A 461,373-nucleotide genomic window follows, 5' to 3' on the forward strand; every position below is an offset into this window, starting at 1 on the left:
GCCTTTGATATCAGCCACCAGCGCGCGCACCTGCTCCCAGCCCGCATTCGCCCGGGGGCCAAACACGTAGAACTCGGTGCGGTTGCACGTCGAGATGACGGCGCCTTCACCGTCGAGTTCATCGCGCACCCGTGCGACAAACGTGGCCACGTTCTCCGAGGAGAAGGCCAGCGCGTCGCGGTCCTCCAGCGACGTGTTCTTGTAGCTGAAGGTGTAGGCTTTGAGTATGCTGCTCCGACTCATTACTGAAACGAGTGAAACGCCCCGGAGACGGTCATGATTACAAACACCGTGCCGATAAGCACGACGTAGCCAAATAGCGACAGATAGCCCATTCGAAGCCCCGAAAGCCCGCGCACCGAGGCGACGATCAATCCGAGGAAATAGGCCAGCCAGATCAAATCGGCGGCGATGATGATGGGATCGAGGCGGTACATCGGAACGCCCTGGTCGAGGGCAACCCAGTGACCGAGCGCAAGCCCGACACCTAATAAGACGACGCCGGCAATTGATGCCAGCTTGCTCATGTCTTCCAGCGTGACCAGCGGAGGCAGGCGTCGAAAGATGACGCCCAACTCACGTGACTTGAGCTGGCGTGACAGGAGCACATACATCAGCGCGTACAGTGCGCTGAGGCTCAACGCGGCGAACCCGAAGACGGTAAAGAGCACGTGGACGCCAAATACGGGGTGACGCGTCTGGTCCGGGTAGTTGGCCATATCGCCGACGAGCACCGAGCTGGCGAGCTGGAACAGAAAGATCAGTCCGAGAAAGAAAATCCCGGTATTCGGATCTTTATGGCGCGATTCGACCAGCGTGTAGATGGCCGTAATGCTGACCGCCAGCAGCGACAAAAACTCGGCGCGGGTGGCGAACGGGAAGTGCTCGAGCATCACGCCGCGCAACACCAAATAGCCCACGTGGACAAACAGAGTCCCCTTGAGCAGATGGCTACCGAGGAAGTTCTTTTCGGTATCGGGATTCAAGAAGTGGCGGAAGTACAGCGCGAACGTCACCGCGTACAATGCCGGAAGCAAGAATTCCAGTATGTCTAAAACGCTCGTCATTTCTCACCCAGGTTCCGACGGGCTACCCGGCGCGACTCCAGATCAAACGAACAACGCTTGTGGCGCACCGCCCGGCTAACGCGCGGGGCGGGTCGAATCATCCGGAACGCCAAAAAAGCTTGGGATAGGGTTCGTTCACTTCTTCCGATCATCCGGCCCGACGCGCCGATGCGTCAGGCAGGGCATGCGCTGGCGTACGTCCTGTAGGTACTCGAAGTCAAGCTCCGCAGTCACAATACACTCCTTTTCTGGCGCGCACGCGAGCATGCGACCCCAGGGGTCGTAAATCGCGGAGTGACCGTACGAGCTGCGCTGGCCAAAGTGATTGCCCCACTGGTTGGGGGCGAGCACGTAGCACTGATTTTCGATGGCGCGTGCTTGCAAGAGCGGATGCCAGTGGTCGCGCCCGGTCTGCAAGGTGAAGGCCGACGGGACCGTCAACACACTGGCGCCGCGGGCGACCAACTTGCGGTACAACTCGGGAAAGCGCAGGTCATAGCAGACCGACAGCCCCACGGTGTGATCGCCGTCGGGTGCCGCCACCGTCGCGGTCACCGGGGATTGCCCGGCCGCCACCGAGTCGGATTCGCGGTAATTGCGACCGCCCTCGACGTCGACGTCGAAGAGGTGGATCTTCCGGTAGACCGCGCTTGTTTGCCCCGCGGGGTCGAGCAGAACCTGCGTGTTATAAGTACGCGAGGCGTCGGGGCTGATTTCCGGGAAGCTACCCAGGCCCACCCAACACCCCGTGTCGCGGGCGATCGCGCGGAACTGGTCGACGATCGTGCCGTCAATTGTCTCGGCGACGGCGAGTTTGTCGGCATCCTTGCCCAGAAAGGGCGCGTTTTCGGGGAACAAGATCCAGTCGGCGCCCTCGCCGGCGGCCTGTTCGGCCAGTTGACGACAGCGTGTGAGGTTGCGTTCGAGAGCTCGGGTCGAGCAGAGTTGCACAAGCGAGACTTTCATGGGGCCTCCTGACCACGAAGCGGGTCGCGAGAGGAGCAAACGGCTGCCAAGGTGGGGCCTGACGAGGGCGCTGTCAACGCAAATCGGCCCTGGGAATGTTGGGCATGGAAGGTCCGTTGACCCAGAGAATTGACGAGCGGCATGCGACGAGGTCCAGAATATGGCGCGCCGCGCCTTGGAGTCGCTGTCGTATGCTTGACTCGCTCGCTTAGTTTTTGTAAGCCTCCCTTGGCCCGAGACAGCGGAATTTCTTTAAGCTGCTCGGTCATGTGCCGTCGACGGTCCGCTGGACCGCCCACGGCGCGGGCGACGCCGCCTTCGCAGGTGGTGTCACATTTTCGCAAGATTCATGCGAAGTGGGCCCTAAAGCCCGCTTTTTTTATTAGGCGCACGCCCCAGTCGCAGAACGGCCGGAAGAGTCGAACACGACCGGACGAACACGACCAGACAAGAGCATCAGGTTAGGAGCAACAGTTGGCGCGACGGCGAAAAAAGAAACGGCAGTTCTTCGACGAGGACGAATCGGCGTCCAAGAAGGCGCCCAAATTTTCCCCGCAGGTCCAAGACCAGATCGAGGCATGGGCCGAAGAGGCTGCCCAAGCGCATGGTCTGGTGCTCTTCGATGTCGAGCTTTTGGTCAAAGGGCGCTGGATCATTCGCGTCTACGTCGACCACGAGGGCAAAGTCGAGCCTGGCAAAGGAGTCAACGTCGACGAGTGCGCCCAGGTCAGCCGCTACATCGAGGCGTATCTGGACGCCTCCGAGGCGATTCCAGAACGCTACGTCATCGAAGTCAGCAGCCCTGGCATCGAGCGCGAGCTCAAAAAACCAAGACACCTGCAGCAGTCGGTGGGCGAAACGATCCAACTGGTCGTCCGCCAGCAAGTCGCAGGCAAGAATAAAGTCATCGGTGAACTCTTGGAGTACGAGGACGGCACGTTGACCGTGCAACTCGAAGACGACGAGGGTGAGCCCGTCGATATTGACTGGGCCAACGTCAAAGAAGCCCGGTTGAAATACGATTTCGATTTTTAGGAGTAACGTCCATGGATCTGAACACCGTCATAGACCAGGTCGGTCGGGACAAGGGGATCGACCGCGAGACGCTCATCGAGACGCTCGAGGCCGCGATTCTGACGGCTGCCCGGCGTACCTATGGGCCGCAGCGCGAGATCGAGGCGCAGTTCAACGAGGACAGCGGCGAGATCGAGCTGTTCCAGATCGTTACGGTCAACAACAACGTCGAAAACCCCTACCGCGAAGTATCGGTCGCGGAGGTCGAGACGGCCGGGTTCAGCGCCGAGCCGGGCGACGAGCTGCTCTTTCAGATCTTCTATCGTGAAGAGGACAAAGAGAAAGCCAAGGCCCAAGACGATCGCTTCGGCGAGTTGCTCAAGCTCGACTCGTACAACTCGACGTTCGGTCGCATCGCTGCGCAGACCGCCAAACAGGTGATCATCCAGCGTGTGCGCGAAGCCGAGCGCGACATCATTTACAACGAGTACAAAGACCGCGTCGGTGACATGGTCACCGGTATCGTGCGTCGCTTCGAGAAGGGCAATATCATCGTGGACCTGGGTCGCGCCGACGCCATTTTGCCGCGTCGCGAGCAGACTCCGCGAGAGAGCTATCGCCCCGGCGATCGCGTCCAGGCGATGATCAAGGAGATCCAGCGCTCGAGCCGAAGCCCCCAAGTGGTGCTCACTCGCGCCGATCCTCAGTTGCTCATCAACCTGTTCGAGCACGAAGTCCCCGAGATTTACGAGAATATCGTGCGCATCGTCGCCGTGGCCCGCGAGCCCGGCGTGCGTACCAAAGTGGCGGTTTACAGCCGTGACAGCGACGTCGATCCGGTCGGCGCGTGTGTCGGTATGCGCGGTTCTCGCGTCCAAGCGGTTGTACAAGAGCTTCATGGTGAGAAGATTGACATCGTGCCGTACGTCGAAGATCCGGCGCGCTTCGTTACCAACGCCATCAGCCCGGCCGAGGTGGCCAAAGTGCTCATCGACGAGCACAACATGACCATGGAATTGATCGTTCCCGACGATCAACTCAGCCTGGCCATCGGGCGCGGCGGTCAGAACGTGCGTTTGGCTGCGCAGTTGACGGGCTGGAACCTCGATATTATCAGCGAGACGCGCCTCAAGAACATGATGAAGGAGGCGCGCGAGAACTTGCTCGAGTTCGAAGGTGTCAACGAAGACATGATCGACTCGCTGTTCACGCTCGGCTACAACAAGCTCGAGCATATCGCGCACGCCAACATCGAGGAGCTCGCGCAGATCCCGGGGATCAACACCGAGGATGCCGAGGTGCTCGTGGCCGCCGCCGAGGAGATCTTGGCGCGTCCGGCGCCGGGCTCGCCCGAGGCGATGACGCCCGAAGATTACGAGCGCAAAGCCCTCGAAGAGGTGCGCGGTGTCGGCTCGAAGGTCGCCGCCAAGCTGTACGATGCCGGCTACAAGAAGGTCGAGCATATCGCGTTTGCAGAAGACACCGACGCGATGGCAGAGTCGGCGGGCATTCCGTCGAAGAAGGGCCGTCAGTTGTGGTACGCCGCGCGCGACCTCGTCAAACAAGAGCAAGGTCTCGAGAGCGACGAGGAACTCGAGGAGTACCAAGAGAAGTTCCTGGCCGAAGAAGCCGAGAAGGCTGCCGAGGCCGAGGAAGCTGAAGGCGCCGAAGCGGGCGCCGAGCAAGAAGAAGCTGGCGAGGCCGAAGAGGCCGAGAAAGCTGAAGAAGCCGCCGAAGCTGGAGAGGCTGAAGAGCCTGAAGAGGCCGAAGCGGGCGAGGAAGAAGCAGCTGAAGAGAAGCAAGAAGAGACTGATGAAGATCAAGCGGAGCGGGCGGAATAGTTAGCCGGTGTCGCTCCTTAGGAGATGTGACGATTCACGACGCGACCAACAATGGCGTGTCGGGGTCGGCGGAGCATCAGCCCACACGAAAGTGTGTGGGCTGCCGCCAAAGTGCCCCGAAGGAAGACTTGGAACGGTTCATCTATCATGATGAGGCGGGACTCGTTTTCGACTTGCGTCGTAAGGCTCCGGGCCGCGGAGCTTACGTGCACGCCGCCCCCGATTGCATCCGCCAGGCCGTCGAAAGGGGAGGCTTTGCACGAGGCTTCAAACGCCGCGTGATTGCCGACGCCGAGGAATTGACGGCCGATGTGGCCGCAGGGATTCGGCGGCGCCTCGACGAGGCGCTTCGGGTCGCACTTCAGTCACAGAACTTAATTGTCGGCGCCCGGGCGGCTTCCGACGCATTCAAGCTCGACAACGTTGGGCTTGTGCTCTTGGCGGCAGATGCCGGCGAGAGTACGCGGACGAAATTTGCCACCAACGCCGATCGTAAGAACATTCCGGTGTGCGATGCGCTCACCGGCGAAGAACTAGGGGCTGTGGTCGGCGGCGATTATGTCGCCATCATGGCAGTAGCCCCATCGCGTCCCCTGGCCAAGATTCGCCAGGATCTCGACAAGCTCGCGCACATGGATGCGCTTTGATAAACCAGTGCCAACTCGATGGATGAAGGTGTCGGGGTTGAATCTGGTCGCAAAGCACAGTATGCACGGGCCGTCGGTTGCAGGCGCGCCAACTGAAGGTATCATAGTAGCTTATTAGAAGGTTTCCTGTTCGCCGCCCATCTACGACAGGCACATCAGCGGACAGCGCGGAGAGCACATGCCGAGTCAACGAGTATACGAACTTGCCGAAGAGCTTGGGTTCAATCGCCAGGAGCTGGTCACCAAGATCAACAGTCTTGCGTTGGGCTTCCAGGTGAATAACTACATGACCAAGCTGAGCCCAGAAGAGGTCTCGGAGCTCAAAGATGCCCTCGATGAGGGCGGCGAGGGCGTCGAAAAAGCACAAAAGCCGGCCAGCGACGGTGAACAAGTCGAGGCTGCCGCCGACGACGGCGGAGTGGCCGCACCGGTGGTGCGTCGACGCCGCAAAAAGTCTGCCGGGGAGGCCGAAGAGGCCGACGAATCCGGTGAGGCTGTCGCCCCGACGGTGCGTCGTCGCCGCCGCAAGGTCGTGGCCGGCGCTGCCGAGGAAGCTGCTGAAGCCGAGGAGGCCGAAGAGGCTGCCGAGGTGGAAGAGGCCGAAGAGGCTGCCGAGGTCGAGGAAGTCGAAGAAGCCGAAGAGGCTGCTGAGGTCGAGGAAGCCGAAGAGGCTGCCGAGGTCGAGGAAGTCGAAGAGGCCGAAGAGGCTGCTGAGGTCGAGGAAGCCGAAGAGGCCGCCGAGGTCGAGGAAGCCGAAGAGGCTGCCGAAGCTGAAGAGGCCGAAGAGGCTGCTGAAGCCGAAGAGGCTGAAGAGGTTGCTGAAGCTGAGGAGGCCGAAGAGGCTGCCGAAGCCGAGGAAGTCGAGGAAGCCGAAGAGGCTGCTGAAGCCGAAGAGGCCAAAGAGGCCAAAGAGGCCGAGAAGAAGGCCGAGGCTGAGGAAAAGCCTGAGAAAAAGGCTGCCAAGTCTCCCGAGGCCGACAAGACCAAAAAACGGTCCGAGGGCTCGCGTCGCCGCCGCAAAAAGGAAAAGAGCAAAGGCGGAGCCCGCGTGCTCGGCCAGATCGACTCCAACGTCGTGCTCGACCGACTGTCGGCCGAAGGCAAAGACTTTTCGCCGGGGCCGTCCAAGAAAAAGTCCTCCGGGCGCCGTGGGCGTTCGAGCAGTGGTCGAAGCCGCGGTCGCTCGCGCAAGCGCGTGGTCGAAGGGCGCGACCTGTACAAAGGTGGTCGTCGCAAGAAGCGTCGCAGCCGCAGCAAACAGCGGCAGCAGAAGACGCAGATCACCGAGGCTGCCGAGCACAAGCGTAATATCCGCATCGAGGACGTCATCTCGGTCGGCGACCTGGCCCACCAGATGGGCGTCAAAGCCGGTGAAGTGGCCATGAAGCTCGTCGAATCGGGCATGATGGCCACGGTCAACACGCTGCTCGACTTCGAGACCGCCGCATTGGTGGCCGACGAATTCGGCTACACCGTCGAGAACGTCGCCTTCGATATCACGAACTTCTACGACACCTCCCCCGATCCGGAGGAGAAGCAGAAGCCGCGTGCTCCGGTTGTCACCGTCATGGGTCACGTCGACCATGGTAAGACGTCGCTGCTCGACGCGATTCGAAAGAGCAACGTCACCGGCGGCGAGGCCGGCGGTATTACCCAGCACATCGGCGCGTACAAAGTTCGCACCGAAGAAGACAGCGAGATCACCTTCCTCGATACTCCCGGTCACGAGGCGTTCACTCAGCTTCGTGCTCGCGGCGCCAAGGCCACCGACATCGTCGTGCTGGTTATCGCGGCCGACGACGGCGTCATGCCGCAGACTGTCGAGGCCATCAACCACGCCCGTGAAGCCGGCGTGCCGATCATCGTGGCCATCAACAAGGTCGACAAGCCGACGGCCAACCCCGACCGAATCAAGCAGGCTCTGACCGAGTACGAGCTGATTCCGGAAGAGTGGGGCGGCACGACGCTGTTCGCCGAGGTCAGCGCGCTCCAGCAACAGGGCATCGACGAGCTGCTCGAAATGCTGGCGCTGCAGGCGGAAATCGAAGAACTCAAGGCCAACCCCGACCGCGATGCCCAGGGCCTCATCATCGAGGCCGAGCTCGACATCGGTCGAGGTCCCGTGGCCACCATCCTTGTCCAGCGTGGCTCGCTCAAGCAGGGCGACATCATCGTCAGCGGTCAGTATTACGGCCGTGTCCGTACGATGCACAACGACAAGGCCCAGAACGTCGAGGAGGTCGGCCCGAGTACACCGGTCGAGATTACCGGTCTGAGCGGCATCCCCGAGGCCGGCGAGCCCTTCTTCGTCGTCGACGACGAGAAGGACGCCAAGCGCATCACCGATCACGTCGCCGAGCAGCGTCGTAAAGAGGTGATGGCCAGCCGCGCCAAAGAGGTCACCGGCAGCCTCGAAGATCTCTCCAAGATGATTCAGCAGGGCGAGATCAAAGAGCTCAAGGTCATCCTCAAGGGTGATGTGCAGGGCTCGGTCGAGGCGATTAAGGAAGCCTTCGGCAAGATCGGAAACGAGGAAGTGCGCGTCAAAGTCATCCACTCGGGTGTTGGTGGCATCACCGAGAACGACGTCAACCTGGCCGCCTCTTCGGAGACCGGTGCAGTCGTCGTCGGCTTCAACGTCCGACCCGATAATCGCGCCGCCGAGGTGGCCGAGCAGCACGGCGTCAAGATCTTGACCCACAGCGTCATCTACGACGCCATCAACCAGATCAGTGGCATTCTCGAAGGTCTGCTCGAGCCGATCATCGAGGAAGAGGTCATCGGCCACGCCGAAGTGCGCGAGCTGTTCCAGACGCCGCGCTCGGGCATGGTCGCCGGTTGCTACGTCCAAGACGGCATTCTTCGCCGCAACGCCATGGCGCGTGTGGTGCGCGACGGCCGAGTCGTCTACGACTCGACCATCAGCTCGCTGCGCCGCTTCAAAGACGACGTGACCGAGGTCAAGCACGGCTTCGAGTGTGGTCTGTCGATTGAGAACTTCAACGACATCAAGCTCGGTGACATCATCGAGGTCTACAAGCACGTCGAAGTTGCCGCCACGCTTTGACGGCCGGCCACATTTTGACTATCCAAGCGACGCCCGTAGGCTTTTCGAGCCACGGGCGTCGCTTTTGAGTATTTCTACAAGCCCCCCGGACCACCGATGAGCAGACGATCGAAGAGAGGTTTTCGGCGAAGCGACCGCGTCGGCCAACAGTTGCACGAGGTGATCGCCACGCTGCTGTTGACCGAGGTCGACGACCCCCGCGTGCAGCAAGTGCAGGTCACCGACGTCGAGGTGACGCCTGATTTGCAGCACGCTCATGTGTATTACGTGCTGCTCGACCAGCGCGAGGAAGACCTCGGCGTCCAAGAGGGGTTGGAGCGCTCGGAAGGGTATATCAAGCACGAGCTGAGCAATCGGCTCGAGCTTCGATACGTGCCCGAGCTGCATTTCAAGTACGATGAGTCGGTCGAGCGCGGCCGGCGCATGGACGAGTTGCTGTCCAACCTCGACACCGGCGCTGGTAACCTAGACAGCGACAATCAAGAAGAGTAAGAACCGTGGGTCCGACTAGATGATCGAGCCCACCCCGCCGAAGAGTGAATGCCCATGAATGCGTCAACGGGCGGCGACCCAGCTATTGAACTCGTGCCGACAACCGTGGAACTAGCCGACCAGATCGAGCGCTTTCTCGAAGTCATCGAGGAAAATGAGCGATTCCTGGTCGTCTCACACACGTCCCCCGACGGTGACGCGATCGGCTCGACGCTGAGCATGGGGCTTCTGCTCGAGGCCCTCGGAAAAGAGGTGGTCTTCTATAACCGCGACGCGGTGCCCTATAACTTCGGGTTTCTGGAGGGCGCCGACGCCATGGTCACCGAAGTGCCGGCCGACGCCGACATCGACGTCACCGTCGTGCTGGACTGCGCCGAGCCGGAGCGTATCGGTGAGGAGTTCCCCGAGCAGGGCTGGGGCGACACGATCGTGGTCGTCGACCACCACAAGACGTGGGATGCGGAGTTTGCCGACATCTACGTGCGCGATGTGGGCGCAGCCGCGACCGGTGAGCTCGTCTACCGTCTGGTGGTGGCCGCCGGGGTCAAGCTCGACAAGCCCATCGCCGAGGCGTTGTACTGCTGTGTGATGACTGACACGGGAAGCTTCCGCTACTCGAACACGTCGCGCACCACGTTCCGCATCGCAGGCGAGCTTATCGACGCAGGCGTCGAGCCGTGGCGGATGACCTCGCACATCTACGAGAGCAATCCGAAGGAGCGCCTCGAGCTGCTCGCCCTCGTTCTTAACACGCTCGAGTTCTCCCACTGCGGCCGACTCGCCTTCTTGCGCATCGAAGACGAGATGTTCGAGTCGACCGGCACCGGGCCCGAACTCACCGACGGTTTCATCAACTACGCGCGCTCCATTCGGGGCGTCGAGGTTGCCACGCAGCTTCGAGAGGATGATGAAGATCTGTGGCGCGTGTCGTTTCGCTCGCGGGGCAAGGTCGACGTCTCCGAACTCGCCGCCAAGTTTGGCGGCGGCGGCCATCACAACGCCGCCGGCTGCCGGATCGAGGGGACGAGCGACGAAATCGTCGAGAAGTTGAGCCAGGCGCTCGTCGAGTTGCTCGACGAATAGCAGGTAGCCTGCCTCACCTGCATCTCGAACCTGATTCCCAAATCTGATCTCACCTCATAGGGGCAGAGAACCATGGATGGTCTATTGCTCGTCGACAAGCCGACCGGGATGACCAGCTTCGACGTCATCCGCAATATTCGGCGCGTGGCGAATACCCGCAAAATCGGACATACCGGCACGCTCGACCCACAGGCGAGCGGGCTGCTTCCGCTGGTGGTGGGCCGGTGCACCAAACTGGCCAACTTCTTGAGCCTCGACGTCAAAGAGTACGATTTCGAGATGGAACTCGGCGTCGAGACCGAAACGGGTGACGTCGAGGGCGAAGCCGTACGCGAGTGTCCGTGGGAGCACGTAAGCGAAGAGGCGATCCGCGAGGCCTGCGAGCAATTTATTGGTGAGATCGAGCAGGTGCCGCCGATCTATTCGGCAGTCAAGGTGAACGGCAAGCGCGCCTATGAACTCGCTCGCAAGGGCGAAGAGTTCGAACTCGAGCCGCGACCGGTGACCATCGAGTCGCTAAGCCTCGTGAGCTTCGAGCCCCCCCGAGCCAAGCTTCACACACGCTGCGGCTCGGGAACCTACGTGCGCGCCTTGGTGCGCGATCTCGGCGGCGCGCTCGGCTCGTGTGCGTACACCACGGCGATTCGCCGCACGGTGGTCGGGCGCTTTTCGCTCGACGAAGCGACGCCGCTTGCAGAGATTACCCCCGAGAACTTCTCCGATCTCTTGCTCCCTCCCATCGAGTTGATGCGCGAGTTTCCGACCTACACCGTCGACGAATCGATGTGTTTGGCGTTGGGCTACGGCCAAAATATCCAGCCCGAGCGGCTCGACGTCGACGTCGACAGCTTCGTCGCCGTCGCCAATGAGGCCGGCGAACTAGTCGCGGTGACCGTGGCGCGTGAGACCGAAGAGGGCCTGGCGTTGCGACCCAAGCGCGTGCTCAAACCCCAGCATTGAACCGAGGACAGCCGATGGAGTCTCCTGCAATCGTCGTTTATGGAGTCACTGGCTTCACTGGACGTCTGGTGGCTCGTGAACTCGCCCAGAAAGCGGTGCCGTTCGTGGCCTCGGCCAGGAACCGCACCAAGCTGGACAACCTCGTCGCCGCACTGCGGCGCGATCTCAACGCCGAGGTCGAGACGCGCCAGGCCAGTGTCGACCAGTCGCATTCGCTCGACGAGATGCTCCAAGGCGCCAAGGTGCTCATCAATTGCGCCGGGCCGTTTATGGATATCGGCGCGCCGGTCGTCGAGGCAGCCGTGCGTAACGGCGTGCATTATTTCGACACCACCGGCGAGCAGGGCTTTATGCGGTGGGTGCAGAGCGAACTCGCCGCCGAGGCGCACGAAAAAGGCGTCGTGCTGGCGCCTGGGTCGGCCTACGAGTACGCCACCGGCAATTTCGCCGCCAAACTCGCCGCCGCGAAGGGCGCGCGCAAGCTCGGGATCTGCTACGCCGTGCGCGGCATGGCCATGAGTCACGGCACGAAGAAGTCAATCGTGCGTGTCTTGTCGAGCGACGGCTACACCTTCGTCGGCGGTCACCTCGAGCGGCGCAAACCGGCGTACCGCCTGTTCGACGTGCCCCTCCCGAGCGGCCGCACCGTCAAGGGGGCGTGGTTTCCCGGTGGTGAATCCCTGACCGTGCCACTCTTTGCCAACGTCAAGCAGGTCGAGTCGTGTCTGGCCGTCGGCGAGACGGCTGGAAAGCTGCTCAAACTCGCCTCGCCGGTCATCGAAAAGCTCGCCGGCACGGTTGGCGGAGTCGCCGACCGCGTGATCGATTTCACCGGGGGCGACCCGCACAAAGCCGGCGCCGAGCCCGATTTTGTCGTCGCCGCTTTCGACCCCGACAACGCCCATTTTTACGCCGCCATCACGGGCAAAGATCCCTACGATGTCACGGCGCGCGTCATCGTCGAGGCTGCTCGGCGCACCGCAGATACGCCGCCCGACGAGGGCGGGTTTACCTCATTGCCCGCGCTCTTTAACGTGCGCGAGTTTGTCGACGCCGTCGACCTCGACATCGTCGAACGTTAATTCCTTTCGTTTATCCCTGTCTTATTGGCCATATCCGCATGAGCAAGACCAACACGAAATCCATCGTCGAGCGTGTCGCGCGACAGCTCGGGATCAAGAATCACCAAGTCGAGGGGACGATGAGCCTCCTCGATGAGGGCAATACGGTTCCGTTCATCGCCCGCTACCGCAAAGAGGCGACCGGAAACCTCGACGAGGTGCAGATTCGTGACGTCGCCTCGACCGTCGATGCGATTCGTCAGCTCGAGGACCGTCGCAAGACGATCTTAGCGAGCATCGAAGAGCAGGGCGCGCTGACCGCGGAGCTGCGCAAAAAGTTGCTGCAAGCCGACACGGTCGCTCGCCTCGAAGATCTGTACGCGCCATACCGCCCCAAGCGTCGCACCCGCGGCCAGAAGGCTCGCGAAGCAGGTCTCGAGCCCGTCGCCGAGACGATCTGGAAGGGCGGGGACATTCGCGCCGCTGCCAAGGCCCATGTGTGCGACGACTACCCGAGCGCCGACGACGTCATCGGCGGGGCTAAGGACATCATTGCCGAGGATATCTCGGACGACGCAGAGGTGCGCGACCGCGTGCGCCGCGAGGCGCGAAAGCGCGGCAAATTCGCGTGTAGACGCCGTCGTGGTGGGGATGAAGATCCGAACTTCAAGCTTTACTTTGAGTTTTCGACGTCGGTCCAGCACGCCAAACCTCATCAAGTACTTGCGATTCGTCGCGGGGAAAACGAGAAGGTCTTGAGCGCGGGCATCGAGGTCGACGATGCGGCGATGTGCAGCTGGATTTCGAACCGCAAGAATGGCGCAAAGTCGGGCCAGGGCCGTAAGCTCGTCGACGAGGCGATCGAGGACGGATACAAGCGCTTGATCCACCCGTCCATCGAGCGAGACATTCGAGGAGAACTTGAAGAAATGGCCGAGGAACACGCTATCGGCGTGTTCGCGCTCAACTTGAAGAACCTCTTGCTCCAGCCGCCTTTGCCCGGCCGGCGCATTCTGGGGATCGACCCGGGCTACCGCACCGGCTGCAAGATGGCGGTCATCTCGAAGTCGGGTGAGTTCGAGACGACCGACATGATCTACGTGCACGACGGGCGCCGAAACGAAGCCCCGCACAAGATCCGAAAGATGATCGATGGGCACGACATCGACGTGGTGGCCGTGGGCAACGGCACAGGCAGCCGAGAGACCGAGCAGGCCGTCGCTGACGCCATCAGCGCGATCGACCGCGACGTGCAGTACGCCATCGTCGACGAAGCCGGCGCGAGCGTCTACAGCGCCTCGGACATCGCCCGGCGCGAGTTTCCCGACCTAGACGTCAGCGTGCGCGGCGCGATTTCGATCGCTCGCCGTCTGCAAGACCCGCTCGCCGAGCTCGTCAAGATCGACCCGAAGAGCATCGGCGTGGGCATGTACCAGCACGATGTGAACCAGACGCAGCTCCAAGAGTCGCTCGACGCGGTCGTCGAGGACGTGGTCAACGGCGTGGGCGTCGATCTGGGCTCGGCCTCCGAGCCTCTCCTGGCGCGCGTGGCCGGCATCGGGCCGACGCTCGCCCGGCGCATCGTCAAGCACCGGTCGCGAAGCGGCGGGATCAAGAGCCGCGAAGAACTCAAAGACGTACGCGGCGTAGGCGCGAAGACCTACGAGCAGTGCGCCGGATTCTTGCGTATCCGAAACGGAAAGGAGCCCCTCGACGGAACGGGCATCCACCCGGAGAACTACAAGATGGCGCGGGCGATCCTCAAGGAAGCGGGCGCCAAGCTCGGCGAGGACAACCTGCAGCAGCGCCTCAAGGGGCTGCGCTCGTCAGGTAAGCTCGGCCAACTCGCCGACAAACACGGCGTCGGCCGCTATACGCTCGAGGATATCGTCGACGCGCTGCTTCGCCCCGGCCGCGATCCGCGCGAGGCGCTCGACCCGCCCCAGCTTCGCAGCGACGTTCTGAAGATGGAGGACCTGCGCGAGGGTATGAAGCTCACCGGCACGGTGCGCAACGTGGTCGACTTCGGCGCCTTCGTCGACATCGGCGTCAAGCAAGACGGCTTGGTGCACGTGAGCGAGATGGCCGACCGCTACGTTAAAAATCCGCACGACTTCGTCAGCGTGGGTGACAAGATCGAAGTGATGATTTTGTCGGTCGACAAGGACCGCGGTCGCATTGGTTTGTCGATGAAGCAGGCATAACTACAAACACGGATGTGGTGTGCACGAAAGGGCCGGGATGCTTTCCCGGCCCTTTCGTCGTTCGAGACCGTCGGTCAATCGCATCGGTACGCGGTCACACCGGCGGGCTGGCCTCCGCGGCAAGCTCGGCGATGGCTTCGTCGCGCAGCTGATTTTGCTGTCCCTCCTGGTCGCGCACACTCACCGAACGACTCCCAACCTCTCGGTCGCCGACGATGAGCATCCACGGGATGCCCGTGTCGTGGGCTTCGGCGATGCGGCGTCCGACGCTCTCGTCGGGGGCCACGACGCGTCCTCGGATACCTCGCGCACCGAGCTCTCGAGCGAGGGCGTCGGCGTAGTCGACGTGGTCCTCCCCAATTGGCAACACATGCGCCTGAACGGGCGCGAGCCACGCCGGAAGCCTTCCTTTGTGGTGCTCGAGGAGCAAGCCCATGAACCGCTCGAGACTTCCCAGATGGGGTGGCGCAGCAGATGGGGAGAGCGCACTTCCTCGTAGCCGTCGGCTCGCATGCGCCGGCGCGCGGCCTCCTCGAGCAGCCGGCACAACTTGACGCCCCTCGGGTTCCAGAACACCATGCCGGGCGCTTCGTCTTGGAAATGCAACAGGTCCATACGCTGGGCGATTTGTCTGTGGTCGTTTGCATCTAACATCGTCTTTCCTCCTGAATCATCGCCCGGTCATCCGGAGGAGCGGCCGTCGAACGCGAGACAAGAAACGCGAAACGCCCCGTCCGGGAAAACCGGGCAGGGCGTGAGTTCGTGCGTTTCTGTGTCGGTCAGTTCACCGCATGCGCACCTCACCAGCCCCGCCGGTGCGGGTGGTGGTCGTGGTGGTGCGGGCTGTGGTGAACCGCGCGTTCATGGCGTCTTTCTCGTTTTCGTGCCGGCAACAGCGCCGGCAGCGTCTCCACAAGCGCTAGCAGTCCGATTCGGCGCTGGCAACAGAGCGTGAGCGTCGTCCGCGACGCACCTCGACGTCGCTCAGGTCATTGGAGCGAACCCGAAAGATGTCGAGATGAGTCCACTGCGGCTCGTAGAGCAGCGTCGAGTAGAGCTCTTTTCGCTGCTTCCAAGTCTTTGCTGCCCACCAGATGATCGAGTCGCGGCTGAGGAACGCACGCCGAAAGGTCGCGTGATTTCCGGAATTCCAGAGATCGCACCTGCTGATGCAGCGGTCGAGCGTGCGCCCAAGCATTTGGGTCATGACGACGTGGAATGGGAGGTCGAGCCAGACGATGGCCTGGGCGCGCCGCCAGGCGATGTCCCGCGCTTTCGAGTAGTTGCCGTCGACGACCCAGCGCTCGCCGGCGCAGGCGCTGGCGACTTGGGCGCGGAAGTCGTCGGTCTCGCGCATCTGCCAGTCGGGCAGCCAGAAGAGCCCGTCGAGCTCGATGTGGCGGTTGCTCGTGTGCCAGGCGAGGCGGTTGGCGAGCGTGGACTTGCCCGAGCCGGAAGTGCCCACGACGACGTAGCGGTCGTGGGGCTCGCCGTGGCGGTTGTAGAGGTTTGTTAACTGCATAAGAGTGTGTGGGGCAAAAACAGAAAACGCGCGGCGTGTGATACGCCGCGCGCTTTGACTACGAGGGCAAGATGCCCCCGCACCGAAAAGCTGTGACTACGAGGGCAAGTTGCCCTCGCAGCGAAAAAGGGGGTTAGTCCCATTCCTCGGTGCGGTGCTTCTCGATGTCGTGCGCCTCTTCGAGGTAGCGCTCGGCGTCGATGGCGCCTTTGCAGCCGCTGCCGGCGGCGGTGATGGCCTGACGGTAGGTCCAGTCTTGGACGTCGCCCACGGCGAACACGCCCGGCACGCTGGTGCGGCTCGAGTCGGGCTCGGTCATGATGTAGCCGTGGTCGTTCATCTTGAGCTTACCCTTGAAGATCTCGGTGTTTGGGATGTGCCCGATGGCGATGAACAGGCCGTCGACGTCGAAGTCCTCGACGTCTTCGGTCTCGTTGTTCATCAGCTTGAGACCGGTCACGCCGTCGTCTTCGTTGCCGAGCACCTCGACGACCTCGCGGTTCCACAAGAATTCGATCTTGTCGTTGTTGAACGCGCGGTCCTGCATGATCTGCGAGGCGCGAAGCTCTTCGCGGCGGTGGATGACGGTGACCTTGCTGGCAAATTTGGTCAAGAAGACCGCCTCTTCCATGGCCGAGTCGCCGCCGCCGACGATGGCGAGCTCCTGGTCGCGGAAGAAGAAACCGTCACAGGTGGCGCAGGTCGACACGCCGCGGCCCATCAGGCGCGACTCGCTGTCGAGGCCAAGTAGGCGAGCGCGAGCGCCCGAGGCGATGACGAACGTCTTTGTCTTATACTCGGTGCCGTCCTCGAGGGTGACCGTGAAGGGGCGCTCCGACAGGTCGACCTTGGCGATGGAGGCCATGTGGGCCTCGGCGCCGAAACGAAGCGCCTGCTCGCGCATCTCGTTCATCAGGTCGGGGCCCATGATGCCATCGGAGAAGCCGGGGAAGTTCTCCACGTCGGTCGTGATGGTGAGCTGGCCGCCGGGCTGGGAGCCCTCGAAGACCACCGGCTCGAGGTTGGCGCGGGCGGTGTAGATCGCCGCGGTCAGGCCGGCAGGGCCCGAGCCCATGATGGTCACGTCGTACAAGTCTTTTTTCAGGTCAGTCATTTACTTCTCCAGAGCTGCTACAGGTGTGCTTAGGAATGTGCGCCTATTGCGATGCACAGATTCGATGAAGGTTTCACTTCGGTTGTGTCGGCGGCTCGCCTTCGTCGGCGGGCGACGGTGTTGAGGGCGCGGGGCTCGTAAATTTCCACCCCGACAGCAGGGCGTCGGTGGCGGCGATGAGCTGGTCTTCCTCTTCTTGAGGGCCCCAGGCGACGATCTGGTAGCCCCAGGGGCCGCGCGTGGCGTAGGTGGCGATGTACTGGACCGGATCGGTTTCGTACAGGCCTTCGGCGAAGATCGACAGCGCGGTCTGATCGCCGAGCTTGAGCGGGCCGGTGCGCTCGATCTCGAATTTGTCGATGCGCTCGCGCAGCAGCGCCAGGCTCGCGCGCTTGATCGCCTTGGCGTCGGGGGCGGCGACGCCCTCGTACTGCGGGAGTTCCTGAGGGATGACGATCAGGAAGTAGCTGTCGGCGAGGGTGACGGCCAAATCCGCGAAGTCGTTGAGCTCTCCGGAGTCGGTCTTCTGCCACTCTCCGGGAATCTCGATGGCGTAAGGGGCGGCCTCGCTTTGAAAACGCCAAGGCTGGGGCGGAGGGGCGTCGGCCGTGTCCTCATCACAACCGGCGCCGAGCGCGACAACGAGACACGTCACGAGGAGCAGGGCGGCGATGCGAAGAGGCGTGCGGACCATAGTTTGTCGTCAGGCTGAAGGGGACGAACCAAAACGGGTGATTGGCAAACGCCAGAGAGGGGCGCGGATAATCCGCGCCCCTTTCGGGCTCAACGCTCAGATGCGGCCAAACTCAGATATCGAAGTACAGCTGGTACTCGAGCGGAGTCGGGCGCAGTCGGGTCGGGTCGACCTCGTTTTCGAGCTTGTAATCGACCCAGGTCTCGATGACGTCTTCGGTGAAGACGTCGCCGCGAAGCAGGTACTCGTGGTCCTCGATGAGGGCTTCGAGCGCTTCTTCGAGGCTTCCCGGGGCGCTCGGGATCTTCTCTGCCTCGGCCGCGGGCAGGTTGTAGATATCCTTGTCGAGCGCGTCGCCCGGATCGAGCTGACGCTCGATGCCGTCGAGGCCGGCCATAAGCATGGCGGCGAAGGCGATGTAGCCGTTGCACGTCGGGTCCGGGGTGCGGAACTCGATGCGCTTGGCTTTGGGGCTCGAGGCGTACATCGGGATACGCACGGCGGCCGAGCGGTTGCGGCTCGAGTAGGCGAGCTTGACCGGCGCTTCGTAACCGGGGACCAGGCGCTTGTAGCTGTTGGTCGTCGGGTTGGTCAGCGAGATGAGCGAGCGGCCGTGCTCGATGATACCGCCGATGAAGTGCAGCGCCATGTCGCTCAGGCCGGCGTACTTCTCGCCGGCGAACAGCGGCTTGCCGTCCTTCCACAGGCTCATGTGGGTGTGCATCCCCGAACCGTTGTCGCCGTAGAGCGGCTTGGGCATGAACGTGACCGTCTTGCCGTTGCGGCGCGCCACGTTCTTGACGATGTACTTGAACCACTGCAGCTCGTCGGCCATCGTCAGCATGTCGTTGAAACGGATGCCGATCTCGGACTGACCGCCGGTGGCCACCTCGTGGTGGTGGGCGTCGACCTGAATGCCCATCGACTCGAGCACCAGCGAGATCTCGGTGCGTAGGTCGAAGAGGCTGTCGTGGGGCGGGCACGGGAAGTAGCCGCCCTTGTACGACGGCTTATAGCCGAGGTTCGGCCGCTCGTCGCGACCCGTATTCCAAGTGCCCTCTTGCGAGTCGACCGCGAAGAACGACGAGTGCGGGGTCAGGTCGTAGCGGATGTCGTCAAAGACGAAGAACTCCGCCTCGGGGCCGAAGTAGGCCGTGTCGGCGATCCCGGTCTCTTTGAGGTGGTTGACCGCCTTTTGAGCCACGTAGCGCGGGTCGCGCGAGTAGGCCTGGCCGGTGATGGGGTCGAAGACGTTGCAGATGAAGCTGACCGTGGGCACGCTGGCGAACGGGTCCATGCGCGCGGTGGTCGGATCGGGGCGAATCTGCATGTCCGAGGCGTTGATGGGCTGCCAGCCGCGGATCGAGCTACCGTCGAAGCCTTGGCCTTCTTCGAAGAGGTCTTCGTCGAGGCGGTGGGCCGGAATGGTGACGTGCTGCCAAGTTCCCGGGAAATCCAAGAACTTCAGGTCGACCATTCGCGCCTCGTGCTCCTTGGCGTATTTGATCGCGTCTTTGACGGATGTGACGTTAGCGTTGGACATTCTGCTCCTCTCGAGATCAGCAAGTATTGATTGAGGCTGCAGGGGTTGAGCCACGAGGGCTCATCGACGACTCCCGGGGGAGTCGCCTGACGGGGAACTGTTTGTTCACACAACAAACTTTCGCGTTCACGACAGCGCTTCGGGGCCGGTCTCACCGGTGCGGATGCGAAACGCCTCGTCGATCGACGAGACGAAGATCTTTCCGTCACCGACATGGCCGGTACGTGCGGCTTCCATGATCGCCTCGATGGCTGGATGCACCAGATCATCGGGTACGACAATTTCGATTTTGATCTTGGGGACGAAATCGACGACGTACTCGGCACCCGGGTAGACAGGGGCCTTACCGCCGCCACGCCCAAAGCCTTTGACCTCGCTGACGGTCATGCCATGGACGCCGACTTCGTCGAGGCGGTCCTTGACGTCGTCGAGCTTGAAGGGTTTGACGATGGCTTCGATCTTCTTCATCAATCACCACATTCCGCTCAAGTCGTCGTGTCCTATAACGTACGAGTTTCGTTTCGCCAACCGTGTTTCGAAAAGTTGCCGAAGATTACTCGTCGTCAGATTACTCATCGTCGCGAATCACCAAGGTGCCGGCCAGATAGTCGTGCCAACCCCTGCGGTAGCTGCTCACGAAGATCCACAGGTAACCGAGGCCCAAACTGGCAACATTGAGCCCGGCACCGACACCTCGGAGGATTGCGCGAGTCGCAGATACTGTAAACGCGTCTCGGTCGACGACCAGCACCCCGGCCACTTGGCCTCCGGGGCTTCGGCCGCGAAGCGCCTCCCAGGCGGTGGTCCACGCGATGGCCAGCCCCAAAAAGAGCGCCACCGGCAAGATCAGCGCGGCGCGCTCATCGAGCCAGAATTTGAAGAGCCACTCGCTCCAAAACCAACCGTGCGGAGGCTGCAAGATTCGAGCGTCGAGCCAGCCAAATGCGAAGCTGAGCGCCACCACGAAAGCCGCCGGGGTGGCGTCGAGCACGAGCGCGAGTCCGCGGCGAGCGAGCCCGGCGGTCACGTGCTCGGAGGTCTTCGACTCGGTGGCTCGGCTTTCTGGCGCTGCCTTCACGACAGGTCTCCCAAATAAGCCTGCATCAACGTGACCGCGACCAGGCCGGCGGTCTCGGCGCGCAGAATGCGCGGGCCCATATGAAAGCTGTCCACACCGGCCTCTTTGAGCGCGGCGACTTCGTCGTCGTCGAAGCCCCCCTCCGGGCCGATCCAAATAGCGGCCGCCTCCGGGCGCTCGTCGAGCAGGTTCGCCTCGTCGAGCAGCGCCTCGAGCGACGGCGAGTCGCCGCGGGTATGGGCGACAAACGAGGGGACGTCCGCCAGGGTTTCGAGCGCCTCGTCGAGGCTCATCGGCTCGGTGATCTCGGGGGTGATCGTCCGCTCACACTGCCGGGCCGCGGCGTTGACCACGCGCTCCCAGCGGTCGAGCTTTCGGTCGACTTTGGCGTCGCTGATATGCACCACCGTGCGCGTGGTCTCGAGCGGAATGACGCGGGCCACGCCGAGCTCGGTGGCCTTCTCGAGGACCATCTCCCAGCGCTTGCCTTTGGGGATGGCCTGCACGAGCGTGACCGCGCACGGGCTCTCGCCGCGTTCGGTGTAGCGGTCTAGTTGGACGTCAACGGCCACCTGGTCATTGGCGACGGCGGCGACTTCGGCCACGACGACGCGCCCCGAGCCGTCGAAAAGCTCGACGCGGTCCCCGACCTGCATGCGAAGGACGTCGCGCAGGTAGTGGGCGACGCGCTCGGGGAGTCGGAAGCGCTGGCCGACACGGCCTTCGGGGGGCATCTCTTCGGTTTCGAGCGGGGCGCGTCTCATCACACCTCCCGTCGAAGCTCGAAGCAGACCCACTCGCCCTTTTGCTCGCAGCTCACCTCAACGAAGCCGTCGCCGACGAAGGCGTCGCGCAGCTCTTGCTCCTGGGCTTCGGTGATGCCGCTCAAGAGCAGAATACCCCCGGGTGCCACGCGCGGAAGAAGCCCCTCGCGAATGTGCAACAAGATGTGCGCCAAGATATTGGCGATGACGATGTCGTAGGTGCCCTCGACTTCGTCGACCGGCGTCGTCGATAGCTCGATTTCGCCGGCGAGGTCGTTGACCGCGAGGTTCGCTTCGGCGACCTCGAGTGCGGTCGCGTCGACGTCGATGCCCACCACAGGCTCGGCGCCGAGACGCTTGGCGATCATCGACAAAATGGCCGAGCCGCAGCCGACGTCGAGCACGCTCGGCGAGGCGTCGTTCTCGGCCAAGAGGCGGTCGAGCTTCTCGGCGCACAACTGCGTGGTTTCGTGCGTGCCGGTGCCGAAGGCCATCCCCGGCTCGATGACGATCTTCGTGCCGCCGTCGGGCGCCTCGAAGTCCTCCCACGGCGGGCCGACGATGGCACGCGGCGAGATGAGCGCCGGCTTGAAATAGTCCTTCCATGCCGTCTCCCAACTCTTATCCGTGTAGGGGGCGCATTGCAGTGACAGCGTCACGATGTCGGCGTCACCCAACGCGGAGGTCAGGTCGCGCTCGAATTGAGCGGCAGCTCCCGGGGTCTCGAATTGGAAAAATGCGACCAGTCGATTGGTGCCTTCAGGCACCGGCGCAATCGTCTCGTCGTCGGCGTAAGTCTCGCGGTCCTGGATCTCGACGCCTGCTGCGTCGAACTCCCAGAGCAGCGAGGCTGCGTTGGTCGTGCCGCTCTCTTCGATGAGCAACTCGACGCGGTACCAGTTTTCGGCTTCTTGGGTCATTTGGGCTCCTCATATGTTGGCGCCCACAGTTGTAGTGACGCGAGGTCAGGCTGTCCAACGGAGAGCGTCGTTTGCAGCCAGGGCGAACACCGCCGCAGTTGACGAACCTACTTTAAGTGAGTATTCACTAACATGTGTTCGATGCAGACCAATCATTTCAACGCGGAGGCAAAGATGAGCGAAGAGATCCTGACTGAAATCGAAGATGGCATCGCTACTATCACGATTAACCGGCCGAACAGGCGAAACGCGCTCTCTGGCGCAGTGGTGAGCGGGCTCACCGAGCGTTTTCGGGCGCTGTCGGACAACGACGACGTCACCGTCATCGTGCTCACCGGGGCAGGGGACAAAGCCTTTTGCGCCGGCGGTGATTTGATGGACCAGCAGATGGGCGGCGGCGCGTTGGCGATGCACGAGGACCGCGGCGGGTTTGCCGAGATGCTACTGGCCATGAACGAGTGCACCAAGCCACTCATCGCACGGGTCAACGGTCACGCGCTCGGCGGTGGCTTCGGCTTGGCGCTCAATTGCGACATCGCCGTCGGTTCGACCAACGCCAGTTTCGGTACGCCCGAGATCAAGGTGGGTCTCTTCCCGATGATGATCATGGCGGTGATTCAGCGCAATATCGGTCGAAAAAAGGCGATGGAGATGATGCTTACGGGCAAGCGTTTGAGCGCGCAGGAAGCCGAAGAGTACGGCATCATCAACTATGCGGTCGAGCCGGACGAACTCGACGTGAAGGTCGGCGAGTTGGCCGAGCGTATCGCGGGATTCTCGCCGGCAATCCTCAAGCTCGGTCGTCGCGCCTTCTACAAAACCCAGGATATGGGCTTCGAGCAGGCGCTGCGGATGCTGCACAACGAGTTGACGATCAACACGCTCACCGAAGACGCCGCCGAGGGCATCATGGCGTTCATCGGCAAGCGCGACCCGGAATGGAAAGGGCAGTGAGGTAGCTAAGGAGCGAAAGAGTAAAAGAGCGAAGAAGCGAAAGAGTAAAAGAGCGAAGAAGCGAAAGAGTAAAAGAGCGAAGAAGCGAAAGAGTAAAAGAGTACTCGTTAGCTGTTTCGTTCGTTAGCTCTTTCGCTGTCCCCAAAAAGGACGTCCTTCATGCTGTACCAGCCGGGGTGGCGTCCAGCCATCCACTGGGCAGCGCGAAGGGCGCCGCGGGCGAAGATGCCGCGATCGGTCGCACGGTGGGTGAGCTCGATGCGCTCGCCTTCGGCGGCGAGGTAGACGGTGTGCTCGCCGACGATGCTGCCGCCGCGAATGACCTGAAAGCCAATCTCTTCATCAGATCGCGCTCCGGTGTGGCCCTCGCGGCCGTGAACGGCGACATCGTCGAGGTCGACGTCGCGGGCACGGGCTGCTGCTCTTCCCAAGAAGAGCGCAGTTCCGCTCGGGGCGTCGACCTTTCGGCGGTGATGCGCCTCGCAGATCTCGATGTCGAAGCCTTCGCCGGCCGCCTTCACGCCCAACTCGACGAGCTGTTCGAGCACGTTGACGCCCACCGAGAAGTTGGCCGCCCACAATACGGCCGCATCGCTCGAGCGCCCCTTGAGTTCGGCGATTTGCGCCTCCGACAGACCCGTCGTCCCCGATACAAAGGGCGTTTCGAAGCGAGCGGCGCACTCTGCAGCTGCGAGGCACGCTTCGGGGGCCGAAAAGTCGATGACGACATCGGCGTTCTCGACCGCCGTGTCCATGTCGTCGGTGACTCTGACGCCCTCGGGCCCAATTACGCTACCCACGGACTCACTGCCTGGGCGCACTACCGCGTCGGTCACCGAAATGCCTTCCATGAGCGAGACGTTGGCGAGCAATTCGGCGCCCATGCGGCCCTCGGCGCCGATGATTGTGACGAAGATTTCGCGATCCATGATCATCCTTCGAATCCGTAGTCGCTTGCAACCTTCTCGAGTGTGGCGCGCACCTCGTCCGAGACGTCATAGAGCGGAGCGCGGACTTCGGGAGTACACCAACCGAGCTTAGACGCGATCGTCTTGGTGGGAACCGGGTTGGGCGCCGAGAAGAGGGCGCGGGCCAGCGGCTGAATCTTCATGTGCAGCCGGCGCGCGGTTTCGAAATCGCCCTCGAGGGTCGCTTCACACATTCGACTCATCGACGTCGGGTCGAGGTTCGACACGACGGAGACGCAACCGGTGCCTCCACATGCGACGAGCGGGAAGGTGGTGAAGTCGTCGCCCGACATGACGTTGATCTTGCCCTCGACGGCCTCGAGGACCTCGGTGTCGAAGGCCATGTCGCCGGTCGCCTCTTTGATGGCGATGATGTTGTCGTGATCGGCGAGTCGGCCGACGGTCGCGGGCGTGAACGAGCGGACGGTGCGGCCGGGCACGTTGTAGAGGACCACGGGCAGCCCGCCCTCATCGGCGACCTGGGTGAAGTGGCGAAACAGTCCCTCTTGGTCGGGCTTGTTGTAGTATGGGACGACGACCAGCGCGGCGTCGACGCCGTCGATCTGGGCGACCTCACGGGTGAACTCGACCGTTTTGCGTGTGTCGTTGCTGCCGGTGCCAGCGATGATAGGCACGCGGCCCTCAGCGGCGTCGACGACGGTGCGAATGACGAGGAGTTGCTCCTCGGCGGTCATCGTGGCCGCTTCGCCGGTGGTTCCGCAGGGGACCAAGCCGTCGATTCCACCGTCGATCTGGCGCTCGACCAGATCACGCAGGGCGTCGACGTCGACCTCGCCGTTGCGAAAAGGGGTGATAAGGGCGGTGTAGGCTCCACGAAGATTCATTTTGCAACTCCACGAAGGGTGTCAGTGAACACCGATTCAATAGTGGACTCGCCAAACTCGCGCAAGACTTAGAAGACTCACCCGTCGACAAGCCACTCTTCGAACGGCTCTTTGTCGAGAAAGTCGGAGTAGCGCAGCTCCTCGATGAAGTCCGATTCGCGAAGCACCGTGCGCCGGCCGCGCCGGCCGTAGTGCATCAGCGGCTGACACAGGTACAGCTCGTCTTTGGCGCGGGTGGTCATCACGTAAAAGAGGCGGCGCTCCTCTTCGACTTCGTCATCGGTCTCGGCCCGTGAGCTGGGGAACATGCCGTCGGAGAGCCACAGGCCGAAGACGGCGGTCCATTCGAGGCCCTTCGATTGGTGAATCGACGAGAGCGTGACGTACTCGTCGGGGACGTCGCCGCCGACCAAAATTTCCTGGCCCGAGATCCCCGAGAGCAACGAAATCTCGCCCAGAAAATGGTCGATATCCTCGTATTGGTCGGCGTAATTGGCCAGTTGCTCGAGGTCGGCGATGCGATTGTCGATATTATCGTAGGTGCGGCGTGCGTAATCGGCGTATCCGCTGTCGAGCACCGACTCGAGCAGATCCGACGGCCGAGAGCCCATGCGCTTTTGGCGAAGTTTGTCGAGCAGCACCGAGGCCTGACGCCACGAGTTCTTCGCCCGTTTGGGCAATGAGTTGATGAGCTTCTCGTGGGTGACGGCCGCCAGTGGGTCACTCTGGCTCTGCACGTACATCCAAATATCCTGGGAGCGCTTGGTTCCCACGCCGCGCCAGTGGCGCGCCAGGCGTAGGAAGCTAAGCTCGTCGCGCGGGTTGAACAAGAACTTGAGGTACGACAGCGCGTCTTTGATATGCGCCTGCTCGAAGAATCGGAGCCCCGAGCGCACCACGTAGGGAATCCCGCGGCGGGTCATCTCGACCTGCAACTCCATCGAGTGGTGGTGGGAGCGATAGAGCACGGCCATTTCGTCGAGGCCGAGCCCCTCGTCGGCGAGCTCGAGGATGCGCTGGCAGACGAATTCGGCTTGTTGCTCGACGTTGCGAAGCTTGATCAGGGCAGGCATTGGCCCGTCTCCGCGCGCCGATTCGAGTGTCTTCTGGAACTGGTTCTTGTTGAACCGGATGGAAGCATTCGCCAGGTCGAGGACCTGCGGCGTCGAGCGATAGTTGATCTCGAGCTTGTACTCGCGACAGGTCTCGTAGCGCTGGGGAAACTCGAGGATATTGCGGTAGTCGGCGCCGCGAAACGCATAGATGCTCTGACAGTCGTCGCCCACCACCATCAGGTTCTGGTGCTCGGAGGCCATCAGATCGACGATCTCACCCTGCAGATGGTTGGTGTCCTGATACTCGTCGACGAGCACATGCTCGAAGCGGCGCGCGTAGGACTGGCGCACGTCATCGTGCTTTTCGAGCAGGGTTTTCCAGTTCATGAGCAGGTCATCGAAGTCCATCAGGGACATCTCGACCTTACGGGTCTGGTAGAACCGAAAGATCCGCCGAATCGGCTCGGCCAGATGCTCGAAATAAGGGTAACGCTCGGCGAGGAGCTGCTCGACGGGCTTCTGCGTGTTGATGCAGTAGCTGTAGATGCGGCTGAGCACGCGCCCCTTCGGAAAACGCTGGTCGAGATGACCGACGTTGGCGTCGGCCACGCACGTCTTCATGAGCGTACCTGCGTCCTCCGAGTCGAGGATCGTGTAGTCATCCCCATAGCCCAGCTTGCTCGCCTCGCGGCGCAGGATGCGGTTGCCGATGCTGTGAAACGTCCCGCTCCACAGCGATGTCACGTTCAGGTTGAGCAGGTCGCACACGCGGTCGGTCATCGCCCGCGCGGCCTTATTCGTGAAGGTCAGCAGCAGGATATTCTCCGGCGGCACGCCCCGGTCGACGAGGTGCGCCACCCGGTAGGTCAACGTGTGCGTCTTTCCCGAGCCGGCCCCGGCGATGACGAGCATCGGCCCCCCGCCAGCAGTGACCACTTTACGCTGCTGTTCGTTGAGATCCTTTTCATAGTCGATGCCGGACTCACCGCTCGGGCGTTCCTTTTTGAGTGTGTAGCGCTTCACGGTTGCCTCTAGGGGTTGCCTTCTGACGATTGCAGCTGATTGGGCGTTCAGTGGTCGGTGGCTGAAGTGTAGGGCGAGGTTGCCGGGCTGCCAAGGGGCGAGTTTTTGGGGGCGATGTGGCGCGATCTCCGTTCGAACGGAAACAGAGAATGGCAAAAAAGCGGGGGCTGTAAGTTGTTGGTGTTGTTGTTCTTTTGGTTTTATTGGTGAGAAAAATCGAAAAAGTACGCAACGAAACGGCCTGTTTTGCCGAAAACCGTATATGAGGGGCATGGAGTTATGTACTTCAAACGCCTCTCGGACGAAGACTCGAAATCGCAGTCATCAAACATGAGGAAGGAAAACATGACGAACATGAACACAGTGAGTCACGGTGGAACGCGCGTCTACGAGGGAATGACCGACGAGTTTGACGATCTCAAGGCGCAGAAGAAGGAAATCGCAGAGCAGCGGGAGGCGATTAAAAACAACCCGAATCTCAGTGACAGCGAAAAGAATTCGCTTCTCGCCGACCTCGATCGCGCGGAAGCCGCCATCGATCAGGCGCTGGATTTCACTACTTCAAGCGGCAAGTACGATACAACGACTGGTAACAGGCGAAATGACGGAGACTTGGCTGCGGTACATGCTGCCTTGGGGCGTGCGGAGGCCATGATGGCGCGTGTCGACTCGGAGTTGAACGCGTCGGCGCCAAGCTCTCAATCCGTTTCGCAACCCCGCCGAGGCAGACGTCCCGCGACCACGGCACGAGGTTCGAGCAAGGCAGACTCAGCCGGCAGTACCAACCAAGCAGGCAGTTCTTCTGGCAGTAGTGGATTGGGGGCCATGGAGTTCAACGGAAAGAGCGTCGATCAGATGATTAATCTGATGAACAACGATCCAAAAGCGTTGATGGATCACTTGGGCTCCATCAAGGACCCAGAAGAGAAGCAGATGGCGATGAAGATGATCATGCAACGCCTGCAAGAGATCAATCAGATGTTCTCCATGATGAGCAACATGATGAAGTCGATGCATGATACCGCGAAGGCCGCCATCAATAACATGCGTGTGTGAGCCCGCGGCACGGAAGTATCTTCTCAGAAGTCACCTATGTTCGCAGTGCAGAACCTCGACAGCCGGAGATTAGATTCATGGAAGCAACAACTCGGGAAGCAAATGAGGAAGTCGAAACTCTCATCGGAGAGTTCGCGAGCCGCGTACTTGAAGGCAAGAGCGCTGCTGATTTGTTCGGTGTTGACGAAGACTTCGTATTTGACGTCGTCGATCGCGCCTACAACCTCTATCTCAATAAGAGCTATGAAAAGGCCGAAGTGCTACTCCGCGGCGCAACGGCGCTGGATGAGACACAGAGCTATCCGTTCTTGTTGCTTGGTGACGTTCTGCTGCAACGGGGATACTTCGCCGACGCAGCCGAGGTACTGAGTAAAGCGGAGGCGTTGGAGTCCGAGTCAGCAGAAGTGGCAGCAAAACTCGGTGAGGCTCAAGTGCAGGCCGGACAGGAGGAAGCGGCGATGGTGACTTTGCGGCGCGCAATGGAGCTACTCGACGATGACTCCGTGCACCGACCCCGGACGGAGGCGCTGCTGAACATGGCCAGCGACCGCACTGCAGCTCAAGTCGATGCAAAAGGTGATCAGTCGTGAGCCCGCATCGCCGCAAGCCAGATGTTGAAGCTAGTACAAGGGCGACTCGCCTGGCCATCCCCGACCACGCGCTCGCCGCGCTCGAGTACCAGGCGCGGCGGCACTACCGGCGTTGGTGGCTCGACGAGGCCGAGCGTCTGGCGCGCATGGTGGTGCGCTTCGACGTCGGCCGGCCCGGCGCCTGGTTTGTGCTGGGTGATATCGAGATGCGCCGGATGAACTGGGAGCGCGCATTCGGGCATTTCCAGCAGGCGGTAGACTGTCGTCGTGGCGACTCGATGGCCTGGTGCCGTGGTGCCGAGGCGCTCTATCGAATGGGTGAGCTCGAGCGCGCCGAGGATTGGGCTCGGCATGCGGTTTCGCTCGAGCCGCCCGGCGGCAATCCGGGGGCGAAGCGCGCCAAGAGGTTCTTGAACCGGCATCGCGCCGACTTCGAGAAGTCGCGCCTCCAGGAAGCTGACGCCAGTGCGGCTCCCACCCAGAAGCTCGAAGCGTTCACCACGCGGCCACAGCCCGAGCACCCGGCGAACATTCACTCGTTGGAGGACTATCGCAGCACGTCGGCGGAGTGAGCGGGGGAATGGCGAAGTAACATTTTGGTGTTAAACGGTCTCGCGCCTTGATATGTCGAGGCGCGAGGTCGTAACTTCAATGACGCGTCTTTTAGCGTCGCATTAATCAGCCGTATCTCGCCCTAGTAGACCGACAGTAGCGTAGTGAAACCACAATATCTCTTTCATTGGCTAGCGCATCGAGCAGGATGGAACCTCTGTTGGCTCGGGGCGAAGCTCCGATGGAAGCTGCAATACGAGTACGACGAGCCATTCCCCCAAGATGGCCCCGTGCTTCTGCTCAGTAATCATACCTCCGTGTTCGACCCGGTCTGGGTCGCCTGGGGCGGGTGGCGCCCGATGCACTACATGGCCAGTCAGCAGCTGTTTCGCTTCAAGGCATTCGGAGCGCTGATTGGTTCTCTGGGGGCCTTCCCCAAGATCAAGAATATGCACGACCCGGAGGCCAACGCGACGCTCGAGCGGCTGTACCGAGACGGGCGACCGATCGTGCTCTTTCCGGAGGGTGCGCGCACCTGGGACGGCCGCTTGGGCAAGCTTCGACCGGGCATCGGTCGGCTGATCAAGCGTCTGAACGCTCGGGTGGTGACGGCTCGCGTCACGACTGGCCACCTGCACCGTCCGCGTTGGGCGCCACATCGGCGCCACGTTCCCGTCCACGTGCGTTATTCGGCGCCGCGGACCTTCCCGCCAGAGATGAGCGCCCACGAAATCACCGCCGCGATTGCGGACGCCATCCGGATCGACCCGGGCGAAATCCGGGCACCGGAGGGCAGCTGGGGTGAGCGGCTGGCCGAGGGACTCCCGGACTATTTGTGGGCCTGCCCATCGTGCTTCGCGCTCGAGGCGCTGAGCGTGCACCACACTGATCGCGACTGCATCATGTGCGGTGAGTGCGATGCCCGCTGGCGCGTCGATGTGCACAACCGGATGCACCCGATCGGCGGTAGGGCGCAGGAGACCGCCGTCCATCGTGCTGCCATGGCGCTCGAAGCGCATTTCGGCAACCCGCCGGTTGCAGATCCAGAGGCGTTCGAAAAGGAGGGGGTCGTCCTCCAGAGCCCGAACATGCAGATCGGAGCCGTCCCTCGGGGAAGTCGCCAACTCGAACCCGTCGCCCATGGTCCCGCGACCCTCTACGAAGACCGCCTCGAATGCCATTCCCCCGGTCGCCAGCCGTGGACGTTGCCTCTCGACGAGGTGAAAGCCGTGTCCGTCGAGGTCCAGAGCGTTCTTCAAGTGCGCACGCAAGATCGTCTGTACCAATTGGAGCCCCAGGGCGAGAGCAACATCAAGTGGTCGCATTTCCTTCGACCTTGGAATCGCCTGGCGCGTGGAAAGGAGCTCGGAGTCAAGTCGCGATCCGTGCATCGTTGACACGCGAATGGGGTTTCACTACCTCTAGTTAGGTGGATATCGGCAATCTTTTGCACGTCTCGCGCCGCGCGCTGGTCTAACAGCGCAGCGCAGCGCCAAAGGGGCCGGTGTCGACATTTCAAGTCACTGCAACGGGATCGAGAAAGCATATGCAGTCTCTGACGCGCAACATCCGATTGGCCGCGCTCCTCGTGCTGAGCGTCGCGTTGGTAGGCTTGTCGGCCTGCAGCGACGACGACAGCACGAATAACAATATTGGTGAGGGCGGCGGCGGACGAATCATGGTCCAGCCGATCAGCGTGACCTTCTCGCGATTGGAACTCGGCACGACCGAGACCCGAGAGGTCACCATCTGGAATATCCATGACTCGGAGAGCCTGCGGCTCAACGACATCAACCTCGAAGCACGCGAGGGCGGCTCGATCGACGACTTGTCGCTGCAGAATGCCCCGGAGGCCGGAACGCTCATCGCGCCGGGCGAATCGGTCAAGATGCAAGTCGAGTTCACCGCTCGAGGCCAGGCCAACGCCGGCGTCATCAAGATCGTGAGCAGTGACACCGACTACACCAAAGACGAGCCGTATACGCTCGACGTGGACACGTTGGCGAACCGACCAGAGTTGGTGGTCGAGCCGGAGACGGTGCGCTTCCCGCGCCTTTCACCGCCGGACAGCGCCGATCAGGTGCTCGAGATTCGCAATTACGGCTCCGCGCCGCTGGTCATCCACCGAGTCTCATACTCCGGCGGTAGCGACTTTCGCATCGAAGAACCCCAGGGCGAGATCGTTCTCGAGCCGTACGACAGCAGCGCAGTCGAAGAGAGCCCCGATACTTATTTGCTCGACATCCCCGTGCACTATGCGCCGCAAGGCGGGGGCGGGGACAGCGGCGAGATTCTCATCGAGTCGAATGACACCCGTGGCGACACCAACGAGGACGGCCGAGGCGTCTATATCGTCGACGTGCGCGCCAACGCGCAGTCGCCGTGCATCTTGGTCGACGGCACGACCCGTCATTTCGGCCAGGTCCCCATCGGCGGTGAGTCCACCGACGTGGTCAGCGTGACCAACTGTGGTTCGGAGACCCTCGAGATCAGTGGTATCGAATTGTCCGAGAACACCGCGGACAATGAATTTGCTCTCGACCTCGGTAGCTGGGACGTCAACGGCGACGACCAGCTCGACGACGTGGTCGAGATCGAGCCCGGTGAGCGCGAGACCTTCCAGATCGACTACGGCCCCATTCAAGTCGGCAGCGACACTGGCAAGGCGCTCATTTTGAGCAACGACCCCGCCCAGTCGAGCCTCGAACTCGAGTTGGTGGGGCGCGGCTCCGACGGCCAATGTCCCGAAGCGGTTTTGACTGCCAAGGTCCGCGGCGTGAGTGCGGCTCCCCGCCCGACGGTGAGCGCAGCGCCGCTCGACTATATCATCTTGGACGCCTCCAATAGTGACGACCCGGATGGCCGCGTGGTCGACTACGAGTGGACCCCCCTGGAGCTGCCCGACGGGGCGCAGGACACGCTCGGGCCGACCGCCGAGGACCCCACCGATGATGATCCGTCGCGGCGCGAGTTCCGTGCGCTGCTCGCCGGAACGTACAAGTACGCCGTCGACGTCATCGATAACGAGGGCTTCCGTTCGTGCGAGCAGGCCGTGGCGACGATTGTGGCCACGCCCAACGAAAAGATTCACGTCGAGTTGACCTGGACCAACCCCGAAGATCCCGACGAGTCGGACGACAGCGGCAGCGACGTCGACGTCCACCTGGTCAAGATGGGACCGGGGCAGTGGTTCAAGTCGCCGTACGACATCTATTTCCGCAACCCGAATAGCGGCTCGGGCGGTGACTCCGGAATCTGGAACCCGGAGAGCCCCAGCCTCGATATCGACGATACCGACGGCGGTGGTCCCGAGAATATCCAAATGGACGATCCGGCCGACTGCGAGTGGTATGCGGTGGGGGTGCATTATTACCGACAACTCTTCGGTACGGCTTATGCCACCGTGCGCATCTACGTGAACGGCAACCCGGTCTACGAGCAGATCAACAAGCCGCTGCAGCGCGGCGGTCAGTTCTGGGACGTCGCGCGCATTCACTGGAATCAAGGCGTGGTGACCGTCCAAGACGTCAACACCGTGATGCCGGCTGCGCCCATCGGAGACGAGCCGGAGGTGACCGACGGCATGCGCACCCTCGACGGCCAGAACAACCCCCGTTACTGCACGTCTCAGGGGCTTTACTGAGGATTGTGAGTTAGGCGGTTGAATACGAAGAGCGCCCCGGCCGATGCCGGGGCTTTTTTCGTGGTTAATGAAGGTTTTGCAGATGCACTAGGTGCGCTATGCTGACAAACCGACCGGTTCGCGCGCCGGTGCTTCTCGAATCAAAATAGGTGTAGACATGGCGCTTCCCGAAACATCCTGCCCGCAATGTGGCCGTCCGACGGCTGCCGGGCAGCAGTGTGGCCACTGCGGCCACGCGACCGCTTCGACGCCGTGGTTCCAGGTCGGCCAGACGTACGACACGCTGATCGACCCGGCCGCGGTGGGAGTGGCTGTCGAGGCCGATACGATCCAGGTGACCCTCGAGTTCGCCGAGTTGTGGGAGAGCTACGAGCGTCGTCGAGTGCTCTTGGCACATCCGCTGGCGTTCAGCCATGCCGGCGGCGAACCCATCGACTCGGCCGCACTCGACACGCTCGAGCACCGATCTTTTGTCGTCGAGCAGGAGGAGACCTACGCGCGGTCTGAATACGAGGTGCTCCCCGAGGACATCGAGGCGAGCGTGCGCAAGCCTCTGACCCGCGAGCGGCACAACGGCAAGGTCGTCTCGGTCTTTACCAACGACAGCGGATTGGCGCTCGACGAAGTCGTCGAAGTCGCGTCCAACCGCTTGAACTTGGCCCAGATACGAGGCATCTACCTGCCGGTGCTCGACGCCGTGGCCGATCTGCACGAGCGTGGCATGTTGCATCTGCGCCTTACGCCGTGGACGCTTCGAGTGCGTGACCCCTCCGACAGCAAGGGGCTTCCGTTGGCCTTCCTTCGGGATTCGATGGAAGAAGGGCAGCCGGTGCCACACACCGCCGGCTTGGGCGATGAAGAGACTTTCTCGGAGATCGAGGAAGACGCCGTCCCTGCTGATGCCGATCAAACCTCCGAGTTCGTCAACGATTTCGCTGCTTCGCGCGAAGCAGACAAGACCCGTGACGACCTGATGCCGCTGGTGATGGCCGATTTCCCTTCGCGTGTGGAGGAGTCCGAGCCGGTCGACACCGATAGCTTCTTTGCCACGCAGTCGGAAGCATCACTCGGAGTCGAAGATGAGGCGGCCGACCTCGAGGTTTTGTTCGACAGCGTGGAGGGCTTTTTCAAGTTCGACGGCAGCTTCGACGAGGTGCCGATCATCCGCGGCTTTTCGCCCCCGGAGATGATGGGGCGTTCGCAGGTCGATATCACCGAAAGCTGTGATGTCTTCAACCTGGGCATGCTGCTGTATTTCCTCGTCGCCGGCCAGCTTCCGCCCGTGTCGGTCTACACCCGACATATCCCGGCGATTCCGGCGCGCAACCTGCGTCCGTCGTTCCCACCGGGATTGCAGTCGGTTATCGGTCGCGCCACACGTCCCGACCCCAACGAACGGTACCCGAGCGTCGATTCGCTCAAGCGGGCCTTCGAGCGTGCTTGTGAGGTGATGCAAAAGCGTGCCGAGCTTCCCGGTGGCAAGACGCCGCGGATGATGGCGGCGGTCGACACCCACGTCGGCATTGCCAAGCAACGGCGCAACCCGACCAACCAGGACGCAGTTTTTGGTGCCGTCTCGGATGACCGGCGTTTTTCGTTGATGGTCGTCGCCGACGGCGTATCGACGGCCTCCTACGGCTCCGGAGATTTGGCCAGTTCAGTTCTGGCCGAGGAGGCGGAGCTCGCCTGGGAAGAGCTGCACCCCAGCTACTTGATGGACGAAGCGATCAATCCAACCGCAGCGATTCAGAATATCCTGAACCGGGCGAACGACCGGATTGTCGACTACGTCAACGAACACTTTCTGCCGTTTCGCGGTGGGCCGCACGAGGTGATGGGCACCACGGCGCTGGTGGCGATGCTCCACGACGGCATGGTCACGCTGGCCACGCTGGGCGACAGCCGGGTCTACTTGCACCGCGGCGAAGCATTCGAGCAGCTGACGATCGACCACAACCTGTGGACGCTGAGCATTTTGGAGGGGATTCCTGCCGACAACGCGCTGGCGATGCCTCACGGCGACGCTCTCGCGCGCTGTCTGGGGACCTTTATCATCGAAAATGAGCGACTCGAGGCGGTCAACCCGGAGCCCGATGTCTTTCAGTTTCCGGTGACCAGCGGCGATACACTTCTGCTGACCACCGACGGCCTGGTCGATTTCGCCTCGGCCAACATGCTCACCGCCGAGGACTTGATCCACCAAGTGCTCGTCTCCGAGCCGGACCCGGCGCTGGCTTGCCTCGAACTGATCCTGCTCGCCAACCGCGGCGGAGGCGGGGACAATATCGGGGTGGGAATCGTCAAATTCGTTTGACGGAAAGTTCACCACGGGGGCACTGGGACACAGGGAAACTTAGCTTTTTGTAGTTCCCCGTGACCCCGTGCGCTCCATGGTGAATTGAACGCTCACTCCCCATTCGCCATCTTCTCGGCAAACTCGACCGTTTCCTTCGGTACAAACTCTTCGGGTGGCTTGCGTCGCTTCCGTTTGGGCGCGAATTCGGGGTGGTTCTTCTGGATCCAGCGCACCGTGTCGCGAAGCGTCTCGTTGGGGCTTCGAGGTTGCCAGTCGAGCTCTTCCTGCGCCTTACTCGAGTCGATGTACCAGTAGTACTGCGCCATCTCCACGCTGACGGGATCGACTTCGGCCTTCTTGCCGAAGGCTCGCATCGTGCGGTCGAGCAGCCGTGCGCCCATCACCGCGGCTTTGCCAGGTACGGGCATTTTGGGGCGGGGAATGCCGGTAATCTCTTCGAGGCGCTTGAGGAAGTCGACGATGGGGAGGTTCTGCGAACCGAGCAGATAGCTCTCGCCGGCCGGCGCCTTGTCCATGGCGGCGATAAACGCGTCGGCCGTGTCGCGCACGTCCACAAAGGACATACCGCCGGACATCTGGGCGGGAATCTTCCTCTTGAGGAACAAAACCACATCGCCCGTCGAGCTCTGCTTGCGGTCGCCGGGGCCGAGCAAGAGGGTAGGGCGCATCATCACGATGGGCATGTCGTGTTTGCCGATAAACTTCTCGCAGACCCGCTCGGCGTAGATCTTCGACAGGTAGTACGGCCAGTTCTTGACGATGGTCTCGGCCGTGGGGGAGTCCTCGCTGGCCAAGAAATCAGGACCTTCGCCCACGCCCACCGTGCCGCTGGTGGATGCGTACACGATCTTTTCGATGTTACGGTCGACCAGCGACCCCAGCAGTCGGCGGGTTCCCTCGACGTGCAGGTCGTACATCAAATGGGCGCGGCTCCGGTCGCGCTCGACCTTGCCGGCCAGATGGTAGATGCGCTCGATACCGTCGACGGCGCGGCGTACGTCTTCGGCCTCGGATAGGCTCCCCTCGACAACCTCGGCGCCCATGTCGGCGAGTTCGAGGTCGAACGATCGGGTGAGCACGCGAACGTCTTCGCCGCGGTCGAGAAGCTTTTGGACCAGGTGGCGGCCCAGAAATCCAGTTCCGCCGGTAACGAGTGTGGTCATGGTGGTACTGCTTGGTGAAGGAAGCAAAACAGCCAAAGAGCAAATGACCAAACGCTGCGGTGCGGCCATTTGCTCCTTCGCTCAAACGAGCGTTGCCGGTGTCGATAACACGCTACAGGGCAAAGACATTCTGAAACTGCATGAGTAGCTGCGGGTCGTTGGTCTTGATCTTGCCCGACATGAACTCGTCCATCGAGGGCACATAGCTCTCGGTGACGATCTTTTTGAAGATGTCGGGCGAGGTCTTGATGACGCAGTCGGCGCGACCGTCCTGGGGCTTGCCGCAACGAATTTGGCAGTCCTCGGGGTTGACGATGATCGTCCACTTCAGGTTCTCGTTGCTGCCGAGGCTGAAGTAGAAGCTGACCTCTTCGGTGAGCTTGTTGCGCTCGAACTTGTCGTTGAGTCCGGTAAAGAGCGGCGACAGATCTTCGTCGTCTCGACCAGGGCGCGCGTGCGCCGCATCGCGCAGCTTGACGATGGCTTCTCGAGTCTTCTTGCTGATGTACTCGTACTGTTCCATCGGCGACATCTCTTCGCAGTCACGCAGAAGCGAGCGCACATCGAGCATCGGCCCGATGTAGACTTTGAGCTTTCGTGATGTCACCGACGGAAGCGAACTCCCCTTGGGCAGCGCGCGGTGCGTGCCGTCGATATAAAGCGGCAAGATGTTGACGCGGCGGCTCGCCGCCAGATAGCCCACGCCACGGCGAAACTCCTGGAGCTTGCCGTCCTTGGACCGCGTCCCCTCCGGGAAGACCAGCACCATCTCGCCCTTCGAAAGGGCCTCTTCGGCGCCGGCGAGGGCACCCTCGAGGCTGCCGGATCGTGCCACCGGGATGAGGTTGGTGAAGTTGTTGAAGTAGGTCTTTCGCGCCGGATTGCTAAAGAAATAGTCGGCCGCGGCGAGGGCGCGCACGTCCTTGCCATAGTCGCCCAGCGCGTATTTGACCAAGCCCATGTCGAGGTGGCTCGAATGGTTCGCTGCCACGATGACGTTGGGGTCGTGGTGCGGAATATTCGCTCGCCCGTAGATTTCGACGTCGAAGAATTCGTCGTACGCCTTCTTCTGGCCCAGGTGCAGCATTTTCTTGCCGAACTCGGCCAGTGCGGGATGGACCGGGAACTCGTCGACTCGCTCGTGGGTCGGCTTCTTGGCGTGCACCATCGCGTGCGCAAGCTCACTGTCTTCGGCGTCGAGCAGCCGCTCGAGTTGACGCACCGTGTGCACCCCGGAGAGTTGTTCGGTGGAGACGTGGAAGTCGCGCTCGGCGAGGATGCTGGCGAGCTCGACGACCATCAAGCTGTCGAAGCCGAGGTCGTCGACAAAGTGGCTGGCGCCGTGGACGTCTTCGGCGTCGACGTCGGCCAAGCGGGCGATCTGCCCGTACAGCCAGGCCCACTCGGCCTCCTCCTCTTCGTCGACCTCCATCTCGGCGAGCTCGCGCTCGTGAAGTCGCTCGAGGATGTCGACCACGTCGGTGCGCTTGATCTTGCGCGTTGCGGTGCGCGGGAACTCCTGGTCCCAGAAACGCAGCACTTTGATGCGGTTGTGGCTCGCCATGCGGGAGCCCTCGACGCGGAAGTGCTCACGGATGCGCGAGCGCGCCTCGGCGACCTGCTCGGCGCTCGCACCCTCGTCGACGCTGGGGCGCACGAGGCAGGCGACCCGCTCACTGCCGGAGCCGTCGGGAAGGCCGACGATCGACAATTCTTCGATGTCGTCGCACGCCCCGTAGACCTCTTCGAGCTCGTCCGGGTAGACGTTCTTGCCGCCGGAGGTCACGATGACCTCCTTTTCGCGCCCGACGATGGTCAGGCGGCCTCGCTTGTCCATTTTGCCCAGGTCGCCTGTGTGCAGCCAGCCGTCTTGCAGCGCGCGTTCGGTCTCTTCCTCGCGGTCGAGATAGCCGCGCATCACGTTGGGGCCGCGGGCGATGACCTCGCCGACGCCCTCGTCGTTGGGCTCGTGGATTTTTACCTCGATGCCGGGCAGGGGCTTGCCCACGCTACCCGGGTTGAGCCCATCGTCCGGAGCATTGACCGTCAACACCGGCGCCGCTTCGGTCAGCCCGTATCCTTCGTAGAGATTGAAGCCGAGGCCGTGGAAAGCTTCGAGCACGTCTGCCGGGAGCGCGGCGCCGCCGGAGATGAGATATTTGAGCCTGCCGCCAAACGCCTTGTGAACCGCGCCGAATACGGTCGGCCCGATGTTGACGTTGAAGCGGTCACGCAGCGTGGTGTTGACGCCGAGCAGGAAGTCGAGCGCCCAGGCGACGGCCGGGGGGGCGTCGTCGATACGCTGTTTGATGCGGCGGTTCAATAGTTGCCACAGCGCCGGGACGCCGATGAGCGCGGTGACGCGTGTCGAGGAGAGCGCCGAGTTGAGTTCCTCACCCGACAACTCGTCCAGATAGGTGATCGTGGCACCTTTGGACAGCGGCATCAAAAAGCCGCAGGCGAACTCGAAGGTGTGATGGAGCGGCAACACGCTCAAGAAGCCGTCGCGCTCGTTGATGGAGAACGTCTGCTGCAGGCTCGCCAGCAAATTGGTGAAGTTCTGATGGGTCAGCATCACGCCTTTGGGCGTGCCGGTGGTGCCCGAGGTGTAAATGAGGCTCGCCAGAGGCTGGCCTTCATCCGCTGCGGCCACCAATTCGCCGGGGGCTGCGTGGGCGACCCGACCGCCATCTGCGGCAAGCTCGCCGAGCTCGACGACCTCGTCGGTCGACGAGGGGAGGGCGCGGTTGAAGAGTTGGCCGAAGGTCAGCAAGACCGCGGGGGTACCCTCTTCACGCAACATCTCCTGAAGCTCTGCGCCCAGACGCTCGTGGGCTGCATCGCTGAGGATGGCAGCGCGGGCTTGGCAGGAGCGCATCAGGTTGGCGATCTGGGCGGCCGACGAGTCCGGGTCGACCGGCACGGCCACGCCGCCGGCTTTGAGGATGCCGAAGTAGGTCATGCCCCACTGCGGGCGGTTCTCGCTGACGATGAGCGCCGAGGCGTGGTCGGTTACTCCGCAGGCCACCAGCATATCGGCGGCGCGCTCGGCGTGTTCTTTGAGCTCGCCGTAGGTGTAGCGCTCGGTGATGCCGTTGCTGTGGTGCTGCAGCGCCACGCGCTTCGAGAAGTTGTGGGTGCTGGCGTCGAACAGCTCGATCAGGTCGTCGTAGGTGTACGACTTCTTGCCGCTCGCCTTGAACTTCGCCTCGAGCTCGGGGAACGCATGGCGGTACAGTCCGGGCACGTGCACATCGAGCCAGTAATGACGCCAGTCGATATCCTCGACGGGCGAGCCGTAGCGCTTCTGCTCGGAGGCCGGCAGCGTGGACGCCAGCTCGGGCAAATTGTCCGTCAGGAAGGTAAAGGCGTTGTGATGCGTAAACGGCACCATCAACTCGAAGATCTTTTCGGTGACGCCGGTGACCGTCTCGGCGGCTTTCAAGCCGCTCTTGACCGCGTTGACCGCCTTGCCCAGTCCGCCGAGTTGCTTGGTCGGCACCTTGTCGAGCAGTCCGCGCAGGCCCTTGGCGGCGCGCTTGAGCTGCGGGGCGCTCTGACGGTCGAACTTTTCGGCGCTCACCGGAACGCTGTCGAGTGAGTTGAGCAGAAGCTTTTGCCAGGTCGGCATGCGCTTGTTGCGGTACAGCTTGCGAAGGCCGAGGTTGGTCAACTCGACGAGTCGCTCGACGGAGACCGGATTGAGGTGGCCCGAGCCGCAGTGGTAAACGTCGTGCTGGCGCTTATCGATGAGCGCAGCAGCCGCCGCGAGCATACCGCCGGCGACATAATCGACGGGCACGACGTCCAAGTTGACCCCTCGGCGCGTCGGTACGTACCGATGGCCTTTGGACATCAAGAAGACGAGCGGGGCGCTGGTGTTGATTCCCTCGTTCCAGCCCACGCTCGGGTACTGCATGGCGCTCTCGATGATCGCCGGACGGAAGATCGTCAGGTTGATCTCGTCCTTGGCGGCCGCCAACACGCGCTCTCCGAGCGACTTGGTGTAGGTGTAGATATTCGGCCAGCCCCAGAAGTCGGCGCGCTCACGTCCCTCGTGAGAGAGGCGCTTTCGCAGCCAGTCAGAGCGAAGCTTGGCCAGGGTCTGCTCGACGAGCACCGGGTTGTTCGGGTCGAGGTTCTTCTTTTTGAGCTTGTCGCGCGCCTGCTTGGCGAACTGGCTCTGGTGCTCCTGGTCGCTGGCGAGCTGCTTGGCGTGGGCGATCATGGCCAGGCAGTCTTCGATCTCACGCTCGGCGTCGTAGGAGACGCCCAACTCGGTGTAGTTCGGATAACGCGTCGGGCCGGGCAACTGCTCTTCGACCTTGCCGTCGACGTTGCCCGCCACGAAGCACGTCGACACGTGCATGTACGAGGCGTGGTTGCCCCCCAGGCGCACGAAGTCGAGCAGGTTGCGCTGACTCAGGGTGTTGATCGTCAGCGCGCTCTCCAGGTTGGGGTTGAAGTTCGTCAACCCCGCCGAGTTGATGAGCACGTCGAGGTTCGACGAGATGGCGCGAGCCTCGTCCTCGTCGAGCCCCAGGTGCGCGTCGGTGATGTCGCCAGCCAGCGGCGTGCACTTCTCCTTGATGAAGTCGATGTAGCCGTCTTCATAGATCTCGCGCAGCGGATCCATGACCGAGTTGGCGGCAATCTGCTGGAAGAAGCGCTCCTCGGCGGTCTGGGTCGCCCTCGGGCGGATGAGCACGTAGACCTGGTCGATGTCCGGGTGATACCGCAGCAGCATCGACAAGAAGGCCTTGCCCAAAAAGCCGGTGGCTCCCGTCAGCAGGATCGTGCGGCCCGACAACGTCTCGGAGACCGACCATTCCACCGTCGGCTCGACCACAGTCGAGCCGTTGGCGCCGTTGACGCCGGCAGGGGCGTGCCCATTGGGCTTGTGATCGGTCGAAGAACTATCGTTCATTGTGTTCGCGTCGTTCGACATCGCGACTTCCTACTTGACGTCGGTGATGATGTACGGCGGATGATTGAGCAGACTGATGCTCGGCGAGGGGCCGTGGGTCTCTTTGGCCATCTCGAGGGCATCGTCCATCGTCTCGGCGCGCTCCCAGCCCAATCGCTCGGGCACATGCTCGTTCTCGGCGCCCACGACGATGACCCGGCCCACGTGGTTGGCGCCATTCTCGCACCAGTACCACATGTAGAAGGGGTGCACGCCGTGATAAGCGTTCCCTCTGCGAAACATCTCGATGTAGCTCGGGTTGTGCGCAAACTCCTGCTCGAACTTGTGGGCGAGCTTGTGGGAGTTGCGCGTCTCGGGCAGACACCGGTTGAAGAACTCGATGTAGCTGGGGTGATGATCCGGGTCGAACTCATCATAGCACGGGTGGGTGATGATGAGCGTGCCGTCCTTTTTGATGAGCGGCTTGCCCCGGTACATGTTGAAGAAATAACCCAGCGCCATGACCCGGACCAACAGCGGGTTCATGATCGAGTTGACGTTGTAGGGGCTCTCGAAGGGAATGCCGTAGATGACCACGTCCGACTGGCCTTCGACTTCGACGGCGTGCTGCTGCCAGCACTTCTCGAGGGTCTTGGCGTGGGTGGCTTCGGTCTCCCCGGCGAAGACCCCGATGAGGCCGTAGGGCGCGGGCACTTTGTGAAACAACGCTCGTTTGGCCGCGCGCGGCGCTTTGTTCAGCGCCCAGCGGAAAGAGCGAAACTTCATGTGGTCGGCGCCGGTCCAGTCGTCCTCGTTCTTGGCCAAGAAGTCGAGGTTGTCGTCATACATCTTGTTGTTCAACGCCGTCTCGATGTGGAAGACGTTGAGCTTCTCGTTGATGAACTTGCCGATGCGCGTGTTGCTGTCGTAGAGCGCCGAATTCTCCGGATCCATGTACGAGTCGCTCTTGGCGATCGTGTCCGGGTTATGGTGGTGGCGAATCGACTTGTAGCCCGACATCCCCGTGCCGATCGACTTGTAGCCGCCGTTCATCGGCACGTAGTTGACGTTGACGTAGATGAGCAGGTCGCTCTCGGCCGCCGCGCGCACCACCTCGACGTCTTCGCCGTGGTCGGTCTGGCCCAGGTAGACCATGCTGTCCGGATCCTCGGCGTCCATGTTGTAGAGGCGCTCGGGATAGTACTTGTCGAAAATCTTGGCGCCCACCGAGCGCTTGATCTCGGCAGGGGTCATGCGCCGGTGAAGCGCCAGCGCCATGAACATCTCGATGTCCTCGACGCCGTGGTCCTCGAGCATCTGCACCACGATTTCCAACACCTCTTGGCGGATGTCGGGGGTCTTCATCGGCGGCAGCGGTACGCTGATGTCGTCGATGGCGATGGCCACCTTCATGCCCGGCTCGAGCTGGGCGAAGAGCGGATCAACGTCTCCCTCGGGGTGGTTGAGCGCGTAGCGAATCGCTGCTCCGCGGTTCTCGATGGGCTTCATCGGCGGGTTGGCGTAAATGGCGCGCGTGCCCGCCGGAAACTTGTAGGTGAGGAAGTCTTCGGCGTAGTGCAAATAGCGCGGTGCCGAGTCCTCGTCGAGGTAGACTACGTTGTTCGAGTTTTCTGCCATGGGAAATACGTCAGTAAATAAGTGAACAAGCAAAAGAGCGAAAAAGCAAAAGAGTGAAAAAGCGGACAAGCACAGAAGAAGAGAGCTAACGAGCCGGAGAGCCTCAATCGGACAGCTTTGGGGGCCTTTTTCTCTATTACTTTTTCTCTTTTTTGCTCCGAGCTTCTACTCCAAGTTGAGGATCGGCCAGTCGTAGGCGCGAGCGTTCGTCTTCATACGAAAATCGGGGTTGACCGCACAGGGGTGGCCGACCACCGACAACAGCGGGATATCCGAGCCGCTGTCGGCATAGGCAAACGATCCGTCCAGATCGATTTCGTGCTTCTCGGCATAGCGCCGCACCCACAGGGCCTTGTTGGCGCCGGCCAGCACCGGCTTGGCCAGACGGCCGGTGGCCACTCCGTCCTTCATCTCCAGGCGGTTGGCGACGAACTCGTCGACCCCCAGGTAATCGGCCAGCGGCTCGGTGATCACGTCGAGCGCGCCAGTGATCAAGATCTGACGGTGCCCCTGCTCGCGAGACTTGTCGATGAGCGACCGCGCCCCCTTGAAGATGTTCGGGCGAATCACGTTCTCGAAGACTTCTTCGCCGATCACCACCAGGCGGTCTTCCGAGTAGCCGGCGTAATTCTTGTAGAAATGCTCGTTGAACTTGCGCCGGTCGAATTTGTCGGCCAGCCAGTAAGCCGGAAGGCTCGCCAGCAGGCCGGCGGTCTTAGTCAGCTTTTTTGCGAGATAAGGCGTGTTCAGCGCGTAATATGCATAGGCATGCACGACGTTAGTCTTGATGAGGGTTCCGTCGACGTCGTAAAACGCCGCGGTTCCACGCTTTTTCTTGGCTGCGGTCATGAGGTCACTCCACCGGGATGACACGAATACGCCCATTGTTCGAGCGGCGAAATCTTCTAGTGGTTGGGCTAAATGACTGTCAAGACGCGACTTTTTCTGACTGACCAGTCATGGCCCGGCTCGAGCAGGTGAGTTGCGCCGGCAACTCAACGGCCACTATCCAAATTCCACGCAACGGGTTATAACAAGGACGAACCTCTTTCGGATAACGACCCAAACGCGATGGACACCTCCCAGCTTCTCGAACAGGTCAACGACGTCATCGACTCGTTGTTCAGCAGCGGCTCGCGCTACCAGCTCGAAAAGATCGTCACCATCGCGGTCTATGCGATCATTTCGGTGGCGAGCTTGGTGTGGGCCTTCAGTGGCGGTAGCGGTGACAACGAGCTCGGTGCCAAGTTCGAGGTCGAACAGCTCACCGAGATCGATGACCTGAACCTGCACCTGATTAACGACTCGGATGCGTGGACCAACGTGCGAGTCGTCCTCAATCAGAAGTATCTTTGGACGACCGACAAGGTCGAGGCCGGTCGTCAAAAGACCCTGCGCCCCAAAGACTTCGAGTATTATTACTACATCCCGCGCCCCTGGGGCCGCCACGATTGGGAGCTTCTCGCCCAAACGCCCAAGCCCGGCCCCGAAGCCCCGTCGACCCTCGAGGTCGAGTTTGTCCAGATTCGCGCCAGCCAGGGAAGTAGCGACGTCTCTTTCGGCGCTGAAGGCAATACGGAGTCGGGCACCGGCGAGAACGTCGCCGAAGCCCAATAATACTCCAGCGCCAAAGGCGCTAACGTCGAGAGTGACGTTGTCGTGATACGCGGCCGCCGACAGCCTTCCTGAGCCGTTTTCCGCCGAGCACCTGAGCCAACCGAGGGGACCGTGTCTAAGTTTCTCACGACCTCGAGGGCGATCTCCGCCCCCTCATCAGGGAGCGCTCCGGAGACGGTATATGACCACCGAAGACCACAGACATGGACCGGATGACGAGCCGCGGTGGTCGTCCATCCAACCGGCGCTGACGCCATGCGACGATACCGAGCGTCGCTACGAGACGCTGGTGAACTCGCTGAACGCGATTTTCTGGGAGTTCGATCCCTGCTCGATGGACACGCTGTACGTCAGCCCGCAGGTGGACCGGATTCTGGGCTACGAGCCGCGGCAAGTGCTCGAAACGCCCAACTTTTGGGTCGACCACATCCACCCCGACGATCGCGACTGGGTTCTACAGCGGTGTCTCGAGAGCGCAGAAAACGGACAGGAGCATGCATTCGAGTACCGGCTTCTGAACGCCGAAGGCCGAGTCGTCTGGCTGCGCAAAAACGCGGTCATCGACGTGACCGCCGCCGGCGACAAGATCATTCGCAGTGTGATGCTCGATATCACCGAAGCCAGAGAGGCCCAGGCGGCCAGTCGCGCCAAGAGTATGTTCTTGGCGAACATGAGCCATGAGATTCGCACGCCGATGAACGCGATCATCGGAATGTCGGAGCTTCTGGGAGACACCTCCCTCGATACGTTACAGCGCGAGTATCTCGAGATGCTCGACGAGTCGGCGCATTCGCTGTTGCGGTTGCTCAACGATATCCTCGACTTCTCGCGCATCGAAGCGGGTGAGCTCGAACTGGAAGAGCGCTCGTTCGACGTCGATGAGACGTTGGGCACGCCGCTGCAGATGTTGGCCAGCCGGGCGGCCGACAAAGGCTTGGAGCTGTCGTACGAGGTCGACGGTGCAGTTCCCACGCGTCTGGTGGGGGATCCCGGCCGCCTACGGCAGGTGCTGATCAACCTGGTGACCAACGCCATCAAATTCACCGACGAGGGCGAAATTGGCGTCCATGTCGGCGTCGACTGGCGTGTGGACGAGCAGGTGTGCCTGCATGTCTCGGTCCGTGACACCGGCAGCGGCATTGACCCGGAGGTGACCGAGTTCATCTTCGGTGCGTTCAACCAGCTCGACGATTCGCTGACTCGCCGCTGTGAAGGGACGGGGCTAGGCCTGGCGATCAGCCGTCAGCTGGTAAGCTTGATGGGCGGTGATATCTGGGTGGACAGTTCGCCCGGGGTTGGGAGTACGTTTCACTTTACAGCCGATGTGGGCGTCGCCGCGTCGAGCCATCTTATCGGTCAGCCCGTCGGCCGAGAGAGTCTCACCGGAGTACGCGTGCTGATCGCGGATGACCATCCGGCAACCCGCACGATTTTGGCACGCACGGTCGAGCAGTGGGGCATGCGCCCGACGCTTGCTGCCACGGGAGCCGAAGTGCTCGAGGCGCTGCGTCATGCGCGGCGGTTGGGCGATCACTACTGCGTGGCGTTGATCGACGGTGTGATGCCGGACTTGAGCCACCAAGAGTTTCTCGAGTTGCTCGATCGTGAGGAGCTCGGGCAGGGCTGTGCCTTCGTGACCACGAGTACTGCCCACGACTATGCTCGCAGCGTGGATGGTGAGCACGGCGAGGCTCACCTGACCAAGCCGATCAAGCCCACCGAACTCTTCCAAGTGGCCGTGGATGCGCTCGGGCTCGGTGACGCCCAGCGGGTCCCCCGGCAGGAGAGGAAGCTCGAAGAGGTCACGCCGCTTCACGTGCTGTTGGCCGAAGACAGCCCCGTGAATCAGAAACTGGCGGTGACGTTGCTCGAAAAGCGCGGGCACTCCGTGGTAACGGCCCGCACCGGAAAAGAGGTGCTGGAGCGACTCGACGAGGCCAGCGGGGAGTTCGACCTCATTTTGATGGATATCCAAATGCCGGAGATGGACGGTGTCACCGCCACTCGAAAGCTGCGCGAGCGTGAGAAGTCCGCCGGTACGGGGGTTCATATTCCGGTCATCGCGCTGACGGCTCACGCCATGAAGGGCGATCGCAGCCGATTTCTGGCGGCGGGCATGGACGACTACCTGGCCAAACCGATCAAGAGCGCCGATCTGTACGAAACTTTGGCGAAATTTGGCAGCTAGTGGTGGCGCACCGCCAGCTGCCGGGCAGGGCGCTTACTCGGGCAAATCCATCTCGCTCTCGAGCAGGCGAATCGCCGAGCGAATGTCGTTCATCGAGTGCGGGTTTCTGGCATCACCCAGCGCGTCGCCGAGTTCGCGGCAGACATCCTGGCGCTCGATGGAGTCGGGGTCGACAATCCCGCCGAACACGCGTGCACACTGCAGACGAATCCAGTGAGGGCTGTCTTCGCCGAAGGGCGGATCCTTTTGGACGTGCTCGAAGCGTGCCGGATCTTCGTGGAGCAAGCAGTAGAGGCGAACGATCCACGCATACTCTTGCGCCTCTCGGTTGGTGCGGTCGTCGGCCAGGCAGCGCTCGCAAAGCCGGATCGCCTCGCGGCGCCGTCCGGCCTTGCGATACAGCTCGGCCTTGAGCGGCAGCACGTTCGCCGGCATCCGGATGGGACCCAGGCGCTCGATGCCCTCTTCATAAAGCCCGCCGCGGTAAAAAGAGGTGATCAAGTTCGTGAACGTGATCTCGTCGGGCGCCACGTCGCTGTCGAGCATGCGCTGATAGATATCCCAGGCCGCTTCGGGTTGTTCGGCGTCTCCAAAGGCCTTCATCAGGATATTGAACGTGAAGTCGTTGGGGCGCACGCCCGCCTCGGGCATCTCCTCGTAGATGCGCAGCGCGCGTTCGGGTTGGCCTGCGTCGCCGAACGCTTTGATGAGCGTCGAGAATGTGATGACGTCTGCCTGGAGCGCATCTTCGAGCATCTCACGGTAGACGGCGTAGGCGCGCTCGGGCTGGCCGATGTCGCCAAACGCCTTGATGAGGCTGTTGAACGCAATCGCGTTGGGCTCGATCTCGAGACGATCCATCACGTCGAACATCTCGCGGGCGCGCTCGGGTTGCCCCGCGTCACCAAATGCTTTGATCAGCGTCGAGAAGGTGATGACGTTGGGCGAGATGCCGTCACCGATCATCGCCTCGTAGACCTGCCATGCACGCTCGGGCTGGCCGGCATCCCCAAAGACTTTGATGAGGATGCTGTAGGTGACCACGTTCAATTCGAGGCCGATATCGCCCAGCGTCTGGTAGACGTCCCAGGCACGGTCGGGCTGGTCGGCGTCGCCGAAGGCCTTGATCAGGATGTTGTACGAGATCTCGTCGGCGCGCACTCCCTTCTCGAGCACGGTCTGGTAGACGTTCCAGGCGCGGTCGGGTTGTCCGGCGTCGCCGAAGGCCTTGATCAGCGTCGAATAGGTGATCAAATCCGGCTCGACGTCGGCTTCGAGCATCTGCCCGTAGACGTCCCAGGCACGGTCGGGCTGGTCGGCGTCTCCAAAGCTCTTAATCAATGTCGAATAGGTGATGACGTTGGGGGCGACACCCGCGTCGAGCATCTGCTGGTAGACCTCCCAGGCGCGGTCGGGGTCGCTATTGTCGCCAAACGCCTTGATGAGGATGCTGTAGGTGATGACGTCGGCCTCCACGCCGCTGTCGATCATCTGCCCGTAGACGTCCCAAGCGCGCTCGGGCTGCTGGGTATCCCCAAAGGCTTTGATCAGGCTCGAATAGGTGACCACGTCTGCGGTGACCTCCGAGGCGTCCATGGTCTCGAAGACCTTCCAGGCGCGCTCGGGTTGGCCGGCATCTCCAAAGACTTTGATGAGCGCGCTGTACATGATCACGTTCGGCGTGACTCCACTGGCGCCCATCGTCTCATAGACCTGCCAGGCGCGCTCCGTTTGTCCCGCACTGCCCAGCGCGTCGATCAAGCTCGAGTAGGTGATGACGTTGGGCTCGACCCCCTGACCGAGCATCTGTTGGTACACATCCCACGCCGCTTCGGGTTGCCCGGCGTTGCCACAGGCGCGAATCAGGCTCGAGTAGGTGACCACGTTCGGCCGGATATTCTCGTCTTGCATGCGCTCGTACAGCGCAAACGCATCGGCGGCACGTCCGGCATCGCCAAACGCCTTGATGAGGCTCGAGTAGGTGATGACGTTGGGCTCAATTCCGCCGTCGCTCATCGTCTCGAAGACCTCCAGCGCACGTTCGGCATCGTCGGCGTCGCCGAAGGCCTTGATGAGCACGTTGAAGGTGATGACGTTGGGGGTGACGCCCGAGGCGAGCATCGTCTCGAAGACCTCCCAGGCCCGCTCGGCGTCGCCGACGTCGCCAAAGGCTTTGATCAGCGCGCTGTAGGTGACCACGTTGGGCGACTCGCCGCGCGAGAGCATCTCGCGGTAGATCTTCCAGGCGCGCTCGGGCTCTCCGGCGTCGCCGAACACTTTGATCAACGTCGAGTAGGTGATCACATCGGGCGCGATGTTCTTGTCGACCATCTCCTCGTACATCTCCAAGGCGCGTTCGGGACGGTTGGCGTCACCAAAGGCCTTGATGAGGATGTTGAAGGTAAAGTCGTTGGGTGCGATACCGTCGGAGACCATCAACTCGTAGGTCTCGAACGCGCGCTCGGGTTGGCCGGCATCGCCCAGAGCTTTGATGAGGATGTTGAAGGTAAAGTCGTTGGGGATCGCCCCCGCCTCGCGCATGCCCTCGAACAGCGCATAGGCCTTGCGGGGCTGGCCGGCGTCGCCAAAGGCTTTGATGAGGCTGTTGTAGGTGATGATGTTGGGCGCAATGCCCTGGTCGAGCATCGTCTCGCAGGCCTTCCAGGCACGGTCGGGCTGGCCGGCGTCGCCAAAGGCTTTGATGAGGCTATTGTAGGTGACGATGTTGGGCTCGACACCCTCGGACTTCATCTTCTCGAAGATCTCCCAGGCGCGCTCCGGGTCACTGGCATCACCAAATGCCTTCACCAAGATGCTGTAGGTGATCACGTTGGCAGCGACGCCCTGCTCGAGCATCTCCTGATACGCCTTCCACGCACGGTCGGGTTGCCCCGCATCACCAAACGACTTGATCAAGTTCGAGAAGGTGTAGGCGTCGGGCTTGGCGCCTTCTTGCAGCATCTGCCGATAGACGCCCCACGCACGATCGGGCTGGCGCCGATACGCCATGATCAGATTGTTGGCGATGATGGCGTTATTCGACCATCTGGCAAACGCCGCCTCGAGCAGGCGCGTGGCTTCGCGGTACTTCTTCTCCTTGCGAAGCGTCTTCACCTGGCGAGTGACATCGCGCGGATGCTCGGGAAGCTCGATGCTGTGATTGATTGCTTTATTCATGATGACCTGACCGTTACTGCTGGCAGGGCGTTCTTTCGTTACCGTTATGGGTGCAGCCAAAACACGAAACGTCGACGCCTTTTCGACCCCCGCGGGTTTAACCGTTCGGTCGATTGTGCGTTTTGACGCAGTGCGTTAAAGCTTTGGCACCGCACTAGTCTAAGACACTGATGTGGCAACTACAAGTTCTCGCCCAATGATTTTCCCCCGGACTATGGCGATTCGCGATGGATGTGGCGCTCGGCCCCCGATATTCATCCATCCAAAAAAGCAGTAGAGTCAGCAGCGATAAACATGGCCGGCTGCCGCGAATATCAACTGGCGGACGGCGGTTGCTAATTCCGAACAAACTCCTGTCCGTGTTGTATTGTTGCTTAAAAGCTGTTGCATCTCAAGGGGTTGTTGGGGTTTGCGTGTGTCGGGGTGTGGCCGGCATTGGAGGAAACTTTGGCTGCAGAGGTTGAGAAACAGGGGAGGAGCGAGGGTCGGCCGCTTGTTCGGCGCCGTAGCGATTCGGCGGTAGGCATTTATGTGCACGTGCCGTTTTGCGCTCGCCAATGCCCCTACTGCGATTTCGCAGTCGACGTTCGACGCACCATTCCCCATCGCGAGTACGCCGACGCACTGCTCGAGGAATTCGAGAGCCGCAAGTCAGCGCTCGATGGCAGAAGCGTACGCACGATCTACTTCGGCGGCGGAACGCCTTCGATGTGGGAACCCTCCGAATTTCGTCGGGTCTTGCAGCGGCTGCGGGCGAGCGTGGGCGACGACCTCGTCGAGATTTGTATGGAGGCGAACCCAGTCGATATTCGGCGCGATCCGCTGGACGCGTGGGTCGATGCCGGCGTGACGCGCCTCAGTATCGGCTGCCAGAGTTTTCAGCCTCGAGTGCTCAAAATCCTCAACCGTATCCACACCCGTGACCAAGCACTTGCCGCCGTCGAACTCGCTATCGAGCACGGGCCCGAGGTTGTTTCCCTCGACCTCATCTTCGGCAATCCCGAGCAGACCATGCAGGAGTGGGAGCGTGATCTCGACGTCGTCGAGGGGTTGCAGGGCCTGAAGCACGTAAGCGCTTACAACTTGACGATCGAGCCGGGCACCGCGTTCAGCCGGCGCGTCGACCGAGGCCGACTCAGTGTCCCCGATGAAGATCGTTGCTTCGACATGCTCGAGCGTCTCATTGAGCGATGTGAGGCGATGGGCTTCGAGCGCTATGAAGTGTCGAATTTTGCCAGGCCCGGCTTTCGCAGTCGCCACAACACGCTGTACTGGACGGGGGCCGAGTACCTCGGATTGGGCGTCGGCGCCCATAGCCTGTGCATCGACTCGGAGGTGGGCGTTTATCGGCGCGCTAATCCTCGCCAGACAGCCAAGTACTTGGCCGATCCGGAGGCGGCTGACGGGGTGGAGCACCTTTCCGAGATGGAGCACTTCATCGAGCGGCTCTTTCTGGGGATCCGCACCCGCGAAGGGCTAGACTTCGATGAAGTGCGTCATCAGTTCGTTGAAGTGATTGACGAGGACTTGCTCCGGAAAGCTCGAGCAGAACTTGAAGGTTTCTGTGTGCAGGGCTTTATGGAGGCACGGGGCGCTGTCTTTGTTCCCACGCACAAGGGCCTCAATCTGGGGGACTCACTCGCAGAGCGACTCGCCGTGCTCGGCGATGGTGTGTGATTTAATTTAATTGCGTGGCCTGCGCATACTCAAGGTCGAAATTTGCAGCTTTGCGGTTGTCCACTGTAAGGGGCGAGGACCCACTCAGGCCGTTGCCAACGGTCCCTTCGGTCTGATACGATTCGGCGTGATTTCCGAATCAAACCACACAAGTACAGAACACTGGGTAAACCGCCTGGATTCTGCTCCGGACAGGGTCATTCATGACTGAACAGATCCGCGACCTGCAGCAAACGCTGAAGAGCGATCCCTCGAATCGTGAAGCTTTCGACGCCCTTGCCGATCAATACGCCGAGACGGGCGATTGGCGACGGCTTCGCTGGCACTTCGAAAAATACGCCGACTACCTGGAGGGGGAACAAGACTTCTCCCAACTCGTCTTCGTGCTCCGAGAGCTCTCAGAGGCCGAAGAGGACAACCAGGAGAAAGCCGCGATTTTGGTGGCCCTTGGCGACGTGCTCTTCGAGCGGGTCGACAACCACGACGAAGGCATGGACGCCTATCAAAAGGCGTTCAAGACCTATCCTGCGGATACCACCAGCTTGGATCGCGCGCGTCGCATCTATCGGGAGTCGGGTCAGTTCAAGCGCGTCTTGCTTCTGTACGATCTCGAAAAGCAGGTCAAGAAGGGCTCCGAACAGTTGGCTGATGTCTTGGTGAGTATCGCCCAAGTGCATGGTGACTTTTTGGGGGACTATGACAAGGCGATCGAATGTCTCGACGAGGCGCTCGAGAACGGCGGTGCCGATGGCGTCGCCGAAGCCATCAGGACCATTTATGAAGCCGGCGGCAGCGTCGAGTCGGCGGTCAAAGACAAGGTGCGCGAGGCACACGAGGTCGCAGGCCACGGCGACCAGAATCTGGCCGCCAAGTTGATGGTGGAAGCCGCGCGCCTCGAGAGTGCTCGCGAAGGTGGAGGGTTGCGCAAGGCCGCCGAGTTGGCCGAGCAAGCGCGCACCTTCGAGCCGGATCATTTCGAGGCCGGCGAGTTCTTGATGGAGCTCTACGCCGAACTCGAGCAGGAAGACGAGCTCAACGAGCTGACGGCGTCGCTAGAAGTCGATGGGGCTGAGGGCGATCCTGTCGACGAGGTCGAAGAGGAAGCCGAAGCCGAAGAGGAAGCAGATCCGATCGAGACGCTCGACGAGAGCTCTTTGGCCGCCGACGGCGGTCAGCCCGACTCCATCGTCGAAGAGGTGGCAAGCCTGGCGGGCGACTTCGACGAAGCACGCGCGATGCTCGAGAACGATCCAGGTGATTTGGTCGCGTTGAATGTGGTTCGAGAGCGTCTTCGTGAGGACGGCGCCTTCGACGAGCTTGTCGAACAGCTCGAAGCATCGGTCAAATACCTGCGCAAAAAAGAGGGTGAGCTCGACGTGATGGTCGAGCTGGCCAATACCTATTGGAAGGAGCTCGGCGATCTCGAAAAGGCCGAGTACTATTTCAAGCGCATCAAGCTGCTCGACTCCGAGCAGCCCGACATGATCGCCTTCTACGAGGAATTTTATCGCCGCGAAGGGGAGTGGCGAAAGCTGTTCTCGTTGCTCAGCGGCAAGCAGGCAGATGCGGCCGACGTCGAAGCTGCCCTCGATCTGGCGAGTCAGCTCGCCCAGATCGCCGAAATCCAGATGGGAAGCCCGGAAAAGGCGATCGACGTCTGGAAGAATTTCCTGCGAGAGCATGACCAGCATCCCGAAGCTCGGGAGCAGTTGCGTCGCCTCTATGAGGAAAACGGCAAATGGAACGCGCTGGTCGACTTCCTCAAGGACCGCGTGCGCCAGCTCGAAGACGAAGGCGAGGCGACCGCGGCAGCCAGGGTGTTGTTGCTCGAGCGTATCGCTGACATCTATCGCGACGAGCTCGGCCTCGACGTGATGGTCATCAACACGCTCAACAGCATCCTCGAGCTCGAACCCGAGCACGGCCCAGCATTCGAAGAGCTGCGCGTCAAGTTGCAGGATGGGAAGCGATGGAACGATTTGGCCGGTCTGCTCAACGAACGCGCCGAGTTGGAGCTCGCTGACGATAACGAGCTTCGAGCCGTCGAGCTGCTCCTCGAAGTGGCCGATATCTGGCAAGAGAACCTGCGTAATGTCACGCAAGCTCTGCCTTATCTCGAGCGTGTGGTCGAAATACAGCCCAACAACACCGGGGTGCGCGAGCGGCTGCGCGAGATCTACGAGCAGCGACGCGACTACGAGTCGCTCTTCGAGTTGATGTTCGCCGAAGCCGAACTCGAGAGTGGGGCGGTGCGCGAGGACCGGTTCGACGAACTCCTCGAGTTGGCCGAAGATCGGCTCCGAGACCCGGAGCGCACGGTTCGCGTGCTCGCGGAGCTTGTCGAACTGCGTCCCGATGACGACGAGCTACTCGATAAGCTCGAGTTCATCCACCGGCGCCGCGACGACCACGCGCGTCTGGCCGAACTCCTCGAGACGAAGGCAGAACGGCTCGACTCCGACGAGCGACGCGAGGCGCTTCGCGAAGCTGCCGAGCTGCGCGAAGCCGAGCTGGCAGACAACGACGGCGCGGCCCGCCTCTGGCAGAGGTTGCTCGAAGAGGACGTCGAAGACGAGTCGGCGCTCGAGCGTTTGACCGCCATATACATCGCTACCGAGCGCTTCGACGAGTTGCAGGAGGTCTACGCCGAACGAGACGGGCTCGACCAGTTGTGTGAGCTCCTCGAACTCGCAGCCGAGGAGGGGGCCGACGCCGAGGCCAAAAAACGCCTGCACCGGCGCGTGGCCGATATCGCGGCCGACGAACTCGACGACCTCGAGTTGGCCGTGGTTCACCTCGAAGAGCTCGCCGCTTTGGAAGAAGACCCACGCGACGTGGCCCGTCAACTCGACGCGCGCTACGGGGCGATGGGAGATCTCGAGGGGCGTCTGCGCGCCCACCGAATGCTCCTCGAGCATGCCGAAGACGACGACGCTCGTTTCGAGTTGCTCTTGGAAATGGGACAGCTCGAGACCGATCGTGATGAGCATGCGGGCGCGCTCGAATGGCTCCTGCAAGCGGCGACGCTTCGCCCGGGGGACAGCCAGGTGCTCGACCTCGCCGAGCAAGCCGGCCGCGACAGCGAAGCGACCGGGCTCTTCGTCGAGCACTTGGAGTTGATCGCCGATGACGTAGACGATGAGGAGCTTCGCGCCCAGTTGTGGGCGCGTTTGGGGCGAGTCCTCCGTGATGATCAGGATAACTACGCCAGCGCGTTGGAGTACTTCGAGTTGTTGCGCGAGCGTGACCCGGAGGATCTCGACGTCCTCGAGGCGCTCGAGGGCCTGTATGACAAGGTTGACGAGCCGCAGAAGCGTATCGACGTGCTCCGCGAGCAGATCGACCTGTTGAGTTCACAGGGTGCTGAGCGGCTCGATCTGGTCGACCAACTCTCGAAGATTGCCGACGTGCAACGCACCCATTTGGGAGAGGCCGACGCGGCCCGGGAGACTTACAACGAGATTCTCGACCTGGAGCCCAATCATGTCGGCGCGCTGCGCGGCATCCGTGGGCTTCACCGCGCCGAAGAGCAGTGGGACGAGGTGATCGATTCGCTCCATCGCGAGTTGAGCCTTCTGTCGCTCGATCAGACCGAAGCGCGTATCGACGCGCAAATGGAGCTGGCCGACACGCTTCGCCTGCACAAAGAAGACCACCGCGAGGCGATCCATGCCTACGGCCAGGTGCTGGCAGACGATCCGCAGCATGAGGGGGCAGTGGCCGCCGTCGAGGAGCTGTTGAGCGAGCCGGAGTTGGCCCGCGAGGCAGCACTGATGCTCGAGCCGATCTTCCGCGAAACCGACCGTCCGGCGCAGCTCGCCAAGGCGCTCGAGGCTCGCCGCGAGGTCGCCAGCGACCGCTTCGAGGAGGCCGAAATCCTCGATGAACTCATCCCGCTCTACAAGGACCGTCTAGACGACACCGAGCAAGCTTTCGCCCACGCGTGCCGCGAGTTCGAGCTCGATCCGGGCCGCGAAGAGGTCTGGCTGCGCGTCGAGCAGCTGGGCGCCTCGCTCAATCGCTGGGAGAAGATCGAAGAGGTCTTCGCCGAGCACGCTCCCGAGGGCCATGATCTTGCGCCCGGCCGGGTCAACTTGCTTCGCCACCTGGCGGCGATCCGTGAGTACCGTCTGGGTAAAAAGGAAGAAGCCCTCGAGACGTGGGAGCAGATCCACGAGGTCGAGCCTTCGGAGTTGTCGGTTGTGGAGGCGTTGGAGCGCCTCTACCGCCAGCTCGGCCGTCAAGAGGAGTTGGTCGACGCGCTGGAGGCCAAGGAGCGGTTGCTCGACAACGACGAGGCGCGCATCGAGGTCCTCGAAGAGGTCGCCCAACTGTGCGACACCGTCCTCGAAGACGCTCCGCGCACCATTGAGGTGTTCAGGCGTGTTCTGCTTCTGGAGGCCGACCATGAGGTCGCCGTCGACGGATTGGTGCGTCTGTACGGGGCACGAGAGGAGTGGCACGAACTCGACGAGTTGTACGTCAGCCAGGCGGATTTGGCCGTCGATCCCGACAGGCGACGTCGATTCCTGCTCGAGCTGGGCAAGCTTCGCGCCGAGCAGTTGGCCGATTACGCCGGTGCCGCCGACTTGTTGTCTCAGTTGGTGACCGAAGACCCCGGCGATGACGAGGCGGTCAGTGCCCTCGAGGCGCTCGACGAGACGCTGCTGAACCTGGGCGATCGACCGGGGCTTCGCCTCGATCTGGCCCGTACCCTCGAGCCGGTATACCGAAGTCGTGACGAGGCCGGCAAACTCGCCGCCGTTTTGTCGGTGCGCGCCGAGCAGACGCACGAGCCGTTCGAGAAGGTGGCCTTACTCGACGAGTTGGTCGATTTGTATTTGGGTCGCCTTTCGGACGACGACGCGGCCTTCGAGGTGTTGCTCGAAGGCGTGGTCGTCGATCCGGAAGACGAGGGGCGCCGCTCGCGGCTCATGGAGGTCGCGCGCCGCCTCGAGCGGCTCGAGGATGGCGCACACGCGCTCGAAGAGGCGGCGGTGGAGGCCGACCCGATGGCGGCGGGCGCGATTTATCGCCAGCTCGGCGCATTGTACGAAGACACCCTGCAACGGCCGAGCGACGCGATTGCGGCCTACGAGCAGGCGCGTGAGCAGGACGAACGCGACGAGCAGGCCTTGTTGGCCTTGGAGCGTTTGTACCAGAACACGAGCGACTTCGACCGCCTGGTTGAAAACCTGCGACAGCAGGTGCTCTTCGGAGACCCATCCAAGCGCGTCTCGCTCCTCGAGCGTATGGGTACGCTCTACGAAGAGGTGCTCGATCGGCCCGAGGATGCCATCGACGTCTACGCCGAGTTGCTCGACGAAGAGCCCGACTCGACCGAGGCTTTCGAAGCACTGGAGCGACTCTACGCTCGTCTCGAGCGACATATCGATCTGGCCGATGTCATGAGGCGTCGTGCCGAGTCGACCTACGAAGAGGACGAGCGCGTGGCAGCTCTCGCGCGTCTGGCGCAGGTGTATCGCGCCGAGCTTCACGACGTGCACGAAGCGATCGCGGTTCATCGCGAAATCTTGGCAATTGCGCCGCAACGCCACGAGTCGCTCGATGCGCTCGAGGAGATTTTCGAGGAAGAGGCCCAATGGCACGAGTTGGCCGATATTCTGCGCCAAAAGCTGATGGCCTCGACTGACGACCAGACGGAATCTAAAGACACGCTCGAGCTCAAACTCGCCGGTGTGTTGCGCGAGCAACTCTTCGAAGTCGACGAAGCGCTCGGGTTTTACCGATCTGTGTTGCAGCGAACCCCCGGCAAAGCCGAGGCGATTGAAGCGCTCGAGGAGCTCGTCACCGACGAGAACTGGGCGCACCAGATCACCGAGGACCTCGTCGCGCACTACCGAAATGAGAGTGCGCATGAAAAGCTCGTCGAGCTCTACGAGGCGCGCAAAGAGCAGAGTTACGACCCGAGCGAGAAGGCCAATTTCCTCGAAAAGATCGCTCACACCTACCGTGACGGCCTCGACGACGCCGACGAGGCGATTTCGGCGCTGTCGGAGGCATGGAAGCTCGAGCCACATCGCGAAGAGCTCCACGAGCAGTTGCTCGACCTGGCGGGTCCGCTCGAGGCTTGGGCGCGCCTCGCCGAGGCCTACGAAGATGTGGTCATGAGCATCTCGGACCCCGACTTGATGGGCGAGTTGAGGTTGGCTCTCGCGCAACTGTACCGCGACCAACTCGACGACACCCCCCAGGCCGAGACGAATTTCCGGGAGGTGCTCGCCCTCGACGATCGCAACGAGGCGGCCTATGCCGCGCTCGAGAGCATCATGATCGGAGAGGACCGCTGGCTCGACTTCGTCGAGTTGTTGGAGCGCAAGTTCAACGTCTTCGTCGGCGAAGACGAAGCCGAAGCGCGCGACATTCTTCTGCGCGCGGCGACGGTCCAAGAGGAGCAGCTCGACGACGGGTTCAGTGCGGCCGAGACGTTCCGGCGCGTGCTCGACCTCGATCCGACCGACCCGAGCGCCAACAAGGCGCTGTCGCGGCTCTATCGAGAGCAGGAGCGCTGGCAGGATCTGGCCGACCACCTGCGTCAACGCATCGGGCTGACGACTGATCCGGAGCAGGCCGTCGAGCTCAAGCAGGAACTCGCAGACCTGCAGCGCACGCAACTGCTCGAGCCGATGGGGGCCCTGGATTTGTATCGCGAGGTTCTCAACTTCGAGCCCGACTACACCCCGGCGGTCGAGGCGCTCGAGGCGATGTTCGAAGATGAGGCGTCCATGCGCGCCGACATCGCGGAGACCCTCGAGCCGATCTATCGTCGCGAGGAGGCGCACGAGAAACTCGTCGACGCTCTCTTGGCGCGTGCCGAAGATTGTCGTTCGGTCGAAGCGGCGCGCACCTTCTTGCAAGAGTGTGCGCAGCTCGCCGAGGAGCACCTGGGCGACCGCGGTCGCGCTGCCGAGATTCTGACGCAGATCTTCGACAAGATTCCGGGCGACCGAAACGTTCGTCTGCAATTGCACCGCCTGCACACGGTGCTCGGGGAGTGGAATGACCTCGTGATGCTCTACGAGGACGTGTTGCAGAATAACTTCGAGGTCGACGACGAGTTGCGCGTCGATCTGCTCGTCGAAAAGGCAGCCCTGTACGAGGAGCGCCTCGGGGAGTTGGAGGATGCCCGTCAGGGCTACGCCGAAGTGCTTCTGTACGACGTCGACAACGACAAGGCGGTCGACGGCATCGAGCGCGTCTTGGCGCGCACCGAGAACTGGCTCGACCTGGCCGAGTTCTACCGTGACCGGGCCGATGCCACGACCGACCCCGACCGGAGTCGCGAGTGGCTCGAGCGTCTGGCCACGTTGTACGAAGAGGTGCTCGACGATCTCGACGAGGCGATCGCCGTCTATAGCCGGCTCAACGACCTGGACCCGGGCGACGAGGTCATCCAGGGCACACTTGCACGTCTGTACGGACACGCACGTCGTTGGCACGACCTTGCCGACTTGTACCGGCGTCGTATCGAGCAAACCTTCGAGCCCGAGGAGGCCATGGAGCTGCGTTTCCGGCTCGCCGGCCTGCTCGAGAGCGAACTCGACCTGCTCGACGATTCGCTGCAGATCTACCGCGATATTCTCGCCGATTCACCCGGCCACCAAGATACGCTGCGCGCCCTCGAGGGGCTGCGCCGCGATCTGGCCAATCGTGAGGGGGACTATGCGGCCTATCGCAGCCAAATCGTCGACCTGCTGCTCGAGCATTATAACGAGCAGAAGCACTGGCGTCGGTTCGCCGAGCTGCTCGAAGAAAAGCAGGAGCTCGTCAGTGATATCGGCGGGCGTGTCGACGCGCTCTCGGAGATGGCCGAGGTCATCCAGCGCGGAGCGCAGGACGACGCCGACAAGATGCGCGCGCTGATGAAACTGGCACGCGCCTACTGCATCGACCCGAACAACGAGAGCCTCAAAGAGCGGGTCCACGAGCGCGCCAACCAGCTCGACGGTTGGGAGCGGGTGATTCCGATCTTTTTGCGAGGGTTGGAAGCCTCCGATGACCCGGACGTCCAGGCGGCCATTCTCATCGCCGTGGCGGACGCCTACGCGGGGCCGCTCGACGATATCGAAAGCGCGATCACGGCCTACCAGCAGGCCGTCGAGATCAACGGTGACGAGCAGGCTCTCTCGCGCCTGCAGCATCTGTACGGTGAACTCGAGTTGTGGGGCCCGTTGGTCCGTGTGCTCGAGCGTCGCCTGGAGAACGAGTTCGACGGTGACACCCGCCAGAGCCTGCTCAAGCGCATCGCGATGATCTACGACGAGATCTTGGGGAGCCCCGAAGATGCGCTGCGCCGCTACGAGGACCTTCGCGAGGAGGATCCCTCCGAGTTGTCGGTCATCGACGCGCTGGTGCGCCTGTACGAGCAGACGGAGCGGTGGGCAGATTTGGAGGATGCGCTGCGCGCGAAGTCCGAGTTGCTCGAAGACGACGCCGAGCGTGTCGACACACTACGCCGGCTGGCGCGTGTTCAGGACGAGCAACTCGGCGAGCCGACCGAAGCGATCATGACCTATCAGACGGTCGTGGGGATCGACGAGGAAGACATCGACGCCGTGCGCGCGCTGTCTCGCCTGTTCCAGGGCACCCAACGCTGGCCGGAGCTGCTCGACAACTTGGCCGTCGAGCGCGACTTCGCCGCTGGGCTCGACGAACTCAATGACATCGAGATGCGCATGGCCATCGTCCTGATGGACAAGCTCGATGCCCCGTTCGACGCCGTCGAACACCTCGAGAACGTCGTCGAGCGTGACGCTGCCCACATGGACGCGCGCGAAGCACTGCTCGAGTTGCTCGACCGCCCCGAGGCTCGCGGCGACGTGGCTCCCATCCTCCAGCGGGTCTACCGCGGTCGCGAGGAGTGGGGCGAACTCCAGGGACTCTATGAGCAACAGCTCGAGTACCTCGAAGAGCCACAAAAGCGCGCCGAAGTGTTCATGGAGCTGGCTCAGCTTCAAGAGGAGCAGTTCGAGACGCGGCAGATGGCGTTTATCACGTTGGGTCGCGCCTTCCGCGAGCTTCCCGACGTGACCTTCCTGCGTCACGAACTCGAGCGGCTGAGCCGCAGCCTGGAGAACGTCGACGAGTTGGCCGCCGTCTACGAGGATACCCTCGAGATGGGCGCTCTCGATCCCGACGTCGAACTCGAGCTTCGCAAGCGTGTCGGTCAGCTGTACGCCGAGGAGTTGCAGGCGTTCGACGCATCAATCGAGCACTTCGAGGCCGCACAGCGCATCGACGAGTTCGACGCAGAGACCCTCGATTGGCTCGACCGTCTTTTCCAGCACACCAACCAGTGGGAGAAGCTGGCTGCGGTGCTCGAAACACGTCTTGCGGTGACCGACCCCGACGGAGTCAACGACGTTCGGTTCCGCCTGGCGTACCTGCGCGAGGTCATCTTCGAAGAGCATCACGACGCGCTCGACCTGTATCGTCAGATTATCATCGAAGAGCCCGAGCACGGTGGCGCGATCGAGGGCCTGGGGCGGATGATCGAGGACATCGAGATCCGTCGCGAGGTCTGTGATTTGCTCGAGCCTGTCTACAACGACCTGGGCGAGCGCGAGGCGCTGGCGAACCTGTTCGAGTTGAAGCTCGATGTCGCCGACAGCTCCGCCGAGCGGGCTGATTTGCATCGGCGTATCGCCGAGATTCAAATCGGGGACCTCGAGAATGTCTACGTGGGCTACGCGCACCTGGGCCGTGCACTGCGTGAGGACCCTCACGACTACGAGGTCCAGGAGCGCCTGGAGAGTTTGGCCGGCGAGCACGAGCTGTACGACCAACTCGTCGCGCTCTACGAGGACGTCGTCGAGGATCTGGAAGATCCGGTGCGGTTGGTCGAGCTGGCGATGAAGGCTGCCGGCTGGGCCTTCGACAGGCTCGAGGAAGCCGGCCGGTCGGCGGATATGTACCGAATGGTCCTCGATATCGAGCCGGAGAACGAAGACGCGCTCGATGCGCTCGAGACGATCGCGCGCACCGAGGACCAGCCCACCGCGTTGGAGGCCGTGCTGCGCAAAAAGGCCGAATTGCTCTTCGACCCCGACGAGCGCAAGAGTGTGTTGCTCGAGCTCGGTCAGGTGCGCATGCGCCTGGAGAGCTTCGACGAGGCCATCGAGGCCTACCAAGAGGCACTTACGCTCGATGAAGCAGATATGGAGGTGCTCCATCAGCTCGTCGCGCTCTTCGAGATCACCGAGCGCTACGAGGAGCTGGTCGACACGCTCGAGACGTTAGCCGCCTATATCAAAGACGCCGACGAGCAGCGCATGCTCTATGTGCGCATCGGCCAGTACACGCGCCACTTCGTCGACGCTCCCGAGCGTTCCATCGAGGCGTATCGTCGCGCCAATGAGCTGGCACCCGATGATCGCGATGTTCTGATGGCCCTCGAGGAGCTCTACGAGCAGACCGAGCAGTGGCATAACCTGCTCGAGATCGTCGAGCGCGAACTCGCCATGGTCGAGGAAGCCGAGGCCGACGATCCGGACGAGCGTTTGCGACTGTACGTGCAGCGCGCTCGCGTCAATTACGAGCATTTTGAGCAGGCCGAGCAGGCCATCGAGGATTATCAGCGCGCATTTGCTATTCAGAAGGACAGCGACCTCGTCGTCAGTGCCCTCGACGGCCTGTACCGTGCGGAAGGGCGCTGGGACGACTTGATGGAGCTCTATCGCGAGCAGTTACAGCTCGCCGGCGACGAGGACCGCCTCGTCGAATTGCACATCGAGATGGCCGACATTTGTCAGGAGCATCTCGACGATTTCGAGCGCGCCTTCGAGTTGCTCGACATGGTGTTGGAGCTTCGCCCGCAGAACCGTCGCGCACTCGACGTGCTCCAATCGATGTACGTTCAGTCGAACCAATGGGACGCGGTCGCCGAGGTCTTGTCACGCAAAGCGCAAGCCGAAGAGGGCGCCGCCAAGATCGAGCTGCTGCTCGAGCGGGCCGATGTCTTCGAGCAGAAGCTCGAGCAGCTCGACAGCGCCGCCGAGGTCTTCGTCACGATTCTCGAGGTCGACCCGACTCACCAGAGGGCGATCGACAAGCTCAAGGAGCTCTACGCGAGTATGGGAGCCTGGGCCGAGCAATACGCCATCCTCGAGCATGAAGCTGAGATGGCGGAGACCGAGGATGACAAAGTCGCCATCTTCTTGGCGATGGCCGAACTGGCGCGCAAGCAAATCGGTGATCCTGCACTTCGCACCGAAGCTCTCGAGCGCGCCTACGCGCTGCGCGGCGACGAATTGAGCATCGTCGAGCCGCTGCTCGACGCCTATATCGCCAGCGAGGACTTCGACCGCGCCGAGCCTATTTTGGAGAACATCATCGCCACGCTCAAAGATGAGCGGAAGATGCAGGATGTGGTGCGCTTCGAGCACCTCAAGGGCAAGCTGACCGAGCAGAAGGGCGATCTCGAAGGTGCCAAAGCGGCCTACGAGGCGGCTCACAAAGTCGACGCGACGTATATCCCGAACTTGCTCAGCTTAGGTAAGCTCTTGGTGCGCATGGACGACTGGGATTCGGCGCTCAAGATCTTCCAGACGCTCTTGCTCCACCAGATGAACATCAAGGACGACGAGCAGAAGGTCGAGCTGTTCTACTACCTGGGTCGCGTGCGCCTGCAGAAGGGCGATGCGCGTCGGGCCAAGGATATGTTCAGCCGCGCGCTGGGCATCGACGCCGACCACGAGCCGAGCAAGCAGGCGCTGGCCGAGTTGTAGGGTGGGGCAGCATAGTGGGCGCCTTGCAGAAGTCGGGCGCCCTCTATTGAAGTGGGATAATGATTTAAGGGCGGATGATTCGCGGCTCGAGCCGCGAATCATCCGCCCTTAAACGTTAATCTTACTCAAATAGAAGGCCTTGCAAAAACCGAGGCGGTCTATTGCTCCGAGAGCAAGTGGTCGAGGAGGCGCTCGGTGCATCGATCGACGATGTCGAAGACGAGGTCGAATTGTGAGACGCCGCCGCCGTAGGGGTCGGGGACGTCGGTCCCCCGGTGTTGCGGCTCGGGCTCGAAGTTGCGCAGCAAGAGGATCTTGTCCGAATCGGCTCCGTCCATGCGCAGGGCGTGGCGCCGATTGGAGCGATCCATAGCCACGAGCACGTCGAACTCGTGGTGGTGAGCGTCTTCGAGTTGTTGAGCGCGCTGGTGAGAGATGTCCAGGTCCAGCCGGTCGAGGGCGACCTTCTGGCTTCCCGGGTCGGGCGCCTCGCCAATATGGTAGGCGCTGGTGCCCGCCGACTCGATATGAAAGCGCTCGGCGAGCCCGCGCTGCTCGACCTTGTACCGAAAGAGGCCTTCTGCCAGCGGGGAGCGGCAGATATTACCCAAGCAGAAGAAGATGATGCGTGTCTGGTTCATTTAGAAGTTGATGCGTCGGCAGGCGCCGTCAGCGGCACATTGAATCTGCGACTTATCGGTGCGCCACAGATAGGCGAACTGATTGAGCATGAAGGTGACACCCTCGGCGGGGTCGGGAATGGTGCTCCGGTCGAGAACAACTTCCATGGCGTAGGTATGTCCGCCATCTTCGACCTGATAGCGATACATCTCTTGGCTGCCGTCCAGGCTCTTGCCGCGGACATTGGTGCTTCCGGGCTCGGGAAGGTCCTCCGGCCACGCGTCACGGGGGAAACCGGCGGATACCAGAGCCTCGATGGTGATTTCATCACTCATAGCCAACCTCGGGTGGGGCATTGTCTCAACGCGGCGGGTGGCGCACCCATCGCGCTTGAAACATCGTTTCATCAGTGGGCGAAAAGATTTTACAGGCTAAGTTTGAGTGATTCCGCGCGTGTGTGCAAGGGGGGAAGACAAAAGAAAACCCCGCCCGAGGGGGCGGGGTTGATCGGGCTCGTGAGCCCTGACTCATCCAGCGGGCTTAGAAGTAGATGTTGGCCGCGATGGAGGAGGTGAACAGGTTGAGGCCGAAGTTGGGCTCGACGACGGCGCCGCCGTCAGCGACCTGCGTGGCACCCAGCAGGCCGACGTTGAGGCCGACCTGACCGCTGAAGCTTACGCGGGTGACGGGGAACCACTCCGCGCCGATACCGGCCGCCAGGCTGGCGGTGGTCTGCTCGCGGGGGTTGAAGGTTCGGTCGGCGTTGTCGTTGGCCTCGTCGATGTCACCGGTGGTCTCGTCGATGCCGTCGCTGAACGTCGAGAAGTTGATCAGGCCGAAGAAGTACGGCGCGACCGTGCCACGGGTGCGGGTGTAGTAGTTGATCTGCGGCGCGAGGGTCAGGCCGAAAGAGGTGGCGTCTTGGGTCTCGCCGGCGACCTCGGTGGTAGTTCCGACCACGTCCAAGCCCAGGTTCAGGCCGCCTCGGATATTGTCGGTGAGCATGTAGTGGTACCCGAGCACACCGCCGTTGGACAGGCCGAGCAGTCCGCCCAGCCCCGAGGAGTCGCTGGACACGTACGGATTGCCGCCGAAGGGGAACTGGAAGGCCAGAGCGCTTTCGCCGGCTTTGAGTGCGTTCTTGGGCGCCTGCGGGGCGTCTTGGGCCATGGCCGAGGAGCCGAGCAGAAGTGCAGCGATCGCGATGAGCGAAGCCAGCATGTGTTTTGCTTTCATCTTACATCTCCTTCAAACAGTGAATGTGATAAACAATTCGACGGCGCGTCGTTCTCTCTGCCAAAACGGCACGACCAGATGCGGCAGTATTTTGCGCCCGTCGAACAATCCAATTCACGGCGAAAGCGGCTCGCCGCGTGCCGCAGCATCTTCAGGTCGTCGGTCAACCTAGGCAGTCCTCGCAGAACGTCAACCTTACCCGACGACTTTTTTGTGACTTTTCCTCGTCGCCCGTTTCACGGTAAGGCCAAAAGTCGAGTCGACATTTCGATCAGGAGGAGACGATGAAACCCGCCGTGTTGATGACCGATCCGCGCAATTTCGCCATCAGGGGGGGCGCCAACCCGCATACCCGCCGTCCGGATAACTCACTGAAAGTGGTCGAGATCGACAAGGCTTGGCCCCAGTGGCACACCTACATCGACCAACTCCTCGACCGAGGCGTCGACGTCTACATCATCGACGCCACCCCGGAGTTGACGGGCATGGTCTTTGCGGCGAACGCCGGTTTTCTGGAGGGGCGCCTCGACGATCGCGCGCCCAGCGACAAGACGTTCTTCGCAAGCCACTTTACCGCCAAGCACCGTGTGGGGGAGTCGGCGCTCTTCGAAGATTTTATGGACCAATTCGGGTTTACGGTGGCCGAGTATCCCGACGAGTGGCGCTTCGAAGGGGAAGCTGACGCCTTCCCGGTCGGGCGAGGGGCTCAGAAAGAGTGGTTATTCACCTGGGGCTATCGCAGTGATGAGAACGTCGCCGACTGGCTCGAAGACCAGGTGATCGGCGAACCGTTCAGCCGCTTCAAGCTCACCGACCCAAAATACTACCACGGCGACTGCTTGTTGTGCGATCTGGGCGGGCCCTTCCTCGGTTGGACAGGTGGACTCGACGAGTCATCGAGCCAGAGGTTGCGCGAGCGGTTTTCGGAGCGGCTCATCGAGATGAGCGATGAGGATGCGGCCTCCTTTATCGGCAACTCCTTCTACGTGGAGACCGACGCGTCGCGGCTGCTCTACGCCCCCTCCGAAATCAGCTCGAAACTGCGCGAGCGTATCGAGTCGGAGGGCATCGAAGTCGTGCCGATCGATATCTCGGAGTTTTTCGGCAAAGGGGGCGGCGGGCCGAAATGCATGGTCTTCAATCTGGGGCCAGTCGACCCGGACGACCCGCGCCTGAGCGACGAGCAACGCGCTTTCCGCCGCGCGCGCCATGTGGAGACGCTTCGCCGTGAGGAGTATTTCCCGGTCGCTCCTTAGGATGCGCCTCGGAGCGCAGGCCTCAAGTGGTTGCTTTGGGACACAACAGCAGCCAGCGGAAGGGAAACTCCCAGGCGACGCTGGGCGAAGGGACGCCGGCGGCACGCGCCGAGCGAATCAATTCACGGCGGGTAAACCCGCGGAGTACCGATAAGGGGCCGTCGTTTCGCACGAGACGATTGCGCGTGAAGAGCGGAAGGCCGAGTCGGAGTCCCAGCCACGGCACCGGATGGCGCTGCAGGTCGTTGACCACCACCCCGTAACGACACAGGCGATACATCTTATCGAGCGCTGCCACCGCTTCTCGCCCGGGAAAGTGGTGCAGAACCAGTGAGGCGTGCACCACGTCGTACTGTTCTTCGTCGGGCAGGTCGAAGAGGTTTTCGAGCTCGAATTGCAGGCGCTCGGTGCGGGTGGTGCGCCGCTGGGCGAAGTCGATGGTCGTGTGGCTCAAATCGATCCCCTTGATGGAGATCGAAAACGACTTGTCCTCCGCCCAATCTGCCAGGCGCCGTGGGATGTCGCCACTTCCCGTGCCCACGTCGAGGACCGACAAGGTCTCCAGGCCGCCCGGGATCAATGATTCGACGCCGGCGACGCTGATCGCCGGGCCGCGGCTCAGGGCGTTGATCCGCTCGACCTGCAGCAGGGTCTCTTCGAGTTCATCTCCTTGAATCGACAGATCATCCATCAACTCCGAGCGTTCACTTCGTTTCGAAAAATCAGGCAGCATGCTCATCCATTTCTCCTCATGCGAACTGGCAGGCGCGGTGGAAAGACGAGGCCTCGGGCTGTATGCTTCGCCCGAGTTGGCGTCGACCTGGTGGGCAAGCGCCACGAGTTGAATAGTTTCAAGAATACTCGCATTCTATAAGCTGTACGGCGCCCGATAATGGAAGTGCTCTCGATTCGTGTACGACTCATGATGAATTCTGTTCGAGTAATTGCGCTGCTAATCGCTGTGTCGGCTGTGGCGATGTCATGTCGCAACCAGGCACCGGCGCGCGCTGCCGGAGACGGCACCCAAAAAGCTGTCTCCCAGAAGACCAACGACAAGCAACAAGATCGAGAAAGCGGGGCGGACGAGGCCAAATCCTACTACTATTCGCCGTTTGTCGTGAAGTTGGCGGGCGGAAAATTCGACACCGTATCGTTCAAGGACGTGGGGCTCGATCGCGAATCGACGGACGCCAATGACCCGCTTCTCGAGACGATCTCGCACTCCTTTGCGCGCAAGGTCGCCGCGCACAAGGTGCTCGGCTACCAGGCGGAAGTGATGTACGACGAGGAGATCCTCGACCCGTCGAACCACCTGTATTGTGGCCTCAATCACCTCTATGTCGATATCTGGCAGAGCAGTTCGCCCAAGCGTTGGGGCTATTCGCTGTGGTCCGGCTGCGGTGAGCTCGACAACTTCGCTTGGAAAGAGGTGCCAGACACCGTCGCCGACGAGGATCTGACACTCTACGTCGAGCCGTTGACGTCTCATATCGTCGACTCGCTCGCCGAAGCGGCCCGGAGCAACTGTTTCCAGAAGAGCTGCTAATAACCCTTCGTCAATCAGGTGCCGGGGCAACCGACCGGCGCGGAACACACCTGCGCTTCGAGGACGTTGAAGTTATTGCGACCTCGACTCGGTGGCTTATACTGCCTTTGTGTTCGCCGTGAGGGCGAGCGCTCTGTACCAAATCGGCGAGTGATGGATGACCAATTTCATGGATACCAACCGAATGAGACGCTGGATGCTGCTCGCGATCGTGGCGGCGGCACTGGTGCTCAGCGCCTGTAAGACCGGCAAAGGAAAGGGGGACGGCGACGACATCGAGCGCCAGCCTCCGATTCGCGCCAAGAGCAGTGATGCCCAAGAGCGCTTCGACCGCGCCATGGAAATGTTGCGTGACGGGCAGTACGATCGTGCCCGGGAGGCGTTTAGGCTTCTGCAGGCCGAGTTTGGCTCCGATCCGATCGCCGATCTCTCCGAGTTGTACGTTGCCCGGGCCTCGATGGGGCCGATTCGCCTCGGTGAGTCGTTGGCCCAGGAGGCCACCCAAGCCTACAAAGGCTCGGCCGAAGCCGCCCAGATCCTCGCCACGCTCGCCCAGAGCGACGACGTCGACAAGCGTATTCGCTACGGTGCCAAGGCCTATCATGCACTCGAAATGGCGTTGCGAGGCAAGACGAACGAGGCGCTGTCGGTTCTGGCGGATTACCCGAGCGCGTCGATCAGCGATGTGGTTCTCGACGCCGACCGCACGCCTGTGCGTGCGCTGCTCACCGAGAGCTTCTATCGCGCCGGTCGCAACGCCGAGACCCTCGAGGCCGCGGCGAGGCTCCACGCCGAGGTGACAGCCAGACACCAAGAACTCGTGCCGGCGACCGACGAGCCGCTCGAGCAGCCGACTGCAGGGGGGCAATCCGACCCGACGTCTGCGTCACAGGCAGCTAATTCGACGAGTCCCGAGGTTGCTTACCTCAGAAGCCTCGAGGCGCTGGCACGCCAGCGCGGATTCGAGGCCGCCGAGAAGAATATCGAAGAGGTCGCGCTCCAAGATTATCTGACTTCCGACTCGGCGTTTGTTCGAGCTGCGGCCGGCTGGGGCTTGCTCGGCGAGCAACTGGCAGACGGTGTCGGCGAGGAGCAGCGCGCCGCGCTCGAGGACCTGTTCAACCGCGTCGCGCCCGATTTGGTTCAAATTGGCGCGGGGCTGCGCGCTGCCGAGTTGTCGATGCGTCTTGCGGCGGTGGGGGGCCCAAAACGGCTGGCTATCGGCTTTTTGGCCCCTCTCACCGGACCGCACAAAGCGATCGGCCAGCGCGCGATGGCCGGGGCACTCGTGGCGATGCGCGCTTTCCACCACGCCGGCTACCCAGAGGTGACGTTGGTCTTCCAGGACTCGCGTGCTGACGCCACGGAGGCGTTCGAGCGGCTCGAGCGACAGAAGGTTCTCGCCGTCGTCGGGCCCCTCGACGTACGCCGAGCCAAGCAATTTGCGCCCTTGGCCCAAGCGGCAAAGATCCCCCTGATCACGCTGACGACCGAGGCGGTCGGTCAGTCGACGCCGTCCGATGCGCAGGCCACAGACGCCGAGGGCGAAGCCGAGCAGTCCGCGGCACCATACGTCTTTCGAAATTTCATCGACGCGGCCGCTGAGGCCCGCGCCGCCGCGCGCGTCGCCTTCGACGAGATCGGCGACCGCAAAGCCGCAGTGGTCTATCCCGACGTAGGCTACGGCCAGGTGACCGCCAAAGCTTTCGCCGACGAGTTCCGCGACCTGGGCGGCCAGATTGTTGCCGAAATCTCCTACGATCGATCGAAGTCTGATTTTGCCAATGTCGCCCGCCGACTCGCACGGGCGAACCCCGAGGCCGTCTTCTTGCCGGATTCGGCCGAGAAGGTCGCCGAGTTGACCGCGTTTTTCGCCAACGAGAATATCTGGGGCCTCGCCCCCACGCAGAAGCGCTCCAAGCGCTCCAAGCGCAAGCAGGTGCACTACCTGGGAACGAGCCTCTGGGAAGATCCGATGCTCATCAGACAGGCCGCCAGCTACGTCGAAGGCGCGGCCATCCCCGTTTGGTTCTCGGCTTCGCTCGAGACGGCGCCCGTTCGGGAGTTCGTCAATCGCTTCGAGGCGATCTACGGGCGCAAGCCCGAGAACTTCGAGGCGTTTGCCTACGACTCGGTCAACTGGCTGCGCTCGCTGGTACTCGAGCGCGGCATGCGTCGGCCGGTGGCCATTCGCGACGCGCTGGTCAGCGGCGACCGGCACCCGGGCGTGACCGGAACGGTGCAAATGACCGCCAGTGGTGAGCCGCGCCGCGCGCTCCGCTTTGTCACACCCACCGACGAAGGATTCGAGGCGCTCGAGTTCACCGCCGTCACCGGTCCGAGGGAGGTCGAAGAGGCTTCAGAGGCGGACGAGGCTGGCGACGAGGCTGCCGAGCAGGACGCCTCCTCCCAGAGTGCGCCACCCAACGAGAGCGCTAGACAATGAACTGGCGGCTCGTCGCAACTGTGGCTGTCTGTCTCGGCGTTCTAGCGAGCGCTCAGCCGGCGGTTGCCCAGCAGGCTGAGTTTGACGAAGAGGAGCTCTTCGAGAAGCCGGAGGCCGAGGAGGAGGCCTCATCGCGCGAGCAGGCCGGCCAGCGGCAAGTGAGACGCCTCGAAGAGAAGCCCCTCCAGCAGATGAGCGTCGACGATGCACGCGCCGCCGGGTTCGTCTTTGGCGATCCCGCCGAAGAATCGTCGCGCACCTCGGCGACCTTCCTGGCTGCGACCGCAGGCCTTTTGGCACACGGGGTGGGCCACTTCTATCTCGACGAGACCAATACCGCCGGCATGTTGCTGGCGGCCGAAGGCGCCTCCATCGTGTTGATGGCCAGCGCGGTGTTGTGGCCGTGGCTTTCGGATGGATCGACCGCCTCGAAGATGTACGCGCGTCCGGCCCTGTATGCCGGGGTGGGGCTCTTCGGGTTGTCCTACCTGCTCGATGTAGTGGGGACGATGCAAAGCGCTGACATCGGGCTGCCGGCCAACACACGCCAAACACGCGGTTTCTCCATCGAGGCGACCTACAGGCATCTGAGCTTGGAGGGGTTCGGCGATCAGACGCTGCAACTTTTGACAGCCGGGAGTACGGCCGACTTGGGTTGGGGCTATGTCGGCGCGCGCACCGACCAAGACGTCTATCTCGACACGTCGGTCTATGGGCTCACCCTCGGTGGGAGGCCCTGGCGAGGGCCCGGACGTCATACCTTTGCGTTCGTCGAGGTGGACGGTGAGTGGCTGAGCTTTGGGGGGATCGGTCGGTTTCGGCGCCTGGGCGGCCAGGCTCGTGTCGGCGTGTCGTTCGGCTTGGGTAATTGGATCAGCCAACTGCGCCACGTCGCCGTGGGCACCGCCATCGGTTATGGCCACCACTGGTACCGGTTTCCGACCGCGCAGGGCACCGACATGAGCTTTGCCACCTCAGCCGGCTATGTTCCCTTCGAGATGTTCATGCACCTCAACCTCACCGAGCGCCTCAACGCCAAGGCCGCCTACGAGCATCGAGAGGGAGATTTTTTGCAGACCAACCCAGCGGGGCTGGCCGTCGCCTCGGTCGAGTTCCTGTACCAGAGCACCGATCTTCTGCAGCTGGTTGTACGGGGCGAAGTCGGCGGGGGGCTGGGCCTCGTCGGGGGACTTCGGGTATCCTTTGGGAATTGAGCCGGAATATCTGGCAGGGGCAATCTCATCTAGCATCCCGCCGGCCAAACGGCTTCGCTGTTTGCTCGAGTTTTGCTAAAACCAACTGGCCGCAAGATCTACCGACTATCACAGAACGCACAACGAAGCGCGACGAGGAACGCTACTGATGTGGGACGCAATCTGGGTCAACCTGGTGACGGCGCAAGCTGAAGCCGCCAAAGAGCCTACGGGCATCGTCGACATTCTCATGGAAACCAGCGGAGTGGTGCTGGGTGTCCTGCTGCTGTTGGCTGCCCTGAGTGTCATCTCCTGGTATATCATCGGCTACAAGTGGTTCTACTTGCGCAAGGTGCGCAACGAGTCGCTCAAGTTCTTGGACGTCTTCTGGCAGTCCAAGCGCCTCGATGCGATCTACCAGTCGGCCGAAGAGTTCGCCAACGCTCCGGTAAGCCAGGTCTTCAAGGCCGGCTACATCGAATTGTCCAAGCTCAAGAATCGTGAGAAGCCCGAGGGCAACGACTCGATGAAGGTGCACCTGAGCGGCATCGAAAACGTCGATCGCGCGCTGCGTCGGGCGACGTCCAGCGAGATGACGCACCTGGAGTCGATGGTGCCGTTTCTGGCCACGGTCGGCTCGACGGCGCCGTTTATCGGGCTGTTCGGCACGGTCTGGGGCATCATGATCGCCTTCGTGAACATTGAGGCAGCCGGCGCCGCCGGCATCGACGTGGTCGCAGCACCGATCGCCGAGGCGCTCATCGTCACCGCCGCCGGGCTGTTCGCCGCCATCCCGGCGGTCGTCTTCTACAACCTGTTCGTCAACCGAATCAAAGTGTTGGGCGCCGAGATGGAGAACTTCTCGAACGATTTTCTGAATATCGTCAAGCGCCACTTCTTCGATTGAGCCGGCCCGTTAGGTTACTTTTTCGCAGCACGAGTAAGCGTCATGGCAATGAATACGGGCGGAGGAGGCTCGGAGCTCTCCGAGATCAACGTCACCCCGCTGGTCGACGTCATGCTGGTCCTTCTGGTCATCTTCATGGTGACCGCTCCGATGATCGAGCAGGAGGAGAAGGACAAGCGCAAGGTCGATCTCGACCTGCCGGTGACCCGCGACAACCCCAATCGCATCAACCCCGAGGACACCGACAAGCTGATCCTCGAGGTCGACCGCGACCTGAAGGTGCGTATCGGCGAGGAGTTGTTGGTCGATTGTGGTGACAAGAAGGAGGGCAGTGACCCGCAGCGCTTCGAAGCGTGTTTTACGACCGTCGAGAAGAAGCTCGTCAACAACCAGAAGCTCAAAGAGCAGGGCGAGCTCTACCTGCTGGCCGATACCGAGATCCCTTACGGCTTTGTGGTCGGCACGATGGCACGCATCAAGCAGGCTGGCATCAACAAGCTCGGGATGGTCACCAACCCCGAATACCTGCAGCAAGAAGCGGCTGAGGAAGCCGACAAATAACCGTGAGAGACCTCAACACCCAAATCGACCCCGGTCGGCGTGGCCCCTACGAGGCCCGTGAGCCGAACCAGGTCATGATGATCGTGGGCATCATCACCTCGATCCTGCTACACGGCTCGCTCGTCGGTATGATCGTGTGGGGCACGATGCGCGGCGGTGAGGATATCCAAGAAGAAATCGAGCCCAAAATGCTCGAATTCGAAAACGTCGAGCTGCTGGCGTTGGGCGAGAAGAAGCCCCCTAACCAATTGCCTCGCATGGCCAATCCAGCGCCTCCGGAGGTCAAAGAGGACGCGGTCAATCTCGCCAAGCCCAAAGAGAAGCCGCCCGAGCAGAAACCGGAAGAGAAGGAAGAGGAAAAGCCGCCCCAGGAGAAGCCCGACAAGCGCAAGGAACTGCTCAAGGGCCTCGAGAACCTGCACAACCCCAATCGCCCCATCAACACCGACGTGCCCGAGGGAAGCGAGCAGGGCGTGGCGCAGGGGACGATCACCGACGCGGCGATGGCCAACTTGATGGGCACCTACCAGGCCAAGCTGCTCGAGGTGCTCGGCAAGTACTGGAGCATCCCGTCGACGCTGAGCGACGCCGAAATAAATGAGCTCGCGGGCACGGTTGCGGTGTATGTGCGTTTGTCGGACTCGGGCCACGTGGTGAGCTACCGATTCCGGTCGCGCAGCGCCAACGACCAGTTCAACGCGAGCATCGACCGGCTCATGCGCCGCTTTCAAGTCAGCGGCGGCCGAAAGCTGCCCGTGCCGAACAACCCGGAAGTGCGTAAGCTGGTGCTCAAAGAGGGCCTGAACCTCAAGAATTGGAAGGCCATTACCGGGCGTTGACGCATCTGAGACTCTCAAACACGAGCGATTGAGGACTGATTGATGGTTATCAAGGTTGTACCGTTCTTGCCGCGAGCTCTGGCGACGCTCTTTGCGCTGTCGATGCTGCTCGCCGGCGGCTCGGCGTTTGCCCAGCAGGACACAAAAGACGACGGGTCGGAGCAAGCCTCCGAAGATGGCTCGGGCAAGGGAATCGACATCGACGTGACCGTCGGTGTGCAGCGAAAGCTCATTCCGCTGGCCGTGCCGGATGTCAAAGAGCCCGGAGGCGACACCGGTGAGGTCGCCGACCAGGTCCAAGAGATCCTGCGACGGGACCTGAAACTGAGCGGATTCTTCAAGATCCTCCCTAACGACAGTTTCTTTTTCGACCCGTCCAAAGAAGGGATGGGCGCCTCTCAAATCAAGTTCCAGAACTGGTTTAACGTCGGCGCGCAAGGGCTCATCAAGAGCGCAGTGCGCACCAACGACGACAAGGTCGTGCTCGACCTTCGCCTCTATGGCGTCGAGCAAGGCCAGCAGGCCAAGTTGAAGTGGACGGGCGGAGCCGTGCCCAAAGACGAGGTGGCCGAGAAGGTCCACGACTTCGCCAATGCCGTGCTCGAGTACTATACGGGAGAGCGTGGCATTTTCGGCTCACGCATTGCTTACGTGCGCCGCAAAGGTCAGTCGAAACAGGTCTATGTGATGCAACTCGGGGCCGACGGGGCCGCGCGCATCTCGAAGAACAACTCGATCAATATGCTGCCGTCCTGGGGCAAGGGCGCGATCTATTACACCAGCTACAAGCACGGAAACCCGGATCTGTGGGTCTACGAAGGTGGCAAGCGCAGAAAGCTCTCCTCGAAGCCGGGCCAGAACACTGGCGCAGACTACTGTGGCGGCAAGCTCGCCGTGACGCTTTCGAAAGGCGGGGAGAACACCGACATCTACCTGATCGACCCGAAGAGCGGGAAGGTGCAGAAGCGGCTGACGAAGCACTGGTCGATCGACACCAGCCCCTCCTTCAGCCCGGACTGCTCGCGCATCGCGTTCGTGTCCGGGCGTTCCGGCGGCCCACAGATTTACGTGATGGACGCCGACGGCTCCAACCAGAAGCGGTTGACCTACCAGGGGAGCTACAACACCCAGCCGAGTTGGTCGCCCAAAGGGGACGCCATTGCCTTTTCGGCGCGCGATGAGCGCAACGCCTTCGATATCTTCACCGTAGACCTCGACGGCAATATCGAGCGGCTCACGCAGGACCAAGGCAACAACTCCGACCCCAGCTTCAGCCCGGACGGCCGTTACGTCGTCTTCGTGAGTGACCGCGGCGGCAAGGGAAAGCGCGTATGGATGATGACCGCCGACGGAGAGGTCCAGAATGCGATCACCGAAGGCTCGGGCTATCAGTCCCCGGCGTGGGAGCGATGAGGCGGCCGTTGACGCGAAGCCGGGAACGCTAAGATTGCGATGGAGTGCACGACATGAAGCGATTTAACCTGATGACACTGCTGGCATTCATCGCCGGCGTGATGATGCTGACCGGTTGCCCGAAGCCGCCCAAAAAGGCGCTGTCCGACGCGCAGCAGGCGCTGCTGGATGCTCGCGGCGTCAAAGACTGCGCCAGTGACAAGTTCAAGGCTGCCCAGCGCTTGCTCGACGAGGCTGAAGAGCTCTCCAAGCAAGAGAAGTATGAGGAGGCCGAGCGCAAGGCAAAGGCCGCCCAGAAGCTCGCCCGTGAGGCGAAGCTCGAAGGGGAGGCAAACTGGGAAGATTGCCAGAAGAAGAAACAGCTCGCCGACAAGGCCGAGAACCCCGAGCCCGTCGAGGAGGAGGACGAAGAGGTCGACGAGCAGCTTACGCTCGACACCGTTTACTTCTCGTACGACAGCTCCGAGCTCAGCGCCGATGCCCGGGCGGTGCTCGATGAGAACGTGCGTTGGATGAAGAAGCACACCGACAAGCGCGTCGTCCTCGAGGGACACACCGACGAGCGCGGCACCCCGGAGTATAATCTGGCGCTCGGTGAAAGCCGCGCGCGACGCGTCAAGCAATACGCCGTGCAGATGGGCGTCGATGGGGATCGGCTGAGTATTCTGTCCTACGGCGAAGAGAAGCCAGCCGCGTTCGGCGCGACCGCATCGGACTACGCCAAGAACCGTCGCGTCGAGTTCGTGCCCAAAAACTAATCCAAAGCTGTTCCCGGAGCCGGTCGTGGATGAATCTGCTGCTGACAACCCCTCCCGCAGCCAGCTGCTCGCTGAGCTGTCCGAAGCGCTCGGCCAACCGGTCGTGGCCATTGTCAGCGGCTGGCAAGGCGACAATATCGTCAACCTGGGCGACGAGGCTGTGCGCGTCTTTCTCGAGGTGCTGGACGAAGAACTCGAGGGAGCCGAAGACGAAGTCGACTCCGTGGCGCTCTACCTGGTGGGGCGGGGCGGTTTTCCGGTCTTCGCTGAAGGCGTGTGGCGAGCCCTTACGGGCCGCGGGATCGAGGCCACGGCGGTGGTTCCGTATCGGGCCGATGGGATCTACAGCCTGCTGTGCCTGAGCGCCCAGCAACTCTTGATGCATCCGTACGGTGCAGTGGGGGCTTACGATCGTCGCCCGCTCGGTCGTTTCAAGGCCCGCATCGACGGTGAGAGTCTACTCGGTCTGAGTGACGTTGCTTCGTTGGAAATCGCCGAGGCCGACGCGCTGGCCGAATTGGGCTTCGAGCGCCGCCAGGCGCAGCTCTGTCGTGAATTGATGAAGAGAATGGTGGGCGGGACCGAATCGGGCACCGGCGCTCGTGTCGAGCGCAGCCTCTGTGCGGAATCGTTGGGAGGCGAGTTGGCGCTGTCTGCCGCCGAACTCGATCGCGTCGGCTTGAGCGCCCGGGTCGCCGACCCGACGCTCGCGTCACTGATCTGGCGACTTTATTGCGCTTACGAGCAGGAACTCGAGATTCTCGAGCCGCCCACGCCGCGCTACACCGCCTCGGATGTAGCCGACGAGGTCGAGTTCGCACCCGCCATGGGGCTAACCGGGGCTCTGATCGAGGGTCGGCATCGACAGATCCGATACGAGTTGGACACCGGTAGTCCCGATCCCGACACCAACATGCTCACAGGTGAATGGCTTTGGGAGCCGATGTCGATCGGTGATCTGATCTGATACGAGCGCCCCAGAACCGACCGATGAGTCGCTCTGGAGTGGTTTCTGCGCGAAATTTGCACGATTTCGGCTGGATTCGCATTCACGGGTTGTAAAAAACGTGCTACTTGCCTATTCTGAGAGTCCGTCTTGAAAGCAACCTACTTCGCTTAACCTTGGTCTTCCCTCTTGACCAAGGTGGGAATCTCTACTAGAAGACTTCTCCCCGGACGGCTTTTCTCTCAAAGAGCGTGTCTAGGATACAGATGCCGGAGTGGCGGAATTGGTAGACGCGTCGGATTCAAAATCCGATATCCGCGAGGATGTGCGGGTTCGAGTCCCGCCTCCGGTACTGAGCACAAAGGGCGCGAAGTTATGCTTCGCGCCCTTTGTGTTTCTTGCCCTCCCTTGTCGCCCAATACTGGGCCCTTGCTTCTTGCTGCAGCCGTCCCAGTCGTCGTGTTTTTGTGCTGGTTATCCCCCTTCAGATGTCACAGTTTCATTCCTCGGCAGATGCTCTATACTGGGCCCGTCCGACTTACGGCTTTGAACTTGGAGCGGCTCTGCGCACGAAGACGCAGCAGCCGTCGGGACGGCTGCTTCCTTTTTTCCGTCGAGGTTGAACCGAATGAGTGTAGTCATCGATCACGAATCCATTCGACGACAACTTGTCGAGATTGAAGCCGCCGAGCGCGATCGCGAGCATGCAGGCGATTTGCATCGGCGTCGGGCCATCCAGGGGCTTTCGGCAGTTGGGCTGCTGAGCGCCGGAGCGCGTGAGCTGTATCGGCGCGAAGTGCTCGAGGCTCTTCCTACGGCGCGCTATCGTGTCGGCGTCGATTCACAGCCATGGCACACCACGTTGCACCCGATGCCCGACTCGCTGACCAGCGGGGTGGCCTCCACGGCAGCTCACGTGGCGGCGGCGGCGCTGAGCGGCTTCGGCGGAGAACGTCGGGCCCAAGAGCGCCCGTGGGTCTCAATTGCTTCGGCGGGCTTTTTGGCGATCAGTGCCGTGGCCGCCGGCCGTCGACTTGTCGGCCAACTCGAAGACGGCGAGCTCGACGTATTCACCACGCTCGACGCGGTGGCCTCGGCGGCGGCGTTGCCGCTGGCCCTGCCCGAAGCGATGCGCGCCATCCGCGGATTGCTTCGTCGTTGAGTTGGTGTTTTTGCCTCGGCGTCGATTCGTTGTATGCTGAGGCTGATTAGTAGAAGGACCTCACAGGAGTCGATGATGACTGCAAAGAAATGGATCACCGCGTGTGCCGTGGCGCTCGCCGTCTCGGGCTTGTCCGTGGCTGCATCGGCGGCCGATTTCGTCCCGTTCTCGAAAGTTGAAAACGTCTGCCCGGACTGCAAAAAGCCCAAGGCGGACGTCATCTCGATGTCGAACGGCTCGACCATCCGGGGCACGGTGGTCGCCGAGAATACTGATTTTTATACGGTGGTACGCTATGGCGAGGTGCGCGCGGTGCCGCGTAGCTCGGTCCAGAGCATTGCGTGGGCCGACGGCTCCAAGCCGTCCTCGCTGCTCGATAAAGACCAGATCGTGTTGAACAACGGCCACGTGCTCTCGGGTACGATTGTCGACGAAAAGGACGAGCCGGCCTTTTTCCAGATCAAGTCGTCGTTCAGCGACTACACCTACATGGTCACGAAGTCGCAGGTGAAGAAGGCTTATAAGGGTGGGTCGGAGTATAGTTTTTCGAAGGGTGGGTAAGGGGGGGCTTAAGGTGACTTAGGGTTACTAAGGGTGACTTGAGGTTACTAAGGGGGACTTAGGGTTATTAAGGGTAACTTAGGGTGACTTAGGCAGCCAGGTTGAAGCTGGCCTCTTTAGTAACCCTAAGTAACCCTAAGTATCTCTTAGTAACCCTTAGTAACCCTTAGTTACTCTTAGCCTAACCCTACCAACTGTGAAGGCGCGCCACTCCTTGGGAGGCCTGCAGAGCTTCGAGCTCAGCCTGGGCCATCTCGTGGAGGCGCGCCTTGACCGTTTCTTGGCCGAAGTAGCGCCGGGCGAGGTCGGTGTAGACGGTGTAGTGACGCGCCTCGGATTCGAAGAGCTCCCCATAGTAGTCGGCGAGTTGCTGATCTTCGAGGCGCTCGGCCAAGATCTTGAAGCGCTCGCAGCTTCGGGCCTCGATGAGCCCGGCGACGAGCAACTTATCGAGGAGCGTCTCGGGCTCGTGGGTGCGAATATTCTTGACCAGCTTCTTGGCATACGGTGCCGGCTCTAGCTTCTGCAGCTCCACCCCGCGCGAGGCGAGGACCTCGAGCATCTGCTCGAAGTGCTCCATCTCCTCACGTACGATTCCGCTCAAGGTCTGCGGCAACTCCTCGCGGCCGGTGTACCGAAAGATCATGCTCAGCGCGGTCGACGCGGCGCGCTTTTCGAGGTGCGTGTGGTCGATCAGGATGGTATCGAGGTGGGGTTCGATACGGTCGAACCACTCGGGGTCGGTCGGGGCTGCAAGGTTCAACATGATAATGGTTTTGGCGGCGTGAGGGACGTGGTCGCTGCGAACATGCGAAAGTGCATTTAGACTTTCGGCGCGGATCTGTATAGTACTGTACGTCTAACTACCACTGTGGAGAAACTACGAATGTCGAGCAAGACAACCGACGAGAAACGAGTGCGGTTCAGCGAACGGCGCAGCTCGGTGCGAGTGCGGAGTCTTTTGCCGTGTGCGGTGCGCGTCATCGACGAGTCCGAGATTCCCAAACTCGAAGCGCGTATCCTGGATATGGCGGTCATCGAGTCAGACAGCGTACTGCACGATACCGTCGACTGGAGCGAGCGCAGCGACGACCTGCCGCGCGAGGTGATCTTCGTGCTCAACGAGGTGCGTGCGCTGCGCCAGCAGATCACCGAAATCCAGCGGCTGGTCGAGCGCCAGGGTGAAGGGGCCATCGAGCCTCGCTGGGTCGTTATCAACGATCGCGGTTTTCGCGTGACGACCACCGAGGACGACCCGGACATGCAGCCAGGGCAGTTCGTCGAGGTCAAACTGCGCATTCCGAGTATCCATAACCCCGATATTCTCGCTGTGGGCGAGGTGGTGCGCGGAGACGAAAAGTCGACCGCGGTCGAGTTTCGCGCCATCTCCCAACTGCATAAAAAGGCGATCATCCGCTACGCATTGCGCCGAGAGCGACAACTGGCGCGCAGCGGCAAGTATCCCTCGATTCGCGACAATGATTGAGTGACGATCACCACTGGCCGGGAAATGACGATGCGTTCGAAGTTTGTAGGAAGCCTCTGGTTGCTCTCGTGTCTCTTCTTGCTATTGAGTGCGTGCGGCAGAGACGGCGTCGCCGAGCGGTGTCAGTCGGACAACGACTGCACCGGCGAGCGCATGTGCGTCTCCGGCCAATGCCTCGATCCGGGCGACATCGACGCCGGGCCCGACGCCGACGCTGCGATTGTATGCACGAGCAATGACGATTGCCCGCAGGCAGGGGCGTGCTACGAAAGTGGCGGTGGCTGCGTGTCGAGCAGCTGTGTCATCCCCGAAGGCGCCGAACAAGGCGAATGCGAGTTGGAGCCGTGCGTCCTCGAGTCGTGCGCGCCCTACGAAGATGGCCAAGGCTGTGGCTGTGTGCCGCGTGCTTGCGAGTCCGCAAGCGATTGCGGCGAGTTTGCATGCGTCGGCGGCGAATGTGCGCCTTGCACCAGCGACGCCGAGTGTGGCGACGGCACCGTGTGTGCCGAGGACGGCCGCTGCGTCGAGGGGACGAGCTGTGAGACCGACGCCGACTGTCCCGCGCGCCAAATGTGCGACGCATCAGGACTCTGTGTCGATCGTCCCGAGTGTCTGCTCGACGACGACTGCGCCGACCAAGAAATCTGCCTTAACGGCCAATGCACCTACTCGCCCGATTGTGAGAGCGATGCTGACTGTGATGAGGGTTTCGAGTGCGTCGGCGACCAGTGCTATGAAGCGCTTTGCCGCGGCCCCGAGGACTGCCCGGCCGACCAATTCTGCGACGCCGGCGAATGTGTCGAGCCTCCCTCGGCCTCCTCGTGCTTCGTCGCCGCGCAGAATGGCGTAATCTCCGCAAACCAGCGCTACTCGCTCGAAGCCTTCGCCGTCGACGCTGAAGGAAACGGCATTCCGGCAAGCTTCGTGTGGGCATCGTCCAACGAGAGCGTGGCCACGATTGACGCGACCGGCCCGAGCGCCGTGGGGCAGGGCGCCACGGGCACGACCACCATCACCGCAGCGTTGGCTGACACCGGCGTGCAGTGCTCGGGCGAGATCGTACTGACCGGCCAGAGCGACGTCAGCCCCGGAGATTTGCGCGTGGTCGTCACCGACGTCGAGACCGGCCGCGGCGTCTCGGGTGCCGAGGTCGTCTTGAGTAACGGCACGAGCGCCGGAACCGACCAGAACGGCGTCGCCCTGTTGGCTGCGCCTCAAGGCCAGTACGACGTGTCGGTCTTCTCCGACGCTCACAACTTCGTGACCGTCCTCGACGTTCAGTCGACCGACATTCGCGTGCCGCTGACTCAGCGCCGTGGCACCGGCCCGGTCGCCGGGTTCACCGGCCAGTTCGACCTGAGCCAGATCAACACCACCGGCGACGTGACGCTGGGCTTGGCCGGAGCGAGCATCGCTGGCGGCCTGCTCGATCTCGACCTGCAACGCCTGCTCGGCGAGCCCTTCATGACGCGCCTGGAAGTGCCGGGCATGGGCGGCCAGGACGTGCCGCTTCCCGGCGGTCTGGTCGTCTTCGGCCGCGTCTTTGGCTTCGACCTCGATTTCAAGCGCACCTACTACGCCAACACCTCCGGAGGCGCGCGCATCGGCTGGGGCTTGGCCGGTAAGGTGCCGGCCCAACGCCTCTTCTCGTTGTTCCAGAACGGCGGCGGTGGCACCGGAGACGTCTTGACGACGCTCCTTCCGCTCTTCAACCGCTTTGATCACGCCACCAAGCCGCTCAACCTGGTCGAGCAGCCCCGCGTCCAAGACACGGGCGACCTCGACGGTGACGGCGACACCACCGAGATGGTGCCCGACTACGACGCCTTCCCGCAGGAGTCGCTCGCCCCGCACGTGCGCCAGAACTTGGTGACGGACGTGGACGTCTCGAACTTCCCGCAGATGTCCGACGGCGCCGCCGAACTGGCTGTGCTCGTCGGTGGCGCGCTGCTCGACGCACCGGGCTACGTGCCGCTGGGCATCAGCGCGACCAACGACCAAGATGGCGATGGACGCCCCGATACGCGCCGCCTGACCATGGCGCCGCCGCACGGATCGATCTCGGGCGGCCGCTTCGCCATCGTCGCACTCGCTTTCCGCAGCGGCCAGGTCGGCTTCCAGAACGGTGTCCAACTCCCGGATGAATTCTCGGCCTCGCTTTGGAACGGGCAATCGCTGCCGACCGCCGTTGGCCTGGGAACCTTCCCGGATGCTTCGCAAGGCACCATTGACGACAACGCGCGCACCATCTCCGTGACCGCCGATGCCGGTCCGGTGTACCGCGTACGTCTGGTCGGCGAGGAGCGCACCTGGGACGTCTGGTCCAAAGGCGCGCCTGGGGTTCAAGGCACCTTCTCCCATCAAGTAGTCATCCCGACACCCCCTTCTGGGCGCAGCGACCTGTTTACCTCCGCGGAGGTCTTCGTCGACGCAATTGCCGCCCAGGTCACCATGGACGATCTGGTCCGAGCCACTGGCATTGGTCTGCGCGATGCCGGCGTGGTCGCGACCAGCTTTAGCCGCACCAAGATTCGGTGAGCAGACACGATTCGGTGAGTAGACAAACATGAAGTTGTACAACTCGGCCTCCTCGAAGACCCTTTTGGCGTTGGCCGTGGCGCTGTGGCTGGCCCCCGGCTGCAGCGCCAAGTCCTCTGACACTCGCAAAGAGCTGAGCTCGGAGGGCTTGGAGAAGGCAGCCTCTGGGTTGCCGGAAGGCGCACGTACGGAGACCAAATCGGGCAAGCCCGAGCTGGCGCCTCCGTTGCCAACGCTCGAAGATCCGCATTTCGCCGCCTTCGACTTGCTGGTCAACCGTCCGCTCGCCCACCGTGTGGTGCGGGCCGACGTTGCGCCGGCGGTCTCCGTTGACGCAACTGCGCCCGACTTCGTGCGCTATATCCACGGCAACCACGCCAACGACTGGATGCTCGGCGAGAAGCTCGACGGAGCTCTTGCGGCTGCGGTCAAAGCTCGCAAGGCGAGTCTTTGGGTTCCAGCGCTCCGTCCGGGGGCTACTCACGAGCTGCGCATGCGTGTGTTCAACCCCGCGAAGTGGGAGAACAAGCTGACGGTGGCCGTGAACGGCTCGGCGCTGCAGCCCGTCGCACTTGCGGAGGGATGGCAGACCATCAGCATCGAGGTGCCCGCCGACAGCAAGTTGCGCGCGGACAACGAACTCGCGCTGTCGTTCTCCAATCTGGGACGCATCGACGGACGCCTTTCCGGCGGCGCGATCGCTTGGGTCGAACTGGGTCGCCAGGCTTCTGGCGCTCCGACGGTCGAGGACAAGAGCGACCCGAAGGGCGGCGCCAAAGAGGCTGAGGGACAAGAGTCTGAGGGACAAGAGTCTGAGGGACAAGAGGCGTCGGCCGAGGCTGGAGAGGCAGGTGCTGGAAAGGCCGGGGCAGCAGGCGGCGAGAGAGCCGCCGACAAGCCTGACGGCGAACCCGACTACTCGCCCTCGAAGCTACCGCTCGCTCAGGACAAGCTCCAGTTCGACAAGCAGAACGGGTTGGCGTGGTACGTCTGGCTCCCTGAACAAGCCAAGCTCGACCTCGCGCTTCGTGCTCGCGAGGGCTGCGGAGTCAGCGCTGAGGTCTTCGTCGAAGACGAGAGCAACGGCGTCAGCTCGGCGGTGGCCGAGACGCGCAATTTGGTGCTGGGCCGCGGCGAGTCGCAGCAGACCGCCATCGACTTGTCCAAGTGGTCTGGGCAGGTGGCCCGCCTGGAGCTTCGCGCGAGCGATGCCTGCCAGGAAGAGGTGACTGTCGAGAAGGCGGCGCTGGTGGTGCCCGGTGAACAGCCGAAGATGCCCGAGGGGGTCGAGCCTCCGAAGCGTATCATTGTCTGGATGATCGACACCCTTCGCTCCGATTATCTGCCCATCCACTTCGACAGCGACGTAGAGGCGCCAAACCTCCAGAAGCTCGCCGACGAGGGAGCTTCGTTCAAAGTCGCCTACGTGCAAGGTAACGAGTCACGCACCAGCCACGCGGCGTTCTTCACCGGTCAGTACCCCAACAAAAACGGTCTGGTCGGCAAGGGGATCCTGCGTCCGCATCACCACCTCATCCAAGAGGCGGTCAAAGAGAAGGGCTACAAGACCGGCTGCCACGTGGCCAACGGGTACGTGTCGCGCAACGGCGGCTTCGCCCAGGGATGGGATCACTACGTCAACAACCTTCGCGATGGCTGGCGCATCGACGGTGAGGGCATCGCCAAGCACGGCGTCGATTGGGCCAAGAAGACCAAGGACGACCCTTTCTTCTTGTATTTGGGCTCCATCGATCCGCACGTCACCTACCGCGCCCACGACGATCTCATCGGCAAGTACGAAAAGGAGCCGTACCACGGCAAGTACAAGCGCTATCTGTCGGGCGAGGAGCTCGGTAAGATCAAGGGCGGCAAGCCGGTGAGCGAGCGCGACAAGCAGCGCATCATCAACCTCTACAAAAACGAGATCACCTTCAACGACCGCGCCTTCGGCAAGCTGCGAAAAGATCTCGAGGAGGCTGGGTTGTGGGAGGGCACCATGGTCATCGTGACCTCCGATCACGGCGAGGAGTTCTGGGAGCATGGCAGCGTGGGTCACGGCCACAACGTCCATCAAGAACTCGTGCACGTGCCGATCTTGCTGTACTACCCGCCGCTGATCCCGGGAGGGACCAAGGTGGAGGCGGGTGTCGACGTGGTCGACATCTACCCCACGGTCATGGATGCGCTGGGCGCCGAGCGGCCCGACGACCTGCAGGGCAAGAGCATGATTCCGCTCATTCACAACCTGCACGGCGGCTACCCGGAGCCGGCCATCGCCACGCAGTACAAGATCCACTACGCCATGCAGATGCAGCAGTGGAAGCTGTACCTCAAGCGCGGCGACTACGAGCTTTACGATCGCAACGCCGACCACTTCGAGAAGAAGGACGTCTCGGCCAAGCATCCGCTCGCCAGCCGCTTTATGCTCGACGCGATGGGGTGGTTCCGCGCCCACCGCAAAGAGTGGGATAAGGCGACGTGGGGCGTCCCCAGCAAGGTCGCACCGGGCTTCATGGAGAAGGTGTCGGGCGCCAAGAGCGACTGAAACGAACAAGGAACTCTTTGATTCGAGCAGTTGAGAATCGGAGGACTAAGATCGCACCGCATTACCTCTTTACCAACCCGCTCCCAAGACGCAGCCGTGCCCTCGGGGGCGTGGGGCCTGCCGTTTTGGTCGTCGTTGTCTTCTTGTTTGCTGCGGCGCCAGCCGACCTTTCGGCGCAGGAGCACGGTGAGCCCGCCGACGAGCAGCGTAAGCTCAACAATGAAGCCGTCGTCGCCCTCGGCGACGGTGAATATACACGGGCTATCTCGCTGCTCGAGCAGTCGCTTCACATGGGCGAAATGGATGTCGTTTATCTGAACCTGGGCCGCGCCTACCAACTCGCCGGCCGATGCGAAGACGCGGAGGCAGCGCTGCTCGAAGTCGAAGGTGCTCCCGTCTCCAAGGGCGTGCCAGAGGGATTCGTCGCCGACAAGACCCAGCAGTATCTGGAAGAGGTTCGGACCACCTGTGAGCCTGATGTCGCTCATTCTGCTCCGACGGACGACGACGTGCAGCAGGGCGTCGGCGTGCGAGTGGCCCCACCCGCCAAAACCTCGCCAGTGGAGTCTAGCGAAGCCCATACGCTCGGTTACGTGCTAACCGGGGCCGGCCTTGCTGCAGGCGGCACCGCGCTGGTGCTGAATATCTTGGCGAGAAATGTCGAGGAGCACGCCATCGACCAAGCTAGTTCGTCGAGTCCAGTCTCCCCGGCGGTCATCACCCAACGCGAGTTCGCCGAGGAGCGCGAACGCTATGAGGCGCTCCAAACCGGCGCGCTCTCCTCCGCGCTGGTTGGCGGTGCGCTCATCGGCGCTGGGCTCTATGTGCTACTGACCGACGACGAGGGTCAATCACAAGCATCCGTCGGCCTAGAGGCCGGCAAAGGCGTGCTGGGCGTGAGCTTTGGCGGTTCGTTTTAACCGAGGAGAGGACCATGAAAGCTTGTCACCGGACTCTGCTCGCAGGAATCGGCCTGCTCTCAGTCGTATCACTTTCGAGCGGCTGCAAGGCCGACTTCGATGCGGCCGACTATACTTTCGCGTGCGATCCGAGCCGGCCTTCGGACTGCGCCGAAGGCTTCGAATGCGTCTATGTGCCCAGCCAAGGAACCGAGCTTTGCGTCGAGGGAGGCGCGAGCTTCGACGCGGGAAGCGATGCCACCTCGGTGCCCGACGTGCTCTCTGACACGGCGGATGGATCACAGGACGGTTGCGATGCGAGCAGTTGCGCGACTCGCTACCAGCAGGTGGTCAGCGCCGAGGCCCATTCTTGCGGGCTCGAGCTCGACGGCACGGTGGAATGCTGGGGGTGGCCGGGCGAGGGGCGCACCGCAGCGCCTGATGGAACCTTCACCAAGATTGCCGCTGGCGAAGACCATACCTGCGGAATCACCACCGAGCAGCATATCGAATGCTGGGGGAAGTCCTCCGAGGAAGGTCGCACTGAGGGCCAAGAGGGCCCGTTTGTCGATCTCGCCGTTGGCACCCACCACAACTGCGCGTTGCGCCCAGGCGGCAGCGTCTTTTGTTGGGGGGCCAATTCGTTCGGGGAGAGCACCCCGCCGGATGCCACCTTCGAGCAGATATCTGCCGGCAGCGCTCATACCTGTGGCATCGACACCGACGGCTCGATATCGTGTTGGGGCTTCGACTCCGACGACGCGACCAATGCTCCCTCCGGCGCCTTCAAGCAGGTCTCGGTGGGCGATGGCGTCACCGAGCGTACCAGTTGCGCAGTTGCCATGAACGGCGACGTCACATGCTGGGGCACCAATGGCTACCGCCAAGCTGATGCGCGTCCGGGACCGTTCAGGCAAGTTTCTGTGGGCGTGAAGCACACCTGCGGAGTGCGAACGGATGGAAGTATAGACTGTTGGGGGGCGAACCCCTTTGGGCAGCTCGGGCCGGTCCAGGGAGTGTTCGTGCAAGTGAGCGCCGGTGAGTCACACACCTGCGCGGTCGCCGAAGACGACAGCGTCAAGTGCTGGGGCTACTCCGAGGATGGTCGGCTCGACGCTCCGTGAGCGCGATACGAGTCGCTGAACCGGTATGGCCGAGCCTCCCCACTGCTTGTTGGTGTATTCGCTTACTCGGCCGCCCGAGCCTGTTCGGATTGCTCGGTTTTGTCGAAGAACTCGATGGTGCGATAGGGGTAAGGAATCTCGATGCCGGCCTCGTCGAGGGCGTATTTGACAGAGGTTGCGACCTCATCCTGGGCGTTTTTGACTCCCGAAATCGTCGAGGGGGTCCAGTAACGGATGTGGAAGTTGACCGAGCTGTCGCCGTGCTCCATCAAAAAGATCTGAGGCGCGGGATCTTCGAGCACCGTCTCACAGCCGTTGACGGCCTCGCGAATGACCTCGCGAGCCGTCTCGATATCCTCGTCGTAGCCGATACCGGTCACAAACGTGGTGCGTCGGTGGGGGAACGCGGTGCGCACGGTCATCGGGTTGGTGAAGATGGCCGAGTTGGGGATGATGACGCGTTGGCCGTCGTAGGTCTCGATGCTGGTGCTGCGAATCGAGATATGCTCGACCGTGCCCTCGTAGCCGTTGGTCTCGATCTGGTCGCCGATGACGAACGGGCGGCCCGACAAGATGAGGATACCCGCCAAAAAGTTCTCGAAGATATCCTTGAACGCAAAACCGATGGCCACACTGGAGAGGCCGAGCACGCTGACCAGGTGGCCGGCACTCAACCCCGGGAAAATGATCGCCGCGGCGGCAAAGGCGCCGACCACGATGACCAGCACCTTGGTGATCGTGCCGAAGAGGCTCTGGAGGCTCTTGTCCTCGGTGAACCGGCTCGAGAAACCCGACACGGTGCGCTTGGCTAGCGAGGCCAAGACCAAGAACACCACGAACACGACAATCGCGATGCCGATAGCGGGCACGATGGCCAGAAACGAGTTCACGTACTCCAAGAGTACATCTTGGAGCTTCAACAGTTGGTTGACGGATTCATCCATAGACGACTGCGTCGATCAGAATTAACGAAGCTTAGAGCGCGCAAAAAATAACCCCCAAGCGCAAGCGGTCAAGCGCGAGGGGGTTACCGTGTTCTATGATGCAGTGAGGGGGCTCAGAGGTTCATTCTTTCTCTTTGGCCCACTCGTAGCCCAGGTCGTCGAGCGACAAATCACCGTCTTCGACGGCGTCTTTGGCGCGCTCGTGACGCTCGATGTCCCACACGCGCAGGCCGCGGTGGTCGACGGAGCGCTGATTGCCCTCAGCGTCGAGCTCATTGGGCCGAAGGATGATGACCGTGTAGCGGTAGCTGGTCGCGCGCGGGTCGCTGAGCCCCTCGGTCAACAGCAGGTAGTGGTCGCTGCCGTCGAGGCGGATGCGCCGAAGATCGGCGTCGCTTCCGGCGACCAGGATCTCTTCACCGGCGTCGGCCGCCTGGATGTAGTCGGTCTTGCTGGCGAAGCGCTCGCGAAAGGGGCCCTCCGAGTGGGTCATCTCGTAGAAGAGGGCGAACATGTTGTTCTCGCGCACTTGGCGCAACAGCTTGAACATGCCCCAGGCGTTGGTTCCCTGATGGATCAGGTCCTCGACGCCTGCCGAGCGCTTCTCGGCCTCACGCTGCATGCGGTGGGCGCGCTGGCAGCACTTTTTGTACTTGCGCCCACTGCCACACGGGCAGGGATCGTTACGACCAATATCCTCGGGCACTTCCGACAGGGGAATGGGATTCGACATGGCGAAATCCTCTACAAAAGTTCAAATGGAAAACGTGTGACGAAAAACTAGTAGACTCAGTCGAGCCGGACCAGCGCGAGGTGGCCTAGCGGAACTGTACGCGCTGGCGTTGCATCGGCATGCGGTCCAAGTGGAACTGATACCACAGCTGATTCCAGCTACGCATCTTCATTTTGCGGTTGTTCTTGAGCGCCTTGAGGTTGCGCTCGGTCTTGTCGTGGCCGTCCAGGTGCTCCAAGCCCCGGTTGAGTACGTCGATGGCCTTGTCGCGCTGCTTGGTCTTCCACAAGCAGTAGGCGTACAGGTTCCAGAGCAGCGCCTCTTTTTTGTTGGCCGCCACGGCCTCCTCGAAGACGCGCTCCATCTCGTCGAACTTGCGACGCTTGTAGTAGAGCACACCGAGCATGGCTTTGGCGGTCCAGTTTTTGGCGAACGCGTTCTTCAGGTAAGGCTCGGCCTCGTCGAAGCGCTGGGCGACGTACAGAAGCGTACCGATCTGCGCGTCGATCTGGGCCTTGACGAAGAACTGCCACTTTCCAATCGGGTAGCCCGATTTGAAGATCTCGACGGCGCGGTCGATGTTGCGGCTCTGAAGCTGCTGCTGAGCCTGCTCGGCCAGCGCCTGTACCTGCTTCATGGAGCGGCGCGCCAAGTAGAAATAGGTACCCAGAAGCGCGATGACGCCCGGCACAATGCCGTAAAGAAGCGAGAAGTCCCCGCCGCCCACGGCGAAGCCGAAGAGCAGCGTGGCGACGACGCCGGCGCCCAATGCAATGAGAAGGTTATACATATCTTGGTGTTGAAATTCTGGTGCAGTGAAGTCCTGTCAGTTTCCGGCTGAACAATGCACTCAAGGCACCGGGAATTCCCCGCACAGCTCTTCGACTTCGCCGCGAATGCGCTCGAGCACGGCGTCGTCGTCGGCGTTGGCGATGGCCTCGTCGGTCCAGGCGACGATCTGGCGCATCTCGTCTTCCTTCATGCCGCGGGTGGTCACCGACGGGGTGCCGATGCGGATGCCCGACGGGTCGAACGGCGAGCGCTCGTCGAACGGGATGGAGTTGGCGTTGCACACGATGCCGGCCTTGGCCATCGCCGTCGAGGCGATCTTGCCGGTGCTTCCTCGGCCGGTGACGTCGACGAGTAGCAGGTGGTTGTCGGTGCCGCCGCTGACGAGGTCGAACCCGCGCTCGTTGAACGCATCGGCCATGGCGCGAGCGTTGCTGACGATCTGAGCGGCGTAGTCCTTGAAGTCGGGCTGCAGCGCCTCCTTGAAGGCAATCGCCAGGGCGGCGATGGCGTGCATGTGAGGGCCTCCCTGCAGGGCAGGGAAGACCGCCCGGTCGATGTCCTTGGCATACTCCTCTTTGCACATCAACAGCCCGCCGCGCGGGCCGCGCAGCGTCTTGTGCGTGGTCGACGAGACCACGTCGGCCACGGGGACCGGGCTGGGGTGGACGCCGGCGGCGACCAGTCCCGAGATATGGGCGATGTCGGCGACGAGCTTGGCGCCGACCTCCTCGGCGATCTCGGCGAAGCGCTCGAAGTCGATGGTGCGCGGGTAGGCCGAGGCGCCGCAGAAGATGACCTTCGGCTTGACCTCTTTGGCGACGCGGCGCACCTCGTCGTAGTCGATGAGGTGGGTCTCCTTGTCGACGCCATAGTGGTGGGCGTCGTAGAACCGCCCGGAGAAGTTGACCTTCCAGCCGTGGGTCAGGTGGCCGCCGAAGGGAAGCCCCATCCCCAGTACCGAGTCACCGACGTCGCACAAGGCGTAGTAGGCCGCCAGGTTGGCCGGAGAGCCCGAATAGGGCTGCACGTTGACGTGCTCGGCGCCGAAGAGCTCCTTGCCACGGTCACGCGCCAGGTTCTCGACCGCGTCGGTGAAATCCTGCCCCTCGTAGTAGCGTCGACCCGGGTAGCCCTCGCTGTACTTGTTGGTCAGCACGGAGCCGGTTGCCTGCAGCACCGCCCGCGAGGTGTAGTTCTCACTGGCGATGAGCCGAATCGTGTTGGCCTGGCGCTCTTCCTCGGCGCGGATGATGTCGTAGACGTCTTGATCAGTCTGAGCGACGGCGTCGAGTTCGTGGTGCGGGTCAGTCATGTCGGGGCTCCGAGGTGGATAGAGTTATACTGCTCGGTGGATTCGAATCGTTGGTCGAGCGGTGAAGCCCCGAGGCTCACCTCGGGGCTTCACATGCGATACGTTCCGCGGGCAGCAAGTGTCGCCGCTCCGCCGATTACTCTGCGGCGGCCGGAGCCGTGTCGGGCTCGGTGGTTACCGGCTTTTTGCGCGTGACCATGTTGTCGGCGATCAGTTCGGCCAAGTCGAGCAGGCGCACGTGACCGGCGCCGCGGTGCTTGAGGCCGTCGTCGAACATCGTCAGGCAGAACGGACAGTTGACCGCGATGGCATCGGGATCGGTCTCCAGCGCCTGGTCGGTACGCTCGACGTTGACGCGCTTGCCCAGGTCCTCCTCCATCCACATGCGACCACCACCGGCGCCGCAGCAGAAGCTCTGGCGCTTGTTGAGGTCCATCTCCTGGCGCTCGACGCCGGGGATGCTGTCGAGGACGTCGCGCGGATCGTCGTACGATTTGTCCCAGCGACCGATGTAGCACGAATCGTGGTACGTGATCTTCTGGGTGCCCGCGTGGTTCAACTTGATGCGTCCGGTCTTGAGCAGGTCGGCCAAAAACTCGGTGTGGTGGACCACTTCGTAGTTGCCGCCGAGCTGCGGGTACTCCTTGCCAATCGTGTGGAAGCAGTGCGGACAGGTCGTCACGATCTTGGTGACGCCGTAGTTGTTGAGCGTCTCGATGTTCTGGGTGGCGAGCATCCAGTACAGGTACTCGTTACCGATACGCCGCGCCGGGTCGCCGGTGCAGGCTTCTTCGGGGCCCAGAATCGCGAACGAGGAGTCCGCCTCCTTGAGGATCTTGGCGAACGACTTGGTGACGCGCTTTTGGCGATCGTCGAAGCTGCCGGCGCAACCAACCCAAAAGAGGTATTCGGGCGCCTCGGACAGCTCGCTCAGCAGCGGGATGTCGAGTCCTTCGGCCCAGTCGGCGCGGTACGACCCGGAGATGCCCCACGGGTTCGAGTTGTTCTCCATGTTACGGAAGGTCCGGCTGACCTCCGGGGAGAAGTCGGCTTCCATGAGCGCCAGGTAACGACGCATGTCGACGATGGTGTCGACGTGCTCGATGAACACCGGGCAGTTGGCCACACACGCGCCACAGGTCGTGCAGGCCCACAGCTCCTCGCGGGTGATCACCTCGCCGGTCAGGCGCGGGTAATCCTCGGGGAGCTCTTCTTTGTTGCGCACGACCATCTCGCCTTTTTCCCGAAGCGTGTCCTTGATCTTGTGGATGATCATCATCGGGTTGAGCGGCTTGCCGGTGTTGAACGCCGGGCAGTAGTGCTCGCAGCGGCCACACTCGGTGCACGCATAGGTGTCGAGCAGCTGCTTCCAGGTGAGCTCCTCGACGTAGCCGACGCCGTACGACTCGAGGTTCGGATCCTCCATGTCGATGGGGTAGAGCGCGCCGTTGGGCTCGTGCTTCTTGAAGAAGATGTTGGGCATGGCACCGATAAGGTGCAGGTGCTTTCCGAACGGAATGTAGTTCGCAAAGAAGACGACGATGCCCAAGTGGATCCAGTAGTTGACGTGGTAGAGCCAGAAGAAGCCTGCGCGATCGAGCCCGGCGCCGGCGAACAGGTTCGCGGTCGCCAGAGCAATCGGGGTGAAGCGCGGATCGTGGCCTAGGGGCTGATCGGTCATGTAGGCGATCTCGGCGCCGTTGGCCATGAACTTGGTCAGCATCAGGCCGCCGATGAGCGCCAAAATAACGGCGGCGTCTCCGGAGGCCAGACTGTGCTGGGGGCGCACGATGTAGCGGCGCACCGCGGCGATACAAATCGCCACGAAGACGATGCCGCCGAAAATGTCCTGCAAGAAGAGCATGACATTGTAGGTCCCTTCACCCACCAGATACGAGAAGTGGAAGTCAAAGACCACCGCTCGGATCATGTACTCGATGGTCTCGAGCTGGAGGATGAGGAATCCCCAGAAGATAAAGAGGTGGACCATGCCCGCCGGCTCTTGAATGACGCGACGCTGGCCGATGACATAGGTCAAGAACCCTTTGATGCGCTCGGGCACATCGTTGATCTTGAGCTCGCCTTTTCCCCACGCCACGTAGCGCAGCAGCCAGTAGACCGTGCGTGCGGCAAAACCAAATCCGACAACGAGCAGGAGGGCGATCAGTCCTCGCCGTACCCACTCATGAACTTCACCTGCAACGAGAGCTGTTTCCACGACTCTTAGCTCCTCTTGAGTATAGCCTGAAACGACCCGCTTCCTTTAGTAACGGGCGCATGGGCCGTTGACCGCCACGTTACATAACCGACTCGCGGCCGAACGGCAACCCGAGCGAGGCGACAGTGTGGGTCGACGTAAACAAGTGAACCAGTTAGACTCGCACACGTTAGATGCAACCCACCGTCTACTGGAGCGCTCAACCATGTCTGACTTGGTCGTTGGAATCGACCTCGGTACGTCGAACTCAGTCATCACCGTCTCGCTTGAAGGCGAGCCCATTGTCATCCCTGACGAGCAGGGCAACCGTATCCACCCGTCGATGGTCTACTTCCGTGAGGACGGGCGCACGGTGGTGGGCAACCGGGCAAAAGGGCACCGCGTCGAGGATCCGGCGCATACGGTGTTCAGCGCCAAGCGCCTGATCGGTCGTCCGTACAACGACCCGGATGTGAAACTACTGATGGGCTCGTTTCCTTTCCCGATCGTCGAAGCGGGCGACGGTTCGCCGCGTTTCCACGTCTATGATCAGCTCCATCCGCCCGAGGGGATCTCGGGCCGAGTGCTGCACTACTTGAAGGGCCTCGCCCAAGAATATCTGGGCCAAGAGATCTCCAAAGCAATCATTACGGTGCCGGCGAACTTCGACGAAGGGCAGCGCCGGGCGACCAAACGAGCGGCCGACCTGGCCGGCCTCGAAGTACTTCGCCTGATCAACGAGCCCACCGCCGCAGCGCTCGCTTATGGCCACGGCCAGGGCAAACGTGAGCGTGTGGCGATCTATGACTTTGGCGGCGGCACCTTCGATATCACCATCCTCGAGCTTCGCGGCGACGTCTTTCAGGTCTTGTCGACCGCCGGCGACAGCTATCTGGGCGGCGACGACTTCGATAACCGCCTGGTCCAGGCGATGCTCAACGCGTTCGAGAAGCAGTACGGCTACGATCTGTCCGGCGAAATGTCGGTGCGACAACGCCTCAAGGCGGTGGCAGAGGATGTTAAGCACAGTTTGAGCGACCGCGAGTCGGTCACCGTGCAGGTAACCGAATACGTGCCGGGCAGCCTGACCGAGCTCGACCTGGAGTTTACCCTCGACCGTAACGCCTTCGACCGCCGCTGCGCCGACATCGTCGACAAGTCGCTCGAGACCTGCGAAGAGGCGCTACGCGTCGCCGGAATGCAGCGCGCAGAGATCGATCACCTGGTCTTGGTGGGCGGCTCGACGCGCGTGCCGCTGGTTCAGCAGCGCGTCCAGCAATTCTTCAACCGTCGCCCGGTCGTCGACATCAACCCCGACGAGGTCGTCTCCATCGGCGCGGCGATCTTGGGGGCCTCGCTCGTCACCAGCCAGGACGCGCCCGAGCAGTCGCACTTCCCGATGATGAACGCCGGCGCCTCGATGAATGCGGACGGTTCGGTCTCGGTCGACGCTCAGATCGACAACGACGACTCTTGGATCGACTCGTTGGAGCAAGAGCAGCAACGCCAGCAGCAAAGCCGCGGGCCCGTGCTCATCGACGTCACGCCGCATGCCCTGGGGGTGGCGACCGTCGGCGGCGTCATGGACATCATCATCGAGCGCAACGGCTCGCTTCCGCTCGAGCGATCGCGCTACTTCTCGACCTCACGCGACAATCAGACGCGCGTGGTTCTTCCCATCTATGCCGGCAATAGCCGACGCATCGAGGATAACCGTCAGTTGGGTAGCCTCGAGTTGACCGACATCCCCCCGGGGCCGCGCGAGGATGTCAAGATCGAGGTGGCCTTCGAGGTCGACACCGACGGCATGCTCAGCGTGCGCGCCACCGACATGCGTACGGGAATGAACCAGTTCGTCCGCCTGTCCATTACGGGCCAGACGGAGGTCGAAGAGGAGTACGACGCGACCGATCTATTGATGTAGCTCGGTGCGGCGTTGCATTCGACCCAAAACCTGTTATGGATGCAGCCGAATCAACCGCACCGTTACATATATCGGCATCGCATGTTCGAATTAAGACACAGAGTAGCCATCGTGCTGGTAGGTTTTTCCCTCCTCGGCACGGCGTGTGAGTCCGACGAATTCCAAGATGCGCCCAGCGCCAGTGCCCCCGACCGGGCTCAGGCGCAGGCCCCGAGCGCCACGCCACCTGCGCGGCCCGGCGCTTCGCAAAACCTGCCGGCGGATCATCCCCCGGTCGCCCAGCGCGGCGGCACGGCGGCAGGTGGCCAAATGGGCGGAGGGCAAATGGGAGGCAACTCCCAGGTAGCGCCGCCGCAGACCGACCAGCAGGGCATGTCTCCCTCACAATTCGGCAAGGTAGGCCCGCTGCGCTGGTCGACGCCCGAGTCTTGGCGCGCGGTCAAGCCGGCGTCGAGCTTTCGCCTCGCCGAGTATCACCTTCCGGGCGAGCAAGGCGGGCAGCCGGCCACTTTGACGGCCTTCTATTTTGGCAAGGGCGCAGGTGGCTCGATCCAAGCCAACTTCGACCGCTGGGTCGGCCAGTTCACCCAAACCGAAGCCAAACCGGTGCAGACCACGCGCCAAGTCAATGGCTTGAAGGTCCACCTGATCGATGTGTCGGGCACCTTCCAAGTCGGCGCGGCTATGGGCGGGGGGCAGGCGCAGCCGAATTGGCGCATGCGCGGCGCAATCGTCGAGAGCCAGGCGGGCAATTTCTTCTTCAAGTTGACTGGACCGAAGTCGACGGTGGCCGCTCACCAAGATGGTTTCGAGAGTTTTGTTTCGAGCTTCAAGGCCGCCGGCTCCGGAGAATGACGGCGCGACACGCGGCGGGAATGTCCGCGTGCGGCGACCGTTGTGTAGACCGGATTGACGAGACAGTCATCGAACTAGCAGCCAATTTGTCGTGAAGCCTCCACGGAGGCGAGGGTAGCAGGCGATATGCTCGACGAAGAACGCAGACATCTCATCGAGGAAGAATGCGGTGTGTTTGGTATTCTCGGCAACGAGGAAGCCGCCAATCACACCTATCTTGGCCTGCACGCTCTGCAGCACCGCGGCCAAGAGAGCGCCGGCATCGCGACGACCATCGCGGGCGACCACAACATGTATGTGCAGCGCCGCCAGGGGTTGGTCAGCGAGCAGTTCACCGAAGATGTGCTCTCGCGGCTGCCCGGCGACGCCGCCATCGGCCACGTGCGCTACAGCACCTCGGGTGAGTCGGCGATTCGCAACGCCCAGCCTATCAGCGTCTCGACCAAGTACGGCCCCATCGCTCTGGCGCACAACGGCAACTTGACCAACGCCGGGGCGCTTCGCGCGAAGCTCGAGTCTCAGGGGAGTATCTTCGGCACCACGACCGACACCGAAGTGATCGCGCACCTGATCGCGAAGAGCCTGGCAGACAATATGCTCGACGCGATCATCGACGCGCTCAATCAGGTACAGGGCGCCTTTAGCCTGGTCTGCCTGACCCCCGAGTTCATGATCGGTCTGCGTGATCCCAACGGGGTGCGCCCGCTATGTGTGGGACATCTCGATGGCGCACGTGTGGTGTCGAGTGAGCCCACGAGCTTCACGCTGATGGGCGCATCGTTCGAGCGCGAGCTCGAGCCCGGTGAGATGTTTGTCACCTACCGCGACGGCACCGAAAAGTGGATGGAGCCGTTTCGCAAGCAAACGCCCACGCCTTGCATCTTCGAACTCGTGTATTTCTCGCGGCCTGACAGCACGGTTTTCGGACGCGATGTCTATGGCGTGCGCAAGCGCATGGGCAACATTTTGGCGCGTGAGTCGGGTGTGGAGGCTGACGTGGTCGTCCCTGTCCCCGATTCGGGAGTACCGGCGGCGCTCGGCTTCGCCCAAGAGAGCGGCGTGCCGTACGAAGTCGGCTTGGTGCGCAGCCACTACGTGGGGCGCACCTTCATCGAGCCGTCTAGCCAGATTCGGCACTTCGGCGTCAAGCTCAAGCTCAGCCCGGTGCAGTCTGTGCTGGAGGGCAAGCGGGTGGTGGTCGTCGACGACTCGATTGTGCGCGGCACCACGTCGCGCAAAATCATCAAGATGGTCCGCGAGGCGGGCGCCAAAGAGGTGCACTTTCGCGTGGCCAGTCCGCAGACCACGCACCCGTGCTTCTACGGCATCGACACCCCCGAGCGCAGCCAGCTCATCGCTGCGAGTCACTCGCTCGAGGAGATTCGCAAGTATATCACCGCCGATACGCTGGCTTACTTGTCGATCAAGGGGCTGCGTGAAGCCGTGAGCACGAACACCGAGGACGGCCAGTCGGGCTTCTGTGAGGCATGCTTCACGGGCGATTACCCGATTCCGTTGGCGAGCAACGACCGCAAAAAGGCTGCTGAGGAGCCCGGCAAAGAGAAGGTCGAGGCAACGGTCGGCGAGCCCGGCGAGATGGTCGGCGCGCCGCCAGCGGAGTGAGGACTATCTAGCGGCTAATTGGGCGGACAAGAAACAATTTGAGGGTCGTGTTAGCGAGAGTGGTTGCTAACACGACCCTCAAATTGTTTCTTGTATCCTAAAATAGTCCCGAAGAGAGCTTCTGGCCCACGACCAACAGGTCCATCGTCACGCCCACGCCCCAGTGCAGCAGTGCCCCGGGGATCCACGACTTGCTCTGGATCGCCAGATACCCGAGCGCCAGGCCGGCGATGATGGCGCCCAAAGTCTCGGGCACCGGCTTCGAGAAGTGAATCATGCAGTAGGGCACGGTCATGATCACGACGGCGTAGTAGCCGAACTTCTTGAAGAGCGCGAAGATCAGAAACCCTCGGAAGAACGCCTCCAGCGAGAAGAATTGCACTCCGTAGGCCACCTCGTAGAGCACGAAATGTGCCACCGAGTCGGTCGCGTTGTCGTAGAACGGGTACTTGTGCTGGAAGCTCTCCGTGAAGCTCATCGCCACCAGAACGGGCAGCATCACCAGGTAGAGGAGGGCGTAGATCTTGCCGTGGCCCTTCTTCCACATGCGAAAGCCATAGTCGCGCGGCGATTCACGAAACCACCACACGATGCAAGCCAGGGGGATGACAATACGCAGAAGGATGCTCGCCAGGGCCCAACCCCAGTAGGGGATCAGCCCGCGGTAGACACTCGTGTCGAGGTCGAGGGCGCCGGCGATGGCCATCTCGACGGTGTGGCTGCGGAAAAATCCGGGGCGACCGTAGTAGAAAAACACGGTCAACAGCACGCATGTGAGCACGAGCACACCCACGGTGCGCCCGTCGAGAGAGACGGGCGCACCTCCGTTGGCTCTGAGTTCAGCGCGGGCTTCAGCCAGAAAGTTACGAAGGGAAGTAAACAGCGGGTTTTTCATCAAAGACTAGCGGCGGGTCCAGGAGTCGGCGCGGCCGTCGGCATCGATGTCACGGCCGATACGGTCGAGAGAGCCCTCTTCATAGAACTCCCAGTAGTCAACCTTCGAGTCTTGGTTGAGGTCTTTCTCGACGCGAATGATCTTGCCATCGGCGTAGTAGCGCGTCTCGACGACTTCGGACGCATCCTCGGAGAGCACCTCTTTTTTGACCAGTTCGCCATTGCCAAAGTAGCTCACCGTGTCGGCCTTGCCATCGAGATCGACATCGAGGCGCTCTTTGAGCGGGGTTCCGTTCTTGTTGTACAGGCGCACAATGTCGATCTTGCCGTCGGAGTTGACGTCGACTTCTTTTTTGCGAAGTCGGCGCTTGGTGATCGACTTGTCATCGGGGTCGGGGTACTCCTCGAAATACTTGACCACGTCGGGCTTGTCGTCCTCGTCGAGGGTGTACCGCTCGACGATGAGCCCGTCCTCCTTGGAGGTCGTCAGGCTCGGGCCCAGGTTCTGCAGGCCGTCGTCGCGGCCCTTCTTTGCGGCTTCGTCGCTGCTGCAGCCGGCAGCGCTGGCTGCCACAACGGCCACGAGGCCGACGAATGCGAAAAGACGTTTCATGATGCTACTCCAAGGTGATTCGCAAGCTCATCCGACGTTCAGATGTGGGCAAATTAGCACAGATACCCAGCCGGTGCGAACTTTTGTGGTGCACCAGACTTCACGTGCGGTGCAGCGCTGGCTGACGTGGTTCCACGTTTGTAACCCTCGGTCGAGCTTTGCATCAAGCAGGGTTTTGTTGCCGGAACCGTGGTGACGGTGGCACTTGCCTGGCTTGTCTCGATCTCGAGGCTGGCAATTGCGAATTCCAAGTCAGCAAAGTGCCGAGCAGTTTGACCTGTGCTCGCGCAGTGAGTTATGAAGGCGCGACCAAAGGTCCGGCATCGATTCGGCATAAACGCAAATGCCCATTGGTTGTGGACCCGGGACAGATAACATCTCTCGCGAGAACGTTCGCCCTCGAGGCGCTCGATGGCGCCAGAAGGTCTTCTGACGGACAACGCTTAGTATGGCGAAACGCAAAATCGACCAGAATAAAATCCGCAACTTTTCGATCATCGCCCACATCGACCACGGAAAGTCGACGTTGGCGGACCGGATCTTGGACGAAACGCGCGCGATCGAAGCGCGTGACAAAAAAGAGCAGTTCCTCGATTCGATGGATCTCGAGCGGGAGCGCGGGATCACCATCAAGGCGCAGTCGGTGCGCTTGGAGTACGAGGCCGACGACGGCGAGACGTATTTGCTCAACCTCATCGACACCCCGGGTCACGTCGACTTCACCTACGAAGTCTCGCGTAGCCTGCAGGCGTGCGAGGGGGCTGTGCTGGTCGTCGATGCCTCGCAGGGCGTCGAAGCCCAGACGGTGGCCAACGTCTACTTGGCGCTGGACGCCGATCTCGAGCTCATTCCGGTGCTCAACAAGATCGACCTTCCGGCTGCCGATGTCGACCGGGTCAAAGAGGATATCGAGGAGACAATCGGCCTCGATGCAACCGATGCGATCCCGGCGAGCGCCAAGAACGGCATCGGGATCCACGAGATTCTCGAGGCGGTCGTCGACCAGGTTCCCCCGCCCGAAGGTGATCCGAACGCGCCGCTCAAGGCGTTGGTCTTCGACAGTTGGTTCGACCCGTACCGCGGCGTGATCAACCTGGTCCGCGTGACTCAGGGCACGCTCAAAAAGGGCGAGAAGATCAAGTGGATGGCGTCGGGGGCCAAAGGAGACGTCGAAGAACTCGGCGTCTACACCCCCAAACCCACTGCGGTCGATTCACTTGGCCCCGGCGAGGTCGGGTTCGTCATCTCGATGATCAAAGACGTCGGCTTGGCCAAGGTCGGTGACACTGTCACCTCGGCCAAGAACTCGGCCGACGAGCCGTTGCCCGGCTTCAAAGACGTCAAGCCGATGGTCTTCTGCGGGTTTTTCCCGGTCGACTCTTCCGACTATGATGAGCTCAAGGATGCGCTCGAGAAGTTGTCGCTCAACGATTCGAGCGTCAGTTTCGAGCCCGAGACCAGCCAGGCGCTCGGCTTCGGGTTTCGATGCGGCTTCCTCGGCCTGCTCCACATGGAGATCATCCAGGAGCGCCTCGAGCGTGAGTACGACCTCGACCTGATCACGACCGCACCGTCGGTCGTCTACAACGTCTTCACCAAAGAGGGCGAAGTCCTCAAGGTCGAAAACCCGAGCGAGCTGCCCGACGTGCAGGATATCGACACGATCGAGGAGCCGTACGTCCGCGCCACGATTCACGTGCCGCCCGATCATGTCGGTCCCGTCCTGAAGTTGTGTGAAGAGCGACGCGGCGAGCAGAAGGACTTGCGCTATTCCGGGCCGAACCGAGTCATCCTCACCTACGAGATTCCGATGAACGAGGTGATGTATGACTTCTACGACCGCCTCAAATCCTGCTCGCGAGGCTACGCGAGCTTAGATTATGATGTGATTGGCTATCGTCCGGGGGATCTGGTCAAGCTCGATATCCTGGTCAACAAGGAAGTCGTCGATGCATTGAGTATCATCGTGCACCGAGACTTCGCCTATGATCGGGGCAGAGCGCTGGCAAAGAAGCTCAAAGAGGTCATTCACCAGCAGCTCTTCGAAATCCCCATCCAGGCAGCCATCGGCTCGAGGGTGGTGGCTCGAGAGACCATCCGGGCGCTGCGCAAAAACGTCACCGCCAAATGTTATGGCGGCGACGTGAGCCGAAAGCGCAAGCTGCTCGAGCGCCAGAAGGAAGGCAAGAAGCGCATGAAGCAAGTCGGGACCGTCGAAATCCCGCAGGAGGCCTTCCTTGCTGTACTGAGTATTGACGAAGACTGACGGGGCGAGCGTGGCGAACACCAACACAACCGAATCGAGAGACCTGGAAGGGGCGCGCCAGTTCGTGCGCCACGCTCAGGGGCGTCTCGATCGTGCCCACGGGCTGTCGGATGACGTACAGCGTCAGCTCCAAAACCGCCTCAATGAGGTGCGCCATCTCATCGAGGATGGCGAAGCCGAAGCTGCGCATGCCAAGATCGACGAGCTGTCTCCGTGGCTCGACAAGCAGCTCGAAGGCAAAGAAAAGACGGTGCTGCGCGAGTATGCCGAGAGCATCGGTCTGGCCATTCTGTTCGCGTTGATCCTGCGCGGCTTTGTCCTCGAAGCGTTCAAGATTCCCACCGGCAGCATGATCCCGACGCTGTTGGTCGGCGACCACCTCTTCGTCAACAAGTTCATCTATGGCATTCGCGTGCCGTTCACCGAGACGTACCTGACGCGTTTCGAACAGCCCGATCGCGGCGAAGTCATCGTTTTTAAATTCCCCGGCGCCGAGGCCAGGCAGTATCTGGCCAAGCAGCCGGCCTCCAGGCGCGAGTGCATCGACACGGCGAGCCTGGTGGAGGAAAAAGACTTCATCAAGCGCATCGTGGGCATCGAAGGCGATACCGTCGAGCTGCGTGACAATCAGCTCATTATCAACGGTGAGCCGGTCGAGCGTACCTTTGTGAGCAAAGAGTCGACGGGCAACTACCTCTTCCCGCATCAAGTCTCCGAAGTCGAGGAGCTCAACGGCCACGAGTACACCATCCAGTACTCGGGCAAACACGAGAATTTCGGGCCGATCAAGGTCAAGAAGGACCACGTCTTCGTCATGGGCGACAACCGGGACAACTCCTCGGACGGTCGCTGCTGGGGGCAGGTCCCTGTCGAGAATATCAAAGGCCGGGCGATGATCATCTGGTTATCGCTCGGGCCCGACTCGATTCGCTGGGATCGGCTCGGGCAGGTGATTCATTGAGTCGGATAAACCTACAACTGTAACACGGCTGATCCCGATGGATTTAATTGGACTGAAAGACCTCTCGACGCAGCAAATCAACCAATTTCTCGATCGGGCCGAGGCGTTGCTCGATGGCGATGGCAATCATAGAACGCCCGCCAAGTACCGAAGGGAGCTCGACGGCGTGTCCGTCGCGCTCCTTTTCTTCGAGCCGAGCACGCGAACACGCGTCAGCTTCGAACTCGCCGCCAAGCAACTCGGCGCGCACACCGTGCGTGTGGGCAGCGAAGAGAGCAGCATCCAGAAGGGCGAGTCGGTGCTCGACACCTGCCGCAACCTCGAAGCGATGGGCCTCGATGCGCTCGTCGTACGCCACAACGAGCGGCATCTGCCCTACGCGGTCAAAGATCGCGTCGACATCCCGCTTATCAACGCCGGCAATGGAAGCGGAGAGCACCCGACTCAGGCGCTCATCGATGCGCTGACCCTTCGGCGCGCTTTTCGCCGACGCGGCGAGCCACTCGAAGGGAAGCGGGTGGCCATCATCGGCGATATCGTCCACAGCCGAGTAGCGCGAAGCGACGTTTATGCGCTGCGCAAGCTGGGCTGTGAGGTCGTGCTCGCCGGCCCGTCGATGCTCGTGCCGAAGGACGGCGACGAGAAGTGGAACGCCGAGCGGGCCACCAGCCGCGACGAGGCGCTTGCCGACGCCGATGCGGTCATCATGCTTCGCGTCCAGCAGGAGCGCATCCACGGTGAGTTGGTCGATGCCAACCTGTATGTGCGTGAGTGGGGCATCGACGCTCAAGTCGTCGACGAGTGCATGAAGCCCGGCGCCTTTATTCTGCACCCCGGGCCGGTCATTCGCGGCATGGAATTGACCGCCTCGGTCGCCGACAGTGAACAGAGTCTCATTTTGGAGCAGGTTGGCTACGGCATTGCCGTGCGCCAGGCCGTGCTCCTCGAATGTCTTCAAGAAATCAACAGCTGAAGAACGGACCATGAGCAGTCAAAACAACAAAGAGAATCGCGAACCGGCTCTGCTGGTGCTCGAGGATGGCACTTGTTTCGAGGGCGTCGCCGCAGGAGCCAGCGGCGTGGCCGTCGGTGAGGCCGTCTTCAACACGAGCATGTCGGGTTATCAAGAGATCTTGACCGATCCGTCGTATGCCGGCCAACTCGTCACCCTGACGATGCCGCATATCGGAAATTACGGCGTCAATACTGCCGACATGGAGTCGGCCACCATTCAGGCAGCCGGCTTGATCGTGCGAAGTATCTCGGAGACGCCGAGCAACTACCGATCGGAGATGAGCCTTCCCGACTGGCTCGCCGATAACGAGATCGTCGCCATCACCGAGATCGACACCCGCGCGCTGACACGTCACCTGCGCGACAAGGGCGTCATGATGGCGGTCATTGCCCACGGGGCCACCGCCGAAGACGCCGAGCGTTGGCAGAAACACCTCGCCGACCAACCTGATTACGGCTCCGGCGAGTTCGTCGGCAAGGTGGCTCACAACGAGCCGCTGTCGGTGGTCGTCCACCCCGAGGTGAGCGGCGAAGAGGAGCTTGGCGAGGCGCGCGTCGAACTGGTGCCTCATGACCCGGATGCCGGCGATGAGCGTCCGCACGTGGTCGTCATCGACTACGGCGTCAAGTTCAGTATTCTTCGCAATCTCGACGCCCAGGGGCTGCGCCTGACGCTGGTGCCTGGCTCGACGAGCATGGACGAGATTCGCGAACTGAAGCCTGACGGCATCATGCTGTCGAACGGGCCGGGCGACCCGGCGCGCCTCGACGATTACCTCGCCACCGTCAAAGGCGTGGTCGAAACTTACCCGACCTTCGGCATTTGCCTGGGTCATCAGTTGCTGGCTCGTGCGCTCGGCGCCGAGACCTTCAAGCTGCCGTTTGGCCACCGCGGACCGAACCAGCCGGTCAAGAACATGTCGACCGGCAAGATTGCGATGACCAGCCAGAACCATGGCTACGCAGTACGCTCGGAGACGCTGCCGGCGGATCTCGAGGTCACCCACATCAACCTCAATGACGAAACCGTCGAGGGCTTTCGGCACAAGAGCTTGCCGGTGCTGTCGGTCCAGTATCACCCCGAGGCTGGGCCGGGGCCGCACGACGCAGTCGACTTCTTCGACGACTTTGCGAAGATGGTTCGTGAGGCTTCGGCCTAATACTACAACGTCACTTTCGACGTGAGCGACACTGGTCCGGCTTTGCCGGGCCGGGTCGTGATGGGGCCGCGCGGTGGCCAGACTCTTCTGACGGATAGAACGCAAGCATGAGCAACGGCAGTAACTCCACGCCTCACGGCCCCTCGGGGGGCGACGACTCACGTGCGCCTTGGTACCGGCGCATCGGTCGCGGCCGCAAACTGGTGTTGCCGTTGATCACGCTGGGTTTCTTGGTCGTCATTCTGGCCCTGTTTCACTCCATTCTGCTGCCGTTCGTCTTTGCTTGCGCGCTGGTCTACCTGATGGAGCCGGTGGTGCGCAGGCTGTCGCCGAAGATGCCTCGCTGGGCGGCGGTCATTCTGGTGTATCTCGCCTTTTTCGGGATTGTGACCGGCGGGGTGATTTTTGTGGTGCCTCGCTTTGTCAGCGAGATCGTACGTTTTGCAGAGACCGTACCCGAGACGGTCGCCGAATTCCGCGAAGAGAACCTGCCGGGGATCAACGATCGCGTGCAGAAGTTCCTCGAGCATTACCTGCCGGTGACGCCACCAACTCCCGATTACGAGCCGGCCAAGCGCGTCGTTCATGAGGCGTGGCAGGACGCCTCGCGGCGAGCGGCCGCGACCGCGGTGGCCAAGGCGCGTGGTCGCGCGGCCGCCGACATGGAAATCAAGGTCGAGTTGTCCGGAGAGCAGGGCCAACTCGAACGCACCTACAAAGTGACCCCTTCAGCGCGTGACGCGCGTGAGGTCGACTGGGGCGTCGAGCACGGCGAATGGGGCGTCGTGGGGGCCACAGATTCACCGGTGGTGCGCCTCGTGCCGGGCTCCGACGGCAGCTACGAGATCTACTTGAGCGAGGGGGAGGTCGAGGTTTCACGCGTCGAAGACGACGTGTGGACGGTGCGGCGCCCCGTGGCTGAGAACGCCGACCAGAGAACCTTGCAGGTCGGCTCGCTCGTCGATCTCGAGGCGCGGGTCAACGAGATGATTGAGGGCGCGATTAGCACCTCTCACGACCGCATCGCCTCTGTGATCAGCTACGCGCAGGCGCTCTTGGTGGGAGTGATCCAGGCGCTCGTGGCTATCATCCTGACCTTTATGGTCGCCGCCTTCATGTCCATCGATTTGCCCAGCTTTACCGGGTTCTTCCGGGACATGGTGCCGCGTGACTACCGAGAGGGCTACGACGAACTCTTGAGCCGCGTCGACCGGGGACTTTCCGGCGTCATCCGTGGCCAATTGCTGATCTGCTTGGTGAACGGGATTCTCACCTTTGTCGGGCTCGTCATCCTCGATATCAAGTTTAGCCTCCTCTTGGCGGTGGTCGCCGGAGTGCTTTCGCTGATTCCGATCTTCGGCACGATCATTTCGACGATTCCGATCGTGCTCATCGGGATGATGAACGGATTTTTGACCGGATTGGCGGCATTGGGGTGGATCCTGCTCATTCACTTCATCGAAGCCAATATCCTCAACCCCCAGATTATCGGCACGTCCGCGCATATCCACCCGGTGATCGTCATTTTCGCGCTGTTGGCCGGGGAAAGCACCTTCGGGTTGGTCGGGGCGCTGTTGGCCGTGCCGGTGGCCTCGATCATTCTCGAGTTGTTCAAGTTTGTGCGCGACAAGATTCGCACCAACGATGGCGCCCCCGGCGCGGACGCTGTTCCGGAGACGTCATCGCCCTGATCGAAGCTTGGAGAGCAAGCGTCTCTGTGCGATTGTTAGAGGCAGCAATTATACCCAAGATGTCGACAAGAGTCGTTGATTTGCAGGAGTAAGCATGGAGGTCCAGTTCTGGGCGACGACAGACACGGGTCGGGTCCGGGATCACAACGAGGACAATTTCCTCGTCGATAGTGACCTCAATCTGTTCGTTGTCTGCGACGGCATGGGTGGTCACGCCGGTGGCGAAGTCGCCAGCGCGATCAGCGTACGCACGATCCACGAAGTGGTCAGTTCGAGGCGTGAGGTCATCGAGAACCTGGAGCGTGAACCCTCCAATCCTTCGCACCGAGACACGTTGTTGGGGCTGCTCGAGCGTGCAATCACCGAGGCCTCCAACCGCGTCTATGCCGCCGCGCAGCACGACTCGACGCGAAAAGGCATGGGCACGACCTGCAGCGCGCTGATTGTGTGCGGTGGGCGGGGCTTTGTGGGACACGTGGGCGATTCGCGTATCTACCGGGTCCGCTCGGGCCGAGTGGAGCAGTTGACCGACGATCATTCGTTGCTCAACGAGATGATCCGCCAGGGCCGAGCCAAGGCCGGCGACTCCATTCCCAATCAAAACGCCGTCACTCGTGCCGTGGGTGTGCGCGACTCGGTGGAGGTGGACGTCGACGAGATTGAGATTCTCGACGGCGACCGATTCCTGCTGTGTAGCGATGGTCTCAGCGGGTATCTCGAAAGTGACGGTCAAATCCTCGATCTGCTCGACGGTGAAGACCTCGAGGTGATCGCCGAGGCGTGCATCGACCATGCCCTCGACAGCGGCGGAAAGGACAATATCACCGCCATCCTCGTGGACGCCTCGAGCACCGGCGCGGCCAAGCAAACGCGTCTCGACAGCCGCGTGGTCGAGATGATCGCCTCCAGCCCGATCTTCGAGCACGTCACCCCCTCGGAGTTGGCCTCACTGGCAGAAGTGGCCGAGCGCCACGGCTTCGAGGCCGGGGCGACCATCATCGACAAGGGCATGTCGGCCGAATCATTGTGTCTGATCGTCAAAGGATCGGTGGGCGTGCTCGGACCCGAGGCCAACGTGACGGTGTTGGAGACCGGCTCGTTTTTCGGCGCGATGAGCCTCGTCGGCGGGGCCCCGCCGGATGAAGCCTGCGAGGCTCTCGAGCCGACCAACCTGCTGGTATTTCGCCGACAGCCGCTCTTTGCGCTGTTGCGTGAGCGCCCCGAGCTCTCCTCGAAGGTGCTCTATGGACTGGCCAGCACCTTTGCTCGTCAATTGCGTCGCGTGCCGGCCGATTTGCGCAACGAGCCGAGGCGTTGGGACGAGGTGAGCATCCAGGGCGAAGACGAGACGCCGGCCCCCGGCTCTCTGGTCGTCAAGCCTCGCCGCTCCAAAGCGGCGGCCGAAGGGGAGGGCGACGCCAGTTCATCGAGCCCGGCGTCGAAGGATCACGTCTCTGAAGAAGACGAGACTCAGGTGCACGTCAAGTTGTCTGACGTCGACATGGATGAGGTCGATCTCGAAGACCTGCGCAGCACGATCAAGCTCGACCTCGATGACGAGAGTATCGAGGAGCTCTAAAGGCAGCATCATGCAATCAAACTCTATGAAATCTTGGCTTATATTGGGGACCTGCCTGGCGACGCTGGCTGCGTGCGACGGCAACGGAAAAGCGACGCCAAACGACAATTCGACAGGTCCTGCTCCGACTACCGACGGCAAGCTCGTCTTTAGCGACGATTTCGAAGACGGCACGTTTCGACCCGAATGGGAGCGAGGTCAGGGCGAAGACGGCGTCGGCAAGTGGCGTGTCGAAGACGGTGCGGTCATCGGGGTCGACATCAAAAATGACCCGCTTTGGCTCAAACAGGAGCTGCCCGATAAGGCCCGCATCGAATTCGACGTCACCGCGCTCTCGTCGGTGGGCGACATTAAAGTCGAAGTCTTCGGCGACGGCGTCAAGCACGAGTCGGGCTACATTCTGATCTTTGGCGGTTGGAAGAATACGCTCGATGTGATCGCTCGCCTCGACGAGCACGGCAAAGATCGCAAGGCACGCAATACCCATGGCGTCGTCCCTGGCCATACCTACAACATGGCCATCGAGCGCACCGATTCGACCTTGCACTGGTTCGTCAACGGCAAACACTTCATGACCTATGAGGACCCACAGGCGCTCACAGGTGACGGCCATCGGCACTTCGCCTTCAATATTTGGTCGGCGCCCGTCAAATTCGACAACGTCAAAGTCTACGACTTGGCCAAGTAAGTTGTCGTCGTTGCCGAATACGCTACCGGTCTGCTATATTCGCTGAAAGGCTTCCTTTTTTAAGTTCAGCGCAAGACGGGCGAATGGACACTAGATTAATCCTTCAAATTACCCTCGGGGTGCTTCTCGCCCTGATTTTAGTGGTCGGCGGACTGATCACCTATGAACTGACTCGCGACGCGAGTACGCAGGTGGTCGAGCGGGTCGTCGAGAAAGAAACCGACGAAAAGGAAAAGGAGAACCCGTGGGCCTCCGAGGCCAACCGAAAGGCGGCCATCAAATTGGTCAAGCGCCAGACGGTGGAGGGGATGCCTGAGGAAGAAGGCGACGAGGAAGAGGCCGCCGAGGCCACGACCGTGGCCGACATCCTGGATGATGCGAAGTTCGTCAAAGAGAAGCTCAAGATCACCAGCGCCAAGCCCAGTGGCTGGGAGGCGACCTGGTGGGGTGAAACGAAGTACGGCCCCCAATACTACTTGGTGCGCTATGCCTTCGAAGACGCCAATATCCGCATCGGACCGGCTTGGCTTGTCGACTTGAAGGGGCAGAAGGTCGTCCCCAAAAACGTGCTCGCCAAGGTCGCACAAACCCCCAAGAAGGGTGTGGAGTCGGATTATTACGACAAGGCCCAACAGGTCGTTGCCGCCATCACCAACCACCGCTTCGAGTCCGGGGTGAACTTGGGCGGCGCTTTGTTGCTCTACTTCAAGGAGCGCGCCGAAAGCTCCGATGAAGACACCATCTTGGGCTGGACCATTGATCACGACCGCGGCAATAAGTTCGACGCCTATTTTCAGTGGGTCGAAGAGGGCTCGCCGACCTACGCCGAGTTCAAGTTCGACTACGACCGCAAGGCGCTTCGAGCGATCAACCTGCAGGCAGCTGACATCATGCGCGCTGGCGAGGAGTTCGATCAGAAGAATCCGGTCGACATCATGCCGCAAGAGTTCGACAGCAAGAAAAAGCGCTTTGTCGACGGCGCCTGCAAGAAGATGCCGCGCCACCCGGGCTGTCGCTCGCTGGTGCACGTGCTGTCGAATGACGCCCTCATCGAGTCGCTCGAGTGGATGCTCACCGCGCAGGCCAAGACCCGCGAGGAATTCGAGGTCTGCAAGAGCAAGGGCAACTGCCGTTTCATGCCCCAGAAAAAGGACAAGAGCGTCTACCGCATCCTCTACGTTTACAATCTCGAGAAGAAGGATAAGTTCGACCGCAGGCACGTTGAAGAAGAGTGGGCGTGCAAGCACAGCCTGAAGGCCGGCGACGAGGAGAAGTCGGACGATTGGGCATCCAAAGGCAACTGCATGGCCTGGGATATCGACGTAAAGAGCGGTGAGATCACGCCGGTCGACCAGACGAGCACCTTGGCCTATCGAGCTATCCACCCGCGCTCGTAGCGACACGAGCGCCCACCGACTCCAAGAAATCTATGGACCGCGATGAACTCGTGCGACTCGCCGGCGAGAAGCTGGCGAGTTCGATCTTTCGAGACGCGCCCACCGACGTGGCCTCCCTCGAGGCACGACCGATAGGCGAGTTTACGGGCAATGAGGTGCGTCTCTTCATCTACCGTGACGTCCTCGATGAGCTCGCCTTCGCCGCATCATACCGCCACGAGCCGTCCTTCGCGGTGCTTATCGGCGCGTTCGCCGTCGACGACGTCGGCCCTTTCCTCGAGGTGACCGGCTTCTCTCGCTTCCAGCACATCGCCACGCTGGACACCCTCTACAATTCGCTCAAGCCCGAACTCGACGATATCGTCGACGAGGTGTCCATGCAGCGAACCCCTGAGGACCATATCGTGGGCGTCTTTGTCGGCGCGCGGGGCTCGGGCGGCAAGTTGTCCGCCGAGGTCGCCAGAGCGCACCTGAGCCTCTTCAACGTGCCTTACCAGGTGGCCGTGGTCTCCGATCCCGACGCCAGCCAACTCGGCGTCTACGCTCGCCCGCCGGCGAGCCGGTTCTACAACTCCCCGTTCTGGGTGGTGGAAGTGAAGGGAGAGGAAGGGGAGAGAGCGGGGGAGGAAGAGTAAGGCTTACCTATCCTAACCCGTCTTCCTCCATCCTCAACCTTCTTCCACCTTGATGTTGACGAACGCGCACGAATGTTGTGTCAATGTCACGCGACTCAGAACTTTTTAAGACGACCTCGAAGACGACAACTTTCCAGACAAGGACGAGAAGATGCACCATCACATGGATGAGCAGACCGGCGGCAGTTTCATCGCAGACATCGTGGCACGCGAGATCCTCGACAGTCGCGGAAACCCGACCGTCGAGTGCGACGTGTATCTCGAAGACGGCACCATGGGGCGCGCAGCGGTGCCCAGCGGCGCGTCGACCGGCGAGCACGAGGCCGTCGAGCTGCGAGACGGCGGCGACCGCTACGGCGGAAAAGGCGTGCGCAACGCAGTCGACAACGTCCACGACAAAATCTTGCCGGAGCTCGAGGGGTACAACGCCGTCGACCAGACCGGCATTGACATGTTGATGTGCGAGATCGACGGCACCGACAACAAAGGTGAGCTGGGCGCCAACGCGATCTTGGCGGTGAGTATGGCCACGGCGCGCGCAGCGGCGAACTACCTGGGCATGCCGCTGTACCGATATATCGGTGGGCTGACCTCGACGGTGCTGCCCGTGCCGATGATGAATATCGTCAATGGTGGCGCGCACGCCGACAACACCGTCGACCTTCAGGAGTTCATGGTCGTGCCGGTGGGCGCCGAGACGTTCAGTGAGGCGCTGCAGTGCGGGGCCGAGATCTTCCACTCGCTCAAGCGGGTGTTGTCGAGCCGCGGCTACAGCACCTCGGTGGGCGACGAGGGCGGCTTTGCGCCCAACCTTGGCAGCAACAAGGAGGCGCTCGACCTGATCATGGAAGCGATCGACAAGGCCAACTACAACCCGGGCGACCAGGTCCGCCTCGCCCTCGATTGTGCGGCCAGCGAGTTCTACGACGCTGACAAAGGCGTCTACACGCTCGAAGGTGAGGGGCGCTCGCTGGGAGCAGAAGAACTCGTGAGCTTCTACGCCGAACTGTCCGACCTGTACCCGATCATCAGCATCGAGGACGGCCTCGACGAGAACGACTGGGACGGCTGGGCGGCGCTGACCGACGCGCTGGGCGAGCGCGTTCAGCTCGTCGGTGACGACCTCTTCGTGACCAACACCGAACGACTCGGCCGAGGCATCGAGAGCGGTGTGGCAAACTCGATCCTCATCAAGGTCAATCAGATCGGCACCATCACCGAGACCCTCGACGCCATCGAGATGGCTCATCGCTCCGGGTACACCTCGGTGATCAGCCACCGCTCCGGTGAGACCGAAGACACCACCATCGCCAGCCTGGCAGTGGCCACGAGCAGCGGCCAGATCAAGACGGGCAGCCTGTCGCGCTCGGATCGCGTCGCCAAGTACAACGAGCTTCTGCGCATCGAGCAGGAACTCGGCGACTCGGCGATTTACCCGGGCATCGACGCATTTGGTGGGCTAGGCTGAGGCCCTGCGAGCTGCCGAGGCGCCGCCTCGGCAGCTCGCCCATGCGCACACCCCGATTGACACCCCCCCCCCCCACACGTTACTACCCAAACCTTGCCGACGCCGGAATAGCGGCGTGGTTCACGGCATTGTTTATAGCCGTAAATCGGCCAAGTGGATTCCAACACCCGAGAAAGCCCAAGATGAGTAACGAACTGAGCTCGAAAATCGACGACCTCAAAGAGCGTCTGACCGAGCTCCGGAGGTATCTTTGACCTGCCTCAAAAGCAGGCACGCCTCGAGGAGCTAGACGCCATCAGCCAGGACCCCAGCTTCTGGGACGACTCCGACCGCGCTCAAGAGTTGATGAAGGAACGCGGCGAGATCGAAGGGCTTCTGGAAAAATTCGACGCCCAGCAGACCAACGTCGAGGAGGCGCGTGTCTTCATCGAGCTGTCCGAGGAAGTCGGCGGCGATGAGGATTCGCTCGCCGAGGCTCGTAATCTGCTGCAGCAGACCGAACGGGAAGTCGAGTCGCTCGAGACTCGCCGCATGCTCGGCGGAGAGCACGACGACCACAACGCCATCTTCTCGATCAACTCCGGCGCCGGCGGCACCGAGAGCCAGGACTGGGCGGACATGCTTCTGCGCATGTACCTGCGCTACATGGAGAAGAAGGGCTGGAAGGCCGAGATCACCGACAAACAAGACGGCGAAGAGGCCGGCATCAAAGGGGCCGACATTCTGGTCAAAGGCGAGTACGCCTACGGGATGCTCAAGGCCGAGGCCGGCGTCCACCGTCTGGTGCGCATCAGTCCGTTCGATAGCAGCAGCCGCCGCCACACGAGTTTCGCAGCGGTATCGGTCGCCCCGGAGATTGACGACGACATCGAGATCGAGATCAACGACTCGGATCTTCGCATCGACACCTACCGCGCCTCGGGCGCTGGTGGTCAGCACGTCAACCGGACCGATTCGGCGGTGCGTATCACCCACCAGCCGACCGGCATCGTCGTTCAGTGCCAGAACGAGCGCTCGCAGCACAAAAACCGCGCCACCGCCATGAAGATTCTGCGCGCCAAGCTCTATGAAAAAGAGCTGCGTGAGCGCGAAGAGCGCGCCGCTGCCGAGCACTCCGAGCAAAAGGACGTCGCCTTCGGCAGCCAGATCCGGTCCTATGTGTTGCACCCGTACAAGCAGGTCAAGGACCTGCGCACGGGCGTGACCATCGGCAACACCGACTCGGTGCTCGACGGTGACCTCGACGAGTTCATCGAAGCCTACCTGCTCCAGCAGGGCGGCGAGACCGAAGAGGAGCCCGCCGAGGCGAGTTGACGCATCTCGTGTGCAGACGTCGCCCGAGGGCGGCGTCACTCATTACCCATCTAAGAGGCTTTTCGAGCCGACATGTCCTACGAACGATTCATCGGGCTTCGCTACTTGATGGCCAAGAAGCGAACCCAGGTCGTCTCCATCATCACGCTGATCTCGATCTGCGGGGTCGCCCTCGGGGTGACCGCGCTGATCGTGGTGCTCAGCGTTATGGGCGGCTTCAAAAAGGACCTCAAAGACAAGATCTTGGGGACCAAGGCCCACGCCGTAGTCCAAGCGGCCGAGGGAGACGATTTGGTCGACGCCGGACAGGTGGCCAAGACGGCCGCGGCGATGGAAGGTGTCACGGGCGCCGAGCCGTTTCTGGAGGCCGAGGTCATGGTCTCGAGTCCCACGAACCTCAGCGGCGTGATCCTTCGCGGCATCGATCCCGATCGGGTCGGCCAGGTCAGTGAGCTCTCTCAAGACATGGTCGAGGGCAACCTCAAATACCTGCAGAACCCGCGTCCGATGCTCGAGAAGCTCGACGAGGAGCGCGAGCGACATATCAACGAGATTCTCGACCGCGTCGGCTCCGAGAAGGATGACTTCGAGGAGGAGACGGCGGGCAGCGAAGACAAAGGCGCTGCTCCCGCCGACGACGTGACGGCTGACGACGAAGCGGCCGACGATGCCTTCGACATGCCTCCGCTTCCTCATCAAGGGTCCGCCGAGCAACAAGCGGCAGGAGAGGAGGGCGACGACGAAGGTGAGATGATCATGCCGCCCATCGCCGAAGATGAAGACGGCGAGGGCGCCATGCCTCCCATCTTCGGTGACGGCGAGGGTGAGGGCGACGACGCGAGCCGACAGGATGAGGCCCCCGATTACGAGGCGCTTCCTGGGCTGGTCATCGGTCCCGAACTCAAAAAGTCGCTGCAGGTCGAGCTGGGCAGCGAGGTCAACGTGGTCACGCCCGAAGGTGAGATGGGCCCCACCGGCCTGATGCCGCGCAGCCGCCCGTTTCGCATCGTCGGCATCTTCAAGACGGGGATGTACGAGTACGACGCGAATTACGCCTACACGAGCTTCTCGGATGCCAAAGACTTCCTGAACCGAAAGGGAGCCAGCGGCGTCGAGATCAAGACGATCGACGCCAACCTGGCCATCGAGATCGCCGCCGATCTTCAAAAGAGCTTGGGACCCAAGTACGAGGTCCTCGATTGGCAGGAGATGAACCGAAGCCTGTTCTACGCGCTCGAACTCGAGAAGATCGCCATGTTCGTCGTGTTGACGTTCATCATCCTCGTCGCAAGCTTCAGCATCATCGCGATGCTCATCATGATCGTCATCGAGAAGGCGCGCGATATCGCTATCTTGAAGTCGATGGGTGTGCCCGACGGCGGAATTCGACGCATTTTCGTCTTCCAGGGGCTCGTCATCGGCGGGCTGGGCGCGTTGATTGGCCTTGTGGGTGGCCTTGGAATCTGCGCCTATCTCAGCGTCTACGGCGTGCCCCTCGACTCCGAAGTGTACTACATCTCGAAGCTGCCGGTGGAGGTCAACGCCTGGGAGGTCGGTGCAGTCATCGTCTGCGCGCTGTTCATCAGTTGGGCGGCGACGATTTATCCGGCTTACCTGGCCTCGAAACTCAAACCGGTCGACGGACTACGATATGACTGACGAACGCAAAGTGCTCATCGAGAGCGAGGGGCTGACCAAGCGGTTTTTGCACCGCGGCAAGACGCTCAGCGTGCTCGAGGATATGGATTTCAAGATTTACGCCGGCGACCAGATCGCGGTGATGGGGCCCAGCGGGGCGGGCAAGAGTACGCTGCTCCAGCTCATCGGCACCCTCGACGAGCCCACGGCTGGTCGGTTGTTGTTCGACGGCGTCGACCTATTTGCCAAGTCTTCGTCGCAGCTGGCCGAGTTTCGCAACCGCGAAGTCGGCTTTGTCTTCCAGTTTCACCACCTGCTTCCGGAGTTCACCGCGTTGGAAAACGTGGCGTTGCCGGGGCTGATCGCGCGCATGCCGCGCGCCGAAGCAGAAGACCGCGCCGAGGAGCTGCTGACCAAGGTCGGACTCAAAGAGAGGCTGCATCACCAGCCGGGTGAGTTGTCCGGTGGAGAGCAGCAGCGCGTGGCGATCGCCCGCGCGCTGTTCATGAAGCCGCGACTGTTGTTGGCCGATGAGCCGACGGGAAACCTTGACCTAAAGACCGGGGCTGGGATACACGCTGTTCTCCGTGAGCTCAACGAGGAGACCGGGGTTACGGTGATTGTCGTAACCCACGACCCTCGACTTGCGGAAGAGATGCCGATAAAGCTCGTGCTCGACGATGGTAGATTGCTGCCTTTCGAAGCAGGAGATGACACTGTCGGCGACCGGATCCCCGAAGAGCTGCTCCACGTCGAGTCATCGAACCCCAAGCAGTTGCGGGCCCGCGCGAAGGAAGGCGACGAAGTCGCTGATCGCATGCTTAATGGTTGATTGAATTGTGCCCGGTGCGCACACAAGGGAAAACGTGAGTCGCGCTCGCCGCATACGCCACATGGCGTCACAACACGCTGACGACGACCTACCCATACGTCTGCGAGGACGCTGGCTTTGGGCTGGGGTGATCTTTGCGCTCTCCTGCGCTCTGGCGTCGCCTGCCGGCGCTCAGACCGACCCGCGTCGCGACCTCGGCACCCAGTTGCCGGCCGACGAGCAGCGCGCCGAGGAGGAGTTGCCCGAGGACCTCGAGCCGGTCGGGACGGCCACCGTCCCGGAGGGCCGCGCCGCCACAGAGGGGCAGACGGTCGATGTCGTCCAGGTGGTCGGCAACCGACGCGTCGAGGCCGACTCGATCCTGCAGCGGGTTCAGACCGAGCAGGGAAAGCCTCTCGACCTGGCCACCGTCTCTCGAGACATCCAGCGCATCTTTGAGCTGGGCTACTTCAGTGACATTCAGGTTGATGCCACCGTCACCGAGGACGGAAAAGTCGTCGTCTCCTACGTCGTCGAAGAGAAACCGGCGATCGCTCAGAATCAGTACGAGGGCAACGACGAACTCAGCGCCGACGAAATCGGTGAGGTCGTCGACTTGGAGCGCTTCGCCATCCTCGATTTGGCAAAGGTCGAGCAAAACGCCCAGAAGATTCGCGAACTGTACGCCGAAAAGGGCTACTACCTGGCCGAAGTGAACTACGAGATCACCGAGGCGCCCGGACGCGCCGACTTGGCCGTGGTGACCTTCCAGATTCAGGAGTTTTCCAAGGTCGAGGTCAAAAAGATCACCTTCCTCGGCAACGAGAATCTCTCTGACAAGCAGCTGTCCAACATCATGGCGACCCGCGAGGGGAGCTACTTCTCGTTCCTGACCGACTTCGGCACCTTCAAAGAGCAAGCCTTCGAGGCGGACCTGCAGCGGCTGACCGCGTTCTACTACAACCACGGCTTCGTCCAGGTGAACGTGGGCATGCCCTCGATTCGCCTGTCTCGTGATAAGCGCTACCTCTACATCACGATCAATATCGAGGAAGGCGAGCAGTATTTCGCCGGCAGCATCGATATCCAGGGCGACCTCATCAGCGAGAAGGAAGAGCTGTTCGACCTGGTCAAGCTCTCCAAGGGAGACGTCTTCGACTACGGCCGCATGCGCCAGGACATCGAGCAGCTGCGCAACCTCTACCGAAACGCCGGCTTCGCCTACGTCAACGTCAATCCACTGACGCGTATCAATCAGGACGACAACACCGTCGACCTGACCTACGACATCCAGAAGGGCAACAAGGTCTACATCGGCCGCATCGAGATCGTCGGCAACAAGAAGACGCGCGATTACGTGATTCGTCGCGAGCTCGAAATCGAGGAGGGCGAGCTCTTCTCGTCGGCCGCCTTGGACGCCTCGCGCCGCGAGGTTCGCCGACTGGGCTATTTCGACAAGGTCGACGTGACGACCCAGCGCGGGGCGCGTGACGACTTGATCAACGTGCGTGTGGAGGTCAACGAGACCCGCACGGGCACTTTCCAGGTCGGTGCCGGCTTCTCGAGCACCGAGAGCTTCATCGCCAACGCCCAGATTTCGCAGAACAACCTTCTCGGGCGCGGCCAGAGCCTATCGTTCCAAGCCCAGCTTTCGAGCATTCGTACGCTGTTCAACCTGAAGTTCTCCGAGCCGTGGTTGCTCGGCTCGCGCTGGAATTTCTCGTTCGACCTGTACAACTTCGAGTACGCGTTCCAAGACTTCACCCGTCAGTCGACCGGTGGCAACCTGACCTTCGGCTATCCGATTTCGGAGGCGTTCGAGCTGCAGATCCCCGGCGAGTTGCTCGCCTCGGCGACCTACAAGCTCGAGAACGTCGACGTCGAGGCCGGTGGCCAGAGCGGGGCGGATAACCAGGGGACCGGCGCCTTGTTCGGCGGCGGACTTACAAGCAGTATCCAGGGCGGTCTCTTTTACGACGACCGTGACAACCGCCTCTTCCCGACCGACGGCCAATTTCATTCGGCCAAGGTGGAATTTGCGGACCGCAACTTCACGTTAAGCGAAAACGAGTTCCTCAAGTTCGACTTGGAGACTCGCTGGTATTTCCCGGTCTTCTGGGAGTTCGTGCTCCGATTGCAGGGAGAGCTCGGCTACGTGACCAACCTGGACCCGCAGGGTGCTGTGCCGCTGTTCGAGCGTTATTTCGTCGGTGGTCCCCAGACGGTTCGTGGCTTCGATCGCTTCTCGCTGGGACCGATTCGCGAGGTGGCCGACGAAGACGGCGATCCCGGCTCGGAGCTCGACGCGTTCCGCATCGGCGGCAACAAGCGTCTGATCTTCACTGCCGAGGTCGAGTTCCCGATTTTCACGGCTGCCGGCATCAAGGGTGTCGTCTTCGCCGACATGGGTAACGCCTTCGACAACGACCAACCGTTCTCGCTGGTTCCTGATTTGTTCGCCGATCGCGAAGAGCGTTTTGACGACGCTTTGCGCACCTCCGTCGGATTTGGCTTCCGGTGGCTCAGCCCGATCGCGCCGCTTCGATTTGAATGGGGTATCCCCCTGGAGCGTCTACGTGGTGAAGAGCCGGTGGTCTTCGACTTCAGCATCGGCAATGCCTTTTAACGACTCGTTCATCGCATCAAGCCCGATAGGAGCAAAGATGATTGCTCGCATTATGAAAACCCGTGCTGCCATGGTCATGGCGCAAGTTCTCCTGGCGTTTGGGCTGGTTGTCGGCGTCACCGCGATCAGCGCGCCTGCGTTCGCTCAGGACGTCAAGATTGGCTATGTGGACCTGCAGCGCGCGCTCTCCGAAGTAGAGGAGGGCAAAAAGGCCAAAGCTCGCCTCAAGAAAGACTTCGACAAGAAGCAGAAGATGCTGACCGACAAGCAGGAAGAGGTCAAAAAGCTCAAGCAGAGCCTCGAGTCGGGCGCGGCCATGATGACCGACGAGGCCAAGCGCAAAAAGGCCATCGAGCTGCAGCAGGAGATGGCTAAGCTCCAGCAACTCTACATGGAGATGCAACGCGACCTGGCTCAAAAAGAGACCAAGGCGACCCAAAAGATCTTCAAGAAGATGGAACCCATCCTCAACAAGATCGCCAAAGAGAAGGGCTACGACCTGATCCTCGAGAAGACCGAATCGTCGGTGCTCTTCGCGAAGGACTCGATGGACCTGACTGACGAACTGATCAAACGCTACGACAAAAAGTGAAGTATCCTACGCGGTATCTCTTTCCGGCTCTGCTCGTTGTCCTTGTGACTTCCTCGTGTGAATGCGAGGAACGCGTTCGCCAGATGATCAGCAATCCGGGCGACCGCAAGCAGCAGGTCGAAGAGGCCAAAAAGCGCCGCCAGAAGAGCGAATCGTCGGCTCCCAAGGAAGAAGAACCCAACGACTTCCCCAAGCAGGCGACGCTCTTCGAGCTCGGCGGCGATTTGCGCCCCATCGAGGCCACCATCGGCCAGTCCGACGACAAGGATTGGTTTGCGTTGACCTCACAGAATGGTGAGACCTGGCAGGTCGAGGCGACGGTAACTCCCAAGTCCGACACGCTCGACCCGGTCATCCGGGTGGCGGTGGCAGACTCCGACGACGCCCCCATTACCTACAATATCGCCGGCCCCGGTGAGCCGGAGACCATCCCCATTCTGGCGGTCTCCTCCACGGCGCAACGCGTCATGGTTACTGGGAACGACGGCACCACGGGTGACTACGAGTTCTCCTTCCAGAAGCGCCTGTCCGGCGGCGCGGTCGAGTCCGAGCCGAATGACGATATCGACGTGGCCACTCGCTTCGAGGCGCCCGGCGAAATCCAAGGCTTCTACGACCGCCCCGAAGACCGCGACGTCTACTTTGTTCCGCGCAAAAACCTGACGGGCGAGGCATTCACCCTCGAGGTGAGCCCCATAGACGACGTAATGCAGCAGGTGCGCGTCTACACCCATCGAGACATGAAGGCGCCGTACCTGTCGCTGCACGTGCCGCCCACTGAGGCTGCAGGCCTGCCGAACGTATCGCTCCCGGACGACGTGCTCGGCGTGTGGATCGTACTCACCGCCGGGGACTCCTTCAGCCGCGACCAGAGCTATCGCCTCAAACTCCTCGGGCATCCGCCCGTAGAGCACGGTCTGGAGGTCGAGCCGAACGATGATGCCGAGACCGCCCAACAGATCGACTCGAGCACTAAACTGGCCGGGTACTTCCACTCCATCGAAGACGTCGACCATTTTCGACTCTTTGTGGACGGGATTCCCGAAGAGGGCCAGTCCGCAACCGGGCAGGGCGCTGTGGCGGAGAACGCCGCCGATGCCGGCCTGCCGTCCGATGATATGCCCGAGCCGGCGAACGACGCTGGCATGGCGCAGGCCGACGCTGGTGACGTTGGCGATGCGGGCTCGGACATCAAGCCTGCGGATCCACTCGACAGAGTTGCCGACAAGGAGCCGGCCGACCACGTCGTCCGCGTAACGATTGCCCCCAAGCACGAGAAGACGCGCCTCGCGCTCGCCTGGTCACTTCCGCGCAACCAGGGCTCGCCCACGGTGCTCGAAGCGTCGGAGCCGGGCGAAAACGTGACGCTCTGCAACACGGTGGTCGAGGATGACTACGTAGACCTCGAGGTCCGCCGATTGGCGGCTGCCGAGGGCATGCTCGACGCGACCTTCGACTACGGGCTAATTGCCGAGAACGTCCAGGATGTGCCCGGCCTCGAGATCGAGCCCAATGATTCACGCGACACAGCCGACAAGCTCGAGCCTACTCAAAAGCGTATCGGTTATATCGCACGCGCCGGTGACACCGACGTCTTTGCGTTCGCCGTGCCTTTCCCCGAGTCCCCCGCCCAATCAGAAGGCGATACCGGCGCACCGGTTGTCGCGCCCACGCCTCCGACGCCTCGCCAGGTGCAGTTGACGCTCGGCGCCAACAGTCTGAACCTGGGCTTCAAGTTGCTCGATGACGAGGGTGGGCTTGTGGCACAGGTGAATCGCGCCGGAGCCGGGGCAGAGGAGAAGCTCCAAGTCGACTTGCCCCCGGGGCTCTATTTCGTGCACGTCGCCGCCAAACGCGGCTCTGCGTGCGAGCCCTACGAAATGTCAGTCAAAGTGGCCGAGTGAATCGGCAGGCGGTGCGAGGCGACGGGCGACGCGACTAGAAGAGTTCGAAGATGCCCGCGTAGTGTAGATATCCGAGCGCGGCCGCTCCGAGAAGGAGCAAGACGACCGCGCTTATCCAGATGGCTCCGGAGTTGCGGCGACGCGATTGAAATTCGTCGACCGACAACTCTTCGGAGCTCCCATCACCTTCTTCTCCCCACGTCCATTCTCCGCCACTCGGCGCGGCGTCGAGTTCGCCCGAGTCGTGCAGGTTCTGGCTCGGCGCGCTTTGCGCGGACGGAGTTTTCTGTGACGCCGTGTCCACGGGCGACGAGGGCGCAGGCTGCGCCTGTTGCGGAGTATTCGGGCCTTTTTTTCGGCCCGGGCGGCCCTCACCCTTCTTGTTGGTAAGCAAGATTACGTCATCGTCGGGCCCCGGCTCGAGCACGGTGATGATCGACGAAGACGATGCTCCCGAATCGAAGCCGGGTGGGGCCACGTGGAGGTCAGACCCGCTCGATAGCCCGGAGCTCTCCGTCAGCGACGACGAGTCTGTCAGGCTCGAGCTGACAGCTCCTTGCCGGACACGGTCGCGATCTGAGCCTGGCGGCACGGATCCGAAGGGGATCGACTCGCGCTTGGGGGCGCCGTCAGTGACCGAGGAGTCTCGGGCTGCCAGCATGGCATCGGTGTTGTGGGGCGTCCGTGGAGACAGCACGTCGGAACCCTCGACTTCGTAAGCCGCGGTGCGCTCGAAGGCGATATTGGCAGAGTCGAGGTCGTCAGCCGTGAGGTCCGGAAGCTCGACGGTCGGCGGCTCTTCCTCATACTCGATGCGCTCGAGCATGTCGGTGGGCCCGGCGCTGATGGCCTTGAGGAACTCCTCGGCCGACGCGAATCGATCGCCTTTTTCCTTGGCCAACGCCTTTCGTATGACGCTCTCGAAGCGTGAGCCTCGCAGGGGGCCCTGCGGGAAGCGCGGCACCTCCTCGAAGAGGTGACAGCGCATCACTTTGACCGGGTTGTCATCCTTGAAGGGCGGACGCCCGCAGGCCATCTCGTACAGAATGACGCCCAGCGCGTACAGGTCGGTGAGCGCGTCGACTTCTTCGCCGGCGGCCTGCTCGGGCGACATGTAGGTGGGCGTGCCCACCGTGCTTCCGCTCATGGTCAGCTTACGCAGCTTGGTGTCGCCTTCTTTTTGGGGGTCGGGCATGGCCAGCTTGGCGATGCCAAAGTCGAGGACTTTGACGAAGTCTTCTTCGCTGCCCACCCGTGTCAGGAAAATATTCTCCGGCTTGAGATCCCGGTGAATGATGTTGTGCTGGTGGGCTTCGTGCAGGCTTTTGAGGACCTGGCGGCCGATGTGCAGGATGCGGTCCATCGACACGGTCGGCTTGCGCATCAAGACGTCGGCGAGGTCTTCACCTTCGAGCATCTCCATGACGATAAACAGCAGGTTGTCCTGCTTTCCGTAGTCATGGACCGTGATCGTGTTGGGGTGGCGCAGGCGACTTGCCAAGCGCGCTTCGCGCCGAAACCGCTCGACGACGTCGGTGATGGCCATGAACTTGGGTGGCAGGATCTTGATCGCCACGTCCCGGTCCATGTTCATCTGCCGCGCGCGGTACACCATCCCAAACCCTCCGCGGCCGATCTCCTCGGTGAGCTTGTACCGGTCCGCTAGAACGGTGCCGGGGCTGACTATGCTGTCGCTATCGCTCATTACATTCTCGGGCGGGGTTGTCCCCGTGCCCTTGTACCAGTGGATGCTCGCGATGCACCGATCTGGACTGCTTCATACCTTCCGCCGACTCGCTCGTTGGGTTCGATGACCCACAGTCACTTCGCTACAAGCAGTGCCGATTGACAGGATGAGGGAATATTCGCCACCTTCAATGATACTCAATCTGGCGTTTCATACAAACAAGACCTTGGAACAACACGATTACTCCAACTCCGCAGGGCCCTTTGAAGCACTCAATCCTGTCACAAGCGCCCTCAGAGGCCATTCAACATCTGGCTCGGCTCGCCTGGGTTCATCTGCTCGGACCTCAGACCGAGTTTTGTGGAGATCGGATTCGGGAGCATCTCGTCTCGGTGATCGACGAACGAATTGTCGATGACTGGCTGGCTCGAATCGACAACGAGTCGCTTCGCCCAGCTGACATCGCCGACATCGAGTCGATCCAGCAGACCCTCGACGACGGTGTCCGACGCCGACACGGCATTTATCTAACCCCGATGCCGCTGGCCGACGCGCTCGCGGCGACCGTCGAGGCCGACGCCGGGGAGGCGGTCGTCGATCTCTCTGCGGGCGCCGGCACATTGCTCACGGCCGTCGTTCGCCGTCACCCTCACGTGCGCGCCATCGGCGTCGAGAAAAACCCCTTGCTCGCTCTCGCGGCGGCCCTCAACCTCGTCGCCGAGCGGAGAAAATCGGGGCAGGGCGAGGCGCTCGAAGATCGCATCTTTGTCGGCGACGGTCTGGCCCGCGACCCGAGGTGGAGCGAATTCGAGGGCCGGGCAGCCGCCGTGGTCGGCAATCCGCCCTATGTGCGCGAGAAGGGCAATCGCGCGCTCTTCGAGGAGCTTCGCAGTCGGCACGAGCACCTGGCTGCGTTTTTCGGCCCGCGCATGGACCTGCTCTACTTATTCTTCCACCGCTCGGCGTCCTTTGTGCGTCCCGGTGGCCGACTGGCGATGCTCACCACGGCCTATTGGCTGACCGCGACGAATGCGAGTCGAGTCCGCAGAGACATGACCCAGCGGCTGCGTCCCCAGGTGTTGATTCGCGTCGAGTCGACCGGAGTGTTTTCTGACGCCCCCGGCCAGCATTCGCTGCTGAGCGTCTTTGGCGCGCCGGGCGAGGCGCCTGCGAGGCTGCGCGCATTGTCACTCGAGGACGAGCCGGCCGACTGGTCTGCGCTGGTCGAGGCGTTGCTCTCCGAACAATGCGAGACGCCGCAGGTCCGCGAACAGCCCTCCCACCGGCTGGGCGCGGACCGATGGACCCCCTTCGCCGACGCGGCGACCGACCGCTGGGCGCGACGCCTCGAGGAGCAGGGGACGCCGCTTTCGTCCCTGCTCGTCGATCGCCAGGGTTTTGTCAGCGGCGCCGATCGCTTCAGCGGGCGTCATCCGAAGCGCTACGCGCCCGGCGCGCCCGTTCCTGACAAGGGAGAGCCCATCTTCTTGTTCGAGCGCGGCGCGGTGCCCGCTGAACTCGCGCAGTTGGGGCCGACCGTCGTGCGCCCATTGGTGCGCGCGGGCAATCTCGAACCAAACGGGGTGATTATCACACCGCCCTCACAGGAGTTTGCGCTCTACATTCATGGTGAAGTGGGGGCCGCGGCTGAGGCAGTCTTGGAGACCCACTTGGGCCGGTTCCGCCCCGTGCTCGAGCACCGCCGAGAGGTCCGCACCGGCAGCATGCCGTGGTATCGCATCCACTGGCCGCGCGACCGGGCCGAGCAGACCGGCCCGAAGCTCGTGGTGCCGCGCCGTGCTCCTTCGCCCCGATTTGCGCTCGACCTATCCGCCAGCGCTATCTCGAGCGACTGTACGTATCTGATCCCGCCTGACGAGGTCGACGAGCCGCTTCGCTACCTGGTCACGCTGATGGTCGTCCTCAACAGCGACCTCATCGCTCGGTATCTGCGCAACTACGGCAAATCGAAAGGTCGTCAGCTCGAATTTTACTCCGAGCCGCTTCGCACCCTGCCGCTGCCGCTGAGGCTCGCCGATGGCTCGCTCGAGATCATCGAGAAACTCGTCGATTCGGACACACGACTCCGGTGGAGCGAGTTAATCGACGCGCGGCTCGCAGGGCTCTTTCCTGCCCGGGCGAACGACCCGGTTTTAGCATGATTTTTCGTTGCCTACCGCCATGTTGTTTATAAACATCGTTGGCAACGATCGGTGCATCTTTCGAGTCATACCTCGGCATCGACTTCGAATCTGGTGCACCCGAACGAGCTCAGGCGGCGGATATGGCAAATTCGAGGAGTAGTTCTCGCGGTGGGGATGATTCTTTCGTCGATCCACGCGGGTTGCTCGTGGGGGTGGGGGCCTCGGCCGGCGGGCTCGATGCCCTTCGCTCGCTGTTCGGGGCGCTGCCAGCCTATCCCGGGATGTCCTTTCTCGTGGTTCAACACCAGGCTCCCTCTCAGAAGAGCTTGTTGCCCGAACTCATCGCTCAGGTGACGCCGATGCAAGTCACCGAGGCCGAGCCCGACGAGATGATCCGCCCCAACCGTGTCTACGTGTGCCCACCTCAGACGGTGCTGTCGGTGGAGGGGATGCGCATTCGGTTGCGCGAGGTGGAATCGCCCGACGAGCGACGTACTCCAATCAGTCGCTTTCTCGAGTCGCTGGCCGACGCACATGGCCGGCGCGCCGTGGGCGTGATCCTCTCGGGGGCGGGCTCCGATGGCACCTTTGGGCTTCGCGCCATCAGCGACGCGGGCGGCATGACGCTCGTCCAAGACTGCAAGAGCGCACAATTCGACAGCATGCCGCGCAGCGCCATCGCAACCGGCGTGGCGGACTTCGAACTCCCTCCCGAACAAATGCCCGAAGTGCTCGGCGAGCACCTCGAGTATCTCGAGCGCCTCGATGCGCGCGAAAGTGACGACCTCCTCGCCCATCAGATTCTCGAGGCCATCGACGGTATCGCCGACGCGGTGCGCGAGGAGACGCGGCACGACTTTGGCAGCTACAAATCGAGCACCCTTGTTCGGCGCATCAAACGGCGCATGCAGATTCTCCGGATCACCTCGGTCGACGCTTACGTCGAGCGCCTGCGCGAAGAGCCGGCCGAAGCCGGCGCGTTGTGCCAGGAGTTGCTCATCAGCGTCACGGCCTTCTTTCGAGACGCGGCTGCCTTCCAGGCGCTGGAGCGCGAGGTCATCCCCAAGCTATTCGAGGGGCGCGAGGTAAACGATCGCGTGCGCATCTGGATACCCGGCTGCGCAACCGGCCAAGAGGCCTACTCGTTCGCCATGCTGGTGTGCGAGTACCTCGACTCACGCCCCGATGACGAGCCGTTGCCGAGCGTTCAAATCTTCGCCACGGACATTGACGAGAGCGCCATTCGCGTGGCGCGCCAGGGCGTCTATTCGACGCGCGCCGTCGATCAGTTGAGCGAAGAGCGACTGGGCGAGTTCTTCATACGTCGCGGTGAGCAACTCCAGGTCTCCTCGCGGCTTCGCGAGATGTGTCTCTTTTCGGTCCACAACGTCATCAGCGATCCGCCGTTCTCGAGCCTCGACCTGATTTCGTGCCGAAATATGCTCATCTACTTCGACGCTTCCCTGCAAAAGCGTGTCGTGCCGCTGTTTCACTACTCGCTCGAAGAGGACGGCTTTCTCTTCTTGGGGAGCTCGGAGACGCTCACCTCCCACAAAGACTTGTTCGCCGCGGTCGACAGCCGTCACCGCATCTGGAAACGGCGCGCAGACGCCCCTCGCCGGTTGGTCACGCCCCCGAAGATGTCGCAGAATTGGCGGCCGAGTCGGCTCGCGCCGAAGGCTCGTCAGGTGCCCGACATCTACGACACCATGCAGCAGGTCTTGCTCGAGCGTTATGCGCCCGAGGCAATCATCGTCAGCGGCGAAGGTGAGGTTCTGTGCGCCTGTGAGGAGGCAGGGGACTTTTTGCAGATCGCGGGTGGCGTCTTTCAAAACAATGTCGTGAAGATGGCCCGCTCGGGGCTGCGCGTCGGTATTCGAACGGCCCTGGCCGAGGTCCGCAAGACAGGTGAGCGCATCGAGCGCGATGATCTGTCCATCAAGACCGACACCGGGATCCAACCGGTCAAGTTGAGCATCGAGCCGTTGCCTCACGCCGCGCGCGACGCGGACCTCTACATCATCGTGTTCGAACGAATCGGATCGGTCATGGGCGCGCTGCCGACCAACGTGCGCTCGCCTGACGAGGAGGCCGAATCGCTCATCGTGCATCTCGAGCGCGAACTCAGCAGCACCCGCGACGACTTGGAGTGCACCGTCCAGGAGCTCGAGGCGTCCAACGAGGAGTTGAAGTCGACCAACGAAGAGTTGTTGTCGATGAACGAGGAGTTGCAATCGGCCAACGAGGAACTCGAAGTCTCCAAGGAGGAGCTCGAGGCGGCCAACCAGGCCCTCTCGCGGGCGAACGCCGACCTGGAAAACCTGCTGATGAGCACGCAGCTGGCGACGGTATTCCTCAAAGACGACGGCACGGTTCAGCGGTTCACCCCGGCTATCGTTCGTATCTATCACCTGCCCGACCAGGACATCGGTCGGCCGCTGTCTCATATCAACCATCGGCTCAAAGAGATGCCACCGTTGCCAGACCCCGACGAGCTGCGCAGGCGTGAAGCAGCTATCGAACACGAAGTGCGGACCCCGGACGGCGACTTCTACATCCGGCGGGTGCTGCCGTACTTTACGCCCGACGGGCCGGACGCTGGCATGGTGGTCACCTTTATCGACGTGACCGAACTCAAACGGGCGCAGGAGCGCGCCTCGCGCCTCGCCGCCCTCGTCGAGTCTTCCAGCGAAGCGATTATCGGAGAGAGCCTCGATGGGACGATCACTGCGTGGAACCGCGGCGCAGAGGCGATCTACGGCTACACGGCCGAGGAGGCGGTGGGCAAAGACATGTCGCTGGTCATTCCAGCGGAGCGCCAAGACGAGCTCGAGCAGGTGATGCGTCGGGTGCGCGCCGGCGAATGCGTCGAGCCGTTCGAGACCGTGCGCGTCGACCAGCAGGGCAATCGACTGCACGTGTGGCTGACACTCTCGCCGGTGACCGACAGCCGCGAGCAAGTGGTCGGCATCTCGGCGATCGCTCGCGACGTCACCGCGCTGAAAGTGGCCGAAGACGAGTTGCTGCAGCGCTCGGTGCAACTGTCGCAGGCCAAGAAGAAGGCAGACGCCGCCAATCAGGCCAAGAGTCAGTTTCTGGCGAATATGAGCCACGAGATCCGCACACCGATGACGGCTATCCTGGGCTATGCCGAAGTCTTGCGCGCCCACACCGAGAATCCCGACGATCTGCAGTGCGTCGAGACGATCAAGCGCAACGCGGATTATTTGCTCGAGATCATCAACGATATCTTGGACCTTTCCAAGATCGAGGCGGGCAAGCTCGACCTCGACTTGTCGCGCGTCGCGCCCGACGAATTGCTCGCCGAGGTCATCTCGCTCATGCAGGTGCGCGCCGAGGAGAAGCGCATTCCGCTGAGCCTCGAATTCGTCGGCAAGTTGCCCCGATATATCGAAACCGATCCCAAGCGACTTCGGCAGGTGCTCATCAACCTGGTCGGAAACGCCATCAAATTCACCGACGACGGACAGGTGCGCGTGCGGGCGAGCTTCGAGGGCGAGGGGCGTCCGATGCTGTGCTTCGACGTTGCCGATACCGGCATCGGAATTCCGGCCGAGCAACAGGACGGGCTCTTCGAGCCGTTCAGCCAGGTCACCAGTCCCGACAAGGCCAAGCACGACGGGACCGGGCTCGGGCTCACAATCTGCAAGAGGCTGGTCGATGCGCTCGGCGGTGAGATTTTGGTCGACAGTGCACGCGGCGAGGGCAGCACCTTCTCGGTCAAGGTGCCTGTGCGCAGCAGCAACGATCTCGAACTGGTCGAGCCCCGCCAGGGTATCATGATTCCGCAGGAACCTCGGGTCTCCAACGAGCGCTGCATCGACGCGCGAGTGCTGGTGGTCGATGACCGGCACGATATCCGCTACTTGGCTCGCTTCTTCCTCGAGCGCAGCGGGGCCGAGGTCGAGGTGGCCGAAAACGGCGCCCAAGCCGTGGCGCGCGTCGACGAGGCGCGCTCCGCCGGCACTCCGTTCGATATCGTGGTCATGGACATGCAAATGCCGGTGATGGACGGGTACGAAGCCGCGCGCCAACTGCGGGCAAACGGCTTCGAGTTGCCCATCCTCGCGTTGACCGCGGCCGCCATGCCCGCCGACCGCGAGCGCTGCTTTGAAGCGGGGTGTACGGACTACACGAGCAAACCGATCGACGGCCACGTGCTCGTCGAGCGCATCGCCCACCTGTGCGGCGTGGGTCAGGGAGACCAATCTCGAGCAATCAACGAGCTTCCAACCCACGCAGCCATGCCGAGCGTGCTGCTGGTCGACGACAGCGTCGATACGTGTAACGCCTGGCAGATCTTGCTCGAAATGGAGGGGATCGCGGTGAGCACCTGCCAGACAGGCGCCGAAGCTATCGAACTCGCCGCCGAGGCGTCTCCGGAGGTGGTGGTCCTCGACCTCGGCCTTCCGGACATCAGCGGCTACGAGTTGGTGGAGCAAATGACCGAACTCGACGCGCTGGCCAACGCCACCTTCATCGCGCTCTCGGGACGCAGCCAGCCTGAGGATATCGAGCGCTCCCTGGCGTCGGGTTTCGACCATCATCTGGTCAAACCGGCCGGTCGACACGACCTCCTGGCCCTTTTTGAGACCTCAGATCCCCCTAAACCGGCGCTTGACGGTTGAAAGCGGACCCACAAGGCGTTAACTTCCGCTCTCCAAGCGCTCCCATTTGTGGGGTGAGCCGCGTAGTAGTCAGGGCAGTATGAAGTTACGTCGTATCCAACTTGTCGGCTTCAAGTCCTTCAAGGACAAAGTCACCATCGAGCTCAGCGATGACATGAACGGCATCGTGGGGCCGAATGGGTGTGGTAAGAGTAATGTTGTCGATGCGCTCAAGTGGGCCATGGGCGACATGTCCCCCAAGAGCCTTCGCGGCTCGTCACTCTCCGATGTCATCTTCGCCGGCAGTGAGAACCACCGCCCCGGCGGCATGGCCGAGGTGACGCTCACCTTCGAGAACGAGCTCGCCAACGAGGCGGCCGAGCCCGCCGAGCCCACCGCTCCGACACGGCAAGCGGCCAGGGCCGAGCAAGCCGCCCGCGAGCAGCGCGAAGCGCGCGCCGAACAACACATGCAGCCCGATTCGTCGGAGCCCGTCGATTCCGACGATGCCGAAGACGCAGAAGACGCAGACGCAGAGGGCGCAGACGAGTCGGCGCCGGTATGGAACAACGATTCCATTCCGCGCGAGTACCGCGAGATGCCCGAAATCTCGATCACCCGCCGACTGCACCGCTCGGGCGACAGCGAATACCTCATCAACAACGTTCCCTGCCGCCTGATGGACATCCAGAACCTGCTCGCCGGCACCGGGCTGGGGAAGCAGGGCTACTCGATTATCGAGCAGGGCCAGATCAGCTTTGCCGTGAGCGCCAAGCCCTCCGAGCGGCGCCTGATCATCGAGGAGGCCAGCGGCATCACCCGCTACAAGGCCCAGCGTGACCGATCTCAACGCAAGCTCGACCGCACCGAGCAGAACCTCCTGCGGGTGCGCGACGTCGTCCGCGAGGTCGATAAGCAGCTTCGCAGCCTCGAGCGCCAGGCGCGTCGCGCCGAGCGTCACAAGGAGCTGACCGAGGAGCTTCGCACCCTCGAGATCGCCCAGATCGTCGACAAGCGCAGCGAACTCGCCGACAGGGCGGCAAAGCTGCGAAAACGCCTTCAAGAGGGACGCACCGACGTCGAGAAGGCGCGCTCGTCGCTCAAAAAGCTCGAGGGCAAGCTCTCGAACCAGAAGGTCGAAGCGTTCCAGGCCGAAAAGAAGCACGCCGAGCTGACCGAGCATTTCTACAAGCTCGATACGAAGCTCAACCTCGCCAAGTCGAACCGCAAGCACCTCGTCGACTCGGTCGAAGACGCCAAGGCGCGCCACCAGGAGGCGCTTCGCGAGCGTGAGAGCCAGGAAAAACGAAAAGAGGGTCTGTCCGCCGAGCTCGAGCGCGTCCGCGCCGAGTTGGCGAACTTCGACGAGTCTCCCGAGGACACGCACGCACGCATCAAGGAAGCCGAAGACGAGTTGGCCGCCGCGAAGAAGCGGCTGCGCGAGGCGGAACGCGAGCGAAACGAGACGCGCTCGAAGCTCGACGAGGCGAGGTCGAAGCTTCGACGCCTCGACGACCGCCGCGAGTGGCTGTCGTCGCAGCGTGACGAACTCGCCCAACGCAAGAAACAAGTAACCGAGCAGATCGACGGCGTCGGCCGCGAGGTCGAGGACCTTCGCCGCGGGCTCAACCGCCTGGCGATGGACGTCGAGCGCGCCGACGGTGAGGTCGAGCAGAAGCGCGAAGACCGCCAGAGCGCCGAGATGCGCCTGTCGACCGCGCGCGAGCGCCAGAAGGAATCACGCGCCGAGCTCGAGCAGATTCGCTCGGAGCGTATCGAGGTGTCGGCCCGCGTCGACAGCCTCGAGGCCATGCGCCGCCGCGGCGATGGCTACGCCCAGGGCGTCCAAGAGGTGCTCGAGTGGGCGGCCGAGACCGGCCGCGAAGACGTGCTCGGCCCCGTCGGCGACTTCCTTAGCGTCGAGGAGGGCGACGAGGCTGCCGTGGCGGCATTCTTGGGCGATCGCCTCGGCGACGTCGTCGTCACCCACCGCGAGGCGGCCCTCGAGGCGCTGGCCATGCTCACCGACGACGAGGTCGGCCGCGCCGGCTTCTACGTGCTCAGCGCGCCCGACGCCGACCCACGCGAAGAGGTCGGTGCGCTGCTCGACAAGCTCGCCGTCGTCGACTCCCTGGCCGAGCTTCCGCCCCGTAGCGAGCGCGACAGCGACAAGATCGCCTGGGCGAGCACCTCGGGCGACATCGAGTTTCACGACGGGCGTATCGTGGGCGGTCACGTCGGCGACCAGGCCGAGAGCGTGCTGCGCCAGGCGCGCGAGCTCGAGCAGTTGAGCGAGCGCCTGTCGAAGCTGCAGCTCTGGGAAGAGGACGCCAAAGAGGAGTACGAGATCGCCGAGGAGGACGTCGAACTCGGCCAAGAGCGCCTGGCCAAGGCGCGTCAGGCGGTCGAGCAGGCGTCTCTCGAAAAGCGGCGCATCGAGCAGGAGCTCTCCTCGGAGCAGCGCGAGCTCGAGCGCACCGAAAAGCGCCTGCGCCGCATGAAGGCCGAGGTCGAGCCGCTCGAAGAGCGCCACCAGGAACTCGCCAAAGAGGCCGACGGGCTCGGCGAGCAGCGCCAATCCCTCGAGGACGCGCTTCCGGAGCTCGAGCAGCGCCTCGAGACGAGCACCGAGGCCTTCGAGATCATGCAGAGCGAGCTCGAAGCCCAGCAAAGCGCGGTCACCGAGCGCAAGGTCGAGCTCGCCGAGGCCAAAGAGCGTCGGCGCAACCTGCAGGAGAGCGTCAAGCGCCTGGAGCGCTCGCTCGAGTCGACCGGGCGCCAGATCGAGAAACTCGAGCGCGAGGCCAAAGCCCAGGCCGAGCGCCTCGAGGAATTCGAGGAGAAGTCCGACTCGACCACCCGCGAGGTCGTCGAACTCGACACCCAATACAAAGAGGCCAAAGAGGCCGCCGAGGCCGCCCGGCAGAAGCTCGACGCGGTCAACGACGAGGTGCGCGAGCTCGAGGTCAAGATCGTCGAGCGCCGCCGCGACGTCGAACAGAACGTCGGCAGCGTCCAGCAGACCGAGATGTCGCTTCGCGAGCTCGGCGTCGAGATCGAGCACGTCGACCGCAACTTGCGCGAGCGCTTCGAGCTGTCGATTCCCGAGGCGCGTCAGATCGCCGAGGAGGTCGAGCTCGAGCCCAAGCAGCGCGACAAGCGCGTCCAAAAGCTCAAGCGCAAGATCGACAAAATGGGCGCGGTCAACCCGATGGCCGTCGACGAGTACGAGGAAGCCAAGGAGCGCAAGGAGTTCCTCGAGGAGCAGCAACTCGACCTCGAGGCGTCGGTCGACGACCTGCGCAAGGCGATTCGTCGCATGGACCGCGAGAGCAAGAAGCGCTTCCGGGACACCTTCGACGCGGTCAACGCGAAGTTCCAGGAGTTCTTCCCGCGCCTGTTCCGCGGCGGCCACGCCAAGCTCAAGCTCACCGACCCAGACAACGTGCTCGAGTCGGGCGTCGACATCGAGGTCAGCCCGCCGGGCAAGCGCCTGCAGAACGTCAGCTTGCTCTCCGGTGGCGAAAAGGCGCTCACCGCCGTGAGCCTGATCTTTGCGATCTTCTCGCTCAAGCCCACGCCGTTCTCGGTGCTCGATGAGGTCGACGCCCCCCTCGACGAGGCCAACGTGGGCCGATTCGCCGAGATGGTGCGCGAGCTCAGTCAGCAGAGTCAGATGATCGTCATCACCCACAACCGGCGCACCATGGAGTCCTGCGACACCCTCTATGGTGTGACCATGGAAGAGCCGGGCGTCTCCAAAATCGTCTCTGTACGGCTTCACGAGATCGACGACCGCCTCGCTTCTTGATATGGGGTGGGTCGGGCTTAAGTAACTTCTTGCGATGCGCGGCCCTTGCTGCGCGTCGACGCTTTCAATATCTGAATTTTCTGGATTACTTCAGGACAGTTGCATGACCACTCTCATCCCCAATCTCGCGTCCGTGTTGGTGCTCGCGCAGGCCGAAGGCGGCCTCGACCCGGTCACGATCGGCCTGATCGCTCTGGCGGTCGTCGTGCTCATCATTCTGGTCTTCGCGGTCGTCCGATCGCTTAGCAAGCCGGAGAAGCCCGAGATCACCGAGCGCCGCCCGCCCACCGAAGAGGGCAAGGTGCCGACCAAAGATGTGCTCGAAGAGCGCATGGAGGTCGAAGAGCCCGTCGAGATCACCGACGACATGTCGCTCGCCGAGATCAAGCGCATCAAGGCCGCGCGCGTCAAAGGGAAGGGCAAGCGCCGCGAGACGGCCGCCGAGGCGACCGAACGCGCCAAGCGCGAGCGCGAAGAGGCCGAGCGCAAGGCCAAGGAAGCCGCCGAGAAGGCCGAGGCTGAAGAAGCCGAGGAGGCCCCGGAAGAGCCGGTCGAACAAGAAGAGCCGGTCAAAGAGCCTGTCGAAGAAGAAAAGCCGGCTGAAGAAGAGAAGCCGGTCGAAGAGGAAGAACCGGCCGAAGAAGAACCGGTCGAAGAAGAACCGGCCGAAGAAGAACCGACTGAACAAGAAGAGCCCGAGGTCGTCGAGGGACCCGACGTCTCCGAAGGCACCGAAGTCGCCGAAGGCCCGGAGGTCGGCGAGGGCGCCGACGTCACCGAGGGAGCCGAGGTCACCGAAGCTCCCGAGTCCGAGCGCAAGGTCAAGCGCAAGCTTCCGCGGCCCCTCCCCAAGCCCAAAAAGCGGCCCAAGCCGGAGCCCGAGGTCCGAGAAGAGCCCGAAGCTCCGGAAGAAGAACCGGAGCCGGTCGCCGACGAAGAACCCGAGCCGGCCGTGGAAGAAAAACCCGCGCCCGAGCCGGAGGCCTCCGAGCCGAAGACGCTCGCCCAGGGGCTCGAGAAGACCCGCTCGGGCTTCATCGACCGCCTGAGCAACCTCTTCAGCAGCGAGAAGCTCGACGAAGACATCGTCGACGACGTCGAAGAGATCTTGTTCACCGCCGACATCGGCCCGCACGTCGCCCAGGAGATCCTGATGGCGGTCGAAGAGGGCTTGAGCGGCGAAGAGAAGCGCGATCCGGGGCGTATCTGGGGCTTTATTCGCGACTACTGCGCCAAGCTCCTCAAAGCCCACGAGGAGCCGCTCGACCTCGACAGCGCCAAACCCTACGTCATGCTCGTCGTGGGCGTGAACGGCGCGGGCAAGACCACCACCATCGGCAAGATGGCCAGCAAGTACCGTGACCAAGGCAAATCGGTCCTGCTCGTCGCCGGCGACACCTTCCGCGCCGGCGCCGTCGACCAGCTCGCCATCTGGGCCGAGCGCACCGACATGCCCATCCACCAGGGCGAGCAGGACGCCGATCCCTCGGCGGTCATGTACGCCGGCATCGAGCGCGGCATCGAAGAGGACGTCGACGTCATCATCTGCGACACCTCCGGCCGCCTGCAGACCAACGTCAACCTGATGGACGAGCTCGCCAAAATGGCGCGCGTCTCCGGCAAGGCGCTCGACGGCGCCCCCCACGAGACCATGCTCGTGCTCGACGCCAACACCGGCCAGAACGCCATCATCCAGGCCAAGAAGTTCAACGAGGCCGTCGAGATCAGCGGCATCGCCCTGACCAAACTCGACGGCACCGCCCGAGGCGGCGTCATCCTGGGCATCTGCGACGAGCTCGAAGCCCCCGTGCGCTATATTGGCATCGGCGAGAGCGTCGAGGACCTGCGCGAATTTGACGCCGACGAGTTTGTCGAGGCGTTGTTTATGTAGCGCCTCTGGCGGCCGTTTGGGGTCGCAAGACATCTCGAGGCTCGCAGAACAAAGGCGGCTTGTGATTCAACCCTTCGACGGGGGCAAAATCACAAGTCGCCTTTGTGTTTGGACCCTCTCGAGGGGGTCGAAAACCAAAGCCGCCTCATCACAGGACCCTCTCGAGGGGGACGAAGATCAAAGCCGCTTTGTGTTTCGGACCATCGGAGGGGGTCGAAACACGAGGCGAGCTTGTCCGCGGACCCTCAAGGGTGACACCACGAAAAAAGCCCCCGACCCAAAAGAGGGCCGGGGGCCGCAGACGCGGCAGGCGCCAGTATCGATCACACGACCGGCTCGACGACGTCGTCGTCAACGGTGTCGTCAGCGACCGGCTCGCCGGTTTCGGGATCAATGTCCTCGACGGGGCGATTGCGCCGGTAGGCGTCTGCGACGATCTCGTTTTGGCGCTGGAACTCGGCCAGGAGCCTGTCGCGGGTCTCGGCGTCGGTCCCGTGGGCCGCGAGCGCCCGGAAGATCAGGTGGGCGAATTGCTCCAGCCCCTTCGCGCGAGCGTTTTTGACGTCGGCGTAGGACACCTGCTGGCGGGAGTCTTTTTCGAGTTCGGCGCGAAATTCGACCACCAAGTCGGCGAGCTTGTCTGCGTGACGGCGCACGCCGATGGCGTCGACATGTGCGGCCAAGTCATTATCAAAGCGCTCGAGCAACACGTTCATGTTGGCCAACTGCTCCTCGAAGCTCTGCGTGACGAGTGCGAAGAGGCCTTCGGGAAAGGCCTCGACGAGGAACGTGCGGGCCTGGTCGGCCGTGACGTCTTCGCCGACGCTCTGGCCCTCGGCGACCGCGTGCATCCCCGAGAGGACACGGTCGATATCGGCGTCGACCTCCATGGCGCGTCCACGCGCATTGGAGGACTGGGACTTGGAGCGCTTGTAATTCTGCTCCACATTCAGCGTGTCGCCGTCGACGGCCAACGACGCGTCGCAATCAGCGACGAGTTCGGTGTCGCCCAACTCCTCGGCGACCTGTCGCATCGCCTGGGCGACGAACATGCGCCGGCCAGTCGGCAGCTGACGGCTTTTCAAAAAATCAAATAGCGGATGATTCACGTGACTCTCCTCCCACCGTAGGCGGGATCAAACAAAGGTGAACGGACGAACAGATTCGCGGCGCCTGCCGCTGCCGCGTCGTGTCCCCAGCGCTACTTCGTTGTGGAGATAGGCCGCGATTCTAGCGTATGTTCGGTGAAAATCCAGCGCGAGTCGGCCTCGGGCGTCGAACGCCCGGATTTTTGCGCTGCAGGCCTTGCGCGAAGGTGGCTGTCGTGTTGCTCTGGCATCTGTGTGAGCCGCATGCGGCGCGGACGCGCCCTGTATTCTGCTGTGCACTACCTTGCCGATCAAAAAGGGGCTGTGCTATACCAATGGCAGAGGAATTGAGCATTGATTGAGTAGCCTCTGGCTGATGGAACGCAGCGCACGGCGCTGCCACTGATTCCTGTCGCACGGACAGCAAATGACACAGCTCAAATCGTCGCCCTCGCTTCTGGTCAGTCTCCTGATCGGCCTGTTGGTGGTCATCGCCGCCCAACCGGCCCTCGCTCAAGAGACGACGCGCCAAGAGTTCGATGACACCATCCACGTCATCCAGCGCAAGCCGGTGTTGCAGAAGGGCCGCTTTGATCTCGTCCCGCGCTTTGGCGTATCGGTCAACGACTCGCTGTACCGCCACTACAAAGTTGGGGTGAATGGAAACTACCACTTCAGCGAGAGCGTCTATCTGGGCGGTCTGTTCGAGTGGTACAACTTCGGCGACGCCCTCGGCGGGCCCACCGACGCCTTCAACGAGACGGCCAACGAGACGCGCACCAACGCCGACGTGGCCGTACTTAACTGGGTCGGCGGCCTGGAGCTGGGCTACAAGCCCATCGTCGGCAAGTTCGCCTTGGCCGACTCGTTCATCATCTTCTACGACGTCGGCCTGACCGCCGGCGGCGTGGGCATCGACGCCGAGAGTCTGGCGTTGTCGTCGGGCGACGTCACCTTCGGTGGCACGGTCAGCGCAGTCAGCCGCATCTTTTTGAACGATTGGATGGCCGTGAATCTCGAGGTTCGCGACGTCATCTACTCCGCCGACCTGCGCGGCGCGCCTGGCTCGTTGACGAATATCGTGACGGTGGCTGGTGGCCTGAGCCTCTACCTGCCCACGACGTTCGAATACTCCGACCAAGTCGCCGAATAGAGCAGGGCGCTGGCGCCCTAACGAATCCAAATGATTGGGTCTAATTTCTGGTGCAATCGACAGTGAGACAATTCATGACGCGCCAAACCCTCTGTCGCCTGTTCACGCTGCTGACCATCTGCGCGGCTTCCTTTGCCTTCGACTCCGAGGCTTATGCCCAGGAGAGCCGCGAGACGGCTCGTGAGTCGGGCTCGGTGATCCGCCACCAGCTCCTGTACCGCTCGACGCGCGTCGAGTTGGCGCCGATGCTGGGGATGACGCTCAACGATGCCTACCTGCGAAACGGCATCGTCGGGGCGACGCTGTCGTATCACCTCACCAACGAGTGGGGCTTGAGCGCAGTGGCCGGCTACGGTGTGGCGCAGCTCGACACCGACCTGCGCAACAGCGTCGAGGCCAAGCTCGAGGAGAACGCCAGTGACGAGCTCAACCAGCTGTCGTACTCGCATATCCAGTGGCTCGCCGGCCTCGAAGTCAACTACGTGCCCATCGTCGGCAAGTTCTCGTTGTTCAACAGCATCATCACCAACTATGACGTCCACCTGATCGCTGGGTTCACCTTCATCGGCGAGACGGCCCAGTCGGCCATCGACGGCGGTGAGGTCGACTCGCAGCTCGAAGGCTTGCGTCCGGCGCCCACCGTCGGCCTGGGCACGCGCTTTTTCCTCGGTGACGGCATCTCGGCCAATATCCAGTTGCGCGACTACCTGTACAGCCGCTCGGAAGTCAGCACGCTCACCTCGGATCCCGAGTTCAAGAACAACTTCATGTTGACCCTGGGCATGAGCTTCTTCTTTCCTCAGGAAGTCAAGATCTCGCGGTGAGCTTCAACTTCGAGCAGCGCGCTCAAAAAGCGCTCGATCGCGGCCAACCGGTCCGATCTGCAGTTCTCTTAATCGAGGGCCTCAAACGTCAGCCAGACGAGCGAGCCGCCCTCGATTTTCTTATCGACCTCTACGTCGATGAGCTTACCTCGGCAGGACTCGAGTACGATCTTACGGGCGTGCTCGTCCTGCAGTCTGACTCCGAACAGCTTTTTCGAGATATTCTGAGGCGCCTCGACCCGGCCGGGAAGGCGTCGATGGGACGCGAACTCGTGCGTGCGGCCAACGAGCACGGCTACGACCTGACGTGGCCGCCTGCGCCCGAGCCCGCGCCGGCGCCGACGGCGGAGCCGATGCCCGAGCCTCGACCTCCCGCACAGACGGAGCCGTATTCGTCCCCCGAGCCGGAGCTGGAGCCAGCGATCACAGAGCCGACGCCGGAGCCGGAACCCGAACGAGCACCGGTCGAACTCCAGCCGGAACCGGAACCCGTTGACCGAGCCTTAGAAACGAATATGGAGCCCGAGCCCGCGCCCGAGAGGCAGACCCCGGAGACGAAAGAGCACAACCCGCCGCCCGCTGCCGCGTCGAAGCGCAAGGGGCGCCTCTTGCTTGTGGTGCTGGTGCTCGTGGCTGGACTCGGCGGCTACGTTTGGTGGAGTTCGGGGCCGGATACGAGCAGCGTAGCCGCGCTCGACGCCAGCATCGAGAGCGTCGACCCGGCACAACAGACCCAGATCGATGAGCTTTTCGCCGCGACCTCCAAACGCGACCTCGCAAGCCCGGCATTTGCCGAGCGCCGCGCCTTTCTAGAGGCGGTACGCGCCGCCGAGTGGGGCGAGGCATCGGCTTCGGCACCGGGCGGCGAGACCGTCTGGGGCATCGCAGCCAAGGCAGCTTCCTTTGCACTGCAGCGAGATTTCGAGCGGGCGCTGGCAGAATCGGCGCGTTTGGAGCGTCAGTTCCCACACCAGTTCGCCTCGTTTTGGGCACGCGCGTTCGTCGCCGAGGCGCGCGGACGCTTCGCGACGGCGGTTCGCCTCTACGGCCGAGGCCACGAGGCAGCGCCCGAGTTTGCGCCCATGCTCACCGGGCAGTTGCGCGTGCTCGTTCGCCAGGGCCGTCAGGACGAAGCTCGAACGGTCCGCCAGAAGCTCGCCAACCTCAACCGGGCCAACCCCTATGCTTCGATGCCGGTGGTCGACATCGCGCTCGAAGACATGGCGCCAGGCGAGCCAGACGAAGCAACCGACCAGCCTGGCGAAAAGACCGGCCAGCCCAACGAAAACAACGGCCAGAAGGAGCAACTGGAGAACGCCTCTCCGAAGCCGCGCTTTATCCATTCAGTGGAGAGCCTCGAGCGTGCGCTCGACCTGATTCGACAGGACAAGCCGCGCGACGCGCTGGGACACGTCGACAAGGCTCTCGAACGAGAGCCGATGCTCGGCGGCGCGCTCCTGGTGGCCGGTATGCTGCGGGTCGCCGCGGTCGATATCGACGGGGGCGTCGCCTCGTTCACGAGCCTGGCCCAGCTGCCCGGGCTCGACATGAACGCCCGTTGGCTGCTCCAAGTCGTCGCGCCGCGCGCGCTCACTGCGGCGGGCCGCGCTGACCTCGCGTACCAATTCGTTCCACCGGTCAAGGATGCCGGCCGGGTGACGCCCCGGGACTCCAGCGACAAGGGCAAGCCCTTGCCCGAGCCGGTGGTGCCGCTTTTGTCGGTCGAAGAGCAGGTGCAAACCGAGCCGCTCGCGCGTGAGGCATTGCTCGCGCGTGCCGAAGTGCTGAGCGTGCTCGGCTTTGGCGTCGCGGCGACCGAGACGCTCGAGCTTCTCGGTGGCATCGACGACGTCGCCGACCGTGTCGGTTTCGAGCGCACCATCGTCGAGATCCGGCGCGGCAATCGTTCTGCTGCCCGTGGCGCGGCTCGTGCCCTGCCCGAAAGCGCGCCCGGCCACAGCGCGAGAGCGGCGCTGGCCTATCATACCGGCCGCTATGCAAATGCGATCGAGCACGCTCGTGCAGCGCTCGAGGCCCACAAGGGCGCGGGTGACGTGACCACGTTGCGCTACCTCGCGCTCAGCCTGACGGCTTCGGGAAGAGGGCGCGCAGCGCTCGTCGCGTTGGACGAGGCCCAGGTGGCGGCATACGCCCGCGCCGAACTCGACGCGCTTCGCATGCGGGTGCTCGGCCGACGCGGCCCCAAAGCCGAGAGCTCGACGACGAGCTACGAGACCTTCGCGGCCACGTCTCCGACGTCCCTCGAGCGACTGCTCGACCTCGCCGACGTCGCCTTTTGGCACAAGCGCTTCGAGCAAAGCCGCGAGTGGACAGACCAGGCCCTGGCGCTGGCCCCCGAACATCCTGAAGCCAACTGGATGCGTGGTCTGCACGCGCAGGTCGCCGGCGACGACAAGACGGCGCGCGCCCATTTTCGCGACGCGTGGCGAAGCGGCGCCGACGACGCACGCATGCTCATCGAGCTGGGACGCATCTACTTGAGCCTGGGCGAACCCAAGCGCGCCCAGCGGTCCTTTTACAAGGCATTGCTCAAGGACCGCACGAGCGTCGAGGCCCTTCGTGGCCTCGGAGAAGCTTATTTGGAGCTCGACGCTCGGGTAGGGCGCCGCGACATGGCGCGCATTCTTCGCAGCTATGCGGGCTCGTCGGCCTTTACGGCGCAGGCGACCGAAACCCTCAAGTGGCTGGCGATCTTGAACGGCTCGCGCAAGGGCAACGAGAAGGGACTGGCGTATCTGACAAAGGCCGCGGAGTTGATGGGTGAGTCGGCCACGCTCTTGATCGAGCGCGCCCACTACCACAAGGCGCGCGGCGAGTTTGCCCTGGCGCGAAAGATGTACGCCAAGGCGCTCGAGAAGAACGGGACCTTGGCGCCCGCTCGACTCGGCCTGGCGCGCATGGCGCTCGAAGGGGGCGACGAGGCGCTCGCGCGCACTCAATTGCAACGCTACCTTGCTCTGGCCCCCGACGGCGACGATGCTCAGTGGGCGCGCGACACACTCGCGAACCTCACGACACCGTCGAACTCGGCGTCGGAATAGGCTTTCGCCGCCGCGGTGTTTTTCGTTCGGCCAATCGCACCTACAACCGAGGACGCCTCTGACCGATGGGGCCATTGTCACACAAAGTGTCAACCAGGCGGCTCATCCTCCCATGGATGATCGGCCTCTTTGTGTGCGCGGGGGTTCTGTGCGCACCGTCGGTCGACGAGGCAAACGCCATCGAACTGAGAGTGCGCGCCAAGAGCGCGCTCGATACGAGTGTGACCGCTGCCGGTACGATGGTGCGCGTGAGCGGCTCACTTCGCGACGAACTCGACCGCGGCTTGCCCCAGCGCGAGATCGTCGTCTTCTTCAGCAAAGAACGGCGACATCGCCGTCACCCCGACGCCAGTGAAACGCTCTATACGGACCGGCGCGGTGGGTTTAGCACTCAGCGCGAGCTCGAACCGGGCACCTGGCACGTCTCTGTGATGTTCGAGGAGACCGAGCACGTCACGGCCAGCCGCATCGTGAAGTCGCTCGAGGTCGAGCCGGCCCCGGTCGATTTGCGCACCCAGATCCCCAGGCTCGTGATCGGGCAGGTACCATCGGTGCCGGTGCGGGTGCGCGCCTCGGTCGCCGGTGTCGGCCTGCAAGCCAAAGCCGAAGTGCTCGTCAACGACGTTTACGCTGGCGAGACGCGCCTCGATCAGTTTGGCCGCGGCACCGTCGATGTCGCCGGCTCGCTTTCGCCCGGGCTCAACGAGGTGCGCGTGCGTATCCCCGAGGGCCGCCATCGCGACGTCGTCGAAGAAGTCGGAGAGCTGCGCGTGAGCGCCGAGGTCGACGCGACGGCGTCCTTTCAAGAGGTTGTCGAGCGCCTGCAGCGCGGTCTGGCCGTCGAGGGACGTCTCACCGACGAGCGCGGTCCGCTTCCGGGGGTGCGAGTGGCCGTCAAGATTCGCCGCGAGGACCAAGGGGAGCCGTCCGAGGAGAGTGAGCAAGCCGAGCAGATGTCTCAACTGCCGGGCTCATCTGCGCGCGGCGACGAGCAGGCACGTTACGAGCGCTTCGTCACGACCGACGAGCAGGGGCGTTTCCGCGCGTTTTACTCCGGCGACAAGCTCGAAGACGGCATCTGGCATGCCCAGACGGCCATCGTGCCCGAACTTGGCGCCGAGATCGCTGTGCCGACCGCGCCCGTCGAGCTCGATCGGACGACTTCGCGTTGGATTCTCAACGCACTGGGACTCCTCGGGTTGATCGGCGGACTCGCGCTGTTGTTGCAGCGATTTTGGCAGGTCATCGAAACTCAGCTCCAGCGACGCCGTCACGAGCGCGAGAGCGAAGAGCGCGCCGAGATGGCGCTCAAAGACACCGAGGCGTTGTCCCCCCACAGCCTCGGCGTGGACGAGAAACCCGTCGACACCGCGCCCGACAACACGCGGCTGTCAGGAATGGTGTGGGATATTTGGAAGGATCGACCGGTGGCCGATGCCGAGCTCGTCGTGTGGCGCGATGGAGAACGGGTCCGCACCGAGCACGCGACCGGGCAAGCTTCGCCACGTGCAGGGATCTTCATCATCGATGGGCTCACGGCCGGAGCTTACGAGCTCGAGGTGCGCGCACGCGGCTTCATGCCGGGTAAACTCAGCTTTCGATTGCCTCACAAGGGGCGACTGAGCAATGTACGCCTCGACCTGGTCGCCGTGCCGCTCAAGATTCGCAGGCTCTACCAGTCCCTCGTCGAAACCCTCGACGGCCAAGACCTCTGGGGACGCCTGTCGCCGCGTGAAATCGAGGCTGCGCTGCTCGAGGTGACCGACGAAGCGACCCAAGACACCGGCAGCCCCGCTCGCCGCGCGTTTCTACGCTCGCTCGAGCACAAGCTGGCCCAGGCGGGCGACACGCTCAGCGGCGAGGAGCTGGTGTCGATGATGACTTCGGTGGTCGAGGAGACCTATTTCAGCGGACGCACCTTCGACACCTCGGTGTGGGAGCTCGCGCGCGATATCGCCCTGCAGCTTCGGGACCGCCAGGGGGAGGGGGCGTCGTGACCTCTCGACTCCGACAGCTAGTGTGGGCTGTGCTCGTCGTCTGCCTGGTTACGGCCGCATCGACGGTCGTCGCCCAAGAGAGCCCGGGCGGAAAAGACTTCGACCCCGCGAGCGACGCGTGGACCGGTTTGAGCCGGTTGGTCGCACTCGCCGAGAAGCAGGGCATCACCATCGAGGTCGTCGACCAGATCGATTGGTCCGAGCAGAGCCCTGACGAGCCGATTATCTTCGTCTATCCCACCAGCGGCCTCGAAATCGCCAATGCCGCCAACTACGTCGTCGACGGCGGTCGCCTCTTCATGGCCGACGACTACGGGGCGAGCCCGGCGTTTTTAGATCGGCTCGACGTCAGCCGGGTCAACGTCGCCATGGGCGAGCTGCCTCACGACCGCTTCGTGCAGGGGAACCGCGCGCTTCCGATCTTCGAGCCCACCGGACGACACCCTTTGCTCGAGGGGGTCGACACTGTCGTGGCCAACCATCCTGCGGTCTTGCTCAACGTCGGCGGCCCGGTCGTCTCCTATGACGAAGGCGGCGGATTGGTCTACGACATGAACCTCGGTGACGGCAAAGTCGTTCTCTTCGCCGACGCGAGCCTCGTCATCAACCACATGCTCAGCGTCGCCGACAATTCGGTGCTCGTGCAAAACGCGCTCGATTACATCTGCACGGGCCAAGAGCAGTGCCGAGCCAAGCTCATCGTGCGCGATTTCGAGCAGTACGGACGCTACACGCCTCGTCAGCCGGATGATGACTCGCCCGACACGCTCAGCGCGCAGCTCGACGAGCTCAACGAAGCCATTAGCGAATTTATGGAGGAGATGCCCGCCGGCAGGCTGCTCTACTACCTGAGCATTTTGCTCGCCGGCGGACTCGCGCTCTACTTGGCCGCAGTATTTCGCCTACGCGCCTCTCGCCCCTACAGTGAGTATGTCGACAACACGACGCGCGAGGTTCCGTCGCCGCAAAGTGAGTTCGATTGGAACCTGTCGCGCTTTGGCGACGGCGGCCGTGAGACGAATTATGCGCTGCCGCTGGCCATCTTGAAGGAGGTCTTCGAGGAGTTATTCTTGGAAGACCTCGGCTATTGGCCCATCAGCGGCGAGAATCGACCCAGCGTCGAGAAGTTGGGCCGAGAGTTCGGGCGCAAGTACACGCAGGGGCACCTGCCGACCGAAGCTCAACGCATGGAGCAAGAGGTCACCGACCTGTTGGCCACCTACGCCAGAATACCGACACGCCACCGGGTCTTCCTGGACAGCGATGCTTACTTTAGCGAGCGCGACCTGATAAAAATATACCGGCGCACCCGCCGTGTGCTGGAGATCATGGGACTCGAGGGAGAGTATGAGCGACGTACCCGCAGCTTGGTCTGAACCCGACGAAAGCCCCGAATCCGACGCCGCCGACAGTGAGAGCGTCGAGATTCAGCAGGTAATCGCGCGCTACGCCGAGCGCATCGAACGGCTCAAGGCCGAAGTAGGGCGCATTTATATCGGGCCCGAGCGCACCATCGACGCGCTGCTCATCGCGCTCTTCGCCCGCGGGCATATTCTGCTCGAGGGTGTGCCCGGTGTGGCCAAAACGACGCTGGTGCGCGCCTTTTCGCGCACCCTCAACTCCGAGTTTAGCCGGATCCAGTTTACCCCGGATTTGCTGCCCTCGGATATCACCGGCACCTACGTTCCCAACCTGCAGACCAACGAGTTCATCCTGCGCCGCGGCCCGATTTTTGCCAATATCGTGCTGGGCGACGAGATCAACCGCGCGCCGGCCAAGACGCAGTCGGCGCTCTTGGAGGCGATGCAGGAACGGCAGGTCACCATCGACGGCACGACCCACCAGCTTGAATCGCCATTCTTGGTGCTCGCCACCCAAAACCCCGTCGAGCAGGAGGGCGTCTACGCGCTTCCCGAGGCCCAGCTCGACCGTTTCTTGCTCAAGATCGTCATCGACTACCCGACGCCCGACCAAGAGTTCCGGGTCATGAAGACCCATCAGGTCGCCCCCAGGCCGGTGGAGCCGATCTTGGGCGCAGACGATATCGCGGTGCTGCGCAAAGCCGTCGAGGCGGTGCATATCTCCGACGAGCTCATTCGCTACATCGTGGCCCTGGGCAACTTCACCCGCAATCACGAGCACACCTCGCTGGGGGCATCGCCGCGCGCTGCGCTCGCGCTGCTCAAGGCTGCCAAGGCCAGATCAGTGGTCCAGGGGCGCGATTACGTGCTTCCCGATGACGTGCGCATTCTGGCGCCGAGCGTCCTCGCTCACCGGGTGCTGTTGCTTCCCGAGGCGCAGCTCGGCGGCATCGAGTCCCACGATATCGTCCGCCAGGCGCTCAAGCAGGTTCCCTACTCGGAGTAAGGACGCCAGCGCGTGAATCCTCATCTGACAACACGCGGCGTCTTCGTCTTTGTCTGTGCGATCGTCTTCCTCGCCGCGGGCGCGGTCACCGAGCAGCCCCTCTTGCTGCTACTCGGTCAAGTCCAGGTGGCCGTCCTCGCCATTTCTTTTCTGCTGTGCGTGGTGGCTGCGCTCGCCCTCGATCGGCGCTTCGTGCGCATCGAGGTCCGCGACGACTCCGGCTCGAAGCGCTTTCGGTCGACCGGCGTGATGACCGGCGAGAAGACCGACGTCGACGTCTACATCAGCAACGATGCCTGGGTGCCCCTGTACGGCCTGGCCCTCGAGCCGTTTGGCGCGCGGGCGCTGGGGTTGGGTGACATCGACGATTATTTTCACCTGCCCACGAAGGCCGAGGTTTCAGCGCCGTTGACGGTCGAAGCAGCGCGCTCCGGACGCTGGACGTTGCAGGGCTTCGACGTCTCCATCAGCGACCCGCTGGGGCTGCTCTCCGCGCGCGATTACTTGCCGTGCCTACACGCCTTCGAGTGCTTTCCCCAGCGCAGTCACCGGCGAGACCAGAGCGCGCGCAACCTCGGTGCGTTCGCGCTCCAGCATGGTGGCAAGCACGTGGTGCGCCAGATCGGCACCGGAAGCATGGTGCGCGAGCTGCGCGACTATCAACCCGGTGACCCGCTTCGCCACATCGCCTGGAAGGCGACCGCACGAAATCGCCGGCTCATCTCGCGCGACTTCGAGCGCGAGGTCAACCTGAGCATGTACCTGCTGCTCGACATCTCCACGTCGATGCGCGGCGGGCAGTGGGAGGGGCAGAAGCTCGAGCATGGCGTGGAGTCGGTCGCCGAATTGGCCACGAGCGTCATCGGCGCGCGTGACCGCGTCGGGTTGATGACCTTCGACGAAAAGCTGTACGGCCACATCCCACCGGCGACGGCGCCGTCCCATCTGGCCCGCATTCTGCGCCACCTCGTCGGCGTCAATTCGGTGGTCGACGACGAGCTCACCGAATGGGGCGAAGTCGAACTCGCCCAGAAGCTCGCCGACTACTTGGTCGTCCAGGAGCGCCTCGATTTTCGTCGCGGCGACGACGTCGAGCCGGAATCGGGCGTCAATATCAAGCTCCTCGAACGCTGGCTTCGCAGCGTGATTCGCCTCGAGAAGGAGAAGTTCGACTCGCCCATCCTACACGACGGCCTGCTCGACGAAGAGACGTCGCTGCTGCGGCGTTTTGCGCAGCTTCGCGGTGTGGAGGTGCCTTATCGGGTCGAGGCGCGCCTGGGGCTCAAGGAGCGTGGCCTCAATCAGGCCATCGAACGCATCGTGACGACGGCCAAAGAGAGCCAATGGATCGTTGTGATCAGCGACCTGTGCGGTGTGATGAACACCGAAGTCGTCACCCGCTCCATCCGCTTGGCACAAATCAAAGGCCACGCGGTTCGCTTCCTGGTGCCGTTTACCCCCGCCTATTATGAAGACGATCATGACGGCTCGGAGCGCTACAGCATCAGCCGTGAGCTCTTTTCGACCCGTGAGCGCGAAGAGCGCCTCAAGATCGCCAGCCATCTTCGCAAGCTGGGCGTCCAGGTTGACTTTATGAAGCCGGGCCAGTCGGCCTTGCAGTTGTTATTGGGTGGGAGAGGGCGGCGCGTGGCGTCTTAGCCTCACGCCTATTCTCGACCGGTGGCCTCGGACTGCACCTTCTCGATCGCCTCCAAGAATCCCTTGAAGTACTCGTAGGCGCTCTGGAGGCTGAAGATCACCGAGATGATCAGGAGCCACAGTCCAATCAGGTGGAAGTTCAAGCGAAACTCGATGAACCAGTAGTCGACCAGGTATTCGTAGTGGATGATCAGGCCGAGTAGGCCGGTCATCTGGAAGGCGGTCTTGAACTTGCCGCCTTGTCCGGCGGCGATGATAAAGCCCTCGCCGGCGGCAATGCTTCGAAGACCCATGACCGAGAATTCACGGGCCAAGATGATCATGACGAGCCACGGCGAGATGCGTCCGAGGGGAAGGAGCATCAGCAATGTGGCCATGACCAGCAGTTTGTCGGCCAGCGGGTCCAAAAACTTTCCGGTGAGGCTCACCAGGTTGCGCTTTCTGGCCAGATAGCCGTCCAACCAATCCGTGACGCTGGCCACCCAGAAGAGCAACACCGCAATCAACCCGGACATCGGATCGCCGTAATAGATAAACAGCGACACCACCGGGATCAGCGCGATCCGAAAGAGCGTCAGGAGGTTGGGAAGGTTGAAGATGTCCTCGCGAATCGTGGCCGCGCTCACTTAGACTCCTCTTCCTTCTGGTAGATCTTGTACCAATAGAAGACCGACGCGACGTAATCGCGGGTCTGCGGGTAAGGAATGCCGTCGTAGCGTTTCACGGCGGCATCTCCGGCATTATAAGCAGCCAAAATCAAGTTGATGTCGCCGTCATATCGGTCGATCAGGATGCGCAGGAACTTCGCGCCACCGTAGATATTCTGCCTGGGATCGAACGAGTCGGTCACATTGAGGCTAGCCGCGGTGCGCGGCATCAGTTGCATCAGCCCCTGGGCACCGGCGTGGCTCTCCGCGTTCGGCTTGAATGCACTCTCCACGCGAATGACTGCTTTGATGAAGCCAAAGGGGACATCGTAGGCTTCGGACGCTTCGGCGATGATGTCGTCGAATGCGTCTTCGCCTTTGCGCTTGGAGTGCTTTCTGCGCTTTCGCTTGGTCTTCGTGCTCGAAGACTTGCTGGCGCTTCGCTTGCGAATCTTTTTGTCTTTGGTCGACGTCTTTGAGCCACCGGAGAGAACCTCGAGAAGCTTGTAGCCAGACTTCTTCTCGGTGGTGATGAGGATTTTGCCGTCGGGCGTCTCGTAGCGGTAAAGCTCGGCGCTCGCCGGCGAGGGCACGAGCACGCTCGCGCACATCAGGACGGCGGCGAGCAAGAAGCCCTGGAGTTTTGGACGTGCTGTGGTCATCTGCGCGGCTCGTGGAGTATCGCAACTCCTCTACCAATAGCGCATGGGGAGGCAGGGACGCAAGTTTTGGGCGTCCCTGCCTCCCCATTTAGCGTAACTCGTCTAGCGCGTGCAGTATCCACCCGTCGCGCAGGTGCCGGTGCGGCAATCCGTGCCGTCCCAGCAACTCGTGGTGCAGAAGCCGTTGACGCAGGTGGCGTCGCCGGCGCAGTTGCTGTTGTCACGGCACTCGTAGCCAGCGCGGTAGTCGGGGCGACATACGCCGTGGTCGCACATCATCTGGCTGCCGCAGTCGGCGTCGGCCGAGCAGGGGGCGAAGCAGAATCCGTCGATGCAGGTTTCGCCCGAGGGGCACTCGCTGCTGGCGGTGCAAGCTTGGGCCGGGCTCGGGTTGGTCTTGCATACGCCGCTCTGGCAAGTCTGGCTGTAGGGGCAGTCACTGTCGGAAGAGCAATCGTAGTGGCAGAAGCCCGACAGGCAGCTCTTCTCGAGGCCGCATTGCGCGTCGGTCACGCAGATCTTGTCGACGACCTGGCAGGTGCCCGACACACACATCTCGCACGGCTCACAGTCGGCCGAGGACTCACACGACACAGGCCCGGTCGGGCCGGAGTCGGCCACGCAACGTCCGTCGGCGCCGCAAGACTCACCGCTTCGGCACTGCGCGTCGTCGGTGCATCCCAGGCGGCACTGACCACGGTCGCAGTACGAGCCGTCGGTGCAGTCGCTGTCGCTCTGGCAAAACTCGTCCGTCACGCACAGTCCGTCCTCGCAGCGCTCGTTGGCCGAGCAGTCGGCGTTCGACGAGCAGGTCGGCGCTTCGCTTCGGTCCGGGTCGGTGCTCGAGCCAGCGTCGTCTGCGTCGGGCGTGCCGGCATCGGTGCCTCCATTATTGTCGGGCTGCCCGACCACAGGCGGCGCCGGGGCAGGGCGGCTCGGGTCGAGCGGCGAAGCCGGCGTACACACACCTCGCCAGCAAAGGCCGTTTTGGCCACATTCGTCGTCTTGGGTGCAACCCGATGAGCAGTGCCCTTCGAAGCAGACTGCATCTTGACCGCAGTCGGTGTCATCGGCGCATTCGACGCGACAACTTCCGTCTTCACACAGTCCATTCTCGCCGCAGTCCGTATCTTGCGTGCAGCTGCCGCCGACCACACAGCGTCCTTCGTGGCAGACTTCGTCCACCGCGCAGTCGACGCTCGCCTCACAGGCCGGTACACACACGCCGTCGACGCTACAAAACTCGCCTTCGAAGCACTCGGCATCCGACTCGCAGCGCACCGGCGCCTCACACATCCCGTCGTCGCAGCGGCGCGACTGGCAGTCGAGATCCGATTCGCACTCGCCGACACCCGGCTCGGGCCAGCAGTAGCGCCCGGCGGTGCAAATCTCCCCATCGGCACACTCCGAGTCGGCGGCGCACACCTCCACGCAGCTATCTTCGCGGCATACCTGGCCTTCACTGCAGTCGCCGTCGGCACTGCATGTCTCCACGACGCTGTAGGGGCCGTCCTCCTTGTCATTGCAGCCGGAGCAGCCGGCCAAGAACATCAGGGCCAAGGAGGCCAGCACCTGAAGGCATCGCGTGGCAGATATGCGTCGACATCGACTCATCAAAGGCGTCATTCTCGAGTCTCGATCCATGGGGGAAGCCATTTGGGGTCTCTCCTGATAGCTAGAATCAGCTAGTGGGGTGACACCGAAGTGAGATTCAACCTTTCGGTGAGGATAGCGCCGCCAGATTCGGATGCGAACCCCGCAGGCGATGCAGCGCATCGTCGAGGAGTGAGCGCCGAAGCTGGTGTTGCTAGACCGGCGAAGGTGAATCGAATCTCGGTGTCACACCACTAGAGTATATCTCATTGCCGCGCCAATTTTCTATCCACACGCTCGCGCACGGCTCCTGTTGATGTCTTCGCTTTGTTTGGACTGAGGTGCGCCGAAGATATTCAATTTTTCTGTGGGAGATTTTGAAAGACCCGGCGCGCTTTGACTGTTCAGTCGCCAGAGGACATTTTTGGTCCGGGGCACAGGGCCGGCCGCGCGTGCTCGAAGGTTCGAAATCACTTTAGGCTTGCCTTCAGCTAGCAAAGCTGCAAAAAACAAGGCTCGAAGCCCCCAACGAAAGCTAAGTTTTACCGCGGAAACTGGAGGAGATATGCGGCTCTATCATGGTCAGGTGTCAGCAGTTGCCGGAGAGCTCGCGCGCACTCTGAGCAAAGAGGACCATCTCGAAATCGAGCCGGCCAATTTGGCGGAAGTCCAGATGGACATCGAGTCGGTACTCAAAGAGTATATTCGGCTCGATCGCGAGTTGAATAGCCGTGCCCGCGATATTCAGTCGTCCGAGGGCGGCAGCTTCGCGCGCATCAAAAGCCGGCTGGCCCGTCGCAAGGGCGTCGATGTTCACGACGATCCCATCGGCTACATCATCGACCAGCTCATCGACATCTTCTTTCACTCGCACTTCGTCAACGAAGTCTTCGCCGACGACCGCACGCTTCGCCTGACGATGAAGCCGATCCTCGAGCGCTATATGAGCGTTCAAGAGGAGCTCGACGAAGAAGTCCGCGACAAGATCAAGAACCTCGAAGAAGGCAGTCGCGAGTGGGAAGTCGAGTACGAAAAGGTCATGGGGCGCCTCAAGCGCACCAAGAATCTCGAGTAGGCCGACTGGTCATCGAGCGGCGACCATGCGCTGGCGCACCGAGCGCCACCAACGCGACCAGTAACGGTGCAGCCGTGCGTGACTCCAGGCTTCCAGCGGGGCCCAGCGCCCGGTGACACGCTTGAGCGTCAAGTTGGCGTTATAAGCCACGTGCTCGGGTCCCTTCTTCAGCATCGGGATGAGCTCGTCGACGGCGTCGACCGTAAAGACGTCGTCGGCCTCGAGCCCGTGGGCGATAAAGCCCTCCTCGAGCCAGTCATCGCGCCTCTTATCGCCGTTGTCCTTCCACCACTTCTTCCAACTTGCCAGGGCTTTGGCGCGTGCATCGTCAGATGCCTTCTCCCAATCCACATTCTCGGCGCGATTCGTCACGCGACGTAGCGCTACGGCAAGCTCTGCACGTACGGCGTCGGGCTGTGTCTCGAGTTGTTGGAGTAGAAAGGGCACGAGCTCCGGCTCCATAAGATGGATGAGCGAACGCGCCGCCATCACGCGCTCGGCCTCGGCCAGCTCGGTGTCGGCGATGCGTTTCTTGAGGCGATCGACCGCCAATGTATCCGCCGCCCGACGAATCACGCTGTAGGCGTAAGCCTTCTCCTCCAGACTAAATTCGCTGCGCTCGACGAATCGAAGCGCGGCACCGACGGCGGCGCCGGACCAGATCGGCACATCTTTGGCGACCTCGAGCGCGCGCTTTCGCACCTTGTCGCTCTTTTCGTGCAACGCGGCCGCAAGGGCCAACTCCGGGGCGTAAGGCGAGCGAATGCGCTCCAAAAAGTCGAGGGCGCGAATGCGCGTCTCCTCTTTAGGGGCCCGAAACGCTCGGGCCACCGCCATCGAACGGGCGAGTAGATCGTCGTAATGCCAGTCGACCCACTCCCAGCGCGGCCCAAAATCGAGGCATCCTTCCAAGCGATCGCGTTTGGGGCAGGTGATGCGAAGGTGGAAGTGATCATCGTGTGGCGACGAGTCGGTCGGCTGGTGGAGCACCTTCTCGGCACGCTTGATGATTTCTTCGTCGGCGCCTTGTGCGCGGGCGTGGTCGAGCAACAGCTTCTTGAGGCCCTCGCTGATGAAGAGCCACTGAATATGCACGCGCTCGTGGCTCAACAAGGCCTCGACGAGCTTCCAGTTGCGCTCGACGTCGAACACCAGATCCGGACGCTTGATGCCATCGCCGCTCGAGTCGAAGTCGAGCAGTCCTGGCGCCAGCACCGGTTTGCCGTCCTTTTTGGTCTTGCAGAAGAATGCCAGATCGGCGTCTCGTCCCGAATTGTGTGATGCACTCCAGGGGATATCGCCGCCGTGTTTCCTGCTCATGTTGCCAATGCGAAGCTTCGAGCCTGGATATGCCTTCGATACCACCTTCGCCGAGTCCAAGATCACTTCGATGAGTGCCTCCGAGCCAAACTGCGTGTTTCGATTGCGGTGGCGCTCGATAACCGAATGATGGTCTCCGTCTTCAGGGATACGCGCGGCGTTGCGAAGCTCGCCTCTTCCGACGGTGCCCAGGGACAGCGAATGGATGAACTGGCGCTTCGGGTCGAGCAGTTTCGCAAAGTCGGGCTGCTCGGGAAGCGGCTTCCACCAACCGACGACTCGTTCACCGGCCGCGTTCACCGCGTGACCGAGCGCCTTCGAAGCGGCGGCCTTCGCTGGCGCGAGGTCGACGGTCGGCTCGCGCTCGATGACGCGCACCTCGGGCTCCTCGGCCTCCAACTGCACCTCGGCAACACTTGCCGGCTGCGATCGCGCAGCCTCCGCGCTCTGTCCACTCTGCAGCAACTCGTGGCTCGTGCCACACGCCGCCAGGGCGAGCAAAGCTATCCAGGTACCTGAAACGATATACTTCGACGTATTCAAGCGGGGCGCCATCGCGTCTCGTGATCCGATTTTGTTGTGCATGATCCAAGGGTTCACTGCTTAATTCTAAGGCATCTACGGCTGCAGGTCCATTTCGGAGATGGGTTGAAGCGTTACTTGAGAGCGTGATTAAGTGTTTGAGAACGTACGGGATCGAAATGGTCGACAAAGTGGCGAAGGTGACCTAAAAGAGAACTGCGCTGCAATGTCCTACGCGCATCAAAACCCCTGAGCGGCCCCTTCTGGTAGTTCAATGAAGTCCAACTCTCCGACCAGTCTCATCATGTGGGCGGTGGCGCTGTTATTGGCCATTGCCAGCCTTGTCTTCGGTTACCTGCAGCTCGACGGGCTGCCCGATTTGGGCGTCCAGTTCGGCCCGGATCTGACCGTGCGCTCGGTCTCCGTCGACCGTCAAGAGGGCGCAGAGCGCCAGGAATTCAAGCGTGGCGACCGCCTCGTGGCGTTGGAGGGGCAATCTGTCGAGGATCTGCGTGACCTCAGAATGGTCCTCCAGAACCTCCCGGACACTCCCGTCGCTTCCGGTGAGCCGCTCGGCCCCGGTGACAAGGCGCAGCCGACGGTTGCCGGAGCCGAGGCGGGGCAGGCGGAAGCAATCGACGACGCGTCGCGCACGGCGAGCTACCAACTCGTGCGGCCACTGCATCGCTTTCACATCACCCTTCAAGGAGAACTCAAAGATCCGACCGCGCTTCCCCAGGGGGTCGAGCCCACGGACCGCCTGATCGAACTCGACGGGCGGAAATTGCAGACCAAGGTCGGCCCGGAGGCGGTGCGCAGCATCGTGGCCAGCCGTCCCGAGGCGCTGCTCGTCTTCGAGCGCAAAAACGCGGTCTTCTCGGGGTCGATGAAGGTCCCGGACCCCGAGCCGCCTTATGGCGTCGTGGGCACCTTCGGCCTCGTCGCCATCGTGCTCATCGGGCTGTGGTGGTTTCGCTCACGCGAACTCGAACCGGGCGCCGTCGTCGCCATCAGCCTCCAGACAGTCTGCATCGGCTGGATTGCGCTGCTCGCCTTCGAGTATCAGTGGACGCTCTCTGATTACGGGTTGACCGCCGCTGTGATCGCAGGCTTCGCGCTCGTGCGTCCGTTTGCGTTCTTCGCGCGCAATATCGGCTCGGGCTACGGCACCCAGAGCGGCTGGAGTTCACTGGCCGTGGGGCTGTTCGCGACCGGCTCGGTGCTCGGTTTGCTCTTTGGCGGCTACTTCGAGAGTGCCGAGCAGGCGCTTCATGTGGCTGCCCTGATCGCCGGACTCTTCGTCGTCTACGAGATCTTTTTGGCGAGCATCGACGACACCGGCCCCGCGAGTACGCTGGGAGAGGGCACCGGATACTTGGCGTGGATCCTCGTGCTCGCGCTCTTCTCGGCGCTGCTCGCATGGTACCTCGCGCCGATTTCCTTCGAGGAGAACCGCTGGCGTTGGTTCTCGGCGGTCATTGTCGGGCTCGTCTGGTTCGGAGACGTCCTCTATTGCTTCCGCGGGCCGGGAGCCTCCGGTTACGACGCCATTGCTCACAAGGCGGACCGCCAGATTGTCGTGAGCGACTATCTGGCGCAGGTGCGCGAGCTCGTCCCGGAAGCAGAGCCGTTTATCGTCGTGGCCACGCGTGAAGAATCTGTTTTGCTCGAGACTCGCGGTGACGGCCTGCGAACCAGCCCGACCTCCGAAGCGCTGCACGACGCGGTGTCGATCCTCATCCAAGAGGGCGTTCGCGTCCCATTGCCGGACGGAATTCACCGCCAAGCCCACCCGATGGGAGGCATCGCCAAGACGATGGATATGGCGCTCGCCCTGCGCCTCGCGCCGCCCGAGGGCGGTGTCAGAGTCGACGGGGTCGAACTGGTGCTCGTCGGGATCGAGGAGTCACCCGCCGCAGAGTTACCGGTCCACCCATCGAACGAGATCCTCGACGCATTGCAAGACCTGTTGTCCGGTCAAATCTGGACCGCAGCCCTCGTCGAAGGACTTCCCGAGCTTCGGCTCCCCGAAGCCAAGTCGCCCCCCGAGGCCCATGCGGAGCCTTCCAGCATCTCCGTTGCCGAGAGCGAGGAGGTCGATGCACTTAAAGAAGAAGTTGAAGAACTGCGCCGGCAGCTTCTCGAGGCGAGGTCGGCTTCTGAGTCGGACTCCGATGAACCTGCTACTGTGGAACAAGCTCCCGTAGAGCCCGAGCCGGCTCCTGCAGCAGTTGCGGTGACGAAGGCGGTTCCGCTCGACGCGCCGCCGGCAGACTTTGAAGCGTTGCTCGAGCCGGAGCTTGTAGACGCGCTTCTCTACCTACTCGATTCGCCCGAGCCGATCGTCTTGGCCGGTGCGCGAGGCGCCGGCAAAACGTTCACGGCACGCTGTGCCCACGCGCTCGAGGCACATCGCGAGTCCACGCTAATCGCTTACGACGCGGGCGATGCACGCGGAGCGGACCATGCCGTAGCACTCTTCGGTCAGCCCGACGACACCGCTGATACCGGGGTGGTCTCCGAGATGCAGGGCGGTGCGCTGCTCATTCAGGATGCCAGCGAACTCTCCGACACAGTGATCCTTCGGTTGTGCCAGGCCGCCGAACTCGGCGATTTGCGCCTGTACCTCGAGTTCAACTCGGCCGACGCTGAAGAACGCTCGGTATTCGACGAGCGCTCCAGTGAGGTTCGAGAGTTGCTCGAACATCGTGAGTTGATTATTCCGCACCTGTCTCACCGCCTCTCGGTGCTTCAAGTCCTACTCGAGCGTTTCTGTGCCGAGCAGGGGCTCGACGACTTCACGGACGAGGCCTTCGAAGCGCTGATGAATTACGATTATCCCGGCGAGGTCGCCGAGGCGCAGACGATCGTCGAGGCTGCTGTAACTCGAGCAGAAGGCGAGGTGATCACCCTCCAAGACCTTCCGGACAGCATCTTCGAGACGTCGTCTTGAGCTCGTCGAGGCGATGCCGATGCCCAGTCGCCACTCGGCGATTTGACCTTTGCCCTCCGACTGCAGCAAAATAGGGGGCGTTCGAACGCCACGCCTATTGCGAGTCGACGAGTGACGACTGTGAGAAACCGTTTTTGCATTGTTTGTGCGATCGTCTTTTCCTTCGGAACGGCCGGTTGTCTGTCCGGAACAGAGGACAATAACCAACCGGAGAACGAGCGTATCGTTCGATTGGTGCCGGTCGACAATGACCAGCGCACATTGGTGCCGAGTTCTGTGCTGCAGCTCCGGCTCCAGAGCACCGACCGGGTGGTGGCCGACAAGGCGACTGTCAGCTTTGCCGGCGTCCACAGCGTCCACGGGAAGTTCATCGAAACCTATTCGGCCGAGGTCGACCGCCTCGGAGACGTCGGCGACATTGTCGTGCGTCTGCCAGTGAGCCAATCGCTTTGGGACGACGTCGACACTCCCTCGCCGAGTTCTTTCGAGGGCAATGTGGAGGTCGAACTTAGCGACGCGCTCGGCCCGGTGGTGCGCGGACGCCTCGACAGCGTTCAATTCGAGTTCGTGCGCCAACTCGAGCCGTTCGCCGAGGCGTTTTCGGTGGGCGACGTCTATCCGAACCAGCTCATCGAAATCAGCGGCGCAGGGTTTTTGCGCCCAGAGGAGGGGGCCACTGTCGCGGTCATCGAGTCCGGCAGTGTCGACACTGACGCGGGGCCGTCGCGAGACGTCTCCGGCCAAGAGATCGCGCTTCGGTGGGCCGGCAGTCGCGACAAGGCGCTCGTGCCGGTCGATCCTGCGGTTTTTGGGGTGCAGACGGCCAGTTTCGAGGTGAGCGTTTATCTCGAAAACCAGTTGACCGACGGCTCGACGTCGGGTCGAACACAGACGGTCGAACTGAGCGGAACGATCCAGCAACCCTACATTGCACGGCTGTCACCCGATGCAGGAAGCCGGGGGCAGAAGATCACAATCGTCGGCCGCGGCCTCATCCCCACCGACGACGAGGGTGGCTACGGCATGTTGCTGCGCTACGAGGGTACCTTCACCCCGGATGACCCCGAACTTCCTTCGCAGGAGTTCAACACCACGCCGCTCCGACGCCCGCCCGATCGCATCGTCAACGAGCAAGAGGCCGAGCAGAGCGTCTGGTACACCATCGAAGACGATCGCAGCCTGACCGGTCTGGGAGCTACGCCGGGCGTCTTCGAGGGGACTATCACGCCGGAACTGTTCGACAACTGGGGCGACCAGGAAGGCATTGCTTGGCAGGGCGTCTTTCGCGTGCTCCCGACCAAGCAGGTCGTCTACCTGAAGTACCTGCCCGCCTTCTCCAAAGGCCTCGAGAAGTACGGGCTTCGCAACGTCGAGCGCGAGATTCGCGATCGTGTGCTCGAAGTGGCCGAGCGTGACTATGAGGGCATCAACATCGATTTTCGTGAGGCACAGCCCGACGACTTCATCGAATACGCGGTCATCGAGTTGGGTGGGCCGGATCCGAGCGGACGCAACGCGTTTGGCTACGACAACACCTTCAACGGTGTCGCCAAGGATACCGGCAACCTCTTTTTGGGGGACTACCTGGGCGGCGTGAACGCCCAGAGTGGCGAAGAGTTTAACAATCCGTACGGCGGCATCTTCATCGAGTCGTTCTCGTTCTTCAGCCCGACGCTCAACCCCGATAGCCAGTACACGTCGCCGGCGTTCGACCGGATCATGAAGCCCTTTATGCCGGCGCTCGACGGCGAGCCGATCAAAGGGTCGGAGTGGCCCGACGGGCCGCGACGCGAGGCCATCGCCGATGCAATCCACATGGTCGGCAGCGTCATCGGCAACACCGTCTCCCACGAGTTGGGTCATTCGTTCGGATTAACCTATTTTCCCGAAGACGACATCGAGCCGACCAATCGCTTCCACAATCAGGTCAGCGGCCCCTACATCATGGACCCGGGCGCGGAGCGACCCTTCGAAGAGCGCGCGGAGCTCGACGGGCAGGGGCCGGCGCGCTTCAATGACCGAAATTACAACTACTTACGCACCCATCTGCCGGCACCCGAATAAACCGGCGCGACCGTCAGTTCGACAGGGGAGAGGCGAGGTGCTGTCGACCGCTTGCACCGAAGGCTTGACTTCGGTCGATGCGGGGCCTACGGTCTGCGCCGAATCGGGCCGGGACTACTCTCCATGGGTGGGTTTTCCGGCGCCACGTAACGAACCGGACGAGCGCCGAGATGGCGCTCAGACAAACGAAAGGAGAGAAACCCCATGGCATTGCATCCGGACAGAAAAGCGGAAATCATCGAAGAATTCAAACGCGGAGAAGGTGACACGGGAAGCCCCGAAGTCCAGGTTGCGCTCCTGACCGAGCGAATCAACCAGCTTCAGGATCACTTCGCTGATCATAAGCATGATCACCACTCCCGCCGGGGCCTGCTGAAACTGGTCGGTCGGCGCCGTCGTCTGCTTCGCTACCTGAAAAAGAAAGACATCGAGCGCTATCGCCAGTTGATCAAAGCGCTTGGTCTCAGGAAGTAAGCAGCGAGAATCGAGCCCCCACGGTCCACGCGGATCCTGGGGGTTTTCGTTAGCACACCCAGCAAGAGTTTTCGGCAAGCCTGCAGAAGACGACTCTCGGAGTATCTGCGGCTGGGTAGCCTGTAGCGGGGCACACCAGAATCGGCTGGTGAATCGCGTTACAAGCTACGCGTCGCAGCTTGAGAAGTCCTCCCGACTCGTCCCACCTGTTTTGCTCGCCTGACCTCGTCGCTGGAGTTTTTGACAACGCCAAAGGTGTCGCCGCCGCGGTGCGTCCAGATGACGCATTCGCCGAGGGCACCGGTTTAACTGATGGATCCCACTAATCCGTCTCAAACGAGGAAGAGCATTATGAGCATTGTACGCGAAGGCGCGAAACTAGGAGACAAGGAACTGACCATCGAGCACGGCCGCATGGCTATGCAGGCCAACGGCTCGATCGTCATCAGCTACGGTGACAGCCAGGTGCTGTGCACCGCATGTGACGGCGGCGAGAAGGAGCACCTTCCGTTCTTCCCGCTGCTTTGCGACTACGTCGAGAACTTCTGGGCGGCCGGCAAGGTCCCCGGTGGCTTCTTCAAGCGCGAAGGTAAGCCGAGCGAGAAGGCGACGCTGACCAGCCGCCTGATCGACCGTCCGCACCGTCCGCTGTTCCCGGAAGGCTACCGTCGTGACACCCAACTGGTCGCATGGGTCATTTCGGCCGACCAGGTCAACGACACCGACGTGCTCGCCATCACCGGCTGCTCGGCTGCGCTTATGGTCAGCGACCTGCCGTTCAACGGCCCGGTTGCCGGCGTGCGTGTCGGCTTGGTCGACGGCGAGTTCATCGCCAACCCCACCTTCGAACAGCGCGAGAAGTCCGACATGGACATCGTGCTTGCGGTGACCGACAAGGCCATCGTCATGGTCGAAGGTGAGGCCAAAGAGGTGCCCGAAGAGGTGATGGTCGACGCGCTCGAGTTCGGCCAGAACGCCGTCCAAGACGTCCTCGAACTGCAGAAGCGCTTGGCCGAAGAAGTCGGCAAAGAGCGCATGGACGTCGCTGACAAAGAACTCGACCCCGAAATCGTCAGCGCCGTGTACGACGAGGTCCACGAAGACCTCGCCGCTGCGCTTCAGATCAAGGACAAGTTGGAGCGCTACGGCCGTCAGGACGAGCTGAAAGCGCAGGTTGTCGAAGCTCTCTCCGAGCGCTTCGAAGACCGCGAAGGCGAGATCAAGGATGCCTTTGGCGACCTCAAAAAATCGATCATGCGCAAGCGCGTCATCGAGACCGGCGAGCGCATCGACGGTCGTAGCTCCACCGACGTGCGCAAAGTGACCGTCGAAGTGGGCCTGCTTCCCAAAGCCCACGGCTCGGCGCTGTTCACCCGCGGTGAGACCCAGGCGCTGGTGACCTGCACGCTCGGCAACGAGTACGACGAGAAGGTCATCGACGGGCTGGAGGACGACTACAAGAAGAAGTTCTACCTGCACTACAACTTCCCGGCCTTCAGCGTCGGTGAAAGCCGCCCGTTCCGCAGCACCTCGCGTCGCGAAACCGGCCACGGCGAACTCGCCGAGCGCGCCCTGACCGCGGCGCTTCCGGACTTCGAAGAGGAGTTCCCCTACACGGTGCGTATCGTCAGCGACACGCTCAGCTCGAACGGCTCGAGCTCGATGGCCGCTGTCTGCGGTGGCAGCCTCGCCATGATGGACGCCGGTGTGCCGTTCAAGAAGCCGACTGCCGGCATCGCCATGGGCCTCATCAAAGAGGGCGACGACCACGTCGTCCTGACCGACATCCTCGGTGACGAGGACCACATGGGTGACATGGACTTCAAGGTCACCGGTACCGCCGACGGCATCACGGCTTTCCAGCTCGACACCAAGATTGAAGGCATCAGCTTCGATACGATGAAGCAGGCGCTCCTTCAGGCCAAAGATGGTCGCGACCACATCTTGGGCGTCATGAACGAGACGCTGGCCGAGCCGCGCAAGGACCTGTCCGAGAACGCTCCGCGTATCACGTCCATCAAGATCAACCCGTCGTCCATCGGCGCGGTGATCGGCTCGGGTGGTAAGACCATCCGCGGCATTCAGGACACCACCGGCGCCAGCATCAACATCGACGATGACGGCACCGTCAAAATCGCGGCTGACAACGCCGAAGCTGCGCAGCAGGCCATCGAGATCATCGAAGGTCTGACCGCCGAGCCGGAAGTGGGCGAGACCTACCTCGGCACGGTCAAGAACATCACCGACTTCGGCGCCTTCGTCGAGATCCTGCCGGGCACCGAGGGCCTTTGCCACATCTCGGAGCTCACGGAGGGCCGCGTCGACAAGGTCGAAGATATCCTCAAAGAGGGCGACGAGGTGCTGGTCAAGTGCCTCGACGTCGACATGAAGCGTGGGCGCATCAAGCTTAGCCGCCGCGCTGCTCTCGGTGAGCAGAAAGAAGGTTCCGAGGAGTAATGCTCCACGGCACCTAGAGTGACCCGAAGAGGCCACCGTCTATTTGGCGGTGGCCTTTTTCGTTTTTCGTGTGGCAACGTTGCTCGTGCGCGTATCGAGCCGCTAGAGTGGCGGCAGATGAATTTCCGACGGACTCGCTGTGTCCAACCAGATAACGCCCCTGTGGAGAGAGACCACAGCAACATGATGTATCGAATCATAAAGTTTGTAGGTTTGCTCGTCGTCGCCAGTTGCTTCGGCGGGTGCATTTTGGCCGAGGACTTCTCGGAGTCGAGTGAGACCTCGACCGACGCGCGCACCGCGCTCGAGGATCAGTTGCCCGGTGATTGGGCCGGTCTGTCGACGAGTGAGCAGGCACCGAATTCCGGTTACGTCGGGCTGGTCCGGTTCCGCGAAGGCGGCACGGTCACCCTCGACTTTGGAATGGTCGAGTACGAGGGCACATGGGTGATCACCGAAGAGGAGGCCGTCGAGCTTCGCTTTTCGGGGAGCCCCGACCAGGACAACCTCATCGTCCAGCCGACGGTCATCAACGGCAATCTGGTTGACCTGACGGTGCCGTTGGATCTGCGTACCGGACGGGGACGGCAACCCATACGATTGCGGCGCGTCGATCGGAGCACGGTCACGACCGGGGAGCTACAGGGAGACTGGCGAACGAGCCTCCTCGATGGGAATCGCCTCGGCACCGAGTTCGGTGAGACGAGTTACTACACCTTTTATCGGGGCGCCGAATCCCAGCGGGTGATCGAGGGGGACCTGCGCGTGTTTCCGTGCGAGTCGAACCGCTCCTGTTGGGTGATCAGTGGTGCCAAGATCGCCCCGGGTGTCACAGACGATGACAACCGCGATATTTCCGGACGCCCGGCGCCGCTGCTCGGTGGCGAGATCATTGTCGAGGCCTCTGGGCCGAGTGCGATCTATCTCCCCGTGCTGGATGACAACGGCATCGTCGGGCAGCTGCTCGCAGAGCCGAGCCTGCTGTAGCGTCCTGCGGGCAGCCGTGTTGTCGCCACAGGGGGGATCTGGTACCGTTTTTGACGAATCTGCTGACGCGTCACCGCTTACCTTCATCGAGGATCATCATCATGAGCAACACCTCACGACTTGTCTCAGGACTGGTTGTTGTGTTGAGTCTCTTTTGCTTTGCGCTACCGGCTTTTGCAGGCAGTAAAGACGGCCTCTCCGCGCCACTGGGCGATATCAAGTGGGGCGATAAGAAGGCCAAGGTCGTCGAGAAGGTCAAGCAACAGATGCTCCAAAAGCTGCGTGAGCGCGACGATCTCAAAAATGACCGCGTGCTCATGCAGCGAGAGCGACGCCGGGTGCTCGATGAGATCGACCGATTCGAGAAGAGCTACGAAGAGCTCGACAAGAACACGAGCTACAAAGTCAGCATCATCTCCGACGAGTTCATCAAGGGGAACGGCGAAGCGGTGATGCGCGTCAAAGACAAGATCGCCAACCGCTACTACTTCTTCATCGACGGCGGTCTCTACAAGATGGTCGTCGCCTACAATCAGCAGTACCTCAAGAACGTCGGCTTCGAGACTTTCGTGGTCCAGGCGGCCAAGAAGTACGGCAAGCCCGACGACACGGCCTACGGTTACGCCGACGGCGAAGAAGTGCTCACCGCCGCGGAGTGGACGGACAACAACACCGTCTTGCGCGTCAAGAACAAGAAGGAATTCTACGACACCTTCACGATGACCTTCGCCGAGAAGTCGACCGACAAGCGCCTCGAGGCCAAGCGCGAGTCGATGGCCGACGACGGCGAGGGCGACGAGATCTCGTCGGAAGTCAAGGCGCTGACCGCGCGAAGCGCGTCCGACGCCGACGCCGACGTCGTCGACTCCATCGTGGGCGACTCGGACATCAACCTCAACGAAGGTCGTCCGGTCGACGAACAAGTGCGCCACGGCGAGCAGGCCAAGCAGGCCGAAGCAGTCGCGGCCAAAGAGAAGAAAACGAAGAAGAAGAAACGAAAGAAAAAGAAGCGCAAAAAGAAAAAGAAGCGCGATTTCAGCGACATCGAAGCTTCGGGTGGCGGTGGTGACGACCTGATCATCTACTAGGCCGCCTTCCGCCCCCCCGCCGAGCCGGCCCACCCTCCGATGAGGGTGGGCCGGCTTTACTTTTTCGCGGCCAATTTCTCGACGAGCTTTCTGATCTCGTCGATATGCCCGAGCCCCACAAACACACCGGCGACTTTGCCGTCGGCATCGAGCACGAAGACGGTGGGATACGATTCGACCAGGTACCGTTGCATGACCTTTTCACTGGCCGTGCCCACCGCAAACCCGTGCGGGTGACTTGCCAGAAAGCGCTCTACGACCTCGGTCTTCTCGGAGGTCAACCCCACGAAGGTGACGCTTTCACCCGTCTTTTTGCTCAGCTTCGCCAACTTGCGGCTCAACGGACGACACGGGCCGCACCACGTCGCCCAGAAGTCGACGACCACAGGCTTTCCTTTGAGCTCTGCAAGGGTGACGGTTGCGTCCTCTTTGCCCACCACCTTCGCTTTGAAGGCAGGAGCGGCATGGCCGACGAATTGATTGCGCAGAATCTGCTCGGTGCTCGGAGCACTTCCCAATTCAATGGTGAGGGTCTTTGCTTTGCCATCACGGCGCAATTCGACGGTCGCGTTATGGCCATTTGACTTCGCGCGCACAACTTTTTGGACATCAGACGGTGAATCGACCGCCGTTTCATCGACCTTGAGAATGCGATCGCCGATCTTCAGTCCACCGCTTTCGGCCGGCGAGCTACGCAGCACCCCGACGACGTCGACGCCTTGCTCATCGTCGGGGGCCTCGAGCATGACCCCCAACCAGCCCGAGCTTTGTTTGGATTTCTTGTCTTTCCGTAATTCGGGCGCGAGATCTTCGACCCCGGTCGGCGCCGACTCCACGCCTTGTGCGAAGAGAGAGGCGGGAGCGCCGGTCAGGAAGATGAGAAGGCCGAGCAGCGTTATACGAGTCGGACATTTCATGGTGCATCACCCAATTCAAAGAGCAACGAAAGGCACCGGTTGTAGCTGCAGCGACGCCCTGTGCGCACAACAGAGGCGCGGGGCATCCTATTTCGGGTTGCAAAACGCTGCAAATGTTGCAACAAACGGTGCCGAAGACGGATTTTGGCCCCCACACAGGGGGCAGCGGGTGCGCAGATGCGCCCCCGGACTTGACCGCGGCGAGACGGTGTCGAACTTCCGTGCGACCCTCGGTCAACCCTTGCGCGCTGGGCGCGCACCCGGGCACACACGCCTGGCAACGAACCCCAAACTGACTGGTAGGCAACAGTTGTACGAGGTAGTAGGCCATGCCAATCTACAAGTACGAGTGCAAGTCGTGCGGACATATCTTTGAAGATCTGCGCGGATTCAACGATCCCAACCCCGATGCATGCCCCGAGTGCGGAGAAGCTCAGATCGAGCGGTTGATCTCCGGGGGCAACTTTCACTTGAAAGGCAGTGGCTGGTACGTCACCGATTACGGCGGGTCTTCGACGGGCAATTCCTCGTCGGACAGCTCGTCTTCGAGCAGTGACGATTCAGCAGGCAGTGGCGGCTCGGCCGAAGGTTCTTCTGACGGAACCGAAGCCGCCTGAGGCGCGGGCCTTGCCTTGCGCGAATTGGTGTCTAAGTTCTCCGTCGAACAAGATTGACGCGGGTGGAGGCGAATCCGGGAAACCCGCGCCTGTCACGCCCGGATGGACGGGTCTGGGACCCCGTCGCCAGTTCGCCCCACTTGACGCACCCGTAATTTGAAGCGATTTCGTGACACGCAGGAGAGTATCGTATGGGAAAAATAATCGGAATTGACCTCGGTACCACAAACTCCGTGGTTGCGATCATGGAAGGCAGTGAGCCGGAGGTGATCACGAACCAGGAGGGCGCCCGCACGACTCCGTCGGTGGTCGCCTTTGATGAAAACGGAGATGTGCTCGTCGGACGCATTGCGCGCAACCAGGCGATCACCAACCCCGAGCAGACCATCTTTTCGGTCAAGCGCTTCATGGGCCGCAAGTATGAGCAGGTCAAAAATGAAGTGAAGCGCATGCCGTACCACCTCGTAGAGGCGGAAAACGGCGACGCCCACATCGAAGTCAAAGGGCGCAAGTACAGCCCGCCGGAGATCTCGTCGAAGATCCTGATGAAGCTCAAGGACGCCGCCGAGGAGTACCTAGGCGAGGAAGTCACCGAGGCGGTCATCACCGTGCCGGCATACTTCGACGACGCTCAGCGTCAGGCGACCAAGGACGCAGGGCGCATCGCCGGCCTCGAGGTCAAGCGTATCGTCAACGAGCCGACCGCGGCCGCGTTGGCCTACGGACTCGACCAGACCGAAGAGCAGCTCGTGGCCGTCTACGACCTCGGCGGTGGTACTTTCGACATCTCGATTCTCGAGGTCGACGAAAACGTTATCGAGGTGGTTAGCACCAACGGTGATACCCACTTGGGTGGTGACGACTTCGACGACGCCATCATCGACTGGCTCATCACCGAGTTCAAAAAGGACACGGGCATCGATGTCAGCGAAGACAAGATGGTGCTCCAGCGCCTCAAAGAGGCTGCCGAAAAGGCCAAGATCGACCTGTCGAGCGTGCTCGAGACGGACATCAACCTGCCGTTCCTGACCGCCGACCAGAGTGGACCGAAGCACCTCAACGTCAAGTTGACCCGTGCGAAGTTCGAGTCGATGGTCGAAGACATCGTCAAGCGCACCCTCGAGCCGTGCCAGGCCGCTCTCGACGACGCCGGCAAGAGCGTGGGTGACATCGATGAGGTCATCCTCGTCGGTGGCTCGACGCGTATCCCGCTGGTCCAGTCGAAAGTGACCGAGTTCTTCGGCCGAGAGCCGCACAAGGGCGTCAACCCCGACGAGGTGGTCTCGCTCGGCGCCGCCGTTCAGGCCGGTGTGCTCAGCGGCGAAGTCAGCGACGTGCTGTTGCTCGACGTCACTCCGCTCTCGCTCGGCATCGAGACCCTCGGTGGCGTGATGACGACGCTCATCCCGCGCAACACCACGATCCCGACCAAGAAGAGCGAGATCTTCAGCACCGCCAGCGACAACCAGGGCTCGGTGACCGTCCACGTGCTCCAGGGCGAGCGCCCCATGTCCGCGGACAACAAGACGCTGGGCAAATTCAACCTGGAGGGCATCCCGCCCGCCCCGCGTGGTGTGCCGCAGATCGAGGTCACCTTCGACATCGACGCCAACGGCATCGTGCACGTGTCCGCCAAGGATAAGGCGACCGGCAAAGAGCAAAAGATTCGCATCGAATCTTCCTCCGGTCTTAGCGATGACGAAGTCGATAACCTGGTGCGCGAGGCTGAGGAGCACCGCGAAGAGGACAAGCAGAAAAAGGAGCAGGCCGAGCTTCGCAACAAGGCCGAGGTCTCCGTACACTCGGCCCGCAAATTCATCGACGAGCAGGGCGACAACCTCGCCGGCGATCAGAAGGCGGAGATCACCTCCAAGGTCGAGGCGCTCGAAAAGGCGCTCGAAGAGCTCGATTACGACGCTCTCGAGACCAAGATGGAGGAGCTCGAGCAAGTCCTGCACAAGGCGGCCGAGGAGATGTACAAGGCCTCGGGCGGCGCTCCCGGCGCAGCAGGACCGGGCGCTGCACCCGGCGGCGCGCAAGCCGGTGAGGGCGGAAGCGACGACGACGATGACGACGTCATCGACGCCGAATTCGAAGAAGCTCAGTAAGCGCTGGCGATAAGCCAACAGCAGTGATGCCGGCCCTGGCGCGACGCCAGGGCCGGCATTATTTTTGCGGGAACCAGTTTTGGCAGGCTGCGCTTCGTGAATCGTCACACAGTCTGCTACGATTGGCCCGTCCACACGTTATTGGCGTGGCCAGGCGCCCCAGCGGCAGGAGACTGAATGACTGCTAATCAGGACAAGGACCCTAGCGAACATCAAGCCAAGAGCAGTGATGTACAGGCTCGTCAGGCCGACGACGGCAGCTTCGAGTTGGTCGTCGAGAACGCCGCGGCGTCTGCATCGTCTGACTCCGCTGACGGCGGCACTCCGGCCCGTCCAGGGGCCGACAGCCCCCGAGGGCGCTCGCGTAGCTTCAATCGCCTCAGCGTCGTCATCGTCGCCGTGCTCGCTGCCGTTGGCGTGACGGTCTATGCCCTCTCGGGAGACGAGTCGTCGCAGCCTGAGTCTGCTGAGAGCGGCGGGCAGGGCGGTTCGGGGTCGTTTCGCCCTTATCAGGGCGGTCCGGGCAACGAAGCCGCAAATGCTGAAGCCGCCCCGGTGAGGCAGGTCGACGACGAGGAGGAGCCCGTCGAGGACCCTGCGGTCGACGAGTTGCCAGACGAGCCTGAAATCGTCGAGGGCGACGAGATCGCCGATGAGGAGTGGGAGCCTGAAGACGACAGCGAAGTCGTCGTCATCGAGGAGGAGCATCCCGATGAGGCTTATGACGAGGAAGTCGGCGAGGACGAAGCGGCCGACGATCAGAACGAGCCGGCGCGCTTGAATCCGAAGATCGACACGTCGAAGTTCCGGATCCCCAACGATCGCATCAAGCTTCCGGTTCAGCCCCCGAAGCTCAACAGAATTCCGACCCCCAACCTCCAGAAGCTGCAACAGGTTCAGCCTAGCGGGACTACGCCAGGAGCCGGCGAGGACGGGGCGGAATACGACTCTGCGGGGGAGCGTTTCGATGATCAGAACGAGGGATACTGAGGCCGTCGACAACTTTTTCGAAATCTTGTTGACAGGTCCTGTTGCCTCGCCTATAACCCTCCGTCCCGGAGGTAATCCGGGGCTTCGAGCGACGCCCCATGCGGGAGTAACTCAGTGGTAGAGTGCAACCTTGCCAAGGTTGAAGTCGCCGGTTCAAATCCGGTCTCCCGCTCTACACGCAGGCCTTCAACAAAGGCCGCATTCGCGTCGCCCAGAAGCTCCTCCCCTCCGGGAAACATGCGGGAGTAACTCAGTGGTAGAGTGCAACCTTGCCAAGGTTGAAGTCGCCGGTTCAAATCCGGTCTCCCGCTCTACACGAGGCCCTCGAAAGAGGCCTCGACGGCTCGCCCAACGCCGAAAAGCCGGGCACTACATGCGGGAGTAACTCAGCGGTAGAGTGCAACCTTGCCAAGGTTGAAGTCGCCGGTTCAAATCCGGTCTCCCGCTCTTCGAAGAAACACGAAAGGCCCTCAGATTTTGAGGGCCTTTCGTGTTTCTTGAGCAAAGGAGCAAAGAAGCAAAAGAGCAAGGAGACAAAAGAGCAAGGAAGCAAAAGAATAAATAGCTAGTGGTGTCACTCCACTAAACAAAAAGCCCCGCCGCGGCCTGAGAGCCGGGCGGGGCTTTTCGCTAGCAGCGAGCAGGAAGCGTCATTCCTTCTCGTCGCCGGCTTCCTTCTGAGCCGGAGCCTCGGTCGGGCTGAGCTCGACGGGCGCGCCCTCGGCGCCCTCAGCGGTCGCTGCGACTGCCGTCGGGTCGATCATGGCGACCATCGGGTCATTAGCCGACTCGAGATCAATGACACCCGACTTGACGGCCTGCTCGTACTGTTGCTCGAGCCAGGGGCCGTAGTCCATCGACGGGCTGGCGAAGAGAAGCTCCCAGCGGCCAAGCAGGCCTTGGACCTTCTCGTCGCGAAGCTCGGCCAGCAGTTCGTCGTCGGCGCCGGCAGCAGGCTTCTCATCGCCTCCTTCGGCCTTGTCCGCAGATGCATCCGGCGTCGTCTTGCTCTTCAGGCGAACGACGACCTTGGTGTCGTTGACTGCGTAGGGCTTCTCGGCGAGCGGCTTCTCCTCGGTGAGCTTGGTGAAGGCGTCGACGGCGAGCTTGCGGCTCTGACCAATCTTGGGGATGCGGTCCCACGGCGAGCGTCCCAGCGAGACTCCCGGCGGAAGCTGGCCGCGGAACATGCTCGACAGGTCTTGGCCTTCGAGGGTGAACTCGCCGGTGGTGCCAACCTCGACGGCGGACCAGGGCAGGGTGTCGGGAGCGACGATGGCGAGAGCTCCTTTCTCACCTTCGCCTTCGGCATCGGTACCTTCACCTTCACCGTTCATCTTCGGCTCGAGTTCGGCGAGCGCCTTCTCGAGCGAGCCTGCCTCTTTGGCCTTTGCCACGAGCTTCTCGCTCATCTTCGCGACGAGTTCGTCGACCTTTTCTTGCTGCAGAAGGTCGCGGGCGATCTCGTTTTGCACGTCGGCGAGCGGCGTCTTGACCGCTTCCTGGCGCTCCTCGAGCTTCACCAGCATGAACTCGGTGTCGTTTTTGATTTCGCGGAAGTCGCCGACCTCGACGCCTTCGAGAGCTTCGACGATGTCTTGGCTCATGTTTTCGGCCGACGTGAGCTTCATGAAGCCTTGCTCGGCCTTGAGAGCGTCGTTGATCTCGCCGGCCACGGTGGCGAAGTCCTCGCCGCCTTCGATGCGCTTCTTGGCTTCCGTAAACCGCTGCTCGGCGGTCTTGCCGTCGACCTCAGCGCCGCGCTCGATGTAGATGCGTCGCACGGCGAGCTTCTCGGGCGTCTCGTAGTCGGCCTGGTTTTCCTCGTAATACTTCTCGACCTTGTCCTTGTTGTTGGCGATGAACTGCTGGACCTGTTCGTCGGTAACCTGAACATGCTCGGCGAGCTGCTCGGGCTGGAACTTGACGAACTCCAGGTTCAACTTGGTGTTGCGGATCTGATCGAGGTTCTCGACTTCCTGAGGAAGCACGCCGATCTGCATCTCCATGAGAGTCAGATACTTACGCGCCAGCATCTCCTCGCGCTTGAACTGCTCGTAGTCGGGCAGGCTGACGCGCAACATATTCTGGACGTAGCGCTTATAGAAGGTACCATCCCAGCTGCCTTGGTTGCCGTAGGCGGCGCGAAGCTCCGGGATATTCATCGGCGAGCGCATGTAGTTGGTCGTCTCGAACGACGACAGGTGCGTGGCCGGGTTGGCCATAAACGCCTTGAACTCCTCGTCGCTGACACGCAGTCCAGCTTCGCGAGCTTTGTGTGCAAGCAACTCGATAATCAGGTATGCTTTGAGTGCTTGGGCCTGCTGCCGCTGAATCTGGGCTTCGTCACCGCGGTCACGGGTACCGTAAACGCGGTTGTAGATGACGTTGAGATCATCAGTATGCACATCTTCGCCGGCAACGCTGGCTACGTGACGCCGGGCGCCGGGGGCGCCGCCGCCACAACTGTCAGCGGGCACGCCGAAGAAAAAGGCGAAGATGACGATCAGACCAGCAACCAGTATATAGGAGAAGCCACTTCTTGCTGCGCGGCGGACGTCTTCTAGCATTGGTTACGTGCTCCCTGTGGACTTTTCTGTATCGAAAAAGCTTGGTTAGATGTCTGGCTGAAAATTGCGCGTCGAATAAAATACGCGCATAACAAGTTTGGTGCCTATAACGAAAGGCGGCAGATGTTAACGACTGCTCCCCCCCATTGCAAGGGACGGCAGTTCGGGAATCTTCCGATCTTGTGAACCGGGACGTTCCTCTGATAGTGGAACGTCGCTGTAGCCGCGTCTATTCGGACGCTTTTCCCGACCGAATGCCCTCGAGGGCGGCGGTCGCGACTCGTTTTTCATCCATACAAGGCCGGACACATCGTCGATGTGCTCCGGGCTTAAGTAAGTCAGCCATGGTTGTCAACAAGCTGCTGGGCCTTTTTTCCAACGATCTTGCCATCGACTTGGGGACGGCGAACACCCTCGTGTACGCCAAGGGCAAGGGGATCGTGTGTAGTGAGCCTTCGGTTGTTGCTGTTCGAAAGGATGCACGCGGAGGCAAGAGCGTCAAAGCGGTGGGCCGCGAAGCCAAGGAGATGTTGGGGCGAACCCCCGGCAGTATCGTGGCGATTCGGCCGATGAAGGACGGCGTCATCGCCGACTTCGAGATCACCGAGGCGATGCTGCGCTACTTCATCCAACGCGCGCACAACCGCCGCAAGCTGATGCGCCCCCGCATCGTCATCTGCGTGCCATTCGGCATCACCGAGGTCGAAAAGCGCGCCGTGCGCGAGTCGGCCGAGCAGGCCGGCGCCCGCGAGGTCTACCTCATCGAGGAGCCGATGGCTGCCGCCATTGGCGCGGGCCTTCCCATCGCCGAGCCGTCGGGCAACATGATTGTCGACGTCGGTGGCGGAACCACCGAGGTCGCCGTCATCAGTCTGTCGGGCATCGTCTACTCGCAGTCGGTGCGCGTGGGCGGCGACAAGATGGACGAGGCGATCGTCCAGCACATGAAGCGCAAGTACAACCTGCTCGTCGGCGAGCGCACCGCCGAGATGATCAAGTGCACCATCGGCACCGCCTATCCCACCGACGAGGTCATGACCATGGAGGTCAAAGGCCGCGACTTGGTCGCCGGCCTGCCCAAGACCCTCGAGGTCAACTCCGACGAGATCCGCGACGCGCTCCAAGAACCCATCAACGCCATTGTCGAAGCCGTGCGCATCGCGCTCGAGCGCACCCCGCCGGAACTCTCGGCGGATATCGTCGACAAGGGAATCGTGCTGGCCGGGGGCGGCGCGCTGCTCAAGAACCTCGACATCCTCCTGCGCGAGGAGACCGGTCTGCCCGTGCTGATCGCCGACGACCCCATGTCCTCGGTCGTGCTCGGCAGCGGCCAGACTCTCGACGAGATCGAGCTGCTGCGAGAAGTGGCCGATAACAGCTACTGAGGCCTCGACCGAGACAAACTGACCGCAAGCAGAGCCCATCCGCAACTCGAACCGGGCGCATTGAACTGGCCGGGGCGCAAGACTCGCGATTATGTACGATTTTTTGAGCAACCATCGACCCAAGCTCGTAGCGCTCCTCTTGGTGGCGCTTCCGCTGGTCATGCTCGCCTCGGCGGGAGACGCCCGAGTCGGTCACGAGCCGTCGAGCAAGCCTGTTCAGGTGGTGCGCAGCGGCCTCGCCTGGACTGAACTGGGCGCCTATCGCTCGGTAGGCTGGTTGGGAGATGCCTGGGCGCGGCTGGTCGACGGAGAGTTGGCCGACGAGAACGAAAAGCTTCGCAAGGAGGTCGCCCGGCTTCGCGAGGAGAAGTCACGGCTGATTGGCGTGCTCCAAGAGAACGCCCGCCTTCGCGACCTCGTCGGCTTCAAGAAGCGCCATCCCGAGTTCGAGATGGTTCCGGCGCGCGTGGTCGGCCGAGATATCAGCCCCTACTTTCGAGTATTGCGCCTCAAGCTCGAGTCGAACCAGAAGCTAAAGCCGCGCCAGCCTGTCGTGGTCGCCAGCGGTGTTGTCGGCCAGATTCACGAGGTCTACGGCCAATTCGCCGAGGTGATCATCGTCTCCGACCCCAGAAGCCGCATCGACGCGGTCAGTCAACGAAACCGCGCCCCCGGCATCGTCGAGGGCCTGGGTCACGAGCGCGACTACCTCGCCCGCGTCTCCTATCTGAACCAGAAGGACGAGATGCGCGAGGGCGACGTCATGGTTACCGGCGGCAAAGGCGGAGTCTTTCCCAAGGAGCTCGTCATCGGCACGGTGACCGCCGTCGACAACGCCGAGCGAGGGCTCTTCCAGCAGGTACGCCTCGAGCCGGCCGTCGACTTTTCGCGGCTCGAAGAAGTCTTTGTCATCACCGGCACGAAGTAGGGCGTTATGCCGTCATGGCTTACATGGCTGGTCGCAATGGGCGTACTGGTGCTCGAAAGCGCGCTTCTGGCGGCTTTTGGCGTCGACGGCTGGGCGCTGCAGACTGCAGTCGCGCTGACGATCTTCTTAGCGCTGCGCCGCGACTTCGTCGGGGGCGCATTCGTCCTCGCCGGGCTGCTGATCCCCATCGAATGGCTGGTGGTGGGTCCGCCGGGCTATTATTCGCTCTCGCTGGTCTTCGTCTTCTTCGCGCTGCAACTGGCGCGCGGGAATATCCAGTCGGACTGGGGCTTTTCGCAAGCAGTGCTTGCCATGGTCACGGTGGTGATCCAGACGGCGGTCATGGCCGTCGCTCTTTTGGTCTTCGAGCCCAACACGGTGCTCTTGGAGTCGCTCCTTTGGGGTACCCTTCCGGGGGCGCTCGGCGCGGCTCTGGTCGTGTGGCCGCTGGGGGCGCTGCTGACGCGCCTCGATCGGGCGGTCGACCCCCATTCGGATCGCAAGCGCAGAGGGTTGTTGTGAAATCGGCAGAGGTTTGACGTAGTCGATGGCAGGATCGTCTCACATCCCGAAACGCCGCCAGGGCGGCGGTATCGATAACTACCGCGGCCGGTATATCTGGTTGATCGCCGGCTTCGCGTTCGCCTTTTTGTGCATCATCGCTCGCCTCTGGTACTTGCAGATCATCCGAGGCGACGAATTTTATCGGTCGAGCTCCGAGAACATCATCCGGGACATCGAATTGCGCGCCCCGCGCGGCCGGATCTTGGACCGCAATGGCCGCGTGCTCGCCGAGAATCGCCCCTCCTTCGACATCTACGTGCTTCCGCACATCTTCCGGAAGCACGACACCGACAAGACCCTCGACTTGTTGCAGCGCTACTTGCACCTGTCGGAAGGAGAGGTCGAGCGCATCGCTCAGCGAGCGAAGGCCAACGCTTCGGAGGTCCTCGTACGCCGCGACGCCACCCGCGCGCAGGTCGCCGCGCTCGAGACCGACAAGATGCGCCTTCCCGGCGTCGAAGTGCGTGCCAACTCCCATCGACACTATCCGCTCAATCATGTCGGCGCCCACGCCATCGGTTTCTTGGCCGAGGCGGGCCAGAGTGAGCTCGAACGCCTCGAAGCCTACGGCTACAGCCCCGGAGATTATATCGGGCGCATGGGACTCGAACGCGCGTTCGAGGAGGTTTTGCGAGGCTCGCCAGGGATCGATCGTCAGGTCGTCGACGCGCACGGCATCCCGCAGGGTGAGGCGCAGACGCGCTTTCTGATCGGCGATTACAAAGAGGTCAAACCGGTGCCCGGGCGCGACTTGGTGACCACGCTCGACGCCGATCTGATGGAGTCGATCGACCAGGCGATGCGCAAATATCCGTCGGGGGCGGTCGTGGCGATGGACCCGCGCGACGGCAGCGTGCTCGCGCTCTACAGCAAGCCGAGCATCAACCCGAACTCTTGGACGGGGCGTCTGTCGTCGCTCGAGAAGATGCGGACCGACAACGACCCGTTCAAGCCGATGCTCGACAAGACGGTCAGCGCCTATTTCCCCGGGTCGATCTACAAGACCGTGTCCAGCGCGGCCGCGCTCGAAGAAGGCTTGATGAGCACCGACAGCGAGGTGACTTGCTACGGCGCCTACAAATTCGGCGGGCGCCGCTTCCGCTGCTGGAAATGGGGCGGCCACGGTCACGTCGACGTCGTCGAGGCGCTCAAGGGCTCGTGCGACGTCTACTACTACCAGGTCGCCGACCAACTCGGCATCGACACCTTGGCCGAGTACGGCTACGAGTTCGGCTTTGGCGAGAAGACCGGACTTCCCATCAACTACGAGAGCGCCGGCCGGGTCCCCACCAAGGAATGGCATCGAAAGCATAGCCCCGAGGGCTTCCAGTACGGCTTTGCCCTGAACACGGTCATCGGGCAGGGCGACACGCTCGTCACTCCGTTGCAGGCAGCGGTCTCCTACGCCGCGATCGCCAACGGCGGCAAGCTCTACTATCCGAAGCTCGTCAGAGATATCCGCAGCGCCGGCGGTGACACGCTGTTCGAGTTCGCCTCGAAGGTGCGCCGACGCCTCGACATCGAGGACGAGACGCTCGAGACGATCAAGCGCGGGCTCGAAGCCGTCGTCCAGGAGGATGGAGGCACCGCGTACTCGAAGCGGCTCGACAACGTCAAAGTGGCCGGCAAGACCGGTACCGCCCAGGTTCACTCCATCGGGGCGGTACGCGTGGCCAACCGCGACAAAGAGTTCCAGCTTCGCGACCACGCCTGGTTTGCCTCTTATGCGCCAAGCGACAACCCCGAAATCGTCGTCGTGGTCTTCCTCGAGCACGCCGGCCACGGCGGCAGCGAGGCCGCCCCGGTGGCCATGAAAGTGCTCGAAGAGTACTTCGACAAAGACGACGAGCTGTCGATGAACACCATGCCGAACACGACCAACGACTCCATTGGCAGCGAGGCGCAGTGATGCAGGGACCGTCCGGAAAACTGCAGCTCCTCTTCGAGCGCATCGACTGGCCGCTGCTGCTCATCGTGGGCACCCTCGGCGGCCTGGGCGTGCTCAACCTGTACAGCGCGGCGAGCGCCACCGGCGGCTTCGCGCTGCACACTCGCCAAGCCATCTGGTTTCTGACCGGGCTGGGGCTGGTCGGATTGGTCGCGCTTGTCGACTACCGCGTGATTGCGCGCTGGGCCTATATTATCTTCGGCGCCGTCGTCTTCCTCCTGGTCGCCGTCTTGCTCGTCGGCACCGAGCTCAACGGCTCGAAGCGCTGGCTGAACTTCGGCTTCTTCATGATGCAGCCCTCCGAGCTGCTCAAAGTGGCGGTGATCATCGTCACCGCACGCTTTTTCCACGATCAGGACCGATCCGAACCCTACGGGCTGTTCCAACTGGCCAAGCCGCTGGGGATCGTGGGCTTTGGCGTCTTTTTCGTGCTCATCCAGCCCGATCTGGGCACCTCGCTGGTCATCTTGGCGATCTTCGGCACGATGGCGCTCTTCGAGGGCGTTCGCTGGCAGACCATCCTGGCGGTCGTGCTCGCCGGGCTCGTCTCGCTGCCTTTTGTCTGGAGTTTCGGCCTCAAGGAGTACCAGAAGGACCGTGTGATCTCGTTCCTCAACCTCGACGACGACGAGTACGGCAAATCCTGGCAGGTGCGCCAGTCGATCATCGCCTTCGGATCGGGGCGCATGTGGGGCAAGGGCCACGTCGAAGGGACTCAGATTCAAAAAGGCTTTGTGCCCGAGCACGAAAACGACTTCGTCGCCGCCAACTGGGCCGAGGAGCACGGCTTTGCCGGCATGCTCTTTTTGCTCGGCGTCTACATGGCGCTGTTGCTATGGTCGTTACGCATCTCGAGCGCCGCGAGGGACAGATTCGGCGCACATGTCGGTGTGGGGGTGGCCGCGCTCATCTTCTGGCATGTGGTCGTCAACCTGGGCATGGTCACCGGCATGTTGCCGGTCGTCGGGCTGACGCTTCCCTTGCTGAGCTACGGGGGCAGCTCGTTGCTGACGATGATGCTCGCCCTCGGCTTGCTGCTCAATGTGAGCATGCGCCGAAAGCCGCTCATGGCCTGATGATTGGGCCGCAGCCCTTTCAACCGGCCGCCTGCTCGAAGAGTTGGCGCAGGGTGCGCTTGGAGGCCGAGCCGGTCACGCGTGCGACCGTCTGGCCGTCGGCGAACAGCACGTACGAGGGCAGGTTGGTCACGCTGAAGTTACTGGCGGTCTGAGGATTGTCGTCGACGTTGATGCGCACGGTGCGCACCGTCTCCTCGAAATCGGCCGCGACTGCCTCGAGGCCCGCCTCGGCGCGCTCGCAAGCGCTCGACCACGGCGCCCAGAATTCGACCAACGTCGGACGGTCGGCCTTGAGCACCTCGGTGTCGAAATTTGCGTCGCTGAGCTCGTCGATCGTTGCTGTTGCCATTGCGTAGTCTTGGTCCGGTGCTCTTCGAGTTGCCGTTCAGTGTTTTCTTTGTACCGCAGTTTGGCCCGTACGTCATGACCGAAGCCAGCGAGCAAAATTCGAACACGCCCGCGCAGGCGGCCGAAGACCGCAAGAACCTGCTCGTGCCCGACGTCGAGCGGTGGCCCGTCGACGGCGGCGAGCCGATCATCGAGCTGCGCGACGTCCACAAGTCGTTTGGCGACGAGACGGTGCTCGACGGGCTGTCCCTCACCATCACGCCCGGCGAGATCACCGTGATCATGGGGGCCTCGGCGTCCGGCAAGTCCGTGCTCATCAAGCACATGAACGGACTCCTCAAGCCCGACGAGGGGCAGGTGATGCTCTTTGGTAACGACACCAAAGAGCTGGGCGACGTCGACCTCGACCGTCAGCGTAAGCGCGTGGGCACGCTGTTCCAGAACTACGCGCTCTTCGACTCGATGACGGTGCTCGAAAACGTCGCCTTCCCGCTGGTCGAAAACAAAGCCATGTCCATCGGCGAGGCCGAGGAGCGCGCCGCCGAGATTCTCGATGACCTGGGCCTGGGCCACGTGCTCGACGCGTATCCTCCGTCGCTCTCCGGCGGCATGAAAAAGCGCGTCTCACTTGCGCGCGCCATCATCCCCAACCCCGAAGTCGTCCTGTTCGACGAGCCCACCACCGGCCTCGACCCGATCATGATGGAGTTCGTCGACGACATGATCCTCGACATCACCGAGCGCTTCGGGCTGACGAGCGTCATCATCAGCCACGACATCGCCTCGACGATGCGTCTGGCCGACAGCATCGCCATCTTGTACGGCGGCAAGATCATCGCCCACGGGCCGCCCGACGAGATTCGCAAGAGCGACGACGAGCGCATCCAGAAGTTGTTGGCGGGGGCGAACAAGACCGACATCAGCGCCGACACCGCCGCGTCGACCGAGTTTGGGGAGGATTACGAGTACACGGTGCGCGTGACCGACGTCTACAAGTCGTTCGGCAACAACGACGTGCTCAAAGGCGTGTCGTTTACGCTGCCCAAGGACAAGATCACGATTCTCATCGGCGCTTCGGGCTCCGGGAAGAGCGTGATGATGAAGCATATCCTGGGGCTCTTTCAGCCCGACCGCGGAAAGGTCGAGGTCTTCGGCAATGACCTGTCGAAGATGAGCGAGAGTGAGCTTCGCGAGATGCGCACCAAGATCGGTATGCTCTTCCAGCACGCCGCGCTCTTCGACTCGATGACGGTTGCCGAAAACGTCGCCTTTCCGCTGGTCGCCCGCGGCACGATGAGCCAATCGGAAGCCGCGCCGCGCGTCGACGACATCCTCGACAAGTTGCGCCTGTCGAAGGTGCGCGACGACTTTCCCAACGAGATCTCCAACGGCCAGCAAAAGCGCGTCTCACTCGCCCGCGCGCTGCTGACCGAGCCCAAGCTGATGATCTACGACGAGCCGACCACCGGCCAGGATCCCATCTTGGCCAAATACGTCGAGGACATGATCGTCGAGACGCAGGAGGCGTTCGACGTCACCAGCGTCATCATCAGCCACGACATGGCCCAGACCTTCCGCATCGCCGACAAGGTCGCGCTGTTGCATCACGGCGAGATCATCGCCGAGGGCGCGCCGGCCTCGTTGCTCGAGTCGGAAGACGAGCGGGTGCGCGAGTTCGTCTTCGCCGCCGACGTCTCGCGCGCCACGAAAGACTGAGAACGACTAAACCAGCTTGCCGTCGTCGGGCACGCCGACCAAAATGTAGCCGTCTTCGACGCGGGTGGGGTAGCGGCGGGTGCTGTAGCGCGGGTTCGTGCGACACGCGCCCGTTTTGACGTCGAAGCCCCAGTGGTGGCGCGGGCAGCGCACCACGCCGTTGGAGAACTCGCCCAGGCCCAGCGGGCCGCCGGCGTGCGGGCAGAAATTCTGGATGGCGTGAACCTCGCCCTCGTACTTGAAGATCGCCACCTTCTTGAGCCCGGCGCGCACCTCTTTGCCTTCGCCCTCGGCGAGCTTGTCGTCGGCCAATACTTTGAAAAATTTGTATTCTTGCTCTTCTTTCGTGTCTTCGGACATGACGTACTCGAATGGAGAAATGAAAATGACCGAAAAGTCTTCCGAGCTCAGTCTGCAACAGATTCAGGACGCTGTCGATGGATGGATCTCTCAGTGGGAGGAGGGCTACTGGAGCCCGCTGGCCAACCTCGCTCGCCTCGTCGAGGAGGTCGGCGAGCTATCGCGCGAGATCAACGACCAGCACGGCGAGAAACCCAAAAAGTCGAGCGAAGAGGAGGGCCGTATCGGCTCCGAACTCGCCGATATCCTGTTCGTGCTCGTTTGCATCGCCAACTCACTCGACGTCGACCTGACCGAGGAGTTCGAAGGCGTGCTCGAAAAGTACGATATCCGTGATGCGGACCGGTGGACGCGCAAAGAGGACGCCTGATTGTCATTGAAAAAAGAGCGACCGTCGCCTTCAAACGAGCGGGGGACCTCTCTTCCTCCGACCGAACGCCGGCGACCTGCGCTTGGAGCAAATCAATTGCGTCGATCGCGGTCTACGTCAGAGAGGTCCCCCGCTCGTTTTTCGGCTTGCAGGGCCTTCCAGCCCAGAGGTCCCACGCTTCTTTTCCGGCTCGCAGGGCGTTCCAACACAGAAGCAAGGGCGACGGGGGCCTCTTCGAGGAAGAATGCGATCGGCGCAATTGGGTTTCTCGAGGCGCACCCCATCGCCGTTCATTCGCCCGAGAAGAGGCCCCCGAGCCCTTGCGAAACACCGCCGGCCCAGAACAACCCTGCACTAGAACAACCCGTTGCAAACATTAAACTTCGGCCATATCCCACCGGCTTCTTGCCTGCATGCTCTGCCGTGTCGAACCTTCAATTAGGGGGTAGACCTTCTATTTGACGAAAAGAACGACCGAAGCATAGCCGGGGGAGGGCATATGCAAGTAGGGCGCGCAGTGTTTGCAGGCGTGGCCGGGGCGTTGGCGATGACGGTCGCCGCGCTCGTATTCGGCGAGTTGGGGATTGCCGTCAGTCTCGAGAGTCTCTTGGGGACCTTTTTAGGCTTCGAGCCCGGCAGCGGCGCCGGCTGGCTCGCCGGCCTCGTCGCACATCTTATCGTGGGGGCATGGTTCGCCGTGATCTACGTGCACGGCTTCGAAGATCTCACCGGCCGGGCCGGCTGGAGCGTGGGCGCGGCGTTTTCGATGATTCACATCATCCTGGCGGGCTTTCTCGTCACGTTTCTACCGATGGTACTCCCGCACGCCACGGTTCAACCCGGCATGTTCATGGCCCACGAGGGGCTGGCCGGCGTCTGCGTCTTCATGCTGCTCCACATCGTCTACGGCGCCGTGGTCGGCTCCGTGTACGCCTTTCTCCTCACACCGCTCTACAGCAGCCGAAACGCGCTGGTTTAAACTATTGGAGGCAGCGCTTCCAGCGCTGGAAGCGCTGCCTCCAATGCTCCGGCCGGTGCTCAATCCGCGTCCTCCGCGTAACCGACCTCCACCGCCGACGCGACCTTTTTCGCGTTCTCGCGCGCCTGCTCGACACTCTCCGCCCGCGCCAAACCGACACCCATACGCCGCCCAGGCCGCGTCGTGGGCTTGCCGAACAACCGCAGATGCGTCCCCGGCGTCTCCAACGCCGCCGTGTCGACCGTAAAGATCGGCTTCGTGCCGTGTCCGTCGGCGCGAATGACCGCCGAGGCGCCAGGCGAGAGCAGGGCGATCTCGGGGATCGGCAGCCCCAAAATGGCGCGCACGTGCAGCGCGAACTCGCTCAGCTCTTGGCTGACCATCGTGACCATGCCCGTGTCGTGCGGCCGCGGCGACAACTCGCTGAAGTAGACCGTCTCGCCGTCGATGAAAAACTCGACGCCGAAGAGTCCCCACCCGCCGAGCTCCTCGGTGACCTTGGCTGCCATTTGCTGCGCTTCTTCCAGCACGCCGTCGGCCAACGGCTGCGGCTGCCACGACTCGACGTAATCGCCGCCTTCCTGGCGGTGGCCGACCGGCGGGCAGAAGCTCGTACCGCCGGCGTGACGCACGGTGAGCAGCGTGATCTCGGTGTCGAAGTCGACGAATCCCTCGACGATGACGCGCTGCGAACGGCCGCGGCTTCCGGCGATGGCGTACTCCCAGGCGTCGAGCGCGCGCCCGCCGGGCTCGATGACCGACTGGCCCTTACCGCTCGACGACATCACCGGCTTGACCACACACGGGGTGCCGATCTCTTCGACGGCGGCCAAGAATTCTTCTTCGGTGCTGGCGAAGGCGTACGGCGAGGTGCGCAGGCCGAGCTCTTCGGCCACGAGCTTGCGAATCCCCTCGCGGTCCATCGTCAGCCGGGTGGCCCGAGCCGTCGGGATCACGTTGAAGCCTTCCTCCTCGAGCTCCTCGAGCGTGGCGGTGGCGATCGCCTCGATCTCGGGGACGATGAAGTCGGGCTTTTCCTTCTCGACCAACGCACGAAGGGCGTCGGCGTCCTGCATGTCGATGACGTGCGAGCGATGCGCGACCTGCATCGCCGGCGCCGCCTCGTAGCTATCGACCGCGATGGTCTCGACGCCGAGGCGTTGCGCCTCCAAGATGACCTCTTTTCCCAGCTCTCCCGAGCCGAGCAACAGTAGCTTGCGTGCGCCTTCCTGATTCGGGGTTCCAAACGTGAGCGTGCTCATGAGTTTCTCCGGCAGGTATGTGGTTCGCCAATGCGCGACAGCGATCTGTGCGCACTGATCTACACGTCGACACGACAAATGCAAGGTGGAGACGTCCTCGCCATTACGCTTGGCCGGGAGGCAAAAAATGCGCCGCGATCAAGACACTACGCCGTATACTATTTTGCCAAGAGCGCTGTTTGCTCGCAGCAGCGGGGCCCCGCAATATGCGCCTTCTGTGCCCCGCAGGGGTGCGATTATTGCGCTGTGGCGTGTATTCTCTATAAGCAGCGAATCGCTTGCATTCGCCCTCGCAAAAAATGTATGCTTCTGAATAGAAGTATTTCTTAGGACCTGCAGAGACCGATCAGGAAGATCGTGTCTCGTGGGGTAGACGCCGCCGCATTTGGCGCGGTGTTTGGCAGGGTTGTTCGTATAAGGAGTGACAAATGAGAGTATGTTCGAAGAGGCTGAGCAAGCTAAGAGGGGTGCTGTCAGCGACAGCCCTTCTAGCTTTGGGCTTTGCTAGCGCTTGTAGCGAAGATGTCGAGGGGCCCGAGCCGTCGCTCGAGGCGCCCGCGGCCGACCAAGAGCCGTTACCGATCGAGCCCGGAATCGTCTGCGCCGATCAACTCACCACCACGGTGACCGTGACCGGTCAGAACTTCTCGCCGCTGGTCATCGATTCGCTCGAGGACGAGTCTCGGATCGAGTATCCGACCATCTCGCTCGACCGGATGACGTCGCTGACCGGCGAAGAGGCCGAAGCAGCGAACGTCACCTACAGCGGTGATCCCGACAACCCGACCAACCGCGGGCTGCTCAAGTGGCAGAGCCAGGAGCAGATGACCTTCACGGTCAACCCCGAGCTCACCTTGGCGGACGGCACCACCGGCCCGCTGCCCACCGGCATCCTCGACGTCACTGTCACCAACGCCAACGACAACGAGGCCGTCTCGCAGGGCGCGCTCGCCGTGGCGCCCAAGCCCGAGCTGACCGACCTCGCTCCGGACGTGGTCTGCCTGACCGAAGGCGACCGCACCGTGACCGTGTCGGGCTCGACCTTCCTCGAAATTGCCGGCCAGACGCCCACCGTCGCCGTCGTACCCGAAGAGGGCGAGGCCAAGACCTACGACGTGAGCTTCGCCGACGAGAACTGCCAGAACATCGCCCACGAGGGCATCGACGCGCGCACCTGCAGCGCCGGCGACATCACGCTGCCGCAGGGCGATATCGCGCCGGGTTATCCCGCGCTGACGCTCAACAACCCCGAAACGGCGCAGTGCAACAGCGAAGAGACCATCAACCTTCGCGTCGTGCCGCCGCCGACCATCGACACCATCGCCCCGCCGATGGCCTGCGTCGCCCAGAGCGAGCGCACCTTCGAGATCAGCGGCTCCGATTTCCTGACGATCAACGGCGAGCTGCCCACCGTCACCGTCGACGGCACCGAGTTCGACGTCACCGCCTCGGACTGCTCGCCGCTCGAGGCCTTGAACAGCACCATCGAAAGCTGCACCACCTTGACCATGGTCGTGCCCGAGGGCGCGGTCGACCCGGGCCGCCAGCCCGTCGTGGTCACCAACCCCGAGCCCGCCGGCTGCTCGAACCAAGACCAGGCCTACGTGACCATCGTGCCTCCGCCGACGGTCGACGAAGTTCGCCCGCCCGCCGTCTGCGTCGATGACGGCCCGCGCGACGTGACCATCGTCGGCTCCGGCTTCATCACCGTCGTCGCCGGCAACGGTCTCGAGCTTCCCACGGTCACCTTCGACGGCACGGCTGTCGACCCGACCAGTATCGCCCCGCAAGACTGCTCGGCGCTCGTCGTCGACGGCATGGACGTCCAGTCGTGTAACGAGCTCGTCGTCACCGTCTCCGATGCCGAGCTCGCAGGCACTCCGCCGTTCAACCCGGAAGTCTCGGTCACCAACCCCGACCCGGCCGGCTGCTCGGACACCCAGCAAGACCTGCTCACCGTGCTCGAAGGCCCGACCCTCGAGAGCGCCGAGCCCGCGCTCGCTTGCACCGATGAAGGCGCTCGCGACGTGGTCCTGACGGGCACGAATTTCCTGACGGTCGACGGCACCGTGCCCACGGTCACCCTCGACGGGGTGGCGGTCGACTCGGCCAACGTGGCCGCGAGCGACTGCGCCGCGACCGCCAACGTCGCCGGCGGACTGACCGTCGAGGCATGCACCACGCTCACGTTGAGCCTGCCCCAGGGCACCCTCGCCGCGGGCGACACCCAGGTCGAGGTCATCAACCCGAACCCGGTCGGCTGCTCGGTCTCCGACAGCACCATCTTGACCGTGCCGCCCACGCTGGCCATCGCGTCGGTCACCCCGGCCAACGTCTGCTCGACGAGCACGGGGACAAACTCCATCGAGATCAGCGGCAGCGGCTTCCTCAAGGTCGACGGCCAGTGGTTCACCCTCGACATCGGTGGCCAGAGCATCGCCATCGACGACTCTAAAGTGAGCGACTGCACCGCCTTGACCGTCGACGGCCAGACCGCCGAGAGCTGCGGGACGATCACCGTCGACGTCGACACCTCCGGCTTCAGCGAGGGCCCGATCGACGTCACCATCGATAACCCTGGCGTGGCCACCTGCGACGCGACCATCAGCGACAAATTCGGCATCGCGCCGCCGCCCACCGTCACGAGCGTCCAGCCGGCCAACGTCTGCGCCGACACCGCCAGCGTGATCACCGTCAACGGCGCCGACTTCGCCCAGGGGGCCACGGTCACCGCGATCGCCTCCGACGGCACGCGCACCCAGGCCGACACGGTCACCTTCGTGAGCAGCACCGAACTCGAAGCCGAGTTTAGCGCCGGCCTGACCGACGGAAGCTACGACATCGAGGTCGACAACGGCCAGAGCTGCAGCGGCCTCGCCGCCGACGCGCTCGTGGTCAACCCGCTCCCGGTCGTCTTCTTCGTCGACCCGCCCGTGCTCTACAACGGCATCGACACCCAGGTGACCATCTTCACCTCCGGGCTGGCCGCGGCTCCGAGCAGCCTCGAGCTCGTCGACAGCACCGGCACCGCCACGACCATCAGCAGCTACTCGAGCCCCGAGCCCAACCGCATCCTGGCGACCGTGCCCAGCGGGCTGACCGCCGACTCCTACGAGGTGCGCGTGACCAGCCAGTTTGGCTGCACCGGCGGGCTTCCGGGCGCCGTGGAGGTCACCGACCAGACCACCGTCCAGATCGCCTCCATCGATCCCACCTTCGGCTGGCAGAATTCGCCGACGAGCGTGACGATCACCGCCGACGAGAACGCCCCGACGGCCAACCAGTTCAAGGCCGTCCCGCGCGTCTACCTCAACCCGGCGACGAGCACCTCGGGCGCCACGGCCACCGAGCTTCGCGCGGCGACCTTCAACAGCGCCACCGAGCTCAGCGGCATCGTCCCGCCGGGCCTCGACGTGGGTGAGTACGACATCATCGTGGTCAACCCCGACGGCACCGTCGGCATCCTGACCGACCCGAACAACACCCCCGGCGAGGGCGCCTTCGAGGTGCTCCTCGAAGCCCCGCCGGTCATCGACTCGGTCAACCCGGGCACCTGGCCCGACAACGAGATCAGCTCCGGGGCCATCCGAGGCGAGAATTTCCGCCTCGATGAGACCACCAACAGCGAGCCGATCACCGTCGAGTGCGTGGGCCCCACGGGCACCTCGTTCACCATCGACCCGCTGGCCATCGACGTCGACTGGACCACCTACAACGCCTCGACCGCCCAGGAGCAGTCGACCACCATCCCGTTCACCGTCGACCTGAACAACGCCACGGTCGAGAAGGGCGCGGTCTGCGTGGCCACGGTGACCAACACCGACGACACCTTCGCCGAATTCGCGCCCGTGGCCATCTCGTGGCCCGCCAGCGCCTGGCGCCTGGGCCCGTTCCAGGCCGGCCCGGACATGCTCACCGCGCGTCGCACGCCGGTGGCCAACACCGGCCAACCCTCGCGTGAGCAGCGCTTCCTGTACGCCATCGGCGGCGACGACGGCACGGCCGACAACGCCTTCGACACCGTCGAATTCGCTCGCCTCGATCGCCTCGGCAACCCCTTGGCCTTCGAGACGATGCCGCGACACAGCCTGCCCGCAGGCGGCCTGACGCTGACCAAGTCGGTGCGCATCGACGACTTCATCTATGTCGTCGGCGGCTACAAGGGCACCGGCGCGACCACCACCGGCGCGACCGGCGAGGTGCTGCGCGCCAAGGTCCTCGACCCGCTCAACGTGCCCGACATCAGCGACGTCGACTTCGAGGTCGACGCCGGCAACGGCCTGACCGAGGGTACCTACTACTACCGCGTCGCGGCGGTCCTCAACGACACCCCCGCCCAGGGCGAGCCGCTGTATAACCCCGGCGGCGAGACCCTGGCCTCCGAGCCCTTGCCCCTGGCCGTGCCCGCGCCGGTCAGCGGCGACCTCGTGCCCACCATCACCTGGGATGCGTTCCCCGATGCGACGAGCTACCGCATCTATCGCAGCCCGTCGCCGAACACCCCGTTCGGCCAAGAGGTGCTCATCGGCGAGGTCACCGACAACGGCTCGTCTACCTACTCGCTGCGCGACCCGAACCTGGCCCAGGTCAACGCGGACAACCCGCTTCCGATCGGCTCGCTGGGCGAATGGCACCAGCCCGACCCGAACGCGACGATCACCGCGCGTCACTCCCACGGCCTGACCATCGTCGAGGACCCGAGCGACCCGACGCTGCACCACATCTACGCAGCCGGCGGTGTCGACGCGACCGATACGGCGCTCGCCGACATCGACTACGTGACCATCCAGGTCAACGGTCCGCTCGACCAGACGATCCAGTCGGTCACCACCAACGCCGCGACCTTGAGTGGGGCGCGCTTCGAGAACTCCGCCGCCATGGCCACCTCGAAGAGCGCGACCAACCTGTCGAACCCGCCGATTCTGTACGTCATGGGCGGCCAGACCGGCGCCGGTCTGACCAACGACGTCGACTACTACTCGGTGGGAGCCGGCGGCACGCTCGGCGCTCGCCAGACGTTCGATACCCGCGGCATGGGCAGCTTTGCCGGGTACGTCGGCGGCGTGGCCAACAACCACCTCTTCCTCATCCACGGCCAGGGCGGCCTACCCAACCAGGCGGCCACCAAGTCGGCCGAGCTGTTGAGCACGGGTCAAAACCAGGCCCCGTGGTGGAGCAACCTGACCGTCGACGGCAGCATCGAGGACCGCTACCTGCCCGGGAGCACGCCGCTCTTCGGCATCATGTACGTCCTCGGCGGCGTGGGCACCAACAACGCCATTCTGCAGTCGACCGACTACTCGGTGGTCGGCGCGACCTCCGAATGAGGTTGACCGGGTGACCACGCGCCCGAACGGGCGACGCACGCTGCGCCAATGGCCGCGTGCGTCGCCCTCGGACAGCCTGAAATTTGGTTTGATATCGACAGGAGATACAAAGTGAACACGCAGTCAAAACTCCTCATCGCCGCGGTGCTCGCCGCCGGCTTGACCTTCTCGACGAACGCCTTCGCGCAGGACGAAGCCCCTGCAGATACAGGTGCAGAAGAGACCGCCTCGGCCCAGATCGAGGCCGAATCCCAGCACCCGGCCGCCACCAACTCGATTGTGGTCGCCCCCCACGTCGGCGCGCTCTTCCCGCAGCTCACCAGCGACCTGGGCACCTGGCCGGTCTTCGGCCTGTCGGCAGGCTATATCCTGCCGGTCGACCTCGCCGGCTTCGAGCGTCCTATCGAGATTGGCCTCGACCTCATGTACACCCAGCCGGGCGCCGACGGCACCGGCACCGACCCCAACCTGGGCGACCCCACCTCGGACACCGCCGGCGACTACGACTGGGAGCTCACCCAGCGCATGCTCGTCCTGGAGCTGTACGCCCTCTGGAGATTCATGCCCCCCGGCGAGTTCATCAGCGCCTACGGCATGATCGGCCCGCGCGCCTACTTCATGGAGGCCGAAATGGTCGCCTCGGGCAACGACGGCCAAGACTTTGGCACCAACACCCAGACCAACGACGAGTACGGCCTTGTGTTTGGCGGCGGCGCGGACTTCGCGGTCGGCCCGGGCACCATTTATGGAACACTCGAGTTCGGGTGGAGTGATCTCAACCAGCGTATCACCGGGGACTCGAATACCGGGGCGATTGTGATCGACGCGGGGTATCGCCTGTACTTCTGAGTGCTTCCGTTTTCGGTGCGTGGGCATCTTGCCCTCGCCACCGGCGCGTGGGCATCTTGCCCTCGTCATCGGTGCGTGGGCATCTTGCCCTCGCCACCGGTGCGTGGGCATCTTGCCCTCGTCATCGGTGCGTGGGCATCTTGCCCTCGTCATCGGTGCGTGGGCATCTTGCCCTCGTCATCGGTGCGTGGGCATCTTGCCCTCGTCATCGGTGCGTGGGCATCTTGCCCTCGCCAACGAGAGCTGGAAGCACTCGCACCGAAAGACGAAAGCCCACCGTAGTTGCACAAAGCCCCCGTTGAAAAATTCGAGAAAGCCTCCGCAAGCCCAAAGATGCTCGCGGAGGTTTTTTTATGCCCGCGGAGCATTCGAGACGCACGCGGAGCATTCGAGACGCACGCGGAGCATTCGAGACGCACGCGGAGCATTCGAGACGCACGCGGCGCGCTCGAGCTGTGGCTGTCTGGGCTCGAGCGAGGGGTGTCCCGGTTTTTGCAGGGGCTGTCTCGATTTTTGGAGGGGGTGGAAGAGTTCGAGAGGGGGCTGTCTCGATTTTTGGAGGGGGTGGAAGAGTTCCAGAAGGGGGTGTCTCGATTTTTGGCGAAGCCGGAAAAGCTCGAGACGCACGCGGAGCGCTCGAGAACTATTCGGAGGCGTCGAGTCCCCCCTGCATCAGCCTCAGAAGCCTCTGCGCGTCGTCGAACTTCTCGAAATTGTTGAACATGCACCAGACGCGCTCGTGGCGCTCGCACAGCCCGTCGAGGATCGTGGCGAGTTCGGCGAGCTCGGCGTCGGTGTATTTGTAGTCGAAGTCGGTCAGGGGCTCGTTGTTGCCGTGCAGGCGCACGTAGGCGTCGGGCTTGGCGGTGAGCACGTCGTTGCGAAACGGGTCGACCACGTGGAGGAGGTCGAGCTCGTCGCACAGCTCGACGATGAGGTCGGTCTCCTCTTCGAAGTCGCCGCGCGGCTCCCAGGCGAGCGTGTGACCGCCGCGGTCGATGCTCTCGAGAAACGCGCGCATGTTGCCGACGTGCTTGTCGGTCGGCTTGAAGGAGGGCGGACATTGCAGCACGACGATCTCTGCGTCGAGCGCGTCGGCGATGTCGCGCGTCTGCTGCCAGGCCCAGCGGTTCGCCTCGGTGGGGCGCAGCCAACCGACGTCTTTTTGCCATTCGTCGGGCACCTGCGAGGTGCGCTTTCGCCAGGTCGGGCTCCACGTCGGGTGGGTGAGCGCCTGCCAGGCCTTCATGCAGAAAACGAACCCCTCGCAGGCGTTCTCGCGCCACTTCTCGGCGGTCTTGACCTGCGGCAACTTGTAGAAGGTGCGGTTGAGCTCGACGGTCGAGAACGCGTCGGTATACGCCTGCAGCTTCGACACATAGCGCTCCTTCCACCCCTCGGGCGGCCGGTAATCGCTGTAGTTGCACACGCCAACTTGGAGTTTTTCCATCTTTCTGCCGGGTGACCTTTAGTTCGCCAGATGACAGGGTGAACTGTTTCCGTTAGACAACACCCCTCGTAGACAAGGTTGTGTCGTAAGCGATCAAAACAAGGTGGGCACATGGCTGCAGATGGAGATCGACAGGCAAGCGAAGTAATCATCGTCGGCGCAGGGCTCGCCGGGCTGACGGCCGCGCGCAAGCTGCACGGCGAGGGCGTCGACGTCGTCGTGCTCGAGGCGCAGGACAGGGTAGGGGGCCGCACCTACAGCAAGGCCTTGAGCGACGGCTACGTCATCGACCTGGGCGGCCAATGGGTCGGCCCGACCCAGGACCGCGTCATCGCACTGGCCGACGAGCTCAACATCGAGCGGTTTACGCAGTTCGACACGGGCCGAAAGTCGATGTCGATCGGCGGCGAGATCTCGACCTACAAACACACCATCCCGTCGCTCCCCATCTGGAGCCTCGTCGACCTGCAGTGGGTGATCATGAAGGTCGACCGCCTGGCCAAGAAGGTCCCCCTCGATCGCCCATTCAGCGCCAAAAAGGCGCGCGAGTGGGACGCGATGACCGTCGAGACGTGGAAGCAGAACAACGTGCGCACGGCCAAGGCGCGCACCGCCTTCGACTTCGCCGTGCGCGCGATCTTCGCGGCCGAGCCCAACGAGGTCTCGTTTCTGCACTTTCTGTTCTATGTCCGCTCCGGCGGCGGGTTCATGCGGCTGGCGAGCATCCCGGAGGGCGCTCAACAAGAGCGCTTCGTGGGCGGCGCGCAGCAATTGAGCGACGTGATGGCCGACGAACTCGGCGACCGCGTTCGCCTCGAGCACCCCGTGCGCGCCATCGAGCAGGACGACGACGGCGTCACCGTGCGCACCGACGCGGCGACCTTCCGCGCCGCGCGCGTCATCGTCGCCATCCCGCCGACCCTGTGCGGCCGCATCGACTACACCCCCGAGCTCCCCGCGCGCCGAGACCAGCTCACCCAACGCATGCCCATGGGCTCGGTCATCAAATGCATCGCCGCCTACAAACGCCCGTTCTGGCGAGACGCCGGCTACTCCGGCGAGATGCTCGCCGACACCGGCGCCATCCAGCTCGGCTTCGACGACTGCTCCCACGACGGCAGCCACGCCGCGCTCGTCGGGTTCATGCTCGGCGAGAACGCCCGCGAGTGGACCGCCCGCCCCGAAGACGCGCGCCGCCAGGCAGTCCTGGCCGAATTCGCCCGCTTCTTCGGCTCCGAAGCCCTCTCACCGGTCGAATACGCCGAAAAAGACTGGCTCGCCGAGCCCTGGAGCCGCGGCTGCTACGTCGGCTTCATGCCCCCGGGCGTCCACACCACCATCGGCGACGCGCTGCGCGCCCCCGTCGGGCGCATCCACTGGGCGGGCACGGAGACGGCCACTCAGTGGAACGGGTATATGGACGGCGCGATCGAGTCGGGCGAACGGGCGGCCGGGGAGGTCGCTGCTGGACTGTAGGGTGTGTGTGTCCGTTTCGAATGCCTTGCAGAGACGGCACGTCCACTACATAAGGCGCGCTGGAAAACGCGCGTTAAGGACATTGGGGCTGCGAGTTGCGCCACTTGGATGTCTGAAGGCGCGCCATCGTCGGCTGCAGCAACCCACACGCTGCGCCACGCAACCCCTATGTCCTTAACGCCCGCTGTTCAGGGCGCCCCATGTAGCTGGCGTCGCGCCCTTGCATGGCCTACGCCTCGGAGAAACGACCAAAGCGAACGCCCTGCAGAGACGACGCGTTTGCGCGTGACGGCGTGCGTGCAGATCAGCTGCGTGTTCCATACTTGACCTCCTCCCAACCATAAGCTAAGACTCCCGCCTCCATTCGCGCGCCAACGGGGCGTGCGGGTGTTTAGCTTCGCCCCCGAAGTTCGACAGAACTCCTGCTCCAATGCGTTGGTTGTCACCAGGCAAGGCGTACGAGTGGTGAGGGGTTTCCCAACACCTTATTGAGGCTACACAATGCGCAAAGGACTTATTGGTAAGAAAGTCGGCATGACTCAGCTGTTCGGCCCGGACGGCGTCCGCATCCCGGTCACCGTCATCGACGTGGGCAGCAACGTGGTCATCCAGAAGAAGAGCGAGCACGGCAAAGACGGCTACGCCGCCGTCAAGCTGGGCTACGGCTCGGTCAAAAAGCTCGAGAAAGAGGGCACCGAGCCGCGCTGGCGCCTGGCCAAGCCGCAGGTGGGCATGTTCGCCGCCGCCGGCATCGACGAGCCGCGCAAGCACGTTCGTGAGTTCCGCGTCGACGAGGCGGACCTCGACCAGTACGAAGTCGGCCAGGAGCTCGGCGCCGATTACTTCCAGGTCGGCGAGTACATCGACGCCACCGGCACCAGCAAGGGTCGCGGCTTCAGCGGCGTCATGCGCCGTCACAACTTCGCCGGCGCCAAGGCCAGCCACGGTGTGCACGAGTTCTTCCGTCACGGTGGTTCGATCGGTATGTCGGCTGACCCCAGCCGCGTCCTGCCCGGCATGAAGATGCCCGGCCAGTACGGCAACGCCATCACGACCATCCAGAACCTGCAGGTCGTCCAGGTGCTCCCCGAGGACAACGCCGTCCTCGTCAAGGGTAGCGTGCCCGGCCCGAACGGTGGCATCGTCACCCTTCGCACCGCCGTCAAGAAGTACCACGGCTGAACGAGCGAACACCACTAGAGCAAGTAGAACGCAAAAAGGTCGCCTCCCGAAAAGGGGGCGGCCTTTTTGTCGTTTTTGTGATTGTCACTTTACGCATGTTTGACATGCGCGTGACCCCGCCGATAATGTTGTGCGCTGAATGACTCGACACTCGGGTGGTAAAACTCCGTCTAACCAACGGAAAATGCGGTAAAAACCCGCCGTTTGGCCCCCTCAAGATGCCCGGCAGTCCGAGCGGGCAGGCTGACGCGACATGACCTCGAAGAAGCTCCGGAAATATCTGGCGTATTACCAGAAGACCTTGCGTGAAGAGCCCGACAACATCGAGGCTCGGCTGCGCTTGGCCGCCATTTTCCGGGATATGGGCCGCGAGGCCCACGCCGTCGAGGAGTACGTCACCGCCTCGAAGTTGCTGGCCCGCGAGGGCTTGCCGCTCGAGGCGATCGCGGCGTGCAAGGCCGTGCTCGAGATGGAGCCCCAGCACACCGAGACGCAGCTCTTCTTGGCGCGCCTCTTCGCCCGCGTGCCCGACGCCGCCGGCGGCACGGCGCGCATTGCGCGTCCCGTCGAGCCCGAACCGGCCCCTCCCCGCATCGGCGGCGGGGACGCAGTCGATGCCAAGGCCCCGAAGTCGAGCAAGCGTGCAGCGCAGCCGATTACCCTCAGCAAGCCCAAGCAAACCAGGCCCCCCGAGAAGTCTCCGCACGAGGTCGAAACCGCCGTGTCGAACTCGGGCCTGGTGGAGCTTCCCGACGAAGAGCCGACCGCCGTGTCGAATTCCGGCCTGGTGGAGCTTCCCGACGAAGAACCCACGGCGGTGTCGAACTCCGGGTTGATCGACGGGCTCGCCGAGGCAGAAAAGGACGACGAGCCGCTCGAGAAGACGCGTCAGGCCGGGGCGACTGACCTTCCCGACCTCGATGAGCTTCGGGTGACCGAGGAGCGCGAGGAGACCCAGCAGTTGGGCACCGTGAGCCGACGCGAGAACAACGCCTCCCCCTATGAGGACGCGCGCAGCACCGTCGAGATGGAGGCCGCCGACCGCGAGAGCGTCCTGCGGGCGATGGCCGGGCCGCGCAACAATCAGACCGAGCTTCGCACCACCATCGACGTCGACGAGGGCGATATCGTCGCCGAAGAGATCTTGGCGCCGCCGGCCCCCGCGCGATCCGACTCCGAGGACACCGATCGGGACCGACGCCAGACCTCACCGCTGGGGACCGATATGCCGCGTCGCGCCGAGCGCGTCGAGACGGAGTACGGGCTGCCCAGCGTCCACAAGGGTGACGGCCAGCGAGCAAGTATCCAGCAAGATGGGCCGATCACCACCGAAATCGAAGGCGCCGACGACGACGCCTGGCAAGAGACCTTCGAGGTGGGCGTCTTCGACATGGAGAGCCTGCGCCTCGACCGCGAGTCGACCGGCGACTGGGACGACCTCTCTTTTCTCGACGAGCTCGACGAGCCCGATACCTCCGAGGTCGCCGCGGCGATGAGCTCGACTGGCGAGTCGTCGTTGCTCAGCGTGAATCGCTCGGATTTGCCCGAAATCCCGCTCTTCAGCCAGCTCGAGCCGTCGCTCTTCATGCAGCTGTTGCACTATATGGAACTCAAAGAGGTCTCGGCCGGCGAGCGGCTCGTCGGACCCGGGCGCACCGAGCGCAGCCTCTTCGTGATCGTGCGCGGCACCGTCGTGGTCACCCGCCAGCTCGACGACGGCTCGACGGTCGAACTCGCCAAGATGGGCGAGGGCGAATTCTTCGGCGAATTTGCGCTGCTCACCGGGCGAAGCCACGGCTCGGCCACCGTCAGCGCGCACACAGACATGGCGCTGCTCGAGGTTCGCCAGGATGTGCTCGACCTCATCGCCGAGGACCACCCCGAAATCTGGGACGTGCTCTGGGATTTCTACTACGCGCGCATGCTCAACAACCTGCTCGCCTCGAGCACCATCTTCCGCAGCCTGACCGACGAGCAGCGACGCGCGTTGGCCGAAAAGTTCAGCCTCGAAGAAGTCCCCGCCGACGAACTGCTCTTGGGGCAGGGCGACCACGACGACGACCTGTATCTGATCTGTAACGGAGAGGTGCGCGTCGAGCGCAACGCCGGGGCCGGGTTGGCTCAGGAGATCGACACGCTTCGCGAAGGTGAGTTTGTGGGGCTGATCTCGAGCGCCGAGGAAGAGCCGGTCGTCGCCAACCTACGTGCGACGTGCGACACGACCCTGCTCGTGCTGCCGGGCGCCGAATTCCGGCGCGTCATGCAGGAAAACCCGCTCATCGAGCGCCAGGTGCGCCAGGTCGTGCGCGAGAGAAAGGCGATCGCCGGACGCTACACGAGCGGGGTCACCAGCTACGCCGAGCTCGGCATCGCGCCTCACGCAGACTCGGCGGACTGAGCCGCCTGTGCTCTCGATAATCCCGAATAAAACATGACCGCGCCGTAGGTGGCGAAGTGGACGTCCTCGAAGGGCGCCTCTTCGAGCTCGCGCGCCAGGAATTCGGCCGTGCGCAGCAGCGGATAGACGCCGTAGCGCTCGTAGCGGTCGAGGAGCGTGTCGGCCACGCCCTCCTGGCCGCGCACGAGCGCCGAGCCGGCCAAAAAGCCGTCGTCGGTCATGCAGCGGGCGAACTCGCGCAGCGTGGCCACGCGATTCTCGAAGGTGTGGATGCCGTTGAGGCTGTGCACGCTGTCGACGACCCCGTCGCGAAGCGGCAGGTGCTGGAAGCTCGCCCGGATGAGCAGCACGTTGTGGTCGGTGTCCTCGAAGCGGCGGGCCGCCTTGCGGAGCATCTTCCACGACTGGTCGATCCCGATGACCGTCAGGTCGTGGTACGGGGCGAGGACCCGCTCGAGAGGCGCGCCTGTGCCCACCGGGGCGGCCAAGAGCACGCCGCCGTTGGCGCGACCGACCGCCTGGTTGGCCATGTCGACATAGCGCAGCGGGCTGCAGCGCCACACGCCCAGGCTCATCAGCGGCAACACCGCGTCGTAGACGCCGGCGATGAGGTTGAAGAGCGTCTCGGTGCGGTAGTTACCCGGGGCGGGCATCTTCTCGGGCGGCGTCATGTCGACGATGCCGTCGACGACCGGAAATCGCGCGTCGCACCCTACGCAGACGAGCGCCGGGCGGCGGTCGCTGCCGATTTGGAGGTGCGGGTCCCCGCACGAGGGGCATTGCAGAAGCTCGAGTACAGACTTGGAGAGCATTCGTTCAGTCCTCACAGTGCTCGGTGTGCAGTCGCCCGATGCGCTCGAGCTTGTCGGTGGAATCCCACTGCTCGTAAATCGCGCGCAGGGAGCCGAGCGCGTCGCAATTGAACGGCTCGAACTCGACGACCTTCTCGAAGGCGTCGGCCGCGGCGTCGCGGTCGGGGCGGCGCTGCTTCAGATAGTAGGCGCCTCGGGCTGCGTTGAGCGGGGGGAAGTCTGCGTCGCCGCGCTTGGCGCCGCGGTACAGATAACGCCCCACGAATCGATGCCTGAAGCCATACCTGTCGGCCCACGCCAGCGCAAGTTGTGTGTACGCCTGCGAGGAGCGCCAGGGAGGGGCAATCGCGTCGTCGAGCTTGCTCAGCGCCAGGCCGAAGTTCTCGCGCGCGTCGCCGAAGCGGCCCTGACGGCGGCGGGCCTCGCCGTAGATGATCCAGGCCACAGGCTCGAACTCGAGGTCGGTGGTGTAGTCGCGAACGATGTCGACGGCCCGCTCGTGCTCGCCCAGTCGGGTGAGCGTGTGGGCATAGAAGAGGGCGGCGCGGGCGTCGTCCGGCGCCTTCTCGTGGGCGCGCTGGAAATAGCCGAGCGCCGAGGTGTAGCGGCCGCGCGCGAACGCCAAGCGCCCCTCGACGCGAAGGTGCAGCGGGGACTTGGCCGCCTGGGTGCCCGCCCAGCGGTTGATCGCCTTCTCGGCGCGCTCGACTTCGAAGCGCTCGAGGTGCGCGAGCGCCTTCCATTGGCTGATGCGCGGGTCGTCGGGAAAGCGGTCGGCGATGTCGCCGAGCATCTCGAGCACCGCGTCGGCACGGCCGCGGCGAAGCTCCAGGTCGGCCATCGTGAGTAACCCCGGCAGGTACGTGCCGTTGAGTCGGCGGCCCTTGCCGCAGTTGATGGACGCGTTGCTCGCGTCGCCGGCGAGCATCTGCTGGCGACACAAGTCAAATAGGAGCACGGCCTCGTTGCCGCCGTGCTCTTTGGCCCGCTCGAGCAGCTTACCGGCGCGCTGCAACAGTTTGTCGCGCGCCGAGCGCGAGTCGGTCACGCCTGCCACATGCATGGCGGCGAGGGCGCCGGCGCGCAGCACGTGCGGGTCGAGCGGGTATTTGCCCAAGAGGTTGTCGAGCCCGTCGCCAATCTCGTCGCGCTCCTCGCGCGAGCCGAGCTCCTCGGAGAGCAGGTGGTAGGCGCGCGCCGGAGCGAACTCGTCGCTCATCTGCGTGGCGGCCGCAAACGCTTCCGACGCCTCGTCGAGGCGGTCGAGGTCGACGAGCGCCATCCCTTCGAGCCAACGCGCCCGAGCGCTCACCAGCTCCTCGTCGTCGAGCTCGGCGAGCGCCGACTCCGGGCGGCCGGTCAACCGGAGAAGCTCGGCGCGACGCAGCGCCAGATCGGGCGACTGCGCGCCCTGCGACGCCGCGTCTTCGATAAGCTCGAGCGCCTTGTCCAGACGTCCGTCGTCTCGGTACAGCTCGATGAGCGGCGTGTAGACCTCGCTGCGCTGCGGCACGGCCTTCAGCGCCTTGCGGTACTGCTCCTCGGCGCGGGCCGGCGAGTCGTCGTCGAGGTACAGGTCGCCCATCGCGATATGCGCGCGGGCCTTCTGCAGCGGCGAGGCGGCGTCGGCCATCGCGCCGAGCGTCTCGTCGAGCAGCGACTTCGCCGCCTTGCCGTCGCCCGCGGCGCGCAGCGTATAACTGCGTTGGATGCGCGCCGAGATGTGCTGCGGGCTGAGCGACTCGATGATGTGGCGGAAGCGTCCGTCGGCAGCGTCCCTCTTCTGCCGACGCTCCACCAGACCCATGACGTAGTGCTGGTGGACGGTCGGCTCGTCGAGCTCACTCAGCACGTGCGCCGCCATCGCGGCCGACTGCACATTGCCCGCGTCGAGGTGTGCGCGGACCATCGCAGTCGCTGCGGGCGCGAGCCCCGGGAAATTCTTTCGGGTCGCCGACAGCGCTTCGATGGCGTCGTCGGCGCGGCCGGTGCTCAGTAGACGGTAGGCGCGGGCGACTTGCAACCGCGGGTCGCCCGATAGGGCCTCTTCGGCACGCTCGATGGTCTTCTGCGAACCGTGTGTGTCGAGATGCTCGTAGCGGTACTCGATCATCGCCTCGAGGGCGGCCAGCTCGATGAGCGCGTCGTCGCGCGCCGTCTGGGCCGCGCCCATCAACCCGACGTCGGCGAGAAGCCCGTCCGCCGCAGCGCCCAAAAAGCTGTGCGCCGAGGTGGCTTTCTCGAGCGCCGCTTCGGCCTGCAGATAGTCGGCGTAGGTGTCGGTGGACGACGCCTGTCGATACGTCGCCACATGTTGTTCGACCGCACTCGCCGCCGAGCTCGACGCCGCGAAGACGACGCCGCCTAAGGCGAGGCCGGCTGTGAGCAGGACGCCCGGGACGATGAACTTGAGCTTGGAGGTCGCCGAGCCTTGGCCGGCGCCTGCCTGCGTGGTGTGTCGTGGCGACGGTGCCTGTTTCGACGTCGGCTGGCGCTGCTGTGACGGGTCGACGGCACGGTTGCGTGCAGTCGGTCGGTGCCTGGCGTCTTGTTGGCTCCGAAATTGAGGTTCGCCTGCAGCCTGGTGTCCGCCTCGAACCGAGGGCGGAAGAGGGCGCTTTTCCGATCTCGGTTGGTCCTGCGAAGGCGACTGGGGTGAAGGCGACTGGGGCGAAGCCTGCTTTGACGGTTTCGGCTTCGGTAAGCTCGGCTTCGGCAGACTCGGCTTGTTTGCCGGCTGCTCGCCTCGGTTCCCGTCGCGCCTCGCCCGCGGCTTGTGGACTTGGGTGGGCGGCTCCTCGGGGAATTCGGGCGCTGGCTCCGGCTCCGGCGTCGACGGCGCGGGGAGCTTCATGCCGAGCATCTCGGTCCGCTCGTCGGCGAAGTCGTCCTCGGCCAAATCCTCTTCAGTCGATAGGCGCGGGCTTTCGTGGAGGCGCGGCGTGCGTTCACGTAGCGGCTCGACCTGCTCGGTCTGATCGCCGCTGCCGCCCGACCGAAGTCTGTCGAGGTCGAGGGCGGCGGTGGCGTCCGCCGGGCCGGCCATCTGCTCGGCGGGCGAATCGAGCCCCCACTGCGACGCGACGAGTTCGTCCTCGCGGTGCACGTGGGAGCTGGTCGTGTCCGGGTCGGCGGGCGCGCTCTCGTCGACGGGCACGCCCAGATCCAACAACAGGTCGTCGAAAGAGCGGTCGGCCGGGTCGTCGTCGTAGGTATCGACGAGCGTATCGAAGATGCTCGGCGTGCCGGGCCCCTGCAGCTCGGCTGCGCCCGCGGCGAGTTCGAAGGACGACAGATTCGAGAACGAGCCGTCCTCGAAGACCGACGAACCGCTCGGATCGTCGGGAAGCTGCGGGGTAGGCCCGCTCGCCGACACATTCGGCTGCGTCGTATCGTCTTGGACCTCACCAAACGGGTCGGTCTCACGCTCGAGCGGCGGCATCGGCCCGGTCGCGTCGCCGATCGGCTGGGTCGGATCGTTCTGAGTCGGATCGTCTGGGGTGTCGGGAAGTTGCTGCTCGAGCTTGAAAAGCCGCAGCTTCGATGCGCCGAGGCGCTCGGCCTTGGCCAGCGTCTGCCTCGCCTGCGCGTGCCGACCGGCCTTGAGCTGCGCTTCGGCCAACAACAACACCGACGGCACGTCGTTGGGCTGCTCGGCGAGCAGCTGGCCGAGCAGGCGGGCGCTCTCTTCGAAGTTGCCGTGCTTTTGGTGCAGCGCAGCCAGACTCTTTCGCAGGTGGGTACTCGGATGGCGCTCACAAGCAGCCGCGAGAAGCGCACACGCGCGGTCGGCGTCGCCCTGGATCTCCAGGTTGCGCGCCGTCGTCAGCACCTGCATTTCTGTGGCGGGCAGCGAGTCGAGCAGATGGTCGTACTCGGCGCCCAGCTTGGAAGGCTGCATAGACCGGGGGGAGGTGGTGAGACTATCCCTTGCGACACTGTTATCGTCCACGGGCAAAGTAGCACATTGGTGGGGTGGGTGCCACCAGCGGCGTGGAGCCTGCGAGACTCGAGTCGTGGGGATTTTTTGACGGGCAGCGATGCTGCGGTAGAGTCTGCGTATCGAGTCGCGCATGGACTGCGCATGCTGAAAGTCTCCAAGGAGGAGCCGATGCCTATCTCAAGAACTCACCGAATCATCCTCGCCCTGTTGGCCGCCGGAACCGTCGGACTCACTGCCTGCGGCGAACCTGTCGAGCCGCTGGGCGACGGAAGCCTGGCGTTGAGCTGGCAGGTCAGCCCGCATGGCTGCCAAGAGGCGGGCGTCGACACGATCAGCGTCCGGCTCGAAAACGCCCACCGAAGCTTCGCCGAGAACTACGCGTGCACCGAGGACGAAGTCATCGTCGAGGGGATCGCCTCGGCGAACTACGAGCTGACGCTTGTGGGCCTCGACGCCGCCGACCGCGAGACGTTCATCTCCGAGCCGCGCGTGGTGACCATCGGCGCCGAGAAGCTCAACGAGACCTCGATGGTGCGCCTGACCGCCAAGCCGGCCACCGCCGAAGTCGCCTGGCGCTTCGAAAACGGCCGCGTCTGCGGCGCTAACGGCGTCTCGCGCATCGAGGTCGCCGTCTACGACCACGCCTTCTACGAGATCAAGCGCCAGCGCTTCTCCTGCGACGCCGGCGTCGGCCTCGTCGCCGGCATCATCGCCGGCGACTACATCGTCGAAGCAGTCGCCGAGGGCGACGACGCCACCTGGCGCGGGGTGTCCGAGACGACGCTCAAGCGTGGTGACCACGCGCTGGTCGACGTGGAGCTCGGGCGCGACTGAGCTTTTCACGCCACGCGCAACACCGTCTTTCCAGCAGCGCCGCCACTCTCCACCGCCTCATGCGCCTGCGCCGCCCGGTCGAGCGGGTACACCGACTCGACGACCGGGCGCACCGCGCCCGCTTCGATGAGGCGAGCGACCTTCGCAAGCTCCTCACCCGACGGTGTCACCCACACATGCTCGAGGCGCTTTTCGCGCCCGAAGAGCTTGGCCGCGGGCCGCACCAGCGGAAACGCAAAGCTCGACAGCGTCGCCACGTTCTGCACGTACACCCCCGCGGGCCCCAACACCCCACAACACTCGCCGAATGACCGATTGGAGACGACGTCGTAGACCACGTCGTACTGCCTCGACTCCTCGCAAAAGTCGGTCTCCCGGTAATCGATGACCCGATCCGCCCCGAGCCCCTCGACGAGTTCGACGTTCCGGGCGCTGCACACCGCGGTGACATGGGCGCCGAGCGCCTTGGCGATCTGCACCGCAAAGCTGCCCACACCTCCCGAAGCCCCGTTGATCAAAATACGCTGCCCCTCCCGAAGCTTCGCACGGTCGACGAGCGCCTGATGCGCCGTCAGCGCCGCCAACGGAACCGCCGCCGCCTCGACGTGCGACAGGTTCTGCGGTTTGCGGCACAAGGTGTCGGCCCGCGTGACCGCGTACTCCGCATAACTCCCGCTCATCGCAAACCCGTTGCACGCGCGCCTGGCGTTGGCGTCGAGCATGCAGAAGACCTCGTCCCCGGGCGCAAACCCCTCGACGTCGGCCCCCACCTTGACGACCCTCCCGGAGACGTCGTTCCCGAGCACCAGCGGAAACCTACGCCGCAACATCAAGCGCAGCTCACCGCTGCGCGTCTTGCAATCGAGCGGATTGACCGACGCCGCCTCCACCGCAATGACCACCTGATTGGCCGCGCATTGCGGCCGTGGCGCGTCTTGGACATATTCGAGGACGTTCGGGGCTCCGTAGCCCCGCATGACAACTGCTTTCATGGTATGACTTCCCGTAAGCATTCGTGTTCGGCCACCTCGCGCACAGCGCGTCAGGCGGCACCATTGGGCGAACCGTGTGGGATAAACGCCGGCAAGAATGCGTCAAGTCGGAAGGGTGGGAAAGTCGCGCGCTCTGATTGAGTCACTCTTCGGCTAGCGCGGAGCGGGGGCTTGCCCCCTTGCTGGGCTAAACAGGACGTAGCCCTCGCCGGTGCAGCCCTTTATGCGGTTTAACCGTGCAAGGCTCGCCTTGGGGTTAGGCGTGTGAATCCTGAACTCGGCTCATTTTGGAGCGCCGCGATTTGGCGAAATCGGTTGTCACGAATAGCCGACGCACCACGTCGGACAATGCAACGCAAACGCCGATTGCCGATCAACACCCCGGGGCAAGCCCGCGGGGCTGCACGGGCGCCCCAAACAACGGGGCGGGCTCCGCGGGCAGCAAGCAGCCGCTCCGCGGTCGTGCTAGAGCCGGTCCAAGCGAGCGCGCGCCGCGCCCCGGCCATTGTTGTTCGTTTGAGCTGAGGCGGAGCCGCGACCGCGCCCGCGCCCGCGACCCCGCCCCGTAGTTTAACCTGCATGGCCTCCGCAGCGCGTATCTCGCTCCGGTCGAGCGCATGCGGCCAACTCGAACCGACGGGCATAATGACCTCATTGCTGTCGAACGGCGGGGCGCGGTCGCGGGCGGGGGCGCGGTCGCGGGTTGAGGCGCCCGCCGCGCTGAGCGCACGCATCATTGCTCCGGGTCGCCCCTTCGTCGTCCCCACATAAATCCAGTTCACCCCGAACATCGCCGGCCTCGCCTCGATATTGGCGAAGCGGCCGGTCGACGCCATTATGCCGATGAACTCGTCGCCGCAGGAGCGGCTGGGACGGCCGGCGCGTCTTCCGCAGTTCCGCAGCGCGACCCCCGCCGAGGGCAACAGTCGTCGTCCTACGGACGACTCCCTCGCCCCCGGCTACAAATTCTGTATCACCCACGAGGGGTTTGAGGCTGTAGGCCCAGCAACGACCACCGGCTCGGCCAGTCGAGTGCATCCTGCAGTTGGCAACAGCCTGGGAATCCCTGCAATGACTACAAGCTCGAACCCCTTGGGGTGATACGGAACGTGTAGCTGCGGGCGAGTGAGGCGACCACCGGAAGCCGAACGTTGCCCGTAGCGGCGGTCGGTGCTCGCAAAGACGGCCATCGAGGGCGCGGCGTCGATCGACAAGGAGGCGGTCTACGGGGCGTGGGGCGAGCCGGTGGAGGTGTCTTCAGTGGCCAAGCCGCGCCACCAGTTTGTGGACTTCGAGCCGGACCGGGCGACCGGGTACTACTACATGGGGGCGAGGGTCTACGACCCGACGTTGAGGCGGTGGTTGTCGCCCGATCCGTTGTTGTGGGCGGTGCCTGGGCTCGAGGAGGGCAATGGGGCTGGGTTGAACCTCTATGCGTACGCGGACAATGATCCGGTTGGGTTGATCGATCCGCAGGGAACAGATCCCCTTCCCTTAGAAGTGGAGATGCCGGGGCCTGGCTGTGCAATGAACGCGCAGTGTCAACGTGCTTCGGATTGGAGTAATGATCACGGACTCGACAAGGCGCTGAATCAAGGCGCGGACACAGTCGAGGATTTGGGAGACGCCGGGGAGATTGGCGCTGCTACGCTGAGAAGCTTCGCCTTCGCATCCAATCCGACCGCCGACAATGCCGAGAAAGCTGGAGTCTCTATTGTTCTGGCCATTATTCCGCTTTCGTTCCTGTTGAAAAAGGCAAAGCATGCGGACGAGGTGGGTGAGGCGGTCGGCGATGTGGTCAATGTGGGGAAGAAGCAGGCGAAGGAGTTCGTCAAGGAGAACGAGAAGAGGATAAACGAGAAGCTTGGTAAAAAGATTGGGCAGGGAAGGTTACCTTTCGAAAAGTCGAAAGAAGGCGTTGAGAAAGCACGAGATGCTGTCCGAGAGACTCTCGAGACTGCCGATGAAACATCAAAGCCTTTCAAGACTCGAGGAGGACACGAGGTTGTCGATGTTTACAGCAAAGAAACCGGGATGACCGTCCGTATCCGCAAGGGCGGAGAGTTTGATACGCTGATTCCCGAGAAGTCCAAGCAGCTTAAATCACAAGACGAATAGCAACATGTGAGACACAACTGATGGGCGATTACGAGACCGACATCGAAGTCCTGCTGGCATTTGAATCGTTGAGTAAGGAGCGGATTGAGCAGGCGTCCAACGTACTTCGGGAGGAGGGGTTTACCAGCAGCCAAGCGCCGTGGATGATGGCGCCGGATTTCGTCAAATTCGGGGACGAGACGACCTTCGCGGAGGCTTGCGCTCAAGGACGATCCGGAAGTGCGCTAGCAGTATATGTTACTCTCGTAGGGCCGCTGAATGGAACTACAGTGAAGTTGACACTTGCCGCCTATCTCGACGACGAAGTCTTGGAGGTGTCGATTAGCGACAAGTATGTCTGTGGAGACACGTGCGACCCAGAGCACGGTCTCATTCTTCTCAAGCGGTTTGCGGAGGTCGGAAAGGCGATTGCGAATGTCCTTGAGCCTGTCATTGCCGTAATGACCTACGAGGAATTGCATCCAGATGACGTTTCACTCGCGCACGGTCCGACAGATATGTGTCACTCGTATCCCGAAGCGAGCCCCTTCACAGTCGTGGAGGTTGAAGCCTTCTGGGCATATTTGGAGAAGCAATGGCGCGGAGGCTTCGACTGGGTGGAGGCTGGAGCGATGGATGCGGACACCGGTCGCAGAAATTGGCTCTTTGAGCCAGGTCCCAAATCAGATGATGAGTAAATCCTACTCGCAATCCGCCGACGATTGCCAAAATGGCCCGTGGCGAGTGCCTTGTAGCTAGACGAGCAGAACGGAGGCTGCCTCGATGCAGCAGTACCAAAGGCGCCTTATTGCTATCGACAGACGAGCCGCGGTTACACGCGCAGGTCCGAGAAGGTCGACTTCGAAGTGCATAGCCTCGCCGGCGGCGGAACCGTGCGAAAAATTCACACCTACGACGGCCTCGACCGGCTCAAGTTCACCGACTTCGACTCGCCGACGGTAAACTTCAACCAGGCGTTCGGCTACTCGTCGACCGGCAATATTTCCTATGTGGGCGACAAGAACGCGCCCGACGAGGATTACGCCTATGGCGACGACAGCATCTCGCAGGCGGTCACCTCGATTGCCTATGCGAACGCCGAGCCGGGCACGCGTACGCTGAGCTACGACCTCGACGGCCAGCTCGTCACGGACGTGCGCCAGTTCTTGCAGACAGGGGAGATCGAAAAGCGCAACATCGCCTACGACGCCACCGGCTGCATGCGTCAAATAGACGTGGTTCGCAAGGGCTCAAACGGCACATTGCTCGAGGACATGACCACCACGCACGTGTGCGGCCAGGGCGGTCGGCGCGTGTTTCGCAGCACGGTCGACTACGTCAACGGCGAGGTCAATCGGGTCATCGACTTTGCCGGGATTGCCGAGATTCGGCCCGACGAGGGGCCGGATCGGGACCAAGACGGCTACCCGGACGGGCTCATCTTCGTGCGCATTCCGGTCAACGGCGCGGTCAGCGTCGAGGACGCGCGCTCGCTCGTCGACGGCAGCCGAATCGAAGAAGAGTCGGGCTATATCCACAGCGACCTGCGCGGGTCGGTGCTTGCCAAGACGGCCATCGAGGGCGCGGCGTCGATCGACAAGGAGGCAGTCTACGGGGCGTGGGGCGAGCCGGTGGAGGTGTCGACGGCGGCCAAGCCGCGCCACCAGTTTGTGGACTTCGAGCCGGACCGGGCGACCGGGTACTATTACATGGGTGCGCGGGTCTACGACCCGACGTTGAGGCGGTGGTTGTCGCCCGATCCGTTGTTGTGGGCGGTGCCTGGGCTGGAGGAGGGCAACGGGGCCGGTCTGAATCTGTATGCGTATGCGGACAATGACCCGGTCGGGTTGATCGATCCGCAAGGCACGGACCCCGGTGCGGTGATTTGGGACGGAGGCGGCGGCTGCATGGCATCTCAGCCAGATTGTGGGCGGGATCCGAATCCGTTCAGCCAGCAAAAGCCACACGAGTTGAGCGATGGCGGAAAGGTGGTTGGAGCAGTGGTGCTGGGGACTCTCTCCTTAGCCACCGACCCAGTTGCCGAAGCTGTGGAAGCTCCTGGGAAAATCGCAAGTGCCGTGGAGTCTGGAGATGGCGTCCAGATAGCATCCGTTGGCGCGATGATTCTCGTCAACATTCTGACCCGTGGCAAAGGCGGAAAAGTCCGTAAGGTCCTTGATGAGGGTGCCGAGGTGGTCGAGGATGTGGCCAAGGCGGGGAAGAAGGCGAAACCCGGAAGCTACCGTCCCGAGCGTGAGATGCCGAAGACAAAACATGGAGAGCACCAAGCTGACACGGATGCTCCACATTCACAGATTGCAACTAAGAGAAGTAAGAGGGGGAAAGGTGACTACACTCAAGCCAAGGAGTGGGGGTACGATGAGGACGGAAATCTCGTGCCCAAGCGACAGATTGATTTTACGGACCACGGCCGTCCCGATAAGCACACGAGTCCTCACCAGCACAAGTACGTCCCAAATGAAACTGGCGGAAGCCCGAAACGGGGTGAGCCCGAGCCATTGGAGGAACCGTGATTGGCATCGAAATATCGGACGAGCGCGAAGGAGTCTTGGTGGTTGAGCTACCGGACCTCTTGGCATGCATCGATGACGGCGAGCAACTTTTCTGGTCGATCCTGTACTTTGAAGCCGTCGGGGATCTCAGTAGGTTTGGCACCAACGTGCTCGAGCTCGAGCGTGCGGCGCGAGAGTCGCCGACGGGTGTAGAAATCGAGTGGGACATGCTTCTTGAGATGGCCGGTGTGTTTCACCAGATTGTAGATATTGTCTTGATCGGGTGCCGTGAGCGACAGCAGATCCGTCAATATCGAGACGATGCCGAAATGTATGATACCTGCCGTCACGTGGTCGAACTCGTCGATACGTCATTCGCGCTCGTGCACTCCCAGGACAAATCCGTCATCGAGTGCCTTCATGATAGGTTTGAGGATGTGAAGTTGCTCGACCACCCGTAGAAGTGGGGCGACAGAGGGCATCGACGGCCAGCTAGTCAGGGACGTGCGCCAGTTCTCGCAGACGGGGGAGAGCGAGACGCGCGGCATCGCTTACGACGACACCGGCTGCATGCGCCAGATCGACGTGGTTCGCGAGGGCGCAAATGGTATGCTGCTCGGGGACATGACCACGACGCACGTGTGCGGCCAGGGCGGCCCGCGTGTGTTTTGAAGCGCGACCTCCGCCCCCGGCTACACGTTCTGTCCCACCCACAAGGGGTTTCAGGTTGTAGGCCAAGCAACGACCGACGGTTCGGCCAGTTTGGTCTGGCCCAAGCGAGCGCCAGCGAGCGCGCGCCGCGTTTTTTGCGGCGCCTCGGTAGCCCCGGGCGACGCGAAGCGAGTCCGGGGGAGGGCGTATCGTGTCATCGAGGCGCACGTTCGAGGAAGTCTTGGCGCTTCATGTCGTCTATTCGGTACGTTTGGGTTGTTGTCGCCCACCCGGGACTCCCTCCGCTACACCCCGGTCGCCCCGGGCTAGCGAGGCCTCGTTGAACGACACTCGGCGCGGCTCCCGATGGTCGCCTTAGGCTCGCAGACCCGCACCAAATGGGCTTCGTTGGGGAATCTCATGCCCTTCCGTCATGCGTCAAATCGACGTGGCTCGCGAGGGCGCAAATGGTGCGTTGCTCAAGGACATGACCACGACGCACGTGTGCGGCCAGGGCGGCCGGCGCGTGTTCCGAAGCACCGTCGACTACATCAATGGCGAGGTCAACCGGGTCATCGACTTTGCCGGGATTGCCGAGATTCGGCCCGATGAGGGCCCAGACGACGACCAGGACGGCTACCCGGACGGGCTCATCTTCGTGCGCATTCCGGTCAACGGCGCGGTCAGCGTCGAGGACGCGCGCTCGCTCGTCGATGGCAGCCGAGTCAAAGAAGAGTCGGGCTATATCCACAGCGACATGCGCGGCTCGGTGCTGGCCAAGACGGCCATCGAGGGCGCGGCGTCGATCGACAAGGAGGCGGTCTACGGGGCGTGGGGCGAGCCGGTGGATGTGTCTTCAGTGGCCAAGCCGCGCCACCAGTTCGTCGACTTCGAGCCGGACCGGGCGACCGGGTACTACTACATGGGGGCGAGGGTCTACGACCCGACGTTGAGGCGGTGGTTGTCGCCCGATCCGTTGTTGTGGGCGATGCCGGAGATTGACTCTGCTGACGGTGGTCAACTCAATCTGTTTGCATACGCAAAGAATAACCCAACGCGATTCACTGACCCGTCTGGGTTTTATGTAAAGCCTAGTAAGCTTCAGGAGTGGAAGGACGGCTTCGTAAAACGTGGGTCCATCGAACTCTTTGGGGGCGGGGGCATCCTCAAGGGACTCAAAATTGCAAGTGCTGCGGGGAAGGGCGCTCGCGCACTCAAGGCCGCGAAGTTGGCAAAGGCAACGTCGCTTCGAAACACAGCACGTTGGCTGCGTGGAAAGCTGACGAAAGCGCAGGTGGAAGCAGCGAAGGATGTGGCGGCAGTCGAGAAGGTGGTCAAAAGTGCTTCTGCAAAGGGGAAGGCGGGAAAACACACTGTGAAGCACGCAAAGGACTTGTCGAAGATAATCAGAGACTCTGAACGAGTAGGGTCAGGGGCTCACGAGGTGCAGGGAGGCTTGGCAGGAGCGGCAAAAACGCAAGCCAAGACTGGATATAAGGCAGGAGGCAAAGACCATATTCAAAAGCTAGATGAGAGCATCGATAGGCTGGATAAGGTGATATACCGAATCAAAAACGCGAAGTCGATTCCAGACAAGCAAAAGAAAAGACTTCTTGAGAAAGCGCAGAAATATCGGGATCGCTATCAAAAGGCGAGAGATTCGATCGACTGATTCCTAGGGTGACCAATGACTGAACTAACAGTGGACCAGCTAGATGAGGTTTCGCTGGATGCGCCAGCGACGTGGATCGATCCGCGTGAGCTCGTTGATTTGGACCTAGAGAAGTGTAGACGGCTCAATTACCAGTATCATGTGGAGGGACGAAGAGAGCTGATTGCCGAAGAGCGGCCCGATGAGTTGGTTGTGAACTACATGGGTCATCACTACATGGCAACGGTCGAGAGCGGCAATCTGTGTCGGTTTGATGCACGAGCATTTGTGGAGGCCACGCTTTATCTAATCTTCGAGGCTTGGTCTTCGGCCGCGGCTTTTCAACTATGCGAGTCGCCGCTACTCGAGTTTCCAGAGACGTGGTGTGTGGTTCGACTCGCACGTCAGAAGTTTCGAGCGGATTGGGCGCCATTTCCCCGAAAACTCATTCGCGAATACATGCTTTGGCTGTTCGAGATCTCCAGTTTGGCGGATATTCACACTCCACGGATGCGGGAGAATCTATCGAGCGAGGATAGAGAGTTTCTCGAAGAGTTATGGCATATGGACATCGCGCTGTAGCGGGGGCCGCCCGGAGGTGACTTGGATGTCAGACCCGCCAAGGGCAACGGTCTTCGTTCTAACGAATACGCCTATGGCGACGACAGCATCTCGCAGGCGGTCACCTCGATTGCGTACGCTGGCTCGGACTCGGGCACACGCACGCTGAGCTGCAACCTCGACGGTCAGCTCGTCACAGACGTGCGCCAGCTCTCGCAGACGGGAGAGAGCGAGACCCGCGGCATCGCCTACGACGCCATCGGCTGCATGCGTCAAATCGACGTAGTTCGCTCGGATGCGAGCGGTACGCTGCTCAAGGACACGACCACGACCCACGTCTGCGGCTAGGGCGGCCGCCGTGTGTTTCGAGGCGCGACCCCCGCCGAGGGCAACGGTCGTCGTCCTACGGACGACTCCCTCGCCCCCGGCTACAAGTTCTGTCTCACCCACGAGGGGTTTGAGGCTGTCGCCCCACCACGAACTTACGGCTTCGCCAGTCGACCCCACCCTACGGACGGCTGTGGATGTGGAGTACCTGCAGTGACTACAAACTCGAACCCCTTGGGGTGTTACGGAACGAGTAGCTGCGGGCGAGCGCGGCGCGGAGCGACGCGCGTTGCCCGTAGCGGCGGTCGGACCACGCAAGCTGGAGCCGGGAGGCTCCAGGGCGGGCCAGAGGCGCCGCGCCCCGACCATGGTGCAATATCTCTAAATGCGGAGCGGGGGCTTGCCCCCAGCGTAGCCCTCGCCGGTGCAGCCCCAAGGCTCGCCTTGGGGTTAGGCGTGCGGGTCCTGAACACCGATCGTCAGTATCGATCGCTCCGGGTCACCCCTTCGTCGTCCCCACATAAATCCAGTTCACCCCGAACATCGCCGGTTTCGCTTCGATATTGGCGAAGCGGCCGGTCGACTCCATCATCGAAATGAACTCGTCGCCGTAGGGGAAGTTGTCGGAGGTGCGTTGCAGGTATTTGTAGGCGTCTTTGTCGCCGCTGACCATGCCGCCGATGGTCGGGATGACGAAGCGGTTGTAGGCCATGTAGAAGGGCTTGAGCAGCGCGGGGGGCTGGCCGAATTCGAGGACGACGAGGCGGCCGCCGGGGCGCAGGACGCGCGTCATCGACTCGAGGGCCTTGATGGGGTCGTCGACGTTGCGGATGCCGTAGGCGATGGAGACGATGTCGAAGCTGTCGTCTTCGAAGCTCAGGTCCTGGGCGTCTTCGACCTGCCAGGTGATGTCGAGGCCTTCGTCTTTGGCCTTGTCGGGGGCGAACGAGAGCATGTCGGGGTTGAAATCGGTGCCCACGACGCGGCCCTCGGGGCCGACGGTCTTCTTGAACAGGATCGTCAGGTCGCCGGTGCCGGCGGCGCAGTCGAGCACGTCCTCGCCGGGCTTGGCGCCCGACATCTTGACGGCCTTGCGGCGCACGCTCTGGTCGGTGCCCAGCGAGATGAAGCGGTTGGCTTTGTCGTAGCGGTCGGCGATCCGCGAGAACATCTGGTTGACTTCGGTCGACATGGTTTTCACTCCGCTGGTGCTGCAAAAAGTTGGTGCTTCGGTCGGAACGGAAGCTTTGGTCAGATCGAACGCCCCGCAGCGCGTGCGATGGGGGCGACGCGCTCCATGAGCTCTTCAAATTGGGTCGGGGTCAGGGCCTGGTCGGCGTCGCACAGGGCGCGCGAGGCGTCCGGGTGGACTTCGACCATCACGCCGTCCAAACCGGCGGCTGCGCCCGCAGCGACGGCGCCGGCGAGCAGGTCGGGGATGCCGATGGCGTGCGACGGGTCGATGATGACCGGCAGGTGGCTGCGTTGCTTGGCCCACATCGCGCCGGCCAGGTCGAGCGTGAAGCGCGTCTCGTCGCCGAAGCTTCGGATGCCGCGCTCGCACAGCAAGATCTGGTCGTTGCCGCCCTTGGCGATGTACTCGGCGGCCTTGAGCCATTCGCTGACCGTGGCGCCGAAGTTTCGCTTGAGCATCACCGGCGTGCGCGTCTGGCCGATGGCCTCGAGCAGCGCGAAGTTCTGCATGTTGCGCGCGCCCACCTGGAAGGCGTCGACGATAGGCTCCATCTCGCCGACCATCTCGGGCGACATCACCTCGGTGACGAACGGCACGCCGTACTCGCGCGAGGCCTGCTGCATGATCGTCAGCCCCGACATGCCCAGTCCCTGGAAGCTGTCGGGCGAGGTGCGCGGCTTGAAGGCGCCGCCGCGAAGGACGCGGGCGCCCAGGCGGCTGACCAGGCGCGCGGCCTCGTCGTACAGCGCGTGCGACTCGACGGCGCAGGGGCCGGCGATGACCACGAACTCGTCGGCGCCAAAGGCGACGTCGCCGATGGAGACGACCGAGCCGTCGGGGCGAACCTCGCGGCCGACCCGCGGGAACTGCGCGTCTGCGCCGGGGGCGCGGCAGTCCGAGGGGGCCTCAGCGTGGGCGATCTTTGCGGTGTTGTCGTGAAGCATAATGCTCTCTCTTCCTTACAACTCACTCGACCGGAGCGTCCCGCAACAACTGGCGGGTCTGCTCGCGGTGAATCTTGCCGCTGTGGGTCTGCGGCAATTCGCTGCAGATAACCCATCGTTGCGGCGTTTTGAAGCCGGCGAGCTCGCTTTTGCAATGCTCGCCGAGTTCTTCGAAAAAGGCGGCCGGCTCGTCGACCGGCTCGCTGGGGACGACCGCCGCGGCGACGACTTCGCCCCATTCGGGGTCGTCGAGCCCTACGACGGCGACGTCGCGCACACCCGAGGCCGCCCGCAGCACCGCCTCGACTTCGCCCGGGTCGACGTTCTCGCCGCCGGTGACGATGAGGTCGGTGAGCCGGTGCTCGATGCGCAAAAAACCATTGCGGTCGATGCGTCCGATATCTCCGGTGCGAAACCAGCCGTCGCGAAAGCGCGCCGTGTTCTCGTCGGGTCGGTTCAAGTAGCCGTCCATGATCATCGGCCCGCGCGCCCAGATGGCGCCGGCCTCGTCGGCATCGCACAGCGTGCCGTCTTCGCGCTCGATGCGAAGCTCGACGCCCTCGAGCGCCGTGCCGGCAGTATCCAAGTGGCCGTCGGCGTGCGGCGAGAGCGTGGCGAGCTGCGAGCTGGCCTCGGTCATGCCGTAGGTCGGAAGCGCCGGGATGCCGCGGCGTCGCGCCTCGCCGAGCAGGCGCGCCTCGATGGGCCCGCCGCCGACGAGCACGGCGCGAAGCTTCGACTCGACCGCACCCTCGCAGGCTTCGAGCAGCCGGTAGACCATCGTCGGCACGAACGACGCCAGCGTGACCGGGCGCTCGGCGAGCACCGCGAGCACGTCGTCGGTCGAAAACCCGTCGAGCAGCTCGAAGGATGTCCCGTAGATGGCGCTCCGCAGCACAATCGCCAACCCTCCGGTATGACATAGCGGCAGGCAGCATAGCCAGTTGTCGTTCTCGCACAGCCCCAGCCGAAGCGCCGAGGCCGAGGCGCTCGACAGGTGATTCTGCACCGTCAGCGGCACTGCCTTGGGCTTGCCGGTCGTGCCGGAGGTAAAGAGCACCGTCATCACGTCGTCCATGGCGACGCGCGCGGCGCGGCAAACCGTGTCTTCGGGGCCGCGAAGCTCGTCGAGCGGCACGGTGCGGACCGTCGTGTCGGGGGCCGCGTCGTTCGGGTCGACGAGAAGCAAGTCGAAGTCCAGCTGCGATAGCTGGAAGTCGAGCTCGGCGTCGGTGGCGCGCGGGTGCAGCGGGACGAGTGTGGCGCCGCGCCAGAACACCGCGTGGGCGCCCAGGACCCAGTCGAGCGAGTTCTGCGCGCGAAGTCCGACCGTCGCGCCGCGCTCGATGCCCATCGCGGCCAAGCCCGCGGCGCGTCTCTGCACTTCGGCGGCGAGCTCGGCGTAGGTGTAGGTTCGGTCGCCGACCGACAGGGCCGGGGCGTCTTTGCGGTCGACGGCGCGTTGTGCGAGCCAGGGCGTCATCATGCGGACCTCCAGTCGGGCTCGAACCCGAGTCCGGAGCCGTGACGAAGCCGCAGGCTGCCGTCGAGGATCGAGTCGGGCGCTTCTGCCAGATCGCTCGCAAACCAGCCGCCGGTGGCCAGCCCGTGCGGCCCGAGCACGTCGGGGTAGGCGGCGGCCAAATGTGCGACCGCGCTTCTGCCGACGGCCGACTCGAGCAGCGTGCTCAGCACCACGCGCACGCCTTTTCGGAGCGCGTCGTCGATGAGCGTGCTCGTCGGCAAGAGCCCGCCGAGGGCTTGCGGCTTGAGCACGACCGCGCCGATTTTGCCCGCGTCGATGAGCTCGTGAGCGTGCGCAGCCGGCACACAGCTCTCGTCGGGAGCGATACAAGCCGCCGTCAAGGCGTCGGCCTCGTCGACAAACGTGTCGAAGTGCTCGGGGGCGACCGGCTGCTCGACGATGTCGATATTCAGCTTCCAAAGGCCTTCCAGGACCTCGCGCGCTTGCTGCGGCGTCCATGCACCGTTGGCGTCGAGGCGAATCATCAGCGTCGGACATGCCTCTCTTACTCGCGCGATGCGCGCGATATCGGTCGCGATGGGAAGCGCGCCGACCTTGAGCTTGACGCAGTTAAAGCCCTCGTCGGCGGCCGCGCGCGCCGCGGCGACCGTCTCGTCGGGCCCCTTGGCGCCGATGGTGGCTTGAACCGACACCGACGCCAGCGGCATGCGGCCGCGCTCGCTGGCCAAGAGCCGGCAGATGGGCGTCTCGCGAAGACGCGCGAGCGCATCCAGCAAGGCGAGCTCGACGCCGAATCGCAGCGAGGGCAACTCGGCGACGGTCGGCAAGACTTCGTCGAGGGCGCGGACCGCGTCGAATTCGACGTCGGTCGGCGCTGCGTCGAGCGTCTCGATGCAATTTGCGAGCGTTTCGTCGGACCACCCGGGGAGCGGCGACACCTCTCCAAACCCCTCCACCAAATGCTCGCCGGCGCGAATCTGAGCGCGCACGAGCAGCAGCGAACGCGTCTCGTAGCGCGCCGAACTCGTCACGAGCGGCTTGGTGAGCTCGAGATCAACCTCGCGATACTCGAGCTTCTGGAGGTGGAAGGGCGTGTTCATAGAACAATCCCCACGGCGTAGAGAATGCCGAATAGCGCCAGCACTTGCGCGGTGCCGGCGAGCACCGGGTTGAGCTCTTTGCCCGTCTTCTTCCACATGTCGACGATGCGCTTGAGGCCCAGCGGAAGGGTCAAAAGCGGCAGCAAAATCCAAGCGTCGGCGCCCAGCGCAGCCCACTGGATGACCGGCACGGCGTAGGCGCCGATGACGGTCAAGGCGTAGTGCCAACGGGTTGCGGGGCGTCCCAGTCGCACGGCCAGCGTGCGTTTTCCGGCGACGCGGTCGGTGTCGACGTCGCGGTAGTTGTTCACGATAAGAATCGCCGTCGACAACAAGCCGATGGGGATCGAGGCGACGAGCGCGGTCGTCGACCACTCGAGCGCCTGCACATAATGCGTCGCGGTGACCGCGATGAGCCCGAAGAAGATGAAGACGAAGACGTCGCCCAGCCCGTTATAACCCAATGGGTAAGGCCCACCGGTGTACGCCAGCCCCGACAAGATCGAGGCGACGCCGATGGCCAGAATCGGCCAGCCGCCCACCCAGATGAGGTAGACGCCCACGAGCGCGGCCGCCGCGAAGGTCACGAACGTGGCGGTCTTGACCGCCGACGGCTCGATGAGCCCCGCCTGGACCACGCGTGTAGGTCCGAGACGATCTTCGTTGTCCGCGCCGCTTTTGGCGTCGAAGTAGTCGTTGGCGAAGTTCGTGCCGATCTGAATCAGGCTCGCGCCCACCAGCGCGGCGAGCGCGGCCGGTGCGGCGAACGTGCCTTCGGCCACGGCGACCGCAGTTCCCACGAGTACGGGGATGACCGCCGCGGCGAGCGTTTTGGGGCGCGACGCGAGCAGCCAGGCCTTCAGCGAGGAGGGTTGGATTGTCTGGGTGGTGGACATGGCAACCTCACTGAACAATGCCGCGAATGCTCTCGTCGATCTTCGCGGCGACTTCACGTCGGGTGGTCTCGCGCAACTCTTTGTCGCCGGCTCGGTCGGTGCGCACGCGCACGAGCTGCGTGCCGGCGCTCGTCATCGAGCGCTCGACCGCGGCGCGAAACTCGCTCCAATCCTTCGGCTCGCTCACCTCGAGGCAGCCCAACGCCGTCCCGTCGAGCGCACGCTCGGGCGGAGTCGTAAAATGTCGCTCGTGGACGCTCCCGAACTTCGCAATCGGCAGATAGTCGAAGATGCCGCCGCCGTCATTATCGACCACGATGATCGTGGCGCCGACGTCCTGTTGAGCGGCGAGCTCGGCGGCCAAGTACAAGCCACTGACGTCGTGTCGCAGCGCGACATCGCCCGTGACGATGACCGTCGGGGCCTCGTTAGCTTGTTCTTTGCGGGCGAGTTGCTTGCGGGCGAGGGCGATGCCCAACCCGGTCGAGTTGATGCCGTCGATGCCGTTGAGCCCGCGGTTGAAGAAGACGTCGACCGAGCTGCGCGCGCCGCACATGAACGTGTCGAGGTTTCGAATCGGCATGCTATTCGACACGAACAGCGCCGAGCCTTCGGGCAACATTGTGCCCAACTCGCGCCACATTCGCGCGGCCGACAAGGCCGGCTCGGCGTCGAGCGTTCGTCGCAGCGTGTCGAGGGCGACCTCTTCGGCGCCGCGATGGGCGGTCAGCCAGGCGCAGGTGGCCTTGTGACCGCCCGCCTCCTCGAAGAGCGCCCGCTCGTCGCACATCAAGTGCAGGCTGACGACGTGGTCGGGATCGGCGAGGTTCTCGGCGCGTCCCACCACGATTTGCTCGGCGTCTTCCAGGCCTCGCACCAGCGACTGCGCCGACCACAACAGCGGCGAGCGTCCCGTGCGGATGACCAGGTCGGGCTTGCCGACGGTCTCGTAAAACCCGCTATCGAACAGAAAATCAGCCGTGCTGATGACGTTGCTATTTCGTCCGGCCCAGTGGCGTAGCCCCGAGGTCGGCTCGGCCGCAATCGGCGCGCCTGTGCGCTCGGCGAAGTCGACAAGGGCCTCGCGGTAGTCGGCCGCGTTCGGGTCGGCGCCTGCGAGAATCAGGGGACGCTCGGCTCGGGCCAACGCGTCGTCGAGGGCGTCGATGGCCGCCAAATCGGGCGCCGGGCGCGCGGTGTGCACGGCGACGAAGGGACGCCCGCCGTCGCGTCCGAACGCGGCGACTGGATCCTCATCGGCGAGCGACGTGGGCACGCTGTCGGGATGGTCCGCAGGCACCTCGATGGGCTCGAGCGGCTTTCGGAACGGAAAATTCAGGTGGACCGGGCCCGCCTGCGGCGAGAGCGCGCGATTGTAGGCCCGGCAGGCCAGCGAGCGCACGTAGCGAAGCTTTTTGGGCGTCGCCTCCGGCTGCGAGACCTGGTGGAACCAGCGCACGTGGTCGCCGTAGAGCTTCAGTTGGTCCATCGCCTGCGACGCGCCGCAATCCTGCAGCTCGGGCGGGCGATCTGCCGTGAGCACGAGCAGCGGGATGCCGGCGCTGGACGCTTCGCACACGGCCGGGAAGAAGTTCGCTGCGGCGGTGCCCGACGTGCACACGAGCGCCACCGGACGCCGCGTCGCCTGGGCGATACCGAGCGCGACGAAGCCGCCGGAGCGCTCGTCGACAATCGAGATGTCGTCGATATCGGGGTGCGCGGCGAATTGGACGACGAGCGGCGTCGAACGCGAGCCCGGCGAGATGCACACCGACCGAAGCCCGCTGCGCGCGAGCTCGTCGACGAGCGCCTTCGCCCACAACGTGTTCGCGTTGGGGGCCAGACGTTCGGCCGAGTTGTGGGCATCGTCGCTCATCGTTACTCCTTCGAAATGGCGTCGAGCAGCGGCGCGAATTTGCTGCGGGTCTCGGTGAGCTCGACGTCGACGTCGCTGTCGGCGGTGATCCCGGCGCCGGCGAAGAGCAGGGCGCTCGCGCCGTCGATGAGGCCGCAGCGAAGGGCGACGTCGAACTGACCGTTGCCCTCGAGGTCCATCGAGCCGAAGGCGCCGGCGTAGAGTCCGCGATCGAAGCCCTCGATCTCTCCGATCAACCGCTTGGCCAGATCGCGCGGCGTGCCGCAGACCGCCGGGGTCGGATGGAGGGCGTCGACGACCTCGGCCAAGCCCACATCTTCTGCAAGCTCGCCCGAAATCTTGGTCATAAGATGCGAGACGTTGGCGAGTCGGTGCGGACGCGGCTCGGGATCGGCGGCGACCGACGAGCACAACGGCTCGAGGGCGTCGACGATCATGTCGAGCACGAAGCGGTGCTCGTCGAGGTCTTTCTGGCTCGACAACAGCGCACGCTCGGCTGCCAAGTCCGGCGCCTGGCCGGCGTCGTTTCTCGACGTGCCCGCGAGCGCCATCGTCTCGACGTGCCCGTCGTTCACACGCGCGAGCGTCTCTGGCGTCGCGCCGGCGAAGACGGGGTAGGGCGACTCGGCGTGCGGCGAGAGCGCGAAGACCGAACAAGAAGGATACGCGTGTGTGAGCCTGCGCAGCACCGTCGTGGTGTCGATGGGCGCGGCGGCTTCGATGTGCGCGCGCCGGGCGAGGACGACCTTCGGAGCGACGCGCTCGTCGGTAACGAGGCCCACCCCCCGGCGAAACTCGTCCTGGTCGAGCCAGCGAACCTCGGGCTCGGTCGCGCTCGGCGACGGGATTTCGACGGTGGAGCGGAACGTCTCTTGCCACGCCGCCCACGTCTCGTCGACGTCGGCCGGCTCGGCCAGGACAACGGCATCGGTCTTGCCATCGCGACAGCGAAGAAGCACCTGCGGGACGTAGAGTTGCCGGCGCGCATACGCGCTCCAGTCGGGGAGGCCGGCGTGTGCTCGCCGGGAATTGGCGACGTCGAAGGCCGTCCACCCGAAGATGCGAAGCTTCGAGGTGTCGCCCGACACGTCGGCGAGCCGCTCGCTCAGGCGCTCGTGGAGCTCGGCCATCGTGGCGTCGTCGGCGTCGTCGGCGACAAACTGCAGCGCCACGCCCAGGCCCAGCACTTCGGTGCCTTGGGAGTTTCGCCGATAAAACGACGACGCCCGGCCAGACGCGCGCCGGTAGAGATCGAGCAAGTCCGTGTGCTCGGTCTCGAAAACCTTGGCGGCGAGCTGGCCGGGGGCCGAAAGCTGTGAGAGCGGACGAGTCATTACATTCGCCGACGCTTGGATATCAGTAATGCCATGGGAACTTCGAGAAGTCCTGCGGGCGCTTCTCGACGAAGGCGTCGCGGCCTTCCTTCGCTTCTTCGGTGCCGTAGCCCAGCCGCGTCGCCTCACCGGCAAAGAGCTGCTGGCCGACCAGCCCGTCGTCGGGCAGGTTGAAGGCATACTTGAGCATGCGCATGGCCGTGGGGCTCTTCGAGTTGATCGTCTCGCCGATTTCGAGGGCGCGCTTTTCGAGCTCGGCGTGAGGGACGACCTCGTTGACCATGCCCATAAGATGCGCCTGCTCGGCGTCGTAGTTCTTGCCCAGGAAAAAGATCTCGCGGGCGAATTTCTGGCCGACCTGACGCGCCAAGAGCGCCGAGCCGTAGCCGGCGTCGTAGCTGGCGACGTCCGGATCGGTCTGCTTGAAGATGGCGTGCTCTTTGCTCGCGATCGTCATGTCGCAGACGACGTGCAGGCTGTGCCCACCGCCGACCGCCCAACCGGGAACGACCGCGACGACGACCTTGGGCATGAAGCGGATCAGCCGCTGGACCTCGAGGATATGCAGGCGGCCGAGCTTGGCCGGATCGGGCGCGCCGTCCTCGCCGTCGTACTTGTAGCCGTCTTTGCCGCGTACCGTCTGGTCGCCGCCAGACGAAAACGCCCAGCCGCCATCTTTGGGCGACGGGCCGTTTCCGGTGATGAGCACGCAGCCCACGTCGGACCACTGACGCGCATGGTTGAGCGCCGTGTACAGCTCGTCGACCGTCTGCGGGCGAAAGGCGTTCCGCGTCTCCGGACGGTTGAAGGCGACACGCACCGTTCCCTGGTCCACCGCGCGGTGGTAGGTGATGTCCTCGAACTCGAAGCCCTTCACGGGCTTCCAGGCAGATTCGTCAAACAGCTCCGAGACCATCATGTCCTCTCTGGTCGGCTAAGGTTTAAGTCTTCACTGTGGTGCAAGTATGTCTTGACGTGTCCACTACCCGGGTCTAGCATTTCTGACGTAAAGTTCAAGGGGTTTTGAACAGCGTGAACACATTATGAACGCATTACGGCAACTGTCTAATCCAGACGCAAAATTCGTCGAGTCGGTCGAGCACCGGCTGCGCACGGCCTTGGCTCCGCAGGCGTCTGGCAACGCCGCCGACCGAATTTTGAGCGAGGCCTCGCAGCACTTGTCCTTGGCGCAAGCCGCCAAGCGGGCGCGGCCCAGGCTCCTTTTGTATTTCGCACGCGCGGTGGGCGCCGACGAGATGAACGCGGCGCTGGTCGACGTGGCCGTGGTCGCCGAGTTGATCCACACCGCCAGCCTCATGCACGACGACGTCATCGACGAGGCCACGGTGCGCCGCGGCCAGCCGAGCGTCAACGCGCAGTGGAGCAATTGCGTGGCCGTCCTCGGCGGCGACGCGATGCTGTGCACCGGCCTGCAGATGCTCGAGCCCTACGGCATGAAGCTGATGCAGCAGGCGCTCGAAGTCGTCGCCCAGATGACTCGCGGGGTCGTCCTGGAGGTGCAGTCGCGCGGCCAGACCGACGTGACCGACGAGACCTGGCGATCGATCGCCGACGGCAAGACCGGCATCCTCTTTGGATGGTGCGGCTGGGCCCCTGCGATGCTCGCCGGCAAACCCGACGTCGCCGAGCGCTTCCACCGCGCAGGCCACCACCTGGGCGTGGCGTTCCAGATCGCCGACGACCTCAAGGACCTGACCGGCGCCGACAAGGGCAAGGATCGCTTCGTCGACATCCGCACCCGCACGCCGGCCTTCCCGCTGGTATGGGCGATGTCGCGCTCCGAGATGGTGCGCGATCGGTTGACTGATCTGTGGACCAGTGACAAGACTCTGAGCGACGAAGAAATCCACGCAGCCGGCGCGCTCGTGCTGGAGTCGGGCGCGCTCGAGGCCACCAAAGAGGCGCTGCGCGTCGAGATCGACGCTGCCCTCGATGCCCTGGGTGAGTATGCCCAGCGCCCCGGCGGCCGCGAGATCGCCGGCTTTGCGATGCACTTGCGCACACTCCTGGAGCCAGAACAGACATGATCGACATCGACGTCGAAGGCTACGAGCCCCTCGAGCTCATCTTCCTGGAAACTCACCTGCCAAAACCCCTGGGTGAGCTCGAGACCCCACCCGACGTCATGTCGCTGTTCGACCTGGAGGCCGACACGCCGCTGTCGGTCGACGACCACGTCAAGACCACCGTGCGCGACGCCTTTCGCCACGGTGGCTTCAAACCCAAAGGCCGCGACAAGCCGGCCGCCGAATTCCTCGTCAAAGCCGTCCAGAAGGGCTGGATCTCACCCGACGAGGGCATCAACCTCGCCGTCGACATCCTCAACGCCGTCAGCTTGCACTCGGGCTTGCCGATCAGCGTCATCGACGCCGACAAGCTCGCCGCGCCGCTTCGTATCGCCATTTGCGAGGAAGAATGTGAGTACGTCTTCAATCCAACCGGGCATACCATCGATGTGACCGGCCTGGTCACCTTATTCGATGCAGAAGGCCCGAGCGGTGGGCCTGTGAAGGACTCGCAGCGCACCAAGACCCACGACAGGACGGAGCGTACGCTGAGCATCGTGTGGGGGACGAGCGAGTTGGAAGGGCGTACGGAGAAGACGGCGGAATGGTATCGCGATTTGCTCGAAGCGAGCGGGGCGCGTGTGGAGATGTGGCGGGATTGAGTCTTGGCACCCCTGCAGGAATTCTGCTATGGGTTCGCAAATTTTAGGTGAGCCCGCGCAGGCCATCGCCTCGCGGATCATCAGTTGTACGTGACTCCCGAGGACATCCCCATGGCATCGAAGTTCAAGAAGACCGGTCTACCGTCGGGCGAGGCGTTGACGTTCGACGACGTGCTCGTTGTTCCCGCCGAAAGTGATGTGTTGCCGGGTCAGGTCGACCTGTCGACGCAGTTGACCACCGACATCGATCTTCGCATCCCGCTTTTGAGCGCGGCGATGGACTCGGTGACCGAGGCCCAGACGGCCATCACGATGGCGCGTGAGGGCGGCATCGGCGTGGTCCACAAGAATATGACGCCCGAGCAGCAGGCGCTCGAGGTGTTGCAGGTCAAAAAGTCGGAGAGCGGGCTGATCCTCGACCCGATCACCGTGCACGCCAACGACCCGCTGAGCGAGGCGCTCGAGTTGATGCGCGCCCACAATATCAGCGGCCTTCCGGTCGTCGAGGGCGACCGGCCCGTGGGCATCCTGACCAACCGCGACGTGCGCTTCGCGCAGGACACCGAGCAGCCGGTCGCCAAGCTGATGACCCGCGACCTGATCACGGCCGAGGAGGGCATCTCGACCGACGAGGCGAAGCGCTTGATGCACCAGAACCGCATCGAGAAGCTTCTCGTCGTCGACGACGACGGCAAGCTGCTCGGCCTGATCACCATCAAAGACATCCAGAAGAAGGACAAATACCCCGGCTCGGTCAAAGACGAGCACGGGCGTCTTTTGGTGGCCGCGGCCATCGGCGTGGGCGGCGACCGCGACGAGCGCGCCGAGGCGCTGGTCGAAGCCGGCGTCGACGTGCTGGTCATCGACACCGCCCACGGCCACTCCAAGATGGTCATCGAGTCGGTCGCCGAGTTCCGCAAGCGCTACCCCTACGTGCAGATTATCGCGGGCAACGTCGCCACCGCCGGCGCCACCGAGGCTCTCATCGAGGCGGGCGTCAACGCCGTCAAGGTGGGCATCGGGCCGGGCAGCATCTGCACCACCCGCATCGTCGCCGGTGTGGGCGTGCCGCAGATCTCGGCGATCATGGAGTGCTCCGAGGTCGCCAAGAAAGCGGGCGTTCCCATCATCGCCGACGGCGGCATCAAGTACTCGGGCGACGTGGTCAAAGCCTTCGTCGCCGGCGCCCAGACGGCCATGATCGGCAGCCTGTTTGCGGGCACCGACGAGGCTCCCGGCGAGCAGATTTTGTACCAGGGCCGCACTTATAAGATGTATCGCGGCATGGGCTCCATCGGCGCCATGAAGAAGGGCTCGAAGGACCGCTACTTCCAGGAAGGCACCAACGACAAGCTCGTCCCCGAGGGGATCGAAGGGCGCGTGCCGTACCGCGGCTCGTTGTCGGCCAATATCTTCCAACTGATGGGTGGGCTGCGAAGCGGCATGGGCTACGCCGGCTGCGGCACTATCGCCGAACTCGGCGAAAAGGCTCAGTTCGTGCGCATTACCAATGCGGGGCTTCGCGAGAGTCATGTGCATGATGTGATCATTACGCAGGAAGCGCCGAATTATAAGCGTGGGTAAATGACGCGTGTCGGCGTGCTGAAGATGTTCTTGGTTCTTGGTTTTTAGTTCTTGGGTCGAATGGATGACCTCTTTTGCTGGAGCAAGAACCAAGAACCAAGAACCAAGAACAGCCACAGAGAATCCCAAACGCTCCAACGGCCACAAAATGTCTGATCTTCAAAACGGTATCTTGATCCTAGACTACGGCAGCCAATACACGCTGCTCATCGCCCGACGCGTCCGCGAGATGGGCGTGTACTGCGAGGTGTGGCCTTGCAACGACGAGCGCGTGGGCGAGTTCGTCGACGCGGGGGAGGCGCCCGGCAAGGGGATTGTGCTGTCGGGCGGCCCCAGCAGCGTGAGCATCGAAGGCGCGCCGAAGCTCGAGGGCGGTTTGCTCGAGCTCGACGTGCCCGTGCTGGGCATCTGCTACGGCATGCAGCTCTTGGCGCACGCCCACGGCGGAAAGGTCGAGCCCGCCGAGGTCGGCGAGTACGGGCGCACCACCATCGAGATCGACGAGCCGGTCGGCCTGTTCCACGGGTTCGACAAGGGCACCGAGCTCGACGTGTGGATGAGCCACGGCGACTCGGTCGTCGAGGCGCCCGAGGGCTTCGAGCGCGTCGCGTCGACCCACAACGGCCTTCTGGCCGCGATGGCCGACACCGAGCGCAACTTCTACGGGCTGCAATTCCACCCGGAGGTCTCGCACACCGAAGAGGGCGAGACGCTGCTCGAGAACTTCGCGTACCACGTGTGCGGCTGCACCGATGACTGGAATATGTCGAATTTCCTCGACACCCACATCGCCCAGATCCGCGAGCAGGTCGGCGAGGACGAGCAGGTCATCTGCGGGCTGTCGGGAGGCGTCGACTCCTCGGTCGTCGCCGCGATGCTGCACAAGGCGATCGGCGACCGGCTCACCTGCGTGTACGTCGACAACGGCCTGATGCGCCACAAGGAGACCGAGAAGGTCCGCACGGTCTTCGAGGACCACTTCGGCATCGACCTGCGCGTCGTCCACGCCCAAGACCGCTTCCTCGATGAACTCGCCGGGGTCGACGACCCCGAGGAGAAGCGAAAGATCATCGGCCGCGTCTTCATCGACGTGTTCGAGGAGGTCGCCAAGGAGATCCCCAACGTCAAATATCTGGCGCAGGGCACCCTGTACCCGGACGTCATCGAGTCGGTCAGCGTGCGCGGGCCGTCGGCGACGATCAAGAGCCACCACAACGTGGGCGGCTTGCCCGAGCGGTTGAACTTCGAGCTCATCGAGCCGCTTCGCGAGCTGTTCAAAGACGAAGTGCGCGTGCTCGGCCGCACGCTGGGCCTTCCGGCCGACATGGTCGACCGCCACCCGTTCCCGGGCCCGGGCCTGGCCGTGCGCATCCTGGGCGACATCACCCCCGAGCGCCTCGAAGTCGTGCGCGCCGCCGACCATATCTTCATCGAGGGCCTGCGCCGCGAAGGGCACTACCACAACGTGTGGCAGGCCTTCGCCGTGTTGCTGCCCGTGCGCACCGTCGGCGTCATGGGCGACCAGCGCACCTACGACCAGGTCATCGCCCTGCGCGCGGTGACCAGCCGCGACGGCATGACTGCCGACCGATCGCACCTACCGATGGATTTTCTGGGCCGCATGAGCGACCAGATCATCAACGGAGTCAAAGGGGTCAACCGCGTCGTCTACGACGTGTCGAGCAAGCCGCCGGCGACGATCGAGTGGGAGTGATGGCGCGCGGAAAGCGCCGGAAAGTTTAGCCCTGCGTCCACATCTGTTGTGGGCGTGGGGCTTTGCTTTTTTGGCCCCCTTGCCTTGGCCTCCAAGCCTGATGTCCGCCTCGCGTCGACCATTTCCCAGCCTCCAAGTCTGATGTCCGCTTCGTGTCGACCATTTTCCAGCCTCCAAGCGTGATGTCCGGCATGCAACGGACTTTCCCGAACCTCCAGCGTCGATGCCCGACGGAAGGAGGCGCCGGAGAAACGTACACAGGCGCTTTTCGGCAAAAATACGCGAGTGCGAACGTAGCGGCACCGATACCCGACCGAAAGAGGTGCTGGAGCAACGTACGAGGCCGATCTCCGGCGGAAGGAGGCGTTGGAGAAACGTACAAGGCTGATCTCCGACGGAAAGAGGCGTTGGAGGAACGTACGAGGTCGATGACCAACACACATCCGAGAGTGCGAACTCGGCGGAGCGATTGTCCGGCGGAAAGAGGCGTTGGAGAAACGTACGGAGCTGATGTCCGGCGGAAGGAGGCGTTGGAGAAACGTACGGAGCCGATCTCCGACGGAAGGAGTTGATGGGAACGGGCAATCGGAGTCGAATGAGTACACACGCGTGGCGAAATGGCATAATGGTGCGTCTACCGACAAAATTTGCCGGCATGGGCGCTGCGTGTTTGCTTGTGATTGTGATCGACTAACGGGCTAGGCCCGTCCCGTTTTTAAGCCACCTCGGATAGGTCACACGCTGGGCGCATGCCCACCCCGACGCCACGACCTACTAGCTACGACGACGCCGCTGCGGCACTCCCATGGCACAGGCTCATCTTCACGCCACATCTGAACTTCGACGCATCAACAAACCCGCACCGGGCAAATCCGACAACTGCGTTTCGCCACGAGGACGAAACTGCCGGCTCGGCCTCCGCCGAGCGCGTCGAAGAAGTACCGTCCAACTTCTCCTCGTAGATACGCTCGCTACGAAAGCTCTGTTTTGCGGACCGGGAAACCGTTCCGCCGCAGGCTGTGCCCTCCGGCTCAGCCACCAGCTGGTGGGTTAAACCTGACTTCGACCCACCCGCCCGTTTTAAATTTGTGGGGAAATTCGTGGCCACGATACATCCACCCCTCATTACGGTTTTCGGCAAAAACGCAAAATCGTTGCGTACTTTTTTGCGTGATCGGCGCCTGGCGGGGTGCAGGGGCCGGATTTTTCTGGTGTGCGCTGATGGGTTTTGTGGACGGGCCTCCCCAGAATGGGCCTTGTGCCCTGCGCGAGCCTGTCGGTACAGTAGGGCCATCGCTGTAGACATTTGACCGCGCACTGACGCAAGGGTGCTGCCCACGAATGGGCCACGCCTTTGCATGTCCATTCACCTATGGGGTTGGAGATGGCCAAAGTAAGTGTTCTCGTAGATAACCGCACCGATACCGCCGGAGCTGTGCTCGCGGCGAGTCGTGTGCATGGTGCAGCAGCGGCTGCGGACGTGGCAAATCAATTCGCCCATGTCGATGAACAGATGATTCGGGCGTTGTTGATGTCGCTCGAGGAGTTATTGGAGGGCGTGACCGCCAAGATGCGCGAGTCGGAGGTGAGTTACGCCGGTGAGCGGGGCGAGACGTCTCGTCTGCGCGAGGAGCGCGACGAGTTGCACGCCGAGTTGAGCGATGTCTATTTGCAGGTACGAAGCCTGGTCGAAGGCAGCGCCGGCTCCCGAGCGACGGCCGACTTCGGCATCGACGGCGGCATGCCGCATACTTTCAAAGCGCTGGTGGAGACGAGCCACAACGCCGTCGAGCGCCTTCGTACCGCCCAGAACGTGGGGCGGGGGCCGTTGGGCGTGCTCTTCGACGCCGACAAGTTCGCCGACGCCCTCGAAGGGCCGATGACCAGCGCGCGAGCCGTACTCGAGCGCATGCGCTCCGAGGCTCGTGAAGACGAACTCGCTATGCTTGAGCGTGACCAGACGGTCGAGGAATGGGAACGCGTCTACCGCGGCGTCGCGCTCATTCTGCAGGGTTTCTTTACGATCGCCGGCCGCCCCGAGCTCGCCGAGCGCGTGCGTCCGACGGAGCGCCGCGCGACCGGGCGCGACGTCCAGCCGGATGGTGGCGGTGACCCGCAGCCTGAGCCGGTGGTCGAGCCAGATCCGGTCGAGCCGGAGCCGGCGGCCGACGAGGCGTAAGCCGAGCCGAATAGCCAAGACGGCACGACCGGTTGAAGCAACCATAAAAGCACAGCGATAGATGCAACCCGGAGCGCGCGGCTCCGGGTTTTTTGTTGTCTTTCCGTCTGTGTTTGTTTCGTAAAGGCGAAATGGTACGCTTCGTGAGCACCCAAAAACACTTGAAGTGAGACGTCGATGAGAGCGAAGGATCGAGTTCGTAGGGGATTATTCGCGTTGGCCTTGTTGCTCCTCGTGGCGCTGCCGAGCGCGGCGAGTGCCCAGACGGTTGATTTGACGCCGTCGGACGGCACCCCGAGCAACGACACCCTCTATTGGTCGGTGCGCGGCTACCAGTTCACGGTCACTCAGGAGGTGAGCATCGAGGCCGCCGAGTGGTTCGTCGATGTCCCCAACGGCGGGTCGGTGGCCGCGCGTCTGTACGATGCGTCGGGCAATCAGTTGGCCGCCGGGACGGTGTCGGCCGGCGACGGCACCGAGAAGTGGCACATCTCGCAGCTCAGCTACACGCTGCAGGCCAACACCACCTACACGGTCGCGTTTTATTGCGACTCAGTCTCCACCACCTACTTCGATTACCAACATAACCCCACCCAGCCGTTCAGTGCGGGCAACGGGCTGTTCACCAATATCTATAACCGCTCGGCGAATAGCTCGACGGCGGACACCTACCCCGACTATCAGGGCAACACGTGGGCGCCGATGATTCGGTTGGTGCTCGGCGACGACACCGACGGCGACGGCATTTTCGACACCTCGGACAACTGCCCGACGGTCGCCAATGCGTCCCAACTCGACACCGACGGCGACGGGGCGGGCGATGCGTGCGACGACGATGACGACGGGGACACCGTCGCCGATACCGCCGACAACTGCCCGCTGACAGCCAATACGAACCAGACGGATACCGACGGCGACGGCGCAGGTGACGTGTGTGACGACGATGACGACGGCGACGCGGTCGCCGATACCGCCGACAACTGCCCGCTTGCGGCCAACGCGAACCAGACGGACACCGACGGTGACGGGATCGGCGACGCCTGCGACGACGATGACGACGGCGACACGATCGCCGACACCGCCGACAACTGCCCGATGACGGCGAATACGAACCAGACGGATACCGACGGCGACGACGCAGGTGACGTGTGTGACGACGATGACGACGGCGACACCGTCGCCGACACGGCCGACAATTGCCCGATGACGGCGAATACCAATCAGACGGACACCGACGGTGATGGGGCAGGCGATGAGTGCGACGACGATGACGATGGCGATACGATCGCCGACACGGCCGACAATTGCCCGGGTGTGCCCAACGCGAACCAGGAGGATCTTGACGGCGACGGCGCGGGCGACGTCTGTGACGATGATGACGACGGCGACACGGTCGCCGACACCGCGGACAACTGCCCGATGACCGCGAACACGGACCAGACGGACACCGATGGTGACGGGGACGGCGACGCATGTGACGGTGACGACGACGAAGACGGGGTGGTCGACACGCTCGACAACTGCCCGACGACGCCGAACGCCGCGCAGACCGACACAGATGGAGACGACGCAGGCGATGCGTGCGACGACGATGACGATGGAGATACGGTCGCTGACACCGCCGATAATTGCCCGCTCGTGGCCAACATCGACCAGGCGGACAACGACGGCGACGGCGCGGGCGACGCTTGCGACGCCGACGACGACAACGACACTTTCGCCGACACGCTCGACAACTGCCCGGGCGTGCCCAACGACACGCAGGTCGACACCGATGGCGACGGGCAGGGCGATGCGTGCGACGAGGACGACGATGACGATGGAGTCCTCGACGTCGACGACAATTGTGCGACCGAGCCCAACGACACCCAGGCTGACGCCGACGGCGATGGGACGGGCGATGTGTGCGACGACGATGACGACGGCGACACGATCGCCGACACCGCCGACAACTGCCCGCTGGTCGCCAACACCGACCAGACCGACACCGACAACGACGGCACGGGTGACGCATGCGAGGACGACACCGACGGCGACGGCATCGGCGACGATGGCGACGCATCGGGCACCGCGGGCGACAACGCCTGCGCCGACGCGGTCGTGACCGACTGCGACGACAACTGCCCCGGGATCGCCAACCCCGACCAGTTCGACGCCGACGGCGACGGCATGGGTGACGCGTGCGACGACGATGACGACGGGGATACCGTCGCCGACACCGTCGACAATTGCCCGCAGACGCCCAATACCGACCAGGCTGACGGCGACGCCGACGACATCGGCGATGCCTGTGACGACGTCGACGACTCGCCGGCCCAGCTCGGCACGGGCTCGGCGGCCGACTCGGGTTGTGGGTGCAGCAGCACGCAGGGGCCGTCGAACGCGGCGCTCGCGCTGCTCGTGCTCTTGGGCCTCGTCGGCCTGCGGCGCCGACGCCGATAGAGGGCGTGCAGGCGGCGTGGATTCGTCGCGAAATATCCACGCCGCCGGACCTCGTTCCCTCCATGGATTCTACGACCGCCCTCGGTTTTCGGGGGCGGTTCTTTTTGGCCAGCCGGCCGATTTTGTTCTAAGCTGGGCCGCGAGTCTTAACTGGAGGTTTGATGATGTCTAGCAGCACGCTTCGTTCGACAATTTCGGCTCTTGTGATGATGCTGATCGCCGGCCTGGCGATCCCGAGCGCCGTGGCGCAATCCCCGGGCCCCAAAGATACGCCGGCGACCGCCCGAGACGTGCTGCTTCTGATCACCGAGGAGGTCGCGCTCGAAGAGGGCGCGTCGACCACGGTGCGCTACTGGTGGGTCCAGCCCGACCAGCCCAAGTGGACCGAGTCGGACGCTATCTTGCGCAACGCGCTCACCCAGAGCGGCGTCGACCTCGTGGGCCTGTCGAGCAAGGTGCGCATCTCGAAGATCTACCGCACTCCCAACCTGTCGCTGGCGAACGCCGCCACGCTCGGCTCGCTCGTGGGCGCCAAACGCGTGCTCGTGGGCAATATCACCTACGAGCGCAAAAAGGGCATCGGGGCGCTGGGGCTCGAGCGAGTGGCCGCCACGGCCGACGTGAGCCTTGTGTCGGCAGAGTCCGGGGAGACGAGCGCGTTGAGTCGGTTTACCGTCGAGCGTGAAGGCTTTTCGGCCAGCGCCGACGAAGCGCTCGCCCAGGCGCGACAGGAGAGCACCGATGCGCTCGCCGCGCTGGTGTCGAATACCTTGATGCGCGGCCCCGGTCCGGTGGGCGTGCAGGCCGAAGAGAAGTTCATCGGCCTGCGCAACGCCGAGAACGCCCTGGTGCTCCAGAAGGTGAAGAATTTCCTCGAGGGGCTCGACCAGGTCGAGTCGGTCGGGGTGCGCTGGGCCTCCGAGGGCGTGGTCGCGCTCGAGGTCAACCCGGGCAAAAAGGACGCCGAGGACATCATCGAGTACGCCATTCGCGCCCTGAAGAATCAGTCGTTCGAGGAGTTCACGCTGGCCGCGCGCGGCACGCCGAGCGCCGAAGGCCTCGCCGAATTCAGCGTGAGCGCCGGCGATCAGGGCCAATTCTAAGAAGGCCAAATGAGAAGCGTCGCGCGTCTAGCGACGGGCGCCGTGAATGATGATTGTTGAATGTTGTGAGGGAGCAGTATGGCGGACACCGTCGATGTCGAGCGAACCGAGGAGCCCAACGGCGACGAGGACAATCACCGTCAGATGAGCCCCGCGGTGCAGTGGACGCACTACAGCCGGTACCTGTACCTGCTCTCGAAGCTGCTCTTCTTCGGCATCCTCCTTTATATCGGTTGGTGGCTGCTCGATTCGCTGAGCGCCGTCCTCTTCCCCATCTTCGTCAGCTTGCTCATCGCCTATCTGCTCGACCCGGGCATCGACTGGCTCGAGGAGCGCGGGGTAGGGCGCACGCCGGGCATTCTGGTCTTCTTGTTCGTGGGAATCTTGGGGATCGTCGGGATCATCTTGTTTTTGTATCCCACCATCGCCCGCCAGATCGGCAATATCGCCCAGCGGGTGCCCGAGCTGCTCGACTTGCTGCAGAACAAGGCCATCCCGTGGGTCGAGGAGACCTTCCAGTACGAGGTCCCCTCGACCTTCGAGGCGGCCTTCGAGGAGTACGGCGAGGAGGCCAAGGCGGCCGCGCCCGACGTGCTCGAGCGCGTCGGCCAGTGGCTGTCGGGCCTGGCGACGCGAACCGGTGCGCTGGTCGTCAGCCTGCTCAACCTGATCATGATCCCCATCTTCACGTTCTACTTTTTGCGTGATTTCGACGCGATGAAGTCGAAGACGCGTACCTTGCTGCCCGCCCACCGACGCAAGTTTCTGCTGGGCCGCCTGGCCCTGATGGACGACGTGGTCGGCGAGTGGTTCCGCGGCCAAATCCAAGTCGCGGCCATCCTGGGCGTGCTCTACGCCATCGGGCTGGCCATCGTCTTCGGCGCCGTCGGCATCGACGTGACCAGCGGCATCGCCATCGGCATCGTGATGGGCATCCTCAATATCATCCCGTATTTCGGGGTGCTCATCGGGGTGATCCTCACCGCATTGGTCGTGATTCTGGAGTGGTCGGGCTTTGGCGCCATCATCGGCGTGACGCTCGTCTTTACAGTCGTCCAGTTGCTCGAGGGCTACGTGATCACGCCCAAAATCGTCGGCGAAAAGGTCGGCTTGAGCCCGGTGGCCGTCATCATCGTGTTGCTCTTGGGCGGCGAGTTGGCCGGACTTCTGGGGATTTTGCTTGCGATTCCGATCGCAGGCGCCGTCAAAGTCATCTTGCCCGATTTGATCGATTATTACCGAACGACGCCGTTTTATACCGGCGCGAATGTGCGTCCGGCGTATGCGGGGGCGATTGAGACGGGGACGGGGACGGAGACGGGGACGGACACGGAGACGGGAACGGACACGAACACGGACACGAACACGGATACGAACACGAGCACGGAGACGGACACGAACACGAACACGGACACGAACACGGACACGGAGACGGATACGGAGACGGAGACGGACACGGGGACGGCGACGGACACGGATACTGAGACTGAGACTGAGCCGAAGAAGGACGACGACAAGGAGTGAATTAGCGTTTGTTTCTCAGAGTATGCGGACGCCATTTGTCAGCGATGGTACATGGCGAGTAGACTATTGGAGAGTGAACCGTATTTAGCCTCCCGGCGAGTCGACACGAGTATATGGCGGGCGATCTGAAGGACACGACATTTCAAGCGCTGCGAGACCGGCTTCGAGCCGTCATCACCTCCGAATTCGAGCAGATGGCTCCGTCCGACGTGGCCAGCGTCTTGGAGAGCCTTGCGGCCGAGTTGGGGAACGAGGACATCGAGGACATCGCGGAAGCGTCCTCCTCACAGGTGGAGTCCTCGTCGCACACGTCTGCCGCTCTGGAAGAACAGCCCGTGAGCGTGAAGCGGGGCGGCTGGACTGAGAGTCTGACGAGCCGCCTTTCCCAACCAGCCGTTCCCTCACAAACAAGCAGAAGTGGCGGATTGCGCCAGGTTGTGCTGCGCGCCGAGACGCCCGACGCGGTCGCCGCGCTGCTCTACCAGGCGGTGGAAGTGGGCGCGATCTTTGTCGCCTTCGCCGACGCCCCCAAGCTCAACGACCTGATCAACGTCGAGCTCGAGTTTCCCGAGTCGCAGTTCGCCGTCGAAACCCAGGGCCGAGTGGTCCACACCTCGTCGGCGGGCACCGCGGTCGAGGTGTCGCAGCTCGACCGCGAGGATCGGGCCGCGCTCGAAGCCATCTACGAAGACCATCGTGAACACCTCGACAAGAGCCGGGCTCCCGGCGCGGTCGAACCCTCCGAAGAGTCGTACGCCGACACGCGTGAGGTCGAGCTATCGGAGACTTCCGAGGACTCCGATGTGTCGAGTCCCAAAAACGTCTCCGTGCGCCGCACCCTGCAGGGGCCGCCGCCGGTGCGCATGGCGAGTATTTCGAGCTCGACGGTCGACACCGAGGAATCCAAAGACAACGCGTTCGAACGTCACAAACGTCCGAGCACGAGCGTCGTGCTCGGCGCGCTGAGCCCGCAGAGCCGGCGCGGTGATTTTTCGGTGCGCCGCTCGGTCGAGCTGACCGACCCCGACCTTCGCGTGCTCACCTCCACGCAGCGCGCGCTGCGTGATGATCCGTGGGCGGGAAAGACCTTCGGGCCCGAAGCGTCGTGGATCGAGCCGGCGTCCGACCCGGACCGCGTCGAGACGCTGGCCGAAGAGCGCATCATCGACGTGCTTTTGCAGCTGTCGGGCAGCGGATTCACCGGTCTGCTCGAGATCGAGGGCGACAACGTCAAGCGTCAGGTCTACTTCGACGGCGGACTGACCGTCGAGATGACTCGCAAGCCGCGCACGCCCCGCGAAGAACTCGGGCCGATGCTGCACATGGCCGATCGCATCGACGAACAGCAGTTGGGCATGGCGGCGGCTCACGCGGACGAGAACGACACGACGTTCGAGCGAAGCCTGCTCGAGCTCGAGATTCTCGACCACGACCGCATCCGTCACGCCATCGCCGGTCGCATCACCTACCTGTTGCGACAAACATGCGAGGTCAAAGACGGCGAAGTGCGCGTCTACGACAGCGACTCACTGCCGGCGGGCTACTTGCCGGCGCCGCCGCTTCGCGTCCACGTGCCCGTCGAGCGGATCATCTTCAAGCGTCTCTTCGAGCGCCTCAAGCTTCTGGAGACCGACGAGCGCGACGTGCTCGTCGCCGAGCAACTCGACACCTACCCGGAAGTCGCCCCCGGCGAGCGCGACCGCCTCGAGCGCGCCGTCCTCGCCGAGGAGCATTCGCGTCTGGTCGACCGCATCGTCTCGGGGCGGCGTCGGCTGCGCGAGGTCTTTACCGAGAGCAACCTGTCGCCCGCCGAGACCTTCGCGGTGGTCTACGCGCTGCACCGCATGGGCGTGTTGCGCTTCGATACGTCGTTGCACCAGACCATCGTGCGTGAGCGCTTCCGCGAGAACGTCACCGTCAAATACTTGAGCGTGCATAAGGCGAGCTACTTCGAGGTGCTCAACGTGCACTGGTCGAGCTACGACGAGGTCGTCGAGAAGGCCTACAAGGAGCTCATCGAGCAGTTCGACCCGGCCAGCGTGCCCGAGGCGATGGAGCCCGAGGTTCACCAACGCGTGCGTGAAATCCGCGACCGCATCGAGTCGGCCTACCAGGTGCTGGCCGAGCGCGAGCAACGCCACGGCTACCGCAAGCGGATCATGCCCGAGTACAAACTCGCCCACGCGATCCCACTTTTCATGAAGCAAGCGGAGCTGGCCGAGCGGCGCTCCCACTGGTCCGAGGCGCTCGATTCGCTGCGCCGCGTGCTCGAGATCGAGCCGGACAACGACAAGGCCCAGCTGCGCTACGCGCGCATCCAAGATCTGCAGGACGGCCGCCTGTCGGCCAACCCCGCGGAATCTAGCTTCTAATTCACCAGGACATCTCTCTTACCAGGGCATCTGCGTCATGGAACGACTTCGTCTGCTCAGTGAGCTGTGCTTTCGGAACGACTCCAAGATTCTGTTCTGGGTCTTCGACGGTATCGGCGGCGTGCCGCACCCGGACACCGGCAAGACCGAGCTCGAGACGGCGCAGATTCCCAACCTGGATGCGTTCGCTAGGCGAGCCTCCTGTGGCGGCCTCGAAGCGCATGGCGCCGGCGTCGCGCCCGGCAGCGGGCCAGGGCACTTGTCGCTCTTTGGCTACCCGCTCGAGCATTTCGACCTGCCGCGCGGCGTCCTCGAGGTGCTCGGCGCGCAGCAGTGCTACCACAACGGAAAGCCGTGCGATGACTTCGCGCTCCAGCCCACCGACTTGGCGATGCGCGGCAATTACGCCACGCTCGAGCGAATTGGCGACCGTCTGGTCATCGGCGACCGTCGCGCCAACAATATCGCGACCGAGTCGAGCGACGAGGTCTCGCGCGCGCTCAGCGCCGGCATCGACCTCGACGGCTACGATGTCTACATCTTTCCGGGCAAACAGCACCGATTCGCGGCGGTGATTCGCGGCGCCGACTTGCGCAGCGGGCTGACCGACGCCGACCCGCAACGCTCGGGGCTCTCGCCGCGGGCGGTCGAGGCCGAGCGACCCGAGGCGCAGCATGCCGCCGACCTGGTCAACGAATTCGTTCGGCAGGCGACCGAGGTGCTCGAGGCCGAACCCGAGGCCAACACCGTGCTGCTGCGCGGCATCGGCACGCCGCCGTCGGTGCCGAGTCTGCAGGAGTTGTACGGCATCAAGTGTGCGGCGATCGCCACCTACCCGATGTACCGCGGCATCGCGCGTCTGCTCGGGATGGATGTGCTCGACGTGCCGAGCATGTCCCACGAGGATCAGGTCAAAACCCTCGAGGAGAACTTCAACAAGCACGACTTCTTCTACCTTCACATCAAAGAGACCGACAGCGTGGCCCACAAAGGCGACTTCGACGCCAAGGTACGCATCTTCGAGGAGTGCGACGCGCTGTTCGCGCGTGCGCTCGAGCTCGACTTCGACGTGGTGGTGGTCACCGGAGACCACTGCACTCCGAGCGTGCTGGGAGACCACTCGTGGCATCCGATTCCCACCGCGTTGTGGTCGAAGACCGTGCTGTCGGGGCAGGCGAGCGCGCTGACCGAGCGCGAATGCCTGAAGGGCATGCTGGGGCGCCGCGCATCACGCGACATCTTGCCGCTGGCGCTCGCCGAGGCAGGACGCCTCAAGAAATTTGGGGCTTGAGATTTCACCACGGGGACACGGGGAGCACAGAGAATAGCCCATATTCTCTGTGCTCCCCGTGTCCACCGTGGTGAATCAAAGGTTCAGAGGGGCGAGACGAAGGTACTCAGGCTGTTCTTGCGCTTGAGGTCACCCTGGAAGGAGCGGGCCTCGTCCATCGACTGGAACTTGCCGACGCGCACGCGGTAGAACTTGCCTTTGCCGGGGATGGCGGCCGAGACGAGGTGGGGCTCGAGGCCCATCTTGCGCAGGCGATCCATGTGAGCCTTGGCGCTCTCCATTTCGGGGTGCGCGGCGACCTGCAGCGTGTAGCGGGCAGCGGCTTGCTCGGCCTTCTTCGGGGCTTCTGCGGCCGGCTCGGCTTTCTGTTCCGGCTTGGGAGCGGGCTCTTTTGCTTTCGGCTCGGCTTTCTTGTCAGGCTTGGGGGCCGGCTTTTTGGCTTTCGGGGCGGGCTTCTCGGCTTTCTTTCGCGTCGAAGAGAGCGCCACCTCGTCCTTGCGGGTGAGCCCGTCGAAGAAAGCAAAAGTCGGCTCTTCGTCCTCTTGCTCCTCGGCCTTGTCACCGTCTTTACCGTTTGTGCCGTCTTCGTCGGTCGGCTCGGCCACCTGATCGGTGACCGAGACGAGCGGGGCGAGGTTTTCGCGTCGCACCAGGCGCTCGCCGGTGATGAGTCCGGCGCTGAAGACGATGGCGATGAGCACCGTCCAGCCCAACAGACGCTTGAACTTTCCGCCTCCGCTGTTGCTGGCTTTCTTTCGGCTGGTTCTTTTTCGACTCATGGGGCTTGTATGCGCTGTAACCGAAGAAACGTGGGTTGCGTTGCTTATCCTACATCCGCCGTGCGGGTAAGGGGTAACCTACCACGGCGCGATAATGCCACAAGAAATTTCCCTTTTTGATTTGAGCTAGCGGGTCGGGAATAAACGGAAACGAGCGTGCTGAGAGTCTATTGAGACGCTATTCGGCGGTGCGGCGGCGCTCGTCGAGCCCGTACATGACCAGCGGCGGTGCGTCGGCGTCGATGGCCACGACGTCGCCGATGGAGAACGGGTAGCTGATATGGGGCCCGTCAACGAAGATGCGCCCGTCGTGCATCTTCGATATCACCTCGAAGCGCTCGCCGAGGGGGCGAATCCCCTTGAGGAAGTGGTAGGTATGCGAGCGCATGGGGTAGGGCTCTCGCACCAAGAATTGCAGCCGCTTGCTGTCCAGCGGCAGCACGTAGCCGCCTGCCGAGCGAATCGCGGCGGTCGAGCCGGCCGGCGTCGACACCCAGATGCCGCTGGAGCGCTGCTCTTCGGGCTCGTTCTCGTCGACCGTCAGCAAATAATGAGAGACGGCGGCGGGATTCGAGTGGCTGATGAGCACATCGTTGAGCACCGGCACGCTCGACGTTTCGTTGTTGATGGTCGTGTGGAATCGGCGCAACTCGAAGGGCTCCCAGCGCGCTTCGATGGTGCGCGAGAGCAGCTCCGGGAAATCGTCGGCGGTGCCGGCGCAAAAGTAGCCGATGCTCGACTCGGGGTCGGAGTTGATCGCCAGCAGCGGGGTGTGGGTGATGCGGTGCGACAGGTCGAGCACGGTGCCGTCGCCGCCGACGGTGACAACCAGGTCGTAGCCGGACGTTTCGACGACGTCGCCGCGAAAGCACTTGTCGAACCGGATGCCGCACGAGCTGAGGTGCTCGCTGATATTGTCGAGGCTTCGGGTGTGCGCTTCGTGGGAGCGCTTGAGCCGGCGCACGCTGATGTCGTCCTCGGAGATGAGCCGAGCGACCGACTCGTCATGCTCCTCGAGCACGAGCTTCTCGTAGGCGCTCTTTTTGTGCGCGACCAAGATGTGCGGATTGCTATTCAATGAAGCCGCTCCGAGGTGTCGACGGGCATATCACTCTTATGGGTATAAGCCCGCGATAGCATTGTCGCAAGTCATCCATCGCTCGAAGATAAGCTGCCGCGGGTGATGACAGGCGCGCTGAGTGCACGGATGGTCGGGAAGCTCGCGTACGGGCGAGTTCATGAGGGGGTGGAAAAGTCCGCGCATCGGTCGACCTTTGAAGCGTTGGGGGGCGGTAGCATGCGAACCGAGACAAGAGGGAGTTCATGCAGAAACGGCCAGAGCGAGCTCTGCCATGAGTCCGAAGTGGACGGATTATATTGCGTCGAAGATTCGAGCGGTCGTCGGTCGGCCCGTAGAATCGCCTCGCGGCAGCGAGGCACCGCTGCGCGCAGCCTTCGAGCAGGCTCCGTTTGCCTTCCAGACGTACTCGCCGGACGGAGCCGCCAAGACGGCCAACCAACGCTGGCATGAGTTGTGGGATGCGCCACCTGGTGCTCTCGACGGTTATAATGTCTTCGAGGACCCGCAGGTGCGCGCCCTGGGCGTCGTCGACCAGATTCGGTGCGCGTTCGCCGGAGAAGTCGTACGTCTGTCGCCGATTTACTACGACCCTTCGCGCATCGGACGACAGGGCGAGCCAAGGTGGATTCGCGTGTCGTTTTATCCGCTCAAGGACCAAAACGGTGAGATCTTCGAAGTGGTTCAGGTGACCGATGATATCACCGCGTTGGTGCAGGCAGAGGCCGCGCAGCGCCGCGCGCTCGAGCTGCAGCGCCTGGCGCTCGCGTCGGCAAAGATGGGCATGTGGGACTTCGACGTGAACGCGCAGACGGTCGCTTGGGACGCGCGCTGTCGAGAGCTCTTCGGTGCGACCGAGCCCGTGGTGCCCCTCGAGGTGCCGATGTCGCGCATTCACGAGAACGATCGACCGGAGGTGAATGCTGCGCTCGAGGCCGCGGTAGATCCGACATTAGACAACGCCTACGACGTCGAATTCCGAGTGATTCCGCGACCCGGCGAGCTTCGATGGGTCCACGCGACCGGAAAGGCGCTGCACGAGAGCGGCGGCGCCGACGCCATCGGCACGCGCCTCGTCGGTGTAGTAGGCGATACAACCGAGCAAAAGCAGGCAACCCAGCGTAAGGACGAGTTTTTGGCCATGCTGGGCCACGAATTGCGCAACCCATTGGCCGCCATCCAACTGGCCGTGGATCTGCTCGAGCAACAGGGTGAGGTGGCCTCCATTCGAGAGCGCACCGTGGCGATGCTCGGGCGTCAATCGGCCCAGATGGCCAAATTGATCGACGGGCTTCTGGATGTGTCGCGGATCGTGCGCGGCAAGATCATGGTCGACAAACAGGAGGTCGACCTCACCCAACTGCTGCACGACGTCATCGCCGTGAGAGAGGGAAACGCCAAGGCCAAGAATATCCATTTGGAGGTAGAACTAGCCTCCGATGAGCCCATGGCACTCTGCGCCGATCCCGCCCGCCTCACCCAGATCTTCGAGAATTTGGTTTCGAACGCTCTCAAGTTCACCGATCCCGGCGGCACCGTCAAAGTTGTGGCCGAGCGCTCGAACGGCTGCGCCGTGGTGCGCGTGAGCGATACCGGCATCGGCTTTCGGCCCGAGCGAGCCGACGTTCTCTTCGAAGCGTTCAAGCAAGAGCCCCAAGACATCGCTCGCCAGCGCGGGGGGCTGGGCCTCGGATTGGCCGTGGCTGCGGGGCTGGTCGAATTGCACGGGGGAACCATCGAGGCGCACAGCTCGGGGCTAGGCGAGGGCGCGACGTTCACCGTACGCCTGCCGCTATGAGTGCTGGGACGAAGAGACGACACGATGCCGGAGTCCTGAAGAGTGTGCCAAGAACGATTCGAGTCTGATTCCTCAGGTAGACGAAGCCATCATGAAAGAGCGAACGGAAGTCGTCTCGGAGCTCGAGAAAGAACGAGATATCGGAATGCACCCCGACGAGCTCATCGAGAAGCTGCGCGAGAATGTCGAGATTACCGACCGTACATACCGGCTAGAGACCTACGAGGATTGCTTTGTCGGTGAGGAGGCGTGCGCGTGGATGGTCGAGGCGGGGGTGGCCCGCGACATCGAGGAGGCCGAGCGAATCGGCAACCTGTTGCTCGAAGCCGGGGTGTTCCACCATGTGCTACGCGAGCACAAGTTCGAGAACGATTACCTGTTCTACCGGTTCTCGTCCGATGAGGATCACGGACGCAAGGCCGAGAGCGGCAGCGGCGGAAAGGTGTCGTGGTCCGATGTATTCGGGCCGGCGCATCCTGGCGACTCCGGCGTGGGGCTGCAGCCGCGCATGCCGGACGACGTGATGCTCCAAACGGCGACAAAGGTCGACCAAATCGGCGTGGAGCCGATGGACGAGGCAAACGTCGAGTTGCTCGACCAGGTGCATCCGCCCGCTTGGGTCAATCCGGAGCCGAAGGACCGCTACAACATGGTCGTCATCGGCGCAGGAACCGGCGGATTGGTCACCGCCGCGGCCGTGGCCGGCCTGGGCGGCAAAGTCGCGATCATCGAAAAGCATCTGATGGGTGGTGACTGCTTGAACTTCGGGTGCGTGCCCTCCAAGGCGTTGCTCCGGGCGGCTCGTGCTGCCGCCGAGGTGCGGCGCGCCGGGGAGTTCGGCGTGCACGTTCGAGGCGAAGTCGAGATCGATTTCGGGCAGGTCATGGAGCGGGTACGCGCGGTACGTGCTCAGCTCTCGCACCACGACTCGGCCGAGCGATTCGCAAAGGAGTTGGGGGTCGATGTGTTCCTGGGCGAAGCTAGGTTCAGCGGACCGAACACGGTGCGGGTGGGGGAGACCGAACTCGACTTCGCCAAGGCGTGTATTGCCACCGGGGCACAGCCGGCGGTTCCTTCCATCGCGGGCCTGAAGGAGGCGCCGTATTTGACGAGCTCGAGCCTGTTCAATTTGACCGAGCTCCCTGCGCGGTTTGGTGTGATTGGCGCCGGGCCCATTGGTGCGGAGATGGCCCAAGCGTTCAGCCGGTTGGGAGCGCAGGTGACCCTCTTCGATATCCAGGAGCGCATTTTGCCGCGTGAGGATGTCGAAGCGGCCGAAATCGTGCATCGCGCGCTCGAGGAAGATGGCGTGGTGTTTCGGCTCGGCGCGGATATCGGCAGGGTGTCGTCCGGAGACGAATCGTCGAGTATCTGCGTGCACCTGAACGTCGGGGAGGCAGGTCGCGAAACATGTAAATTCGACCAGCTCTTGGTCGCCACCGGACGACGCCCCAATGTCACGGAACTAGGACTCGAAGAGGCCGGCGTCGAGTTCGACGAGCGTCACGGCGTGGCCGTGGACGACAGGCTACAGACGACGAACTCCGATATTTATGCTGTCGGAGATGTCGCCACGCGTTATCGGTTCACCCACGCCGCCGACTTTATGGCGCGAATGGTCGTAAGGAACGCGCTATTCTTCGGGCGTCAGAAGTTCGACGATTTGTTGATTCCCTGGTGCACCTACACCGATCCAGAAGTTGCTCACGTGGGGCTCTATCCGCGCGACCTCGAAGAGCGGGGCATCAATTACCGGACGTTGACACAGCCCTTTGATGAAGTCGATCGGGCCGTCTTGGAAGGAGAGAGCGAGGGGTTTGTTCGCCTGCACGTCGACGACTCCGGAGCCATCCTCGGGGCGACGATCGTGGGGCCGCGTGCCGGTGACCTCATTAGCGAAATTACCGTGGCGATGCGCGCGGGCATGGAGCTCGACACGCTGGCCGATGTCATTCATCCGTACCCGACGACTGCTTCGGCGATTCGACAGGCAGGCGACGCGTATAATCGGACTCGTTTGACGTTGACCGTCAAGAAGCTACTGCGTCGGGTGTTGTCCATGCGCCGCTGAGTCGGCCCTCGCGATCTGGTTGGTGAGCTCTACGTCGGCTCGAGTTCTCCGCCATACCAATCGCCACTAACTTGTTGGCGAGGGTATGCGTGTTCAGCTTGTTCTTCGCGGGGACCCCCGTCGACCGGATGACAGGCTGCTGGAGGCGCTGACACGCCCGATTCGAGTGAATATGGCTTGCGCATCGCGAGTTGACGTGATAGCAGTTCCCGAAGCTTTTGTTAGTATTTGCTTACAACCTCCTAACGAAGGGGCAAAGAGATGGCGACTGCACAGGAAATCTTCAGCGAGACGCTTCCCAACAAGCTCGAAGGCAACGAGAAGATCCAGAGCATCAACTCGGTCTACCAGTTCAACATCACTGGCGACGACGGTGGTTCCTGGACGGTCGACTTCACCAAAGACGGCGACTACGTCAGCGAGGGTGAGTCCGACGATGCCGACGTGACCATCGAGATGAAGGACAGCGACTTTGTCGACATGTGGGAGGGCAAGCTGCCCGGACCGCAGGCCTTCATGATGGGCAAGATCAAGATCCAGGGCGACATGGGCCTGGCGATGAAGCTTCAGACCTTCATGGGCTAAATCGCGCCAGCCGCGATTGTTTGAAGAAAGGCGCACTCTTTGGGGTGCGCCTTTTTTGCTTTAAATCGGTGCGAGTGCTTCCAGCTTTCGCAAGCGAGGGCAAGATGACCCCGCACCCAACGACAAGGAGCCTCCGATGAACGCTGACGAGTTGTGGTTGTCCGATTTGAAAGTCCTCGACCTCTCGAGGCTTTTGCCCGGGCCGTTTTGCACGTTGATGCTGGCGGATATGGGCGCGGACGTCCTGAAGATCGAGTCGACAACTGGCGGCGACTACGCGCGGTACTATCCGCCGATGGCCGGTGAGTATGGGGCGTTCTTCGCAGGCATCAATCGCAACAAGCGCTCGATGACGCTCAACCTCAAGGAGGAGACGGGCGTCTATGTTCTCCAAAAGCTCGTCGAGGAGGCTGACATCCTCGTCGAGTCGTTTCGGCCGGGCGTCATGGACAGGCTTTGTTTGGGGTACGAGACGCTGTCGGACATCAACGAGGGGCTGATTTACTGCTCGATTTCGGGATACGGCCAGATTGGACCGATGAAGGGCAAGGCCGGCCACGATTTGAATTATATGGCGCGCGCCGGCTTGCTCGAGCAGAACGGGCGCCACGGGGAGAGCCCGGTAGTTCCGGGGTTCCAGTTGGCTGACATCGCCGGTGGGGCGTTGTATGCCGCGGTGGGAATTCTGGCGGCGCTGCACAAGCGCGAGCGCACTGGGAAAGGCGCCCACGTCGATATTTCGATGACCGACGGTGCGCTGAGCTTTCACCTGCCGATGCACTCGTCGTTGGCCGCCGGTCAGCCTCAGGAGCGCGGCCGGGGCATGCTCACAGGAGGGCTTCCTTGCTACAACGTCTACGAGACGAAAGATGGCAAGTACCTATCGGTTGGCTCACTCGAGCCGAAGTTCTGGATGGGATTTGTGCAGGTCATAGACGCCCCGGAGGTCGCAGGTGAGGGCATGAATGCGGGGGAGCAGGGCGAGGAGACACGGGCGCAAGTGGCTGAAGTGCTGCGCCAGAAAACCCTCGAGGAGTGGTTGAGCCTTTTCGAGGAAGCAGATGTCTGCGTCGAGCCGGTGCGTTCGCCGGCCGAGGTCCTCGAAGACGAACTCTTCAAGGCGCGCGAGATGTTCTTCGACATCGCCGGCGTCCACCAGACACGCACGCCACTGACGCCCAAAGACCGCGAACACACGGCAGCGCCCGGCCTCGGTGAACATACTGAGGAGGTGCTCGAGGGGTTGGGGTATGGAGCAGAGGAGGTGGGGGCGATGAAGGACGAGGGGGTCATTTGACCCCTCCCTCAAAAACCACCCCAAATAGGTGTCAGACACCGTGTAAAGCAGGCTCTATGCGGCTCACGGGGCGATCTCCGGGGTAAGACCCCCCATCAAAGCGTTGGAAATACGTGGCACCTTTGATCACGTGACGGGGGCGTTCTCAAATTCCGGCATTATTCTAGGTCATTCGTTGCGGTATCGGCTTCCCGTGCGGCTACGCAGGCACACTTCGGCGGGCTCGCGCCTCGGGAAGGCGCAAACGGGCGGGTACAATGGCTGGGACAGCGAATTGGGGGGACTTAGTTGAGGTGAGGCGGTGGCTCGCGGCGGATATCGCAGCTGCCGCCCACGCAGAACTGGCGGCCCGGCGGAATGGTGCCGTCGGGAAATTCGACCTCCGACTTGCCCTCGCGCCACCTGCCGACTGCGGTTCGGTACCGATCGACGAGAAGTCGTCGGTCTTCGCGGTACTCCTGGCGCTGCTTGAAATCGCCGCCGTGGCACAGGGGCCGAGGCGCCTTCTTCGATTTCCTCGGAGAGTCGCTCCATTTCACGCTGAGCGCCTTCTTTGGCCCAGGGCACGGCACGGTGCGCAGTTTGGCCAACTCTCCGGCGTGTGTGTGACACTCGTCGACGATCTTTTGGTGGTAAGCCTCGTCGTCGAGCTCCTGCCACTGCGGAAGCTTGGCCATCTCGAGGGCGTACCGTTCGGTGGCCATCTCGATGAGCTCTGCTTCGGTCTTGTCCTCGTTCTTCTTTTTTCGCTTCTCCGCCCAGTACGTCTTGCGGTTGACCACCTCGCCCACCATCGGCTTCCCGCTTTTGTGGATGTCCCACGAACACAGCCCCGGCCACTGCTTCGGGTGGTGCACGAGGTTCGACTCAGACGGATTGCACACGATGTAGCGCAGGCGTTGGAGCATCGCCTCGTCTGTGAGGACTTTGATCGCGGTGTAGCGGCGCTCCCAGAAGGTACCGGTGCGGTTGCGTAACTTGTTGATCTTTTTGGCCAGCTGACTCTGGAAGTCGCGCATGAACAGATGCATCTGCAGTGAGCGGCAGCGCGCGAGGATGTGGAAGTGATTGGACATGAAGCAAAACGCGAAGATCTCGACCCCGTACATCCAGGCGTATTTGGACAGCAGCCCCAGGATGATGGCGTTGACCTGCTCCTCGGGCAGAAGTGCATAAATCTGGTGCAGGGTGCGGTTGCCGAGTTCGTAAATGGCGTCCTTTTCCTGATTTCGCAGTGGGTGTCCCATGGGTGCCGTGCTCCGTGAATAGATGAAGGTTCATCAACAGCCCTCATTACGGTTTTCGGCAAAAGGGGACGATTCGTTGCGTGATCGAGCAGATTTTTTTGCGGAGATGCGGCAGAAGATCGGCTCCCCGATCGCGCCGTGATGCGCATGAAAGCTAACCCACACGGTGCCTGACACCGTCTTGGGGGTGGGGCGAGATCGGGGTGGGATTTCTGTTGGCGGCGTGGAGGTGTCAGTACTCTTCGTCGGCTGCGGGGGCGGTGCTTCGTGGTGTGTCGCACGTGCAGCATCGCCCCTCCTCGGTGGTCTCGCAAACTTTGACCTGACCGTCGGGGCAGTTGTCGAAGGTATCGATGCCCGTGCTCATACTCGGGCACCCGAAGGAGCCGATGCTGCACCCGACGCAGGTTGTGGCCACAAAGAGGCTGAGTGCGGCGATATGTCTGGTGACTCGCGTGTTCATGTTCACTCCCTCACATCCAGCACGAATACCGCCGCATTTCGCGGCCCCCAAGTGACCTGCTTGGCAGGCTCATCTTGCAGACGTTTCGGCGCCGGCTCTCGCTCGTGGAAGCGAGCCTGCCACTCTGCGGGGCTGGCCGCAAAGTTAAGCGGATCGATGTCGCCCGAGGCGACGTAGGCTTCGAAGTGTGGGCGCCACTTGCCCGCGTATAAGCTTCTTGAGCGGACTTGCTTTGCCACCGACCGCGCAACCTCGATCGGCAACACATCATCGCGGCTCGCCGGATGGCCCGCTTCGATTGCCCCTTCGGGCGCGCCGGCGAACAAGTTGTAGTAGCTTCCGTGATACGGGTGGTACAGGACCGTAGAGACCAGCCCCGGCAGCAGAAACAATCCCAGCAAGGCGACGAGCACCGTGTGCCGCGTACGGGCTGCCACGTCGCGCTCTTCGAGTCGCTCGACGACCAGGCGCGCGAAGGTCGCCAGAATCGAGGCGGCCAAAATGGCCAACACCGGCGCCGCCATCAGCAGCAAGGGCACGCCGCCCATGTCGCGGGTGCGCAGCGCCCAAGGGAGACCGAGCACAAAGATGAGCGTCAAGATGCTGAAGCTGCGGGGCAGCTCGAACCCCTCCGCCTTATCGGGCGCGTCCACGAAGATACCGAAGCGCTCCGTCGCCGGGAGCAGCAGCGCGGCAACGGCGCCCAGAACGACTTCCGGCGGAAACTCGATGGCCGCCCAAACGGCGCCAGTAGTCAACGGCGACCGCTCCACGGCATACACCGTGCCCTCGAAGAGCACCGGCGGAAAATTCCCCAGCAGCGAAGCGGTCAGGTAGTTGTACCACGTGCCTTCCAGGGCATCGCCAGCCACGCCCAGCGCCCAAAAGAGCACACTAGGAAGCACGACCGCGGCCACCGGAGCCACTAGAATGGCCACAGGCACCTCCGATGTCGCTATCATCCCCTTTGCCTCGGGGTCGCTTCGTCTGCCCGCGATGCCCCGTGCCGCAATCACCACGATGGGCCAGGCCACAATCCACACGAGCGCCGGGGCCCAACTCAGCGTGAGTGCCGCGGCGACGAGAGACAGCAAAAGTGCGGTCCACCACCGGTGCTGGGAGAGCGTCGAAAGACGCAGCAGCCAGCACCACAACAACAGCACAATCGCCGCCGGGCCGGGTGTTGTGGCCGCGCCGGCGACAATCGGAAGCCCCAGAAAGAGCCCCACGGCGATGGCCGCTCCGATTCCCCCGGCGACGGCCTGGGCCATGCGCCAGATGGCCGGAAGCGTCAGTGCCACGGCAATCGCCGAGACCAACGCAAACCCAAACACCTCGTTGTCGAAGGCTGCGGCCAGCGGAATGTAGAGCAGGTCGATGAACGGATGCGGGCTGTCGAATACGTCGACCGGCGCGTCGTTCATCAACGCCTTATTGGCCGTACGCAGCCGCTCCATCAACTCCAAACCGGCCGTACCGGTCCCGCGAAGGCCCAGAACGAGCAGGTAAAAGAGAAGCCCGCCGACTACCAATACCAGCGGGCGCAGTTTTTCGGTCACCATTTTCATCGGCCGATCAGCTCACTCGTCATCTTCCCAAAACAGAACGTCGGGCTCCCACCGAAAACGCTTCAAATCGCATTTCGTATTGCTATCGAATACCACACCCTCGTCCTCGAGCAACCGACGCTGCAACTCGGCGCGCGCGTAGTCTCCCTTGAACGAGATACCGCCCGAGGCGTTGATGACCCGTTGCCAGGGCACCTCGACCCCGTTCGACAGGCTGTTTCGCATCAGCGTGCCGACGGCGCGCGCCGCGCGTGGGCTACCGGCGTACAGCGCCAGCTGGCCGTAGGTGACGACCTCGCCCGGAGGCACCTGCTGAGCCAGCCAGTAGACCCGGTCAGAAAACTCATCGAGCTCACGGCGGATCTCGGCCAGCTCCTCCGAAGATAGGTCGGGCAATTCACGCATGATGCCTCCCTGGGCTACCGAATTCGGAATTGAACGGCGATATTGGCCGAGCCGTATAAAAGCGTCGAGAAGAACGCCTCCTCGGTCGTCTCACCGATGGATACTGCCCGACGCGCGGCGTCGGCGCTTCGGCCGTAGTGTGAGGTGACGAGTCCGTGCACCCGTCCCGAAAGGGCGAGCGCGACGGTGTCAGACACCGTGATCGTCATCCCCAGGCCGCTGCTCGCCTCCAACCCGAGCCGTATGGGGCTGGCATCGCGGGTCACGAAGGTGACCACCGCGGCCCCGCCCACCGGCACGAACACGTCGAAGCCGTCGCCCGGCCAGATAAACCGATAATCACCGTTGAGCCCGACGACATAGAGTTGGTCTTGCTGTTCGTCGCGGATCGGCTGGTCGATCGACGGGTCGAGCGCGCGGTAATCGACCCCGCTGTCGTCGACGCTTCCGTCGGGGCGTACGCGATCGGGCGAGATGGAGCGTCGCCCGACGTGGTGCAATTCGTTGGCGGTCAAGTCGAACCAGCGCAAGCTCAGCCCGGCGGCGATATTCGAGGCGATGAGGCGCAGGCCCAAAGACGTGCCTGCGCCGGTCTCGACGTCGACCAGCGACGGCTCGAGCAAAAAGCGGCCTTGCTCGTCGGTCTGGGTGCGGTCGACCTCAGTGACGACTTCGTTGCGAAGGTAGGAGGTGAAGCCGGCGGCAGTGCCCGCTTCGATCTCGACGCCGAATTGGGGAGGCGCGGCGTGGGCGGTGGAGGCACACAGGAGCGCGGTCGAGACCGCGGCCAGCAATGCAGTCAATAAAATATAGCCGGCAGGCAAACGCACGCGTCACTTCTCCGAAGTATCGTCGCGCTGCTCGGCGTCCGCTGCGGTAGCTTTGAGTTCGAGCGAGTCGACCAGCGCATCCACTACCTTTGGATTTTTCTCATACAGAGCCTGCGGCGTCGAGACTGCAATCTGCACACCCCGTTCGCCGCGGGTGATGAACCGGTAGATGGTGTACATGGGAGTACGCGCATTGGCCTTGGCATTCTGGCGGACGATGACATCGTGCCGGTCGCCTTGTGCTTCAACTTTGGCGCCCAGGGCGGTCTCGGCGTATTTGACCGCGTCGATGGGGTAGTCGAGTGACTCGCTCCGAAGTTCGCCCTCGATGAGGTGGGAGGGGAGAGCGACTACAGACGTCTGCTCGTCGCGGTGCTCGACCAGCCACTTCGAGTTGACCACGGACCCGTCCACGCCCGGAAGCACCAGTCGCCAGCCATTGCCTTCGATCTCGGTCTGCTCGGTCGTCGCTTCGCTTGGCTTTTCCTGCTCATTCGCAGGAAAGTCGACGCTCTGTAAGATGAACCGTCGAGCCTCTTCAGTGCGTGCCATCGCTTCGGGATGCCCCCAGGCTTCGAGCACGTACGTTTCCCCGGCTGCGTTTGCCACAAAAAGCTCGTGGGCGATGGTTTCGTCGGCATCCGAGAACCGTACGCGCACCGAGACCCCCTCGCGCCCGTCCGCCGTCGCTCGCTCGGGCGCATCGCTGTCGACGATGTCGAAGGCGCTGTCGAGCCAAAGGAGGGCCCACGATTCGTGGGCGAATTGCGTCACGGGAGTCTCGAGCCTGCGCAGGCGCATCCGCACCGGCTCGACGGGATGGCGAATCTGGAAGAGGGTGCCCGCGGCCTCGCGGTTTCGTTCGCGTAGCCAGTCATCGGGGCGCGATAGGCTGGCGTCGGCGTCGGGACGGGTCATCCGGACGCTCGACTGGCAGCCGACGAGGAAAAAACCAAAGAGTAGGGTGAGGGCGCAAATGGAGGTGGATTTCATCGATGGTCGCCTTGCAGAGGTTGGAGCGCCACCTATTAAGGGCGCCTGAACGACGGCGCGAAACTGCAATTAGAGTGCGGCGAGGCGTGCAGTGGTCGGTTCGCGACGGCTATTAGGGGCGCCTGAACGACGGCGCGAAACCGCAATTAGAGTGCGGCGAGGCGTGACGTGGTCGATTTGCGATCCACAACCATGCTCGACGGTCGCCTCGCCGCGCTCAAATCCTTTGCCTTTGTCCCAAATAGTGGGCCTCAACTACCCAAACGTGTCAATTGCCTACTCGGCGCGCTCCTTCATGACGGCCAAACCGTCTTTAAGGCGCGCAATCGCACGCTCACGTCCCACCAGATACACCGTGGTGAAGACGCCCGGGCTCGATGTGTTGCCCGTCAGGCACACGCGCGTGGGCTGAGCGAAGTGCTTCAGGCCCATGTCGTGCTTGTCGCACATGCTGCGGTAGACCGTATCGATGTTGTCCGACGTCCACTCGTCTAGGCCTTCCAACTCATCGACCAGGTCGTCGAACGCGTCGGCGTACTTGCCCTTGAGCCACTTGTCGACGGCGCCTTCGTCGCGCTCGATGTCGTCGGTAAAGAAGTAGCTGCTCTTCTCGGTCATCTCGACGAGCGTCTTGGCGCGCTCGCGCATCTCGGCGGCGACGTCGGCGACCTTGTCGTTGACCTCGAGGCCGGCCTCTTCGAGGAAGGGCTTCCAGCGCTCGGCGAGTTCTGCGGGCTCGAGGCGCTTCATCCACTCGCTGTTGACCCACTGGAACTTCTTGACGTCGAACTGCGAGGCGCTCTTGCCCACGTGGTCGAAGTCGAAGAATTCGATAAGTTCGTCCATCGAGAAGAGTTCTTGGTCGCCGTGCGACCAGCCCAGGCGGGCCAGGTAGTTGTTGACCGCCTCGCGCAGGTAGCCCTGGGCGCGGTACTCGGGCACCGAGGTGCTGCCTTTGCGCTTGCTCAGGCCGGCGACCAGCGGCACGTGGCCGAAGGTGGGCGGCTCGGCGCCCAGTGCTTCGTAGACGGGCAGCTGGCGGAAGGCGTTGTTGAGGTGGTCGTCGCCGCGGATGACGTGGGTGATTTCCATGGCCACGTCGTCGCACACGACCGTGAAGTTATAGGTCGGGCTGCCGTCACTGCGCAGGATGATGAAGTCATCGAGCTCGGTGGCCGACACGGTGACTTCGCCTTGGACGAGGTCGTCGATGGTCAACTCGCCTTCGAGCGGCGACTTGAAGCGCACGACGTACGGTTGGTCTTCGGGATGCTCGCTCGGGTCGCAGTCGCGCCAGATACGCGAGTACGAGGACAGGTCGCCGCCGGACTCGAGGGCTTCTTGCCGGCGCTCTTCGAGCTCTTCTTTGGTCGCGAAGCACTTGTAGGCTAGCCCCTTCTCGAGCAGGTCGTCGACCTTCTCCTTGTAGTAGTCCATGCGCTTCGTCTGGAAGAATGGACCTTCGTCGGCCTCCATGCCCATCCACTCCATCGCCTCGAGGATGGCGTCGGTATAACGCTCCTCGCTGCGCTCGAGGTCGGTGTCCTCGATGCGCAAGATAAAGGTGCCGTCGTTGTGGCGAGCATACAGGTAGTTGAACAGCGCGGTGCGCGCGTTGCCCATGTGCAGAAAACCTGTATTGGAGGGCGCAAAGCGTACGCGAACAGACATGAGAGCTCCGTCGACGTTGTAGAATTAGTGTTGTCCGAGTGCCGAAAATCACGGCAAATCGACATGCTCGGGGCTTGTAACACGCCCGGAAAATACGGGTCAAGCTGGGCAGGGCAAGGCCGAATTGCCCCCGATGGGGGCTCGCTGACGGGGGAAGGAGGGCGCCGGGAGGGCTTTTCGTCACGAAGTTGACCTGAAAAGCTTCACGTGCGAGGCCTTGTATGGTTCAATGGGTCCGAGAATTAGAGCCTTTTTGTCGCCGTTGGCGCCGCGCGCCCTGTGGGCCGGCCCAACACGGAGGTTAGGTAGATGTCCAAACGTCGTTTCATTGCTTTGCTAGTTGCCGCCGGAGCTCTTTTTGGCGGGCTTGCCGAAGCTGCCGCGGAGAATAACGCCGCCGAGAAAGGCAAGGTCATCCACTACACGGTCAATCCGGGCGACACCCTGGGCAGCATCGCGCTGCAATTCGGGGTGGACTACGATGACGTACGTGCGTGGAACGAACTCGAGGGGCTGACTGTCGAGCCGGGCCAAGAACTCATCGTCAAGTCCGACAAAAAGCCCAAGAAGAAGCGCAGCCGTCCGCTGCCCGTCGTCCACCGGATTCGCAGGGGCGATACCTTCGAGGGGATCGCCAAGAAGTATGGCGTGAGCGTGCGGAAAGTACGCCGATGGAACCGACGCCTCAACCCGCGTCGACTGCAGATTGGCCAGCGTGTGCGCCTGTATATCCCCGGGCGCGACGGCAAGTCGGTCTCCTGGGGCTCGGCGAACCGCGGTCGGCTCTACAATGGCATCGCCCTCGAAGATAGTGAGGGCCTCAACGTACGCCACGTCTCGCGCGCCTACGGCACCAAGCGCACCATCCAGCTGCTGCGTGCGGCCGCCGCCGACGTCAAGGCGCGCTGGCCCGATGCCCCTGAGATGGTCGTGGGGGATTTGAGCTACAAGCGTGGCGGACGGATTCGCGGGCACAGCAGCCACCAATCAGGCCGCGACGCCGACGTGAGCTACTACTACCGGGGCAACGTCCAGCTGCCCAACCTGTTCGCGATGTCTTACGAGCAGATCGACGCGGTCAAAACTTGGCACTTGTTCAAGACGCTCATCGACACCGGCGAGGTCGAGTATATCTTCGTCGAGCGTGACTTGCAGCGTGCCCTGTACGAGTACGCACGATCCATTGGTTACTCCAAAGAGGCGCTCGCCCCGATTCTGCAGTACCCGCGCCCCAACCACGAGCGCGAGGGCATCATCCGCCACGTCAGCGGCCACGACACCCACTTCCATATTCGTTTCAAGTGCGGCCCCGACGATCGCAACTGCGACTGAATTGCATCCATAACTCGAATAATTCTCGATAAGAGGAATTGAAATGGCTTGGATTGAAGGAACCGAAGAGCAGAGCTTCGAGGTCGAAGCGGCGTATGACGACGTGGTCGACTTTTTCAGCGACCCGGCGACCTTCAAGGAGTGCTTGAGCCAGACCGAAAAGGCCGAAGAGGTCGAGCCGATGGTGTGGCGCTGGGTGCTCCAGGAGAAGTCCGAAAAGGGCATCACCTATCAGGCCGACTACACCGTCGAGTACGAGAAGGTCGACGACGAGCACTTTCGCTGGTCGACCCGCGAGGGCAACATGCGCTCGGAAGGGTTCACCAAGTTTGAAAAGCTCGGCGAAGACCGCACCAAGGTGCACTACAAAGAGACCATCGCCACCGACCTTCCGATCAACCGACTGATGGCGAAGGTCTTCAGTCCCATCGTCTCGCGCGAGATCCGCAAGGGCGTCGGCGAGTTCTTGGGCTGCGCGCGCCAGCGACTGTCGTCGTAAGCCCCCCTTCAACTGACGAGTTCTCATGAGTGGCCATCCACATTCGGGACGCTTCGGCCGCTTCGGGGGGCGGTTTATCGCCGAGGCGCTCTGGACCCCCTTGCAGGAAGTCGCCGAAGCCTTCGAATCGGCCGCGGCCGACGTCGCCTTCATGGAAGACTTCGAGGCGATGCTCGACCACCGCATTGGACGGCCCACGCCATTGACCTTGCTGCGCAATCTCTCCGACGAGATGGGCGGCGGCATGCTGTGGATCAAGCGCGAGGATCTGTGCCAGGGGGGCAACTTCACGGTCAACTTGGCGGCGGCATATGCGCTGCTGGCCAAGCGGACGGGCCGCGAGTGGATCGTCGGCGAGACGGCCACCGGCGAGTTTGGCGTAGCTCTGGCCTCGATGGGCAACGCGCTGGGCCTGAAGACGCGCATCTTCATGGGGCGCGAGGACCGCGAGGCCGAGCCGTTGATGGTCCGACGCATGGAGGAGCTGGGCGTCGACCTCGAGACGGTCGACTCGACACTTCGCGGCCGCAAGGCGGCGTGTTCCGAGGCGTTACGGTTCTGGGCGACGCATTCGTCGACGCACTTTTATTGTCCGAGCTCGCTGGCCGCGCCCGACCCGTATCCGCGTATGAGCGCCTTCTTCTTGTCCGTCATCGGCGCCGAGACCCGCGTGCAGGTGCGCCGACGTGGGCGCACTCCCGAGTACGTGGTCGCACCGGTGGGAAGTGGCGGATATGCTGCAGGACTCTTCTCGGAGTTCGTCGACGAGGAGATGGTCCAACTGGCCGGTGTCCAAGCTGCCGGCGAGGGGCTGTCGTGCCGCCATTCGGCGAGCCTCGTCGCCGGGCGTCCCGGCGTCTTTCAGGGAACCTACTCTTTTTTACTCCAAGATGACGACGGCCAGGTCTTGTCTCCGGCGAGTATCGCCGGCGGCATGAGCGTGCCCAACGTGGGCCCGCAGCACGCACACTGGGCCGAGCAGGGCCGGGTGCATTACGTAGCCGTCACCGATGACGAGGCGATCGACGGGGTGCGAAAGCTCCTCAAATACGAAGGGATTTTGGTGTCGCTCGAATCGGGTCACGCGCTCGCTTACGCGCTCAAGCTCCTTCCCACGCTCCACGAAGACCAAGACGTCGTGGTCGGCGTAACCGGCGGGGGCATGCGCGATTTGAAGCGTCTTGCCTGCTGCGATGATTCGGGAGGGGCGTGATGAACGAACGGCTCGCGTACGTTTGCCGCAAGGCGCAAGGGCAGGGCGAACGGCTGTTGATGACCGCGATCGTCGCCGCCGACCCCTACCTCGACGCCACGCTCGACTATATGCGGGTGCTCGCCGACGAGGGCGCCGACATGATCGAGCTGATCTTTCCGTTCTCCGATCCGACCTACCACGGCGCGGTGATCCAGCGCGCCTCGGCCCGGGCGCTTCGCGAAGAGGTGAGCTGGGACGAGATCATCGAGTTGGGTCAGCAGTTTCGGGAGACGCACGACACGCCGGTGTTCTTTTCGACCTACTACAACCGGATTCTGGCGCGTGGGATCGACACCTTCGTCGATTGCCTGCTCGAGGCCAAGTTCGACGGCGCGATGGTCACCGACCTGCCGTGGGAGGAGGGCGAGGCGCTGCGAACGGCGTTGCGCGCCAACAATCTGGCGCTGCCGGCAGCGGTTGCCCCCACCACGACCACGGAGCGCTTCGCGCAGATCGCGGCCGGATGCGACAGCTTCTTGATCTGGACGGGCCACTCCGGCGGGGAACCGACGATCTCGAATCAGCAGTTCGCCGAGCGAATGAAGGAGTTTCGCCAGTCGAGCGACTCGCCCATCTTGGCGTCGATGAAGATCTCGACGGGGTACGACGCCCAGGCGGTCGCGCCGCATTGTGACGGCGTGCTCGTGGGCTCGGCGTTGGTGTGGCTCGTCGAGGGACGGGGCCCCAACTTCACCGAAAGTCTTGCCGGTTTCGTGCGCGAACTGCGGTTGGGCGTGGACGGGAAGCTCGAAACACCGGGGGAAGACGCACCGCAGTAGCGTTTCCCCGAGCCCCTGCCATCCAAAGACCTGGTCCACCTCGGGCCAGGTCTTTTCTTTGAGGGCTATTCTTTGTCCTCGTCATCCATCTCCAACGGCAACAGGTTGCCATTCTCGGCATCCTCACCGTTTTGGCGCAGCTCGCGCAGCATCTTGGCGACCTCTGGCAACACCTCGCCGGTGCGCACGTGGATGTCGCGCTGCGGGAAGGGAATTTCGATATCAGCTTTGTGCAGCGCGTCCCAGATGTCGAAGTAGATCAGTCCCTTGAGGCGAAACGGGCTGACCTGACGGCAGTCGTAGTAGACGAGCAACTGGAAGTTGACCGAGCTGTCGCCGAAGCCGACAAGCCACACCTCGGGGTCGGGCTTCTGCAAGATGAGGTCGCAATTGGCGGCGGCGTCGAGGAGCACCTCTTTTACGTGCGACGGATCGGCGTTGTAGGTCACGCCCACGTCGATGCGCATGCGCACGTAGCTGTCGCGGAAGGTCCAGTTCGTGATCTGGCCACCGACGATCTCTTTGCTGGGGATGAGCATGTCGTAGTTGTCGGGCGTGCGGATGACCACGCTGCGTGCGCCGACTGCCTCGACGCGCCCGTAGGTGTCGCGCACGGTGATGAAGTCGCCCTTTTTGACCGAGCGGCCAAAGAGGATAATGAAGCCCGAGATGAGGTTTTCGGTCAGCGTCTGCAGACCGAAACCGATGCCCACCCCGAGGCTCGCCAGCACTACGGCGATGGCCGACAGGTTGACGCCGATCGCCGCCAACACCATCAAGAAGGCGATGACCACCAGCACGTAGCTCAGCAGGGTGTTGATGGCGTAGGCGATGCCCACGTCGACCGAAAACGCCGGGTACACCTTGGCGTTGAGGAACGCCTTGAGGATCTTGATGGCCAAGACGGTCCCGAAGACGATCAGGCCCACGGCGAGCACGTTGAACAGCGAGATCTGGACGTTGCCCGCGGCCAGAATCGGGGTGCGAAGCAGCGCGACGACCGCCTCGCGCACCGCCAGGAGGTCGAGAATGGTGACGATGACGATCAGGCCACCGGCCACGAACAAGAACTTTTCGAGGCTCGCAGCCAGGTGCGGCGGCCCGGTCTCGGCGGTACGGGTGCCCACCGCCTCCTCGGCGTCGATGGCTTCGGTGCGTTTGCGCAAAAACGCCTTGATGCCGTTGCCCACCACGAACGCAAAGATGACCAGCAAGATGATCGCGTAGCCGCGCGACAGGATGAAGGTCGAGGCGTTGTCGAAGCCTGCCGCGCGCATCAGCAACAGGAGCACGGTCACCGAGAGCAACCAGTGGTAGTACCGGTCGATGGTCTCCCGGAAAAAGGAGTAGATGCGCGAGCCTTCGTACGCCGGCAGGAGCGCCATGACCGACGGTTGCACAAAGAACAGGTAGACCGGCACGAAGGCAACGGTCAACTCCAGGCAGAAACGCACGAAGTAGAAGACCTGACGGTGGTACTCGAACGTCTCGATGGCGGCCAGGGCGAGGAGAAACCCGAAGATGAGCCGGGTGACCCAGATCGCGTAGGTCTCGAGGCGAAGGGCGTGCTCGTCGGCGACGTCGATTAGCCGGCCGCTAAACGTGACGACGAACGCCGCATGGATGGCTCGGTACGCAACGCCCAGCCACAGAGCCCGGGTCAAGAACAGACTCCAAGGAGACTGCTGCGCGAGCGCTTGGATGGGAAAGTAGCTCAGGATCACCAGCGACAGCAGCGGGGCTACCCGCCCCGAGACCAACACCAGCGCGCGGAGTCCCTGGGTGGCCGCGCGCGAGATATCGATGTGGATGCGCGCCTGCCAACGCTTCGACCACTTCAAAAAGGCGCGGTCGAGCAGGGCGAACACGATGGTGAGTATGAGGGCGACCAGCGCCGGAAATAGCTCGAAGGCGATCTCGCGCGGGCTCATCTGCTGGAAGCGCTGTGGCGCACGGGTGACGCGTTCGCCGAGGCCGTCGAGATCGGCGAGCACCATGTCGGGCAAGGCGCTCGTAAACCCGAGGTCTTGGCGTTCGAGGAAGCCTTCGAAATTGCGCTCTAGGATGCGCTTGGCCTTCTCGGCGCCCGGCTCGAGCGATTGGACCTGCACGGCGAGTGTTTCGGCCGAGAGAGGTTCGTCGTCTTTTTGAGCCTCGGTGGTGTCTTTGGGCTTTTGTTCGGCTTCTTGTTGTCCGGCCTGAGCCTTCTGGGACTCGGCTGATTTTTGATCAGTCGTTTCTTGCTCAGTCGTTTGTTGCTCAGTTGTTCCTGGCTCGGACGGAGCCGAGAACTCGGGCGGATTGGACTGGAAGAACTCAGTGGGCGACTCGCAGCCGGCCACCGCGAAGACGAGGAAGGCGACGAGCAGCAGGCTCGAGAAGCGCAAAGCGTGTCGAAGTGGAGCACGGGAATGCGAGGCGCGTTCGCCTTGGTTGTCACGAGAGAAGAACATCAAGGTCTCGTGGCGGTGGTAACTGGTCTCCCGGAAGTACCACTTTCCGAGACGCTTGGAAAGCAGATGCTCACGAAGTTGCTTGACCAGCTTTGGGCTGTTATAAGACACTTCGTTGTAATTGAGACGACGTAATACCCTGCATCCAACTACGTAAAGCGGGTAACTTCGAGAGGAGATTCATGATGAAATTCGCCCGATTTTTCAGCACGGTTTTGATCGCGCTGCTCTTCGCCTCGTCCGCAGTGGCGCAGGACGCCCAGCCGATCGAGAACGAAGAGTTCGGCGTCACGATCACGCCGCCGGCGAAATGGGAGGTTACCCAGGGCAATGATAAAGCCGTGGCCAGCTTCAAGCACAAGCCCTCGCAGAGCCAGATCGAGGTCGTGGGCACCAAGCTGATGACCCCGGACGTGGCCGACGTCTTCTTCAAGACGTTCCACAAGACGCTGACCGAGTCGAACTTCGAGCAGGCCTCGCAAAAAGAAGCCACCATCGGTGGCATCGAAGGCACGCAGACCATCTACAAGTTCACTCACTCGGGCGTCACCCTGGAAGTGGTTATCTTCCAGTTCATCAAAGACTCGAGCGCTTGGTTGGCCGTGGGCTACATGCAGGACACCGAGAAGGCCGAGTACATGGACGACTTCACCTCGGTCATCGAGAACATGAAGTTCGCCAAGGCCGAGTAAGGCGTCGCGACGCCGACAGGCCTGAAGAACGTGACGAGGCAGCCCCGACGGATCCGATTCCGCCGGGGCTGTCGTCGTTTTACGTCATGCACGTGCCAAGTTGACCGTGCGGACAATTTTGCCGAAGTTTTGAAGAATCCCGACTTGCCGTACGTTTAAAGTGAGTCAGGATGCGCCCGCTTGATGGGCGGTCAACGTGAGCTGAGGAGTCAAAATGCGCAGATGGTTTCTGAATATGCTGGTTCTCTTGATGAGCTTGGGCCTCGCATCGAGCGCCATGGCCCAGGAGGACGACAAGCCCGACATGCGGGCGAAGGTCATCAAGGACAAAGAGAGCGGTGTGTCGGTGACTCGTCCGGAGGGTTGGGTCAACGGCAAGAAGAAGAGCGGCGGGACCATCGCCGTCTTTCGAGCCGCGGGGGACGAAGAGGCCCAGATCGACGTGCTCGTCAGCCCCCTGAAGCGCGAGAGCGCGGCCACGGCCTTCTTCACCTCGTTTCACGCCAACCTTCACAAGACCGGCTTCGCCAAACGTGAAGTGCGAAAAGAGGCGACCTACAAGGGCAAAAAGGGCCTGGAGACCGAATACGGCGCGAAGTCAGGAAAACGTCAGTTCCGCCTGATTGTCTGGCAGTACCACCAGGGGAGCAACGCCATCATCGTCAGCGGCTTCTTTCCGGCCGAGGGTCGAGACAAGTACTACGCCGACTTCCAAAAAGTCCTCAACGCACTCGTTTTCGAATAACCCGACGGCGGGCGGCGGTAAAACATGCCGCCGCGACCACCCACCACAGGCTCGGCAGCACGCTGCGCTGGCTGCCGGTGCTCGCGCACGTCGGCTCGTCCGGCGCCGCGATACGCTCGCAGTGCGCGAGGTCAGCCACCAAGAGTCCCTCGGTGCACCGATAGCCGTCGGGGCAGTCGTCCGCCTCAGCCTCGCAGGTTACGGTGCAGTAGCCGAAATCTCCGGGGTTGGGGGCGAGTACACATGCCTCCTCACACACCAACCGATCGAGCGCGCAAGCCTCTCCCACCTCACCGCGCGTCTCTCGACACAACCTCAAACTCTCGACCATGTCACAACGGTGACCGAGCGCGCAGTCGCGTCCGCTGGAGCACTCGTCGCGCGGCGTAGCGACCTCGTAGATCGCGCAGAGGCCGAGCTTGTCATCGACTGCGAGGGTGCGCATGCCGCCGTCGCCTCGGTAGGACGGGGCCATGGTCGCCAGCGTGTCATCGGTGTGGGAGAGGCCGAGCACATGGCCTAACTCGTGGGTGAGGACGCTCTCGACGTCGACGGTGAGGCGGTGCTCACCACTCGGGTCGGTGTAGGCCGGCTGAAAGGGGCGTGGCTCGGGCGACCAGTCGTAGTCGGCGCTGTTCAGAAAGACGGTACGGTTGGGATACTCGTCGACGCACCCGAGCTTGGTGAAGCCGACCGTCTGGGGCAGAAAGCAGGTCGCATTTTGGGGAGAGGTAAATAAAAACGGGATCTCTCCGGGGCCAACCTCATCGAGCGACGGGCGGTGGCCTGCGTAGACGACCTGCGCCGAGGCACAGGGCACGTCCGTCCAACTCGCCGCGGCGTTTCGGGCGGCCCGTTCGACCTGCTCGAAACTCACTCCGGCAGGTGCCTCTCCCAAAAAGACAAATCGAACCGGAAAGTCTTCGACCGGTATAGGCCAGCCGTTCTCGACGAACCAGCCATAGCCAAGCCAAGGCTGTTGCTGCGCGGGGGGCTCGGCCCACGTGCTTGCCTGCACGTTGGTCGCGCCGGCGCAGAGGAGGGTGGCAGCCAAGAGGCCCGTGATGGTGTGGGAGGGTCGGAACATCATAGTCGTCGCAGCGGCGTACGGGAACACGCTACGACTATAGACGAAGGCCAAGCAGAAACCGAGGCGACAGATATTCAAATTAATTTAGATCCCTTTCCAAGCCTGCGCGTTGAACCACATCAACGGCAATCAAACGGTCCCGTCAACGACACGGAGCAAAAGATGAAACGGCTTGGAACCATCGCAGTCATCGCAGGGCTTCTTCTGGCAACCGCGCTCTTCTACAGGCTGCGCCCCGAGGAGACACCACCCGAGACGACCGAGGTCAAGGTCACCAAGCCTACGCCGGTGCCGGTCAAACAGGAGCCGACGCCAACCACGCACGCTGCCGCCGACGGAACCCTCGAGCTCGAGGCGGGCATCTCGCACGGCTATATCGCCAGCGCGAACGCCGAGGACGTCTACGCTGCGATCGATATCTCGGCCAAAGAGATTGAAGGCGGCACTCGCCCGCCGCTGAACCTCGCGGTGGTCATCGACCGGTCGGGCTCGATGCGCGGCAGCAAGCTCGAGTACGCCAAGCGTGCCGCCATGCGCCTGGTCGACGAGCTCGAGCCGCACGACCGCCTGTCGATCATCTCGTACGCCAGCGGGGTGTCCGTCGATATCTCTTCGCGAAAGGCGACTCGGGCCGCCAAGGCGAGCATGCGCGCCGCCGTCCAGCAGATCTACGCCGGTGGAGGGACCAATATCAGCGGCGGCTACAGCCGTGGCTTCCAAGAGGTGCAGCGCTGGAAGACCGAGGAGAGCGTCAACCGCGTGGTGCTGTTGTCCGACGGCAAGGCAACCGTGGGCGTGACCAACCCTTACTCGCTCGAGAGCATGGCGCGCACCAACCTGCAGCAGGGCGTCTCGCTGACCACCATGGGAGTGGGCCTCGACTACAACGAAGATTTAATGGCCGGCATGGCAGACCAGGGCGCCGGCAATTACTACTTTATCGACCAGCCCAACACGGTCGTCTCCATCTTCGAGTCCGAGTTCGACGGGCTGGCCAAGACCGTGGCCAGAAACACGTCTCTGGTCATCTCCTTGGCCGAGGGCGTCGACGTCGAGAACCTGTACGGCTTCTCCTTCGAGCGCTCCGATAACCAAGTCATGGTCGCGCTGGCCGAGTTCCAGTCGGGCGAGAAGAAGAACATTTTGCTCAAGCTCAAGACCAGCGCCAAGAGCGCGGGCAAACTGCCCGTCATGGACATCGACCTGAGCTATGAGGATGTCACCGACGACGGCGCCAAAAACCAGAACGTCGCGCTCAGCTCGGTGGTCACTGACGACATTGCCAAGACCAAGACCGAGATCAACGTCGACGTCATCTCGCGCGTCCAGCAGGTCGAGGTCGCCGAGAGCCTCAAAGAGGCGATGGTCGCCTACGACCGCGGTGACAAGGCGCAGGCACAGCAGGTCCTCGAAAAGCGTCGCTCCTCGCTTCGCCGAGCGCGCAAAAAATACGACCTCCAAGAGCCCGCCTTCGCCGAAGCCGAGAGCGAATTGGCCGAGACGGCCAACGACATGGATCGGTACGACTCTTCGAGCAACAGCGGAAAGCGCATGATCAAGAAGAAGAAGGCGCGCGGACGCATGATCCTTCTCGACAAGACGAGCTTCTAAGCGGTCACGGGCGCCCGAATACTGCACTTTTCGATAGCTGCGAGGAGAAGAAAAATGTCTGCAAGCGCGACACTCAAACACGAAGACACCTTCGAACGAGATATCTTGGGACTCATCGGCGGCGGGTTCGCCGCCGGCATCGTGGCAAGCTTGCTCGAGCTCGTCGTCGGCCGCGAGGTTCAGGCGCTGACCGCGCTCAGCTTTGCGGCGGTGGTGGGCCTGGTGATCAACGGGCTCGACCCGCGCGAAGACACCGCGATGATGCGATTAATCTTGGCATTGGCCGGTGGCGTCATGATGGGCGGACTGGCTGGGGTGGGCGTCTGGGGCGCGCCGATGTGGGCGGCGGCCATCGGCGGCGGTTTCTTGGGGGCGGCGCTGACCTTCGATCGCGCCCAATCCCTGGGCCGAAAGCTGTGGACCTGGGGCATCTTTGCCGCAGCGCTGCCCGCCGGGGTGTTCACCGCCGAGACCTTGTTCGCCACCGGGTTTATGCAGCCGCTCGACGTGATGTTGGTGCGCGAGGCGCTCGCCGGCGGCGCATGGGGGCTGTTTTTGGCGGTTGCCGCGGGCATGAGCGACCTGGAGTGGGAGCATAACTCGGTTATCAGCGACTTGGACGAGGCCATCGCACGCCATCGCGACCCGGTGCGTGACTATTTGGAGTCGGCCAAGGAATTGTACCGACAGATCACCCGCGAGTGCGAACGCGCCGAGCAGGACGACACGCGACGGCGCGCCGTCGAGATCGCGACGGATACCGTTGGGTCGCTGCTCAGGTTTGCCAGCCGCTTCGAGGAACTACGCGACACGCTCCGGCGCTCGGGCGGCGAGAGGTTGAGCCGGCGCCTCGAGCGCATGGAGCGCCGACTCGACGATGTGAAAGACGCCTCGCTTCGGCGAGAGTTGGAGCAATCGCGCGCCCACATTCTGCAACAGGTGCAGATGCGACAGCGTCTCGAGCTTGCCTGTGCGCGTCTCGAGTCGAGATTGCAGCGCAGCGTGACCACGCTCGAAAAGCTTCACCTGACGTTGGTCCAACATGCGACCAGCGCGACCAATGATGCCGGGTTGACCGAGGCCTTGTCGCGGCTCGAGCAGTTGGCCGACGAGGTCGAGCTCAAGAGTCTGTCGGTTGACGAGCTGTGCGAGATGGAGGCATTAGAGGCCAGCGAGGCGAACGCGGCCCCGGCCGAGCAGGACCAGCAAGAGCAGAGCCAACAAGGCCAGGGCGCGGACGGGGAGCTTGACGTTTCCCCCGAAGGTGCTGATGGTGATCTCTCCACGGAACCCACCAACGACCCGGATTCGCCAGGCGCTTCCGACCACCGAGACGAGAGCAAGTATGAGCACGTCGTCTGCGAACAAGACTCATCGTGCTGAAATCCACTCCCACTCCACCGCCAGCGACGGGGCGTATGCTCCGTCGCGGGTCGCCGAGTTATGCCATCAGCGCGGCGTCGAGGTCTGGTCATTGACCGATCACGATAACTGCAATGGATGCACCGAAGCGCGCGAGGCGGCCGAGTCGCTGGGCATCACCTTTATCTCGGGCATCGAGATCAGCGCCTACCACGACACCTCGGTGCACGTGCTCGGCTACGGCGTCGACACCGAGGGCGACGTCATCCAAGACTACTCCGAGCGACGCTTCGAGAGCCGGCGGGAGCGCATGCGCCAGATGATCGCGCGGCTCGATGACCTGGGGGTCGACATCAGCTTCGAGGCGGTCGCCGACATCGCCCAAGACGCCATCATGGGCCGGCCCCACTTGGCGCGCGCGCTCGTCGCGGCCGGCGAAGTCGGTAGTGTCAACGAAGCCTTCGACCGCTACCTGCATACCGGCGGGCCCGCCCACGTATCGATGGGGTGGCCGTCGGTCGAAAACGCAATCGACCTCATCCATCGCGCCGGCGGGATCGCAATTCTGGCCCATCCCGGCCAATACGACCTCGACGACGACATCGGAGACTGGATCGACGCCGGCCTCGACGGCATCGAGGCGATTCACCCCCAACACAATCGCCAGGCGCGCCGCCGCTATGCCAAAATGGCCCGCGGATTCGGCGTGCTGAGCACCGCCAGCAGCGATTTTCACGGCAACCGCGACCGCTTCGCCCATTTCGGTAACGTGCCGTTCCCGGTCAACTGGCTCGACGCCTTCCTGGAGCGGCTGGGCGTTTCCTGACGTTTGGCACTTGCACAGTTGGCTGCAGTTTGGTCGAATTTGGCCGCCTATTGCCTTGATTGGGCTCATTGGGGCCAAATTTATCCGATTAGCGCGTGTGAGTGATGAGCGAAGAACCGAACGAGCAAGTTCCCACCGGTGACAAAGACGGGGTCGACAAGCGCGGCATCATGACGGTCGTGGTGATCTTTGGCGGCCTCTTCTTGATGTTGCTCCTCTTCGCGGTCGTCATGATCAGCGCGTTCAGCGATGACTCGGGCATCGGAGGCGCCGACAACCAGGTCGGGATCATCGAGGTCAAAGGCCCGATCATGGAGAGCAAAAAGACCGTCGAGGATTTGCGCAAGTTCACCAAGCGCGACTCCATCAAGGGGATCGTGGTGCGCGTGGATAGCCCCGGAGGAGCCGTCGCACCGAGCCAAGAGATCTTCCAGGCGGTCAAACGCGCCTCCAAGAAAAAGCCGGTGGTCGTCTCGATGGGCAGCACCGCGGCCAGCGGCGGCTACTACATCGCGCTCGGCGCCGAGCATATCATCGCCAACTCGGGCACGGTGACCGGGTCGATCGGTGTCATCTCGCAGCTGTTCAACGTCGAGGGGCTCCTCGAGAAGGTCGACGTGCAGGTCAACACCGTCAAAACCGGGAAGTATAAAGACGCCGGCTCGCCGTTTCGCGAGTTTGGCGCCGAAGACCGAGAGTATTTCCGCGCGCTGCTCGACGATATCTACGAGCAATTCATCGAGGACGTGGCCGAAGCCCGTGGCCTCGAGTTGTCAGAAGTGCGCAAGGTCGCCGATGGACGCGTCTTCACCGGTCGCCAAGCCAAAGAGTACAAGCTCGTCGACGCCATCGGCACCTTCCAAGACGCCGTCGACTGGGTCAAAGACGAGGCCAAGATCGACGGAGACGCCAAGTTGGTCTATCCCGCCAAGGAAGACTTGGGCTTTTTGTCGCAGGTCATCGAGGGGGCGACTGACACGGTGGTCAATCAGGTGAGGTCACGCCACTCGCCGGTTGTCGAGTACCGAATGGCCCCCTGAGGCGTGTAAGCGGCGCCTCGAATATTCGCTGATCCGTTTTCGCTCCATTTCTCTGCTGTACGATTGCGAAATGACCACTCTATGCCGTCAGTCACTCTGCGCGCTCGCCATTGTCTGCGCGACAGGATTCGCCTCCACCGCCGTCGCACAGCAACCCGAGCCTGACGAGCCGGTTCCCGATGCGGCTGAACAAGATGCGGCCGAACAAGATGCGGCTGAAGAAGGTGCGGCCGAAGACAGCGGAACTCAAGAAGACGGCTCTCGCGCATCGGGCACGGCGCAGGCGGCCGATGGGCAGGGGACGTCCTTTACGCTCGACGAGCTGACGAACAAGGCGATCAACAACAGTGACCTCGTCGACGAGTACAGAGCCAAGCGCGCCAAGGCGAAGTGGGACAAGTACCGCGCCGAACATGCGTGGAGCCCGCGTATCAAGAGCACGACGTTCTTATCGGTCGTCCCCGACAACGCCGATCCGGACGAGATCAACGAAAACTTCGACGAAATCGGTTCGCTCGACATCGGTCCGTATATCCGTTCGGACCTCGAAGTGATCGTGCCGGTCTATACCTTCGGGCGCGTCGACATCGCCAAAGAGCTCGCGGAGTTGGGCGTGGACAACTCGGCGCTCGAGCTGGCCAACGCCCGCCTCGACGTCGTCTACCAGACCAAACGCGCCTATTGGGGGCTTCGCCTGTCGAACGCGTTCGCCGAGATGCTCGGCGAGGGCGACAAGATCATCAAAGAGCAACTCGAGAAGATGGAAGAGGACCGCGAATTCGGCGCGGCCGACTTCGAGATCAAGGACTTTCGCAAGCTCGAAATCTTCAGCGCCGAGGTCGACGAGCGCGTCGTCGACAACGCCAAGCTCGGCGAGGTGGCGTCAGCCGGGCTTCACTTCCTGGCCGAAATCCCCGACGACGTCGAGATCGAGCTACCCAAGCTCGATAACCTCGACTCGCCACCGAAGCTTCGCGCGAAGAAGTATTATATCGACACGGCGATGAAGCAGCGCCCCGAGATCTTGCAGCTCGACAAGGCCGTGCGTGCGCGCTCCCTCGAGAGCGAACTGGCCACCGCCGAGTGGTATCCCAACCTGTTCGCGGCGTTCACGGTGGGCGCGGGTTGGTCGACCAAAGAGACGGCTTTCCAACGCGTCTGCGCTGCAAACTCCCGCGAAGACGCCACCGAGTGCGACTTTCCCGAAGATCAATTCGAGGTCGACGGCCAAGGTCTCTACGCCGAGCCGTACGGCGATCCGCTTCACCGCTTCTCGTTGGGCATCGGCCTCGGACTTCGCTGGGAGTTCGACCCCTTCCAGCAGTACGCCAAGGTCGAGAAAAAGGACGCCCAGGTGCTCGCCATCCGCGCCCAGCGTCGCCGTGCCCAAAGCGCCATCAAACTCGAAGTACGCAAGCTCTACCAGGACGCGGCCGACTCGCTCCAAAAGATTGCCATCAACAAACGACGCATGACCGCGGCGCGCCGCTGGCGTGACCAGTTCGGCCTGTCTCGCCAGACCGGCGCCGCCGATATCGCCGACGCCGTCCAGCCGCTCCAGGCCTATTACGAAGCCCGTGCCAAGTACTTGCAGGCGGTCTTCGACTACATGGTCGCCCGTGGCGCACTCGCCAAAGCGGTGGGGGCGTACGGTTTGGGCGAGGACGGCGCGGTTTTGTCGGACTAAGCCGGCGCGATTTGTGTTCTTTGAATGAAACGGCGAGCGGGGCGTCTATCCAAACGAGCTGCTCGGCTTGTACCGATCACCCACTGGAGGTTGTTCCCATGTATCGAAAATTCCGAAAGACCCTGTCGACCGGCGTGCTTGCCGCTGCATTCATCTTGGGCGCGGCGAGCCCGGCGCTGGCCGGCCCGCCCACTGATTTCGTCAAAGAGAACGCTCAAGAGGTGGGCAAGCTGCTCCAGCAAAAGGATTCGAAGGAGCGCTACGCCAAATTCTCCAAGAAGGTCAACGAGATCATCGACTACCGTGAACTCGCCTCCCGAGCCCTCGGCGAGCACTGGAAAAAGCGCACCCCAGAGGAGCAGGAGAAGTTCCTGAGCCTTCTGCGCGAGATGATCGAGGCCAACTACGAAGGACGCCTCGCCGGCAATACGATGGGCGAGGACTACGAGATCAAGTACCTCGAGGAGAAGACGCGCGGAAACCTCGCCATCGTCAAGACGAGCGTCAAGTGGGACGAGGGCGAGAAGCCCGTCGACTACAAGCTGGTCAAGAAAGATGGCGGCTGGGTCGTCTACGATATCGTCGCCGACGACATCAGCACGCTCGAGAGCTACCGCGACGCGTACACCGACGTCATCGAGAGCGATGGCTGGGATAAGCTGATTAGCTTGATGGAAAAGAAGGTCGAGGAGCTTCGAGCTCAGAAAAAATAAGCCGACACCAGACGATGTCGGCAGAAGGGAAGCGCCCGTCAGGAATGAACACCATTTCTGGCGGGCCTTTTTTTATTGGCGGGCGTACTTTTTGAAGTCGACGCGCTTCTTTTTCATCATCGACTCGACTTCACGCACTGCCTCCAGGGCCTCTTCGTCGTCCGGAGCGAGATCCAACGAGCGCACCAGCTTCTCGTGCGCCTTCTGCATCTCGGCCTTCGACAATTTCGAGTCTTTGAGCAGGCGGATAGCCTCGTTCTTGAGGTTGTGCGCCAAAGTCTTTTCGACGTGCTCGATGGTGGGCTTGGCGCGCTGAGCGGCAACCGTATCCTCGGGGATTTTCATGAGGACTTCGCGCGCGTCGTTGTGGCGTCCCTGCTCGCTGAGTTCTTCACCCTTGAGGAGCAAGTCGCCGGCTTCCTGCTCGGCGCGCGCTTGCTGGCGAAGCTTCTGCGCTTCCTGATTGTCGGGAGCGAGGGCCAGGACCTCGTCGAACGACGAGATGGCGTTGTCCCACTCGCGCCGACGCATGTGCGACTTGCCCTCTTCGAGCATCGAAGACGCGCGGCCTTCGACCGACTCGGGCGCTGCTACGACAGCCTGCTCTCGAGGCTGCGCCTCTTGCTTGCTCTGTTTAAACCAGAACAGCGCGTAGACGATGAGTCCACCCAGAGCGAGCCCAAAGAGCACGAGCACAGCCAAACCGCCCACGAACGTCAGGTTGTTGCGCGAAGCCTTTTTGTGGGTGTACTCGCTCAGGTTGACCTGGACGTCGCCCTCGGTAAAGACGAACTCCACGTCTCCAAATTCGACGACGTCGCCTGGCTTCAGGCGTTTGCTGCCGCTCACTGAGCTGCCGTTGAGGCGGGTGCCGTTCGAGCTGCCCAAGTCGACCAGGGTATAATGATCGGCGTCGCGCACGATCTTGGCGTGCTGGCGGCTGATCGATTGGTCGCTGAGCAGGATGAAGTTGTCGTCGGTGCGCCCAATGGTGTTTTCGATCTCCGAGAGGCTGAACTCCTCGCCGGCGAACGAGTCATTGACGCGGACCAACTTGTGGTGGTCGGAGTTGTTGGAGATGAACAGGGTGTTGAGCACACTTTGGCGACCATGCTGACCAGTGGCCTTGAACTCCAGGTACAGATAGAAGTCGCCGATGCGAATCTGCGAGGCCGTCCCGAGGTCACGGCGCTGGATGACTCGTTGGCCGTCCACGATCACGCCATTGGCGCTACCCAAATCCTCGATAAAGCACCGATCGTTTTCGATGAAGATACGGGCGTGCTTTCTGCTGACGCTCGAAGAGGGGAGGACGATATCGCACTCGTCTAACCGGCCAATGACGTAAGACCCGTGGTCGAACGAAAATTGGTCGGCGATCTGAGTGTTACTGTCTTCGATGGTCAGGGTATACATGAATCCGTACAACCGAAAAAATCGGCGCCTCCGCTCGACCGGGGCAATTCAACTATCCCAGTAACCCAGACAGGTCGAGCGGAAGGCGGCCGTGTTGCTCGAAGCGCCAAACCAAAGCGCGGCTCTAGTCGCGGAAGATGTCGAAGTCGACTTCGACCCCCGCGTGACGCAAGTCCTCGTAGAAGAGGGGGATATAGCCGGTGGGGTGGAAGTTCTCCTCGTTGCCCTCGACGCGGTAGTAAAACACATCGTTGAGGCGGAAGGAATCGAGGTCGACACCCTGGACTTCGGTAATCTGGCGCACGCGGAAGCCGTTGTCGCCACTGCGGTGCACGATGACCACGAAGTCTACTGCACGGGCGATCTGCTCGCGAAGGCCTCGGGGACTGATCTCCGGATTACCCAGCAGGCAGAGGCTCTCGAGTCGCCCAAGGGCGTCCGAAGCGCTGGTGCCGTGGGTGGTGATCATGCTGCCCTCGGTGCCGCTGGCGGCCGAAGTCACCCAATCATACGCTTCGCCGCCACGACACTCGTCGACGATGATGCGCTGAGGGTGCATGGAGACGGCTGTGCGCACCAAAAACTTCAGGTCGTGGCCGGTAGCCGGGCTCGCCTCCAAGCGCACCGCCGAGGCGAGCGGAAGGTCGAGGTGGGTCGACTCCTCGACGGTCACCACACGGGTGCCCTCCGAGATCAGCCCGGCAATGGCGCCGAGCATCGTCGACTTGCCCGAGCTGGTCGGGCCGGCGACCAAGATCGAACGGCCCGATTGCACCGCTCGTCCCAAGAATTCGCTCATGCCCGGCGACAGCGTTCCGCGCCCGACGAGTTCGTCGAGGCTGGGATGGTCGGTGGGCGGCTTTCGAACGGTCAGGGCGGGGCCGTTGACCGAGAGCGGCGGCATTACCACGTGCACGCGGGTGCCGTCACCGAAGCGTACTTCGTCGGCGCCGATGCTATTGTCACGCGTGCCCAGAAGTCGGTGAGCCGCAGCCATCAGCAACTCGGGGTGGCTGAAGGCGCGCTCGGCGACGATCAGTTCGCCGTTCTTGCGCACGAGCACCTGGTCGAAGCTGTTGACGTAGATGTCCTGCACTTCGGGATCGTCGAGATACATCTCTACGGGCCCGAGGCCGACGCACTCGGTGGTGATAAGCTCGATGAGCGTATCGCGGTCAACGCGCGGGCTGACCGTATTGACGGCGTCTGCGACCTGCTGAGCAAAGTCGTCGCGGTCGGCGGGCACCGGCGGGTAGTCCAACGGAAGGTCGTCGGGATGGACGCTCTCGAAGAGCACACGCGCCACGTCGTGTTGGGCGGCGTGGAAATCAGCGTCGAATTCCGAGCGCATCTCACGCGCCGGGAGCATGCCGTCGCCCTGTGGGGCGCTGCCACTGTGACCCATCTCACGACCAACGCGTCCGCCACTTCGAGCGGGGGCGTCCGGTCGCGATGGCGCAGCGTGGTCGGGGCTGGGCGTCGGTGCATCCATTTGGATGTCGCCGCCAGCAGGGCTCGGGCCGCCAAGCGACGGCTCGGGCGTCACGCTGCCCGGACTGGAGTTGTGGCGAGGCTGAGGCTGCGACGGTGCACTTCCTGCGCTCGAGCCACGTCGAGATTGCGGTGCCGGACTCGCTCCACCCATGTCGGTGTTGTTCGGGGCCGGTTCGCCGCCAAAACCGAGGTCGTCGAAGTCGAGGGCCGGTTCGGGATCGGGCTGGTTGCGCGAGGGGGTCGAACCGCCTGCCGACGAGTGCCGTCGTTGAGGCGCGGGGCCTCCTCCGGTCACGCCAGGGGCCTGCGAATCGCCCGCCGCAAACAGGTCGTCGACTGGACCGCCGCCACCCAAACCGGAGTTGGCTGGCTGTCCCTGCGCTCCCTGATTTCTTCCGCCCGGAGGCGAGGGGGGCATCGAACCGCCACCGCCGCCACCAGGACCAAAGCCCGACTGGTTCGGGTTGGGCTGGCTGGGAGTCTGTTGGGGAGGCGAGGGCGGTGCGGCCGGCGGCTGGTTGGCCGCCTGCGGTGCCTCGACCTGAAGAATGAAATCACCGATGTAGATCTTGTCGTTCTCGGTGATGGGCTGCTCGCCGGTGACTTTGCGGCCGTTGACGTACGTCCCGTTAGTACTGTTCAAGTCGGCGATCACAAAACTGCCATCGACCAGCGCAATCCGGGAGTGCTTCTTGGAGACGTTGCCCTTGGGCAGGACAATGTCATTTCCCTTCATTCGCCCGATGGTGATCTCGGACTTGTTGAAATCGTATTGGGACTGCTGCCCGCCTTTCTCACTTATCGTGACGGTGAACATGAATGGCAGGTTCCTCTAAGGTGTGTGGAGAGTGCGAAGCATCGATGCTGGCGACTCGCGCCGAGACACACGTCTAGTAAGACGACGATTTTGAATACTAGTTTCGGCTTCAAAGCGTCGCAGAGCAAGCAGTTTCTGTCAAGAAATCAACTGCTCAGCTTTCAGGGACGGTCGCCGCCGGTGTGGAGCTCTCTTCGAGCCCGCCGGCGTCGGCGGAGTTGCCACCGTCCGATTGGGTCTCGACGACGACCTCGTCGCGCTCCTGGTCCGCCGCGCTCGGCGCGCTCTCGTCGGCCTCGACGATCGGCTCATCGGGACTAGCGAGATGACGCGGCTTGACCGGAAGGCGGTCGAAGACCGAGGCGTCCTTGGGAGCGTACTCGGGATCGTAGAGATGGCAGCGCACAAAGTGACCCGGCTCGGCCTCGATGCTGCGCGGCTCGACGTTGTCGCACGGCGCAAAACAGGCAGGGCAACGTGTATGGAAGCGACATCCCGACGGCGGGTTGATCGGCGAGGGCACGTCGCCCTTGAGGATCACTCGCGTCTTCTTGCGCTTCGGGTCGGGCACCGGGATGGCCGACAAAAGCGACTGCGTGTACGGATGCAGCGGGTTGTCGAACAAATCGTCGGTCTCGGCGAGCTCGGCGACCTGGCCCAGGTACATCACCGCGATGCGATCGGAGATATGCTTCACCACCGACAGATCGTGGGCGATGAACAGATAACTCAGGTTGAACTCTTCCTGCAGGTCTTGGAGCAGGTTGATGACCTGCGCCTGGACGGAGACGTCGAGCGCGCTGACGGCCTCGTCGCACACGATGAAGTCGGGATTGAGCGCGAGCGCACGGGCGATGCCGATGCGCTGACGCTGTCCACCGGAGAACTCGTGGGGGTAGCGCGTGATATAGGACGGCTGCAGGCCGACGCGCTCGAGCAAATTCTCGACTTTCTGGCGTCGCTCGTCGCCCGAGGCGATGCCGTGGAACTCCATCGCTTCGCCGATGATGTTCTCGATGGTCATCCTCGGGTTGAGGCTCGAGTAGGGGTCCTGGAAGATGATCTGCATCTTGCGACGCAGCGCCCGCATTTGCTCTTCCGAGAGATCGTAGATGCTGTCGTCGCGGAAGTAGACCTTGCCGCCGGTCGGCTCGAGCAGGTTGAGTAGCGTGCGCCCGGTGGTCGTCTTGCCACAGCCCGACTCTCCGACGAGCCCGAGGGTCTCGTTGGGGAAAACGTCGAAGCTGACGCCGTCGACGGCTTTGACGTCACCCACGTGCCGGTTGAAGATGCCCTTTTTGATAGGGAAATACTTCTGCAGGTTCCGAACGCGCACCAGGGGTTCGCGGTCGGTGTTGGCGGACATCTTCGGGTTTTCTTTCTTGAGTGCAGTACTCATCGTTGTGTCGCTCTGTTGGGGCGCGTTCATTTTTCGCGACGCCAAACCCCGAGGCGAGCCTCGGAGCTGCACCGGCGCGTGCTCCGCGGGCAGCAAGCAGCCGCTCCGCCTGTGATCATCCGACCTTTCCGACCGATCCGTTCATCGAGGAGAGGAAGTCATCCGGGTTGGCCTTTTTGCCGCCGGGTTTGGGGCCGGTCTTCTCTTTGGTGCCTTCGCGGACTTCATCGGCGTACCAACAGGCCGAAAAGTGGCCTTCTTCCTGGCTCTTGATCGGCGGAAGCTCGCTGCACTGGTCGGTGGCGAACTCGCAGCGCGAGCGGAAGCGACAGCCGGCAGGGAAGTCCTGCGGCCGAGGGACCATGCCCGGGATCACGTACAGACGGTCGGGGCGGCCGGCGTGGGCGACGTCGACCTGCGGCAGGCTGCTGAACAGCCCGATGCTGTAAGGGTGCGACGGCTTTTCGTACAGCGTCTCGGCCGAGCCGTACTCGGCGATGCGGCCGGCGTACATAACCGCCACGTCATCACAGATCTCGGCGACGACGCCCAGATCGTGGGTAATGAACAGAATCGACATGCCCATCTCGTCCTGAAGCTCTTTGAGCAGGTCGAGGATCTGGGCCTGAATCGTCACGTCGAGCGCGGTGGTCGGCTCGTCGGCGATCAAGAGCTTGGGCTCGCACACCAGCGCCATCGCAATCATGGCGCGCTGCTTCATGCCGCCCGACATCTGGTGCGGGTACTCGTCGATACGCTTTTTGGGGGCGGGGATACCGACCCGATCGAGCATGTCGATGGCGAGCTCGCGCGACTCTTTGTAGGTGCGGTCTTGGTGCAACTGGATCGCCTCGATGATCTGGTTGCCGATGGTGTAGACCGGGTTGAGGCTGGTCATCGGCTCCTGGAAGATCATCGAGATGTCGTTGCCGCGCACCTTGCGAAGCTGCTTCTCGCTGTACTTCGTCAGGTCGTTGCCCTCGAAGAGGACTTCGCCGCCGACGATCTTGCCGGGAGGCTGCGGAATGAGCCCCAAGATGCTCAGCGAGGTCACCGACTTACCCGAGCCCGACTCACCCACCAGACCGAGCGTCTTGCCGCGCTCGATGGTGAAGCTCACCCCGTCGACCGACGGAAGAACGCCGTCGTCGGTAAAAAAGTAGGTGCGCAGATCTTTGACCTGCAGGATCGGGTCGTCAGCGGCGGCTGCGATTTTATTATCTGCCATAACAGCTTACTTGCGGAGTTTCGGGTCGATGGCGTCGCGGACGCCTTCACCGACCAAGTTCAACAGACTGACGGTGACGAAAATTGCGAATCCGGGGGCCAAGATCAGCGCCATCTGGCCGGTCTCGCGACCGGTGGTCAGAATCTGTCCCCAACTGGGCGCCGTGGGGGGGCCGAGACCCAAGAAGCTGAGCGAGGCCTCGATGAGAATCGCGCCGGCCACGCCGAACGTCGCGGCCACGAGCACAGGGCCGAGCGAGTTTGGCAGGATATGCCGGAAAATGATGCGTCCCTGCTTGAGACCCATGGCCTTGGCAGCCTGGACGAATTCTTGGTTCTTGAGGCGCAGGAACTCGCCGCGCACCAGTCGAGCCACCTTGGTCCAGCCAGTCAGGCCGATGATGACCATGATGTGGAAGATGGACGGGTCGTCGATGAAGCCGCGAATCGTCAGAATCAAAAAGAAGGTCGGGAAGCAGAGCATCACCTCGATCATGCGCAGGATGACCGAGTCGATCTTACCGCCGAAGTAGCCGGCCAAGCTGCCCAGAATGGCGCCGATGGTCACGTAGATGCCCACGGCGACCACACCGATGGTCAGCGAGATACGCGTGCCGTACAACAAGCGGGTGAAGACGTCGCGTCCCTTACGGTCGGTGCCCAGCCAGTGCGTCCAGCTCGGATCTTGTTGGACCGCTTGGAGGTCGATGTCGCGATACGAATACTCGACCGGCGGGAAAATCGCGCTGACGCCGTCCATCTCGCTCAGACCCACATAGTCGACGTAGGGCAGGCTGAACCCGCTCATGAAGACGACGATACAGACCACCAGCAGGACGAGCGCGGCGATCATGCCGTAATTCCGCCGCTGGCGTCGGTAGACCTTCTTGTCGGTGGTATCGGCTGCGAACTTCTTGAACAAAAACCACCCACCGAAGGCGAGCGGCAGCCCGAAGACGAGCACGTTAAAGAAGATGTCGACGCCGCTCTCGTAGAAGTTGGCGTCGAACAGCGCGGCGAACCAGGGAAAATGCACGCCCTGGGCGGTCGCCGGCCCGACGCCTTCAGGCACCGAGATATAAAACGGCACGTTGGCCGCGAAGACGGGCGCATAGGTGGCAACCAGGAACAAAATCCCGATGCCGTACAGGCTCACCAGACTGGTCGGGTACTTTTGAAACTGTCCCCAGACGATCTCACCGTACGACTTGTACTGCGGACGCGGTGGCTTGTTGTTGGCTGTTTCTTGGGACATCTCGTTTTAACACAATCGGGTTGTGAATAGGACGTCGGCGTCGGCCGCCTGTTGGCCAGGCGGCCGTACGTCGCGCTCAGTCGAAGCTGATGCGCGGGTCGACCACGGCGTAGCTGATATCCGACAGAAGGATGCCAATCAGGGTCAGCACCGCCGAGAAGAGGGTCAACGCCATGATGGCGTTGTAGTCCTTCAGGAAGATGCTGTTGAGCATATACAGGCCCATGCCGGGGATATTGAAGACGAACTCGAGGACAACCGAGCCGCCGATCAGTGCCGGGAGCAGGGTGCCCAGGAGCGTCAGAATCGGGATCATGCCGTTACGCACCGCGTGCTTGATGATGACCATCGGCTCGGACAGTCCCTTGGCGCGGGCGGTGCGGATATAGTCGGCGCGGATGACGTCGAGCAGGCCGCTCCTTGCGTAGCGGCTCAAGCTGGCGAGCGCGCCGTAGGTCAGGCAGAAGACCGGCAAGACCATATGGTAAGCCACGCTCGTGACGTGCTCCCAGGTGGTCATCGAGTCGACGTTATTGCCCTCGAAACCGCCGGTGGGGAACCACTCGAAGGGGTTGCCAGTAGTGAACCACTGCAGCAAGAGCACCGCCGTGAAGAAGCTGGGCAGGCTGTAGAGCATGAACAGGACGACCGTGACCACTTGGTCGGCGGTAGTGTGTTGCTTGTAGGCGCTCCACACGCCAAGGGGCACACTGATGAGGTAGGCAAAGAAGATCGAGAAGAAGCCCAGCACGATGGAGACCTTCATCTTCTCGATCACCTTCGGCAAGATGGGCTGCTTGTCGACATGGCTGATGCCGAAGTCAAAGTTGAGCAGGTTACCCCAGTACTTGGCAAAGCGCGTGTCGCTGACCGTGATCCAGAACTTCTCACCGAGATCGTAGTCAAACCGCTCGGCGTGCTCCTCGAGCCACGGCCCCCACTTCTCGTCGAGCAACTCGTTGACTTGAGTCGCGGAGACGTCGGCAGGGAGAGTCCAGCCCTGAATCTTCTGGTTTTCGGCATAAGCCTTTTTGTTGAACGCGCGGTCCTCGTCCGACTGCTTGTCACTGAACTCGTTCTTGAGGTCGAGCTGGGCGTTGATGGCCAATTGGTCGATCGCCAGCAGGCGCACGTCGAGACGGTCGGACTTCTGTGCGATCGCGTAGAGATGAGGCACGATATACTCGCCCCAATCCTCGATGGTGTCCCGCGCGTCGATGACCTTGCCCGACTCGGGCTTCTCGGAGGCCGAAATGCAGTTCTCCGGCTTGGCACCTTCGTCCGGGCACACCGGCAGCTGTTGGTCGGCCAAAATCTCCAGGCGCTGCTTCACCTCGTCGGTATCGATATTGTACCGGAAGTTGAAGAAGACGGGCTTGTCGAAGTTGAACTGCTCTTTGAAGATTCGATAGCTCTCTCGAGCCTCGGCACCCTGAGCCGATTCGGCTCCGGTCGAGCCCGCTTGACCCTGGCTGGGTTTGCCGGGAGCAAGCTGGAGAACCCCGAACACCACCAATACGATGATGAAGAGGGTAGGAATCATCAGCAGGATGCGCTTGACGATATACGTCGTCATGGCCTGTGTCGTCTTTCTTGGGTGAAGTCAGTCGGCGCGGGCTCATCCCAAAGAGGCGAGCCCGCGCCGACGCTGTGTCCGAGCGCGGCTTGTCTCCAAAGAAGGACGAGACCGCGCACCGTCCGTTACATCAATCGTTCGAGTCTTGCGCGCTCTCTTCGATCCACCAGGGGATGGAGAGGTCCTGGGGACGAAGCTTCTGGAAGTACACGTTCTCGAGGCGCGGGTTCCAAGCGTAGGCGGTGCGCAGCTGGAAGAAGAACGTGTAGGGCTGCTCTTCGTGCAAGATCATGTGGAACTCGCGAAGCAGCTCGAGGCGCTTGTCCTCGTCGAAGGTGGTACGCAGCGTCTCGATGATTTCGTCGGCGCGGTCGTTGCGGAAGCCCACACGGTTCGAGCCCTTCGGCACGTCCGCCTGGCTCGAGTGCCAGATCTGGTAGGGGTCCATCGACCAGCTCAGGCCCCAACCGCCGGTGAAGGCGTCGAACTTGCGCTCGTCCATCTTCTTCTGCATCAGCGACCAGTCGACCGGCTGGGGCGTCATGATCACGCCAATCTTACGCAGGTCTTCCTGGAACACCGACAGATAGCTACGGGTGCTCGGCTTGTTGTAGGCAAGGATCGTGAAGCGGAAGTCCTTCTTCTTGCCATCGATCATCTTGTCGCGCACGCCGTCGCCATCAGTGTCCTTCCAGCCGGCTTCTTCGAGTAGCTTGCGCGCCTTGTCGAGGTCGTAGTCGTACATCTCGACCTTGGGGTTGTTCGCCGGGTGTCCCGGCAGGAAAGAGCCGGTAAGAGGCTTTCCGAGGCCGCTGAGCACGTTCTTGATGATGCCCGGGCGGTTGAGGGCGTGGGTCATCGCGCGGCGGACGCGCTTGTCGGAGAAGAGCGGTTTATCGGCGTTCCAACCGAAGTAGTAGTAGACGGGACGGTCGACGACTTTGTGCTCGAGCTTGCCGTCATTGAACGGGCTATCGGGCCCGCCGTTGAGGACCTCTTGACGATAGACGGGCGGGGGAAGCTCGGTCAGGTCGAGCTCGCCGCCTTTGGTGCGCAGGTACGCGGTGTTCGGGTCCTTGATAATCTGGTACTCGATCTCTTCGATGGGCGGCTTGGTGTCCCAATAATTCTCGTTACGCTCCAGCAAGATTCGCTTATCCTGCTCGATCGCCTTGAGGGCATAGGGGCCGGTGCCGATGGGGTACCGCGATGCCCAATGGTTGTTGAAGCGCGTGCCCAACGACTCCTTGGGGATGTCCTCGCCGGTCTCGGTCTTCGTATAGATCCACTTGGGCAGCGGGGTGCCAACGATGGTGAATTCTTTGGACTGGTGAGTCTTCTTCTTCCAATAGACCTTCAAGGTGTAGTCATCGACGACTTCGACCCGGTCGAGATCTTGGAAGTAGCTCTTGATAGCGCCCGCCTGGACCTGCGGGTTCTTGATCATCTCGAAGTAGAACGCCGCGTCTTCGGCGGTGAACTTACGCGGCTCTTTGAGCCAAGCGTACTTCTCTTGGGAAAAGTCGACGTTGGGCACATGCCAGTAGACGTCGTCACGGAAGTGAAGGGTGTACTCGGTGAAGTCGTCGTTGACTTCGATCTTGTAGGCGAGCTCCGGAACGAACTTATCCGGGTTCTCCTTATCGCGTGACACGAAGGTGTTGTGCGCGTAGGTCGCGATCTCCTGGACGTCGGCGCCGTTCTCCGTCAGCCAGTTGAAACCCTTGGGCGTGCTGCTCATATAACGACGCAGAGTGCCGCCGGATTTGGCATCGGCGGGCACCAGTGGCTTGGTCGGTGCCTCCAAGATATTGTCGGGATCGTTCAGCGCCGCGGCATACTTGCCGTTGGCTTGGCCCGCGCCGCTGGCTTGGCCGCTGACGGTCACGCCGCGCTCGAGCTGCTTGAGGATCTTACTGTTGGTCTCGGACATCGCGTCGAGCTTCTGGCTCAATTTGACGATGTCCTCCTCGGCGCTATTGGTCTGCACGACGTTGAAGATCGTCAGCAATGCCAAAACGACGAGAGTTACGATCAGTGCAATGGTTGCTTTGAACGTTCTCGGCATGGAACTCGGGCTCGTCTACGGATTATGGGGGAAACTCGCGAGGGTCGTCGGCTAAATCTGGAGGTCTGTCACGACGACGTCGCGGCGTCTTCACTCAGCGTTTCCAAAGTCGCCGTACACTACAAAGGCGCGACCGATAGTGTCAATAAGGCTGGCGACCCCAACTGCAACTGGGGGTCGAGGACGTAAATTCCCTTCAGATACAAGGGGTTGGGTGCGCTTTCGGGGCTATTTTCGCGCCGATCGGGTCTCATTTCCCAGTCGATGCAGGAATTCAGCGAGGTCGCAAAGGGGAATATCGACCGGACAAATCTCTTCGAGTTCGTCACAACCGCACGCTTCGATCGCTTCAGCCGAAGGGATCGCGAGTTCGGCCTGGGAGAGATCGCGCATGGAGCTTTCGGCCAATAGCTGCGGCCCAACGTGGCGGTTCTCCGGGATCACCGACAACTCGGCGCACGCCGCTTCGCACAACCCGCAGCCGATGCACGACTGCCATTTGGCGATCATCTCTCGCTCTCGCGCGCTCAGCGGGGTGAGGCCTTCGGTCTCGAAGTTGTCTTTGACGCGATCGATCCCACCGGGGCGGTACAAGAAGAGAAACTTCTTGGTCAGGTGCAACAAAAGGTGCCAGGCGAGCAGGATATAGGCGTGGAGTTTTCTCACGATGTCATCTCCTCGCGTGAAGCGGCGATCCCCAAATACTCGAGCGCGAAGAGCGCGGCCAAGCGTCCGCTGATCAAATCGACGCCCATGGTGGTGCCATCCCAGATGGGGTTGAACCCGGCGAGCAGACGTCCCGCGGCGAACACATTGTCGACCGCGGGGGCGCCGTTCAAGTCGAGTGGTCGCAGGGTCTCGTCGGTGGCGACTCCAGCGCGAAAGAGGGGGTGATCACCCCAAGGAAGCTCCTCGAGGAGCCGTGGGGGCCATGCTTCCTCGGGATTGCGGATGGGACCGCCGTCGAGCCACAGGTCGACGCCGAAAATCGGTTCGCGAAGCGGAGCCGAGCCGGGCAGACCTCGGCCGATCCAGCGTCCAGTGGCCAGGATGACGGCGTCGGCCGACACGGTGTCAGACACCGTGTTGACGGCGCGCGCACTGCGATTCTCCACGGCCGCCGATACAGCGCGCGCCGAGACAACCTCGAGTGCATTGCGCGAGCGCAAATAGCGATCGAGGCGCCAGCCATGGATCGAGTTGCGGGCGGCAGCCGATTCGGCGACGCGGCAAGAGAGCACGTCTTCGAGGGCACCGAAGATCTCGACGTGCTCGGTCCAGGATCGCCCGAGACAAGGCGGCAAAGTCAGCAGATCGATGCCATGGGCGTCGACACTCTGCTCGAGCGCAGCGGCAAATGTGCCGGGGGCGTCTTCGAGCGCCGCCGCCAGTTGCGTGGCGACCTTGACCGAGTGCGAGGAGGCACCCGGTAGACTAGACAGGGGTGCGGCCTCGACCACTACGGCCGTGTCGGGCCGCGTCGAGTTCAACGCATCGACGAGCCGAGCGGCGCTCCAATCAGCAAGCGCCGGGCAGGCCACCACACCGACGCGCTCACCGGCGGTGATCGCCGACTGGCGCGTGGAGGTCGCGACGATGTCGGCAGAGTAGGGCGCGGCGTAAGCTGTCGGGAAGACCACCTCTTCGTCGACGCGCTCGATGCCCGCGTAGTCCAAGGACCGCAGGGCGCTCTTCAAATGCGCGCCGACCTCAGCACGAGAGAGCCCCCAGCGTGCGTATGGGTGGAACGGACGGCGACGTGACAGCGCCGCGAAGCGCTCGTCGCGGTCGGTCGTCAGTGTTTGCACGACGCGCTCGGCGGCTTCGACGGAGCCTGCCGACTGCGGCAGCAGACTGCCGGCGGGGCCGAAAGCTTGGCCGAGACCGCTCCAGAGGGCGGTCGCGCCGGGGCTTTGAGGGTGAATCATCAGCGCGTCGGCGCCGCTTCGGCGAATCGTTTCGGCCGCGGTGAACGCGGCCAGGCCCCCACCGATGATGGCGACTTGGGTACTGCGGGTGCTCACGCCGACTCCCTGGAACTGGCTTTCTCGACCTGTGTGGCGACCGCGCTCGTTTGTGCGGCCGGCTCGTTGAACAGGGCGGTTGCATCGGCGCCCAGCGCGCCACCGGCTTCGAAGAACCACGTTTGGCCGACCATTTCGGCGGCGAGTTGCTCGTCGCGCTCGATGCCCTCGCGGTCTTTCCAACGCGCTCGCTGGAAGGAGAGGGCGACGTCGAAGCGGTCACGCTGGGAGAGGCCTTTCTCGTCACAAAAGATCTCGGCGGCGTGCAGCGTGGCGCTCCATCCACCGTCGAGGCCTTGGCCCAAGCGGCTTCGGCGCTTGCAGTCGTCGAGCGTGGCGACCATCTCGTCGCGCATGACGTAGCGAAGCTCCGCCTCGGTGACCGGCTCGGAGGGGTCGACGATGGTGGTCCACTCCGGGTTCTTGCGCATCATCGCCAAGATCTGGTCGGAGCGTGAGCCATGGCGGTACAGAATGCGCCCTGCAGCATATTTGCCCAGGCCAACCTCTTCGAAGGCGTCGGTCGTCAGGTCGTGCGCCTCGCCGCCCGGAAGCGCCTCCAGGTGGGTGCGGCACTCGGCCTCGATGCCGAGCTTCTGGCAGATCTCGTCGACGGCATGCTCGCTCATCAATCGGTAGGCGGCGAGCTTGCCGCCGGCGATCGACATGAAATTCGGGACGCCTTCGACTTCGTGGTCATACACTGCGTGGTCGCGCGACAGTTGGCTCTCGTACTTGTTGTCGTCGTACAGCGTCGGCCGGCAGCCCACCGTGGTGTCGATGATGCGGTACTTGTCGACGCTCGGAAAGACAGGTCGGATGCCGTCGAGCAGGTATTTGACCTCGTCCTCGAGGACCGGGATGTCGTCGAGGTCGCCCCAGTAATCGTCGTCGGTGGTGCCGATGTAGGTGACGTTCTGGTGCGGGGCGATGAAGATCTGGCGGCCGTCGATGGCGTCGGCGATGATGGCGTAATTCGTCACGCGGCCGGCCAAGAGCAGGTGGATGCCCTTGCCTGGGCGCACGCGGCACATCTCGGCGCCGACCTTGTTGGCCGTCTTCTCGGCCCAGGCGCCGGTGGCGTTGAAAGTGATTCGTCCATACACCTCGCGCTCACCGCCATTGACCCGGTCGCGTACCCGCACGCCGCGCACGGCGCCGCGTTTGTCGGAGCTGCCGTCATCACGCAAAAAGCCGACCACCTCGTGGTAGTTGTGCACGTCGGCGCCACGCTCTTTGGCGTCTTGGACGTTGATGAAGGTGAGTCGAGGCGAATCGATCCCCCATTCGTCGGTGGTCACCGCGCCGATGATGTGCTCGGGGAGGCCGGGCTCGACGGCCAAGGCCTCTTGCTTGGTCAACCGGCTGTGGGGCGCGCCGCCCTTGAGGGGCGCGTAGCGGTCGTAGGTGTCAAAATACACCTCCGCTAGCTCGAGCATGACGCGGTTGCTGAAGTTGTTGGGCCCCACAGGGAACAAAAAGGGCACCCGAAACAGCAGATGCGGCGCGATCTTTTGGATAAGCCCCGAGTCGTAGCACGACTTCTTGGTGACGGTCGGGTCTTGCTCGAGATAGCGCACGCCCCCGTGGATCATGCCGCTCGACGCCCAGGTGGCGCCGGTCGAGAAGTCGTTTTTCTCGAAGAGCGCGACCGACAGGCCGCGCATGACGGCGTCGCGGGCGATGCCCGCGCCATTGATACCGCCGCCGATGATGACGAGGTCGTAGGGGTTTTGGGGAGTTCCGAGAGCCATGTCTGCCTTGCGCACATGCAAAGTCTCCTCCCCGCCCGCAGGGCAGGGGAGGACTAAGGAGGGGCGTCCTCTTCCACGTAGCGCAAGCGAAGTGGAGGAGGATTCAGGAGGAGGAAATCAAAGCCGGCATGGAGTCCTCTCCCTCGGTCCCTCTCCACTCCGCTTTGCTTCGTGGAAAGGGAGGCCTCACCTTGGTCATCTGCCTCCCTGCGCTTCGCTTCGGGTGGAGAGGAAAAGGTTGCTTAGTCGTCCTCTTCGTCCAATTCGACCTCGAGGTGCAACTCCTCGAGTTGATCTTCGCCGACCGTGCTGGGCGCGCCGGCCATGATGTCGGCGGCCTTCTGGGTCTTCGGGAAGGCGATGACGTCGCGGATATTGCTGCGCCCGGTCAGGATGCTGACCAGTCGGTCCATGCCGAAGGCGATGCCACCGTGCGGGGGAGGACCGTACTGGAAGGCGTCCATCAGGAAGCCGAATTTGTCGCGCGCCTCCTCCTCGGAAAACCCGAGGATGTCGAAGATCTTCTCCTGAATCTCCTGGCGGTGGATACGAATCGAGCCGCCGCCAACCTCCGAGCCGTTGAGCACCAGGTCGTAGGCCTGCGCGTAGGCTGCTTCGGGGTTGCCTTCGAGCAACTCGAAGTCCTGCGGACGCGGGCTTGTGAACGGGTGGTGCATCGGGTGGAGTTGGTCCTCCTCTTCGTCGTACTCGAACAAGGGGAACTCGGTGATCCAGACGAACTCGAATTCGCCGGCCACTTTCAGCCCGAGGTCGTCACCCAACTTGTCGCGCAGGTGGCCCAAGCTGTTGTTGGCCACCTTGCGGTCGGCAGCGACGATCAGGAGCAGGTCACCCGACTCGGCTCCGAACTTCGCTTGGATCGTCTCGCGGTCCTCTTCGTCGAAGAAGCGCGAGATGGGACCCGACCAGTCGTCCTCTTTGACCTTCGCCCAGGCCAAGCCTTTGGCGCCGTAGACCTTGGCGTGGTCCTCGAGGGCGTCGATATCCTTGCGGCTCAGCGCGTCCGAGCCACCGGGCACGCAAATACCTTTGACCGCGCCGCCGCTCTCGACGGTGCCCGAGAAGACTCGGAAGTCGGAGTCGGCGACCTCGTCGCTGATGTCGACCAATTCGAGGTCGAAGCGAAGGTCGGGGTCGTCGACGCCGAAGCGCTCGATGGCCTCCTCATAGCTTAGACGCTTGAACTCGCTTGGAAGTTGCACGTCGAGCACGTCGTCGAAGATCGCGCGCACCATGCCTTCGCAGATATTGATGACGTCGTCGGGGGTGACGAACGACATCTCCATATCGATCTGGGTGAACTCGGGCTGGCGGTCGGCGCGCAAGTCCTCGTCGCGGAAGCAGCGAACGATCTGGAAGTAGCGGTCGAAGCCCGAAACCATCAACAACTGCTTGAACAACTGCGGCGACTGCGGCAGCGCGTAGAACTTGCCCGGGTTGACGCGGCTGGGCACCAGGTAGTCACGTGCGCCCTCGGGCGTCGAGCGCGTCAAGTAAGGGGTCTCGAACTCGAGGAAGCCGTTCTCGCACAGATAGTTGCGCACGATCTGATTGACGCGGCTGCGCGTGATCATCGCCTCTTGGAGCGGCTCGCGCCGAAGGTCCAAGTAGCGATACTCCAACCGGAGCATCTCGTTGGCGTCGGTGTCCTCGCGGATCAGAAAGGGCGGGGTGTCCGACTTCGAGAAGATATGGATATCGGTGGCCATCACCTCGACCATGCCGGTCGGAATCTCGGTGTTGGCGTTATCCCCGCGGCTCACGACCTTGCCTTTGACGCCGATGCACCACTCCGAGCGCAGGCTGTCGGCCTCGGCGAACTTCTCGTCACCCATATGCGGGTGGAAGCGCACCTGGGAGATGCCGCTGCGATCACGCAGATCAACGAAGATCATGCCGCCCAGGTCGCGGTGCTTGGCGACCCAACCGAACAAAACGACTTCATCATCGATGTGCGACTCACGAAGGTCGCCACACATGTGCGTGCGCTGATGCTCTTCCAGAAACGAGGCCACTGTCTTCCTCCGAATCGTGTTCTAATTAGTCATTGACGCCGCGCGTCATGCGGCGGATTGGCGAATAAATCACGCGTGCCGGTGCATGTCAACGAGTCGCTCCAGTCTGGCTCTCGATCTTTGTCTCGGCAGCTGCCGTACCTAGGTTCGAGCCCAGTTACCCACAGTTTAAGCACCCCGATTCAAACGACGGAGGCGCCCCATGGCGAAAGCCACAGCGAAGACGCGCCAGACCGATGTGGTCATTGTCGGCGGCGGCCTGGCCGGGCTGACCGCAGGCATCGGTCTGCAGCGCGAAGGCCTCGATGTGGTGGTACTCGAAAAAGACAAGCGCTTGGGCGGACGCGCTCAAAGCTGGACCGATGAGACCACCGGCGACCCGGTGCATATCGGCCCGCATATCTTCCTGACCGAGTACCCCAACATGTTCAAGCTGTTGGACCTGTTGGGGACGCGCGGCGACATCGTCTGGGAGGACGAGCACTTCATCGTGCTCGCCGATGGGTCCGAGCGACTGGTTCAGGAGCAATACCCGCTGCCTGCGCCGTTTCACTTCGCCCCGACGATGATGGCCGACCCGCGGGCGCGGACCCGCGACAAGTTGTCGAATCTGGCCGTCACCCTGTACGCCATGCAGATGGACGAGCGCGACGTGATGCGCCTCGACGGCATGAACGCCTACGCCTTTTTGCGGCGCATGGGGGTGACCAAGGCGTATATCGACCAGTTCTGGTCGTTTGCGTGCATGGCGATCATGAACGTGCCCATCGAGGTCTGCTCGGCGGGTGCTCTGATGCGCTTTTTCCAGAAGTTCATCGGCTATGACACATTCTCCTTCGGGTTTCCCGATGGTGGCCTGGGCGACTTGTTTGCGCCGGCGGCCAAGCAAGAGATCGAGCGCGCCGGTGGAGAGGTGAGGCTTCGCACCGAGGTGTCGCGACTGCGCGTGGAAGGCGAACGTGTGGTCGGCGTCGAGCTCGCCGACGGCACGACCATCGAGGCGAAGCACACCGTGGCGGCCGTCCCACCGCAAGTGTTGCGGAATCTAGGCCCGAGACAGTGGATGGGCGAGTACGAATGGTACCGCGAACTGGTCCACTTCCATCCGTGCCCGTACGTGAGCGTCTTTTTGTGGTTCGACGAAAAGATCACCGACCTGCGCATGTGGGCGCGCACACACTCCCCGGACGACCTCAACTGCGACTTCTACGACCTCTCCAATATCCACACCGGCTGGAGAGAACGTCCGTCGGTAATCTGCAGCAACATCATTTATTGTCACCGCACTGACGGGATGACTGACGAAGAGATCGTGCGCCACACGGTCGCCGAGATCGCCGAGACCCATCCGGCCGCGTCGATGGACCACCTCGAGCACTACGTCGTCAATCGAATCCCGATGGCGATTCATTGCCCCTATCCGGGCACCGAGAAGCGGCGGCCCGTGACCGATCCGGGGGTCGAGGGGCTGGTGCTGGCGGGCGACTTCGTGCGCACCGAACTCCCCTCGTCGATGGAGAGCGCGGTGTGCTCGGGGTGGATGGCCGCCGAAAAGATCCTCGAGCAGCGCGGCCACAAAAAGCAACTCCACGTCGAACACCGAGACCTCGACGGGCTGACCGGCCTCATCAGCCGCACGGCCAAGCTCTTTCCGACCAAAGGCGCACAACGCATCATCCACGGGATGCGCCGAACGCTCGACGAGACGCCCCTTCTAACGCGGCCGGCTGACCCAGTTAACAAGTGAACGAGTAAAGAAGTGAATGAGTAAAAAGTGAATGAGTAAAAAGTGAATGAGTGAACACAAAGCTCGGTGAATCGAATGCTCGCTGAATTGACGCGCCGCGTAACCCAACCAATTCGCAGGCCCATCGAAGGCTTGAAGAGCCTGTTGGTGGGCCTGCCGATCGCCGAGTTGCGCGAGCTCGCCGCATCGCCCGGCGAGTTGAAGAACTTGGCTCACTTGCAGTGGTCGTTCTTCAACTTTCGTTATCTTCTGCCCGTTTTGTTTGCGCGCCACTTGCGCCTATTCGACGCGCTCGACGACACGCCGCTCCGCGTCGACCAGCTCGCCGAACGCTGCGCAATGCATCCCGAAGCGGCCAAGACTTTGGTGCGCGTGCTCGAGGCGCAAGGGATTTTGACCGTTGACGACGAGCAGGTGGCTTTGTCTGCCTACGCCGGCCAGTTTCTCGCTCCCTCGGCATCGGCAAGCCTGTTGCCGGTGGTCGACCTCTTGCTCACCTACACCCTTAGCTTCTCCGAAATCGCCAACAGCCTGCGAACGGGGCAGACGCCCGACGCGCTCGACGTGCGCGGCGACGACGAGACGACCGACTCCATCTTGCAGGCCGTCAACTCCCACATGGCTCAAGCCGCCGGCGAGTTGTTCGCCCGGGCAAATCTGCCACAGATTGAGTCGCTAATTGTCGGTTCGATGGGGGTGAGCTTTAGCGCCGAGTTGATGCGCCGTCACAAAGAGGCGCGCGTAACCTACGGCTGCTTGGAGCACCTCGTGCGGCGCATCCCCGAACTTCGGCGTCAGTACGATGTCGACCCGACGCGCGTCGACGGTATGCACTCGCACACCGGCGAACCCGGTGATGATAGGTGGGGGAATGAAGCCTACGATCTCGTCTTTTTGACCCGAAAGATGATCCTCGACCCGCAGGCCCACGTGGGGGAGAAGTTCGCGCGCAAAGCGCTCGACGTTCTAAACCCCGGAGGAGTCGCTGTCTTCTGGGAGGCAGTTCATCCAGACCGCGGACCCAGTCCACTCCCGCTCGCCCTCGAGACGGTCTTCGATCTTGGGATGAGCCCGTCCGCGCCGCTCAAGACACGGTCGAGCTTCTCGCAAACCCTGCGCGAGATTGGCTTCGATGAAATCAACTTCGTCGCCTGCCTCGGGGGCACGACCACCTTCGCTATCGCGCGCAAGCCCAATTAGCTAGAACGCGCTCTGCATCCTGTGGCGGCGCAGTAGAGCGAACAATGAGAGTCCGGCCACCACGGCGCCGACTACCAGGTGATTCCACATCGACCACTGGGACTGCCAGACGCCAAGCACGAACGGGGCCACGAATATCCAGAGGCCGAACAGCAGGTTGACCCACTCCTCCCAAAGCCGCGGGCGCGACAGTGCAATCAGGGAGACGAGCATCAAACCGGCGCCGCACACGTAGTGATTGGTCGACGCAGCCACCGGCATTCCCTCCCAGATCATTGGAATGCTGAAGAACCACGCTCCCGCTATCAGGTTGAGCCCGTCGGCCCATTTGGTATCGCCTTGCATCGTCGACCTCCTCGGCACAACTCCTCACACGTAACTGAAACCTAAGATCGGGTGGTCGACCAACAATGTTGGCGCACCTTCTTGACTTGGAAGTCGTGCGGGTGATGTTCTCAGCCTCGACCCGAGGGGGAATGTGGTTAATCGTGGGCTCCATGTGTTTAGGAAGCGACCCAGGAATGTGATGATGAGAGTATTTTCGAGCGCGTTGGCGCCGAGTTGTTTGATACTTCTGCTGGCTGGCTGTGCCAGCTCTCCGTACCAGTTACCGGCACCGCCACCGCAAGACGAGCAGCGCGATGTCGCCGCCGATCCGGCGGCGCAGGCCGAACTGGAGCGCAAGAATTACCTGCAGGCCCGCGCCTCTCTGCTCGACCTGTATAAGCTGCTCTCCGACGGGAGCTTCGACGAGGCCGAAGCGTTGTTGAGTCAGCAAACCCGCGACTTTTTGGCCTACGGCAACCAAAACGCCGACGCGGCGGGGGCGCTGGCCTCCGGCACGCTCGCACTTCCCGACGGGCGCACCGTCGAGTTCGAGCCGGTCGAGTTTCTGCTCGGCGGCGAGGTCCGCCAGATCGAGGACACGGTCGAGGGAGCCGACGAGCACGAGACCCCGCGTCGGCGAGAGCTTTTCGTGGTCGACGCCAACGGCGAGCCCCAGAAGGTGGTCATGATCTTGGAAGGCGGCCAGTGGGTGCTACATCGCACCGCCATCAATGCGGGCGAGGAGTAAATGACTATGAATGCACCTCCTCGAGAAAATACGTCTCTGGAGAGCACCGAAAGCTCGCCCAAAGTCGCCTCTGACAAACTGGTACAGACTCGTCCCGAGAAGAAAGGGGGCGGGCTGGTCTACAACCCACTTATTCGCCCCAGCGGCCAGGCACGCTACGAGATCCGCGGCCAACTTGAAGACAAGAGCTTGATCGCCTGGGGGTTCTGGGGTGGATTGCTCGTCTTTGTCGTGACTGTATTGCTCATTTTGAGTGCCCAGTCGGTCTACAATGTCTGGGATATTCTGTGGGCCCTCGTCGCGCTCTCCTTCGGTGTCTTTCTGTATCGCTACGGCCGCAAGTCCTCGCTTCGCGAAGAGGTGCTGTGTGAGGTCGACATCGAGCGCCAGCAGTTGGCTTGGCCGACGGCCCCAGGCGCAGGCGAACTGGCGTTACCGTTCGAAGAGATCACCGAGGTCGTCTTCGGGATGACTGATTACCCTCTCTCCGAGAGTCGCAGCGACGTGCACGTCCATGCGTTCACGTTGCTGGTGCGCGACGCCGACGACCGGTTGATCCCGATCGTCGAGGCGACACCGAACAAAGAAGAGGCGCATACGATCGCTAAGATTTTGGGCAACGAGCTGCAGATGCACATCTCGTATGTGGGCAAGGGGATTCAGTAGGGAAGCAAAGGAGCAAAGGAGCAAAGGAGCAAAGGAGCAAAGGAGCAAAGGAGCAAAGAAGCAAAGAAGCAAAGAAGCAAAGAAGCAAAGGAGCAAAGGAGCCACCGCCTGGAAACAGAGAAATCGTGGCTAGGCGGCTATAGGGCCGGGGGTTACGCAACAAAATCGGACTTTTGCCGATAACCGTAATAGAGGGGGGTTACGGGACAGATTCCAGGCAAGGTCATACGATGCGTTACAAGCGAAAATACACACGCCCCCATGAGAACTGGGTGATTTGGAAGTTGGCAATGACGCTGTGTGGCCTCACGTACAGGATCACCAAACAGATCCCGCGTGATGAAATGTGGGGACTTCAATCACAGATGCGGCGTGCAGCGGTTTCGATTCCTTCATATATTGCCGAAGGCGCGGCCAAGGGCACTTCGAGGCAGTTGCGTAAGTTCCTCTACGACTCACGCGCCTCGCTTTCTGAGCTCGAAACGCAATTGAAAATTTGCGACGACATAGGCTTCATTCATGCCAAAGATATCGATAGCGCATATCGCGTAATCGACAACCTTTCGCCGGCATTGCAGGCATTCATCACTAGCGTGGAGGGGCAAATCAAGACATGACAGTTTTCCCTGCGCGATTCTAATCGCACACCTGCTGCTTTTCGGCCTTCACCTCTTTAGCTTTTCACTCTTTAGCTTTTCGAACTCCACTCTTTCACTTTTTCGCTCTTTTACTTTTTGGCTGCGCGGCTGTTCCTTGACGCCTGCCAGCAGGCGTAGGTATAGACGTCCCGACAGCTAGACCAAAACCCAAGAAACAAAGGGTAGGTTCGCATGAACATCCATGAGTATCAGGCGAAGCAGATCTTGAGGGATTTCGGGGTAAAAACGCCCGAAGGACGCCCGGCATTCACCGTCGACGAGGCGGTCGACGCCGCCAAGGAACTCGGCGGCGACCTGTGGGTCGTCAAGGCGCAGATTCACGCTGGCGGCCGCGGCAAAGCTGGCGGCGTCAAGCTCGCTAAGAGCATCGACGAGGTGCGAGAGCACGCCGACGACATCCTCGGCAAGACGCTCGTGACCCACCAGACCGGTCCCGACGGACAAAAAGTTCGTCGCCTCTACATCGAGGAGGGCGCCGACATCGACCGCGAGTTGTACCTCGCCGCAGTCGTCGACCGCGCCAGCGGCGGCATTGTGCTCATGGGGTCGACCGAGGGCGGCGTCGACATCGAGCAAGTCGCCGAAGAGACCCCCGAAAAGATCCACAAGATCTACGTCGATCCGCTCGTCGGCCTGGCCGACTACCAGTGCCGTGAACTCGCCTTCGAACTCGGCCTGGAAGGCAAGAGCGTCTTCCGCGCCGTCAAGTTCATGAAGGGCCTGTACAAGGCGTTCGTCGAGAAGGACGCCAGCCTCGCCGAGATCAACCCGCTCGTGGTCACCGGCGACGGAGACATCATCGCGCTCGACGCGAAGATGAACTTCGACGACAACGGCTTGTTCCGCCACGCGGACATCAAGGAACTTCGCGACGAGAGCGAAGAGGACGAAGCCGAGCTCGAGGCCAAGCAGCACGGCCTGAGCTACGTCAACCTGGACGGAAATATCGGCTGCATGGTCAACGGCGCCGGCCTGGCGATGGCCACCATGGACATCATCAAGCACTACGGCGGCGAGCCGGCCAACTTCTTGGACGTCGGCGGCGGCGCTGACACCAAGACGGTGACCGAGGCCTTCAAGATCATCACCCAAGATGAGCGTGTGCAGGCCATCTTCATCAACATCTTCGGCGGCATCATGAAGTGCGACGTCATCGCCAACGGCGTGGTCGCGGCCGTCAAAGAAGTGGGCCTCGAAGTGCCGCTGGTCGTGCGCTTGGCAGGCACCAACGAGAAAGAAGGGAAAGCGATCCTCGAGGAGAGCAGCCTGAACATCATCCCGGCAGACACGATGGCCGACGGCGCCGAAAAGGCGATCGCTGCGATTCAGTGACGGGAAGGGACTAGGAGAGGCTTACGCTTCACACAAAGCAAACTACTGCTCGAAGGATAGAAAATGAGCATTCTCATCGATGAAAATACCCGGGTTCTCGTCCAGGGCATCACCGGATCGACCGGCAGCTTTCACACAAAGCAGATGATCGAGTACGGCACCAACATTGTCGCGGGTGCGACCCCGGGCAAAGGCGGCCAGAAAGAGCACGGCGTGCCGGTGTTCGACACCGTCGCCGACGCGGTCGAGCAGACCGGCTGCGACGCCAGCGTCGTGTACGTGCCGCCGGCCTTCGCCGCCGACGCGCTGCTCGAAGCGGCCGACGCCGGCATTCCGCTGGTCATTGCCATCACCGAGGGCATCCCGGTGCAGGACATGATCGCGGTCAAGAAGTTCTACAAAGAGAAGGGCATCACGCTCGTCGGGCCGAACTGCCCGGGCGTCATCAGCCCCGGCAAGTGCAAGATCGGCATCATGCCCGGTCATATCCACCAGCAGGGCAAAGTCGGCGTGGTCAGCAAGTCCGGCACCCTGACCTACGAGGCCGTCGGCCAGCTCAGCGCGCTGGGCATCGGTCAGTCGACCTGCGTGGGCATCGGTGGCGACCCCATCAACGGCACCGACTTCATCGACGTGCTCGAGATGTTCGAGCAGGACGATGACACCGAAGCCGTCATCATGATCGGCGAAATCGGCGGCACCGCCGAGCAGGAAGCCGCTGCTTGGGTCAAAGAGAATATGAGCAAGCCGGTCGCCGGCTTCGTCGCCGGTGCGACCGCCCCCAAGGGCAAGCGCATGGGCCACGCAGGCGCCATCATCTCCGGCGGAAGCGGTACCGCGGCCGAGAAGAAGGCGGCCATGGAAGCCGCCGGCATCGCCGTCGCTGCCACGCCGGCCGAGATGGGCACGACCCTGCAGAGCATCTACAAAGGCTAGAGCGCCCCGCACGGAGCAGAAGACGCTCCGCGCGGAGCAAAAAGCAAGAGAGCAAAAGAGTGTAATCTGCTTTTTTGCTCTTTTCCTTTTCACTTTATAACTTCACGTTTTCCGGAGGAAAACCAATGGCTGTTGAAACCACGCTGAGCATCCTGAAGCCCGACGCCCTCGAGAAGAACAAGATCGGCGACATCATCAATCGCTTCGAAGAAGCTGGCCTGACCCCGGTCGGCCTGCGCATGGTCCACCTGTCGCAGAACGAAGCCGAGCAGTTCTACGCGGTGCACAAAGAGCGTCCGTTCTTCGGCGAGCTCACCGAGTTCATGACCCGCGGCCCGGTCGTCGTCATGGCTCTTCGCGGCGAGAACGCCATCGAGCGCAACCGCGAGATCATGGGTGCTACCAACCCCGACGAAGCCGACGAAGGCACCATCCGCGCCGACCTGGCCACCAGCATCGGTGAAAACACCGTCCACGGTTCGGACTCGCCCGAGAACGCCGAGATCGAAGTGAACTTCTTCTTCAGCGGCACGCAGCTGTTCGACCGCTAAAGAGAAACTTAGGGTGACTAAGGGGGACTTAGGGAAACTAATTCACGAAACACGCACGTGGCTACTCTGAGTCGCTCTTAGTTACCCTTAGTCCCTCTTAGTTTCCCTTTGGAAGTTCATCGGATCGGTAAGCGTTCTGGGATCGTCAGTTTCCCAAAGGTCCCGAGAGCAACATGAGTATTGAAATCAACGCACACGTCGAAGACGCCATCGCCCACCTCGAGCAGTTGGAGGCCGGTGAGGCATCGGAGCCGATCGACCTGATGGACTTCTCCCTCGAGGAGTTGCAGGCCTTCGTCATCGAGGGCCTCGACGAGCGCAAGTTCCGCGCCGACCAGCTCTTCGAGTGGATGTACACCCACCTCGCCGAAGACATCGGCGAGATGACCAACCTTTCGAAGAAATTTCGCGCACGCCTCGAGAAGATCGGTCGGCTCCAGCCCATCGAGTTCAAGGGCGCGCACCCGTCGGACGACGGCACCGCCAAGCTCACCTTCAAGTGCGATGACAACGCGATCATCGAGACGGTGCTGATCCCGGCCGATGGGCGAAACACGCTGTGCATCTCCAGCCAAGTTGGCTGCGCGATGGGCTGCACGTTTTGCTACACCGCCAAGATGGGCCTTCGCCGCCACCTGTCGACGGCCGAAATCGTCGCCCAGGTCGTGATTGCCCGCCAGAAGATGACCGAGAAGTACGGTCATATCGGCAATATCGTCTTCATGGGCATGGGCGAGCCGCTGCACAACTACGACAACGTCGTGCGTGCGATTCGTATCCTGACTCATCAGTCCGGCCTCGACTTTTCGCGCCGACGCGTGACCGTGTCGACGTCCGGGCTGGTTCCTCAGCTCGAGAAGCTCGGCAAGGACGTCGACGTCCAGCTGGCCATCAGCCTCAACGGCACGAACAACGAGCAGCGTGGCAAGCTCATGCCGGTCAACGACCGCTGGGACATCCACGAGTTGCTCGAGTGCTTGCGCAACTATCCGCTCGAGAAGCGCGAGCGCATCACCTTCGAGTACGTGCTCATCAAAGGCATCACCGACCGCCTGGAGGACGCCGCCCGGCTCGTGAAGCTGGTCGACGATATCCCCTGCAAGGTCAATATCATTCCGTTCAATCCGCACCCCGAAACGCCGTTCGAGACGCCCGACGAAGAAACAATTCTGGCGTTTCAGCAGTATTTGATGGACCATGGCGTCCACGTCCTGCGACGCGCCACGCGTGGTCGCGACGAGATGGCCGCCTGCGGCCAGCTTGGTAAGCCCGGCGACCGCAAGCTGCCGGCTCACCTGCGCAAGCGCCTGGCCAAATTCGAAGAAGAAGCACGACAAGCCTAATTTGCTCTACGCTGTACCCGCCGAGAGGCCCTCATGAGTTTGCTGGTAGTAGGTTCGGTGGCTTTCGACACCGTCGAGACCCCGTTTGGAAAGGTTGAAGAGGCGCTGGGAGGATCTGCGCTCTATTTTTCGACCTCGGCGAGTTATTTTACCGACGTCAACCTGGTGGCGGTCGTCGGCGACGACTTTCCCGAGGACACCACCGACTTCCTCGCCTCGCGCGGGGTCAACCTCGACGGGTTGCAGCGCACCAGCGGGGAGACCTTCCGCTGGAAGGGCAAGTACGGCTACGACCTGAACGAAGCGATTACCCTCGACACTCAGCTCAACGTCTTCGGTGATTTCCACCCGGAGTTGCCCGAGGACTATCGCAGCGCCAGTCACGTCTTCTTGGCCAATATCGACCCGGAGCTGCAGCTCGAAGTGCTCCAACAGGTCGAAGATCCCGAGTTCGTCGCGCTCGACACGATGAACTTCTGGATCGAGGGCAAAAAGGACGCGCTCCTCGAGACGCTGTCGCACGTCGACATGGTCGTCATCAACGAGACCGAAGCGCGCCAGTTGGCCGACGAGGCCAATATCGTCCAGGCCGCGCACTCGATCCTCGAGATGGGCCCCGATTTCATCGCCATCAAACGCGGTGAGTACGGCGCGCTGCTCTTCACCGAGCGGGACACCTTTTTCGCGCCGGCGTACCCGCTCGAAGCGGTATTCGACCCGACGGGCGCCGGGGACACCTTCGCCGGCGGACTGCTCGGATATATCAGCCAGAACGGCCACCTCAACCCGCAGCACCTTCGCCAGGCGATGGTCGTGGGCAGCTGCATGGCCAGCTTCTGCGTCGAAGAGTTCAGCCTCGACGGGCTGCGCGAGCTCGACTCGCAGTCCATCGCCTCGCGTTTTTCGAAGTTCGAGAAGCTCGTCAGCTTCGAGCCACTTGAGTCGCTGTAGTAAAAAACACTAGAATAGCCGAGTAATCGGTCAATTACGGGCGCAGGGCCGACACGCTCTGCGCCTTTTTTGTGTCTGGGACACGCTTTTTAGGAGTATCGACGATGATGAATAGCCGTATGCTCGTAGTGCTACTCGCCGGTTTGTTTTTGACCCTGGGAACAGCCTGCGGTGACGACAGCAACAGTGAGAGCAACAACGACACCAACAACACGGCCGCCGACGCCGGCAACAACGGCGCCGACGTCCAGCAAGCCCAGCTTCCTGACGACTGGGAGTACGAGTCGGACTACTACCTGCGGTTCACCTCGTTCCAGTTCAAGCAAAGCTCGCCGGGCTACGGGCTGAACACGCTGCTTCGCATCAATATCGAGAAGCAGGAGAAGAAGTATCCCATCGTCGTCTTGGTGCACCTGAAGGACATCGACCCGGACGGCGGCACCTTGGCCATCCGCGGAGGCGCGGGCCGCAAAGCCGACCTCATGTGCGATCCGGAGCTCGACGGCGACTGCGAGTACATGTGGGACGAGGACACGCCCGACACCTACACCGAGGGCGTGGCGCTCGACACCGCCAGCGGCGACTTCTCCGCCGAGCTTCCGTCGCTCGACTTCATCGCCACCTTCGAGTCGCCCGACGGCGAAGAGACCGACACGGTCATTCCGATCACCGACCTGCGCCTCGATGCACGCTTCCCGCACGCGTATCTGGATGACAACGGTGAAGTGGTCGTCGAAGAGGCCATCTACGACGCCGACCTGCTCGGTTACCTGACCGAGGCCAACGCCGACGCTTCGGCCGTGCAGTTGAGCGACGGCCAGGAGCCGATCCCGCTGTCGGAGATTCTCGGCAAAGAGACCATGAACGCCGACCTCGACAGCGACGGCACCAACGATGCCTGGGAGCTGACGGGCACTTTCTCGGCCCAGCCGGCGACGGTCGCCACGGTCGCTGTTCAGTAAGCGCGATTTGATAAGCACAATTCGGTGAGCGCGGGTCGTTGACGTCATTCGACCGCGCAAGACGCAGAAGGCGCAAAGGCTAGGAGTCTAGCTTTTGCGCCTTTTTGCATGCGGCTGGACGTTTGTCGCCTGTCAGGTCTCCGGACAAGCACGCCCGAAATAGCTGAAGAAGGCGGGGCAGGGGTCGAGTCCGTCGGGCAGGGTGTCGTTGTCGGTATCGGTCCAGCAGGCGTCCCCGATGCCGTCACCATTCGAGTCGAGTTGGTCGGCATTCGGCAACAACGGGCAGTTGTCCCAGGTGTCGGGCATCCCGTCACCGTCGGTATCGGCGTCGCAGGCGTCGCCCACGCCGTCGAGGTCACTGTCGAGTTGAGCTGGGTTGGGGGCTTGAGGGCAGTTGTCACTCGCGTCGCCTACGCCGTCGCCGTCGAAGTCCGCGGCGCAGGCGGAGCCGGGCACGTCACTCGACGCGTCGGCCACGAGCACACAGACATCGCAGAGGTCCCCCAGTCCGTCCCCGTCGAGGTCGGTCTGGAAGGGGTTGGAGCGATGGGGGCAGTTGTCAGCCGAGTCGGGTATCTGATCGCCGTCACGGTCGGACTCGCACGCGTCTCCCAGCCCGTCGCCATCGAGGTCGCGGTTCCACGGGTCGCCGACGCCCGGGCACAAGTCACACGCGTCTCCGAGACCGTCCCCGTCGCTGTCAGCCTGGTCGGGATTCGCCTCGCGCGGGCAGTTGTCGTGCAGGTCGTCGACGCCGTCGCCGTCGTGGTCTATCTCGCACTCCGACGCGGTCTCGCTCAGGGGCCACTCTGGGCAACCGTCGACTCGATCGGCGATGCCGTCACCGTCGCGATCGCTGCCGTCGGGTGTCTGGCACGCATCTCCAAGCCCATCCGCGTTGTGGTCACGCTGCTCCGGGTTGTTGACGTAAGGGCAATTATCGCTCGGCGCCGGCACGCCGTCGCCGTCGAAGTCGTTCACACAGGCGAGCCCGAGCGAGGAATCCTCGGCGAGGGCCTGGTCCGGGTTAGCTACGAGGGGGCAGTTGTCGCACGCATCTCCGACGCCATCGCCGTCGGAGTCTGTCTGCGAGCGGTTTTGGCGCCACGGGCAGTTGTCGTTCGTGTTTACAAGCCCATCCCGATCGCGATCAGTCTCCTGCTCATCGCTGCAGGCATTGCCCACGCCGTCGTCATCGTCGTCGAGTTGAGCGGTGTTCGGCTCCAGCGGGCAGTTGTCCGACAAGTCGGGGATGGTGTCTCCATCGGTGTCGCGACGCCAGAAGTGGTCCTGGCACGCATCGCCGATCCCATCAGCGTTTAGGTCGAGCTGCAGCGGGTTGGGCACGGTGGGACAGTTGTCTCGCGCCGCGTCGACACCGTCGTTGTCGATGTCTTCGGCCGCGCCACACTCCTCTGGCGTGCGCGATGCCCGCGCCGGACAGGGATCGCACGCGTTGCCAATGCCGTCGCCGTCGGCATCGAGCAAGCCACCTTGCGGGATGGTGGGGCACGGGTCGATATAGTTGGACCACCCGTCGCCGTCGGAGTCGACGGTGCCGCCGCGCTCGCACGCGTCCCCTTTGCCGTTGGCGTTTCGGTCGTGTTGGTCGGCGTTCGCCTCCAACGGGCAGTTGTCACACAGGTCGCCGAAGCCGTCGCCGTCGCGGTCGACCTGCAGCGTGTCGGCCAGCATCGGGCAGACATCGCGCAAATCGGGGATCCCGTCTCCGTCGGCATCGGATGTCTCCGTGCAAGCGACGGGCGCTCCCGACGCGCTGACGCGCTGGTCGGGGTTGGCAACTCGCCGGCAAATGTCACACACGTCACCGACCCCGTCGCCGTCGACGTCGGGCTGAAAGGCGTTGGCGACCAGCGGGCAGTTGTCACATGCGTCTCCCAGGCCGTCGCGGTCGGTGTCTTTTTGGTCGGGGTTGGGCGCCGTGGGGCAGTTGTCGCCGATATTGGGCACCCCGTCATTGTCTTGGTCCGGGGCCGTGACGACGTCGGCGTCACCCGAGGTGTCGACCACGTCTCCGGCGTCACCTACCGAGATATCCGGCGCGTCGGATATCTCGGCGTCCTGACCGCCGCCTCCTGCGATGAGCAAGCAACGGCTGGCCACACAACGCTCTTGGTCTGGGCAGTCGAGGTCGGTTTCGCACGCAGGGCCGCCTTCACCGCCGTCAGGCGGCGGGCTGCACGCGCTCGCCAGGGCAAAGGCGAGGGCGGCCAACAGATAAATAAAGCGCTGCGTCATGAACCTACTGCGTTGCTGGGAAAACCACCTCCGCTCCCGATTCTAGTGGATGATTTCTCAAATATCGAACCGCTTTGTGCAGGGCGCTCCTCGGCCGTTTTTCAAACCGGTTGTGACTTGAGGGCTGGTACACTAGAATGGCCGCCAACTTTGGATTTTTCCCGGATTGGCGGGCTTCCTCGAATGTTCATCAATCGACAGCTAGGCGAGTATATTCTGCTGCGCCGGCTGGCCGTCGGCGGTCAGTCTGAGGTCTTTCTTGCGATGAAAGAGGGCCCGGATCACTTCTCGCGTCCGCTCGTCATCAAGGCGCTGCCGACGAAGTACCGCCACGACCCCGTCTTCGTCGAGCTCTTCTACCGCGAGGCGTTCCTGTCGGCGCGCTTTTCGCACCCCAACGTGATCACGGTCCACGACGCGCGCATTCTGCGCGGCGAGCACTGCATGATCATGGACTTCATCGCCGGTCAGACCGTCGCCGACATCGCCCAGCGAGGCTACAAAAACGGCAGCCCCCCGACGATCAAGCAGACCGTACAAATCGTCGCCGACGCGTGTGACGGCCTGCACTACACCCACGAGTTTCGCGACCTCGACGAGACTCGCTATTCGGTCGTCCACCGCGACGTCAGCCCTCAAAACCTGATGGTGACCTATCAAGGCGTCACCAAGGTCTTCGACTTTGGCATCGCCAAGGTCCAAGAGAAGGGCGAGCAGCACGACACGCTCGCCGGGGGCAAATATGCCTACATGAGCCCCGAGCAGTGCCTCGATCAGCCGGTCGACGCGCGCTCGGACGTCTTCAGCCTGGGCATCATCCTGTACGAATTGGCCGCCGGCCGCCGCCTGTTCCGGCGCGGCTCCAAAGCCGACGTCATCGCCGCGGTCACAGAAGAGCCGATCACGCCGCCGAGTCAGTTCGACCCGTCGTTCCCCGAAGAGCTCGAAGCCATCGTCATGCGCTCGCTGGCGCGTGACCCCGAAGCGCGCTACCAGACCGCCGCGCAGATGCGCGACGACCTCTTGCAATTCCTGTCGTCGCGCTCCAACGGTCGAGCACGCCACGAACTCGGGGATTACGTCGCCGAGCTCTTCGCCGCCGAACGCGCCGACATCGCCCAGACGGTGCGTCGCGCCTCGCAGGGCGAGCTCCAGCCGAAGCCGCTGGGCAATCTGCCCCTCGAGAAGCTCGGCCGCGCCGACGTCGAGTTCACCGCCGAGGAGCTCGAGGTACCGATGCCCGAGCCCGAAGAGGACAGCGCGCTCGCCGCGCAACTCTCCTCGGAGAGCGACGACCAACTGGCGGCCGACGGCGGCCAGCGCACGGTCACCGAGACCGCCGAGGTCGACCGCTCGCTTCTCCAAGACGCCCACAAAAAGAACCGTCGCCTCGTCGACGAAGTCACCCGACTGCAGCGCCGCCAAAACCTCCTCATCGCGCTCATCTGCGCGCTGGCGCTCGCCGCCGCCGGTCTGACCTACTACACCCAAGTTCAAGCCAACAAAAAAAGCGAGCCGATCGAAATCGGCTCGCAATAGAACTGCTTCCAAAATTCACGCCTCGGTTCCTGAAGGCCCCGCAAATCGCAACCCCTATGTCCTTCGATGCCCATGTAGAGGGCGCCTCGATTTCTGAAGGCCTTCTACATAAGCAATTAAAGACATAGGGGCTGCGTATCGCTACGCCTAGCCAAGAGCGTTGCGCACGGCTTCTTCGAAGCTGTCGACCGCGGCCTGCAGCCCGCCGACGTTCGTACCGCCGGCCTGGGCCAGGGTGGGGCGCCCGCCGCCGCGTCCGTCGACGTGCTTAGCGGCTTCGTTGATGAGCGGGCCGGCCTTGAGGCCGCGCTCTTTGAACGCCGAATCGGTCACCACGCACAATAGCGCAGCCTTGCCGTCGATCTCGCTGGCGAGCAGCACGACGCCCTGGTCGAGTTGCTGGCGCAGCTTGTCGGCGTAGGCGAGCATCTGGTCGCGGGTGTCCGCGCCGATGGTGCTGGCGATGACCTTGACGCCGTCGATGTCGGCGGCGTCGGAGACCAGGTCGCTCGACTCGGTCTGGGCGAGCTTTTGCGACAGGCGGTCGACCTGCTTTTCGAGCTCGGCGCGCTCCTCCAAGAGCGCTTTGGCGCGCTTGATGATGTCGTGCGCGTCGGTCTTGAGCGTCTTAGCGACCTCGTCGAGGGTGTCGGCGTCCTTGCGGAAGCTCTCGTACGCTCCCTGCTCGGTGACCGCCTCGATGCGGCGGATGCCGGCGGCGACGCCCGACTCGCCCGTGATGCGGAACAGGTTGATGTCGCTGGTGTTCTCGACGTGCGTGCCGCCGCAAAGCTCGACGGACTCGCCCGGGATTTCGATGACGCGCACCTTGTCGCCGTACTTCTCGCCGAAGATGGCCATCGCGCCCATCTGGTCGACGGCGCGCTCACGCGAGATGTCGACGTGCGGGGTGACGTCGTGGCCCTCGCGAATCAGGCGGTTGACGCGGTCCTCGATGGAGCGAAGCTGCTCGTCGGTGAGCGGCTCGCCGTGGCTGAAGTCGAAGCGCAGACGATCCGGCGCGACGAGCGAGCCCGACTGGAAGATCGAGTCGGAGACGATGTCGCGAAGCGCGGCGTGCAGAAGGTGCGTGGCGGTGTGGTTCGCCATCGTCTGGCGACGAAGCGTCTCGTCGACGGTCGCCACGAACTCGCCTTTGAGGGTGTCGTCGCGGTCGACGGTGCCTTTTTCGCGCTCGACGGTGTGCACGATGCCAATCGGGGCCTTCTGCGTGTCGACGACGCGGAACACGACGCTGTCGTCGGTCGCCTTGATGACGCCGCGGTCGCCAATCTGGCCGCCGGACTCGGCGTAGAAGGGCGTCTTCGTCAGCAGAATCTGGTAGCGGTCGTCCTCGAGCGGGCGGAAGCGCGTGATCGAGGTGGTCACCTCGGTGTTGTCGTAGCCGACAAACTCGCTGTCCTGCTCGTCGTAGATGGTCACCCAGTCGCCCACACCGGCGGCGTCGGCGTGGACGTCCTTGCCGCGCGAGGTCTCCTGGTGCTGCGACCACAGCTTCTCGTAGCCCTGCCAGTCGATCGACAGGCCTTTCTCCTCAGCCATGATCTCGGTCAAGTCGGGCGGGAAGCCGTAGGTGGCGTGCAGTTGGAAGACCTCTTCGCCGGTCAGCTCGTCGCGGTCGGCCTGCTGGGCCTTCTCGGCGGCCTGCTCGAACAGCTCGATGCCGCGGTCGATGTTGCGGAAGAAGCGCTCCTCTTCGAGGCGCATCAGCTCGCCGGCCTCGTTGCCCATCGCCTCGAGCTCCGGATAGATATCCGAGTAGTGCTCGACGACGGCCTTGGAGACTTCGTGCAGGAAGGGCTCGGTGAAGCCAATCTCGCGGCCGTAACGCACCGCGCGACGCAGGATGCGCCGAAGCACGTAGCCGCGCCCCTCGTTGGAGAACTTGGCGCCGTCACACACCGCAAAGAGCACGGTGCGCACGTGGTCGGCGATGACCGCGAAGTTCGTGAAGTCCTCGCGCGCATAGAAGGTGTCCCAGTCGTCGACCTCTTGCCCAGGAACCTCTTGGCCGAGCAGGGCGAGCGTCTTCTCGAAGATGGGGGTGAACAGCTCGGTCTGGAAGACGTTGTCGCGCCCGGCCTTGATCATGGCCACGCGGTCGAGCCCCATGCCCGTGTCGACGCTCTTCATCGGCAGCGGGTTGAGCTCGCCCGTCTCGTCGCGGTTGAACTCCATGAAGACCAGGTTCCAGATCTCGACGATGCGGTCTTCGTCGTAGCCCACGTCGAAGACGAGCTCGCCGGCTTCCGGGTGGTGGTCGTAGTGAATCTCGGTACACGGACCACACGGGCCGGTCGGACCCATCGACCAGAAGTTCTCCTCGTTGCCTTCCTCGATGTCGCCCAGGCGCAGCACGCGCTCTTCGGGCACGCCCATTTCGTCGACCCAGATATCGTACGACTCGTCGTCGTCCTTGTAGGTCGTCACGTACAGCCGGTCCTCTTCGAGCTCGAGCACGTTGAGCACGTAGTCCCACGCCCACTCGATGGCTTCCTTCTTGTAATAGTCGCCGAACGACCAGTTGCCGAGCATCTCGAAAAACGTCAGGTGACGTCCGTCTTTGCCGACCTCGTCCAAGTCGTTGTGCTTACCACCGGCGCGAATGCACTTCTGCACGCTCGACGCGCGGGTGTAGTCGCGCGTCTCGTTGCCGAGGAGCACGTCTTTGAACTGGTTCATGCCCGCGTTGGTGAACAACAGCGTCGGGTCACCTTGGGGTACGACGGGGGAGCTTTCGACCACGCGGTGGTCTTGGCCCTCGAAGTACTCGAGATAGCTCTTACGAATATCGGATGGCTTCATGGTCTTCGGGTTGGAATTCTGGAGTTATGAGTCACAGGCAAATGCTATTAGCAACTGTGTAATGGCTGCGCAACTGGAGTCCCTTGCTTTTCGCAGGGGCCCCACCGGTCTCGCGGACAGCGCTCGACCACCTCCCCACGGCCTGAACAACGTCCTGGGGAGGGGGATTGCCTCTCTGCAAAGAGCACCTTACCTGCAATCCCCCTCCCCAGCGCGTCGTCCAGCGCTTGGGGAGGTGCCGAGTGAAGCGAGGCGGAGGGGCCGCCCCAACAAGCAACCACTGGCCGAACGGAACAATTTCTTAAAGCAGCACTCGAACAAACTATCACGAAAAAGTTGAAGTAATTTCTTGACCCGTGCGCCGATCCCCGTCAATCTAGGTGCCCGAATGGAGTTGAGTGTGTGCCTATAATTTTCGCTGAGTTTGGCGCGATGAAAGTTTTGCTCGAGATCCTCGATGACGCTTCTCAATTGCTCGCCGCCCTCGATCGCATCGACGATCTGCGGCCTGAGACCCACCAGAAGCTTAAAGTGCTTCTCGAAGGATTGTGTGAGGAGTCGACTCGCCTGCTCCGAGACGAGCAGGCCGAGGGCGCCGAAGCGCCCGTGAGTGGAGAACGCTTCGAGCGGCGGTGCAGGGAGTGGCTCCTGCAGCGGTCGCTCGAAGCGCTCGCCGCCCAAAACTACGACCGCGCGCTCGAGTATCTCGAGCAGGGCGTCGAGACCTTCCCCGAAGATCCCGAGTTCTCGAATCACCTGGGTTTGGTGCACTGGGAGATGGGCGACTACGCCAAAGCCTCGCAATGCTACGCCCAGGCGATGGCCGCCGCGTTTCCGGTGGCCGCCGACGGCGAAGTCGACTGGCGCGCCCCTGAAAACCACGACTACCTCCGCGCGATGGAGGGCAGGGCGCTGACGCTGTGCCGCCTCAATCGCCACGAAGAAGCGCTCCCCTTATTCGACGCGCTCGCCAACATGAACGTGGTCGACTACGACGGGTGCCGCTACATGGCCGGCGAAATCCGGCACATGACCGGCGATATCAAAGGCGCCATCGAAGACTACCGGCTCGGCCCCGTCGAGCCCGCCTCCCTCTACAACCTCGCGCTCGCCCAATTCACCGACGGGCAGACCGAGGCGTCCGCAGGCACTTTCATCCGTGCCTTCGTCTCCAATATCCACGTCTTTCATCTCTTGAGCGGCCGCCAGGTCGACGCCGAGAGCTGCGTGCCCGGCTATCTGGGCAGCCGCGACTACGCCGGCGACTTCGTCCATGCCTGCGCCGACCTGTGGGAAGGCTGCGACGAGGCGGTTTCGTTCATGGAGACCTGCTTCGACCACCCGCTCGTCGAAGCCTACCTCGCCCAATGCCAAGAAGACGGCGGCGACGCCATGCTCGAGCACGAGCCCGCCGCCCAGGGCCAGGCCAGCTGGCTCGACGCCCTGATGGACCAACGCAGCGTCGCCGGCCTCGCCGAAAGCGTGGTCAAACGGTTCAATTCGTAACTGCGACTCATCGACCACATGTGATTGTCGGCGTCCAACCCCCGCGACAAGCCGCAGGGCTGCACGGGCGCCCCAAACAACGGGGCGAGCTCCGCGGGCAGCAAGCAGCCGCTCCGCTTGCAGGATCGCGGACGCGGAGCGGGGGCTTGCCCCCAGCGGAGCCAGCGCCCGTGCAGCCCCAGGGCTCGCCCTGGGGTAAACCACGTCCCCCTACCAACTCTCTATCTGATCGGCGCAGGCAATCAGCGCATCGAAGAGTCGTTCGACCTCGGCGGCGTCTTTGCAGAATTGCGGCAAGACGACGTCGACCTTGTCGTCGTCGGTGCGCACCTCCACCGAATAATCTCGTACTCTCCAAGCCTCGCGAATCAGGGTGAGCAGCGGCTCGCGAGTATTCTCGTCTTGCAGCGCTTCGCGGACCTCATCGGGCGGAGTGCCGATGAACGCGAACTCGTCGTCGACCTCGGCGAGGCCCGAGGTGACCTTTTGGAGGCGCGCGGTGAACCCCAAATCGGCTTCTGGGAGATGCGTGCGGTAGAGCACCCTCAACTTCGGCAATGAGTCGCCACGCACGGTGGTCCGCAGGATGGTGAACGATTTTCGCTCGAGCCCGTTCGAGGTGCGCACCCACGAAAACTCGACCGGGCGCCCGCGCCAGTCGCCGCTCATGCGAGCCGCAACGTCTTCAGTGGGGTCTTCGGTCGCATAGGCGAGTTGCAGCCCGTGTACTTCGCTGAAGTCGCGAAGGAAGCTGCGCTCGAGGCGTCGGTCGATAAGCGCCCAAACGAAGACGGCGCCGAATAAGAGCAGCGTGCACGCGATGGAGCAGATAAATTCCACGAGGTTTCCCCTGAAATAAAGGCAGTCGCGGGGATTGTCGCAGATTTTAGGCGATTCCGCGACTCACCGCGTCTCGGTGCGCCGCCGAATATGCTCCATGGCCACGTCGTGCTGGGCGATGGCGCGCAGCGTCAGGTCGCACGCCATGCTGCCCACCGTATAGACCTCGACGTCGGCCGTGCCGAACGGGCCGTGGGCGAAGTTGCGGCCGGTCTCGAGGTGGTCGATGCGGTCGAAGCGCACCGAGGAGCGTCGGCGGTACACGATGCCCGTGGCCGTCGAGATGCGGTCGCCTTCGATGAGGTAGTCGGTGCGGGTACTCACGAGCCACACCCAGGAGCCGGAGACGGGCAGGGTAAAGAGCGTGAAGACGAATCGCAGGTGACGGAGCAACTCGGTGCCCACGTGCGGCGCGTAGCCGACTGGTTGGCGCGGGCGCTCGTCGGGGGTCGGCGCCGCAGCTCCGCCGCGCGGCGGGTGCTCGCCCAAGCGCGCGTCGATCTGGCGGTGACGAGCGGCGAGCTCGGGCAGGTGAGCGACGCCAATCGAGAAGCCGCCGCCGGTGGCCAGATACAGGTCTCCGTGATTCGACAACGGATACTCGACGCTGTGCACGGCTTTGACGTGGCGCAACGCAGACAGGTGCTGGAACCGAAAGAAGACCCCGCCGGTCACGTCGACGTAGCCGTCGTGTAGGCTCCCGTGGAATCGCCGGTAGTAGACGCCTCGCCACAGCAGATACGGCGCGATGAGCGCCAACGGGACTCCGAGGCTCAGCCCGGCGACCCACGGGGATATCTGGACGGCGGTCGGCGCATCGACCAGCGCCAAGACCAGCGCGGCTACGCCCCACAGCGCGGGGACGAGCGCGAAGACGCCGATATGCCGCTTGAGCTCGCCGAGCATCGTGTAGTCGGGTTGCAGGCTCGCCGTCGCGGCGCGCGCATCTTTGCCGACTTGCAGCCCCAGCGCCTTTCGAAGCTCGCTCAGCAACTCTAAATCGTGGTCGATATGCTGCAGGTCGATCGTCTCGGCGGTGCCGATGGAGCGCAGCCGCACCGTCATCGTGTCCATGACGCGGTCGATGGGGTTTCGCAGCACCGAGATGGACGTGATCTTGTCGACGCTGAACTTGGTCTGCCGGCTCGACAAGAAGTCGAACGTCTCGCTCACGCGCCGCTCGTCGAAGCTGTAGTCGGTCGCCATCGTCTTAATGAGCGCTGAGGCCACGCCGAACACGCCGAAGCCGCCGATGAAGACCAGCGCGGCGAGCGCGAGCGCGCCGAAGCTCGCGATGGCGAAGGGACCCAATTCGATGGTGTCGCCGGCCATCACCGCGATGAACGGGCCGACCAGCACGAAGAAGGTCAGCGGCGCCAGGCCGAGCAGGGATTTCGCCACGGCGCGCATCGCCTTCGGCTTGAAGGTGCGCGCAGGCAGGCTCGACTCGCTCGGCGCCGAGTCGTGCTCCACCACATATTCGAGCGAGCCGACATCGGAGCCCGCAGCGGGCCTCTCCGTCTTCTCCAACAGCCCCTCGAGCGCGGCGGCGAAGTCTTTGCCGCGCGGCAGGCTCTCGAACACAATCTCGCTGCCGGCGCCGCGCGAGCTCACCTTCAGGTCGCCGAAGCCGAACAGGCGCTTGTGAATCGGGCGCGACAGCTTCGTGTCGGCGAGGTTCTCCAGCGGGATAAAGCGCAGCGTCTTGGTCAAAAAGCCGTCTTCGTAGTCGATGACGTCGTCGTGCAGCGTGTATTTGCGGCGCAAAAGGTCGATGTAGGTGAGCGTCAGGTACAGCCCCGAGCCCAACAAACCGAGCCCGCCGAGCACGAAGACGCCCACGCGCATCCGGGCGAGCATCTCGACGGCGAAGGCGGTGTCCGAGAAGACCTCGTAATTCCCTTCGAGCAGTTGCAGCAGGCTGGGGCCGGTGTCGTCGGCGAAGAGAGTCCACAGGTCGGCGCCTTCGGTCGCCCCGAAGATGCCCACGGCGTAGATGAACGCCGCGATGCGGCCCAGGAGGTCGAGCAGCGCGCCCATCGGGCCGGGGCGCTCCTGGCGCACCGTCTCGGCGCGTTGCATCGAGAAGCCGCGCTCGCGCATATACTCGGCGATACGCCGGTAGAGCGCTTCGGGCTCCTCGACGTAGGCGAGCTTGGCGTTTTGGGTGGCGCTGCCCGCTTCCTGGGCGGTGACGTGGCCGATTCCGTAGAACAGGCGCAGCAAGTACGGGCTATGCCACTCGACGAGCGTCACGTTCTCGAGGTCGAGCTCGATGGCGCGCTTCGTAAAAATGCTGCCCGTGCGCACCACCAGCCGGTCGGGCCGGACGACGTACTCGGTTTTGCGGTAGCGGGCGATGCGCTCGACGAGCACGAGCAGGGGGATCAGCGCGCAGACGGCCGGGACCAAAAATGCCCACTCGCCCAGCGCCATCGACAGCGGCGCCCAGAAAAAGAAGCTCGCCGCGGCCACGAACGCCGCGGGCAGCGCGGCCCAGCCGGTCGGTCGCAGCACGAAGGGCCGCATCATCGGGCGAATCGTTGTGGCCGACTTACTCACACTAACCTCGAGTTTCGCAGCGATTGCATTCTCGTTCTCGCCTACGAGGGCAAGATGCCCCCGCACCGATTACGAGGGCAAGATGCCCCCGCACCGATTACGAGGGCAAGATGCCCCCCGCACCGATGACGAGGGCAAGATGCCCCCCGCACCGATGACGAGGGCAAGATGCCCCCCGCACCGATGACGAGGGCAAGATGCCCCCGCACCGATGACGAGGGCAAGATGCCCCCGCACCGATGACGAGGGCAAGATGCCCCCGCACCGATGACGAGGGCAAGATGCCCCCGCACCGATTACGTCTCAATAACTGGTTGCGCCTTCTCGACGTGCTTCGACGGGCTCTCGGGCGCCGCAGGCGCGCTCGGCTCGCCGTAGACGTGGTGGACGACGCGTTGCGGGAACGGAATCTCGATCTTCGCCGCCTCGAGCGCCTCTTTGATGGCCTGCGTAAGCTCACTCTTGGCGGTGATGAAGTCCTGGCGCACCACCCAGGCGCGCACCACCAGCGTGATACCGCTGTCGGCGAGCAACTCGACGAGCACCGCCGGCTCCGGCTCGTCGAGCACGGCTTTGTGGTCGCGCATCACCTCTTTGAGCACGCGTTGAGCCTCGCCGAGATCGGTCGAGTACGCAACCGACACGGGGATATCGATGCGGCGCACCTCGAAGAGCGTGTAGTTCGTGATCGTGCTCTTGAGCAGCGCCTCGTTGGGGATGCGCACCACCAGGTTGTCGAACGTGCGCACCTTCGTGCTCAGCAGGTCGACGTTGACAACCGTGCCGATGGTCTGGTCGATCTTGACGGTGTCGTTGATCGAAAAAGGCCGGTCGACGAGCAAGAATAGGCCCGAGATGACGTTCGAGACGCTCGTCTGCGCGGCGAAGCCGATGGCCACCGTAAAGATGCCCGCGGCGGTGAGCAGGCCGGTCAGCTTGACGCCCAGTTGGGTGAGCGCACCGAACGTGGCGAGCAGCAGGACCACGTAGAAGACGACCTTCTTGCCCACCGCGGCGCCGTGCTCGGAGCCCTGCTGGCGCATGAAGCGCTCGACGCCCTTGGCCAGGCTGCGCGCGAGCACCCAGCCGACCACGAAGATGAGCAGCGCGACGACGTACGTCTCGATGCTCTGGGGGCTGAAAATCTCGCCGATTTTCGTCGTGATATCGCTCAGTACTTTCATCGATTAAAACCCGAACTCCAGGCCCGTCTTGCTGCGATAGTCGTGCGAGAAGAAGTGGCGCTTCTTGGGCGCGATGTCTGTGCGCGCGCCGCCCAAATCGGCCAGCGGCACGGTGTTGGGCACCGGGCACTTCAGGAAGTCGAGCTCGGCTTCCTGCGCGCTCATCAAGCGCATGCTCACCTCGTTGGTGTGCACGTAGCGCCCCGAGCCGTACAGCGAGATGCCGCCGGCGGGGACCATAACCTTGGTGACCTGCAGCGGCTCCTCGGTCTTGTTGCGCACCCGCAAATAGGTGTAGGCGACGAGCTCCCGGGTATCTTCGGGCGATACTTCAGCTTCGTCGGCGTGCGGCCGCGCCTGGTGTTGCTCGATGGGCGCGGTGCGGTTGATTTCCTCGATGGAGCTGGCGTTGGGCGCGTGAATCGAGGTGCATAGCATGCCCGAATCGACCGGCCCGTACAGCGCGCGCGACAGCGAGGGCGGGGCGAGCTCGTCGAGCTTCTTGAAGCCCGCCTTGTCGCCCACGCCGACCTGCAGGTGCAGCGGAAGCCGGAGCACGCAGCGCACCGACGACGCCGACGGGCACAGAAGCTGGGTCTGCGGGAAGATGAGCAGCGGCAAGGGGCCGAAGGTCGGAACAAAGCGCAGCTTGTGCGCCGTTTCCGAAACGCCCACGAGCTTCGCCCCTTGCGGGTCGTCGCCGAACCCGTAGCGCAACGTCGTCGGGTTGATGCGCTCGACGCGCAGCGGCTTGCCGAACACGTCGAGCGTCACCGAGGTGTCGCGCTCGAGTTCGATGTCCCAGGGCCATAATTCCATGGTAGTTGGTCCTCTAGACTACGTGAGGCCAGCAGGAGTGCTGCCTGCAGGTTGTTTAGTTCAGCGCCGGGTTTTCTTCAACTGCTCGAATGCGTTATTGAGTACAAGTGCATGTGTTCTATGACTTTCGAAAAGCGCCTGACATGATGAACCTTCAGGACAGTTGCAGCTGTTCTTGGTCCTTGGTTCTTGGTAACGGCGTCGAAACATCGACCAAGAACCAAGAACCAACCACCAAGAACGGGTGCATGCGTGCTGGGCGACTCAATGGCCGAAGTGCGACTATCAAAGCTCAAAAGTTCCGTGTAATTACTCAACGATGGCTATGAATCGTCGATCCCTCATCATCGCGCTCGTTCTCATCGCCTTGGGCGGCGGTGTGGCCGCGGTGTTGTGGTCGACGAGCGAGGACGCGCGTCCCGAGGACGACCAGCCGGCGCGCACTCAACAACCGGCGAGCGCCCCTAAAGTGTTCCGGGCGCACGCGCCAAAAATTGATCAAAAACCGCGCATCATCGTCTCGCCCTCCGGCTTCGCGGTGCGCTTCTCGCCCGGCGGCGAGGCGCCCTCCGAGGCCGTCGAGGCGACGGTGGGCATGGCGGGCATCTATCCGCCGCCCACGATGCAGGCCCCCGAGGGCGGCACGATTGCGCTGCCCGCGCCCCAGGCCTCGACGCTGTGGGGCGACGAGATGCACACCTACGAGATCTTCGCGCGCACCGCCGACGGAAGCCACGCCTTCTGGAGCGAGCTGTCGACCGAAGGCCGCGCCGAGGGAGACGTCCTCGACGCCAAGCTTCTGGACGCCTCGCCGCTCACCGTCGAGGTCCGCGACGACAAAGGCGAGCCGGTCGCCGGGGCCGAGGTGCGCGTGTCGCGCGGGTTTGTGGGGCTCGTCCACCTGACCAAAGAGACCGCAGAAGACGGCACGGCCACCTTCGAGGCGCTGCCGCCCGGAAACCTTCATGTGACACTTAAGAAAAGCGGGTTCGCCCGCCTCATGCGCCGTCTGAGCCACGGCGAGGGCCAGGAGACCGTCTCGGTCGACCTCGAGCGCGGGCCCACCCGCATCGGAAACGGAGAACTCGAGCGACTCGCCGCGCAGGTGGTCGTGGAGGGGAACCGCACGGTCGTCGAGACCAACGAGCCGGGCGAAAACGCCGAAAGCGAAAGTGATACTTTAACCGAAGAGCCCGTCCAGAGCGCCGTGGACCTGTATGTGGTCGACTCGACCGGCTCGGCGGTCTCGGGGGCGTTGCTGCAGCTTTGGAAGGGCGATCGAAAGCTCTTCGAGGGCACAAGTCGAGGCACCAGGCCGGTGCCGGTCGAGCTCGAGGCGCCGTTCGAGGGGACGCTCGTCGCCTTCGACGGCCGCCGCGGCGAGGGCCGGGCGCGCCTGTCGCTGACGCGGGTCGACACGACCAAAGAGGCGATCGTCTCGCTCGACCGCCCGCTGTTGAGCCTCGACGTCCCGCCCGGGCGCATCAACTCCCGCGCCCGAATCGAGCAGATCCTGGGCGCGGAGCTCGTCCCTGACGGGGATGCGTGGCTCGCCGACGTACTCTCGCCGACCTGCGCGGCCGCCGAGGCCGGCATCGAGCGTGGCGATCGAATTGTGTGGGTGAGGAGCGTCGGCGGGGGCTATTCGGCGCTCGTCGAGCGGGGGCAGGAGCGCATGCAGGTGCTTGTTGGCCAATAAACAGGTTGGCCAATAAGCCGGTCAGTCGATGACCTTGCCGGTCGCTTCAAGGTAAATCGCGTTCAAATCACGATACTCGCCGCCGGCGAGCATGTCTTCGAGCTCGTCGCGGCTCAGGTCGCGCTCGAGCTTGCCGTCGACCATGATGACCACCCGCGAGCAGATGCGCTCGAGCATGTCGAGGATATGGCTCGACAGCAGAATCGCGCCGCCTTCGTCGCAGTAGCGCTGCAGGCGCCGACGGATGCGAAGCGTCGACTCCGGGTCGAGGCCGACGAACGACTCGTCGAGCAGCAAGAGCTCCGGCGGGCCGATAAGCGCCGCGCAGATGGCGATCTTGCGGGCCATGCCGCCCGAATACTCCTTCACAACCCGGTCGCGGGCGTCGGTCAGCTCGGTAAGTTCGAGTAGTTCTTCAACTTGTCGGTCCTGCTCGGCGCCCTCGACGCCGCGAATCTGGGCGACAAAGCGCAAGAACTCGTCGCCGGTCAGGTAGTCGTACAGGTCGAGGTCCTGGGGCACGAACCCGATATGGCGGCGCGCCTCGACGGGATTCTCGACCACGTCGACCCCGGCGACCTCCACCGAGCCGCCGTCCGGCGCCAGGATGCCCGCCACGCAGCCCATGGTGGTCGATTTGCCCGCGCCGTTCGGCCCGATAAACCCGACAAACTCCCCGGCGGCCACGTCGAGCGAGAACCCGTCGACGGCGGTCAGGCGCCGGTAGCGCTTGACGAGGTTGCTGATATGAAGGCGTGTTTTGTTCGTGTCGTTCATGGTGGCGACGTTCTAATACGTCGCGGCGTGTAGTTCAATTCTCCTGTCCATGCTCGTCAGGAGAGCTCAGATGACCTCCACGTCGTCGGCGTCGAGCCAGTGGGTCTCCCCATCGTCGCCTTTGATGCCCACGCGCTTGCCCGGCCCGAATTTGCTGTCGCCGAACCAGAACACACGCCCCTCGACGCCCTCGTTTTTTCCGCTGGTGACGCGCACACGCGATCCTTTCCCAAGGGCGTCGCTTTCGGTGGACTCGTCGGCGCCGGAGGGCTCTTGCGGCGGCCCCATCTGCTCGGGGACGTCGGGAAGGGGGGCTTCGCCCAGTATCTGACGCATCAGCAGGATCGCCTCCGAGCGGAGGTCGGCCGGGAGTTGGTCCCACCCGGATGTCTTCTCCGCTGCGTGCACCGGCCCGTCGTGTTCGGTACGTCCGAGCCGAAACTCTTCGATTTGGACCGGGCGGCTCGGCCCGCCGTAGCCGTCACCGTAGCCGTTGTGCTTGATGTAGAGCTGGCGGTCACCCATGGCCAGGTAGGCGTGGGTGGTGTTGGCGCTGCGGCGGTTGCGCCCGCTTCCGTAGTCTTCTGCGAGCAACCCGTACAGGGCGAGCTGTCGGGCGCGTTCTCGCCACAGGTCGTGCGCGAGTGGCTCGACGGGCAGCTCGGGCAGGTCGTCGCTGTCGAGGACCGAGCGTGTGCGCTGTGAGAACTGGTCTTCAAGGGGCACATCGGGCCAGTCTTCGAGATCGGTGGCCGGATGTGCCAACACGAGCGTGTCGTCGGGGCCGAGGCGCACGGTGCCGTCTGCGTCGACGAGCTTGCCATCCTGGACCCAAACCAGCCGCCCCTCGTCGGTGCGAAAGACCGCGCCCTCGACGGCGTCGCGAGCCACAGGATGCCACAGGTAGTTATTGCGCAGGTGGTAGTACCCAAAGGTGCGCCGCTGCGCGAGTGCTCGCTCGAGGGTGTGGACGGCCATCGCCTTCCAGAAGTCCAGCGTGCCGCTGGGCTCGTCCTCGCGCGGCCAGTGCCGCTCGAGCATGTCAGGCGGGTGCGGCAGGCCCCAACGCGCCCGCCACAGCACGTAGCTCTCGGTGCGGTCGACGCCGCGTACGCTTTCGAGCGGTCGGCGCAGCCCACCGTCCATCTTGAGGGCGCCCAACGCGTCGACGGCGACCTTGCTCCCCTCGGGGATACTCGCCTGCAAGGCATCGGGAAGACGCTGGCGGACCACCCAGCGCACGAAGGCGGCGAGGCTCTCGTCGGAGAGCCCCGGCGTGACCAGCTCGGCAGCGCCGCGCACCGGCTTGTGGCGCGCCTCGTCGGGCGCCAAGCCGCGCTGGAAATAGTGCGTCTCGGAGAGCAGATGGGTGGTGTACCAGCGGACCGCCGCCTCGCTCAGGGCCTCGCCGTTGCGCCACGCGAGCTGCGGCGCGCCGTCGGGCAGGCCGGGGCTCGGCATGTCGATCTCGGCGAGCAGGGCGTCGAGGCGCACGTAGTCTTCGTCGACGACGAGCTCCTCGACGACATAGGGGCTCGGATAGACGAGGGAGTTGAAGACGTCGTTGTAGAAATCGAGGCGGGCGCCGTGGACCTGCAAATAAGGCCGAAGGGCGCCGTGGTTCAACGGCGGGTGGCGGTCACCGTCGCTCCAGGCCACCGCCATCGCGGCGACCTCCTCGCGAACCTCCGAGACGCTCAGCTCGCAAGCCTGGGCGAGCTCGGCGAACGGAACGACGCGGCCCTGGTCGTCTTCGAGCACCTCGCGGATACGCGCCCACACCTGGCGGTCACTCGTGGCCCGCGCGGCGAGTTCTCGTTCGGCGCGGCGCGGCTCGGGCGCCCAGGTGCGCGCATCGTTGCGCCCGTCTTGGCGAGGGGGATCGAGGGTCTTCTCTGGCATGGTCGCGTCCCGTGCAAAGGTGATGTTGTGTGGGCCGCTTTTGTAACTGATAGGCGACTCTGTCGACAAGGGAGGGCTCAACTCCCCGGACTCCCTTCGCTTCGCTGCGGTCGCCCGGGGCTACCGAGGCCTTCGTTTCGCTGCGCTTCACTCCGGCGCGGCGCAAACTACGCGCCTTGGCGGCCCAATTGTCCTCCATCGTCAACTCGGCCACCAAGGCGCCGTCGTCCGGCGCCGCGCCGAGCGCTGTCCGCGAGGCCTCGGTAGCCCGGGGCGACCGTAGGGAGTCCCGGGTCGACATTTGCAGGGGCGCCCGAGGTTTTGCGAGGAGGTTTCAGAGGGTCCCGAAGACGTTTCGAGACGTCGCAAAGTCCCCCGGAGATTTGGAAGGGGCTCCCGGAGATCTTACAGGGACGTGCGGAGAGCTTGCAGCAAGGCCCGCGGGCGTTGCAGGGGCGCCCGGTGACTTACGAGCCGGCCCGGAGCGTTTCGAAGACGATTCGAGTCGTCGCGAACCAGCCCGGAGCGCTTCGAGGGCGTTTCGAGTCGTCGCGAGGACGATTCAGGAAGTCGCAAGCTCGCGACGCTCGATTACAGCGACGTGTCCCAGCAGCAACACCACCTCGGCGACGGCCATCGCCCACAGCGAGACGTTCGCCAGGGCGACCAGCCCGATGGCGGCGACGAGGGGCACGAAGAGCTCGGCGACGCGGGAGCGGCCGGCGAGGCGCCAGGCGAGGGCCATGGCGCCGTTGAGGGCGAGGCAGGCGCCCGCGGCGAGCGCGGCGTAGGCGAGGCCTGTGAGCCAGTCGCCGTAGCGTACGCCCTGGGCGAGGAGGACGAGCAGGGCGTAGGGGGCGGTCACCAGCAGGCATTCGCGTACGGCGAAGACGACCGCGGCGGCCAGGTCGGCGTTTTGGGGCAGGGCGAGCAGGTTTTGGTAGGTCGGGCGGATGCGCGGGGCGGAGAGGCGCACCCACGGGTTGACCAGGGTGGCCGCGGCGATGGCCGGCAGCGTGACGACGAGCCAGCCGGGCAGGGCGGCTTCGCTCAGGCGGAAGACGGCGATGCCGGCGGCGAGCCAGCCGAGCCCGTAGGTCCAGCGGGCGAGCATGTAGCGGCGGCCAAATTGGAGCGCGTAGGCGCGAAAGACGACCCGGGCGGCCTGCGGGAGCAGGGTTTCGCCGAGGCGTTTTTTGCCGAACTCGCTCTTTTGGTGCTGCGCGGAGACCTCGTAGCCGACGAAATCGGCCTCGTGGAAGCGCGCGGCCATGCGGGGGAAGCCGGCGACGAATTGGCGGTACGAGACGACGATCGCGACGGCGAAGGACGCGCCCAAGATACCCAGGCCCACACTAAAAGCACGAGTGGGCTCGCCGGCCTTGATGACCTCGCCGAGCACGAGCTTGGCGAGGAGGATGACGATGACCGAGACGGCCAGGGCGACGCCCGGGGAGTACAAAAAGACCTGGCCTGCGCCGCCGTAGATGTCGCGCGTCTCGCCCTTGCGCTTGTCATCTTTGGTGCGCGAGGGCTTGCCGGTCATCGTCGAGCCGGCGCTCAGTTGCACCGCGAAGCCGATGGCCGAGCTGGTGAGCAGCCCCAGCGCCATGAGCGCCACGCAGGTGGCCGCGGCCAGCCCGCCGCCGTGCCACCACAGCGGGATGAAGAAGGGGGCGAGCAGCAGGGCGGCGCCCAGCGCCTCGCCGAGGGCGGCGAGGAGGCGGTCGACGTACAGGGCGTACAGTTTTAGCGGGTAGGGCTCGACGGCGCGGATGTCCTTTCGGCGAAAGAGGAGCTCCATGACCCGGAAGTTGAGCACCGAGGAGGCCAGGGCAGCCAGCCAGAAGGCGGCCTCGAGCGCGGCGGCGCCGGCGGGCAAGCTCTCGTCCTCGCCGGCCACGCCCATGGCGGTGACCACGTCGGCGGGCGGCTCGAGCAGGCCGGGGGCGGCCGCGTGGCCCAGCGCGCCGAGGCCGCCGACGAGCACGACGATGGCACCTACGAGCGCCGCCCACCAGCGCGCAGAGCGCCCCGAAGCGCGGTTTCGCAGCCCGGCGAGTCGCGCTCTCATCAAGATGCCCAGGTGAGTCATCAGTCCGTATCCTGCTTGTTTTCGTTATTGTTCAGCCGATTATTTGGCTGGGGGGTTCGATTCGTGCTGGACTTTTGGGCCCCGTTCGATGCTTGTTTCTGATTGGCGGCGCCGACGTAGCGCGGCCGGGGCATATCTTTGCGCATGAGCACCGAGCGCACTTCGCGATGAATACAGCGAATGCGAAGTTCGGCAGTTTCTGCTAGAGGACTCTGTGGATATGCCTCGAGAAACGCTTGATATCCATCCAGCGCGGCGTCATAGTCGCCGGCGCGATAATGGGCTTCGGCGTACTCGAACGCTTGCGTTTGAGTTTGCTGCGGGTCTTCGCATGCGACGACGCCCCCCAGCATCCAAGCGCACAACACAAGGATCACAAGGGCCCGAATGGAACGGGTTGGTCGAGATATGGGAAACGACATCGAAGAGCCGTTGAAGAACGAAGAAGAGTTTGCTGACTTTCACGCCGGTTTCGTGGCGCTCATTGGTCAGCCGAACGTCGGTAAGTCCACCCTGATGAACAGGATTCTGGGCGTCGACCTGGCGATTACGACTGCGAAACCGCAGACGACGCGCAACCGGATTCTAGGGGTGCGGACGTTCCCTGAAAAGGGACAGATTTGTTTCGTCGACACGCCGGGCATCCACAAGGCCAAAAAGCGGCTCAACCGGGCGATGGTCTCCACGGCGCTCGACGCCATGGACGAGGTCGACCTGATCTGCCATGTGATCGACGCCGCCGAGTACGTCGACAACTTCGACCGCTACGACGAGGTGCCCTCGACCGAGGCGTTCATCCTCGACAAGCTCTCGGAGGTCAACCAGCCGGTCTTCTTGTTGTTGAACAAGGTCGACCTGGTCAAAAAGAAAGACCTGCTCTTGCCGGTCATCGCCGACTTGAGCGAGCGCTACGAGTTCGCCGAGGTCGTGCCCGTGAGCGCGGCCAAGGGCGACAATATCCGCCGGCTGGTCGAGGTGCTCATCGAGCATCTGCCCGAGGGCCCGCCGATCTTCCCCGAGGATATGCTCACCGACCAGGCCGAGCGGTTCATCGCCGCGGAGTTCATCCGCGAGCAGATCCTCGAGCAGACCCACGAAGAGGTGCCCTACAGCGTGGCCGTCGAGATCGAGCGCTTCGTGGAGAACGCCGAGAAGAATATGCTCGAGATCTCGGCCATCATTCACGTCGAGCGCGACAGCCAGAAGGGCATCGTCATCGGCAAGGGCGGAAGCCGGCTGAAGTCCATCGGGCGCGAGTCGCGCGCGCGGATGCAGTCGTTTTTCCACCGAAAGGTTTTCCTAGAGACATTTGTTCGTGTCGAGTCGGAGTGGAGCGAGGACCCCAACGCGCTGCAGCGATTCGGCTACGAATAATCCCGAGAATCACCACAGGGAGCACGGAGTCCACGGGGAAAGGCCAACAGAGTAGTTCTCCGTGCCCCCTGCGCTCCCCGTGGTGACCCCGAGCCCCCGAATCTTCCGAAATCCCGAGACCCCGCAACATGAGCTTCTTGATCGCCATTGTAGGCCGACCCAACGTCGGCAAAAGTCGCCTGTTCAACCGCCTGTCGCAGACCGGTGATGCCATCGTGCACGACTTCGAGGGGGTGACGCGCGACCGGCAGTACGCCGACGGCAAGTGGTACGACAACCGCTACACGGTCATCGACACCGGCGGGTTCGTGCCCGAGGCCGAGGAGCCGATGCTGCGCCAGATGCGCAATCAGGCGCAGCTGGCGATGGACGAGGCCGACCTGATCGTCTTCTTGCTCGACGGGCGCGACGGCATCTTGCCGGCCGACCGCGAGATCGCCCAGATGCTGCGCCAGGCGACCAAGCCGGTGCTCTTCGCGGTCAACAAGATCGACTCGCCGGTCAACCCCGAGCGCCATATCGGCGAATTCTACGAGCTGGGCACCGAGCTGTACCCGATCAGCGCCGAGCACGGCCACGGCGTCGCCCAGTTGATGGACGAGGTGTGCTCGCATATCCCCGAGGATCAGGAAGAAGAAGCCCACGAGATGCACGCGCGCATCGCCGTGGTCGGCAAGCCCAACGCGGGCAAGTCGAGCACGATCAACGCGCTTTTGGGCGAAGACCGGCTGCTCACCAGCGAGGTCGCCGGCACCACCCGCGACGCCATCGACACGCGGATTGCGCGCGGCGACCAGGAGTACCTGCTCATCGACACGGCGGGGCTTCGGCGCAAAAAGAAGATCTCGCACCAGCTCGAGGAGTACGCGGTCGTCCAAGCGATTCGCAGCATCGACCGCGCCGACGTCGTCCTGTTCGTCATCGACGCCACCGAGGGCATCACCTGGCAGGACAAAAAGATCGCCGACGTGGTCAAAAACCGCGGCAAGGCGTGCGTCATTATCGTCAACAAGTGGGATTTGGTCGCCAAGGAGACCGCCACGGCCGGCGAGTACGTCCACGCCATCCACCGCGAGATGCCGTTCATGGCCTTCGCGCCGATCATGTTCGTCAGCGCGCTGACCGGCCAGCGAGTCCACAAGATCCTCGACCGCGTCGACGAGGTCTTCGAGCAGTACACCAGCCGCATCTCCACCTCGGAGGCCAACCGCTTCCTCGAGCAGGCGCTGGGCCAGCACAACCCGCCGATGCACAAGGGCCGCCCGGTCAAGTTCTACTACGCCTCGCAGGTCGCCACGCGCCCGCCGACGTTTTTGTTCTCGGTCAACCGCCCGCAGGGCGTCAAACCGAGCTATCGGCGGTACTTGGTGAACAAATTGCGTGAGGTGTACGGGTTCGAGGGGACGCCGATCAAGACGGTGTTGCGGGGGCGTGGCGAGGAGTGATGCTTTAGCGGAGCGGGGGCTTGCCCCCAGCGTAGCCAACGCCCGTGCAGCCCCAAGGCTTGCCTTGGGGTAAACCGTGCCATTCCTGAACACGGGTCCATGTCGATCGCCGCAACTCCTGAACGCGGCCCCCACTCGATGGCCCCAATCATCACAATTCATCGCACCAATGGGCGACGTGTACGATTGCGTTGTTGAACCCATGTGGTCGTTGACGTCAAAACCCCGCGGCAAGCCGCGGGGCTGCACATTGGGATGGAGAACCCATGTGGTTGTTGACGTCAAAACCCCGCGGCAAGCCGCGGGGCTGCACCGGCGAGAGCTACGCTCGGGGCAAGCCCCGGCTCCGCAGGGGGACTATTTGTACGTCTCGAACTCCCCTTTCTTGTAGCTCGCCCAATACTTCTCGAGGCGATCGCCCACCTTACCGCTCAGGATGACCGCGCCCAGGATGTTCGGGAAGGCCATCGACAGGAGCATCAGGTCCGAGAAGTCGAGCACGTTGCCCAGGCTCGAGATGGAGCCGAGGACGATGAAGAGCAGGAAGATGATGCGGTAGGGCATCGACTGGCTGGCGCCGAAGAGCGTCGTCCAGCAGCGCTCGCCGTAGTAGCTCCACGAGATCATCGTGCTGAAGGCGAAGAGCACGACCGCACCCGACAAGACGTAGGGGAAGAAGCCGATTTCGGAGCCGAAGGCTTTGCTCGTCAGCGAGATGCCGGCCAGGCCGATGGTGTCTTGCTGGGCGTACACGCCGGTGATGACGATGACGATGCCGGTCATGAAGCAGACGATGATGGTGTCGATGAACGGCTCGAGCAGGCCGACGACGCCCTCGCGGATGGGCTCGTTGGTCTTGGCCGCCGAGTGGGCGATGGCCGCCGAACCGATACCTGCCTCACTCGAGAAGGCGGCGCGCCGCACGCCCTGGACGAAGACGCCGACCAGCCCGCCGGCCCACATCGAGTCGGTGTTGAACGCCTCGCTCAAGATGATGCCGACCGCTTCGGGGACCTGCTCGATGTTCATGAAGACGACGGCGAGCGCGGCCAACACGTAGATACCGCACATGGTGGGCACGATCTTCTCGGCGACTTTGGCGATGCTCTTGATGCCGCCGATGATGACCAGGCCGACCAGCACGGCCAAGATGAGGCCGTAGACGAGTCCGCGTTCGTTCTCGCCGCCCCCGATCGGCTCGGGGTTGACCACCGCGACGCCCTCGGGCTGGGCCCAATCTTTGATCTCGCGGCCCTCGATGACGCCGATTTGCATCTGGGCGACGGAGTTCGCGCGCACGTTGTAGCGAGTATGGGCTCGCTCGGCGACGATGGGCACGCGGGCCACAAAGGCGCCGTCTTCGCGCTTCCAGTCGTCCATGGTCACCGTGAAGCGGGCTCCGGCGGGGCCGTAGTGGCGCTCGGTGGCGTCTTCGGACTCGCTCGCGGAGGGCACGTTGAAGCGGACGACCTGCGGGGGCAGGTCCCACTCGCGCGGTTGGTCTGCGCGAAGCACGACCTCGCCCTGGGCCTTGGCGCCGCCGAGCCAGGGCACGATTTCGGTCATCGCCTGGAAGCTCTGGTTGGCCTGGAACATGTTGCCGCCGCCAAACGAGGCGCCGATGCACAAGATGGCGAAGATCAGCGACAGCGCGACGCCCAGGGGCTTGAAGAAGCCGCCCATTTCGGCCAGGCCCTCGCGCAGGTAGACCATGGGGCCGCCGCGCACGTCGCCCTTCTTGTCGATGCGACGGTACATCTGGCCGAGGCTGACCTCGGTGAATTTGCTGGTCATGCCGAACAGGGCGACGACCATCATCCAGAAGACCGCGCCCGGGCCGCCCATGCTCACCGCGATGGCCACGCCGGCGATATTACCCAGGCCGACGGTGGCCGAGAGCGCGGAGCTTAGCGCCTGGAAGTGAGAGACCTCGCCGGGGTCATCGGGGTTGTCGTATTTGCCGCGGGTGACGTCGATGGCGTGCTTGAACGCACGCAGGTTGATGAACTTGAAGCGTAGCGTGAAGAAGAGCGCGCCGCCGAAGAGCACCATGACGATGAGCGGCATCTCCTCGAGCACCGGCAGCGGGGGGCTCCAGAAGAGCACCGCCCCCATCGGCTCGACGACTGCGCCGAACCATTTGTTGATGGTTTGTTCGCCGGCCAATCCCGCCAAGACGGCGATGACGATGACGATGATCACCGGGATGGCGTACTTCTGAGTGTCTTTGAGCTTGTCTTTCATGTCGGCGGCTACAGGGGGGCAACGGATCGGGTGATGCCGCCGGCAAAAAGTTGCGCAACATCACCCAAACAGCACGAAATAATTTAGAACTCGCAATGTGATAGCACTGCGGAGGGTGTCGCCGCAAGATCGTGCTATTTTTGCAGACAAACTACAATTTGGGGGTCGAGAATCGGAAGTGGTCCAAAAACGCGCGCTATTTTTGCAGACAAACTACAATTTGGGGGTCGAGAATCGGAAGTGGTCCAAAAATGCGCGCCATTTTTGCAGACAAACTACAATTTGGGGGTCGAGAATCGGAAGTGGTCCAAAAACGCGACCCTCAAGATGTAGTTTGTCCGCCCAAATAGACTACAACCTGAAGTGATACGCCAAGTTCGCGCCAATCGTCGAATAGATAGGAAAGTCGCCGGGGTCGGTCAGCGGGGCGTGCAGCTCGATCATGCCGCCGAGGGACCAGTTGCGGCTGTAGCGCCAGTCGAGGCCGAGGCTGAACTTGCCGCCGACCGCCGCGCGGTTGACGCCGGGGGCGTCGGGCGGGGCGATGACGAAGTTTTCGATGGCCAGGCCCACGTAGGGGACGTACTGGAAGACGTCGAGGTTGTAGCGAAACCCGCCGAAGAGGCCCAGCACCTGGCTGGAGGGGATATCGTCCTCGGTCTCGGCAAAGTGGTAGCTGCCCTCGACGCCGCCGACGATGCTCCAAAAGTCGGTGATGCCCACCCGCGCGCCGATCTGGGCGCCGGGCCCCCATTGGCCGTTGTCGCTCACGGCGTTGGCGTTGGCCAGGTTGAGCGCGCCCCATAACTGGGCGTAGCCGTCGCTGGCGCTGGCCTGGGCGGGCAGCACGGCCAACAGACAGAAGAGAAAAAAGGCCGGCGTGAACGAGCGGAGGCGGCGGTCGAGGCGGGCTGGAATGGTCATGGCACTGATTGAGTTAAAGTTTTTGGAAAATCGAGCGCACCTAGTTACGTGGTATCGGCGTTGGTTGACACTCACAAGTGGCAACAATATAGTCCGCGACTCGCTGGCCCGGCCGATTTTCGGGGATGCTCGACGCGTCCTACAGAGCTCGTGTCGACCGCTGACTTCAAAATAAGCTTTTAGCCCCTGTCTGGAACTGTCCGCCCGACTTGATGACTAAAGAGGCGCTGCGGACCCGCAGGTTACGGAGAACATATATGGCAATCAAGATTCGCAAGCGCACCGACGGCGAGGAGCCCGAAGCAGAAGCTCCCGAGGGACAGGCCGGCGCACCTGCTGCGTCCGACCCGGTTCTCGAGGCGACGATGCGTGGTGCCTCGTGGGTAGAGCAAAATCGCAACCTCGTCATCGGCGGGGTTATCGCGGCGGTGGTCGCGATCATCGGCGTCTGGGTGGGCACGGCCTATATCGAAGGCCAAGAGGTCAAAGCCTCCTCGACGTTGAGCCCGGCGCTGTGGGATTACGCGGCTCCGGTCGAAGGCTCCGAAGAGCTCGACCTGATCAAGCAGGCCGAAGAGGTCGATCCTCCCGCGGAGGTCTTCGCCTCGGAGACGGAGCGTTGGCAGGCCATCTACGACAAAGCCGACAAATCGCTGTCGGCCAAGGGCTCGGGCGCGCTGGCGCAGACCGCGCGACTGACCAAGGCCGCCGCGGCCAACCGACTCGGCAAGCCCGACGAGGCCGTCGAGCTCTACAAGGCCTACCTCGGCGGTGAGACCGACGAAGCGATGCTTCCGGTGGTCTACCTCGGACTGGCGACGGCGCACAGCGCCAAAGGTAATGTCGACGAAGCGGCCGCCAACTTCGACAAGCTCGTCGAAGTCGACGCCAGCTACGAGGGCCTGGCCATGTATCAGAAGGCTCAGGTGCTCGAGGCCGCCGGCAAGACCGACAAGGCTAAAGAGCTGTACCACGAGATCCTCGAGTCGGACCCCGAGACGCCGTACCGCGACGAAATCGAACGACGATTGGCACTTCTTTGATTGTTTGGCTCTGCAATGACAGACCACTTTCGCTCTCGTGTGCGCACGGCTCTCTTGATCGGCCTGGGCGCCGTACTCTCTGCCGGCACTCTGGCCGGCTGTGCGGCGTCTCAGGATATCGAAAAGGAGGCGCCGTACGACCGCGAGCCATTCGCCACGCGCCCGCACCTCAAGATTAGCTGGCGACAGCTGGTCAACCCTCCCGGCGCCTGGGAGTACCGCCCGCGCGAGTATTCCACGCCTCATTACCGCAAGAGCACCGACGAAATCTTCGTGGGGACCGACGACGGCATGCTGTTGAAGGTTCGCGGCGGCGACGGTGAGATTTTGTGGAGTGTGAAGCTCGACGGCCCCATCCACGCCGAACCCTCCTTTGGAGACGGTCGCGTGTACGTAGGGACGCTCACCGGCGGCTTTTACGCGGTCGACGAAGCGACGGGCGAAACCCTGTGGTCGACGGAGATCGACGGCTCCATCGAGTCGCGCGCCTCCTACGCGCAGGGTCGAGTCTTCTATACCACCAGCAATGACGACCTGATCGCGGCCGACGCCGCCACCGGAAAGCGCCTGTGGAGTTATCGGCGCCCGGCGCCCGAGTACTTCACCATCAAAGAGACGGCCAAGCCGGTCGTCGAAGAGGGGAGCGTCTTTTGCGGCTTCGCCGACGGGGTGATGGTCTCCCTGCAGATCGACACCGGCGAGGTGCTCTGGCAGAGCGATTTGAGTGGGGGCAAAACCGAGTTCATCGACGCCGACGAAGACCCCGTGGTCGCCGGGTCGCGGCTCTTCGCCGCCTCCTACGACGGCGGGCTGTACGCGCTCGACAAGACCAGCGGCGAGCAGATCTGGCAGGTGCCCCTGTCTGGCATTGCCGACTTCATTTACGGCGAAGACACGCTGTACGCGGCCACCGCCAACGGGCGTCTGGTCGCCGTGGGCGCCGAGGACGGCACGACCCGCTGGGCGTTCCGCTTCACGGACAACTCACCGGTGGCGCTGACCGCCACCGAACTCTATCTCTTCGTCTCCACGGCCAGCGGGCCGATGTACGTCCTCGATCGTGCGACGGGTTACCCGCTGATGAAGTGGGACCCCTCCACCGGCTTCAACACCCGCGTCGTGTTCGGCTCGACTGCAGGCTTCGCCTTCTCGAATCGGGGCTACCTGTACGGCTTCGACGTCGCGTACTGATTCAAACACTTGGCGCCCCGTTCGAGGGCGCCAAGCCCGTCTGTCAGATTCTTTCGTAATACAACGTGTGGATGGGGATGCCCGCCTGGATGACGTGGCGCTCGCGAGTGCTGCGAGGGAAGGGCTCGAGCGGGTAATCGAAGACGTCGACGGGGCGGAAAGCCTCGTGAGCGTCGAGCGTGTCGCGCATATCGTCGGCGAATGGGCCGACGTCGGTGCGAATCCACAGCTTGCCGCCTTCGATCATCTTCGGGGCGAGCAAGTCGAGGAATTCGGGCTGGATCACGCGACGCTTGCGGTGGCGAGTCTTCCACCACGGGTCGGGAAAGAGCAGAAAGAGTTCGCGCACCTGGCCTTCGTCGATGACGATGGGCAAGACGTGGTTGGCGTCGGCCTGCATGACGCGCGCGTTTGCGATCTCGTTTCGCTCGAGCCGGCCTTTGGCGGCGTCGGCCAGGCTCTTGGTCCACTCGATGCCCAGAAAGAATCGATCCGGAAAGCGCTCGGCGAGCCCTTTGATGAAGCGGCCGCGGTTGCTGCCGATTTCAATGCTCACCTGGTCGGGGAGTTCGATGTCGCGGGCGAATTCACGCACGCGCTCGAGCTCGTCGGCCTGGTACTCCTCGGTATATTTGTCGAAACGGTAGTCGAGATTAGGCACGGTATGTCGCGCTTGTATGAGGTGAAGTTGGGGGAGGGCGAAGCTCAGCTCGAGGGCGCCGCTCAGAGAGTGATTTCCATCTCGTCGCGAGCCACCAATGTGTTCTCGAACAAATCCTTGCCACGCGCTTCGAGTTCGTCGAGCGTGTTGTCGTTGTTGCCCGGGTCGTGGTGGAACAAGAAGAGCTGCCCCACGTCGGCCGCCTTGGCGAGGCTGGCGGCGATTTCGACGGTCGAGTGGCCGTAGCCCTGCGTGGGCACCGGCATCGAGACGTAGCGCTCCTCGGTGTACATCGCGTCGTGGATGAGCACGTCGGCGCCGCGGGCGAACTCGATGAGGCGGCGGTCGCCTTTGACGAAGCCCTCGGTGTCGGTGGCGTAGACCAGCGTCTTGTCGCCGGCGCTAATCTTGTAGATATTCACCCCGGACTTGGGGTGGTTGTAGCCGCGCATGCACTCGAGAGTCAGTTCGATCTGACTCGGATCGGGGGCCTGACCGGCCGTCCGCGGGTGTCGCGGCCGACACTGAATAGGCGCGTCTTGGCCTTCGACGAAATAGATGACGTCGGCCTCGCCGATGTCGGCGAAGCGAAAGTCGGCCTGCATCTCGTAGCGCGGCACCGGAAAGAACGGCGGCGACATGAACGCGTCGATGGTCTCTTCGAACGAATCGAAGCGCATGTTCTGCGGGCCCCAGATAGACACGCTCGCATCGGGCATATACATCGGTGCGAAGTAGGGCAGTCCGATGAGGTGATCGAGGTGCGCGTGCGTGATGAAGACATAGGTCTCCAACGGCTGCTGCGTCTCGATGTAGCGTTTGATCAGGTCGTTGCTGTGGCTGACCAGCCCGCTTCCGGCGTCGAGGATGATCTCGCGCGACCCGGCGCGAACCGTCAGACAGGAGGTTTGGCCGCCGTAGCGGACGTGATCGGTGCCTGAGACCGGAATGCTTCCGCGGCACCCGTAGAATTTAACAGAGAAATCGGAAGGCATTTGACTTGGAACTGCAGCGGCCATTCAATGACAGATTCGACTCCGTGCGGTGTGGAGTCGTGCGGCGTCGGCCGCCAAGAGGACTCCCCGCAGGCAATCTGTATGTTCGGGGGAATATAGCAAGTCGAATTTTACATCGTCAAGAAATGGTCTCGCTTTCTCCCCTCACAATTCGCACTTGTCGATGAATTGGCTCACCACACAACTTCCCGCCCAGAGCGTCTGGATGGGGGCGGGGCTTCTGGTCGCTGCCGCGATTGCCGTGGGGGCAGGGCGCATGCGGCGGGTTCCTGCCAGTGAGATCCTCGCGCTGTTCGGGCTGTGCGTGGTCGTAGGCGCGGCGTCGAGCCGAGTATTTTGGGTGCTCGCGGCACCGAGTGTCGACATCGGAGTCGCTGTCGCGCATCTAGGAGAGCTGCTGGACCCTCGAAATGGCGGGTACAGCTCGTTCGGGGCCTTCGGCGGTGCCGCGGCTGTGGTAGCCCTCTGGTGTTACCTGCAGCGCCACGAAGCATGGGCGTTGCGCGCGATCGACGCGCTGGTGCTCGGCGGGCTCAGCGGGCTCGCGCTCGCGAGGGTAGGCTGTTTGGCCAACGGCTGTGATTTTGGGCGCCCGGCTCAGCTTCCGTGGTCCATTCAATACCCCGCCGGCTCCGAAGCGTTCGCGCTGCACGTCGAGTCTGGACGGATTTTGGCCGATGCGTCGTGGTCAGCCCCGGTTCACCCGTTCCCGCTGTATATGGCGGCGGGCACTCTGCTCATTGTGGCGATAGGGCTCGGCGTCTTGTCGCGCGGCCAGTCGTCGCCGGGGCGGGTGGCAGTGTTGGCCGCAGGCGCTTACCTTTTATGGCGATTCGCGATGGAGTGGACTCGGGCCCCGTCCACCGTGGCCAGTTGGGGGGCGGTGAATATCCACCACCTCCTGGCCGTCATCGGTCTTGGCGTGATATTCACAGTCGCCCGCAAGCTTGATGCTTGCAGGTCGACGTCTGCTGCGCCACAATCGGGGCGCGAAAAATAGGCGGATTCTTGGGCGGCAAAGGTATATGAGTCGGGTACTATTCATTCGAGACGGCGCGCTCGCCGACGACCTGGAGCATCTCTGCGACCAGACAGGGAAGCTGCAGTTCGTCGGCGTCGACGATCTCGAGTCGGCCTGCTCGCAACTCGTCGCCTCGCGCTTCGACTCACTGCTGATGCCCTACGGCGACCAAGTCGCGTGTGGACACCCCGAGCTGGAGCGTATCGTGGGCGACCACCCCGACGTCTCGGTCATCTGTGTGGTCTGCGATGGCGACCATGGTGCCGCAGCACGGGTTGTGCAACATGCCTCGGCCGACGTTTTGCTCGAATCACAACTCGCGTCCGAGCACGGGGCCTCCATGCTGGAGGCGCTCGTGGAGCGTCTGGCCACGCAGTCACGCGAAGTAAGCCTGCAACACGAATTGGAGCGGCGAAACTCGGAGTTGCTCGGGCTCAACGCGCTCGCGAGTGCCGTGTCCAGTTCGCTGAGCCGCGATGTCATCGTGCGCCGTGCGTTGTGGGTCTTCGGCGGTTTGTGCCGAAAGGGCGCGGTCGCGCTGGTCCAAATCGATCCTCCTCCGCCACTTGCAGAGCGCGTGGGCGAAGCGACCGAACGACTCCGGGACGAACCGACCGACATTTCCCTCAAATGCCTCAGCGAGTTTGCCGTCGACGGTGAGCCCGTGTGTGCGGCCTTCGAGCCACCGGAGCGTTGGCTCGAGATCATTCAGGACGACGCCATCGTCGTGTTCGACGATGGGCTCGACCCCGGCAAGTTGCCGGGAATCGAGCCGTTGGTCGACCGATTGGGCGACGGCGTGCTCACCCTCGTTCCCATTTGGGGGCAGGGGCGTGCGCTGGGCATCCTGATCCTCGCCGATCTCGCCCCCGGCAGCCGCGTCCCCTTTACCCGCGAGGGGTTGCGCGCGATGGCCGCGCAGCTGGGCGGCGCGCTCGAAAACGCCCGCCTCTTCGAGGAGGTGACCAGCGCCTACCGTTCGCTCCAGAGCACTCAGGATCAGCTCGTCCACGCCGAGAAATTCGCCGCCATGGGCGTGCTCGCCGCCGAGATTGCCCACGAAATCAACAACCCGGCGAGCTTCGTCATCAGCAACTTGAGCGTGATGGACGATTACGTCGAGACGATCGGCGAGTTCCTCGAAGACTTCAGGGCCGTGCTCGAGCGCGAGGCGCCCGCGCTGGTCGACGCGTGGGAGGAGCTGGCCGAGCGTCACGAGATCGCCTTTTTGCGCGAGGACCTCGACACGCTGTTGTCGCGCAGCCTGGGCGGCATGCAGCGCATTCATCAAATCGTCCAGGACCTGCGCTTCTTCTCTCACGATACTGCCAACGAGCCTGGCTGGATCGACATCGAGAGTCTGCTCGAGTCGACGATCAACTTGGTCAAGCACGAGGCGAAGTATCGAGCGCGAGTCGAACTCGACTTTTCGGGCGTGCCCCAGATTTTTTCGGACGCCAACCGATTGAGCCAGGTCTTTTTGAACCTGTTGGTCAACGCCGCCCACGCCATCCAAAGTGGCGCGCCCGACGAAAACGAGATTGTGGTCGAGACACAGCGCGACCACGACAGCGTGACGGTGACGGTGCACGACACCGGCGAGGGCATCCCCGAAGAGATTCTGCCGCATATCTTCGACCCCTTCTTCACCACCAAGGAGCCGGGAGAGGGGACGGGGCTCGGCCTGTCGATTTCGCGCGACATCGTGCGCAGCTTGGGCGGTCAAATCTGGGTGACCAGCACGCTCGGCCAAGGGACCACCTTCAGGGTGACCTTGCCGATCCGGGCGCCGAAATTCGAAGAGGATGACGAGCTTCGCGACAGCGGAAGCTTTACTGTTCCGGTCAACCCCAACGACACCGCCGAGTACGCTGCAGATGCCGACACGACCCTCGAAGCCGACACCGAAGGGGAGCAGATTGGCAAAGAGCGGTGAACTCTTCGACGGGGTCAAGCCAGAGTGGGACTCGGCACACGACCAGTTCTATCTGGGAACGGCCGGCTGGTCCTACGATGATTGGGACGGCGTCTTCTATCCGGCGGGGACCTCCTCGAAGGGTCGTCTACCGTACTACGCCTCGCAGTTTCGCAGCGTCGAAATCGACTCGACGTTCTACGCCATCCCGAGCCGAACCACCGTGCAGTCGTGGCACCAACGCACACCGCCCGGGTTCGTCTTCGCCGCCAAATTCCCCCGCCAAATCACCCACGAGGCCCGATTGGTGGGCTGCGGGACCGAAGCGGCGACCTATATCGAGGTGATGACCGAGCTTGGAGACCGGCTCGGCCCGCTTCTTATCCAGTTGCCGCCCAGCTTTACCGTCGACAACTTCGACGACTTGGCTAGGTTCCTGGAGGGGTTACCCGACGGGTTCATGTACGCCGTCGAGGTGCGTCACCCCTCCTGGCTCGTCGACGAGTACGCCGACCTACTGAAGCGTTGGCGGGTCGCCATGACGCTGACCTGTGGAGGCCACCTCGGTCGTTTTTGGCGCGTCACCTCCCGGATTGCCTACATGCGCTGGCTGGGGCCTCACGACCCGTTCGAGCGCTACGACAGGCTCCAAGAACCGCGGGACGAGGCGCTCGACTGGTGGGCGCCGCGCATGGCGCACTTCCTGGGCCGCGGCGGCACCCTTTTTGGCTACGCCGCCAACGACTACGAAGGCTTTGCACCCCAGACGGCTCGTCGCGTCTCGCGCCGCGTGGCTGACTGCCTCACGAGTTGACACACCACGCGGGTGTAATGCATATACACCTGCGCGCCTCCCCCGGGACATGCATGAATGGGCCCCGGGATGACGAGGAGACTTCCATTTCAAGGGAACAAGTCCATGCCGTACGCCAATATTGCCGAAGTCAGCACCTGTCTGTCCGACTGCATCGACTATTGTCAGAAGCATCAGGACATCGACTACTGTGAACACCACTTGCCTCATATGCTCGACGTCAAAAACGAGATGAAAGAGGCGTGGGCGACGACGGACAAGCATTTCGCGCGATGGAAGCGCGAGGCCGGCGAGGACAAGCTGAGCTGGAAGAACCTGGCCAAGCTCTTGCGCGAGGTTCAGCGCAAGCTCGAGCGCATCGACGCCATCGGCTATCCCGACCGCCGCGTGATGTATTGGGACGAGGCGATTTTGGAGAACGCCGCGCGCGAGATGATGGACTATCTGGCCGAGCATACCGGCAATATCGACTTCGCCGAGGACTACCTGACGCGCATGGAGCAGCTCATCGACACCGCCCACGGTGAGCACGACCAGTCCGAGGACGCCCTCCGCTCGTATCGACGCTTCTTCCGCCAGCGTCGCGACGCTCTGTCGAACGCCTACCACGTCATCGGCGAATTCCGTGAGTCGATGCGCCGCAACCTCGGCAAAGACCACCCGGACTATCAATCCATTCGCTGGGCCTGGTCTGTTTCGCCCGACGAGACGGTACTCTAACCCACAACCGCCATGAACAACTTGAAAGGACGCGTTGCGTTGGTCACTGGAGGCAGCCGCGGCATCGGCCGTGCTCTCTGCCTCCAGCTCGCCGAGCGCGGGGTACACGTGTACACCTGCGGCCGCGACGAAGAAGCGCTCCGTGAAACCGAAGAGCAGGCCCCCGGGCCCGGGTCGGTCGTCGGCATGGTCGCCGATGTGACCGACCTCGAGTCGATGACCGAACTGTTCGCCAAGATCCGCGACGAGCGTGGCCACCTCGACATCCTGGTCAACAACGCCGGGGTTCTCGGGCCGCGCGCCCGCATCGAGAAGGTCAGCTTGCAGGAGTGGCGACACACGCTCACCGTCAACGCTGACGGTGTCTTCATCGCCTCGAAGCTCGCCATGGGACTGATGCGCAAGTCTGGCGGCATCATGCTCAACGTCTCGTCGAGCGTCGGCCGCAAAGGGCGGGGCGGTTGGGGGCCATACGCCGTCTCCAAGCACGCTTTGGAGGGACTGACCGGCACGCTCGCCGACGAACTCGAAGACGATGGCATCTGCGTCGTCTCGGTCAACCCCGGCGGCACGGCCACGCGTATGCGCAAGAAGGCTTACCCGGACGAAGACCCCGCGACGCTTCCCACCGCCGACGAGGTCGCCGGAACGTTCATGACGCTCATCGAGCGTCTCGACGTCGCCCAGACGGGCCGCCAGTACAACTCGCGTGACCTGATGGAGTGTTTCGGAGAAGAGATGGAAGCAGAAGAGCTTCCGTACGTGGGGAAGGCGTAAAGTTCGGAGCGAGGGCGTCTTGCCCTCGCTCCGAATATCTCTCAGATACTCACCGCACAGAACTGCTCGTAGTCGATAAAGCCGGTAAACTCGGCGTCTTCACCACAAGCGGGGCACTTGGGGTCGCGGCGAAGCTTCATCTCGCGGAACTCGGTCTTGAGTCCGTCGAAGGCGAGCAGGCGGCCCGACAGCGGCTCACCGATACCCACCAGAAGCTTGACCGCCTCGATGGCCTGCAACAGACCGATGACGCCCGGGAGCACACCCAGCACGCCAGCTTCCTGGCAGCTCGGCGCGAATTCGGGGGGCGGCGGCTCCGGATACAGGCAACGGTAGCACGGCCCGTCATGGGGCACGAAGCTTGTGACCTGTCCCTCGAAGCGGAACACCGAGCCGTGCACGTTGGGGATCCCCAGGTGCACGCAGGCGTCGTTGATGAGGTAGCGGGTCGGGAAGTTGTCGCCGCCGTCGATGACCAGGTCGTAGCCCTCGAAAATGGAGAGCACGTTGTCGCTCGTCAGGCGCGTGTTGAACATCTCGACTTCGACGTCGGGGTTGAGACCTTGAATGGTCTTCTTGGCCGACTCGACCTTCGGTTCGCCCACGCGGTCATCGGCGTGCACGACCTGGCGCTGCAGGTTGGAGCGGTCGACGACGTCCGAGTCGATGATGCCGAGTTGGCCCACGCCGGCTGCTGCCAGGTAGAGCGCTGCAGGGCTTCCCAGTCCGCCGGCGCCGAGCATCAGCACCTTGGAGTCGAGAAGCTTCATCTGACCCTTCTCGCCAATCTCGGGGATGATCAGGTGCCGGCTGTAGCGCGACATCTGCTCCTGATTGAGCGTCTTGGCCACGTTGACCGGATACCCGGCCTGCTTCCAGGCGGTGAAGCCGCCGGCCATCGAGGCGACGTTGTTATAGCCCAGATCCTCGAGCGTCTTGGCGGCGAGCGCCGAGCGCGTGCCGCTTCCGCAGTACAAGATGATTTCCTTGTCGCGGTCAGGCACCAGGTTTTCGATTTTCAGATCCAGTAGGCCACGGGGCACGAAGTCGGCGCCTTCGATGTGGCCGTCGACGAACTCGTCGCGCTCACGCACGTCGATGATCACGCGGTTGTCGCTCGTCTTCGACTGGCTCCACTGGTCGTGGACGCTGTCGACGTCGGTCTCGCGGATCTGTTCTTTGATTTTGCTGACGATATCGTTGATTCCAGCCACGAAGGTGCTCCTGTGTCTAGAGAATGGGGCCGGGGAATTCCCCAGCCTGTCGGTCCGCGCGAATAATCGATGAATTGATTTCAATGATTAGCCACGATAACGGCCAATTCATATCAGGATGGTAGGGATTGTTCAACGCTACTCAGTGTCCGGCTGTTTGGATGCATTATCTGCGCTGTCGGATTCAGATTCTTCGTCGCCTTCGAGCACATCGTCGATGTCTTGGCGCACGGAAGTGAGGGTGCGCCGACGCTCGATCATCGTGATGGTGTCCTCGATCAAGGTGCGCAGCTTGGGATCCGCGCTCTTCTTCCAGACCTTCAACGAAGTGAGCAAACCCTCATCCTGATAGAAGGCGAGGGCGCGCAGTGCGACCTGCTGGACATCGAGCGACGTGCTCGTCTGTGCGAGCTCGAGCAGCTTGGGCATGGCCGCTTCGCTGCGCCGTCGGCCCAGCGCCAGCAGGACGTGGTCGCGAAGCTTGTGCTTGGAGCGAGTTGGTTTGGCAAATTGCTCCCATTTTTGCTCGGTCAGCGTCGCCAACAAAAAGGTCTCACCAGTCTGACTCCTGTCGACGCCGAGAAGATCGAGCATTTCGAGGCGCAGATCGAGATTGACCTCGGGGTTCTCGACAAGACGCTGAGCGACCTCGGCTTTGACGGGGCGCCCCGCGCGGTCGAGCGCCTGGGCGGCGAGCAGCGACGCTGTCGTATTGGGCTTGTCGAGAAAGAGCTTCTCGAAGGCGGCATCGGTTTCGTCGGTCTCGACTGCGGCGAGGACCCGAAATGCCTGCTGCAATCCTGCCTTCCAACTCTCCTCACGCGAGTATGCGAGCACCTCGGATACAACCTCAGAGGCGTCGTCGCGCTCGGCCAAAGCGCTTACGGCGGTGATACGCACGTCGGGAGAGCTATCGCTGAGCGCGTCGACGAGCAGGTTGCGCGCCTCGGCTGAGGGGTAGCGCTCGATAGCGGCGATAGCGGCGCGGCGCACCAGCGCGTCCTCGTGGTCGGCGAACTTGCGCTTCACGGTGTCGAGGAAGCCCTGTGCGCGGAAAAACTTCGCCACGCGAAGCGCCCGAAGCAGCGTTCGTCGGCTCTCGACCTTATCGAGCATCGGCTCGAACAACTCGGGCCGCGGCAGCTCGCCCAGCCCGTTGAAGTGCAAGCGCTTGCCGAGCAAGTTGAGCGCTTTGAGCGCATCGTAGCCGCCCTCTGTATTGATGTTGGCGTGCGCGTAAACCAATAGCGGCTCGACCAGAGGCCTGCCGCCGGAGCCTATGGCTCGGATGCGCTCGTTACGCACGGAGCGACTGCCCTGGCCGAGGTGCTCGACGAGTTGATTCAGGTGCGCCGGCTGACCTACGCGACCCAGAAGACGCAGCACATCGGTGTGCTTGCGGTCCTTGTCGGGCGCATCTTCGCCCAAGAAAGCAATCAATCCCGGGGCTGCTTCGGCATAATGAGCCGCCAGGCTGCGCTTGACCGCGCGGTACTCCGCATCGGCCGGGTCGCTCTCGCGCAGAAACTTGATGAGCATCGGCACGGCCTCTTCGGCCGGGAGGCTGGCCATCAGCGGGATGATCCGACGTCTCTCTTCGGGCGTGCCTTCCGCGACAGCCTGGCGCACCACACTCACGAGCTCGTCCTCCAAGCTCAGCGCCAACTCCGAGATGCGCTGGCGCGCTCGCGCATTCTTCTCGGTGGAAATTCGCTCGACGATGCGCCGCGCCGTGGCTTTCGCGTCTTTGGCATGCAGCTCCGAATAGGGCGTAATCTCGGCGATGATCGCGGTATCGCGCGTCCATGACGGTTGACCGGAGACGCGCTTGCCGCGCGTGGAATCGAGCAGCATGACGCTCATACAGCGGCTCTCGATCGGCTTCGGAAGCTCGACGAGGACGCCTCGACCGTTGTCAATCTGCTCGCGCGACACACGGCCCAGGTCGATGACGAAGCGCGAGCCGTCCGAAAGCCCCACCAAGACACGTGTCGGGCGGGCAAACGCCTCGAATAACGCTTTGCTGCCTCCGAGCCCGGGAAGGATCCGAATCGACTCGAGGGCGACGGCGTCATTGAGCTGCGCGCTGACGAATTCGCCGCGCCCCAACCCGTCGACGCCCTCCATCCAAGCAGTGTTGACCTTATGGTCGCCGAGCTCGAGCGGACGAATCAGTGCGCCGCGTCGGTTCGGACTTCGTCGGTCGCTCGAAGCGGCGAACCACTGGTACCAGGCCTGAAGCGACGGCGGTTGGAACTCGGCATCGGGCTTCTTTGCATTCAGGGTCGGGGCGTCTTTCAGCAGGCGGTCGATATCCAGCTTTTGCGTGAAGGTGCCGGAATCGGGCTCATAAAGATCGAAGAGCACCGGTGCGTCGGTCGGACTTCCACAAAAGATGGAGTCGCTCCCCCGTCGGCGCCGCACGAGCTGACTCTTTCCCTTCTTCGTTCGAGCTTTCTCGAACGCCAGTCGTTGGCCTCCGTCGAGAGACGAGTACTGAGCAGTGTCGACGCGAGTCCATCGTAGCTTGTTGCGTTTTTCCTCGACCGCCCAGACCACCTGAAATTGAGTCGCCGACGGGGGACCGTCGCCGTTCACGCCGGGGAGCGCGGCGAACATCACCGCCGAGACACCGTCGTCGAGCTCTTCGGTGGCGACTTCGAAACCGTAATGGTCGGCAAAGATCCAACGCGGCAGCTTCTCGCGAAGCTGAGTTGCCCCCGATTCGCCCTCGCTGGCGATGTGAACCTCCCAGGTATCTTTGGCGACCGTCGGCTCGACTGTCAGCCGAACCTTCTCGCCGGCGCCTGCAGGCTCGAAGGTCTCCTGAAATCGGGGTTCGGGAGACTTTTCTTGGGCCGAGGCCGTCGTTGCGGTGGCCAAACTGAGGGCGGCGCAGCCGAGCAGCGTACAGAATCGGTGGCTCAAAACGTTCATCCAGTGTCTCAGCTGTTGCGAAATCGTTCGAGCTCCGCGCTCGGCGAGGGGCGCTCACCGGTGTCGCGGAACCTGAAGTAGTGATTTAAGATGCGCTCGTGATCGAACACGATGTCCTCGGGGAGCTCGTCGCGGCCAAAGAGGCGTGCCTCCTGGGCGTCGTCTGCTCCGCGCGGCTCTCCTCGGGCGCTGGCGACGAAGGCCGTCGACATCGTGTGCTGGCGAGGGTCCCTCGCCGGATGGGAGTAGACGTACAGCAACTCCTCGAGTGTCACTTCAAGGTTCGTCTCTTCGTCGGCTTCACGCACGGCAGCGCTCTCGACGGTCTCCCCCTCGTCGACGAAGCCGCCGGGAAGGGCCCATCCGTGCGGCTCGTTCTTGCGGCGGATGAGCACGATGCGATCGTCGACCTCGATGATGATATCGACGGTGGGCGTCGGATTCTTGTAGTCAGCCATTGAATCGAATTTTTGACAGTCTTGTGATCCAACCCTACGGTCTTCTTCAACGTAACCGATTTGCGGAGCCAAACACTCCGAGCGACGATGGCACAGATAAACGATACCAACCGAAGATTCATCCTCGCGAGCGGCTCGCCGCGGCGCCTGGAACTGATGAGCAACCTGGGCTTCGAGCCCGAGGTGCGCGTCAGCTCGATCCCCGAGCAACGTCAACCAGAAGAGTCCCCGACTGATTATACGCGTCGGCTCGCTCTTGCGAAGGCCGAAGACGTACGCGACAGCCTCGAAGACGAAGACGCGCTGCCCGACTGGATTTTGGCGGCGGACACGATCGTCATCTTCGACGGCGAGGTGCTCGAAAAGCCCGCCGACGCCGACGACGCCTTCCAGATGCTGCGAAACATGTCGGGCCGCGATCACGTGGTCGAGACGTCGTTTTGCTGGCTGCAGCGCTCCACGGGGCGCTCGTCTGTGTGCACGGTGCAGGCCGACGTCGAGTTTCGCGAGCTGACCGACGAGATGATCCACCGCTACCTCGACTCGGGCGAGCCGTTCGACAAGGCCGGCTCGTATGGGATCCAGCTCTTGGGAAGCGCGTTCGTGCGCTCCGTCGACGGGTCGTATTTCGCGGTGGTCGGTCTGCCGGTATGCGAGGTTGTCGAGGAACTCCAGAAGCTGGGCGGCCTCGAGGGCTTTCCCTTTCGCACTTGAAGTTGAAGCAAGCAGCAGTTGAAGCACGCTATGGCTGACGAATCGACAACTCAGTACGACGCCCAAACGCTTTGCGACAACCTCGCGGCCGTCGAGCAACGCATCGAGCAGGCCTGCGACAGAGCAGGGCGCTCGGCCGACGAGGTGACCCTGATCGCGGTGAGCAAGACGCACCCGGTCGAGGCCATCGAAGCGCTGTACGAAGCAGGGCACCGCGACTTCGGCGAGTCGTACGTGCAGGAGTGGCAAGACAAGGCCGCCGCGCTGCCCAAAGACATCGTGTGGCACTTCATCGGCCATCTGCAGTCGAATAAGGCGAAGTATATCGCCGACGAGGTCGCCATGGTGCACTCGGTCGACCGCAAGAGCGTCATGAAGCAGCTCAACCGACGCAGCGACGAGCGGGTCGACGTGCTCTTGCAGGTCAATATCGCCGGCCAGGGCACCAAGAGCGGCGTAGCGCCCGACGGGCTGATTGGCCTGCTCGAGCTGACCCGCAACTACCCGAGCATGCGTGTGCGTGGGCTGATGACGATTCCCCCCTACGTCGAGAACCCCGAGGAGAATCGCGGCCACTTCCAGAACATGCGCGAGCTCTTCGAGCGTGCGAAGGCGTGGCTCCATGAGAACGCCTCCGAGGACGCCGACGCCTTCGAGCACCTCTCGATGGGTATGACCGGCGACTTCGAGGTCGCCATCGAGGAGGGCGCCACCATCGTGCGCGTCGGAACAGGGATTTTTGGTCAGAGAGATTATAGCTGATGAGTGATGCGACACCGACAACGAGTTTGGACGAGATGACCGTGGTGCTTGTCGGCTGCGGGCGCATGGGAAGTGCGCTGGCCGGCGGCATGGTCCGCTCGGGGCGCGTCGCCGGCGAACGGCTGGTGCTCCTCGACGCCGACACACAGAAGGCCGAGGCGCTCGCCGACGAGTTGGGCGCGCTCACCGAGCTGTCGCAGGCCGCAGAGGGCCGCAAGTTGTGGCTCGTGGCGGTCAAACCAAAGGTCGTGGCGAGTGCGCTCGCCGGGCTTTCGGACGAGATTGCGGCCGACGACATGATCGTATCGGTCGCCGCGGGACTTTCGCTGGCCAAGCTTCGCAGTTTCGTGGGCGAGGGCCCGGCAATCGTGCGTTCGATGCCCAACACACCGGCGCTCGTCGGCAAGGGAGTCACCGGCATCATGGCCGACGGCGACGCAGACACCGGCGCAGCCAAAGAGATGTTCGAGAGCGTCGGCCACGTCGTCGAGTTGAAGCGCGAGGAGAATTTCGACGCGCTCACCGCGGTCAGCGGAAGCGGGCCGGCCTATATCTTTACGGCCATCGAGGCGCTCGCCGACGGCGGGGTCAAGATGGGCTTGAGCCGTGAGGTGGCCCGCGAGCTTGCGACGCAGACTGTCGCGGGCGCGGCCGCGCTCGTGGCGGACGACCCGAGCGTGCACACCGCCGAACTCAAAGACCGCGTGGCCAGCCCCGGCGGCACGACGATCACAGCGCTGGCTGCGCTCGAGGAACACGGATTTCGGCACGCGCTCATCAGCGCGGTCGAGGCGGCGGCGACCCGTAGCCGTCAGATGGGCGAAGACTAATTGTTATTGCGTTCATAGCGCGACGCCATGGAGGGCAGTTGTATGAGTGCTTTTAAGTTTAGCGCCGAAGATATCGCCAATCAGACCTTCGAGACCCGCTTTCGCGGCTACGACCGCCAGCAGGTCGAGGAGTTCCTGAACGTTTTGAGCCGTGAGTACGACCACATGGTCACCGAGCTCAAGCAGGCTCGCCAGGAGCTCAAAGAACACAAACAAGAGCTGCGCGAGTATCGCCGGCGCGAAAAGAGCCTGCACGACGCCCTCAATATGGCCAAGCAGGTCGGCGAGGAGATCAAGCAGCAGGCCGAGCGCGACGCCGAACTCACCATCGCCGACGCCGAGCTTCGCGCCGAGAAGATGCTCTCGGGCGTGCAAAACCGCGTCACCGCGATGCGCGAGGAGCTGTTCGGCCTGCAGCAGCAGCGCGTGCGCTGCGAGACCGAGCTTCGCAACGTGCTCGAGTCGCACATCAAGATGCTCGACCTGCTCAGCATGCCCGAGGGCGACAAGCGCTCCTCGATTTCGCGCGCGCCCAAGCCGCCCGAGCCGGCCGACATGCGCCAAAACGACCCCGAGGTCGACGAAGTGCTGTCGGTCAGCGAGTCGGACATCGAGTCGTCCCAAGAGATCGACGACGCCGGCGCGACCGCACCGGGCATGATGCCGTGAGCGTCGAGACTCGAGACGCAAAAATAAAGGCGCCGTGGCGTTGAGCCGCCACGGCGCCTTTCTCATTCAGTCATCCATTCATTGATGTTGTGTGCGCTATTCTATCCAATCACCATTCACACATTGAACTTCATGCCCCGAACTTCCGAATGCATCGGCCCCAAGACTCGCCTACTTGTCAAAGCATAAGCCGTGCCAATCATCGGGCGGATTTGAAAGCGGGTGCCAGCCCGGCCTAGACGCTGGAAATTTGTGCCGAGGTCTCGCGCGTTGTCTTTTGTGAGCGATTATTTCGGACATCAATGTCACGGCGGATAAATGTTTATCCATTTGCGAAAAGTGTTGAGCCTCGTCGTCGTTCTGGTGGCGCTGGCCATGAGCGCGCCGGCCGGCGCCCAGATTCCTCCCGAACAGATGACGACCACGAAGGCCGACGGGGGCCTGGTCTTCCACCATCTGAAGCGCTACGCGCCGGCGGTGGACATCCTCGAAGAGGAGGGGCCCGAGCTGCTGGACCGTGTGGAGACGGGGCTGGGGCTCGAGGGCATGCCCACGATCGACGTGTGGGTGCTTCCGACGGTGCACGACTACTTCGAGCTCAATGATCACCCGGCGACGGCGCCGAAGTGGGCGGTGGGACTGTCGTTCTCCGGAAAACACGAGATCATCGTGGCGCACGGCGGCAAACGCCCGCCCCAGGAGGTCATGTACACCTTCGCCCACGAGCTCGCCCACGTGGCGGTCGACCACGCGCGCGACGGCCAGCCGGTGCCTCGCTGGTTCAATGAGGGCTTCTCGGTGATGATGGCCCAGGAGTGGAGCGCCGAGCGCAGCGAGAAGCTCGCCCGCGCAGCCGCCGGCAAGACGCTCACGCCGTTCGAGAAGCTGTGGAACTCCTTTCCCAGTCACCACCAGTCGGCCTCACTCGCCTACGACCAGAGCTTTCACTTCGTGCGCTGGCTCCAAAACGAGTATGGCGACGATCTGTGGCCGCAGGTGATGAGAGAGATCAGGCAAGGGAGGGGGTTCAAGGAGGCGCTGGAAGGGGAGACCGGTCGGTCCTTTGCCGCCCTGGAGGCCCTCTGGCGCGACTCACTGGCCGAATCGACCACCGTCTGGTCGATCTTGAGTGACGAAACCGTCATATTTTTTGGCGCAGGCATACTTTTCCTTATAGCATACGGAATCGTGCGGCGGCGTCGAAAGCGAGCGTTCGAGTCCATGGAGGATGAGGACGCCGGAGAATGGAGCTACGACGCCTCCCGCTACCCGCTTCCCGGGCAACAGAGTGCCGACGAGCCGCCGTCATGACGATCGCGGTCGAACTTGGCTCCTGGGCCCCCGAGCGGGACCACGACGTTAATATGCTTCGTGCCAAGGACGGCACGGCACCCGAGGAGCTAAGGAATGGCGCACACGACCCTCGATCTTACCCCGCGTACCACGCGACGCTCGGACGACGACCAGAATCGCGCGGCGACCTTTCGCCGCGCCAACGTCCCCGGTGAAGACCTCTCCGATGATGCGAAGACGACGGCCCGTCGCGCGGCATACCGCCCGCGCGAGGAAGTCGCCATTCGCCGCGATGTGGTCGAGCAATTCCGCAACCGGCTCGAGCGCGACGCCACCCATACTCCCGACAATCCCGACGCCGTAGCCGCCGCGCTCTTCGGCATCGCCCGCGCCGAAGAGTCGCTCGGGCGCTTCGAGGAGGCGCGCCAGGCGCTCAGTCGCCTGGAGAACGTCCGTGACTTCTCGCCTGTCGTCTGGGCGCTGTCGCGCCGCCTCTACCGCCAAGAGGGCCGCGAGGACCGGGCCATCGAGACGTTGCAGATGGCCCGCAAGAGCGCGGCCGAAGAGGGGCAGGACGCCTTGGCCGTGCTCATCGACCTCGAGCTCGCGCGCCACGCGTGGCTCGAAGGGGAGTCGGCCGACGAGATCATCGGACGCGTCGACACGCTGTCCGACGAGGGCGGCGACTACACCGCGCTCTGGAAGACGCGCCTCCACCTCGACGCGCTGCTCGAGCGCGGGGCGTCCGACTGGGCGCTCGGCGTGGTGGGCCGCGACCTCGAGCACATCGACGACCCGAAACTTCGTGACATGCTGCGCATGCGCGCGGCCATCTGGAGCGCCGTATGGGGCGATCTGGACGACGCGACGAGCCTGCTCGAAGAAGTGCGCCGAAACGGCAACCTCGACGGTGACCTGGGCGAGTTTTTGGGCTCGCTGTACTTCGACCTGGGCCGACGCGACAAGGCGACCGAGCTGTTCGAGACGTCTGAAAACCTCGAACAGACCGACGTCGTCAGCGCGGCGATGCTCCAGGAGACCGTCGCCGACAGCCCCAAGGGCGCCGACGCGATGCTCGGCTCGCTCATCCGCCGCGAGCCCGAAGACTGGACCGCGCTGCGCGTGCGTGAGACGCACCTGGAGCGCTACTTCGACCGCCACGAGTCGCAAGACGAGCGCGCGCTCGACAAGCCCGGCGAGTCGCTCATCGACGTCTACAACCTCCAGCTCGAAGGCCCGCTTTCGACCCAAGAGCGCGTCACCAAGCTGACCCGACTCGGGCGCCTGTACGAATGCGAGGCCGGTCTCGAAGAGGCCGCCGCCGAGGTCTACCGCGAGGCGCTCGCCCTCGAGGCCGACCACGTCCCCGCGCTGCGTGCGCTGGGTCGTCTGTACGCGCGCCGCGACAACTGGGCGGGCTTGGCCGACCTGTACGAGCGCGAGATCGCCAACATGGCCGGCGCGCCGAGCGTGTGGCGCCGCCACTTCCAGCTCGCCGAGATCTACCGCGTGCGCCTCGAAAACGCGGTGCGCGCGCTGGAGCACTACCGCCAGGTCCTCGAGCACCGTCCGCACTACCTGCCCGCGCTCAAAGCCGCCGCAGGCCTGCTCGGTGAGCTCGGCCGCTGGAGCGAGCTCGCCGACCTCTTCTTGGCGTCGGTCGAAGTCGCACCCAACCGCCGCCAGAAGCTCTACCTGCTCGACAAGGTCGCCGAGGTCGCCGAAAACGAGCTCCGAAACTACGAGGTCGCTATTGGCGCGTGGCAGGAGATCTTGCTGCTCGACGACCAGCACCCGCGCGCTTTCGCCGCGCTTGGTCGCCTCTACGCCAAGACCGGCCAGTGGAACCGGCTCATCGAGCTGAACATGCGCGAGATCGAGCTCGTCGAGGACCTCGAAGAGGAGGCCGTGCTTCGCCAGAAGTGCGCCGAGATCGCCGAGCGTCACCTCGACGACCTCGACCTGGCCGAGAAGCACTACCGCGCCGCGCTCGACGTGCTCCCCGACTTCCTGCCCGCGCTGGAGGGACTGGGGCGCATCTACATGCGCAAGCAGCGCTGGGACGACATCATCGAGATGTCCGGACGTGAGCTCCAGCAGACCGACGATTTGCGCGAGGCGATTCGCCGCCTGGGCGCGCTCGCCGAGATCTTCGAGACCCGGCTCGACCGTCGCGAAGACGCCATCCGCATCTACGAGCGCATCCTCGAGCTCGACCCGAGCGACGCGCACGCCATCGAGTCGGCCATCCGCCTCAACTACACGCTCGAGCGCTGGCCCGAGGTCATCGCGTTGACCGAGCGCAAGCTTATGACGACGTCCGAGCCGCGCGCCTTTGCGTCGCTGCAGGGTGAGCTGGGCATGATCGCCGAGTGGCACCAAAACGATCTGGGCAAAGCCTACGCCCGCTACCTCGCCGCGCTCGACGCCGAGCCGGCCAACGCCCATTGGCTCGCCGGCGTGGCGCGCTGCTGGAGCGCGGCCGGCCAAGACGCCGACGCGGTCGCCGACCGCCTCGAAGACAACGTCATGAAGCCGATGTCGGCCGAGGTGCGCGACCGTTACTTCAAGGTGATCGCACGGCTGCGCGAGCGCGCCTATAAGAGCGCCGACGCCAGCCGCGCCTACCGCATGCACGGCTCCTCGGAGAGCCTCGAAAATCAGCTCGTCTTGCAGCTCGCCATGGCGCAGGGCGGGGAGCGCAAGGTGCTCCAGCAGTTCCGCCGCGCTAACCCGCACCACGCGCTCGAGCGTCTGCTCGACGTCAACCGCAGCGGCCTGACCGTGGGCGACGCCGACGCGATTCGCGACGCCATCGACGCACTCGACGCCGTCGAGCGCGAGGCGCTGCTCGCCGAGCTCCCCGTGAGCGTGGCCGCCGAGTTCTCGCGCCCCGAAGACACCGCCGAGCTCCGCCTGTCGGCCGAGCTGGTGCGCGTGCTCGAAGGCGAGGCCCTCAAGGGCCAATTCGACGACAGCACCACCGACCCGCTGTCGCTTCGCCTGCGCGGCATCGAAGCTCGCCAGTCGAACGACTTCGAGGCGTATGTCTTCTGGACGCGCCGCGAACTCGAGCTTCGCGACAGTCGCGACCTGAAAGTCTCGCGCCTGACCGAGGTCGCCGAATTCGCCGCCTCGCGCGGACGCCGCGACGACACGGTCACCTTCTTGGAAGAGGCCGCGCGCCAGGCGTTCCCCGAGCGTCACGTCGAAACTGCCGAGGGCGACGTCGAGATCGCCGAGCTCGAAGGCGCCATCGAAGGTGCACAGGACGGCCCGACGCTCGACCGCCTCTACCAGGCCATCCGCGCCGCCGAGCTCTGGGAGCTCTTGCGCGACTGCCTCGAGGCGCACTCGCTTCGCGGCGGGCTCACCCGCAGCCGTCGCCTGTACCTGTTCCGCACCCTGGCCGAGGTCTACGAGCAGAAGCTCGAAGACTTCGACGGCGCCTCGACCGCGCTCAGCCACTGCTGGCAGCTCTCCGAAGACGTCACCTATCTTCGCGAGTTGGTCCGCGTGAGCATGAGCCGCGACGACCTCGACCGGGCGATTCGCTTCCAGCAGCGTCACTTCGAGCACGTCACCGAGGCGGACAGCAGCCCGGAAGAGTGCGTGCAGTCGGGTCTGTGGCTCGCCGAGCTGCTCCTGCAGGATGAAGAGCGTATCGAAGACGGCGTCGACTGCCTGGAGCACCTGCTCGCGACCTACCTGGTCGAGGAGAGCGCGGCGGAGGAGGGCGACGGGGGCCAAGAGCTCGCGCTGTTCGACGACGTGCGTCGCAACCTCGCCTACGCCTACGACCAGCTCGGCAACGCCTACCGCGCCGTCGAGTACTTCCAGCAGGTGCTGGGCAACGAGGTCGACGAAGGTGAACTCGCTGACTGGCGACAGCTCGTCGAGGTCTACAACACCCGACTCGACGACCGCGAGACGGCCTACGAGCTGCAGTGGAAGATCGTCGAGAGCGGACTGGGCGGGGCGGACGACCTCGAGATGGTCGTCGACTTGGCCTTTGGCGCCGACTGCCTCGACGACTGCGCCGAGCGTCTCGAAGACTTGGCCGAAAACGTCGACGGCGAGCGCCGCCGCGACCTTCTGGCGCGCGCCGCCGGGGTCATCGAAGAGGATTTGATGTGGCCCGAAGAGGCCGTGCGCCTCTACACCGCGGCCATTACGTGCTGCGAGAACCAATGCGGCGAGAATAAGCGCGGCGAAGCCGAAGGCAGCGACACCTGGGTCGAGCTGGTGCGCCGCCGCGCGTTCTGCTTGGCGCAGATCGCCGGCCGCGAGCACGAAGCGCTCGAAGAGTTCCGCAAGCTCGTCGTCAGCGACCCGTACGAGCCGACGACCTACCGCGGCATGAGTGATTTGCTCGAGCGCTGCCAAGCATTCGACCGTGCGCGCGTCTCCAAGCAGATCCTTCGCGTGCTCGACTGCGCCGTCGAGATCGAGGAGCCGCGCACCAAGACGAACCCGACGCGCCCGATCACCCGCGAGCAGATCGAGAAGCACCTGCTTCCCGACGAGCTCACCGGCGGCATGGTCGACGTGCTGCAGGCGGCGATGCCCTTGGTCGAGAAGGTCTGGAGCGACGAACTCCCCCAGCGAAAAGCCCTCGAGGGCGTTCGCCTCAAGAAGCTCGACGCCACCGACGTCAAAGAGAGCCTTCAAGCAGCACTCGAAGTCTTTGGCATCACGCGCTTCAAGGCCGAGTCGGGCGACTCCGGCCCGACGACCCCGCAGGTCTTCGCCGGAAGCAGCCCGTACGTGTGGCTGCACGGGGAGCAGATCGAGAAGATGCAGTCGGCCGAGCTTCGCTTCATCGCCGGCTACAGCGCCGCGCTGGCCTGGTCGGGGCTCCCCGCCTTGCTGGCCGTCGACGGCCGCCGCGTGTGGCACCTCATCGAAGCCGTGCTGCTCAAGCAGACCGGCGAGGGCTTCGACGAGCGCGTCGACATGGCCACGCAGAACCTGGTCGACACGGTGTCGAGCCCGTTCCACACCGTCGCGCGCCGCCGCCTCATGGCAGCGCTCGATCCGGCGGTCGACACCTTCGGCGACGTCCATTGCGAAATCTGGCCGCGCGCGGTCGAGCAATTCGCCTGCCGCGTCGGTCTGGTGCTCTCGGGCGACGTGCGCGCCGCCGTGCGCGGGCTGCTCAGCTTCCACGGCTGGGACCTGCCCCTCGACGCCCCGGAGACCCAAAAGCAGATCCGGCGCAACGAGGAAGTCCAACGCCTGATGGCCTTCGCCATGAGCGACGATTACCTCGAAGCCCGCTACGCGTTCGGTCTGGCCGGCAAGCCTTCGAGAATCGTGAAGTAATCGAGGCCAGGTGGATGAATCACTGAAAGGCGCGGCTCCGCAAGGGGCCGCGCCTTTTTGCGTTGGTGTTCAATGTGAAGGCGGAGCGGCTGCTTGCTGCCCGCGGAGCTCGCCCCGCCGTTTGGGGCGCCCGTGCAGCCCCGCGGCTTGCCACGGGGTCGGCGGTCAACAATCACACACGTGCGTTTGTGTAACGGTGCGTGTTTGCCGAATTGCGGCGGTTCATATTTGGCCCGAGTTCAGGAATTGCACGGTTCGTCCCAGGGCGAGCCCTGGGGCTGCACCGGCGAGGGCTTCGCTGGGGGCAAGCCCCCGCTCCGCCGAGATGCGTGTCTTGAGGGTTGACACTGTCACACAAACCCCTAAGTTTAGCTTCGTCTAAACTTTTTATCCTGTCTGGCTTAATTGTGGTCTATTCGAGCTCAGAGTCGCCCATGAAATCCCTGACGAAAGCTTTGGTCATCTGCCTCGCTCTGGTTGCCTTTGCTGCCTGCGACAAGTCGGAGGCGAAGACAGGCGACGACAAGCCGGTCGTCGTCGCCACCACCACGATGCTCGCCGACCTCACCCACCAGATTGGTGGGGATGCGGTGCGCGTGGAGGGGATCATGAAGCCAGGCGGGGACCCGCACCTGTATCAGCCGACGCCGGCGGATGCGCGCCTGGTCGCCCAGAGCGACCTGGTGGTCAAGAGCGGGCTGAAGCTCGAGGGCTGGATTGACGACTTGCTCGAGAACGCCGGCGGGGAGCGCCCGACGGTGGTGGCCTCCGACGGCGTCGAGCCGATCCGAATGGAGGGATTCAAGGGCGGGGTGGACCCGCACTTTTGGTTCGAGCTGAACAACTGGAAAGTCGCGGCGAAGAATGTCGGCGGCGAACTGGTGAAGCTCGTCGGCCCGGAGACGACGGAGGGGAAAGCCGTCCAAGCGCGCCTCGAGGCGCACTTGGCCGAGATCGACCGACTCGACAAATGGGTGCACGCGCGGCTCGACACCATCCCGAAGGAGCAGCGCGTGCTGATCACCAGCCACGACGCGTTCAATTACTTCGGGCGCGCCTACGACATCGACGTCGTCGGCCTGCAGGGCATCAGCACCGACCAGGAGGCGAGCCAGCGCGACCTGGCCAATATCATCGAGCTCGTCAAAGAGCGCAAAGCCCCGGCGGTCTTTGTAGAGACGTCGGTCAACCCGGCGCTCATCGAGCAGGTCGCCCGCGAGACCGGCGTCGAGGTGGCCGGGCCGCTCTATTCGGACAGCATCGGCGCCAAGGAGAGCCCCGCGGGGACCTTCGTGGGCACGATGTCCGAGAACGTTCGCATGATCACAGAGGCGCTCGGCGGGAAGTACGAGCCGTTTGCGAAAGGCGAGAGTTAACGAAGAGGTGGAGCTGATGGGACACGCGCTCGAAGTCAACAACCTGACCGTCTCGTACGACCGCGGCCCGGTGGTGCGCGACGTGAGTTTCGAGGTCGACAAAGGCGACCTGGTCGGCATCGTCGGGCCCAACGGCGCCGGCAAGTCGACGATGATCAAGGCGATGGTCGGCGCCCACGACCCCGACGCCGGGCGCATCTCGGTGCTGGGCGACACGGGCAAAAAGGCGACGCGGCGCATCACGTACGTGCCCCAGCGCGGCGCGGTCGACTGGGATTTCCCGGTGACCGTGCGCGACGTCGTCGTCCAGGGCCGCTACGGCCACGTCGGGCTGCTCGGACGCTTCTCCAAAAAGGATCGCCACCTCATCGACGAGTCGCTCGAGATGGTCGGCATCACCGACCTGCAAGACCGCCAAATCGGCGAGCTCTCCGGCGGCCAGCAGCAACGCGTCTTTTTGGCCCGCGCGCTGGCCCAGAAGGGCGATGTCTACCTGATGGACGAGCCGTTCGTGGGCGTCGACGCGGCCACCGAAAAGGCGATCGTCGACGTGCTCCGCAAGCTTCGCGACGAGGGCAGGGCGGTCATGGTCGTCCACCACGACCTGTCGACGGTGCGCGAGTACTTCGACAAGGTGCTGTTGATGAACGGCGACCTCATCGCGTTCGGCCCCACCGAGCGCGTCTTCAGCCAGAAGCTGTTGCAGAAGACCTACGGCGGCAAATTGACCGTCCTCTCGCAGGGAGAAGTCGCCGTCATGGCGGGTTGAGGTGGTCATGCAGTCATTATTCTCGCAGCAGGTGGCCGACCGGGCCGCCGAATTCTTCACGTTTCAATACGACTTCGCGATCAACGCGCTCATGTCGTCGATGTTCGTCGGCGCGGTGTGCGCCGTGGTGGGCGCGTTTTTGGTGCTGCGCGGCATGTCGCTCTTGGGCGACGCGACCGGCCACGCCACCTTGCCCGGCGTCTGCGCCGCGTTCGTTTTTGTGGGCGCCAAGGAGACCGGCGCCTTGCTCACCGGCGCGCTCGTGTCGGCCTTTGTGGCCGCGCTGCTCGTCGGCCTCATCTCGCGGTCGAATCGCTCGCGGCCCGACGCGGCCATCGGCGTGATCCTGTCGGTCTTCTTCGGCATCGGCATCGTGATGCTCTCGTATATCCAGAATTCGCCCACCGCGGCCCAATCGGGCCTGCAGTCGTTTCTATTCGGCAACGCCGCCGGCGTCTCACGCGAGCAACTCTACGTGCTCGGGGGCATCTCGGCGGCGCTCATCGCCGGGGTGGCCGTCTTCTTTCGGCCCCTGGCGGTGGCGACCTTCGACCCCGTCTTCGCCCGCTCCATCGGCGTGCCCACCCGCGCGGTGCACTATGGACTGCTCGGCGCGCTCTCTTTGGCCGTCGTCGTCTCCATCCAGGCCGTCGGCGTGGTGCTCGTCTCCGCGATGCTCATCATCCCGCCATCCGCCGCGCTCTTTCTGACCAAGCGCCTGCCGCGCGCGCTCGTCTTCGCCGGATTCATCGGCGTGGCATCGGGCGCGCTGGGCGCGTTCGTGAGCTACTTGTGGGAGGGCGTGGCCACCGGCCCGGCGATGGTCATCGTGGCCGGCCTGTTCTTCGCGCTGGCGTTCGTCTTCGGGTCGCGCGGCGTGCTCGGAAGGCTCTTCACCAAGAACGACGCACTCAGCACGCCCGGCGAGTCACAGGCCACACCCGCCACCGCGAGCGCGGAGTAGGAGGAGACGATGCTCGACTTATTGATCGAACCTTGGTCCTGGGGAGACTGGATGTGGCGAGGCATGCTCGCCTCGACCCTGGCCGCCATCCCGTTGGCCGTGCTGGGCGTCTTCTTGTACCTGCGGCGCATGAGCCTCCTGGCCGACGCGCTCGCCCACGTCGCGCTGCCCGGCATCGTGGTCGCCTTCTTACTCACCGGCTCCCTCGACGGGCCGGTGATGCTCGCCGGCGCCGCCGCCGTCGGCCTCCTGTCGGCGTTCGCCATCGAGGGCCTGGCCAAACGACCCAACGTGCGCTCCGACGCCGCCATCGGCATCGTCTTCACCGTGTTTTTCGCAGCGGGCGTCATCCTCTTGTCGACCACCGTGCACGACGCCCACATCGACACCTCCTGCGTGCTCTTCGGCAACGTGCTCGCCATCTCCGACCGCGCGCTGTGGATGCTCGGCGCGGTGGCACCGGCGGTCGTGCTGCTGGTAGCCGTCTTCTACCGATGGCTGTCGGTCAGCAGCTTCGACCCGACCTTGGCTACCAGCATCGGCGTGCCCGTCACGCTCGTGCACTACGGGCTGATGACCGCCGTGTCGGTGACCACCGTCGCCAGCTTCGAGGCCGTCGGCGCCATCCTCGCCATCGCGATGATGGTCGTCCCCGCCGCGACCGCCCACCTGCTCGCCGACCGCCTGCCGACGATGCTCCTGGCGGCCGTGGGCCATGCGTTGGTGTCGTCGGTGGTGGGAATGTACGTCTCCATCTGGGTCAACGCCTCGACCGCCGGGGCGATCGTGGTAGTGGGCGGTGTGTTGTACGCGCTGGCCTTCTTGTTCGCGCCCAGGCATGGGTTGGTGGCGAAGCTCATCCGCCGTCACACCCGCGACGTCGTCCTACAGGGCTAATGTCGGCTTTCGGATGACGCGGGTGTATCCGCGCCGTCCGCGCCGTCCGCGCCTCCGCTGAAGCAAAGGCCTGGCGAGATGCGTTTCGTCAATTGTCACGGTCGTACTATGTTGGTAAGCAGGAGGACGTCTCCCATCATTCTTGTGAGCTATGCCGACACCCTCCGTCGAAAATTATCTCAAGGCGGTCTATCACCTGCAGTCACGCCGTGATTCACGCGTGAAGACCAAAGAGATCGCCGACCAACTCGACATCTCGTTGCCCTCGGTGACCAGCATGCTCAAGTCGCTGGGCGAAGAGGGGATGGTCGACTACCAGCCCTACAAGGGCGCGCGGTTGACCGACTCGGGGGCGAAGGCGGCGCTGCGCGTCATCCGCAACCACCGGCTCATCGAAGTCTTTTTGGTCCAGACGCTCGGCTACACCTGGGACGAGGTGCACGACGAGGCCGAGCGCCTCGAGCATGCGGTCAGCGAGAAGTTGGTGGGGCGCATCGACGAGTTTTTGGGGAACCCCAAATTCGACCCCCACGGCGACCCCATCCCGACGGCCGAAGGCGAGATTCACCGCCCCGAGGCGATGCCCCTGAGCGACGCCACGCCCGGCTCGCGCTACCGCGTCGAGCGCGTGCTTGACCAGGAGCCCGAGGTGCTGCGCTACCTCGAAAAGATCGGCCTGACCCCCAGCGAGACCTTCGAGGTTCTCGAAGTTTTGTCGTTCGACGGGCAGATGTTCTTGTCGGTCGACGGCGAAGACGCCACGGTGAGCCGCTCGCTCGCCTCACGCCTGCTCGTGACCGAGTTGTCGGCCTAGCTTTCCCGCGCGTCTCCCGCCACAAATGAGCCTCGAGGCTCATCCGACACCCTATCGGGGGCACTCAGATCGTGAATTGCCCCGTCAAACCACGACCCGATGGCACTTTTTCGAAGCGGTGGCACAAGAAAATGCCGTCGAGGGGGTGTTTTTTGGAGGTGATGGTCCAAGAAAGTGCCGTCGATAGGGGGTCAGACGGCGCGCAGCGGCGTCTGAGTGGGGGTCGGTGGGGGTCTGATGGGCTGGAGGCGCGTTTTTCTGGGGTGGACTCCGAGTCGGACGGGCCAAAAGGCGACGCGAGGCGGACTTGGTCGGAGTCGCGTGTCGTGATGAGCTTTCAGAGTCGGGAGAGCCGCCAGAAATTACACGGAGAGTCTGACTATGACCCCCGACATCAATCAATCCGAAGGCTTCGACCCGTCGAACCTCGACCGGCCGGCGCTCGTGTGGGACGGCGACTGCGGGTTCTGCAAGCGCTCGGTGATCCGCATCGCGCGCAAGGTCGGCGAAGGCATCCGCTACGTGACCTACCAGGACGTCCACGAGCGCTTCGACGCGCTCGACGAGGCGGATTTTGCCGAGAGTGTCTGGTTCGTCGAGCCCGACGGGCGCGCCTACCGCGGCGCCGAGGCGATCTTTCGAGCCTACAGCTGGCGACCCGAAGGGAGCCTGCTGTTGCGCATGTACCACGACGTGCCCGGGTTTGCGGCGGCCTCGGAGTGGGGCTATCGGCGCGTGGCCAACCACCGCAAGCTGGCCAGCCGCGTGGCGGATCTGTTGCCCGGGTGGTAAGTCGCGGGAAAATCGAGCGAATGTTCTGCCGAGATGGTGCGTTGTGTGGCCGAGCCGGGGCGAATCTGAGGTGGCTTGGATCGCCGCTCTAGACACACCCGTTTTCGATGCCTATAGTGCGCCGCGACCGGCGACACCGAAACTCAAGAACGCTCTCTCGAGGCCTCCATGACTGCAGTCGACACCCATTTCCAAGTCGATCTCGAGCGTTTGCGCCGTGCTGCGGAGCAAGCCGAACCGAAGCTGCTCGACGGCAAGCGCATCTCCCAGGCGTTGCTCGAGCAGGTCTGCGAGGCCACCGAGCTGCTCGGCGAGCGTGGCATCGTCCCCCAGCTCAACGTGGTGCGGGTGGGCAACGACCCGGCCAGCGCGATTTACGTGCGCCACAAGATTCGCGCCTGCGAGAACGTCGGCATTGGGAGCTCGCATATCCACCTGCCGCCCCAGATCACCCAGCGCGACCTGCTCGCCAAGCTCGAGCGCCTCAACGGCGACGACGCGGTCAACGGAATTCTGCTACAGCTTCCCCTCTCCGAGCATCACAACCCTAACGAGGCGATCGCGGCGATCGACCCGCAAAAGGACGTCGACGGGTTCCACCCGGGCAACCTCGGGTTTTTGATGGCCGGACACGCCGAACTCGAGCCGTGCACGCCGCGGGGCATCATGACGATGTTCCGCGCGGCCGGCGTCGACTTCAAAGGCAAGCGCGCCGTGGTCATCGGCCGCAGCATGATCGTCGGGCGCCCCATGGCGCAGATGCTCGTGCGCGCCCACGCCACGGTCACCATCTGCCATCGCTACACCGAAGAGCTCGCCGAGCACGTGCGCAACGCCGATATCATCGTCGTGGCCACGGGCGTGCCGGGGCTCATCAAAGGCGAGTGGATCAAGCCGGGCGCGGTCATCGCCGACGTGGGCATGAACCGCAGCGAAGACGGAAAGCTTTGCGGCGACGTCGAGTTCGACGCCGCCCGCGAGCGCGCGGCCTTGATCACGCCCGTCCCCAAAGGGGTGGGGCCGATGACGGTGGCCACGCTCATGGAGAACACGATTCGCGCCACCTGCGCGCACCACAACCTGGCGATTCGCGGCGGCGAGGTCTACGAAGACGTCGACGCCCTGTGCGGGCCACTGGACCAATAACGTTGATAACTCGAACAACCCATTGAGGACTGCTCAGATGACTGATGATGATTTGAAGCATATCCCGCTCGAGCACCGTCACGAGGAACTCGGCGGGCGCATGACGCCGTTCGCCGGTTTCGTGATGCCGGTCAAATACACGGGCATCAAAGAGGAGCACCTGGCGGTCCGCAACAACGTCGGGCTCTTCGACGTGAGTCACATGGGCGAGGTCGAGGTCAAAGGCCCCGAGGCGATCAAGGTGGTTGACGGATTGGTGACCAACGACGTCACCAAGCTCGTCGACGGCCAGGCGATGTACGCCGCGCTGTGCAACGAAGAGGGCGGCATCGTCGACGACCTGGTGCTCTACCGGCTCGCCGAAGACCACGTGCTCATTTGCGTCAACGCGGGCAACCGCGACAAAGACTTCGCCCACATGCAAGAGCACGCCAAGGGCGACGCCGAGCTCGTCGACAAGAGCGACGACTACGTCCAGCTGGCCCTGCAGGGGCCGAACGCCGAGAAGGTCCTGCAGACGCTCTTCGACGGCGAGGCCGACGAGCTGAGCAACCTGAAGTACTACCGGGCGATGTACGGCGGAGTCGCCGGTGTCGAGACGCTCATCTCGCGCACGGGTTACACCGGCGAGGACGGCTTCGAGCTGTATATCCCCGCCGAACACGGCGAGGCGGTCTTCGACGCGCTTTTGGAGGCCGGCGAGCCGTTCGACATGGCCCTGTGCGGCCTGGGCGCGCGCGACACGCTTCGCCTGGAGTCGAAGTACAACCTGTACGGCCAGGACATGGACGAGTCGACCAACCCCATCGAGGCGGGCCTGAGCTGGATCGTCAAGCTCGACAAGGAGACGCCGTTCGTGGGCCAGGAGGCGATTCGCAAGGTCAAGGAGCAGGGCCCCAGCCGCCGTCTTCGCGGCCTTGTGCTCGAGGGCAAGGGCATCATCCGCCACGGCTACAAGATCATCGTCGACGACCAAGAGGTCGGCCACGTCACAAGCGGCTCGTGGGCGCCCACGCTTGAAGAAAGCATTGGGCTGGGGTACATCGACATCGACCACGCCAACGAGCCCACGGTCGAGATTCAGATTCGCAAGCGTCGCGTCCCCGCGAAGGTGACCAAAAAGCCTTTCTACAAGCGCGACTAGTGGTTTGAGCAGACCACCGATTCAGCATTGATGGGCACTATCAGTAACTCATGAACAGTAGAGAAGAGGATATGCAAATTCCCGAGGGATATCTGTTTACCGACGAGCACGAGTGGGCCCGCCAAGAGGACGACGGGACCATCACCATCGGCATCTCGTGGCACGCTCAGGACCTGTTGGGCGACATCGTCTACGTCGAGCTTCCCGAAGAGGGTGAGGCTGTCGACGCCGGCGAGGAATTCGGCGTGGTCGAGAGCGTCAAGGCGGCCTCGGACCTGTACTCGCCGGTCTCCGGCAAGGTCGTCGAGGTCAACCACGGGCTCGACGATGCCCCCGAGTCGGTCAACGAAGGCCCGTACAAGCAGGGCTGGATGATCCGCGTCGAGCCGTCGGACGTCACCGAGCTCGAAGAGCTGATGGACCCCGAAGAGTACGCGAGCTTCGTGAGTCAAGAATAGGGTTCGCCCGCCCAGAGGGCGCGACCCGCGCAAGTTACCTTTGCAACGCAGCCAACCGGCTTGCCGGTGGTGACAGGATGCCGTCATGCGCTATTTGCCGCATACCCTGGAAGACGTCGACGCGATGCTCGAAGCCATCGGGGTCGACTCCATCGACGACCTCTTCGAGCAGATCCCCGAGGAGTTCCGCCTCGACCGCCGCTTGGAGTTGCCCGAGCCCAAAAGCGAGCTGACCCTCGAGAGGCATCTCGGGGAGTTGGCCTCCAAGAACGCGGTCGCCGGCGGCGACGTGGTGTCGTTCCTGGGCGCCGGTCTGTACGACCACCACTCGCCGCACGCCCTGCAGCAGTTGCTGCTACGCGCCGAGTACTACACCTCCTACACCCCGTATCAGCCCGAAATCAGCCAGGGCACGACCAAGTCGATCTTCGAGTTCCAGTCGATGGTCGCCGAGCTTCTCGGCGTGCCTATCGCCAACGCGTCGATGTACGACGGGGCGCACGCCACCGCCGAAGCCGCCCTGATGGCTCAGCGGGTCGGGCGCAAGCGCGACAAGGTCTACGTGGCCGAGTCGGTCCACCCCGAGTACCGCCAGGTCATCCAGACCTACCTGAGCCCTCAAGACGACACCTACCGCGAGATTCCCGTCGATTGGGAGACCGGCCAGTTGTCGCTCGAGAAGGTCCAGGAGGCCATCGAGGACCCCAAAGACGCAGCGTGCATCATCTTCCAGACGCCCAACTTCTTTGGCGTCATTGAAGACCCCACCGCGGTCGTCGAGTGGGCCCACGAGCACAAGATCAAGGTTGTGGCGAGCTTCAACGAGCCGCTGGCGTTCGCGCTGACGACGCCTCCGGGCCACTACGGCGCCGACATCGTCGCCGGGGAGGGCACCAGCCTCGGTATCCCGATGGGTTACGGCGGCCCGGCGCTCGGCATCTTCGGCTGCCGCGAGAAGCTCGTGCGCAAGATGCCTGGCCGTCTGGCGGGCTACACCGTCGACACCGAGGGTCGTGAGGGCTACGTGCTCACGCTGTCGACGCGCGAGCAGCATATCCGCCGCGAGAAGGCGACGAGCAATATCTGCACGAACCAGGGTCTGATGGCGTTGGCGGCGGGTATCTACATGAGCTTGATGGGCAAAGAGGGCATCCGCGAGATGGCCCAGCTCAACCTGTCGCGGGCGCACTACGCGATGGACGTGCTCGAGTCGACCGGTCAGGCCAAACGCGTCTTTAGCGGGCCTTTCTTCAACGAGTTCGTGGTCGAGACGCGCGCGCCGGCCAAGGCCGTGGTCGCCGAGGCCGCCGAAGACGGCATCTTGCCGGGCTTCGACCTGGGCCGCGCCAACCCGAAGTGGCAAAACTACCTGCTGGTGGCGGTCACCGAGAAGACCAGCCGCCGCGACATCGACCGACTGGCGAATTATCTGAGTCCTTAGGGCCTTAACGAAAAATGCGCAGGCCGCGCATCTCGCCGGTGTTGATGTCGAGCAAAAAGCCGAAGCGAATGTGGATGATGCCGTCTCGGTCCTTCAACCCCTCGGGTGGGTTGGGGAACGGGGCGGCTTCTCTGATCGCGCGGACGGCTTCTTCGTCCCAAAAGTCGAGCCCGGACGGGCGTTCGACGTGGATCTTTCGGAGCGAGCCGTCTCCGTTGAGCGCGATGCCGAGCACGGAGTAGCGGTCTTTGACCCCGTAGACCTTGCCGTACGGGTCGCGCTGTCGGTAGACCTCGCCGCCTTTCCACTGCTCGAGCACCGCCATCTTGAAGCGGTGCATGAACGACCAGTAACGCGATTTCTTACGGTTGAGCAGGGTCTTCTCGCCGTCTTTGACATCGCGGAGGTAGTCGATGCTTCCGCCGCCGAGTTGGCCCACCGGCACGTTCTCCATGCTCGGGAAGAGGCTCTTGGGGTTGGGCTTGGAGCGCTTCGAGTCTTCTTGTTGGACCACGCCTTCGGCGACCGACTCGACCTCGTCGAGTTCGACGGCCTGATCGGCCGCCTCTTGCTCGGCCGCCTCCTCGCTGGGTTCTTCGCTCGCCTCCTCGGCGACCTCCTGTTCCGGCGCCTCTTCGGGCTCGGGCTGGGGCGGCGTGATCTCTTGCATGCGCTCCGGCCGGTGCGTGGGCTCGGGCCGCGACGGCAACCCGGAGGTCTCCGAGCCGGTGTTGCTGATGATCTTCTCGTCGCGGCCGGGCTTGCGCGCGGTCTCCTCTTCGACCTTCGAGTCGTACTGGTCGAGGAATTTCGCCTCGTCGGGTCGCTCTTGCTTTTCGGGCGGTTTCTGGCTGACGAATTGCCCGTCGAGCTCGTCTTCGACGCGCTCGGGCTTCTCCTCGGGCTCGTCGACCACGGTCAATTCGAACTCGCGAGTGGCGTCGAACTCGGTCGGCTCGAGTGCGTCGTCGGTGTCGAGCAGGTTGGGAAAGCTCAGCAGAATCGGGATATGCACCGCGATCGACAGCGCAATCGCCCACAGGACCGACTTGCGCGCCGAGCGTTGGCGCGGCAGTCGGAACGGCTGGGCATCGGTATGGCGCTCGTCTGCGGGCATCGAGGACTTGGTTGCGCTGAGAACCGTGTGCGTGCACTCGGGATTGGCCACTAAATGCTAACACTTTCAAGTGTAGGAACAACGTCGCCCAATTAAATCATCCGTCGAGCGCTGCGCTAAACGGCGCGGGCGCTTGATGCGCTGGCATTGGGACTATAATTTAGCGCCACAATAATCAGAACGCGAACACCACGGAGGAACGAAGATGACGCTACGCTACGATGCTTCAGGGCTGAGTCCGACAATCATCGGCGACAAGATGAGCGTGTCCGGCGAGCAACGCGACGCGCTGCGCGCGCGGCTCGAGGAGGCGCTGGGCAACGTCAAAGCCGCGCACGAGCGAGGCGAGCTCGGCTTTATCGATTGCCCCGACTTCGACGCCCAGGAGGTTCAGGCGTGGGCCGCGGACAAACGCGCCCAGGGCTTCACCGACCAGGTCGTCATCGGCATCGGCGGTTCGAGCCTGGGCGCTCGCGCCGTCTACGAGTCGATGGCCGAGCTTCCGGACGGCGGGCTGCGCACTCACTTCGCCGAGAACGTCGACCCGGTGGGCGTGGCCAACCTCTTCGATGGGCTCGACTTCTCGAAGACGCTCTTCGTCGTCATCACCAAGTCGGGCTCGACCGTCGAGACGATGACCAAGTTCTGGTACGCGTGGGACCGCGCGGTGGACGAACTCGGTGAGGACGAGGCGAGCAGCCACTTCGTGGCGATCACTGGGCCGGACAACGCCGGCCTGCGCGCACTCGCCGACGACAAGGGCTTCGACACCTTCCCGGTGCCTCCGAACGTCGGCGGACGCTTTAGCGTGCTGACCGCGGTCGGCCTCGTCCCGCTGGCGCTCGCCGGCTACGACATCGCCGCGTTGGTCGACGGGGCAGGGCGCGCCCGCGACGTCTCGATGACCGACAGCGTCGACGACAACGCCATCTTGAAGGCCGCCGCCGACATGTTCGAGCTGTACGAGCGCGGCGCCGACCAGGTCGTCATGATGGCCTACAGCGACCAACTGCTGGCCATGGCCGACTGGTTCCGCCAGCTATGGGCCGAGAGCCTCGGCAAGGCGAAGAATCGGCAGGGTGAAGAGGTCAACGTGGGCATGACGCCTATCAAGGCGCTCGGCGCGATCGACCAGCACAGCCAGGCCCAACTCTACATGGAGGGGCCCAACGACAAGCACGTCGTCTTTCTGGAGGTCGAGTCGTTCGACCGCGAAGTGACCGTGCCCGAGCGCGAGGGCTTGCCCGAGAGTCTTTCGCACCTGGCCGGCAAGAGCCTGGGTGAGATCCTCAACGCCGAGCTCCAGGGCACCCGACGGGCGCTCCAAGAGGCGGGCCGCCCGACGACGACGTGGCGTTTCGACGCCGTCGCGCCCGGTGAGATCGGCGCCTTTATCTTCGCCTGGGAGTTCATCACGGCCATCACCGGCGAGTTGCTCGACATCAACGCCTTCGATCAGCCCGGCGTCGAGCTCGGAAAGAAGCTCGCCCACGGTCTGTTGGGGCGACAGGGCTTCGAGGAGTGGGCCGAGATGGCGCGAAGCGACGAGGCTGAGGCGTCCGGCGAGGAGATCGGCTAAGTCCAGGGCAAACTCGACCTCGCAGGTGGGTCGAGCCGCTAAGATCGTGTCTTTACGCGGTAAACCCACTGCGAGGCCGAGAAAGCTTTGCATTTATGACGATTCTCTGATTTAATCGAAGACGACAAGCACCCTTGCCAAAAAACTTTTGCGCGACCGTCAACCGGTTGAGGCTCCCTTTGTGAGCCCAAATGGCGGGGCGTCCGCGGCATCTGGAGCGCAGTAGCACTGTCATCCGAGAGCGGAAGATGGGCAACGACAGTACCGTAGTCACAGTCATCAATAAGCCCCCGAAGAAGGATCCTTCGGGGCAAGAGGCTTGCCTCGTCGTCATCAACGGCGTCGATTTGGGCAAGAAGTATAGCCTCGCGCAGTCCTCGACAGTGATCGGGCGCTCCAGCAAGGTCGATATCCAGATCGACGAAGACGCCATCTCGCGCAGCCACGCCATCATCGACAACCTGGGCGACAGCTTCGTGGTGCGCGATCTCGACTCCACCAACGGCACCTACGTCAACGATCGCCCGGTGAGCCGCAAGACGCTCATCGACGGCGACCAGGTCAAGATCGGCCGCACCATCTTCAAGTTTCTGACCGGCAGCAATATCGAGGCGTCGTACCACGACGAGATTTACCGTCTGACCACCACCGACGGGCTGACCCAGGTCTACAACAAGCGGTATTTCCTCAAGGAGATGGAGCGCGAGATGAGCCGCTCCATGCGCTACGACCGCGACCTGTCGCTGATCATGTGCGACATCGATCACTTCAAGCCGATCAACGACACCTACGGCCACCTCGCCGGCGACTACGTGCTCAAGCAAGTCGCCCAGCGTGTCGTCGGTCACATCCGCCGCGACGACGTCTTCGCGCGCTATGGTGGCGAAGAGTTCGTGATCTTGCTGCCCGAGATCGACAAACCCCAGGCGGTCCGCATCGCCGAGAAGATCCGCAAGCTCATCGAGGCCGAGCCGTTCCACTTCGACAACGTCTCCATCCCGGTGACTCTGTCGCTAGGCGTGGCCGACCTGCGCGAGTACCGCCAGAGCATCGAAGCCCCGCCGACCAGCCAGACGGTCGACATCAACTGCTTCGCCTTCATCAAGCTCGCCGACGACCGGCTCTACAAGGCCAAAGAGGGTGGTCGCAACCAGGTTGTCGGGGATTAGAAACTCAGAAGAGTAGGCCTTCAGGAACCGGGGCGCCTGCTAAATAAGCAATTAAGGACATAGGGGTTGCGTGTTGGGAGGTGATTCCAACACGCAACCCCTATGTCGTTAGATGCCTATGTAGAAGGACTTCGCCTATCGAGGCGCCTCGTTGCTGCCTACGGGATGCGGTGGAACTTGATGAGGTTGGTCTCGGAGCCCGCGCCGGCCGGGGTGCCCATGACCACGATAATCTCGTCACCCGACTGAGCGCCGCGCTCCTCGATCATCAGCTTTTCGACGCGCTTGAGGATGTCGTCGGTGTTCTTGAGCATTTCGATCTCGTAGGCCTCCACTCCCCAGAACATACCGAGCTGCTGGTAGACCCGCGGGTTCGGCGTGCACGCGATGATCGACTTGGTGGGGCGGTAGGTCATCATCAGCCGCGCGGTCGAGCCCGATGACGTGAACACCACGATGGCGTCGACGTTGAGCTCGTCGGCGGCGATGGTCGCCGCCTTGGCGACCGCGTTCGGAAACGTCTTGAGATGACGGATGAACTCGGGGCCGCGGTGGGTGTGCGGCTGGCGGCCACGCTCGACCTCCTCGACGATGCTCGCCATCATGCGCACCGCGCCGACCGGGTATTTGCCCGCGGCGGTCTCGCCGGAGAGCATGACCGCGTCGGTGCCGTCGAGGATGGCGTTGGCCACGTCGGAGGCCTCCGCGCGGGTAGGGCGCGGGTGCTCGGTCATCGACTCGAGCATCTGAGTGGCGGTGATCGACAGGCGGCCCATCTCATTAGCCTGCTGGATGGCGCGCTTTTGGATGAGCGGCACCTTCTGGGGAGGAAGCTCCACGCCCAGGTCGCCGCGGGCGATCATGATGCCGTCGGAGACCGAGATGATGTCTTCGAGCTCGGCGATGGCCTGAGGCTTCTCGATCTTTGAGATGATCTTGATGGGCGGCGACTGCTGCGGAATCAGCGCGCGCAACTGGTGGATATCGAGCGCCGAGCGCACGAAGCTCAGCGCCAGGTAATCGACGCCCAGCTCCACGCCAAACTCGAGGTCCTCTTTGTCCTTCTCGGTCATGCTCGGCGCCGAGACGGCCGCCGTGGGCAGGTTGATGCCCTTGTTGTCCTTGAGGAGCCCACCGATCTGGACGACCGTGCGGACGTCGTACTCGGTGACCTCGATGGCTTCCAGGCGGATCAGCCCGTCGTCGAGCAGTAACACGTCGCCCACGTCGACGTCGCGGGTCAACTCCTTGTAGGTCGTCGACACGCGCTCTTGGTCGCCGTCGATATCGTCGACGGTGATGACGAATTCGTCACCTTCGGTCAACTCGACGGGGCCTTCGGCGAATTTGCCCACCCGAATCTTGGGGCCCTGCAGGTCTTGCAGGATGGCCACGGGGCTGTTCAGGTCGCGAGAGACCTCGCGCACCGTATTATACAGTTCCCGATGGTACTCGTGAGTACCGTGCGAGAAGTTGAGGCGGGCGACGTTCATGCCCGCGCGAATCATTTGTTCGATGGTCTCTGCAGAGGACGATGCGGGTCCGAGGGTGCAGACGATCTTGGCGCGTCTCATATGGTGGTCCGAGGAGAGCACGAGAAAACATACAATGGGAAACGACGGCGCCGCCGGTGGCGCAGCAATAGAAATCTTTGGCGTAACGGCCGTCAATCAACCACTGGCATAGCATAAAACCGGGCGCGCGGTCAGGTGGAGACACAGACGCGACGTGCCAGCCCGTCGTAGGTGTTCCGCGGGGCGCATTGGACGTCCCAGCGGTCGCCGCCTGCTTCGAGGGGGCATCCTCCGCTGCCACTGAGCGAGCCGTCGCCGCAAAGCGGGCTGCAGTGGAAGGTGCCGCTTTGCAGCTCCACGCAGGCCGTGCCGTCTGGGCAGCCGCCGGCGCACTCGAACGTGCACAGACCGGTGTTGAAGTAGCCTTCCAAGCACGTTCCGCCGGTGCAGTTGGTCGCCGACGAGCATTCTTCGCCCACATCGACCGCGGAGTCAAAATAGCACCCCTGCTCGTAGGTCAACTCGCCGGAATCACGCGTGGGCAGGCTCACACAGCTCAGCCCGGCGAGCGCGCAGGTCTCGTTGCACTTGGGCACGCAATGGTCGTAGCTGGCGGCGTTGAAGCTGTCGGAGGACACGCAGATCTCGTCGGGTCCGCAACTGCCCGGCGTGCACGTCGAGGTGCAGTAGGTGCGCGACGGCGCGGGGCTGCAGCTCTCGTCGGAGCCGCAGCGGCATTTTCCGCCGGCGCAATCGGCGTCGGCGGTGCACTCCGAACCGTTGGGATCACCCGAGAGGCACTCGCCGTCGACACATGAGTTGCCGGTGCCGCAATCTTCGGTGCGCCAGGCGGTGCCTCCGGCGCGACAGACCAGGCGAGTCGAGCCGTCGTGGCATTTGGTGTCGCCTGGCTGACAGATCGGCTCGTCGACGCAGGCGCCTTGCTCGCAGATCTTGCCATCCCCACAGGTTTGGTCGGTGAAGCCCGAGCCGTCGTCGGCGCAGGTCGACAAGGTGTTGCCGTCCGAGCAAACCTGCTCGCCGGGACAGCAGACCCCGCACGGATCATCGACAGTGTCGGCGGAATCGACGCCGACGTCGCCCGGATTGGACGCATCGGAGGCGTCATCAGGTTCCGCGGTGTCCTGGCCGGCATCCTGCGGGTTTTGCTCGGCGTCGAGATCGGAAGGAGAGCCGCCCGCACATGCGGTCAGAATCGCGAAAAAAACTACCAGGGCCGTCAAACGAATGAACTGCACGCGTCGATCCCCATCGAAGAAAGAGGGAGTGCTGATCTATGAAATCGTGGTCCCCTCAGCCTACGCGGACCCGCCCGCATTTTCAACGTGTGGTACAGCAATTAATTGGGCGTCTGGGCCGATTCGGCCGCTGCCGACCCTTCGCCAGCCGCGCCTGATTGGCGTTGAGCGGCTTGTTCGGCTTGCTGCGCCTCGGCAATCAGCGCACGCTCGATGAGGTCGACGCGCTGCCAGATCTCTTCGAGGTAGCGGTGGTGGCCGGAGGTCTGCGACTGACCGTAAAACCAACCGGCGACCGCGCCCACCAGCGCCGCCGGGAGTCGGCCGCGCAGAAAGGAGCCGTTGCCCGAGAAGAAGCCGAGTTGGCTACCGATGACGGTAAACTCGAGGGGAAACTCGAGCTCGTGCATAAACTCGGCGATCTCGTCTTTGAAGCCGATCAAGCGTGCCGTCGCGGCTCGCTTTTCGCCCCGGCGAAGGTGAGCTTCGATTTGCAAGAGGCGGGTGGCATACGCGCCGATGCGTTGCTCGGCGCGGGCGTTCAATTTCATGAAATTCGCCATGCTCTTCTCCAACTAGGTAGTTGAGCCGACCGATACGACCTGGTCGTACATCTTCAGTAGGATTTAGTTCACGCAGAATCTAGCACATGAAGGTGGGGCCTCAAGGCCAAGAGGCAAACAAGTCAGGTGACGGTCCCTGTCCCGGTCTAGACCGAGCTCGTCTCGGTGGACGGAAAGCTTGAAAGCTAGATGCGCGCCTCCGTCTCGCTGTAGCGCGCGCACGACGCCGACTCGACGTCCGGCACCGCTGCAGCTCCTCACTTCATCCCCCCCTCACTCAATCGATGACAAGGCGATCACTGTTCGAGCCTGCGACCGAACCTGCAGGGGACAGCAGGGCGGATTGAGTTGATGGAAGGGCGGTGCTAGCTTGAAGCCGCTACTCTTGGCATGCTCACGAAAACTCATCCTCGAAAAGTTTGGGCGGTTTTAAATGTCTCCTTTCTCGTCTGGCGTCCGGAGTTTCCAGACTCTTTCAATTTGTATGGCGGTTCTGCTGACGTGCTTCGCCTGTAGTGATTCTTCTTCGGGGTCGAGCGATGGCGGTTCATCGGACCACCGCAACAGGGACGATGGCTTTCCCAGCGATCAGAAATGCGTCGCCACCCAAGGAGTGACCGACACGGGGGATGCCGGACTGGACGCGTCAGCGGAAGTGCCCGTAAGGATTCAACCCTTCATGTGGGACGGCTCGGACTGGGCCACCAACCATGAGTTTAGTTCTGCCAAGCTTTACTTGAACTGTGGCACGACCGGGGAGCAAATTGAAGAGCACGAACTCGACAGCAGTTCTGGCTCGACGTGGACGGTTAGCAGCCCGGTGGGCAGCCATTTCCGCGTGGTCGTCGAGCTGTATTCCTCCGACTCGACGCTTCTAGCACGCGGTGCCACTGGTTTTTTTGACGTGGCTGAAACGGACGAACAAGTAGACTTAGGCGTCCAACTTGGTCAGCCGGGTGCCTTCGCTCCAGTTGGCTCCGTGGTGCGGCGGAACGGGCAGGCTGAACTCACGCAGAGCCGCATGGATTACCGGGCAATACGCGAGATCGACAGTGACAGATGGCTGGGACGGGTCGGGCATCGCGCAGTGCCTGTGAACTGGGGTGACAAGTTGTTGATCGTCGGTGGCGCTGACTTGGCCGCTGACCTCAGCCCGGCGACTCTGCCCCGGCTCACAGTTGCGCACGACGATCTGATGGAGTTTGACCCTAATACCGGCTACTTTACCGATCTTTCCTTCGACGAGGCTGCTGGTCGCATCAGAGCCGACGGCGCAGACCGTCTGCGCACGGGACGTGCATTTCACACGGCAACACCCCTCGGGCCCGATCGCTTCTTGATCGTCGGTGGACTCACTGTCGAGTCGGCCGAGCCATACGCGGTGGACTCGATCGAGTTGATCGATCTTGGAGAGCCACCTGGTAGTCGCGTCCGTCTGCTCAAAGATAGTTCAGGTGCCAAGGCTTCCCTTCTTACTGCTCGTGCCTTCCACACGGCCACGTATCGTTCGGCAGACAACTCAGTGGTCATCGCCGGCGGGATTTCCACTGACGGTGACGTGCTCAATTCCGTCGAGATCGTCAACCTCGACGACGGCACGGTGAGTGAGGGAACGCCGATGAACTCGGCGCGCACAGATCATCAGGCCGTGCTCATGGCGGACGGTAAGACGGTCTGGGTCCTGGGCGGACGCGACGACTCGAATGTACTTGCCTCTACTGAATTCCTCGAACTCTCGGACGGAGCGACGGCCCCCTCTGCTGGCCCTGTTATGCAAACACCGCGCTTCGAGTTCGCCGCGCTGCGTGTCTCACCAGGCGAATCCGATTCAGTTCTGGTTGTTGGCGGCTACACGGACGTCGAGGGCGACGTTACTGATACATTCGAGTTTAGCAATGACAGGGGCGCTGAGTTCGTGTCGCGTGACAGTTGGCGGTTGGAAGCCCCTCGCGGTGGGTTGGTGGCGGTAGAAGTCCCCCAAAGCCACGATGTGGTCGTCTTAGGCGGGCGCGACGCAGCAGGCGATCGCGTCGGCGACGGTGAAATTCTCAACTTCGGAAGCCTGAACGACCCCAACCCCTACGTTGCCACGACCACAAGCAACTCCACAGTGAATCAGCGAAGTGATTTTACGGCCAGCCTTCTCTTGAACGGGAAGGTGGTGTTGGTGGGCGGGATTGGCACCTGGAGCGGCACCACGACCGCGCTGGATAACGCTGAGTACTTTACGCCCAAATGATGGACGGACTACGTCTGATGGCCGCCAGTGTGAGGGGCGAGAGTCTGGGATCAGGCGGAAGTTCGCGGGCGGGGCAGGAGCGGGAATGTGAATTGGCACTTCATAACCTAAGAGGCAAACAACAACGCAAAAGGCCGACTCAGCGTGTGGCTGAATCGGCCTTTTGTCTGTGCTTCGAAGTGGAGCCAGAGGGACTTGAACCCTCGACCTCTACACTGCCAGTGTAGCGCTCTCCCAGCTGAGCTATGGCCCCATGGGTCAAATTGTGTGCTGCTCGCCGAACCAGCGGTTCGGGGTGCTCTAAAGTGGAGCCAGGGGGACTTGAACCCCCGACCTCTACACTGCCAGTGTAGCGCTCTCCCAGCTGAGCTATGGCCCCATTTGGGTTTCCGTCGGCGGGGCTATTTCCGCCGCGGGACGCAGTTTATAGGGGAGGTTTTCAGGCGTGTCAATGACTTTTTTCGACGGTGGCCGATTCGTCCTTCGAGCCAGACTCGGAGGCATCGCCAGCGCCGCCCGCCGGGTCACCCTTGGCGCCGCCGACCTTTTGGCGCAAGTACTCGGCGTACCGCTGATAATCGGAACGCGGCTGGGCTTTGGCAAGTCGGTCGAAGTACTCGAGCGCCTTTTCGTAGTCGCCGGCCTTGTAGGCGAGCATCCCGTAGGCAAAGCCGGCGTTGTAGTTGGGGAACTGACGGGCGAGCTTGGCAAGAAACTTCTGGCGCTCCTCGAGGGTGTAGCCGATGGCATCTTCGACGCGCCACCGGGCAAAGGCCAGGGCGCCTTCCTTGGTCAACTGGGCCCACGGGTCTTTCTGGTCGTGAATGATATGCGCCCATCGGTACCGGTTGAGCAGGTCGACGATGTGCGGGGAGACCTTCGACGACCACTTGCCTTCCTCGGTCACCAGACCGCGCTCGACCAAAACGGGCAAGAGCTTTCCGCAGTTGTCACGGTAGGCCGCGAATTCTTCGGCGGGCGGATTTGCCTTGGCCTCGTCCATCGTGACTTGGCCGGACTGGATCGCCCCGAGCAATGTGTCCAACCCGGTGGCGCATTCGCGAAAGACGGGCTCGCCGGTGACCACGAAGGCGTCGAAGCCCGAGCCGAGCACGGTTTCGTTGGCCCAGACCTTAACGGTGGCTGCGCGTTTGAGCTGCTCCTCTTGGGAGACGCCGCCAAATTGAGCGCGGTGCACCTGGCGGGCGGCCGCGATCAGCTCTTGCCACTCACCTTGGACTTGCTGCAGGTTAACGTCGGCATACTTCTCTTGACGCTGCTGCTCCAACTTCTGCTGATTGACGGTCAACTCGGGGAACTGGAAATCCTCGTCGGTGACCTCGCGCGCCGGACCCATGCGCCAATAGGCAAACCCGGCGGCGAGCAGGGCGCAGATGAGCAGGCCGGCGATGATCGTCGCGTCGAGCTTGGACGGCTGCGGTACGTTCGAAGAGAGCTTGTTGCCCATCAATGACTCCATACTCCTGAGGAGGGCAGGCCGGTGGGCCCGCCCGGGTTCAGGCTGAAAGGGCGGTTCGATACGGACCGGCCTTGTCAGCGCTGATGAGTGCATGCAGAGTAAATGGCTTTGCGCTCAGGAATCAATGCGGATGTACCCATGGCGTTGCGTCGCAAAGTAAGAAAAGTACTCAATCACCGAGTCACCGAGGCCCTCGTTGCGCTGCTCATCATCGTCTCGGTGGTGCTGGTGCTGGCCGAGGCTTGGCTGCAACGCACCGATCCGTTGTATTGGCAGATCCGGCGGGCGAACGACGTCATCACGCTGGTGTTCGTCATCGAGTTGTTCATTCGCTACTACGCCGAGCGCCGAAAGGAGCGCTTCTTTCGAAAGTGCTGGTATGACATCCTCGCGGTGCTTCCGGTCTTTCGGGCGGTGCGCTTTCTGCGCGTGCTTCGCTTGCTTCGACTCTACCGGCTGGGCATCATCGCCACGCGCCGGCTGCGCCGCTTCTCCAGCGCCTTTCGGGTGGTACGTGTCGAGTACGTCATCGTCGGGCTGACGATCCTGACGGTCGTGCTCATGGGGGCGATGTCGATGCGGGTGGTCGAGGGGCGGTTTAACGCCGATTTCGCCACACTCGACCAGTCGTTGTGGTTTGCAGTGATGACCTTGATTGCGGCCGAGCCGGTCGGCGGAGCCCCCGTCACTCCGATGGGGCGGGTCGTAACCCTGGCGATGATGCTCAGCGGATTGACCGTTTTCGCGGTCTTTACCGGTACGGTGTCCGCGGTGATGATCGAAACGCTTCGAAAAGTAAGGTTGCATGGCATGGAACTCGACGATTTGTACGAACACGTGATCATCTGCGGCTGGAATCAAGCCGGCCCGCTGGTGGTGCGCGAGTTGATGAACGACGCACGCTACGACCACTTTGTGATCATCACCGAGAACGAGGCGATCGAGAACGATCCGGTCGTCCAAGAGTTCCCCGACCAAATCTTGACCCTCGTGGGCGATTATACCCGCATCGATTGCCTCAAGGAGGCCGGCGTCGAGCGCGCCGGCGTGGCATTGCTGTTGGCGGATTCGACGATGGAGGAGCGCTCGACCCAAGATCGCGACGCGCGCACGGTGCTGGCGGCCATGCTCATCGAAAAACTCAACGCCGACATTTACACCACCGTGCAGCTGCTCAACCGTGACAATGAGGCGAGCCTGCGTCGGGTTGGCGTCGAGGAGATCATCGTCAGCGAGGAGTATGTCGGCAACATTATGGCCACGGTCACACGCAATCGTGGAATTGTTTCGATGCTCGACGAACTTCTTACTACAGCGTACGGACATCAGTTTTATCGATGCGCGATTCCCTCCGAAATGATTGGTATGCACATCGGAGACGCGATCTCGCATCTCAAGAAAGAATACGACGCAACTTTGCTGGCGGTGGACCTGCAAAACGGGCCGAGGATCAACTCGGTCAAGGTCAACCCACCGACCGATTTGGTGCTCGAAGAGACGCACTTTGTTTATATCGCCGCCCCCAAACCGATCGATTGATCGGGAGAGGGCGGATTCTCAGACATACACTCTCGAGGAACGATGCTTACCGAAATTCTGCTGGACGCGGCGCTCATTGGCGCCGAATGGGTGCTGTGGCTACTGGTCATCCTCAGCTTGCTGAGCGTGCTCGCCATGATCGAGCGGGCGATGTTCTACGGAAAGCGTGCGATCGACATCCAAGCGCTGCGAGGCAAGCTCGAGCAGCACTTCAGCAAGGCCGAGTTCGAGAAGGCCGCCAAGATGCTCGAGGAGTACGCCGAGACGATGGAGGCGCGCGTGGTTCTCTTTGGCATTCGCGACTGGGAACGCGGCGCTGCGGCCGTCGAAGATCGCATGACCGGTGCCCTGTCGACCGAGAAGAACCGCTACGAGAAGTACCTGGCGTTTCTCGGTACGGTCGGCAACAACGCGCCGTTCATCGGGCTCTTCGGGACGGTGCTGGGGATTATCGGTGCCTTCGAGAACCTGGCGGAGGGAAGCCAAGAAGCAGCCCAGATGGTCATGGCGGCTATCGGTGAGGCGCTCGTGGCCACCGGCGTCGGCCTTCTGGTCGCCATCCCGGCGGTCATCGCGTTCAACGCCTTCAAAACGCGCATCAAGAAGTCGGTCGCCCAGACCGATTTGTTGGGGCGCACGCTGCTGGCCTACCTCAGAAATGAGAAGCCGCCGCGCGGCGCTGACGGCACGGCCAGCTAGACCTCGGCCGAACTAGAGCAGGGCGCAGCCCGGAAACCACTGAACCAATCGGACTGGATAAATCATGGCTGGGTTCAACTCGGGAGACGACGAAGACGTCATTGCGGGGATCAACGTCACACCGCTTGTCGACATCGTCTTGGTGTTGCTGATCATCTTCATGGTCACCACCTCCTATATCGTAAAGCAGCAAATCAAAGTCGATCTGCCCAAGGCCGCCAGCGGCGAGTCCGAGGTGCAGTCGACGCTGACCTTCAAGATTTCGGAGGACGGCGTCTACTTCTTGGATGGCAACGAGACCACCCTCGAGCAGATTGGGGCGACGGTGAAGTCACGTCTGAAGAAGGAGCCCGAGAGCAGGGCGATCATCGCCGCCGACAAGAAGGTCGACTACGGAAAGGTCGTCGACCTGATCGACACGATCAAGCAGAACGGGCTGGATAAATTCGCCCTGAACATCGAGAAGAAACAGAAGGCGACCCCGTGAGTGACAAGGCTCCAACATCCGAAAAGGACCGGAGCAGCGAGGGCGCGCCCATCCGTGATCCGCTGTACGAAGAGAAGCGGACGCTCGCCCAGCGCCTCCTGTCGAGCACCGGAGGGCTGGTCGGTGCCGTGGTCGTACACGCCGTGGCGGCGTTCTTGCTGATGACGCTCGCCCCCATGTGCAACGTTGCGCATACAGACGACGAGCCGGACGAGGACTCGATTGTCGAGGTGGCTGTGGTCGACGAGCCGGAGCCGCCGCCTCCCCCACCCGAGCCGGAACCCGAGCCTGAGCCTGAACCCGAGCCTGAGCCCGAGCCTGAACCCGAACCCGAACCCGAACCTGAGCCCGAACCCGAACCGGAGCCCGAACCCGAGCCCGAGCCGGAACCTGAACCCGCGCGTGAGCCGGAGCCGAGCGAGCAGCCGGATCCGAACGCCAAGCAGGCTGAATCGATGAACCCGGTGCATCTGGAGGGGCTGACGGCCGACTCGGCCTCGGATTCGGGCGACGCGCCTGCGTTCAAAATTGGAACCGGAATCAAGACGGGAAAGGTCACCAAAAAGTACGTCGACCCGAAGCGTTTCGGGAAGATCAAGACGGGCAAGGGCGACGGTGACGGCTATGGAAGCGGCGACAAGCCGGCGCCCAAAGGCAAGCCTGGCGGCGCCACTCGCAAGCCCAAAGCGATCGCGCGACCGAAGGCCGATCCGTCCGAATATCCCCTGCAAGCCAAACGTCGAGGGATCGGCGGTACGGTCGTGGCAATTTTGACCATCGACACCAAGGGCAAGGTGGTGGCGGTCAACATCATCAAGAGTGCCGGCAATGGCTTTGACGAGCTCGCCGAGAAGACCTTCCGCAAGTGGAAATTCGAGCCTGCTCTCGACAACGGAGTGCCTGTACAGGACACCATTCGTGCCACGCATGTCTTCGAAGTCGACGACTACTGAACGCGTCAGCCGGCGCGCAACCACCTCGTATTCCGATCAAAACCCAGGGCGGGATTTTCTAAAGTTTTGAAAAGGGGGCGTTTTTTCGGTTGCCCCCTTTTTTCGCGGACTTACGCTCACTACACTAGGTAGTACGATCATCATGCATGGGCTGCAGTACTGAACAAAGCAGCACTGAACAAACGATCATGTTTTTCTTGCGCACTATCCGTATGTGCAGTACAAACATGTTCAGGTGACAGAATGTTCAGTAGAACAATGTTCAGTGCCCATCGGCTATTTCACGGACGAACCCATGCTGCATGAACAGATTTCAAAAGCCACGAATGGCATCTCCTCAGTTCCGGCGAACCAAATCACGGCCACACGTTCGGTCGACCAGATCTTGGCCCGCCGCCAAGCGCGACTGCGCGAGCGTAAGCAGGTCTTTCCACCTGATTTTTTGCATGGTGAGGCTCAACTCGACGAGATCTACGAGGTCTTCAGCGAGTGTTGGGTCGAGCAAGCGATCTTCGTCGAGGAGTTCCGCGACGACGATGGTGACCTAGTAGCTTGGACCGCAGCCTGGTTCGACGATCGATTCCTAAACGTCGAGCAGGCGGTGCGCGACGAGGTCGACGACCTGGAAGGACGGCTGGATGACTTGATTGGCGCGCGTCGAAGCGTGGTGCGGCTCTGTCTGGACGCGCCCAAATCGGCGCGCGATGAGAAAGGGCTGGCGGTGCGTTGCTCGCTGGGGCGCCTGCTCGAGCTCGAGCAGACTCGCCTGGCGGTGGTACGCGACAAAGAGTTTTCCGACCCGCGTGCAGTCTACTCGCAGCGTGACGACGTGCTCCAAGACTCGCGCACCAGCATCCTGTCGACCATTTGCCTCTGCGCGCGTCTGGCTCGCTGAAAGAGACGCACGAAGAGTCGGGTTTCAAAGATTGAGGTCGATGCCTTCGCCGGCGTTGACCGAACCGATCTCCCAGGCCTCGAAGCCGCACTCGTTTGCCGCTTCGATGATTCCGTCTGCGTCGTCGACGATGACGGCGAGGCCGATCCCCATATTGAAGACGCGGTACATCTCGTCGGTCGCGACGCTTCCGTGTTTCTTCAGGAAATCGAAAATTGCCGGATTTTCCCAGCTCGATGCGTCGATCGTGGCGCCGAGTCCTTCCGGGAGCGCGCGCGGCAGATTTTCGTAGAACCCACCCCCCGTGATGTGCACCAGTCCGTGGACATCGTGCGCATCGAGTAGATCCCGCACAAAACCTGCATAGATTCGCGTCGGCTCGAGCAAGACCTCGCCGAGAGTACGCTCGGAGGCGAGCTCCTCGTAGACCGCGTTCAGGTCGAGCTCATTGTCGCTGACGATCTTGCGCACCAAGCTAAACCCGTTGCTGTGCACCCCGCTCGAAGCGATGCCGATGATCGTATCGCCATCTTCGACCTGTTCGGGAGTAATCATCGCCCCACGCTCGACCGCGCCGACGCAAAAACCGGCGATGTCGTACTCGCCCTCATCATAAAACCCGGGCATCTCGGCGGTCTCGCCGCCAATCAACGCACAGCCGCTCTGTTTGCAGCCTTCGGCGACACCGCGCACCACGTCCTCGGCCTGATCGGGGCGCAGTTTGCCGGTGGCGAAGTAGTCGAGGAAGAAGAGGGGGCGAGCGCCGGTGGTGATGACGTCGTTGACGCACATCGCCACGCAGTCGATGCCGATGGTGTCGTGGCGGTCGAGTTGGAAGGCGAGCTTGAGCTTGGTCCCCACTCCGTCGGTCCCGGAGACCAATACAGGGTCGGCCCCCTCGTCGCCGACCACGCCGGCTTCGCGCAGGCCGAACAGGCCACCGAAACCGCCAATGCCGGAGAGCACACCGGGGATACGGGTTTGTTCGACGACGGCGCCGAGGCGCGAGACGGTCTCTTCGGCGGCCTCGAGATTGACGCCGGCGTCTTTGTACGAGCTGGGCTTGTCGCTGGAATCACTCATGATTTGCTCGTGGGCGGATTAGGGGAGTAGAGCAGCCTTTGGAGTCGTTTGCGCTGCACGCACACGGCGCGTACTATGCCGCTCCGCAGCGAGTTTGCAAGCGCGATTCGTTCTCTCATTTTCGGGTTTGTACTGCATGGCTTTCCATAGCAGCAAAGCGCACAAGTCGACGGCCGGTCGCGGTTGGGGCCGACGAGGGGGGGTGTGGTGGCCAAAAGACCATAATCCCCAGGTGCCCGAGAGCACCACAATCGACGTGCTCATTCCCGCGCTCAATGAAGAGAAAAGCATCGGCCACGTGCTCGACGCCATTCCCGACGGGTGGGTGCGACGGGTGGTCGTGGTCGATAACGGGAGCACTGATCAAACCGCGGTGGTAGCGCGCGAGCATGGCGCCGAGGTCGTCTTCGAGCAGCAGCGCGGCTACGGCGCGGCATGTCTGGCAGGGCTTCGCCACCTCGCGCACGACCCTCCCGATATCGTCACCTTCATGGACGCCGACTTCAGCGATCACCCTAACGAGCTCCCCCGCGTGGTCGAGCCGATCTTGAATGACGGTGTCGACCTGGTGATTGGAAGCCGCACCATCGGTCAAAACGAGCCGGGCGCGCTGTTGCCGCAGGCTGTCTTCGGCAACAAGCTCGCTTGCTTTCTCGTCGAGGTGCTCTACGGCTATCGGTTCACAGACCTCGGGCCATTTCGCGCCGTTCGCTGGTCGAGCCTCCAGCTGATCGGTATGGAGGACGAAGACTTCGGCTGGACGGTCGAAATGCAGGTCAAAGCCGCCAAAATGCACCTGTCAGCCGTTGAGGTGCCGGTCAGCTATCGCAAACGCGTCGGCGTCTCCAAGATCACCGGCACCCTGAAGGGAACGGTGCTAGCCGGTCACAAAATCCTGTACACGATCTTCAAGGAGTATTTGGACCCGTGAGTGGCCAACTACATGCGGTCACGGTGGCTGTCTTTGCCAAAGCGCCGCGGCAGGGGCGGGTCAAGACGCGCTTGGCAGCCGACCTTGGCGACGAGCGCGCCGTAGCCGCTTACGAGTGCTTCCTGGCGGATATCGCGTCGATGCTCTCGACCCTGGAGTCCGAATTGGGCTGCGCTGTGTCGACGGTTCTGGCGTATGCGGGAGAGCCCGAGCACGATGGGTTCGACGTCTTTCGAGACGCCGGCTTTGCGTTCATGGCGCAAGGTGAGGGCGATTTGGGGGCGCGGTTGACCCGGGTGACCAACGGTTGCTTCGAGCGCGGCGCCGAGCGCCTGCTCATCATCGGCACGGACAGCCCCACGCTGGGCCCGCAGCACTTCCGCCAAGCGTTGGACTGCTTGGAGCGCAGCGATGTGGCGCTGGGTCCATCATTCGACGGCGGCTACTACCTGATTGGTCTGCGTGAAGCCCACACTGCGGTCTTCGAGCAAATTGACTGGAGCACCGGGCGCGTTTTCGGCCAGACGGTGCGTCGATGCCGGGAGTCTTCGCTCTTGTGTGAGGCGCTCGAATTCTGGTACGATGTCGACACGTTCGATGACCTGAAATTGCTCCAGACACACCTGTTCGACTACCTTCGTTATCGAAAACCGACAATCGCGAACAGAACAGCCGAGTTCATCGAGAAGCTCGTCAAAGAGGGCATTTTTCGCCGCCGTCCCGACAACCACGACTAGAGGCGGGGCCTGACGGCGCCGGGTCACGCGCCAGATTTCGCACCACACGATGTGAGGAGTTCTTTTGGCCAAGCAAGCGAAAGCAAAACAATCGAGCGACAAGGGCGTCAAGCAGTGCCCGGCGGGCACCGTCCTGTTTCGCGAAGGCGAGCAGGGCAACAAGATGTACGTCATCAAGTCGGGACGCGTGCGCCTGTCCAAAAAGGTGCAAGACACCTCGATCGTCCTCGAAGACCTCGGGGCCGGCTCGTTTTGTGGTGAGCTGTCGATGGTCAACGACCAGCCGCGTCCGGTGACCGCGACGGTCATCAAGAATGCCGCGGTCATCCAAATCGACGCCAGTCAGTTCGAGAATATGCTGCGGAGCAATTCGGACATCGCCGTCCGGATGATGAAACGCATGACCGAGCGACTGACGCGCGCACAGTACCGCCTGTCGAATTTCTCGTTGCGCACCACCAAGGCGCGACTGATGCACCAGCTTCGCTACGAGGTGCTTACGCAGTCCGAGAACGGCTCGTTGCATGCGTCGGTGGCGATTCCCGACAATATCGCCGATGTACTCGGCCTGGAGGTCGGTGAGCTCAAGCGTCTGCTGACCAGCCTGGTCAAAGACGATCTGATCACCATCAATCAGCAGGGTCAGTTCCAGATCATCGACCCGCAGGCTTACGATCGCTACCTGCGCTTCCTCGAACTCCATGATCGCTTCGAGTTCGCCGACCCGTCGTGAGTAAGCCCGACAATTCGGCCGCTTCCTCCCAGTGGCAGGCGTTCATCGAACGCCTGTACCGGCAGAGCGAGTTCGCCATCAAGCTCGGACTCGAGTCGATCGACTCGGCCCTCGAGAGGGAAGGCCGACCAGAAGGCGCTTATCGCGTGATTCTGGTCGGCGGCACCAACGGCAAAGGGGAGACGTCCTCGTTTCTGTCGTCCATCTTGACCGCCCACGGATTCTCCGTCGGGCTATTTACCAGTCCGCACATTCTCGACTTTCGCGAGCGTTTTCGAGTCGATGGCCAGTTGATGAGCCGCGCCTCTGTGCTCGAGTTGGGCCAACGCGTCATTGCCGAGTACGGCGAGCCGGACGGCCCGGGGCCCCAGTTGACGTTTTTCGAACTGGCGACTCTTATGGCGGCCGTCGGTTTTGCCGATGTCGGTGTCGACGTTGCCGTCTTCGAAGTGGGTCTCGGCGGCCGACTCGACGCGACCAATGCGCTACCTGCCGAGCTCAGCGTGATCACCTCGGTTGCGCTGGACCATAAACAATACTTAGGCGACACGCTCGAGCTGGTGGCCACCGAGAAAGCCGGCATCTTTCGGCCCGAGCGTCCGGCGGTCGTCGGCCGCCAGGCACATCGCGAAGCTGAGAGGACACTCCGCGCGCTCGCGCCCGAGGGGACGTGCTTCTTCGGCGATGACTTCGGCGTCGATGACGAGGGCGCTGTCGTACTCGAACCCCAGGGGTTGCGCTTCGATTGGACGCAGGGCCTGCCGCCCACGCGACAGTGGAATGCCGCGTGCGCCGTCCAAGCTGCGAGCTGCTTTCTAGGCGACGAACTCGATCCCGAGGCGCTCTCGCGCGGCCTCAATAGTGCTCGTTGGCCAGGCCGCCTCGACTTTCGCTCGCTCGGCGCCCACGACTATCTCTTCGACGCCGCCCACAATCCCGACGGGGCGCAGGCTCTCTTCGACTACATCGACTCGGCAGGTGTCGAGGTCGGCGCGGTCGTCTGCTCGGCCATGTCCGATAAAGATCTCGCCGGCATTTTCACCCACCTTCCCGACGATCTACCCGTCTTTGCGGCTGTGCTCGATTCGCCACGCGGTGCAACCTCCGAGCAGTTGCGTGCATCTCTACAGAGTAAGCAGCTTGCTGCAGTCGGGTCGACCGACAGGATGCTCGCCCAGGCTCGGAACATAGTAGATAGGTCCGAGGGTAGGGCACATATCCTGGTGTTCGGCTCGATTTATCTGCTCGGCGAGTGCTTCGAGACGCTTGGCATCGAGGCGAATTCGCTGGTCACGTACCTCGGCTCATAGGAAGCAGACCTAATTGGTCTGTTCCCTCGCAGGACGGGCTGGCCCCAATCGTTGCACCAGTCGATCTGGTGCTTACGTTGCCAAACGATATAGCCAAATTTCCGAACCGAGGAGTACGCAATGGCGGAAGAAGAAGAGGAAGAATTCGGCAGCCCGGAGGCGACGGATTTCCACGGGCGCAAGCGCGAACTGCTCAAGCATGGTCTCGAAAAGGGCGAGCTTAGCTGGACAGAAATCCAGAAGGCGCTGCCTCGGGAGCACCTGACGGACACGGAACTCGAAGTGCTCCTGTTCACGTGCAAGAATATGGGGATCGACGTCACCGGCGATCGCCCTCGATAAGCAGGGACGCGGCGAAAACGTAAAAGAGTAAAAGAGTAAAAGAGTAAAAGAGTAAAAGAGTAAAAGAGCGAAAAAGCGAAGGGACGAAGCGCAAGAAAACGAAAGAGCCCCACTCTCGCGATGAGAGTGGGGCTCTTTTGTGCGTCAGGACAGCTTAGAAGCTGGAGCGCTCGCCCCAGAAGTTGCCGTCGACTTCAGCGGTGTAGCTGTCGCTGAACTTGATACGGACTGCCCACTTGCACTGCATTTCGGCAGGCTCTTCCTGGCCGAAGTGCTGGATGTAGGGAAGCGGCTTGCCTTCCCATTCGGCCGGGTAGACCTCGGGCTGGCTGATCGTGCAGTGCTCGCCGTCGGGCGTGCCCAGCAAGAAGACCTCGCTGCCGTCGGCCACCAGGTTGTTGGCGGCGTAGTCGCGAAGCTGGTCGCTGGCCTGAGCCAGAAGGCTGTCACACAGGTTCTCGACGATCTGGTAGGTGCTTTCGCCCGGGTCGGCGACCTGGTCGGCGACCGAAGCGCAGCTGATCATCTCCTGAAGTGCCAGCTCGAGGCTATCACACGGCTGGTTGTCGGCGCTTCCGCACTGCGAGCCGAAGATCTCGGGCAGCACGACCTTCTCGATGATGGCGATGAGCAGTGCGCCGTAGTTGAGCGAGAGGCTGTGCTGGTTGATCTGCAGCTTGTCAGCGCCGAACACGGCACCGTCGAAGGTGCCCTCGACCGGGGCGTCGTTGTCGGTCATGTCGAGTTGACGTGCGCCGAAGCGACGCTGGGCGCAAGCGTCCTGGTCGGTGGCGTTCTCGCAGCCACGACTCCAGTAGAAGATGAAATCGTTCCAGGTCTGCTCGCCGGCGCCGGCCGGCAGGATGCCGACGACTTCACCGGTGTTGGGATCGATGGAGACCTGCGGAGCATCGTTGATGCGAATGACACCTTCGACCTTAAACTCACGAAGCGTGCGGTAGATGTCGCCAGTGATGTTCACTGCGTTGCGCACCCAGTCCGGCGCGTCGTTCTGGATCCAGTTGTCGGCGATGGAGTTGATGGCATCGCGAACCAGGCCGTTGCCGATGCTCGAGCCCAAGAAGCTCTCGATGGAATCTTTGAGATCGCCGTCGGGCAGGAAGTCGACCAGGAGTTGGACGATACCGGGGCTGCCGGCCGGGCAGTCGGCGGTGCCGCTGTCGGGGCAGCCGACCACGAAGCTACCGGGATCGGTGGCCAGGCGGCCGATAAGCTCGACGACGGTGCGCACGTTGTCGGGCAGGGCGCCGGTCAGGTCGAACTGATGGGTGACGGCGTACTCGCCGGTGATGGTCGGGATGTGGTCGACCAAGGTGACCAACACGTCGACGGGCTGGCCGTTGGTGATCTCGGGGTTGTTGTCGGCGCAACCGTAGGCAACCTCGACCTCGTTGTTGTCGAGCGATTTCGCCCAAGCTGCGACCGTATACGAGTCACCGTTGGGGCGGTCGGGGAAGACGACCGTCGGCATGTTGCCGGCGGCATCGACCAGGCCCTGCTTCTCGACGACTGCGGTTTGGTTCGGGTTGGCGGCAAGCTCATCGCAGGTCACGTCGGGCTGGAACAGGCGCACCGTGATCGGCTTGATCTGGGCGCTGCCATTGTGCTCGAAGGAGACGCGGTAGCTCGCCGAGCCCTTGGTGGAGACGCCGACGACCCATTTGATGGGCTCGATGGCGTCTTGGCTGGTGGTCGCCACCAATTCACCGGTGCCAACCACGTTGCCTGCGCTAAGCGTGGTCTTGGCGATACCGTTCGAGTCGGTATAGGCGCTCGAAGCACCGATGCTGATCTCGGTGCCGTCGAAGGTTCCCTCGAAGCTAATGAGGGCGTTTTCGACAGGTTGGCCATCTTCGTCGACCAGCTTCGCCTGAATCTCGCGCTCGTTGAGCGTTGTCAGGTCGACGACGCAGTTGGTCTGGCCCTCATTGCAGTCGGGGCCGACGTGCAACAGCTCGCCGGTGTCGGGCGGCTCGATGGGATCATCGATCCGGTTGTTGTCATTTACGTTGTTAGCCTGCGCCGGGTCGTCGGTGCAGCTTACTGCGCCAAGCGCCAGCAAGCTCACCATGAGCGCGGCCAATATTCGTCGTGCCATAAACATTCAGGACTCCTTGAGCCTTCTTTTCTTGTCTGAGCAAAAAACTCGCCGAACGAGAATTTCAGAAAATTTTTCGCGTATACGGGTGAAGACGCCTTATACTATGCGAAACACCGGGGTGATTTCAAAACCTTTGTCAGGAATCTGGTGGGAAATATGCCAGAGATTGCAGTTTCTTGACACCCCCGACTGCCATGCTAGCATCGCTGGAGTGAAGTAGATCACTATTGATGCGACAAACCAGGTAAGTTTGGAGGTCGGTTGGGCCCGTGCCCGAACGCCTCGACATGCCGCGCTGATGTGCGGTGCATACTGGAGACGTCGCAACCCGAGGAGGGCTGGTTGAAGTTGAAGTATCCGCAGATGCTCCTGGCAAAGCCGCTGAAGGCTTTGCTGGTGCCTACCATCTTCGGCCTGTCCATCGGGTCCGGATGCGCGCACCAGCAGGCAGCCGACAAGCCGCAAGTGCAAGTCCAGCAGCAAGAGACGATCGCGCAGCTCCAATCGCGCCTCGAAGAGGTCGAACGGACCAACGGCCGACTCAACGTGCGCATTGAAGAGCTCGAAGATCAGCTCTTCTTGCTACAGGACATGACCGAGTCGAACCGCATCGCGTTGCAGCGGCGCGGCTACATGCAGCGTGGCACCTATATCAACCGAAACGCGCGTGCGCAGGCCCCGCAGCCGGCCCCGGAGTCGTATTACGGCGCCGGCAACCCCTATGGCGCCCAGCAGGCTCAGCCCCAGGCGAACCAACGCCCGGCGCCCGCGCCCAAGCGGCGCAAGGTGACGCGCATCCCGCTTTCTCGCCAACAGAGTGGGGCGTACGGCGCCCAACAGGCCCAGCCTCGACAGGCCCAACCTCAGCAGGCTCCCGCCGAAAGCGCGCCGGTCGCGCAGGCTGACTCCGGAGCGGAGGAAGAGGAAGTCGTCATCACCGAGGACGAGTATCGCAAGTTCTTCGGCGAGCCGCCCGCGCGAAAATCCAAAAAGTCGAGCTCGTCGAGCAGCCGTTCGTCGGGCAAAAGGGCGCAGCCGCCGGTGACCGACGAGAAGCTGGCGACCAGTGACGAAAAGGCCGACGAGGCCAAGCCGCGTGAAAAGGCGCAGCCGACGCGAAAGAGTGGCGTCAAGCCGCTCGACCTGTATAAAACGGCGTTGGCTGACTATCGGGGCGGCAACTACGCCGACGCGCTCGAAGGGTTCCGCGCCTTTTTGCAGGCCGGTCCCAACTCCAACTACCTGGACAACGCGTTGTACTGGGTCGGCGAGTGCCACTACGGCTTGGGCGAGTACGAGAAGGCGACCAGTTATTTCCAGCGGGTGCTCCGTGAGCAGCCGGACGGAAACAAGGTGCCCGACGCCATGCTCAAGATGTCGCTCGCGTACGAGCGACTGGGCAAACCTGATCAGACGCGCGCGCTGCTCGAAAAATTGACCAACCGGTACCCGACCACCAACGCCGGCCGGCTGGGAGCTCAAAAGCTCTCGGAGCTTGGAAACTGACGAAGGAATCAGTCTTATGTGGAAGTTTGTGCAAGGACTCGCAACTAATCGACTCACCCAAGCATTGGCGGGCACCGCTGCGGCAGCCACGCTGATGGTCGCCGGTGTGTCGACCGCCGACGCTCAGGTCACCCACCAGCAGTCGGGCGATTCGGATTACCACGTCGTCGCCCAGGGCGACACGATGTGGGATCTTTCGGGCCGCTACTACGGCGACAGCTACGAGTGGCCGCGCATGTGGAGCTACAACGCCCACATCACCAACCCGCACTGGATCTATCCGGGCGATATTGTCTACCTGCGCGACGATGCCGGCGGCAGCGGCGCGGCCCAGCCGGGCCAGCAGCAGGCCAACAACAACCAAGCCGGTGCCGGCGAGCCGATGCCGCAGGGCATGTACCTGCCGCTTGGCGGTTATATCACCAAAGACGAGGTCCAGTACGTCGGCCGCATCGTCGCCTCGCGCAAAGAGGCGAACATGCTCGCCGAGCACGACACCGCCTGGGTCGGCTGGGGCGAAGGGGCATATAGCGACGCCGAGAAAGAAGAGATTGAAAAGGAAGAGCGCGAGACCATCGCCAATCCGGGCGAGGTCCAAAAAGGCGACCGCTTCGCCGTGGTGCGCGAGGTCGGCACTCTGACCAACGATGATGGTGAGGTCATCGCGCACAAGTACGTCGTCTTGGGCGGCGTCGTCGTCACGAAGGTCTCCGGGACCGACGAAGAGGGCAACAAGAAGTACTACGACGAGGTCAAGGTGACTCAGTCGTGGCAGGAGATCTACCGCGGCGATCTGTTGATTCCGTACGAGCGTCAACTCAAGGTCGTCAAGCAGTCGAAGGCCGAGACTGACGAGGTCGCCAAAGTCATCGACACGCTGCAGCCGGGGAACATGTTCGGCGAGCACTCGTACGTCTTCCTCGACAAGGGCGCCGCCGACGGCGTGCGCATGGGCAATCGCTTCTTCGCGTACCAGCGTTACGAGGGCATCCACCTGGGCGTCGATCGTCCGCTCGACAAAAAAGTGCCGTGGACTCGAGTAGGTCAGCTGCTCGTCCTCGACGTGCGCGAGCATTACTCGACCGCGCTCGTCATCGACTCGAAGCGCGAACTCATCATCGGCGACCGCCTCGAGATGTATAACGGCTACTGAGTCGTACTCGAGGAGAGGAACGAAAAACCCCGGCCAAAGCGGCCGGGGTTTTTTTTGTGGCGTGCCGACAAGGGCACTACCGCAATTCGAACGACACGAACGTTAGTTTACATAATATCCATTATCGGACCCAAAGGGTCTAAAAATGCCCCAGGCGCCGTTCTAGGCACATCTGGGGATTTACGGGTAAGTTTACGGCGACCGCGGTGAGTTTACGGGTCGCGCCGTTTACTCACGAGCGGAACTTGTCGAGCAGTTGGGCGAAGAAACCCTTCTTCGACTCTTTTTCCTGGCGCATCTTGATGAGTCGAATCTGTCGTTTGGCGACGACATTTTGGCGGTTGTGACGAAGCGCCTCGTTGAACAAGACCTTCGCTTTGTTGAGATTGCCGAGCCCCATCGCCACCACGCCCAAAAAAGTCAGGATGGAATCGTTCTCGGGTTTCTGCTCGCTGATCTCGTCGAGCTCTCCGAAGATCTCGTTGGCGCGGGTTCGCTTGAGCGGCGTGCCCTCGTCATTTTTCGGGATCTGAAGGTACTCGGTATAAAGCAGGTGCGCCTTATATTCGTCTTCTTCCGGGTTGAGCTCGAAGGCGCGCTTGAATTGCTCGTGTGCGCCCTTGTAGCTGCCCGTTTGCAGCATGTTGTTGCCACGGCGGAACGCGCCCTCGGCATTGATGACATTCTCGATATTCTGGTCGCCGGCCTCGAGCTGGAAATCGTAGTCGGCCTTCTTATCGATATCGGACAGCGTCTGCTGGGCGGTGTTGAGCGCGGCAAAAATCTCTTGGAGCTTTTGCTTATACTCCGCGCTCAGCTCATAGCCGCTGTAGCGGTCGGCGTGCCAATCCTTGGCTTTGAGGCGAAATTGCTTCATCACCTCTTTTTTGCCGGGCTTGGCCTCGGGCTCGAGCTCGAGCAGCTCGTAGTAAGTGTCTTCGTCGAGGCGCGCGTGCATCTCGTCGATCTTACGACGGACTTCCTCAATATTGTCGGACATGGTCACTCGCTGAACGTGTGAGTCGGCGGTGTATTTGGATATGTAGGATGAACTCCTCCACCAGATTAATACGGGCCCTCCGCAGAAAGCAAGAACGCGAAAACCCCAGTCACCATACGGCGACTGGGGTCTGGCGTGTTCTTAGTAGCTACGGAGGGATTCGAACCCCCGACCTAGCGGATATGAGCCGCTCGCTCTAACCGACTGAGCTACGTAGCCACATCGATGGGCGAAAAATGCTACCTCGCCCTCGGGACGGCGATTTCTAGTCTAACCTCCGGCGGTCGTCAAGCAAAAAACGTAATTCTTGGGAGAATATTTCCCAAAAAGTTTGACACCCACGGTGGATGTCGTACAACCACAGTGCGGCAACGCTAAAGCACACACAGCGCGGGTCCTGGCGCGATCGCGCCAAAAATCCCTTGACCGATCTCGTTCTTTTGGCCAGATTTAGGATAAATGTTTGATCACGAAGAACAATCTAGACCCGACTTTTTTCGCTTCGCCGTCTGCGCGGCTGGCCTCTCCGCGATGGCGGTGGCGTTTACGTCACTGACCGCCGGTGCAGACGAGCGTCCGCAAGATCACGTGCAACGCGCCTACGAGAGCGCCGAACGAGCTGCGGCGACCGAGAGCGCCCTTCGGCGCCTCGATCCGGAAGGCAGCGCCCAGGCCACCGCTGAGGCCAAAGCCAAGGCCAAGCGCATCGCCCAGGCCGCCAAGGCGTTCGAGCCGGTGCCCGTTCGCGTGGTGCCCGAGGACTGGGTCGAAGCCGGCCTCGACATCAGCAAGGCCAAGCGCGAAGGCGACAAGCTCGTGCAGACCCTTCCCAATGGCGGCAAGGTCTATTTGACCATCGAGCCGTCGGTTCAAGACCACATGGAGAAGGTGCTCGAGCAGAAAAATGTGCCCCACGGCGGCGTGGCTCTCGTCGAGCCGGCCACCGGGCGCGTTCTGGCGCTGGTGAGCCACTCCAAAGAAGGGTCTTCGTACGATGAGATCGCCCGGCGCCCGAAGGCGCCGTCGGCGTCGGTCTTCAAGATCGTGACCGCCGCGGCGCTCGTCGAAAGTGCCGGCGTCAGCCCGACCGAGCAGATCTGCTACCACGGTGGTCGCAGCCGCCTTTCGGAGCGCAACATCAAAGGCGACCCGCGTCGCGACCACAAGTGCGCCGATCTGGGAGACGCCCTGGCCTGGTCGATCAACTCGATCATGGCCAAGCTCGCCTACAAAAAGCTCAGTCGTGACGATCTGAGGGTCTGGGCAGAACGATTCGGCTACAACACCGAGATTCCGTTCGAACTGCCCGTCCAAACGAGCAAGGCCGACATCGTCGAAGATCCCATCGAACGAGCGCGCCTCGCCGCCGGGTTCTGGCATACCTACCTGAGCCCGCTTCACGGAGCCCTGATCGCTGCCTCGGTGGCCAACGACGGCGTGATGATGCGCCCCACCCTCATCGACAAGTACGTCGATCCGAGCGGCGAGACGCTCTATGAGTTCGAGCCGCGCGTGTTGCGCCGCGTGATGTCGAAGAAGACGGCGAAAGTGCTGGCCAAGATGCTCGAGGGCACCGCCGAGAAAGGCACGGCGCGCCGCTACTTCGCTCACCGCCGCGCGTTCCCCAACGACGTGACCGTCGCCGGAAAGACCGGCACCCTGTCGAACAAGGACCCCTACCTCGGATTCACGTGGTTCGTGGGCTTCGGCAAGGACAAGAGCGGTCAGCAAGCCGCGGTCGCCGGCCTGGCGTGCAACAAGCCGAAGTGGTGGATCAAAGGGCACTTTGCCGCGAGCGAGACCCTTCGCAAGTACTACGAGATTCTGGACGAGAAGGCGAAGAAGGCCGCCAGCGAGTTGGCGGCGAATTAACTCCACCGCCCTCTCCGGCTTCGTCTACTGTTTGAGCGCCGCTTCCTCTTTGAGGTAGCGGCGCTCGATTTTTTCGAGCTCGGCGCCGACCTCCTCCCATTCGAGCATCAGCTCTTCGAGCCTGCCCTCGACCTCCGCAAACTCCTGATTCAGGCTCGAGGTGAGTTCGCCATCTTCGTACGTCTCGGGCTTGGCGAGCTGCGCCTCAATTTCGCCGTGTCGCTCCTCGACCGTGGCAATCTCCGATTCGATCTTGTCGAGCTTCTTTCGCAGTTCACGCGTCTCGGCGTCGCGTCGCTTGCGGATTTCGGCCGAGCGCTGGCGAATCTCTTTTTTGGTCAGTTGGCGCGAGGCGTCATCGCCGGCGCCGTCGGCGGCGAGCTCTGCTCCTTCGTCGTCGGACGGCACGCGCTGGGCGTGTTTCCAACGGTAATAATCGTAGTCGCCGTCGTACTCGGTGATCTCACCGGCCTCGATATGCGCGACCTTCTCGACGATTTCGTTGAGGAAGTAGCGGTCGTGAGAGACGACGCAAAAGGCTCCCTCGAACTTCTGCAGCGCCTGCTCGAGCATCTGACGAGACGTGATGTCGAGGTGGTTGGTCGGCTCGTCCAAGAGCAGCAACCCCGCGGGTTCCAGGAGCATCTTGGCGAGCGCCAAGCGGCTCTTCTCGCCGCCCGAAAGCACCGAGATCTGTTTTTCGACGTCCGCTTCCGAGAAGTTGAACGCGCCGAGCACGCTTCGGATGCGCGGGAAGGCTTCGGTCGAGGCGGTCGCCTCCATCTCGCCCAAGACGGTGCGGCTCAAATCGAGCTGGTCGACCGAGTGCTGGGCGAAGTACGAAACTTCGACGCGGTGGCCGAGCTCGATCGTGCCCGTGTTGGGCTCGATGGCTCCGGCCAAGAGCTTGAGCATTGTCGACTTGCCTGCGCCGTTGGGCCCGACGAGCGCGAGCTTATCGCCGCGAAATACCGTAAAGTCGAGACCGTCGAAGACGACATTATCGTCGTAGGCCTTGCGCACTCCGTCGAGTGTCGCCACACGTTTGCCGACCCGTGGCGGCTGCGGGAACTCGAAGGAGATATTGGGGGTGTTGTCGGGCGGGACCTCGACGAGCTCGATCTTCTCGAGCATCTTGATCCGGCTCTGCACCTGCGGGGCCTTCGATGCCTTGTAGCGAAACCGATCGATGAACTCTTGGATCTGGGCGATCTCTTTTTCTTGTTGCTCGCGCTCTTTCTGCAAGCGCTCGCGAAGCTCGTCACGCTGCTCGAGGTAGGCGTCGTAGTTACCGACGAAACTACGGACCGTGTTGTTGGCGAGTTCGGCAATCTGGTCGGCCAGCCGGTTCAAGAAGTAGCGATCGTGGCTGATGATGACGATCGTACCGTCGTAATTCTTCAAGTAGCTCTCGAGCCATTCGAGGCTCTCGAGATCGAGGTGGTTGGTGGGCTCGTCGAGCAGCAGCACGTCGGGGCCAGACAGCAGCAGCCGACCGACCAGAGCGCGCATGCGCCAGCCACCGGAGAACTCCTGCATGGGCCGGTCGACCTCATCGTCGCCGAAGCCGAGCCCGGCGGCGATCTGTCGTGCCTTGCCGCGAATCGAGTACCCGCCGCCGCGTCGAAAGCGCTCCTGGAGCTCGCCATAGACGTGGCTCAGCTCTTCGGACTCGGCGCCGTCGGCGGCCTCGAGCTTGATCTCTAGCTCTGCGAGCCGGTCCTCGAGCTCCAGCAACTCCCCTGCCCCTTCGAGAATGACATCGAGGACACTTCCGGTGTGGACCTCGGTGACCTCCTGCGGCAGGTAACCGACGGTGACGTGGCGTGGAATGACCACGCGGCCGCGGTCGGGCTCCTCCTCGCCGCAGATGATGCGAAACAGCGTCGACTTGCCGGCTCCGTTGGCGCCAACCAGTCCGAGGACGGCGTCATCGGGGAGTTTCCACGTGAGCGACTCGAAGAGTTGGTCGCCGCCGTAGGCTTTGGAGATGGAGTCGAGTTGAATCATTGGTGTACCGCTGGTACTTTCGTTCTAACAAATTCCGTACATATCCGGGCGCCGCAGGCATTGAAATGCCGCCATAGCGCCGGGACGAGTGCTCCCATCGATGGTGTCACGATGATCCACCGCTTTTTCGCTGTTGCAGTTTTGATCCTCCTGACCCTGCTCGCACTACCCGCCTTTGCCCAGGATGGCAAGCAAGGGGACAGTTCAGGTGCCAGCGTGGTCATCCTGAAGTTCGAGACCTTCAACGCCGACCAGGCGGTGATGGACGACTTCTATATGGCGCTGCACGAGGCCATTGATGGGCACCCCGAGATGCACGTCAAGCCCGGCGGCGACGTGAGCATCAACGACCTCATTTTGACGCTCGGTTGCGAATCCGCCAATGCCGAATGTCTGGCCGGGCTGAGCGACTTCGTCGAGGGTGACCGCATCGTGTACGGCTCGGTCGAGCGCTCCGAGAACGTCTACCTCTTTAGCCTCAAGATGTTCGACTTCGCCCGGGGCGAATTCGTGCGCGAGGTCAGCGACAAGACGATCGAGGGCAACACCGAGCAGATCAAGCAAGGCGTGCGCGCGGTCATCGAAGGCTTCCTGTACGGCGACGTCGGCAAGCTCGAGGTCGCCGTCAACGGCGCTTCCGACGCCGAGGTCTTCTTCGACGGCGAAAAAGTCGGCCAAGGGCCGACGACGCTGTCGAAACTTCCGCTTGGTGAACATGCCGTCACTGTACGAACGGCTGACGGCCAGAAAAAGTCCAAGAAAGTGATGCTCCACCGCGGCAAGGTCTCGAAAGTGATCTTCGACTTCGAAGGCGCCAAAGCAGTCGAAGCGCCCGGCGCAGTGGCCTCGAACAACTATGCCGTGCCTGGCTGGACCGCAGTCGGCCTCGGCACGGTGGGTCTTGTCGCCGGCGTCCTCGGCACGACCCAAGTCAGCAGCTACGATTCTGAGGCCGAGTCGATGATCTGTGGCGACGCCTTGTGCCCCGCCGCTTCGACCGAGCGCGCCAACAAGCTCCAAGACGACATGGATTCGGCCTACACGATGAGCATCATCGGCTACTCGGTTGCCGCGGTCGGCTTCGCGGCCGGCGGCTACTTGCTCTATGAGACCTACGCCGGCGGCGCCGAGTCCGAGCAACCGTCGACCGACGAGACCGACATCGAGCCGACGGTCAACGTGGGCGCCGACAGCGCTTCGGTCGGCGTGCGCATCGGGTTCTGAACTGCAGCGAAAAAGATAGAAAGAAAAAGAGTAAAAAGAAAAAGAGTAAAAAGAAAAAGAGTAAAAAGAAAAGGCGGCCCGCGACGGGCCGCCTTTTCTCGTTTACGCGATTGCGTGAACCATCAGTCGTTCACCGCGGCGAGGCCGTAGGCTGCGATGGACTTGATGGCCGGGTCCTTGTGGCCCAACAGGCCGCGGAAGGTCGCCTCGAGGTCCTCGGTGGCATACTCGGTGAGCGTCCAAGCGGCGATGTGCTGGATGGCCTTGTTGTCGGACTTGCGCACGAGCTTCTCGAAGAGCGACTTGTCCTTCGGATCGCGCTTTTCGCTGAGTGCCACGACGGCCATACGGCGCACATTGTCCGGGGCGTCCGAGTCGACGACGACCTTGCGGTAGATGTCGAACATCGGCTCGCCGATGCGCCGGGCGGTGCTCATGGCGGCGGCGCGTGTGTTGGTGTCGCCGTTGATGAGCAGATACTCGACGACTTTGTCTCGGGTGTCGGCGTCGAGCTTCTCGATATCGCTCATGAAGCCAGTGGGCGGCTTGCGCAGCGCCTTCTTCATCTGCGACAGGCCCTGCTTGGGCTCGAGCTCCAGCGCGGTCAGGAACGCCTGCCATTTGACGTCGAGATTGCGGTCCTGTTGGACCACCTTGAGGGCTTTGACCCCACCGTCTTGGCCGAGGCGACGAATTCCTTGGACCACGGCGAGCTTGACCTGGGGGTCACGCGCAGTGGTCTGGAAGCGAAGCAGGTTGAGCGAATTCTTGTCGTCGATGCGCGACACGGCCTCGATGACCGCGATCTTGACTTCCCGGTCGCGCTCGCCGCCGATCGCCTTCTTGAGGAAGTTCAGCGCCTCGGCGTCGCCGGTGCGGCCCAGGCCCTTCGCCCCGTAGAGGCGAATGCGCTTGTCGCCATCGAACAGCGCTCGGCCGAGGGTGCTGATGGCCGACTTGTTGCCCGTGCGTGCCAACGCTTTGATGCCGATGAGGCGCTCGTCGTACTTCGTGCTGGAGAACAGCTCCTTGGCCTTTTCGACCATCTCGTCTCCGGCGCCGGTCGCGGCGAGTTGCCAGCCGAGCGCCTTGAGGTCCTTATTCTCCGACTCCATCAAAGGCTTGGCGGCCTTCTCGGAGACGCTAGCGTCATGCTGGAGCAGAAACTCGGCGAGTTCCTTTTTCTGGTCGTCTTCCTTCGCCTTGCCGAGCTTTTCGACGATGTGCGCAACGCCCTTTTTGTTGCCCAGCGTCACCAGGTGGCGCGCTGCCTTGTCGGCGATGGCATCCTCGCGGTCGCCGAGTGCGTCTTCGAGAGCGGCGACCGCCTTTTTGGAGCCCCCGGGACGGTTGGTCAGACCGATGGCCAGCTTGACGCCGTCGGCACGAATCGCCTTGCGGCGGCTGTCGACCATCTTCTGGGCGTAATCGGCGGCTTCGTCACGGGTGGTGAACAAAGCGGCCTCAACCGCGGCCGCTCGCTCTTTGTCGTCGCGGTCGGTCAGGTAATCGCCCAGAAGCTCTTCGTACAGCTCGCCGTGCTGCTGCGCCGCATAGCGCATGACGTCGCGCTTGCGGTTGTCGTCCGCCTTCTTGATGACACGCGCGAGTAGCTTGGCTTCCTGCTTGTCGGGAAGTACGGTCACGATCTCGCTGAGGGTCAGATAGAGCTGAGAGTCGTCCTTGAGTTGGTCGACCAGCTCGTTGTCAGCCCGGCGGTCGCCGGCCATCATCAGCCCCATCGAGGCGGCGATCTTGACTCGCTTGTCCTTCGCCTCTTTGTGCTCTTCGATGGCTTTGCGCGACGCCCGGCCGCCGATGCGGCCCTGGGTCAACAGAGCCGCCTGCTTGGCCTCGGCGTCGTCGACTTTGACGTTGGTGTCGACGTAGCCTTGAAGCTCTTTCTTGAGGTCTTTCGACAGGCGAGCGTCCGCCAGCGCCGGAGCACTGGTCAACGCGACGATTAGTACGGCGAGTAGTTTTTTACGGCCCATGACGCTCGTTCTCTCTCCAAGATTTGGTCAGTATGCCTTCGGCAGCGATCACGCGAAGTAGCTGTCCATGCGCTTGTTGATCTGATCTTCGATTTTGCCCTTCAACGGCTTGGCGAACAGCTTGAGGTTGATGTTGACCACAAGCTCGGTGTCGGTGACTGCGACGTCGCCCTTGAATCCCTTGCCTTTGATGTCGGCCTTGGTGCCGTCGCCGTTCCACTTGGCGGTGTCGACGTAGTCGAGGTCATCGACGATCTGGTGGACCTTGTCTTTGGCTTCAGCGTGGTCCATGCCGTGGGCTCTGCGGATGGTGATGTCTGCCATGGTTCGTCCTCGGTGGTTGATGCGGTTGTAGGTCGAAAGAGTCCAGATAATTCACGGACATCGCAGCGGGGAAGCTGCCATGCCGCATCGAACTTACTCGAATCGGCGGGACGGTACCAGTCGCGCTCGCGCGCTGTCAAAGGCGCGCCCATTCAAATACTTGCCCTTGTGCGCAGGCGGGTGGTACGGTGGTGGGCGTCAAAGACAAAGTAATCCGCGAAGATTTTGATATTGCGGGTCTCCCAACGAGGTATACACGATGAGACTCATCCGTCATTTGGCCAGCACGGCCCTCCTGACGATTTTGGTCGTGGCGTTCGTCTCCCCGGCGTCCGCCCAGCAGATCCGGCGCTATGGTGACAATAACGCCGGCGGTGATACCGCCGCTAGCTCGTCGAGTTCCAGTTCGGGCGGCGCCAAGGCCTGGTATCCGGGCATGCCCGTGCCCCAGCAGTCGAACGGCGGCGGCCAACAGCAGGCTGCCGATCAACAGCAAGCCGGACAAGAAGGTGGCGCTGAGGGTGAAGAGCAGCTGTCCACCTCGCACCGCATCACCATCTTTTCGGGCAAGAACCAGGGGCCCAACTCGCCGCGCACCACGCTCGATATGGCGGTCGATCAACTCTACCGCGGGGTCATCCCCGGCACCCGTGACGAGGTGGCTCACCTATCGCGGGCCAAGAAGGACGGCGCGAGTGAGGCCAAGAAGAATCAGCTGACCTGGCTCGGCTTCCGCCCCACTGACGAGCACACGCGCGTTTTCTTCCAGACGGCGCGCAAGGCCGACTACCACATCCGCCGGAAACAGAATCCGGCGGTCATCGAGATCACGGTCAAGAACACCAAGATTTCGGCGCGCAACTTCAGCCGGTTCATCGATACGAGCTTCTTCAACCGAAACGTCAAGCGCGTCGAGGCCAAGAAGGTCGACTCGAGCACCGTCGAAATCATCATCGAACTCGAGAAGTTCGAGCAACCCACCGTCCGCCAAGACGGCAGCTACGTCTACCTCGACTTCCCGCACACCGCGCCGGCTAAGAAAGAGGAAACGGAGAAGGTTGCCGGCCAGAATCAAGGCCAGCCCTGAACCTCGAATCACACCTCCGGGTCGGCCCTCGACCCGGAGGTCTGCTGACGTCGACGTGGCTGTATGAAACCGCCGTTTCGCCCACCTCGCCTCGTCCTCGCCGCCGTCAGCTTGGCTTTGACCGTCGTGTCGAGCTTATCTGCCTCTCCTGCTCTCTCTCAGACCAGTAATGAACCGTCGGCGTGGCTGCCGACTGAGCGTCGCCTACACGATATCGCGCAGAGCACCGTGGCGTTCGGGCCCCAGAGTTTTGCCGACGCGAGCGCTCTGGGGGCCGCAACGTCCCAGGCTTGTACGCTCTCCGCCGGGGAATTCGCGTGCCGCTGTGTCGAGTTCGAGACCGACGCGGGCACGATACGAGCCGAGCGTTTGCTCCGCACGAGCGAGGCGGTGGTCGCGACGAATCTATCCGTATCTGCCGACGGGGAGCACCTCTTCGCCGATCGCTGGATTGCTTCGACCGACAACGAGCCGCGTCACCACGTCGCCTCGGTGGTCATCGCACGTCGCTCACAGCCTTTAGCGACGTTGGCGGCGCGCTCTCTTTCGCTGAGCGCAGACCAGCGAATGAGAATCGAAGAGCCCGCCTGGCATCAAAAGGAACCTCAGATACGGGCGACGAGCTGCGGTTTTGCAACGGCTCGCCCCCACGACAAAGAGCGCCTCTCGGCAAAGTCGGCGACCTGGCTGGAGGGCCATTGGAGGGTCGAAGGGATGCGTCTTGTCGACGAAGTTCCCTACCTCGCAGACTACACGGCCGCCGAGCCCGGACCCGTCTCGGGTTGGCTGCCTCCGACCATTGTCTACAGCGATGCCATCGCCAGCGCGGAGGCGTCGTACCTCGTCGCTGATTGGCGCGCCGCTCCGCAGATCGTCCTCGCCCCGGCGCACTGGTACGGGATCGGCATGGGCGTGATGAGCCAGGTCGAGCCGAGTACTGCGGGCGTGCCCGCGCTCGGGTCCTTCCACGATCTACTCGACGTGCAGCTTCGCTGGTCGCAGCAGACCGACGATGTGCGCCCCTTCGCGCTCGGTGACGGCGCCTGGGGCGCTCCGTACACCCACCTGTCAGCATCGGTCGAGGAGGTCGGCGAGGCGACATTTTGGCAAACGGCCCGCATCGAACGCGACGCCCTATTTCGCACATGGAGGCTGAGCCGCGCGGGCATCGCGCTGTCGGGACCGCAGCATGTGCTTCGCCTGCGGGTGTTCCATCCCGAACCTTCCGCCCGGGTCCGAACGCGTCCCGAAGCTCTCGGCGCGGAGTTGCAACTCGCCACCACCCATCAATTGGGCGAGGCCGGACGGCTCGACTTCGAGGCACAACACGTCAGCTTCCTGATCGATGATGACGGGTCGCACGCCACGCTGCTGCGCGCTGGGGCAGACCGAATCCTCGGTTCCCGCGGGGCGTGGTATCTGCGCCCTGCCCTGCGCGGCTGGCTACAAACCGGTCTCGGCGCCGAAAATGTCGGCATCGGCACTGCGACGAGCGGCCAGGTGGTCGCCACAGCCGACACAGGTGTGGCACTCCGGGGGCGCTTCGAGAGTGTCGAGCATCGTATCGAGCCGGGCTTGACTGTCGCTCGCGAGCTTGTCGGCTTCGAACGTCTCGACAGCGATACCACACCATTGGGCCCCCCCTTCCCTGCCAGGGAGGCCGATTGGACGCTCGCAGGCGTACGGCTCGATCAAGGGCTGGACTTCTCCACGGACGTCCAAGTCGACTTCCCCGCGGCACTCGTGTTCGAAGGTGGAGGTGTCGACGAGGCTCTCGAGGAGAGCCCGTGGCTGCTAGGCGGTCTCGCGTTGCGGGCTCGAGGAGTCGAGATGGGCGCGAACGCGGCGTGTCTGGAGTGGTGCGACGAGCTCCTCTGGTCAGCGAGCGCGGCGGCCGAACTCGGGGACTTCGACACCCTCTACATGGTCGGCGACTCGACAACGACGCTCCTGCGTCCGCTGCAGTGGCGAGGCTCTCTCGATGACGGGTGGTCGTTTATCCATGGGTTCCAGCGCCGTGGAGAGACCGCGCAGGCGCACCTCACTCATTTGTTGAGCTTGGGCTGGGAGCGTGGTCGATTCGGGACTCGGGTACAGGGTTTTCTGGAGCCCGAAGACGCCGACGCAGGGGTCGCCGTGGGGAATAGCTACTCTTTCCCAGAGCTTGGTTGGTCGGTGGGGCTTCGCGCTCTCGTCGACGGCGACGAGTGGGGAGTGCTCGTCGGCCTGATCACCTCGGGGAATTGACCCGTTAGCCGACTTTATCGAGTCGCTTCTTGAGTTTGCGAAGCTTGGGGTGCTTGGGGCGGATGCGCTCGACGTTGTCCAGCGCATGGGTTGCAAAATGCTTGTCGGCCACGTTGATCCCGAAACGCGCCATCAAGACGAACACTTCAGCGTTATCCGGCTCCATACTCGCCGCGCGCTCGAGTTGCTGACGCGATTCGTCGACCACGCCGGGATCGTTGTTGCGAAGCTTGAACTGGGTATAACCCAGGTAGGCGAGGATGATGCCGCGGCTCGGGTCGTAATTCGTCGCCCTTTTCAGGCACTCCTCGGCCGAGTTCAGGTCGCGAAGCTTCAGATAGGTCAGCCCGTCTCGAAAGTAGATATCGCCGAGCGCCGCGCAGTCGTCGTCGACCTGCGGGAGCACCGGCTTTTCTTTCTTGGGGGCGCTTGGAGCCTCTTCGGGTTCGGCGTCGGCCGAGCTCTGGATAGAGACCATGGCCCGTCCGATGGCGCGGCGGATATCGAGCGCCTTTCGCGTCAGATCCATGTCCGCAAAGCGCTGGAAGTTCTCGGCGCGGTAGAACTTCTCGTAGCGCTCGTAGCGCGAGCGCACTTCGTCGAGCGACGCGTCTCGGCTCAAGTTGAGGATGACGAACGGATCGTCGGCGCCAGAGATTCGCTCGTAGTCATCGGCGACCATCGTGCGAATCTTCTGGGTTCGCTTGGGCGAACCGGATGGGTCATTGGGGCTGGACATGGCGGCTTACAGACACGAGAAGTACTGACGACGACAGTCTATCACGTTGCTCGATTGGAGCAACCTTCGGTTGGCCTCGCTCAACCTTCGTGATAGGCGTCTTGGCGAACCGTTGATTTCGAGATGTGCGACGATTCATGAGTAGCAACGACACTGGAACACAGAAAGGCGCCGAGGCTGATCGGGACGCGCAAGCGCGCGACCTCGATGCGGTCGACGCATACGACTACGAGCTGCCCGAAGAGCTGATCGCCGCTCACCCGGCCGATCGTCGTGGTGAATCGCGCCTGTTGGTCGCGCGGCGCGACTCGGCCCAGATCGAACACGTGCAGTTTTCGGATCTCCCCGACTACCTAGAGCCGTCGGATCTGCTGGTGTTCAACAACACCCGCGTGATCCCGGCGCGCATCATGGCCAAGAAGGAGACCGGTGGGGCCGTCGAGATGCTCGTGCTCGATATCATCGAGCCCGGCGGTGAGGATCGATGGACCGAGGAAGCCGGCGGAACAGTCGTCTTTCGGTGCATGACCCGAAGCTCGCGCGCACTGCGCCCGGGTATGGAGTTGACCGCCGATGCAGGCGACGCCGGCCCCTTCGTGGTTCGCGAGTGGGAGGCGGGCAAGGCCGAAGTCGAAGTAGATTGGGACGGCGCGCCGGTCGACCTCCTCGAAGAGGTCGGCCAGATGCCGCTGCCTCCTTATATCCTCAAGCGTCGAAAGACGTTGGGCGAGGCTGAAGAGGCCACGGCCGACGACCGAAAGCGCTACCAGACGGTCTACGCCGCCAAACCCGGCGCGGTCGCCGCTCCCACCGCTGGACTGCACTTCAGCGAGGAGTTGCTGGAGCGTCTCGAGGAGCGCGGGATTCGGCGGGCTTTCGTGACGCTACAAGTGGGCATTGGCACGTTTCGTCCGGTATCTGCGGATCGCCTCTCCGAGCACGAGATGCACTCCGAGGAGTACGAGATTTCGGCCGAGTTGGCCCGCGCCATCGAAGAGACGCGCGAGGCTGGCGGGCGAATCATCGCCGTCGGCACCACCAGCATGCGTGCGCTCGAGGCCGAAGCTCGCCGCGACAAGCCCTTCGAGCCCGGGGTGCGGCGCACCGACATCTTTTTGCATCCCGGCGTCGACTTCGAGGTGTGCGACGGACTGGTGACCAACTTCCACCTACCCCGCTCGACGCTGCTCGCGCTGGTCGCCGGTTTGGCCGGCTACGATTTCATGCGCCAGATTTACGCCGAAGCGATCGAGGAGCGCTACCGCTTTTATAGCTACGGCGATGGGATGTTGATTTTGTGAGCGGACCCGACATGACCGTACAATGTGAGACATTTTCTTTCGAGGTGCACGCCGAAGACGGAATGGCGCGCGCGGGCGAGGTCGAAACAGCCCACGGGCGGTTTCAGACCCCGATCTTCATGCCCGTGGGCACCAAAGGCACCGTCAAGGCGATGACGCCGGAAGATTTGACGGACCAGATCGGTGCGCAGATTATTCTTGGAAACACGTACCATCTGTATCTGCGGCCAGGCCTCGACATCATCCGTAAGCACGGCGGCCTGCATGAGTTCATGAACTGGGACGGGCCGATCTTGACCGATTCCGGGGGCTATCAAGTCTTCAGCCTCGAGGATTTGCGCAAGATCAAAGAGGACGGTGTCGAGTTCCAAGACCATATCGAGGGCTCGTACCACTTCTTTACCCCCGAGAAGGTCATCGAAATCCAGGAGGTCCTGGGCAGCGACATCATGATGGCCTTCGACGAGTGCCCGGCGCTGCCCTGCTCGGACGAGTACATGCGCGAGAGCTTGGCGCGCACCACGCGCTGGGAGACGCGCTGCTTGGAGGCGCGCACGCGCACCGACTGTGCGTTGTTCGGGATCTTACAGGGGGGCACCAGCCCCGAGTTTCGCCGCGCGCACATCGAAGAGCTGTGCGAGTTGCCCTTCGACGGCTTTGCCATCGGGGGCCTGAGCGTGGGCGAGGCCAAGGACAAGATGTACGAGACCGTGGAGCTGTCGACGCCGTTGATGCCCCACGACAAGCCCAAGTACCTGATGGGGGTGGGCAAACCCGACGACTTGGTCGAGTGCATCGCGCGCGGGGTCGACATGTTCGACTGCGTCATCCCCACGCGCAACGCCCGCAACGGCCAGTGCTTTACCAGCCAGGGCGTGGTCAAAATTCGCAACGCGGTCTATGCCGAGGACATGCGCCCGCTCGACCCCAACTGCGAATGCTACACGTGCCAGAACTACACGCGCTCGTACCTGCGCCATCTGTATAAGGCCCAAGAGATCTTGTCGGCGCGGTTGTGCACGCTGCACAACCTGCACTACTTCCTCGAACTGACGCGCACCGCGCGCCAGGCCATCGTCGAGGGGCGTTTCGAGGCGTTCCGCAAGGAGTATTACGCCCGCAAAGAACACGCGTAGGCAGTTGACGTATGGATTCACCTCCTTTGCGGAGAGGTGAAATCCGAGCAGAAAGAAATACTTACCGGCCTCCAGTCGGTTGGTATGGGCGCGGGCTTGACCTCACTAGGCTTGGCTGCTATTCCCTACCGACCTTAGAGCGCCCTCATTTTTCGTGGAGACGACACAGTATGTGGCAACACATCATTATCGCTCAGGCGCCACCCGAAGGTGGATGGATTGTTCAACTCCTCCCCTTCATCTTGATTTTCGGCATCTTCTGGTTGCTGGTGATTCGTCCGCAGCAAAAGCGGCACAAGCAGCACCAGGAGTATCTGAACGCCCTCAAGAAGGGTGACAAGGTGGTCACCGCCGGCGGCATTTTCGGCACGGTCGAAAAAGTCGACGAGCAGACGGTGACCGTGCGCATCGCCCGCGACACCAAAATCAAGGTGCTGCGCCAGCAAGTCGAAGGGTCGCAAACTTCCTACCTCAGCGATGGGGACGAGGAAGAGACCGAAGAAAAAGCAAGCTAAGTAACGAAATCTATTACACGTGCATGCGAGGCATGCGGGGTGCTCCGGCTCCGGTGACCTCGCCGCCGAATCGCCCTCCGAACGGAGTTTCGGAACTATGAGTGGGAAGACGTTTAAGTGGACCATCGTCCTGATCGCGGTGCTATTGGCCGTCTACGGGCTCGTTCCGACGATCCTCGACGCCGCCGATGGCGACCTCGATCGCGAGGTCAAAAACTTCGAGGGCCCGGCCGTCGAATGGATCATGGAGAACGGCAAGCCGTTGACCCTGGGGCTCGACCTGCAGGGTGGACTGCTGTTGCAGTACAAGGTCCTCGTCGACAAGGCCGTCCAGGACAAGCTCGACCGGATGGCGCGCGATGTGCGCGCCCGCTTGGTCGACGACGAGCCCGGCCTCAACGTCGAAGTGACTCACCCCGAAGGTGAGTTCTTCATCGACGTGCAGTTCGCCGACGAGACCAAGACGGCGCTGATCGACGAAGACTTCATGTCGTACCTCACCAACCTCCAGGAGACGGAGATGGGTGGCGGTATGGTGCGTCTGACGATGAACGAAGAGTACATCGAAGAGACCAAGAAGTTCGCCGTCCAGCAGGCCATCGAGACGATCCGCCAGCGCGTCAACGCGCTGGGTGTGGCCGAGCCGAGCATCACCCGTCGCGGCGAGAGCGACATCGTGGTGCAGCTGCCCGGCCTCAAAGAGAACGACGTCGAGCGCGCCAAGGAGCTGATCGGTCAGACCGCCCAGCTCGAGTTCAAGATGCTCGACGACGACGGCACCGACGCGTACTTCCAGCAGTTCATGGGCAACCTGCCCCAGGGCTTCAACCTGCGTCGCATCGGCGGCGGTGACCTGTCGGTGACCCACCGCAGCAAAGAAGCGCTCAAGCAGTTCTTCGAGGGCAAGACGGACGCCAATCACGAGATTGGCTACCAGCATCACCCGATTTACAAGAACAAGGCCGAGGGCATCATCGACGAGGAGCGCTCGTACTGGAAGACCTACTACGTCTTCAGCGAGACCAAGCTCACCGGTGACTATATCCAAGACGCCCGCGTGGCCATCGACCAGCAGTTCAACCGCCCGTACGTCGCGCTGAACTTCGACACCAAGGGCGCCGAGCTGTTCGGCGAGCTCAGCTCGAACAACGTCGGCAAGCGCATGGCCATCATGCTCGACGACAACGTGCAGAGCGCACCGGTCTTCAACGAGCCCATCATGGGCGGTCGCGCCCAGATCACCATGGGTTCGATGCAGTCGTTCGGGGAAATCCAGCAGGAAGCTCAAGACCTGGTCATCGTGCTCCGCCACGGCGCCCTGCCCGCTCCCATCGAAATGCAGTACGAGACGGTCGTCGGCCCGACCCTGGGCGCCGACTCCATCGACAAGAGTACGCGTGCACTGCTCGTGGGTAGCATCCTGATCGTCATCTTCATGCTCATCTACTACCGAGGCGCAGGCGTCATCTCGGTCGCCGCCCTCACGTTCAACGTGATGTTCATCATGGCAGGCCTGGCTTCGCTGGGCGCTACGCTCACGCTGCCCGGTATCGCCGGCATCATCTTGACCGTCGGTATGGCGGTCGACGCCAACGTCATTATCTACGAGCGTATCCGCGAGGAAGTGCGCGCCGGCCGCTCGGCCTTCGAGGCGGTCAACTCGGGCTTCGACAAGGCGCTGTCGGCGGTCATGGACGCCAACATCACCACCGGCATCGCCGCGCTCGTGCTCATGCAGTACGGCACCGGCCCCGTGAAAGGCTTTGCCGTTACCCTGCTCATCGGAATCGTCAGCACCATCTTCACGGCAGTCTTCATTGCCCGACTGCTCTTCGACACCTGGGGCGCCGGAAGCTCCAAGAATGCTGACAGTGTCAGCATCTAAGCGTGCGGTTGTGCAATCAGACTGACTGAAGACGAAAGCTTTCGAGGAAACAATAAGATGTTCGAACTGATTAAATCAGACACTCGCTTCGAGCTGGTCGGCAAGCAGACCAAGTTCCTGGCGTTCTCCGGCCTGCTCCTGCTAGCGAGCATCCTGGCGGTGGTCTTCATCGGGCCGACCTACGGCATCGACTTCAAGGGCGGCAGTGACATCATCCTGCAGTTCGAGAAGGATGTCGAAGCCGACAACGTGCGCAAGGCCGCCGATCAGGTCCTCCCCGATGTCGTGGTCCAGCGCTACGGCTCCGAAGAGGAGAACCGCTTCCTCGTCCAGACCCGCGCCGTGTCGGTCATGGACGAGAAAAAGGCCGAGAAGGTCGAAAAGAACCTGCAGGGCCTGGGTGACGTCAAAAAATGGGAATGGTCCATCGAGCAGCCCAACCGCGCCGAGGTGACCTTCGCGAGCCAAGTTGACCCGTCCAAGATCAAGTCGACCGTCGAGAAGGCCGACCTGCAGCATGTCGAGGTCAAGCCCATCGGCATGGACGGCATCCACCGCTACGAGATTCGCTTTGAAGACCTGCAGCGCTACGTGGTCGAGTCGTTCGCCAAAAACTTCGGCGACGCCTTCAACCCGACGACCGGCCTCGAGCGTATGGAGACCGTCGGCGCTCGCGTCGGTGAGCAGTTCCGAAACGCCGGTATCCTGTCGATTCTGGTCGCCCTGCTCTTCATCCTGATCTACATCGCCTTCCGCTTCGACGTTCGCTACGCACCGGGCGCGGTCGCCGCGCTGGGCCACGACGTCATCATCGCGGTCGGCTTCTTCACGGTCGCCGGCATCGAAGTCTCGCTGCCCATTATCGCCGCGCTGCTGACCATCGTCGGCTACAGCCTCAACGACACCATCGTCGTGTTCGACCGTATCCGCGAGAACTTCGAGTCGTCGACCAGCGAGGGGACCGAGGAGCTGGTCAACCGCAGCCTCAACGAGACGCTCAGCCGCACGATCATCACCAGTCTGACGACCCTTCTGGCGGTCGTGGCCATCGCCGTGCTGGGTGGCGGTCTCATCCGAGACTTCGCCATCGCCCTTATCGTCGGCGTGGTCATCGGTACCTACAGCTCGGTCTTCGTCGCTTCGCCCATCATGATTCGCATGGACAACTTCCTGCGAGCGCGTCGCGAAGCAGACGAGATTCTGGAGACCCAGAAGAGCAAGACGCCCGTGGCCTGACGTAAGCCACCGCGCAGTCTCGAAGGCGCAAGCCCGCAAAGGCGGTCCTTTTCACAAGGACCGCCTTTTTTGCGTCCAAGACCCACGACCTCGCCGCCAGGCGCCACGCCTCCCGCCATTGCCTTTTACCGAACGGTACACTAGTGTTTTTCTTCGTAATCGACGAAATGTGAATGGCTACAAGCTGTTTGGTGGTTGATCTTGAATTCCGGGCTTCCCAGAAATCCACGGGAGTGGGTGCTCAAACGCTGCTCGTCCGAGCAGTGTGTGCGGCTGAGCCGGGAGTTCGAACTCCATCCGCTGACAGCGCGTCTGTTGGTCCAGCGCGGCATCTATGAGCCGCAGGCGGCCCACGACTTCCTCAACCCCACGCTGAGCCAGATGATCGACCCCTTCACCATGAAGGGGATGAAGCGCGCGGTGCGCGAGATGCTCGTCGCGCTCGACGGCGGTGAGCGCATCGTCATTCACGGCGATTACGACGTCGACGGGGTGTGCAGCGTGTCGGTGCTCTACACGTTTTTGCGCGCCCTGGGCGCCAACGTGGGCTACTACGTGCCGCTTCGCGACCAGGACGGCTACGGGCTCAACGCGCAGACGGTGCGCCGGCTCGCCGCCGAGGGCTGCGACCTGCTCGTGACGACCGATTGCGGCGTGTCGAACGTCGAAGAGATCAAGCTCGCCCGCGACCTGGGCCTGCGCGTGGTCGTCATCGACCACCACAGCGTCCCGGAGGTGCTCCCGCCGGCCAACGCCATCCTCAACCCGCTCCAAATAGACTGCGACTACGCCTTCAAGGAACTCGCGGCGGTGGGCGTTGTCTTTAATTTCGTGGTCGCGCTTCGCAAGGAGCTTCGAAGCCGCGGGGTGTTTCGCCACGTGCCCGAGCCCGATGTGCGCGACCTACTCGACCTGGTCGCGCTCGGCACCATCGCCGACGTCGTGCCGCTGGTGGGCCAGAACCGCCTGTATGTCCATCACGGCCTCGACATCCTCGCCCAGCGCAAGCGCGCGGGCGTCTCAGCGCTCCTAGAGCGCGTCTCGCGGCCCGAGAGCGGTGTGAACACCCAGACGGTCAGCTTCGGGCTCGCGCCGCGTCTCAACGCCGCTGGGCGCCTCGGCGACGCGTCCATTTGCGTGGAGCTTTTGACCACGCGCAGCTACCGCAAGGCGCTCGAGCTGGCCAAAAGGCTCGAGGCGCTCAACGGCGACCGGCAGGAGCTCGAGCGCGGCATCCTCGGGTCCGCCCTGCCCCAGGCGCAGTCGCAGGTCGACGCGCTGCGGAAGATTCTGGTGGTGGCCGGTGTTGATTGGCCGCGGGGTGTGCTCGGCATCGTGGCCAGCCGCCTCATGGATCGCTTCCACCGACCGACCATCATGGTCGGCATCGAGGACGGCGAAGCCAAAGGCAGCGCGCGAAGCATCGAGGGTGTCGATATTCTGAGCATCCTCGACGAGTCCGCCGAACTGTTGAGCACCTACGGCGGCCACACCTCGGCGGCGGGCTTATCGTTCGTGGCCGAGAACCTTGAGGAGCTTCGCGACAGCCTCAACGAGGCCGCCGACCGGCTCCTCGACGCCGAGCCGCTGCCCAAGCCGAGCGTGCGCCTCGACGGTGAAGTCGAGCTTGGAAGCCTCGACGATCGGTTCGTGCGCGACCTCAAGCGCCTCGAGCCTTTTGGCACCGGCAACCGCGAGCCCATCTTTTTGGCGCCGCAGAGTCAGGCGTCGCGAGTGCGCGTGGTCGGGACCAATCACCTGCGCGCACGCTTTCGCGACGGCACCGGTGCCCTCGACGGCATCGGCTTTTCGCTGGCCGGGCTCGAGCCGTTGTTGAGCGACTCGGTCGCCATCGCCTTCTCGCCTCGTTACTCGGTCTTTCGCGGCCGGGGACGGCTCGAGATGCACATCAAAGACATTCGAAGCGCCTCGGAGACCATTCCGGACCGCATCGAGCAAATTGAGCACTGAGTAGCACATGGCTAGACGCCGACGCCGCATCCCACGCAAGAAGAACAGCCGCTGGCTCATCCTCGCCCAGGTCCTCACCCTGGTCGGTGTGCTGGTGTTCATCCTCCTCTTCCGCGACCTCATCGCCAACGGAGCCGGAGAGGCGTTCGGGTCGTTCGGGCCGACGGACGTCAAGGTCGAGAAGCCCGTCGAGACGGAGAAGCCTGCCGAGCAGGCTGCGCCTACGAAGGGCGCCCAGCCAGATTGACACGCCCCACCTAAACCTCTGATGACACTGAAGTTTTCGTGTCCATCTTTTCTCTGCAACGCGTCGGTGCGCCCGGCGCGTGGCGATTCGCTACGCAGTGGAGCAGGAGGACGCGATGCCCAAATCCCTCTCGACCGGGCTGACGCTTTTGATGTTGGCCGGCGTCGCGCTGGCGGGGCTGGCAGGTTGGAATCTGCTCGCCCAACAGAGCGCGCAGACACAAACCGCCCAAAATCAGGCGGGCCAGAATCAGGCGGACCAGCAGGATGGCGCCGACGAGCCGTTCAACGTTCGGATTCACGGAAATGAGACGTTTATCGACGGCCAGCGGGTAGGTGCGGAGTCCGGCCAGCAGCAGACACAGCAGCAGACACAGCAGCCCCCACAGAACCAGCAGACCCAGCAGACCCAGCAGAACCAGCAGCAGGCGGTCGGCGGCGGCCCTGTCGACGCGCAGCCGCCGCAAAATGGGCAGCAACAAACGCAACAAACGCAACAAACTCAACAAGCACCACAGCCCCCACAAACCGGCCCCCAACAGCAGACCGACGGCCAGATGCTCTCGCCCGACCAAGTCCAGGGTGAGTTTCAGCAAGACCAACTCCAGCAACAACTCGAGCAGCGCGCCGCCGAGCTCGACGGGCGCGAGCAGGCGCTCAATGAGCGCGAGCAGGCCCTCGACGAACGCGAGGCGAGCCTCGACGAGCGCGAGACCGAGCTCGAGCAGTGGCAGGCGGACCTGGAGGCCTGGGAGGCCGAGCTGGAGGACGAGACCGCCGCGCTCGAGCAGCAGACGGGGGCCGCGCAGCAGCCGTCCGGTCCTCCGAGCCTGGGCATCATCGACACCTCCCAGGGCACCGTGCAGCAGTACGAGTACGACGTGCCGTCGGGGACGGTGATCGAGGAGCGTCCGGCGCTCGAGCGCCCGGCGCCGCGAGAGCCTACCCCGCCGATGAGACCGGGAGAAGAAGACGCGCCATACTGGATCTTCTACGGCTACTACTGATTGAGGGGGAACAATGAGAGATTTCCTGACCTCGACAACGGGCGTGATGGCCGCCGTCTTGCTGGTACTGGTGGCGGTGGGGATCTGGGCCATCTTCGCCGAGGATGACCCCGAGCAGGCGCAGCGCTACGACGACGCCACCCAGGTCGAAGAGCCGCGCGCAGTGGGCGGTGGGCCGATCGAAGGCGACGAGTCGCAGACCGACGGCGAGGAGCCCGACACCGAGCCCGACACCGAGCCGGACGAGCTCGATGAGCCCGATCTGGAAACGCCAGAAGCCGACCGAGAGCCATCGACTGAGGAGCCCGACGAGTACGACCCCCAGATCGACCCCCAACAGCCTATGTCCGAGCCGCAGCCGCCTGGTCCACCGCCCGACGAAGTCCCGGAAGGCGCCGATGCAGATCAGGAGGCCGCCTTTCGCGCCGACACGGCCCCCGAGGCCGAGGTCATCGCCGTCGAGCCCGCCGATAGTCCATCTCCTCGCGAGGGAGGCGGCCCGCTCGACGACGAGCAAACCGGCGACGAGCAGACCGCCGACGAGAACGACGAAGATGCTCGAGCCATCGAGGAGGAGCAAACAGAAGAGCCGCCCGAAGAGGATCAAGGAGGCACGGAGCATCTCGACGAGGGACGCACCACCGAGCCCACCCAACCCCAACAGGTCGAGGACCTGATGGAGCAGCTCCAGCGCGAGGAGAGCGGCGGCCAAGTCGACCCTGACCGACGAGCCCCGATTCCACCGCCGTCCGAGTCACCCAGCGCCGACGAGCCGATGATCGACCGCCCCAGCCTGCGCTCGGCGCCGAGACCGTCTCGGCCCGGTGAGGAGTGAGCTCCCTTCAAGCTTTACGTGAGGATCTGGCACCCCGCGCGGAGCAGGAGCAAGTCAAAGCACTCGCACCGAAAGACGAAAGCCCTCCGTTTTTGCATTTAGTTTCGGCACGAGCGCCTCCGCGTCGCCCCGAACAGCACAATCACCAGTATCCAGCCCGCCCCGATCGGGGCTCCGGCCGTGCTGCTGCATCCGCCCTGCCCTGCACTCGATTTGGCTGTGTCAACACCGGCGTCCATCTCATCTCCGGCGTCCGATTCTCCGGCGTCGCTCGCGCCGGTATCCGAGCTCTCGGGCGCTTTGCACTCCCCATACAAGCAGTCATCGCTCGCACAGTCCGCGTCGACTCTGCACGCCGAGCCGTCCTCGCCGGGCATGGCGATCGTCTGAATGTACAGTGGCGTACGGGTGTCGCGATCCCTGTCCCGGATGACGAAGCTCACGTAAAAGCCGCCTTCGGGACGAATCGCGTAGCTTTGGACGGCGTGAGTTTGGCCGTCGAGCACAGGCTGGAGCGGATCGCTTTCGATCCAGCGCCACTGTTGGTCGAGGCGCACGATCCCGGTCGAGGTCACCTCGGGCGCCACGGTGAACTCGACGCGCATCGCCCTATGGCCGCCCTGCTCGATGGGGGGCTGAAGATCGACGATATCGGGATCGTCGTACGACACCAGAATCTCGGTCGCGCCCGTCTCGTCGACGGCGGCGAGCCGCCAGATATCGGCGTCGCGCTACACGAGCTCCCGCCATACCGCCACGATTCGCTCGCCGGTGCCGTCCAGCTCGAGGTCTTCAACCAGCCCCGTCGATTCGTCCTCGTCGGTCTGATGCTCGAAGGTCGTCGCTTCGAACGCATCGGTGTCCATCGTCGGCCGAAATGCTGTAAATTGCGGCTGAGCAAATTGATCGTTTTCGTCCAGGTGCGCCAGCACGCAGTAGTCGTCGGTGCACGCCAAGCCCTTGATCTGCCCGTCGATGTCCTCGAGCACGTACTCGTGCGTCTGCACTCCCGAGGGGCCGGCGTAGGCGACGACGACGCGGGGCGGGTCGAACTCGTTGAGCTGCCTCGCCGTCACATGCAGCGTTCGCCAGCGCGCTGCGTCTACGAAAATTTCGACGAAGCGATTATTCAGCCCGCTCAACATCGGCGTCACGCTCAGCCGGTCGCCGCAACGCTGCAGCTCGACGGTCGTGAGATCGTAGACGGTCCACCCTATTGGCACCGGCGCAGTCGCCTCGTCGCAATGGGAGTTCATCGCCTGCAACGCGACGTCGTCGAGCTCGACGGTGGACCCCTCGACCGGAGCGCCGGCAGGGGTCAGCGCCGCGGCAAAGAGGCCTACAGAGTCGTTCGCCACCTTGTCCCAAACGACGATTGGCCCATCCTCGGTGCGATACAGCTTGCTACACCGCATGTTGGCGGGATTGACCTCGTGAGCCTCACCGACGCGCAACGCCGGCTCGGCGGTCGCGGTCGCAGTGGGGAGTGTCCAGACCAGCAGGCTCACCACAGCGAACGCGGCGAGGCGGCAGGTGCGAATATGATTGGGCGTCGGGATCATCGGGCCCTCATTGCTTCGGAGAGAGTCACGGGGCCGAGGATAAGGAAGCAAAAGGCGAAGCGCCACTCATGCATCTCTACCGCGTGGCTGCCGATGACACAGGACAGCTGTCGACGCTCGGGGGCGGCGCCGTCCGGCGCTCGAGCCGACCGAAGCATTTTGGCGGCGGAGCGCTCGGCCTGTCGAGGCGATTCGACCACCTTGCAGCCGGAAGCTTCCGGCCTTCGCGACAGTTGGAGCATTTTTTTGGCGGAGGCGCCCGGCGACCGATTACCGGCTCCGTGACCGGGACCGTGACCGTGACCGTGTCCGGCTCCGTGACCGCGACTGGAAAACGCGACCGTAAACGCCTGCCCCAGTTCGCCTTTCTCCTGCTCGAACACACATTTGCAGAGGTGCCGGCGCCCATTCACCGCGCCGGCTTCTGTAATCTCCATTTTTGAAGGGGGAGGCAAACATGAAGAAGCGACGCATTGTACAACTTCTCGCGCTCGTGTTGACCGTGGCCATGGGCACCTTTGGCTGCGCGACCGGCGGCGAGGAGACAGAGACGACGATGGAGCCGTCGGAGCCGACCGCCCAGCAGATGCAGGCGATGGACTCCGGCCAGATTCTCTATGTGCTCCAGACCGTTAACGACGCCGAGATTTCGCAGGCGCGCATGGCGATGAGGCGCTCACAGAACCCGGAGATCCAGACGACCGCCGAGATGATCATCGCGGATCACCAGGCGCTCAATCAGCGCATCCAGGACGTGGCCGAGCAGACCGATGCTCAGATGTCGGAGAGCCAGCTGAGCCGCGACATCTCGAACAAGGTGTCGCAGGTCGAGCAGCGCCTCGAGGGGCTGTCGGGCGAGGAGTTCGACCGCGAGTTTATGCGGTCGCAGGTCGAGCTGCACGATATCGCGCTGTCGACGGCGCAGAACGAGTTGATGCCGGCGGCGCAGGACGCCCAGGTCCAGCAGGTGCTCTCCGATGCGTCGACCCGCTTCGAGCAACATCTGACGCTGGCTCGCCAGGGCTACCAGCAGATGCAAGACGAGGCGATTGGCGGTGGTCCCGAGGAGGACCAAGAGAAGATGGATCGTGACGAGATCGAGCAGGACGAGATCGACGAAGACGAGATGGACAAGGAGAAGATGGACGACGATCAGTGGCAGTGACCGGGATTCGGCGCGAGGGCATCCATGGCTTCAATACGAGGGCAAGATGCCCCTCACCGATTCGACGAGGGCCAAATGCCCTCGCGCCGACTCATTTCGCACCAATGTGCAATGAGTAGCGTCTTCGCAGCGCGAACGCGGCCAGCACGCCCAAGAGTGTGACGGGCGCGCCTGGCCCCGGGTCTGGCTGGGAGTGTCGGCACATGCATCCGCTGGATGTCATCACGCCCCGCCCTCGCCTCTCTTCGACCCTGGCGTCGTTAGCGTCACCTCCGGCCGTATCGAGCGGATTGCCGACATCCGGGTTGCCGAATCCGGGGCGGCCGGGACCGGCGTCGACGGCGCGCGGCGATTGGCACACGCCGTTGGCGCAGCTCCGTGAAGCGCAGTCGACGTCCAATCTGCACACCTCGCCCGCCTCACCCGGCAAGCCGATTGCCTGGACGTACAGCGGCGCTCTCGTCCGCTGCGGCGATGCCGCCACGCCCGAGTATGCAACGAAAAAGCCGCCCTGATCTCGGATGGCGAATGCGTCGACCGGTCGTTGGCTGCCGTCGACCACTGGTGCGAGGGGGGCATCGTCGAGCAGTTGCCAGCGAGAGTCGAGGCGTACCACCCCGGTTACGTTTGAGGTGGCTCCAACACGCAAAGTGGCGAGCATGGCCCGACGTCCGTGGGCCTGCTTGGGCACCCCGAGGCGTGCGATGGTGTCGGCGTCGTAGGTAGTCAGGGTCTGGAAGTCGCCGTCTTCGGTGACTGTCCCCAACCGCCACAGACCGCCGTCGGGCGCGTCGCTCGACTCGCGCCACATCGTGGTAACACCCTCCTCGGTCACGCCCAGTTCGAACGCGTCGATGGAGTCGGCTTCGACCATGTGTCGCGCGAGATGTTCGCGAAAGGTCCACGGGTGCGATGGAGGTGAAAATGCGTCCGACAGCATAAACGTCGAAAACTGCACCACCGATTGGACGTTGTGTCGCCCCTGTTGCCCATGTTGAGCGACGACACAGTAGGTGTCGGTACAGGCGATTCGAACGTCGGGGTCGTAGACGTCGTCGACGACGGCGCGCCTCACTTGGTCACCATCCCTCAAAGCGAACACGAGAATGACGGTGTCGGTGCTGTGAGGGGCAAGATAAGCTGCGACGCCCACATGCTCGGAGCGTGCGACGTCGAAGAATCGCAGCTCTCCCTCGACTCGGTCGACGACCTCGAGCGTGCGTGCCTGGAGGCCTGCGACGCAGTCGTAGAAGTGGACGACGTCGAGACGCCGCTCGCTCTTGCGACTCCACGCCACATAGGTCTCGTTGTCGCGATCACACTCGACCCTATCCTCACCTGAAGCCTCGTCTGGAAATCCGAGGCCATCTCGGACAACCGGCGCGCCTGTTGCCGACAGCGTGGTCCCGAACGCGGCGGCGTAAGCAGGGTGGTTGGCCTCCGCCCATGTCAAAAGCGGGGCATCGCCCAGTTCAAAAAAGGCGACCTGCCGGATGGTGTTTGGCATGTACGTGTAGATTGGCAGTTCGTCGAGCATTTCGCCCGTAGAAGCCAAGTGGGCGTCCCTAGCGAACAAGTTGTCCCTTTGTACGCTGCGCAGCCCGGCGCCATCGTGGTCGATCGCGTCGACGGCATGGTAGCCGTGGTTAGTGAGCTCGAGCGTGTGAGACACGCCCAAGGTGTCGTCGGCGGCGAGCCTGCGAAAGCGACCATCGAGCGCGATGTCAGCCTGCAAGGGACTCGCCCGTGTGCGGCCGGTGACTACCACCAGAAAGCTGTCGCCGTGTGCCAGCAGACGCACGCGCCCCATAAAGGAGCCGTAGTCGTAAAAGATATCTGCAGCAGCTTCGAAGGAGAACGCCTCGAGCGGCGAGTGCGACCACTGGCCATCGGCTTCGACCGCGCCGACGAATACCTTATGGTGGCCGTCGCCGGTCTCTTCGGCCCACCCCAATCGGCACGATCCGTTGGCCGAGCATGCCTGAGAGATGCCCGTCCAAGTGGGCGACATCGCAGGGAGCGGCGTCGGCGTCGACGCAAAGCTCTTGGTCAGCGGGTCGCCTCGAAGATGGACGTACCCATCATCGGCCTCGCCGAGGACGACGACTTGGCTGCCGTCGAAGTCGACGGCGTGCAGGTGCAGCGCCTGCTGACTCGTCAAAACATCAGCGACTTCGCTTTCGGGCGCCCCGGCGTCGTCGATCCAGCGCGCTCGCACGATGCGCCCCGCCACTCCGCTGTACTCCCAGACCACCACGTAGCCCGCGCCCGCCTTCGAGACGAGTGGCTTCGAGCAGGCGGTCGAGGGACCAACGCCGTCTACAGCGAAAACCTCAGTGGGCGTACCTTGTGCCGCCCCATCGTCCACGGAAATCTCTTGGGACCAGACGGAGCCGTTTTCGTCGCACCAGGCCACGACGAACTGGTCCTCGACGAGGCTGACGGAAGCGACCGGGTCGCGCGGATCGGGGAGGTTGCCCAGAAAACTCGGCTCGACCACTTGTTCAGCGGGGTTGCGGCGGAGCACGCCATAGTGCAACTCGTCCGGATAGCCGCTGGAGATGACCGCGCAGGTGCCGTCGTCGGCGCAAGCCATATCGAGCGAAAGCGCAGGACGGAGGAAAGGTATGGACTTCGCCTCGCCCACCTCGAACGCTTGCCCAGCCCGCAGCGGTGGGCGGGCCTGAGCCGGCGGGCAGAACACATGGGCGCTCACCGCACAGATCGCTGCGGTGAGCAGCATGGTGAACTGTTGATTGGCTCGGGTACGAAGCACGGGCGCCCCCCAGGGATGAGCGAGAAATTCTTCCCGGGGATTGTGCCCGAAATAGGTGGTCTGCACAAATGGGGAGGTCGGTAACGAGGGCAAGATGCCCCCGCACCGAGTCGACGAGGGCAAGATGCCCCCGCACCGAGTCGACGAGGGCAAGATGCCCACGCACCGAGTCGACGAGGGCAAGATGCCCACGCACCGAGTCGATGAGGGCAAGATGCCCACGCACCGAGTCGATGGGGGCAAATGCCCTCGCACCGAGTCGATGGGGGCAAATGCCCTCGCGCCTAGTGTTTATGCACTGGCGAGCAACTCGGCGAGGTATTTGCCGGTGTAGCTCCCCTCGCATTGGGCGACCTCGGCGGGCGTGCCTTCGGCGACGAGCTTGCCGCCCGCCGGGCCGGCGCCCGGGCCCAGGTCGACCACGTGGTCGCACTGGGCGATGAAGTCGATATTGTGCTCGATGACGACGACGGTGTGGCCGTGGTCGACGAGTTGGTGCATCGCGTCGACGAGGGTCTCGACGTCGAGCATATGCAGGCCGACGGTGGGCTCGTCGAAGATGAAGAGCACCGGCTTGGTGTCGCCGCGCTTGCGGCCGTCGGCGATATAGGTCGCCAGCTTGAGGCGCTGGGCTTCGCCGCCCGACAGGGTCGCCGTCGTCTGGCCCAGGCGAAGGTAGCCCAAGCCCACGTCGATGAGCGGCTGGAGCTTTCGCACCAGCGGCTCGCGCTTGTGGAAGAACTCGATGGCCTCGTCGACGGTCATCTCGAAGACGTCGGCGATATTCTTGCCCCCGTATTCGACGTCGAGCACCCGCCGGCCGTAGCGCTGGCCGTCGCACTCCTCGCAGGTGACCTCGATGTCGGCCATGAAGTGCATCTCGACGGTGATCGTGCCCGTTCCCTGACACTTCTCGCAGCGCCCACCCGGAGTGTTGAAGCTGAAGTCGCCGATCGACAGGCCGCTGACCTTCGCCTGGCGAGTGCCCGCGTAGATCTTGCGGACGTCGTCGAAGGCGCCGGTGTAGCTGAGCGCGTTCGAGCGGTTCGAGCGGCCCACGGCCGACTGGTCCATCAGCACGACGTCGTCGAAGATATCGAGGCCCTCGAGCGCGCCCACGGCGCCGGCTTCGACGCCGCCGCGGCCCTGCAGAGCTTTCCAGCCGTTATACAGAATGTCTTCGCACAGGGTCGACTTGCCCGAGCCGCTCACGCCGGTGACGACCGACAGGCGCTCGTAGGGGAGTTCGACGGTCAGGTCGTCGAGGTTGTGCTCGCGGGCGCCGACGATGCGCACGTGGCCGCTCGGCTTGGCGGTCTTGGGGTCGATCTGGACGCCGCGGCGACGCGCCAAGGTGCTGCTGGTGAGCGTCTCCTGGGCGTGGAACTCCTCGATGGGGCCGGCGAACATGATCTCGCCGCCCTGCTCTCCTCCGCGCGGGCCGATTTCGATAACGTAGTCGGCGCCCTCGATGACCTCGGGGTCGTGCTCGACGACGACGACTGTGTTGCCCAAGTCGCGGAGCTCGTAGAGCACCTCCATGAGGTTGTCGGTGTCGCGGGCGTGCATGCCTGCAGTCGGCTCGTCGAGGACGTACAGCGTGTCGGTGAGCGCGCGGCCGAGGCTCGTGGTCAGGTGGATGCGCTGCATCTCACCGCCCGAAAGCGTGCGTGACTGGCGGTCGAGCGACAGATACCCGCAGCCGATGGTGTCGAGGTAGTTGAGCCGATGGCGAATTTCCTCGATGAGCGTGGCCACGCGGGCGTACAGCTCCGGCGGAAGCTCCAGCTCGTCGAAGTACTCGCGGGCGACCTCGATGCGCATCTGCCAGATGTCGCTGATCGCCTTGCCGTGCACGGTGACGTTGCGCGCGCTCTGGTTGAGCCGGCTCCCCTTGCACTCCGGGCAGCGGTCGTAGCCGCGGTAGCGCGCCAAGAAGATGCGCACGTGCGTCTTGTACTGCTTGCTCTTGAGACTGTCGAAGAAGCCGCGAACGCCCTTCCAGCGCTTGCGGCCCACCTTGCCGCCCTCCTTGATGAAGTCCTGGTCCTCTTCGGGCAGCTTGAAGAACGGCACGTCGATGGGCGTGCCCCGCTCTTTGCACAGCTCGAGCAGCTTGCGGCGGTGTTTTTTGTATTTGGGCGTCTCGAAGCAGGCGATGGCGCCCTCGTCGAGGCTCAGGCCGGGGTTGGGGATGACCTTCTTGAAGTCGATGCCCATCACCTTGCCGAATCCCGAGCACTCGTCGCAGGCGCCGAGCGAGCTATTGAAGCTAAAGAGCGCCGGCTGCGGCTCGATGAAGTCGGTGCCGCACGAGTTGCAGCGAAACGCGCGGTCGAAGACGACCGGAGCCCGGTCGAGGTCGTCGTAGAAGTAGACCTCGATGCGCCCCTTGCCCAGCCCGAAGCCCGCCTCGACGGCCTCCGAGATGCGCATGCCCTCGCCCTCGCGCACCTTGATGCGGTCGATGACCACCGGGAAGGCGTCGCGGTCGAGCAGCGACTCGATGTCGGTCTCGGTGATGTCGATCGTCTCGCCGTCGATAAACAGGCGCCGGTAGCCCTCTTGGACGAGGTGCTTGAGCACGGCGTGGCGGTGCTCTTCCTGAGGCGCCTCGGACTCGGCGACGATGATGAGGCGCGTGCCCTCTTCGAACGACTCGATCTCGGAGACGACGCCCGGCACCGTGTCGCGAACCACCGCGATATTGCACTTGGGGCAAGTCGTCTCGCCGATGTGGGTGTAGAGAAGCTGCAGGTGGTCGTCGACCTCGGTGATCGTACCGACCGTCGAGCGAGCGTTGGAGACCTCGTTCTTCTGGCGAAGCGCCAGCGCCGGCTGGATATTCTTGACCGACTCGACCGGCGGTCGCTCCATGCGCTGCAAAAACTGGCGCGCGTAGGTCGACAGCGACTCGGTGTAGCGGCGCTGCCCCTCGGCGTACAACGTGTCGAAGGCGAGGCTCGACTTGCCCGAGCCGCTCACCCCGTTGATGACGGTGAGCTTGCCGTGCGGGATGTCGCAGTCGATGCCCTTGAGGTTGTGAGTGCGCACCCCGCGCAGGCTGACGGTCTCGGCTTTGGGCGGGTACTTCTTAGCGGCTTGAGTCATACTTCGTTCAATCGGCCAGCGGTGGGAACTTCTTGGTAAACGCGGCGATCTCCGACTTCAATTCGCGGTCGGAGGCGGCGTCGCGCGCCTGGGTGAGCAGGTTGGCGGCTTGCCACCAGCGCCCAGCGACTACTTCATTTTGGGCTCGAAGGAAATCGATTCGAGCGCGTTCATCGTCCGACAGGTCGCGCGTCTCGGAGAGCGCGCGCCGGGCGAAGAGCGAGGCTTCGACCGGCTGGAGCTGACGGACCATAGCTTCGAGTCTCAAACGGATGAGCGTGCCCGGTGATTCCTGTCCCTGCTCGAAGAAAACGGTGCTGTGATCGTCGACGTAGGCGTTCGCCTCGGCGATGCGTCCGACCGACAGAAGGTAGTCGGCGTAAGCGGCCACTTCGGCGGGCTTTTGGGACTTATCAGCGCTCGCTTTGAGCCGCTCGGCGCGTCGGTCCTCGTAGGTCTTGTCTGGTTTGGCGAGCGACACGATGAACTCGAGGCGGTCAGCTTCGGCCTCGGTGAGCTTGTCGTCGAACTTCGCCTGGAGCGAGGCGGCCTTCTGGGCGCGCTCCGCGGCGCCGAGCGATTCGTCGGTCAGCGTGACCAAGAGTGAGGCAAAGGCGCCCGAGACATCGGCCGGATTGGCGGCCTGGCACGTCTCCAGGTCTTTGGTGGCCTGCTCGGTCTTGCCGGCGAAGAGCCGCGCGCGTCCGGTGATGCAGGGAGCCTGCTCGCGCGGGGCGAGCGACAAGCCGGCGTCGTGGACGCGGTCGGCGATGTCGAGCGCGCGGGAGGCGTCGCCTGCGTCGACGAAGTACTCGACCGCCGCGCGGTGGGCGCGCGTGGCCGCTTGCGGAGCGGTGAAACCGCCGAGTTCTTCGAGCGCGGCTGCGAGGTCCGTTTCGTAGGTGGAGCGGTTCTGCGCGTCGCGGGTCAATCCGGCACGGTAGGCCAGCGTCTGAGCGCGCGTGGCCAGCACCTCGGGAGTTTTCGACTCGCTGCTCAGCGCGAGCGCGATGTCGAAGGCTTTGCGGGCGGCGTCGAGCTTGCCGAGGCGCACACCGAGCTCGCCGTGCAGTGTGTGCAGGCGGGTAAGCGAGGGCATCAGCTCGGACGAGGTCCGCTTCTCCGGGCTGAGCGAGGTGTAGATGTTGAGGCCGGTGACGATCGCCGGCTCGGCAGCCTCGGTCGCCTGGCGGTCCATATCGAGTTCGGCGGCGAGCAACAACAGCTCGAGGCGCTCGGGCGTCTCGGCCTTGTTGGCGGTCGCCAGCGCGTTCGAGCGGTGCAGACCGGCGTCGGAGGTGCGTCCGAGGCGGTATTCGGCGTCGCTCTGGTAGATGAGCACGCGGGCCTCGAGGGCGTCGGAGCCGGGACCGGCGCGCGAGACGACCTTGCGGCCGTCGCGAGCCAACTGGAGCACTTCGTTGGGCTGGTCGGCGACCCGGTAAGTTTCGAGCAGGAAAAAGAGCAGCTCGCGCTCGCGGTCGTATTGCTTCTCGGCGCGGGCCGACGCCATCGCCTTTTCGCCGAGGCGACCGGCGATCTGAGTCATGCCGCGAGTGCGCTGCTCGAGCGCCAACTCGTGGAGCCGCGCGGCTGCAGTTGCGGGGTCGAGGCCTTTGTCGAGCAGCGCCATCGCCTTGGCGAGCGACGCGTCGTCAGGCCTGTCGCCCGCGCCAGGCGCCGGGCGCGTGGCCAGCGCGTACTGGAACATGTGAATCTTCGCCGCCAGAACGGCCGAGGTCTGCTCGAGCTGCTCGTCGAGGCTGTCGGCGAGCTGGGCTGCGGTCGACTGTGCGAGGGTCAGGTTGCCACTCTGCAAGGCCTTGTATCCCTGCTCGAGCCACGCCTGCAGCGTCTCCGGGTCACCGGCGACGTTGGCCACGGCTTGCTCGCAGGCACCCGCGACATCTTCGCTGGCTGCGACCTTCGCGAGCCCCTGCCCGCAAAGCGCAGCCATCGCGCGTTGGGTGCGGCGCTCGGCGACGGCGTCGACTACGTCGTCACGAGTCTGCATCAGGGTTTTGGCGACTTCGAGCATCTCCTCCTGGCCGTCGACGCCGGTCAGCGTCACGAGCGCCGAGGCGGCGAGCGCCTGGGCCTCGAGGTCCCCGAGTTCACGCGCCTGGGCCAGTCCGTTCTTGAGTTCGCCGGAGATATCGTGCTTCTCGCCGACATGGTGTCGGGCGATGGCCTGCACGATGGAAGCGCGGTTGAGGCCGACCGGCTCGTCGAATTTCTTCATGCGCGCGACGGCATAGCCGGCCATCTCGATCGCCTCTTTGGGGCGATTGGCCTCCAGCAGGAACTGCGCCAACTTGATTTCGGCGAGCGCCGAGAAGTACGGCGCGCCGCCGTGATAGTAGCGGCTGCGGGCGAGCTTGACGTTTTTGACGGCGCCATCGGGGGAGCCGGCCTCGAACAAGTAGCCGGCGAGTTGCATCTCCGCGTCGGCGCGACGCAGGGCGTCCTCGACGAGCGCGTAATCTTCAATGGCGCTGCGGGCGAAGTCGATGGAGTCGGTCACTTCGCCGTCGAGCGCGGCGAGGCGCGCCATGAGGAGCTTGGCGCGCGCCATGCCCGTGCGCTTGGCCGGGGGAGGCCAATCGCGAAACGAGCTCGACGAGCGCATCGCGTAGGTGCCGGCCTGGCCGAGGTCGCCTTCGAGAGCGTGGGCGCGTGCGAGGTAGAGAACGCGGTCGGCGCCCATGCCGTCGGCGGTCTCCAGGAGCGCCAGGCGCGACCACTGGGCGAGACCGGCGGCCGCGGGGAGCTCGGCGAGGCGAAGCGGCGTGGCGTCGGCGTTCTTTGCAGCCGACAACACGTCGGGCTGGAGCCAATACGCCGCGGCGAGCGCCCTGCCCTCGCGCAGCGCCTCGAACCCGCGGGCGATGTCGACGAACTTGGTCTCGTCGCGCACGTGGAACGGAATCTCGGCGGCTGCCGCGACCAAGCGAGCCTCGTCGCCCAGGCGCGCTGCGTCCGGGCCGACGTTGGAGACGAAGGTCTCCGAGCCGACGTCGAAGAAGAGTACGTCCGCGCCGACCTGGCGGCCGACGGGCAACGTGATGTATTCGGAGATGGTTTTGTTGGAAAACTCGACGGGCTTTTGGTTCGACAGCGTCAGGCCGTCTTCGCCCTCGGGGAGTTCGCGCGCAGTCGGCGCGAGGCTGACGACGCGCACCTTCTCGGGTTTGTCGACCCCGTCGGGGATGAGCAGGTACGGCCCCTTGTCGAGTTTGCCGTCGGAGGCGCTGGCCGTGCCGGCGTCGATGTCGACGACGCCCTTGGCCCAGCGATAAAACGGCGCGGCCTTCTCGGGCGCCTCGACGGGCATGGCTACGGCCGTGATAGGACCTTCGGGCTTCGGCCCGATCCACTCGACGGGCGCGTCGCCGCCTTCCCAGATGCCGATCGCGTCCGAAGACTGCACGCCTTCGAGCGTGTCGGTGAAGTCGGGCTTGGCGCCTGCCTCGACCGCCTCGGCGAACCAGCTCGACTCGACCGGCGTGAGCGGGAGCAACTGCGCGGCGCGCTCACCCCGGGCGACGGCGTAGAAAAGCTCGGTCTGCCCGTCGTGGGTGATCGTCACGAAGTTGGTGATGGGCTGGTTCTGCTCGGTGAGCGCAAACCAGTAGCCGCGCGGGCTGTAGCCCAGCGCGGCGTCGGGAGTCTCGAAGAGCCTCGCGTCGACGCCGGCTTCCGGCGTGGTGCCGGTGCGGCAAGCGGGGGCTGCGGCGAGCAAGGATGCGAGGATGAGGATGAGGCAAAGGCGTCCATTAACATTCATTGGTGCTCTCCTCTTGCGGCTCTTGTGATCGATGTGGCGGCCCCTCCGGCGGCTCTCGCTTCGCTCTGCCGCCACCTCCCCTCGGCTAACTACGGCCGTGGGGAGGAGCCGCTCGCCTGTTTGTCATTCCCCGCCACTCGAGAGCGGAGAGGACTTCGTGGGGTCGACGTTCTCACGCCGCTCGGGCTCGTCAATCAGGTGACACGCGACGAAGTGGCCGTCCTCGGCCTCCTGGAAGACCGGCTTTTCCTTTTTGCACCGGTCGAAGGCGTAGGGGCAGCGCGTGTGGAAGACGCAGCCCGACGGCGGGTTGAGCGGGCTGGGGACGTCGCCTTGCAGGACGATGCGCTCGCGGGTCTCCTCGACCTCCGGGTCGGGAATCGGGACCGCCGAGATGAGCGCCTCGGTGTAGGGGTGCAGCGGGTTTTCGTAGAGCTCTTCGCCGTCGCAAAGCTCGGCCATATTGCCCAGATACATCACCGCGATGCGGTCGGAGATATGACGCACGGCGGCCAGGTCGTGGGCGATGAACAGGTACGTCAGACCGAACTCGTCTTGGAGTTCGTCCATCAGGTTCATGATCTGGGCCTGGATGGACACGTCGAGCGCGCTGATGGGCTCGTCGGCGACGATGAATTTCGGCTTGCTCGCCAGGGCGCGGGCGATGCCGATGCGCTGGCGCTGACCGCCGGAAAACTCGTGCGGGTAGCGGCGCACAAAGCGCGGGTCGAGGCCGACGATGTCCATCAGCTCCTGGACCTCGCGCTGGATATCCTTGCCGCTGGCCAGTTTGTGGACCTTCATCGGCTCGGCGATGATGTCGCCGACGGTCATACGCGGGTTGAGCGAGGCGTACGGGTCCTGAAAGATCATCTGCAGGTCGCGACGCAGCCGGTGCAGCTCCTTGGGCGGAAGCTTTGTGAGGTCGCAGCCCTCGAAGACGACTGCGCCGTCTGTGGGCTCGTAGAGCTGGATGACGGCGCGGCCGGTGGTCGACTTGCCGCAGCCTGACTCACCGACGAGTCCGAGGGTCTCGCCCTCGTAGATGTCGAAGGTGAGCCCGTCGACCGCCTTGACCCGGTTGACCTCTTTTCGGAAGAGCGCTCCCTTGTAGACCGGGAAGTGCATCTTGAGGTTTTCGATCTTGACGAGAACTTTGTTCTCGTTCGCGGGGTCTTGGGGTTTCGGGGTTTTGGGGTCTCGGGTCGTGGAGTTGTCTTCCGATGCCACGTCCGTCTTCTCTTTTGGGTCGGCTACTGCTTCAGACATCGTCGCCTCCTGCTGCATCGGCCGCGGTCGTGTCGATGGTCTCGCCGGCGCGAACTTTCTGTTCGATCTCGTGGACGCGCTCCGACGACGACTTCGAGCCGAGCTTGGCGGCGTAGACTTCGTCGGCACGCCAGCAGAACGAGCGGTGGCCGTCGCCGAAGGTCTTGGGCTCGGGGAATTCCTTGTGACACTTGTCGATGGCCCAGGGGCAACGGTCGACGAACGGGCATCCGGGAATGTCCTTGGAGGTGTCCGGCGGGCGGCCCTCGATGGGGATCAGCTCGTCGGTGCGGCCGCGGTCGAGTCGCGGGACGCTCTTGAGCAGGCCGACGGTGTACGGGTGCGCCGGGTGGTGGAAGAGCTCGCGCGCGGGCGCCTCCTCCATCATGCGGCCGGCGTACATCACGATGATGCGGTCGGCCATGCCGGCCACGACGCCCAGGTCGTGGGTGATGGTGACGACGCTGGTGCCGAAGTCCTTTCGCAGGCTCTTGATGAGCTCGAGGATCTGGGCCTGAATCGTCACGTCGAGCGCGGTGGTCGGCTCGTCGGCGATGAGGAGTTCGGGCTCACACAGAAGCGCCATGGCGATCATGACGCGCTGGCGCATACCGCCGGAGAACTGGTGCGGATACTGGTCGATACGCTCGGCGGCGCCCGGGATGCCGACCTTGTCGAGCATCTCGATGGCCTTCTGCTTGGCGGCCGCCTTGTCCATCCCCTTGTGTAGGCGAAGCGGCTCGATGAGCTGCTTCGAGATGCGCAGGAAGGGGTTGAGGCTGGTCATCGGGTCCTGCCAGATCATCGAGATCTTGTTGCCTCGAATCTTGCGAAGCTCCTTGTCCTTCTTCTCGAGGAGGTCTTCGCCCTGGAACAGGATCTGGCCGTCGACGATCTCGCCGGGAGGCGACGGGATCAGGCCCAGAATGGAAATCTGGGTGACCGACTTGCCCGAACCGGACTCGCCGACGATGCCCAGCGACTCGCCCTTTCGCACCGCAAAGCTGACGCCGTCGACGGCGCGCACGACGCCCTCGTCGGTCTTGAAGTGCGTCTTGAGGTTTTTGACCTCGAGGATCTTGGGGCGCTCGTCGAGCGTGGACTTCGCGGTGCTCTTTTCGTTTTTCGCGGCGGTTTCAGTCATCGGAGAACATCAATCCTTGCGAAGTTGGGGGTCGAGCGCGTCACGCAGCCCGTCACCCAGGAAGTTCAAGCTCATCAGCGTCACGGCGAGCGCACCGCCCGAGGCGATGATGACCCACGGGGCCGTCTCCATGATCTGGCGGCCTTCGCTGGCGAGCGCGCCCCACGAGGTCAGCGGCGCCTGGATGCCCAGGCCGAGGAAGCTAAGGAAAGCCTCCTCGAGCATGACCGCCGGCACCGTCAGCGTTGTGTAGACGATAATGGGGCCGAGCGCGTTGGGGATGAGGTGGCGGAAGATAATCGCCGGCTTCGACACACCGATACAACGCGCCGCGTCGACAAATTCCTGCTCTTTGAGGCTGATGACCTGGCCGCGCACGATGCGCGCCATGGTCAGCCATTGGATAGCGCCGAGCGCTAAGAACAGGATGAGGATATCCGAGCCGAACACCGACACGAGCAAGATGACCAGAATCATAAACGGCAGGCCGTACATGATGTCGACGATGCGCATCATGATGTTGTCGACCTTGCCGCCCATAAAGCCGGCGGTCGCGCCCCAGGTCACGCCGATCATCAGCGAGACCATCGTGGCCAGGAGGCCGACGGCGAGCGAGATGCGCGCGCCGAAGACCAGACGGGTGAGCAAGTCGCGGCCGAGCTGGTCGGTGCCGAGCCAGTTTTTGACCGGCGCGGGCAGGCCCTGGTACTCGGCTTTGCTGAGGGCGACATCGCCATCCTCGTCGAATTTGTTGAGGATGTCGCGCGCTTCGCTGCCGCTGACGAGGGCGACGAGCTTGCCGGCTTCCTCGTACTCGATGACGCCCTCTTCGTTGGCGTCACACTCGAAGACCGAGCGCGCCTCGATGGGAGCCATCGACTTTTTAGCGAAGGTCCACCGCTGACAATCGGGGATAAACTCGGGCGGCGGCAGGCTCAGCGGCGCGTCTTCGTACTCGGCGTAGCTGAGCACACCGTCGTCGTTGGTGTCGATCTTGCGGAACTCGTAGCGGCGGTAGGCCGTCTCGATCTCGCGCTCGTCGATGAAGTCGTCGTCGTTGCTGTCGACCTGCTCGAAGCTGAATTTGCCCTCGGGCGCCATCAGCGAGAAGTGCTCGGAGGGAACACTGCGCGCGCCGGGCGGCTTGGGCACCACGAACAGGTGCTGCTCGTCGATCGAAAAGTGGGTGACGTAGGCAGCAATCAGCGGCTGGAAGATGGCGCAGAAGACCATGAAGAACACCACGAGGGCGCCGGCCATGGCGGCGCGGTTCTTCTTGAGCCGCCGCCAGGCGTCCTTCCATAGGCTGGTGCCCTCGACGAGTTCCATCTCGTCGCGCTTCTGCTTCCTCTGCACCCTTTGTCCTTTCACAGGCTCACTCATAGTCCACCCGCGGGTCAATGACGGTGTAGAGGATGTCGACGACCATGTTCATGGTGATCAACAGCGTCGAATACAAAATGACGGTTCCCAAAACCATGTTGTAGTCACGGTTGAGCGCCGAGCGCACAAACTCTTTGCCGACGCCGGGGAGGTTGAAGATTTCCTCGACGACCACCGAGCCGGTCAAAAGGCGCGCGAACGCGGGTCCCAAGAAGCTGACCACCGGCAGGATGGCGCCTCGAAGCGAGTGGCCGAGCACGACCGTCTTCTCGCTCAGGCCCTTGGCTCGGGCGGTGCGAATGAAGTCTTTTCGGATGATCTCGAGCATGCCCCCGCGGGTCAGCCGCGCGATATAGGCGGCGTAGAACAACCCGAGGGTGATGCTGGGCAAGACGCTGTCCTGCCAGGAGTCCCAGCCGTTGGGCCGGAACCACCCCAAGTCGAGCGCGAAGAACATGATGAGCAGCGGCCCGAGCACGAAGTTCGGGATGCTCACGCCGACCATGGCCACGGTCATTGTGGTGTAGTCGGCGGGCGTGTTCTGGCGCAGTCCGGCGTACAGACCGGCGGGAACGCCGATCAGAATCGCCAAGATGAGCGCTTGAAGCCCGAGCTGGATCGTGTACGGCAGCGCCGCCGAGATCGTCTCGCCGACGCTGCGGTCGGTCTTCATGCTCTGACCCAGATCGAACCGGATCAGGTGGCCGACGTAGTTGAAATACTGCGTCTCGCCCCACTCGGAGGTCAGGATATTGACCGGGCCGATGCTGACCTGGGATTCGGGCTCCCAGAACTGGCAGCTATCGACCGGATCGAGAGGCACGCTCGTGTAGACCGGAAAGACCGGTCGGTCGAGCATATTCTCTTTGACGCAGGCGCAGGTATTCGCCTCGCGCTCTTTCAAGCACGGGTTACTCGGCGCCATGCGCGTGATCCAGAGCGCGACGGTCACGATGATCAGCAGCACGACAATGCTGCTGACCAGGCGTTTTAAGATGTAGCGAGTCACTGCGGGAGGCTCACGTACTTGAGGAGGTGGATGTCCCGGTTATGCGGCTCGAGACCTTCGAGCTGCCGGGCGACCAGCACGTTGTTGGTGTAGAAGTAGATCGGGATGACCGGACCTTCTTCCAAGAGAATCGTCTCGGCTTTCTGCAACAACTCCTGGCGCTTGGCCGAGTCGGCCTCGCTGCGCGCCTGGTCGAGAAGCTCGTCGTACTCGGCGTTCGACCAGCCGGTGTCGTTGTTGCCGTTGCCGGTCTCCCACATGTCCAGGAAGGTCATCGGGTCGTTGTAGTCGCCGATCCAGCCTGCACGCGCGACCTGGTAGTCGAGGTTGTCGACGTCCTGCAGGTACATCTTCCATTCCTTGTTCACCAACTCGACGTCGATGCCCAGGTTGCTCTTCCACTGCTTCTGAATCGACTCGGCCACCAGCTTGTGGTTCTCGTCGGTGTTGTAGAGGAGCTGGATCTGGGGGAACTTCTTGGCGTCTTTGCCGTAGCCCGCCTCTTTGAGGAGCGCCTTGGCTTTGCGCGGGTTGTACTCGGTCTTGGTGGTCGACTCGTAGCCGGCCATGTTGTTGGGCACGTAGGCGTCGGCGGCGTGGTACAGACCGTTGAGCACGTTGTCGACCAGCGTCTGACGGTCGGTGGCGAGGCTAAGCGCCTGGCGCACCTTCTTGTCGTTGAGCGGCGAGTCTTCTTTGGAGACGTTCACGCGGAAGTAGTAGGTGCCCAGCATCGGGTCACGACGGTAGTCCGGGTGAGCCACGAAGCTCGAGATCTGGCTGACCGGAAGGCTGGTGCCGCTCCAGTGCAGTTCGCCGGCGCGGTAGGCGTTGGTGACCGCGTTGCGGTCGGTGATGATTCGCGCCTTGGCTTCGGTGATGCTGACGTTCTCTTCGTCCCAGTAGTGCTCGTTGATGCCCAGGAGCAACTCTTTTTGCGGCTCGTAGCTCTTGAGGACATAAGCGCCGTTGGTCACGATATTCTCGGGCTTGGTCCAGTCGTCACCATGCTTTTCGACGACCTTCTGAGGCGTCGGGAAGAACGTGTAGAAGGCGACCAGCTCGGGGAAGTACGGCGTCGGGTTGTTCAACTCGACGACGAGCGTCTGGTCGTCTTTGGCCTCGAGGCCGACCTTGCTCCAGTCCGCTTCGCCCTCTTTCGACTTGTTGTACTCCTCGGCGCCTTTGATGACGTACATCATCGTGGCGTAGTCCGCCGGGAAGCCCGGGGTGAGCACGCGCTTCCACGAGTAGACGAAGTCCTGAGCGGTCACCGGGTCGCCGTTCGACCACTTGGCATCTTCGCGAATCTTGAAGGTGTAGGTCTTGCCGTCTTCGCTGACCTCGTACGACTCGGCCACGCCCGGCTTGACCAACTTCGAGGAGTCGGTGATGCCCTCGGTGGTCGGCCCCGGTATCAGAAGTCCCTCGAAGAGCTGCATCGCCAGGCGACCCTCGGGAGCACCACTCATCTTGGCGGTGTCGAAGGTCTCCGGGTCTGCCGAGACCACGAAGGTGAACATATCGGCGTTGGCGCCGGCCTTGAACTCATCGGCTTTCTCGCCGCCGGAGCTCTTCGCCGCACCTTCGGCGTTGTTGGCCGTCTCACCGCTCTTGTCACAGCCGGTCAGCGCCACCGCGCCGACCAGCAGCGCCGCGAGCGCCAGTTGGCCCGTCTTGTTGAGGTTTGGAAGTGCAAGCATGGTTATTTCCTACGGTTTCGTCAAAAGCCGCTGAATTAGCGGTCCCCCTTGTAGCTAGAAAGCGGGCGCAGTGTCAATGTCGCGGGTTACGGTGACGGTCTCGGCTCAGGTTCGCGCAATGATTGAGCTGCGGTTCTTTTTCGCAGTTCGGCGAGGCAGCCGCCCCAGTGGGTGATTCATGATGCCACCGTGTTTGAAGGTGTTATTAGATGATTAGCGACTCGTTCCTTGCTCTCTGAGGGCTTCAAGACGCTGGAGTTCAGCTTGATCGGCGGTGATGACCCATATCTTGCGCTTCTGAGCGGCTCGCTTTTCGGCATTGACCTTCTGGCTTCGGATCCAGTTGTAGAGTGACGCTCGCGGCATCTGGAGTCTTTCGGCCAGTTGGTCGGTCGTCCACTCATCCTCGGCTAAATTGAGGAGGTCGGTCGGCTTGCTCGACTGTGCGCGCTTCAGCCCGAGGTTGTAGCGCAATGATGTGAGCGCTGCCCGCGTAAATGGGCGGGCTTCGGCGGTTCGATACCCCTGCTCGTTTAGCCGCTCACTTATCTGGGCATCGCTTTTGCCGGCTTCGAAAAGCCGGCTGATCCTATCGACAAGCTCGTCGTAGTAGCTCAATTGCTTCCAGCTCTGCACCGGCCGTTGCACGATGGCCGCTGTGCGGTCACCTCCGGCCCAGTGGACCTCGACGCGGAGTCGCTCGGTTTCGCCTTCGACCTGCGCGTGAATTTCGTCGACGATCGCGCGCACGATTTCTTGGCGCTCTTTGGGGAGCGTCTCCTCGGCATGCCACAGGGCCGGCAGATCTTGGGCCAGACGGCGTATTTCTTCGGCTTGTTCGCCAGGAAGCGGCGTCTGCCACTCGGCTTTTTGGCGGGCGTAGTCGCGTCGGATTCGTTCTTCTTCCTCCAGCGCCTCTTGCCAGCGATCTTCGAGGGTCTGGGCCACCAGACGGTTTCTCGGGTCGACCGCGTCATACTGCTCGAATGCTCGTTGGGCGCGATAGCGCGCCCGCTCGAGCTTTTGCTCCCACAGCTCTCTTAGCTTTTCTCTTTCCTTCTCGGCCTCCTCGATAACCCTCAAACTCATTTCGATGGCTGCTGGCTCCAGAGCCTGCAACACAAGCGTTTCGATCAGCTCGTCGAGCGACATCCCACTGAAGGAGCGACAGCCATCTTTGGCCTTCGTCTTGTAGTTTTCGCATTCGTAGCGCCACGTTTGTGGGTCTTTATAGTGCAGGCTCATCCGCCAGCCGCACCCGCCACAAAGGACCAGTCCTCCCAGCAGCGCTTGGCCATTTTGCGCATATCCCTTCACGGCCGGTTTGTTGTCCTCGAGTTGTTCCACGTTTCTCTCGTAGGTCTTCCAGTCGATGTAGGCGGGGTGATTGGCTTTGAGCAACACGAGCCACTGCCCCTGGTCGACTCGGACCCGGCCTGGCTCGCCTCGACTCCCGAACCCGGCGTTCGAGGGCCGCTGGCGCCGCCCGTAGACATAGGCCCCCGCATAAATCGGGTGCCGCAAAAGGTTGCTCACCGCCGAGTTCGTCGCCTTGTGCCACTCAAGCGGGCCCAGGTGGGCCAGATGCCCGAAGCTGTCGCGACGATGCGGAAGCTTGATGTCGTGCGCCTCGAGATATCGACACACACCACCGATGGTGCGCCGCCTCTCGAACACCTCGAAGATCAGTTCGATGACCCGGCGCACCTGGGCGTCGGGGTCTTTGATGATCTCCTCGTCGACACTCCATACGTAACCACGCGGCACATCAAAGACGAGCTCGCCCCGCTTGGCCTTGGCCAGCTTGCCGTCCTCGAGTCGCTGCTTCATGATGTGAAGCTCTGTCTCCGACATCGTCGCTTTGACTCCCAATAGCATGCGGTCATTGGGGTCGCAGGGCTCGTAGACCACGTCATTTTCGGCAATAAGCGTATCGTACTGGGCACACAGTTCCAGGAGACGATACCAGTCCAGGCAGCACCGGGCGTAGCGAGACAACTCCAGGGCCAGAATCAGCCCGACATGCCCACAACGCACCTCCTGCATGAGTTTCTGGAGACCTTGCCTTCCCTTGATGCTTGCTCCGCTTGTGCCCAGATCGTCGTCGATGGTCAAAATCTGATCATCGCTCCATCCCCACCGACGAGCGCGTTTGGCGAGCGCATACTGTCGACGCGTCGACTCTTGATGCTCCTCGAGCTGCTGGAGAGTTGATTGCCGTACATAGACCACCACCAGCTGGTTGACATGTCGCTCGGTGATCTTGGGTGGGCGCAGAATCGCGGACTCCGTCATTTCGACCTCCGTGTCGATTTGTCGAAGTCATCTGCCGCCTGGCTATCGCCCGAAGCTGGTCGACCAGTACAGCCTTGCGTCTGTCCGTCAGCCTTTTCCAGATACTCCTCGGCGCCTTCGGCTGCTTGTGCATGATGCCTCCGTGCCAGTTGAACGAGTTTCTGAAGTGCTTGCCGTCCAAGTTTGGCAGGAGATGGCCGCTTTGATAACAGCCGATCGTAAGTGGTCTTACCAAGTACCCGTCCCACCGGGCTTGTCCCGGTGGACGGAAAGCCTGAAAGCTAGATGCGCGCCCACCCACCTCCATGGCGCGCAGCGCGCCGAGTCGACGGCCGGCTCCGGTCACGGGAACGACCCACCGATCTAGATTTCGTATCATCTGAGCCAAGAAAGAGTGGCGGCGCCAGCTATTCAGTCGGTGGGTCTGACGCGTTGGAGCAATTCTCCGAGCAGCGCGATAGCCATGGCGGCAATGCCAAAGACGACCAGTTGGGTGAGCGCAATGAGTGGCAGATAGGCACGCAATTCTCGGGAGCCATCATTCACCTGAGCGGAAAACTTCGAGCCCTGCATGAAGTCAGGTAGCGGCGCAACATGTACGGAGGCCTCGTAGTGCTCGAGCCAGTCGAGATCCGTGCGGCTTTTCGAGAAACACCACACTGCACTACACGTCCCCTCGAAACACCGCGTTTCGCACTCCAGATTCGCGCTTTGATATTCAGGGTCGCCGTACTCGTCCCGGCCAATCCAACGCGAGTCTGGTAAGACCGACCACTGATGCGACGTGGGCCCGTCGACGCTTCGGATTCTTACGGTTACTGGCGGAACGGGAGCACTTTCGACCTGTTCTCGGCTCCATCCACCTGCCTCTGGGGCATCAATGACGACAAAAAGGACGTATGCGTCGTGACTAAGGGCGATGAAATCATCCGCGAAATCGACACCCCTCTCAGCATCATCGACCACTGTTGACACCTCGAGGGCGTCAATGAGTGACGGAGTGATGGTCAAGCCCCACCCCGCCATCAAAACGGCTGTAATGAAGGCGGCCCGTTTGAGAACCGGCATCTTCGTGAAGCGCTCGAGTAGCTTTCTCATCGGAGTAGCTCTGTCATCGAAATGGCGTGCGGCCGTTCTCCCCTGACTCTAGAAGAGTGTGAGCGAATCGTAACTCACTTTGGTTGGCGGCCGAAGTGCACGTCAAGAAACCGGTGTTTCTCGATTGTGATGCGATTGCGCCTTGTGTAAGGATCGGCGCCTAAACACAGATACCCCAGCTTGCTTTAGTAGCAGTCGGATGGATGTCATGGAGAAGTGTGCAGCGGTCAGGCCTTCAGCGAGTGGTTTAGTGCGGCGTTTTCGTTCCCTAGTGGCGCTCTCGGCGTTCGTAGCGGCGGCCAGTTGGACCGTCGATGCATCGGCCTCGTGCACGACGATCGAGGATTTCGAGAGTGGGTGGCCGAACTCGCCGTGGACTGTCTACGACCTTCCCGGTACGCGCACGACCACCTACAGCCGGAGCGGATCATACGGCGTTCAGAACCCGGACTGGGTCTATCGCACGGACGTGACGATCGGGCAGCAGGCCGGCGAGCGATTGGGGTTGTGGTTTCACGGGTCGACGGCGAGCAGCGGTCGGGTTTATCTGGGCTTCGACGCTGACGGGTCGGGCGCCAAGACCTTCATCGCCTCGCTCAACACCACTGATATCCGGTTTCAGGACAACGCCGGCTACAACCACACCCAGCTCAATCAGACGAGCCAGACCTTCAACTCGCAGTGGTACTACTTGGAGGTGGAGTTCAACGGTGGCGGAAGTGTCACCGGCCGGCTGTACGACTCCGACGGCACCACCCTCATCAATAGCTTGACGCAGAGTTTCAGCGGCTCGGTCGTCGGCGGCGTGGTCTTGCGCGCGTTCGACGACAACGTCATCGACGACGTGATTCACTGCACGCCCAACGATGCCCCGACCGCCTCCAACGACAGCTACGGCGTCGACGAGGACGGTCTGCTCGACGTGTCGCCCAGCGGCGTGTTGGCCAACGATACTGATCCGGACGGCGATGCGTTGACGGCGAGCGTGGTCAGCGGGCCGTCGAACGGCACGCTCAATCTGAGCGCGAACGGCGGGTTCACCTACGAGCCCGCCCCGAACTTTCACGGGAGCGACAGCTTTACGTACCGAGCGAGCGACGGAGACGGCGGCAGCGATACGGCGACGGTGAATATCAGCGTCGGCTCGGTCAATGACGCGCCCGTTTTCACGTCGACTCCGGTGACGAGCGCGACCGAAGATCAGCCGTATAGCTACCTGGTGACGGCGACCGACGTCGATACGGGCGACAGCCTGACGATTTCGTTGGCGACTCGGCCCTCGTGGCTTGGATTGTCACTCGGGAGCGGCGGGTCGGCGACTCTGTCGGGCACGCCGAGCAACGCCGACGTGGGCCCTCACTCGGTGGAGGTCGTCGTTCGAGACGGAAACGGCGGGAGCGACACTCAGACCTTCACGATCGACGTCCAGAACGTCAACGACGCGCCCTACTTCGTCGATCCGACGCCGCAAGACGGAGCGACGTTGAGCGTGGTCGAGGGCGATACGCTCTCGTTTACGCTGGCCGGCGCGGACGACGACGGCGATACGCTCACCTACGGTGTCGACTCCGTGCCGACCGGCGCGAGCTTCGACGCTTCGACGGGCGCGTTCAGTTGGACGCCGACCTGGTAGGATGCCGGGGCGTATCCGTGGACGCTTCGCGTGAGCGACGGGCAACTCGAGGAGACGCGCGCGATCACCGCACAGGTCACCTTCATCGACGCGGACGCCGACGAATTGCCCGATACGTGGGAGAACCAGAACGGCCTCGACCCGACCACGCCCGACTCCGATGGCGACACGATTGCGGACGTCGACGAGGTCGGTGACCTGAGCGATCCTGCAGACACCGACGGCGACGGCACGCTCGACGCGCTCGATGACGACAGCGACGGCGACGGGCTGCTCGACAGTGAGGAATCCGGCGACGACGACCTGGCTACCCTGCCCGTCGACACCGACGCGGACGAAATCCAAGACTACCGCGACGCCGACAGCGACGACGACGGCGTCGACGATGCCGACGACAATTGCCCGGTCACGGTCAACGCCGCGCAGGAGGATACCGACGGCGACGGCGCGGGCGACGCGTGTGACGACGACGCCGACAACGACGGATTGAACGACGCCGACGAGCCGGGCCTCGGCCTCGACCCGACGCTCGCCGATAGCGACGGCGACGGCATCGACGACGGCACCGAGGTCGGCGACGACGTCAATAACCCGCTCGACTCCGATGGCGACTCGACCATCGACGCCCTCGACGAGGATAGCGACGACGACGGCGTCCTCGACGCCGACGAGCATGGCATGGGCGACGACGGCGGCGAGCCGGTCGACACCGACTCGGACGGCAAAGCCGACTTCCGCGACACCGACAGCGACGACGACACCGTCGAAGACGGCGCGGACAACTGCCGTCTCGTGGCCAACACGGATCAGGCCGACGCCGACGGCAACGGCGTGGGCGACGCGTGCGACGGCGATTCAGACGGCGACGGTGTTGGCAACGGCCAGGATAACTGCCCGGCGGTCGCCAACGCCGACCAGGCTGACCTCGACGGGGATGCGACCGGCGACGCATGCGACGGCGACGTCGACGGTGACGGCGTCGACAATGACGCCGACAATTGCATGCTCACCGACAACGCCGACCAAGCCGACCTCGACGCCGATAGCTTGGGCGACGCGTGTGACGACGACACCGACGGCGACGGCGTCGCCAACGGCGAGGACAACTGCCCCACGGTCGAAAACCCCGAGCAATCCGACCCCGATGCCGACGGCAAAGGTCGGGCGTGCGACGACGTCGAGGAGGGCTTGGAGGGCGGACAGGTCGCCGAAGCCGGATGCGGCTGCTCGTCGACTGGCCTGCCGGCCAACGGGGCGAGCGCCCTAGTCTTTTTGTTCGGGGTCGTCGCGTTGCGGCTGCGTCGGCGTCGGCGTCGCTAATTGCGAAACCAGCGCAGCCGGTCACAACTTTGCTGTTCGCCCAATTTGCATGCCTTCTCGTGCACGCGCTGAGCGGCCTCTATGTCCTGCGGGCCGCCTTCGTCACGCTCGTAGGAAAGCCCCAGGTTGTAGCAGCCTTCGGCGTGGTCGCCGTTGCATGCCTTCTTGAAGAGCTCGCGCGCTCTCTTGGGGGCTTTGGCGCCGCCCCAGCCTTGGTTCTGCATTTGGCCTTCGTAATCGCAGGCGACGAAGTTTCCCGCACTACAGGCCTTCTGGAATAGCGACCGGGCGCGCGAAAGATCGGCAGTGACTCCCCATCCATGCACGTACAGCATGCCCAGGTTGTGACACGCCTTTGCCTGTTTGTTTTCGCATGCCCTTTCGAATAATTCGCGGGCGCGATCGAAGTCTTGGTTTACGCCCTTGGCGAAGACGTATTTCGAACCGGCCTCGAAGCACGCTCGAGCGACGTTCTCGGCGCACGCACGCTCGAACAGTTCCCGGGCGCGTGTGACATCACGCTCCACACCATGTCCCTCCAGGTGCATCCTTCCCAAGAGAAAGCAACCCATCCCACTGCCGCCGTCACAGGCGCGCTCGAAGTAGGGTCGGGCTTGTTTGGGATCGGGCTCACCGTCCGCATCGACGCCAGCGAGGGACCCGAGGTTCAAGCATGCTCCCTCATGCTGTTCGTCACATGCCTTCTTGTAGAGCGAACGGGCGCGTTCGACATCTTTCGTCACACCGCGCCCCTGATGATAAAGCGCCCCGGCGCGGAAGCAGGCGCGGACGGTACCGGCATCGCAGGCCTTCAGGAACAACGGAAGCGCCTTCTTGGGGGTTTCTTCGCCGTTCATCCCTTTGTCGTAAATGTGACCCGCGTTGTGACACGCCTCAATCAAATCGCCATCGCACGCTTTCTCGAAAAACGGCACCGCGCGTGCGTGGTCTGCTTCGCCGAGCTTTCCAAGCGCGTAGAGGTTGCCTGCATTGTAACAGCTGTCAGGAATGCCTTCCGTGCAAGCCCTTGCGAACAACTTTGCGGCGCGTTCGGGGGCCTGGGGGACGCCGTGACCGTGAATATATGTCAGGGCCAGACTGTGGCACCCTCGAGCGACTCCCTCGTCACACACACGTTCGAACAAGGTGTGTGCGCGAGCGCCGTCATACTCGACGCCAGCGCCCTCTACGTAGGTCATTCCCAAGTTGTGGCAACCCAGCATATCACCACCGTCGCAAGCCTCCTTGTAGAGCTCGTGGGCGCGTTCGTGGTCTCGGTCGCCGCCCTCGCCCATGTAGTGCATCACACCAAGCCAAAAGCAGCTATTCATGTTGCCGCCGTCACACCCGTCTTCGAATAGTGAGCGGGCACGCTCGTTATCTGCACGCCCGCGCTCTCCCCGATGGTAGAGTTGCGCTGCATTGCGGCAACTCAGTGCACGCCCTCGCTCACAGAGATCTTCGAAGATTTCGAGCGCGCGCTCGGTATCTCGCGGCACGTCGGTTCCTTCGGCGTACATGCTGGCCAAGTTGTGACAGGCCTCGGTCTCGCCAGCATCACAGGCCTTGTTGTAGAGCGAGACAGCACGTTCGGGGACCCTTTTTACGCCCAGGCCGGCTGCGTAGCTGTAGGCGAGGAAATAGCAGCCGCGAGCGCTTCCTCCCTCGCAGGCCTCACGGAGCAGTGGTGCTGCCTTATCGTAAGCCTCGTCATTGAAGAGCTGCTTGCCTCGCTCGAAGTGCTGCTGGGCGGCGGAGCTTCCTGGCTCTGCAACACGAGCAGTCGCGCAGGCGGACACCAAAAAAGAGGCGCCCAGGGCGAGGACGAGCAGTTGATTGTCCAATTTCATACAGGATTCGGGCAGAAGTGATTGTTGGGGTGACAAAAGTGTTAATTGTCGAAAGCTGAGTTCACAAGCGGCGAAGAGGAACGTGGGCGAAACTGAGTGCCGAGAGAAATAGCGCACATTCGATGCGAGGAGAGCCAACGGGGCGAGCGCCCTGCTCTTTGTGGTCGGTTTAGTGGCGGTGCGCCTGCGACACCGCGAATAGTTCCCCGCCTTGCCTTGTTGCTTTTGCGACTCACCGCCGCATGTTGGTGGCACCCTGCTCTTGTGCTATGCATCCAACAACAAAGCAGTACATTGCAGGCATGAATAATACTTCTTATGTGGACTCCTCTCTTGCGGAGAATCTCATGACGCCGAATACCCTTCGCCTCGCCGATGGGCGCGCAGCCGTGCGTCGCATCATCGCGGCGCTCGTCGTGGCGCTTGTCGCTGCGTCGACCTTGGTCGCCGTGCCCAACGGCGCCGAGGCCAAAGAGCCGCGCGACCTGATCAAGACCAAGACTCTCGACAACGGGCTGGAAGTAATCGTGCTTCCCGACCCGTCGCTGCCGATCGTGACCATCGAAATGGCGGTCAAAAACGGCGCGTTCACCGAGCCGCCCAAGTACAATGGCTTGAGCCACCTGTACGAGCACATGTTCTTCAAGGGCAACGCCGTCATCCCCAACCAAGAGGCCTACCTCGAGCGCATGCGCGAGCTGGGAATCGTGTTCAACGGGACCACGAGCACCGAGCGGGTGAACTACTTCTTTACCCTCCCCAAGGACAACTTCGAGGAGGGCATGGAGTTCATGTACAACGCCATCACCTCGCCGAAGTTCGACGAAGAGGAGTTCGAAAAAGAGAAGAAGGTCGTCATCGGCGAGGTCGACCGCAACGAGTCGAACCCCTACTACTGGTTCGGCCAGGCGATCGAAGAGAAGCTCTGGTACGCCCACCCGAGTCGCAAAGACCCGCTGGGTGACCGAAAGAGCGTGCTCGGCGCGACCGTCGACCAGATGAACACCATGCAGGAGCGCTACTACGTGCCGAATAACTCGGCGCTGCTCATCGCCGGCGACGTCGAGCCCGAAAAGGCGTTCGAGATCGCCAAAGAGATGTACGGCGAATGGGAGAAAGGCCCCGATCCCTTCGAGAAGTGGCCGGTGCCCGAGCATCCCGAGCTCAAAGAAAAGAGCTACCTGACCGTCGAGCGCGACGTGAAGGTGCCCTACGTGCAGTTTAGCTGGCACGGGCCAAGCGTGACCGAAGACCCGAAGGCGACGTATGCCGCCGACGTGCTGAGCTTCATCTTGAGCCAGCCTACCAGTCGCTTCCAGAAGCGCCTGGTCGAGTCGGGCCTGACCCTTGGCGCGGGAATCAGCTACTACACCCAAGCGCGCACCGGCCCCATCAACGTCAACGCGCAGGTCGCCCCGCAGAACCTCAAAAAGGCGATTCGCGCGGTGCTCGAGGAGATTCACCGCCTCGAAGACCCCGACTACTACACCGACGAGCAGCTCGAGTCGGCCAAGACGATCCTCGCCGTCCAAGATACCTACGACCGCGAGAAGACGAGCTCGTTCGCACATACCGTCAGCTTCTGGTGGGCGACCGCCGGGCTCGACTACTACTTGGACTACGTCGAGAACCTCAAAGCCGTGACCCGCGCGGATATCGCTCGCTACGTCAAAGAGTATATCGGCGACGATCCGTACGTGATGGGCGTGCTCCTGTCGAAAGAACAAAAGGAGCAGCTCGGGCTGACCGACGAGAAGCTGGCCGAGATGGTCAAAGAGATCGAGAAGGAGCTCGAGGCCGAGCGCGCCGGCGAGAAGTCGAAGGATAAAGCGAACGTTGAAGACAGCGGGGAAGCCAATGAAAGCTAAAACGATTTTTGCACTGCTATTCTCCGGTGCCCTCGCCGTCTCGGCGGGCTGCACCGGTGGCGACACCAAGCCTGACGAAAAGCAAACCGAAGAGAAGGTCCAGAAAGGCGACCAGGCCGACCAGAAGGTCGACGAGCGCGGCATCCCCGAGCTCGCACCGCTGCAGATGGCCGACAAGGACGCCGAAATCAAAAAGCTCGGCGAGGTCAACGGCACCACCGCCTATAAGGTGGGCGACGTGACCGTGCTGCACAAAGAGACACCGGCCAACTCGGTCGTCGCTGCCCGAGTCTACATCTCGGGCGGCGCGACGCACCTGACCGAGAAGACCTCGGGCATCGAGCGCCTCGCGCTCAACACCGCGGTGAGCGGCGGCACCGAGTCGCACCCCAAGGACGAGTTCAACGCCCTGCTCGACTCGATGGGCAGCAGTGTGGCCGCGTTCAGCGACCGTGACTTCTCGGGCTACACGATGAAGTCGGTCGTCGATAATTTCGACAAGACCTGGGAGCTTATGCTCGAGTCGATGCTCGAGCCGAAGCTCCCGCAGGAGGAGCTCGAGCTGCAGCGCCAGCGGCATCTGGCCGATATTCGCAGCCTGAACGAGAACCCCGACCGGCTCGTGGGCCACGTGGCCACGAAGCTCCTGTTCGAGGGGCACCCGTACCACACGCTGCAACTGGGCACCGAGGAGAACGTCGAGGCGTTCACGCAGAAGCAAACCGCTGCCTATCAGCGCGCCATGCTCCGCCCGGAGAAGATGACCGTCGTGGTCGTCGGCAACGTCTCCGACGAGAAGATCCTCAGCCAGGTGCAAAAGCTCGCCAAGATTCAGCCCCAGGCGAGCCTGCCCGACCAGCAGCTCACGCCCTACAACGTCGAGAAGGCGAAGCTGAAGGTCGAGGAGAAGGATATCCCGACGAACTACATCTTCGGGCTCTTCCCCGCCCCCTCGCCGGGTGACGAGGACTACGAGGCGATGCTGGTGGCCGTCGAGTACCTGCGCGACCGGCTCTTCGAGGAGGTTCGCACCAAGCGCAACCTCACCTACGCCGTCTCCTCGGGGCTGTCCGACCGACGCGTCAACTACGGGTACCTATACGTGACCGCGGTCGACCCGGCCAAAACGATGCCAGTCATCTTCTCGGAGGTCCAAAAGCTCAAGGACGGCGAGTTGACCGACGAGCAGCTCGAGCAGTCGCGAAACGTCTTCATCACCGAGCATTATATGGGATTGGAGACCAACGGCAGCCAGGCGTCGCTCCTGGCTCGCTCCGAGCTCATCGCGGGCGACTGGAAGGAGCACGCCGACGCCATCGAGCGTTTTCAGGCGGTCTCGCCCGAGGACGTGCAGCGTGTGGCCGAGAAGTACATGAAGAACTATCAGTTCGGCATCGTCGGCAAGAAGTCGCAGATCGACGAGGGGCTGTTCCTGAATGGAACGCCCACGCAAGCTGAACCCACGGCCGAAAAGGAGTGATTAAAGCTTATCGTCGATTAGCGACATGATCTTCGCGATTCGCGCTGGCCAGGAGTGCTCTTCTGCCAGCGCGATTCGCGTTTCTTGGCCCTGCTCGCCCAGCTCGAGCGCCTCTTCACATTTCTGGACGAATTCGTCGGCGGTCTCGGCGACGAGCACCGCGTCGTAGAATTCGGCGAGTGCGGGCAGGTTTGAGATGACCGTGGGAGTGCCGGTGGCCAAGAACTCGAAGAACTTGATCGGAAAGACCGACCGCGTCGCCTCGTTGATGCGGTACGGGATGACCGCCACGTCGAAGCGCTTGAGGTATGACGGCAAGACTTCGTAGTCGCGAAGGCCCAACAGGTGGACGTTCGCCGTGTTCTTGAGCGTGGTGACATCGGTCGACGGGTCGGCGCGACCGATAGGCCCGACGACCACGATATTCCACTCCGGGTGGCGCTCAGCAGCGCGCACGAGCCACTCGGCGTCGAGCTTGTAGTCGCTCACGGCGCCCACGAATCCGATGACCGGCCCCTCCAGATCCTCGATATCGTCGGCGACCGGCGTCGACGGCTCGAGCGCCGTCTTGAAGTGCTCGGCGTCGCCCACGTTGTGCACGAGGTGGGTATCGTCAGGGTTAAAGGGTGACTTTAAGTCATAGAGCTCCTGGCTCGTCGTAAAGACCAAGTCGGCCTTCTCGCACAGCTCGCGCTCACGGTCGCGAATCCAGTCTTCGTGGCCCTTGTAGGTGGGAAATGCCTCGTAGTTGTCGACGCAATCGTAGACCAAAAGCTTCTTGGGGAGCCTGTCGACCGCCCTGGCGTATCCCGGGTGATAGACCCACACGATGGGATCGGTGATGCCCTCACGCTTCATGAATCGCTTTAAGAAAAGCGTCTTCAGATCGAAGCTCGCGAAGTCGCGAATCGGGTTGCCGTGAGGAAAGATCCCCGCCCAAATCGGGTTATAGGAGTCGGCGACGTGCAGGCCGCCCTCGCGGTGCTGGACCCCGTCGACGAGCATGCGCAGGGGGCGCAGCAAGTCGGAGGGTTTTTGGCGCAGCCGACGAAAGGCATATAGCGGCAGCGGCTTGAGCCCGTAGTCGACGTGGATGACCCGGTGCTTCTTCGCCAGCCGGCTCATGATGTGCTGCTTATTGGTCCACATCCCGTCGTCCCAGCTCTGGGAAGACAGGCAGATGATGTCGTGGGTCGTGTCGGGCATGAAGTACTACTCGAGGTTAGAGCCAGTCTCGGCGTCGGACTCTGGCACGAGTCAGCGCCGCTTGCAAATCACTCGTGCAGCATAGAAAGTGCTCGCTCGTTCCTGCCGCGCGCAGGCCGTTGTAGTTGCAGTACCCGATTCCGAAGCACGCTTCATGTCTCTCATCGACAAAACCATCCGGGGGATCGCCTGGAGCACCGCCGGCAAGATCTTTGCCCAGGTGTTCGGTTTTGTGCTGTCGATCGTGTTGGCGCGCCTGCTCGTCCCCGAGGACTACGGTCTGTGGGGGATGATCGTCGTCATCGTCAACTTCATCACCCTCTTTGGTGAACTTGGCTTTGGCGCGGCGCTCATCCAGCGCAAGGAAATCGACGAGCGCCACCTCTCCTCGGTCTTCTGGCTCAACGTCGTCGTCGGCGTCGTCCTGGCCGCCCTGCTCGCGCTGAGCGCGCCAGCTATCGCCGAGTTCTACGAGCAACCCCTGCTCGTCGACCTGACCCGCATCGTCGCGCTCAACTTCTTGGTCGCGCCGCTCAACATGGTCCAGCGCGCCATCTTCAACCGCGAGATGTGGTTCAAGCAGCTCGCCGTGGTCGATTCGGTCAAGGTCGTCATCGCCGGCTGCGTCGCCGTGGGCATGGCGCTGACCGGCTGGGGCGTGTGGAGTCTGGTCGGCCAATCGGTCACCATCACCGTCGTGAGCGCCATCGCGTTGTGGTTCGCCTCCGATTGGCGGCCGAGCTTCACGTTCGACCGCCACGCGCTGGGCGACCTGCTCGGCTTCAGCGCCAACCTGTTCGGCTTCAAGACCATCAACTACTGGGCGCGCCAGGTCGACGACGTCCTCATCGGCAAAGTAATGGGCGCCTCGGCGCTCGGCGTCTACACCCTGGCCTACTCGACGATGATGGTGCCTCTCAAAGAGGTCACCCACGTGTTGAGCGGCGTGATGTTCCCGGCGTTGTCCAAGATTCAAGACGACCCCGCCCGGGTCAAAGGGATCTATTTGCGCGCGATTTCAATGATCGCGCTTATCACCTTCCCGATGATGCTCCTGCTGTGGGCGAGCGCCGACGTGTTCATCCTGACCGTCTACGGCGAGAAATGGGCGGGCGCGATCAGCATCCTCGAGATCTACTGCTTCGTGGGCCTCTACCAGTCGATCGGCACCTCGGTGGGCTGGCTCTACAAGTCGCAGGGCCGCACCGACCTGATGTTCAAGTACGGGTTGGTGGCCAGCATTCTGATCATCGTGAGCATCCTCATCGGCGTGTATATCGGCACCGTCGAGGCGGTCGCGATTTCGTACGCCATCATGACCGGCGGCGTGCTCATCTATCCGCAGTTCATGATCCCCGGAAAGCTCGTCGGGATGCGCTTTCGCGAGGTGATCGGCGCCGTGGCCAGCATCTTCGGCTGTGCGGCGCTCGCCGCGGCCGCCATCTGGGGGCTGGGCACGCAGCTCCCCGAGACGTGGCCCGCCTGGGCGCAGTTTGTCACGCAGGCCGTCTCGGGTATCCTGCTCTATCTCGGGATCATCCATACCCTGAAGATCGCGGCGTACGTCGAGCTTCGCGACTTCATCCGTGAGCAGTTGGCCAAAAAGCGTGGCAAAACAGACGACATCGATAGGGGCGACGCCGATAAGGACGAGGGGGCGCAGTAGATGAGCTCCGACGCCAAATCGAGCCGTACGCTCTCGTCGGCGGTGATGCCCCTGGCGGTCGCAGGCGCGGCGGCTGGGCTTTTTCTGGGCGGCGTCGACGCGGCGTGGTCGATTGTGTCGGGCTTCGCGGCCACCCTCGACGGGCCGGGGCTAGCCGGGCTCGTGGGCGTCTCCGCGCTGCTCTCCGGCGGGCTCGGCGGCTGGCTCGGGGCGCTGCTCGGCCTGCTCGCCTGGGGCCTTTCGAAAGCCCGCGCGCTGCAGCCCGCCGAGAGTGGCCTGCTGTCGACGAAGAATATCCTGGGTGCGTGCCTCACCGCCGGTTTGGTCGTCGCCGCCCTGCTCTTTCGGATGGACGCGGTCTTTCCGTATCTGTCGATTCCGCCGCTGGCCGTGGCCGGGGTGCTCGCGCCCTTTTTATTCGTCCATCGCACGGCCGCCGTGGCCCGCTGGGTCGTCTGGGGCGTACTTGTCGTCGCCATGGGCGCACTCGCCGAGGTCGGCGTCTACGAGTTCTCGCGCCACGGCTCGGGCTCCGGCGCGCGCCTGCACGGCCTCGTGGTGCTCGGCTACTGGGCGGTGGCCACCCTGGGCGTGTACGCGCTCATCCGCAAAAAGCTCGCCAGCACATCACTCACCTCGCCCACGATGCTCGCAGCCGTGCTCGCCATGGCGCTCGTGGCGACCGTGATGGTCCCGTGGGCGCTGGCGACGCGCGGCTGGCATAGCCTCAAGACGGTCGCCTACCTTCGCACGGCGGTCACGTATCGAGCTTTGAGCGCCCTGCCCCATTTCGAGCCCCTCTCGCGCGACGCGACCGCCAAACAGCTCGCAAACCTCGCCTCCAAATTCGAATGCGCGACGGATACACCCACGCAGCCTCCGGTGGCGCGCGCAGCCTTCGAAGGGCCCGAGCCCGTACGCGGGGTCGTGGTGGTCGTCGTCGACACCTTTCGCATCGATCGCTTCGGCTCCTGGCGCGACGGTACGCCCCTGACGCCGAACCTCGACGCGTTTCGAAAGACGGCGCACACGTTCAACGCGGCTTACGCCTCGACGCCAAAGACCTGGCACTCGGTCGGCGCGCTGCTCACGGGGACTGCGCCGGGCCTCCAGAACGCACCGCTCGAGAGCATTCACGAGCGCATGATCGTCGACGACCTGCACGCCGCCGGAGTGCACACCGCCGCGGTGCCCACGCACCGCTATATGCGCCATCTCGTGGCCGACTTCGAGCAGATGTCGCTCGACGCCTACGGCGACAACAAGCCCGAGCACGAACCTGCCGCCGAGCAGACGACGCGCGCAGGTCTCGCCCTGTTGGACGATATCGCCCAACGGGACGACGACACCGGCAAGGAGCAGCGCTTCTTCACGCTCGTGCACTATTACGGCCCGCACGCCCCCTACGAGCTCAACGAACACTTTAAGTTCGGCGACGACATGCAGGCCCGCTACGACGCCGAGATCGCCAACACGGACCATTGGGTCGGCGAGCTTCTGGCCGGCGTCGACGAGCGCTTCGGCGAGGACGTGGCGGTGTTGGTGCTGTCCGACCACGGCGAGGAGTTCTGGGATCACGGCTACCGCTACCACTCGCTGCGGCTCTACGACGAGTCGACGCGCGTGCTGATGATGCTGCGCGCGCCGGGAGTCAGCCCCGGCGCCCCGCTGCGCCGCCTGGTCAGCACGGCCGACGTGGCGCCGACGCTGCTCGAGCTATTGGACGTGCCGGGCGACGTGGAGTCGATGGAGGGCCGCTCGCTGCTCGACAACACCGACGAGCCGCCCGTCTTTTTGATGAGCGCGCGCAAGAACAGCGTCGGGCTCGTCGACGGCGCCGCCAAGCTCATCGTCAATCGCCCGGCGGGGATTCTGGAGCTGTACGACCTTTACGCCGATCCGAGCGAACAGAAGAATATCGCCGATCGCCGCCCCGAGGCGGTCCACGCCATGTATTGCAAGTTGAGCGCGATGATGCGCGAGAAGGGCGAGCCGATCGACGCGCCGCCCTTCTCCATCCCCGAGCCGATCAAACGGGCCCACGAAATCCGTGGCGCCACAAAATAGCTTTGACCCCCATCAACCCTGCGCAACGCCATATGCCCACCAAGACTGATCTGCAAGCCACCGTCGCCAACGTCGGCTCCTTCATTCGCCAGTCGGTCACCCGGCCGGTCGAGGACCGGATCTTCTTCGTCCACCTGCCCAAGTGCGGCGGCAAGTCGATCGACAAGGCCATCCGTCGGGTGGTGCGCGCGGTGCCGGGCCGCCGCCGCGGGCGCATCGTGTCGCTCGACGAGCCGGCGACCACCAGGGCCGCCGACGCCATGGGCGTATCGGTTTGGGACGTGCGCGACCACCTTCAGGCCTTCTACCTGAGTCAAGACGACGTGCATTACCTGAGGGGTCACTTCCAGGTGCGCGAAGACCTCATGGAACGCTACGCCGGTGAGTTCGCCTTCGTCACGGTGATGCGCGAGCCGGTAAAGCGCTGGATCTCGCACTACTTCTTCAACCGCTACAAGAAGGACGACCACTTTCGTATCGAGATAGGGCTCGAGGAGTTTGTGGAGACGGAGCGCGCCCGTGACCTGGGGCAGATGTACCTGCGCTATTTCAGCGGCACCGGACAGGTGGAGGGGTCGGTGGGCGAAGACAAGGACGTCCGCGACCGCGCGCGACGCAATTTGGAGCGATTCGAGCTCGTCGGGTTCCTCGGTGAACTCGATGATTTCCGCGCGAAGTTCGAGAAGCGATTCGGAGCCGACCTCACTACCTTTAAACGCAACAAGAACCCCGCGCCGAAGGCTGCGCTTCGCGAGGAACTCACCCCGGAGCTGCGCGCGCGCATCGAAGAGCTCTGCGAGCCCGACATCGAGCTGTACGAGCATGCTCGCGCTCGGTACGCCTGAGCACGGCTCTGGAATCTGCTCCGGCCCCTTTGGAAATCTCCCTGGCATGCGTGGAACGCGTTCCACACCCTCCCAAGAGCGTTCCGAAAACGCCCGAGACTCTTCCCTCGTTGTCCAACGATGAATCCAAGAGCGCCGGGGCTATTGCGAGAACGCCGGGGCGCGTCGGCGCACGCCGGGGCACCTACGCGTACGCTGGGGAGATTACGCGCGAGCCGGAGAGATTACGCGGAGGAGATCGCCTCTTCGTAAAGAGCCAAAAGCGCTCGATTGAGCTTCTGCAGGTCGTACCGCCCCTCGACGAGCGCACGCGCTCGCCGGGACATCTTCCGCCAGTCCTGCTCGCGTTCGATGAGCTTGGCGAGGGCGTCGGCCAGCGCGGTGGCGTCGCGCGACGTGCAGACGTAGCCCGTCTCGCCGTGGATCATGCCCTCGGAAATCCCGCCGATATCGGTCACGACCACCGGAAGCCCGGTCGCGTGGGCCTCCTGGACGACCACGCCCTGCGTCTCCTCGTCGCCGCGGGCGGTGCGCACGCTCGGCAACACGAAGATATCGGAGTCGGCGTACAGCTCGCGGACCTCATCGTGCGTCTTCGGCCCGAGAAGCTCGACGCGCCCGCCCAGGTCGAGTTCGTCAATGAGGGCCTGCAGCTCGGCCTCGAGCTCGCCGCCGCCCGCGATGCGGTAGACGACGTCGAAGCCTCGGTCGACGAGTTCCCGTACCGCCCGAATCGCGTACGAGAGCCCCTTTGCGGGCACCAGACGCGCCACCGAGACCAGACGCACCGGCTCGCCGGGTTCGTGGGTCGGCTCGCGATACTCGAAACTGCTCAGGTCGACGCCCATCGGCAGCACGCGGATGCGCTCGGCGGGGCAGCCGAGCTCGATGAGCCGCCTCTTCAGGAACTGCGAGTTGACGGTAAAGAGGTCGCCCCACCGAAACATGCTGCGGTAGCTGTCGGCCCCCTGCTGTCTGGGATAGACGTTGGCGCCGTAGCCGTGGAAGGTCGTGATCACCTTCGTGTCGTAACCCAGGCGACGAAGCGCCGAGGCGTAGCGGCCGTAGTCGCCGAAATGACAGTGGATCACGTCGAAGGGGCCGGCGTCGATGAGTTGCGGCAAAAAATAGCCGGGCAGCGGCGAGATCTCGAGCCGGCTCGCTCCGCACTTGTTGAGCGCGCGCAGGGTGTCGAACTGGGCTCGGCGGCTGTGCCCGCGCAGGTGGGCGAGCATGCGGCGCCACCGCCCCAGCCCCGCCGGGGGGATTTCGGGGCGGTAGTGGGTCTTCGCGCCCAGATCGTAGTGTTGAAAAGCCCGGTGCATGACGGTATCAACGACCGGCGAGGCGAAGATCTCGACGTCGGCGCCCAGGTCGATCAACCCGGTGATCTGCTGGAGGATGAACGTCTGGGAGAGCTGAGGGAACTTCCCTGTTACAAAAGCAATGCGCATAGTCTCGCTGCTGTCTGAGAGCACGTGCGTCCCGTCACTTCGTACACCATGACACAAGCCCTACCAAGCGTCTCGGTCATAATCCCGGTCTACGATGACTACAAGCGCCTCGAACGGTGCCTGTACGCCCTCGAAGGCCAGACCTATCCGAACGACCGCTACGAAATCATCGTCGTCGACAACGGCACGCCCGAAGAGCGCGTGCCGGACATCGAGGAGACGTTCTCGAACGTTCGCGCCATCCGCGAGGAGACGCCCGGCTCGTACGCCGCGCGAAACGCGGGCATCGCCGCGGCCACCGGGGACGTCTTCGCCTTCACCGACGCCGATTGCCTGCCCGCATGGGACTGGCTCGAGCGTGGAGTCGAAGCGCTGGAGCGCGACCCCGAGATTGGACTCGTGGGCGGTCAGATCCTGCTCTTCGCCAACAACGAAGACGAGATGACGCTCGCCGAGACTTGGGAGATGCTCGACGGGTTCCCGCAGGAAAAATACGTCGAGGAGTATAATTTCGGAGCCACGGCCAACGTCTTTACCCGCCGCGAGGTGGTCGAGGACGTGGGCCCCTTCAACCTCGAGTTTTACTCGGGTGGTGACCGCGAGTGGGGCGAGCGCGTCGCCGCCGATGGATGGAAAGTGGTTTACGCCGCCGGCGTGCGCGTGCGACACCCGGCGCGACGCACCTTGGGCGCGTTGCTAAGAAAGACCCTTCGCACGACGCGTGGAGACTTTCAGCGACAGCAACAGCACGGCAACTGGTCGCCTTTTCGGCGCGCGACGCGCTTCGCAGAAGCCTGCTTTCGACTGGCCACGCCAGTTCCGCGTGCCGCTTGGATACTAGCGACCGCGTCGGGGAGTCCGGCGACGCGCGGCCGCTATGCGCTCGTCCATACCCTAGTAATGGCGACCAAGGAGTGGGAACTCATCAAACTATTGTGTCGCAACCATCCGGACGGCTGAGTTGCGGCGCCTCGGTCTTTCTCTTCCATCGTAAGCGCTCTTGTCATCCGTGGCGATGCATTCTCTTCGGTCCCTTGCCTACGAAACCGGTAGATTGCAGACGTTCACTGCAATCGCGATAGAATCGAAAAGCCTCCGTCGGGCAAAGCCGACGGAGGCTCGCGAACAGTAGCTCGCCCGAAGTCACTCCACCAAGGTCTAGCGTAGTGGAGACAGCCGGGATCTGGCTGTCCCTCAAATAGCCTGCTCGAAATACTAGCTCAGGACACCAAACACGGTGGGCGGAAACACACACTGTGACGTTGTAGCATGAATCTGAGCACGAGTGGGTCATTGCGATTCGGTACGCGAGGTAATCGAGGCGGTCGAACGCGTCGGGCGTGGGCCGGTCCCAGTCGAGTTCTGCGGGGATGATTTTTTCCGCAGACCTGCCTGCCAACAGTGTTCCGAGAAAGGCCATGCTAACTTCGACAGCCTTACATTTGTGCAATGAAGAAGAGCCCTGCTCCCCTTCTCTGGACGAAAGGAGCAGGGCTGTTGGCAAGCGGAAAGCTACCCGTTCAGGTTCAGATCTCCTTGCACTTTACGCCGAACCCGTCCGTAACATAGCCGGCGCGAATTCGAATCCCCTGAACAGCATCGCCACTGGGGCAAGATGAATAACCCCAAGTTCCATCAATAGTGCCCATTGCGGCCCCAGGTACAGCGCTAACTGAGCGGGTCCACGTCCCCACCGTGTCTCCAGGCGCCGTACATACAATCGCACTCACATTGCCAATTCGATTGTTGGCTTCATCAGCGTAGATATGCGTAATGTAGCTTCCGGGCTTGCAGTGCAACTCTTCGTTGTCGGGAAAGCGCTGCACATACCGGTTGTAGTAGTATTCGTGAATTGACATTGACGTCCAGTAGTCTCCTCCGACTCTGACGACGTAATCCTCGGTCCTGATCTTGGTGAACGTCAATGTGTCGTCATAGGGGCCACAGATAATTCCAAAATTACCCGTATCGTTCCACCCAGACGTGCGCCCGATGATTCCTACAGCCGCAAAGTCTGGAGGACAGGAGAGGTTGTAGTAGTTTCCGCCACTGCCTCCCAGCCAGGCTCCATAGTACCAAGAGCTATCATAAGGCAGGGAATCTGGTCGGTTCCCGTTGGTATGGCCGCGGTAGTCCTTGATGCGTGAGGGGAAATACGAGCCAACGTTGGTATTCCACGTGTGGCCGATGTTAACTCCGTGCACCTTTTGATTCCAGCGACTGAATACTGCCCCGCCAGATGAGCCTCCGAGTGTATCGGCATTATGCTCGAAGGTTCCTTGGTGCCCATTCCACCAGCCATTATCCTTGTCGGTCGTCATGCCGGATGACCAAAGGACCTTGTCCGTTGTGTCCCATGAGGTCTCATTGACCGATAGTACGGCTAGATCCTCAGAGTTCTCGAAGTAGTCGTAGGTGACCCGACTATGCCCCCAGATTGCCGCCGGCGGAACACTTACCGAATAGTTCCACTGGTCGGTAGCCGCTTCGCTGTCGCAGCGCAGCATCAGGATGTCGCGATCTCCATGTTGACTAGTATTGAAGCTCTCGTACGATCGGCAGTCGAATGCATCATCCCAACCGCCGATCGGGGCAGTCAGGCCGAGTTGTTTGGTGCGCCGGTCTAGGAAATTCGGAGGGTAATCGCCTGGGGCAAACTGGACCGAATACTGTGTCGAGTTGGACCTAGAATCCCAACAATGATCGGCAGTTGCTGCGTAATTGTCGGCGACCAAGAATCCTGTACATCCCCCCAAATCGAAGACGCTACGAGCGGAATGCTCGATTCTCGGCAACCCTGTATCCGTAGGGTCCTCCATATCCACAGCCCACCAGTCCTCGCTTCCAATTATTATCCCCGACTCTCGTTCCTGATACTCCTCACGTGCAGGCCCGGGTCGCTGTTCTTCAGATGCCGAGTTGCTGGCTCGCTGCGCGGGGGCTGGCTTGGCCTGCGCGTCCTGTAGGCTTGGGTCGCCGGCTTCGCCTTGGCCTGAGTCAACGGCTTCGCCGCAAGCGGCCGAGCCGAGCGTCAGAAGCAGCGCCCCGGCAATCAACGTGCTGCTCGAGGCTCGGGTCAAGATTCGGCGTCGGATAAACTGTTGCATTTTGGTGCTCCATCAAGAGAAAACTTCCATCTCGACGAACGCCCTGCCTGGCTCTGCTCTGTCCGACAATGCATGACGTTGTCGTGCGTTTTTAGACAGAGGGATCCCGTGAGCGCTTGGCCTACGCCCGAAACCAGGCCAGACAGAGAGCACTCTTTGGCCCTGATTGAGGGTTTTAGGCTCCTTGCGCTCCGATGCAAACCGGATGGCAACGCCCCCACAGGGTGTCGTCATTTGTAGTCCAAGCTTGCAGGCTGGCAGCGAGAAGTCAAGGCTCTTCTGAAAGCAGGGTATAATCGGAGACCATCGGTAGAAGGGATATTTTCTTGAGCAAGAAAAAATGGCAGCATCTCCTTGCCGAATTCACGAAACTCAAGAGCGGTGTTACCAGCACGCGCTCTAAGGAGATGCTGCCATGGACGGACAATATCGAGAGGCGATCGCAGAGGCCAGCGCTATTTTGGCAGGCGCCATGTTGGAGGACTCAGACACACTCATTGCGCAAGGAAGAAAGCTGGTTCTGAAGGTCAAGAGGGTGTTGTGGCCGCTCGGATGCGTGTTGGTTCGCACGCTGCTTCGACAATTGAAGGCCAAGCTTATCAAGGAGGCGAAGCAAAGAGGTTTGACCGTCGAGAGGCGCCGAGAAGTTTGTTTCAAGATTTTGTTTGGCCCCATTCCCGTCGAGTCGGTCTATATGTACGACCGCGACAGCAACGAAGGCTATCGGCCTCTCAAGGAGCACTTTGGCGTGGTCGGACGCGGCTACAGCGACGGCGTCGAACGAGCGCTCACCGAGTTTGGCATCGAGAAGTCTTTCGGACGAGCAGCCGCGCAATTTGAAGAGCATTACGGCTGGGAAGTTGGGCGCACCAGGGTGCTCAGATTGACCGAGAAGCTCGGTGAGCGTGCCGAGGTGTACCTTCAACAACGGTGTAAGCAAGGCGAAACACGCTATTTGAGCCCCGATGCGACCGCAAACAAGGCAGCCACGATGGTCACCAGCCTTGACGGCTGCATGATTCGAACCGGGAAGATGATGACCGCCAAACAAGCCGCCCAGCAGGCCGAGGAAGAAGCCGTTGCTCGGTATAATGCTTCTCTCGAGCCTGACAAAGTCGTGCGTACCGAGGCCTGGAAGGAAGTGCGAACCGGTCTGGCGCGAAAACCCGGCCAAGTCGAGCCGACCTACGTGTGTCGGCGGGGAAGCTACGACGAGGGCTGTCGACAACTCTTTGGAGCTGCGGGCTTGGAGGGGCTGGGTTATGACACGAAGGCGCTCGGCTTGATCGACGGGGCAAATGGGCTCAAAGAAGCCATGGAGATGTCGTTTGCTGACCTCCAGGTCATCCTCGAGCCCAGCCACCTGCGCCACCACTTCTGGGAGACCAGCAAAGCGATGGGACAAACCGAAGAAGTCGGCGAGCAGTGGATTGACGACCATTTCGAGTAGATCGCTCATAGTCACGGGCTTAAAGTCGTGGCCGAACTACAGTCTGAGAGCGACCGGCGCTCGACCGACGGACCGACCCCAGCCAGCGAGCGAGTCGACCGGCTCGTCGAGTACCTTCGCCGCTTCATCAACTGCGTGCACTACAAAGAGTACCGCAAGAAAGAGTGGCCCATCGGCTCGGGCGAAGCAGAGGCCGCACACCGCTACATCCCGCAGGAGAGACTCAAGATCTCCGGCGCATGCTGGCGCGAAGAAACGCTCAATCCGATGCTCGCGCTACGAGTCGCCCGCGCCAACGGATGATGGGACGACTTCTGGCAATCTGAACACGCGGCTCGTGCCGCTTAACCGATCACCATGGAGCACACCCCTGAAAGCAGCGCTCGTCGACAGAATCGAAGAGACACTCCCACGATCCTTTTGACGTACTCTCTTCACCTGCGTATGAGTCTTCATCTGCGCATGAATTTGTGCAGCACGGTCACAAGGCGAATCTCACGCAGCCAATTTGGAGCCCCTCATGAGCAGCATCCTCGTCACCGGCGGAGCCGGATATATCGGAAGCCACGTCGCCCACGAGCTGGTCGACGACGGCCGCCAAGTGGTCATCCTCGACAACCTGTCGACGGGCGTGCGTGAGAATATGCCCGACGAGGCCACCTTCGTGCACGGCGACGTGGGCGACTACGAGCTCGTGGTGCGGCTTCTGGCCGAGCACGACGTCGCCGCGGTGATGCATTTCGCCGGCAATATCGTGGTGCCCGAGTCGGTGGAGAACCCGCTCAAGTACTATCGGAACAACACGGCGGCCACGCGAGAGCTCCTGTCGGCGTGTGTGGCGACCGGTGTGGGGCAATTCGTCTTCTCGAGCACGGCGGCCGTCTATGGGATGCCGAGCGCCGAGGAGCTCCCGGTCACCGAAGAGACGCCCACGGCGCCCATCAACCCTTACGGTGCCTCGAAGCTGATGACCGAGTGGATGCTGCGCGACGTCGACCACGCCCACGACTTTCGCTACGTGGCGCTTCGCTACTTCAACGTCGCCGGCGCCGACCCGAAAGGTCGCACCGGCCAGTCGACCCCGCAGGCGACGCACCTTATCAAGGTCTGCTCGCAGACCGCTCTGGGCATGCGCGACGAGCTGTCGATCTTCGGCACCGACTACGAGACGCGCGATGGCACCTGCATCCGCGACTACATTCACGTCACCGATCTGGCGCGGGTGCATATCCTCGCGCTGGAGGCGCTGGAGCGTGGTGAAGAAAGTCGCGTCTTGAATTGCGGCTACGGTCACGGCTATACGGTTCGGGAGGTTATCGACGCGGTCAAGCGCGTCAGCGAGGTCGACTTCGACGTGGTCGAGGCCCCTCGCCGCGCCGGAGACCCGCCCGAGCTCATCGCCGACTCGACGAAGCTGCGCGAGCAGTTCGGCTGGCAGCCCGCTCACGACGACCTCGACGAAATTGTTCGAACTGCTCTGGAGTGGGAAGAACAGACCTGAGATAAACGATGTACATGCTGCATAGGACCCAGTGAGAGCCGAGAAAGGCCATGTCGGTTTTTCTCTGCCCTCTCTGCGTCCTCTGCGGTGACTTTTCCCGGTGTAATTACCTAGTAGGAAGTATCATGGCATTTCCGAGTCCCTTTTATCGTTGGCGTCCGCACCCCTGGCACGGCCTGTCGGCCGGGCCCGACATGCCCAAAGTCGTCCACGCCTACATCGAGCTCACACCGTTCGACTCGGTGAAGTACGAGATCGACAAAGAGACGGGCTACCTGCGCGTCGACCGCCCGCAGCGCTACTCCTCGCAGCCGCCTGCGCTGTACGGGTTCATCCCGCGCACCTTCTGCGGCCCGCGCGTCGCCGACCTGTCGAGCGACCACGCCGAGCGCGCCGACCGTGACCCGCTCGACATCTGCGTGATCAGCGAGCGCGCCATCAACCGCGCCGAAGTGCTGCTCAACGCGCGCATCGTCGGCGGACTGCGCATGATCGACCAGGGCGAGGCCGACGACAAGATCGTGGGCGTGTTGGACAACGACTCGTTCTATTCGCACGTCGAGGACATCACCGACCTGCCCGAGGTGCTCGTCGAGCGTCTGCGCCACTACTTCTCGACCTACAAGACCGCTCCGGGCCAAGAGCAGGAGCGTCATATTGAGGTCGACGAGATCTACGGCGCCGAGCACGCCTACGAGGTCATCGAGGCATCGCTGAAAGATTACGGCGATCAGTTCGGCGAGTAAGAGTTCGAGTTCCATTGCTTGGTGGCGGGGCCCCTCCGGCGGCTCTCGCTACGCTCCGCCGCCACCTCCCCCGCGCTGAACACGCCGGGGAGGAGCCGAGCGCTTTCTGCGAGTCGAAGGGGCCGCCACAAGAAGCAAGGGATCTCAACTTTACCTCCCCTCCCCCCACAACGTACACTCCTGGAAACATCACCTTGTCTGACGGATGTTTCCGGAGATTATTGTGCGTACACACCCCAGCCGCCTCATCTGGCTCTGCCTTCTGAGCACCGCCCTCCTCACCACAAGTTGTTTTGAAGACAACAAGCCTCCCGAAGGGCTTCGACAGACCCAGAAGGCCGCCGGGCCGACGGTCGTCTTCAACCTCGACGACTGGCCGTTCCCCGACATCCCGTTCCCCAACGATTTGGCGACGGTCGCCGACGAGACGAGCCCGACGGGCAGGCGCATCAACGTGTCGATGTTGGGCGCGACCGAGGCGGAGTCGAAGGTGCGCCGCTACCTCAACCGGGCCACCGGCTTTGGCGTGTTCATGCCCTTTTCGGTGCGCTTCGACGCCCCGCTCGACCTCCAACGCATCATCGAGCGCCACCGAGAGCGCGTGCCCGACTTCAGCGACGACGTCGTCTATCTGATCAACGTCGACCCGGACAGCCCCGAGTACGGCACGGCCGAGCTCATCGACATGGGCCGTGGCAACTTCCCTATCACGGCGGCCGAGCCCGACGGGTACTTCCGCAACGACCCACGCTCCGAGGGCATCTCGCTGCTCGTCGAGACCTACGCCGAGGAAGACCTCGACGGCGACGGTGAGCTCGACCCCATCGAGGACACCGACGACGACGGCGTGTGGGACAAACCGAACACCCTCGACGACACCCAGAGCCCCTACGCGCCCGGAAACCTGCTCGACTTCTATGAGCGCGAGACCAACACGCTGCTCATGCGCCCGGTCTACCCGCTGGCGCCCGAGACGACCTACGCGGTGGTGCTCACCAGCGATCTCATCGGCGAAGACGGCAACCCCGTCCAGAGCCCGTTCGCCTCGATCAACCACACGCGTCAGAGCGAGGACCTCGAGCCGCTGGCCGAAATTCTGCCGCAGATTGCGCCCGATCGATTCACCAAAGACCTCGACAACGTGCAGTTTGCCTGGACGCTGACGACCGGCTCGCCGACGCGCGAGCTCGAGGCGGTGCGCGCCGGCCTGTACGGCCACGGAAGCTTGGGTTGGCTCGGCGACGATTTTCCGGCCGAGTTCAAGATGCTGCACAACCCCAGCGGTGAAGGCGACCAGAAACCGCTCACCTTCAACCTCGACCGACTCATCCCGCTGCTCGCTCCGGTCGCCTCCGAGGCGCTCGGCTCGGGCGGCGACATGAACGCGCTCGAGGACGCCATCAGCGAGATCGACTACATGGTCTCGGGAAGCTTCATCTCGCCGTATTTTCTGGCGGATAGCGACGGGCTGGCCGACGCCGGCGCCGACGCGACGCTCAAGGTGACCAACCCCGGCGACGACGACGAGACCTTCGACATCGACATCGCCGCCGGCACCGCTCGTGTGCGTCCCGGCGAGGTCACCTTCCACTGCGCGGTGCCCGCCGAGCAAGAAGGCCGCAAGCCGCCCTACCCGACGATCATTTACAGCCACGCCATCGGCTCGACGCGCCTCGAGATGATCGCGTTCGCCGGCCACATGGCCAAATTCGGCCTGGCCACCTGCACCATTGACGCGGCCGGCCACGGCCTGAGCATCCCGGCGGGCATCGGCAACACGCTCGACCGCATCGCCCAGAACCTGAACATGCCGCTTCTGCCCGACGTCCTCCAGCACGACCGGGCCCGCGACCTCGACAACGACGGCGAGGTGGAGACCGGCGAGGATTATTTCGTCTCCGACCTGCTCCACTCGCGCGACATGATGCGCCAGACGACCATCGACCAGATGCAGCTCATTCGCATCCTGCGAAGCTTCGACGGCCAGAGCCGCTGGGAGAACACCATCGACGAAGAGGACCCTCGGATCGCCGACAAGCGCGAGTTCGTGGCCGGCTGGGACCAAAACGGCGACGGCAAAGGCGAGATTCGCGGCGACTTCAACGGCGACGGCGTCGTCGACTTCGGCGGCGATCAGCCCTACGTGGCGTGGGGAACCTCGCTCGGCGGGCTGCAGACGGGCATTTTGGCCGGCATCGAGCCGACGATTCGGGCGGCGGCCTCCAACGCCGGCGGCGGCGGGCTGGGCGACATCGCCACGCGCACCGACATCCGAAACGTGCAGGTAGGCGCCTTGCTGCCCATGTTCGGTCCGCTGCTTTCGGGCACCGCGCAGACCGACGACGAAGGCAATATCACCGGCGCGATGCGCCTCGAGTGGATTCTGCCCAGCGGCATCGACGACCGCTACGTGCCGTTCGGCACCATCGAGGGCGTCGAGAATGGCGATATGATCGTGCTGCGAAACCTGGTGCGCGAGACCCGCGAGCATATCCCCGAGGAGGAGCGCCACGCGGTCGTCCACGTGCGCAACGGACGCTTTCGCGTGGGCCTTGCCGCCGACGCCGACAGCGCGATGACCAGGCGGGCCAAGCTCGGCTTCGACCCGTCGCTCGACCTCGTCGACGATGTCATGGGCTGTCGCGAAGAAGCAGTGTGCGGCGAAGAAGAATGCGCCGACGGCAGCTACTGCGCTCCGGACGGAAGCTGCCAGCCCAGATCGGAATGCCGACCGAACTTCGACCCGTCGCAGCTCTCGGAGGAAGACGCCAAGCGCTTCGCCCGACACGTCGCCGACAATCCGACCGAGTTTGGCGACGCGCTCGTCATCGAAATTCGCGCCGCCGACGGGACGCTCAAAAAGACCATCGACACCTTCCCCAAAGACCTTATCTTCGAGAATATTCTGTACCCCAAAGGCGCGCCTTTGGCCGCGCTTCACCTGGGCTGGGGCTTGAAGCGCCAGACCCCGCGTTTCCGCAAGTTCATGGCCGTCTCGCAGATGTTGCTCGAGGTGGCCGATCCAGCGGTTTACGCGCAACATTACTTCGATAAGCCGCTGTCGTACCCGTACGAGCGGGGTAGCTACAAGAGCGGCTGGACGAACATGCTTGTCGTGGGCACCCTTGGGGACCAGACCGTACCGATCAACACCGGGATTTCGCTGGCTCGCGCCGCGGGCATCTTGGACTCGTTTATCGAGGTCGACGAGTACGGAACAACTGAGAACCAGTTTCTTGTTGAGAACTATGTCTACGAGGGCCTCTGGTGGCTCGACCGCTTCCCGGAGTACCCGAACACGCTCTTTGATCCCGATGATCTCGACCTCGGCCAGTTCATCTCGCCGCGGCAACCTGACAACACTGATCCGAACCCCGACGCAGAGCATCCCTTGCGCGCACAGATCGAGACAGACCACGGCATCAGCGCTCTTCGCCTGCCCTACCTGAACACCCACGGTGAGCACACCTTCAACGTGCCGCGCACCGACCGCGGGTTTGGCATCGCGACGTTCATGACCAACCAGGTCGGCTGGTATCTGGCCAATTACGGCCAACAGATGTCCGACAACCCGTGCATGGAATCGCTCTTCATGGAGGAGTGTGAGTTCTTCGACGCCGAATCGTTCGCGCGTCCCGAGCTGCGCACCTCCGACTAAGAACCACATTGAAAGACGTTATATGAGTAAGACCACCGCAGACACCCTTTACAACGCTTACGACGAACTCGACTGCACCCGGGGCATTTACTGCAACCGAACGCTCAACCTTCGCTCCATCAAGGCCATCGGCTACGACATGGACTACACCCTGGTTCACTACAACGTGGACCAGTGGGAGGCGCGCGCCTACTCGCACGTCAAAGCTCGCCTCAAACAAGAGGGCTGGCCGGTCGATGACCTCGAGTTCAACGCCGAGCAGGTCACCCGTGGCCTAGTCATCGACAAGGAAGGCGGCAACGTCGTCAAGGCCAACCGCTTCGGCTACATCAAGCAGGCGATGCACGGCACGAAGCCGATGGAGTACGGCAAGATGCGCGACGAGTACACGCGCACCCTCGTCGCCTTGAGCGAGCCGCGCTGGCGCTTCTTGAACACCCTCTTCTCGATCTCGGCGGCGACCATCTACTGCCAGCTCGTCGACCTGCTCGACGCCGGCCGCCTCCCCGAAATCTTGAGCTACGAGGCGCTGTACGACCGCGTCCAAAAGACGCTCGACGCCGCCCACCTCGAGGGCGTGCTCAAAGACGAGATCATGAGCGACCCGGAGCGCTACGTCGAGCCGGACCCCGAGCTTCCCCTGGCGCTGATGGACCAGCGCGAGTCGGGCAAAAAGCTCATGCTCATCACCAACTCGGAGTGGAAATACACCCAGTTCATGATGACGTATGCCATCGAGCAATACTTGCCCGACGGGATGAGCTGGAAGGACCTCTTCGACCTGGTCATCGTCTCGGCGCGCAAGCCCGACTTCTTCGAGGGCAACAACCCGATCTTCGAGGTCGTCAACGAGGAGGGACTGCTCGAGCCGTGCGTCGGCCCGCTCAAGCAGCACGGCATCTACCTGGGCGGAAACGCCTCGTTCATCGAGGACTACCTGGGGGTGTCCGGCGACCAGATTCTGTACGTGGGCGACCACCTCTTCGCCGACGTCAACGTCACCAAGAGCGTGCTTCGCTGGCGCACCGCGCTGATCGTGCGCGAGTTCGAGCGCGAGCTGCGCGCCGTCCAACAGAATCGCGACGGCCAGATCAAGATCGCCGAGCTGATGGATCAGAAAAAACGCCTCGAGGACCGCTACTCGCAGCTTCGCCTCGAGCGCCAGCGCAACAAACGCGGTTACGCCCAGCAGACCGACCGCGCCCCCGAGGCGCTCAAAGAGCTGATGGTCAAGATCCGCCAGGAGCTCGTCGAACTCGACAATCAGATCAAGCCGCTGGCCATCGAGGACGGCCAAGACTTCAACGAGTTCTGGGGCTACCTGATGCGCGCGGGCAACGACAAAAGCCACTTCACTCGCCAAGTCGAGCGCTACGCGGACATTTACACCTCACGGGTGTCCAACTTCCTGCGCTACACCCCGTTCATGTACTTCCGCGCCCCCCGCGGCAGCCTGCCTCACGACCACGGCCTGCAACTGGGCGGCTCGGAAGGTATCCGCACCGAATAGCGACGCTTTCTTCACCACGGGGACACTGGGGACACGGAGAAAGGCTTCTTTTGTTTTCCCCCGTGCTCCCCGTGGTGACACCTAACCGCCAAACTTAGTAATGGCATGATGCACCACGCCCGGCGCATGCTTGCCGAAGAACGCCGCTACTTTGCCGTGGCCGGTGAAGGTGAACTCGCGTTTGCGCTTCTCGATCGCCTTGACGATCGTCTTGGCGGCTTTTTCGGCCGACCACATGAGCTGCTGGGGGCGTTTGTCTTCCCACTCGTCGTGGAAGTTACCCTCGTTGTCGACTTGGCCGATTTCGCTGGAGACGAAGCCCGGTTGGACGAGCGTACAGCTGACCTTTTCGTCGGCGAGCTCCATCGCCAGGGTCTGGCCGATGGCGCGCACGGCGTATTTGGAGGCCGAATAGGCGCCGTTGCCCGGCTGGGTGACCGTGCCGGCGACGCTCCCCATGAGCACCACGCGCCCGTCGGTCTTGCGCAGATGCTGCAAGGAGTGGCGCGCAGTGATCGCCGCGCCGACGACGTTGACGTCGAATTGACGGCGCCAGTCGTCTGCCGACAGGTCCTCGACCTTGCCGCCCACGCCGAAGCCGGCGTTGGCGATGGACACATCGAGCCCACCGAAGTGGTCGACGACCTTCTGGATGGCGATGATTACCTGCTCCTCGTCAGTCACATCACACTGCACCGCGAGTCCCTCGCCGCCGAGATTCTCGACGTGGCGCACGGTCTCTTCGAGCCGCTCGACGCGGCGGCCGGAGACAGCGACCTTGGCGCCCTGACGGGCGAATTCGTGCGCCAGCGCGCGGCCGATGCCGCTGCCGCCGCCGGTGATCCAGACGACTTTGTTCGTAAATTCAGACATCGTTTATTTTGCTTTCATGAAAGTTTGGGTTTCCGATGCCCCCCATCCGCCCTTCGCTTCGCTACGGGCACCTTCCCCACGGGGAGAAGGGTTGCCTTCGCTCATTTGAACCACGTAGCTTCTCGCAACAGCATCCCTTCCCCTGGGGGAAGGTGGCTCGCGCGCAGTTTAGCGCGAGACGGATGGGGGGCGCCAACAAGCTAGGCCTCTCTTCTCGCGGGCCATACAAACCCACCAGTTTACATTTCAACACAACACATGTAGCAAACAGAGAACCCAAAACGAAGCATCGCAACCCATGATCGACAAGCCCCAAGACCACCTCGACGCCCCATCCACGGGGCCAGTGGAGGCCCAACAAGAAGACCCATCGGACGACACATTCGAGCCGAAGGCGTATTTTTGGGGCGCTTGGCATCTCATCAAGCAAGATCTGTTCATCTTCGCCTGGAAGTTGCTCGCCGACGGCGCCCGCGCGGTCGTCTCGATCGCGACGCTGCTCGCCATCGGCGTGGTGCTCTTCGTGAGCCTCACCGGCGCGATGGCGACCAAGGCCGGGCCGATCGTCGGCTTCGAACGCTTCGTGGCCGACCTGGCGACCCCGCAATTCGTCATTGGCGCGGCCGGACTGCTCTTTTGCGCCTGGCTCATCGGGCTGACCCTCGACGTGCTCGCGCTGTCGGGCATCTGGGGCACCTTCGCCCAGGGCGCGCGCGGAAAACCGATTCGGCGCTTTCGCACCTTCTTCGCGAACCTGACCACACGCTTCCCGGCGGTCCTGAGCCTGCGCATCACCACACTCGCCGCGCAGGGCATCGTCGGGCTTCTCGGCTTGATGGTGCTCGTGGGCATCTGGGGTGCGACGACCGGCGACGGAACCTTCGCCGACTCGTCGGTGTGGGTGCGCGCGCTGTTGTGGGCGACGCCGCTCACCATAATGGCCGGCTTCGCCGCGCTCGTTCGCCTGACCATGGAGGTCGCCGCCGCCCCGCTCATCATGGAGCGACGCGCCCTCGGAGACGCCATCGCCACCGCCGCCGAGCTCGTCACGCGCCGCTTTGCTCAGGTCTACCGCCTGGTCATCGTCGCCGCCGGGCTCTTGCTCGTGCCGCTGTTCTTCTACTGGGGCGTGCTCATCTTTCAGAACCTGACGCTCGACATGCCGGAATTGGCGCCCTTGACCGGCATGTTGCGTCTTGTAGGCGAAGTCGTCCTCTTTGTGACCACCGGCGCCATCGCCGTAGCCTTCTACGGCGCCCTCTTTGTGTACTACGCAGTCGAGATGGGCATGATCGACGAGATTCCCGGCGAAAAAGAGAAGAAAGACAAGGCGGCCAATCCGTCGTTTGCTGCACGTGGCCCAGGTGCCGAGCAGCCGTGCGGACCGAGGTCTGGGCCGGTGCGCTTCGACAAGCACACGACCATCGAAGAGCTGCTGCCCGTCGAGTACCCGAATATTATGACCGTCGACGAGGTGCTCGGCACTGAACCTTCGGAGGCAGACGCCCCCTTGGAGGCAGACCTTCCAGGTCTGGAAAACGACCAGACCTCGGAGGCAGACGCCCCCTTGGAGGCAGACCTTCCAGGTCTGGAAAACGACCACGTCTCGGACGTGGCTGACGACGAGCGATTCGACGACATTTCAGGCGACGACGTATTTGACTCTACTGAAGACAAAGACACATGACCGTGACCGAACAAGTGGATAGCTGGCGAAGTGTCATCGAGTCCCGTGGCATCGATGTCGAGGAGACCGAGGCCCCCGACGCATCGGGCGGGAGTTGGTTCCAGACCATCACGCGCTTTACGAAGCGTGGCTTCCTGCGCGTGACACTGTCGCCGGGCGACGAAGCCCTGTCGATTCACGCGCAACTCGCCGTTCCCGGCTCCGAGGACGGATACCTCGACCGATTGAAGCAGCACTTGAAGCTCGTCTCCGGTTCGGACTGGGAGATGGCCTCCGAGGAGCGCCCGTGGGTGCTCGAGGTCGACGAGTTGCCCGAAGAAAAGGTCGCCCCCGTCTTCGACGCCTTCGAGCGCGTCGCCGAGCATATCGGTCTCGCCGAGTCCGGCGAAGATCCCGCCGAGCTGGCCGACGACTTCGGGCGTGCACCGAAAGAAGCTGCAGAGGAGACCGAAAAGCCTGAGGAGAACGAAAAGGCGGACGAAGCCGAGCCTGAGACTGACGAGGAGGCTGACGAGCAGACCAAAGCGCAGCCGGCCGCGTCGGGCGGTGTGTTCGAATCGATCGGCGGCGGTGAGTCGGCCAGCGACTCCGAGACTCGAGAAGAAGCCGAGACCTCGCCCGACACCGGCGATGCGAACCTCGGCAAGTTTCGGGTGCGCGTGGTCGATGGAACGATCCGCGCCGAACTCGAGCTCGCCGAGCAGCCGAGCGAGCGGGCCGAAAAGGAGCTCCTCTCCGCCCTCGCCCGCACACTTCGCGCACGCTTCGACATCAAGCTCCTGGCGCGATCGCTGACCGAAAAGGACGGCCAGCCGGTCGTCAAGCTCGCCCTCGAGCCCGCCTCACTGGGCGCAGCGTCCGAGGTGTCGCTGGGCGATCTGAGCCACGACCTCGGCCGCTACTTCGAGCGGCTCAAGAAGTTCAACGCCATGGGCCTGTCGCTCATCGACGTGCTCGCGCCGGGCGCCTCGCGCCCCAACGAGCCCGCGCGCCGCGAGTCGCCCTCGCCGAGCCGTCGTGAGCGCTCGGAGCGCCGGCGCTCCAAAGATGAAGGCAGAAAAGCCCAACAAGACAGAACAGCAAGGCAGGAAGAGCCGCGCGTGCGCCGCCGCGAAGACCACCGCGCCGCCGAGAGCGATTCGAGCGGCGTCGTCTTCTCGTTCGGCGCCGACGACCTCGAAGAGGCGAGCACCGACGTGGTCGCCGCCGGCGACTACACAGACCCGCGCGTCAAACGCGAGGACGCCACCACGCCCCTGGTCGACGTGGTCCTTCGCCACCCGGGCTACTCCGACAAGAGCATGCGCCAGGTCTTGAGCATCCTGCTCGACGTCGACTACTTCGAAGCCGGCAAGCTCGCCAAGCAGGCGCCTTGCGTCATTGCCTGGGGCATCAGCCAAGAGCGCGCCCAGGAGTTCAAGCGCGTCATCGAACGCGCCGGCGGCCGAGTTACCCTCGTCGAGCCCGACTCACTCAATTCGTAGCCGCCTTCGAGGACGCAGGGCGCTCGTAGCCGTTCGTCTCGAGATGACGGCAAGCGTCCTCGTCCCCTTTCTGGCACGCCTTCTTGTACTGCTCGATGCCGAGACTCCAGTTGTAGGCGTCGATGATTTCGCCGGCATCTTTGCATTGCTTCGCGGTCCCCAGATCGCAGGAACTCACCAACGCGTTCCAGTAGCGCTTTCCGGTCAACAGGCCCGACGAGTCACGCCCGGTGGCCGCGTACAGCGTACACGCATCGGCGTCGCGCAACGCACATGCCTTGGCATACAAATCACCCGCCTTCGCGAACCGCCCCGGCTCGTAGCTGCCGAATTCGACCGCGACCGCCGCGGCCAAACACCCGACCTTGTCGCCCTTCTCGCACGCTGCTTTCGCCTCCATGTCCGGCGAGTCCGCTTCGAACTGCTCCTTCTTCGCCAGCGCGCCCAATCGGCTGCAGGCTCTCGGGTCGCCGCTCGTGCACACCTTCGTGTAGAGCAACTTGGCCGCCTCGACGTCACGCTCGACCCCAAAGCCGTGCTGCAGCGCTCTGGCCTGCATCAAACACGCGACGCCAGCCTCTTCCTCGTTCTCGCAGCGACGTTTGGCGTCCTCGTACACGTCGAACTCACCCAACTCCTTGCGGCGCAGGTAGAACATGCTCCCGAGGGCTTTCGAGCAGATACTGTCGTCATCATTCTTCTTGCAGTACGTCCGCAAGAGCCGCAGCGCCGTCCCCGCGTTGCGCTTCACGCCGTCCCCCCGAGCATACAAGGAGCCGAGCCAGATGCACTCATCGGGCCGTTCTTTGGGATGACACACCTTCTCGTAGATCTTGGCCGCTTTGGCCGGCGCAGGGTCGCCGTCGCCGCGAAGGTGATACAGCGCGAGCAGGCGGCAATCGCTGTTCTTGTTGTCCTTGCAGCTTTTGGCGAGGCCGGCTTCGGCCTTTTGAGGATTCCTGGGGAAGAGCTCGCCGCTGACTCGCTCCCGCGCAATGACCGCACAGGCGTTTTGGACACCCGCGTCGCACGCCTCGTTCAGGAACGTGCGCGCCCCCGGAAAATCGGTGTCGGTACCGCGATAGTGGGCGATCATATGTGCGGCGATATAACAGCTCCACTGGGAGTCGCCTTCGACACACGCTTTACGCTCCATCTCGATCGCGCGGTCGAGGAAGCGGTCGGCGCGCTCGAGGTTTTTGGCGACCCCCTTGCGCCCGAATCGGAAGTTCAGTGAAGCTAGCCTACACCATCGCGCTGAGCCCAGCTCGCACACCTTGCTGAAGATCATCCCGGCCTCCCGCTCACTGCTCGCCTCCACCTCCTCCCGCCGGAGCATCAACGCAGCTTGTCCGCAGGTCGGCCCGATGTCCGCTTCGCATCCGGACTTGGCGAGCTTGTAGGCTTTGTCGATGTCCTTCGGACCTCCTATACCCTCTCGGAGCGCATGCGCGTAGTTCGCACAAACCCAGCCCTTCGAGTCGGTAAGCTCGCACGCCTTCTTCAGAACCTTCCGCGCCCGCTTCGGGTCTCGCTCGGTCCCGCGCCCGGTCAGCAAAGCGGTGCCGAGCTGACTGCACGCCCAGGCGCTATCGCCCTCGCAACCGCGTCGCGCGAACTCCAATGCCTTCTGGCAATCCTTCTCGACGTTCTCACCTCTGCGGTACCACACGCCGATCACGGCGCAGGAAGAGCCGTAGCCCCCCTCACAGCCCATCTCATAGTATTTGACGGCCTCGACCGGCTCGGCGATGCCGTCGGGAGCCTCGTCTTCATCCTCGAGCATCTTGGCGTAGAAGTAGCACGCGGCCCCGAAGTCCTCGTGGCACGCCTTGCGAAAGTGAAAGCGCGCCTCGGAAAGATCCTTTTCGCCGCCGCTTCCCGACCGGTTCATGTGGGCGTAGTTGACGCATGCCCAGGTATTTCCGTACTCGCAGCCGATGGCGAGGACCGAACGTGCGCGCTTGTCGTGGAGGCGGCTTTCGACTTGTCGCAGCCGATAGCCGGCTTTGGCGCAGCCTTTGCCCCACCCGCGGTGGCAGGCTTCGACCCAGTATTCGATGGCGCGCGATTCGTCCGCGCCGACGCCTTCGCCCTCGTCGTACAAATCGCCCAGCGCGTAGCACGAATACTCGGCGCCCTTCGAACACGCCCTTTCGAAGTATTTGCCAGCAAGCTCGGCGCCCTTCGGGTCGTCGCTGTTGCAGTAGGTGATGGCGAGTCGTTCGCACGAGAGCGCTGAGCCCGCGCTGCACCCCTTCTCGAGGAGCGCACGGCCGCGGTCGACCTCCGCCTCGATGGACTCGCCGACCACAAAGGCGCGCCCCGACACGTAGCAGGCATCGGCGTCGCCTCCATTGCATTTGTTCGCGTAGTCCAGCGCGCCGGCACGGTCGATGGTCTCGCTCAGGTAGAGCCAATACCGCTCACACCCGTCCACCAGCCCTCCCTGACACGCTTTCGCTGCGGTCGCGACCGCCTTCTGGGCGTCGGCTTCCACCTCGCCTCGTCCCTTGCGGTAGACCTTGGCGAGGAAATAGCAGTTCTCGGGAGACCCGAGCCGGCAGCCGAGCCGATAGGCTGCGATCTCGCGCTCGACATACCAATCGTCGGGCTCGGCAACCGTGGCCTTGGAGTGAAGGGTACGCCCGATATAGGTGCAGGCGTGTCGAAAGCCGCTCTCGCAGGCTTCGAAGTGCAAGGCGACCCAGTCCCGATACGAAATGCTCAGGTTGGTGTGCCACTTGTCGTTGTCGATCGTCTCTTCGACATGCTTGCCTACCTTTTTGCACGCGAACTTGTCGCCGAGGACGCAGGCGCGCTCTCGGAGATCATGGGCGCGCTTATCACTTTTGGGCACGCCCAACCCCTTCTCGTAGACCCTGGCGAAGTCGCGGCAGCCGGGGCCGTGTTCCAGGTCGCAGCTTCGCTTGTAGAGCCCGGCCGCCAACCTGCGCTCGTCCTTCTTCTCGGCGTGGTACTCGTACCAGCCGCCCAGGCGCTGGCACGCCTCGGCGACGTCCTCCCTGCACAGCTTGCGCAGCAGGCTGTAGGCGGCGTTGATTTGCTTCTGGGTCCCCTGCCCCATCGCCGTGGCCTGGCCGATGCACGCGGTCTTGTCGCCGCGGCTGCACCCGTCCTCGCCCAGATCGATGGCCAGGCTGACGTCGTGCAGCTCGGAGTCGTCGTCGATATACTCGAGGGCCGCGACCGCGCACCCCAGGTCGTCCCCGGCGTCGCAGGCGGCGTGCGCCCCCAGCGTGCGGGCGCGCATCGCGCAATCGTCCCAGAAGCGAAGTTCGTGAGCCTCCTCGTGGTGTGGCGGGCAAAACTCGAGCCACGACTGCGCGTCGGCTTCGCGATAGGCGCCGCTGTGGCTGCACGCGCTCGCGAAGACGCAAACGGACAGCAACAACACGGGGGCGATTCGGGACATCGTCGGTCTTGGCATCATCTCTCTACAACTCATCGGCTCGCGTCCGCAGACTCTTCTCCGTCCTCGGCAGGACACGACGCTTCGTGCCCCTCCATGCACGCCTTCTGGCGCAGCATCTTCGCCTTGCCGGCGTCCTTTTTGACGCCCTTGCCCACCTCGTGCAGGCGGGCGAGCTCCGCGCAGGCTTCGGCGTGGCCGGCGAGGCAGCCCATCTCGAAGTGGTCGGCGGCCTCGATGGGGCTCGCTTCGTTGGCGGGGTCCTCGCCTTCGGCCAGATCCCCGTCGCCCTCGCCGCTCTCGTACATCTTGGCGAGCTCGAAGCAGGCCAGTCCGTGGTCGTTGGCGCACGAGCGCGCCAGCAGGTCGCGAGCGTATTCGTCGTTTTCCTCGCCGCCCTTGCCGTCTTTCATCAAAATGCCGTAGCGAGTGCAGGCACCGACGATGCGCCAGGAGCAGCCGTCGTCGTAGTAGCTGCGCGCCTTCTCGTAGTCGCGGTCGACGCCGAGACCTGCCTCGTGGCGCAGGCCGGCGAACACGCACGCCTCGCCCTCGTCACGCTCGCACGCCAACTCGGCGTTGGACAACGCGAACTCGACGTTCTCTTCGACGCCTTCACCGTTGGCGTAGGCCATCGCCAGCGCATAGCACGCGTAGCCGGTACCGCCCTCGCAGGCCTTCGTGTAGTATTTGGCGGCCTCGGCGGCGTTCGAGCGCGTGCCCCACCCTTCGGCGTAGTACTTGCCGGCGACCTCGCAGGCCGGGAAGTAGTCGAGCTCACAGCCCTTCTCGAGCAGCCCGAGCGCACGTGATCCGTCGCGGGTGAAGTTGACGTCGTAGTTGTAGGCCCGCCCGGCCAAGTAGCACGCCTCGCCGTCGCCGCTGTCGCATTTGGCGGCCCACTCGGCAGCTTCGGGCTCGTCCCACAGGCGGTAGCGATAGTCGCGGTATTGCTTGCAGCCCAACTCGTAGCCGCCGTCGCACGACTTCTTGGCGAGTCGGACGGCCTCCTTGGTGTTCGCGTCGATGGTCCCGGCGCCCTCGCGTACGAGGATTGCGAGGCCCCAGCAAGCGGGCAGCGCGCCGCGTTTGCACCCCTCGCGGTAGAAGTTGGCGGCGCGGTCGTAGTTGAGGGTGATGTACCGGCCGCGAATATCGCCGATCTCGATGCGCAACCCGGCGAGCGTGCAGGCGTGCTTGAAGCCCTTCTTGCAGGCGGTCTCGTAGATCGCCAGGTAGTCCTCGCTCGTCATGCCGAGCTCCTCGATCCACATATCCTCTTTGTTATGCGGCGGGTCACGGTCGACCGCGAGGCAAGACTGTCGCTCGCCCATCTCGCACGCCTTCGTGTAGAGCTGGCGGGCGCGCTTTTTGTTGCGCGCGATCCCGAACCCCTCGTCGTAGACCTCGGCGAATTCACGACATCCTGGCGCGTAGCCCAGGTCGCAGCTCCGCTTGAAGAAGCCCGCGGCCAAGCGCTTCTCCTTGGCGGTCTCGGGCTCGTCGGCGTACCACTCGCCGATGGAGTAGCAACTCAGCCCCATCCCATCGAGGCAGGTCTGGCGCATCAAGTTGTAGGCGCGTCCCTTCTCGTAGATATCGCCTTGGAAGAGCACGTAGGCGAAGGCCTGACACGCCGCCGGGTCGCCCTTCTCGCACGCCCACTCCCCGATCTCGACCGCGCGTTCGTGGTCGCGAATCGGCGAGTCTTCGTCCTCGTAGAGCACCGACGCCAAGAAGCAGCCGACGTTGTCGCCCGTCGAGCACGCCGCCTCGGCGGTCAGCGTGGTAATCCGATAGTTGCAATCGCGCTCGACCATCAAGCCGTTGGGGTTCGACGACTCGCGCGGGCACAACTCCTCCCACGAACTCTTATCGTCGACGGTAAACATGGTCGGCCCGCCGCACGCGCCGAGCGCGCCTAAACAGATCAGTAGCGTGATGGACGAAAGTGCGGCTCTAAACAGTCGAAGATACATTCGTGCTCCGTTCGGTGCGTCGCATCCCCCGGGATGTGGTGGGTGGGGTGCTTCTTGTGGCCGCAACGATAGCGCGCACGGGCGCGCCGGACAATGCCCGAGTCTGGAAATACTCTGCACGAAGGCCTTGAAATCCTTGCCAATCGCGCGTAAGAAAGCCTCCCGTTTCGAACAATTGGACTGAGGTGTGCGCCATGAATTGCGCCTACTGCGGCTATTTTAACGAAGAACCGACCGAGATTTGCGGGCGCTGTGGCGCCGACATCCCCGAGCCGAGCTGCGGACAGTGCGGCGTGGACGTCGATTGGGGCGACGCGTTGTGCGAGCAGTGCGAGAAGCTGACGCGCTCGGCCGACAAGACGCCCTGCCCGTCGTGTAGTGCGTTCAACACCGTCTCGGCGGAGTATTGCACCACCTGCGGCACGCCCATGGCGGTGATCACGCGTGTGATGACGCTCAGCCGCGCCAAGGACCGCGAGCCGCTGGAGACCTGGCGCGTCTACGGTATCGAGACCTCCATGGTCGGCCGCGACGACGAGATGGCCCGCCTCGAGGGCTGGCTCGAGGAGGCGACCGAGGAGAGCTCGGTGCGCGTGGTCGGCCTGACCGGCTCGACCGGCCTGGGCAAGAGCCGGCTCGTCGCTGAGTTCAACCGCACCCTCGACAAGTCGTTCTCCGAGGCGGTCTTCGTGCAAGCCGCCAGCCGCGACGAGTCGGGCGGGCCGTACTCGATGTTCGGCCGCCTGCTCAAGAATCGCTTCTATATCGGCGAGAAGGACCACCCCGACTCGGCGCGCCGCAAGCTCTTGGAGGCCGTCGACGCCATCGTCGCCGACGATGACGAGGCTGAGCGCATCGGCCACCTGGTGGGCCACCTCATCGGCATGCAGTTCGAGGATTCGCCGTACGTGCCCGATATTCGCGACTCGGAGGGCGCCTACCAGCTCGACCAGCGAAGCTTCGACGCCGTGCTCGACCTGCTGGCCGCCGACGCCGCGCAAAACCCGCTGGTCATCGCGCTCGAGGACCTGCAGTACGCCACTACCCAGTCGGGCGCGCTCATCGACTACCTGACCAAAAACCTCGTCGAGCACCCCGTGCTCTTCGTCCTGTCGTGGAACCCCGACGAGGTGTTCATGGAGGATGTGCTCGACGAGATGCCCATCGACGAGCTCATCGAGCTCAAGCCGCTGTCGGACCGCGAGGTGCGCGACTTCGTGCGCGACACGCTGCACAAGGCCGACGAGATCCCCGAGGCGCTCGTCGAAAAGATCGTCGACGCCGCCCACGGCAATCCGCTGTCGGTCGAAGAGATGCTGCGTATCCTCATCAGCCAGGGCGTCATCGACACCCGCGAGCAGACCTGGCGGGTGGGCGCCGAGCGCATCGACGAGGTCGACCTTCCGACGACCGTCGAGGCGACGGTGCGCGCGCGTCTGGCCACCCTGGCCGACGACGAGCGCCGCGTGCTCGAAATGGCCGCCTGCATCGGCGACGCCTTCTGGTCCGAGCTCGTGCGCTGCCTGTACCGCATGCACGTCGACCACGAAGAGCACCTCCAGGAGTTCTGGAGCGACGACGAGATCGACGGCCGGGTCGACGAGCTCATCGAGAGTCTCGAGCGCAAGGACATGGTCCGCCGCCGCGACGACACGCTGATTGCCCCTTACGAGGAGCTCTACTTCAAGCACCGCATCGAGCGCGTGGCCGTCTACGAGGATATCCCCGCCCAGGACAAGCAGCGCTACCACCGCATGATCGCGCAGTGGCTCGAGCGCGAGGCCTCCGACGA

335 protein-coding genes, 7 tRNA genes and 4 pseudogenes (2 of these 346 running past the window's edge) are annotated in these 461,373 nt (G+C 62.9%); 216 read left to right on the top strand and 130 right to left on the bottom strand.

Annotated elements, in window-relative coordinates; genetic code table 11:
- From hemA to FIV42_RS26985, 3 genes are all read right to left on the bottom strand, one after another.
- A protein-coding gene (gene hemA / locus FIV42_RS26975) for a glutamyl-tRNA reductase (protein WP_141200699.1) crosses the window boundary here: on the bottom strand, positions 1-243 show its beginning. It extends 1,041 nt beyond the left edge of the window; 243 of the gene's 1,284 nt are visible here — the first part of the coding sequence; the start codon lies at positions 241-243; its stop codon lies off the left edge, out of view.
- Complete coding sequence (locus FIV42_RS26980; protein WP_141200700.1) at positions 243-1,067, bottom strand: cytochrome C assembly family protein; 825 nt, start codon at positions 1,065-1,067, stop codon at positions 243-245. The genes hemA and FIV42_RS26980 overlap by 1 nt, the downstream gene beginning before the upstream one ends.
- Positions 1,068-1,202: 135 nt before the next feature.
- A complete protein-coding gene (locus FIV42_RS26985) occupies positions 1,203-2,033 on the bottom strand; it encodes a carbon-nitrogen hydrolase family protein (protein WP_141200701.1) in 831 nt (276 codons plus the stop codon).
- Positions 2,034-2,507: 474 nt separating this feature from the next.
- Here FIV42_RS26985 and FIV42_RS26990 point away from each other — a divergent pair, with 474 nt between their 5' ends.
- The 9 genes from FIV42_RS26990 (at position 2,508) to FIV42_RS27030 (ending at position 14,402) form a co-directional block, all read left to right on the top strand.
- A complete protein-coding gene (locus FIV42_RS26990) occupies positions 2,508-3,068 on the top strand; it encodes a ribosome maturation factor RimP (protein WP_141200702.1) in 561 nt (186 codons plus the stop codon).
- Between the two features lie 11 nt (positions 3,069-3,079).
- Complete coding sequence (gene nusA, locus FIV42_RS26995; RefSeq protein WP_141200703.1) at positions 3,080-4,888, top strand: transcription termination factor NusA; 1,809 nt, start codon at positions 3,080-3,082, stop codon at positions 4,886-4,888.
- A gap of 26 nt (positions 4,889-4,914) precedes the next feature.
- Positions 4,915-5,535, top strand: coding sequence for a DUF448 domain-containing protein (locus tag FIV42_RS27000; RefSeq protein WP_141200704.1), 621 nt, complete (start codon positions 4,915-4,917; stop codon positions 5,533-5,535).
- A 178-nt stretch (positions 5,536-5,713) separates the two neighbouring features.
- On the top strand, positions 5,714-8,602 hold the full coding sequence (gene infB / locus FIV42_RS27005) for a translation initiation factor IF-2 (RefSeq protein ID WP_141200705.1): 2,889 nt from the start codon (positions 5,714-5,716) through the stop codon (positions 8,600-8,602).
- A gap of 96 nt (positions 8,603-8,698) precedes the next feature.
- Positions 8,699-9,094, top strand: a complete 396-nt coding sequence (rbfA, locus tag FIV42_RS27010) for a 30S ribosome-binding factor RbfA (protein WP_141200706.1) — start codon at positions 8,699-8,701, stop codon at positions 9,092-9,094.
- Between the two features lie 54 nt (positions 9,095-9,148).
- Complete coding sequence (locus tag FIV42_RS27015; RefSeq protein WP_168210979.1) at positions 9,149-10,177, top strand: DHH family phosphoesterase; 1,029 nt, start codon at positions 9,149-9,151, stop codon at positions 10,175-10,177.
- Between the two features lie 72 nt (positions 10,178-10,249).
- On the top strand, positions 10,250-11,137 hold the full coding sequence (gene truB, locus FIV42_RS27020; protein WP_141200708.1) for a tRNA pseudouridine(55) synthase TruB: 888 nt from the start codon (positions 10,250-10,252) through the stop codon (positions 11,135-11,137).
- A 14-nt stretch (positions 11,138-11,151) separates the two neighbouring features.
- Entirely contained in the window at positions 11,152-12,219 is a 1,068-nt protein-coding gene (locus FIV42_RS27025; RefSeq protein WP_141200709.1) for a saccharopine dehydrogenase family protein, read from the top strand.
- Between the two features lie 38 nt (positions 12,220-12,257).
- The gene (locus tag FIV42_RS27030) at positions 12,258-14,402 is read left to right on the top strand and encodes a Tex family protein (RefSeq protein WP_141200710.1); all 2,145 of its coding nucleotides are present in this window, start codon (positions 12,258-12,260) and stop codon (positions 14,400-14,402) included.
- 94 nt (positions 14,403-14,496) lie between these two features.
- Here the strand turns inward: FIV42_RS27030 and FIV42_RS30820 are convergent, their stop codons facing one another.
- The 9 genes from FIV42_RS30820 to FIV42_RS27075 form a co-directional block, all read right to left on the bottom strand.
- Positions 14,497-14,838 (bottom strand): His/Gly/Thr/Pro-type tRNA ligase C-terminal domain-containing protein, encoded by a 342-nt coding sequence (locus tag FIV42_RS30820; RefSeq protein ID WP_222615330.1) that lies wholly within the window; start codon positions 14,836-14,838, stop codon positions 14,497-14,499.
- A 483-nt stretch (positions 14,839-15,321) separates the two neighbouring features.
- Positions 15,322-15,924, bottom strand: a complete 603-nt coding sequence (locus FIV42_RS27040) for a P-loop NTPase family protein (RefSeq protein ID WP_141200711.1) — start codon at positions 15,922-15,924, stop codon at positions 15,322-15,324.
- Between the two features lie 133 nt (positions 15,925-16,057).
- Entirely contained in the window at positions 16,058-17,038 is a 981-nt protein-coding gene (gene trxB, locus FIV42_RS27045; protein ID WP_141200712.1) for a thioredoxin-disulfide reductase, read from the bottom strand.
- A gap of 73 nt (positions 17,039-17,111) precedes the next feature.
- Positions 17,112-17,732, bottom strand: a complete 621-nt coding sequence (locus FIV42_RS27050; RefSeq protein ID WP_141200713.1) for a hypothetical protein — start codon at positions 17,730-17,732, stop codon at positions 17,112-17,114.
- Between the two features lie 112 nt (positions 17,733-17,844).
- Positions 17,845-19,275, bottom strand: a complete 1,431-nt coding sequence (gene glnA / locus FIV42_RS27055; RefSeq protein ID WP_141200714.1) for a type I glutamate--ammonia ligase — start codon at positions 19,273-19,275, stop codon at positions 17,845-17,847.
- 126 nt (positions 19,276-19,401) lie between these two features.
- On the bottom strand, positions 19,402-19,743 hold the full coding sequence (locus FIV42_RS27060) for a P-II family nitrogen regulator (RefSeq protein WP_141200715.1): 342 nt from the start codon (positions 19,741-19,743) through the stop codon (positions 19,402-19,404).
- 100 nt (positions 19,744-19,843) lie between these two features.
- Positions 19,844-20,353 (bottom strand): RDD family protein, encoded by a 510-nt coding sequence (locus tag FIV42_RS27065; protein ID WP_141200716.1) that lies wholly within the window; start codon positions 20,351-20,353, stop codon positions 19,844-19,846.
- Entirely contained in the window at positions 20,350-21,117 is a 768-nt protein-coding gene (locus FIV42_RS27070) for a 16S rRNA (uracil(1498)-N(3))-methyltransferase (RefSeq protein ID WP_141200717.1), read from the bottom strand. Before FIV42_RS27070 ends, FIV42_RS27065 begins: the two co-directional genes overlap by 4 nt.
- Positions 21,117-22,037, bottom strand: coding sequence for a 50S ribosomal protein L11 methyltransferase (locus FIV42_RS27075; RefSeq protein WP_141200718.1), 921 nt, complete (start codon positions 22,035-22,037; stop codon positions 21,117-21,119). Before FIV42_RS27075 ends, FIV42_RS27070 begins: the two co-directional genes overlap by 1 nt.
- A 174-nt stretch (positions 22,038-22,211) precedes the next feature.
- On the opposite strand from FIV42_RS27075, the gene FIV42_RS27080 reads away from it, so the two are divergent.
- Positions 22,212-22,991: an enoyl-CoA hydratase/isomerase family protein gene (locus FIV42_RS27080; RefSeq protein WP_141200719.1), complete on the top strand. Its 780-nt coding sequence runs from the start codon at positions 22,212-22,214 to the stop codon at positions 22,989-22,991.
- 107 nt (positions 22,992-23,098) lie between these two features.
- On the opposite strand, the gene dapB is transcribed toward FIV42_RS27080, so the two are convergent.
- The 3 genes from dapB to FIV42_RS27095 form a co-directional block, all read right to left on the bottom strand.
- Positions 23,099-23,920 carry a 4-hydroxy-tetrahydrodipicolinate reductase gene (gene dapB, locus FIV42_RS27085; RefSeq protein ID WP_141200720.1) on the bottom strand — a complete coding sequence of 274 codons (822 nt, stop codon included), beginning with the start codon at positions 23,918-23,920 and terminating at the stop codon, positions 23,099-23,101.
- 2 nt (positions 23,921-23,922) lie between these two features.
- The gene (gene dapA, locus FIV42_RS27090; RefSeq protein ID WP_141200721.1) at positions 23,923-24,804 is read right to left on the bottom strand and encodes a 4-hydroxy-tetrahydrodipicolinate synthase; all 882 of its coding nucleotides are present in this window, start codon (positions 24,802-24,804) and stop codon (positions 23,923-23,925) included.
- A gap of 77 nt (positions 24,805-24,881) precedes the next feature.
- Positions 24,882-26,882, bottom strand: coding sequence for an ATP-dependent helicase (locus FIV42_RS27095; RefSeq protein ID WP_222615331.1), 2,001 nt, complete (start codon positions 26,880-26,882; stop codon positions 24,882-24,884).
- A gap of 345 nt (positions 26,883-27,227) precedes the next feature.
- Between FIV42_RS27095 and FIV42_RS27100 the strand changes: the two genes are divergently transcribed.
- The 6 genes from FIV42_RS27100 to FIV42_RS27125 all read left to right on the top strand — a co-directional run bounded on the left by FIV42_RS27100 (position 27,228) and on the right by FIV42_RS27125 (position 35,037).
- Positions 27,228-27,938 (top strand): hypothetical protein, encoded by a 711-nt coding sequence (locus FIV42_RS27100; RefSeq protein WP_141200723.1) that lies wholly within the window; start codon positions 27,228-27,230, stop codon positions 27,936-27,938.
- 77 nt (positions 27,939-28,015) lie between these two features.
- Positions 28,016-28,528, top strand: coding sequence for a tetratricopeptide repeat protein (locus tag FIV42_RS27105; RefSeq protein WP_141200724.1), 513 nt, complete (start codon positions 28,016-28,018; stop codon positions 28,526-28,528).
- The gene (locus tag FIV42_RS27110) at positions 28,525-29,100 is read left to right on the top strand and encodes a tetratricopeptide repeat protein (protein ID WP_141200725.1); all 576 of its coding nucleotides are present in this window, start codon (positions 28,525-28,527) and stop codon (positions 29,098-29,100) included. The genes FIV42_RS27105 and FIV42_RS27110 overlap by 4 nt, the downstream gene beginning before the upstream one ends.
- A 144-nt stretch (positions 29,101-29,244) precedes the next feature.
- On the top strand, positions 29,245-30,477 hold the full coding sequence (locus FIV42_RS27115; protein WP_141200726.1) for a lysophospholipid acyltransferase family protein: 1,233 nt from the start codon (positions 29,245-29,247) through the stop codon (positions 30,475-30,477).
- A gap of 149 nt (positions 30,478-30,626) precedes the next feature.
- Positions 30,627-32,723 (top strand): choice-of-anchor D domain-containing protein, encoded by a 2,097-nt coding sequence (locus FIV42_RS27120; RefSeq protein WP_141200727.1) that lies wholly within the window; start codon positions 30,627-30,629, stop codon positions 32,721-32,723.
- Positions 32,724-32,880: 157 nt separating this feature from the next.
- The gene (locus FIV42_RS27125; protein ID WP_141200728.1) at positions 32,881-35,037 is read left to right on the top strand and encodes a protein phosphatase 2C domain-containing protein; all 2,157 of its coding nucleotides are present in this window, start codon (positions 32,881-32,883) and stop codon (positions 35,035-35,037) included.
- 92 nt (positions 35,038-35,129) lie between these two features.
- On the opposite strand, the gene FIV42_RS27130 is transcribed toward FIV42_RS27125, so the two are convergent.
- The 4 genes from FIV42_RS27130 to FIV42_RS27145 form a co-directional block, all read right to left on the bottom strand.
- Positions 35,130-36,203 carry an NAD-dependent epimerase/dehydratase family protein gene (locus FIV42_RS27130; protein WP_168210981.1) on the bottom strand — a complete coding sequence of 358 codons (1,074 nt, stop codon included), beginning with the start codon at positions 36,201-36,203 and terminating at the stop codon, positions 35,130-35,132.
- Between the two features lie 112 nt (positions 36,204-36,315).
- Positions 36,316-41,130, bottom strand: a complete 4,815-nt coding sequence (locus FIV42_RS27135) for an AMP-binding protein (protein ID WP_168210982.1) — start codon at positions 41,128-41,130, stop codon at positions 36,316-36,318.
- A 30-nt stretch (positions 41,131-41,160) separates the two neighbouring features.
- On the bottom strand, positions 41,161-42,747 hold the full coding sequence (locus FIV42_RS27140) for a lactate racemase domain-containing protein (RefSeq protein ID WP_141200731.1): 1,587 nt from the start codon (positions 42,745-42,747) through the stop codon (positions 41,161-41,163).
- Positions 42,748-42,912: 165 nt separating this feature from the next.
- A complete protein-coding gene (locus tag FIV42_RS27145) occupies positions 42,913-43,596 on the bottom strand; it encodes an HAD family hydrolase (protein WP_141200732.1) in 684 nt (227 codons plus the stop codon).
- A gap of 222 nt (positions 43,597-43,818) precedes the next feature.
- Here FIV42_RS27145 and FIV42_RS27150 point away from each other — a divergent pair, with 222 nt between their 5' ends.
- Positions 43,819-44,364, top strand: a complete 546-nt coding sequence (locus tag FIV42_RS27150) for a hypothetical protein (RefSeq protein WP_141200733.1) — start codon at positions 43,819-43,821, stop codon at positions 44,362-44,364.
- Positions 44,365-44,545: 181 nt separating this feature from the next.
- The gene (locus tag FIV42_RS27155; protein WP_141200734.1) at positions 44,546-46,552 is read left to right on the top strand and encodes a PAS domain-containing hybrid sensor histidine kinase/response regulator; all 2,007 of its coding nucleotides are present in this window, start codon (positions 44,546-44,548) and stop codon (positions 46,550-46,552) included.
- Positions 46,553-46,585: 33 nt separating this feature from the next.
- Here FIV42_RS27155 and FIV42_RS27160 read toward each other — a convergent pair whose 3' ends face one another.
- Positions 46,586-49,729, bottom strand: a complete 3,144-nt coding sequence (locus FIV42_RS27160; protein ID WP_141200735.1) for a tetratricopeptide repeat protein — start codon at positions 49,727-49,729, stop codon at positions 46,586-46,588.
- A gap of 447 nt (positions 49,730-50,176) precedes the next feature.
- Between FIV42_RS27160 and hemW the strand changes: the two genes are divergently transcribed.
- Both hemW and FIV42_RS27170 read left to right on the top strand, forming a co-directional pair.
- Positions 50,177-51,406, top strand: coding sequence for a radical SAM family heme chaperone HemW (gene hemW / locus FIV42_RS27165; RefSeq protein ID WP_168210983.1), 1,230 nt, complete (start codon positions 50,177-50,179; stop codon positions 51,404-51,406).
- 203 nt (positions 51,407-51,609) lie between these two features.
- Complete coding sequence (locus tag FIV42_RS27170; RefSeq protein ID WP_141200737.1) at positions 51,610-63,153, top strand: tetratricopeptide repeat protein; 11,544 nt, start codon at positions 51,610-51,612, stop codon at positions 63,151-63,153.
- 158 nt (positions 63,154-63,311) lie between these two features.
- On the opposite strand, the gene FIV42_RS27175 is transcribed toward FIV42_RS27170, so the two are convergent.
- The 3 genes from FIV42_RS27175 to FIV42_RS27185 all read right to left on the bottom strand — a co-directional run bounded on the left by FIV42_RS27175 (position 63,312) and on the right by FIV42_RS27185 (position 65,010).
- Positions 63,312-63,794 (bottom strand): low molecular weight protein-tyrosine-phosphatase, encoded by a 483-nt coding sequence (locus tag FIV42_RS27175; protein WP_141200738.1) that lies wholly within the window; start codon positions 63,792-63,794, stop codon positions 63,312-63,314.
- Positions 63,795-64,109, bottom strand: a complete 315-nt coding sequence (locus FIV42_RS27180) for a hypothetical protein (protein ID WP_141200739.1) — start codon at positions 64,107-64,109, stop codon at positions 63,795-63,797. It abuts the gene before it with no gap.
- Positions 64,110-64,314: 205 nt separating this feature from the next.
- On the bottom strand, positions 64,315-65,010 hold the full coding sequence (locus FIV42_RS27185; protein WP_141200740.1) for a hypothetical protein: 696 nt from the start codon (positions 65,008-65,010) through the stop codon (positions 64,315-64,317).
- A 284-nt stretch (positions 65,011-65,294) separates the two neighbouring features.
- On the opposite strand from FIV42_RS27185, the gene FIV42_RS27190 reads away from it, so the two are divergent.
- Positions 65,295-66,266: a dimethylarginine dimethylaminohydrolase family protein gene (locus FIV42_RS27190; RefSeq protein ID WP_141200741.1), complete on the top strand. Its 972-nt coding sequence runs from the start codon at positions 65,295-65,297 to the stop codon at positions 66,264-66,266.
- Between the two features lie 22 nt (positions 66,267-66,288).
- Here the strand turns inward: FIV42_RS27190 and FIV42_RS27195 are convergent, their stop codons facing one another.
- Positions 66,289-67,005, bottom strand: coding sequence for a methyltransferase domain-containing protein (locus tag FIV42_RS27195; RefSeq protein ID WP_141200742.1), 717 nt, complete (start codon positions 67,003-67,005; stop codon positions 66,289-66,291).
- 237 nt (positions 67,006-67,242) lie between these two features.
- Between FIV42_RS27195 and FIV42_RS27200 the strand changes: the two genes are divergently transcribed.
- The 12 genes from FIV42_RS27200 to FIV42_RS27255 all read left to right on the top strand — a co-directional run bounded on the left by FIV42_RS27200 (position 67,243) and on the right by FIV42_RS27255 (position 78,598).
- A complete protein-coding gene (locus FIV42_RS27200) occupies positions 67,243-67,812 on the top strand; it encodes a hypothetical protein (RefSeq protein WP_141200743.1) in 570 nt (189 codons plus the stop codon).
- A gap of 184 nt (positions 67,813-67,996) precedes the next feature.
- The gene (locus FIV42_RS27205; RefSeq protein ID WP_168210984.1) at positions 67,997-70,258 is read left to right on the top strand and encodes a penicillin-binding protein activator; all 2,262 of its coding nucleotides are present in this window, start codon (positions 67,997-67,999) and stop codon (positions 70,256-70,258) included.
- Between the two features lie 20 nt (positions 70,259-70,278).
- The gene (locus FIV42_RS27210) at positions 70,279-71,472 is read left to right on the top strand and encodes a hypothetical protein (RefSeq protein WP_141200745.1); all 1,194 of its coding nucleotides are present in this window, start codon (positions 70,279-70,281) and stop codon (positions 71,470-71,472) included.
- Positions 71,473-71,620: 148 nt separating this feature from the next.
- Entirely contained in the window at positions 71,621-72,358 is a 738-nt protein-coding gene (gene tolQ / locus FIV42_RS27215) for a protein TolQ (RefSeq protein ID WP_141200746.1), read from the top strand.
- A 42-nt stretch (positions 72,359-72,400) separates the two neighbouring features.
- The gene (locus FIV42_RS27220) at positions 72,401-72,919 is read left to right on the top strand and encodes a biopolymer transporter ExbD (protein ID WP_141200747.1); all 519 of its coding nucleotides are present in this window, start codon (positions 72,401-72,403) and stop codon (positions 72,917-72,919) included.
- Between the two features lie 2 nt (positions 72,920-72,921).
- A complete protein-coding gene (locus tag FIV42_RS27225) occupies positions 72,922-73,758 on the top strand; it encodes a TonB C-terminal domain-containing protein (RefSeq protein WP_141200748.1) in 837 nt (278 codons plus the stop codon).
- A gap of 42 nt (positions 73,759-73,800) precedes the next feature.
- Entirely contained in the window at positions 73,801-75,171 is a 1,371-nt protein-coding gene (locus FIV42_RS27230) for a DPP IV N-terminal domain-containing protein (RefSeq protein WP_141200749.1), read from the top strand.
- A gap of 53 nt (positions 75,172-75,224) precedes the next feature.
- Positions 75,225-75,929 carry a peptidoglycan-associated lipoprotein Pal gene (pal, locus tag FIV42_RS27235; protein ID WP_141200750.1) on the top strand — a complete coding sequence of 235 codons (705 nt, stop codon included), beginning with the start codon at positions 75,225-75,227 and terminating at the stop codon, positions 75,927-75,929.
- A gap of 25 nt (positions 75,930-75,954) precedes the next feature.
- Entirely contained in the window at positions 75,955-76,896 is a 942-nt protein-coding gene (locus tag FIV42_RS27240) for a hypothetical protein (RefSeq protein WP_141200751.1), read from the top strand.
- Between the two features lie 247 nt (positions 76,897-77,143).
- Positions 77,144-77,227, top strand: a tRNA-Leu gene (locus FIV42_RS27245).
- Between the two features lie 276 nt (positions 77,228-77,503).
- Positions 77,504-78,037 (top strand): hypothetical protein, encoded by a 534-nt coding sequence (locus FIV42_RS27250; RefSeq protein ID WP_141200752.1) that lies wholly within the window; start codon positions 77,504-77,506, stop codon positions 78,035-78,037.
- 75 nt (positions 78,038-78,112) lie between these two features.
- Positions 78,113-78,598, top strand: a complete 486-nt coding sequence (locus FIV42_RS27255) for a hypothetical protein (RefSeq protein ID WP_141200753.1) — start codon at positions 78,113-78,115, stop codon at positions 78,596-78,598.
- A gap of 187 nt (positions 78,599-78,785) precedes the next feature.
- Here FIV42_RS27255 and miaE read toward each other — a convergent pair whose 3' ends face one another.
- Entirely contained in the window at positions 78,786-79,364 is a 579-nt protein-coding gene (gene miaE, locus FIV42_RS27260; protein WP_141200754.1) for a tRNA-(ms[2]io[6]A)-hydroxylase, read from the bottom strand.
- A 120-nt stretch (positions 79,365-79,484) separates the two neighbouring features.
- Here miaE and FIV42_RS27265 point away from each other — a divergent pair, with 120 nt between their 5' ends.
- The 5 genes from FIV42_RS27265 to FIV42_RS27285 all read left to right on the top strand — a co-directional run bounded on the left by FIV42_RS27265 (position 79,485) and on the right by FIV42_RS27285 (position 87,190).
- Positions 79,485-80,084, top strand: a complete 600-nt coding sequence (locus FIV42_RS27265) for a hypothetical protein (RefSeq protein WP_141200755.1) — start codon at positions 79,485-79,487, stop codon at positions 80,082-80,084.
- 30 nt (positions 80,085-80,114) lie between these two features.
- Complete coding sequence (locus FIV42_RS27270; RefSeq protein ID WP_141200756.1) at positions 80,115-82,622, top strand: hypothetical protein; 2,508 nt, start codon at positions 80,115-80,117, stop codon at positions 82,620-82,622.
- Between the two features lie 28 nt (positions 82,623-82,650).
- Positions 82,651-85,167 carry a sulfatase gene (locus tag FIV42_RS27275; RefSeq protein ID WP_141200757.1) on the top strand — a complete coding sequence of 839 codons (2,517 nt, stop codon included), beginning with the start codon at positions 82,651-82,653 and terminating at the stop codon, positions 85,165-85,167.
- Positions 85,168-85,292: 125 nt separating this feature from the next.
- Positions 85,293-86,087 carry a tetratricopeptide repeat protein gene (locus FIV42_RS27280; RefSeq protein ID WP_141200758.1) on the top strand — a complete coding sequence of 265 codons (795 nt, stop codon included), beginning with the start codon at positions 85,293-85,295 and terminating at the stop codon, positions 86,085-86,087.
- Between the two features lie 14 nt (positions 86,088-86,101).
- Positions 86,102-87,190 (top strand): RCC1 domain-containing protein, encoded by a 1,089-nt coding sequence (locus tag FIV42_RS27285; protein ID WP_141200759.1) that lies wholly within the window; start codon positions 86,102-86,104, stop codon positions 87,188-87,190.
- 62 nt (positions 87,191-87,252) lie between these two features.
- Here the strand turns inward: FIV42_RS27285 and FIV42_RS27290 are convergent, their stop codons facing one another.
- From FIV42_RS27290 to FIV42_RS27310, 5 genes are all read right to left on the bottom strand, one after another.
- Positions 87,253-88,134, bottom strand: coding sequence for a mechanosensitive ion channel family protein (locus tag FIV42_RS27290; RefSeq protein WP_141200760.1), 882 nt, complete (start codon positions 88,132-88,134; stop codon positions 87,253-87,255).
- Between the two features lie 121 nt (positions 88,135-88,255).
- On the bottom strand, positions 88,256-88,867 hold the full coding sequence (locus FIV42_RS27295; protein ID WP_141200761.1) for a YecA family protein: 612 nt from the start codon (positions 88,865-88,867) through the stop codon (positions 88,256-88,258).
- A gap of 85 nt (positions 88,868-88,952) precedes the next feature.
- The gene (locus FIV42_RS27300) at positions 88,953-89,657 is read right to left on the bottom strand and encodes a tetratricopeptide repeat protein (protein WP_141200762.1); all 705 of its coding nucleotides are present in this window, start codon (positions 89,655-89,657) and stop codon (positions 88,953-88,955) included.
- 60 nt (positions 89,658-89,717) lie between these two features.
- Entirely contained in the window at positions 89,718-90,971 is a 1,254-nt protein-coding gene (locus FIV42_RS27305) for a serine hydroxymethyltransferase (protein WP_141200763.1), read from the bottom strand.
- Between the two features lie 136 nt (positions 90,972-91,107).
- On the bottom strand, positions 91,108-93,189 hold the full coding sequence (locus FIV42_RS27310) for a (Fe-S)-binding protein (protein ID WP_141200764.1): 2,082 nt from the start codon (positions 93,187-93,189) through the stop codon (positions 91,108-91,110).
- A 205-nt stretch (positions 93,190-93,394) separates the two neighbouring features.
- Between FIV42_RS27310 and FIV42_RS27315 the strand changes: the two genes are divergently transcribed.
- The 3 genes from FIV42_RS27315 (at position 93,395) to purF (ending at position 97,570) form a co-directional block, all read left to right on the top strand.
- Complete coding sequence (locus tag FIV42_RS27315; protein ID WP_141200765.1) at positions 93,395-95,092, top strand: Hsp70 family protein; 1,698 nt, start codon at positions 93,395-93,397, stop codon at positions 95,090-95,092.
- Positions 95,093-95,203: 111 nt separating this feature from the next.
- On the top strand, positions 95,204-95,947 hold the full coding sequence (locus FIV42_RS27320) for a hypothetical protein (protein WP_141200766.1): 744 nt from the start codon (positions 95,204-95,206) through the stop codon (positions 95,945-95,947).
- Positions 95,948-96,073: 126 nt separating this feature from the next.
- Positions 96,074-97,570, top strand: a complete 1,497-nt coding sequence (gene purF / locus FIV42_RS27325) for an amidophosphoribosyltransferase (RefSeq protein ID WP_141200767.1) — start codon at positions 96,074-96,076, stop codon at positions 97,568-97,570.
- 97 nt (positions 97,571-97,667) lie between these two features.
- Here purF and FIV42_RS27330 read toward each other — a convergent pair whose 3' ends face one another.
- Together FIV42_RS27330 and FIV42_RS27335 are read right to left on the bottom strand one after the other, a co-directional pair.
- The gene (locus FIV42_RS27330; RefSeq protein ID WP_141200768.1) at positions 97,668-98,465 is read right to left on the bottom strand and encodes a CPBP family intramembrane glutamic endopeptidase; all 798 of its coding nucleotides are present in this window, start codon (positions 98,463-98,465) and stop codon (positions 97,668-97,670) included.
- Between the two features lie 6 nt (positions 98,466-98,471).
- The gene (locus tag FIV42_RS27335) at positions 98,472-99,077 is read right to left on the bottom strand and encodes a hypothetical protein (protein WP_141200769.1); all 606 of its coding nucleotides are present in this window, start codon (positions 99,075-99,077) and stop codon (positions 98,472-98,474) included.
- A 448-nt stretch (positions 99,078-99,525) separates the two neighbouring features.
- On the opposite strand from FIV42_RS27335, the gene lepA reads away from it, so the two are divergent.
- The 16 genes and pseudogenes from lepA (at position 99,526) to FIV42_RS27415 (ending at position 120,821) form a co-directional block, all read left to right on the top strand.
- The gene (gene lepA, locus FIV42_RS27340; protein ID WP_141200770.1) at positions 99,526-101,343 is read left to right on the top strand and encodes a translation elongation factor 4; all 1,818 of its coding nucleotides are present in this window, start codon (positions 99,526-99,528) and stop codon (positions 101,341-101,343) included.
- Between the two features lie 10 nt (positions 101,344-101,353).
- Positions 101,354-102,304: a signal peptidase I gene (gene lepB / locus FIV42_RS27345; protein ID WP_222615332.1), complete on the top strand. Its 951-nt coding sequence runs from the start codon at positions 101,354-101,356 to the stop codon at positions 102,302-102,304.
- A gap of 37 nt (positions 102,305-102,341) precedes the next feature.
- Positions 102,342-103,277, top strand: coding sequence for an aspartate carbamoyltransferase catalytic subunit (locus FIV42_RS27350; protein WP_141200771.1), 936 nt, complete (start codon positions 102,342-102,344; stop codon positions 103,275-103,277).
- Between the two features lie 10 nt (positions 103,278-103,287).
- Entirely contained in the window at positions 103,288-104,478 is a 1,191-nt protein-coding gene (gene carA / locus FIV42_RS27355; protein WP_141200772.1) for a glutamine-hydrolyzing carbamoyl-phosphate synthase small subunit, read from the top strand.
- A gap of 107 nt (positions 104,479-104,585) precedes the next feature.
- Positions 104,586-106,169: an AI-2E family transporter gene (locus FIV42_RS27360; RefSeq protein WP_141200773.1), complete on the top strand. Its 1,584-nt coding sequence runs from the start codon at positions 104,586-104,588 to the stop codon at positions 106,167-106,169.
- Positions 106,170-106,263: 94 nt separating this feature from the next.
- Complete coding sequence (locus FIV42_RS27365) at positions 106,264-107,748, top strand: protein phosphatase 2C domain-containing protein (protein WP_141200774.1); 1,485 nt, start codon at positions 106,264-106,266, stop codon at positions 107,746-107,748.
- A 25-nt stretch (positions 107,749-107,773) separates the two neighbouring features.
- Positions 107,774-108,436, top strand: a complete 663-nt coding sequence (locus FIV42_RS27370) for a hypothetical protein (protein WP_141200775.1) — start codon at positions 107,774-107,776, stop codon at positions 108,434-108,436.
- An 83-nt stretch (positions 108,437-108,519) separates the two neighbouring features.
- Positions 108,520-109,833 carry a hypothetical protein gene (locus FIV42_RS27375; protein WP_141200776.1) on the top strand — a complete coding sequence of 438 codons (1,314 nt, stop codon included), beginning with the start codon at positions 108,520-108,522 and terminating at the stop codon, positions 109,831-109,833.
- 32 nt (positions 109,834-109,865) lie between these two features.
- Entirely contained in the window at positions 109,866-110,468 is a 603-nt protein-coding gene (locus FIV42_RS27380) for a hypothetical protein (RefSeq protein WP_141200777.1), read from the top strand.
- A gap of 151 nt (positions 110,469-110,619) precedes the next feature.
- Positions 110,620-111,936 carry a phosphopyruvate hydratase gene (gene eno, locus FIV42_RS27385; protein WP_313788403.1) on the top strand — a complete coding sequence of 439 codons (1,317 nt, stop codon included), beginning with the start codon at positions 110,620-110,622 and terminating at the stop codon, positions 111,934-111,936.
- 182 nt (positions 111,937-112,118) lie between these two features.
- Positions 112,119-113,250 (top strand): peptide chain release factor 2 gene (prfB, locus tag FIV42_RS27390; RefSeq protein WP_141200778.1). Its coding sequence is split into 2 segments (ribosomal slippage): positions 112,119-112,178 and positions 112,180-113,250, totalling 1,131 coding nucleotides; the frame shifts between segments, so codons are not numbered across the junction.
- Between the two features lie 72 nt (positions 113,251-113,322).
- Positions 113,323-114,909 carry an FtsX-like permease family protein gene (locus tag FIV42_RS27395; protein ID WP_141200779.1) on the top strand — a complete coding sequence of 529 codons (1,587 nt, stop codon included), beginning with the start codon at positions 113,323-113,325 and terminating at the stop codon, positions 114,907-114,909.
- Positions 114,902-115,579: pseudogene (locus FIV42_RS27400) on the top strand (ABC transporter ATP-binding protein); the annotation flags it as partial. The gene FIV42_RS27395 and the pseudogene FIV42_RS27400, both read left to right, overlap by 8 nt.
- A 202-nt stretch (positions 115,580-115,781) precedes the next feature.
- Complete coding sequence (gene bamA / locus FIV42_RS27405) at positions 115,782-118,325, top strand: outer membrane protein assembly factor BamA (protein WP_141200781.1); 2,544 nt, start codon at positions 115,782-115,784, stop codon at positions 118,323-118,325.
- Positions 118,326-118,362: 37 nt separating this feature from the next.
- Positions 118,363-118,917, top strand: a complete 555-nt coding sequence (locus FIV42_RS27410) for an OmpH family outer membrane protein (protein ID WP_168210985.1) — start codon at positions 118,363-118,365, stop codon at positions 118,915-118,917.
- Between the two features lie 83 nt (positions 118,918-119,000).
- Positions 119,001-120,821: a hypothetical protein gene (locus FIV42_RS27415; RefSeq protein WP_141200783.1), complete on the top strand. Its 1,821-nt coding sequence runs from the start codon at positions 119,001-119,003 to the stop codon at positions 120,819-120,821.
- A 34-nt stretch (positions 120,822-120,855) separates the two neighbouring features.
- Here the strand turns inward: FIV42_RS27415 and FIV42_RS27420 are convergent, their stop codons facing one another.
- The gene (locus tag FIV42_RS27420; protein WP_141200784.1) at positions 120,856-122,526 is read right to left on the bottom strand and encodes a serine/threonine protein kinase; all 1,671 of its coding nucleotides are present in this window, start codon (positions 122,524-122,526) and stop codon (positions 120,856-120,858) included.
- A gap of 374 nt (positions 122,527-122,900) precedes the next feature.
- Between FIV42_RS27420 and FIV42_RS27425 the strand changes: the two genes are divergently transcribed.
- The 4 genes from FIV42_RS27425 (at position 122,901) to ftsY (ending at position 134,982) form a co-directional block, all read left to right on the top strand.
- Positions 122,901-124,670 (top strand): Eco57I restriction-modification methylase domain-containing protein, encoded by a 1,770-nt coding sequence (locus FIV42_RS27425; protein ID WP_141200785.1) that lies wholly within the window; start codon positions 122,901-122,903, stop codon positions 124,668-124,670.
- Between the two features lie 122 nt (positions 124,671-124,792).
- Positions 124,793-129,301 carry a CheR family methyltransferase gene (locus tag FIV42_RS27430; RefSeq protein ID WP_141200786.1) on the top strand — a complete coding sequence of 1,503 codons (4,509 nt, stop codon included), beginning with the start codon at positions 124,793-124,795 and terminating at the stop codon, positions 129,299-129,301.
- Positions 129,302-129,380: 79 nt separating this feature from the next.
- Complete coding sequence (smc, locus tag FIV42_RS27435; protein ID WP_141200787.1) at positions 129,381-133,091, top strand: chromosome segregation protein SMC; 3,711 nt, start codon at positions 129,381-129,383, stop codon at positions 133,089-133,091.
- A 103-nt stretch (positions 133,092-133,194) separates the two neighbouring features.
- The gene (ftsY, locus tag FIV42_RS27440) at positions 133,195-134,982 is read left to right on the top strand and encodes a signal recognition particle-docking protein FtsY (protein ID WP_168210986.1); all 1,788 of its coding nucleotides are present in this window, start codon (positions 133,195-133,197) and stop codon (positions 134,980-134,982) included.
- Positions 134,983-135,305: 323 nt separating this feature from the next.
- Here ftsY and FIV42_RS27445 read toward each other — a convergent pair whose 3' ends face one another.
- Entirely contained in the window at positions 135,306-136,091 is a 786-nt protein-coding gene (locus FIV42_RS27445) for an erythromycin esterase family protein (RefSeq protein WP_141200789.1), read from the bottom strand.
- 406 nt (positions 136,092-136,497) lie between these two features.
- Here FIV42_RS27445 and FIV42_RS27450 point away from each other — a divergent pair, with 406 nt between their 5' ends.
- The 7 genes from FIV42_RS27450 to FIV42_RS27480 all read left to right on the top strand — a co-directional run bounded on the left by FIV42_RS27450 (position 136,498) and on the right by FIV42_RS27480 (position 147,132).
- Positions 136,498-137,223 carry an outer membrane beta-barrel domain-containing protein gene (locus FIV42_RS27450; protein WP_141200790.1) on the top strand — a complete coding sequence of 242 codons (726 nt, stop codon included), beginning with the start codon at positions 136,498-136,500 and terminating at the stop codon, positions 137,221-137,223.
- Between the two features lie 74 nt (positions 137,224-137,297).
- Complete coding sequence (locus FIV42_RS27455; protein WP_141200791.1) at positions 137,298-138,047, top strand: outer membrane beta-barrel domain-containing protein; 750 nt, start codon at positions 137,298-137,300, stop codon at positions 138,045-138,047.
- Positions 138,044-141,109: a tetratricopeptide repeat protein gene (locus tag FIV42_RS27460; protein WP_141200792.1), complete on the top strand. Its 3,066-nt coding sequence runs from the start codon at positions 138,044-138,046 to the stop codon at positions 141,107-141,109. Before FIV42_RS27455 ends, FIV42_RS27460 begins: the two co-directional genes overlap by 4 nt.
- Before the next feature lie 191 nt (positions 141,110-141,300).
- Positions 141,301-143,106 carry a hypothetical protein gene (locus FIV42_RS27465; RefSeq protein ID WP_141200793.1) on the top strand — a complete coding sequence of 602 codons (1,806 nt, stop codon included), beginning with the start codon at positions 141,301-141,303 and terminating at the stop codon, positions 143,104-143,106.
- Positions 143,103-144,482 (top strand): DUF4350 domain-containing protein, encoded by a 1,380-nt coding sequence (locus FIV42_RS27470; protein WP_141200794.1) that lies wholly within the window; start codon positions 143,103-143,105, stop codon positions 144,480-144,482. The genes FIV42_RS27465 and FIV42_RS27470 overlap by 4 nt, the downstream gene beginning before the upstream one ends.
- Positions 144,454-145,473 carry an AAA family ATPase gene (locus tag FIV42_RS27475; RefSeq protein WP_141200795.1) on the top strand — a complete coding sequence of 340 codons (1,020 nt, stop codon included), beginning with the start codon at positions 144,454-144,456 and terminating at the stop codon, positions 145,471-145,473. Before FIV42_RS27470 ends, FIV42_RS27475 begins: the two co-directional genes overlap by 29 nt.
- Before the next feature lie 12 nt (positions 145,474-145,485).
- The gene (locus tag FIV42_RS27480) at positions 145,486-147,132 is read left to right on the top strand and encodes a DUF58 domain-containing protein (RefSeq protein ID WP_141200796.1); all 1,647 of its coding nucleotides are present in this window, start codon (positions 145,486-145,488) and stop codon (positions 147,130-147,132) included.
- 8 nt (positions 147,133-147,140) lie between these two features.
- Here the strand turns inward: FIV42_RS27480 and pgsA are convergent, their stop codons facing one another.
- From pgsA to FIV42_RS27495, 3 genes are all read right to left on the bottom strand, one after another.
- Positions 147,141-147,758: a CDP-diacylglycerol--glycerol-3-phosphate 3-phosphatidyltransferase gene (gene pgsA / locus FIV42_RS27485; RefSeq protein ID WP_141200797.1), complete on the bottom strand. Its 618-nt coding sequence runs from the start codon at positions 147,756-147,758 to the stop codon at positions 147,141-147,143.
- Positions 147,755-148,441 carry a lytic transglycosylase domain-containing protein gene (locus FIV42_RS27490; RefSeq protein WP_141200798.1) on the bottom strand — a complete coding sequence of 229 codons (687 nt, stop codon included), beginning with the start codon at positions 148,439-148,441 and terminating at the stop codon, positions 147,755-147,757. Before FIV42_RS27490 ends, pgsA begins: the two co-directional genes overlap by 4 nt.
- Positions 148,442-148,543: 102 nt before the next feature.
- Complete coding sequence (locus FIV42_RS27495; protein WP_141200799.1) at positions 148,544-150,013, bottom strand: DUF7107 domain-containing protein; 1,470 nt, start codon at positions 150,011-150,013, stop codon at positions 148,544-148,546.
- 586 nt (positions 150,014-150,599) lie between these two features.
- On the opposite strand from FIV42_RS27495, the gene FIV42_RS27500 reads away from it, so the two are divergent.
- Positions 150,600-151,109, top strand: a complete 510-nt coding sequence (locus FIV42_RS27500) for a DUF507 family protein (RefSeq protein WP_141200800.1) — start codon at positions 150,600-150,602, stop codon at positions 151,107-151,109.
- A 9-nt stretch (positions 151,110-151,118) separates the two neighbouring features.
- Here the strand turns inward: FIV42_RS27500 and FIV42_RS27505 are convergent, their stop codons facing one another.
- Positions 151,119-152,984 (bottom strand): penicillin-insensitive murein endopeptidase, encoded by a 1,866-nt coding sequence (locus tag FIV42_RS27505; RefSeq protein WP_168210987.1) that lies wholly within the window; start codon positions 152,982-152,984, stop codon positions 151,119-151,121.
- A gap of 241 nt (positions 152,985-153,225) precedes the next feature.
- Here FIV42_RS27505 and FIV42_RS27510 point away from each other — a divergent pair, with 241 nt between their 5' ends.
- The 6 genes from FIV42_RS27510 (at position 153,226) to FIV42_RS27535 (ending at position 162,974) form a co-directional block, all read left to right on the top strand.
- Complete coding sequence (locus FIV42_RS27510; protein WP_141200802.1) at positions 153,226-155,904, top strand: sigma 54-interacting transcriptional regulator; 2,679 nt, start codon at positions 153,226-153,228, stop codon at positions 155,902-155,904.
- A gap of 264 nt (positions 155,905-156,168) precedes the next feature.
- Positions 156,169-157,968, top strand: a complete 1,800-nt coding sequence (locus FIV42_RS27515; protein WP_141200803.1) for a zinc metalloprotease — start codon at positions 156,169-156,171, stop codon at positions 157,966-157,968.
- A 204-nt stretch (positions 157,969-158,172) separates the two neighbouring features.
- Positions 158,173-158,442, top strand: a complete 270-nt coding sequence (rpsO, locus tag FIV42_RS27520) for a 30S ribosomal protein S15 (protein WP_141200804.1) — start codon at positions 158,173-158,175, stop codon at positions 158,440-158,442.
- A 351-nt stretch (positions 158,443-158,793) separates the two neighbouring features.
- The gene (gene pnp / locus FIV42_RS27525; RefSeq protein WP_141200805.1) at positions 158,794-160,899 is read left to right on the top strand and encodes a polyribonucleotide nucleotidyltransferase; all 2,106 of its coding nucleotides are present in this window, start codon (positions 158,794-158,796) and stop codon (positions 160,897-160,899) included.
- Between the two features lie 186 nt (positions 160,900-161,085).
- Complete coding sequence (locus FIV42_RS27530; RefSeq protein WP_141200806.1) at positions 161,086-161,886, top strand: hypothetical protein; 801 nt, start codon at positions 161,086-161,088, stop codon at positions 161,884-161,886.
- Positions 161,887-161,987: 101 nt separating this feature from the next.
- A complete protein-coding gene (locus FIV42_RS27535) occupies positions 161,988-162,974 on the top strand; it encodes a hypothetical protein (protein WP_141200807.1) in 987 nt (328 codons plus the stop codon).
- A 56-nt stretch (positions 162,975-163,030) separates the two neighbouring features.
- Here FIV42_RS27535 and FIV42_RS27540 read toward each other — a convergent pair whose 3' ends face one another.
- The gene (locus FIV42_RS27540; protein ID WP_141200808.1) at positions 163,031-163,891 is read right to left on the bottom strand and encodes a redoxin family protein; all 861 of its coding nucleotides are present in this window, start codon (positions 163,889-163,891) and stop codon (positions 163,031-163,033) included.
- Positions 163,892-164,220: 329 nt separating this feature from the next.
- Between FIV42_RS27540 and FIV42_RS27545 the strand changes: the two genes are divergently transcribed.
- From FIV42_RS27545 to FIV42_RS27570, 6 genes are all read left to right on the top strand, one after another.
- Positions 164,221-164,508 carry an FmdB family zinc ribbon protein gene (locus FIV42_RS27545; RefSeq protein WP_141200809.1) on the top strand — a complete coding sequence of 96 codons (288 nt, stop codon included), beginning with the start codon at positions 164,221-164,223 and terminating at the stop codon, positions 164,506-164,508.
- A 191-nt stretch (positions 164,509-164,699) separates the two neighbouring features.
- Entirely contained in the window at positions 164,700-166,616 is a 1,917-nt protein-coding gene (gene dnaK / locus FIV42_RS27550) for a molecular chaperone DnaK (RefSeq protein WP_141200810.1), read from the top strand.
- A 177-nt stretch (positions 166,617-166,793) separates the two neighbouring features.
- A complete protein-coding gene (locus FIV42_RS27555; RefSeq protein WP_141200811.1) occupies positions 166,794-167,606 on the top strand; it encodes a hypothetical protein in 813 nt (270 codons plus the stop codon).
- Positions 167,607-167,706: 100 nt separating this feature from the next.
- Positions 167,707-167,778, top strand: a tRNA-Gly gene (locus FIV42_RS27560).
- A gap of 67 nt (positions 167,779-167,845) precedes the next feature.
- Positions 167,846-167,917, top strand: a tRNA-Gly gene (locus FIV42_RS27565).
- A 64-nt stretch (positions 167,918-167,981) separates the two neighbouring features.
- Positions 167,982-168,053 (top strand) — tRNA-Gly (locus tag FIV42_RS27570).
- A gap of 203 nt (positions 168,054-168,256) precedes the next feature.
- On the opposite strand, the gene FIV42_RS27575 is transcribed toward FIV42_RS27570, so the two are convergent.
- Entirely contained in the window at positions 168,257-170,176 is a 1,920-nt protein-coding gene (locus FIV42_RS27575) for a SurA N-terminal domain-containing protein (RefSeq protein WP_141200812.1), read from the bottom strand.
- A 344-nt stretch (positions 170,177-170,520) separates the two neighbouring features.
- Between FIV42_RS27575 and FIV42_RS27580 the strand changes: the two genes are divergently transcribed.
- From FIV42_RS27580 to rodA, 5 genes are all read left to right on the top strand, one after another.
- Complete coding sequence (locus tag FIV42_RS27580; RefSeq protein ID WP_141200813.1) at positions 170,521-171,561, top strand: rod shape-determining protein; 1,041 nt, start codon at positions 170,521-170,523, stop codon at positions 171,559-171,561.
- A gap of 91 nt (positions 171,562-171,652) precedes the next feature.
- Positions 171,653-172,489, top strand: a complete 837-nt coding sequence (gene mreC / locus FIV42_RS27585) for a rod shape-determining protein MreC (protein ID WP_141200814.1) — start codon at positions 171,653-171,655, stop codon at positions 172,487-172,489.
- Between the two features lie 6 nt (positions 172,490-172,495).
- Positions 172,496-173,011, top strand: a complete 516-nt coding sequence (locus FIV42_RS27590; RefSeq protein ID WP_141200815.1) for a hypothetical protein — start codon at positions 172,496-172,498, stop codon at positions 173,009-173,011.
- Positions 173,012-173,036: 25 nt separating this feature from the next.
- Positions 173,037-174,962: a penicillin-binding protein 2 gene (mrdA, locus tag FIV42_RS27595; protein WP_141200816.1), complete on the top strand. Its 1,926-nt coding sequence runs from the start codon at positions 173,037-173,039 to the stop codon at positions 174,960-174,962.
- Positions 174,962-176,077 (top strand): rod shape-determining protein RodA, encoded by a 1,116-nt coding sequence (rodA, locus tag FIV42_RS27600; RefSeq protein ID WP_141200817.1) that lies wholly within the window; start codon positions 174,962-174,964, stop codon positions 176,075-176,077. The genes mrdA and rodA overlap by 1 nt, the downstream gene beginning before the upstream one ends.
- A 19-nt stretch (positions 176,078-176,096) precedes the next feature.
- Here rodA and FIV42_RS27605 read toward each other — a convergent pair whose 3' ends face one another.
- Complete coding sequence (locus FIV42_RS27605; protein ID WP_141200818.1) at positions 176,097-176,429, bottom strand: thioredoxin family protein; 333 nt, start codon at positions 176,427-176,429, stop codon at positions 176,097-176,099.
- Positions 176,430-176,503: 74 nt separating this feature from the next.
- Between FIV42_RS27605 and FIV42_RS30435 the strand changes: the two genes are divergently transcribed.
- Complete coding sequence (locus tag FIV42_RS30435) at positions 176,504-178,144, top strand: ABC transporter ATP-binding protein (RefSeq protein WP_168210988.1); 1,641 nt, start codon at positions 176,504-176,506, stop codon at positions 178,142-178,144.
- A 6-nt stretch (positions 178,145-178,150) separates the two neighbouring features.
- Here FIV42_RS30435 and FIV42_RS27615 read toward each other — a convergent pair whose 3' ends face one another.
- Positions 178,151-178,504: a Rieske (2Fe-2S) protein gene (locus tag FIV42_RS27615; RefSeq protein ID WP_141200819.1), complete on the bottom strand. Its 354-nt coding sequence runs from the start codon at positions 178,502-178,504 to the stop codon at positions 178,151-178,153.
- Between the two features lie 25 nt (positions 178,505-178,529).
- Here FIV42_RS27615 and FIV42_RS27620 point away from each other — a divergent pair, with 25 nt between their 5' ends.
- Positions 178,530-178,874, top strand: coding sequence for a nucleotide pyrophosphohydrolase (locus FIV42_RS27620; RefSeq protein WP_141200820.1), 345 nt, complete (start codon positions 178,530-178,532; stop codon positions 178,872-178,874).
- A gap of 499 nt (positions 178,875-179,373) precedes the next feature.
- A complete protein-coding gene (locus FIV42_RS27625; protein ID WP_141200821.1) occupies positions 179,374-179,853 on the top strand; it encodes a hypothetical protein in 480 nt (159 codons plus the stop codon).
- Between the two features lie 59 nt (positions 179,854-179,912).
- On the opposite strand, the gene purT is transcribed toward FIV42_RS27625, so the two are convergent.
- Positions 179,913-181,115: a formate-dependent phosphoribosylglycinamide formyltransferase gene (purT, locus tag FIV42_RS27630; RefSeq protein WP_141200822.1), complete on the bottom strand. Its 1,203-nt coding sequence runs from the start codon at positions 181,113-181,115 to the stop codon at positions 179,913-179,915.
- A gap of 428 nt (positions 181,116-181,543) precedes the next feature.
- Here purT and FIV42_RS27635 point away from each other — a divergent pair, with 428 nt between their 5' ends.
- Positions 181,544-186,442 (top strand): hypothetical protein, encoded by a 4,899-nt coding sequence (locus tag FIV42_RS27635; protein WP_141200823.1) that lies wholly within the window; start codon positions 181,544-181,546, stop codon positions 186,440-186,442.
- Positions 186,443-186,553: 111 nt separating this feature from the next.
- Entirely contained in the window at positions 186,554-187,291 is a 738-nt protein-coding gene (locus tag FIV42_RS27640; protein ID WP_141200824.1) for a hypothetical protein, read from the top strand.
- 643 nt (positions 187,292-187,934) lie between these two features.
- Here FIV42_RS27640 and FIV42_RS27645 read toward each other — a convergent pair.
- Positions 187,935-188,741 carry a DUF72 domain-containing protein gene (locus FIV42_RS27645; protein ID WP_141200825.1) on the bottom strand — a complete coding sequence of 269 codons (807 nt, stop codon included), beginning with the start codon at positions 188,739-188,741 and terminating at the stop codon, positions 187,935-187,937.
- A gap of 111 nt (positions 188,742-188,852) precedes the next feature.
- Here FIV42_RS27645 and FIV42_RS27650 point away from each other — a divergent pair, with 111 nt between their 5' ends.
- The 3 genes from FIV42_RS27650 (at position 188,853) to FIV42_RS27660 (ending at position 193,797) form a co-directional block, all read left to right on the top strand.
- Positions 188,853-190,217, top strand: coding sequence for a flavin monoamine oxidase family protein (locus FIV42_RS27650; protein ID WP_141200826.1), 1,365 nt, complete (start codon positions 188,853-188,855; stop codon positions 190,215-190,217).
- A 501-nt stretch (positions 190,218-190,718) separates the two neighbouring features.
- Positions 190,719-191,399 (top strand): 50S ribosomal protein L3, encoded by a 681-nt coding sequence (rplC, locus tag FIV42_RS27655; RefSeq protein WP_141200827.1) that lies wholly within the window; start codon positions 190,719-190,721, stop codon positions 191,397-191,399.
- Positions 191,400-191,652: 253 nt separating this feature from the next.
- Complete coding sequence (locus FIV42_RS27660) at positions 191,653-193,797, top strand: cyclic nucleotide-binding domain-containing protein (RefSeq protein ID WP_141200828.1); 2,145 nt, start codon at positions 191,653-191,655, stop codon at positions 193,795-193,797.
- Here the strand turns inward: FIV42_RS27660 and FIV42_RS27665 are convergent.
- Entirely contained in the window at positions 193,776-194,609 is an 834-nt protein-coding gene (locus FIV42_RS27665) for a methyltransferase domain-containing protein (protein WP_141200829.1), read from the bottom strand. The genes FIV42_RS27660 and FIV42_RS27665 overlap by 22 nt on opposite strands.
- A 4-nt stretch (positions 194,610-194,613) precedes the next feature.
- Positions 194,614-198,510: a tetratricopeptide repeat protein gene (locus FIV42_RS27670; protein ID WP_168210989.1), complete on the bottom strand. Its 3,897-nt coding sequence runs from the start codon at positions 198,508-198,510 to the stop codon at positions 194,614-194,616.
- A gap of 210 nt (positions 198,511-198,720) precedes the next feature.
- Here FIV42_RS27670 and FIV42_RS27675 point away from each other — a divergent pair, with 210 nt between their 5' ends.
- A complete protein-coding gene (locus tag FIV42_RS27675) occupies positions 198,721-199,386 on the top strand; it encodes a hypothetical protein (RefSeq protein WP_141200831.1) in 666 nt (221 codons plus the stop codon).
- Positions 199,387-199,391: 5 nt separating this feature from the next.
- Here the strand turns inward: FIV42_RS27675 and FIV42_RS27680 are convergent, their stop codons facing one another.
- Positions 199,392-200,378: an NAD(P)-dependent alcohol dehydrogenase gene (locus FIV42_RS27680; RefSeq protein ID WP_168210990.1), complete on the bottom strand. Its 987-nt coding sequence runs from the start codon at positions 200,376-200,378 to the stop codon at positions 199,392-199,394.
- Between the two features lie 1,170 nt (positions 200,379-201,548).
- Here FIV42_RS27680 and FIV42_RS27685 point away from each other — a divergent pair.
- From FIV42_RS27685 to FIV42_RS27715, 8 genes are all read left to right on the top strand, one after another.
- Positions 201,549-202,496: an RHS repeat-associated core domain-containing protein gene (locus FIV42_RS27685; protein ID WP_141200833.1), complete on the top strand. Its 948-nt coding sequence runs from the start codon at positions 201,549-201,551 to the stop codon at positions 202,494-202,496.
- A gap of 20 nt (positions 202,497-202,516) precedes the next feature.
- A complete protein-coding gene (locus tag FIV42_RS27690) occupies positions 202,517-203,173 on the top strand; it encodes a hypothetical protein (protein WP_141200834.1) in 657 nt (218 codons plus the stop codon).
- 168 nt (positions 203,174-203,341) lie between these two features.
- Complete coding sequence (locus FIV42_RS27695; RefSeq protein ID WP_141200835.1) at positions 203,342-205,009, top strand: RHS repeat-associated core domain-containing protein; 1,668 nt, start codon at positions 203,342-203,344, stop codon at positions 205,007-205,009.
- Positions 205,006-205,449: a hypothetical protein gene (locus FIV42_RS27700; RefSeq protein ID WP_141200836.1), complete on the top strand. Its 444-nt coding sequence runs from the start codon at positions 205,006-205,008 to the stop codon at positions 205,447-205,449. Before FIV42_RS27695 ends, FIV42_RS27700 begins: the two co-directional genes overlap by 4 nt.
- A gap of 43 nt (positions 205,450-205,492) precedes the next feature.
- Positions 205,493-205,660: a hypothetical protein gene (locus FIV42_RS30440; protein WP_168210991.1), complete on the top strand. Its 168-nt coding sequence runs from the start codon at positions 205,493-205,495 to the stop codon at positions 205,658-205,660.
- Positions 205,661-206,072: 412 nt separating this feature from the next.
- Positions 206,073-207,311 (top strand): RHS repeat-associated core domain-containing protein, encoded by a 1,239-nt coding sequence (locus tag FIV42_RS27705; RefSeq protein ID WP_141200837.1) that lies wholly within the window; start codon positions 206,073-206,075, stop codon positions 207,309-207,311.
- Positions 207,312-207,326: 15 nt separating this feature from the next.
- Entirely contained in the window at positions 207,327-207,872 is a 546-nt protein-coding gene (locus tag FIV42_RS27710; RefSeq protein WP_141200838.1) for a hypothetical protein, read from the top strand.
- A 21-nt stretch (positions 207,873-207,893) separates the two neighbouring features.
- Complete coding sequence (locus tag FIV42_RS27715; protein ID WP_141200839.1) at positions 207,894-208,199, top strand: hypothetical protein; 306 nt, start codon at positions 207,894-207,896, stop codon at positions 208,197-208,199.
- Positions 208,200-208,677: 478 nt separating this feature from the next.
- Here the strand turns inward: FIV42_RS27715 and ubiE are convergent, their stop codons facing one another.
- Genes ubiE through FIV42_RS27755 form a run of 8 tightly spaced genes read right to left on the bottom strand, consistent with a single transcriptional unit; the run spans position 208,678 to position 217,925 of the window.
- Positions 208,678-209,370, bottom strand: a complete 693-nt coding sequence (gene ubiE, locus FIV42_RS27720; protein WP_141200840.1) for a bifunctional demethylmenaquinone methyltransferase/2-methoxy-6-polyprenyl-1,4-benzoquinol methylase UbiE — start codon at positions 209,368-209,370, stop codon at positions 208,678-208,680.
- Between the two features lie 59 nt (positions 209,371-209,429).
- Positions 209,430-210,317: a 3-deoxy-7-phosphoheptulonate synthase gene (gene aroF, locus FIV42_RS27725; protein WP_141200841.1), complete on the bottom strand. Its 888-nt coding sequence runs from the start codon at positions 210,315-210,317 to the stop codon at positions 209,430-209,432.
- Between the two features lie 22 nt (positions 210,318-210,339).
- Positions 210,340-211,803: an o-succinylbenzoate--CoA ligase gene (gene menE / locus FIV42_RS27730; RefSeq protein ID WP_141200842.1), complete on the bottom strand. Its 1,464-nt coding sequence runs from the start codon at positions 211,801-211,803 to the stop codon at positions 210,340-210,342.
- Positions 211,800-212,903, bottom strand: coding sequence for an o-succinylbenzoate synthase (gene menC / locus FIV42_RS27735; protein WP_141200843.1), 1,104 nt, complete (start codon positions 212,901-212,903; stop codon positions 211,800-211,802). Before menC ends, menE begins: the two co-directional genes overlap by 4 nt.
- Positions 212,900-213,799, bottom strand: a complete 900-nt coding sequence (locus tag FIV42_RS27740) for a 1,4-dihydroxy-2-naphthoate polyprenyltransferase (protein ID WP_141200844.1) — start codon at positions 213,797-213,799, stop codon at positions 212,900-212,902. Before FIV42_RS27740 ends, menC begins: the two co-directional genes overlap by 4 nt.
- Positions 213,800-213,806: 7 nt before the next feature.
- Positions 213,807-215,675 carry a 2-succinyl-5-enolpyruvyl-6-hydroxy-3-cyclohexene-1-carboxylic-acid synthase gene (gene menD, locus FIV42_RS27745; RefSeq protein ID WP_141200845.1) on the bottom strand — a complete coding sequence of 623 codons (1,869 nt, stop codon included), beginning with the start codon at positions 215,673-215,675 and terminating at the stop codon, positions 213,807-213,809.
- Positions 215,676-215,677: 2 nt separating this feature from the next.
- Complete coding sequence (locus FIV42_RS27750) at positions 215,678-217,009, bottom strand: isochorismate synthase (RefSeq protein ID WP_141200846.1); 1,332 nt, start codon at positions 217,007-217,009, stop codon at positions 215,678-215,680.
- A gap of 22 nt (positions 217,010-217,031) precedes the next feature.
- Complete coding sequence (locus FIV42_RS27755; RefSeq protein WP_174769527.1) at positions 217,032-217,925, bottom strand: 1,4-dihydroxy-2-naphthoyl-CoA synthase; 894 nt, start codon at positions 217,923-217,925, stop codon at positions 217,032-217,034.
- A gap of 127 nt (positions 217,926-218,052) precedes the next feature.
- Between FIV42_RS27755 and FIV42_RS27760 the strand changes: the two genes are divergently transcribed.
- The 10 genes from FIV42_RS27760 (at position 218,053) to FIV42_RS27805 (ending at position 233,907) form a co-directional block, all read left to right on the top strand.
- The gene (locus tag FIV42_RS27760; protein ID WP_141200848.1) at positions 218,053-219,057 is read left to right on the top strand and encodes a polyprenyl synthetase family protein; all 1,005 of its coding nucleotides are present in this window, start codon (positions 218,053-218,055) and stop codon (positions 219,055-219,057) included.
- Positions 219,054-219,698, top strand: a complete 645-nt coding sequence (locus FIV42_RS27765) for a phenylalanine--tRNA ligase beta subunit-related protein (protein WP_141200849.1) — start codon at positions 219,054-219,056, stop codon at positions 219,696-219,698. Before FIV42_RS27760 ends, FIV42_RS27765 begins: the two co-directional genes overlap by 4 nt.
- 111 nt (positions 219,699-219,809) lie before the next feature.
- Positions 219,810-221,282, top strand: coding sequence for an IMP dehydrogenase (guaB, locus tag FIV42_RS27770; RefSeq protein WP_141200850.1), 1,473 nt, complete (start codon positions 219,810-219,812; stop codon positions 221,280-221,282).
- A gap of 148 nt (positions 221,283-221,430) precedes the next feature.
- Positions 221,431-222,996: a glutamine-hydrolyzing GMP synthase gene (gene guaA, locus FIV42_RS27775; protein ID WP_141200851.1), complete on the top strand. Its 1,566-nt coding sequence runs from the start codon at positions 221,431-221,433 to the stop codon at positions 222,994-222,996.
- Between the two features lie 1,384 nt (positions 222,997-224,380).
- Entirely contained in the window at positions 224,381-225,175 is a 795-nt protein-coding gene (locus FIV42_RS27780) for a hypothetical protein (RefSeq protein ID WP_141200852.1), read from the top strand.
- Between the two features lie 216 nt (positions 225,176-225,391).
- Entirely contained in the window at positions 225,392-227,617 is a 2,226-nt protein-coding gene (locus tag FIV42_RS31515; protein WP_168210992.1) for a thrombospondin type 3 repeat-containing protein, read from the top strand.
- A 161-nt stretch (positions 227,618-227,778) separates the two neighbouring features.
- The gene (locus tag FIV42_RS27790; RefSeq protein ID WP_141200853.1) at positions 227,779-228,720 is read left to right on the top strand and encodes a hypothetical protein; all 942 of its coding nucleotides are present in this window, start codon (positions 227,779-227,781) and stop codon (positions 228,718-228,720) included.
- Between the two features lie 78 nt (positions 228,721-228,798).
- A complete protein-coding gene (locus FIV42_RS27795) occupies positions 228,799-230,244 on the top strand; it encodes an AI-2E family transporter (protein WP_141200854.1) in 1,446 nt (481 codons plus the stop codon).
- A 113-nt stretch (positions 230,245-230,357) separates the two neighbouring features.
- On the top strand, positions 230,358-232,616 hold the full coding sequence (locus FIV42_RS27800) for a J domain-containing protein (protein ID WP_141200855.1): 2,259 nt from the start codon (positions 230,358-230,360) through the stop codon (positions 232,614-232,616).
- A 37-nt stretch (positions 232,617-232,653) separates the two neighbouring features.
- Positions 232,654-233,907: an alkaline phosphatase family protein gene (locus FIV42_RS27805; protein WP_141200856.1), complete on the top strand. Its 1,254-nt coding sequence runs from the start codon at positions 232,654-232,656 to the stop codon at positions 233,905-233,907.
- Between the two features lie 83 nt (positions 233,908-233,990).
- Here FIV42_RS27805 and FIV42_RS27810 read toward each other — a convergent pair whose 3' ends face one another.
- Entirely contained in the window at positions 233,991-234,686 is a 696-nt protein-coding gene (locus FIV42_RS27810; protein WP_141200857.1) for an SPOR domain-containing protein, read from the bottom strand.
- Positions 234,687-234,864: 178 nt separating this feature from the next.
- The gene (locus FIV42_RS27815; protein ID WP_141200858.1) at positions 234,865-235,764 is read right to left on the bottom strand and encodes an NAD(+)/NADH kinase; all 900 of its coding nucleotides are present in this window, start codon (positions 235,762-235,764) and stop codon (positions 234,865-234,867) included.
- A gap of 274 nt (positions 235,765-236,038) precedes the next feature.
- On the opposite strand from FIV42_RS27815, the gene FIV42_RS27820 reads away from it, so the two are divergent.
- The 4 genes from FIV42_RS27820 to FIV42_RS27835 all read left to right on the top strand — a co-directional run bounded on the left by FIV42_RS27820 (position 236,039) and on the right by FIV42_RS27835 (position 241,515).
- The gene (locus tag FIV42_RS27820; protein WP_168210993.1) at positions 236,039-237,562 is read left to right on the top strand and encodes a sensor histidine kinase; all 1,524 of its coding nucleotides are present in this window, start codon (positions 236,039-236,041) and stop codon (positions 237,560-237,562) included.
- A 91-nt stretch (positions 237,563-237,653) separates the two neighbouring features.
- Positions 237,654-239,633: an FAD-containing oxidoreductase gene (locus tag FIV42_RS27825; RefSeq protein ID WP_222615334.1), complete on the top strand. Its 1,980-nt coding sequence runs from the start codon at positions 237,654-237,656 to the stop codon at positions 239,631-239,633.
- Between the two features lie 261 nt (positions 239,634-239,894).
- Positions 239,895-240,218 carry an SCP2 sterol-binding domain-containing protein gene (locus FIV42_RS27830; RefSeq protein WP_141200860.1) on the top strand — a complete coding sequence of 108 codons (324 nt, stop codon included), beginning with the start codon at positions 239,895-239,897 and terminating at the stop codon, positions 240,216-240,218.
- Positions 240,219-240,354: 136 nt separating this feature from the next.
- Positions 240,355-241,515, top strand: a complete 1,161-nt coding sequence (locus tag FIV42_RS27835) for a CaiB/BaiF CoA transferase family protein (protein ID WP_141200861.1) — start codon at positions 240,355-240,357, stop codon at positions 241,513-241,515.
- A 284-nt stretch (positions 241,516-241,799) separates the two neighbouring features.
- Here the strand turns inward: FIV42_RS27835 and FIV42_RS27840 are convergent, their stop codons facing one another.
- From FIV42_RS27840 to gltX, 7 genes are all read right to left on the bottom strand, one after another.
- A complete protein-coding gene (locus FIV42_RS27840; protein WP_141200862.1) occupies positions 241,800-242,762 on the bottom strand; it encodes a transposase in 963 nt (320 codons plus the stop codon).
- A gap of 232 nt (positions 242,763-242,994) precedes the next feature.
- On the bottom strand, positions 242,995-243,225 hold the full coding sequence (locus FIV42_RS27845; RefSeq protein ID WP_141200863.1) for a hypothetical protein: 231 nt from the start codon (positions 243,223-243,225) through the stop codon (positions 242,995-242,997).
- Between the two features lie 2 nt (positions 243,226-243,227).
- Entirely contained in the window at positions 243,228-244,784 is a 1,557-nt protein-coding gene (locus FIV42_RS27850; protein WP_141200864.1) for a hypothetical protein, read from the bottom strand.
- A 21-nt stretch (positions 244,785-244,805) separates the two neighbouring features.
- Entirely contained in the window at positions 244,806-245,198 is a 393-nt protein-coding gene (locus FIV42_RS27855; RefSeq protein ID WP_141200865.1) for an MGMT family protein, read from the bottom strand.
- 14 nt (positions 245,199-245,212) lie between these two features.
- On the bottom strand, positions 245,213-246,028 hold the full coding sequence (locus tag FIV42_RS27860; protein WP_141200866.1) for a hypothetical protein: 816 nt from the start codon (positions 246,026-246,028) through the stop codon (positions 245,213-245,215).
- 3 nt (positions 246,029-246,031) lie between these two features.
- Positions 246,032-246,946 carry a hypothetical protein gene (locus FIV42_RS27865; RefSeq protein WP_141200867.1) on the bottom strand — a complete coding sequence of 305 codons (915 nt, stop codon included), beginning with the start codon at positions 246,944-246,946 and terminating at the stop codon, positions 246,032-246,034.
- Between the two features lie 351 nt (positions 246,947-247,297).
- Positions 247,298-248,692 (bottom strand): glutamate--tRNA ligase, encoded by a 1,395-nt coding sequence (gltX, locus tag FIV42_RS27870; RefSeq protein WP_141200868.1) that lies wholly within the window; start codon positions 248,690-248,692, stop codon positions 247,298-247,300.
- A gap of 309 nt (positions 248,693-249,001) precedes the next feature.
- Between gltX and FIV42_RS27875 the strand changes: the two genes are divergently transcribed.
- The 4 genes from FIV42_RS27875 to trpA are packed head-to-tail and all read left to right on the top strand — an operon-like array spanning position 249,002 to position 252,557.
- Complete coding sequence (locus FIV42_RS27875) at positions 249,002-250,024, top strand: penicillin-insensitive murein endopeptidase (RefSeq protein WP_141200869.1); 1,023 nt, start codon at positions 249,002-249,004, stop codon at positions 250,022-250,024.
- 43 nt (positions 250,025-250,067) lie between these two features.
- Complete coding sequence (locus FIV42_RS27880; RefSeq protein WP_141200870.1) at positions 250,068-250,523, top strand: SRPBCC family protein; 456 nt, start codon at positions 250,068-250,070, stop codon at positions 250,521-250,523.
- Between the two features lie 25 nt (positions 250,524-250,548).
- Positions 250,549-251,736: a pyridoxal-phosphate dependent enzyme gene (locus FIV42_RS27885; protein ID WP_141200871.1), complete on the top strand. Its 1,188-nt coding sequence runs from the start codon at positions 250,549-250,551 to the stop codon at positions 251,734-251,736.
- A complete protein-coding gene (gene trpA, locus FIV42_RS27890; protein ID WP_141200872.1) occupies positions 251,736-252,557 on the top strand; it encodes a tryptophan synthase subunit alpha in 822 nt (273 codons plus the stop codon). The genes FIV42_RS27885 and trpA overlap by 1 nt, the downstream gene beginning before the upstream one ends.
- Positions 252,558-252,622: 65 nt before the next feature.
- On the opposite strand, the gene FIV42_RS27895 is transcribed toward trpA, so the two are convergent.
- Positions 252,623-255,010 (bottom strand): mechanosensitive ion channel family protein, encoded by a 2,388-nt coding sequence (locus FIV42_RS27895; RefSeq protein ID WP_141200873.1) that lies wholly within the window; start codon positions 255,008-255,010, stop codon positions 252,623-252,625.
- 185 nt (positions 255,011-255,195) lie between these two features.
- Here FIV42_RS27895 and FIV42_RS27900 point away from each other — a divergent pair, with 185 nt between their 5' ends.
- Both FIV42_RS27900 and FIV42_RS27905 read left to right on the top strand, forming a co-directional pair.
- Positions 255,196-255,702, top strand: a complete 507-nt coding sequence (locus FIV42_RS27900) for a hypothetical protein (RefSeq protein ID WP_141200874.1) — start codon at positions 255,196-255,198, stop codon at positions 255,700-255,702.
- Between the two features lie 214 nt (positions 255,703-255,916).
- Positions 255,917-256,447 (top strand): hypothetical protein, encoded by a 531-nt coding sequence (locus FIV42_RS27905; RefSeq protein ID WP_141200875.1) that lies wholly within the window; start codon positions 255,917-255,919, stop codon positions 256,445-256,447.
- Here the strand turns inward: FIV42_RS27905 and FIV42_RS27910 are convergent.
- Positions 256,425-257,534 carry a matrixin family metalloprotease gene (locus tag FIV42_RS27910; RefSeq protein WP_168210994.1) on the bottom strand — a complete coding sequence of 370 codons (1,110 nt, stop codon included), beginning with the start codon at positions 257,532-257,534 and terminating at the stop codon, positions 256,425-256,427. The two genes, FIV42_RS27905 and FIV42_RS27910, sit on opposite strands and share 23 nt — an antisense overlap.
- 165 nt (positions 257,535-257,699) lie before the next feature.
- Between FIV42_RS27910 and FIV42_RS27915 the strand changes: the two genes are divergently transcribed.
- From FIV42_RS27915 to FIV42_RS27940, 6 genes are all read left to right on the top strand, one after another.
- The gene (locus FIV42_RS27915) at positions 257,700-259,148 is read left to right on the top strand and encodes a vWA domain-containing protein (RefSeq protein WP_141200877.1); all 1,449 of its coding nucleotides are present in this window, start codon (positions 257,700-257,702) and stop codon (positions 259,146-259,148) included.
- A 54-nt stretch (positions 259,149-259,202) separates the two neighbouring features.
- Entirely contained in the window at positions 259,203-260,531 is a 1,329-nt protein-coding gene (locus FIV42_RS27920) for a sulfite exporter TauE/SafE family protein (RefSeq protein WP_141200878.1), read from the top strand.
- Positions 260,494-261,336 (top strand): PHP domain-containing protein, encoded by an 843-nt coding sequence (locus FIV42_RS27925; protein ID WP_168210995.1) that lies wholly within the window; start codon positions 260,494-260,496, stop codon positions 261,334-261,336. Before FIV42_RS27920 ends, FIV42_RS27925 begins: the two co-directional genes overlap by 38 nt.
- 104 nt (positions 261,337-261,440) lie before the next feature.
- Positions 261,441-262,376 (top strand): signal peptide peptidase SppA, encoded by a 936-nt coding sequence (gene sppA, locus FIV42_RS27930; protein WP_141200880.1) that lies wholly within the window; start codon positions 261,441-261,443, stop codon positions 262,374-262,376.
- 70 nt (positions 262,377-262,446) lie between these two features.
- Complete coding sequence (locus FIV42_RS27935; RefSeq protein ID WP_141200881.1) at positions 262,447-264,063, top strand: TolC family protein; 1,617 nt, start codon at positions 262,447-262,449, stop codon at positions 264,061-264,063.
- 98 nt (positions 264,064-264,161) lie between these two features.
- Positions 264,162-264,776, top strand: a complete 615-nt coding sequence (locus FIV42_RS27940) for an MlaC/ttg2D family ABC transporter substrate-binding protein (protein ID WP_141200882.1) — start codon at positions 264,162-264,164, stop codon at positions 264,774-264,776.
- A gap of 72 nt (positions 264,777-264,848) precedes the next feature.
- On the opposite strand, the gene FIV42_RS27945 is transcribed toward FIV42_RS27940, so the two are convergent.
- From FIV42_RS27945 to aspS, 11 genes are all read right to left on the bottom strand, one after another.
- A complete protein-coding gene (locus FIV42_RS27945) occupies positions 264,849-266,192 on the bottom strand; it encodes an FHA domain-containing protein (protein WP_141200883.1) in 1,344 nt (447 codons plus the stop codon).
- 124 nt (positions 266,193-266,316) lie between these two features.
- A complete protein-coding gene (locus FIV42_RS27950; RefSeq protein ID WP_141200884.1) occupies positions 266,317-268,503 on the bottom strand; it encodes an ATPase, T2SS/T4P/T4SS family in 2,187 nt (728 codons plus the stop codon).
- 154 nt (positions 268,504-268,657) lie between these two features.
- Positions 268,658-269,902 (bottom strand): ABC transporter ATP-binding protein, encoded by a 1,245-nt coding sequence (locus FIV42_RS27955; RefSeq protein ID WP_141200885.1) that lies wholly within the window; start codon positions 269,900-269,902, stop codon positions 268,658-268,660.
- 115 nt (positions 269,903-270,017) lie between these two features.
- On the bottom strand, positions 270,018-271,130 hold the full coding sequence (locus FIV42_RS27960) for an ABC transporter ATP-binding protein (RefSeq protein ID WP_141200886.1): 1,113 nt from the start codon (positions 271,128-271,130) through the stop codon (positions 270,018-270,020).
- A gap of 6 nt (positions 271,131-271,136) precedes the next feature.
- The gene (locus FIV42_RS30825; RefSeq protein ID WP_222615335.1) at positions 271,137-272,384 is read right to left on the bottom strand and encodes an ABC transporter permease; all 1,248 of its coding nucleotides are present in this window, start codon (positions 272,382-272,384) and stop codon (positions 271,137-271,139) included.
- A 76-nt stretch (positions 272,385-272,460) separates the two neighbouring features.
- Positions 272,461-273,960 carry an ABC transporter permease gene (locus FIV42_RS27970; protein ID WP_141200887.1) on the bottom strand — a complete coding sequence of 500 codons (1,500 nt, stop codon included), beginning with the start codon at positions 273,958-273,960 and terminating at the stop codon, positions 272,461-272,463.
- A gap of 130 nt (positions 273,961-274,090) precedes the next feature.
- Positions 274,091-275,950 carry an ABC transporter substrate-binding protein gene (locus FIV42_RS27975; protein WP_168210996.1) on the bottom strand — a complete coding sequence of 620 codons (1,860 nt, stop codon included), beginning with the start codon at positions 275,948-275,950 and terminating at the stop codon, positions 274,091-274,093.
- Positions 275,951-276,256: 306 nt separating this feature from the next.
- Positions 276,257-276,694, bottom strand: a complete 438-nt coding sequence (locus tag FIV42_RS27980) for a hypothetical protein (RefSeq protein WP_141200889.1) — start codon at positions 276,692-276,694, stop codon at positions 276,257-276,259.
- Positions 276,691-278,052: a hypothetical protein gene (locus tag FIV42_RS27985; RefSeq protein ID WP_141200890.1), complete on the bottom strand. Its 1,362-nt coding sequence runs from the start codon at positions 278,050-278,052 to the stop codon at positions 276,691-276,693. The genes FIV42_RS27980 and FIV42_RS27985 overlap by 4 nt, the downstream gene beginning before the upstream one ends.
- On the bottom strand, positions 278,049-279,806 hold the full coding sequence (locus FIV42_RS27990; RefSeq protein ID WP_141200891.1) for a glycerol-3-phosphate dehydrogenase/oxidase: 1,758 nt from the start codon (positions 279,804-279,806) through the stop codon (positions 278,049-278,051). The genes FIV42_RS27985 and FIV42_RS27990 overlap by 4 nt, the downstream gene beginning before the upstream one ends.
- A 242-nt stretch (positions 279,807-280,048) precedes the next feature.
- Positions 280,049-281,842, bottom strand: a complete 1,794-nt coding sequence (gene aspS, locus FIV42_RS27995; protein WP_246099073.1) for an aspartate--tRNA ligase — start codon at positions 281,840-281,842, stop codon at positions 280,049-280,051.
- 202 nt (positions 281,843-282,044) lie between these two features.
- On the opposite strand from aspS, the gene FIV42_RS28000 reads away from it, so the two are divergent.
- A complete protein-coding gene (locus FIV42_RS28000) occupies positions 282,045-283,589 on the top strand; it encodes a hydroxysqualene dehydroxylase (protein WP_141200892.1) in 1,545 nt (514 codons plus the stop codon).
- Positions 283,590-283,664: 75 nt separating this feature from the next.
- Positions 283,665-284,789, top strand: a complete 1,125-nt coding sequence (locus FIV42_RS28005; RefSeq protein WP_141200893.1) for a DprA-like winged helix domain-containing protein — start codon at positions 283,665-283,667, stop codon at positions 284,787-284,789.
- On the opposite strand, the gene FIV42_RS28010 is transcribed toward FIV42_RS28005, so the two are convergent.
- Positions 284,790-285,134: an SPW repeat protein gene (locus tag FIV42_RS28010; protein ID WP_141200894.1), complete on the bottom strand. Its 345-nt coding sequence runs from the start codon at positions 285,132-285,134 to the stop codon at positions 284,790-284,792.
- A gap of 184 nt (positions 285,135-285,318) precedes the next feature.
- Here FIV42_RS28010 and FIV42_RS28015 point away from each other — a divergent pair, with 184 nt between their 5' ends.
- The 9 genes from FIV42_RS28015 to FIV42_RS28050 all read left to right on the top strand — a co-directional run bounded on the left by FIV42_RS28015 (position 285,319) and on the right by FIV42_RS28050 (position 293,264).
- The gene (locus tag FIV42_RS28015; RefSeq protein ID WP_141200895.1) at positions 285,319-285,864 is read left to right on the top strand and encodes a hypothetical protein; all 546 of its coding nucleotides are present in this window, start codon (positions 285,319-285,321) and stop codon (positions 285,862-285,864) included.
- 6 nt (positions 285,865-285,870) lie between these two features.
- Positions 285,871-286,530, top strand: a complete 660-nt coding sequence (locus FIV42_RS30445; RefSeq protein ID WP_168210997.1) for a hypothetical protein — start codon at positions 285,871-285,873, stop codon at positions 286,528-286,530.
- A gap of 272 nt (positions 286,531-286,802) precedes the next feature.
- Entirely contained in the window at positions 286,803-287,147 is a 345-nt protein-coding gene (locus tag FIV42_RS28020; protein WP_168210998.1) for a four helix bundle protein, read from the top strand.
- A gap of 213 nt (positions 287,148-287,360) precedes the next feature.
- Positions 287,361-288,521, top strand: coding sequence for an ADP-forming succinate--CoA ligase subunit beta (sucC, locus tag FIV42_RS28025; protein WP_141200897.1), 1,161 nt, complete (start codon positions 287,361-287,363; stop codon positions 288,519-288,521).
- 63 nt (positions 288,522-288,584) lie between these two features.
- The gene (gene sucD, locus FIV42_RS28030; protein WP_141200898.1) at positions 288,585-289,457 is read left to right on the top strand and encodes a succinate--CoA ligase subunit alpha; all 873 of its coding nucleotides are present in this window, start codon (positions 288,585-288,587) and stop codon (positions 289,455-289,457) included.
- A 125-nt stretch (positions 289,458-289,582) separates the two neighbouring features.
- On the top strand, positions 289,583-290,008 hold the full coding sequence (gene ndk, locus FIV42_RS28035) for a nucleoside-diphosphate kinase (RefSeq protein WP_141200899.1): 426 nt from the start codon (positions 289,583-289,585) through the stop codon (positions 290,006-290,008).
- Between the two features lie 173 nt (positions 290,009-290,181).
- Entirely contained in the window at positions 290,182-291,351 is a 1,170-nt protein-coding gene (gene rlmN / locus FIV42_RS28040) for a 23S rRNA (adenine(2503)-C(2))-methyltransferase RlmN (RefSeq protein ID WP_141200900.1), read from the top strand.
- A 33-nt stretch (positions 291,352-291,384) separates the two neighbouring features.
- Entirely contained in the window at positions 291,385-292,302 is a 918-nt protein-coding gene (locus tag FIV42_RS28045; protein ID WP_141200901.1) for a PfkB family carbohydrate kinase, read from the top strand.
- A 104-nt stretch (positions 292,303-292,406) separates the two neighbouring features.
- A complete protein-coding gene (locus FIV42_RS28050) occupies positions 292,407-293,264 on the top strand; it encodes a hypothetical protein (protein WP_141200902.1) in 858 nt (285 codons plus the stop codon).
- Between the two features lie 132 nt (positions 293,265-293,396).
- Here FIV42_RS28050 and FIV42_RS31520 read toward each other — a convergent pair whose 3' ends face one another.
- Positions 293,397-295,526, bottom strand: coding sequence for a thrombospondin type 3 repeat-containing protein (locus FIV42_RS31520; protein ID WP_141200903.1), 2,130 nt, complete (start codon positions 295,524-295,526; stop codon positions 293,397-293,399).
- Positions 295,527-295,709: 183 nt separating this feature from the next.
- Between FIV42_RS31520 and FIV42_RS28060 the strand changes: the two genes are divergently transcribed.
- Positions 295,710-297,065 (top strand): serine/threonine-protein kinase, encoded by a 1,356-nt coding sequence (locus FIV42_RS28060; protein ID WP_141200904.1) that lies wholly within the window; start codon positions 295,710-295,712, stop codon positions 297,063-297,065.
- 147 nt (positions 297,066-297,212) lie between these two features.
- Here FIV42_RS28060 and alaS read toward each other — a convergent pair whose 3' ends face one another.
- Positions 297,213-299,891 carry an alanine--tRNA ligase gene (gene alaS / locus FIV42_RS28065; protein ID WP_141200905.1) on the bottom strand — a complete coding sequence of 893 codons (2,679 nt, stop codon included), beginning with the start codon at positions 299,889-299,891 and terminating at the stop codon, positions 297,213-297,215.
- A gap of 432 nt (positions 299,892-300,323) precedes the next feature.
- Between alaS and FIV42_RS28070 the strand changes: the two genes are divergently transcribed.
- Positions 300,324-301,397, top strand: coding sequence for a tetratricopeptide repeat protein (locus tag FIV42_RS28070; RefSeq protein ID WP_141200906.1), 1,074 nt, complete (start codon positions 300,324-300,326; stop codon positions 301,395-301,397).
- A gap of 210 nt (positions 301,398-301,607) precedes the next feature.
- On the opposite strand, the gene FIV42_RS28075 is transcribed toward FIV42_RS28070, so the two are convergent.
- The 4 genes from FIV42_RS28075 to FIV42_RS28090 form a co-directional block, all read right to left on the bottom strand.
- Complete coding sequence (locus FIV42_RS28075) at positions 301,608-302,237, bottom strand: hypothetical protein (RefSeq protein WP_141200907.1); 630 nt, start codon at positions 302,235-302,237, stop codon at positions 301,608-301,610.
- 63 nt (positions 302,238-302,300) lie between these two features.
- The gene (locus FIV42_RS28080; RefSeq protein WP_141200908.1) at positions 302,301-304,799 is read right to left on the bottom strand and encodes a PH domain-containing protein; all 2,499 of its coding nucleotides are present in this window, start codon (positions 304,797-304,799) and stop codon (positions 302,301-302,303) included.
- A 296-nt stretch (positions 304,800-305,095) separates the two neighbouring features.
- Positions 305,096-305,983, bottom strand: a complete 888-nt coding sequence (locus FIV42_RS28085) for a mechanosensitive ion channel family protein (protein WP_141200909.1) — start codon at positions 305,981-305,983, stop codon at positions 305,096-305,098.
- Between the two features lie 3 nt (positions 305,984-305,986).
- Complete coding sequence (locus FIV42_RS28090) at positions 305,987-306,802, bottom strand: hypothetical protein (protein WP_141200910.1); 816 nt, start codon at positions 306,800-306,802, stop codon at positions 305,987-305,989.
- 325 nt (positions 306,803-307,127) lie between these two features.
- On the opposite strand from FIV42_RS28090, the gene FIV42_RS28095 reads away from it, so the two are divergent.
- On the top strand, positions 307,128-308,501 hold the full coding sequence (locus FIV42_RS28095) for a carboxypeptidase-like regulatory domain-containing protein (protein ID WP_141200911.1): 1,374 nt from the start codon (positions 307,128-307,130) through the stop codon (positions 308,499-308,501).
- 21 nt (positions 308,502-308,522) lie between these two features.
- Here the strand turns inward: FIV42_RS28095 and FIV42_RS28100 are convergent, their stop codons facing one another.
- The 4 genes from FIV42_RS28100 to FIV42_RS28115 form a co-directional block, all read right to left on the bottom strand.
- Complete coding sequence (locus FIV42_RS28100; protein WP_141200912.1) at positions 308,523-309,278, bottom strand: ABC transporter ATP-binding protein; 756 nt, start codon at positions 309,276-309,278, stop codon at positions 308,523-308,525.
- Positions 309,279-309,344: 66 nt separating this feature from the next.
- Positions 309,345-311,180 carry a DUF4132 domain-containing protein gene (locus tag FIV42_RS28105; RefSeq protein WP_141200913.1) on the bottom strand — a complete coding sequence of 612 codons (1,836 nt, stop codon included), beginning with the start codon at positions 311,178-311,180 and terminating at the stop codon, positions 309,345-309,347.
- A gap of 562 nt (positions 311,181-311,742) precedes the next feature.
- Entirely contained in the window at positions 311,743-313,275 is a 1,533-nt protein-coding gene (locus tag FIV42_RS28110; RefSeq protein WP_141200914.1) for a hypothetical protein, read from the bottom strand.
- On the bottom strand, positions 313,275-313,628 hold the full coding sequence (locus FIV42_RS28115; RefSeq protein WP_141200915.1) for a tetratricopeptide repeat protein: 354 nt from the start codon (positions 313,626-313,628) through the stop codon (positions 313,275-313,277). Before FIV42_RS28115 ends, FIV42_RS28110 begins: the two co-directional genes overlap by 1 nt.
- A gap of 55 nt (positions 313,629-313,683) precedes the next feature.
- Between FIV42_RS28115 and era the strand changes: the two genes are divergently transcribed.
- Both era and der read left to right on the top strand, forming a co-directional pair.
- The gene (era, locus tag FIV42_RS28120; protein ID WP_141200916.1) at positions 313,684-314,649 is read left to right on the top strand and encodes a GTPase Era; all 966 of its coding nucleotides are present in this window, start codon (positions 313,684-313,686) and stop codon (positions 314,647-314,649) included.
- A gap of 128 nt (positions 314,650-314,777) precedes the next feature.
- Complete coding sequence (der, locus tag FIV42_RS28125; RefSeq protein ID WP_141200917.1) at positions 314,778-316,094, top strand: ribosome biogenesis GTPase Der; 1,317 nt, start codon at positions 314,778-314,780, stop codon at positions 316,092-316,094.
- A 357-nt stretch (positions 316,095-316,451) separates the two neighbouring features.
- Here the strand turns inward: der and FIV42_RS28130 are convergent, their stop codons facing one another.
- Positions 316,452-318,338, bottom strand: a complete 1,887-nt coding sequence (locus FIV42_RS28130) for an alanine/glycine:cation symporter family protein (RefSeq protein ID WP_222615336.1) — start codon at positions 318,336-318,338, stop codon at positions 316,452-316,454.
- 351 nt (positions 318,339-318,689) lie between these two features.
- Positions 318,690-319,262 carry an outer membrane beta-barrel protein gene (locus FIV42_RS28135; protein WP_141200918.1) on the bottom strand — a complete coding sequence of 191 codons (573 nt, stop codon included), beginning with the start codon at positions 319,260-319,262 and terminating at the stop codon, positions 318,690-318,692.
- Positions 319,263-319,519: 257 nt separating this feature from the next.
- Here FIV42_RS28135 and FIV42_RS28140 point away from each other — a divergent pair, with 257 nt between their 5' ends.
- The gene (locus FIV42_RS28140) at positions 319,520-320,305 is read left to right on the top strand and encodes a YfgM family protein (protein WP_168210999.1); all 786 of its coding nucleotides are present in this window, start codon (positions 319,520-319,522) and stop codon (positions 320,303-320,305) included.
- A 15-nt stretch (positions 320,306-320,320) separates the two neighbouring features.
- Positions 320,321-321,496: an outer membrane protein assembly factor BamB family protein gene (locus FIV42_RS28145; RefSeq protein WP_141200920.1), complete on the top strand. Its 1,176-nt coding sequence runs from the start codon at positions 320,321-320,323 to the stop codon at positions 321,494-321,496.
- Positions 321,497-321,539: 43 nt separating this feature from the next.
- On the opposite strand, the gene trmB is transcribed toward FIV42_RS28145, so the two are convergent.
- A complete protein-coding gene (trmB, locus tag FIV42_RS28150) occupies positions 321,540-322,157 on the bottom strand; it encodes a tRNA (guanosine(46)-N7)-methyltransferase TrmB (RefSeq protein WP_168211000.1) in 618 nt (205 codons plus the stop codon).
- A gap of 62 nt (positions 322,158-322,219) precedes the next feature.
- A complete protein-coding gene (locus FIV42_RS28155; protein WP_168211001.1) occupies positions 322,220-323,152 on the bottom strand; it encodes an MBL fold metallo-hydrolase in 933 nt (310 codons plus the stop codon).
- Between the two features lie 184 nt (positions 323,153-323,336).
- On the opposite strand from FIV42_RS28155, the gene FIV42_RS28160 reads away from it, so the two are divergent.
- From FIV42_RS28160 to FIV42_RS28180, 5 genes are all read left to right on the top strand, one after another.
- A complete protein-coding gene (locus FIV42_RS28160; RefSeq protein WP_141200923.1) occupies positions 323,337-324,173 on the top strand; it encodes a prolipoprotein diacylglyceryl transferase family protein in 837 nt (278 codons plus the stop codon).
- A gap of 25 nt (positions 324,174-324,198) precedes the next feature.
- Positions 324,199-326,130, top strand: coding sequence for a sensor histidine kinase (locus FIV42_RS28165; RefSeq protein ID WP_168211002.1), 1,932 nt, complete (start codon positions 324,199-324,201; stop codon positions 326,128-326,130).
- Complete coding sequence (locus tag FIV42_RS28170; protein WP_168211003.1) at positions 326,114-326,923, top strand: DUF72 domain-containing protein; 810 nt, start codon at positions 326,114-326,116, stop codon at positions 326,921-326,923. The genes FIV42_RS28165 and FIV42_RS28170 overlap by 17 nt, the downstream gene beginning before the upstream one ends.
- Before the next feature lie 105 nt (positions 326,924-327,028).
- Positions 327,029-327,643: a hypothetical protein gene (locus FIV42_RS28175; RefSeq protein ID WP_141200926.1), complete on the top strand. Its 615-nt coding sequence runs from the start codon at positions 327,029-327,031 to the stop codon at positions 327,641-327,643.
- 12 nt (positions 327,644-327,655) lie between these two features.
- Positions 327,656-328,420, top strand: coding sequence for an SDR family NAD(P)-dependent oxidoreductase (locus FIV42_RS28180; protein ID WP_141200927.1), 765 nt, complete (start codon positions 327,656-327,658; stop codon positions 328,418-328,420).
- Positions 328,421-328,461: 41 nt separating this feature from the next.
- Here FIV42_RS28180 and moeB read toward each other — a convergent pair whose 3' ends face one another.
- From moeB to FIV42_RS28195, 3 genes are all read right to left on the bottom strand, one after another.
- Positions 328,462-329,634, bottom strand: a complete 1,173-nt coding sequence (moeB, locus tag FIV42_RS28185; protein ID WP_141200928.1) for a molybdopterin-synthase adenylyltransferase MoeB — start codon at positions 329,632-329,634, stop codon at positions 328,462-328,464.
- A gap of 138 nt (positions 329,635-329,772) precedes the next feature.
- The gene (locus FIV42_RS28190; RefSeq protein WP_141200929.1) at positions 329,773-332,571 is read right to left on the bottom strand and encodes a HEAT repeat domain-containing protein; all 2,799 of its coding nucleotides are present in this window, start codon (positions 332,569-332,571) and stop codon (positions 329,773-329,775) included.
- An 8-nt stretch (positions 332,572-332,579) separates the two neighbouring features.
- Complete coding sequence (locus FIV42_RS28195) at positions 332,580-333,029, bottom strand: NUDIX domain-containing protein (RefSeq protein WP_141200930.1); 450 nt, start codon at positions 333,027-333,029, stop codon at positions 332,580-332,582.
- A gap of 87 nt (positions 333,030-333,116) precedes the next feature.
- On the opposite strand from FIV42_RS28195, the gene FIV42_RS28200 reads away from it, so the two are divergent.
- The 16 genes and pseudogenes from FIV42_RS28200 to gcvPA all read left to right on the top strand — a co-directional run bounded on the left by FIV42_RS28200 (position 333,117) and on the right by gcvPA (position 352,423).
- Entirely contained in the window at positions 333,117-333,743 is a 627-nt protein-coding gene (locus FIV42_RS28200; RefSeq protein ID WP_141200931.1) for a Maf family protein, read from the top strand.
- A gap of 30 nt (positions 333,744-333,773) precedes the next feature.
- The gene (locus FIV42_RS28205; RefSeq protein ID WP_141200932.1) at positions 333,774-334,505 is read left to right on the top strand and encodes a YggS family pyridoxal phosphate-dependent enzyme; all 732 of its coding nucleotides are present in this window, start codon (positions 333,774-333,776) and stop codon (positions 334,503-334,505) included.
- Complete coding sequence (proC, locus tag FIV42_RS28210) at positions 334,505-335,335, top strand: pyrroline-5-carboxylate reductase (RefSeq protein ID WP_141200933.1); 831 nt, start codon at positions 334,505-334,507, stop codon at positions 335,333-335,335. The genes FIV42_RS28205 and proC overlap by 1 nt, the downstream gene beginning before the upstream one ends.
- 42 nt (positions 335,336-335,377) lie before the next feature.
- On the top strand, positions 335,378-336,004 hold the full coding sequence (locus tag FIV42_RS28215; protein WP_168211004.1) for a DivIVA domain-containing protein: 627 nt from the start codon (positions 335,378-335,380) through the stop codon (positions 336,002-336,004).
- 318 nt (positions 336,005-336,322) lie between these two features.
- The gene (locus FIV42_RS28220) at positions 336,323-337,315 is read left to right on the top strand and encodes a peptidase MA family metallohydrolase (protein WP_141200935.1); all 993 of its coding nucleotides are present in this window, start codon (positions 336,323-336,325) and stop codon (positions 337,313-337,315) included.
- Between the two features lie 96 nt (positions 337,316-337,411).
- Complete coding sequence (locus FIV42_RS28225; RefSeq protein WP_141200936.1) at positions 337,412-342,622, top strand: tetratricopeptide repeat protein; 5,211 nt, start codon at positions 337,412-337,414, stop codon at positions 342,620-342,622.
- A 434-nt stretch (positions 342,623-343,056) separates the two neighbouring features.
- Positions 343,057-343,998: a metal ABC transporter solute-binding protein, Zn/Mn family gene (locus FIV42_RS28230; RefSeq protein ID WP_141200937.1), complete on the top strand. Its 942-nt coding sequence runs from the start codon at positions 343,057-343,059 to the stop codon at positions 343,996-343,998.
- Between the two features lie 16 nt (positions 343,999-344,014).
- A complete protein-coding gene (locus FIV42_RS28235; protein ID WP_141200938.1) occupies positions 344,015-344,767 on the top strand; it encodes a metal ABC transporter ATP-binding protein in 753 nt (250 codons plus the stop codon).
- A 7-nt stretch (positions 344,768-344,774) separates the two neighbouring features.
- On the top strand, positions 344,775-345,731 hold the full coding sequence (locus FIV42_RS28240) for a metal ABC transporter permease (RefSeq protein WP_141200939.1): 957 nt from the start codon (positions 344,775-344,777) through the stop codon (positions 345,729-345,731).
- 9 nt (positions 345,732-345,740) lie between these two features.
- On the top strand, positions 345,741-346,628 hold the full coding sequence (locus tag FIV42_RS28245) for a metal ABC transporter permease (protein ID WP_141200940.1): 888 nt from the start codon (positions 345,741-345,743) through the stop codon (positions 346,626-346,628).
- A 151-nt stretch (positions 346,629-346,779) separates the two neighbouring features.
- Positions 346,780-347,442 (top strand): metal-dependent transcriptional regulator, encoded by a 663-nt coding sequence (locus FIV42_RS28250; protein ID WP_141200941.1) that lies wholly within the window; start codon positions 346,780-346,782, stop codon positions 347,440-347,442.
- A 381-nt stretch (positions 347,443-347,823) separates the two neighbouring features.
- Complete coding sequence (locus tag FIV42_RS28255; protein WP_141200942.1) at positions 347,824-348,234, top strand: thiol-disulfide oxidoreductase DCC family protein; 411 nt, start codon at positions 347,824-347,826, stop codon at positions 348,232-348,234.
- A gap of 168 nt (positions 348,235-348,402) precedes the next feature.
- Positions 348,403-349,308 (top strand): annotated as a pseudogene (folD, locus tag FIV42_RS28260) (bifunctional methylenetetrahydrofolate dehydrogenase/methenyltetrahydrofolate cyclohydrolase FolD); the annotation flags it as partial.
- A 109-nt stretch (positions 349,309-349,417) separates the two neighbouring features.
- Entirely contained in the window at positions 349,418-350,524 is a 1,107-nt protein-coding gene (gcvT, locus tag FIV42_RS28265) for a glycine cleavage system aminomethyltransferase GcvT (protein ID WP_141200944.1), read from the top strand.
- Positions 350,525-350,574: 50 nt separating this feature from the next.
- The gene (gcvH, locus tag FIV42_RS28270; RefSeq protein ID WP_313788404.1) at positions 350,575-350,982 is read left to right on the top strand and encodes a glycine cleavage system protein GcvH; all 408 of its coding nucleotides are present in this window, start codon (positions 350,575-350,577) and stop codon (positions 350,980-350,982) included.
- Positions 350,983-351,067: 85 nt separating this feature from the next.
- Positions 351,068-352,423: an aminomethyl-transferring glycine dehydrogenase subunit GcvPA gene (gene gcvPA, locus FIV42_RS28275; protein WP_141200945.1), complete on the top strand. Its 1,356-nt coding sequence runs from the start codon at positions 351,068-351,070 to the stop codon at positions 352,421-352,423.
- Between the two features lie 4 nt (positions 352,424-352,427).
- Here gcvPA and FIV42_RS28280 read toward each other — a convergent pair whose 3' ends face one another.
- Complete coding sequence (locus tag FIV42_RS28280; RefSeq protein WP_141200946.1) at positions 352,428-353,540, bottom strand: TonB family protein; 1,113 nt, start codon at positions 353,538-353,540, stop codon at positions 352,428-352,430.
- Between the two features lie 205 nt (positions 353,541-353,745).
- Between FIV42_RS28280 and FIV42_RS28285 the strand changes: the two genes are divergently transcribed.
- The gene (locus FIV42_RS28285; RefSeq protein WP_141200947.1) at positions 353,746-355,119 is read left to right on the top strand and encodes a glucose-6-phosphate isomerase; all 1,374 of its coding nucleotides are present in this window, start codon (positions 353,746-353,748) and stop codon (positions 355,117-355,119) included.
- A 248-nt stretch (positions 355,120-355,367) separates the two neighbouring features.
- Positions 355,368-356,288 carry a GGDEF domain-containing protein gene (locus FIV42_RS28290; RefSeq protein ID WP_141200948.1) on the top strand — a complete coding sequence of 307 codons (921 nt, stop codon included), beginning with the start codon at positions 355,368-355,370 and terminating at the stop codon, positions 356,286-356,288.
- A gap of 158 nt (positions 356,289-356,446) precedes the next feature.
- Here FIV42_RS28290 and pyk read toward each other — a convergent pair whose 3' ends face one another.
- From pyk to FIV42_RS28305, 3 genes are all read right to left on the bottom strand, one after another.
- Complete coding sequence (gene pyk, locus FIV42_RS28295; RefSeq protein ID WP_141200949.1) at positions 356,447-357,862, bottom strand: pyruvate kinase; 1,416 nt, start codon at positions 357,860-357,862, stop codon at positions 356,447-356,449.
- Between the two features lie 131 nt (positions 357,863-357,993).
- On the bottom strand, positions 357,994-359,061 hold the full coding sequence (locus tag FIV42_RS28300) for a hypothetical protein (RefSeq protein ID WP_141200950.1): 1,068 nt from the start codon (positions 359,059-359,061) through the stop codon (positions 357,994-357,996).
- Between the two features lie 101 nt (positions 359,062-359,162).
- A complete protein-coding gene (locus FIV42_RS28305; protein WP_141200951.1) occupies positions 359,163-359,624 on the bottom strand; it encodes a hypothetical protein in 462 nt (153 codons plus the stop codon).
- 484 nt (positions 359,625-360,108) lie between these two features.
- Between FIV42_RS28305 and FIV42_RS28310 the strand changes: the two genes are divergently transcribed.
- The gene (locus tag FIV42_RS28310; RefSeq protein ID WP_168211005.1) at positions 360,109-361,863 is read left to right on the top strand and encodes a kelch repeat-containing protein; all 1,755 of its coding nucleotides are present in this window, start codon (positions 360,109-360,111) and stop codon (positions 361,861-361,863) included.
- Between the two features lie 180 nt (positions 361,864-362,043).
- On the opposite strand, the gene FIV42_RS28315 is transcribed toward FIV42_RS28310, so the two are convergent.
- The 3 genes from FIV42_RS28315 to FIV42_RS28325 form a co-directional block, all read right to left on the bottom strand.
- Positions 362,044-362,116 (bottom strand) — tRNA-Ala (locus tag FIV42_RS28315).
- Between the two features lie 53 nt (positions 362,117-362,169).
- Positions 362,170-362,242 (bottom strand) — tRNA-Ala (locus tag FIV42_RS28320).
- 69 nt (positions 362,243-362,311) lie between these two features.
- Positions 362,312-363,331 carry an outer membrane protein assembly factor BamD gene (locus FIV42_RS28325; protein WP_141200953.1) on the bottom strand — a complete coding sequence of 340 codons (1,020 nt, stop codon included), beginning with the start codon at positions 363,329-363,331 and terminating at the stop codon, positions 362,312-362,314.
- A 150-nt stretch (positions 363,332-363,481) separates the two neighbouring features.
- On the opposite strand from FIV42_RS28325, the gene FIV42_RS28330 reads away from it, so the two are divergent.
- The 5 genes from FIV42_RS28330 to FIV42_RS28350 all read left to right on the top strand — a co-directional run bounded on the left by FIV42_RS28330 (position 363,482) and on the right by FIV42_RS28350 (position 367,916).
- Complete coding sequence (locus FIV42_RS28330) at positions 363,482-364,882, top strand: potassium channel family protein (RefSeq protein ID WP_168211006.1); 1,401 nt, start codon at positions 363,482-363,484, stop codon at positions 364,880-364,882.
- 42 nt (positions 364,883-364,924) lie between these two features.
- Positions 364,925-365,581 carry a MotA/TolQ/ExbB proton channel family protein gene (locus FIV42_RS28335; RefSeq protein ID WP_141200955.1) on the top strand — a complete coding sequence of 219 codons (657 nt, stop codon included), beginning with the start codon at positions 364,925-364,927 and terminating at the stop codon, positions 365,579-365,581.
- 64 nt (positions 365,582-365,645) lie between these two features.
- The gene (locus tag FIV42_RS28340) at positions 365,646-366,068 is read left to right on the top strand and encodes an ExbD/TolR family protein (protein WP_141200956.1); all 423 of its coding nucleotides are present in this window, start codon (positions 365,646-365,648) and stop codon (positions 366,066-366,068) included.
- Positions 366,065-367,021, top strand: coding sequence for an energy transducer TonB (locus tag FIV42_RS28345; protein WP_141200957.1), 957 nt, complete (start codon positions 366,065-366,067; stop codon positions 367,019-367,021). The genes FIV42_RS28340 and FIV42_RS28345 overlap by 4 nt, the downstream gene beginning before the upstream one ends.
- 295 nt (positions 367,022-367,316) lie before the next feature.
- Positions 367,317-367,916, top strand: a complete 600-nt coding sequence (locus FIV42_RS28350; protein WP_141200958.1) for a hypothetical protein — start codon at positions 367,317-367,319, stop codon at positions 367,914-367,916.
- Positions 367,917-367,940: 24 nt separating this feature from the next.
- Here the strand turns inward: FIV42_RS28350 and purM are convergent, their stop codons facing one another.
- A complete protein-coding gene (gene purM, locus FIV42_RS28355) occupies positions 367,941-368,999 on the bottom strand; it encodes a phosphoribosylformylglycinamidine cyclo-ligase (protein WP_141200959.1) in 1,059 nt (352 codons plus the stop codon).
- Positions 369,000-369,201: 202 nt separating this feature from the next.
- On the opposite strand from purM, the gene FIV42_RS28360 reads away from it, so the two are divergent.
- The 5 genes from FIV42_RS28360 to FIV42_RS28380 all read left to right on the top strand — a co-directional run bounded on the left by FIV42_RS28360 (position 369,202) and on the right by FIV42_RS28380 (position 373,052).
- Entirely contained in the window at positions 369,202-369,930 is a 729-nt protein-coding gene (locus tag FIV42_RS28360) for a glycosyltransferase family 2 protein (RefSeq protein ID WP_281285760.1), read from the top strand.
- Positions 369,927-370,667, top strand: a complete 741-nt coding sequence (locus tag FIV42_RS28365) for a TIGR04282 family arsenosugar biosynthesis glycosyltransferase (protein WP_141200961.1) — start codon at positions 369,927-369,929, stop codon at positions 370,665-370,667. Before FIV42_RS28360 ends, FIV42_RS28365 begins: the two co-directional genes overlap by 4 nt.
- 64 nt (positions 370,668-370,731) lie before the next feature.
- Positions 370,732-371,400 carry a Crp/Fnr family transcriptional regulator gene (locus FIV42_RS28370; protein ID WP_141200962.1) on the top strand — a complete coding sequence of 223 codons (669 nt, stop codon included), beginning with the start codon at positions 370,732-370,734 and terminating at the stop codon, positions 371,398-371,400.
- Positions 371,397-372,710, top strand: coding sequence for a bifunctional folylpolyglutamate synthase/dihydrofolate synthase (locus tag FIV42_RS28375; protein ID WP_141200963.1), 1,314 nt, complete (start codon positions 371,397-371,399; stop codon positions 372,708-372,710). Before FIV42_RS28370 ends, FIV42_RS28375 begins: the two co-directional genes overlap by 4 nt.
- A gap of 120 nt (positions 372,711-372,830) precedes the next feature.
- Positions 372,831-373,052, top strand: a complete 222-nt coding sequence (locus FIV42_RS28380; protein ID WP_141200964.1) for an RNA polymerase sigma factor region1.1 domain-containing protein — start codon at positions 372,831-372,833, stop codon at positions 373,050-373,052.
- Between the two features lie 154 nt (positions 373,053-373,206).
- On the opposite strand, the gene FIV42_RS28385 is transcribed toward FIV42_RS28380, so the two are convergent.
- Positions 373,207-375,171: an Ig-like domain-containing protein gene (locus FIV42_RS28385; protein WP_141200965.1), complete on the bottom strand. Its 1,965-nt coding sequence runs from the start codon at positions 375,169-375,171 to the stop codon at positions 373,207-373,209.
- Positions 375,172-375,516: 345 nt separating this feature from the next.
- On the opposite strand from FIV42_RS28385, the gene ybgF reads away from it, so the two are divergent.
- On the top strand, positions 375,517-376,680 hold the full coding sequence (ybgF, locus tag FIV42_RS28390; protein WP_141200966.1) for a tol-pal system protein YbgF: 1,164 nt from the start codon (positions 375,517-375,519) through the stop codon (positions 376,678-376,680).
- A 16-nt stretch (positions 376,681-376,696) separates the two neighbouring features.
- Complete coding sequence (locus tag FIV42_RS28395) at positions 376,697-377,833, top strand: LysM peptidoglycan-binding domain-containing protein (protein WP_141200967.1); 1,137 nt, start codon at positions 376,697-376,699, stop codon at positions 377,831-377,833.
- 232 nt (positions 377,834-378,065) lie between these two features.
- Here the strand turns inward: FIV42_RS28395 and FIV42_RS28400 are convergent, their stop codons facing one another.
- Together FIV42_RS28400 and FIV42_RS28405 are read right to left on the bottom strand one after the other, a co-directional pair.
- Positions 378,066-378,833 carry a J domain-containing protein gene (locus FIV42_RS28400; protein WP_141200968.1) on the bottom strand — a complete coding sequence of 256 codons (768 nt, stop codon included), beginning with the start codon at positions 378,831-378,833 and terminating at the stop codon, positions 378,066-378,068.
- 145 nt (positions 378,834-378,978) lie between these two features.
- Positions 378,979-379,052: transfer RNA gene (locus tag FIV42_RS28405), tRNA-Met, on the bottom strand.
- Between the two features lie 240 nt (positions 379,053-379,292).
- Here FIV42_RS28405 and FIV42_RS28410 point away from each other — a divergent pair.
- Positions 379,293-380,705: a penicillin-binding transpeptidase domain-containing protein gene (locus FIV42_RS28410; protein WP_141200969.1), complete on the top strand. Its 1,413-nt coding sequence runs from the start codon at positions 379,293-379,295 to the stop codon at positions 380,703-380,705.
- Positions 380,706-380,729: 24 nt separating this feature from the next.
- Here FIV42_RS28410 and FIV42_RS28415 read toward each other — a convergent pair whose 3' ends face one another.
- Positions 380,730-382,715: an ABC-F family ATP-binding cassette domain-containing protein gene (locus tag FIV42_RS28415; protein WP_141200970.1), complete on the bottom strand. Its 1,986-nt coding sequence runs from the start codon at positions 382,713-382,715 to the stop codon at positions 380,730-380,732.
- A 111-nt stretch (positions 382,716-382,826) separates the two neighbouring features.
- Here FIV42_RS28415 and FIV42_RS28420 point away from each other — a divergent pair, with 111 nt between their 5' ends.
- Complete coding sequence (locus FIV42_RS28420) at positions 382,827-383,939, top strand: PEGA domain-containing protein (protein ID WP_141200971.1); 1,113 nt, start codon at positions 382,827-382,829, stop codon at positions 383,937-383,939.
- Positions 383,940-384,061: 122 nt separating this feature from the next.
- Here FIV42_RS28420 and FIV42_RS28425 read toward each other — a convergent pair whose 3' ends face one another.
- Positions 384,062-385,933, bottom strand: a complete 1,872-nt coding sequence (locus tag FIV42_RS28425) for a HEAT repeat domain-containing protein (protein ID WP_141200972.1) — start codon at positions 385,931-385,933, stop codon at positions 384,062-384,064.
- A gap of 48 nt (positions 385,934-385,981) precedes the next feature.
- Entirely contained in the window at positions 385,982-386,257 is a 276-nt protein-coding gene (locus FIV42_RS28430) for a polyhydroxyalkanoic acid system family protein (RefSeq protein WP_141200973.1), read from the bottom strand.
- 259 nt (positions 386,258-386,516) lie between these two features.
- Between FIV42_RS28430 and FIV42_RS28435 the strand changes: the two genes are divergently transcribed.
- Positions 386,517-387,344 (top strand): AMIN domain-containing protein, encoded by an 828-nt coding sequence (locus FIV42_RS28435; RefSeq protein WP_141200974.1) that lies wholly within the window; start codon positions 386,517-386,519, stop codon positions 387,342-387,344.
- 369 nt (positions 387,345-387,713) lie between these two features.
- Positions 387,714-389,591, top strand: a complete 1,878-nt coding sequence (locus tag FIV42_RS28440; protein WP_141200975.1) for a hypothetical protein — start codon at positions 387,714-387,716, stop codon at positions 389,589-389,591.
- A gap of 4 nt (positions 389,592-389,595) precedes the next feature.
- Here FIV42_RS28440 and FIV42_RS28445 read toward each other — a convergent pair whose 3' ends face one another.
- Positions 389,596-390,330 (bottom strand): hypothetical protein, encoded by a 735-nt coding sequence (locus tag FIV42_RS28445; protein WP_141200976.1) that lies wholly within the window; start codon positions 390,328-390,330, stop codon positions 389,596-389,598.
- Between the two features lie 137 nt (positions 390,331-390,467).
- On the opposite strand from FIV42_RS28445, the gene queA reads away from it, so the two are divergent.
- The 9 genes from queA to FIV42_RS28490 all read left to right on the top strand — a co-directional run bounded on the left by queA (position 390,468) and on the right by FIV42_RS28490 (position 400,462).
- Positions 390,468-391,631, top strand: coding sequence for a tRNA preQ1(34) S-adenosylmethionine ribosyltransferase-isomerase QueA (gene queA, locus FIV42_RS28450; protein ID WP_141200977.1), 1,164 nt, complete (start codon positions 390,468-390,470; stop codon positions 391,629-391,631).
- Positions 391,632-391,642: 11 nt separating this feature from the next.
- On the top strand, positions 391,643-392,767 hold the full coding sequence (gene tgt / locus FIV42_RS28455) for a tRNA guanosine(34) transglycosylase Tgt (RefSeq protein WP_141200978.1): 1,125 nt from the start codon (positions 391,643-391,645) through the stop codon (positions 392,765-392,767).
- Positions 392,768-392,937: 170 nt separating this feature from the next.
- Positions 392,938-393,282, top strand: a complete 345-nt coding sequence (gene yajC, locus FIV42_RS28460) for a preprotein translocase subunit YajC (RefSeq protein ID WP_141200979.1) — start codon at positions 392,938-392,940, stop codon at positions 393,280-393,282.
- Between the two features lie 97 nt (positions 393,283-393,379).
- Complete coding sequence (secD, locus tag FIV42_RS28465) at positions 393,380-395,167, top strand: protein translocase subunit SecD (protein WP_141200980.1); 1,788 nt, start codon at positions 393,380-393,382, stop codon at positions 395,165-395,167.
- 57 nt (positions 395,168-395,224) lie between these two features.
- Positions 395,225-396,403 (top strand): protein translocase subunit SecF, encoded by a 1,179-nt coding sequence (gene secF, locus FIV42_RS28470; RefSeq protein WP_141200981.1) that lies wholly within the window; start codon positions 395,225-395,227, stop codon positions 396,401-396,403.
- Between the two features lie 201 nt (positions 396,404-396,604).
- Positions 396,605-398,374, top strand: a complete 1,770-nt coding sequence (gene recJ / locus FIV42_RS28475; protein ID WP_168211007.1) for a single-stranded-DNA-specific exonuclease RecJ — start codon at positions 396,605-396,607, stop codon at positions 398,372-398,374.
- A gap of 7 nt (positions 398,375-398,381) precedes the next feature.
- On the top strand, positions 398,382-398,621 hold the full coding sequence (locus tag FIV42_RS28480; protein WP_141200983.1) for a hypothetical protein: 240 nt from the start codon (positions 398,382-398,384) through the stop codon (positions 398,619-398,621).
- A 115-nt stretch (positions 398,622-398,736) separates the two neighbouring features.
- Positions 398,737-399,627, top strand: a complete 891-nt coding sequence (locus FIV42_RS28485; RefSeq protein WP_141200984.1) for a MotE family protein — start codon at positions 398,737-398,739, stop codon at positions 399,625-399,627.
- A 13-nt stretch (positions 399,628-399,640) separates the two neighbouring features.
- Entirely contained in the window at positions 399,641-400,462 is an 822-nt protein-coding gene (locus FIV42_RS28490) for a prolipoprotein diacylglyceryl transferase (protein ID WP_141200985.1), read from the top strand.
- A 98-nt stretch (positions 400,463-400,560) separates the two neighbouring features.
- Here the strand turns inward: FIV42_RS28490 and FIV42_RS28495 are convergent, their stop codons facing one another.
- Both FIV42_RS28495 and FIV42_RS28500 read right to left on the bottom strand, forming a co-directional pair.
- Positions 400,561-401,133: an MYXO-CTERM sorting domain-containing protein gene (locus tag FIV42_RS28495; RefSeq protein ID WP_141200986.1), complete on the bottom strand. Its 573-nt coding sequence runs from the start codon at positions 401,131-401,133 to the stop codon at positions 400,561-400,563.
- Positions 401,134-401,193: 60 nt separating this feature from the next.
- A complete protein-coding gene (locus tag FIV42_RS28500) occupies positions 401,194-402,024 on the bottom strand; it encodes a hypothetical protein (protein WP_141200987.1) in 831 nt (276 codons plus the stop codon).
- Between the two features lie 68 nt (positions 402,025-402,092).
- Here FIV42_RS28500 and FIV42_RS28505 point away from each other — a divergent pair, with 68 nt between their 5' ends.
- Positions 402,093-402,467, top strand: a complete 375-nt coding sequence (locus FIV42_RS28505) for a hypothetical protein (RefSeq protein WP_141200988.1) — start codon at positions 402,093-402,095, stop codon at positions 402,465-402,467.
- A 14-nt stretch (positions 402,468-402,481) separates the two neighbouring features.
- Positions 402,482-403,189, top strand: coding sequence for a DUF4142 domain-containing protein (locus tag FIV42_RS28510; protein ID WP_141200989.1), 708 nt, complete (start codon positions 402,482-402,484; stop codon positions 403,187-403,189).
- A 91-nt stretch (positions 403,190-403,280) separates the two neighbouring features.
- Here FIV42_RS28510 and FIV42_RS28515 read toward each other — a convergent pair whose 3' ends face one another.
- Positions 403,281-405,965 (bottom strand): hypothetical protein, encoded by a 2,685-nt coding sequence (locus tag FIV42_RS28515; RefSeq protein WP_168211008.1) that lies wholly within the window; start codon positions 405,963-405,965, stop codon positions 403,281-403,283.
- 94 nt (positions 405,966-406,059) lie between these two features.
- Between FIV42_RS28515 and FIV42_RS28520 the strand changes: the two genes are divergently transcribed.
- Complete coding sequence (locus FIV42_RS28520) at positions 406,060-406,299, top strand: hypothetical protein (RefSeq protein WP_141200991.1); 240 nt, start codon at positions 406,060-406,062, stop codon at positions 406,297-406,299.
- Here FIV42_RS28520 and uvrA read toward each other — a convergent pair.
- The 10 genes and pseudogenes from uvrA to FIV42_RS28570 all read right to left on the bottom strand — a co-directional run bounded on the left by uvrA (position 406,257) and on the right by FIV42_RS28570 (position 422,764).
- On the bottom strand, positions 406,257-409,076 hold the full coding sequence (gene uvrA / locus FIV42_RS28525; protein ID WP_141200992.1) for an excinuclease ABC subunit UvrA: 2,820 nt from the start codon (positions 409,074-409,076) through the stop codon (positions 406,257-406,259). The genes FIV42_RS28520 and uvrA overlap by 43 nt on opposite strands.
- A gap of 7 nt (positions 409,077-409,083) precedes the next feature.
- Positions 409,084-412,863: a hypothetical protein gene (locus tag FIV42_RS28530; protein WP_141200993.1), complete on the bottom strand. Its 3,780-nt coding sequence runs from the start codon at positions 412,861-412,863 to the stop codon at positions 409,084-409,086.
- Positions 412,864-412,986: 123 nt separating this feature from the next.
- A complete protein-coding gene (locus FIV42_RS28535) occupies positions 412,987-414,132 on the bottom strand; it encodes an ABC transporter ATP-binding protein (RefSeq protein WP_141200994.1) in 1,146 nt (381 codons plus the stop codon).
- Positions 414,125-415,276: an ABC transporter ATP-binding protein gene (locus FIV42_RS28540; RefSeq protein ID WP_141200995.1), complete on the bottom strand. Its 1,152-nt coding sequence runs from the start codon at positions 415,274-415,276 to the stop codon at positions 414,125-414,127. The genes FIV42_RS28535 and FIV42_RS28540 overlap by 8 nt, the downstream gene beginning before the upstream one ends.
- 9 nt (positions 415,277-415,285) lie before the next feature.
- Positions 415,286-415,972, bottom strand: a pseudogene (locus FIV42_RS31525) (ABC transporter permease); the annotation flags it as partial.
- A 504-nt stretch (positions 415,973-416,476) separates the two neighbouring features.
- Positions 416,477-416,659, bottom strand: a pseudogene (locus FIV42_RS31530) (ABC transporter permease); the annotation flags it as partial.
- Positions 416,652-417,668 (bottom strand): ABC transporter permease, encoded by a 1,017-nt coding sequence (locus FIV42_RS28555; RefSeq protein ID WP_141200996.1) that lies wholly within the window; start codon positions 417,666-417,668, stop codon positions 416,652-416,654. The pseudogene FIV42_RS31530 and the gene FIV42_RS28555, both read right to left, overlap by 8 nt.
- The gene (locus FIV42_RS28560) at positions 417,665-419,371 is read right to left on the bottom strand and encodes a peptide ABC transporter substrate-binding protein (protein ID WP_141200997.1); all 1,707 of its coding nucleotides are present in this window, start codon (positions 419,369-419,371) and stop codon (positions 417,665-417,667) included. The genes FIV42_RS28555 and FIV42_RS28560 overlap by 4 nt, the downstream gene beginning before the upstream one ends.
- Positions 419,372-419,584: 213 nt before the next feature.
- Positions 419,585-421,666 carry a recombinase family protein gene (locus FIV42_RS28565; protein WP_141200998.1) on the bottom strand — a complete coding sequence of 694 codons (2,082 nt, stop codon included), beginning with the start codon at positions 421,664-421,666 and terminating at the stop codon, positions 419,585-419,587.
- Between the two features lie 411 nt (positions 421,667-422,077).
- On the bottom strand, positions 422,078-422,764 hold the full coding sequence (locus FIV42_RS28570) for a hypothetical protein (protein ID WP_141200999.1): 687 nt from the start codon (positions 422,762-422,764) through the stop codon (positions 422,078-422,080).
- Between the two features lie 250 nt (positions 422,765-423,014).
- On the opposite strand from FIV42_RS28570, the gene FIV42_RS28575 reads away from it, so the two are divergent.
- A complete protein-coding gene (locus FIV42_RS28575) occupies positions 423,015-424,397 on the top strand; it encodes a cadherin-like domain-containing protein (protein WP_168211009.1) in 1,383 nt (460 codons plus the stop codon).
- 30 nt (positions 424,398-424,427) lie between these two features.
- The gene (locus FIV42_RS28580) at positions 424,428-425,717 is read left to right on the top strand and encodes a thrombospondin type 3 repeat-containing protein (RefSeq protein ID WP_141201001.1); all 1,290 of its coding nucleotides are present in this window, start codon (positions 424,428-424,430) and stop codon (positions 425,715-425,717) included.
- Here the strand turns inward: FIV42_RS28580 and FIV42_RS28585 are convergent.
- The gene (locus FIV42_RS28585) at positions 425,714-427,567 is read right to left on the bottom strand and encodes a tetratricopeptide repeat protein (RefSeq protein ID WP_141201002.1); all 1,854 of its coding nucleotides are present in this window, start codon (positions 427,565-427,567) and stop codon (positions 425,714-425,716) included. The two genes, FIV42_RS28580 and FIV42_RS28585, sit on opposite strands and share 4 nt — an antisense overlap.
- Positions 427,568-427,914: 347 nt before the next feature.
- Between FIV42_RS28585 and FIV42_RS28590 the strand changes: the two genes are divergently transcribed.
- Together FIV42_RS28590 and FIV42_RS28595 are read left to right on the top strand one after the other, a co-directional pair.
- On the top strand, positions 427,915-429,435 hold the full coding sequence (locus FIV42_RS28590) for a M16 family metallopeptidase (RefSeq protein WP_168211010.1): 1,521 nt from the start codon (positions 427,915-427,917) through the stop codon (positions 429,433-429,435).
- Positions 429,425-430,915, top strand: coding sequence for a M16 family metallopeptidase (locus tag FIV42_RS28595; RefSeq protein ID WP_141201004.1), 1,491 nt, complete (start codon positions 429,425-429,427; stop codon positions 430,913-430,915). Before FIV42_RS28590 ends, FIV42_RS28595 begins: the two co-directional genes overlap by 11 nt.
- On the opposite strand, the gene FIV42_RS28600 is transcribed toward FIV42_RS28595, so the two are convergent.
- Positions 430,916-432,121: a glycosyltransferase gene (locus tag FIV42_RS28600; protein ID WP_141201005.1), complete on the bottom strand. Its 1,206-nt coding sequence runs from the start codon at positions 432,119-432,121 to the stop codon at positions 430,916-430,918.
- Positions 432,122-432,275: 154 nt separating this feature from the next.
- On the opposite strand from FIV42_RS28600, the gene FIV42_RS28605 reads away from it, so the two are divergent.
- Genes FIV42_RS28605 through FIV42_RS28615 form a run of 3 tightly spaced genes read left to right on the top strand, consistent with a single transcriptional unit; the run spans position 432,276 to position 436,699 of the window.
- On the top strand, positions 432,276-433,787 hold the full coding sequence (locus tag FIV42_RS28605) for an MOP flippase family protein (protein ID WP_141201006.1): 1,512 nt from the start codon (positions 432,276-432,278) through the stop codon (positions 433,785-433,787).
- Positions 433,788-435,854 (top strand): sulfatase, encoded by a 2,067-nt coding sequence (locus FIV42_RS28610; protein WP_141201007.1) that lies wholly within the window; start codon positions 433,788-433,790, stop codon positions 435,852-435,854.
- Between the two features lie 32 nt (positions 435,855-435,886).
- On the top strand, positions 435,887-436,699 hold the full coding sequence (locus tag FIV42_RS28615; protein WP_141201008.1) for a sulfotransferase family 2 domain-containing protein: 813 nt from the start codon (positions 435,887-435,889) through the stop codon (positions 436,697-436,699).
- A gap of 224 nt (positions 436,700-436,923) precedes the next feature.
- Here FIV42_RS28615 and FIV42_RS28620 read toward each other — a convergent pair whose 3' ends face one another.
- Positions 436,924-438,153: a glycosyltransferase gene (locus tag FIV42_RS28620; RefSeq protein WP_141201009.1), complete on the bottom strand. Its 1,230-nt coding sequence runs from the start codon at positions 438,151-438,153 to the stop codon at positions 436,924-436,926.
- A gap of 48 nt (positions 438,154-438,201) precedes the next feature.
- On the opposite strand from FIV42_RS28620, the gene FIV42_RS28625 reads away from it, so the two are divergent.
- A complete protein-coding gene (locus FIV42_RS28625) occupies positions 438,202-439,113 on the top strand; it encodes a glycosyltransferase (RefSeq protein WP_141201010.1) in 912 nt (303 codons plus the stop codon).
- Positions 439,114-439,679: 566 nt separating this feature from the next.
- Here FIV42_RS28625 and FIV42_RS28630 read toward each other — a convergent pair.
- Positions 439,680-441,260, bottom strand: a complete 1,581-nt coding sequence (locus tag FIV42_RS28630) for a trypsin-like serine protease (RefSeq protein ID WP_141201011.1) — start codon at positions 441,258-441,260, stop codon at positions 439,680-439,682.
- Positions 441,261-441,675: 415 nt separating this feature from the next.
- Here FIV42_RS28630 and FIV42_RS28635 point away from each other — a divergent pair, with 415 nt between their 5' ends.
- From FIV42_RS28635 to FIV42_RS28660, 6 genes are all read left to right on the top strand, one after another.
- A complete protein-coding gene (locus tag FIV42_RS28635; protein WP_141201012.1) occupies positions 441,676-442,710 on the top strand; it encodes a hypothetical protein in 1,035 nt (344 codons plus the stop codon).
- Between the two features lie 27 nt (positions 442,711-442,737).
- A complete protein-coding gene (locus FIV42_RS28640) occupies positions 442,738-443,013 on the top strand; it encodes a hypothetical protein (protein ID WP_141201013.1) in 276 nt (91 codons plus the stop codon).
- A 217-nt stretch (positions 443,014-443,230) separates the two neighbouring features.
- Positions 443,231-444,211, top strand: a complete 981-nt coding sequence (gene galE, locus FIV42_RS28645) for a UDP-glucose 4-epimerase GalE (protein ID WP_141201014.1) — start codon at positions 443,231-443,233, stop codon at positions 444,209-444,211.
- A gap of 125 nt (positions 444,212-444,336) precedes the next feature.
- Positions 444,337-444,957: an inorganic pyrophosphatase gene (locus FIV42_RS28650; protein ID WP_141201015.1), complete on the top strand. Its 621-nt coding sequence runs from the start codon at positions 444,337-444,339 to the stop codon at positions 444,955-444,957.
- Positions 444,958-445,180: 223 nt separating this feature from the next.
- Positions 445,181-448,615, top strand: a complete 3,435-nt coding sequence (locus tag FIV42_RS28655) for a hypothetical protein (protein ID WP_141201016.1) — start codon at positions 445,181-445,183, stop codon at positions 448,613-448,615.
- 22 nt (positions 448,616-448,637) lie between these two features.
- Positions 448,638-450,125, top strand: coding sequence for an HAD-IG family 5'-nucleotidase (locus tag FIV42_RS28660; RefSeq protein ID WP_141201017.1), 1,488 nt, complete (start codon positions 448,638-448,640; stop codon positions 450,123-450,125).
- 81 nt (positions 450,126-450,206) lie between these two features.
- Here FIV42_RS28660 and FIV42_RS28665 read toward each other — a convergent pair whose 3' ends face one another.
- The gene (locus FIV42_RS28665; protein WP_141201018.1) at positions 450,207-450,998 is read right to left on the bottom strand and encodes an SDR family oxidoreductase; all 792 of its coding nucleotides are present in this window, start codon (positions 450,996-450,998) and stop codon (positions 450,207-450,209) included.
- 298 nt (positions 450,999-451,296) lie between these two features.
- Here FIV42_RS28665 and FIV42_RS28670 point away from each other — a divergent pair, with 298 nt between their 5' ends.
- Both FIV42_RS28670 and FIV42_RS28675 read left to right on the top strand, forming a co-directional pair.
- Positions 451,297-452,685, top strand: a complete 1,389-nt coding sequence (locus FIV42_RS28670) for a hypothetical protein (RefSeq protein WP_141201019.1) — start codon at positions 451,297-451,299, stop codon at positions 452,683-452,685.
- Positions 452,686-452,687: 2 nt separating this feature from the next.
- Entirely contained in the window at positions 452,688-454,169 is a 1,482-nt protein-coding gene (locus FIV42_RS28675) for a hypothetical protein (RefSeq protein ID WP_141201020.1), read from the top strand.
- On the opposite strand, the gene FIV42_RS28680 is transcribed toward FIV42_RS28675, so the two are convergent.
- A complete protein-coding gene (locus FIV42_RS28680; RefSeq protein WP_141201021.1) occupies positions 454,159-457,605 on the bottom strand; it encodes a tetratricopeptide repeat protein in 3,447 nt (1,148 codons plus the stop codon). The genes FIV42_RS28675 and FIV42_RS28680 overlap by 11 nt on opposite strands.
- A 29-nt stretch (positions 457,606-457,634) precedes the next feature.
- Positions 457,635-459,581, bottom strand: a complete 1,947-nt coding sequence (locus tag FIV42_RS28685; protein WP_141201022.1) for a tetratricopeptide repeat protein — start codon at positions 459,579-459,581, stop codon at positions 457,635-457,637.
- Positions 459,582-459,775: 194 nt separating this feature from the next.
- Between FIV42_RS28685 and FIV42_RS28690 the strand changes: the two genes are divergently transcribed.
- A protein-coding gene (locus FIV42_RS28690) for a tetratricopeptide repeat protein (RefSeq protein WP_141201023.1) crosses the window boundary here: on the top strand, positions 459,776-461,373 show its 5' portion. 1,348 nt of this gene lie beyond the right edge of the window; only the first 1,598 of its 2,946 coding nucleotides appear in the window; its start codon is at positions 459,776-459,778; its stop codon lies off the right edge, out of view.

Origin of the sequence: Persicimonas caeni (genome assembly GCF_006517175.1) — a bacterium.
Lineage (GTDB): Bacteria > Myxococcota_A > Bradymonadia > Bradymonadales > Bradymonadaceae > Persicimonas > Persicimonas caeni.

Bases quoted from the DNA above. Each gene is read 5' to 3' on its own strand.
- mrdA (WP_141200816.1), top strand. From the start codon at position 173,037: ATGGCAGGATCGTCTCACATCCCGAAACGCCGCCAGGGCGGCGGTATC.
- FIV42_RS27765 (WP_141200849.1), top strand. From the start codon at position 219,054: ATGATCGACATCGACGTCGAAGGCTACGAGCCCCTCGAGCTCATCTTC.
- FIV42_RS28305 (WP_141200951.1), bottom strand. From the start codon at position 359,624: ATGGCGAATTTCATGAAATTGAACGCCCGCGCCGAGCAACGCATCGGC.
- ndk (WP_141200899.1), top strand. From the start codon at position 289,583: ATGGCTGTTGAAACCACGCTGAGCATCCTGAAGCCCGACGCCCTCGAG.
- mreC (WP_141200814.1), top strand. From the start codon at position 171,653: ATGTACGATTTTTTGAGCAACCATCGACCCAAGCTCGTAGCGCTCCTC.
- tolQ (WP_141200746.1), top strand. From the start codon at position 71,621: ATGTGGGACGCAATCTGGGTCAACCTGGTGACGGCGCAAGCTGAAGCC.
- FIV42_RS27580 (WP_141200813.1), top strand. From the start codon at position 170,521: ATGGTTGTCAACAAGCTGCTGGGCCTTTTTTCCAACGATCTTGCCATC.
- FIV42_RS27420 (WP_141200784.1), bottom strand. From the start codon at position 122,526: ATGAGCGATAGCGACAGCATAGTCAGCCCCGGCACCGTTCTAGCGGAC.
- FIV42_RS27945 (WP_141200883.1), bottom strand. From the start codon at position 266,192: ATGTATACCCTGACCATCGAAGACAGTAACACTCAGATCGCCGACCAA.
- FIV42_RS27490 (WP_141200798.1), bottom strand. From the start codon at position 148,441: ATGACCACAGCACGTCCAAAACTCCAGGGCTTCTTGCTCGCCGCCGTC.
- queA (WP_141200977.1), top strand. From the start codon at position 390,468: ATGAGTAGCAACGACACTGGAACACAGAAAGGCGCCGAGGCTGATCGG.
- uvrA (WP_141200992.1), bottom strand. From the start codon at position 409,076: ATGACTCAAGCCGCTAAGAAGTACCCGCCCAAAGCCGAGACCGTCAGC.
- FIV42_RS27820 (WP_168210993.1), top strand. From the start codon at position 236,039: ATGAGTCCGAAGTGGACGGATTATATTGCGTCGAAGATTCGAGCGGTC.
- FIV42_RS27970 (WP_141200887.1), bottom strand. From the start codon at position 273,960: ATGACGACGTATATCGTCAAGCGCATCCTGCTGATGATTCCTACCCTC.
- FIV42_RS27365 (WP_141200774.1), top strand. From the start codon at position 106,264: ATGGAGGTCCAGTTCTGGGCGACGACAGACACGGGTCGGGTCCGGGAT.
- FIV42_RS27160 (WP_141200735.1), bottom strand. From the start codon at position 49,729: ATGAATAAAGCAATCAATCACAGCATCGAGCTTCCCGAGCATCCGCGC.
- FIV42_RS27410 (WP_168210985.1), top strand. From the start codon at position 118,363: ATGATTGCTCGCATTATGAAAACCCGTGCTGCCATGGTCATGGCGCAA.
- FIV42_RS28085 (WP_141200909.1), bottom strand. From the start codon at position 305,983: ATGAAAGTACTGAGCGATATCACGACGAAAATCGGCGAGATTTTCAGC.
- gcvH (WP_313788404.1), top strand. From the start codon at position 350,575: ATGAACAGTAGAGAAGAGGATATGCAAATTCCCGAGGGATATCTGTTT.
- FIV42_RS28250 (WP_141200941.1), top strand. From the start codon at position 346,780: ATGCCGACACCCTCCGTCGAAAATTATCTCAAGGCGGTCTATCACCTG.
- FIV42_RS27265 (WP_141200755.1), top strand. From the start codon at position 79,485: ATGTCGAGCAAGACAACCGACGAGAAACGAGTGCGGTTCAGCGAACGG.
- FIV42_RS28190 (WP_141200929.1), bottom strand. From the start codon at position 332,571: ATGAACGTTTTGAGCCACCGATTCTGTACGCTGCTCGGCTGCGCCGCC.
- gltX (WP_141200868.1), bottom strand. From the start codon at position 248,692: ATGTCTGTTCGCGTACGCTTTGCGCCCTCCAATACAGGTTTTCTGCAC.
- FIV42_RS27740 (WP_141200844.1), bottom strand. From the start codon at position 213,799: ATGTCCACCACCCAGACAATCCAACCCTCCTCGCTGAAGGCCTGGCTG.
- FIV42_RS28330 (WP_168211006.1), top strand. From the start codon at position 363,482: ATGGCGTTGCGTCGCAAAGTAAGAAAAGTACTCAATCACCGAGTCACC.
- gcvT (WP_141200944.1), top strand. From the start codon at position 349,418: ATGACTGATGATGATTTGAAGCATATCCCGCTCGAGCACCGTCACGAG.
- galE (WP_141201014.1), top strand. From the start codon at position 443,231: ATGAGCAGCATCCTCGTCACCGGCGGAGCCGGATATATCGGAAGCCAC.
- FIV42_RS27175 (WP_141200738.1), bottom strand. From the start codon at position 63,794: ATGAACCAGACACGCATCATCTTCTTCTGCTTGGGTAATATCTGCCGC.
- FIV42_RS28520 (WP_141200991.1), top strand. From the start codon at position 406,060: ATGCCCCCGCACCGAGTCGACGAGGGCAAGATGCCCCCGCACCGAGTC.
- FIV42_RS27190 (WP_141200741.1), top strand. From the start codon at position 65,295: ATGAAACCCGCCGTGTTGATGACCGATCCGCGCAATTTCGCCATCAGG.
- nusA (WP_141200703.1), top strand. From the start codon at position 3,080: ATGGATCTGAACACCGTCATAGACCAGGTCGGTCGGGACAAGGGGATC.
- FIV42_RS27510 (WP_141200802.1), top strand. From the start codon at position 153,226: ATGAAGTCCAACTCTCCGACCAGTCTCATCATGTGGGCGGTGGCGCTG.
- purF (WP_141200767.1), top strand. From the start codon at position 96,074: ATGCTCGACGAAGAACGCAGACATCTCATCGAGGAAGAATGCGGTGTG.
- FIV42_RS28335 (WP_141200955.1), top strand. From the start codon at position 364,925: ATGCTTACCGAAATTCTGCTGGACGCGGCGCTCATTGGCGCCGAATGG.
- purM (WP_141200959.1), bottom strand. From the start codon at position 368,999: ATGAGTGATTCCAGCGACAAGCCCAGCTCGTACAAAGACGCCGGCGTC.
- FIV42_RS27865 (WP_141200867.1), bottom strand. From the start codon at position 246,946: ATGACCCGTCCCGACGCCGACGCCAGCCTATCGCGCCCCGATGACTGG.
- FIV42_RS27360 (WP_141200773.1), top strand. From the start codon at position 104,586: ATGAGCAACGGCAGTAACTCCACGCCTCACGGCCCCTCGGGGGGCGAC.
- FIV42_RS28510 (WP_141200989.1), top strand. From the start codon at position 402,482: ATGAAGAAGCGACGCATTGTACAACTTCTCGCGCTCGTGTTGACCGTG.
- FIV42_RS27170 (WP_141200737.1), top strand. From the start codon at position 51,610: ATGACTGAACAGATCCGCGACCTGCAGCAAACGCTGAAGAGCGATCCC.
- FIV42_RS27875 (WP_141200869.1), top strand. From the start codon at position 249,002: ATGTCCAAACGTCGTTTCATTGCTTTGCTAGTTGCCGCCGGAGCTCTT.
- FIV42_RS28350 (WP_141200958.1), top strand. From the start codon at position 367,317: ATGCTGCATGAACAGATTTCAAAAGCCACGAATGGCATCTCCTCAGTT.
- FIV42_RS27900 (WP_141200874.1), top strand. From the start codon at position 255,196: ATGAAATTCGCCCGATTTTTCAGCACGGTTTTGATCGCGCTGCTCTTC.
- FIV42_RS28240 (WP_141200939.1), top strand. From the start codon at position 344,775: ATGCAGTCATTATTCTCGCAGCAGGTGGCCGACCGGGCCGCCGAATTC.
- FIV42_RS27750 (WP_141200846.1), bottom strand. From the start codon at position 217,009: ATGACTCGTCCGCTCTCACAGCTTTCGGCCCCCGGCCAGCTCGCCGCC.
- FIV42_RS27665 (WP_141200829.1), bottom strand. From the start codon at position 194,609: ATGCTCTCCAAGTCTGTACTCGAGCTTCTGCAATGCCCCTCGTGCGGG.
- FIV42_RS27620 (WP_141200820.1), top strand. From the start codon at position 178,530: ATGACCGAAAAGTCTTCCGAGCTCAGTCTGCAACAGATTCAGGACGCT.
- FIV42_RS28560 (WP_141200997.1), bottom strand. From the start codon at position 419,371: ATGCTTGCACTTCCAAACCTCAACAAGACGGGCCAACTGGCGCTCGCG.
- FIV42_RS30820 (WP_222615330.1), bottom strand. From the start codon at position 14,838: ATGGGCTTGCTCCTCGAGCACCACAAAGGAAGGCTTCCGGCGTGGCTC.
- FIV42_RS30445 (WP_168210997.1), top strand. From the start codon at position 285,871: ATGAATGCACCTCCTCGAGAAAATACGTCTCTGGAGAGCACCGAAAGC.
- secD (WP_141200980.1), top strand. From the start codon at position 393,380: ATGAGTGGGAAGACGTTTAAGTGGACCATCGTCCTGATCGCGGTGCTA.
- FIV42_RS27220 (WP_141200747.1), top strand. From the start codon at position 72,401: ATGGCAATGAATACGGGCGGAGGAGGCTCGGAGCTCTCCGAGATCAAC.
- miaE (WP_141200754.1), bottom strand. From the start codon at position 79,364: ATGTTGAACCTTGCAGCCCCGACCGACCCCGAGTGGTTCGACCGTATC.
- FIV42_RS28220 (WP_141200935.1), top strand. From the start codon at position 336,323: ATGTTTATCCATTTGCGAAAAGTGTTGAGCCTCGTCGTCGTTCTGGTG.
- FIV42_RS28000 (WP_141200892.1), top strand. From the start codon at position 282,045: ATGGCGAAAGCCACAGCGAAGACGCGCCAGACCGATGTGGTCATTGTC.
- FIV42_RS27120 (WP_141200727.1), top strand. From the start codon at position 30,627: ATGCAGTCTCTGACGCGCAACATCCGATTGGCCGCGCTCCTCGTGCTG.
- FIV42_RS27195 (WP_141200742.1), bottom strand. From the start codon at position 67,005: ATGAGCATGCTGCCTGATTTTTCGAAACGAAGTGAACGCTCGGAGTTG.
- FIV42_RS28095 (WP_141200911.1), top strand. From the start codon at position 307,128: ATGAATCGTCGATCCCTCATCATCGCGCTCGTTCTCATCGCCTTGGGC.
- FIV42_RS27330 (WP_141200768.1), bottom strand. From the start codon at position 98,465: ATGAAAAACCCGCTGTTTACTTCCCTTCGTAACTTTCTGGCTGAAGCC.
- FIV42_RS27270 (WP_141200756.1), top strand. From the start codon at position 80,115: ATGCGTTCGAAGTTTGTAGGAAGCCTCTGGTTGCTCTCGTGTCTCTTC.
- FIV42_RS28140 (WP_168210999.1), top strand. From the start codon at position 319,520: ATGGCAATCAAGATTCGCAAGCGCACCGACGGCGAGGAGCCCGAAGCA.
- FIV42_RS31520 (WP_141200903.1), bottom strand. From the start codon at position 295,526: ATGACGCAGCGCTTTATTTATCTGTTGGCCGCCCTCGCCTTTGCCCTG.
- FIV42_RS27250 (WP_141200752.1), top strand. From the start codon at position 77,504: ATGAGTGTAGTCATCGATCACGAATCCATTCGACGACAACTTGTCGAG.
- trpA (WP_141200872.1), top strand. From the start codon at position 251,736: ATGAACGAACGGCTCGCGTACGTTTGCCGCAAGGCGCAAGGGCAGGGC.
- FIV42_RS27625 (WP_141200821.1), top strand. From the start codon at position 179,374: ATGCAAGTAGGGCGCGCAGTGTTTGCAGGCGTGGCCGGGGCGTTGGCG.
- FIV42_RS27590 (WP_141200815.1), top strand. From the start codon at position 172,496: ATGCCGTCATGGCTTACATGGCTGGTCGCAATGGGCGTACTGGTGCTC.
- FIV42_RS28540 (WP_141200995.1), bottom strand. From the start codon at position 415,276: ATGACTGAAACCGCCGCGAAAAACGAAAAGAGCACCGCGAAGTCCACG.
- FIV42_RS28535 (WP_141200994.1), bottom strand. From the start codon at position 414,132: ATGTCTGAAGCAGTAGCCGACCCAAAAGAGAAGACGGACGTGGCATCG.
- FIV42_RS27140 (WP_141200731.1), bottom strand. From the start codon at position 42,747: ATGGCAGAAAACTCGAACAACGTAGTCTACCTCGACGAGGACTCGGCA.
- FIV42_RS28480 (WP_141200983.1), top strand. From the start codon at position 398,382: ATGGCTAGACGCCGACGCCGCATCCCACGCAAGAAGAACAGCCGCTGG.
- FIV42_RS27800 (WP_141200855.1), top strand. From the start codon at position 230,358: ATGGCGGGCGATCTGAAGGACACGACATTTCAAGCGCTGCGAGACCGG.
- ftsY (WP_168210986.1), top strand. From the start codon at position 133,195: ATGACCACTCTCATCCCCAATCTCGCGTCCGTGTTGGTGCTCGCGCAG.
- FIV42_RS26985 (WP_141200701.1), bottom strand. From the start codon at position 2,033: ATGAAAGTCTCGCTTGTGCAACTCTGCTCGACCCGAGCTCTCGAACGC.
- FIV42_RS27825 (WP_222615334.1), top strand. From the start codon at position 237,654: ATGAAAGAGCGAACGGAAGTCGTCTCGGAGCTCGAGAAAGAACGAGAT.
- FIV42_RS27025 (WP_141200709.1), top strand. From the start codon at position 11,152: ATGGAGTCTCCTGCAATCGTCGTTTATGGAGTCACTGGCTTCACTGGA.
- sucD (WP_141200898.1), top strand. From the start codon at position 288,585: ATGAGCATTCTCATCGATGAAAATACCCGGGTTCTCGTCCAGGGCATC.
- FIV42_RS27935 (WP_141200881.1), top strand. From the start codon at position 262,447: ATGACCACTCTATGCCGTCAGTCACTCTGCGCGCTCGCCATTGTCTGC.
- FIV42_RS28010 (WP_141200894.1), bottom strand. From the start codon at position 285,134: ATGCAAGGCGATACCAAATGGGCCGACGGGCTCAACCTGATAGCGGGA.
- FIV42_RS28650 (WP_141201015.1), top strand. From the start codon at position 444,337: ATGGCATTTCCGAGTCCCTTTTATCGTTGGCGTCCGCACCCCTGGCAC.
- FIV42_RS28585 (WP_141201002.1), bottom strand. From the start codon at position 427,567: ATGAAATTGGACAATCAACTGCTCGTCCTCGCCCTGGGCGCCTCTTTT.
- FIV42_RS30435 (WP_168210988.1), top strand. From the start codon at position 176,504: ATGACCGAAGCCAGCGAGCAAAATTCGAACACGCCCGCGCAGGCGGCC.
- FIV42_RS28145 (WP_141200920.1), top strand. From the start codon at position 320,321: ATGACAGACCACTTTCGCTCTCGTGTGCGCACGGCTCTCTTGATCGGC.
- FIV42_RS27555 (WP_141200811.1), top strand. From the start codon at position 166,794: ATGACTGCTAATCAGGACAAGGACCCTAGCGAACATCAAGCCAAGAGC.
- FIV42_RS27680 (WP_168210990.1), bottom strand. From the start codon at position 200,378: ATGAAAGCAGTTGTCATGCGGGGCTACGGAGCCCCGAACGTCCTCGAA.
- FIV42_RS28435 (WP_141200974.1), top strand. From the start codon at position 386,517: ATGAGACTCATCCGTCATTTGGCCAGCACGGCCCTCCTGACGATTTTG.
- FIV42_RS27645 (WP_141200825.1), bottom strand. From the start codon at position 188,741: ATGGAAAAACTCCAAGTTGGCGTGTGCAACTACAGCGATTACCGGCCG.
- FIV42_RS27150 (WP_141200733.1), top strand. From the start codon at position 43,819: ATGGACACCTCCCAGCTTCTCGAACAGGTCAACGACGTCATCGACTCG.
- rplC (WP_141200827.1), top strand. From the start codon at position 190,719: ATGCGCAAAGGACTTATTGGTAAGAAAGTCGGCATGACTCAGCTGTTC.
- FIV42_RS28290 (WP_141200948.1), top strand. From the start codon at position 355,368: ATGGGCAACGACAGTACCGTAGTCACAGTCATCAATAAGCCCCCGAAG.
- FIV42_RS28285 (WP_141200947.1), top strand. From the start codon at position 353,746: ATGACGCTACGCTACGATGCTTCAGGGCTGAGTCCGACAATCATCGGC.
- FIV42_RS27040 (WP_141200711.1), bottom strand. From the start codon at position 15,924: ATGCAGTTAACAAACCTCTACAACCGCCACGGCGAGCCCCACGACCGC.
- FIV42_RS27760 (WP_141200848.1), top strand. From the start codon at position 218,053: ATGAACGCATTACGGCAACTGTCTAATCCAGACGCAAAATTCGTCGAG.
- FIV42_RS28165 (WP_168211002.1), top strand. From the start codon at position 324,199: ATGAGTCGGGTACTATTCATTCGAGACGGCGCGCTCGCCGACGACCTG.
- FIV42_RS28395 (WP_141200967.1), top strand. From the start codon at position 376,697: ATGTGGAAGTTTGTGCAAGGACTCGCAACTAATCGACTCACCCAAGCA.
- FIV42_RS27795 (WP_141200854.1), top strand. From the start codon at position 228,799: ATGGCGGACACCGTCGATGTCGAGCGAACCGAGGAGCCCAACGGCGAC.
- FIV42_RS27295 (WP_141200761.1), bottom strand. From the start codon at position 88,867: ATGTCGAATCCCATTCCCCTGTCGGAAGTGCCCGAGGATATTGGTCGT.
- FIV42_RS28380 (WP_141200964.1), top strand. From the start codon at position 372,831: ATGGCGGAAGAAGAAGAGGAAGAATTCGGCAGCCCGGAGGCGACGGAT.
- FIV42_RS28015 (WP_141200895.1), top strand. From the start codon at position 285,319: ATGAGAGTATTTTCGAGCGCGTTGGCGCCGAGTTGTTTGATACTTCTG.
- smc (WP_141200787.1), top strand. From the start codon at position 129,381: ATGAAGTTACGTCGTATCCAACTTGTCGGCTTCAAGTCCTTCAAGGAC.
- FIV42_RS27905 (WP_141200875.1), top strand. From the start codon at position 255,917: ATGCGCAGATGGTTTCTGAATATGCTGGTTCTCTTGATGAGCTTGGGC.
- FIV42_RS27450 (WP_141200790.1), top strand. From the start codon at position 136,498: ATGACACAGCTCAAATCGTCGCCCTCGCTTCTGGTCAGTCTCCTGATC.
- FIV42_RS27920 (WP_141200878.1), top strand. From the start codon at position 259,203: ATGTCTGCAAGCGCGACACTCAAACACGAAGACACCTTCGAACGAGAT.
- FIV42_RS28665 (WP_141201018.1), bottom strand. From the start codon at position 450,998: ATGTCTGAATTTACGAACAAAGTCGTCTGGATCACCGGCGGCGGCAGC.
- FIV42_RS27200 (WP_141200743.1), top strand. From the start codon at position 67,243: ATGTCATGTCGCAACCAGGCACCGGCGCGCGCTGCCGGAGACGGCACC.
- FIV42_RS27940 (WP_141200882.1), top strand. From the start codon at position 264,162: ATGTATCGAAAATTCCGAAAGACCCTGTCGACCGGCGTGCTTGCCGCT.
- FIV42_RS27505 (WP_168210987.1), bottom strand. From the start codon at position 152,984: ATGGCGCCCCGCTTGAATACGTCGAAGTATATCGTTTCAGGTACCTGG.
- secF (WP_141200981.1), top strand. From the start codon at position 395,225: ATGTTCGAACTGATTAAATCAGACACTCGCTTCGAGCTGGTCGGCAAG.
- FIV42_RS27185 (WP_141200740.1), bottom strand. From the start codon at position 65,010: ATGAAAGCAAAACACATGCTGGCTTCGCTCATCGCGATCGCTGCACTT.
- FIV42_RS28570 (WP_141200999.1), bottom strand. From the start codon at position 422,764: ATGAGAAAGCTACTCGAGCGCTTCACGAAGATGCCGGTTCTCAAACGG.
- FIV42_RS27780 (WP_141200852.1), top strand. From the start codon at position 224,381: ATGGCCAAAGTAAGTGTTCTCGTAGATAACCGCACCGATACCGCCGGA.
- FIV42_RS27350 (WP_141200771.1), top strand. From the start codon at position 102,342: ATGGATTTAATTGGACTGAAAGACCTCTCGACGCAGCAAATCAACCAA.
- FIV42_RS27060 (WP_141200715.1), bottom strand. From the start codon at position 19,743: ATGAAGAAGATCGAAGCCATCGTCAAACCCTTCAAGCTCGACGACGTC.
- FIV42_RS27475 (WP_141200795.1), top strand. From the start codon at position 144,454: ATGAGCGACGTACCCGCAGCTTGGTCTGAACCCGACGAAAGCCCCGAA.
- FIV42_RS28090 (WP_141200910.1), bottom strand. From the start codon at position 306,802: ATGGAATTATGGCCCTGGGACATCGAACTCGAGCGCGACACCTCGGTG.
- era (WP_141200916.1), top strand. From the start codon at position 313,684: ATGGGAAACGACATCGAAGAGCCGTTGAAGAACGAAGAAGAGTTTGCT.
- FIV42_RS28175 (WP_141200926.1), top strand. From the start codon at position 327,029: ATGCCGTACGCCAATATTGCCGAAGTCAGCACCTGTCTGTCCGACTGC.
- FIV42_RS28505 (WP_141200988.1), top strand. From the start codon at position 402,093: ATGCATCTCTACCGCGTGGCTGCCGATGACACAGGACAGCTGTCGACG.
- FIV42_RS27455 (WP_141200791.1), top strand. From the start codon at position 137,298: ATGACGCGCCAAACCCTCTGTCGCCTGTTCACGCTGCTGACCATCTGC.
- FIV42_RS28340 (WP_141200956.1), top strand. From the start codon at position 365,646: ATGGCTGGGTTCAACTCGGGAGACGACGAAGACGTCATTGCGGGGATC.
- FIV42_RS27375 (WP_141200776.1), top strand. From the start codon at position 108,520: ATGGACACTAGATTAATCCTTCAAATTACCCTCGGGGTGCTTCTCGCC.
- menC (WP_141200843.1), bottom strand. From the start codon at position 212,903: ATGAACACGCCCTTCCACCTCCAGAAGCTCGAGTATCGCGAGGTTGAT.
- dapB (WP_141200720.1), bottom strand. From the start codon at position 23,920: ATGGATCGCGAAATCTTCGTCACAATCATCGGCGCCGAGGGCCGCATG.
- FIV42_RS27885 (WP_141200871.1), top strand. From the start codon at position 250,549: ATGAGTGGCCATCCACATTCGGGACGCTTCGGCCGCTTCGGGGGGCGG.
- FIV42_RS28595 (WP_141201004.1), top strand. From the start codon at position 429,425: ATGAAAGCTAAAACGATTTTTGCACTGCTATTCTCCGGTGCCCTCGCC.
- FIV42_RS28005 (WP_141200893.1), top strand. From the start codon at position 283,665: ATGCTCGCTGAATTGACGCGCCGCGTAACCCAACCAATTCGCAGGCCC.
- FIV42_RS28325 (WP_141200953.1), bottom strand. From the start codon at position 363,331: ATGGGCAACAAGCTCTCTTCGAACGTACCGCAGCCGTCCAAGCTCGAC.
- FIV42_RS27845 (WP_141200863.1), bottom strand. From the start codon at position 243,225: ATGAACACGCGAGTCACCAGACATATCGCCGCACTCAGCCTCTTTGTG.
- bamA (WP_141200781.1), top strand. From the start codon at position 115,782: ATGGCGTCACAACACGCTGACGACGACCTACCCATACGTCTGCGAGGA.
- FIV42_RS28100 (WP_141200912.1), bottom strand. From the start codon at position 309,278: ATGAACGACACGAACAAAACACGCCTTCATATCAGCAACCTCGTCAAG.
- FIV42_RS28180 (WP_141200927.1), top strand. From the start codon at position 327,656: ATGAACAACTTGAAAGGACGCGTTGCGTTGGTCACTGGAGGCAGCCGC.
- FIV42_RS27015 (WP_168210979.1), top strand. From the start codon at position 9,149: ATGAATGCGTCAACGGGCGGCGACCCAGCTATTGAACTCGTGCCGACA.
- FIV42_RS27650 (WP_141200826.1), top strand. From the start codon at position 188,853: ATGGCTGCAGATGGAGATCGACAGGCAAGCGAAGTAATCATCGTCGGC.
- rbfA (WP_141200706.1), top strand. From the start codon at position 8,699: ATGAGCAGACGATCGAAGAGAGGTTTTCGGCGAAGCGACCGCGTCGGC.
- FIV42_RS28425 (WP_141200972.1), bottom strand. From the start codon at position 385,933: ATGGGCCGTAAAAAACTACTCGCCGTACTAATCGTCGCGTTGACCAGT.
- pal (WP_141200750.1), top strand. From the start codon at position 75,225: ATGAAGCGATTTAACCTGATGACACTGCTGGCATTCATCGCCGGCGTG.
- FIV42_RS27255 (WP_141200753.1), top strand. From the start codon at position 78,113: ATGACTGCAAAGAAATGGATCACCGCGTGTGCCGTGGCGCTCGCCGTC.
- rlmN (WP_141200900.1), top strand. From the start codon at position 290,182: ATGAGTATTGAAATCAACGCACACGTCGAAGACGCCATCGCCCACCTC.
- FIV42_RS27605 (WP_141200818.1), bottom strand. From the start codon at position 176,429: ATGGCAACAGCAACGATCGACGAGCTCAGCGACGCAAATTTCGACACC.
- FIV42_RS28615 (WP_141201008.1), top strand. From the start codon at position 435,887: ATGCCCACCAAGACTGATCTGCAAGCCACCGTCGCCAACGTCGGCTCC.
- FIV42_RS27660 (WP_141200828.1), top strand. From the start codon at position 191,653: ATGACCTCGAAGAAGCTCCGGAAATATCTGGCGTATTACCAGAAGACC.
- gcvPA (WP_141200945.1), top strand. From the start codon at position 351,068: ATGCGCTATTTGCCGCATACCCTGGAAGACGTCGACGCGATGCTCGAA.
- carA (WP_141200772.1), top strand. From the start codon at position 103,288: ATGAGCAGTCAAAACAACAAAGAGAATCGCGAACCGGCTCTGCTGGTG.
- FIV42_RS27380 (WP_141200777.1), top strand. From the start codon at position 109,866: ATGGACCGCGATGAACTCGTGCGACTCGCCGGCGAGAAGCTGGCGAGT.
- FIV42_RS27315 (WP_141200765.1), top strand. From the start codon at position 93,395: ATGTCTGACTTGGTCGTTGGAATCGACCTCGGTACGTCGAACTCAGTC.
- FIV42_RS27395 (WP_141200779.1), top strand. From the start codon at position 113,323: ATGTCCTACGAACGATTCATCGGGCTTCGCTACTTGATGGCCAAGAAG.
- FIV42_RS27305 (WP_141200763.1), bottom strand. From the start codon at position 90,971: ATGACTGACCCGCACCACGAACTCGACGCCGTCGCTCAGACTGATCAA.
- FIV42_RS28280 (WP_141200946.1), bottom strand. From the start codon at position 353,540: ATGCCCGCAGACGAGCGCCATACCGATGCCCAGCCGTTCCGACTGCCG.
- ubiE (WP_141200840.1), bottom strand. From the start codon at position 209,370: ATGTCGACCGAAGTCAACCAGATGTTCTCGCGGATCGCCGACCGCTAC.
- FIV42_RS28110 (WP_141200914.1), bottom strand. From the start codon at position 313,275: ATGACTCACCTGGGCATCTTGATGAGAGCGCGACTCGCCGGGCTGCGA.
- FIV42_RS28530 (WP_141200993.1), bottom strand. From the start codon at position 412,863: ATGAATGTTAATGGACGCCTTTGCCTCATCCTCATCCTCGCATCCTTG.
- FIV42_RS27575 (WP_141200812.1), bottom strand. From the start codon at position 170,176: ATGCTAGAAGACGTCCGCCGCGCAGCAAGAAGTGGCTTCTCCTATATA.
- FIV42_RS27530 (WP_141200806.1), top strand. From the start codon at position 161,086: ATGTATCGAATCATAAAGTTTGTAGGTTTGCTCGTCGTCGCCAGTTGC.
- FIV42_RS27955 (WP_141200885.1), bottom strand. From the start codon at position 269,902: ATGAGTACTGCACTCAAGAAAGAAAACCCGAAGATGTCCGCCAACACC.
- FIV42_RS30825 (WP_222615335.1), bottom strand. From the start codon at position 272,384: ATGTCCCAAGAAACAGCCAACAACAAGCCACCGCGTCCGCAGTACAAG.
- menD (WP_141200845.1), bottom strand. From the start codon at position 215,675: ATGAGCGACGATGCCCACAACTCGGCCGAACGTCTGGCCCCCAACGCG.
- rpsO (WP_141200804.1), top strand. From the start codon at position 158,173: ATGGCATTGCATCCGGACAGAAAAGCGGAAATCATCGAAGAATTCAAA.
- FIV42_RS28610 (WP_141201007.1), top strand. From the start codon at position 433,788: ATGAGCTCCGACGCCAAATCGAGCCGTACGCTCTCGTCGGCGGTGATG.
- truB (WP_141200708.1), top strand. From the start codon at position 10,250: ATGGATGGTCTATTGCTCGTCGACAAGCCGACCGGGATGACCAGCTTC.
- FIV42_RS28630 (WP_141201011.1), bottom strand. From the start codon at position 441,260: ATGCAACAGTTTATCCGACGCCGAATCTTGACCCGAGCCTCGAGCAGC.
- FIV42_RS27835 (WP_141200861.1), top strand. From the start codon at position 240,355: ATGAACGCTGACGAGTTGTGGTTGTCCGATTTGAAAGTCCTCGACCTC.
- FIV42_RS27830 (WP_141200860.1), top strand. From the start codon at position 239,895: ATGGCGACTGCACAGGAAATCTTCAGCGAGACGCTTCCCAACAAGCTC.
- FIV42_RS28195 (WP_141200930.1), bottom strand. From the start codon at position 333,029: ATGGCTGACTACAAGAATCCGACGCCCACCGTCGATATCATCATCGAG.
- FIV42_RS28620 (WP_141201009.1), bottom strand. From the start codon at position 438,153: ATGCGCATTGCTTTTGTAACAGGGAAGTTCCCTCAGCTCTCCCAGACG.
- proC (WP_141200933.1), top strand. From the start codon at position 334,505: ATGAGTGATGCGACACCGACAACGAGTTTGGACGAGATGACCGTGGTG.
- yajC (WP_141200979.1), top strand. From the start codon at position 392,938: ATGTGGCAACACATCATTATCGCTCAGGCGCCACCCGAAGGTGGATGG.
- FIV42_RS27675 (WP_141200831.1), top strand. From the start codon at position 198,721: ATGCCTATCTCAAGAACTCACCGAATCATCCTCGCCCTGTTGGCCGCC.
- FIV42_RS27125 (WP_141200728.1), top strand. From the start codon at position 32,881: ATGGCGCTTCCCGAAACATCCTGCCCGCAATGTGGCCGTCCGACGGCT.
- FIV42_RS27135 (WP_168210982.1), bottom strand. From the start codon at position 41,130: ATGAACGATAGTTCTTCGACCGATCACAAGCCCAATGGGCACGCCCCT.
- guaA (WP_141200851.1), top strand. From the start codon at position 221,431: ATGTCTGATCTTCAAAACGGTATCTTGATCCTAGACTACGGCAGCCAA.
- FIV42_RS27810 (WP_141200857.1), bottom strand. From the start codon at position 234,686: ATGAGTCGAAAAAGAACCAGCCGAAAGAAAGCCAGCAACAGCGGAGGC.
- FIV42_RS27145 (WP_141200732.1), bottom strand. From the start codon at position 43,596: ATGACCGCAGCCAAGAAAAAGCGTGGAACCGCGGCGTTTTACGACGTC.
- FIV42_RS27615 (WP_141200819.1), bottom strand. From the start codon at position 178,504: ATGTCCGAAGACACGAAAGAAGAGCAAGAATACAAATTTTTCAAAGTA.
- FIV42_RS28430 (WP_141200973.1), bottom strand. From the start codon at position 386,257: ATGGCAGACATCACCATCCGCAGAGCCCACGGCATGGACCACGCTGAA.
- FIV42_RS28685 (WP_141201022.1), bottom strand. From the start codon at position 459,581: ATGTATCTTCGACTGTTTAGAGCCGCACTTTCGTCCATCACGCTACTG.
- FIV42_RS27755 (WP_174769527.1), bottom strand. From the start codon at position 217,925: ATGGTCTCGGAGCTGTTTGACGAATCTGCCTGGAAGCCCGTGAAGGGC.
- FIV42_RS28635 (WP_141201012.1), top strand. From the start codon at position 441,676: ATGGACGGACAATATCGAGAGGCGATCGCAGAGGCCAGCGCTATTTTG.
- FIV42_RS28130 (WP_222615336.1), bottom strand. From the start codon at position 318,338: ATGAAAGACAAGCTCAAAGACACTCAGAAGTACGCCATCCCGGTGATC.
- FIV42_RS27070 (WP_141200717.1), bottom strand. From the start codon at position 21,117: ATGAGACGCGCCCCGCTCGAAACCGAAGAGATGCCCCCCGAAGGCCGT.
- FIV42_RS28600 (WP_141201005.1), bottom strand. From the start codon at position 432,121: ATGCCCGACACGACCCACGACATCATCTGCCTGTCTTCCCAGAGCTGG.
- FIV42_RS27805 (WP_141200856.1), top strand. From the start codon at position 232,654: ATGGAACGACTTCGTCTGCTCAGTGAGCTGTGCTTTCGGAACGACTCC.
- infB (WP_141200705.1), top strand. From the start codon at position 5,714: ATGCCGAGTCAACGAGTATACGAACTTGCCGAAGAGCTTGGGTTCAAT.
- FIV42_RS28050 (WP_141200902.1), top strand. From the start codon at position 292,407: ATGATGAATAGCCGTATGCTCGTAGTGCTACTCGCCGGTTTGTTTTTG.
- FIV42_RS27690 (WP_141200834.1), top strand. From the start codon at position 202,517: ATGGGCGATTACGAGACCGACATCGAAGTCCTGCTGGCATTTGAATCG.
- FIV42_RS27415 (WP_141200783.1), top strand. From the start codon at position 119,001: ATGATCAGCAATCCGGGCGACCGCAAGCAGCAGGTCGAAGAGGCCAAA.
- FIV42_RS28045 (WP_141200901.1), top strand. From the start codon at position 291,385: ATGAGTTTGCTGGTAGTAGGTTCGGTGGCTTTCGACACCGTCGAGACC.
- FIV42_RS28680 (WP_141201021.1), bottom strand. From the start codon at position 457,605: ATGTCCCGAATCGCCCCCGTGTTGTTGCTGTCCGTTTGCGTCTTCGCG.
- FIV42_RS28625 (WP_141201010.1), top strand. From the start codon at position 438,202: ATGACACAAGCCCTACCAAGCGTCTCGGTCATAATCCCGGTCTACGAT.
- FIV42_RS27710 (WP_141200838.1), top strand. From the start codon at position 207,327: ATGACTGAACTAACAGTGGACCAGCTAGATGAGGTTTCGCTGGATGCG.
- der (WP_141200917.1), top strand. From the start codon at position 314,778: ATGAGCTTCTTGATCGCCATTGTAGGCCGACCCAACGTCGGCAAAAGT.
- FIV42_RS27050 (WP_141200713.1), bottom strand. From the start codon at position 17,732: ATGGTCCGCACGCCTCTTCGCATCGCCGCCCTGCTCCTCGTGACGTGT.
- FIV42_RS28115 (WP_141200915.1), bottom strand. From the start codon at position 313,628: ATGCTGGGGGGCGTCGTCGCATGCGAAGACCCGCAGCAAACTCAAACG.
- FIV42_RS27230 (WP_141200749.1), top strand. From the start codon at position 73,801: ATGGTTATCAAGGTTGTACCGTTCTTGCCGCGAGCTCTGGCGACGCTC.
- guaB (WP_141200850.1), top strand. From the start codon at position 219,810: ATGGCATCGAAGTTCAAGAAGACCGGTCTACCGTCGGGCGAGGCGTTG.
- tgt (WP_141200978.1), top strand. From the start codon at position 391,643: ATGACCGTACAATGTGAGACATTTTCTTTCGAGGTGCACGCCGAAGAC.
- menE (WP_141200842.1), bottom strand. From the start codon at position 211,803: ATGATGACGCCCTGGCTCGCACAACGCGCCGTCGACCGCAAAGACGCC.
- FIV42_RS26980 (WP_141200700.1), bottom strand. From the start codon at position 1,067: ATGACGAGCGTTTTAGACATACTGGAATTCTTGCTTCCGGCATTGTAC.
- aroF (WP_141200841.1), bottom strand. From the start codon at position 210,317: ATGCTTCACGACAACACCGCAAAGATCGCCCACGCTGAGGCCCCCTCG.
- sucC (WP_141200897.1), top strand. From the start codon at position 287,361: ATGAACATCCATGAGTATCAGGCGAAGCAGATCTTGAGGGATTTCGGG.
- FIV42_RS27990 (WP_141200891.1), bottom strand. From the start codon at position 279,806: ATGGCTCTCGGAACTCCCCAAAACCCCTACGACCTCGTCATCATCGGC.
- purT (WP_141200822.1), bottom strand. From the start codon at position 181,115: ATGAGCACGCTCACGTTTGGAACCCCGAATCAGGAAGGCGCACGCAAG.
- FIV42_RS27130 (WP_168210981.1), bottom strand. From the start codon at position 36,203: ATGACCACACTCGTTACCGGCGGAACTGGATTTCTGGGCCGCCACCTG.
- FIV42_RS27300 (WP_141200762.1), bottom strand. From the start codon at position 89,657: ATGTATAACCTTCTCATTGCATTGGGCGCCGGCGTCGTCGCCACGCTG.
- FIV42_RS27840 (WP_141200862.1), bottom strand. From the start codon at position 242,762: ATGGGACACCCACTGCGAAATCAGGAAAAGGACGCCATTTACGAACTC.
- FIV42_RS28245 (WP_141200940.1), top strand. From the start codon at position 345,741: ATGCTCGACTTATTGATCGAACCTTGGTCCTGGGGAGACTGGATGTGG.
- FIV42_RS27180 (WP_141200739.1), bottom strand. From the start codon at position 64,109: ATGAGTGATGAAATCACCATCGAGGCTCTGGTATCCGCCGGTTTCCCC.
- FIV42_RS27790 (WP_141200853.1), top strand. From the start codon at position 227,779: ATGATGTCTAGCAGCACGCTTCGTTCGACAATTTCGGCTCTTGTGATG.
- FIV42_RS27290 (WP_141200760.1), bottom strand. From the start codon at position 88,134: ATGGATGAATCCGTCAACCAACTGTTGAAGCTCCAAGATGTACTCTTG.
- eno (WP_313788403.1), top strand. From the start codon at position 110,620: ATGCACCATCACATGGATGAGCAGACCGGCGGCAGTTTCATCGCAGAC.
- FIV42_RS27855 (WP_141200865.1), bottom strand. From the start codon at position 245,198: ATGCGTGAATTGCCCGACCTATCTTCGGAGGAGCTGGCCGAGATCCGC.
- sppA (WP_141200880.1), top strand. From the start codon at position 261,441: ATGAGCGAAGAACCGAACGAGCAAGTTCCCACCGGTGACAAAGACGGG.
- FIV42_RS27895 (WP_141200873.1), bottom strand. From the start codon at position 255,010: ATGTTCTTCTCTCGTGACAACCAAGGCGAACGCGCCTCGCATTCCCGT.
- dnaK (WP_141200810.1), top strand. From the start codon at position 164,700: ATGGGAAAAATAATCGGAATTGACCTCGGTACCACAAACTCCGTGGTT.
- FIV42_RS28490 (WP_141200985.1), top strand. From the start codon at position 399,641: ATGAGAGATTTCCTGACCTCGACAACGGGCGTGATGGCCGCCGTCTTG.
- FIV42_RS28070 (WP_141200906.1), top strand. From the start codon at position 300,324: ATGAAAGTTTTGCTCGAGATCCTCGATGACGCTTCTCAATTGCTCGCC.
- FIV42_RS28415 (WP_141200970.1), bottom strand. From the start codon at position 382,715: ATGATTCAACTCGACTCCATCTCCAAAGCCTACGGCGGCGACCAACTC.
- FIV42_RS27950 (WP_141200884.1), bottom strand. From the start codon at position 268,503: ATGTTCACCGTCACGATAAGTGAGAAAGGCGGGCAGCAGTCCCAATAC.
- alaS (WP_141200905.1), bottom strand. From the start codon at position 299,891: ATGAAGCCATCCGATATTCGTAAGAGCTATCTCGAGTACTTCGAGGGC.
- FIV42_RS28310 (WP_168211005.1), top strand. From the start codon at position 360,109: ATGGCGGTTCTGCTGACGTGCTTCGCCTGTAGTGATTCTTCTTCGGGG.
- FIV42_RS27500 (WP_141200800.1), top strand. From the start codon at position 150,600: ATGCGGCTCTATCATGGTCAGGTGTCAGCAGTTGCCGGAGAGCTCGCG.
- FIV42_RS27430 (WP_141200786.1), top strand. From the start codon at position 124,793: ATGGCAAATTCGAGGAGTAGTTCTCGCGGTGGGGATGATTCTTTCGTC.
- FIV42_RS27205 (WP_168210984.1), top strand. From the start codon at position 67,997: ATGAGACGCTGGATGCTGCTCGCGATCGTGGCGGCGGCACTGGTGCTC.
- trxB (WP_141200712.1), bottom strand. From the start codon at position 17,038: ATGACTGACCTGAAAAAAGACTTGTACGACGTGACCATCATGGGCTCG.
- FIV42_RS28500 (WP_141200987.1), bottom strand. From the start codon at position 402,024: ATGATCCCGACGCCCAATCATATTCGCACCTGCCGCCTCGCCGCGTTC.
- glnA (WP_141200714.1), bottom strand. From the start codon at position 19,275: ATGTCCAACGCTAACGTCACATCCGTCAAAGACGCGATCAAATACGCC.
- FIV42_RS27880 (WP_141200870.1), top strand. From the start codon at position 250,068: ATGGCTTGGATTGAAGGAACCGAAGAGCAGAGCTTCGAGGTCGAAGCG.
- FIV42_RS28420 (WP_141200971.1), top strand. From the start codon at position 382,827: ATGATCCACCGCTTTTTCGCTGTTGCAGTTTTGATCCTCCTGACCCTG.
- FIV42_RS28400 (WP_141200968.1), bottom strand. From the start codon at position 378,833: ATGTCCGACAATATTGAGGAAGTCCGTCGTAAGATCGACGAGATGCAC.
- pnp (WP_141200805.1), top strand. From the start codon at position 158,794: ATGAGCATTGTACGCGAAGGCGCGAAACTAGGAGACAAGGAACTGACC.
- FIV42_RS28255 (WP_141200942.1), top strand. From the start codon at position 347,824: ATGACCCCCGACATCAATCAATCCGAAGGCTTCGACCCGTCGAACCTC.
- FIV42_RS28565 (WP_141200998.1), bottom strand. From the start codon at position 421,666: ATGACGGAGTCCGCGATTCTGCGCCCACCCAAGATCACCGAGCGACAT.
- FIV42_RS28670 (WP_141201019.1), top strand. From the start codon at position 451,297: ATGATCGACAAGCCCCAAGACCACCTCGACGCCCCATCCACGGGGCCA.
- FIV42_RS28590 (WP_168211010.1), top strand. From the start codon at position 427,915: ATGACGCCGAATACCCTTCGCCTCGCCGATGGGCGCGCAGCCGTGCGT.
- FIV42_RS27635 (WP_141200823.1), top strand. From the start codon at position 181,544: ATGAGAGTATGTTCGAAGAGGCTGAGCAAGCTAAGAGGGGTGCTGTCA.
- FIV42_RS27030 (WP_141200710.1), top strand. From the start codon at position 12,258: ATGAGCAAGACCAACACGAAATCCATCGTCGAGCGTGTCGCGCGACAG.
- rodA (WP_141200817.1), top strand. From the start codon at position 174,962: ATGCAGGGACCGTCCGGAAAACTGCAGCTCCTCTTCGAGCGCATCGAC.
- FIV42_RS27535 (WP_141200807.1), top strand. From the start codon at position 161,988: ATGAGCAACACCTCACGACTTGTCTCAGGACTGGTTGTTGTGTTGAGT.
- FIV42_RS28060 (WP_141200904.1), top strand. From the start codon at position 295,710: ATGTTCATCAATCGACAGCTAGGCGAGTATATTCTGCTGCGCCGGCTG.
- FIV42_RS28485 (WP_141200984.1), top strand. From the start codon at position 398,737: ATGCCCAAATCCCTCTCGACCGGGCTGACGCTTTTGATGTTGGCCGGC.
- FIV42_RS27925 (WP_168210995.1), top strand. From the start codon at position 260,494: ATGAGCACGTCGTCTGCGAACAAGACTCATCGTGCTGAAATCCACTCC.
- FIV42_RS27155 (WP_141200734.1), top strand. From the start codon at position 44,546: ATGACCACCGAAGACCACAGACATGGACCGGATGACGAGCCGCGGTGG.
- FIV42_RS28135 (WP_141200918.1), bottom strand. From the start codon at position 319,262: ATGACCATTCCAGCCCGCCTCGACCGCCGCCTCCGCTCGTTCACGCCG.
- FIV42_RS28410 (WP_141200969.1), top strand. From the start codon at position 379,293: ATGTTTGATCACGAAGAACAATCTAGACCCGACTTTTTTCGCTTCGCC.
- FIV42_RS27370 (WP_141200775.1), top strand. From the start codon at position 107,774: ATGAAATCTTGGCTTATATTGGGGACCTGCCTGGCGACGCTGGCTGCG.
- FIV42_RS28230 (WP_141200937.1), top strand. From the start codon at position 343,057: ATGAAATCCCTGACGAAAGCTTTGGTCATCTGCCTCGCTCTGGTTGCC.
- FIV42_RS27100 (WP_141200723.1), top strand. From the start codon at position 27,228: ATGACGAACATGAACACAGTGAGTCACGGTGGAACGCGCGTCTACGAG.
- FIV42_RS28225 (WP_141200936.1), top strand. From the start codon at position 337,412: ATGGCGCACACGACCCTCGATCTTACCCCGCGTACCACGCGACGCTCG.
- FIV42_RS28205 (WP_141200932.1), top strand. From the start codon at position 333,774: ATGGCTGACGAATCGACAACTCAGTACGACGCCCAAACGCTTTGCGAC.
- dapA (WP_141200721.1), bottom strand. From the start codon at position 24,804: ATGAATCTTCGTGGAGCCTACACCGCCCTTATCACCCCTTTTCGCAAC.
- FIV42_RS27275 (WP_141200757.1), top strand. From the start codon at position 82,651: ATGAAGTTGTACAACTCGGCCTCCTCGAAGACCCTTTTGGCGTTGGCC.
- FIV42_RS28235 (WP_141200938.1), top strand. From the start codon at position 344,015: ATGGGACACGCGCTCGAAGTCAACAACCTGACCGTCTCGTACGACCGC.
- FIV42_RS28200 (WP_141200931.1), top strand. From the start codon at position 333,117: ATGGCACAGATAAACGATACCAACCGAAGATTCATCCTCGCGAGCGGC.
- FIV42_RS27105 (WP_141200724.1), top strand. From the start codon at position 28,016: ATGGAAGCAACAACTCGGGAAGCAAATGAGGAAGTCGAAACTCTCATC.
- FIV42_RS27540 (WP_141200808.1), bottom strand. From the start codon at position 163,891: ATGAAATGTCCGACTCGTATAACGCTGCTCGGCCTTCTCATCTTCCTG.
- FIV42_RS28155 (WP_168211001.1), bottom strand. From the start codon at position 323,152: ATGCCTTCCGATTTCTCTGTTAAATTCTACGGGTGCCGCGGAAGCATT.
- FIV42_RS27335 (WP_141200769.1), bottom strand. From the start codon at position 99,077: ATGAAACGTCTTTTCGCATTCGTCGGCCTCGTGGCCGTTGTGGCAGCC.
- FIV42_RS28445 (WP_141200976.1), bottom strand. From the start codon at position 390,330: ATGTCCAGCCCCAATGACCCATCCGGTTCGCCCAAGCGAACCCAGAAG.
- FIV42_RS27915 (WP_141200877.1), top strand. From the start codon at position 257,700: ATGAAACGGCTTGGAACCATCGCAGTCATCGCAGGGCTTCTTCTGGCA.
- FIV42_RS28385 (WP_141200965.1), bottom strand. From the start codon at position 375,171: ATGGCACGACGAATATTGGCCGCGCTCATGGTGAGCTTGCTGGCGCTT.
- FIV42_RS27705 (WP_141200837.1), top strand. From the start codon at position 206,073: ATGCGTCAAATCGACGTGGCTCGCGAGGGCGCAAATGGTGCGTTGCTC.
- FIV42_RS27080 (WP_141200719.1), top strand. From the start codon at position 22,212: ATGAGCGAAGAGATCCTGACTGAAATCGAAGATGGCATCGCTACTATC.
- FIV42_RS27910 (WP_168210994.1), bottom strand. From the start codon at position 257,534: ATGTTCCGACCCTCCCACACCATCACGGGCCTCTTGGCTGCCACCCTC.
- FIV42_RS27285 (WP_141200759.1), top strand. From the start codon at position 86,102: ATGAAAGCTTGTCACCGGACTCTGCTCGCAGGAATCGGCCTGCTCTCA.
- pyk (WP_141200949.1), bottom strand. From the start codon at position 357,862: ATGAGACGCGCCAAGATCGTCTGCACCCTCGGACCCGCATCGTCCTCT.
- FIV42_RS28660 (WP_141201017.1), top strand. From the start codon at position 448,638: ATGAGTAAGACCACCGCAGACACCCTTTACAACGCTTACGACGAACTC.
- FIV42_RS27670 (WP_168210989.1), bottom strand. From the start codon at position 198,510: ATGCAGCCTTCCAAGCTGGGCGCCGAGTACGACCATCTGCTCGACTCG.
- FIV42_RS27960 (WP_141200886.1), bottom strand. From the start codon at position 271,130: ATGGCAGATAATAAAATCGCAGCCGCCGCTGACGACCCGATCCTGCAG.
- FIV42_RS28160 (WP_141200923.1), top strand. From the start codon at position 323,337: ATGAATTGGCTCACCACACAACTTCCCGCCCAGAGCGTCTGGATGGGG.
- lepA (WP_141200770.1), top strand. From the start codon at position 99,526: ATGGCGAAACGCAAAATCGACCAGAATAAAATCCGCAACTTTTCGATC.
- FIV42_RS27545 (WP_141200809.1), top strand. From the start codon at position 164,221: ATGCCAATCTACAAGTACGAGTGCAAGTCGTGCGGACATATCTTTGAA.
- FIV42_RS28605 (WP_141201006.1), top strand. From the start codon at position 432,276: ATGTCTCTCATCGACAAAACCATCCGGGGGATCGCCTGGAGCACCGCC.
- FIV42_RS27075 (WP_141200718.1), bottom strand. From the start codon at position 22,037: ATGACCCAAGAAGCCGAAAACTGGTACCGCGTCGAGTTGCTCATCGAA.
- FIV42_RS28215 (WP_168211004.1), top strand. From the start codon at position 335,378: ATGAGTGCTTTTAAGTTTAGCGCCGAAGATATCGCCAATCAGACCTTC.
- FIV42_RS28105 (WP_141200913.1), bottom strand. From the start codon at position 311,180: ATGCCAGAGAAGACCCTCGATCCCCCTCGCCAAGACGGGCGCAACGAT.